At 62.1% G+C, this 461,373-nt stretch carries 368 protein-coding genes, 4 tRNA genes and 1 pseudogene (2 of these 373 only partly in view); 197 read left to right on the top strand and 176 right to left on the bottom strand.

All coding sequences use genetic code 11. The features are described 5' to 3' along the window. Positions 1-115, bottom strand: the beginning of a protein-coding gene (locus tag IPM12_04340; GenBank protein MBK9147036.1) for a glycosyltransferase. The gene continues 953 nt to the left of window position 1, outside the view; the window shows 115 of its 1,068 coding nt (coding positions 1-115); its start codon is at positions 113-115; its stop codon lies off the left edge, out of view. A 252-nt stretch (positions 116-367) separates the two neighbouring features. Between IPM12_04340 and trmB the strand changes: the two genes are divergently transcribed. The 3 genes from trmB to IPM12_04325 all read left to right on the top strand — a co-directional run bounded on the left by trmB (position 368) and on the right by IPM12_04325 (position 3,692). After that, positions 368-1,057 (top strand): tRNA (guanosine(46)-N7)-methyltransferase TrmB, encoded by a 690-nt coding sequence (trmB, locus tag IPM12_04335; GenBank protein MBK9147035.1) that lies wholly within the window; start codon positions 368-370, stop codon positions 1,055-1,057. A 2-nt stretch (positions 1,058-1,059) separates the two neighbouring features. Continuing rightward, a complete protein-coding gene (locus tag IPM12_04330; protein MBK9147034.1) occupies positions 1,060-1,428 on the top strand; it encodes an MGMT family protein in 369 nt (122 codons plus the stop codon). A gap of 182 nt (positions 1,429-1,610) precedes the next feature. Beyond that, a complete protein-coding gene (locus IPM12_04325) occupies positions 1,611-3,692 on the top strand; it encodes a peptidylprolyl isomerase (GenBank protein ID MBK9147033.1) in 2,082 nt (693 codons plus the stop codon). Between the two features lie 141 nt (positions 3,693-3,833). On the opposite strand, the gene IPM12_04320 is transcribed toward IPM12_04325, so the two are convergent. Then, positions 3,834-4,331 carry a helix-turn-helix transcriptional regulator gene (locus IPM12_04320; GenBank protein MBK9147032.1) on the bottom strand — a complete coding sequence of 166 codons (498 nt, stop codon included), beginning with the start codon at positions 4,329-4,331 and terminating at the stop codon, positions 3,834-3,836. Positions 4,332-4,636: 305 nt separating this feature from the next. On the opposite strand from IPM12_04320, the gene IPM12_04315 reads away from it, so the two are divergent. From IPM12_04315 to IPM12_04300, 4 genes are all read left to right on the top strand, one after another. Next, positions 4,637-5,323, top strand: coding sequence for a hypothetical protein (locus tag IPM12_04315; protein ID MBK9147031.1), 687 nt, complete (start codon positions 4,637-4,639; stop codon positions 5,321-5,323). A gap of 188 nt (positions 5,324-5,511) precedes the next feature. Continuing rightward, positions 5,512-6,636 (top strand): hypothetical protein, encoded by a 1,125-nt coding sequence (locus IPM12_04310; protein MBK9147030.1) that lies wholly within the window; start codon positions 5,512-5,514, stop codon positions 6,634-6,636. Then, a complete protein-coding gene (locus tag IPM12_04305) occupies positions 6,566-8,419 on the top strand; it encodes a hypothetical protein (GenBank protein MBK9147029.1) in 1,854 nt (617 codons plus the stop codon). Before IPM12_04310 ends, IPM12_04305 begins: the two co-directional genes overlap by 71 nt. 805 nt (positions 8,420-9,224) lie before the next feature. Continuing rightward, the gene (locus tag IPM12_04300) at positions 9,225-11,933 is read left to right on the top strand and encodes a PKD domain-containing protein (GenBank protein ID MBK9147028.1); all 2,709 of its coding nucleotides are present in this window, start codon (positions 9,225-9,227) and stop codon (positions 11,931-11,933) included. A gap of 237 nt (positions 11,934-12,170) precedes the next feature. On the opposite strand, the gene IPM12_04295 is transcribed toward IPM12_04300, so the two are convergent. Further along, positions 12,171-13,793, bottom strand: coding sequence for a site-specific DNA-methyltransferase (locus IPM12_04295; protein ID MBK9147027.1), 1,623 nt, complete (start codon positions 13,791-13,793; stop codon positions 12,171-12,173). A 56-nt stretch (positions 13,794-13,849) separates the two neighbouring features. After that, on the bottom strand, positions 13,850-14,119 hold the full coding sequence (locus IPM12_04290; GenBank protein ID MBK9147026.1) for a hypothetical protein: 270 nt from the start codon (positions 14,117-14,119) through the stop codon (positions 13,850-13,852). A 485-nt stretch (positions 14,120-14,604) separates the two neighbouring features. On the opposite strand from IPM12_04290, the gene IPM12_04285 reads away from it, so the two are divergent. After that, positions 14,605-15,114: a hypothetical protein gene (locus IPM12_04285; GenBank protein ID MBK9147025.1), complete on the top strand. Its 510-nt coding sequence runs from the start codon at positions 14,605-14,607 to the stop codon at positions 15,112-15,114. A gap of 134 nt (positions 15,115-15,248) precedes the next feature. Here the strand turns inward: IPM12_04285 and rodA are convergent, their stop codons facing one another. From rodA to purH, 6 genes are all read right to left on the bottom strand, one after another. After that, positions 15,249-16,592 carry a rod shape-determining protein RodA gene (gene rodA, locus IPM12_04280; protein MBK9147024.1) on the bottom strand — a complete coding sequence of 448 codons (1,344 nt, stop codon included), beginning with the start codon at positions 16,590-16,592 and terminating at the stop codon, positions 15,249-15,251. Further along, entirely contained in the window at positions 16,589-18,442 is a 1,854-nt protein-coding gene (gene mrdA, locus IPM12_04275; protein ID MBK9147023.1) for a penicillin-binding protein 2, read from the bottom strand. The genes rodA and mrdA overlap by 4 nt, the downstream gene beginning before the upstream one ends. Further along, complete coding sequence (locus IPM12_04270; protein MBK9147022.1) at positions 18,439-18,966, bottom strand: rod shape-determining protein MreD; 528 nt, start codon at positions 18,964-18,966, stop codon at positions 18,439-18,441. Before IPM12_04270 ends, mrdA begins: the two co-directional genes overlap by 4 nt. Further along, positions 18,963-19,793: a rod shape-determining protein MreC gene (gene mreC / locus IPM12_04265; GenBank protein ID MBK9147021.1), complete on the bottom strand. Its 831-nt coding sequence runs from the start codon at positions 19,791-19,793 to the stop codon at positions 18,963-18,965. The genes IPM12_04270 and mreC overlap by 4 nt, the downstream gene beginning before the upstream one ends. Before the next feature lie 71 nt (positions 19,794-19,864). Then, complete coding sequence (locus IPM12_04260) at positions 19,865-20,890, bottom strand: rod shape-determining protein (GenBank protein MBK9147020.1); 1,026 nt, start codon at positions 20,888-20,890, stop codon at positions 19,865-19,867. 13 nt (positions 20,891-20,903) lie between these two features. After that, positions 20,904-22,439, bottom strand: coding sequence for a bifunctional phosphoribosylaminoimidazolecarboxamide formyltransferase/IMP cyclohydrolase (gene purH / locus IPM12_04255; protein MBK9147019.1), 1,536 nt, complete (start codon positions 22,437-22,439; stop codon positions 20,904-20,906). 761 nt (positions 22,440-23,200) lie between these two features. Between purH and IPM12_04250 the strand changes: the two genes are divergently transcribed. Then, entirely contained in the window at positions 23,201-24,631 is a 1,431-nt protein-coding gene (locus tag IPM12_04250) for a T9SS type A sorting domain-containing protein (protein MBK9147018.1), read from the top strand. Positions 24,632-24,697: 66 nt separating this feature from the next. Here IPM12_04250 and IPM12_04245 read toward each other — a convergent pair whose 3' ends face one another. Further along, positions 24,698-25,423, bottom strand: a complete 726-nt coding sequence (locus IPM12_04245) for a hypothetical protein (GenBank protein MBK9147017.1) — start codon at positions 25,421-25,423, stop codon at positions 24,698-24,700. A gap of 70 nt (positions 25,424-25,493) precedes the next feature. On the opposite strand from IPM12_04245, the gene IPM12_04240 reads away from it, so the two are divergent. The 9 genes from IPM12_04240 to IPM12_04200 all read left to right on the top strand — a co-directional run bounded on the left by IPM12_04240 (position 25,494) and on the right by IPM12_04200 (position 40,708). After that, positions 25,494-25,949 (top strand): DedA family protein, encoded by a 456-nt coding sequence (locus IPM12_04240; GenBank protein ID MBK9147016.1) that lies wholly within the window; start codon positions 25,494-25,496, stop codon positions 25,947-25,949. Between the two features lie 108 nt (positions 25,950-26,057). Then, positions 26,058-27,692, top strand: coding sequence for a biotin carboxylase (locus IPM12_04235; protein ID MBK9147015.1), 1,635 nt, complete (start codon positions 26,058-26,060; stop codon positions 27,690-27,692). A 12-nt stretch (positions 27,693-27,704) separates the two neighbouring features. Continuing rightward, positions 27,705-28,697: a hypothetical protein gene (locus tag IPM12_04230; GenBank protein MBK9147014.1), complete on the top strand. Its 993-nt coding sequence runs from the start codon at positions 27,705-27,707 to the stop codon at positions 28,695-28,697. A gap of 18 nt (positions 28,698-28,715) precedes the next feature. Beyond that, complete coding sequence (locus tag IPM12_04225; GenBank protein ID MBK9147013.1) at positions 28,716-30,164, top strand: aldehyde dehydrogenase family protein; 1,449 nt, start codon at positions 28,716-28,718, stop codon at positions 30,162-30,164. A 108-nt stretch (positions 30,165-30,272) separates the two neighbouring features. Next, positions 30,273-33,737, top strand: coding sequence for a beta-propeller fold lactonase family protein (locus tag IPM12_04220; protein ID MBK9147012.1), 3,465 nt, complete (start codon positions 30,273-30,275; stop codon positions 33,735-33,737). Between the two features lie 94 nt (positions 33,738-33,831). After that, complete coding sequence (locus tag IPM12_04215; GenBank protein ID MBK9147011.1) at positions 33,832-35,892, top strand: PKD domain-containing protein; 2,061 nt, start codon at positions 33,832-33,834, stop codon at positions 35,890-35,892. A 186-nt stretch (positions 35,893-36,078) separates the two neighbouring features. Continuing rightward, positions 36,079-38,145, top strand: coding sequence for a PKD domain-containing protein (locus tag IPM12_04210; protein MBK9147010.1), 2,067 nt, complete (start codon positions 36,079-36,081; stop codon positions 38,143-38,145). A 65-nt stretch (positions 38,146-38,210) separates the two neighbouring features. After that, on the top strand, positions 38,211-40,268 hold the full coding sequence (locus IPM12_04205) for a T9SS type A sorting domain-containing protein (protein MBK9147009.1): 2,058 nt from the start codon (positions 38,211-38,213) through the stop codon (positions 40,266-40,268). Next, complete coding sequence (locus tag IPM12_04200) at positions 40,265-40,708, top strand: hypothetical protein (protein MBK9147008.1); 444 nt, start codon at positions 40,265-40,267, stop codon at positions 40,706-40,708. The genes IPM12_04205 and IPM12_04200 overlap by 4 nt, the downstream gene beginning before the upstream one ends. A gap of 19 nt (positions 40,709-40,727) precedes the next feature. Here IPM12_04200 and IPM12_04195 read toward each other — a convergent pair whose 3' ends face one another. Then, on the bottom strand, positions 40,728-41,960 hold the full coding sequence (locus IPM12_04195) for a hypothetical protein (GenBank protein MBK9147007.1): 1,233 nt from the start codon (positions 41,958-41,960) through the stop codon (positions 40,728-40,730). 199 nt (positions 41,961-42,159) lie between these two features. Between IPM12_04195 and IPM12_04190 the strand changes: the two genes are divergently transcribed. Both IPM12_04190 and IPM12_04185 read left to right on the top strand, forming a co-directional pair. Further along, positions 42,160-44,970, top strand: a complete 2,811-nt coding sequence (locus IPM12_04190; GenBank protein ID MBK9147006.1) for a carboxypeptidase-like regulatory domain-containing protein — start codon at positions 42,160-42,162, stop codon at positions 44,968-44,970. Positions 44,971-45,092: 122 nt separating this feature from the next. Next, a complete protein-coding gene (locus IPM12_04185; GenBank protein MBK9147005.1) occupies positions 45,093-46,532 on the top strand; it encodes a T9SS C-terminal target domain-containing protein in 1,440 nt (479 codons plus the stop codon). A 145-nt stretch (positions 46,533-46,677) separates the two neighbouring features. On the opposite strand, the gene IPM12_04180 is transcribed toward IPM12_04185, so the two are convergent. Then, the gene (locus tag IPM12_04180) at positions 46,678-49,392 is read right to left on the bottom strand and encodes an aminotransferase class I/II-fold pyridoxal phosphate-dependent enzyme (GenBank protein ID MBK9147004.1); all 2,715 of its coding nucleotides are present in this window, start codon (positions 49,390-49,392) and stop codon (positions 46,678-46,680) included. A 244-nt stretch (positions 49,393-49,636) separates the two neighbouring features. On the opposite strand from IPM12_04180, the gene IPM12_04175 reads away from it, so the two are divergent. Continuing rightward, the gene (locus IPM12_04175; protein ID MBK9147003.1) at positions 49,637-50,383 is read left to right on the top strand and encodes a methyltransferase domain-containing protein; all 747 of its coding nucleotides are present in this window, start codon (positions 49,637-49,639) and stop codon (positions 50,381-50,383) included. Between the two features lie 69 nt (positions 50,384-50,452). Then, positions 50,453-52,135: a hypothetical protein gene (locus IPM12_04170; GenBank protein ID MBK9147002.1), complete on the top strand. Its 1,683-nt coding sequence runs from the start codon at positions 50,453-50,455 to the stop codon at positions 52,133-52,135. 11 nt (positions 52,136-52,146) lie between these two features. On the opposite strand, the gene IPM12_04165 is transcribed toward IPM12_04170, so the two are convergent. Genes IPM12_04165 through IPM12_04155 form a run of 3 tightly spaced genes read right to left on the bottom strand, consistent with a single transcriptional unit; the run spans position 52,147 to position 55,151 of the window. After that, positions 52,147-53,397 (bottom strand): NAD(P)/FAD-dependent oxidoreductase, encoded by a 1,251-nt coding sequence (locus tag IPM12_04165; GenBank protein MBK9147001.1) that lies wholly within the window; start codon positions 53,395-53,397, stop codon positions 52,147-52,149. A 9-nt stretch (positions 53,398-53,406) separates the two neighbouring features. After that, positions 53,407-54,444 carry a phenylalanine--tRNA ligase subunit alpha gene (pheS, locus tag IPM12_04160; GenBank protein MBK9147000.1) on the bottom strand — a complete coding sequence of 346 codons (1,038 nt, stop codon included), beginning with the start codon at positions 54,442-54,444 and terminating at the stop codon, positions 53,407-53,409. Next, complete coding sequence (locus tag IPM12_04155) at positions 54,441-55,151, bottom strand: peptidylprolyl isomerase (GenBank protein MBK9146999.1); 711 nt, start codon at positions 55,149-55,151, stop codon at positions 54,441-54,443. Before IPM12_04155 ends, pheS begins: the two co-directional genes overlap by 4 nt. Before the next feature lie 30 nt (positions 55,152-55,181). Here IPM12_04155 and IPM12_04150 point away from each other — a divergent pair, with 30 nt between their 5' ends. Further along, positions 55,182-55,574: a hypothetical protein gene (locus IPM12_04150; GenBank protein MBK9146998.1), complete on the top strand. Its 393-nt coding sequence runs from the start codon at positions 55,182-55,184 to the stop codon at positions 55,572-55,574. Between the two features lie 3 nt (positions 55,575-55,577). Here IPM12_04150 and IPM12_04145 read toward each other — a convergent pair whose 3' ends face one another. Beyond that, positions 55,578-55,913 (bottom strand): hypothetical protein, encoded by a 336-nt coding sequence (locus tag IPM12_04145; GenBank protein ID MBK9146997.1) that lies wholly within the window; start codon positions 55,911-55,913, stop codon positions 55,578-55,580. Positions 55,914-55,972: 59 nt separating this feature from the next. Here IPM12_04145 and IPM12_04140 point away from each other — a divergent pair, with 59 nt between their 5' ends. Further along, positions 55,973-56,485 carry a CvpA family protein gene (locus tag IPM12_04140; GenBank protein MBK9146996.1) on the top strand — a complete coding sequence of 171 codons (513 nt, stop codon included), beginning with the start codon at positions 55,973-55,975 and terminating at the stop codon, positions 56,483-56,485. Here IPM12_04140 and IPM12_04135 read toward each other — a convergent pair. Next, positions 56,482-57,672, bottom strand: coding sequence for a phosphoglycerate kinase (locus IPM12_04135; protein MBK9146995.1), 1,191 nt, complete (start codon positions 57,670-57,672; stop codon positions 56,482-56,484). The genes IPM12_04140 and IPM12_04135 overlap by 4 nt on opposite strands. A gap of 74 nt (positions 57,673-57,746) precedes the next feature. Between IPM12_04135 and IPM12_04130 the strand changes: the two genes are divergently transcribed. Next, positions 57,747-58,865, top strand: a complete 1,119-nt coding sequence (locus tag IPM12_04130; GenBank protein ID MBK9146994.1) for a hypothetical protein — start codon at positions 57,747-57,749, stop codon at positions 58,863-58,865. 64 nt (positions 58,866-58,929) lie between these two features. Here the strand turns inward: IPM12_04130 and IPM12_04125 are convergent, their stop codons facing one another. Further along, positions 58,930-60,480 carry a hypothetical protein gene (locus tag IPM12_04125; GenBank protein ID MBK9146993.1) on the bottom strand — a complete coding sequence of 517 codons (1,551 nt, stop codon included), beginning with the start codon at positions 60,478-60,480 and terminating at the stop codon, positions 58,930-58,932. 114 nt (positions 60,481-60,594) lie between these two features. Here IPM12_04125 and IPM12_04120 point away from each other — a divergent pair, with 114 nt between their 5' ends. The 13 genes from IPM12_04120 to IPM12_04060 all read left to right on the top strand — a co-directional run bounded on the left by IPM12_04120 (position 60,595) and on the right by IPM12_04060 (position 73,045). Further along, entirely contained in the window at positions 60,595-61,971 is a 1,377-nt protein-coding gene (locus IPM12_04120; protein MBK9146992.1) for a hypothetical protein, read from the top strand. Continuing rightward, positions 61,968-62,447, top strand: a complete 480-nt coding sequence (locus IPM12_04115; GenBank protein ID MBK9146991.1) for a gliding motility lipoprotein GldH — start codon at positions 61,968-61,970, stop codon at positions 62,445-62,447. Before IPM12_04120 ends, IPM12_04115 begins: the two co-directional genes overlap by 4 nt. 82 nt (positions 62,448-62,529) lie before the next feature. Then, positions 62,530-64,011: a transglycosylase domain-containing protein gene (locus tag IPM12_04110; protein MBK9146990.1), complete on the top strand. Its 1,482-nt coding sequence runs from the start codon at positions 62,530-62,532 to the stop codon at positions 64,009-64,011. Continuing rightward, positions 63,914-64,969, top strand: coding sequence for a hypothetical protein (locus IPM12_04105; GenBank protein ID MBK9146989.1), 1,056 nt, complete (start codon positions 63,914-63,916; stop codon positions 64,967-64,969). The genes IPM12_04110 and IPM12_04105 overlap by 98 nt, the downstream gene beginning before the upstream one ends. A 299-nt stretch (positions 64,970-65,268) precedes the next feature. Then, the gene (hppD, locus tag IPM12_04100) at positions 65,269-66,414 is read left to right on the top strand and encodes a 4-hydroxyphenylpyruvate dioxygenase (GenBank protein ID MBK9146988.1); all 1,146 of its coding nucleotides are present in this window, start codon (positions 65,269-65,271) and stop codon (positions 66,412-66,414) included. Positions 66,415-66,540: 126 nt separating this feature from the next. Continuing rightward, positions 66,541-67,389 carry a helix-turn-helix transcriptional regulator gene (locus IPM12_04095; GenBank protein MBK9146987.1) on the top strand — a complete coding sequence of 283 codons (849 nt, stop codon included), beginning with the start codon at positions 66,541-66,543 and terminating at the stop codon, positions 67,387-67,389. 149 nt (positions 67,390-67,538) lie between these two features. After that, positions 67,539-68,321 (top strand): hypothetical protein, encoded by a 783-nt coding sequence (locus IPM12_04090; GenBank protein ID MBK9146986.1) that lies wholly within the window; start codon positions 67,539-67,541, stop codon positions 68,319-68,321. 238 nt (positions 68,322-68,559) lie between these two features. Beyond that, a complete protein-coding gene (locus tag IPM12_04085; protein MBK9146985.1) occupies positions 68,560-69,285 on the top strand; it encodes a hypothetical protein in 726 nt (241 codons plus the stop codon). A gap of 301 nt (positions 69,286-69,586) precedes the next feature. Then, entirely contained in the window at positions 69,587-70,756 is a 1,170-nt protein-coding gene (locus tag IPM12_04080; GenBank protein ID MBK9146984.1) for an ATP-binding protein, read from the top strand. A 164-nt stretch (positions 70,757-70,920) separates the two neighbouring features. Further along, positions 70,921-71,730: an RNA polymerase sigma factor gene (locus IPM12_04075; protein ID MBK9146983.1), complete on the top strand. Its 810-nt coding sequence runs from the start codon at positions 70,921-70,923 to the stop codon at positions 71,728-71,730. A 98-nt stretch (positions 71,731-71,828) separates the two neighbouring features. Next, positions 71,829-72,311 carry an SRPBCC domain-containing protein gene (locus IPM12_04070; GenBank protein ID MBK9146982.1) on the top strand — a complete coding sequence of 161 codons (483 nt, stop codon included), beginning with the start codon at positions 71,829-71,831 and terminating at the stop codon, positions 72,309-72,311. Further along, positions 72,308-72,610 (top strand): hypothetical protein, encoded by a 303-nt coding sequence (locus tag IPM12_04065; GenBank protein MBK9146981.1) that lies wholly within the window; start codon positions 72,308-72,310, stop codon positions 72,608-72,610. Before IPM12_04070 ends, IPM12_04065 begins: the two co-directional genes overlap by 4 nt. A 21-nt stretch (positions 72,611-72,631) precedes the next feature. Continuing rightward, positions 72,632-73,045, top strand: coding sequence for a hypothetical protein (locus IPM12_04060; protein ID MBK9146980.1), 414 nt, complete (start codon positions 72,632-72,634; stop codon positions 73,043-73,045). A 32-nt stretch (positions 73,046-73,077) separates the two neighbouring features. On the opposite strand, the gene IPM12_04055 is transcribed toward IPM12_04060, so the two are convergent. Next, positions 73,078-73,629, bottom strand: coding sequence for a cupin domain-containing protein (locus IPM12_04055; protein MBK9146979.1), 552 nt, complete (start codon positions 73,627-73,629; stop codon positions 73,078-73,080). A gap of 29 nt (positions 73,630-73,658) precedes the next feature. Here IPM12_04055 and IPM12_04050 point away from each other — a divergent pair, with 29 nt between their 5' ends. The 7 genes from IPM12_04050 (at position 73,659) to IPM12_04020 (ending at position 81,745) form a co-directional block, all read left to right on the top strand. Continuing rightward, entirely contained in the window at positions 73,659-74,267 is a 609-nt protein-coding gene (locus IPM12_04050; protein MBK9146978.1) for a TetR/AcrR family transcriptional regulator, read from the top strand. A 229-nt stretch (positions 74,268-74,496) separates the two neighbouring features. Continuing rightward, positions 74,497-76,299: an excinuclease ABC subunit UvrC gene (gene uvrC, locus IPM12_04045; protein ID MBK9146977.1), complete on the top strand. Its 1,803-nt coding sequence runs from the start codon at positions 74,497-74,499 to the stop codon at positions 76,297-76,299. Position 76,300: 1 nt separating this feature from the next. Further along, positions 76,301-77,461, top strand: coding sequence for a beta-lactamase family protein (locus IPM12_04040; protein ID MBK9146976.1), 1,161 nt, complete (start codon positions 76,301-76,303; stop codon positions 77,459-77,461). Between the two features lie 19 nt (positions 77,462-77,480). Continuing rightward, positions 77,481-78,230 carry a DUF3667 domain-containing protein gene (locus tag IPM12_04035; protein MBK9146975.1) on the top strand — a complete coding sequence of 250 codons (750 nt, stop codon included), beginning with the start codon at positions 77,481-77,483 and terminating at the stop codon, positions 78,228-78,230. A 1-nt stretch (position 78,231) separates the two neighbouring features. Then, on the top strand, positions 78,232-79,230 hold the full coding sequence (locus IPM12_04030) for a glycosyltransferase (GenBank protein MBK9146974.1): 999 nt from the start codon (positions 78,232-78,234) through the stop codon (positions 79,228-79,230). 10 nt (positions 79,231-79,240) lie between these two features. Further along, positions 79,241-80,086, top strand: a complete 846-nt coding sequence (locus tag IPM12_04025) for a DUF3667 domain-containing protein (GenBank protein MBK9146973.1) — start codon at positions 79,241-79,243, stop codon at positions 80,084-80,086. A 66-nt stretch (positions 80,087-80,152) separates the two neighbouring features. After that, on the top strand, positions 80,153-81,745 hold the full coding sequence (locus IPM12_04020; GenBank protein MBK9146972.1) for a T9SS type A sorting domain-containing protein: 1,593 nt from the start codon (positions 80,153-80,155) through the stop codon (positions 81,743-81,745). Positions 81,746-81,750: 5 nt separating this feature from the next. Here IPM12_04020 and IPM12_04015 read toward each other — a convergent pair whose 3' ends face one another. Then, complete coding sequence (locus IPM12_04015; GenBank protein MBK9146971.1) at positions 81,751-82,062, bottom strand: hypothetical protein; 312 nt, start codon at positions 82,060-82,062, stop codon at positions 81,751-81,753. Between IPM12_04015 and IPM12_04010 the strand changes: the two genes are divergently transcribed. Next, positions 82,049-82,645 carry a LysE family transporter gene (locus tag IPM12_04010; protein MBK9146970.1) on the top strand — a complete coding sequence of 199 codons (597 nt, stop codon included), beginning with the start codon at positions 82,049-82,051 and terminating at the stop codon, positions 82,643-82,645. The genes IPM12_04015 and IPM12_04010 overlap by 14 nt on opposite strands. 9 nt (positions 82,646-82,654) lie before the next feature. Here the strand turns inward: IPM12_04010 and IPM12_04005 are convergent, their stop codons facing one another. Both IPM12_04005 and IPM12_04000 read right to left on the bottom strand, forming a co-directional pair. After that, a complete protein-coding gene (locus IPM12_04005; protein MBK9146969.1) occupies positions 82,655-83,650 on the bottom strand; it encodes an NAD(P)H-dependent glycerol-3-phosphate dehydrogenase in 996 nt (331 codons plus the stop codon). Further along, a complete protein-coding gene (locus IPM12_04000; protein MBK9146968.1) occupies positions 83,650-85,317 on the bottom strand; it encodes a M28 family peptidase in 1,668 nt (555 codons plus the stop codon). Before IPM12_04000 ends, IPM12_04005 begins: the two co-directional genes overlap by 1 nt. A 69-nt stretch (positions 85,318-85,386) precedes the next feature. Here IPM12_04000 and IPM12_03995 point away from each other — a divergent pair, with 69 nt between their 5' ends. After that, positions 85,387-85,614, top strand: coding sequence for a DUF1232 domain-containing protein (locus IPM12_03995; protein ID MBK9146967.1), 228 nt, complete (start codon positions 85,387-85,389; stop codon positions 85,612-85,614). Here the strand turns inward: IPM12_03995 and IPM12_03990 are convergent. The 8 genes from IPM12_03990 to IPM12_03955 form a co-directional block, all read right to left on the bottom strand. After that, positions 85,611-87,737 (bottom strand): S9 family peptidase, encoded by a 2,127-nt coding sequence (locus tag IPM12_03990; protein ID MBK9146966.1) that lies wholly within the window; start codon positions 87,735-87,737, stop codon positions 85,611-85,613. The two genes, IPM12_03995 and IPM12_03990, sit on opposite strands and share 4 nt — an antisense overlap. 102 nt (positions 87,738-87,839) lie before the next feature. After that, positions 87,840-88,547: a recombination protein O N-terminal domain-containing protein gene (locus IPM12_03985; GenBank protein MBK9146965.1), complete on the bottom strand. Its 708-nt coding sequence runs from the start codon at positions 88,545-88,547 to the stop codon at positions 87,840-87,842. A 15-nt stretch (positions 88,548-88,562) separates the two neighbouring features. Next, a complete protein-coding gene (locus tag IPM12_03980; protein MBK9146964.1) occupies positions 88,563-90,923 on the bottom strand; it encodes a hypothetical protein in 2,361 nt (786 codons plus the stop codon). 102 nt (positions 90,924-91,025) lie between these two features. Further along, positions 91,026-91,096, bottom strand: a tRNA-Cys gene (locus tag IPM12_03975). Positions 91,097-91,160: 64 nt separating this feature from the next. Beyond that, positions 91,161-91,508, bottom strand: a complete 348-nt coding sequence (gene folB / locus IPM12_03970) for a dihydroneopterin aldolase (GenBank protein ID MBK9146963.1) — start codon at positions 91,506-91,508, stop codon at positions 91,161-91,163. Further along, positions 91,499-93,040 carry a glutamate--tRNA ligase gene (locus tag IPM12_03965; protein ID MBK9146962.1) on the bottom strand — a complete coding sequence of 514 codons (1,542 nt, stop codon included), beginning with the start codon at positions 93,038-93,040 and terminating at the stop codon, positions 91,499-91,501. The genes folB and IPM12_03965 overlap by 10 nt, the downstream gene beginning before the upstream one ends. 52 nt (positions 93,041-93,092) lie before the next feature. Continuing rightward, complete coding sequence (locus IPM12_03960; GenBank protein MBK9146961.1) at positions 93,093-94,844, bottom strand: T9SS type A sorting domain-containing protein; 1,752 nt, start codon at positions 94,842-94,844, stop codon at positions 93,093-93,095. Positions 94,845-94,908: 64 nt separating this feature from the next. Next, the gene (locus IPM12_03955) at positions 94,909-95,235 is read right to left on the bottom strand and encodes an N-acetyltransferase (protein ID MBK9146960.1); all 327 of its coding nucleotides are present in this window, start codon (positions 95,233-95,235) and stop codon (positions 94,909-94,911) included. Between the two features lie 112 nt (positions 95,236-95,347). Between IPM12_03955 and IPM12_03950 the strand changes: the two genes are divergently transcribed. From IPM12_03950 to ybeY, 6 genes are all read left to right on the top strand, one after another. Beyond that, positions 95,348-96,904, top strand: a complete 1,557-nt coding sequence (locus IPM12_03950; protein ID MBK9146959.1) for a T9SS type A sorting domain-containing protein — start codon at positions 95,348-95,350, stop codon at positions 96,902-96,904. Positions 96,905-96,958: 54 nt separating this feature from the next. Continuing rightward, positions 96,959-97,924 carry a glycosyltransferase family 2 protein gene (locus IPM12_03945; protein MBK9146958.1) on the top strand — a complete coding sequence of 322 codons (966 nt, stop codon included), beginning with the start codon at positions 96,959-96,961 and terminating at the stop codon, positions 97,922-97,924. Between the two features lie 88 nt (positions 97,925-98,012). Continuing rightward, positions 98,013-99,755, top strand: coding sequence for a T9SS type A sorting domain-containing protein (locus IPM12_03940; GenBank protein ID MBK9146957.1), 1,743 nt, complete (start codon positions 98,013-98,015; stop codon positions 99,753-99,755). An 85-nt stretch (positions 99,756-99,840) separates the two neighbouring features. After that, entirely contained in the window at positions 99,841-103,251 is a 3,411-nt protein-coding gene (locus tag IPM12_03935) for a DUF4175 domain-containing protein (GenBank protein ID MBK9146956.1), read from the top strand. Positions 103,252-103,295: 44 nt separating this feature from the next. Next, positions 103,296-103,694, top strand: a complete 399-nt coding sequence (locus IPM12_03930) for an ATP-binding protein (GenBank protein MBK9146955.1) — start codon at positions 103,296-103,298, stop codon at positions 103,692-103,694. Positions 103,695-103,700: 6 nt separating this feature from the next. Beyond that, positions 103,701-104,117: an rRNA maturation RNase YbeY gene (gene ybeY / locus IPM12_03925; protein ID MBK9146954.1), complete on the top strand. Its 417-nt coding sequence runs from the start codon at positions 103,701-103,703 to the stop codon at positions 104,115-104,117. Between the two features lie 15 nt (positions 104,118-104,132). Here ybeY and IPM12_03920 read toward each other — a convergent pair whose 3' ends face one another. Continuing rightward, positions 104,133-104,519: a hypothetical protein gene (locus IPM12_03920; protein ID MBK9146953.1), complete on the bottom strand. Its 387-nt coding sequence runs from the start codon at positions 104,517-104,519 to the stop codon at positions 104,133-104,135. 132 nt (positions 104,520-104,651) lie between these two features. On the opposite strand from IPM12_03920, the gene mnmG reads away from it, so the two are divergent. The 4 genes from mnmG to IPM12_03900 all read left to right on the top strand — a co-directional run bounded on the left by mnmG (position 104,652) and on the right by IPM12_03900 (position 110,479). Beyond that, positions 104,652-106,538: a tRNA uridine-5-carboxymethylaminomethyl(34) synthesis enzyme MnmG gene (gene mnmG / locus IPM12_03915; GenBank protein MBK9146952.1), complete on the top strand. Its 1,887-nt coding sequence runs from the start codon at positions 104,652-104,654 to the stop codon at positions 106,536-106,538. Between the two features lie 22 nt (positions 106,539-106,560). After that, positions 106,561-107,445 carry a class I SAM-dependent methyltransferase gene (locus tag IPM12_03910; GenBank protein ID MBK9146951.1) on the top strand — a complete coding sequence of 295 codons (885 nt, stop codon included), beginning with the start codon at positions 106,561-106,563 and terminating at the stop codon, positions 107,443-107,445. A gap of 202 nt (positions 107,446-107,647) precedes the next feature. Next, positions 107,648-109,207, top strand: a complete 1,560-nt coding sequence (locus IPM12_03905; GenBank protein ID MBK9146950.1) for an aldehyde dehydrogenase family protein — start codon at positions 107,648-107,650, stop codon at positions 109,205-109,207. Between the two features lie 606 nt (positions 109,208-109,813). Further along, positions 109,814-110,479, top strand: coding sequence for a TlpA family protein disulfide reductase (locus IPM12_03900; protein ID MBK9146949.1), 666 nt, complete (start codon positions 109,814-109,816; stop codon positions 110,477-110,479). 3 nt (positions 110,480-110,482) lie between these two features. Here IPM12_03900 and IPM12_03895 read toward each other — a convergent pair whose 3' ends face one another. Both IPM12_03895 and rpiB read right to left on the bottom strand, forming a co-directional pair. Further along, entirely contained in the window at positions 110,483-111,982 is a 1,500-nt protein-coding gene (locus tag IPM12_03895) for a M28 family peptidase (GenBank protein MBK9146948.1), read from the bottom strand. A gap of 4 nt (positions 111,983-111,986) precedes the next feature. Continuing rightward, on the bottom strand, positions 111,987-112,424 hold the full coding sequence (rpiB, locus tag IPM12_03890) for a ribose 5-phosphate isomerase B (GenBank protein MBK9146947.1): 438 nt from the start codon (positions 112,422-112,424) through the stop codon (positions 111,987-111,989). A 426-nt stretch (positions 112,425-112,850) separates the two neighbouring features. Between rpiB and IPM12_03885 the strand changes: the two genes are divergently transcribed. Genes IPM12_03885 through IPM12_03875 form a run of 3 tightly spaced genes read left to right on the top strand, consistent with a single transcriptional unit; the run spans position 112,851 to position 118,148 of the window. Next, a complete protein-coding gene (locus IPM12_03885) occupies positions 112,851-114,374 on the top strand; it encodes a hypothetical protein (protein MBK9146946.1) in 1,524 nt (507 codons plus the stop codon). A 26-nt stretch (positions 114,375-114,400) separates the two neighbouring features. Then, positions 114,401-117,421 carry a PAS domain S-box protein gene (locus tag IPM12_03880; GenBank protein ID MBK9146945.1) on the top strand — a complete coding sequence of 1,007 codons (3,021 nt, stop codon included), beginning with the start codon at positions 114,401-114,403 and terminating at the stop codon, positions 117,419-117,421. Then, a complete protein-coding gene (locus IPM12_03875; protein ID MBK9146944.1) occupies positions 117,393-118,148 on the top strand; it encodes a response regulator in 756 nt (251 codons plus the stop codon). Before IPM12_03880 ends, IPM12_03875 begins: the two co-directional genes overlap by 29 nt. 54 nt (positions 118,149-118,202) lie before the next feature. On the opposite strand, the gene IPM12_03870 is transcribed toward IPM12_03875, so the two are convergent. From IPM12_03870 to IPM12_03850, 5 genes are all read right to left on the bottom strand, one after another. Then, on the bottom strand, positions 118,203-118,694 hold the full coding sequence (locus IPM12_03870) for a VOC family protein (protein ID MBK9146943.1): 492 nt from the start codon (positions 118,692-118,694) through the stop codon (positions 118,203-118,205). Positions 118,695-118,786: 92 nt separating this feature from the next. Next, positions 118,787-119,755: a carbon-nitrogen hydrolase family protein gene (locus IPM12_03865; GenBank protein ID MBK9146942.1), complete on the bottom strand. Its 969-nt coding sequence runs from the start codon at positions 119,753-119,755 to the stop codon at positions 118,787-118,789. After that, positions 119,752-121,062, bottom strand: a complete 1,311-nt coding sequence (locus IPM12_03860) for an aspartate aminotransferase family protein (protein MBK9146941.1) — start codon at positions 121,060-121,062, stop codon at positions 119,752-119,754. Before IPM12_03860 ends, IPM12_03865 begins: the two co-directional genes overlap by 4 nt. Before the next feature lie 106 nt (positions 121,063-121,168). Beyond that, positions 121,169-122,686, bottom strand: coding sequence for a hypothetical protein (locus IPM12_03855; GenBank protein ID MBK9146940.1), 1,518 nt, complete (start codon positions 122,684-122,686; stop codon positions 121,169-121,171). A 96-nt stretch (positions 122,687-122,782) separates the two neighbouring features. Continuing rightward, a complete protein-coding gene (locus IPM12_03850) occupies positions 122,783-125,347 on the bottom strand; it encodes a lamin tail domain-containing protein (protein ID MBK9146939.1) in 2,565 nt (854 codons plus the stop codon). 111 nt (positions 125,348-125,458) lie between these two features. On the opposite strand from IPM12_03850, the gene IPM12_03845 reads away from it, so the two are divergent. Both IPM12_03845 and IPM12_03840 read left to right on the top strand, forming a co-directional pair. Further along, positions 125,459-126,472 (top strand): aspartate-semialdehyde dehydrogenase, encoded by a 1,014-nt coding sequence (locus tag IPM12_03845; protein ID MBK9146938.1) that lies wholly within the window; start codon positions 125,459-125,461, stop codon positions 126,470-126,472. Between the two features lie 60 nt (positions 126,473-126,532). Then, positions 126,533-127,426, top strand: coding sequence for a hypothetical protein (locus tag IPM12_03840; GenBank protein MBK9146937.1), 894 nt, complete (start codon positions 126,533-126,535; stop codon positions 127,424-127,426). A gap of 3 nt (positions 127,427-127,429) precedes the next feature. Here the strand turns inward: IPM12_03840 and IPM12_03835 are convergent, their stop codons facing one another. Next, positions 127,430-129,694, bottom strand: coding sequence for a PKD domain-containing protein (locus IPM12_03835; protein MBK9146936.1), 2,265 nt, complete (start codon positions 129,692-129,694; stop codon positions 127,430-127,432). A 128-nt stretch (positions 129,695-129,822) separates the two neighbouring features. Here IPM12_03835 and IPM12_03830 point away from each other — a divergent pair. The 3 genes from IPM12_03830 to IPM12_03820 all read left to right on the top strand — a co-directional run bounded on the left by IPM12_03830 (position 129,823) and on the right by IPM12_03820 (position 131,982). Beyond that, positions 129,823-129,896: transfer RNA gene (locus IPM12_03830), tRNA-Asn, on the top strand. 49 nt (positions 129,897-129,945) lie between these two features. Further along, complete coding sequence (locus IPM12_03825; GenBank protein MBK9146935.1) at positions 129,946-130,875, top strand: bifunctional hydroxymethylpyrimidine kinase/phosphomethylpyrimidine kinase; 930 nt, start codon at positions 129,946-129,948, stop codon at positions 130,873-130,875. Between the two features lie 42 nt (positions 130,876-130,917). Next, a complete protein-coding gene (locus IPM12_03820; protein MBK9146934.1) occupies positions 130,918-131,982 on the top strand; it encodes an acyltransferase in 1,065 nt (354 codons plus the stop codon). A 1-nt stretch (position 131,983) separates the two neighbouring features. On the opposite strand, the gene IPM12_03815 is transcribed toward IPM12_03820, so the two are convergent. From IPM12_03815 to IPM12_03795, 5 genes are all read right to left on the bottom strand, one after another. Next, on the bottom strand, positions 131,984-132,733 hold the full coding sequence (locus IPM12_03815; protein ID MBK9146933.1) for a superoxide dismutase: 750 nt from the start codon (positions 132,731-132,733) through the stop codon (positions 131,984-131,986). A 42-nt stretch (positions 132,734-132,775) separates the two neighbouring features. Further along, entirely contained in the window at positions 132,776-133,282 is a 507-nt protein-coding gene (locus IPM12_03810; GenBank protein MBK9146932.1) for an acetyl-CoA carboxylase biotin carboxyl carrier protein subunit, read from the bottom strand. 39 nt (positions 133,283-133,321) lie between these two features. Next, a complete protein-coding gene (locus IPM12_03805; protein MBK9146931.1) occupies positions 133,322-133,885 on the bottom strand; it encodes an aminoacyl-tRNA hydrolase in 564 nt (187 codons plus the stop codon). 78 nt (positions 133,886-133,963) lie between these two features. After that, complete coding sequence (locus IPM12_03800; protein MBK9146930.1) at positions 133,964-134,626, bottom strand: 50S ribosomal protein L25; 663 nt, start codon at positions 134,624-134,626, stop codon at positions 133,964-133,966. Between the two features lie 12 nt (positions 134,627-134,638). Next, positions 134,639-135,586: a ribose-phosphate pyrophosphokinase gene (locus IPM12_03795; protein ID MBK9146929.1), complete on the bottom strand. Its 948-nt coding sequence runs from the start codon at positions 135,584-135,586 to the stop codon at positions 134,639-134,641. A gap of 123 nt (positions 135,587-135,709) precedes the next feature. Here IPM12_03795 and rnr point away from each other — a divergent pair, with 123 nt between their 5' ends. Continuing rightward, a complete protein-coding gene (gene rnr / locus IPM12_03790) occupies positions 135,710-137,911 on the top strand; it encodes a ribonuclease R (protein ID MBK9146928.1) in 2,202 nt (733 codons plus the stop codon). Between the two features lie 11 nt (positions 137,912-137,922). Here rnr and pyk read toward each other — a convergent pair whose 3' ends face one another. Genes pyk through IPM12_03765 form a run of 5 tightly spaced genes read right to left on the bottom strand, consistent with a single transcriptional unit; the run spans position 137,923 to position 142,099 of the window. After that, entirely contained in the window at positions 137,923-139,344 is a 1,422-nt protein-coding gene (pyk, locus tag IPM12_03785; protein ID MBK9146927.1) for a pyruvate kinase, read from the bottom strand. 21 nt (positions 139,345-139,365) lie between these two features. Next, positions 139,366-139,788 (bottom strand): IPExxxVDY family protein, encoded by a 423-nt coding sequence (locus tag IPM12_03780; protein MBK9146926.1) that lies wholly within the window; start codon positions 139,786-139,788, stop codon positions 139,366-139,368. Between the two features lie 21 nt (positions 139,789-139,809). Then, positions 139,810-140,601, bottom strand: a complete 792-nt coding sequence (rnc, locus tag IPM12_03775; protein MBK9146925.1) for a ribonuclease III — start codon at positions 140,599-140,601, stop codon at positions 139,810-139,812. A gap of 1 nt (position 140,602) precedes the next feature. Then, entirely contained in the window at positions 140,603-141,853 is a 1,251-nt protein-coding gene (gene fabF, locus IPM12_03770; protein ID MBK9146924.1) for a beta-ketoacyl-ACP synthase II, read from the bottom strand. A 9-nt stretch (positions 141,854-141,862) separates the two neighbouring features. Beyond that, complete coding sequence (locus tag IPM12_03765) at positions 141,863-142,099, bottom strand: acyl carrier protein (protein ID MBK9146923.1); 237 nt, start codon at positions 142,097-142,099, stop codon at positions 141,863-141,865. A gap of 339 nt (positions 142,100-142,438) precedes the next feature. Here IPM12_03765 and purN point away from each other — a divergent pair, with 339 nt between their 5' ends. The 4 genes from purN (at position 142,439) to IPM12_03745 (ending at position 144,701) form a co-directional block, all read left to right on the top strand. Continuing rightward, positions 142,439-143,002, top strand: coding sequence for a phosphoribosylglycinamide formyltransferase (gene purN / locus IPM12_03760; protein MBK9146922.1), 564 nt, complete (start codon positions 142,439-142,441; stop codon positions 143,000-143,002). 3 nt (positions 143,003-143,005) lie between these two features. Beyond that, the gene (locus IPM12_03755) at positions 143,006-143,617 is read left to right on the top strand and encodes a MarC family protein (GenBank protein MBK9146921.1); all 612 of its coding nucleotides are present in this window, start codon (positions 143,006-143,008) and stop codon (positions 143,615-143,617) included. Next, positions 143,614-144,093, top strand: coding sequence for a ribonuclease HI (gene rnhA, locus IPM12_03750; GenBank protein ID MBK9146920.1), 480 nt, complete (start codon positions 143,614-143,616; stop codon positions 144,091-144,093). Before IPM12_03755 ends, rnhA begins: the two co-directional genes overlap by 4 nt. Before the next feature lie 86 nt (positions 144,094-144,179). After that, positions 144,180-144,701: a ferritin gene (locus IPM12_03745; protein MBK9146919.1), complete on the top strand. Its 522-nt coding sequence runs from the start codon at positions 144,180-144,182 to the stop codon at positions 144,699-144,701. Positions 144,702-144,752: 51 nt separating this feature from the next. Here IPM12_03745 and IPM12_03740 read toward each other — a convergent pair whose 3' ends face one another. Further along, positions 144,753-146,240: a M20/M25/M40 family metallo-hydrolase gene (locus tag IPM12_03740; GenBank protein ID MBK9146918.1), complete on the bottom strand. Its 1,488-nt coding sequence runs from the start codon at positions 146,238-146,240 to the stop codon at positions 144,753-144,755. 70 nt (positions 146,241-146,310) lie between these two features. Here IPM12_03740 and IPM12_03735 point away from each other — a divergent pair, with 70 nt between their 5' ends. From IPM12_03735 to IPM12_03725, 3 genes are read left to right on the top strand one after another with little or no spacing between them, the layout of a single operon-like run. Continuing rightward, positions 146,311-146,823, top strand: coding sequence for a YfiR family protein (locus tag IPM12_03735; GenBank protein MBK9146917.1), 513 nt, complete (start codon positions 146,311-146,313; stop codon positions 146,821-146,823). 2 nt (positions 146,824-146,825) lie between these two features. Further along, positions 146,826-147,710, top strand: coding sequence for a hypothetical protein (locus IPM12_03730; protein ID MBK9146916.1), 885 nt, complete (start codon positions 146,826-146,828; stop codon positions 147,708-147,710). Between the two features lie 5 nt (positions 147,711-147,715). Next, positions 147,716-149,503, top strand: a complete 1,788-nt coding sequence (locus IPM12_03725) for a SpoIIE family protein phosphatase (GenBank protein MBK9146915.1) — start codon at positions 147,716-147,718, stop codon at positions 149,501-149,503. 99 nt (positions 149,504-149,602) lie between these two features. On the opposite strand, the gene IPM12_03720 is transcribed toward IPM12_03725, so the two are convergent. Beyond that, positions 149,603-150,445: a universal stress protein gene (locus IPM12_03720; protein MBK9146914.1), complete on the bottom strand. Its 843-nt coding sequence runs from the start codon at positions 150,443-150,445 to the stop codon at positions 149,603-149,605. A gap of 240 nt (positions 150,446-150,685) precedes the next feature. On the opposite strand from IPM12_03720, the gene IPM12_03715 reads away from it, so the two are divergent. After that, positions 150,686-151,048 (top strand): single-stranded DNA-binding protein, encoded by a 363-nt coding sequence (locus tag IPM12_03715; GenBank protein ID MBK9146913.1) that lies wholly within the window; start codon positions 150,686-150,688, stop codon positions 151,046-151,048. 5 nt (positions 151,049-151,053) lie between these two features. Here the strand turns inward: IPM12_03715 and IPM12_03710 are convergent, their stop codons facing one another. The 3 genes from IPM12_03710 to IPM12_03700 all read right to left on the bottom strand — a co-directional run bounded on the left by IPM12_03710 (position 151,054) and on the right by IPM12_03700 (position 154,094). Continuing rightward, entirely contained in the window at positions 151,054-152,262 is a 1,209-nt protein-coding gene (locus IPM12_03710; GenBank protein MBK9146912.1) for a hypothetical protein, read from the bottom strand. Positions 152,263-152,266: 4 nt separating this feature from the next. Continuing rightward, positions 152,267-153,058, bottom strand: coding sequence for a hypothetical protein (locus IPM12_03705; protein MBK9146911.1), 792 nt, complete (start codon positions 153,056-153,058; stop codon positions 152,267-152,269). Positions 153,059-153,623: 565 nt separating this feature from the next. Beyond that, positions 153,624-154,094, bottom strand: coding sequence for a sigma-70 family RNA polymerase sigma factor (locus tag IPM12_03700; protein ID MBK9146910.1), 471 nt, complete (start codon positions 154,092-154,094; stop codon positions 153,624-153,626). 406 nt (positions 154,095-154,500) lie between these two features. On the opposite strand from IPM12_03700, the gene IPM12_03695 reads away from it, so the two are divergent. Then, positions 154,501-154,857, top strand: a complete 357-nt coding sequence (locus IPM12_03695; protein ID MBK9146909.1) for a single-stranded DNA-binding protein — start codon at positions 154,501-154,503, stop codon at positions 154,855-154,857. Positions 154,858-154,943: 86 nt separating this feature from the next. On the opposite strand, the gene IPM12_03690 is transcribed toward IPM12_03695, so the two are convergent. Both IPM12_03690 and IPM12_03685 read right to left on the bottom strand, forming a co-directional pair. After that, complete coding sequence (locus IPM12_03690; GenBank protein MBK9146908.1) at positions 154,944-155,528, bottom strand: riboflavin synthase; 585 nt, start codon at positions 155,526-155,528, stop codon at positions 154,944-154,946. Further along, a complete protein-coding gene (locus IPM12_03685; GenBank protein ID MBK9146907.1) occupies positions 155,528-158,116 on the bottom strand; it encodes a gliding motility-associated C-terminal domain-containing protein in 2,589 nt (862 codons plus the stop codon). The genes IPM12_03690 and IPM12_03685 overlap by 1 nt, the downstream gene beginning before the upstream one ends. A 198-nt stretch (positions 158,117-158,314) precedes the next feature. Here IPM12_03685 and IPM12_03680 point away from each other — a divergent pair, with 198 nt between their 5' ends. From IPM12_03680 to IPM12_03640, 9 genes are all read left to right on the top strand, one after another. After that, positions 158,315-159,751, top strand: coding sequence for a leucyl aminopeptidase (locus tag IPM12_03680; GenBank protein ID MBK9146906.1), 1,437 nt, complete (start codon positions 158,315-158,317; stop codon positions 159,749-159,751). A gap of 30 nt (positions 159,752-159,781) precedes the next feature. Then, positions 159,782-160,855 carry a 4-hydroxythreonine-4-phosphate dehydrogenase PdxA gene (gene pdxA / locus IPM12_03675; protein MBK9146905.1) on the top strand — a complete coding sequence of 358 codons (1,074 nt, stop codon included), beginning with the start codon at positions 159,782-159,784 and terminating at the stop codon, positions 160,853-160,855. A gap of 134 nt (positions 160,856-160,989) precedes the next feature. Next, positions 160,990-161,505: a DUF177 domain-containing protein gene (locus tag IPM12_03670; GenBank protein ID MBK9146904.1), complete on the top strand. Its 516-nt coding sequence runs from the start codon at positions 160,990-160,992 to the stop codon at positions 161,503-161,505. An 18-nt stretch (positions 161,506-161,523) separates the two neighbouring features. Next, the gene (gene rpmF, locus IPM12_03665) at positions 161,524-161,715 is read left to right on the top strand and encodes a 50S ribosomal protein L32 (protein MBK9146903.1); all 192 of its coding nucleotides are present in this window, start codon (positions 161,524-161,526) and stop codon (positions 161,713-161,715) included. Positions 161,716-161,742: 27 nt separating this feature from the next. After that, positions 161,743-162,681: a phosphate acyltransferase gene (locus tag IPM12_03660; protein MBK9146902.1), complete on the top strand. Its 939-nt coding sequence runs from the start codon at positions 161,743-161,745 to the stop codon at positions 162,679-162,681. A gap of 2 nt (positions 162,682-162,683) precedes the next feature. Then, positions 162,684-163,676, top strand: coding sequence for a ketoacyl-ACP synthase III (locus tag IPM12_03655; GenBank protein MBK9146901.1), 993 nt, complete (start codon positions 162,684-162,686; stop codon positions 163,674-163,676). A 60-nt stretch (positions 163,677-163,736) separates the two neighbouring features. Next, complete coding sequence (gene accB / locus IPM12_03650) at positions 163,737-164,216, top strand: acetyl-CoA carboxylase biotin carboxyl carrier protein (protein ID MBK9146900.1); 480 nt, start codon at positions 163,737-163,739, stop codon at positions 164,214-164,216. A 140-nt stretch (positions 164,217-164,356) separates the two neighbouring features. Continuing rightward, entirely contained in the window at positions 164,357-165,700 is a 1,344-nt protein-coding gene (gene accC / locus IPM12_03645; GenBank protein ID MBK9146899.1) for an acetyl-CoA carboxylase biotin carboxylase subunit, read from the top strand. Positions 165,701-165,753: 53 nt separating this feature from the next. Next, the gene (locus IPM12_03640) at positions 165,754-167,532 is read left to right on the top strand and encodes a hypothetical protein (GenBank protein ID MBK9146898.1); all 1,779 of its coding nucleotides are present in this window, start codon (positions 165,754-165,756) and stop codon (positions 167,530-167,532) included. On the opposite strand, the gene IPM12_03635 is transcribed toward IPM12_03640, so the two are convergent. After that, on the bottom strand, positions 167,533-168,960 hold the full coding sequence (locus IPM12_03635; GenBank protein MBK9146897.1) for a hypothetical protein: 1,428 nt from the start codon (positions 168,958-168,960) through the stop codon (positions 167,533-167,535). Between the two features lie 53 nt (positions 168,961-169,013). On the opposite strand from IPM12_03635, the gene IPM12_03630 reads away from it, so the two are divergent. Then, complete coding sequence (locus IPM12_03630; protein MBK9146896.1) at positions 169,014-170,402, top strand: glycosyltransferase family 39 protein; 1,389 nt, start codon at positions 169,014-169,016, stop codon at positions 170,400-170,402. On the opposite strand, the gene IPM12_03625 is transcribed toward IPM12_03630, so the two are convergent. Then, entirely contained in the window at positions 170,386-172,329 is a 1,944-nt protein-coding gene (locus tag IPM12_03625) for a 1-deoxy-D-xylulose-5-phosphate synthase (protein MBK9146895.1), read from the bottom strand. The genes IPM12_03630 and IPM12_03625 overlap by 17 nt on opposite strands. A gap of 351 nt (positions 172,330-172,680) precedes the next feature. Here IPM12_03625 and IPM12_03620 point away from each other — a divergent pair, with 351 nt between their 5' ends. Then, entirely contained in the window at positions 172,681-173,400 is a 720-nt protein-coding gene (locus IPM12_03620; GenBank protein MBK9146894.1) for a pirin family protein, read from the top strand. Between the two features lie 53 nt (positions 173,401-173,453). Further along, positions 173,454-174,047, top strand: a complete 594-nt coding sequence (locus IPM12_03615; GenBank protein ID MBK9146893.1) for a nitroreductase family protein — start codon at positions 173,454-173,456, stop codon at positions 174,045-174,047. A gap of 69 nt (positions 174,048-174,116) precedes the next feature. Here the strand turns inward: IPM12_03615 and IPM12_03610 are convergent, their stop codons facing one another. Further along, entirely contained in the window at positions 174,117-175,070 is a 954-nt protein-coding gene (locus tag IPM12_03610) for a T9SS type A sorting domain-containing protein (GenBank protein ID MBK9146892.1), read from the bottom strand. 104 nt (positions 175,071-175,174) lie between these two features. Between IPM12_03610 and IPM12_03605 the strand changes: the two genes are divergently transcribed. From IPM12_03605 to IPM12_03585, 5 genes are all read left to right on the top strand, one after another. After that, positions 175,175-176,431 carry a DUF2029 domain-containing protein gene (locus IPM12_03605; GenBank protein ID MBK9146891.1) on the top strand — a complete coding sequence of 419 codons (1,257 nt, stop codon included), beginning with the start codon at positions 175,175-175,177 and terminating at the stop codon, positions 176,429-176,431. A gap of 12 nt (positions 176,432-176,443) precedes the next feature. Further along, positions 176,444-178,108: a hypothetical protein gene (locus IPM12_03600; GenBank protein MBK9146890.1), complete on the top strand. Its 1,665-nt coding sequence runs from the start codon at positions 176,444-176,446 to the stop codon at positions 178,106-178,108. Positions 178,109-178,168: 60 nt separating this feature from the next. Next, positions 178,169-179,434, top strand: a complete 1,266-nt coding sequence (locus tag IPM12_03595; GenBank protein ID MBK9146889.1) for an NAD(P)/FAD-dependent oxidoreductase — start codon at positions 178,169-178,171, stop codon at positions 179,432-179,434. 24 nt (positions 179,435-179,458) lie between these two features. Then, a complete protein-coding gene (locus tag IPM12_03590; protein ID MBK9146888.1) occupies positions 179,459-180,223 on the top strand; it encodes an NYN domain-containing protein in 765 nt (254 codons plus the stop codon). 69 nt (positions 180,224-180,292) lie between these two features. Next, complete coding sequence (locus IPM12_03585) at positions 180,293-183,676, top strand: isoleucine--tRNA ligase (protein ID MBK9146887.1); 3,384 nt, start codon at positions 180,293-180,295, stop codon at positions 183,674-183,676. A 33-nt stretch (positions 183,677-183,709) separates the two neighbouring features. On the opposite strand, the gene IPM12_03580 is transcribed toward IPM12_03585, so the two are convergent. Then, on the bottom strand, positions 183,710-183,943 hold the full coding sequence (locus IPM12_03580; protein MBK9146886.1) for a hypothetical protein: 234 nt from the start codon (positions 183,941-183,943) through the stop codon (positions 183,710-183,712). Positions 183,944-184,202: 259 nt separating this feature from the next. On the opposite strand from IPM12_03580, the gene IPM12_03575 reads away from it, so the two are divergent. Then, positions 184,203-184,634, top strand: a complete 432-nt coding sequence (locus tag IPM12_03575; GenBank protein ID MBK9146885.1) for a TraR/DksA family transcriptional regulator — start codon at positions 184,203-184,205, stop codon at positions 184,632-184,634. Between the two features lie 29 nt (positions 184,635-184,663). Beyond that, complete coding sequence (locus tag IPM12_03570) at positions 184,664-185,335, top strand: lipoprotein signal peptidase (protein ID MBK9146884.1); 672 nt, start codon at positions 184,664-184,666, stop codon at positions 185,333-185,335. Here IPM12_03570 and IPM12_03565 read toward each other — a convergent pair. The 7 genes from IPM12_03565 to IPM12_03535 all read right to left on the bottom strand — a co-directional run bounded on the left by IPM12_03565 (position 185,325) and on the right by IPM12_03535 (position 195,660). After that, positions 185,325-187,265, bottom strand: coding sequence for a T9SS type A sorting domain-containing protein (locus IPM12_03565; protein ID MBK9146883.1), 1,941 nt, complete (start codon positions 187,263-187,265; stop codon positions 185,325-185,327). The genes IPM12_03570 and IPM12_03565 overlap by 11 nt on opposite strands. A 28-nt stretch (positions 187,266-187,293) precedes the next feature. Next, positions 187,294-188,247: a methylenetetrahydrofolate reductase [NAD(P)H] gene (gene metF, locus IPM12_03560; protein ID MBK9146882.1), complete on the bottom strand. Its 954-nt coding sequence runs from the start codon at positions 188,245-188,247 to the stop codon at positions 187,294-187,296. A gap of 81 nt (positions 188,248-188,328) precedes the next feature. Beyond that, complete coding sequence (locus tag IPM12_03555; protein ID MBK9146881.1) at positions 188,329-190,773, bottom strand: gliding motility-associated C-terminal domain-containing protein; 2,445 nt, start codon at positions 190,771-190,773, stop codon at positions 188,329-188,331. Positions 190,774-190,796: 23 nt separating this feature from the next. Next, positions 190,797-193,505 (bottom strand): gliding motility-associated C-terminal domain-containing protein, encoded by a 2,709-nt coding sequence (locus IPM12_03550; protein MBK9146880.1) that lies wholly within the window; start codon positions 193,503-193,505, stop codon positions 190,797-190,799. Between the two features lie 69 nt (positions 193,506-193,574). Then, positions 193,575-194,567 (bottom strand): gliding motility-associated C-terminal domain-containing protein, encoded by a 993-nt coding sequence (locus IPM12_03545; GenBank protein ID MBK9146879.1) that lies wholly within the window; start codon positions 194,565-194,567, stop codon positions 193,575-193,577. Further along, on the bottom strand, positions 194,557-195,114 hold the full coding sequence (locus tag IPM12_03540; protein MBK9146878.1) for a sigma-70 family RNA polymerase sigma factor: 558 nt from the start codon (positions 195,112-195,114) through the stop codon (positions 194,557-194,559). The genes IPM12_03545 and IPM12_03540 overlap by 11 nt, the downstream gene beginning before the upstream one ends. Positions 195,115-195,201: 87 nt before the next feature. Then, positions 195,202-195,660, bottom strand: coding sequence for a gliding motility-associated C-terminal domain-containing protein (locus tag IPM12_03535; protein ID MBK9146877.1), 459 nt, complete (start codon positions 195,658-195,660; stop codon positions 195,202-195,204). Between the two features lie 193 nt (positions 195,661-195,853). Between IPM12_03535 and lepA the strand changes: the two genes are divergently transcribed. Then, on the top strand, positions 195,854-197,641 hold the full coding sequence (lepA, locus tag IPM12_03530; protein MBK9146876.1) for an elongation factor 4: 1,788 nt from the start codon (positions 195,854-195,856) through the stop codon (positions 197,639-197,641). A 1-nt stretch (position 197,642) separates the two neighbouring features. Here lepA and IPM12_03525 read toward each other — a convergent pair whose 3' ends face one another. Beyond that, positions 197,643-198,146: a serine acetyltransferase gene (locus IPM12_03525; GenBank protein ID MBK9146875.1), complete on the bottom strand. Its 504-nt coding sequence runs from the start codon at positions 198,144-198,146 to the stop codon at positions 197,643-197,645. Beyond that, the gene (locus IPM12_03520) at positions 198,146-199,090 is read right to left on the bottom strand and encodes a glycosyltransferase (GenBank protein MBK9146874.1); all 945 of its coding nucleotides are present in this window, start codon (positions 199,088-199,090) and stop codon (positions 198,146-198,148) included. The genes IPM12_03525 and IPM12_03520 overlap by 1 nt, the downstream gene beginning before the upstream one ends. 43 nt (positions 199,091-199,133) lie before the next feature. On the opposite strand from IPM12_03520, the gene IPM12_03515 reads away from it, so the two are divergent. From IPM12_03515 to IPM12_03495, 5 genes are all read left to right on the top strand, one after another. Next, positions 199,134-199,619, top strand: coding sequence for an RNA polymerase sigma factor (locus tag IPM12_03515; GenBank protein ID MBK9146873.1), 486 nt, complete (start codon positions 199,134-199,136; stop codon positions 199,617-199,619). After that, on the top strand, positions 199,616-200,938 hold the full coding sequence (locus IPM12_03510; protein MBK9146872.1) for a hypothetical protein: 1,323 nt from the start codon (positions 199,616-199,618) through the stop codon (positions 200,936-200,938). Before IPM12_03515 ends, IPM12_03510 begins: the two co-directional genes overlap by 4 nt. A gap of 119 nt (positions 200,939-201,057) precedes the next feature. Further along, complete coding sequence (locus tag IPM12_03505) at positions 201,058-201,438, top strand: hypothetical protein (protein ID MBK9146871.1); 381 nt, start codon at positions 201,058-201,060, stop codon at positions 201,436-201,438. 113 nt (positions 201,439-201,551) lie between these two features. Further along, on the top strand, positions 201,552-202,550 hold the full coding sequence (locus IPM12_03500) for a hypothetical protein (protein MBK9146870.1): 999 nt from the start codon (positions 201,552-201,554) through the stop codon (positions 202,548-202,550). A 294-nt stretch (positions 202,551-202,844) separates the two neighbouring features. After that, positions 202,845-203,597, top strand: coding sequence for a YebC/PmpR family DNA-binding transcriptional regulator (locus IPM12_03495; GenBank protein MBK9146869.1), 753 nt, complete (start codon positions 202,845-202,847; stop codon positions 203,595-203,597). A gap of 108 nt (positions 203,598-203,705) precedes the next feature. Here IPM12_03495 and IPM12_03490 read toward each other — a convergent pair whose 3' ends face one another. After that, positions 203,706-205,634: a nitrate- and nitrite sensing domain-containing protein gene (locus IPM12_03490; protein MBK9146868.1), complete on the bottom strand. Its 1,929-nt coding sequence runs from the start codon at positions 205,632-205,634 to the stop codon at positions 203,706-203,708. Positions 205,635-205,752: 118 nt separating this feature from the next. On the opposite strand from IPM12_03490, the gene IPM12_03485 reads away from it, so the two are divergent. The 4 genes from IPM12_03485 (at position 205,753) to IPM12_03470 (ending at position 210,822) form a co-directional block, all read left to right on the top strand. Beyond that, entirely contained in the window at positions 205,753-207,303 is a 1,551-nt protein-coding gene (locus tag IPM12_03485; protein MBK9146867.1) for an acyl-CoA carboxylase subunit beta, read from the top strand. Between the two features lie 96 nt (positions 207,304-207,399). Continuing rightward, a complete protein-coding gene (locus IPM12_03480; protein MBK9146866.1) occupies positions 207,400-208,149 on the top strand; it encodes a hypothetical protein in 750 nt (249 codons plus the stop codon). Positions 208,150-208,246: 97 nt separating this feature from the next. Next, the gene (locus tag IPM12_03475; protein MBK9146865.1) at positions 208,247-210,172 is read left to right on the top strand and encodes a sensor histidine kinase; all 1,926 of its coding nucleotides are present in this window, start codon (positions 208,247-208,249) and stop codon (positions 210,170-210,172) included. Continuing rightward, positions 210,169-210,822, top strand: a complete 654-nt coding sequence (locus IPM12_03470; protein ID MBK9146864.1) for a response regulator transcription factor — start codon at positions 210,169-210,171, stop codon at positions 210,820-210,822. The genes IPM12_03475 and IPM12_03470 overlap by 4 nt, the downstream gene beginning before the upstream one ends. A gap of 93 nt (positions 210,823-210,915) precedes the next feature. On the opposite strand, the gene IPM12_03465 is transcribed toward IPM12_03470, so the two are convergent. Genes IPM12_03465 through polA form a run of 3 tightly spaced genes read right to left on the bottom strand, consistent with a single transcriptional unit; the run spans position 210,916 to position 215,192 of the window. Beyond that, positions 210,916-211,347, bottom strand: a complete 432-nt coding sequence (locus IPM12_03465; GenBank protein ID MBK9146863.1) for a hypothetical protein — start codon at positions 211,345-211,347, stop codon at positions 210,916-210,918. An 8-nt stretch (positions 211,348-211,355) separates the two neighbouring features. Then, positions 211,356-212,249: a hypothetical protein gene (locus IPM12_03460; protein MBK9146862.1), complete on the bottom strand. Its 894-nt coding sequence runs from the start codon at positions 212,247-212,249 to the stop codon at positions 211,356-211,358. 54 nt (positions 212,250-212,303) lie between these two features. Next, a complete protein-coding gene (polA, locus tag IPM12_03455) occupies positions 212,304-215,192 on the bottom strand; it encodes a DNA polymerase I (protein ID MBK9146861.1) in 2,889 nt (962 codons plus the stop codon). Between the two features lie 95 nt (positions 215,193-215,287). On the opposite strand from polA, the gene IPM12_03450 reads away from it, so the two are divergent. The 3 genes from IPM12_03450 to IPM12_03440 all read left to right on the top strand — a co-directional run bounded on the left by IPM12_03450 (position 215,288) and on the right by IPM12_03440 (position 220,258). Beyond that, a complete protein-coding gene (locus tag IPM12_03450) occupies positions 215,288-216,388 on the top strand; it encodes a hypothetical protein (GenBank protein MBK9146860.1) in 1,101 nt (366 codons plus the stop codon). A gap of 23 nt (positions 216,389-216,411) precedes the next feature. Then, a complete protein-coding gene (locus IPM12_03445) occupies positions 216,412-218,406 on the top strand; it encodes a VCBS repeat-containing protein (protein MBK9146859.1) in 1,995 nt (664 codons plus the stop codon). Between the two features lie 172 nt (positions 218,407-218,578). Next, positions 218,579-220,258, top strand: coding sequence for a hypothetical protein (locus IPM12_03440; GenBank protein MBK9146858.1), 1,680 nt, complete (start codon positions 218,579-218,581; stop codon positions 220,256-220,258). A gap of 6 nt (positions 220,259-220,264) precedes the next feature. Here IPM12_03440 and IPM12_03435 read toward each other — a convergent pair whose 3' ends face one another. From IPM12_03435 to IPM12_03400, 8 genes are all read right to left on the bottom strand, one after another. Next, positions 220,265-221,311 carry a M28 family peptidase gene (locus IPM12_03435; GenBank protein MBK9146857.1) on the bottom strand — a complete coding sequence of 349 codons (1,047 nt, stop codon included), beginning with the start codon at positions 221,309-221,311 and terminating at the stop codon, positions 220,265-220,267. Beyond that, a complete protein-coding gene (locus tag IPM12_03430; GenBank protein ID MBK9146856.1) occupies positions 221,296-222,780 on the bottom strand; it encodes a cysteine--tRNA ligase in 1,485 nt (494 codons plus the stop codon). Before IPM12_03430 ends, IPM12_03435 begins: the two co-directional genes overlap by 16 nt. Before the next feature lie 206 nt (positions 222,781-222,986). Next, positions 222,987-223,316: a type II toxin-antitoxin system RelE/ParE family toxin gene (locus IPM12_03425; GenBank protein MBK9146855.1), complete on the bottom strand. Its 330-nt coding sequence runs from the start codon at positions 223,314-223,316 to the stop codon at positions 222,987-222,989. Beyond that, positions 223,306-223,512, bottom strand: a complete 207-nt coding sequence (locus IPM12_03420; GenBank protein MBK9146854.1) for a hypothetical protein — start codon at positions 223,510-223,512, stop codon at positions 223,306-223,308. The genes IPM12_03425 and IPM12_03420 overlap by 11 nt, the downstream gene beginning before the upstream one ends. Before the next feature lie 108 nt (positions 223,513-223,620). Further along, a complete protein-coding gene (locus tag IPM12_03415) occupies positions 223,621-224,457 on the bottom strand; it encodes a hypothetical protein (protein ID MBK9146853.1) in 837 nt (278 codons plus the stop codon). After that, positions 224,454-225,731 carry an AAA family ATPase gene (locus IPM12_03410; GenBank protein ID MBK9146852.1) on the bottom strand — a complete coding sequence of 426 codons (1,278 nt, stop codon included), beginning with the start codon at positions 225,729-225,731 and terminating at the stop codon, positions 224,454-224,456. Before IPM12_03410 ends, IPM12_03415 begins: the two co-directional genes overlap by 4 nt. A 265-nt stretch (positions 225,732-225,996) precedes the next feature. Further along, positions 225,997-227,154, bottom strand: a complete 1,158-nt coding sequence (locus IPM12_03405) for a homogentisate 1,2-dioxygenase (GenBank protein MBK9146851.1) — start codon at positions 227,152-227,154, stop codon at positions 225,997-225,999. Positions 227,155-227,185: 31 nt separating this feature from the next. Next, positions 227,186-228,298: a rhodanese-related sulfurtransferase gene (locus tag IPM12_03400; GenBank protein MBK9146850.1), complete on the bottom strand. Its 1,113-nt coding sequence runs from the start codon at positions 228,296-228,298 to the stop codon at positions 227,186-227,188. Between the two features lie 58 nt (positions 228,299-228,356). Between IPM12_03400 and IPM12_03395 the strand changes: the two genes are divergently transcribed. From IPM12_03395 to IPM12_03345, 11 genes are all read left to right on the top strand, one after another. Next, the gene (locus IPM12_03395) at positions 228,357-229,304 is read left to right on the top strand and encodes an NAD-dependent epimerase/dehydratase family protein (GenBank protein MBK9146849.1); all 948 of its coding nucleotides are present in this window, start codon (positions 228,357-228,359) and stop codon (positions 229,302-229,304) included. A gap of 146 nt (positions 229,305-229,450) precedes the next feature. After that, the gene (locus IPM12_03390) at positions 229,451-230,323 is read left to right on the top strand and encodes a toxin-antitoxin system YwqK family antitoxin (GenBank protein ID MBK9146848.1); all 873 of its coding nucleotides are present in this window, start codon (positions 229,451-229,453) and stop codon (positions 230,321-230,323) included. A 50-nt stretch (positions 230,324-230,373) separates the two neighbouring features. Then, on the top strand, positions 230,374-231,072 hold the full coding sequence (locus IPM12_03385) for a CoA transferase subunit A (protein ID MBK9146847.1): 699 nt from the start codon (positions 230,374-230,376) through the stop codon (positions 231,070-231,072). A gap of 13 nt (positions 231,073-231,085) precedes the next feature. After that, positions 231,086-232,843, top strand: coding sequence for a hypothetical protein (locus IPM12_03380; protein ID MBK9146846.1), 1,758 nt, complete (start codon positions 231,086-231,088; stop codon positions 232,841-232,843). Then, entirely contained in the window at positions 232,843-234,591 is a 1,749-nt protein-coding gene (locus tag IPM12_03375; GenBank protein MBK9146845.1) for a hypothetical protein, read from the top strand. Before IPM12_03380 ends, IPM12_03375 begins: the two co-directional genes overlap by 1 nt. Positions 234,592-234,633: 42 nt before the next feature. Continuing rightward, positions 234,634-235,485 carry a DUF3473 domain-containing protein gene (locus tag IPM12_03370; GenBank protein ID MBK9146844.1) on the top strand — a complete coding sequence of 284 codons (852 nt, stop codon included), beginning with the start codon at positions 234,634-234,636 and terminating at the stop codon, positions 235,483-235,485. Next, complete coding sequence (locus tag IPM12_03365; GenBank protein ID MBK9146843.1) at positions 235,457-236,539, top strand: GNAT family N-acetyltransferase; 1,083 nt, start codon at positions 235,457-235,459, stop codon at positions 236,537-236,539. Before IPM12_03370 ends, IPM12_03365 begins: the two co-directional genes overlap by 29 nt. A 181-nt stretch (positions 236,540-236,720) precedes the next feature. Next, positions 236,721-237,377: a CoA transferase subunit B gene (locus IPM12_03360; GenBank protein ID MBK9146842.1), complete on the top strand. Its 657-nt coding sequence runs from the start codon at positions 236,721-236,723 to the stop codon at positions 237,375-237,377. 8 nt (positions 237,378-237,385) lie between these two features. Continuing rightward, positions 237,386-238,771 carry a hypothetical protein gene (locus IPM12_03355; GenBank protein ID MBK9146841.1) on the top strand — a complete coding sequence of 462 codons (1,386 nt, stop codon included), beginning with the start codon at positions 237,386-237,388 and terminating at the stop codon, positions 238,769-238,771. Between the two features lie 159 nt (positions 238,772-238,930). Further along, positions 238,931-240,784, top strand: a complete 1,854-nt coding sequence (locus tag IPM12_03350) for a glycosyltransferase family 39 protein (GenBank protein MBK9146840.1) — start codon at positions 238,931-238,933, stop codon at positions 240,782-240,784. Positions 240,785-240,843: 59 nt separating this feature from the next. Then, entirely contained in the window at positions 240,844-241,557 is a 714-nt protein-coding gene (locus IPM12_03345; GenBank protein ID MBK9146839.1) for a glycosyltransferase family 2 protein, read from the top strand. 4 nt (positions 241,558-241,561) lie between these two features. Here IPM12_03345 and IPM12_03340 read toward each other — a convergent pair whose 3' ends face one another. From IPM12_03340 to IPM12_03315, 6 genes are all read right to left on the bottom strand, one after another. Further along, positions 241,562-243,322: a glycosyltransferase family 39 protein gene (locus IPM12_03340; GenBank protein ID MBK9146838.1), complete on the bottom strand. Its 1,761-nt coding sequence runs from the start codon at positions 243,320-243,322 to the stop codon at positions 241,562-241,564. 27 nt (positions 243,323-243,349) lie between these two features. Then, positions 243,350-245,620: a hypothetical protein gene (locus IPM12_03335; protein ID MBK9146837.1), complete on the bottom strand. Its 2,271-nt coding sequence runs from the start codon at positions 245,618-245,620 to the stop codon at positions 243,350-243,352. A gap of 37 nt (positions 245,621-245,657) precedes the next feature. Beyond that, complete coding sequence (locus IPM12_03330; GenBank protein MBK9146836.1) at positions 245,658-246,959, bottom strand: hypothetical protein; 1,302 nt, start codon at positions 246,957-246,959, stop codon at positions 245,658-245,660. Between the two features lie 36 nt (positions 246,960-246,995). Next, on the bottom strand, positions 246,996-247,709 hold the full coding sequence (locus IPM12_03325; protein MBK9146835.1) for a ribonuclease H-like domain-containing protein: 714 nt from the start codon (positions 247,707-247,709) through the stop codon (positions 246,996-246,998). 115 nt (positions 247,710-247,824) lie between these two features. Next, positions 247,825-248,229, bottom strand: a complete 405-nt coding sequence (locus IPM12_03320; GenBank protein MBK9146834.1) for a hypothetical protein — start codon at positions 248,227-248,229, stop codon at positions 247,825-247,827. Positions 248,230-248,284: 55 nt separating this feature from the next. Then, the gene (locus tag IPM12_03315) at positions 248,285-249,451 is read right to left on the bottom strand and encodes a serine hydrolase (protein ID MBK9146833.1); all 1,167 of its coding nucleotides are present in this window, start codon (positions 249,449-249,451) and stop codon (positions 248,285-248,287) included. Positions 249,452-249,516: 65 nt separating this feature from the next. Here IPM12_03315 and IPM12_03310 point away from each other — a divergent pair, with 65 nt between their 5' ends. After that, a complete protein-coding gene (locus tag IPM12_03310; GenBank protein ID MBK9146832.1) occupies positions 249,517-252,123 on the top strand; it encodes a hypothetical protein in 2,607 nt (868 codons plus the stop codon). Between the two features lie 148 nt (positions 252,124-252,271). Here IPM12_03310 and IPM12_03305 read toward each other — a convergent pair whose 3' ends face one another. The 4 genes from IPM12_03305 to IPM12_03290 all read right to left on the bottom strand — a co-directional run bounded on the left by IPM12_03305 (position 252,272) and on the right by IPM12_03290 (position 258,320). Continuing rightward, positions 252,272-255,988 (bottom strand): T9SS type A sorting domain-containing protein, encoded by a 3,717-nt coding sequence (locus tag IPM12_03305; GenBank protein MBK9146831.1) that lies wholly within the window; start codon positions 255,986-255,988, stop codon positions 252,272-252,274. Positions 255,989-256,150: 162 nt separating this feature from the next. Then, positions 256,151-256,870 (bottom strand): lipoyl(octanoyl) transferase LipB, encoded by a 720-nt coding sequence (gene lipB, locus IPM12_03300; protein MBK9146830.1) that lies wholly within the window; start codon positions 256,868-256,870, stop codon positions 256,151-256,153. A gap of 41 nt (positions 256,871-256,911) precedes the next feature. Next, positions 256,912-257,298 carry a GxxExxY protein gene (locus IPM12_03295; GenBank protein MBK9146829.1) on the bottom strand — a complete coding sequence of 129 codons (387 nt, stop codon included), beginning with the start codon at positions 257,296-257,298 and terminating at the stop codon, positions 256,912-256,914. A 35-nt stretch (positions 257,299-257,333) separates the two neighbouring features. Beyond that, on the bottom strand, positions 257,334-258,320 hold the full coding sequence (locus IPM12_03290; GenBank protein ID MBK9146828.1) for a bifunctional phosphoglucose/phosphomannose isomerase: 987 nt from the start codon (positions 258,318-258,320) through the stop codon (positions 257,334-257,336). A 113-nt stretch (positions 258,321-258,433) separates the two neighbouring features. Here IPM12_03290 and lysS point away from each other — a divergent pair, with 113 nt between their 5' ends. Further along, positions 258,434-259,948, top strand: coding sequence for a lysine--tRNA ligase (lysS, locus tag IPM12_03285; protein MBK9146827.1), 1,515 nt, complete (start codon positions 258,434-258,436; stop codon positions 259,946-259,948). Here the strand turns inward: lysS and IPM12_03280 are convergent. Both IPM12_03280 and IPM12_03275 read right to left on the bottom strand, forming a co-directional pair. Then, on the bottom strand, positions 259,945-261,777 hold the full coding sequence (locus tag IPM12_03280; GenBank protein ID MBK9146826.1) for a peptidylprolyl isomerase: 1,833 nt from the start codon (positions 261,775-261,777) through the stop codon (positions 259,945-259,947). The two genes, lysS and IPM12_03280, sit on opposite strands and share 4 nt — an antisense overlap. A gap of 22 nt (positions 261,778-261,799) precedes the next feature. Continuing rightward, positions 261,800-262,951 (bottom strand): hypothetical protein, encoded by a 1,152-nt coding sequence (locus tag IPM12_03275; GenBank protein ID MBK9146825.1) that lies wholly within the window; start codon positions 262,949-262,951, stop codon positions 261,800-261,802. Positions 262,952-262,973: 22 nt separating this feature from the next. Between IPM12_03275 and IPM12_03270 the strand changes: the two genes are divergently transcribed. Next, positions 262,974-263,165 (top strand): hypothetical protein, encoded by a 192-nt coding sequence (locus IPM12_03270; GenBank protein ID MBK9146824.1) that lies wholly within the window; start codon positions 262,974-262,976, stop codon positions 263,163-263,165. A 298-nt stretch (positions 263,166-263,463) separates the two neighbouring features. On the opposite strand, the gene IPM12_03265 is transcribed toward IPM12_03270, so the two are convergent. From IPM12_03265 to IPM12_03205, 13 genes are all read right to left on the bottom strand, one after another. Then, entirely contained in the window at positions 263,464-263,706 is a 243-nt protein-coding gene (locus tag IPM12_03265) for a hypothetical protein (protein MBK9146823.1), read from the bottom strand. 103 nt (positions 263,707-263,809) lie between these two features. After that, entirely contained in the window at positions 263,810-264,844 is a 1,035-nt protein-coding gene (locus tag IPM12_03260; protein MBK9146822.1) for a DUF4837 family protein, read from the bottom strand. Continuing rightward, positions 264,841-266,301: a LysM peptidoglycan-binding domain-containing protein gene (locus IPM12_03255; protein MBK9146821.1), complete on the bottom strand. Its 1,461-nt coding sequence runs from the start codon at positions 266,299-266,301 to the stop codon at positions 264,841-264,843. Before IPM12_03255 ends, IPM12_03260 begins: the two co-directional genes overlap by 4 nt. Before the next feature lie 77 nt (positions 266,302-266,378). After that, positions 266,379-267,782, bottom strand: a complete 1,404-nt coding sequence (gatA, locus tag IPM12_03250) for an Asp-tRNA(Asn)/Glu-tRNA(Gln) amidotransferase subunit GatA (GenBank protein ID MBK9146820.1) — start codon at positions 267,780-267,782, stop codon at positions 266,379-266,381. Positions 267,783-267,796: 14 nt separating this feature from the next. Further along, complete coding sequence (locus IPM12_03245; protein ID MBK9146819.1) at positions 267,797-267,988, bottom strand: twin-arginine translocase TatA/TatE family subunit; 192 nt, start codon at positions 267,986-267,988, stop codon at positions 267,797-267,799. Positions 267,989-268,051: 63 nt separating this feature from the next. After that, the gene (locus IPM12_03240) at positions 268,052-269,290 is read right to left on the bottom strand and encodes a peptidoglycan DD-metalloendopeptidase family protein (protein ID MBK9146818.1); all 1,239 of its coding nucleotides are present in this window, start codon (positions 269,288-269,290) and stop codon (positions 268,052-268,054) included. Next, a complete protein-coding gene (locus IPM12_03235; GenBank protein ID MBK9146817.1) occupies positions 269,274-270,158 on the bottom strand; it encodes a DUF4292 domain-containing protein in 885 nt (294 codons plus the stop codon). Before IPM12_03235 ends, IPM12_03240 begins: the two co-directional genes overlap by 17 nt. After that, on the bottom strand, positions 270,155-271,927 hold the full coding sequence (locus IPM12_03230) for a tetratricopeptide repeat protein (protein ID MBK9146816.1): 1,773 nt from the start codon (positions 271,925-271,927) through the stop codon (positions 270,155-270,157). Before IPM12_03230 ends, IPM12_03235 begins: the two co-directional genes overlap by 4 nt. A gap of 11 nt (positions 271,928-271,938) precedes the next feature. Beyond that, the gene (locus tag IPM12_03225; protein ID MBK9146815.1) at positions 271,939-272,946 is read right to left on the bottom strand and encodes an NTP transferase domain-containing protein; all 1,008 of its coding nucleotides are present in this window, start codon (positions 272,944-272,946) and stop codon (positions 271,939-271,941) included. A 12-nt stretch (positions 272,947-272,958) separates the two neighbouring features. After that, positions 272,959-273,417, bottom strand: a complete 459-nt coding sequence (gene dut, locus IPM12_03220) for a dUTP diphosphatase (protein ID MBK9146814.1) — start codon at positions 273,415-273,417, stop codon at positions 272,959-272,961. Continuing rightward, the gene (locus IPM12_03215) at positions 273,414-274,889 is read right to left on the bottom strand and encodes a polysaccharide biosynthesis C-terminal domain-containing protein (protein ID MBK9146813.1); all 1,476 of its coding nucleotides are present in this window, start codon (positions 274,887-274,889) and stop codon (positions 273,414-273,416) included. Before IPM12_03215 ends, dut begins: the two co-directional genes overlap by 4 nt. Positions 274,890-274,983: 94 nt before the next feature. Beyond that, entirely contained in the window at positions 274,984-275,772 is a 789-nt protein-coding gene (locus IPM12_03210) for an enoyl-CoA hydratase/isomerase family protein (protein MBK9146812.1), read from the bottom strand. A gap of 18 nt (positions 275,773-275,790) precedes the next feature. Beyond that, the gene (locus IPM12_03205) at positions 275,791-279,366 is read right to left on the bottom strand and encodes a GHKL domain-containing protein (GenBank protein ID MBK9146811.1); all 3,576 of its coding nucleotides are present in this window, start codon (positions 279,364-279,366) and stop codon (positions 275,791-275,793) included. Between the two features lie 193 nt (positions 279,367-279,559). Here IPM12_03205 and IPM12_03200 point away from each other — a divergent pair, with 193 nt between their 5' ends. Both IPM12_03200 and IPM12_03195 read left to right on the top strand, forming a co-directional pair. Then, positions 279,560-295,729: a gliding motility-associated C-terminal domain-containing protein gene (locus IPM12_03200; protein MBK9146810.1), complete on the top strand. Its 16,170-nt coding sequence runs from the start codon at positions 279,560-279,562 to the stop codon at positions 295,727-295,729. 26 nt (positions 295,730-295,755) lie between these two features. After that, positions 295,756-296,733 (top strand): PorP/SprF family type IX secretion system membrane protein, encoded by a 978-nt coding sequence (locus tag IPM12_03195; GenBank protein MBK9146809.1) that lies wholly within the window; start codon positions 295,756-295,758, stop codon positions 296,731-296,733. Positions 296,734-296,778: 45 nt separating this feature from the next. Here the strand turns inward: IPM12_03195 and IPM12_03190 are convergent, their stop codons facing one another. The 11 genes from IPM12_03190 to IPM12_03140 all read right to left on the bottom strand — a co-directional run bounded on the left by IPM12_03190 (position 296,779) and on the right by IPM12_03140 (position 306,818). Then, the gene (locus IPM12_03190; protein MBK9146808.1) at positions 296,779-297,723 is read right to left on the bottom strand and encodes a T9SS type A sorting domain-containing protein; all 945 of its coding nucleotides are present in this window, start codon (positions 297,721-297,723) and stop codon (positions 296,779-296,781) included. A gap of 150 nt (positions 297,724-297,873) precedes the next feature. Beyond that, positions 297,874-298,752: an ATP synthase F1 subunit gamma gene (gene atpG / locus IPM12_03185; protein ID MBK9146807.1), complete on the bottom strand. Its 879-nt coding sequence runs from the start codon at positions 298,750-298,752 to the stop codon at positions 297,874-297,876. A gap of 67 nt (positions 298,753-298,819) precedes the next feature. Continuing rightward, positions 298,820-300,400 carry a F0F1 ATP synthase subunit alpha gene (locus IPM12_03180; GenBank protein MBK9146806.1) on the bottom strand — a complete coding sequence of 527 codons (1,581 nt, stop codon included), beginning with the start codon at positions 300,398-300,400 and terminating at the stop codon, positions 298,820-298,822. Between the two features lie 12 nt (positions 300,401-300,412). Then, positions 300,413-300,976: an ATP synthase F1 subunit delta gene (gene atpH, locus IPM12_03175; protein ID MBK9146805.1), complete on the bottom strand. Its 564-nt coding sequence runs from the start codon at positions 300,974-300,976 to the stop codon at positions 300,413-300,415. Next, positions 300,973-301,482 (bottom strand): F0F1 ATP synthase subunit B, encoded by a 510-nt coding sequence (atpF, locus tag IPM12_03170; protein MBK9146804.1) that lies wholly within the window; start codon positions 301,480-301,482, stop codon positions 300,973-300,975. The genes atpH and atpF overlap by 4 nt, the downstream gene beginning before the upstream one ends. A 50-nt stretch (positions 301,483-301,532) precedes the next feature. Continuing rightward, positions 301,533-301,781, bottom strand: a complete 249-nt coding sequence (gene atpE, locus IPM12_03165) for an ATP synthase F0 subunit C (GenBank protein ID MBK9146803.1) — start codon at positions 301,779-301,781, stop codon at positions 301,533-301,535. Between the two features lie 25 nt (positions 301,782-301,806). After that, a complete protein-coding gene (atpB, locus tag IPM12_03160; protein ID MBK9146802.1) occupies positions 301,807-302,958 on the bottom strand; it encodes a F0F1 ATP synthase subunit A in 1,152 nt (383 codons plus the stop codon). A gap of 76 nt (positions 302,959-303,034) precedes the next feature. Continuing rightward, positions 303,035-303,262, bottom strand: coding sequence for an AtpZ/AtpI family protein (locus IPM12_03155; protein ID MBK9146801.1), 228 nt, complete (start codon positions 303,260-303,262; stop codon positions 303,035-303,037). Continuing rightward, on the bottom strand, positions 303,259-303,597 hold the full coding sequence (locus tag IPM12_03150; protein ID MBK9146800.1) for a hypothetical protein: 339 nt from the start codon (positions 303,595-303,597) through the stop codon (positions 303,259-303,261). The genes IPM12_03155 and IPM12_03150 overlap by 4 nt, the downstream gene beginning before the upstream one ends. A gap of 98 nt (positions 303,598-303,695) precedes the next feature. Then, the gene (locus IPM12_03145) at positions 303,696-304,109 is read right to left on the bottom strand and encodes a polymer-forming cytoskeletal protein (GenBank protein ID MBK9146799.1); all 414 of its coding nucleotides are present in this window, start codon (positions 304,107-304,109) and stop codon (positions 303,696-303,698) included. Positions 304,110-304,205: 96 nt separating this feature from the next. Then, entirely contained in the window at positions 304,206-306,818 is a 2,613-nt protein-coding gene (locus tag IPM12_03140) for a hypothetical protein (GenBank protein MBK9146798.1), read from the bottom strand. A gap of 53 nt (positions 306,819-306,871) precedes the next feature. On the opposite strand from IPM12_03140, the gene IPM12_03135 reads away from it, so the two are divergent. Both IPM12_03135 and IPM12_03130 read left to right on the top strand, forming a co-directional pair. Further along, positions 306,872-307,780: a M23 family metallopeptidase gene (locus IPM12_03135; protein ID MBK9146797.1), complete on the top strand. Its 909-nt coding sequence runs from the start codon at positions 306,872-306,874 to the stop codon at positions 307,778-307,780. A 107-nt stretch (positions 307,781-307,887) separates the two neighbouring features. Continuing rightward, positions 307,888-309,372 (top strand): GH3 auxin-responsive promoter family protein, encoded by a 1,485-nt coding sequence (locus IPM12_03130; GenBank protein MBK9146796.1) that lies wholly within the window; start codon positions 307,888-307,890, stop codon positions 309,370-309,372. Here IPM12_03130 and IPM12_03125 read toward each other — a convergent pair whose 3' ends face one another. Next, complete coding sequence (locus IPM12_03125) at positions 309,373-309,792, bottom strand: Rieske (2Fe-2S) protein (protein ID MBK9146795.1); 420 nt, start codon at positions 309,790-309,792, stop codon at positions 309,373-309,375. A gap of 52 nt (positions 309,793-309,844) precedes the next feature. Next, positions 309,845-311,230 carry a glycosyltransferase family 39 protein gene (locus IPM12_03120; GenBank protein MBK9146794.1) on the bottom strand — a complete coding sequence of 462 codons (1,386 nt, stop codon included), beginning with the start codon at positions 311,228-311,230 and terminating at the stop codon, positions 309,845-309,847. A gap of 204 nt (positions 311,231-311,434) precedes the next feature. Between IPM12_03120 and IPM12_03115 the strand changes: the two genes are divergently transcribed. From IPM12_03115 to IPM12_03095, 5 genes are all read left to right on the top strand, one after another. Beyond that, complete coding sequence (locus tag IPM12_03115; GenBank protein ID MBK9146793.1) at positions 311,435-312,382, top strand: threonylcarbamoyl-AMP synthase; 948 nt, start codon at positions 311,435-311,437, stop codon at positions 312,380-312,382. A 122-nt stretch (positions 312,383-312,504) separates the two neighbouring features. Then, complete coding sequence (locus IPM12_03110; protein ID MBK9146792.1) at positions 312,505-312,891, top strand: glutaredoxin; 387 nt, start codon at positions 312,505-312,507, stop codon at positions 312,889-312,891. 85 nt (positions 312,892-312,976) lie between these two features. After that, positions 312,977-314,140, top strand: a complete 1,164-nt coding sequence (locus IPM12_03105) for a 1-deoxy-D-xylulose-5-phosphate reductoisomerase (GenBank protein ID MBK9146791.1) — start codon at positions 312,977-312,979, stop codon at positions 314,138-314,140. Continuing rightward, complete coding sequence (rseP, locus tag IPM12_03100) at positions 314,128-315,465, top strand: RIP metalloprotease RseP (GenBank protein MBK9146790.1); 1,338 nt, start codon at positions 314,128-314,130, stop codon at positions 315,463-315,465. Before IPM12_03105 ends, rseP begins: the two co-directional genes overlap by 13 nt. A gap of 89 nt (positions 315,466-315,554) precedes the next feature. Continuing rightward, on the top strand, positions 315,555-315,914 hold the full coding sequence (locus tag IPM12_03095) for a response regulator transcription factor (GenBank protein MBK9146789.1): 360 nt from the start codon (positions 315,555-315,557) through the stop codon (positions 315,912-315,914). 31 nt (positions 315,915-315,945) lie between these two features. Here IPM12_03095 and IPM12_03090 read toward each other — a convergent pair whose 3' ends face one another. Continuing rightward, positions 315,946-316,572, bottom strand: coding sequence for a hypothetical protein (locus tag IPM12_03090; protein MBK9146788.1), 627 nt, complete (start codon positions 316,570-316,572; stop codon positions 315,946-315,948). Positions 316,573-316,955: 383 nt separating this feature from the next. On the opposite strand from IPM12_03090, the gene IPM12_03085 reads away from it, so the two are divergent. The 8 genes from IPM12_03085 to mce all read left to right on the top strand — a co-directional run bounded on the left by IPM12_03085 (position 316,956) and on the right by mce (position 329,377). Beyond that, positions 316,956-317,132, top strand: coding sequence for a response regulator (locus IPM12_03085; GenBank protein MBK9146787.1), 177 nt, complete (start codon positions 316,956-316,958; stop codon positions 317,130-317,132). A gap of 63 nt (positions 317,133-317,195) precedes the next feature. Then, positions 317,196-318,224 carry an FAD-binding oxidoreductase gene (locus tag IPM12_03080; protein MBK9146786.1) on the top strand — a complete coding sequence of 343 codons (1,029 nt, stop codon included), beginning with the start codon at positions 317,196-317,198 and terminating at the stop codon, positions 318,222-318,224. A 92-nt stretch (positions 318,225-318,316) separates the two neighbouring features. Continuing rightward, positions 318,317-324,415, top strand: coding sequence for a hypothetical protein (locus IPM12_03075; protein ID MBK9146785.1), 6,099 nt, complete (start codon positions 318,317-318,319; stop codon positions 324,413-324,415). A 39-nt stretch (positions 324,416-324,454) separates the two neighbouring features. After that, a complete protein-coding gene (locus IPM12_03070; protein ID MBK9146784.1) occupies positions 324,455-326,860 on the top strand; it encodes a hypothetical protein in 2,406 nt (801 codons plus the stop codon). A 25-nt stretch (positions 326,861-326,885) separates the two neighbouring features. Continuing rightward, complete coding sequence (locus tag IPM12_03065; protein ID MBK9146783.1) at positions 326,886-327,398, top strand: hypothetical protein; 513 nt, start codon at positions 326,886-326,888, stop codon at positions 327,396-327,398. Continuing rightward, a complete protein-coding gene (locus tag IPM12_03060) occupies positions 327,398-328,003 on the top strand; it encodes a DUF1684 domain-containing protein (GenBank protein ID MBK9146782.1) in 606 nt (201 codons plus the stop codon). Before IPM12_03065 ends, IPM12_03060 begins: the two co-directional genes overlap by 1 nt. A 108-nt stretch (positions 328,004-328,111) precedes the next feature. Next, positions 328,112-328,900, top strand: coding sequence for a hypothetical protein (locus IPM12_03055; GenBank protein ID MBK9146781.1), 789 nt, complete (start codon positions 328,112-328,114; stop codon positions 328,898-328,900). A gap of 66 nt (positions 328,901-328,966) precedes the next feature. Continuing rightward, positions 328,967-329,377: a methylmalonyl-CoA epimerase gene (gene mce / locus IPM12_03050; GenBank protein MBK9146780.1), complete on the top strand. Its 411-nt coding sequence runs from the start codon at positions 328,967-328,969 to the stop codon at positions 329,375-329,377. On the opposite strand, the gene IPM12_03045 is transcribed toward mce, so the two are convergent. Together IPM12_03045 and IPM12_03040 are read right to left on the bottom strand one after the other, a co-directional pair. Then, positions 329,370-330,002, bottom strand: a complete 633-nt coding sequence (locus tag IPM12_03045; protein ID MBK9146779.1) for an HAD family phosphatase — start codon at positions 330,000-330,002, stop codon at positions 329,370-329,372. The two genes, mce and IPM12_03045, sit on opposite strands and share 8 nt — an antisense overlap. Beyond that, positions 329,999-330,730 (bottom strand): hypothetical protein, encoded by a 732-nt coding sequence (locus tag IPM12_03040; GenBank protein ID MBK9146778.1) that lies wholly within the window; start codon positions 330,728-330,730, stop codon positions 329,999-330,001. Before IPM12_03040 ends, IPM12_03045 begins: the two co-directional genes overlap by 4 nt. 128 nt (positions 330,731-330,858) lie before the next feature. On the opposite strand from IPM12_03040, the gene IPM12_03035 reads away from it, so the two are divergent. Continuing rightward, positions 330,859-330,931 (top strand) — tRNA-Ile (locus IPM12_03035). A 56-nt stretch (positions 330,932-330,987) separates the two neighbouring features. Here IPM12_03035 and IPM12_03030 read toward each other — a convergent pair. Continuing rightward, positions 330,988-332,781 (bottom strand): hypothetical protein, encoded by a 1,794-nt coding sequence (locus IPM12_03030; GenBank protein ID MBK9146777.1) that lies wholly within the window; start codon positions 332,779-332,781, stop codon positions 330,988-330,990. Between the two features lie 69 nt (positions 332,782-332,850). Between IPM12_03030 and IPM12_03025 the strand changes: the two genes are divergently transcribed. The 3 genes from IPM12_03025 to IPM12_03015 are packed head-to-tail and all read left to right on the top strand — an operon-like array spanning position 332,851 to position 336,080. Next, entirely contained in the window at positions 332,851-333,636 is a 786-nt protein-coding gene (locus IPM12_03025; GenBank protein ID MBK9146776.1) for an NTP transferase domain-containing protein, read from the top strand. Beyond that, positions 333,633-334,721 carry an aminoglycoside phosphotransferase family protein gene (locus tag IPM12_03020; GenBank protein MBK9146775.1) on the top strand — a complete coding sequence of 363 codons (1,089 nt, stop codon included), beginning with the start codon at positions 333,633-333,635 and terminating at the stop codon, positions 334,719-334,721. The genes IPM12_03025 and IPM12_03020 overlap by 4 nt, the downstream gene beginning before the upstream one ends. A gap of 3 nt (positions 334,722-334,724) precedes the next feature. Next, positions 334,725-336,080 carry an alpha-L-fucosidase gene (locus IPM12_03015; GenBank protein ID MBK9146774.1) on the top strand — a complete coding sequence of 452 codons (1,356 nt, stop codon included), beginning with the start codon at positions 334,725-334,727 and terminating at the stop codon, positions 336,078-336,080. Here the strand turns inward: IPM12_03015 and IPM12_03010 are convergent, their stop codons facing one another. The 6 genes from IPM12_03010 to rpoN all read right to left on the bottom strand — a co-directional run bounded on the left by IPM12_03010 (position 336,081) and on the right by rpoN (position 344,638). Continuing rightward, entirely contained in the window at positions 336,081-337,853 is a 1,773-nt protein-coding gene (locus IPM12_03010; GenBank protein ID MBK9146773.1) for a DUF4838 domain-containing protein, read from the bottom strand. A gap of 119 nt (positions 337,854-337,972) precedes the next feature. After that, a complete protein-coding gene (locus IPM12_03005) occupies positions 337,973-339,466 on the bottom strand; it encodes an alpha-L-fucosidase (protein ID MBK9146772.1) in 1,494 nt (497 codons plus the stop codon). Beyond that, positions 339,456-340,844 (bottom strand): Gfo/Idh/MocA family oxidoreductase, encoded by a 1,389-nt coding sequence (locus IPM12_03000; protein ID MBK9146771.1) that lies wholly within the window; start codon positions 340,842-340,844, stop codon positions 339,456-339,458. Before IPM12_03000 ends, IPM12_03005 begins: the two co-directional genes overlap by 11 nt. A 25-nt stretch (positions 340,845-340,869) precedes the next feature. After that, a complete protein-coding gene (locus tag IPM12_02995; GenBank protein ID MBK9146770.1) occupies positions 340,870-342,417 on the bottom strand; it encodes an alkaline phosphatase D family protein in 1,548 nt (515 codons plus the stop codon). Between the two features lie 29 nt (positions 342,418-342,446). Continuing rightward, positions 342,447-343,070: a hypothetical protein gene (locus IPM12_02990; GenBank protein MBK9146769.1), complete on the bottom strand. Its 624-nt coding sequence runs from the start codon at positions 343,068-343,070 to the stop codon at positions 342,447-342,449. A 98-nt stretch (positions 343,071-343,168) separates the two neighbouring features. Next, positions 343,169-344,638, bottom strand: a complete 1,470-nt coding sequence (gene rpoN / locus IPM12_02985) for an RNA polymerase factor sigma-54 (protein MBK9146768.1) — start codon at positions 344,636-344,638, stop codon at positions 343,169-343,171. A 111-nt stretch (positions 344,639-344,749) separates the two neighbouring features. Here rpoN and IPM12_02980 point away from each other — a divergent pair, with 111 nt between their 5' ends. Both IPM12_02980 and purD read left to right on the top strand, forming a co-directional pair. Then, the gene (locus IPM12_02980) at positions 344,750-345,379 is read left to right on the top strand and encodes a redoxin family protein (protein ID MBK9146767.1); all 630 of its coding nucleotides are present in this window, start codon (positions 344,750-344,752) and stop codon (positions 345,377-345,379) included. A 153-nt stretch (positions 345,380-345,532) separates the two neighbouring features. Continuing rightward, positions 345,533-346,846, top strand: coding sequence for a phosphoribosylamine--glycine ligase (purD, locus tag IPM12_02975; GenBank protein MBK9146766.1), 1,314 nt, complete (start codon positions 345,533-345,535; stop codon positions 346,844-346,846). A gap of 21 nt (positions 346,847-346,867) precedes the next feature. Here purD and IPM12_02970 read toward each other — a convergent pair whose 3' ends face one another. Further along, positions 346,868-347,047: a hypothetical protein gene (locus tag IPM12_02970; protein ID MBK9146765.1), complete on the bottom strand. Its 180-nt coding sequence runs from the start codon at positions 347,045-347,047 to the stop codon at positions 346,868-346,870. Between the two features lie 104 nt (positions 347,048-347,151). Here IPM12_02970 and IPM12_02965 point away from each other — a divergent pair, with 104 nt between their 5' ends. Further along, complete coding sequence (locus IPM12_02965) at positions 347,152-348,129, top strand: hypothetical protein (GenBank protein ID MBK9146764.1); 978 nt, start codon at positions 347,152-347,154, stop codon at positions 348,127-348,129. Positions 348,130-348,190: 61 nt separating this feature from the next. Here IPM12_02965 and IPM12_02960 read toward each other — a convergent pair whose 3' ends face one another. The 7 genes from IPM12_02960 to IPM12_02930 all read right to left on the bottom strand — a co-directional run bounded on the left by IPM12_02960 (position 348,191) and on the right by IPM12_02930 (position 352,978). Further along, positions 348,191-348,643, bottom strand: coding sequence for a biopolymer transporter ExbD (locus tag IPM12_02960; protein MBK9146763.1), 453 nt, complete (start codon positions 348,641-348,643; stop codon positions 348,191-348,193). Positions 348,644-348,648: 5 nt separating this feature from the next. After that, entirely contained in the window at positions 348,649-349,380 is a 732-nt protein-coding gene (locus IPM12_02955) for a biopolymer transporter ExbD (GenBank protein ID MBK9146762.1), read from the bottom strand. A 7-nt stretch (positions 349,381-349,387) separates the two neighbouring features. Then, complete coding sequence (locus IPM12_02950) at positions 349,388-349,717, bottom strand: hypothetical protein (GenBank protein ID MBK9146761.1); 330 nt, start codon at positions 349,715-349,717, stop codon at positions 349,388-349,390. Between the two features lie 64 nt (positions 349,718-349,781). Beyond that, the gene (locus IPM12_02945) at positions 349,782-350,543 is read right to left on the bottom strand and encodes a MotA/TolQ/ExbB proton channel family protein (GenBank protein ID MBK9146760.1); all 762 of its coding nucleotides are present in this window, start codon (positions 350,541-350,543) and stop codon (positions 349,782-349,784) included. A 425-nt stretch (positions 350,544-350,968) separates the two neighbouring features. Further along, positions 350,969-351,058, bottom strand: a tRNA-Ser gene (locus IPM12_02940). A gap of 124 nt (positions 351,059-351,182) precedes the next feature. Beyond that, entirely contained in the window at positions 351,183-352,211 is a 1,029-nt protein-coding gene (locus IPM12_02935) for a type I asparaginase (protein MBK9146759.1), read from the bottom strand. Continuing rightward, positions 352,208-352,978 carry a TatD family hydrolase gene (locus IPM12_02930; GenBank protein MBK9146758.1) on the bottom strand — a complete coding sequence of 257 codons (771 nt, stop codon included), beginning with the start codon at positions 352,976-352,978 and terminating at the stop codon, positions 352,208-352,210. The genes IPM12_02935 and IPM12_02930 overlap by 4 nt, the downstream gene beginning before the upstream one ends. 189 nt (positions 352,979-353,167) lie before the next feature. Here IPM12_02930 and IPM12_02925 point away from each other — a divergent pair, with 189 nt between their 5' ends. Beyond that, positions 353,168-354,145: a glycosyltransferase family 9 protein gene (locus tag IPM12_02925; protein ID MBK9146757.1), complete on the top strand. Its 978-nt coding sequence runs from the start codon at positions 353,168-353,170 to the stop codon at positions 354,143-354,145. Next, on the top strand, positions 354,142-354,504 hold the full coding sequence (locus IPM12_02920) for a hypothetical protein (protein ID MBK9146756.1): 363 nt from the start codon (positions 354,142-354,144) through the stop codon (positions 354,502-354,504). Before IPM12_02925 ends, IPM12_02920 begins: the two co-directional genes overlap by 4 nt. On the opposite strand, the gene IPM12_02915 is transcribed toward IPM12_02920, so the two are convergent. Further along, positions 354,505-355,020 (bottom strand): acyl-CoA thioesterase, encoded by a 516-nt coding sequence (locus IPM12_02915; protein MBK9146755.1) that lies wholly within the window; start codon positions 355,018-355,020, stop codon positions 354,505-354,507. A gap of 80 nt (positions 355,021-355,100) precedes the next feature. Between IPM12_02915 and IPM12_02910 the strand changes: the two genes are divergently transcribed. Next, on the top strand, positions 355,101-355,700 hold the full coding sequence (locus tag IPM12_02910; GenBank protein ID MBK9146754.1) for a CopD family protein: 600 nt from the start codon (positions 355,101-355,103) through the stop codon (positions 355,698-355,700). Here the strand turns inward: IPM12_02910 and IPM12_02905 are convergent. Genes IPM12_02905 through IPM12_02885 form a run of 5 tightly spaced genes read right to left on the bottom strand, consistent with a single transcriptional unit; the run spans position 355,685 to position 361,035 of the window. Continuing rightward, entirely contained in the window at positions 355,685-356,326 is a 642-nt protein-coding gene (locus IPM12_02905; GenBank protein MBK9146753.1) for a hypothetical protein, read from the bottom strand. The genes IPM12_02910 and IPM12_02905 overlap by 16 nt on opposite strands. A gap of 5 nt (positions 356,327-356,331) precedes the next feature. Next, positions 356,332-356,724, bottom strand: coding sequence for a hypothetical protein (locus IPM12_02900; protein ID MBK9146752.1), 393 nt, complete (start codon positions 356,722-356,724; stop codon positions 356,332-356,334). 55 nt (positions 356,725-356,779) lie between these two features. After that, positions 356,780-357,838 carry an SPOR domain-containing protein gene (locus IPM12_02895; protein MBK9146751.1) on the bottom strand — a complete coding sequence of 353 codons (1,059 nt, stop codon included), beginning with the start codon at positions 357,836-357,838 and terminating at the stop codon, positions 356,780-356,782. Between the two features lie 17 nt (positions 357,839-357,855). After that, entirely contained in the window at positions 357,856-358,605 is a 750-nt protein-coding gene (gene kdsB / locus IPM12_02890) for a 3-deoxy-manno-octulosonate cytidylyltransferase (GenBank protein MBK9146750.1), read from the bottom strand. A 15-nt stretch (positions 358,606-358,620) separates the two neighbouring features. Further along, a complete protein-coding gene (locus IPM12_02885) occupies positions 358,621-361,035 on the bottom strand; it encodes a TonB-dependent receptor (GenBank protein MBK9146749.1) in 2,415 nt (804 codons plus the stop codon). 129 nt (positions 361,036-361,164) lie between these two features. Here IPM12_02885 and dprA point away from each other — a divergent pair, with 129 nt between their 5' ends. The 3 genes from dprA to IPM12_02870 all read left to right on the top strand — a co-directional run bounded on the left by dprA (position 361,165) and on the right by IPM12_02870 (position 367,857). Then, positions 361,165-362,271 (top strand): DNA-protecting protein DprA, encoded by a 1,107-nt coding sequence (dprA, locus tag IPM12_02880; protein MBK9146748.1) that lies wholly within the window; start codon positions 361,165-361,167, stop codon positions 362,269-362,271. 168 nt (positions 362,272-362,439) lie between these two features. Beyond that, positions 362,440-363,795: an NADP-specific glutamate dehydrogenase gene (gdhA, locus tag IPM12_02875; protein ID MBK9146747.1), complete on the top strand. Its 1,356-nt coding sequence runs from the start codon at positions 362,440-362,442 to the stop codon at positions 363,793-363,795. A gap of 132 nt (positions 363,796-363,927) precedes the next feature. Then, on the top strand, positions 363,928-367,857 hold the full coding sequence (locus tag IPM12_02870) for a PKD domain-containing protein (protein ID MBK9146746.1): 3,930 nt from the start codon (positions 363,928-363,930) through the stop codon (positions 367,855-367,857). A 68-nt stretch (positions 367,858-367,925) separates the two neighbouring features. Here the strand turns inward: IPM12_02870 and IPM12_02865 are convergent, their stop codons facing one another. Next, positions 367,926-368,336: a BrxA/BrxB family bacilliredoxin gene (locus IPM12_02865; protein ID MBK9146745.1), complete on the bottom strand. Its 411-nt coding sequence runs from the start codon at positions 368,334-368,336 to the stop codon at positions 367,926-367,928. A 254-nt stretch (positions 368,337-368,590) separates the two neighbouring features. Between IPM12_02865 and IPM12_02860 the strand changes: the two genes are divergently transcribed. Next, complete coding sequence (locus IPM12_02860; GenBank protein MBK9146744.1) at positions 368,591-372,040, top strand: M36 family metallopeptidase; 3,450 nt, start codon at positions 368,591-368,593, stop codon at positions 372,038-372,040. Between the two features lie 4 nt (positions 372,041-372,044). Here IPM12_02860 and IPM12_02855 read toward each other — a convergent pair whose 3' ends face one another. The 4 genes from IPM12_02855 to IPM12_02840 all read right to left on the bottom strand — a co-directional run bounded on the left by IPM12_02855 (position 372,045) and on the right by IPM12_02840 (position 376,155). Beyond that, on the bottom strand, positions 372,045-372,494 hold the full coding sequence (locus tag IPM12_02855; GenBank protein MBK9146743.1) for a nucleoside deaminase: 450 nt from the start codon (positions 372,492-372,494) through the stop codon (positions 372,045-372,047). Continuing rightward, positions 372,491-374,065 carry a T9SS type A sorting domain-containing protein gene (locus IPM12_02850; protein ID MBK9146742.1) on the bottom strand — a complete coding sequence of 525 codons (1,575 nt, stop codon included), beginning with the start codon at positions 374,063-374,065 and terminating at the stop codon, positions 372,491-372,493. Before IPM12_02850 ends, IPM12_02855 begins: the two co-directional genes overlap by 4 nt. A gap of 23 nt (positions 374,066-374,088) precedes the next feature. After that, positions 374,089-375,864 (bottom strand): single-stranded-DNA-specific exonuclease RecJ, encoded by a 1,776-nt coding sequence (gene recJ / locus IPM12_02845; protein MBK9146741.1) that lies wholly within the window; start codon positions 375,862-375,864, stop codon positions 374,089-374,091. 114 nt (positions 375,865-375,978) lie between these two features. Then, positions 375,979-376,155 (bottom strand): hypothetical protein, encoded by a 177-nt coding sequence (locus tag IPM12_02840; protein ID MBK9146740.1) that lies wholly within the window; start codon positions 376,153-376,155, stop codon positions 375,979-375,981. A gap of 373 nt (positions 376,156-376,528) precedes the next feature. Here IPM12_02840 and IPM12_02835 point away from each other — a divergent pair, with 373 nt between their 5' ends. Beyond that, on the top strand, positions 376,529-377,173 hold the full coding sequence (locus tag IPM12_02835) for a uridine kinase (protein ID MBK9146739.1): 645 nt from the start codon (positions 376,529-376,531) through the stop codon (positions 377,171-377,173). On the opposite strand, the gene nadD is transcribed toward IPM12_02835, so the two are convergent. The 4 genes from nadD to IPM12_02815 are packed head-to-tail and all read right to left on the bottom strand — an operon-like array spanning position 377,164 to position 380,142. Next, on the bottom strand, positions 377,164-377,754 hold the full coding sequence (gene nadD / locus IPM12_02830; protein MBK9146738.1) for a nicotinate (nicotinamide) nucleotide adenylyltransferase: 591 nt from the start codon (positions 377,752-377,754) through the stop codon (positions 377,164-377,166). The genes IPM12_02835 and nadD overlap by 10 nt on opposite strands. Next, positions 377,751-378,317, bottom strand: coding sequence for a guanylate kinase (gene gmk / locus IPM12_02825; GenBank protein ID MBK9146737.1), 567 nt, complete (start codon positions 378,315-378,317; stop codon positions 377,751-377,753). The genes nadD and gmk overlap by 4 nt, the downstream gene beginning before the upstream one ends. Next, positions 378,317-379,186, bottom strand: a complete 870-nt coding sequence (locus IPM12_02820; GenBank protein MBK9146736.1) for a YicC family protein — start codon at positions 379,184-379,186, stop codon at positions 378,317-378,319. The genes gmk and IPM12_02820 overlap by 1 nt, the downstream gene beginning before the upstream one ends. Positions 379,187-379,218: 32 nt before the next feature. Next, the gene (locus IPM12_02815; GenBank protein MBK9146735.1) at positions 379,219-380,142 is read right to left on the bottom strand and encodes a DMT family transporter; all 924 of its coding nucleotides are present in this window, start codon (positions 380,140-380,142) and stop codon (positions 379,219-379,221) included. Positions 380,143-380,195: 53 nt separating this feature from the next. Here IPM12_02815 and IPM12_02810 point away from each other — a divergent pair, with 53 nt between their 5' ends. From IPM12_02810 to IPM12_02780, 7 genes are all read left to right on the top strand, one after another. Then, positions 380,196-381,401 carry a flippase-like domain-containing protein gene (locus tag IPM12_02810; protein ID MBK9146734.1) on the top strand — a complete coding sequence of 402 codons (1,206 nt, stop codon included), beginning with the start codon at positions 380,196-380,198 and terminating at the stop codon, positions 381,399-381,401. A 52-nt stretch (positions 381,402-381,453) separates the two neighbouring features. Then, positions 381,454-382,140, top strand: coding sequence for a phosphoribosylformylglycinamidine synthase subunit PurQ (purQ, locus tag IPM12_02805; GenBank protein ID MBK9146733.1), 687 nt, complete (start codon positions 381,454-381,456; stop codon positions 382,138-382,140). 440 nt (positions 382,141-382,580) lie between these two features. Then, the gene (locus tag IPM12_02800; GenBank protein ID MBK9146732.1) at positions 382,581-385,313 is read left to right on the top strand and encodes a hypothetical protein; all 2,733 of its coding nucleotides are present in this window, start codon (positions 382,581-382,583) and stop codon (positions 385,311-385,313) included. After that, positions 385,310-387,484: a T9SS type A sorting domain-containing protein gene (locus IPM12_02795; protein MBK9146731.1), complete on the top strand. Its 2,175-nt coding sequence runs from the start codon at positions 385,310-385,312 to the stop codon at positions 387,482-387,484. Before IPM12_02800 ends, IPM12_02795 begins: the two co-directional genes overlap by 4 nt. A 3-nt stretch (positions 387,485-387,487) precedes the next feature. Next, positions 387,488-388,966: a T9SS type A sorting domain-containing protein gene (locus tag IPM12_02790; GenBank protein MBK9146730.1), complete on the top strand. Its 1,479-nt coding sequence runs from the start codon at positions 387,488-387,490 to the stop codon at positions 388,964-388,966. Further along, positions 388,893-390,596, top strand: a complete 1,704-nt coding sequence (locus tag IPM12_02785) for a hypothetical protein (GenBank protein ID MBK9146729.1) — start codon at positions 388,893-388,895, stop codon at positions 390,594-390,596. The genes IPM12_02790 and IPM12_02785 overlap by 74 nt, the downstream gene beginning before the upstream one ends. Next, positions 390,593-392,077, top strand: a complete 1,485-nt coding sequence (locus IPM12_02780) for a T9SS type A sorting domain-containing protein (protein ID MBK9146728.1) — start codon at positions 390,593-390,595, stop codon at positions 392,075-392,077. Before IPM12_02785 ends, IPM12_02780 begins: the two co-directional genes overlap by 4 nt. Before the next feature lie 38 nt (positions 392,078-392,115). Here the strand turns inward: IPM12_02780 and IPM12_02775 are convergent, their stop codons facing one another. The 5 genes and pseudogenes from IPM12_02775 to metG form a co-directional block, all read right to left on the bottom strand. After that, positions 392,116-393,309, bottom strand: coding sequence for a CotH kinase family protein (locus IPM12_02775; GenBank protein MBK9146727.1), 1,194 nt, complete (start codon positions 393,307-393,309; stop codon positions 392,116-392,118). Positions 393,310-393,316: 7 nt separating this feature from the next. After that, a complete protein-coding gene (locus IPM12_02770; GenBank protein MBK9146726.1) occupies positions 393,317-394,159 on the bottom strand; it encodes a chitobiase/beta-hexosaminidase C-terminal domain-containing protein in 843 nt (280 codons plus the stop codon). 11 nt (positions 394,160-394,170) lie between these two features. Then, a complete protein-coding gene (locus tag IPM12_02765) occupies positions 394,171-394,470 on the bottom strand; it encodes a type II toxin-antitoxin system RelE/ParE family toxin (GenBank protein ID MBK9146725.1) in 300 nt (99 codons plus the stop codon). Further along, complete coding sequence (locus IPM12_02760; GenBank protein ID MBK9146724.1) at positions 394,416-394,688, bottom strand: hypothetical protein; 273 nt, start codon at positions 394,686-394,688, stop codon at positions 394,416-394,418. The genes IPM12_02765 and IPM12_02760 overlap by 55 nt, the downstream gene beginning before the upstream one ends. 20 nt (positions 394,689-394,708) lie before the next feature. Then, a pseudogene (gene metG / locus IPM12_02755) lies at positions 394,709-396,820 on the bottom strand (methionine--tRNA ligase). Positions 396,821-397,159: 339 nt separating this feature from the next. Between metG and IPM12_02750 the strand changes: the two are divergent. The 6 genes from IPM12_02750 to IPM12_02725 all read left to right on the top strand — a co-directional run bounded on the left by IPM12_02750 (position 397,160) and on the right by IPM12_02725 (position 402,873). Next, the gene (locus IPM12_02750; protein ID MBK9146723.1) at positions 397,160-398,866 is read left to right on the top strand and encodes a hypothetical protein; all 1,707 of its coding nucleotides are present in this window, start codon (positions 397,160-397,162) and stop codon (positions 398,864-398,866) included. A 36-nt stretch (positions 398,867-398,902) separates the two neighbouring features. Beyond that, positions 398,903-399,412, top strand: a complete 510-nt coding sequence (locus tag IPM12_02745) for a hypothetical protein (protein MBK9146722.1) — start codon at positions 398,903-398,905, stop codon at positions 399,410-399,412. A gap of 12 nt (positions 399,413-399,424) precedes the next feature. Continuing rightward, positions 399,425-399,907: a hypothetical protein gene (locus IPM12_02740; protein ID MBK9146721.1), complete on the top strand. Its 483-nt coding sequence runs from the start codon at positions 399,425-399,427 to the stop codon at positions 399,905-399,907. A 29-nt stretch (positions 399,908-399,936) separates the two neighbouring features. After that, positions 399,937-400,857 (top strand): hypothetical protein, encoded by a 921-nt coding sequence (locus IPM12_02735; GenBank protein ID MBK9146720.1) that lies wholly within the window; start codon positions 399,937-399,939, stop codon positions 400,855-400,857. A 9-nt stretch (positions 400,858-400,866) separates the two neighbouring features. Further along, positions 400,867-401,829, top strand: coding sequence for a hypothetical protein (locus tag IPM12_02730; protein ID MBK9146719.1), 963 nt, complete (start codon positions 400,867-400,869; stop codon positions 401,827-401,829). A gap of 114 nt (positions 401,830-401,943) precedes the next feature. Further along, positions 401,944-402,873: an LD-carboxypeptidase gene (locus IPM12_02725; GenBank protein ID MBK9146718.1), complete on the top strand. Its 930-nt coding sequence runs from the start codon at positions 401,944-401,946 to the stop codon at positions 402,871-402,873. 80 nt (positions 402,874-402,953) lie between these two features. Here IPM12_02725 and IPM12_02720 read toward each other — a convergent pair whose 3' ends face one another. After that, the gene (locus tag IPM12_02720; GenBank protein ID MBK9146717.1) at positions 402,954-403,592 is read right to left on the bottom strand and encodes a DUF4412 domain-containing protein; all 639 of its coding nucleotides are present in this window, start codon (positions 403,590-403,592) and stop codon (positions 402,954-402,956) included. A gap of 131 nt (positions 403,593-403,723) precedes the next feature. On the opposite strand from IPM12_02720, the gene IPM12_02715 reads away from it, so the two are divergent. The 4 genes from IPM12_02715 (at position 403,724) to IPM12_02700 (ending at position 410,377) form a co-directional block, all read left to right on the top strand. Further along, positions 403,724-404,104, top strand: coding sequence for a YraN family protein (locus IPM12_02715; GenBank protein MBK9146716.1), 381 nt, complete (start codon positions 403,724-403,726; stop codon positions 404,102-404,104). Next, positions 404,088-405,206: a pseudouridine synthase gene (locus tag IPM12_02710; GenBank protein MBK9146715.1), complete on the top strand. Its 1,119-nt coding sequence runs from the start codon at positions 404,088-404,090 to the stop codon at positions 405,204-405,206. Before IPM12_02715 ends, IPM12_02710 begins: the two co-directional genes overlap by 17 nt. Before the next feature lie 139 nt (positions 405,207-405,345). Continuing rightward, complete coding sequence (locus IPM12_02705; GenBank protein ID MBK9146714.1) at positions 405,346-407,553, top strand: hypothetical protein; 2,208 nt, start codon at positions 405,346-405,348, stop codon at positions 407,551-407,553. Between the two features lie 130 nt (positions 407,554-407,683). After that, positions 407,684-410,377 (top strand): hypothetical protein, encoded by a 2,694-nt coding sequence (locus tag IPM12_02700; protein ID MBK9146713.1) that lies wholly within the window; start codon positions 407,684-407,686, stop codon positions 410,375-410,377. Between the two features lies 1 nt (position 410,378). Here the strand turns inward: IPM12_02700 and IPM12_02695 are convergent, their stop codons facing one another. Both IPM12_02695 and IPM12_02690 read right to left on the bottom strand, forming a co-directional pair. Continuing rightward, positions 410,379-411,890 carry a T9SS type A sorting domain-containing protein gene (locus IPM12_02695; GenBank protein MBK9146712.1) on the bottom strand — a complete coding sequence of 504 codons (1,512 nt, stop codon included), beginning with the start codon at positions 411,888-411,890 and terminating at the stop codon, positions 410,379-410,381. A 3-nt stretch (positions 411,891-411,893) separates the two neighbouring features. Continuing rightward, the gene (locus IPM12_02690) at positions 411,894-412,916 is read right to left on the bottom strand and encodes a hypothetical protein (protein ID MBK9146711.1); all 1,023 of its coding nucleotides are present in this window, start codon (positions 412,914-412,916) and stop codon (positions 411,894-411,896) included. Positions 412,917-413,036: 120 nt separating this feature from the next. Between IPM12_02690 and IPM12_02685 the strand changes: the two genes are divergently transcribed. The 10 genes from IPM12_02685 (at position 413,037) to IPM12_02640 (ending at position 422,358) form a co-directional block, all read left to right on the top strand. Next, positions 413,037-413,192, top strand: a complete 156-nt coding sequence (locus IPM12_02685) for a hypothetical protein (protein ID MBK9146710.1) — start codon at positions 413,037-413,039, stop codon at positions 413,190-413,192. A 106-nt stretch (positions 413,193-413,298) separates the two neighbouring features. Continuing rightward, positions 413,299-414,804, top strand: coding sequence for a HAMP domain-containing histidine kinase (locus IPM12_02680; protein ID MBK9146709.1), 1,506 nt, complete (start codon positions 413,299-413,301; stop codon positions 414,802-414,804). A gap of 93 nt (positions 414,805-414,897) precedes the next feature. Continuing rightward, positions 414,898-416,025 (top strand): radical SAM family heme chaperone HemW, encoded by a 1,128-nt coding sequence (hemW, locus tag IPM12_02675; GenBank protein ID MBK9146708.1) that lies wholly within the window; start codon positions 414,898-414,900, stop codon positions 416,023-416,025. Beyond that, on the top strand, positions 416,015-416,788 hold the full coding sequence (locus tag IPM12_02670) for a cyclase family protein (protein MBK9146707.1): 774 nt from the start codon (positions 416,015-416,017) through the stop codon (positions 416,786-416,788). Before hemW ends, IPM12_02670 begins: the two co-directional genes overlap by 11 nt. Beyond that, positions 416,785-417,132 (top strand): MmcQ/YjbR family DNA-binding protein, encoded by a 348-nt coding sequence (locus IPM12_02665; GenBank protein ID MBK9146706.1) that lies wholly within the window; start codon positions 416,785-416,787, stop codon positions 417,130-417,132. Before IPM12_02670 ends, IPM12_02665 begins: the two co-directional genes overlap by 4 nt. A gap of 121 nt (positions 417,133-417,253) precedes the next feature. Then, on the top strand, positions 417,254-417,829 hold the full coding sequence (locus tag IPM12_02660) for a DUF502 domain-containing protein (GenBank protein ID MBK9146705.1): 576 nt from the start codon (positions 417,254-417,256) through the stop codon (positions 417,827-417,829). Between the two features lie 39 nt (positions 417,830-417,868). Continuing rightward, the gene (locus tag IPM12_02655) at positions 417,869-418,630 is read left to right on the top strand and encodes a hypothetical protein (protein MBK9146704.1); all 762 of its coding nucleotides are present in this window, start codon (positions 417,869-417,871) and stop codon (positions 418,628-418,630) included. 121 nt (positions 418,631-418,751) lie between these two features. Continuing rightward, complete coding sequence (locus IPM12_02650) at positions 418,752-419,717, top strand: DMT family transporter (GenBank protein MBK9146703.1); 966 nt, start codon at positions 418,752-418,754, stop codon at positions 419,715-419,717. A 52-nt stretch (positions 419,718-419,769) separates the two neighbouring features. After that, positions 419,770-421,725, top strand: coding sequence for a (E)-4-hydroxy-3-methylbut-2-enyl-diphosphate synthase (gene ispG / locus IPM12_02645; protein MBK9146702.1), 1,956 nt, complete (start codon positions 419,770-419,772; stop codon positions 421,723-421,725). Positions 421,726-421,743: 18 nt separating this feature from the next. Beyond that, complete coding sequence (locus IPM12_02640) at positions 421,744-422,358, top strand: chromophore lyase CpcT/CpeT (GenBank protein MBK9146701.1); 615 nt, start codon at positions 421,744-421,746, stop codon at positions 422,356-422,358. 301 nt (positions 422,359-422,659) lie between these two features. On the opposite strand, the gene IPM12_02635 is transcribed toward IPM12_02640, so the two are convergent. Beyond that, positions 422,660-422,947, bottom strand: a complete 288-nt coding sequence (locus tag IPM12_02635) for a transcriptional regulator (GenBank protein MBK9146700.1) — start codon at positions 422,945-422,947, stop codon at positions 422,660-422,662. Continuing rightward, positions 422,928-423,515: a hypothetical protein gene (locus IPM12_02630; protein ID MBK9146699.1), complete on the bottom strand. Its 588-nt coding sequence runs from the start codon at positions 423,513-423,515 to the stop codon at positions 422,928-422,930. The genes IPM12_02635 and IPM12_02630 overlap by 20 nt, the downstream gene beginning before the upstream one ends. Positions 423,516-423,587: 72 nt before the next feature. Between IPM12_02630 and IPM12_02625 the strand changes: the two genes are divergently transcribed. Next, positions 423,588-424,229, top strand: coding sequence for a hypothetical protein (locus IPM12_02625; protein ID MBK9146698.1), 642 nt, complete (start codon positions 423,588-423,590; stop codon positions 424,227-424,229). Here the strand turns inward: IPM12_02625 and IPM12_02620 are convergent. Beyond that, positions 424,226-425,500, bottom strand: a complete 1,275-nt coding sequence (locus IPM12_02620) for a peptidoglycan DD-metalloendopeptidase family protein (GenBank protein ID MBK9146697.1) — start codon at positions 425,498-425,500, stop codon at positions 424,226-424,228. The two genes, IPM12_02625 and IPM12_02620, sit on opposite strands and share 4 nt — an antisense overlap. A gap of 272 nt (positions 425,501-425,772) precedes the next feature. Between IPM12_02620 and IPM12_02615 the strand changes: the two genes are divergently transcribed. The 8 genes from IPM12_02615 to IPM12_02580 all read left to right on the top strand — a co-directional run bounded on the left by IPM12_02615 (position 425,773) and on the right by IPM12_02580 (position 435,593). Further along, entirely contained in the window at positions 425,773-426,423 is a 651-nt protein-coding gene (locus IPM12_02615) for a hypothetical protein (protein MBK9146696.1), read from the top strand. A 22-nt stretch (positions 426,424-426,445) separates the two neighbouring features. Then, the gene (locus IPM12_02610) at positions 426,446-427,744 is read left to right on the top strand and encodes a hypothetical protein (protein MBK9146695.1); all 1,299 of its coding nucleotides are present in this window, start codon (positions 426,446-426,448) and stop codon (positions 427,742-427,744) included. Between the two features lie 3 nt (positions 427,745-427,747). Next, positions 427,748-428,923 (top strand): amidohydrolase family protein, encoded by a 1,176-nt coding sequence (locus tag IPM12_02605; protein ID MBK9146694.1) that lies wholly within the window; start codon positions 427,748-427,750, stop codon positions 428,921-428,923. 95 nt (positions 428,924-429,018) lie between these two features. After that, the gene (locus IPM12_02600) at positions 429,019-429,846 is read left to right on the top strand and encodes a hypothetical protein (protein ID MBK9146693.1); all 828 of its coding nucleotides are present in this window, start codon (positions 429,019-429,021) and stop codon (positions 429,844-429,846) included. Positions 429,847-429,883: 37 nt separating this feature from the next. After that, positions 429,884-430,654, top strand: coding sequence for a C1 family peptidase (locus IPM12_02595; protein MBK9146692.1), 771 nt, complete (start codon positions 429,884-429,886; stop codon positions 430,652-430,654). A 339-nt stretch (positions 430,655-430,993) separates the two neighbouring features. Next, entirely contained in the window at positions 430,994-432,748 is a 1,755-nt protein-coding gene (locus tag IPM12_02590; GenBank protein MBK9146691.1) for a metallophosphoesterase, read from the top strand. A gap of 36 nt (positions 432,749-432,784) precedes the next feature. Then, the gene (locus tag IPM12_02585; protein MBK9146690.1) at positions 432,785-434,014 is read left to right on the top strand and encodes a hypothetical protein; all 1,230 of its coding nucleotides are present in this window, start codon (positions 432,785-432,787) and stop codon (positions 434,012-434,014) included. Between the two features lie 91 nt (positions 434,015-434,105). Next, the gene (locus tag IPM12_02580; protein ID MBK9146689.1) at positions 434,106-435,593 is read left to right on the top strand and encodes an OmpA family protein; all 1,488 of its coding nucleotides are present in this window, start codon (positions 434,106-434,108) and stop codon (positions 435,591-435,593) included. A 177-nt stretch (positions 435,594-435,770) separates the two neighbouring features. Here IPM12_02580 and IPM12_02575 read toward each other — a convergent pair whose 3' ends face one another. From IPM12_02575 to IPM12_02545, 7 genes are all read right to left on the bottom strand, one after another. Further along, the gene (locus IPM12_02575) at positions 435,771-436,562 is read right to left on the bottom strand and encodes a M15 family peptidase (protein ID MBK9146688.1); all 792 of its coding nucleotides are present in this window, start codon (positions 436,560-436,562) and stop codon (positions 435,771-435,773) included. Positions 436,563-436,669: 107 nt separating this feature from the next. Next, positions 436,670-437,323, bottom strand: coding sequence for a response regulator transcription factor (locus IPM12_02570; GenBank protein ID MBK9146687.1), 654 nt, complete (start codon positions 437,321-437,323; stop codon positions 436,670-436,672). Positions 437,324-437,354: 31 nt separating this feature from the next. Further along, positions 437,355-438,017, bottom strand: coding sequence for a response regulator transcription factor (locus IPM12_02565; protein MBK9146686.1), 663 nt, complete (start codon positions 438,015-438,017; stop codon positions 437,355-437,357). After that, positions 438,014-438,766 (bottom strand): hypothetical protein, encoded by a 753-nt coding sequence (locus IPM12_02560; GenBank protein ID MBK9146685.1) that lies wholly within the window; start codon positions 438,764-438,766, stop codon positions 438,014-438,016. The genes IPM12_02565 and IPM12_02560 overlap by 4 nt, the downstream gene beginning before the upstream one ends. A 190-nt stretch (positions 438,767-438,956) precedes the next feature. After that, a complete protein-coding gene (locus tag IPM12_02555) occupies positions 438,957-439,847 on the bottom strand; it encodes a TIGR01777 family protein (protein MBK9146684.1) in 891 nt (296 codons plus the stop codon). A gap of 61 nt (positions 439,848-439,908) precedes the next feature. Next, the gene (locus IPM12_02550) at positions 439,909-441,957 is read right to left on the bottom strand and encodes a hypothetical protein (GenBank protein MBK9146683.1); all 2,049 of its coding nucleotides are present in this window, start codon (positions 441,955-441,957) and stop codon (positions 439,909-439,911) included. A gap of 108 nt (positions 441,958-442,065) precedes the next feature. Beyond that, positions 442,066-442,938: a hypothetical protein gene (locus tag IPM12_02545; protein ID MBK9146682.1), complete on the bottom strand. Its 873-nt coding sequence runs from the start codon at positions 442,936-442,938 to the stop codon at positions 442,066-442,068. Positions 442,939-442,998: 60 nt separating this feature from the next. Between IPM12_02545 and IPM12_02540 the strand changes: the two genes are divergently transcribed. The 8 genes from IPM12_02540 to IPM12_02505 all read left to right on the top strand — a co-directional run bounded on the left by IPM12_02540 (position 442,999) and on the right by IPM12_02505 (position 454,739). Next, complete coding sequence (locus IPM12_02540) at positions 442,999-443,376, top strand: hypothetical protein (protein ID MBK9146681.1); 378 nt, start codon at positions 442,999-443,001, stop codon at positions 443,374-443,376. 109 nt (positions 443,377-443,485) lie between these two features. After that, positions 443,486-446,278, top strand: coding sequence for a 2-oxoglutarate dehydrogenase E1 component (locus IPM12_02535; protein ID MBK9146680.1), 2,793 nt, complete (start codon positions 443,486-443,488; stop codon positions 446,276-446,278). A gap of 105 nt (positions 446,279-446,383) precedes the next feature. Then, positions 446,384-447,619 (top strand): 2-oxoglutarate dehydrogenase complex dihydrolipoyllysine-residue succinyltransferase, encoded by a 1,236-nt coding sequence (gene odhB / locus IPM12_02530; protein MBK9146679.1) that lies wholly within the window; start codon positions 446,384-446,386, stop codon positions 447,617-447,619. A 110-nt stretch (positions 447,620-447,729) separates the two neighbouring features. Next, entirely contained in the window at positions 447,730-449,646 is a 1,917-nt protein-coding gene (yidC, locus tag IPM12_02525; GenBank protein MBK9146678.1) for a membrane protein insertase YidC, read from the top strand. 156 nt (positions 449,647-449,802) lie between these two features. Continuing rightward, positions 449,803-450,333: a hypothetical protein gene (locus IPM12_02520; GenBank protein MBK9146677.1), complete on the top strand. Its 531-nt coding sequence runs from the start codon at positions 449,803-449,805 to the stop codon at positions 450,331-450,333. A gap of 120 nt (positions 450,334-450,453) precedes the next feature. Next, a complete protein-coding gene (locus IPM12_02515) occupies positions 450,454-452,694 on the top strand; it encodes a S46 family peptidase (protein ID MBK9146676.1) in 2,241 nt (746 codons plus the stop codon). A 66-nt stretch (positions 452,695-452,760) separates the two neighbouring features. Further along, positions 452,761-454,056 carry a DUF2157 domain-containing protein gene (locus IPM12_02510; protein ID MBK9146675.1) on the top strand — a complete coding sequence of 432 codons (1,296 nt, stop codon included), beginning with the start codon at positions 452,761-452,763 and terminating at the stop codon, positions 454,054-454,056. Further along, positions 454,053-454,739 (top strand): GDYXXLXY domain-containing protein, encoded by a 687-nt coding sequence (locus IPM12_02505; protein MBK9146674.1) that lies wholly within the window; start codon positions 454,053-454,055, stop codon positions 454,737-454,739. The genes IPM12_02510 and IPM12_02505 overlap by 4 nt, the downstream gene beginning before the upstream one ends. On the opposite strand, the gene IPM12_02500 is transcribed toward IPM12_02505, so the two are convergent. The 5 genes in view from IPM12_02500 to IPM12_02480 are tightly spaced (at most 30 nt apart) and all read right to left on the bottom strand, a layout consistent with a single transcriptional unit that may run on beyond the window. After that, positions 454,663-455,499 (bottom strand): EI24 domain-containing protein, encoded by an 837-nt coding sequence (locus tag IPM12_02500; GenBank protein ID MBK9146673.1) that lies wholly within the window; start codon positions 455,497-455,499, stop codon positions 454,663-454,665. The two genes, IPM12_02505 and IPM12_02500, sit on opposite strands and share 77 nt — an antisense overlap. A gap of 30 nt (positions 455,500-455,529) precedes the next feature. After that, positions 455,530-457,020 (bottom strand): T9SS type A sorting domain-containing protein, encoded by a 1,491-nt coding sequence (locus tag IPM12_02495; protein ID MBK9146672.1) that lies wholly within the window; start codon positions 457,018-457,020, stop codon positions 455,530-455,532. After that, positions 457,017-457,532, bottom strand: a complete 516-nt coding sequence (locus IPM12_02490; protein MBK9146671.1) for a hypothetical protein — start codon at positions 457,530-457,532, stop codon at positions 457,017-457,019. The genes IPM12_02495 and IPM12_02490 overlap by 4 nt, the downstream gene beginning before the upstream one ends. Further along, entirely contained in the window at positions 457,489-458,976 is a 1,488-nt protein-coding gene (locus IPM12_02485; protein MBK9146670.1) for a T9SS type A sorting domain-containing protein, read from the bottom strand. Before IPM12_02485 ends, IPM12_02490 begins: the two co-directional genes overlap by 44 nt. Beyond that, positions 458,973-461,373: the 3' portion of a hypothetical protein gene (locus IPM12_02480; protein MBK9146669.1), read on the bottom strand. The gene runs 1,232 nt beyond the window's last position; 2,401 of the gene's 3,633 nt are visible here — the last part of the coding sequence; the start codon falls outside the window, past its right edge; the stop codon is at positions 458,973-458,975. Before IPM12_02480 ends, IPM12_02485 begins: the two co-directional genes overlap by 4 nt.

The following is a 461,373-nucleotide window of genomic DNA, read 5'->3' as shown; positions in this document are numbered from 1 at the left end:
CGATCACCGGCACGGCGCCCGATTCGATCAACTGTTGGATGATGGGCACGCAACGCGCCGAATGGCCCAGGCCCCAATCGAGCGGTGCTACCAGGATGCGCTTGCCTGTGAGCATGGCGGCGAAGGTTGTCACGCGCAGGTGATGCGAACGTTACGCGGCCAGAAGCAGCCTCAAAATCCCCCTTCGGACATCGCCGGGTCTTTTCGCGACCATACTTCGTTGCTCAACCCTTCCAGAACATCCAGCTCTGCTCGGGTTTCATTCCGCGCCTCGTCTGGCCGCGAAAACCCTCCGGCTCGCTTTCCGAAAGGAATTTCGAGGCTGCTTCTACTTTCGCCGCCCTGCCAGCGGCGGGCAGGCCTTCCAATGGGAAAGAACAAGCTCGCGCGCTTCGCCGAGAACCTCACCTTCGAGCATGTGGTGCAGCCCACTTTCGAGGAACTGGTGAAGGGCAGCTTCCCGCTGAAGGGCCGATGGAACGCCGACTTCTTCGGGCGCGAGGCGCCCTTGGTGCTGGAGCTCGGTTGCGGGGGCGGCGAATACACCGTGGGGCTCGCACGCTTGAATCCGCAGCGCAATTACCTCGGTGTAGACATCAAGGGGGCGCGGCTCTGGCGCGGTGCGCGAACCGCCAAGGAAGAAGGCCTCCATAACGTGGGCTTCCTGCGCACGCATGTGGATCATCTCCTAAAATGCTTCGGTCCGCAAGAGGTGGATGAGATCTGGCTCACCTTCAGTGATCCGCAGATCGGCAAGGCGCGCAAGCGGCTCACCAGCCCGCTCTTCCTGGAGCGCTACCGGCAGATCCTCAAACCGGGCGGGTGCATCCACCTGAAGACCGACAGCCCCTTGCTCTATGCATACACCTTGGAGTTGATCGCGGAGCACAAGCTCAGCCTGCACGAGCAGAGCGACAACGTGTACACCGACCTGGTGCACCGCGTATCGGCCGAGGAACAAGCGGTGCTGAACATCCGCACCTACTATGAGCAGATGTGGCTCGAAGAAGGGCGCACGATCCATTACGTTCGTTTCGCCATGAACGAATCAGCTTGATCATGGCCAAGAAGCAAGTGCGCAACGAGGCGGTGCAGGAGCGCGACTTCTTCGCCGATGTGATGGACGTGGTGCGGCAGATTCCGCGCGGCCGGGTCACGAGCTATGGCGCCATCGCCAAGTACTTGGGCGCGGCTCGCTCAGCGCGCATCGTAGGCTATTGCATGAACAACAGCCACACCGTGAAGCCCAAGGTGCCGGCCCATCGCGTGGTGAACAGCGCGGGGATCCTCAGCGGCAAGCACCACTTCGGCCCTGAAGACCGGATGCAGCAGCTCTTGGAGAAGGAGGGCATAAGGGTGAAGGACGACCAGGTGGTGGACTTCACCAAGCGCTTCTGGGACCCCTCGGTGGAGCTGGAATTGCGCTGAACCAAGCGTGATCCGGCACCTTGTACCAAGAGCCCATTACCGACCGATAGCCGCCCGGCCACACCGGAACAGCGTTCAAGGCCCTGGCTCCATCGCCGCCACCTCCTGATCGCCAGCCCGTTGCGCCCGCCCATTCCGTACACATCGCCCGCCTATATTCGCAGCCCCAATTCCAGCAGATAATGGCAGTCATCGGCAAGATCCGCGAGCGCAGCGGCCTTTTGATCGTTCTCGTGGGCGGCGCATTGGCCCTCTTCATCCTCGATGCCCTCCTCTCGAACCGCGGAGGTCCGAGCGGCCGTGGCGATGAACCCGTGGGCGAGATCGGCGGACAGGAGATCAAGCTCGCCGACTTCGACCGGCGCGTGAGCGACGAGGTGGAGAGCTACCGCAACGAGTTCGGCCAACCCGCCAACGCGCAGGTGAGCGAACAGGTGCGCGGCACGGTGTGGAACGAGATCGTGAAGGCCCGCGTGCTGCTCAATCAGGTGGAAGCGGCAGGCTTCACCATCACCAAGCCCGAGTATGACGATGTGCGCTTCGGCGACAACGTTGCGCCTGAGTTCCGTGGCCAGTTCAATGGCCCCGATGGCCAGCCCGACAAGACCCGCTTGCGCGAATACTTCAACGGCATCCAACTGAATGCGCCGGTGTACCACGAGATCCAGAGCCGCCGGATCCAGGAGAACCGCCTCTACGCCAAGTACAACACCTTGGTGAAGAAGAGCGTGTTCGTGAACAGCGCGCAGGCCCGCGACGAGTTCAACGCGAAGAACACCAAGGCCACCTTCAGCTTCGTAGCCAAGCGCTACGACAGCGAGCCCGACAGCCTGTACCCGGTGAGCGACAGCGACCTGCGCCGCTATTACGACGAGCACAAGAACGAGCCGAAGCACAAGCAGAAGGCGGCGCGCACCTTCGATTACGTGCTCTTCCCCGTGCAGCCCAGCGATGCCGATCGCGAGGCCATCGCCGGCAACCTGGCCGCCCTGCGCAATTCCTTCGAGCAGGCCGAGGACGACAGCCTCTTCGTGGTGGGCAACGCCGATTCGCGCAGCTACAGCAAGGTGCCCTACACCGAAGGCAGCATCGAGAAGCTGAACGATTCGCTGATCGTGAACGGCGCCGTGGGCACCGTGGTGGGCCCTTACCTGGAGGGAACCACCTACAAGCTGGTGAAGGTGAAGGAGCTGGCCGATGTGCCCGAGGCACGCGTGCGCCACATCCTGCTGAGCACGCAGAAGGGCAAGGACGAAGCGGAGCAGAAGCAGCGCGCGGACAGCCTGCTCGCCGTGGTGAAGCGCGACAAGAGCAAGTTCGAGGCGATGGTGACCAAGTTCAGCGACGACCCCGGCAGCGTGAGCAACGGCGGCGTGTACGAGTGGTTCGGCAAGGAGCAGATGGTGCCCGAGTTCACCGCCGCGAGCTTCGACCAGAAGGTGGGCGCCACGACCATCTGCAAGACCAGCTACGGCTTCCACATCGTGGAAGTGCTGGGCCAACGCAGCCGCCAGGAGCGCCGCATCATCACCGTGGACCGTGCGGTGAAGCCGAGCCCGGCCACCTTCAAGGAAGTGTACAAGAAGGCCAACGAATTCAGCCTGCGGAACAAGACCGCCGAGGCGCTGAAGACCGCTGCCGAAGAGCAGGGCCTGCAGATGACGAATGTGCCCGACTTCCGCGCAGACAGCCGCTTTGTGCAGGGGATCGACCAGCCGTCCAGCGTGATCGGCTGGGTGAACCGTGCGGAGGTGGGCCAGGTGAGCGAGCCGAAGGACGCCGGCGACAACTACGTGGTGGCGACGCTGCTGAAGGTGAAAGAAGAGGGGGTGCCTGAACTGGAGGATGTGCGCGAAGCCTTCACGAAGGAGGCCGCCAAACTGAAGAAGGCCGAGGCTTGGGTGGAAAAGATGACCGGCAAGACAGACCTGAACGCACTGGCCGGCGAACTCGGCGTGAGCGTGCAGGATGCAACGGACATGGCGTTGAACGGCTTCAGCATCCCCGGCGGCTATGCGGAATACGAGGTGATCGGGAAGGTCTTCGGGCTGCAGGCCGGACAGGCCAGTGTGCCGCTGAAGGGCGAGACTGCGGTGTTCGTGGCCCGCATGAACAGCCGCACCGAAGCCCCTGCCGAAGGCGACATCGCTGGCGAGAAGGGCGGGCTGCTGGGCCGCCTGCAGAGCCGCGCGGAAAGCGCGGTGCTGAATGCGCTGCGCGAAGCCGCTGGCGTAAAGGACAACCGGCACTTGCACTACAACTAGGCGCGGAAGCGCCAAATGGAGAGCGCCGGCTATGCCGGCGCTCTTTCGTTACAGGCTATCGAGTCCGTTGTGCTTGCAGGGCGAAACGGTACAAGCTGAATGGACAGCGGTTCGGTGGCCGCGCAGCGGAATGGCTATGGGCTACTGGCCTTCGGGCGATGGGGAAGGCGGCTGGTACCGGTGCTTCAGCTCTGAGGTAAGGCTGATGATGGCTTCGGGCGATAGGGTGCTGATGAGGCGCTGCAAGTCGTTGTTCTCGAGCGGCCCTTTGCGGAGCGGGAGGAGCACATCGTTGGATGGATTGATGCCCCGGCCATGCGGCTTATAGCAGAAAAGGTCGTGCGGCAGGACATGGAAAGCACGGCATAGCTTTTCAAGGTGATCGAAGCGGATGCCCTTACACGTGCCGTTGACGATGTTATGGGCGACGTGGTGGGTGAAGCCATTCTTGACCAAAAAGGCGTACGGTTTGGCAATTCCCTTCAGCTTAGCGATTCGTTCGACATCGAGGGTGATCATTTGATGACGGTTTTTGAGGTATTGCGATAGACTGTTCGAAAAACCCGATGCGGGGTTCGGATTCTGGGACGTTCTGATCCGGAAATCCGACGAACTCTTGCTGAAGCGGGATGCTCGCATTCCAAAACCTCAATGTCACATTCCAAAACTTCAATCTCGTATTCCAAAACCTCAATGTCTTGTCGGAGAATTTGAATGAAGGGTTCCGAAATTGAAACGCGGCATCGCTGAATATCCATAACGGGCGTTCCGGACGGGGACGCGCGGTAAGCGAGTGAAATGCGTGCGTTGAATGGAGCACGTGATGCGAATACATGGTTCATGCGAATATGGCGAAAAATGAAATCGATTGCCTACTTGTTTGGCGGTGCGAACGCTGATGCGGCGCTCCGGTGGATGCCGGAAAACCATAACACCACCATGCGATGAGAAAGGACCTTGAGGACCGATTCACGATGTTCTATGCGACCCAGACCGCTGTTGATGCGCACAACGCTGCTTGGGCTGCGCTGTTGCCCTTTGCGAATGCGGTGACCGCGTTCAAGGACAAGATCGTTGCGATCGAAGCGGAGATCGCGAAGCAGACCACGGACCTTGAAGGCTATGCCCTGGATAAGGGGGAGAAGAAGGAGAAGATGATCCGGAAGGGGCTGGAGATCGCGAACAAGGTGTATGCCTTCGCGGTGGATGATGGCAACACCGTGCTGCGTGAGAAGATGGATGTGAGCTACAGCGACCTTGCTGCACCGCGCGATGCGGTGATCGCGCAGAAATGCCAAGTGATACACGATGAGGCGAACGCCGTGGCAGCGAGCATCGTGGCGTACGGCGTGGCGGCGGGCGACCTGACGGACCTGCAGACGCTGATTGATGATTACGAAGCGGTGATCAGCGCGCCACGCACGGCGATCACGGTACGGAAGGGAGCGACGGAGGCGATTGAGGCGCTGATCAAGGAGGGAACGACGATCCTGACAACGCGGATGGACAAGCTGATGAGCGAGTTCGAGCTGACGAAGCCGGATTTCTATCAGGAGTACTTCGATGCGCGGATCGTGGTGAACACGGGGGCGAAGGGCGGGGATGAGCCGCCGGTGCCACCGGAGCCTTAGGGCCTCACCCCGACCTCACCCCCGGCCCTCTCAAGATCGCTTCGCTACGCTCGCGATGACAGGGGGGAATGCAAGAAGCCCCGCCGATGGCGGGGCTTCTTGCTGGGGTGAGGTGGAGATGGTGTGGAACGATGAACCATAGCTGCAGGCTTTTGCCTTGCGCGAGGGTGGAGAATAGACCTTGCCTCTTGGCAGAATATCAATGGCAAATACCACCTATGCTGGCGATGAAACTTGCGAATAGCAGCGAAATTGCTAGTTTTCAATTCCAAACCGCCTTGACGCAACCCATTCCGACCATGAAATCTTTGCTAGCACTTGTCTTCGCGCTTTTCATCGGCCATTTGAAAGGCGCAACCTTGTACTGGATCAATGGAGCGGGTAATTGGAACGACCCCACACATTGGTCGAATAGCTCCGGAGGGGCAAGCTGTGCCTGTGTACCGACCACGACGGACGACGTTATTTTCGATTCGAATTCGTTCACGGGCGCAGGGCAATCTGTGACGGTGAACGCACAGGCCTACTGCCGCAACATGACCTGGACCGCCGGTTTGCCCAACCCGACGCTGGCCGGCAACCAGCCGCTGGATATCTACGGCTCCTACACGCTCACCCAGAGCATGAACCTGACGCACACCGGCCTGGTGACCTTCAAGTCCAACAGCGGCAACAGCACCATTACCACGGCAGGCAAAATCGTTCGTTCAAGTATCACCTTCAATGGCATCGGTGGGGCTTGGACCTTGCAGGACTCGCTGGTCACATACAACACGGGAACGACAATTACCCTGACCTCAGGTGCCCTCAACACCAATAGTCAATACGTGTTCGCTAACCAACTGTACTCGGCAGGCAGCGGCGTGCGAGCACTATCGCTGGGAAGTTCCACCCTCGTACTGACATCAACCAGCAGCACCTACGATGCCTGGCAGCTAAGCGCATCCAACATGAGCTTTTCGGCGGGGTCCTCACTGATCCGCCTCACTGGTAGCGGAAACCCCAGTTTCAGTGGCGGTGGACTGCAATACCATAATCTGGAGTTCACCAACGCAAGCGGAACTGGGTTCATCAATAGCGCCAACAACTCCTTCAACGACGTGTCGTTCGCAGGCAACGGGGACCTCAATGGCAACCAGAGCTACCACGACCTGACCTTCGCCACCAGTAAGACCTACACCCTCTCGGGGGAATCAGACGCTCACCGGGACGCTTACGGCCAATGGAACTTGTGCTGTGCCGATGCCTCTGAGCGGAGGGGGCTTCATCAAGAACGGCGGCAGTGTCACCATCAACTATGTCTACCTCACTAACGTCACTGCCAGCGGTGGCGCCAACTTCACCGCCAACAATACCACGGACTTCGGTGGCAATACGGGCTGGAACATCAATACCCCGGCTTCACAGACTTTGTACTGGGTAGGCAACAGCGGCAACTGGACCGATCCCTTGCATTGGTCCACAACCTCCGGTGGCAACAGCAGCAACTGCATCCCTTCGATCTACGACAACGTAGTGTTCGATTCGAATTCGTTCACGGGCGCAGGGCAATCTGTGACGGTGAACGCACAGGCCTACTGCCGCAACATGACCTGGACCGCCGGTTTGCCCAACCCGACGCTGGCCGGCAACCAGCCGCTGGATATCTACGGCTCCTACACGCTCACCCAGAGCATGAACCTGACGCACACCGGCCTGGTGACCTTCAAGTCCAACAGCGGCAACAGCACCATTACCACGGCAGGCAAAATCGTTCGTTCAAGTATCACCTTCAATGGCATCGGTGGGGCTTGGACCTTGCAGGACTCGCTGGTCACATACAACACGGGAACGACAATTACCCTGACCTCAGGTGCCCTCAACACCAATAGTCAATACGTGTTCGCTAACCAACTGTACTCGGCAGGCAGCGGCGTGCGAGCACTATCGCTGGGAAGTTCCACCCTCGTACTGACATCAACCAGCAGCACCTACGATGCCTGGCAGCTAAGCGCATCCAACATGAGCTTTTCGGCGGGGTCCTCACTGATCCGCCTCACTGGTAGCGGAAACCCCAGTTTCAGTGGCGGTGGACTGCAATACCATAATCTGGAGTTCACCAACGCAAGCGGAACTGGGTTCATCAATAGCGCCAACAACTCCTTCAACGACGTGTCGTTCGCAGGCAACGGGGACCTCAATGGCAACCAGAGCTACCACGACCTGACCTTCGCCACCAGTAAGACCTACACCCTCTCGGGGAATCAGACGCTCACCGGGACGCTTACGGCCAATGGAACTTGTGCTGTGCCGATGCCTCTGAGCGGAGGGGGCTTCATCAAGAACGGCGGCAGTGTCACCATCAACTATGTCTACCTCACTAACGTCACTGCCAGCGGTGGCGCCAACTTCACCGCCAACAATACCACGGACTTCGGTGGCAATACGGGCTGGAACATCAATACCCCGGCTTCACAGACTTTGTACTGGGTAGGCAACAGCGGCAACTGGACCGATCCCTTGCATTGGTCCACAACCTCCGGTGGCAACAGCAGCAACTGCATCCCTTCGATCTACGACAACGTAGTGTTCGATTCGAATTCGTTCACGGGCGCAGGGCAATCTGTGACGGTGAACGCACAGGCCTACTGCCGCAACATGACCTGGACCGCCGGTTTGCCCAACCCGACGCTGGCCGGCAACCAGCCGCTGGATATCTACGGCTCCTACACGCTCACCCAGAGCATGAACCTGACGCACACCGGCCTGGTGACCTTCAAGTCCAACAGCGGCAACAGCACCATTACCACGGCAGGCAAAATCGTTCGTTCAAGTATCACCTTCAATGGCATCGGTGGGGCTTGGACCTTGCAGGACTCGCTGGTCACATACAACACGGGAACGACAATTACCCTGACCTCAGGTGCCCTCAACACCAATAGTCAATACGTGTTCGCTAACCAACTGTACTCGGCAGGCAGCGGCGTGCGAGCACTATCGCTGGGAAGTTCCACCCTCGTACTGACATCAACCAGCAGCACCTACGATGCCTGGCAGCTAAGCGCATCCAACATGAGCTTTTCGGCGGGGGTCCTCACTGATCCGCCTCACTGGTAGCGGAAACCCCAGTTTCAGTGGCGGTGGACTGCAATACCATAATCTGGAGTTCACCAACGCAAGCGGAACTGGGTTCATCAATAGCGCCAACAACTCCTTCAACGACGTGTCGTTCGCAGGCAACGGGGACCTCAATGGCAACCAGAGCTACCACGACCTGACCTTCGCCACCAGTAAGACCTACACCCTCTCGGGGAATCAGACACTCACCGGGACGCTTACGGCCAATGGGATTGCGGGAGGACTTACGAGCATTACGGGTACGGCCACGATTACGAAGAACGGCGGTTCGGTATGTGTCACGTATTGCATTTTGCAGAACGTCACCGCTGCGGGGACCGCCACGTTCCGGGCAGGAAACAGCACAAACCTAGGCGGAAATACGGGGTGGCTCTTCGAGGCATGTTCACCCCTCAACTGCACTGCATCGCTGGCGCCCACGAGCGTGAACATCGCAGTTGCTGGAGGTGGACCATTCAATGTGCAGCTCACAATCGCGCCGACCTGTAACTGGTCGGTAACCGGTGTGCCAAGTTGGATCTCATGGCCAACAACAAACGGTGTTGGAGACATGCTACTGGAATTTACGGTGGAGAATAACCCATTACCTGGGCCTCGCAATGCGACCATCACTATTGCTGGACAAGCATTCACCGTAAACCAAGCAGGCACAGGTGGTGGCTGCGCCTTCGTGCTGACACCCTCGAGCAATCTGACTGTGCCTGCGGCTGGCGGGCCGAATTATCAGGTGAATGTGGCCACTGGTGTTGGATGCAACTGGACAGCGGTGTCCAATGATGCTTCGATGATCGAGATCGTATCCGGGTCACCCGGGAGCGGAAATGGTGTGGTTGAGTACAGTGTTACGGCAAACCCGGGTTCGTCTGTGCGGAATGGGACAATGACCATCGCCGGGCAGACATTCCAAGTGAACCAGGCAGGTAGTAATCCGATCACCTACACGATAACGGCTTCAGCACAACCCGAGAACAATAGCTACCCCAACCCAATACCCATGCCCGTCTCCCCCTACTTGAAGATCTGTGGAGATGGTTCACGAGCGACATGGATCACAGTTACTGTAACAGGGGGAACTGTGGACCTTAATCAGCTAAAGCTGCGCATAGCAGATTCTAATGGAGACATCGGCTATTATGGAGCCTTCAATAACCTCCACATTCTAGGAGGCAACTACGTGCGGACCCGGTTTTCGCACCCTCGATACATGGATGAACCCGGATATGGTCGAAGCGATGAGATTCAAGTCTACCTAGAGAACGACCCAACAACAACATTGGCCTCTCTGCCCATCAGGGTCTATCGCTCCCCCATCGCATTCATTCATGGGCTTGGGGGCAATCAAAGCGCTTTCGAAGTGCTCGCGGATCGCCTTCTCATAACAGGGCAGTACCCCTACGACGCAAGTCTCCCATGGGAATCACCACTATTCTGGAGGGCGAACTATAGCTCGACCAGCACCAGGCGGTTCCTGGTGAACCGTAAGGTCGTTCCGAATTCAATCAACCTGGCCTTGTCGCAAGCCATGTCCCAAGGCTATAGCTGCGGCAAGGTTTCGGTGATTGGGCATAGCATGGGTGGTGTCCTTTCGCGGATCTATTTGCAATCTCATGATGGGGTGACCTATCGCCAAGACATGAACAGGCTCATTACGGTAAGCACGCCCCACTTTGGAACACAACTCGCAAATCACTGCGCAATAACCAACTTCCCATACCCTAGTGCGTGTCCGGTAGTCCTATCCATCGTGGGTCTCGGCTCTCCTTGGGGGGGCTTGTCCACGGGAGCCGTTTCCGACCTACGTGTGAACTCCTTGCCAATTTGGAAGCTAAACAATCTGCCACAGCTCAACTCCGTGCCGTCCGTCACACTGTCGTCAAATGCAGTTGGAGAGGTCGCCTCAGGTGCGATTGCATTCAGTATCGCATTCGCAGCGGCACTAAGCACCGGGGGGGCGAACATCTATGACAGCGAAGCGAATGACCTAGTTGTACCGATGTCATCGCAACGGAGCAATCTAAATCTCCAACCCGTTGTGTCAGCCCAATGGCATATTGGGTCGGCTGAGAACATCACCATCTACGACCAAACGAGTGCATTGCTGAACTCCGACCCCACTGGACCACAGTTCGCTCAAGCAGGCTTCCCACAAGCCAACCTGGTGTATATGCCGCCCATGGGCGAGACCGATCCTCAGGTTGCGGCCAGGTCGGGCGGGAGTGACCAAGTCAGCATTGACAGTCCTTGGGATGGTCAGGAGTTCGCGGCCGGCGCTTCAGTAATGGTGGACATAAGCTATGCTGGGAATATGTCAAGGATGCTTTTAATGGCCCTTCCCAATGGGTTGGACCCCATCGTGATCGACACTGTACCAGTGAACCAATTGGAGTTCACAATACCCGCAAATGCGGTTGGCAACGTTGGTTTGTTCCTGCTTGGTGGAACCGACACGGAATGGACCTCGAATGACGAAGGATACATCACAGTGTCCGCGTCGGTTCCTCCTGACAGTATTCGAGCAATACCACACTCGGTCACCATACCGCTGGGTCTTACTGAATCCATAATGCTAGAAGGCTATTTCAATGGCTCGAGCCAAGCTGTGAGCCTTGTAGACGCTAATGGGCTTGACATAGCCATTAACGGTCCATTGCTCTCATACGAAGGGGAAGGTGTTTTTCAAGCGCTGGCTGTCGGGAGTACAGAAGTAGTCTATACATACTTGGGCCTGTCGGACACAACCTTCGTGACAATCATTGATGATCCTGCTGCATTGGTAGCAGCGTTTGAATACACTGACGAGGTTATCTGCGAAGGTGAATCAGTAACATTTACTGATGCCTCACAGGGTCTGGCAGTCAGCCACGAGTGGACTTTCCCTGGAGGGTCACCGTCCAGTTCCACAGGCCCCGGCGCAATCGTATACTATTCCCAGGCAGGAGTATACCCCGTTAGCCTTGTTACCACATTCATTAATGGCATCGACTCCATATCGGTCGATCAGTTGGTAGTGGTGAACCCAAATCCCGAGGCGGTCATCCAGAACGGAGGGAACGTGCTCGTAGCTTCAACTGAGAATGCGACCTACCAATGGTTGGATTGCGCCAACGCGAACACACCTATTGACGGTGCAACGGATCAGGAATTCTACCCTACTCTGACTGGTCAATACGCAGTGGCCGTGACCCAAAACGGCTGCAACTCGATCTCTGATTGCGAGTTCTTCATCATCACGGGTGTTACGACACCTGGCCAACCTGCGGGTTGTTACTTGGCACCGAACCCAAATAGCGGGCAAGCAATGCTTTACCTCCCCACTGACTGGAAATCGGGAACAGCCCGCATTGAGGACATGGCTGGTCGGGTACTGTTCAGCGAGGCAATCAATGGTAGACAGCGAGTACCTCTTCAGGTCCAAGCCGCTAGCGGGGTTTACACGCTGCTTGTTAACTCGGAATCTGGTGTTCAAAGCCTCCGATTCGTCGTCGAACGTTGAACTTCATCCGTCCCACGACTAACACCCCATCTAAGCAAGGGCTTGGTCATTCTCACCCTTGTGAACCTCAAAGTCTATCCCATCACCGGGTAGGTCGATGAGCCACTTTCCCCTTCGGAAATAATTCATCCGTCGGTATTGACCGGAGGAGGTAAAAGAGCACGCACCCCCTTGCGCAGCCGGTTTTGGAACACGTACCAATTGGGCGGAGGCTGATGGGAGTAGCCGACGAAGCGGTCAGCTCCGTTCCACACTCCCGTTGACTTTCAGCTTGACAACCTCCAGACCTTCGAGGCCCGCGGCATCAATTGCCATGACGGCTATGGTGTGGAGGCCGGGCTTGAAGGTCTTCTCCTGGGTGCCGATGCGATCAAGCAGGACTTCGGGCTTGAAGCCTAGGGCTTCGTTGTAGTCCCAATCCCAACTGAAGAACTCAATGCCAGCTTCGCTGACGCCTTCCGCGCGGAGTTTGAGCTCCCGTACGCCCTTCTTGTCGCGACCGAGCTCACTGATCTCCAACTTGACGGTGGGCTTCTTGGCGATGGGAACGATGTCCTCGACGGCGACGAGCCTGATGATGCAGCCTTCCTTGCTTTTGAGGCGGGCTACTTCCTCGACGGCGCCTTTGCTGAAGCTGAAGGCGATGAGGTAGGCAGCGGGCGCTGCGGCGGCCTTCTTCTTCTCATAGAGCTTCTTATCGAAGCGTTGCAATGCGCTGAAGAGGTTGTCGATGACGTTGCGCCCGATGGCATCGCTGCGCTTGACCTGGATGGGTGCGCCGTCGTGGTGCTTGCCATCGAGACCGAGATCGCCGCCCTTCTTCGCGTTAGCGGTGCCACCGAACTGGCCGATGATCCAACTCTCGAACTCGAAGGCGTCCTTGTTGCGCAGGGTATCGTAGTCGTACTTGTGAAGTTGCACGGTGAAGTCACCGCTCATGAGGTCGCGCTGATTGTCCAAGCGGTATTGCGTGACCTTGACGGCTTGCACGCTTTGGTCGATGCCGATCCACTTGCGCTGTAGCTTGTCGGCAACTGCCACGGTGGTGCCGCCACCTACGAAAGGATCGAGCACCACATCGCCCTCGTTGCTGGCCATGCGGATGATGCGATCCATGAGGGCTTCGGGCTTTTGCGTGGGGTAGCCGATGGCTTCATTCGACGACCCGCCCAACGCACTGATATCGTCCCAAAGATTCTGAACCGCTACTCCTTTGCCGTCATCGAGGTATTGCTTTCGTTGAGGTACTGCTCCAGGACTTGTTTGAACTACAAGTCCATCCGCAAGAAGTTGGTTCATTGTTTTCTGCGAGTAACGCCAGAATCTGGTTACACCGAGGATTTCATACGACGGGTTACCCTTTGCGGCGCCTCCCGGTCCAATCATGCTTATCAGGCGGTAACGTCGACCATCTGGTTCGACAAACTTGTAGAACTGTGTGAGGTATTCTTCGGTGTAGGGCTTAAAGGGTTGATTGTAGGCCGCCTTGTCGCCCTTGGTATAATAGAAAATCGAATCGGTGTTGTAATCCAGGGACATCTTTCCTTGACCTACGTTCCCCTTTACAGTATCCGCGCGCTTCCAGATGATGTGATTCTTCAAGTGCTTAGCACCGAAAAGACGGTCCATGATGTCAACTCTGATGTAAGCATCCGCGTGCCAATCGCAGTGCAAGAAGATGGAGCCGGTGGGTTTGAGGATGCGGTGCATCTCTTCCACACGCTCCTTGAGCCAGCCGATGTAGTGGTCCATGCCGCCGGACCAACGATCTTTGAAGGAGCGGACCTCGCCTTCGTCGCCCCAGATGACCTCGTAATTCCTGTTGGAAAAGAAGGGCGGGTCGAGGTAGATGAGGTCCACGCTCTCGCTATCGAGCTGTTTGAGGATCTCGAGGTTGTCGCCGAGGATGAGCTTGTTCAGGGTGGACATTGAAGCAATGTTATTGCATCCGCGCCTTGGACTTGCAGGGTCGGCAACTCAGTTTGCACGGGTGGTGGTTGGCGAACATCTTGTTCGGTCGGGCGCACTCCCAAAAGGTCAGCGGTTATGGTTCTCTGGTAAAGCCACAGCAGAATGCTGAGGCAGGTGATGATAATGAGCAAGTTGTTCCGCATGCCTTTTTGCGTTAGGACCTTCTCAATCAAAGTACAGAGGGCTTGCATTCCAGCGCCGTTGAAGAGGGTCATGGTCTGGTGTGTATTTGGCAGATACTACGGGCCCGGCCCGGTGGAATAAAGGGATGGACTGTGCGCAGGTGTTGCAAAGCTCAAGAGCACCCGGGTCTGTTCGGTTAACTGTGTCAATTGACCTTTGTTGATGTTGTTGTAGTGGATTTCAAGGAGGGGAGCCGGCGAGCGGGAAAAAGGTCGCCCCCCTGGGGAATTTCGCCGCCAGTGCTGGCGCGGGTTTCCGGGGTGGACATAGTGGACGCGGTGGACACGGTGGCAGGGCGCTAGGAAGCGCTCTTGCTGCTCTGCTTGGCTTGTACCACCATCCAGGGCTGATTGACAATATTGAAAACTCGCTACTAGCTCCATGTACTTTGAACAATGGAATGCCCGGCTACATTTGACATAGCCCTATTTGCTGGGGCGAAGGGAATGCTGAGGCCCAATATCAAGTAGGCACAAAACCGATGATGATGAAACAGACTTTACTCATACTACCCGTGATGGCTGCACTCCTTGCCGCTGGCTGTAAGGGCGACAAGGGAGAGAAGGGAGATACTGGACCGCAGGGCAATGCGAATGTTCGCCAGTACAATTACTCCCTCAATCTTTCGAATTTCGCCTTCTTCGGTAACATGAACGCATACGGCACCGCCGTAGCGAGCGTGCCTGCGATCAGCAGCACGCAAGCTGTGCTCACCTACGTCTACATTGACCCTGCCGTTGACAACTACAATGAGTGGGTAGCGATGCCATTCACCCACTACTTCAACACGGGAAACTCTTACAACGTGCATTCTTATAGCGTGGATGGGGCCAGCCTGTGGATCTACATCCGGAACAGCAACGGAACCGCACCCTATTCCCCGATGAGCGGAACCATCTCTTACAGGACCTTCGTAATCGCGAGCAGTCAGCTCGGTACAATGGAAAGCGAGCATGTAAACCTGGACAAAATGCAGGATGTCCTCGACTACTTTGACCGCCACGACATAGTTGTGGAGGCCCGCTAGCAGACCGACCTAATAACCGTGACAAAGGGAGTTGGCGAACCGCTGACTCCCTTTGTTATTCCGTTCCAATTCAAGGTTGACGGCCGGTTGCAGCACTCCACCGAAACCGAATGGCATCTAGTTGAAGAGGCCTTTCACCTCAACTGGCTCAGCCGCTCCGCATCGAGCCGCACCAAGGTGCCCAGCAGCAGCGTGAAGCCGATCATGCTGCTGCCGCCGTAGCTGAAGAAGGGCAGCGGGATGCCGATGACGGGCGCGAGGCCGATGGTCATGCCCACGTTGATCATGAGGTGGAGGAAGAAGATGCTGGCGACGCAGTAGGCGTAGATGCGGGTGAAGCGGGAGCGCTGGCGATCGCTGATCTGGATGATGCGCAGGATGAGGACGGTGAGCAGGATGACGACGGTGGCGGTGCCGAGGAAGCCCCACTCCTCGCCCACGGTGCAGAAGATGAAATCGGTGCTCTGCATGGGCACGTACTTGAATTTGGTGAGGGTGCCCTCGAGGTAGCCCTTGCCGCTGAAGCCGCCGCTGCCGATGGCGGTCTGGCTCTGCTTGACGTTGTAGCCAAGGCCCTGGGGGTCCTCCATCTGGCCGAGCATGACGAGGATGCGGTCGCGCTGGTGCTGGGCCAGGACCTTCTCGAAGGCGTAATCGACGCTGCCGATGAAGGCGGCTGAGGCCAGGACGCCGATGACGATGTAGGTGTAGAGCCTGCGGCGCAGGCGCTTGGCCACCATGTTGCGCACCATGAGCCAGCCGATGCCCGCGATGAAGGCGATGACCAGCATGAGGAATTGCGGGCCGGTGAGCACGCGATCGGTGAAGGGCAGGTCGAAGCTGCTCTCTTTGAGGATGAGTGAGAGGATGGAGAGGAAGGCCGCGAGGATGGCGAGCAGGAGCACGTTGCCGGAAAGGCCTTCGCGGTAGAGCACGAGGATGAAGGCGCCGGAGACGAGGGCGGTGCCGGTATCGGGCTGCAGCATGATGAGCGCGACGGGCGCGAGGATGATGAGGGCGCTGATGACGCGCGAGCGGAGGTCGATGAGGGCCTTGAGGCCGCTGAGGTAGCGCGTGAGGGCGAGGGCGGTGGCGTACTTGGCGAACTCGGCGGGCTGGATGCCGAAGCTGCCCACGCCGAACCAGGCCTTGGCGCCGTTGACCTCTTTGCCGATGACGAGCACCAGGGCGAGGAGCAGCAGCACGAAGGCGTAGATGCCATTGGCCCAATCGCGGAAGATGTGGCCGCGCACGAGCAGGATGGCCGCGCCGAGGGTGAGGCTGATGCCCATCCACACGGCTTGCTTGCCGTATTCCTTGCTCTGGTCGAAGATGCTGGCGTGGTCGGGGTCGTAGGCGGCGCTGTAGATGTTGGCCCAGCCCATGAAGAGCAGGGCGAGGTACATCCCCAAAAGGGGCCGATCGAGGTTGGCGGCGACGTTCTCCCGCCTGCCAGTCGGGTAGGCAAGGGCGCTCATCGGCGGCGTGGCTTCTTGGGCTTCTTGCGGAAGAACTTCTCCTGGGCGATGAGGTCTGTGTCAAGTAGTTCCTTCATCACCTCGGGCCGCTTGATAGTGTCTGTGAGGTATTGCTCGATGAGGAGGCTGGCGATGGGTGCTGCCCAACGGCCACCGGCGCCAGAGTTCTCCACATAAACGGCCATTGCGATCTGCGGGTCCTCCATCGGTGCGAAGCACACGAATACGGCGTGGTCTTCACCATGCGGATTCTCTGCTGTTCCGGTCTTGCCGCATACGGTGATGCCTTCGATGCGAGCTCGTCGTGCGGTGCCACCGGGCTCATTCACCACGCGCCGCATGCCCTCCTGGATATGGTCGAACCAGTGCGGCGCGGCTTCGACCACGTGCTTCTCGCGGTACTTGGCCTGCAGGCTGTCGGCCTCGCCTACCGCGCGCACCACGTGCGGATCGTAGTACCAGCCCTTGTTGGCGAATATGGCGGCGAGGTTGGCCATCTGGATGGGCACGGTGAGCACTTCGCCCTGACCGATGCTCGCGCTGTAGATGGTGCTGAAGGCCCAGCGCTCCTTGCCGTACTTGCGGTCGTAGTAGGCGGGGCCGGGGATGTTGCCACCCTTGAGCGAAGGGAGGTCGAGGCGCGGCTTGTCGCCCAGTCCGAAGCTGTGCATGCGGCGCTCCCACTCGGCCAGGCCCAGGGCGGCATCGCGGAAGCGGCTCTTCTTGTCGAGCTTGCGCTCTACGATGCGGTCGAAGACGGCGTAGTAGTAGGGGTTGCAAGAGAACTGGATGGCCTGCTCGATGTTAGCGGCCGTGGGATGGTTGTGGCAGCCCACCAGGTTCTTGTTGCACGGGAAGCTGCTGTTCACGGAGATCACGCCCTCATCGAGCGCGATGAGCGATTGCACGATCTTGAAGATGCTGCCCGGCGGGTATTGCGCCTGCAGGGCGCGATCGAAGAGCGGCTTGATGGAATCGCGCTGCAAGGCGGCGTAGTTGGCGTTGCGCACGCGGCCCACGAGCAGCTCCGGGTCGTAGGCCGGGCTGCTCACCAGGCAGAGCACCTCGCCGGTCTTCGGGTCGAGCGCCACGATGCTGCCCTTCTTGTGCTGCATGAGCTGCTCCCCCAGCCGCTGCATATCGGCATCGATCCCGGTGTAGAGGTCCTTGCCCTCGATGGCGAGCGTGTCGTAGCGCCCCTCTTTGAAGCTGCCTTTGATGTTGTTGTGGACATCGACGAGCACGTAGCGCACGCCGCGCCGGCCGCGCAGTTCCACTTCGTAGTACTGCTCCAGCCCTCCCACGCCGATGACGTCGCCGGGCTTGTAGTAGGGGTCGGCTGCGACCTTGGCGGGGCTCACCTCGCTGAGGTAGCCGAGCATGTGTCCGCCCACGCGCGGTGGGTAAGTGCGCAGGGTGCGGCTCTGGCCGTAGAAGCCGGGGTAGCTGTGCAGGTGCACGCTGATGGCCGCGAACTGCTGCGCGGTGATCTGCTTCTCGATCACGCTCGGCTTGTACAGCGAATACGTGCGCGCCTCGGCGATCCGCTGCTTGAGGTCGGGCAGCGGCACGCTGATCAGCGCTGCGAAGGCCGCGGTATCGAAGGCTTTCACCTCACGCGGCACCATCATCAGGTCGTACACTGGCGTGTTGGCCACGAGAAGCTTCCCGTTGCGGTCGTAGATGAAGCCGCGCGCGGGGTAGTCGGTGATCTTGCGCTCGGCCATGCTCGCTGCGCTGGCCTTCCATCTGTCATCGACCACTTGGATCCAGAAGAGGCGGAGCAGGAAGATGAAGGCGATTGCGATCACCCCTGCGATGAGCACGTATTTGCGCCCCTCGAAGTTCATGCGCGCTTGCGTTCGGCGGTGCGCGAGGTGAGCAGCTGCGCCAGCAGGCAGAGGCCCAAGGTGAATGCCGCGCTGAGCACTGCGCGCAGCAGGGTGCCGAAGAAGGCGTCGAAGCGGTGCAGCTCCACGAAGAAGAGCCACAGGTGATGCACGGCGATGAGCACGCCCGCGTTGGTGGCGAACCACGCGAGGCCCATGCTGGGCACCGTGGGGTGCATGCCGAACTCATAGCCGTCGCGGGGAGCCATGAGCCGCAGCAGGTGCTTGCGCACGAACATGAGCACCACGGAGGCGCTCATGTGCATGCCGGGCGTGCTGGCGAAGATGTCCATGACCAGGCCGGTGGCCGCGCCGATGAGCAAGCCTGCCCATGCCGGCAATTCGAAGGGCAGCATGATGAGGAAGAGCACGTAGAGGTAGGGCACCATCCAGCCATGGGCCAGGTCCACCTGATCAAGCAGCAGCACCTGCAGCAGGAGCAGCAGCACGAAGCGGCCAAGGTTCGCGGCGATGCCCTGGATCATGGCTCGTCCTGGCGTTGGATGAGTGAATCGCGCTCGGCACGGTGGATGTCGTGCACCACGTACACGTAGCCGCTGCGGCTCAGGTCCTCGAAGAGCCGCACGATCACGGCTTGATCCGGCCTTCCCGGTGGACTGCTGACCTCGGCCACCGCGCCCACGGGCACATCGGTGGGGAACACGCCATCGCCGCCCATGGTCACCACGGTATCGCCAACGGCCACGCGCACGTGCTTGGGGATATCGACCATCGATGCCGTGGCGGGGTCATTCGTATCCCAATACAAGAGCCCGAAGTTGCCCGATCGCTTGAGCTTCACGCTGGTCTTCACCAAGGGGTTGAGCACGCTGATCACCGATGCGAACCGCTCGCTGGCATCGTGCACCACGCCCACGATGCCATCGGGGCCGATCACGCCCATGCCGGGCAGCACGCCGTTCGATGTCCCCTTGTCGAGGGTGATGTAGTTGCGCTGCTTGTGATAGGTGGCGCTCACCACCTTGGCCGATGCGAATCGGTAGAGCCGCTCCGTGAGGCTATCCGCGCCGGCGGGGGCACCGATCGCATTCGCGCTGTCCGCCAGGCCGAAGCGGTTGCGCCATTGCGTGTTCTCAGCGACCAGACGCTCGTTCACGGCACGCAGGCTGGTGTACTCGGTGACCTGGCGCTGCCAGTCGAAGAGGGTTCCGGCCACGGCGTTGCTGCTGTTGATGGCCACCGCCCGATGATGCATGCTCCCGGAATAGAGCAGGCCCATGGCGAGGATCATCAGGGCGATGAACAACAAGGTATCGCGGACGCGGAGGAGGAATCGGAAGAGGTCGCGCATGGTGCTTTTGCATGTCCGCCCGCCCGCGCCGGCCTATGTCGGCATGGGCGCGACGTGTCACGCCCCTGCCGTCATTCCCGCATCAGGAATTGGAAGCGGTCGATGTTCTTCAGCGCGATGCCGGTGCCGCGTGCCACGGCGCGCAGGGGATCGTCGGCCACATGCACCGGCAATTTGGTCTTGATGCTGATGCGCTTGTCGAGCCCGCGCAGCAATGCGCCGCCGCCGGCCAGGTAGATGCCGGTCTTGTAGATATCGGCGCTCAATTCGGGCGGCGTGGCCTCCAGCGCGCTGAGGATGGCCTCTTCGATCTTGCTGATGCTCTTGTCGAGCGCCTGCGCGATCTCGCTATAGGTGACGGTGATTTCCTTGGGGATGCCCGTCATGAGGTCGCGGCCGCGCACGGCGTAATCGGGCGGGGGGCTGTCGAGCTCCGTGAGCGCGGCGCCCACTTCGATCTTGATGGTCTCGGCGGTGCGCTCGCCCACCAGGATGTTGTGCTGGCGGCGCATGTATTCCTCGATGTCCTGGGTGAACTCGTCGCCGGCCACCCGGATGTTCTTGTCGCACACGATTCCGCCGAGTGCGATCACGGCGATCTCGCTGGTTCCGCCGCCGATGTCGATGATCATGTTGCCCATGGGCTCCTCCACATCGATGCCGATGCCGATGGCCGCTGCCATGGGCTCGTGGATCATGTACACCTCCTTGGCCCCGGCGTGCTCGCTGCTGTCCTTCACCGCGCGCTTCTCCACCTCGGTGATGCCGCTGGGGATGCAGATCACCATGCGCAGGTTGGGCGTGAAGAGGCGGCGGCCGGGGTTGATCATGCGGATCATGCCCTTGATCATCTCTTCGGCGGCCTTGAAGTCGGCGATCACGCCATCGCGCAGCGGACGGATGGTCTTGATGTTCTCGTGGGTCTTGCCGTGCATCTGCTGCGCCTGGCGGCCCACGGCGATCACCTTGCTGGTGGTGCGGTCGATGGCCACGATGCTGGGCTCATCGACCACCACCTTGTCGTTGCTGATGATGAGCGTGTTGGCGGTGCCTAGGTCGATGGCGATCTCCTGGGTGAAGAGGTTTAACCAGCTCATGCGGTGGGGAGGGTCAATGTTTGAAGTGGCGGGTGCCGGTGATGCACATCGCGAGGCCGTTCGCGTTGCAGTAATCGATGCTGTCCTGGTCCCGGATGCTGCCGCCCGGATGGACGACCGCGGTGATGCCCGCCTTGTGCGCGATCTCCACGCAGTCGGGGAAAGGGAAGAAGGCATCGCTGGCCATCACGGCGCCGTTGAGGTCGAAGTTGAATTTGCGGGCCTTGGCGATGGCCTGCTCCAGCGCATCGACGCGACTGGTCTGGCCGGTGCCGCTGGCAATCAACTGATTCCCTTTCGCGAGCACGATGGCGTTGCTCTTGGTGTGCTTCACCAGCATGGTAGCGAAGACCAGGTCGCTCACCTCCTGCGCGCTCGGCGCTTTGGCGGTGGCCGTGCGCAAGGTGGCGGCGCTGGCGGTCACGGTGTCGGCGTCCTCAGAGAGGATCCCATTCAGCGCCGCACGCACTCGCCGGACCGGAGTCCGGCGGACCGACGGGCGGACAGACAGGATGATGCGGTTCTTCTTCCGCTTCAGTACTTCGAGCGCATCGTCATCGTAACCGGGAGCCGCGATGATCTCGAAGAAGATGGTGTCGATGGATTCCGCCGTCGTCTTGTCGATCCGTGCCGTGGTGATGAGCACCCCGCCGAAGGCGCTCACCGGATCGCCCGCGAGCGCTGCATCCCATGCTTCCTTCACCGTGGCACGAACGGCGGCGCCGCACGCGTTGTTGTGCTTCAGGATGGCGAACGGCACGCTTTGAATCGTCGCGAGGTCCTGGATCAGCTCCACCGCGGCATCGAGGTCGAGCAGGTTGTTGTAGCTGAGTTCCTTGCCGTTGTGCTGCTCGAAGAGGCCTGCCAGGTCGCCGTGGAATGCGCCCATTTGGTGCGGGTTCTCGCCATACCGCAGCACGGTGGTCGGCCCGGCGCTCAAGCGCAGGTCCGAATTGCCGCCGCTGAACCACGTGTAAATGGCGCCATCGTAGTGGCTGCTCACGCCGAAGGCCGCCGCTGCGAAGGCCCGCCGCTGCGCGAGTGTTGTGCTTCCCTCCTGCTCCTTCAGCAGGCGCAAAAATTCCGCGTAGTGCTGCATGCTGGGCACGATCACCACGTCGGCGTGGTTCTTCGCACCGGCACGAATCAGGCTGATGCCGCCGATGTCGATCTTCTCGATGATCTCGCTCTCCGTGCCGCCCGCCGCCACCGTGGCCTCGAAGGGATAAAGGTCCACGATCACCAGGTCAATGGTCGGTATGGCGTATTCCTCCAATTGGGCCACATCGCTGTCGAGGTCGCGCCGTCCCAGGATGCCGCCGAAGACCTTCGGGTGCAGGGTCTTCACCCGTCCGCCTAGGATGCTCGGGTAGGTGGTGATCTCTTCAACCGGTGTCACCTTCAGGCCCAGGCCTTCGATGAAGGTCTGCGTGCCGCCGGTGCTGTAGAGGTGCACGCCCAGCCGATCCAGCTCACGGACGATGGGTTCGAGCCCATCCTTGTGGAAGACCGAGATGAGTGCGCTCTGGATGCGTTTCTGCCGGTCCAAGTGCGGGTTCGGGAGGTGCCAGGCCTCGCTACGGGCGCAAGTTTACGCCGCCCCTCCAGCTTGCTGCCGCGCGCTTCAGGCGTGGTTATCCGGAGGTTACCAACAAGCTGGATCTTGCTTCGCCACGAATGGTCTCGTGCCCGACGGTGCTCCACTGCTTCATGGCGGTTGGCTGGTTCAACGAAAACGTTATCCTTGTAACGTCACTCGTTCAGACCAACACTTCAACACCATGAACTACCTGAAGATCGTGACCTTGAGCCTCGCCGCTCTTGCGGGGGGGGTAGCTACGTAAGCGGCCAATCTTATGAGCCTGATGGGGTGAGGGCTAACCTTACCGATTTAACCGACCAACAGGCTTGGTGGCTACAGGAGGCCATGTTCAACTACATCAACCAGGACGTTGTTCAGAATCATTGTGCGCTCCCGGCTGCGCTCATCGTTGAGAATGACTGGAACTTCCTGCCATACCACCGTGTCTATCTGGAAGGACTTGAGGACTACCTGTATTCTCTAGGGTTCCCCTATCGGGATTGGGTTCCGTTGCCGAAATGGCTGCCGAATACAACACTCCAGTTACCGCTCCGATTCAACGACCCTGAGTGTCGTGCATCGGATCCGGAACTTCCCGGACCGATGCCCGAACCCACTCGGTTGCACCAACGCAAGAACTCCTGCGCACGAGCGACACATCGCGCCTACTTGAAATTCCGACACAGTTGATTTGGCCTGAAAGCCCTGCGAGCAGCTTGCTGTACGCTATGTTCTTCTCAGCATTTGCTTTCAATCCCGATCAGACCAGCGCGCAGGTGACATTTTACCGCTCTTATGATGTTGATGCGCATTACGCGGATGCAGAAGCGGTGCTGGAAATGGATGACGGTGGCTATTTGCTCGTCGGGGTGGAAATCGTTGATGACACCATCACGGTAACACGAAGCAATGGCGTGCTGCTGCGAACCGATGAATTCGGCGAGCAGATCTGGAGAAAGACTTTCATGGGACCTGAAGCCCAAATGCTCGAGTTCAAGCATGGAATCATCACGAGCAACGGCAGCATTGCCGTTGCGGGCATCCATACCGACGATGTTTCTCCGTATGAACAAAATCTCTTCATCGGCCTTATGGACGAAGAGGGCGAACTGCTCTGGAGCGCGAATGTGGAACGCCCCAGCGACCAATTTGGCCATCAGGTCCGCGAGCTGCCCGGCGGCGGCTTCGCCGTGGGAGGCTGGAGCAATATACCCGAAGTGGCACCGAATGCATACGGTGCGTATCTGGTATGCTTCAATGATGCGGGTGACACCTTGTGGTCCCGTACCTACTCAGCGCCCCCGCCCTACGGTAGCTGCGTAGGCTATTGCCTGGAAACGACAAGTGACTCCGGGTTCGTTCTTGGAGGCAGTAAGGCAGCTGGTGTTCAGTCACCGCTTGTTTTCCGTATAGATCAATTCGGCGACACGCTCTGGACCCGTGTGCTGGACACGCTCCAATACGGGGATGTGCAAGACGTGATTATAACAGATGATGGGAACATCCTGCTCACCGGCTACGGCACGGTAACTGGCACCCAACGGCCTTTCCTCACCAAGCTCGATCCCGCTGGTGCCATGCTCTGGCTGCAGACTTATCCGGAAGTGCTGCCTGGCTGGGCATTGGCCATGGCACCGACAACTACCGGCTATGTCCTGGGAGGAATGACGGCTGCCTACGATTTCAGGATCATGTCGGTGGACTACACCGGTGAGCTGATCTGGAGCCATGTGATAGAACCGACTGAAACCTACGGTGATGGCTACGACGTCATACAGACCTCTGATGGTGGTTTCGCCCTTTGTGGTCTCCATGGTTCAGCCGCGGCACAAATGGTCCTCATTAAGACTGATGCGAATGGCCTGATCACCTCACTCGGTACTGACGAAGCCGTCGCGCCATCGCACCCGTTGGAGCTTGCCCCGAACCCGGCAGGCGATCTCGTATCCGTTTCATACACCTTGGCCTATGCCGGCGAGGCCTCCATCCGTCTGCTCGACATGAACGGCCGCTTAATAGCGCAACTTGCGCCTGCCGTCGCTCAGGGAAGTGGCGAGCATCGTGCTGACCTGAATCTGGCCGGAATACCCGCAGGTTGTTACCTCGTTGAGGTGGTAGCCGAGCGCGAGTCGTGGGCGGCGCGGTTGATTAAACAGTAGCAGCACCATGTCTGCCGAGGGGATCATCGGGCCATAGTTGCGCCCAGTCTAATCGCGAGCCTTTATTCAGAATCGCAGCCCCACCCCGAATGTCAGGTTCACCACGCGCGTGCCGCTGCTCAACGTGCTGTAGTCCACGTTGCCGGCCTGATCCACCTCGATGGAGCGGGGGTCCACATACCCGACCCGGCCGCCGTTGAGCCGCTCCAGCCGCAGCTCTACGAAGAAGTTGTGCGTGGGCGCATAGTTGATTCCCGCCGCCCAGCCGATGCTGCCGATGAACTCGCTGGCCAGGCGCTCTTCGCTCACGGGGTCGTCGACCCCGCGCGCCTTGATCTCCGATTGCGTCACGAAATGCCGCATGCCGGTCATGAACTCCGCATATGGGCTCACCTTGCCCTGCAAGGGCTGCAGGCGTAACAGGCCATGGTAGCCATAGATGCTGCTGCGCACCTTCATCTCGCCGGTGGTGAGGCCGAGGTCCTCTACATCAACGGTTACCTCCTGTGAGCGCGCCCCCATGCGCTGCCAGCCGAAATCGAAGCCGTAGCTGAAGGGCAGGCGCCGCATGGGCACGGTGAAGTTGGCGCTTAGCCCGGCCATCTGCCTGCCCCATGCCGCATCGAATTCGCCGATGGGGATGCCGATCTCCAGGCCGCCGGCGATCGTGGCGGGGCGATTATTCCAACGAGATTCAGGCCGTTCGCCCCAGCGCTGCTGGTTGCGCTGCGCGGCCAAGTGTTGCGCCGATCCAAGCAGGACCGCGAGCAGCGTAGGGAGCAATGTTCTCATGTAGAGAGGTGATGGTGTGCTGTCGCCGGGCCAAAGGTTATGCCGAAGGCCCGCGGATACCTTGCGCCGCATGGGCTTCGAGCTTGGTCCGGAATGGGCAACGGCGGGGTTGGCGGGATTGTTCTTGGCCAGCTTCCTAGCGGCAACGGTACTCCCATTCAGCTCCGAGTTGGTGCTGCTGGCCATGCTGGCCGGACCATGGAACAGCATCATTTTGTGGGTCGTGGCAAGCGCGGGCAACACGCTCGGGGGCATGAGCAGCTATGGGCTAGGGCGCTTGGGCGACCTCGATCGCATCGCCCAGTGGCTGCGCGTTGAACCCGCCAAAGCCGTGCTGTGGCAGCAACGAACGGTGCGCTACGGTGCCTGGGCGGCACTGCTCTGCTGGCTGCCGGTGATCGGCGACCCGATCGCCATCGCACTCGGGTTGGGGCGGGCGAGTCCTTTGCCCACGACGATTCTCATGCTCATCGGCAAGGCAGCGCGTTATGCCCTGGTGATCGCGGCGGCCAGGGGATTAGGGTGAGCACCCTTGTCATTCTGCAGCGCATGATCGCACCAAGCTGATAGGTAGATTAGAATTGCCCGGCAACTCCCACCTTTACCCGGACCACGAGCGCAACCAAGCACACGAATGGCAAAGATGAGTTCCAAGGCCAGGCCCGCCTCCAGGGCCGGAGCCGTCACCAAACGATCATTCACAGGTTGGGTCGCAGGCCAGGAAGCAACCAAGCGTACGACCAAAGCCCGTCAAGGCGGAAGCGCGCGCAGAACGAAGCCCGCACCGCCCGCCAACCTCCTCAAGGGCATCAGCGACATCCGCCGCTTCTTCCACCGCAACGAGGTGCCCATCTACTTCATCAGCGCCACCAACTTCAACCTGCTTGGCGCCGATGAATGGATCAAGGGCTTCAAGTTCATCACCTACATCGATTGCTTCGATGGGCTGCATCCCAACCTGATGAGCCCGCGCACCGAGGAGCCTCATGAGGAGTTCCAGAGCATCGAGGACATCAACAACTACCTGCTCACCCACAGCGAGGTGCGCGACTACATCGAGAGCAGGCGGATGAGCAGCAAGAGCGCGGGCAAGGCGCTCTTCCTCATGTTCGATGAGAAGACGGAAGCGCTGGCGAAGAAGGCCGGGCTCGAGGTGATCTTCCCGCCCGCCAAGCTGCGCAGCTGGCTGGACAACAAGGTGAACACCAACCGCGTGGCCGAGAAGGCCGGCGTGCCCTGCGTGCCTTACGTGCTCAGTCCGGTGAAGCACTATGAGCACCTGCTGGCGGTAGCGCAGAAAGGCAAGCTCGGAATCGACCTCGTCGTGCAAACGCCTTACGGCGACAGCGGCCACACCACCTTTTTCATCAAGACCCAGGCGGACTACGATAAGTACGCGAAGGAGATCGAAGCGGAGAAGGAGTGCAAGATCATGAAGCGCATCAACTGTCGCGGCGCGGCCATGGAAGCGTGCGTCACGCGGCACGGCACCATCGTGGCGCCGCTGATGACCGAGCTCGTGGGCTTCAAGGAACTCACGCCCTACAAAGGCGGCTGGTGCGGCAACGAGATCTTCAGCGACACCTTCACGCCGGAGATCCGCGCCAAGGCACGCCGTTACTCGCGCAAATTCGGTGATCAGTTGCTGAAGGAAGGCTACAAGGGCTACTTCGAACTCGACTTCCTCATCGATCAGGACAACGGCGAGATCTATCTCGGTGAATTGAACCCGCGCGTCACCGGTGCGAGCTCCATCACCAACCATGCGGTCTTCGCGCTGAGTGATGCGCCGCTGCATCTCTTCCACACGCTGGAATGGATGGACGTGCCCTACGAACTGAACGTGAACACGCTGAACCGCCGCTGGGCCAAGCCGGAGAACATCGACACCTGGGGCCAGATGGTGATCAAGTACACCACCGACGATGTGCAGCGCGTGACCGAGGCACCGCGCAGCGGCATCTGGCGCATGCGCGAGGATGGCAGCATCTACTTCTGGCGCATGGACACGCACCGCCGCTACGTGGAGAAGGACAACGAGGCCTTCTTCCTTCGCATCACGCGCCCCGGCGATTGGTTCTACGAGGGCGCCGACATGGGCATCCTGGTGATGCGAGGCCGCATGATGACCGACGACTTCCAGCTCACCGAGCGAAGCAAGAAGTGGCTAGCGGCGATCCGGACGCAGTTCAAGAGCGTGGCGCCGGGTGCGCACGGCACCAACGGGCATGAGCACTTGCTGGAGATCGGGGGGTTCAAGATGATGTGAGGCTGAACGCGCATGTACGTCCACCTCAAACTCGTCAAGGAACCCTGGCCCAGCGATCGCTGGCAGACCTTCTTCGATCGCGCGTGGCCGCTGTTCAAGATCTGGTACGAGAGCGAGGGCTTGGAGAAGCGCCCGGACCTGGTGACCTGCCGCAGCGTGTTGGAGCTGCACATGCCGGAGCTGATCCCGGTGTACAACACGCTCTGCCGCCTGGCGAAGAACGACGACGTGGCCAGCCGCTTCCTGAGCATGTGGTGCCCACCGCCGTACATGGCCGGTTGTTCGCAGGTGGCATGGACCAAGGGCGCGCCCACGCTCATCCGCAACTACGACTTCGACCCGCGCTACTTCGATGGGCGACTGCGCTACACCGAATACGTGAAGCCGGTGATCGGAATCCAAGATAGCGCGTGGGGACTGCTCGATGGCATGAACGCGGACGGCCTTGCGCTCTCGCTCGCCTTCGGCGGAAGGAAGGTGTGGGGCGCGGGCTTCGGCATCCCGCTGGTGATCCGCTATGTGCTGGAAACGTGCAGCACCACCGATGAAGCCTGCGAAGCGCTCAAGCGCATACCCGTGCACATGGGCTACAACGTCACCGTTGTGGACAAGAGCGGCAAGTACGCCACCGTGTACATGAACCATGATCGTCCGGCGCAGGTGATCTACCAGGCCGTGGCCTGCAACCACCAGCATCAAGTGGAGTGGGACGAGTACGCCGCGTTCACCCACACCATCGAGCGCAAGCATCATCTGGAGCACAGCATCGCGCAACCCAAACTCACGCGGGCGGCGCTCATCAAGCAATTCCTGAAACCGCCCCTGTACAGCCAACAATACCTGCGCGGCTTCGGCACGCTCTACACCGCCGCTTACGACCTGGATAAGGGCCGTGTGCAGATCATATGGCCAGAGAAGCAGGTGGAAGCGAGCTTCAAGAAGTTCGAGGAGCAGGAGGTCCAGGTGGTGCTGCTGAAGCCGGTGGGCAGGTACTTGGCGAAGTGAAGCCGGTACCTTTGGCGCATGCCAAGCGTTGCCACCGACTCCCTTTACACACCGGCGAACCTGATTAACGGCCATCGTTCTTTCGAGGGCGATGGCACCTTCAACACCGTCGTTGACAAGTACCACGGCACCGCGTTGGCCAAGCTGCCGAATGCCACGGAGGCGCAGATGGAAGAGGCGATCGCCGCTGCGTACGCGAGTCGTGAAGCGCTGAAGAGGATGAGCGCCGGTGAGCGCAGCGCGAAGCTCGAAGCGCTGGCTGCGTTGATCGCGAAGCACGAAGAGGAGATCGCGCAGTTGATGGTGAAAGAGGCGGGCAAGCCCATCGGTGCGGCTCGCATCGAAGTTGCTCGGAGCATCACTACGGTGCGCACGGCCGCTGCTGAGGCATTGCGCTTCTGTGGCGAGGTGACGCCCATGGACTTCGGCGCGGGCGCAGGCAAGACGGCCTTCACCAAGCGCTACCCGATCGGTGTCATCGCCGCGATCACGCCCTTCAACTTCCCGCTGAACCTGGTGCTGCATAAGGTGGCGCCCGCCATGGCCGTGGGTTGTCCGGTGGTGCTCAAGCCTTCGCCGCAAGCTCCTCTGTGCTCGCTCGTGCTGGGCAAGTTCATGGAGGAGATCGGCTGGCCATCAGGCGCATTCTACGTGCTCATGTGCGGCGTGCCGGTAGCGGAGAAACTGGTGAAGGACGAACGCGTGGCCATGCTCAGCTTCACCGGAAGCGACAAGGCGGGTTGGCACCTGAAGAGCATCTGCGGCAAGAAGAAGGTCGCTCTGGAGCTCGGGGGCAACGCATCGGTGATCATCGACCATGGCGTTGACCTCGCCGCCGCAGCTAAGACCGTGGCCATGGGCGCGAACGTGTATGCCGGACAGACCTGCATCAGCACGCAGCGCATCTATGTCGTGAAGAGCGTGTTTGACAAGTTCCGCGAACTGGTGGTGAAGGAATACGCTGCACTGAAGGCTGGCGACCCTGGCGATGCCAGCGTGACGGTGGGCCCCATCATCGACAAGGGGCACTTCGAGCGGATTGGAAGCTGGGTGGATGAAGCGGTGAAGAGCGGCGCACAATTGCTCGCCGGGGGCAAGGCCTTCGATGCTTCGCACAACGTATACGCGCCGACCCTGCTCACGAGCACGAGCAATGCGATGAAGGTGAGCTGCGCGGAGGTCTTCGGGCCAGTGGCGGTGATCGAGGAGGTCGCCGACTTCAGTGCGGCCATTGCTGCCGTGAATGACTCCACCTACGGACTGCAAGCCGGCGTCTTCACCGACTCGGTGGCCCATATGAAGCAGGCGCACGACGAGCTGGAGGTTGGCGGAGTGATCATTGGCAATGTCCCGGGCTTCCGCATCGACAGCATGCCCTATGGCGGCATCAAGGACAGCGGGCTGGGTCGCGAAGGCGTGAAGTACGCGATGGAGGAGATGAGTGAGCCGCGATTGCTGGTGTTCTGAGCCTGCAAGGCAGGCGGCCCGAAGCGTTTGCTTCCGATTCGCAAGTTTACTAGCTTGGCCGATCTTGATGCCGGGGTGTGCCGCCTACACCCACAAAACCAGCTCGCCATGCGCTTCTTCTCCGCCAACCGCAAGTCGATTATCGCTCTGCTCGGACTCGGCCTGGTGGCCGGCTTGAGCGCCTTTGAGGAGGAGACCAAAGAGACCGGCTCCGCCAAGGCCATCGGCAACGGCGTTCCGGCGAACAGCTTCACCAATTTCGAGTCGGCCCACGTGAGCCCGCTGGCGCTCACCCCCGACGGAACGAAGCTGCTCGCGGTGAACACCGGCAACAACACCCTGGAGGTGTATGATGTCACCGCCGCCGGATTGACGCACGCCGCCAGCATCCCGGTAGGCCTTGACCCTGTAACGGTTCGAGCCCGCACCAACAATGAGGCATGGGTGGTGTGCACCGTGAGCGACGAGGTCAGCATCGTGGACCTCACGCTGAAGGCCACCATCCGCAGCGTGACCACCCAGAACGAACCTTCGGATGTGGTCTTCGCAGGCAGCCCGCAGCGCGCTTTCGTGAGCTGTGCCGAACGGGAGAGCGTTCAGGTCTTCGATCCGGCAAACCTGGCGGCGGCCCCGGTTGAGGTGCTCCTCAAGGGGGAGCAGCCGCGCTCGCTTGCGGTCAGCCCCGATGGCAGCACGGTTTACTGCGCATTCTTTGAGAGCGGCAACGCCACCACGGCACTCAATGGGAACAGTTTCTTCAACTTCCAGCATGGCACTTTCGGCAACGGCACACCCAAGCGGGGTGTCTGCTCTCCGCAGGGCGGCTGCACCATGATCCCGAATGATGTGACCAACCCTGCGGGGCCGTACGGCGGCGCAGTGGATGCCGCAGCGGGCATCGTGCCGAACAATGGCACCGGCTTCACGCCTGCACTGAATGCCGCGCTGCCCCCCACGCCGGAGAGCAAGACCATCATCGTGCGGAAAAATGCAGCCGGCCAGTGGATGGATGACAATGGCGGCAACTGGACGAACATGGTTTCCGGCTCTGCGGCCGGCAAAGCCCGCATGACCGGCTGGGACATGCCCGACCGCGACATCGCGATCATCAACGCGAACAGCCCGAGCACTGCCAGCACCACGTACAAGCAGGCGCTCGGCAACATCCTCATGGCCATGGGCGTGCGACCGGGCACCGGCGAGGTGTTCGTGGTGGGCACCGATGCCACCAACGAGAAGCGCTTCGAGCCCAACCTGCGCGGGAATTTCCTCTCGGTGAATGTTTCGCGGTTCCTGGGCGCCGGCTCCGTTACGCGCACCGACCTGAACCCGCACATCAATTACAGCACGCACACCTCGCCGCCCGCTGTGCGCAAGCAGAGCATCGGTGATCCCCGGGCGATCGTCTGGAAGGCAGATGGAACCACGGCCTACATCACGGGCATGGGCAGCAACAACGTGATCATGATCAACGCCACCGGCGCGCGCATCAGCCCTGACCCGATCACCGTGGGCGAAGGCCCCACGGGCATCGTGCTCCACGAGAGCAGCGGCCGCGCCTTCGTGCTCAACAAGTTCGGAGGCAGCGTGAGCACCATCGACCTGGCCACGAACAAGGAGACCGCCCGCGCCTCCTTCTTCGACCCCACCCCGCAGGTGATCAAGACCGGTCGCAAATTCCTGTATGACACGCACGTGGGCAGCGGCCATGGCCATATCAGCTGCGGCAGCTGTCACGTAGATGGCCGCTGGGACCGCCTGGCCTGGGATCTCGGCGATCCCTCAGGTAGCATCGACGTGGTCAGCGGTAAGAGCTTCCATCCGCTGAAAGGAGTGAAGACCACGCAATTCCTCATCGACATCATTGGCCGCGGCCGCGGCAACCTTCACTGGCGCGGCGACAAGGCCAGCTTCGCTGATTTCGCTGGCGCGTTCGAGCATTTGCAGGGCCTGGCCGCGCCGATGGATGTGGTGAGCATGCAGCAGTTCAGCGATTTCCTGGCTGCGACCTGGTACGTGCCGAACCCCTACCGCGTGCTGCGCCCCACCGACAGCAGCGTGGGCCGCATGAACAGCATTGGCGTTCGGGGAGCCGGCACCTCCATGCAATCCATACCGCCGGCGGTGAACCTGTTCGTGGCCGTGAACGCGAACTGCGCGCATTGCCACAACGCGCAGACTGGCCGGGGCGAGCTGGCGGGCAACGGCAACGTGGCGGGCACTGGTGCCGGGTCGCATGTCGATTTCACCCCGAACAAGAACATGGCCTCCGACCTTCGCAGCAGTTACCGGAAGCTGGGGTTCTACTACAACACCACGGAATGCGCTTCGGGCTTCGGCTTGATGAGCGAGGGCGTGATGGAGACCTGGATGAACACGAGCGGGGTCGGCACGAACGGGGCCCAGCATGGCTACTTCGGCGATTATGAACCCGAGATCCTCAGCTGGTCCGGCGGGATCTTCAATTCGAATTGCAGTGCCTGCTTCAGCTTCCCGCTCTCAACGACGCAGGTGAATGATGTGCAAGCCGGCGTGGGCATGCGCCATACCATCAATGGGACTGGCATTGGCACCACCACGCAGATCTCTTTCCTGCGCAACCTCGCGAACGACCGCCCCGCAGAATACGGCATGGTGGTGAAGGGAATCTGGGGAGGCGAGCTGCGCGGCTTCTATTACTTAGGCGGCAATCCGGGCACCTATCAGCCTGATGAGAATGGCGCGCCGCCGGTGACGCACGATGCACTCATCGCTTCGGCTCAAGTCGATGGCAATCCGCTCACTTGGACGCTTGTCCACCCTAGCACCGCCATCCGCCATGGCGTTGACCGCGACTTGGATGGCGTGTACGACTACAACGATGGCGACAGCGAGCTCGCGCTGAACCTGGTGCTCGAGGGCGCCTGGACCGGTACCGCGATGCGCACCAACCTGAAGACATCAGGACTATTGCCCATGAGCGACCCTTATGGCATGGGCGCCACCATGAGCCAGGCACTATTCGACCGCACAGGCAGCAATGCGCCCGTGGATTGGGTAATGGTACAGTTGCGCGAAGGGGCCAATCATGTGAACGTGGTTGACGAGATGGCGGCGGTGGTGCTGGCCAACGGGAAAGTGGTTGCACCGAACGGCGAAGAGCCGCTCTGGTTCGCCGATGCGCCCCGCGGACAATACAAAGTGGCCACTTGGCACCGCAACCACTTGGCCGTGATGACCAACGTGGCGCAGCAATACGGCACCGGGGTCGTAAGCGTGGACCTCTCGAACCCCGCCACCTCCACTTTTGGCACCGATGCCCGCACCTTGGTCGGTGGCATCAGCATGCTCTGGGCAGGCGATGTGAGCGGCGATGGCGTGCTGCGCTACACCAACACGAACAACGACCGTGACCCCATCCTGGTGCGCATCGGCGGATCGGTGCCCACCGCGAGCGCCACGGGCTACTATCCGGAGGACGTGAACCTCGATGGCGTTGTGCGCTATACCGGCGCGAGCAACGACCGCGATCCCATCCTGGTGAACATCGGTGGCGGCGTACCCACCAACACCCGCACGGAACAGTTGCCGTAGCCGCCCAGCAGACTTCCAAGGGCAGCGTCATTCGAGCGTGCCACGCCACCGGATGGGGGCAGGCGGTTGGGCCTACATTCGGCGCCCCCTGAACATGCGTTACACTTTCCTCTTGCCCGTAGTGGCCCTATCGTTCTGTGCCAATGCGCAGGATGATGGATTCCGGTGCCTTGCCAACCACCCGGCCGAGCTCAGCCGTCATCTGGCCGCAGACCCCGATGCCGCCTTGCGTGCCGCAAAAGCGCAGGCCCTGCTTGATGCACGCGCCAGCAGCCTTGCCCGCGGCGGCGGAGACAGCTATGTGATCCCGGTGGTCTTCCACATCATCCACAACAACGGGCCTGAGAACATCAGCGATGCACAGGTCCAGGACGCGGTGCGCGTGCTCAACGAGGACTACAATAAGCTCAACCCCGATTGGGTCACCACGCGCCCGGAATTCCTCGACATCGTGGCCGATGTGGGCATCGAGTTCCGCCTCGCGCAGCGCGATCCGCTAGGGAACTGCACCAACGGCATCACACGCACGCCGAGCACGCTCACCGACGTGGGCGACTTCGACATGACCCAACTGATCCAATGGCCGCGCGACCGCTACATGAACATCTGGGTGTGCCGTTATGCCAACGGAGCGGCTGGCTACACCTACTATCCAATCTGGCTCGATGGATGGCCAGAGGCCGACGGCATCGTGGTGCGCTCCGATTACGTGGGCAGTATCGGCACCTCAAGCCCCTTCCGCTCACGCGTGCTCAGCCATGAAGTGGGCCACTGGCTCAACCTGAAGCATTGCTGGGGCGACAGCAACGAACCCGGCGAGGAAGCCAACTGCTTCATGGACGATGATGTGGACGACACCCCGCTCACCCGCGGTTGGACCAGCTGCGTGCTGAGCGGTGCCAGTTGTGGCAGCACGTTGGACAATGTGCAGAACTACATGGAGTACGCCTATTGCGCGCGCATGTTCAGCAACGGGCAGGCCGACCGGATGATCACCGCGCTCACTTCGCCGATCGCGCAACGTCAGGACCTCTGGCAGCCCGCCAACCTCGCGATCACAGGAGTCGATGAGCCCGGCACGGTTTGCCAAGCGCGCTTCACGGCCAACCGCCGATCGCTGTGCGCCGGAGGCAGCATCACGTTCACAGACCAGAGCTTCAACGGCATCGTGCAGCGCGCTTGGAGCTTCCCCGGCGGCGAGCCCGCGACCAGCAACGATGCATCGCCGAGCGTGACCTATCCGGAGACCGGCGAATACGAAGTGACACTCACCGTCACCGATGGCAATGGGAACAGCCTCACGAATACCGAAACGGCGTACATCAGGGTACTGCCCAGCCCTGGACAGCCAGTGCCCTGGAACGAGGACTTCGAATCCGTGCAGAACCTGCCGAACGACACTTGGGAGGTGGTCGACCCTTCCGGCGATGGCGGCTTTGAGCTGACCGCCGCCGCCGCCTTCTCCGGCACCCGCAGCGCCAGGCTGCCCAACACGATCTTCAGCGCAGGCCGAACCGATGAGCTGGTCTCCAACACCTTCGACCTGAGCGGCGCGCCCGGCGGCATCGTGAGCTTCCGGTACGCCTACGCCAAACGCTACATCGCCGATGACGACGAGCTCTACGTGTATGTGAGCGCCAATTGCGGCGACACCTGGCTGCTGCGCAAGATCATGCGCGGCAATACCAGTCTGCTCACCGGCGGGGTGGTCCCCGGGAACTTCACGCCCACCGATCCGGCCCAATGGCGCTACGCCGAATTCTCCAACATCGGCCCGAACCTCTGCACCAGCAGCTTCCGCCTGCGCTTCGTGTTCGTGAGCAACGGCGGCAACGACCTCTACCTCGATGACATCAACGTGCAGGGCGGCCTTGTCGGTGTCGATGAGGTTTCCAATGGGCAAACCGGGGTGCGCATCCTCATTGATGCTTCTGCCGGAACGGCTCACGCGATGATCGACCTTGATCGTCCGGACAGGCTTCGATTCGATGTCCTGGACCCCTTGGGGCGCGTCGTTTCGCAACTGGGGCCCATGGCGCTGGGCACTGGCAGCCACCGAATCGCCTTGCCTGTTCAGGATCAAGCTGCTGGCGGGTATCTGCTCCTGGTGAGCGGCGGGAATCGCAGCGAGGCGGTGCGTTTCGTGATGCCCTGACTCACTCGTCGGGAGCGCGGTCGCTTTCGGGAAGGTGATTTCGGAATTGGTCGGCTGCCCTTAAGATTCGAAGACCAGGCAAGGCGCGCTTGGGATCCATCGCGCCGCAATGGCATTGCCAAGCTGTGACAGGCGGGTGAAGCTGGGACGGGTATTTTGGCACCCCTAAGCACCTACCCCTCGCGCATGCGTCAACTTTCTCTCTCCCTGATCAGCTTGCTGCTCAGCTTCGGACAAGCCTCGGCGCAATCGACCGTGCATCCCTGTGGCGCCAACGACCTGGACAAGGCGCTCGTTGGGCATCCTGACCCTGAAGGCGAGCGGCTGCGCATCGCGGAAGCAGAGGCCGAGCTGGAGGCCTTCACCGCGCAGTGGGCTGCCGAGAACAGCGGCGCTGAGCGCGTGGTGTACACCATCCCTGTGGTGTTCCACATCATCCACAACAACGGGCCGGAGAACATCAGCGACGAGCAGGTCATCGATGCCGTGCGCATCCTGAACGAGGACTTCAACAAGCTGAATCCCGATTGGCCGAACGTGCGGACCGACTTCCTGCCCCTGGTGGCTGATGTAGGTGTTGAATTCGAACTGGCCAAGCGCGACCCCCAAGGCAATTGCACCAACGGCATCACGCGTACGCTGAGCGCCCTCACCTACGACGGCACGCAGACCATGAAGAACCTTATCCAGTGGCCGCGCAACAAGTACCTGAACATCTGGGTGGCCGCCAGCGCAGATGGTGCAGCCGGCTACACCTACCGCCCGAGCTCGGTGAACAACCAACCCACTTGGGACGGAATCGTGATCCTGCATGATTATACCGGGGCCATCGGCACCGGCAGCGTAGGCCGCAGCCGCGCGCTAACCCATGAGGTGGGGCACTGGATCAACCTGGCGCATACCTGGGGAAACAGCAACACCCCGGCCGTTGACTCGAATTGCAACGGTGACGACAGCGTGAGCGACACGCCGAACACCATCGGCTGGACCTATTGCGCGCTGAGCGGAACCAGCTGCGGCTCGTTGGACAACGTGGAGAACTACATGGAGTACAGCTACTGCTGCAAGATGTTCACGGAGGGCCAGAAGACCCGGATGATCGCGGCGCTCAACAGCAGCACCGCGCAGCGCAACCAATTGCACACGGCGGCGAACCTCGCGGCCACAGGCGTGAACGACTCTCCGACCCTTTGCCAGGCCGCATTCGGGAGCAGCGCCCGGCTGGTGTGCGCCGGAACGCCGATCACCTTCACCGACCTCAGCTTCCATGGCGTCACCAGCTGGCAGTGGAGCTTCCCGGGCGGCACGCCGGCAACAGCTGAAGATGAGCAGGCCGTTGTCTCCTATGCCGAACCCGGCGTATACCCGGTCAGCCTTACGGTCTCAGATGGAACATCGAACCTCACCACGACCTCGAACGCCTATATCACCGTATTGGCCAACCCCGGCGATGCAGCACCGATCGCCGAGGGCTTCGAGTCGCTCACCGCGCTGAACGGCCCGGAGTGGTTCACGGTGAACGGGAACAACGACAACACCTTCCAAGTGACCACGGCGGCCGCGTATACGGGCACCAAATGCGCCCGCGTGCTGAACACCGCAGCCATGGCGGGAAACACGGATGAGCTCCTCTCGCGCACCTTCGACCTCAGCGATGCCGAAGCCGTGTCCATCTCCTTCCGATGGGCCTACGCGCGCCGCAACACCAGCACGGACGATATCCTGAGCCTGCACATCAGCAACGATTGCGGCCAGACCTGGCTCCTGCGGCGGATCATGCGCGGAAGCACGACCCTGCCCACAGCGCCCAACACCACCAGCAGCTTCGTGCCCAACGGCCCTGAGCAGTGGGGGTTCGCCACCGTCACCAACATCAGCGCCACCAGCCACATCGACAACTTCCGTTTCAAGTTCGTGTTCGAGAGTGACGGCGGCAACAACCTGTACATCGACGACATCAACCTTAACGGCATGCCGGTGGGTGTTGATGAATTCGTGATGGGGGGCGGATTGCAGGTCATTCCCAACCCGGCGCACGGGCAAGCGCGCGTCCGCATCGACCTGCCGGGCACCGCCGTGGTGCGCTTGCAGCTCTCCGACGCCACCGGCCGCCAGATCGGGCAGTGGGACCTCGGCACCCGGAGCGGCGAAGTGCTTCAACCGATCGCACTGGAGGCCCTGTCACCCGGTGCATACCTGCTGCGCGCAGAAGTGGACGGCGCCCCAACGACCGTGCGCTTGATCGTCGAATAGCGGGGCGCGCCCAGACGGGCAGCCTTCAACTAGTTTCGCGCGTCCCACATCCAACCCTTCGACCCATGACCCGGCCTTTCACCCTGTTCGCCTGCGGATTGTTCGCCGTTGGCGCCACCGCTCAGGCGCCCGGCTCCTTCTCCTGCCGCACCAATGACCCGGCCGTCTTGGAGAGGTTGCACGGGAACGACCCGGAGCTGATCCAGCGTATCGCGCAGAGCCAAGCGCAGCTAGAGGCCTGGACCGAAGGCTTCAGCGAGGGCGCTCGCAGCACCTATACCATCCCGGTGGTCTTCCACATCATCCATGAGTTCGGAGCGGAGAACATCAGCGACGCGCAGGTCTTCGATGCCATGCGCATCCTGAATGAGGACTTCAACAAGCAGAACCCCGATTGGGACAACGCGGTGAGCCAGTTCCTGCCGCTGGTGGCCAACATCGACATCGAGTTCAAGCTAGCGCGGAAGGACCCGAACGGCAATTGCACCAACGGCATCACCCGCACCGTGAGCGCCCTCACCAACGCGGGCGACCAGAGCATGAAGAACCTGATCCAGTGGCCGCGCAACAAGTACCTGAACGTTTGGGTGGCAGCCAGTGCCGATGGCGCCGCAGGCTACACGCTCACCCCGGGCGGAGCCGCGCTCTTCGCCGCCGCTGATGGGATCGTAATGCAGCACACCTATGTGGGCAGCATCGGAACAGGCAGCGTGAGCCGTTCGCGCGCCCTGACGCACGAGGTTGGCCACTGGATCAACCTGGAGCACCCTTGGGGCGGGAGCAACACTCCCGGCCTGGCCAGCAACTGCGGCACAGACGACGGCGTGAGCGATACGCCCAACACCATCGGCTGGACCACCTGCGTGCTCTCGGGCACCTCTTGCAGCTCGCTCGACAACGTGGAGAACTTCATGGAGTACAGCTATTGCTCCAAGATGTTCACCAATGGCCAGAAAACGCGCATGATCGCGGCGCTCAACAGCACGACGGCGCAGCGCAACCAGCTGGTCACCGCCAGCAACCTCACCGCCACCGGTGTGAACCAGCCCGAAGTGCTCTGCGCTGCGGCCTTCAGCAGCAACACCCGGGTGGTGTGCCCTGGCGGCACGGTTAACTTCACCGATGAGAGCTTCAATGCCGTGACCTCGCGCAACTGGAGCTTCTCGGGCGGTTCGCCAGCCTCCTCAACAGATGCCAATCCCAGCGTGACCTACAACACGCCCGGCACCTATACCGTGACCCTCACCGCCAGCGACGGCAGCAGCTCGCAGACCAGCACGCAGACCGCCTACATCACGGTGCTGAACCAGCCTGGCGACCAGCCCCCGGTGCAGGAGGGATTCGAGGCGCTCAGCGCATTCAATGCCCCGGAGTGGTTCGTGACGAACGTGCATGGCGACAACACCTGGACCGTGACCTCGGCAGCGGCTTACACCGGCTCGAAGAGCGCGCGCATCGTGAATTCCGCCTCCATGGATGGCCGAGTGGACGAGCTGATCTCCCGCACCTATGATATGAGCGGCGCCACCCAGATCACCGTGAGCTACCGCTACGCATTCGCCAAGCGCGCCACGGCGAACGACGATGTGCTGCGCTTCTGGACAAGCAGCAATTGCGGTCAGACCTGGACCCTGCGCAAGATCATCCGCGGCAGCAATACCCTGGCCACCGCGCCCAATACCAGCGCCAGCTTCGTGCCCAGCGGCCCTTCGCAATGGGCCCTGGCCGAGGTCAATACCATCAGCAGCACCAGCCATGTGCCGAACTTCCGCTTCAAGTTCGATTTCGAGAGCGACGGCGGGAACAATATCTACCTCGATGACATCAACATCAACGGCCAGCCTGTGAGCGTGGACGAGCTGGTTGCGGGCTCCGGACTGCAGGTGCTGCCCAATCCGGCTTCGGGCCAGGCCTCAGCGCTCCTCAACGTTCGCTCAGCAAGCACGGTCTCGCTTGATGTGATCGACATGACCGGCCGTATCGTGCGCAGCCTTCCCGCGGTGCCGCGCGCATCAGGCGAACATCGGATCGACCTGCCGATCGCGGGCCTGCAATCCGGTGCTTATTTCCTGCGCGCTCGGCTGGGCAACGAGCTGCGCACCACCCGATTCATCATCCAATGAGGTGGGCTGCTTGCTTGCTCGTTGCGGTGTTGGCCGGCTGCGGCCGTGTGGCTGAAGGAACCAAGGGCGCGCTGAACAAAGGCGGCGAAATCGCCGGCACCGCAGCCACCGAGGTGGTCGAGGGCCTGGCCTCTGGCGTTGAGAAGACCTGGAGCGTGGATGTGAAGCTCAGCGAGCAGCTCGTGGACCAAGGACTCTCCCTCGGCAAGACCTTGATCGAATCGGACAGTGCGGGGAACAACAACGTGCTGGTGGTTTACCTGAAGGCCGCCAAGCCATTCGAGGGCACCGTCACAGGCGTTGCTTTCGACGAGCAGGGTCTCGAGTACGGTCGGTGCGCAACGGCCCTCAATCTGGCTCCCAACACGGCGGATTACTACACGCTCCGGTTCCAAGGCCGCACCGATCTGGAGCGGAAGAGCCGCGTGGTGCTGCAGTGATCCGCAGCCGGCACTGGTTTCAAGGGAGGGAAAGCACCCGCCAGGTCCATTGAGCGCCTCCATGGCGCAGCACGACGTTCAATAGCCCCGAGGCGCCATTGAGGTCAATCACGCCCGGGTCCGAGCCAAGCGAACCCGCCAACATGCACTTACCCTGCGCATCGAAACAGGCGTAGGTTGTCCCGGCCTCGGCCCCTTCGACCACAAGGCCGTATGGGGCTGCATGCACCAGAGGCTGCCCATTCGTGGCAACACCGATGCCCGTGGTAAGGTCTATCGCAATCCCGCATCCGATCGGTGCATAGTATGGTGAATCCGAAACGATGCGGATGCTGTAGCCCATGCCCGACTCGGTACCGGCGGGGATCGTGCAGGGAATGACGCCCACGGCCTGATCGCTGCTCAATGAGCCGATGATCACCGGGCTGGCAAAGTCGCCGCTGGCATCGGAGAGCTCTACGGTGAATTGCACCATGCCCTCTGGCGTACCGTTGGTGGAGTAGCTCACATCGAGGCTGCCATCCCAGGTGCTGCCCACCATCACGGTGCTCGACCCCGGCACACAGGCCACGTTGTAAATGAGCGCTACATCGTCATACCAGGTCTGGGTTCCCACTTGGCTCAGGAGGCTATCACCGCTCGACATCACCATGAGGAGGTATGAGGGCGCGTCGCCCGTGAAGTAATCGAAGGGCACGGAGAAGCGAGTCCATTCGCCCAAGGTGATGCTCGGCGCATCGAAGCGGGCTCGGCCCACCCAATTGGCGAGCGTGCCATTCTCCGGCATGCTGGCCGCACCGGAGTGAACGATGGCCTCGACCCGAGGATGATCGCCTGTCTGGACGGTGGTCTTGTACCAGCCCACGAGGCTATCGGGGCGGTCATTCATCACCTGGTGCCATTGGGGATCATTGGTATCGGTGAACACGCGGCCATTCGCGGGGTCGAATTCAGCATGCACGCGCCCGCAGGTAACGATTCCGTTGGCCGCGCCGATCAACGAATTCACCGTGCGCACATTCACCGAGTGATCGCCGGTGTGGGCATCGTCGCTCCGCCAGCACACCTGCGGTGCGAAATTGTTGATGGTGGCCCCCCCGTCGCTGGTCTTGATGGAACTCCACTCCTCGGGCTCCTCGGTTCCTGTCCCCACATTCTGCCAGGTCTCGAATCCGCTGTTGATGATCTGCGGCTGCGCCAGCAGGGCAGTTGTAATGTGGCTGAGGACGAAGGCGGCGGCTAGTCGTTTCATGCGTGATGGCTCGGGCCGTGAACATAGCATCAGCGGGATTACCCGGAAGTCGAATCGATGGCAACCCGCCACACGGTGAATCCAATGTTAATCGCGGGGGTCTTTGCGTAACGCTTCCTTAATCCTTAGGGAAGGGGGGCCTAACAGCCAGCCAGGACTTTTGCCGCGTGTTCGGCGATTAATGCCGTTCGCTTCTGCGATGTACCGAAACTTGTTCCTTGTTCTTTCCATTGCCCTGTCCTTCAGCCTCCTGGCGCAGAAGGGCACCGTGGCCGGAACGATCACCACCAACGAGGGCGGCAAGCTCCAGCCCATGCCTTTCGTGAACGTCGTGCTCAAGGGCACCACCACCGGGGCCACCACGGACCTGGACGGCAGGTTCAGCTTCCAAGCGGAGCCGGGCACCCATGTGCTTCAGGTGAGCTTCGTGGGCTATGAGTCGGCGGAGCGGGCCATCACGGTGGCCGCGGGCGGCACCGTACGGGCCGATATGGACTTGAAGGGCCTTGCCATAGCCATCGAACAAGTCGAAGTGGTGACCACCAGGCGCACCGAGTCCGAGGCCGCCGTGGTGATGGAGACGCGCAAGAGCGAGCAGGTGGTGAATGGCGTGGGCCGCGAACAGATCAGCAAGAGCCAGGACCGTACCGCCGGTGACGTGGTGAAGCGCATCCCCGGCGTGACCATGGTAGGTGACCGCTTCGTGATGATCCGCGGGCTGGCCGACCGGTACAACACGGTGATGCTGAACGACGTGATCGCGCCCAGCTTGGAGCCCGATAAGCGCGCCTTCAGCTTCGATGTGCTGCCCAGCGGGGCGCTCGACCGCGTGATGATCTATAAGAGCGGCGCCCCCGAGCTGCCAGGTGAATTCGCCGGCGGGGTGATCAAGCTCCACACGGTGAACGCTCCCGATTCGAGCATCACGCGCGTTGATTACGGGCTCTCCTACCGCAATGGCACCACCGGCCAGGATTTCTTCAACAGCCAGCGCAGCAGCACCGACGCCCTCGGCTACGATGATGGCCTTCGCCAGCTCCCCAGCGCCTTCCCCAGCGACCTGCGCGGCGTGAGCGCCCAGGGCCTGCAGACCGCCGGCCGCGCGCTGGCCAACAACTGGAGCGCTGAGCGCAGCACCGCCAGCCCCGACCAGCGCTTCAGCCTGCTGCTGGCCCGCCGGATCGGAAAAGGCGATGGGCGCATCCGCGGCGGCAACATCACCACGCTGAGCTACAGCGACACGCGCCTGTCCTACACGGCGAAGAACTACAACTACAACGTGTACGACCCCGAGCTGGGCCGCAGCGACAGCATCTACAACTACAGCGACAACGAGAACATCCGCCAGGTGCGCGTGAGCGCCCTGAGCAATTTCAGCCTGCTGATCGGCAACCGCTCCAAGGTCGAGTTCCGCAACCTCTTCACGCAACAGGGCACCGACCAAGCAACCCTCCGCACCGGCCGCAACTTCGAGGAGCAGTTCGAAGTGAAGAACTATGCGTTCCGCTATCAGCAGCGCACCATCTACAGCGGCCAGCTGCATGGCAGCCATGAGCTCAAGAGCGATGTGAGCAAGATCGAATGGACCGCCGGCTACGGATCGGCGTGGAGCAAGGAGCCTGATTTCCGTCGCATACGCACCGTGCGCGACATCAATACCACTGACGCGAACACGCCGTTCCAGACCATCATCCCGCCGGGCGCCACCACCCTCGATGCCGGGCGCTTCTTCTCCGACATGGATGAGCAGGTGAAGACCGGCCGCCTCGACTATGAGCACAAGCTTGCCGGCGAGAAGATCAGCGTGAAGCTGCGCGTCGGCGCCTACGCCGAATTGAAGGACCGCTCATTCGAGGCGCGCTGGATGAGCTTCCGCGCCTCCAACCTGATCACCTACGACCAAAGCCTCGCCTATGCGCCGCTCGACCAGGTCTTCGCTGCCGAGAACATCAACCCGACCACCGGCTTCCGACTGGAAGAGGGCACGAACCCGAGCGACCGCTACACGGCCTCCAACAAGCTCTACGCTGCCTATGCCGGCGGCACCTTGAGCGTGGCCAGCAACACCACCCTCTCCGCCGGCGTGCGCGCAGAGCACAACACGCAGGAATTGCAGAGCCGCACCTTCGGCGGGCGCCGCGTGCTGGTGAACAACCCGGTGCTCAGCATCCTGCCCTCGCTCAACGCCTCGCGCAGCATCACGGAGCGCGCGCAGATCCGCTTGGGCTATGCCGAGACGGTGAACCGCCCCGAATTCCGCGAGCTCGCGCCCTTCGCCTTCTATGACTTCAGCTTCAACAACGTGCTGCGCGGCAACGACAGCCTGCTGGTGGCCACCGTGCGCAATGCCGACCTCCGGTACGAATTCTACCCCAGCCCGGCCGAGATCATCAGCGTGGGGGCCTTCTACAAGCGGTTCACCAACCCCATCGAGATGTTCTTCCTGCCCGGCGCAGGCAGCGGCGGCACGCGCAACTTCACCTTCGGCAATGCCCGCAGCGCCACCAGCGTGGGCGTGGAGCTCGAAGCGCGACGCTCACTCAGCAGCTTCTGTTCAGAAGGCCCGCTCAGCCGGCTGGGCGTGATGCTGAACGCAGCGTACATCGTCACCGAGGTGGACCTGGGCAGCGAGGCCGCCGGCCAGAAGCAGCAGCGCCCGCTCATGGGCCAGAGCCCATACATCGTGAACGCCGGCCTCTATTACCAGGACCGTGAGCGCCGATTGCAGGGCAGCATCCTCTACAATGTCATCGGCCCGCGCCTCTTCGCGGTAGGCACTTATGGCACGCCGGACATCTATGAGATGCCGCGCAATGTGATTGACCTCGCCGTGACCAAGGGCTTCGGGAAGCGCTTCGAGCTGAAACTGGCCGCGCAGGACATCCTCAACCAGCGCGTGCTCCTGCTGCAGGACAGCAACGACGATGGCCGCATCGGCCGGCAGGACGAGCAGATCATGAGCTTCCGTCGCGGCGCCTACTTCACCGTGGGCGCGAGCGCGCGCTTCTGACCAGCCGCATCGGCGCTTAACGAAATGATAATGCGATTTCGCGATCGCATAATAATGCGGTGACAGCAGGCTCATGCGGCGCAGGTCAATTCGCAGCGCCAACAACGAAAAGAAAAACGACCATGCAATTCTGGAAGAACAACGCCCTGAACATGCTCCTGCTCGGCACCCTCGCCGTAGCCCTGCCGGCCTGCAAGAAGAAGGAAGGCTGCACCGACCCAGCCGCGCTGAACTACGATGCCGACGCCGAGAAGGATTGCTGCTGCGAATACTCCTCGCTGCGCCAATTCACGGTGACCGACCTCGGGGGCAACGTGATGCAGGTGGAGGGTGAGACGGATGTGGATTACACGTTCAGCAGCGACAGGAAGTGGCTGATGAAGGGCTTCCTGTACGTGAACAGCGGTGCCACGCTCACCGTGCAGCCCGGCACGATCGTGAAGGGCGACAAGGACAGCAAAGGCACCTTGATCGTGCGCCGCGGCGGCAAGCTCAATGCCGATGGCACGGCGAGCAATCCCATCGTATTCACCAGCAACCAACCCGTGGGCGCGCGCAGCTACGGCGATTGGGGCGGCATCGTGCTTTGCGGCCGCGCCCCGAACAACCAGCCGAGCGACCCGGTGATCGAGGGCGGGCCCGATGCCTCATTCGGCGGAAGCGACGCCAACGACAACAGCGGCATCCTGCGCTATGTGCGAATCGAGTTCTGCGGCATCGCATTCCAGCCCAACCAGGAGATCAACGGCCTCACCTTCGGCTCCGTTGGGCGCAACACGGTCGTTGACTACGTGCAGGTGAGCTACAGCGGCGATGACAGCTACGAGTGGTTCGGCGGGAACGTGAACGCCAAGCACCTGATCGCCTTCCGCGGATGGGACGATGACTTCGACCAGGACTTCGGCTGGCAGGGCAAGGTGCAATGGGCGGTGAGCCTTCGTGACCCGGCCATCGCCGACCAGAGCAGCAGCAATGGCTTCGAATGCGACAATGACGCTGCGGGCAACGCCGCTTCGCCATACAGCCAGGGCACCTGGAGCAACGTGAGCGTTTTCGGGCCGCAGTTCGATCCCGGCACCACCATCAATAGCCTGTACAAGCGCGCGCTGCACTTGCGCCGCAATACGCAGACCCGCGTGTTCAACAGCGTCTTCACCGGCTATCCCACCGGCCTCTACATCGATGGCAACAGCACGCAAGCCAACGCCACCAATGGGGACCTGATGTTCCGAGGCAACGTGCTTGCGGGCATTGCAACCGCCATTGATGCGCCCTCGGGCCAGACCTGGGACGCTGCCGCGGCCACGGCTTGGTTCAATACCGCAGGGTGGAGCAACTCGGTGCTGGCCACCAATGGCGAGCTGATGCTGAATGATCCTTTCAACCTCACCAACCCGAATTTCCGTCCCACCGGAGGGAGCCCGCTGCAGAGCGGCGCCAACTTCACCTGGAGCCCGCTCACCGACAGCTTCTTCACGCCGGTGAGCTATCGTGGCGCATTCGGCAACGAGGATTGGACGGCCGGCTGGGCCAACTGGGATCCGCAGAACACGCCTTACTGAGCCCGGTACATCGCAAACACCATCTCAGTAAACGGAAGGCCTCGCGCAAGCGGGGCCTTCTTGCTGATGAACGGTGCCCGGCTCCGGGTGATCCAGCCGTTGTGCGAGGAGCCTCAGCCAAGCACGCGTAGTGCCGCCGCTATGATCAGCCCGCCCTTCGTGCGCCGCCAAGCGCCGTAACCGTCCGCTGCCTGCCCAGCACCGCATCCGTGAACACGCGCAGGCCAAGCTCAGGCCTGTACCCATGGATCTCCTTCACATCGATGGCGACCAAGAAGTCGATGATCTCCTTGTTGATCAATTGGCCCGGCATCAGCACGGGGAATCCTGGCGGATAAGGGATCACGAATGAGGCGGAGACCAATTCGCCTCCAGTGGCAAGCTCTTCAAGTGCCTTGTGCAGGCTCAGGTACCGGCAGCGCTCCTCCTTGTAGGCCAGGAAATAGGCTGCTCGCAGGTCGCCGCCGGGCACGCCGGGCTGCCCTTGGAAGCTGCGGTGGAAGCTGCTGAAATCGGGCAGCGGCGGGGTCTCCTCGGTGAGCGCGCGAATCCTCGATAGATGCGCTCTCTTATCGTCGTGCTCAAAGCCTGCGTTGCGCGCCTCCAGTTCCTCGGCGATCTTGAGCAGCACCTTGGTGAGATAGGCCAGCGAGCCGCGCGTGGTGCCGATGTTGGTCATGAAGAGCACCGAATTGCGCGAGGTCTTGTTGACCTGGATCTGGTGCTTGTCCATCAGGAACAGGTTCTTGAAGGTGTCGCCATCGATGCCGGTGTGGCCGGTGTAAAGGTTGATCTTGGTGGGATCCACCGCGAATTCATCCTCGGCCCAGGCCTTCTCGATCTCGCTCCAGCCCTGATCGCGCCGGTAATAACTGTCCAAGCCGCTCTGGCGGAACTCGCCGGGGATGAGCTCGCCGATGGTGATGATGTCGAACCAACGCTTGAGCTTCGGGTGCTCGCGCACCGTGCGGCGCAGCAGCAGGCCCAGCTCAATGGCCTTCTCCACCAGCTCGAAGCCCTCGAATTCAACCTGCCGGCGCCCAACGTCCATGCTCGCGAGGATCTGGTAGTTGGCGCTGGTGCTGGTGTGGGTCATATAGGCCTCATGGAAAGGGGCCTCGCTCTTCTTCACGAAGTCCTCATCCCAGATGTGGATCATGCTCCCCTGCCGGAACGAAGTGAGCGTCTTGTGCGTGCTTTGCGTGGCATACACGCGGATGCGCACCTTGTCGGGGTCCGGCAACCGCGACTCCTCGCCCTGCTTCAGCGACTTGATGTGCGCCTCGTATTCCGCGCGATACTCCGGCGTGCGGTACTTGCGGGCCAGCTTCTGCGCCACGTGCATGGCGGTGCGCTGGCGCAGCACGTAGCTGAAGCGCGCGAATGCCCACCAGGCCTCGTCCCAGAGGAAGACGATATCCGGCTTGATGGCGAGCACCTCCTCCATGACGCGCTCCACATTGTACACCACGCCATCGAAGGTGCAGTTGGTGAGCAGCAGCATCTTCACCTTCTCCAAGCGGCCGCCGCGCTTCAGCTTGAAGAGCTGCTCCCGGATGTGATGCAGCGGCACCGCGCCGTACATGCTGTACTTCTTCAACGGATAGCTGTGCAGATACACCGGGTACGCGCCGCTCAGCACCATGCCGTAATGGTGGCTCTTGTGGCAATCGCGATCGATGAGCACGATGTCGCCGGGCTCAACCAGCGCCTGCACCACGATCTTGTTGGTGGTGCTGGTGCCGTTGGTGGCGAAGAAGGTGCGCTGCGACCCGAAGGCGCGTGCCGCCAGTTCCTGCGCCTTCTTCAGGGGGCCGGTGGGCTGGAGCAGCGAATCGAGGCCGCCGGTGGTGGCGCTGGTTTCCGCGAGGAAGAGGTTGCGGCCGTAGAACTCGCCGAAGTCCTGGATCCATCGGCTCTTGAACACGCTGTTGCCGCGGCTGATGGGCATGGCATGGAACACGCCCATGGGCCGTCGGCTGTATTCCTTCAGCGCTGTGAAGAAGGGGGCTTCGTACTTCTCCTGGATGCCGCGCAGAAGCGTGAGGTGCAGCTCGGTGAGATCCTCGGTGCGGTAGAAGATGCGGCGGAAGGTGGACAGGGTCGCGTCATCGAGTCCATCCACCGGCGTGTCGGTCACGTAATAGCGGTCCACTTCGGGGCGGAACCACCGGCAGATACGGCCGAGGTAGGGCCCCATGTGCGCGCGGCCGGGGGCACCTGGCTCGAGGGCGTCGATGGCGCGCGTGAATTCGCGCAGGATGGTCTTATGGTTGCTGCCGGCGTATGGCATGCCGAAGCGCGCCACCACGGCCTGGATGTTGTGGTTGAAGAGCAGTGCGATGAGCGCGTCCTGCACGGTGCGCACCACCACGGCATCATACACGAAGGAGTCGTTCTTGTCCCGGCACTGGAGCAGCTTCTGCTTCAGCGCGGCCTCTTCATCCTCATCCAGCTCATCCACGAAAAGCACCTCGAAGTAGTTCGGCCTCGGCTTCTCATCGTCCTCCGCAAGGAGCGCATCGCGGCCCGATCCCGGATCGAGCAGGGCGGCATGATCGCTGCGGAAGGCGCCGCTGCTCAGGGTGCGCACCAGGTGATTCACCGCGAGGTGAAGGCCATGATGATCCTTGCTCCGGAGCAGCTGCTCAAGTTGGCGCACCGCGCTGCGGCCGGGATAGGCCCAGTACAGCTCGATGGTGAACAGGTCCTGGAGGATCGCAGCCACCTCCTCCGGCGCGCAACGGCCGTCATCGAGGTCCATGGCCGCGAGCTTCAGTTGGTCCCATGTGTGCGAGCGCAAGCGGGCCGCGTTGTAGTGCTGGCGCAACGCTGCGGTCTGTGCGGTGCCGGAAGCCATCTGGTTGCCGATTGCGGGAAAGATAGGCGGGGCGCGGCACGGTGTGAATGGCCGGCAAAGGCGGGCATTCCGGTCCGCTCACGGCCCTCCTTCAACCCTTGATCGTGGAAACCTGCACCGCAGGGCGCCGATCGCGCCGCGCATACCCGGATACCTTGCCCGCAACACCAACCGCAGCAGCATTGCATCAACGTCCGGTCGGCCTCCTCCTTGGCGCCTATGCTGCGGCACAAAACGAAACCGCATGAACGAGCGCGATTGGGACAAGGTGGCTGAGACCTTCGAGCTGGAGATCTTCAATGTGCCCGACAACGATGCCAAGGGCATCATCCGCGGATGGGTGGAGAACCTCGCTGCGCCTGGTGCAGAAGCCACCGACCTGGGCTGCGGGGTGGGGCGCACGCTCCCGCTGCTCGCTGACCGCTATGCGCGTGTCTACGCCGTTGACGTGAGCAGCCAATGCCTCGAGGTGGCGGCCAAGGCGAATGGCGGCAGGAGCAACATCAAGTACGTGCATGCCGATGTGAGCTCTGATAAGAACAGCTACCCGGCCACCGATGTGGTGCTGTGCATCAACACCTGGCTGAATGCCTCGCTTGAGATCCGCGAAAGCCTGATCGACCGCACGTGCAAAGGCGTGAAGAAGGGCGGGCACCTGCTGCTGGTGGTCCCCTCGCTGAACAGCGCGCTGCTCACGGCCTACCGGCACCTGCAGTGGAACCTGCGCGATGGCATGGACCCGAAGGAGGCGCAGAAAGCTGCGGCGATCAACAGCAACGGGCTCGAGCACGGGCTGGTGAGCATCGATAACGTGCCCACCAAGCACTACCTGCGCGAGGAGCTCGAGGCCCTGTTGGACGAACGAGGCTTCCATGTGCTTGACATCGAGAAGATCGAGTACCCGTGGGGCACGGAGTTCGATGCCCCGCCACGCTGGATGAAAGCGCCCTTCCCCTGGGATTGGTTCGTGGCGGCGAAGCGGGTGCGTTAAAGCATCGAACTTCGGCTACGGCAGGCAGCGTACTTTCGGTCGGGCGTGTCCCACCTGAAATCCGCGACCATGAATAGAGCTGTACTCCACTTCGCGATTCTCTTGCCAGCAAGCGCGATCGCGCAACCCTACCTGCCCGGATTCAGCCCTTCGGATACGTTGACGATCGCCTGCCCGCAGGACCCCGGTGTCAACATTCTCACCTACGCGGGCTGGGAGGCCTACCAAACACTCGACGATACATGGTGGGGGCCTAGGGACCCTGCGACCTGCATCAACCTGGCCCATGTGACCGGGAATTGGGTGTGGCCACGCATCGCTGTGAATGAGATCGATGCATCAAGGCCTGTTTTCATCCGGGCGCTGTACGATGACAACAACGTGCTTCCGCTCACAACCAACAACCAATATGCGATTGGCTTCCAGGCCTTCGGCCCGGGCAGCTTCGACAACGGCCCGTGCCCCGGCGGGCCCTGCTCCGGCCTCTTCGCTGGTGTGCGCATACCCGACGCCAGCGGCACCGGAACCGCTATGCGCTGGTACCAAGCGGCTTACGATGAGCAAGACTTCTCCACGTACCAGTTGGAGCTCTGCGTGCCCACGGAGAAGTTCGCCGAGAACGACTTGCGCGAATTCGTAGTGAGCCTGAAGCTGAACGGAGCACCGCCGGGCACATACATCGACAACCTCTACAGCGAAGTACAGGACATGAGCGCCTGGGGCACCTTGGTGCCGCTCACCAGCGCGAACCTGCCGCAATTCCTTGGCAGCCAATTCTCCTACTGGATCGGCTGGGGCTGGGACAACATTCTGGTGATGCATGACAATGCCGACTACCCGGACGCCGACCATGTGTACCACCTTGATGTGCCGCCTGTGCCGAACGTGGCCTCTCCGACGAATGTGACCATGTACCTGCAGCCATTCTCGGGCTTCAATTTTCAGCCCTACACGGAGCTGCGTGGCGGCCTTGTGCTCGGGAGCGATTCGATACGGCACCCGCTGACCGTGGTGAACGACGGTGCCGACCTCTGCATGGGTTGGGAGTTCATCGAGGTTGTCTGGACGGCCAATACGAGCTACGTCCACCAACATGGCCACATTTCGTTCGAGGGGCGCAACGCCTGCTTCCAGTTCCAGTCGGGCAGCGCGTTGCGCGTTGCCGATGGAAGCACCTTCCATTACGGACAGGAAGGCCGCGGCATGCTGCTGCTAATTGAGGGCTCTGCGCTTCACGTTGGCGCGAATGCCGAGCTCGTGATGAACGGCACCATGATCATCAAGGAGCCTGCAGAGGTGAGCGAGGAACGTGACATGCACATTACACTCCGCGAAGGGGCACGGTTGCGATTTGCTCCCGGCTCGCGCTTGATCAACGATTGGAGCAATGGTCAGCGCATGAAGCTCGTGGTCACCCTCGATGGCGGCAGCATCGACGTCGGGGGGCTCAGCCCAGAGGATCGCACCAAGGTGGTGGTGATCGAACTGCCGAAGGAGGAATGGACTGAACTCTCCGTGCTCGGTAATCCGGTGCGCGACCAATTGCGCTTCTCGTTCGCAACCCGTTCTCATGGCGACCTGAAATTGCGCTGCATGGATGCCCTGGGCCGCTTGGTGATGGATTCGCAGGAGCGTGTGGCCGTTGGCCACAACGCCCTGGAAATACCGGCTCATCACCTGAAGCCCGGAGAATACATCCTGGAATTGGTACTGGGAAGCGAAAGGCGGACGGTTCGGTTCGTGAAGGCTTGATGAGGCGCCCTCTACTTCTTCGGCGCCCGCCCCAGCAGCAGATCCATGTAGAAGCCCGGCTTCTTCAGCCGTTCGCGCAAATCCATGTCAGTGAACATGCTGCTGATCGTGTCGGCGAGCGCGGGATTCCTGTTCGCGCGGTCCACCACGAAATCGAAGAGCCAGGGCTGATGCGCCAACTGCTGCAAGCGGGTGCTGATCGCGAGCTCCTTGCCGAGACGCCTCCAAACCCGGTCGTCATAGGAGCGTAGGCGGACAGCGCTGCAGTCTTCTGCCGCAAGCGCCTCCATGGCAACATCCGCAGCATGCATCCCGCTGATCATCGCATGGCTGATGCCCTCTCCGGTGAAGGGGTCGATCAGATGAGCGGCATCGCCAACGAGCAGGTAGCCCTCACCGCTGATGCGCCGGCGCTTACTCGCCAACGGAAGCCCCATGCCCTGCACGCCGCCCTCGATCGTGGCGCCGGCGAAACGTTCCTTGAGCTGCGGATGCGATCCGATCAATTCGAGCAGCAGCTTCTTCAGGTCCGCCTTGCGGCGCCGCACCACATCGCTGCGAAGCCCCAAGCCCACATTCGCTCTTCCGCCCGGCAAAGGGAATACCCAGAGGTAGCCGGGCAGGAGCTCCCTCAGGAAGAGCAGCTCGATGAAACCATCGCGATCGAGGCCCTTCACGCCGCTGTAATAAGCCCGCACCCCGGCTGCATGGTGCCGGGGCTCCATGGGCAACCGTCCGTGGTGCCGTGCGAAGGATGAATTCGCACCGCTGGCATCGATGATGATCCGCACGTTGAGCTCATGAAGGTGGCCCTCCTGCTCGATGCTGACGGTCCACCCGCTGTCGTGCCGTGTGAAGGACCTCACCGTTGCGCTTTCGAGACTGGTGATGCCGGCGGCTCTCTTCACGCGCTGGAAGAGCATGTCGTCGAAGCCGAGGCGCGGCATGATGGCGCCCGGCGCTTCGCCCGTTCCGGTCTGGCGCGAGAAGGGCACCCGCAGCGCGCGGCCGCTGGGCGACACAAAGGTGACGCCCCAGCTGGGCATGGTGCGGGCATCGCGCTTCACGCTGGCGGCCAATCCCTGATCCAGTCGCTCCAGCGCGCGCATCACCTTGCCGCTGAGTGCATCGCCGCAGACCTTATCGCGCGGGAATCGCGCCTTCTCGATGAGCACCGCATCGATTCCATGCTTCGCGAGCTGCAGCGCGGCGGAACAGCCGCCGGGGCCTCCGCCCACGATGCACACGTCGGCATGCATCAGCGGCGGTGATCAGGGGCGCAGGTGCGCAGCGGTGAACTGATCGAGGAAGCGGGCATCGTTCTCCCAGTAGAGGCGCAGGTCGGGCACCCGGTAGATGAGCTGCGCGATGCGCTCCACGCCCATGCCCAAAGCGAAGCCGCTGTACTCCTCGGGATTGATTCCGCAGTTCGCAAGCACAGCTGGGTCCACCATGCCGCAGCCCATGATCTCCACCCAGCCGCTGTGCTTGCACACATTGCAGCCGGGACCACCGCAGATCGTGCAGCTCATGTCCACCTCGGCGCTCGGCTCGGTGAAGGGGAAATAGCTGGGCCGCAGGCGGATGCTCACCTCCGGGCCGAAGAGGCTCTTCGCGAAATAGTCGAGCGTGCCCTTCAGCTCCGCGAAGCTCACATCCTTGTCCACGTAAAGCGCCTCGACCTGATGGAACATGCAGTGCGCGCGCGCGCTGATGGCCTCGTTGCGATAGACGCGTCCGGGCGAGATCGTGCGGATCGGTGGCTTCTGCCCTTCCATCGCGCGCACCTGCACGCTGCTGGTGTGCGTGCGCAAGGCGAATCCACCGGGACCCTCCACGAAGAAGGTATCCTGCATGTCGCGCGCAGGATGGTCGGGCGGGAAGTTGAGCGCGGTGAAGTTGTGGTGGTCGTCCTCCACCTCAGGCCCCTGGCTCACGGTGAAGCCGATGCGCGCGAACACATCGATGATCCGCTGGCGCACCAAGGTGATCGGGTGAAGCGAGCCGGTGTGCTCGGAAAGAGCGGGAGCGCTGGAGTCGATGGCGGGCCCCGCCGATTCGATCGTTCCATTCGCGCCGGCCTTGAGCTCCTCCCATCGCGCCTGCGCCCTCTGCTTCAATTGATTCATGCGCTGGCCCAAGGCGCGCTTCTCCTCGCCGGCCATGAGCTTGAAGGCCTCGAAGAGTTCCGTGACCGCACCGTTGCGGCCCAGCATGGCTACGCGGAAACGCTCCACCTCTTCGGCGGTTCGGGCTTCGGCCTTGGCTAATTCGGCCTCGATGGCGGCTAGGCGGTCGTGCAGGCTCATGGCTTGGGGCGCACGAAGATGCGGATGTCCTTCAAGGGGCGGTCCTGCCCGTCGCAGAGCGTGTTGCAGATGGCATCGAGCACCTCGAGGCCCTCGACCACTTCGCCGAAGACGGTGTAGGCGCCATCAAGGTGCGGCGCGCCGCCCTGCTCAGCGTAAACGCCACGCTGCTCATTGGTGTAGCTCACGGGGGTGCCGTAACGGGCATTGCGCTGCACGGTGCGATCGAGCTCCTCCCGGTTATGCATGCGGCCCTGAACCAGATAGAACTGGCTCCCGTTGCTGCGCCGCTCAGGGTTCACCTCATCGGGCGAGCGAGCCGCGGCCAAAGCCCCACGCTTATGGATGAAGCGAGGGTCGATCTCTTGCGGGATCGTGTAGCCTGGACCGCCTTGCCCGAGCGGGGTGCCGGGGGCGGCGTGCTTGCTCTCCGGATCGCCGGCTTGGGCCATGAATCCTGTGATCACCCGGTGGAAGAGCAAGCTGTCGTAGGCTCCGGCGCGGGCCAGTTTGAGGAAATTGTCCCGGTGCAGGGGAGTCTCGTTGTAGAGGGCCACGATCATGTTCCCCATCGTGGTCCGGATCTCCACCAAGGGCCGAACAGGCGCCGCCGGAGCCTGGGCCATCGTCCCAAGGCTGGCCCAAGCGCTCAGAACAGCCAGGATCACTGGCCGCCCGGGTTTGGGCCATCGCCTTACATTTGACATCCGTTTCACGAAGCGCCCAAAAGTAGACCAATGACCAAGCTCAACTCCTTCCGCGTCCTTACCGGCGCGATGGTACTGGCACTCTTCGGCTTCGCTCTGCCTGCGTGCAACAAGCAGAAGCCCACCAAGGCCCTGATCACCGTGCAGCTCGAGGACGGCACGCCGGTACCCGAAGCCTTGGTGAAACTCTACGCTGACCCTGCCTATCCGCTGGGCGATCCCACCCGCCTGGACAAGGAAGGCACCACGGATGGCGGTGGGCTGGTGGTGTTCGACTACTCCGAGTTCTACAAGAAGGGTCAGAGCGGCTTCGCGGTGCTCGATATCATCTGCACCTGGGATACGCTCGTAGGCGAGGGCATCATCAAGATCGAGGAGGAACAGGACAACGAGGAGACCATCACGCTGCTCCCGGCCGAATAAGGCTCACACCCTCTCGAAGTAGGCCAGCACCGCTTCTTTCATCAGTCGTTCCTGATCCTCGGCACTGAGCGGGGGCAAGTCCTGCACGCGCTCGAAGTGGGGCCATCCATCGGCATCGCGGCCCAGCTCGCGGTAGTACCCGTATGGCAGCAGCAGCACGCAGATGCCGATGTGCATCAGGGCCACCTTCTCATCCTTCTTGAACTCGCGCGCATGCTGCCCCAATTCCTGCACCCCGATGAGGAAGATGATGGCGTTGAGGTCGAGGGTGCCCCCATCGAATCGCTTGGAGAGAGAGGCGACCAGGTCGCGCCAGCGTTTCTCGAAGGTGAGGTCCATGGGCGGCGAAGATGAAGCGCGGATCAGCAATAGGTCGCAGGTGGCATCTTCACGCCCGCATGAACTGGCTCGACATCGTCCTGCTCATCATCTTGGGCGCTTCCGCCTGGAAAGGGTTCCAGCGCGGCTTCGTCATTGAGGTCGCATCGCTCCTCGGCCTGGTGCTCGGCATCTGGGCGGGCATCCACCTGAGCGACCGCGTGATCAATGCGCTCGGCTTGGAGGTGAAGGGCGCGGCGGCGGCCTTCCTGATCACCTTCGGCCTGGTGCTGGCCCTCGTGGTGGTGCTGGGCCATCTGCTCACCAAGGCCATCGACCTGGCGGCCCTGAGCATCCCGAACAAGATGGCCGGAATCGCCTTCGGGGCTCTGCGCTCGGCCTTCACGCTCAGCATCGCGCTGAACCTGCTGCACGGTTGGAGCGCCGGAGTACTCCCGCCAGCTGATGTGCGCGAGCAATCACGGCTGCATCCCGCTCTTATGATCCTCGCGCCCTTCGTGGTCCCGAAGCTGAACGAGACGAAGTGGATGGAAGAGCTGAAGCAAGATGTGGAGCGCAGCGTTGACCGCTAGCCCTGCACCGCCGCGATACCCGGAAGCACTTTCCCCTCAAGGTACTCCAGCATGGCACCGCCACCGGTGCTCACATAGCTGATCCTGCCCGCAAGGCCGAACTGGTTCACCGCCGCCACGCTATCGCCACCGCCTACGAGCGAGAAGGCGCCAATGCTCGTGGCTTCGGCAACGGCCTGCGCGACGGCGATGGTGCCTTGTTGGAAGGGCTGCATCTCGAACACGCCCATGGGGCCGTTCCAGAGCAGCGTCTTGCTGCGCAGGATGGATGCCCTGAATGCCTCGATGCTCTTCGGGCCGATGTCGAGCGCCATCCATCCGTCGGGCACCGCGTCCGCTTCGCATTGATCGGTGTTCGCGGTGATTGCGAATGCGTCGGCCACCACGGCATCCGTTGGGATGTGCAGCTTCACGCCTTTCGCCTCCGCTTCCTTGACGATGCTGCGAGCGGTGTCGAGCAGGTCCTCTTCCACCAGCGATGCTCCGGTGCTGCCGCCCATGGCCTTCACGAAGGTGTTGGCCATGCCGCCGCCGATGATCAGCTCATCGCACTTCCCGATCAGGTTCCGAAGCACATCGATCTTGCTGCTCACCTTGCTCCCGCCTACGATGGCGGTCATCGGGCGCTGCGGATCCCCCAGCACCCTGCCCACGCTGTCGATCTCGGCCTGCATCAGATAGCCGAAGAGCTTCGCGGCCGGGAAGAACTTCGCGACGATGGTGGTGCTGGCATGCGCGCGGTGCGCCGTACCGAAGGCGTCGTTCACGTACACGTCGCCCAGCTCGCTCAGGATCCTGCTGAATGCCTCATCACCGGCTTCTTCCTCCGGATGGAAGCGCAGGTTCTCGAGCACCAACAATTCTCCGGGCTTAAGCGCAGCGGCCTTCGCCTTGGCGTCGGGCCCCACGCAATCCGTTGCGAAGAGCACCGGCCGCCCAAGCAGGCCGCTCAAGTGGTCCGCGATGGGCTTCAGGCTCATCGCCGGGTTCACCTTGCCCTTCGGGCGACCGAGATGGCTCATGAGGATCGCGCTGCCGCCGTCCTTCAGGATCTTGTTCACGGTCGGGATGATCGCGCGCGCCCGGGTGTCGTCGGTCACCTTGCCATTCGCGTCCTGCGGAACGTTGAGGTCCACGCGCACCAAGGCTTTCTTGCCATTGAAGGAGAAGGAATCCATTGTGATCATGGCCGCGAATATCGGAAGCGGGTGCCTGCCTGCCCGGTGTCCGCCATTGGCCGACTCTGCAGCAACTTCGCGCCATGCTCTTCTCCAAGGTCATCGGTCATGCCGCATTGAAGGCGAAGCTGATCGGCAACATCCGCGATGGGCGTGTGCCGCACGCGCAGCTCTTCGTAGGGCCGCGCGGCAGCGGCAACCTGCCGCTCGCACTGGCCTATGCGCAATACCTGTTGTGCGAGCAGCGCGGGCTGGCCGATGCCTGCGGCGCCTGCCCTTCGTGCCAACAGATGGCCAAGCTGGCGCACCCCGACCTGCACCTCTTCTTCCCGATCGCCTTCCTGGAAAAGAAGCCGCGCACCTGTGACTATTTCACGGCGAGCTGGCGCGAGGCCGTGCTGGCTGAACCGTACATCGACCTCGACCGCTGGCGCGATAGCCTCGATAGCGAAAACAAGCAGCTGCGCATGGGCGTGGAGATCGCGGCCGAGATCCAGCAGAAGCTCGCGCTGCGCAGCTTCCGAGGCGGCTATAAGGTGATCCTGGTCTGGTTGCCCGAACTGGTGGATCACCAGGCCGCGAACAAGCTGCTCAAGGTGCTCGAGGAACCGGAGGCCCGAACGCTCTTCCTGCTGGTCTCCACCGATCCGGAGCAGCTCATGGCCACCATCCTCAGCCGCGCCCAGCTGGTGAAGGTGAATGCCCACGAACCGTCCGAGGTGGCCGACGCCCTGAGAGAGCGATTCCCCGAGCTGGGCTCCGAGGAGGCCCAAGCCATCGCCATCCGCAGTGAAGGTGACCTGCTCGAGGCCCTGAGCATGGCCAGCAAGGGCGAAGAGGAGCACTTCGTCTTCTTCCGCGATTGGCTGCGCGCTTGCTACAAGCGTGAAGTGGCCAACGCCGCCGAGCTGGGTGAGGGCTTCGCCAAGCAGGGACGGGAATGGCAGAAGGCCCTGATGCGCTACGGCCTCTTCATCATGCGCCAGTGCGCACTGCAATGGATGCAGGCGGCTCCGCTGGTGCGCGTGGCCGGCCAGGAGCTCGAGTTCGTGGGCCGATTCAGCGCGCTGCTCAACGAGCGCAATGCCGAGGGCATCCGCCGAGAGCTCGAGACCGCTCACACGCACATCGAGCGCAACGCCAACCCCAAGGTGCTCTTCATGGATGTGAGCTACCGGATGATGACGATGCTGAAGGGTTGACTGATGCGCGGTGCTTACCGCGAAGCTCAGGATCGCAATCGGACTGCGAAGGATACGGTCCGCTTCACTCCAGGATCACACGCACCGCCATGCGGCCTTCGGCGCGCCAGACCTCAAGCAAATAGGGCCCGGCGCGCAATCCGTCCGTTGATATCATGAAGTGATCGCTGCTCCTGGGCGATCCGTTGCCGCTGCGGGCCGAGCGTCCCAATGCGTCGCGCAGGCTCCATCGCTCGACGGGCGCGGCGGGGTCCGTCCAGATCGTGATGGCCCCAGTCGCGGGATTCGGATGCACATGCAGGGAGGGCCCTGATGCCGGCTCCGCGCCGAGGCTGGCGATGAGGTCATCATCGATGATGATGTTCTCGTCGCCGGACTGATAGTTCGTCCAGATGAAATAGGTAAGGAACATCTCATCGGTCGTCGTGGGCCCCAGGTACACGTTCTCCGGCGGGGAATTGGGATTGTACGGATTCGCGATGGTGTTGTCGTACACGCCCTCGCTCTTGATGCGCGAGCCCGCCGGGATCACCTGCACCGTCTGGAAGTAGTAGTAGCGCTGCCAGTGGAAATCCCATTGCGGGATGTCGATTAGCGGGATGCTATCGCCTTGCGGCGTCTCGAACCACACCTTATAGCTCTTGCCCAACAGGTGCATATGCGGGCAGATCGCGAGGAACGAGCGCGTGTTCGGCACCACGAATTCCTGGTGGTAGGTCCGCACCGTATTCGCCGGCAGCGTGAAGGGGCCATCGACGAGCGTGGGGGCCCCTTGCCCAAGCAGCCAGCCCACCGATACCGGCCGGATGCCTGTGGTGGCCGTGGTGAACTGCAGATTGATGCGCGTCGAATCCACCTGCCCTTGCGCGCCTGGGCCATAGTGGATCTCGAGCACGAAATCGCTGCCGGGCGGCACCGCGATGCCCCAGTTCTCCGGGTATTCAACGACATCGCCACCGGGCTGCCAGGCATTCATGTAATAGCTGTAAGTAGGACTGCCCGTGCTTGAATTGAATCCCGGCAATGCCGTCTGCTGATCGAAGGCCATTGAGGAGCCGGTGACATCGTAGCTGATATCACAATGGTGCACCACGGCATCGAGCCCTGGCAGCACCTCCATCTTGTTGATGTAGATGGTCTGCGGGAACGGATTGGGGATGGCGAACCAGCGATACTCGTCCGTGTTGTACTGGAGCGTGTACGGCTCGATGGCCACCGCATGGTCGATCTGCCCCAGCGTGGATCCGCTGGGAAGGAACTCCGGCGGTTCCGGCTCCAGCGCAGGATCGCCGAAGGGCGCGCCGAAATTGATCCAGTCCACGATCGCATTGATCTCCGCCTGGGTCAGCACGTTCTCGTTGGCAAAATGCCTGTACTCCGGATCCGCTGGCCACGGCGGCATGTGGCGCGAGGTGATGGCCGCCGGGATCTCCGTTCCGGCAGCGACGGCATCGGCAAAACTCATGAGGGGAAAGGGGCCGATGCCGCCGTCATGGTGGCAGCTTGAGCAGTGCTCGTAGATGATCGTGGCCACATCGGGGCTCCAGTAAGGTTCCTGCGCGCAAGCACCGGTGCACGCGATCAGTGCGAGGCAAACTGATCGAACCCTGTTCATTCAGCCAAGGTAGGCCGTTGCGGCCGCTTCGCAGGTCCCGAATCAAGCGTGCGGCTGGCGTGCAAGGCACGCCGATGATGGCCCGGCCGCAGGTGCCCAAGTATCTTCGCCCCCATGGCATGCGGGAATTGCGGCACAGGCGCTCATGGCAAACCGGCCGGGTGCAAGAGCAATGGCTATTGCAGCACCAGCGGGTGCAACAAGCTGGGGGTCTTCGACTGGCTCACGGGCGTGCCCCTTCCGCACGGGCAAACCGCCTTCGATGGCGTGGAGGTGCGCTTCAAGAACACCCACAAGACCTTCTACCGCAACGCCAGCGGCCTTCAACTCATGCCCGGCGACCTGGTCACCGTGGATGCGGCACCGGGCTTCGATGTGGGCATGGTGAGCCTCACGGGTGAACTGGTGCGCGCCCAGATGGCGCGTCGCAATGTGGTGGTGGAGACCTACGAGCTGCGCAAGATCCTGCGCAAGAGCACGCAAGAGGACATTGACCGCTGGCACGAGGCCCGCAAGCGCGAAGAGGAGACCATGCTGGCCGCGCGGGAGATGGTGCGCGATGCGCGGCTCGACATGAAGGTGACCGATGTGGAGTTCCAAGGCGACGGCACCAAGGCCACCATCTACTACACTGCTGAGGAGCGCATCGACTTCCGCGGGATCGTGCGCACCATGGCCGACCGCTTCAAGGTGCGCTTGGAGATGAAGCAGATCGGCGCGCGGCAAGAGACCGGGCGCGTGGGCGGCATCGGCAGCTGCGGCCGCGAGCTCTGCTGCAGCACCTGGCTCACCGACTTCCGCAGCGTGACCACCAGCGCCGCTCGCTACCAGCAGCTCGCGCTCAACCCGCAGAAGCTCGCCGGGCAATGCGGCAAGCTCAAGTGCTGCCTCAACTTTGAGCTCGATATGTACATCGAGGCGATCAAGAGCTATCCCTCGCAGAACGCCAAGCTGAAGACCCAGCAAGGAACCGGTGCGCACATCAAGACCGACATCTTCACGGGCAAGATGTGGTACGGCTTCAAGAAGCCGGGCGAGGGCTTCGTGATGGCGGGCTTCCCGGTGGATGTGGTGCGCGACATCATCGCGCAGAACAAGCAAGGCCTGGAGCCGGATGTGGACCTGAACATGGTGGATGAGCCGGTGGAGACCGTGAAGCAGCCGGACTACGAGAATGTGGTGGGGCAGGATGAGCTCACGCGCTTCGACACGAAGATGAAGGGCGGCGGCAAGCGGTCGCGCGGCAGGGGCCGTGGCGATGAGCGGCGCCGGAGCGAGCAAGGCCCTCGACCGTCGCAAGCCCAAGGAGGCCAGAGGCCCCGGCAAGAAGCTCGTCCGTCGCAAGGCCCGAGGCCGCAGAAAGCCCCCGGCGGGCCACGGCAAGAAGGACAAGGCGCGGGCAGCGGTGAGCGGCGGCGGCGGGGCCGCGGCAGGGGCCGCGGCGATCGTCAACAAGGTGGCGGCGCCCCACCAACCCCGCCAACGGCGTGAAAGCCATTGCGTTGCTCTTTCCCTGCGCCCTGCTGCTCTGCGGCTGCGCGGAAAATGTTGTCTTCCAAGCAGACACCCCGATCCCAGATGGCGCGTGGAGCAGTTCGTTCAAGCCCTCCTTCGCCTTCGATATCACCGACACGCTCAGCGGCCACAACGTCTTCATCGATGTGCGCCACACCGGCGAATACGCCTACAGCAACCTCTACCTCTTCCTCGACCTCGAAGGGCCTGGCGGGCGCAGCAAGCGCGACACCGTGGAGTGCCTCCTGGCCGACCCCATGGGCCGCTGGCTCGGCAAGGGCACCGGTTTCATCTTCGCCAGCCGCACGCGCGATGCCAAGGTGCTCTACCGCTTGGGCAATCGATTCCCAAGACCCGGGCGCTACACCATCACCCTTGAACAGGGCATGCGCGATGAGCCGCTGCCGGGCATCATCGACGTGGGCGTGAGCATCGAGCGGGGCGAGCCGTAAGCCTGCGCACACCTGCACGGTGGTAAGACCCGTTAATGCAGCGTGCCGCCGCAGCACCGGCAGATAATTTCGCGCCGCTCCAATGGCCAAGCCCACCTCCCACTCCAAGTCCGGCGCCAGCGCCAGGCGCCGCGGGCTCATCTGGTGGGGCCTTGTGCTCTCGCCGGTGCTCGGCATCTACGCCTTGCTCGGTGCAGCAGCGCTCAGCGACCTGCCCAGCATCGAGGACCTGGAGAATCCGCGCAGCGATCTGGCCACCGCCTTGCTCTTCAGCGATGGCACGCAGATGGGCCAGTACTACAAAGAGAACCGCATCCCGGTGGGCTACGACCGCATCAGCCCGAACGTGGTGAGGGCGCTGATCGCCACCGAGGACGAGCGCTTCCGCGAGCACGGCGGCGTGGACCTGCGCGGCACCCTGCGCGCGGCGGTTTTCCTGGGCAAGCGCGGCGGTGCCAGCACCCTCACGCAGCAGCTCGCCAAGATGCTCTTCCACGACCGCAGCGGCAACGCGGTGAAGCGCGTTTTCCAGAAATTCCAGGAGTGGATCATCAGCGCCCGCCTCGAGCGCATGTACACCAAGGACGAGATCATCGCCATGTACCTGAACCGCTTCGACTGGGTGAACCAGGCGGTGGGCATCCACAGCGCGTCCCGCGTCTATTTCAACACCACGCCCGATTCGCTGAAGCTGCATGAGGCCGCCATGCTCGTGGGCATGTGCAAGAATCCCGCGCTCTTCAACCCGCGCAAGGATTACCGCATCGATACCGTGCTGCACCGCCGCATGGTGGTCTTCGACCAGATGCGCCGCAATGGCTACATCACGCGCGCCGAGTACGATTCGCTGAAAGCCCTGCCGCTCGGACTCGACTTCCAGAGCGTGAGCCACACCGAGGGGCCCGCACCCTATTTCCGGGAAGCACTCCGCGAGAAACTGCAAGCGCTGCTCGACAGCAAGGACGATCAAGGCAACTTGCGCTACCCCAGGCCCGACGGCCAGCCCTACGACCTCTACACCGACGGCCTCAAGGTGTACACCACCATCGACCGCCGGATGCAGGCATACGCCGAGTGGGGCGTGCGTGAGCACTTGGGCACCGAGCTGCAAGCGGACTTCTTCAAGGACATCGCCCGGAAGAAGAACAGACCCTTCGACTTCCGCGTGAGCCAGGCTGAGATCGACAAGATCCTGAGCGATGCCATGAAGCGCAGCATGCGCTACAAGGTGATCACCGGGCAAGCAGTGCGGCAGCTGCGAGCGGCCGGCTCGCTTCATCGTGAAGGAGATGCACGAGGGCGCGATGCACTTCCATTGCAGCCCCGAGAAAGGCGAAGGGAGCAACCGCGGCTGCGATGCCTGGTGGCCCGTGGTGAAGGAAGGGGACATCCCCAAGGTATTCGACACTCCGGTGAAGATGCGCGTGTTCAGCTGGAAGGGCGAGATCGACACCGTGATGAGCCCGATGGATTCGATCCGCTGGTACAAGAGCTTCCTGCGCAGCGGCCTCTTGAGCATGGACCCGCGCACGGGCTTCGTGAAGGCCTGGGTGGGCGGGGCTGATTTCAAGCACTTCCAATTCGATCACGTGGACAAGGCGCGGCGCCAGGTTGGCAGCACCTTCAAGCCCTTCGTGTACGCCACCGCGATCCGCGAGGGCATGGATCCCTGCAGGCAGCTGCCCAACCAGAAGGTGTGCTTCGACATGCCCGCGCCGCAGCCCCAATGGTGCCCGGAGAACAGCGATGGCGAATACGGCGGCATGGTGACCGTGGAGTACGCGCTGGCCAACTCCATGAACACGGTCACCGCCTGGCTCATGAAGCAGTATGGGCCGGAGAGCGTCACCGTGCTCGCGCGGCACATGGGCGTGAAGAGCCCGCTGGAGCCCGTGCCCTCGCTCTGCCTCGGCGTGGCCGACCTGCGCCTCTCGGAGATCACCGGCGCGTTCAGCTCCTTCGCCAACAAAGGCGTTTACATCGAGCCCATCCTCTTCACCCGCATTGAGGACAAGAATGGCAACACCATCCTCGACGTGGTGCCCAGAACCTACGAGGCCCTCGACGAGCGCACGGCCTACATCATGCTCAAGATGCTCAAGAGCGTGGTTGATGGCGCATACAATCCTGCCAGCGGCAAGGTGGTGGGCACCGCTTTGCGGCTCCGCACCAGCTGGGGCACCCGGCAGAAGTACGCCAACATCAAATTCCCCACAGCGGGCAAGACCGGCACCACGCAGAACAACAGCGATGGCTGGTTCATCGGCATCACCCCTGACCTGGTCACCGGCGTGTGGACCGGAGCAGAGGACCGCAGCGTGCGATTCAGCACCACCGACAAGGGCCAGGGTGCGAACATGGCTTTGCCCATCTACGGTTACTTCATGAACAAGGTGTACGCCGACCCCACCATCGAGATCAGCACCGGTGATTTCGAGCGGCCCGAAGGCGACCTGGGCGTGGTGTTCGATTGCCGCGCGGCGAAGGGCGGCACGCAGAACTCGCTGAACTGGGGGGATTGACCGGGGCTTGATCCCGCTACGCAGCCCCGCCTCCACGGTCGGGCATGCCGCTCACCGCGTCGCATTCGGCCCGTGTGATCCGATAGTCGGAGCATTGATTTCACCCGTGGGGTGACGTGTCCAACAAGGCTTGCCGATGGCGTTTGCTCCGCATGGCATGGGTAGGCCCCGAGATCATTGTGACTGTACAAGGTGCATGCTTCCGAAAACCAAGCATCGGCGAGGGCCCTTTGTGACCACCATCATCATCCACCCTTGGAAAACCACGAACTTCGCACGTCAACCGAACACTACTACCCATGGCAACCGGACTCAAAGACGTCGACTACGGCCTGGAGAAGATCATGGCCGATGCTCAGGACTTCCTGCCCCTGCTGGGCACGGACTACGTGGAACTGTACGTGGGCAACGCCAAGCAGAGCGCACACTATTACAAAAGCGCATGGGGCTTCCAAAGCCTTGCCTATGCAGGTCTTGAGACCGGCGTGAAGGACCGTACCAGCTACGTGCTGGTGCAGGACAAGATCCGCCTGGTGCTGACCACGCCGATGAACCCCGAGAGCCCGATCAACGAGCACATCCGCAAGCACGGCGATGGCGTGAAGGTGATCGCGCTATGGGTGCCCGATGCGAAGAAGGCCTGGGAGGAGACGACCAAACGCGGCGCGAAGAGCTTCATGGAGCCGGTGCGCGAGGAGGATGAGCACGGCTTCGTGGTCCGCAGCGGCATCCACACCTACGGCGAAACGGTACACATCTTCGTGGAGCGCGACAATTACAAGGGCGCGTTCCTGCCCGGCTTCAAGCCGTGGAAGAGCCACTACAACCCACCCCCCACCGGCCTGAAGTTCATCGACCACATGGTGGGCAACGTGGGCTGGGGCGAGATGAACACCTGGGTGGATTTCTACGCCCGCGTCATGGGCTTCGCGCAGCTGGTGAGCTTCGACGACAAGGACATCAGCACCGAGTACACCGCGCTGATGAGCAAGGTGATGAGCAACGGCAACGGCCGCATCAAGTTCCCGATCAACGAGCCCGCCGAGGGCAAGAAGAAGAGCCAGATCGAGGAGTACATCGATTTCTACAACGGCGCCGGTGTGCAGCACATCGCGGTGGCCACCAACAACATCATCGAAACAGTCGGAGCGCTGAAGGACCGCGGTGTGGAGTTCCTGTACGTGCCGCCCAGTTACTATGACACGGTGATGGACCGCGTGGGCGAGATCGACGAGGACCTGGCGGTGCTGAAGCAGCACGGTGTGCTGGTGGACCGCGACGACGAGGGCTACCTGTTGCAGCTCTTCACCAAGCCGGTCTTGGACCGCCCCACGATGTTCTTCGAGATCATCCAGCGCAAGGGCGCGAAGAGCTTCGGCAAGGGGAACTTCAAGGCGCTGTTCGAGGCGATCGAGCGGGAGCAGGAGAACAGGGGGACGTTGTAGGCGGGACCCTTGCGACATAATCGAAGGGCGTCGCCATGTGGCGGACGCCCTTCGTTACTACAGGCGGCTTCCCTGTTGGAGTGCGCTACACTTGCGCAGGTCAGCACGACTACTTCCGCACGAGCCATGCGCAAACTCAAGTTCGATCGCAACCGCTACGGCAACGGCCTGCTCATCGACTCGGTGGACATGACCGAGTTCGACCGCTCCATCGTGGAAGCGGTACCGGACTTCCATTTGCTCGGCTCCATCGAACAGGGCAGCGGTTCCATGCGGATCGGCACCCATCGATTGAAGGTGCGGTCCGGGAGCATCATCACCATCACGCCCGGCCAGCCGGTGGATCTGACCGGTTGTACTCTGGACCGGGCCACTTGGATCTTCTTTGAAGCCGGATTCCTTGATCTCCTGTTCGAGGAAGCCCACTTCACCTACAAGTTCAGCTTCTTCCACGACCTCGAAGCTTCCCCTGCGCTGAAACCAGACAAAAGGACATTCCAGGCATGTGATGGGCTCGCCAAGGAGATCCACAATGAGTTGCGCAAACCCTCCGGCGACAGCAAGCAGTTCCTACGGGCCGCCCTCCATCTGCTGCTCGTGCGTCTCCAACGCACGCACCGGGCCGCGTTCAGGCACGGTCAGGGCCTCGTCAGTGATACGCGCCTGCAGCAGCTACGCTACTTGCTGGCCAATAAGTTGACGGAGCTGCGCACGGTGGAAGCCTTTGCCGCGGAACTGGCCATCAGTAGGGGCCATTTGCACAAGTTGGCGCAGCGAAACTTCGCGCGTTCAGCCAAGCAGCTGATCGAGGACCATCGCATGATGCACGCATGCCGAGCACTGCTGCTCACGGACTCCGATGTCGCATCGATCGGCTATGACCTGGGCTACACCGATCCAAGCAACTTCGCCCGTTCCTTCCGCAGGCACATGGGTCTTTCGCCGGCCGCCTATCGCCAGCAGGCGACAAAGTGACCGTCACTCTTCCGGATCGACCGATCAGGGCCCTGCTACAGGCTCTTGTTTTGCCCTGCGATCGGAACAGCCTGGATCGGCTCTACCAAACAGGGCCGGTCGGGGTTGCATCATCGCCCTACGAGTCAGTCCAAACAAACGAATAGAACATGAACACTTTTCGAACTGCGACCGCTTTCATGCTCGCTACGAGCCTGTACCTAGTAAGCTGCAAAAAGGAGAATGACGAGCCCCAGACCGTGAACGAAGGAACCCAGAACGAAACCAACGATGATGTGTTCGAATTAGCCATCCGTAGATTGAACCCTGGACAGAACATCGCTGATTTCGTAGCGGCACGTGACGCCTTCGTGGCGGAACTAATGGCACGACCCGGCACCTCCAACGACCGCGAGTTCCAGCCCTCGTTCGACCTGCTGGCGTCAGGACTGCCCTTGGACAGTATCTACATCGGCATGACCCAGTATGCCGACCTGAACACTTTCAGCACGCTAGGCCAACAGCTTATCTCCATACCGGAGGCAACGACGTTCTTCGCGACCTTCGTGCCGATCACCTTCGAGGTACTGCAACCCCTCCCAGGGTATGGACCGATCGACCTCTCCACGATTGCTCCCTTGAACTCAGGACGGATCCTGGAGATCGCAGTGCGCGACATCAGCGCATACTCCAACTTCGATACGACCGACTATGTTACCAAGCGCGACAGCTTCCTGACCCTGCTTGCCCAGCAACCGGGTTTTGTTCAGGAGATCCAGTGGCGGAGCGTACTGAACAACAACGTCGTGGTCGGGATGACCGTGTACGACAGTCAAGCGGCCGCGCTGGCGATCGGTATGGACCCGAACTTCATGGGGGATCCTGCTGTGTCGGAATTCCTTGGTGCCTACCCACCCACTCAGTTCGGTGCATTGAACACCGTACTCAAGTAAGGTGACCGATCGTCCTGAAAGCCGCACGGATACCGACCCCCATTCGATCTGGGAGATCAATTTTCCGAAGGAGGTACGGGACCTGGGTCGCCTTCCACAGCAATGATCCAACCATGCATCACGAAGTGCGATCACGGGAGATCCTGTTGAGCCAAAAGACAAAATGACCAGCGTTACCTGATCGACCGCCCAGGGCCCTGCTGCCAGAACTTGCCTTAACCACCAAAGTCGAACACACATGGACCAACTCATCATCACCGGACTGGCTGCAGCCATCGCGTTTGCGTCCGTTCCAACAATCGAAAACACAACGCCAATGAAGGAAAAACCCATCTTCGAGCTTGCCGTCCGCATGGTGAAGGACGGTGAACAGGAGGCATTCGAAAAGGCCCGCGCACAGTTCATCCAGTTGCTCACCAAGCAGGATGGCGTGAGCAACGACCGCGAGTTCAGTTCCTTCTACGCACTGCCCGCTCCCGACGAACGACCCGTGTTCATCGGCATGACGCAGTATCCTTCCATGTCCCGTGTGGGCGAGATCCAGTCGGTGCCTGAAGTTCAGCAGGCCTTCGGAGCGTTCGCCGCCACCATGGACCTGAAGGCCTATGCCTTTCTGCAACAGATCGAAGGCAAGCCCTTTGAGCTGGGCAAGGTGCTGCGCACCGAGGGCCAGGTGTTGGAGGTCGCGATGCGGCGCACCCGCTCCGGACAAGAGGCCGCGTTCGAGCGCACGCGCAAAGCCTTCGTGGACATGCTGGACAGGCGCGATGGCGTGCTGGAGAGCTACGAGTTCGCACTGGTGGGCGGGCCGGATACCGAGCGCCTGAGCGTGGGCATGACGGTGTACCGCGACCAGGCCGCTTTCATGGCCATCGCCGGCGAGTTGATGGAGATGCCGGTGACCCAGGCCTACTTCGCCACCTTCGAGGTGGTCGCCTCGCAGTTCGCCACCTCGATCAAGTAAACAGGACCGCAATACGCTTCAAGCGGAAGCGATACCACACATGCGTAGGGCGTCCAATGGGCGCCCTACGTCGTTCCATGAGGTTGTCGTGGACCGTCCCACGATGTTCCTCGAGATCATCCGAGCAAGCGTCTTCGTCCCGACTTGTCGGGAGGGGCGCAAAGTTTCGGCATGGGCAACTTCAAGGCGCTGTTCGAAGCGATCGAGCGGGAGCAGGAGAACAGTGGGGCGTTGTAGGAGGCACTTTCACCGCTCCATAGTTGTCTTGTATATTTGAGGTCGCACTTCAGATCTACAAGGTATGCACCACCTGCCCCGGCTTTCCGAACACCGCTTCCAGCGGCTGCTGAAGACCTTCCCGGCGGTACTGGTGGTGGGGCCAAAGCAGTGTGGCAAGAGCACACTGACGAAGCATGCGTTGCCCGGCTGGGAGCATCTGGACCTGGAGCGACCTGCGGACCTGACCTTGCTGAACGCGGATCTGGAGGGCTTCCTCTCCGTGCGTCCGAAGCAGGTGGTATTCGACGAGGCACAGCGCGTACCGGAACTGTTCGCGGCGCTTCGGCACCGCATCGATAGCGGGACCGGCAAAGGGCGGTACGTATTGCTCGGATCGGCCAGCCCGGCATTGATGCGCTCCGTTTCGGAATCGCTGGCGGGGCGGATCGGCCTGTTGGAGTTGACACCCTTCCGCTCGCAGGAGCTGTATGGCCTTCCCCCACTGAAGGACCGTTGGTTCTGGGGTGGCTATCCGCCCGTGCTTTCGTTGCGCGATGCACAGGCACGTGGCACGTGGCTGGATGCTTACGTGAGCACTTTTCTGGAGCGCGACCTGCCAGCCTTGGGATTGAACCTCCCGGCCAAACGCCTGCGCACGTTGTGGACGATGCTCACCCATGTGCATGGGCAGTTGCTGAACGTATCGGACCTGGCGCGATCGCTTTCTGTGTCGTCGCACACGGTGAATGCGGACCTGGGTGTACTCGAAGGTGCGTTCATGGTCCGGCGCTTACAGCCCTTCTTCGCCAACGTGCAGAAACGGCTTACGAAAAGCCCGAAGCTGTACATCCGGGATACCGGACTTCTGCACTTCCTGGCCGGCTTGCGCAGCAGTCGCGAACTGAACACGTGGCACAAGCGTGGGCATTCGTTCGAGGGGCTGGTGATCGAAGAGCTCTGTGCCATCGCTGATGAGCAGCTTGTCCGGCCCGAGGTGTTCTTCTGGCGCACACAGGCCGGTGCAGAAGTGGATCTGCTCATCCGCAATGGCAACCAACTCTTGCCCGTGGAGATCAAACTGGGCACGACCCTCGACCCGCGCAGCCTTGCCGGATTGAAGCAATGCATGAGCGACCTCGGCCTGAAGCGAGGGTGGGTGGTGAACACCGCCGAGGAGCGGCGGATGCTTTCACCCGGCATCGAGCAGATCCCGTGGGCGGCGATCGTAGCTGGGGAAATGAAGCTGTTCTGAGCAGAGGCAATCAGGCGCAGTTCGAGGCGATGGCGGGAGCAGGTGAACAGGGGGGCGCTTTGATCGGATACCATGCAACGCATTCGAAGGACGTCAAGTAGCGCCCTCTGCCCTGAGCGCCCTGCGCCGAACGCGTACGCGTATCTTCACCTTTATCGCTTCCAATGACCCTCTCCACCGAACAACTCACGGCCGAGTTCGAACGCACACGACCGGCTCTCCGCTCCTACATCCTGCGCATGACCACAAGCCGGCAGGACGCAGAGGACATCGTGCAGGAGACCTGGATCCGGGCGCAACGCAGCTTGGAGTCGTTCAAGGGTGGAAGCAGCGTGAAGACCTGGCTCTTCGCCATCGCTCAGAACATCGCACGTGATCACCTGCGTGCCCTGAAGCGCTGGCCGGAGCAAGTGGGCGACATCTGCAAGGACGCGGCGATGCAGGACCCGGACTTCTTCCGTGAGTCGATGACGCTGCACCAAAGCTCCCCACAGGCGCGTTTCGAGATCCGCGAACACATCGCCCTGTGCTTCACCTGCGTGAGCCGCTCACTGCCGCTGGAAGAGCAGATCGCCTTGCTGCTGCGCGAGGTGCACGGCTTCAGCGCGAGCGAGATCGCGGAGATCATGCAGAGCAACGCGGCCATGGTGAAGTACTGGTTGCATGGCGGAAGGAGCCGCATGATCGACGTGTTCGACCGGCGCTGTGCGCTGATTAACAAGGAGGGCGCCTGCCACCAGTGCACCGAGCTGAACGGCATCTACAATCCGAAGCAGAACGCCCAGGAAGAGGCCGCGAAACTGCGCATGGTGCGCGATGCCGCGAACCCCGACAAGGAGCACCTCTTCGATCTGCGGATGCAGGTGCTGCAGGAGATCGACCCCTTCACCTCGGCGGCCGCGGAGCTACAGATGCATCACCTGGAGTTCGACCGCAAGGTGATGGAGCAGCACGTGGCCGCATCGGCGGACTGAGGCACACGCGGCCAAGGGGATCTCCGGCCTAATCCTATCCTTTCGTTCGCGCCGGTCGTCCAAGAGGCATGCGGCACCTGTTCATCGCCCTTGTCCTCATGTCACCATTCAATGCCACCGCGCAGGACAGCAAGGCTGTCACCATGCGCACGACCTTTCACCGCGAGACCAGTGTCAGCACCACCATCCGCGCGGACGAAGCCATCATCTGGGCCCTGCTCACCAACGCCAGCGACTATCCACGTTGGAACAGCACGGTGATCTCCATTGAGGGCAACATTGCCCTAGGCGAGCGTATCGTCCTGAAAAGCACCTTGGACGCGAATCGCAGCTTCAAACTGCGGGTGAAGGTCTTCGAGCCGACCCGGCGCCTGGTCTGGGGCGATGGAAAAGGTGAACGCACCATCACTTTGAAGAACATCGGCGATGGTAGCATTGCCTTCACCATGCACGAGCGGATCGGCGGCCTGATGTTCCCGATGTATGCGAAGTACATCCCCAGCTTCGATGCGAGCTTCGACGAGTTCGCCGCCGATCTGAAGAAGGAGGCCGAGACCATCGCCAATACCGTGGGACCATGAAGCACGTATTGGTGACGTATACCGTGACTGCAGCGTTCGAGGAAGAGAACCGCCGCAACGTCGCCCGCGTGATGGAGGCACTGCGCGACGCCGGTCATCCGGGCATCCACTACCGCGTGCTGTTCGACCCGGAAGAGCGCACCTTTGTGCATCTGGCCCATTTCAACAGCGCGGCCGACCAACAACTGCTGCTCGCCATGCCTGCCTTCCAGCACTTCCAGCAAGCACTGCGGGCCAGCGGACCCACCGCGCCACCACGCTCGCGCGAGGTACAGGACGTGGGCAACTGGAACATTTGAAACGATCAACCCCTATCGCACATGGACCTGAAGAAGAAGATCGGAACGAAGGACGCACCAATGATACTGAAGACGCCTCCGGGCACTTCGGAATACACGATGCACGTTGAAGAGAAGGACAGCAAGGAGGTACTTGTGTGCACCGTCGGGAAGACCGTGCTACTCTACGACATCCAGTGCATCAACGACCTGCACGCCATGCTCAAGAAGCACGGCGACTGGATGGAACTCGGAGGCACTGACGAACAGAAGCCCGCGAAAGAGGGCACCGTGGAGGCTTGGGGCCGCAGCGAAAAGAACCCCGTGAAGGGCTGGTACGGCCTGAAGAAGGGCTTGCGTGGGCGCTTCGGCGTATACGTTCCCCCGCTTATGGAAGCACTCGGGCTATGCGAGCTCACGCACGAGGCGAAAGGGAACAGGATACGGGCGAAGTGAGTGGAAAGGGCGCCATAGGCATCCCTTGCTGTTCACTTCACCGGCTCCGGCGCATCCGCGTAGCGTTTGTGCTTCCCGGCAAGTCTGCCGAAGAACACCGTGAGGGGCCAGATCACCTTCTTCACGAAGCCCGGCACCTCCAGGATGTCGAATTCGCTGGCGTAGCGCATGCCCAAGTAGGCGCCGTCGAAGTCCTTGGGCCGTTTGCCGCCGTTCTCGCGGGTGCTGCGATAGAGCTCCGTAAGGAAGTACTCCACATTGTCGGCCGGCTGGATCCATCCTGTGCAGCGCAAGGGTTCTGCGCCCGCCGCCCAGAACTTGTGGGGCACACCGGCGGCGAACGTCACGGTCTCGCCGGGTCCGTGCTCGCTGGGCTCCTGTCCCAGCACCTGCACGCCGATCCGACCGCTGACCACGGTGAGCGATTCCGCCTGCCGGTGGTGGACGTGCATCGGCGGACCGGACCCGGGCCGTACCAGGTTCTCCACGATGAGCTTGTCCCCGTGGGGGGCCTTTTCAACGCGGACGAAGGTGAGCTGCTCACCTGCCCCGCTTCCGATCACATGAGGGCGTTCGAATTCCATGTATTTACATTTGGACGTTGTCCAAATATATGAAGAAACACAAGATCACGACCAAGGGGCAGGAGAAACGCGAACTGATCCTGTCGACAGCCCTGGACCTATTCAACGGGTACGGCATCGAATACGTGGGTGTGCGCGAGATCGCGAAGGCCCTGCACATGCGCCCGGGCCACCTCACCTACTACTTCCCGGACAAGGAGCGCATCGTACTTGCGATCGGGCAGGGCCTCGCCGCAGCCAATGATGCCATCTACCCGAACGGCGAGGTCAGCTCGCTGGCGGAGTTCTTCCGGCGATTCAAAGCGCTCCTCTCCAACCACGTGCAGTACCGCTGCCTCCTCACCAGCATCACCCGAGCGCTGGAGCGCGATCGGCAGATGCGCCGGGGCTATGCTGCACGGCAGGAGCAACGGATGAACGACCTGCGCGCGTGCTTCCGATCCCTGATCGCCGCCGGTGAATTGCGCCGGCTCACCAAGGCGGAGGAGGATCACCTGGTCGCCTGTTGCAGCCTGATCTCGCGGGGGTGGGTGGTGGAGGCCGTGGCCTCCGGCTTCGATCCGGCGGACCGCATACCTCACTACCTTAGTATGCTTCGCATGATCGTCGGAACCTACCGACCTTCATCATCAACATGATCCTGCCCTTTGAGGCCTACAAAGCCGGTGCTGGATCGCCCCACGATGTCCTTCGAGATCCTCCCGCGCAAGGGCACGAAGTGCCTCGGCAAGGGCGACTTCAACGCGATGTTCGAGGCGCTCGAAAGGGTACAGGAGAACAGAGGCGCGCGCTGAACGAGGTTCATATGAAGAGGCGAAGGCTCCAAGACGGACTTCCGGCCTCCCATCTTTTCGACCTTTGAGGCATATGGAACCGCTGGATGTCCGCGAGAAAGTGAAATTGCTCCCGCACCAGCCGGGGGTGTACCAGTTCCTCGACTTCAGCGGGCGCATCATCTACATCGGCAAGGCCAAGGACCTGCGCAACCGCGTCAGCAGCTACTTCAACAAGCAGAAGTTCGAGACGGGCAAGACCGCCAAGCTGGTGGCCAACATCACCGACGTGAACATCATCGTCGTGGCCACCGAGTTCGATGCCCTGCTGCTCGAGAACTCCTTGATCAAGCAGCATCAGCCTCGCTACAACGTGATGCTGAAGGACGACAAGAGCTACCCGTGGATCCGCATCCGTAACGAGCGATTCCCGCGCGTGGAGGGCATGCGCAACCCGGAGGACGACGGCAGCGAGTATTACGGCCCCTATGCCAGCAGCCGCGTGATGCACACCGTGGTGGAACTGGTGAACCGCATGTACAAGCTGCGCAGCTGCAACTACGAGCTGAGCGAGCGCAACGTGGAGCGCAGCAAGTACAAGCGCTGCCTCGAGTTCCACTTGGGCAACTGCAAGGCGCCCTGCGAGGGACTGCAGTCGGAGGAGGAGTATGATGCGCACATCAAGCAGATCCGCCAGATCGTGCGCGGCCGCACGCGCGGCGTGGCCAACTTGCTGAAGCAGCAGATGGCAGCACAGGCTGAGGCGCTTGAGTTCGAGAAGGCGGAGCTCACCAAGCAGCGCATCGAGCAGCTCGAGCGGTACCAGGCGCGCAACACCATCGTGCATGCCGACATCGGCGATGTGGATGTCTTCGCGCTGGCCAGCGATGCCGGCGGCACCTGCGTGAACTACCTGCGCGTGATTGATGGCGCCGTGGTGCATGGCATCACCGTGGAACTGAAGCCTAAACTGGAGGAGACCGAAGCGGAACTCCTGCAGCTCGCCATCGCCGAATTGCGCGAACGCTTCAAGAGCACCGCGCCGGAGGCCATCGTTCCGCTTGATCCCGGCATCGAGGTGCCTGGCCTCTCCTTCACCATCCCGCAGCGCGGCGACAAGAAGGCGCTTCTCGAACTCAGCGAGCGCAATGCGAAGTACTTCCTGCTCGACAAGCGCAAGCAGGAGAAGCTCGTGGACCCCGAGGCGGCCACCAACCGCATCCTGGAGCAACTGAAGCAGGACCTGCGCCTGAACGAGCTGCCGCGCCACATCGAGTGCTTCGACAACAGCAACACGCAGGGCACCGACCCCGTGAGCGCATGCGTGGTCTTCAAGGATGCCAAGCCCAGCAAGAAGGACTACCGCCATTTCAACATCCGGACAGTTGTTGGGCCTGATGATTTCGCGAGCATGGAAGAAGCCGTGGAGCGCCGCTACACCCGCTTGATCAGCGAGGGCGAGCCGCTTCCACAACTGGTGGTGATTGATGGCGGCAAGGGCCAATTGCACGCGGCAATGAATGTGTTCGACCGCCTGGGCCTGCGGGGCAAGGTGGCGCTGGTGGGAATCGCGAAGCGCTTAGAGGAACTCTACTTCCCCGAGGACCCCGTGCCGCTGCACATCGACAAGCGCAGCTCCTCGCTGAAGGTGATCCAGCACCTGCGCAACGAGGCGCATCGATTCGGCATCACGCACCACCGCGGCAAGCGCAGCAAGCGCATCATCCGCACGGGGCTCGAAGGCATCGAGGGCATCGGCCCCAGCACCGCGCAGAAACTGCTCACGCGGTTCGGTTCAATCCAAGGCATCCGCGAGGCGCTGCCCGAGGATGTGGCGGCCGCGGTGGGTGTGAAGAAAGCGGAGGTGGTGCTGAAGGGGCTTGCACAATCGAACTGAAATGCGCGCACCGCTCCTCCTCTTCGCCGCCCTGCTCTTCGCACCAGCATTCCCGCAGTTCGATGCGCGGCTTGACTCCATTGCCTGGGACCGCATGGCCTCATGGATGAAGCCCAACGGGCGAAACAAGCGGCACAACTTCCAATTCCACTTTCGGTATGGCGAGCACTACCGTTTCGATGGTGCACTGGGGCAGGTGAGCAAGCGCGACACCACCAACCCTGCCGGGCCCCGCTACAAAACGGCCAGTGTGGCCAAGACCTTCGTGGCGGTGCTCGTGCTGCAGTTGGTGGAGGAAGGCCGGGTCGCGTTGGACAGCGCGGTGGTGCGCTACCTGCCGGAGGAGCTGGTTCGTCCGCTGGTGCGTGTGAAGGGCAAGGACCTCGGACACACCATCACGGTGCGGCAACTGCTAGCGCATATGAGCGGCCTCAGCGACTACATCTTCGACGATTGGCGCTTCCTCGCACGCACCCAACTGAATCCGAGCAAGGCCCGCACCCCGCAGGAGCACCTGCGCATCGCAGTGAAGCACGGCATGGCCAAACGCAAGACCTCATTGCCGGGAAGCGCATTCCACTATTCGGACACGGGCTACCTGCTCTTGGCGCTATTGGTGGAGGAAGTCGGCGCGACATCGCTGAACACGCAATTGCAGGAGCGCATCTGTTCTCCCCTCGGCTTGCACGATACCTGGACCGACAGCTGGGACAGCGCCTACACGCGCATGATGCACCAGTATCATGGTCGTCGCGATGTGACCGCCGTGCTGCACCCCTCGGTGGAGTTCGGCGGCGGCGGCCTCATTTCCAGCACGGCGGACCTCGCGCGCTTCATCAACGGACTTGCCAAGGGCGAACTATTACGCGATCGCAGCACCTTGGACCTGATGCTCAAGCGCCATTCACCCGCTTATGGTCTCGGCATCGATGTGATCCGTTTCGACGCCAAGCCCTCCGGCATCGCAGGCCTCGACTCGCTCACCATGATTGGCCACAGCGGCTTCTTCGGCGTGAACATGTACCACATCCCCGAGCTTGATGTCACCTGGGTGAGCAGCATCGGGCAGGTGAAGGGCTTCGAGAAGGAAAGGCGCGCACTGCCATGGTGGCCCTTGCTGAAGGAGTGCATCAGGCTCTACGGCGTGAGGCCGCGCGAGTGATGGCAGCTACCTTGGTCGCATGAGCCCTTGCGCGAATTGCGGAGTCCCGCACGACGGTCTCTACTGCGCACAATGCGGAGAGAAGCGGCGCAAGCCGGGCATCCGCCTGGGCGAGGTACTGAGCGACTTCCTCGGCGGGCTCTTCAATGTCGATGCGCCCATTCTCTTCACGCTCCGCACCTTCTTCAAGGGCCCAGCAGCGCTCACGCACAGCTTCCTCGCCGGCCGGCGCAAGGCCTTCACGCCGCCCGTGCGCTTCTTCCTCTTCGGTGTGGCTTACTACTATATCATGCGCTGGTTGCTCAATTGGGATCCGGTTGACAGCGCAGTTTCATCTTCCGGTGGCGACCCATCAGCGGCGACTGGCGCCATGCGCGTGAACCATTGGATGAGCCAGAACGTGAACCTGCTCCTCCCGCTGCTGCTGCTGATTCTCGCGTCCTTTGATCGCCTGCTGTTCCCGCGCACCCCGCTACGATGGGTGGAGAGGCTGGTGCATTACCTATTCGCCGCCGGAACCTATTTGATCATCTCCTCCACGACATTGCCGCTGGCCAAGCTGTGGCCGGTGTTCCAGCTGTTCAACTTCTTCATCATCTTCGGCATGATCATCTACGCCACTCTCTCGGTGCATCGGCACAGCGTGTGGAATGTAATCAAGGCAGTGGTGATGACGCCGGTGGCCTTCGTGGCCTACATCGCACTCTGCTCAGTGCTCGTGGCTATGCTACTCGGCGTGCCCTTGACTGACCTGGTGGTGAAGCGCTAGCATGCCACGGACCACGGTCCTCCTCCCCTTCCGCAACGCATACGACACGCTCGATGCCGCCATCGCCAGCATTGCGCAGCAGGCCTATCCTGATTGGAACATGCTGCTGGTCGACAACGCCAGCACGGATGAAAGCCACGGGGTCGCGAAGCGATGGGTCGACCGTGACGCGCGCATTACCCTCTTGCATGAGTCCCGCATCGGCATCGCGCATGCGCTCAACACCGGATTGAATCATGCCGAAGGCGTATACATCGCGCGCATGGATGCCGACGACATCAGCCATCCGGAACGCTTAGCGAAACAAGTGACCTGGCTCGACGCGAATCCCGAAGTCGGTGTTTTGGGAACGCGGACGGCTTTCAGCAGCACGGTGGAAGAGAGCCGGGGCATGCGGGCTTTCGTGGACTGGCAGAACAGGATCATCACCCCGCACGAGCACTATGTGAAGCGCTTCGTGGACGCCCCGCTCGCGCATCCCACAGTGATGTTCAGGCGGGCACGCGTGGAGCTCCATGGCGGCTATGATACCGGCCCCTTGCCCGAGGATCACGAACTGTGGTTGCGCTGGATGGATGCAGGCGTGCGCTTCGCGAAGCTGCCTGAAGAGCTGCTCACCTGGAACGACCATGCCCACCGACTCAGCCGCACACATGCGAACTACAGCGTGGATGCCTTCTTCCGCACCAAAGTGAAGTGGCTGGCGAAGTGGATGAAACGCACGGTGAACGGCCGTCCGGTGATCATCGCCGGCACCAGCGGCCTGAGCCGTGATCGCGCCGAGATGCTCGAGGCCGAGGGCGTCGTGATCCATGCCTTCACCGACGTGAGGCCACGAGAAGTGCCTGGCCGAGCCTTCATCCCCCACGACCATCTTCCACCAGCTGGTGAGGCTTTCATCGTCTCCTTCATCAGCCAGCGCGGAACCGGTGACCGCATCGCGGAATTCCTCGTATCGCGCGGCTTAGCGGAAGGCGTGGACTTCGTTCTTGCCGCGTAGTTTCGCTCGCGTGAGCGAGGCACTGGCATGCAAGAGCTGCGGCGCTGATGCAGGCGGACGCTTCTGTTCCACCTGCGGTGAAAAGGTCCTCACCCCGGACGACCATACCCTGAAGCACTACCTCGGCGCGCTGCTCAACGCCTTCACGTTCGCGGATAGCAAGCTATGGAATACGCTGAAGGCGGTAGTGCTGCGGACGGGTGAGCTCAGCGCTGCATACATGGACGGCCGACGCGTGAAGCACATGCGGCCCGTAGCCTTCTTCTTCCTTGCCAACTTCATCTACTTCGCCATTCCGGTGTTCCAGACCTTCAACACAACGCTGGACTCGCACATGCACTATATGCCCTATAGCGCTTGGGCGAGCGCGCAGGTGGAGCAGCACTTGCAGCGCACGCAGGAGGCCCCGGAGGGCTTCGCCGCCCGATACGAATCGGCTTCGGCCAACAACGCCAAACTGATGCTGGTGGCGATGGTCTTCCTGCTGGTGCCGCCCATGGCCTTGCTCTATGCCCGGAAGCGCACCTACGTCAGCGCGTACGTGACCGCTTCATTCGAGCTGATGGCCTTCCATATCTGGGTGTCCACGGTCTTCCTGGGCACGGGCTTCGCCCTGATGATGGCCCTGTTCAGGGCCATCGGCGTCGAACTCGACCAACGGAATTTGGACGCCTACCTGAGCCTGCCCATTGTGCTGCTGCACCTCTGGGCCACTATTGGGATCGGTCGGCGATTCTTCAACTGCTCCTGGGCGGGTGCCTTTTGGCGTGCGGCGGCCATGCTGTTCGGGCTGCAGCTTGCGCTTACGCTCTATCGCTTGCTGCTCTTCACGTTCACCTTCTGGCAAGTGGGCTGAGGGCGTGATAAACATCACGCACGTTGAACACTCGGGCGCGGATATTCGCGGATCATCCATGCTTGAATGCGCAAGCTCATCATAGCACTCGGGCTCATCCCGATCAACCTCCTCGCCCAAGACCTCGGCACGCGCAACATCGTGCTTCAGGAGATTACCATCCCGGGCATGCCCGGCCTGCAGGCTTTCGCTTGGGGCCAGCACGATGGCGAATGGCTGTTGATCGGCGGGCGCACGGACGGCCTGCACCAACGCCAGCCCTTCGCCGCATTCCTCGCCGCAGACAACAACGCGGCGGCCTATGTGGTGAACCCGCAGACGCAGCAGGTGTGGAGCGCCTCGCTCGCCACCCTGCCCACCGCCGTGTACATGCAGCTCCAGAGCACGAACATGGAGTTCCAGCAGGTAGGTGACATGCTGTACATCATTGGCGGATACGGCTACTCCACCGTCGCTGCGGACCATATCACGCATCCTCGCCTTACGGCAGTAAACGTCCCCGATTTGATCACGGCAATCAAGACCGGCCAGCCGGTCGCGGCGCACGTTCGTTCAATCGTGGACAACCGCATGGAGGTGACCGGCGGTTATCTCGGATTGCTTGGGGACACCTACATTCTGGTGGGCGGCCAGCGATTCGTTGGTCGGTACAACCCGATGGGGCCCGACTTCGGACCTGGCTTCATCCAGCAATACACCAACGCCATCCGCCGCTTCCGCATCACCGATGATGGGACCAGCCTTGGCATCACCGATTACGAACAGGTCGTTGACACCGTGAACCTCCATCGCCGCGATTACAACCTGGTGGCACAGGTGTTCCCCGATGGGAGCTTGGGCTATACGGCCTTCAGCGGCGTGTTCCAGTACGGCGCAAACATCCCTTGGCTGAACACCGTGGACATCGATGCCGACGGATACGCCGTGGTGCCCGATTTCGAGCAGCTGCTGAACCAGTACCACGGCGCTCACCTGGCCGCGTATGACGCAATAGCCAACCGGATGAGCTCTGTCTTCTTCGGCGGGATCGGCCGCTACTACTTCGATGCCAATGATCAGCTGATAGACGATGCCGCAGTGCCCTTCGTGAACACCATCAGTCGTGTACAGCGCGAGGCCAATGGCGTCATGGAGGAAGCAGCCATCGGTGAGATGCCTGCCCTGTTGGGCGCGAGTGCCGAGTTCATCAAGGTGCCCGGGGTGCCCGAGGTCTTCGATGGCGTTATCGCGCTGGAGGCTGTGCAGGGCGATACGGTCCTCGCGGGCCACATTGTTGGGGGCATCCAGAGCAGTGCGCAGAACATCTTCTTCGTGAACAACGGCACGCAGAGCGATGCCACCACGCGCGTGTTCCGCGTGCTTCTCGTGCAAGACAACTCGACAGGCCTCGACGAAGGCCGGCCGATCGCCAAGCCCGTGATCTCCATCAACAGCAACGGGGCCGACGAGCTGTTGATCACGCTCGACCTTCCCTCGACCGGCTTCGCGCAGCTCGACCTGATCGATAGCAGCGGGAGGCTGGTGCGCAGCCTGCTCGGCGCGCGCATGCCCGCAGGGCCCCAGCGCATGCGTGCCGATGTGCGCGACCTAGCGCCCGGCGGCTATGTCGTTCGCTTGCGTACCGGTGACCTGACCAAGGCCGTGCGCTTCGTGCGGTAACCCGTCTAGCCCTCCAGCACGCGCTCTCCTCTCTTCGGCTTCAGCGCATCGCGGACCACGCTCAAGTGCGCCTCATCGCATTCGAGCGTAGCCGTTACGCGCACGGGCAGAATCGTGGTCCAGTGCCGGTGCCCGGAGATCGAGTTGCGCGCGCAGAACTCATCGACATGATGCAGGAAGTGCTCCGCGGTCTGCTGAGCATCGGGTCCGAAGAAGTCCCAGTGGAAGCGCAGGAGGCCCATTTCGGCGTAGCAGCTATTTTGCGCAAAGGTGGACACGCTTCTCTTCTTCTCCTCGGCCGCGATGGCCAGCTTCATTGGATCACTGCAAGCCGGCGTGGTGAACACTGCGGTGCTGGCGCACACGGTGAAGTGGGGTCGCGTTGCCGGGAGGCGCATGGCCGTAGGCGGGAGCATCCCGGAGTTCATCTATGCCGGCGTGGCCTTCCTAGGCGCGGGTTGGCTCGTTGAAGCGCTAGGCATCGGGGCAACTGGCGTCACTCTGGTGGTCTCGACCATCCTGTTGCTGCTCGGGGTGTATTTCGTCTTCGTTTACAAGCCCAAGGTCGCGGCACCGGGTGAGGATAAGCTCTCGGGCGACCTGCGTCGCGGCTTGGTGCTGGGCATGGCCAATCCGCAGTTGCTCCTGTTCTGGTGCGGAGTGAAGCTGATGCTCGTCTCCTTCGGGTTGCGGGGAGAATCCACCGCCGACCTCTTCGCCTTCGCGGCGGGCGCTTTCGTTGGGGCCCTCATCCTGCTCATGATACTCGTGCGATTGGGCGTGAAGGCTCAAGAGAAGCTCTCGCCGAAGAGCTTGCGTACCCTGTTCAGGGGGATCGGCGCGCTGCTGCTCGCAAGCGGGTGCTATGGCCTGATGCGCGCGCAGGGTTGGGTGCCATGAGCGGGGCGCTCACGCCAGCTGCTCGCTCAGCAGCCGCATCTCCATCATGGGCGCCATCTTCTCGTAGAGCATGCGGTATGTCGCTTCGGTGATCGGCATGTCCACCTTCAGCTTCTCGTTGATGGCGTGCACGCACTTCACGGCGTAATAGCCTTCGGCAACCATGTTCATCTCCAGCTGGGCAGCACGCACGCTGTAGCCCTTGCCCAGCATGTTGCCGAACTCACGGTTTCGACTGAATGTACTGTAGGCCGTCACCAGCAGGTCGCCGAGGTAGGCGGGCTCGTTGATGTCGCGCGCGATGGGATGCGCAGCCGCCACGAAGCGCTCAATCTCCTGGATGGCACGGCTCACGAGCACCGCACGGAAGTTGTCGCCATAGCCCAGGCCCACGCTGATGCCCGCGCACACGGCGATCACGTTCTTGAGGATGGCCGCGTACTCGGTGCCATAGATGTCGTCGCTTAGCGTGGTCTTCATGAAGCGCCCGTTGAGCGCATCGCCCATGGCCTCCGCCTTGGCCATTTCCTGGCAGGCGATGGTGAGGTAGCTCAATCGCTCCATGGCCACTTCCTCCGCGTGGCACGGACCGCAGATCACGCCGAAGTCTTGCTCCGCGACCCCCCAGTAATGGAAGAGGTACTCCCCCACGATCTGGTTGGTCTCCGGCACGATGCCCTTCACCGCGCTGAAGATCGTCTTCCCCTTCAGCTCAGTTGGATCGAGCTGATCCATGGTGGCCTTGAGGAAGGCGCTCGGCACGGCGATCACGAGCACCTCGGCGTCCTTCACGACGGAATGGACGTCGGCGCTCATGGCCAGGCGCGACACATCGAACTGCGCAGCGCTGATGTAATCCGGATTGTGCCCGTACTTGGTGATGTGCGCGATGGTCTCCGCGCGGCGCACCCACCAGCCGACACGCTCTGCATTGCTGCTGAGCAGCTTCACCAGGGCTGTGCCCCAGCTGCCGGCGCCGATCACGGCGATGCGTTGAGCTGCCATCAGAAGGTCACATCGGATTCAACCTCCTTGCCCGCGCGAAGCACCTTCACTCTAGCCGTATCGCCCTTGTTGAATTGCGCGAGGGCCTTCATGTAGCCCATCATGTCGGCCACGTCGATCGCGCCGAGCTTCACCACCACATCGCCCACCTTCAGGCCAGCATTCGCAGCGGGCTTGCCTTCGGTGATGCCATCGATGCGCATGCCTTTGCCATCGTAGAGGTAGTCGGGCACCACGCCCAAGGTGACCTTGAAGCGCGGTGTATCCTCGGTGTTCACTTCCTCGGTCTTGGTGAAGGCCAGCTTGCCGTCGTCGTTCAGCGTGGCGATGAGTGATTCGATGAAGCGCGCGACGCGCAGCATGCCTGGATAGTTGATCTTCTCCTCGTCGTCGGTGGGCTTGTGGTAATCCGCATGGGTGCCGGTGAAGAAGTGGATGGCGGGCACGCCTTGCAGGTAGAAACTGGTATGGTCGCTGGGGCCGATGCCGCTGGTGGTGGTCGTCACCTTCAGGTTGCCCACGAGGGTGCGGTTCACCTCATCCCATGCTGGCGAAGTGCCCACACCATTGATGCCGACGGCACCCGCGCTGTCGAGGCGGCCCACCATATCGAGGTTGATCATGTAGTTGAGCTCGGCGATCGGCACGGTCGGGTTCTTCGTCCAGTAGTTCGATCCATAGAGCCCCTTCTCCTCTCCGCTGAAGGCGATGAAGAGGTAGTCGTTGGCGCGCGCGTGGTCCATCTCCATGATGTCGCGCGCGAGCTGAAGCATCACGGCGATGCCGCTGGCATTGTCGTCGGCGCCATTGTGGATGGCGCGTTCGCCTCGGTGGAGCGAGCCCTCATCGCCCCAGCCCAGGTGGTCGAGGTGGGCGCCGATCACCACCACGTTGGGCGCGCCGTTGTCGATCATGCCCACCACGTTGTAGGCCGTCCGCTCCTCGCGCACGATATCGATGCTCACCGCGCACGGGTTGTTGTCGATCACGAGCTGCTCGTGAAGGTCTCCCTTGAGGAAGATCACTGGTATGCCGATGGGCTTCACCTTGGCGCTGAGCCTGCCTTCGGGCGAAGGCGCCGTGGGGTCGTCGTTGTAGAAGAGCACGGCTGCCGCACCGCGTTCGGCAGCGCGCTGGGCCCGCGCCTGCAGATCGTGGTGCGCGAGGTACTTGCTGTGCGGATGGATGCCATCGGGCGAGCTCACGCTGAAGGCCACGATGCGGTCCTTCAGCTCGAGCGTGTCGGGATAGTCCGCATAGTTCAGCTCAGGCGCAGCGATGCCATAACCGAGCTTGAGGACTTTTCCGCGGGCGCCCATTGAACCCGAATAGCCCAAGGGGAACCATTGCTCATCAATCTTCAGCTTCTTGCGGCCGAGCTGCAGCGTGTTCATTGGGCCGCGCACGGGGTCTGCCGCGAAGGTGAAGGACTGCACATAGGTGGCCTCGTCGCCATAGGGCATCAGGCCCGCGTTGCCGAATTTGGCCTTGATGTAGTCCACCGCAAGCTCCTCGCCCTTGGTGCCCGCCTCGCGTCCTTCGAGAAGGTCGCTCGCGAGGTATTGCACGTCGTAGCGCATCTGGTCGAGCGCCTCGGCATCAGAGAGGGGCTGGGCGCTGGCCGTTGTAACCGTGGCCGCCAGGGCCGCTAGGAGCAGGTTCCGCATCGGCGGCCGAAGTTACCGTCGATACCTTCGACGGCATTTCCAGCGTTCATCACGGAAACGCAAGGACCCATGAAGACCCCACTCATCGCCTTGGCCGGCCTGCTTTCGTTCTTGTACCTGCTCAATCCCACGCTCGGACTGTTCGAGTTCATTCCGGACAACATCCCGCTGCTGGGTAACGTGGACGATGCCACGGCCGCCATGGTCCTATTGGGTGCGCTGCGCTATTTCGGCTGGGACCTCACGAACCTGTTCGTGCGCCACCGCGCCATCGACTTCGGCGCCAAGGTCGATTAGCCCGCAAGGCCGGCCTGCTGAAGGAAGAAGGCGTAGATCAGCGCCACCTCCTTGAGCATCTCGAACCGGCCTGAAGCGCCGCCGTGACCGGCTTCCATATTCGTGAAGAGCATGATCGGCGCATCGGCCAGCTGATGCTCGCGCAGACGCTGCACCCATTTGGCCGGCTCCCAGTACTGCACCTGGCTGTCATGGAATCCGGTGGTGACCAGCAGGGCCGGATAGCGCGCATCCTTCACATTGTCATACGGCGAGTAGGAGAGCATGCGGTCGTAGGCCTCCTTCTCCTTGGGGTCGCCCCATTCATCGAATTCGCCCGTGGTGAGGGGGATGCTCTCGTCGAGCATGGTGGTCACCACATCCACGAAGGGCACTTCGGCGCAGGCCGCTTTCCAGCGGTCTGGTCTCATGTTCACCACGGCCCCTACGAGCAATCCGCCAGCGCTCCCTCCCAGGCAGAAGATGCGCATGGGGTCTGCGTATTTCATCTTCTCAAGGTGGTCGGCGCAATCAATGAAGTCCGTGAAGGTGTTCACCTTGTGCTCCATCTTGCCGTTCTCGTACCAATCCCGCCCCATCTCCTCCCCACCGCGGATGTGCGCGATGGCATACACGAAGCCGCGATCGAGCAGGCTGAGGCGCGCGCTGCTGAAGGTGGGGTCGATGCTGTTGCCGTAGCTGCCGTAGCCGTAAAGGAGCAGCGGCGCGGTGCCGTCGATCGGCGTGCCTTTCCTGTACACGATGCTCACCGGCACTTTGGCCCCGTCGCGCGCAGGCGCCCAGATGCGCTCACTTGCATAGTCGCTGCTCTTGAATGTGCCGACCACCTCCTGCTGCTTGAGCAGCTCCGACGTGTTCGCGTCCAGGTCATGCTCGAATATGCTCTTCGGCGTGGTGAGCGAGGTGTAGCCGTAGCGCAGCTTGCGCGAATCCCATTCGGGGTTGGTGCCGCTGTAGGCCACATAGGCGGGGTCGTTGAAGCCGATCTCATGCTCGCGGCCATCGCTCAGCCGGCGCACGCGCAGATGGGTGAGGCCTTCGCGGCGCTCGCTGAGCACGAGGTGGTCGCGGAAGATCTCCACGTCCTCAAGCAGCACGTTATCGCGATGGGCAAGCACCTCCTTCCACTTTCGCTTGTCCTGCGTATCGCCCTCGGCGCATTCCATCAGGCGGAAGTTGAGCGCGTCCCAATTGGTGACGATGTACCACTTGCCCGGCGTGCCATCGGTGGGCGGCGCATGCATCACGGTGTGCTCATGCTCTTCTTCCCGCGGGAGGAACGTGCGGAAGCCGCCCATGGGATCCTCAACAGGCAGGAAACGGTGCTCGCTGCTGAGGGTGCTCTCGCTCACGATCATCACATAGCGGTCGCTGCGGCTGCGGTACACATCGCAGCTGAATGCCGCGTCCGTTTCCTCGAACACGACCGCATCGCTGGCCGCCGGCGTGCCCAGCACATGGCGGTAGATGCGGTAGCTGCGCAGCGTATGGTCCTTGCGGCTGTAGAACACGGTGCGCTCATCGCCGAAGGCGCAGCTGCCGCCAGTGCTCTCGATCACATCGGGCAGGTCCTGTCCTGTGGCGATGTCCCGGAAACGGATGTCATAGAGCCTGCGCCCAACGCGGTCCGTGCTATAGGCAACGATGCCGTTGCCGGGGCTGATCTCGAAGTCGCCCAGTTCGAAATAGGCGCTTCCCCGCGCGAGATCGTTCTCGTCGAGCAGCACCTGCCACGCCGCATCATCATCCGCTGGCCAGCGATCATCCTTCGCCGCCGCCCGCAGGTGCACGCTGTACTCCTTGCCGGCATCGAAACGCTCGCGGTACCAGTAGCCATGCTCCCGGTAGGGCACGCTCATGTCCGTTTCCTTGATGCGTGCCTTCATCTCGGCGAAGAGTGATTCGCGCAGGGCCTTAACCGGGGCGAGGGTCGCTTCAGTGTAGGCGTTCTCGGCGTTCAGGTGGTCGATCACCGCGCGCGTGAGCGAATCCGGCTCAGCGGCGATGCGCTGTTCTTCGCTGAGGCGCATCCAGTGGTACTCATCGGTGCGGGCATGGCCATGCGCGGTGATGGTGTGCGGCCGCTTCGCTGCGATGGGCGGTGCGTGCGAGGTGTCGATCATCGGTTCAGGTGCGTTGGTGCAAGCAGCAGCGGTGATCGCTAGCGAGGCGGTGACGAAGGTCCGTGGGTTCATGTCTGTTGCTGCGGAGGCCGAATGTACCCGCTAGCCGAGCACGGCATGAAGCACCGCCGGGGATCGCATGGTGCCCATGGACTCCAGGTGAAGCCGGTAGTAGAGCAGCAGCCGGTCGAGCAGCTCTGTGCGCTGCGCCGATGTGGCCACGATGACCGGCGCGAAGTGCATCTGAGCCTTGAGGAGCTGCACCAGCATGGTGCTCAACGGCGGCGCCAGCAGGTGGCCATGCCTTGCGCCCGGCGCCACGAACCGTCCCTCTTGCGGATCGAAGTGGTCATGACCGGCGCCCGGCGGCTCGGGAAGGAAGCCCAAGGGCCCCGAGAGCGCCACGAGAAGCTGGTGTGGGAGCCAACGCAGGTCCTCGCGCGTGTCAATCGCATCAACCGCCCGCTCGACCGTGTCGGTGAGCTCATCATCAGCGCTCTCAGCGCGCAGCACGCGATAGAGCAGCTCTTGCGCGAATAGTGCCACCGCGCCGCGAACGGGATCAAAGGGGATTCGGATGAAGGGCCGGCTCAGGCGCACGGACCGAGCGGTGTGCAGCTCGCGATCAGGCCGCTCATCAGCCACCACTTCGATCCGGCTCAGCGGCTGCAACGCGGCCTGCTGCCCCCGGGAGCTGATGCGCACCAGGTATGATCGAGCACCGGCATGGCGCGTCCATGCCCTGAGCACGGCGCTCTTATCGCCATGCGGCGTTACGCGCAGCACGATCGCATCGGCAGTGATGAGCATCCCGCAAGCGCTTGTTCAGCGGGCCACCAGCACCTTGGTGTTGCATTTGAAGGCACCATCGGGGTCGCTGGCGAAGATCAGATAGACGCCCGTGGCCACGCGATTGCCGCTCATGTCCATGGCGTTCCAGATGGCCTGTCCGCCGAGGGAGGTGGTCTTGAATACCAGGTTGCCGCTAGCATCCGTGATGCGCACTTCGCTGTCGCGCGCGAGGCCGGTGATGGCCACCGCTCCGCTGTATCCTTCGGGCACGGGGTTCGGGAAGACCTTCGCACAGGTGGCGCTCTCGGCCGGATCGATGGCATCGCCGCGGTAGCTGACGATGCCGCGGTCGGTGGCGATGAAGACCTCGCCCGACACACCCTCGATGGCGATGGCATTGATGGTGTTGCCCAGCAAAGGGCTGTTCTCCGAGGTGAAGTGCGCGATCTGCTCACGTCCATCAGCGCTGATCAGGAAAACGCCGCCTGTCTGCGTACCGATCCATTTGCGGTTGGCTCCATCAACCGCGATCGCACTGATGAACTCGGTCTCGAGCAGGATCTGCACGTTACCATCCTGCTCGATCAGGATCTGCTGCGCATCGGAGGGCGTGGCGGTGAACAGGTCGCTTGGGTTGTAGAACACCGCCACGCCCTTGTTGGTGCCCACCCAGATCTGGCCTTCGAGGTCCTCGGCGATGGAGAGCACATCGATGGAGGGCAGGCCGCCCGAGCCCTCGGTGGAGTTGATCAGCTTGTACTGGTCGTCGCCCGCATCGGCCAGCGTGCCGTTGTCGTTGAATACGAGCAGGCCTGTGGCGCGCGGCCTGATCAGCCACTTGTAGCCGTTGCTGGCTGCGATGATCTCGCCCAGCAGCGCGTTGCCCCCAAGGATCGCGCCCGGGCTGTAGCTGTACCATTGTCCGTTGCGGGTGCGAACGCTGATCGGTGCCGCGGCGTGGGCGTTGGATGCCCACAGGTTGCCTTGTGCGTCGAAGTCAAGCCCAGCTACGTTCACCTTGCCGCCGCCATCGTTGGTGGCCAGCCCCAGGCTGCTGTTAGTCTGGTTGAATTGGCCCACGGCCTCACGGTCACGGAACTCCACGATTCCATCCTCCCAGCTGCCCACGTAAGCTCGCGCGGGGTCGATTGGATCCACGGCCACGGCCACCGGATCGTTCAAGGATTGCCCGAACTCGTTTCCTCCCGTTTGGAAGATCGCGCTGTTGTTGCGGTCGATGGTGCGCCATTGCTCCTCGCCGAAGTGGTGCACGCCATCCTTCAGGAAGGCATTGCCCCAGTTGCCGGTAACTGATCCCGTGGCCACATAGACGCGCCCGCCGCCAGCGCCCATGCGGTAGGCGTTGGCTGTCTTCGGGCCATTCGGCACGATGGGCAGGCCGTTGTTGAAGCCCACCACGCGCATGAGCCCTTGATCGCGGTCGGCGATCCATAATCCATTGTCTGAGGCCTTGGCCATGCGCGCTGGTGTGCAGAACTGGCCGCCGGCGCCATACGAGAAGGTGGCATCGACCGATTCGAGTGCGGCATTGAACTGCGTGAGGTCATAATCCCGGGCGAAGAGCAACTGCTCCCCACTCGCCGAGACCGAGGTTTCAATGTTGTAGGTGCCTCGGCCAGGCCCGAATTGCTCCCAAGCATTGTCGGGGCGCAGGATCAGCAGCGTATCGTTATTGCTGTTCGGCTTGTCGTAATTGATGAAGAGCCTGCCTTGGAAGGAAACAGCCTGGTTGAACGGCCCATTCGCCATGAATCCACCCATGTCACTGCGACGCCGCCAATTGGTGAAGGCGGCCAGGTTGGGGGCATTCCGCGAGGCCACGAACAGGCCCGAAGAGGTCGCTGCATAGATCGAATCGTTGTGCAGGGCGATCTGCCGGACGCGCACCTGTCCGCCATCGGGCCCGATGAACCAGGTCTCCTTCACTTCGCGCCGCGCGAGGTCCACCACCACGATGCCGAATCCGCAGGACAGGTAGGCCGTGGTGCCATCCACCAGGATCCGGTAGATGGCCTTGTCGCCGAGCAGTGAGCTGCGGCGGATGTCGCTCATGTTGAAGCTGCGATCGCCCTGCACCAGGTCGAGGTTTCCGTTGCCATAATGCACCAGCAGCATGCCCAGCTCCTGGCACCACGCCAAGCCCCGGATATCCACGTCGTTCAGCAGGTTCACCTTGCTCAGGCGCCGGGTCTCCTGGGTGCTCTGATCGTAATGGAACACCGCGTTGGCCGTGGCCGCATATACGCCGCCATCACCCTCGACCACATCTATCATCCGCTGCCAGGGCAGATGCTCGCGCCACGCGCCGATAGGAATCTGGGCTTGGGCGCTCAAGGCCAGGAAAAGGAAGAGGCTGGTGCAGAATCGTGACATGGGTATCCGGGTGCTTGCCCACAACGCAGGTCATGGGCGATCGGTATGGGCCAAGGTAGAACCTCTCAGCACGAAGCCCCGCCGCAAGGCAGGGCTTCGTCGAGGTCACGAGCGGAGTCGAACCGCTGTAGCAGCTTTTGCAGAGCTGAGCCTAGCCACTCGGCCACGTGACCCTGATGGCGCGCGAAGATAGGCGGGAAAGCAGGTTGAAGAAGATGGATGGCAGCGACCGGGCCATCAGGTCTCCGTCTCGTAGGCAGCGGCAGCCACGTCGCCGTTCACCGGTGGGCGCTCCTTGGTCAAGTTCACCCGGAAGCGCACGGAAGGCCATTCGCTCTTGAGCGCCTCGGCGATCCGGCGGGCAACATGCTCAATCAGTTTGCTCCGGATGGCCATCTGCTCGGCCACGATCGCCGCGACGCGCCCGTAATCAACGGTATCCTTGAGCGCATCGCCCTGCTCGGCGGCCGTGAAGTCGCCTTCCGCCCTCACATCCACGCGGTAATTCCCGCCGATCCGGGCCTCTTCGGCGAGGCAGCCGTGGTAGGCATGCATGCGGATTCCGCGCACCTCGATCACGCCCATGAGCGGCAGATGTCTAATCCGGCACGCAGTCGCGCCACCACCTCTTCCTTGCCGAGCAGTGCGCTCACATCGAACATCCCTGGGCCTTGCATGCGCCCGGCCACGAATAGACGGTAGAGCGGCATCACCTGTCCGGGCTTCATGCCTTTTTCCGTGAGCAACTGATTGAATGCGGCCTCGAATGCCGCAGGCCCCGAAGCAGCGGATGCCTCGAGCCTTGCGATGTACGCCTCGATCACAGGTGCGGCCTCAGGCTTCCAGCGCTTCTTCAATTCCTCCATGCCGGCCTCGTTGGCTGCGAGCGGAGAACCCTTCACGAACAGATACGCTCCTTCGAGCATGTCATGCACGAATGTCGCGCGCTCCTTGAGCAGGGCTGCGGCCCCCGTGGCCTGCTCCGCGCTCGCCTCGATCCCCCGCTCCTTCAGCTTCGCTCGCAGCTGCGCGCCGAGTTCCTCATCCGGCCGCATGCGCAGGTATTGCTGGTTGAACCACTTGGTCTTCTCCGGATCGAAGCGAGCGCCGCCCTTGTGCACCCGACCCAGGTCGAAGTGGGCGATCATGTCCTTGCGATTCATGATCTCCAGATCGCCGCCGGGGTTCCAGCCCAAGAGCGCGAGCATGTTGATGAAGGCGTCCGGGAAGTAGCCGCGCTCGCGGTAGCCGCTGCTCTTCTCACCGCTCGCGGGATCCACCCAATCGAGCGAGAAGACCGGGAAGCCGAGCCGGTCGCCATCGCGCTTGCTGAGCTTGCCGTTGCCGTCGGGCTTGAGGATCAAGGGCAGGTGGGCGAAGGCGGGACGCTCCCACCCGAAGGCCTCGTAGATGAGCACATGAAGGGGTGCGCTGGGCAGCCATTCCTCGCCGCGGATCACGTGCGTGATGCGCATCAGGTGATCATCGACGATGTTGGCCAGGTGGTAGGTCGGCATGCCATCGCTCTTGAATAGCACTTTGTCGTCGATGTTGCTGCTGTGCACCACAACCACGCCGCGGATCAGGTCCTCGAATCGCACCTCCTGATGGCGCGGGACCTTCAATCGGATCACATGCTCATCGCCGCGCGCCAAGCGCTCATTCACCTCATCAGCGCTCAGCGTAAGGGAGTTCTTCATGTGCTCGCGCGTGACCGCGTTGTAAGCCGGCGCCGCCACGCCTGCGGCCTGCAGCCGCGCGCGCATGGCATCGAGCTCTTCCGGGGTATCAAAGGCGTAGTAGGCCTTGTCCTTCGCGATCAGCTCATCGGCGTACCGCTTGTAGAGCGCCTTGCGCTCGCTCTGGCGATACGGCCCGTCTGGCCCTCCCGCCCAAGGGCTCTCATCGGGCATCAGGCCGCACCATTCGAGGCTCTCCTTGATGTACTCCTCCGCGCCCAGAACGTAGCGGGCCTGATCGGTATCCTCGATGCGCAGCAGGAATTGGCCCCCGTGTTTCCTGGCGAAGAGGTAATTGTAAAGCGCTGTGCGAACGCCCCCCATATGCAAGGGGCCTGTAGGGCTGGGCGCGAAGCGGACGCGGACGGACATGTTCAGCAGGTATCATTCCCCGCAAACCGGCCGGGGCGCGCGAAAGTAGCTGGGGCGCCTAGCGCTGGATCACCATGCGCTGCTCCCGACGTTCTCCAGCAGCCGTGATTCGCAGGATGTAGCTGCCCGGAGCCGCATCGGTGCTCACCCAAGCGGATTGATTGCGCGATAACTGCAACCCATCCCTGTGGACCAGGCGGCCGCTCATGTCCAAGAGCTCTACCATTGCCCGGCCTTCAGCGCCTGCCGCAATGAAGAACGCTCCGGAGTTCGGGTTGGGATGAACCCTGAGGCCGTTGGCCGTGTTCAGCCCCAGGCCGTCGCATACATCAACGAGGAACTGCGCTCCGGCCGCATCGAGATCGGCACAGAGCGAATTGCTGCTTATGAAGTCCAGCACTTCAGCCGCTGTAGTCTCGCCCTGTACGATGAATCCGGGGTCGAATGTGAGGGGGTCGAAAACAAAACTGTGGATGGCAAACTCACCGACCCCCATCACTACGAATGCGGGGTCAAGGCCTGCGTCGAGTATCAAGAGGCTAGACCCCTGGGTGAGAACGAAGACCTGAACGAAGCCGTCCGGAACCACGGCATCACCATTCGGGCTGGTGAACAGGCTGGCCTCTCCATCCACCAGGCATATCACGGCACCGGGTCCATTGGTGGTTCCTGCGTCGGCATCACATGGATCAGCGCATTGCACAACGGTGTATGCCGCGCCCGTAACATCGAGGCTCGCGCAGATGCTGCCCCCCCCTTGGATCAGCAGGGCGTTCACATCAACTCCCGTGGTCACGCCGAACTCGATGCTGCTCAGGTCCAGCGTGGCCGGGTCATACACCAAGGTGTGTATGGTGTGCAGACCAACTGCCGTCGCATCGAAGAGCGGGTCAGGGCCGGCGTCGATGATCGTGAGCCCAGCGCCCTGCGTGAGCACATAAATGACCTCGTAGCCAACAGGGACCACGGCATCGCCGCCAGGAAGGCCGATTAACTCCACGCTTCCGCCCGGCTCCAGGCAGGGAATGAAATCGACGCCGCCGAGGGTGCCGGCGAACGCATCGCATCCACCCGAGCAATCCTCCACCGTGAAATCGATGCTGAGGCTGTCTGTGGCCGCCGCGATTGCGGCACCATCCTGTGCGCTCACCACATATTTCACGCTGTGCATGCCAATGCCAGCTACCGCGGGATCGAACAGGTTGCCCGTAACACCGGGTCCGGAAAAGGTTCCCCCTGGGGTGCCGGTCGGCACCAGCGCGAAGGGCTCGTCGGTATTGCAGAGCGGCGCACCAGGGCCAGAGAATGCGGGATCCGGAAGTATGGTGATCATGGTTGGAAAGCCCACCTCATTGCCGTTTTGTGCAATGGGCCCGAAGCCTCCGCAGGTGAGCGAAAAGGGCCATGCATTCACGTTCACGACCAGATCGACCGACGCTTCGAAGACCCCAGCCTCCATGGGCGAGCCCGAGAGCGCGCCGCAGCCATTCGCCGGAGGGGTGTAGGAGGCTTGGTTGGTTGTGCCCGTTAGTCCGCCCGGCAACTGATTGAACGCCACGCTTGTGATTTGCGTGATCCGAATGGAGACGCCGGTGAGCGTAGGGTCGAACAGCGTGGCAGGGGTGCACTCGGTGGTCACATGGAAGGAGATGGCATCGCTGTACGGCTCGCCGATGCGGCCATCGATGAATGCGGCGGAGCATAGGCCGCCCCAGGCCGGGAGCTGGCTCAAACAATCGACCGGCGTGCATTGGGAGAGCGCTCGAGCTGCTAGTAGGAGTACGAAGGGGGCCGCGTATCGTATGGTCATGCGCTGATGGGTTGGTGATGCCGCAGGCACGGCCCAACAAGAATAGAAGCGGGAAACGAAGGGGCTAAACCTGTACGCCTTTCAACAGCAGGCGCTTCCAAGCGGTATGCTTCCGGAGATAGGCCTTGATCGCCGGAGCGGTGGGAATCAGCTTGAGCCGGTTCTCTTCGACCCACATCAAGGTTTTCTCCAGCACCACATCACCCACGCCGAGCTCAGCCACCTGACGCGGCACATCGAGCGTGCCGAGGAATATGCGGTCCCCGTCGCGGTCGTACTCCATACGGGCGCGGTGCTCACCTACCCGAAGGATGAATTGCCGAGAATCGGGCTCGTCGATCAATGGCTGGGCCATCAAATCGATTGTCTCCAAGGATGGCTTGTTCGTCATGGTTGGTTGGGAGCGCGAAATTAGCATCCGTGGCGGTGCGGCGCAGCGCCTGGTTCCACCGGTATCGGCCGAACAGCCTTTATCTGGGCGAACACGGCTACCTTGCCCCATCATGAAACGAACGCTGTTCGGCTTCTGCGCAGGCTGCATTGCGGCAAGCGCCATGTCCCAGTGCGGGCCTTGCGCCATTAGTGACACCTGTACGGTTGATCCGCCCTTCCCTACCGTATGCCCGGCAATCACCCCGATCGGCACCGTGGGGGTTCCGTATGATCTTGACGTGACCTTCTGGATCCCGCCCTCATTCGCGGAGCCGACCACCCAGCTGAATGTGGTTCTGCAAGAGGTCACGTTGGTGAGCATGGAGAATGTTCCGCTTGGGCTCACCTACGAGGCCAGCAGCCCAACGCTCATCTACTACCCGCAGGTCGATCCCTTCGGTTGCGTACGGGTCTGCGGCGTTCCCATGGTGGCGGGCAACGATACCATTCAGCTCACGGCGGTCGCGCAAGGAACGGTCGGTGGCATCGCCATCAACCAGAACTACAGCCTGGGCATTCCCATCCAGGTGCTGCCCGCCCCTCAGGACACCGTTGCGGACTTCACCTCCGCTCCCGACTCGCTGTGCGCGCCGATGACCGTTGCGTTCTCCGAGGCCGTCGGTGCGGCGGGCATGACAACCACCTTCACCTGGGACTTCGGCAACGGAACCAGCTTCAGCGGAAGCGCCCCGCCAGAGCAGACCTACACCGAGGGCGGACAGTACCCGGTTAGCCTTCAACGCGCCTTCTCCGTGCCGATGCTCACGCAAGTCTCGGTCAGCGGGGTGTCCAATAGTTGGTGCGGCGATCTGGATGAACCCAACCTGCCCATTGTCGGTTGCGTGGGCCAGCCCGACCTGTACTTCACCGTCCAGGATTCGCGCCTGGCGATCTGGCGGTCGAGCACCTTGAATAACGTGCAGAGCACGACATGGAACAACCTATCCATTCCGCTCGGATTCCCGCCCTTCACCCTGCGCATCTATGATCAGGATGAACTGAGCGATGACGACCTGCTGGGCAACTTCATCATCACTTCGGCAACAGGCAGCGCATCGTTCAGCCAAGGGGGCACCAACGGCACTCGACAGGTTGAGGTGCAAACGGTGCTCATCACAACGTATTCTGATACGGTTCATGTGCTCGGCAACCCGGTATTCACGCTCGCTTACGATGAGGTCACTGGAACCGTCTGCGCAACCGATCAGTCACTGGGAACCTATGCCTGGTCCCTCGACGGGCTGCTCGTTGAGGGCCAAACCGGTCCTTGCGTACCTGCGAGCAATGGACTTTGGAGCCTATTGGGAACCACCGTCGAAGGCTGCAGCGGCTCTGCTCAACTGCTCCTTTCGGGTGTTGGGATCAACGAGGTCGACACGGGCCTTCGCCTCCAGTTGCATCCGGTTCCTTCTTCCGGCGCGGTGACGCTGATCGCCTCTGTTGGCGGAATAGCCGATATCACCGTGCTTGATCCCGGCGGTCGCGTGGTGCATGCTGAGCGGCGCGCTCAGCTGGGCGAGAAGGGCGCCGTGCTCGACCTCGCGCATCTTGGTGCCGGCTACTATCTGGTGCGCGTGGAAGTCGATGGAACGTCGAGCACCGTGCGTCTGATGCTCGCACCGCATTAGGCGCCGGATCCGGAAGCGCGGCCCGCCATGCCTTCGCCTCGCATCTCGGTGCTGATGACCCTTTACAACAAGGGGCCTTATGTGGAAGAGGCGGTGCGCAGCGTGCTTTCCAGCTCGTTCGCCGACTTCGAGTTGATCGTGATGGATGACGCCAGCACCGATGATGGGCCCGACCGCATCCGCGCCTTCGAGGACGAACGCATCCGACTGGTGTGCCATGCGGTGAATACGGGTCGCGCCCGCAATGCGAACCGGGGCTTCGATGCGGCGCGCGGGGATTTCATCGCCATCCTCGACGCCGATGATGCCATGCACCCAGAGCGGCTGGCACGCCAGCTCGCGTTCATGGAGGCGCATCCCCGAATAGGCGCTTGCGGCACGGCGGCGCAGTTGATCGGCGAGCGTCATCGCGTCGTGCGATGGCCTGACGACGACGACACCGCGCGCGGCTTGTTGTTGTTCGAAGACCCCTTGCTCTATGGCTCGGCCATGTTCCGTCGGTCTGTACTGGACGAACACCGGTTGCGGTGCCCAGAGGATTGGGATGGGCCTGGTATGGATTACCTATTCCTGTTGCGTGTTGCTGGTGTCACGAAGGTTGCCAGCCTTCCCGATGCGCTCACGCACTACCGCATCGGGCCGAACAACTTTCGGCACGGACGCGATCGCTTGACCGATGCAGGGCGCATCGCGCGCGAGGCCCTCCGCTTTTTCGGCATCGCGGCCAATGACCCGGAGATCCGCGCGCATTTAACGCTCCTCCGGCGCATCGAAGCCCCGACTAGCGCGCAAGAGGTGGGGGCGCTCAACGCGTGGGCCGATCGGCTCCTGGCCTTCAACCGGAAGGCCTGCACCTTCAGCCCCGATGTGTTCGAGGGTCGCATCCATGCCGAATTGGAGCATGTGTTCTGCCTTCTCGCTGACCGCGATGCGCGCTTGGCCAGGCTGCATGCGCGCCTCTCGGGAGGATGGTCCATCGGCAGGCTCCGATACTACCTCGCCTCGCGCATGCGATCGTGACCGAGAAGTCGCCGAGAATCGCTTTCCGTTACATTGCCTTCGCAACGCCAAACCCAAGATCATGTGTCACGCTACGCGCTCCTTTTTGTTGCTCGCCTTCCTTGTGCTGGTGGCCTCGGCTAAAGCGCAATGTCCGGGCTGCACGCCCGATTTGAATTGCACCGTGAGCCCCGCTTTCCCCACGCTCTGTCCTGAGGCCGCGCCCGATGCAACGGTTGGTGTTTATTACGAGGCCGATTTCACCTTCTGGATGCCTGCCGCCTTCACCGATCCGGGCTCCGGATTCGATGTGACCCTGCTTCAGCTCACCGTCACCGGCGTTTCGGGCCTTCCCTTTGGCCTGGACTTCACCCCCAATTCGCCCGGCGGCGTGTACTACCCGCAAGACAATGAGTTCGGTTGCGCCCGCATCTGCGGCACCCCATTCGGCGCTGGCGAGTTCCCCATCACCGTGAGCGTTGTTGCCCAAGTCACGGCCAGCGGCATCACCTTGGATGTTCCCACGAGTTTCCCCATCACGCTTATTGTATTGCCCGGAACCGGCGGGAACACGAGCTTCACTTACGCGCCCACCTCCGGCTGCGGCTCCGTTGAGGCTACATTCCAAGCACTCATCGATGGCAACCCCTCGCCTACCGCTTATGCCTGGGACTTCGGCAATGGAAGCACCAGCACCTTGGCCGCGCCTCCGGCGCAGGTGTTCTCGCCTGATGGGACCTACCAAGTGACCCTGCAGACCACGATAGGCGGCTTTGTGCTGCAAACCGTCACGCTCACAGGCGTGAATGGCAATTGGTGCGGCGATGTCGAAGAGCCCAATCTGCCCCTTATTGGATGCACCGGTACGCCTGACCCCTATTTCGTGCTGACCAATGCCGGCGGCGGCACATACACTTCCAGCGCGTTCACCGATGTGTCCACCGGATTGTGGACGAGCCTGGGCCTTTTGCTCGACAATCCACCCTATTCCATCTCCTTCTATGATGAAGATGTGGTGAGCGGCGATGATTTATTGGGGACGTACAACCTTGCCATCACGGGCGAGGGCACCTACTTCATCAATGTGGCCGGCGGCACCACAGGAAGCATGGAGATCACCAATGAGCCGCAGCAGGTGTACAATGACACCGCCTTCGTGGTGGTGTACCCGCTGCCAGAGGTGGTGCTTGAAGAGAATGATGTCACCGGTGAGTTGTGCGCGAGCGACCAGAGCCTTGGCACCTATGCCTGGCTGCTCGATGGGCAGCCCGTGCCCGATGAAGTCGGCCCCTGCCTGCTGCCGAGCGGCCCGGGCGCTTGGCAGGTAATCGGCTACAATGGTTTCGGCTGCTCCGATACGAGCAATGCCATCGTGGTGTGCCCGGTATTCAGCATCGCGCAGAACGGCAACATCGTCTTCGTGCCGAGTGGCTACCTCAGCTATGCTTGGACATTCAATGGTGCTGCAATCGGAAGCAACAGCCCCTTCGTCTTCTTGCAAGGCGACGGGCTCTATGGCGTAACCGTTGACGCGGGCAACGGATGCATCATCTCGCTCACCTTCCTCTGGGACACCACGGGCCTGACCGAAGCCGAGGCCGCTTCGGCCCGCATGGAGGTTTTCCCGGTGCCGAGCAATGGCCTGCTGAACGTGGTGGCCGAAGGGTTGCGGAAGCCGCGCGTGCGCATCGAGGTCCTGGACCTCTCCGGCCGGTTGGCCCATGCCGAACAAGCCATGGCCAATCAGGGCCGGCTTCGTGCGGCCCTTGCGCTGAACCTGCCGCCAGGCACTTATACCATCCGGGTCCTCGATGATGATCAGGTGCTGACCCGACGGGCCGTGATTCATTGACCCCGGCCGCACGGGCAAACCCCTGCCCATGGGGTTAGCTTTGCTGCACTGCGCGGCCCACCTCCTCGCGCTCCGCCCTAACCCGATGCCCGGCGATTACGACCTTCTGATCGAGAAGCTCGACCGCTTCATCCGCAAGTACTACAAGGACTTGCTGATACGAGGCTCGATCTACGCAATCGGCGTTCTGGTCACATTGTTCCTGGCCGCCGCATTGCTCGAGCATCTGGGCCGCTTCGGCACCGGCACCCGCACTGTGCTATTCTGGGGCTTCGTCTTGTGCATGGGCGCCATACTCGTGCGCTTTGTCGTGGTCCCATTGGTGAGGCTCTTCCGGCTTGGGCCGGTGATCTCCCATGAGCAGGCCGCTCGCATCGTTGGTGACCACTTCGGCGAAGTGCGCGACAAGCTCCTGAACACACTGCAACTGAAAGGCCTCGCCGCAAACGAACCGCTTCAGCGCGAACTCATCGAAGCCGCCATTGCGCAGCGAAGCCGGGAACTGCGACCCGTTCCCTTCGTGCGCGCAATCGACCTCGGAAAGAACCGCCGGTACTTGCGTTATGCCGCCCCGCCGCTCGCGGTCCTGCTCGTGTTGCTGTTCGCGGCCCCCAGCTTGATCACCGGCCCAACGCGACGCCTGATCAAGCATGGCACCGAATTCCTCCCCGAAGCTCCCTTCCGTTTCGTGCTGCTCAACGACTCGCTCTCCGTGGCCGAGGACCAGGATTTCGAGATCCGGCTGGGCCTGGTCGGCGACCCGCTCCCGGTGCGCGCAGAAATCGAGATCGGCGACGCTTCCGTTCCGCTTGTTCGGCAATCAGCCGGTGAATTCACCCACCGCCTGCGTAACGTGCAGGGCCGGGTCGCCTTCCGCTTCTCAGCCGATGGCTTCAAGAGCGCAGAATACGCGCTGGATGCAATCCCTGCGCCGCTGGTCATGCGCCTCAACGCATCCCTTGACTTCCCGGACTACCTCGGCCTTGAGGACGTAGAGGAGAACTCTGCGGGCGACCTGACGATTCCTGCGGGCACGCGCATCACGTGGTTGGCAGAGGCTAGGAGCAGCGATGCATTGGAACTGGCCTTCGAGGATTCTGCCGTACGCGCGGTCCCGATGCCGGGCAGCGAAGGGCGACTGTTCTTTAGCGCGACCCGCCGGATGATGCAGAGCGGAACTTACTCGCTGCGCCCATCGCTGCAGGGCCGCGCGGGCGCCGGGTCCATGCGACATCGCATCGAGGTGGTGCCCGATCAGTATCCGACCATCAATGTCCGTTCCTCGGAAGACTCCACGGCCCTGCGCCGCTTATACTTCAATGGAGAGGCCGGTGACGACCACGGCATTCGCAAGCTCCTCTTCCATTACCGTTTCGCAAATGGAGGCGACAGCGTGCCTCCCGAACAACGTCAAGCCGCGCAACAACTCGTGACCGACCCGCGCAGCACGCGCCAGTCCTTCTTCCATACGTGGGACCTGTATGACATCAAGCTGGCCCCCGGAGACCGCCTGGAATACTGGTTCGAGGTCTGGGACAACGACGGCGTGAATGGGAGCAAGAGCACCCGCACCCCTGTGCAGGTATTCGCCGCGCCCAGCCTGAAGGAGCTCTCGGAGCGGCAGGAGGCCCGCAGCGAGGCTAGCAAGGGCCTTTTGCAGGAGAACATCAAAGAGGCGCGGGCCCTTCAGGAAGAGCTGGACAAGCTGCGCCGCAACCTGTTGGAGAAGAAAGAGCTGGATTGGCAGGATAAGCAGCGCATGGAGCAATTGCTTGATCGACAGAAAAAGCTCGAGGAGCGCATTGACCGTTCCGTGGAGCAGATGCGCTTGAGCCAACGGGAGAACCGCGAATTCAACCCGCTTGACGAGCGGCTGCTCGAGAAACAAGAGCGTCTACAAGAACTATTCGAGAACGTCTTGAGCGAAGAGATGAAGGAGCTCTATCGCAAGGTCGAAGAGCTCATGCAGAACATCGACAAGGAACAGCTTCAGGAGCAGTTGCGCGAGATGAAGCTCGGCCAGGAGGATGTCGAGAAGGAACTCGATCGCGCATTGGAGCTCTTCAAGCGCATGGAGGTGGAACAGAAGGCCGAAGAGATCGCCGATGAGATCAAAAGGCTCGCTGAGAAACAAGAGAAGCTGGGCGAAGAAACACGCGAAGGCGCACGCCCGAACGAGGACCTGAAGCAAGAACAGGACAAGCTGAACGAGGAATTCCAGGAACTCCGCAAGGAAATGGACCGGCTCTCGGAGAAAAACGAGCAACTCGAGGAGCCCATGTCGATACCGGACACCGATGCGCTCGAACAGGAGGTACAAGACCAGCAGCAGCAAAGCTCAGAAGAGCTTCAGCGCAAGCAGAACCAGAAAGCGGCCTCGGATCAGAAAGGAGCGGCTGAGAAGATGGAGCAGCTGGCCTACCAGATGGAGAATGCCATGCAGGGCGGCGCGCAACAGCAAGAGGAGGAGGACATGGATGCGCTGCGCCAGATCCTGGAGAACATCGTGCACCTGAGCTTCAGCCAGGAATCGCTCATGGGCGAGTTGTCCGCCACGAGCACGCGGGATCCGCGTTGGGTGGCGCACGGACGGGCGCAGCGAAAGCTCCGGGACGATGCCAAGGTGATTGAGGATTCGCTATTCGCCCTGAGCAAGCGCGTGCCTCAGATCCAGAGCACGGTGAACCGCGAGATGAACGCCGTGAACGATAACATGGATGAGGCGCGACGGCTAATCGGCGAAGCGCGAGCCAATGAGCGCTTCAAGCCGGCGGCGGCAGAGAAGCAGCAGCGCTCGATGACCTCGTTGAACAATCTCGCCCTGCTCTTGGATGAGGCGTTGCAGCAGATGATGCAGCAAATGAATGCCCAGAGCAAGCCCGGCGGAGGCAGCTGCAACAAACCGGGGAAGAAGGCGGGCGGCCAAGGCAACGGCAAGCCAAGCATGGCAAAGGCGCGTGCGCAGCAGCAAGCCCTGCAGAAGCAATTGGAGGAGATGCGCAAAGCGATGGAGCAAGGCAAGAAGCCCGGCGAGCAACGGGGCAAGGGAACCATGGGCCAACAAGGCATGAGCCAGCAGCTGGCCAGCCTCGCGGCGCAACAAGCGGCCATCCGCAAGGAGATGCAGCGGCTCGCCCAGGAGCTCAACCAGGACGGAAGCGGTGCAGGGAATGAAATCAACAAGCTGGCCCAGCAGATGGAGCAGCAGGAAAAGGACATCGTGAACAGGAACATCACCCCCGAGACGCTGCGACGGCAACAGGATCTGATGGTGCGCTTGCTCGAGCACGAGAAAGCCGAACGGGAGCGCGAGCTTGATCAGAAAAGGACCAGCAACGAGGGCCGTGAGTCCCCTCCGGCCGATCCGCAGCGTGCATTCGACCATCAGCGCCGGAAAGCGCGTGAAGCCGAGCTCCTCCGAACCGTACCGCCCGGCCTGAAGCCTTACTACCGTGATCGCGTGAATGCGTATTTCGGTACTTTTGACCGACCCTGAACAGCATGCCCGCACTCACCGAAGCCCTCGCCTTCACCGAACGAATCGAGTTCCCTGCGAAAGCAGAGAACATCGCTTTGGCGGAGAAATTAATCGATGATGCTTGCTCTCGGCACCGGGTGCATGAGAGCCTTTACGGGAACATCCTGATCGCGCTCACCGAGGCCGTGAACAATGCCATCCACCATGGCAATGGCCTCGATTCCTCTAAGCTAGTAGGCCTTGGCTATGAGGCACAGGAGGGCCGGTTGGTATTCGTGGTCTCGGACCAGGGACCCGGGTTCGATCATACCAACCTGCCCGACCCCACCGACCCCCAGAACCTGGAAAAGCCCCACGGCCGCGGCGTGTATCTTATGCGTGCGTTGGCTGATCAAGTGGAATTCACGGACCACGGAGCCACCGTCGCGCTGGCGTTCGAACTGGCTCCGAAAGCGGATTAGTTTCGGATGGGCCACATCGCATTCCTGGCGCGCGAGGTGCCGAATGCGTTCGGCGATCGAAAGCGGCTCCGAGCTTGGTTAGAGCGCGTTGCTGCCGAGCATGGTTCACGAATCGATGAGCTCAATTTCGTCCTGCTTTCCGACGCCGCCCTGCATGGGTTCAATCAGCGGTACCTCAAGCATCGTGATCTTACGGATGTGATCACCTTCGACCTGCAGGCCGGTTCCGGAATTGCGGGCGATGTCTTGATCAGCCTGGACCGCGTCCGTGAGAATGCCTTGCACTATGGCGTGCCGATCTCCCACGAACTGCGGCGCGTCATGGTCCACGGGTTGCTACATCTTCTCGGCCACCATGACAAGAAAAAGGACGAGCGCGCTGCAATGAGCGCGCTCGAAGATGCTTACCTCAAGGTCTATTGAGCCGCTTGGGCTCGTTCAGCGCTTCGCTTTGCGCTCATCTAGGATCGCAGTAGCGTTGTTGCGCACCATTTCGGACTTCGCCAATACCTCGGTCCATTGATCGGCCATCGAAGGATCATTCACCGTGCCCAACAGGCTCTCAAGCTGCTCGAGCGCCCGCTCAATCCGAGCCTTCATGTTCTTCTGCTCCGATGTGGCGGCATTCGCATCCGGGCCAATCTCGCGCCCCAGGTGCGCCAACTCCCGGCTAAGCAACCCGTAAGACTCCTTTAGTCCGGCGCTCTGGCTCGCCACGGCTTCGGAGGAATAAGCCTGGTTGGATGCGGTTGATGAGCCTTCTTTCTGTGCCTGCACGCAAACGGCGGTGAGGACCAAGGCCATTGTGGCAATGAAATGCTTCATGTTTCGGTTGGTTGGGGCGGTGAAGTTCGGTGTTTTTTCCCTTGGGGGGGCTTCGTTATGACGCGGGTGACGCGCCATGTGGTTGCCTCTTAAGCGTTCATGGCCTGATGTACGTCCGTTACTTTGCCCATCATGCTGCAGGTGGATTACGATATCATCGTGGTGGGTGCGGGTCACGCAGGGTGTGAAGCCGCCGCCGCCGCCGCCAATTTGGGTTCGCGTGTGCTACTGGTTACGATGAACATGGGGGTCATTGGCCAAATGAGCTGCAACCCTGCAATGGGCGGAATAGCTAAGGGGCAGATTATCAGAGAGATAGATGCTATCGGAGGGTATAGTGGGGTAATCAGCGACAAGAGCGCTGTTCAGTTCCGCATGCTCAATCGTAGCAAAGGTCCGGCCATGTGGAGCCCAAGGACACAGAACGACCGGATGCGCTTTGCCTGGGAGTGGCGCAAGGCCTTGGAGCAAATTCCGAATGTGCATTTTCTACAGGACTCCGTAATTGGATTAGACATCAGGGGAAACGACCCCGCCCGAGTTTCCGGGGTGATTACGGGCATGGGCGCCACCATTCACGCGGCTGCGGTTGTGCTCACCAGCGGCACATTCATGAATGGGGTCATGCACGTGGGCGAGAAGCGATTCGGCGGAGGGCGCTCGGGCGAAAAAGCCAGCCACGGCATCACCGAGCAGTTGGTCGATCTTGGGTTCCGCGCGGGTCGAATGAAGACCGGAACCCCGCCGCGGGTTGATGGGCGCAGCATCGATTATTCCGTGATGGAGGAACAGCCAGGTGATGCAGACCCCAATAAGTTCAGCTTCGATCCCTCAACCAAGAGGCTGGAGAAACAGTTGAGTTGCTGGGTGACGCAAACAAGTGAGGAGGTGCATGATATCCTGCGCACGGGGTTCAATCGCAGTCCCATGTTCGCGGGTCGCATTCTTGGGACCGGGCCGCGATATTGTCCGAGCATTGAAGATAAGATCAACCGCTTCTCAGAAAAGGACAGCCACCAAATCTTCGTCGAGCCGGAAGGATGGGATACGGTTGAGACTTACATCAATGGATTCAGCACGAGCTTGCCTGAGGACGTTCAGATCGCAGCGCTCCGGAAAGTCAAAGGCTTCACCAACGCGCGCATCTTCAGACCTGGCTATGCCGTTGAGTACGACTTCTTCCCGCCCACTCAGCTGCATCACACCTTGGAGACGAAGCGCATCCATGGTTTGTACTTCGCAGGTCAAATCAATGGGACTACAGGGTACGAGGAGGCGGCCTGCCAAGGGCTGATTGCTGGAATAAACGCCCATCTGAAGCTGCGCGAACTCCCCCCTTACATCCTCCGCCGCGATGAGGCGTACATCGGGGTTCTAATTGATGACCTGGTTACCAAGGGCACGGACGAACCCTACCGGATGTTCACCAGCAGAGCCGAATTCCGAATCTTGCTTCGGCAAGACAATGCCGATGCCCGGCTCACCCCTGGTGCGCACGCCATTGGTTTAGCAAGCAATGACCGCATGCGCCGCGTTGAACGGAAGTCTCGGCTGGCCGATGAGATGAAGCGCGCGCTTCAATCGGAAAGTCTGGCACCAGATGTGGCCAATGAGCTCCTTGTTCCACGTGGAACGGCAGCGGTGAAACAGCGAACCAGATGCTACGATTTGCTGCTAAGGCCGCAAATCAGCCTGGAACAAATACTCACCCACTCTAGAGAACTTACGAATCGGGCAGCAGGCTTCGACGAATTGCAGGCAGAAGTGCTCGAGCAGGTAGAGGTTGAAGCCAAATACAGCGGCTATATTCTAAAAGAGCGCCAACTGGCGGATAAGATGTCCCAGCTCGAGAACCTTGCGATTGGGGAGGACTTCAGCTTTCACCAGCTCTCCTCCCTATCGTTTGAGGCAAGAGAAAAACTCGAGATGATAAAGCCGAAAACCATTGGACAGGCTTCAAGGATAAGCGGGGTATCGCCGTCTGATATTGGCGTGCTCTTGGTTTATCTAGGCCGATAGGTTCCACGTGGAACAATTCTTCATGGAAACACTTACTTCTTGTCCTATCTGCAACTGCAGCGACTTAACTGAGGCGCTCAGGATTCCGGATTCTCAGCACTCCAAAGAATGGTTCACTCTTGTCGATTGCGCATCCTGTGGAATCCGGTTCACTAATCCACGACCAACCCCAATCTCCATCGGCCGTTACTACAGCTCACTGGAATATCTCTCCCACAATGCCGAGGGTCCAGGTGCATTGGCCCTTCTATATCGCATCGCCCGGCGATTCTCGTTAGTGCTCAAAAACCGGATGATTCGTGCATTTGCCTCTGACGGCAATTTGCTCGACTTCGGCTGTGGTTCGGGGGATTTTCTTGACCACATGCACCATTTGGGCTATCGGGTTCTCGGTGTCGAGCCCAGTCAGCGAGCACGTGAGCAGGCTGCCCTTCGGGGTCTGACCACCCTCGCCTCCCTCGAGGAACTGCCAAGTGAATCAAGTTTTCGCGTCATCACACTCTGGCACGTCCTTGAGCACTTGCACGATCCGAGAGCAACGCTCTCGGCGCTTTGCAATTGCCTTGAATCAGGTGGCCTCCTTGTCATTGCCGTTCCTGACCGAGAAAGCGCTGACGCCGAATTCTATGGCGCGTACTGGGCTGCCTGGGATGTTCCTCGACACTTATGGCACTTTCGCAAACAAGACATAAGGCGCCTTGTAGAATCATGCGGCTTAACGATTTCCTCTGAAAGGCGCATGTGGCTCGATGCCTATTACATCTCTCTTCTTAGCGAGAGGGCCAAGGGGCGCTCCACGGTTGCCGCTTGGCTGATGGCCATTACCATAGGAAGCTACTCGAACCTGAAAGCTTGGTTGTTCAACGGGTCAGCTTCAAGTTCACTGCTGTTTGCCCGGAAGCCATGACGGGTTCACTACTCTATTCCAGGTATACGGATTGAGGTCTAGCCCATGAGCACGCATGTTTATCTGAATACGACTAAATTTCTTCATATCTAATTGTTTATCAGAGACTTGCGCGCATCCCTATAGCGTGCAGACGTTGGATTGATTCGCCTTGGCTAGGGCTGCTGTACGGTGGTACATTCGCGCCCTTCAAAATCGACCTATGACCACCCCCACCATCGATAACTCACCCGCTCGTGCAATCATGGGCGACTTGGGTCTGGAATTCGAGAACAGCGGCGTCTCAACTGGCTACAATTGGCTCCCTGGCGAAGGCCAATCACTTACAAGCTTCAGTCCGGTCGACGGGCAACCCATCGGCAAAGTTCGCGGCGCCGGCCGGTCCGAGTATGACACTGTCGTTCAGCAAGCACAGCGCGCCTTCTTGTCCTGGCGCGAATGGCCTGCTCCGAAGCGCGGTGAAGTGGTGCGCCAGCTCGGCGATGAGCTGCGGGCGAACAAAGCGCAGCTGGGCAAACTGGTGAGCTACGAGATGGGTAAAAGCTACCAGGAGGGACTTGGTGAGGTACAGGAGATGATTGATATCTGCGATTTCGCTGTGGGCTTGAGCCGGCAGCTGCATGGCCTCACTATGCACAGCGAGCGGCCCGAACACCGCATGTATGAGCAGTGGCACCCCTTGGGTGTCGTTGGCGTAATCACGGCATTCAACTTCCCTGTGGCCGTGTGGAGTTGGAATGCCGCTTTGGCCTGGGTATGCGGTAACGTTACCATTTGGAAGCCCAGTGAGAAGACCCCGCTCTGCAGCGTCGCTTGCCAACTGATCGCCGCACGCGTGTTCAAGCGGAACGGTGTGCCCGAAGGGGTGAGTTGCGTGGTGAACGGGGTGCGGGAAGCGGGGGAGTGGCTCAGCGCGGATGAACGGCTGCCGATGGTGAGCGCCACCGGAAGCACCCGAATGGGAAAAGCGGTGGGTGCCATGGTGGGGAAAAGGCTCGGTCGTGCGCTCTTGGAGCTGGGGGGCAACAACGCGATCATCATCAGCGACAAGGCCGACCTTGACATGTCTGTTGTCGGCTGCTTGTTCGGTGCCGTTGGAACCGCCGGACAGCGTTGCACCAGCACGCGGCGACTGATCATCCACGACCGCGTATACGATGCTTTCTGCAAGCGCCTATCCGGTGCGTATAAGCAGCTTCGCGTAGGTAATCCGTTAGACGAGTCCAACCATGTTGGGCCATTGATCGACCATGATTCGGTTGAGAACTACCTGAGCGCGCTTGATTCGGCCAGGTCGCAGGGCGCTCGCGCACTAGTCGATGGAAAAGTCCTTGCGGGCCCCGGATACGAGAGCGGTTGCTACGTTCAACCAGCCATATTCGAGGCCACTCCGGACATGCCAATTGTTCAAGAGGAGACCTTTGCGCCCATTCTCTACCTCCTCCGATATTCTGGAGACATTCATGAAGCCATTGCGATTCAGAATGGTGTCAGGCAGGGGCTCAGCAGCGCCATCATGACATTGGACCTTCGCGAGGCCGAGCGATTCCTCAGTGCGTCGGGTAGCGATTGCGGTATTGCGAATGTGAACATTGGAACGAGTGGAGCCGAGATTGGGGGGGCCTTCGGCGGTGAGAAAGAAACCGGCGGGGGGAGGGAGAGCGGAAGCGATGCTTGGAAAGCTTACATGCGCAGACAGACCAACACCATCAACTACGGTCGCACGCTGCCTCTTGCTCAAGGAATTAAGTTTGACCTATAGCGCGACTGGCTTGGTTTGGTGCGGCCATCTACCTTCGGCGCCTTGAAAACCCGGATTGTCCTTGGCTTCTTGGTGCTTGCCTTAGCCGGTTGTGATTCTGAGACTCCTGCCATGCGAGCAGGGGAGTGGCGCGTTGAGCTTGATTTGAATGGCGAGTCGCTTCCGTTCTCTTGGCTTATCAAGCAGGATTCGTCTGGCGGCTATCATGCGGTCATCCGGAACGGTGAAGAATCGCTTGATGTGAGTGAGCTGCGAATCGAACGCGACTCATTCTTCCTGCGAATGCCCTTGTTCGATTCGGAGTTCCTTGGCCGATTGCATGGCGACAGTCTGATAGGCGGATTCTGGCGCAATTACACAAGGGGGTCGGCCTATAAAATCCCCTTCTCGGCTGTTCATGGTCCGCGTCCTCGATTCGCCGCTCAGGCCCCCGGCTCAGCGGAGCGCTTCGCAGGAATTTGGCAAACCTGGTTCAGCCCCAATTCTCCCGAGGCTTACAACGCCGTTGGGCGCTTCGACGCTTATCCTGATGGTTCCATTACGGGCACATTCATGACGGAGACGGGCGACTACAGGTTCTTGGCCGGCTCCTCATCCTCGGACTCCATGCACCTATCATGCTTCGATGGTTCCCATGCTTTCCTCTTCGCCGCCTGCCTAAGGAACGACTCGTTGATCGGTCGATTCTGGAGCGGAACGCATTGGCAAGAGCCTTGGATTGCGGTGCGCAACAGCTCCTATCGCTTACGCAATCCGGATTCGCTCACCTTCCTGCAAGATGGATTCGACCGTGTGGCCTTCCGATTCCCCGACCTCGACGGCGTTGAGCGTTCGCCCGACGACCCGGATTTCTCCAACCATCCGCTCTTAATTCACATCATGGGCAGCTGGTGCCCCAACTGCATGGACGAGACATTGCTCTTGCGCGAGATGCATGAGAAGTACAGCCCACATGGCCTTCGCATCATGGCGGTCGCCTTCGAGAAGCACTCAGACCAAAAAAGGGCATTGGACGCTTTGCGGCGCTACGCCAAATCGCTTAGCGTTCCTTACCCCATCCTATATGGTGGGTCGGCCTCTAAGGAAGAGGCTGGCGAGAAGCTGCCTTTTCTCAAGCGCCTGATCAGCTACCCGACCTGCCTCTTCATTGCAAGAGATGGAACCATTATGCGCATACGCACTGGTTTCTACGGCCCAGGAACCGGACCACATTACGATTCATACCGGAAGGACCTCGACGAGTTCCTTCGGCGTATGGTCGAGGAGACGTGAAGCTTAAGGCTTATCAACCCGGATACGCTGCACGCGGTTCGCCAGCCTCCAAGCCGTACAGAAAACTAGCCTTGCGCGAGATTCGAGCAAGTCGAACCTGATTTTCTCAACGTCGTCGCCCGGTCGATGATAATCCTCGTGGACGCCGCTGAAATAGAAGATGCATGGGATTCCTTTCCGTGCGAAATTGTAGTGGTCGCTGCGGTAATAGAATCGGTTCGGGTCATCCGCAGCATTGAAGGTGTAGTCCAGTTCAAGCCTGTCGCCATTGGCCAATTCATTCTCCCTGTGCAATTCGGTGCTCAGCTTGTCGCTGCCAATGATGTACACGTATGGGCCTGAAGCCGCGTGGGCGCTGTCCACGCGGCCAATCATGTCGATGTTCAGGTTAGCCACAGTCTGTTCCAAGGGGAAAACCGGGTGGTCGCTGTAATAGCGCGACCCAAGAAGTCCCCGCTCCTCACCGCTCACGGGCATCACCAGGACGCTCCGCTTCGGGCCATGCCCAGCGGCTTTAGCCAGCATGAAGGCCTGAGCGATCTCGATCAGGGCAACCGTTCCGCTCCCATCGTCATCGGCGCCGTTGAAGACAATTCCATCCTCCACGCCGATGTGGTCATAGTGCGCAGTGATGACGATGAGTTCATCCTTCATTTCCGAGCCTTCAATGTAAGCGAGCACATTCTCGGCTTGAATTCGGGCCTCGTGCCTATCTCGCTTGAAGGAGATTGCTGCGGTAAGCGCATTGCCATGTTGCCTCTTGAGTAGTTTGGCGGCACCTCGCCTACCAACCAAGCGCTGCAAGCCCTCCTCCGTAAGGTAGCACACCTGCATGCTTGAGCCGTTGCCATCCTTTTCTTCATCTGCATACAGCAAGCGCATGCTGGTCGCGCCGGCATGCACGAAGCCGCTGAGCAACTCCTTTGTGTCCTCACGCACCACCACCAGTGCGGCCTGGTACCCTGCTTTATTCACAGCCTCCAAGCCAGCGCGGGCTCCACGCATCCCCGCAAGTCCTTCGTCAGAATCCCGCGCATCGAGCACGACGACCGCGCGCGGGTTCGTGGCTAGTTCAACTGTTCTCCCCGGCTTCATGCCAATGAGTTGGTCAGCCACGAGGTCACTCTCAAGTTCCTCCGAGAAATAAAGCAGCTCGCCCGGCCAACTCAGCACGGAGCGCGCCGAGCGCAAGGAGATCGATCCCCTGCTCGACTCGATTAGCTCATAAGGTTGATAGAAGCCTTTCTCTACCCCAACGCACGACAACGGGGGAACGCCGAAGCCCCTGAACCTATCACGGAGGTAAGCCGCTGCCATCTTTTGCCCTTCCTTGCCGGTGTCCCTTCCCATGAAGGAATCGGAGGCGAGTACTTCCAGGTGCATCCGTAGCTCGCGCTGATCGATTGCCGCGGCGAAATGGTGCATTATCGAATCAGCTTGCCCGCGTGCATGCGCAGCGCAGCTGATCAGGCCGATAATCAGCGTCAAATGATTCAGCCTCATGCAATCAAATCGTTTCAATCTTCTCTATGCGTCGTTGATGCCTGCCCCCTTCGAAGCCTGTCCGCAAGAAAGCATCGACCATGGCTAACGCGATAGGTGCCGAAACGAAACGAGCAGGTATGGCAAGCACGTTTGCGTTGTTGTGCAAGCGCCCGAGCTCTGCAATCTCAGGATTCCAAGCCAAGGCGCATCGCACGCCGGGATGCCGATTCGCCGCCATGCTCACTCCATTCCCGCTTCCGCATATAAGGATTCCGAAATCTGATTCCCGGGAGGCCACGGCCCGCGCGACAGCATGTGCCGGGTCCGGATAATCCATGCTGTTCTCCGAATGCGTTCCCAAGTCATGGACCTCCCAACCTGCTTCACCAATATGGTTCGCCAGGATTCCCTTCAACCCGAACCCAGCATGATCGCTGCCGATTGACAGGCACTTTCGCATGCCGCGAATATACCCGTAGTGTCGAATAAGCAGGTATCAACAAGTCGCATGTTCATCTTCCATATTTCCTGTTGATATACGCTGGTAAGTTTCGGTATTCCACGATCCTGTCAATTTCTGGTGACTCATGGCCGGTACCATGTTAATCATCCCCGTGTTTCTCAACCGTTGCTCAACAATGGAATGCCTTTCCATAAGCCGCAAGTTATCCACCCTCCCCCTAATCAAGTCCCATGCACGATCGTTAATGCACCTATTTGCACCCTTGACATCCAGGGTCAAATGATCGGACTACGGTGGCAACCGATCGTGGCCCGACAGTGAATTACTTTTGATAACCCGAAGAAGCAACCAAGCGGCCATCCAGATGCGAACAGATCCAACCAGACATACTATATCAACATCAATCCTTTAAAGAGAATGATTATGAATGCCCGCTTGCTCATGCTCATTGCATTGATGTGTGCGCTGAATGCTATCCTTGGGCAGGACAGCTTGGTTCAGTACTTCCACCAGAACGGTCAGGTGAGCAGCGAGGGGCGAATCGTGAATGGGAAGCCGGAAGGCTGGTGGCGAAATTTCCACGACAATGGAGCGCTTCGTTCTGAAGGTGGTCGAATGGCTGGTAAGCTCGACAGCCTGTGGCGGTTTTATGACGGTAAAGGACGAATGGAAACAGAGATTGCTTACAAGGATGACAAGAAGAACGGGTTGATGCGTCAGTTCGATACCACTGGCGCAGTGCTAGTTGAGCTGCCGTACAAGGATGATTTGCGGGAGGGCTTGGGGATCTACTACGATGCGTCCAGAAATAGGGTGAAGGAAGTCCCTTACGTGAATGGGAAGGAAGATGGAAGGGGGCTCGAGTACGCTGGGGATGGCAGGGTGACGGCAGTGCTGTACTATGGCGCTGGCATGCTTCGGCGGCGGGAGGAAATCAATCGGCTTGATAAGGCAGGCTTGAAGCAAGGGCCATGGAAAGAGTTCCACGCGAATGGGCGCGTCCGTTGGGAAGGGAGCTTTGTGGATGATAAACGGCAGGGCATCTTCAAGGAGTATGATGCATTGGGCAACCTGAAGGACCTGTCTAAATACGATGCTGGGGTGATGGATTCGGGAGCAGCCGATAAACTCACGGTGGAGATCAAGCGCACTTTCCATCCGAATGGGAGGGTATCCACCTTGGGGAGCTACTCGAAATCCGGGAAGCGAGAGGGATTGTTCAAGGAGTACGATCCGAAAGGCGTGATTACCGGTGCGAGGATCTACCGGGGCGATGAGTTGATCAGCGAGGGCATGGTGAATGAGATCGGTATGCTCGAAGGGAATTGGGTGGAGTACTTCACCACCGGTGAGAAGCGGGCGGAAGGCAGCTACATGGATGGAAAGAAGGAGGGTGAGTGGTCATTCTATCATCGGAGCGGGAAAGTGGAGCAGCGCGGAAAATTCCAGAACGGATTGCCCAATGGGCCCTGGGTCTGGTACCATGAGAATGGCCAGGTGCATAGACAGGAGAATTATCGAAGGGGAAGGGAGGATGGCGCTTCAGCCGAATACGATGAGGAGGGCCATGTGATCACACAAGGCGAATACATCGATGGCCGCCGCGAAGGCCGATGGCTGTATTTGCTGGGTGACCACAGGGAAGAAGGAGGCTACAAGGACGGTTTGAAGGATGGGCCATGGACATACACCTACGGCGATGGGAAACGCTACTTCTCCGGCTCTTTCCAGAACGGCGAACCGGATGGCAAGCACCGCTGGTACTGGCCGAATGGAAGGCTGCGTTCAGATGGGCGCTTCAGCGGCGGGCTCGCACAAGGCGAGTTCACGCACTATGATGAGAACGGCAACGTGGTGATGGTCGTGCGTTACAAGGATGGAGCTGAGATCCGGATCGATGGCGAGCGAGTGCCACCGCCTTATGAGCCTGGAGCATTGCAGCAGTGATGCCGGCAGGAGCAAGCAAGAAAGCAATGAAGGACCGCTCCGAGCCGGGCGATATCGCCGATCTCCGGAAGCGTTACAACGACCTGCTCGACGGGAACCTTGCTGGCATCTTCCGCACCACGCTGGATGGCCGATTCCTTGAGTGCAATGACGCGTTGGCGCATATGCTCGGTTATGCGGACAAGCGCGAATTGATGGAGGTGAATGCACGGTCGCTCTACTTCACCGATGATGACCGTTTGGAATACCTGCGCAGGTTGAAAGAGCGTGGGAGGCTGGTCAATTATGAGATCCGCCTGCGGCACAGGTCGGGTGCCGAGGTGCATGCGCTGGAGAATGTCTATTTAGTGGACTCGTCCGGCGGAGAAGCCACGGTGCTCGGCATGCTCATGGACATCACACCATTGAAACAGGCCCAGGAGGCTCAGCGCGTGGCCACCGCCAGCTATCGGAATCTCGTGGAACGGATGAATGACGGATTGCTGCTGGTACGTCATCGCAACGTCCGATACGCAAACGCCGCAGCACTGAGGTTGCTTGGCCACGATCCGGTTGGCCTGCCATTCGCGGCGGCATTTCTGATTGAATCCCCGGAAGCGCTTGATCAGGTCTTGAGCAGCGCGGAGCATGGCCAAGAGATGGAGTTCATGGCCCGGCCGGCCTCGAGCCCAGCCATGCAGCTGCTGCTTGTGGCCAACAGCACCGTTTTCGATGGAAGCCCGGCCATCCAGGTCACGATTCACGACCAGGCCTCGCGCGAACGTGCCATTCGAGATCGCGTGCAGCTTCAAATCGCGCAAGAAGTGAATGATGCGCTGCGCGAGCAGATCGATGAGCATCGGCGCACACAGGAAGAGCTGCGCCGATCGAAGCGGTTCGCCCGAAGCCTCATCGACAGTTCGCTAGACATGATCATGGCCGCCGACAAGGAGGGAAAGGTCACCGAGTACAACCCGGCTGCCAGCATCCGATTCGGGTACGAGGCGAGTGAGGTTATTGGCCTTGATACGCAGCTGCTCTATGCCGATCCGGACGAGTACCTGCGTGTGCAGCAGGAACTCGATCGGTACGGCGCCTATGCCGGCGAAGTGCGAAACGTGGACAAGTTCGGGAACACCTTCATCTCTTTCCTTGCCGCCTCGCGCCTGTTCGATGAGGAAGGATGCCTGATCGGCGCCATGGGCGTATCGCGCGACATCACGCGCATGAAGCAGGACCAAGAGGCCCTGCTCGCCAGCGAAGAGCGCTACCGCGACCTATTCGAGAACGCCACCGATCTGATCCAAAGCGTGGGCCCCGATGGCCGCTTCCTCTACGTGAACAACGCTTGGCGCACCAAACTCGGATACACCGAGGAGGACCTGCAGCGCATCACGATCTGGGACGTGCTGCATCCGGAGGCCCTTGAGCATTGCAGGGCGTTGTTCGAGCGGATCATGCAGGGTGAGGACATCGGCACCGTGCGGGTAACCTTTCGCTCGAAGGATGGAAGCAAGGTGATCTCCGAAGGGACCACCAACATACGCGTACTTGAGGGCAGGCCGGAGGGCACGCGAAGCATCTTCCGCGACATCACTGGAGAGGTGGCCGCGCGCGCGGCCATCGAGGGACATGAGGCGAAGCTGCGCGCGCTATTCGAGAGCAGTGAGCACATGTTCTGGTCCGTTGATCGAGACCTGCGGCTCTCCTCCTTCAACCAGGGCTATTCGGACATGATCAACCGGCTCTATGGTATCCGGCCGGAAGCGAGCATCGGTCGGGCCGGTACCGGCCCCGAGTTCGCCAGCGAGGAAGACAGCCTTTTCTGGGAGTCCAGGTACCGGGAAGCCCTCGCCGGCGAGCCGCTCCGGTTCGAGACCGACCGGAATGACACGCAAGGGAAGAGGGTGTGCGCCGAGGTCTTCCTCAGCCCCGTGTTCGGTCCGGAGGGGTCTGTGAGCGAAGTATTCGCCATCGGGCACGAGATCACTGAGCAGAAGCGGGCAGAGGATCTGGTGCGCGAGCAAGCCGCGCGGCTCAAAGCCATCTTCGAGAGTTCGGCGAACATGATGATCTGGACCTTGGACCGGGGAATGCGGATCACCTCGTTCAATGCCCATTTCCAGCACAGCATCCAGGAGATCCACGGGATACGCCTTGAGTTAGGCGATGACTTCGCCGAGCGCATGGCGCCACGCGTGAGCAATGGCTCCGCGAAGCAGCTGTTGGCGCGATACGCCGCTGCGATGCGCGGGAGGCCCCAGCAATTCGAGGTGGAGCTCGTGGACCTGAGCGGCGAGCCGGCCTTGGTGGAGAATTTCCTCAACCCGATCATCGTGGATGGCGAGGTTGCCGAGGTCTCCTGCCTTGCCTATGGGATCACGGACCGCAAAGAGGCGCAACGCGCCCTGGAGGTCAGCCTCTCGGAGAAGGAGGTCCTGCTCAAGGAGGTCCATCACCGCGTGAAGAATAACCTGCAGGTGATCAGCAGCATCACCAAACTGCAGGGTGAGCGCGATGGCCTGGACCCGAAAGTGCGTGAGATGCTGCACCACAGCCGCGACCGTGTTCGGAGCATGGCCTTGATCCACGAGCGGCTTTACCAGAACAAGCAATTCAGCAGCATCGACCTGGCCGATTATATCGAGGGGCTTGCGCGCAACCTCCTGCTCAGCTACAGCACAACCGGCCGCGTTTCGCTCGACCTCGATCTGGAGCCTGTGCACATCAGCATCGACCAGGCCATGCCATGCGGGCTCATCCTCAACGAGATTGTCAGCAATTCCCTCAAGCACGCTTTCGCCGATGATCGCTCGGGCAGGATACGCGTGGCGCTGCGCATGCAGGGCGAACAGGTGCGCATCGAAGCAGGTGACGACGGACCCGGATTGCCCGCCGGTTTCTCAGAGGAACGTGATGGCGGCCTAGGCCTCGAGCTCATCGCCTTGCTCACCGAGCAGCTCGATGGGCGCATGGAGCGCGCAGCCCAAGCCGGGGTGAGCTATTTACTTACTTTTGAACGGGTCAATCACCAAGCACATGGCGCAGACGAACGTACTGGTCGTTGAGGACGAGAGCATCGTGAGCAAGGACATCCAGCATAGCTTGAAGAAGCTGGGCTACCACGTGGTGGGCGCGGCCAGCACGGGCGAACAGGCTGTGGCCCTGGCCAAGGAGCATGTGCCGGACATCATCCTCATGGACATCATGCTCAAGGGCGAGATGAGCGGGATCGATGCGGCCGAGGCCATCCGCAAGGAGGCCAACATACCGGTGATCTTCCTCACGGCCTACGCCGATGAGAGCACCTTGGCCAAGGCGAAGGTGACCCAGCCGTACGGGTACATCATCAAGCCCTTCAAGGAGATCGACATCCATACGTCGATCGAGATGGCCCTGTACAAGCACAAGAAGGAGACCGAGGTGCTCAAGGAGCGCGACATGCTCTACGCGCTCGTGGAGAACAAGGACAGCAACAAGGACATCCTCTTCGTGAAGAGCAACAGCCGCTTGGTGAAGCTCAACACCAAGGATATCTATTTCGTGGAGGCGCTGAAGGACTATGTGGTGATAAACCTGCTGAACACGCGTTATACCGTGCACAGCACCATGAAGGACATCGAGGCCAAGCTCCCGGAGAACGAATTCCTGCGCGTGCACCGCAGCTTCATCGTTCGCGTCGACAAGATCACCGCCATCGAGCAGCCGAACCTGATCCTCGAGAACGACAAGAAGGTGATCCCTATTGGCGGCAGCTACAAGGACGACCTGGCCAAGCGCCTGAATCTCGTCTAGTTATAAGCGCCGGATGCCGCGCGGCGGGCAAGCCCGCCGCGGTCCGGAATCGCATCAGCCGCGCGTGGTCCGTTTCGCTGCGCCCTTCTTCGCACGAACCGCAGCGGGCTTGCCCTTGGCAATGGGCTTCTTCTTGGCAGCGATCGACTCGACCCCCTCGTGCAGCGCCACTCGGTTGCCTTCGCTATCAATGAAAAGGGCGAACCATCCCGCTGTGTCGCTGATCAGAGTGCGAGGCATGATCACGCGCCCTCCGGCAAGGTCAATGCGGCCCAGGATTCCATCGAGGTCGTTGCCTGCATTGAGGTAGATGAGCGTGCCGGTATCATTGGGCAGGCAGCCCGGCCCGGCGATGAGCGCACCGCCGATGCCCTTGTCGGTCGGGAAGTAAGCCATGGCGAACTCGCCATTCACCGTGGTCTCCATCTGCATGTTGTAGATGGCGCCATAGAAGCGCGATGCGCGGTGGATGTCGTAGGCCGGAATCTCGAACCAGCTGACGAAATCCTTCGGTTTGCTGTGGTGCTGTCCTGCAAGGCTTCCCATGTGCGTGCGTTTTGAGCGGGTGCGAAGGTGAAGTAGTGAGGGGTGGAGGCCCGGATTTTCTCTGCTCACGCCCCCGGACCCATTGCTGCAATTCAGATCAGGTCGGGATCGCTTGGTGGGCGGAAAGAGCTCACCACATGCTTCGGAAATTCGTGCGCGCGTGTCTCGTCCTTCACTTCCAGCTCCGTAAGCTCCTGAACGCGCGTAGGCTTGATCAGCGGGCCGAGGCTCTCCAGGTGCGGGTGCTCCACCCCCGGGGCATAGATCCCGAACTCAACAGGACTATCACGGAAGCTCTTCAGCGGCTGGCCCAAGCGCAGAATGCCCAGTTCCCGACTGCGCCGCACCTTCTCCAGGTTGATCTCGATCGGGATGAACTCCTCGTTCACATCGGCCTGGTACACGATGCGGCCCTCTGGCCCGCAAACGATGCTACGCCCGCTGCCGCCCGCATCAAGGCCATTGATATCGAAGAAGTAGCATTGGTTGATGGCTGCGCTGGAGCGCGCGATGCTCAGCTCGATCTCGCGGTCGATGGTGCCGGTGAGCGTGGGGTGCAGGATCACCTCAGCGCCCATCACGGCCAGGGTGCGCGTGGTCTCCGGGAACCACATGTCGTAGCAGATGCTCACGCCGAAGCGGCCCACCTCAGGGATGTCGAACACGCAGAATTCATCACCGCCGGTGACGCCCACCTCGTACGGATAGAATGGGAACATCTTGCGGTAGCGTGCAACCACGCTGCCTTCGGGGTCGATCACGCTAGCGGTATTGTAGATGACCGTTTCCCCTGCTGCGTTCTTCGTGCGCTCGAAGATGCTTCCCGGCAGGAGCCAGATGCCGTGCTTGGCGGCCATGGCGCACATCTCCTGCTCGAACTCGCCGGGCACGGGCTGCGCATGAATGATGTGCGGGCCATAGGCGCACAGCTCGCTGAACAGCACCATGTCCACCCACGGATAGATGGTCATGAGCAGATCGAGCTTGGTCTTCATGGCCTCCACGTTGCTGTGGGCAGAGCCCACGCGCATCTGGATGCCGGCGATGGAGAAGGGTTTCATGCGCAGATCTTCTCGAGTTCCTCCTCCATGATGTCGAGCCCTTTGTTCAACAGCTCATCGCTGATCACGAGCGGGCTAAGGACGCGGATGATGTTCTTGTCGGTTCCAGCGGAAATCACCACCAGGTCGCGCTTGGCGCAGGCGTTCATGAGCGCGGTGCACGTGTCGGCATCCGGCTGAAGCGGGTCGCCGTTCTTCACGAATTCCATGGCCATCATGGCGCCGAGGCCGCGCACATCGCCGATGCACGCATGCCTGGCCTTCATCTTCTCGAAGCGCTTGCGGATCATGTTGCCCACATGCCTGCCCTTCGCGTTGATGTCGATCTCCTCCATGTACTTGAGCGTAGCCAACGCCGCTGCACAACTCACCGGGTTGCCGATGTAGGTGCCGCCGATGCTGCTGGGGCCGGCCTTGTCCATGATCGCGGCCTTGCCCATGACCGCCGCAATGGGCATGCCGCTGCCGAGGCTCTTGGCCCATGTGCTCAGGTCGGGCGTGATGCCGAAGTGCGAATAAGCGCTCCATGCCCCCGTGCGACCGAAGCCCGCTTGGATCTCGTCGAAGATCAAGAGGATGCCGTGCTGATCGCACCAGTTGCGCAGGCCCTCCACGTAAGCTTTCGGCGCCACGTTGAAGCCGCCTTCGCCCTGCACCAGCTCGATGATCACGCAGGCGAGCTGCTTCGGGTCGACGAGGTTGTGCGAGAGTTCCTCCAAGCGGTGCAATTCAGCTTTTGCGAATTCGGCTTCGCTCCTTCCTGCGCCGTAGCGGAAGTAGTTGGGGTATTGCGTGCGGTAGACCTCCGGTGCGAAGGGCCCGCAGTCCGGCTTGTAGCCCACCTTGCTGGTGAGCGTCATCGCCATCATCGTACGGCCATGGAAGGCATCGGTGAAGCAGAGCACGCCTTGGCGCTTCGTTGCTTGCCGCGCTATCTTGATAGCGTTCTCCACCGCTTCAGCGCCGGTGCTCACAAGCAGCGTCTTCGTGGGACCACCATGCGGCAGCAGCGCGTTCAGCTTCTCGCACAGAGCAACGTAAGGCTCATAACTGGCCACGTTGAAGCTGACGTGGAGGAATCTCGCGGCCTGCTCCTGGATCGCCTTCACCACCGGTGGTGGGCAGTGGCCCGCGTTCACCACGCCGATGCCGCCAGCGAAGTCGATCAGCTCGCGGCCATCATCGTCGATGATGGTGGCGCCGTACGCCTTGGCCGCGGTGGCGTAATTGAACATGCCCACGCCGTTCGGCACGGCGGCCTTGCGGCGGGCAATGAGCTCCTGGCTCTTGGTCAGTTGGTCGGTCATACGGCTACGTCCCGGTTCCATCGGGAGCGGCTGCGAAGTTGCGGAATGCGGGAACCGCAGAGGCGCGGAGGGCACAGAGAATACAAACAGCGGAAGGGGCTGGGGTTCAGTCCACCATGAGCTTGGCGCCGCTAATCCAACGAGAGTCGTCGGTGAGGTGAAGATGGTAAAGGCCCCCAGGATAAGATGAAAATTGAAAGCTGAAACTTGAAACGCCTGATGGCACGGGTTGTTCTTGAAACAGTCGCCCCGCAGCATCGGTAACCGTGATGCGCAATACCCCTCGCGGTGTGAACGAAGCTGGCAGATTGATGCTGACCTGAACAGGCTGCCCTGCCGCAACAGGGTTGGGCGAAACCACCAGCGCACCGCGCAGGTTTGTGATCTGCGTAGTAATTCCCATGACCGTATCGCAGCCCGGCTCCAAGCAGCCCATGCTATCGGTCTTCACCACCCATACATCCTGGCCGTAGAACCCCGCCACGCCCAAGGCCACTCCAACGGCGATGAAGCCGCCATCGGGGGTGGGTTGAACATCGCGGAACGCCCCTCTTCCGGCAGCAACATCCGCATCGTAGTAAACATACTCGCGCATCCACAAGCTATCCCCTTCGCTTGTGGCGCGGATCAGTATCCCGCTAAGGAAGTTGTTGATATTGTATGCAGAACCCGCGGTTATCAAGTCACCTCCGGGAAACACTTCCTGCACCACATAGATCATGGTGTTCCGTGCAGGCCCGTATGTCTGTTGCCAAAGCACGCCACCCTCAGCGTCAAGTTTGATCAGTCTTGGTGCATGGTCGTCATTAGCGTTCACTTCGAGGCCCGTTGCGATAAAAATACTGCCATCCGCGCCCGTCGTTAGGTGCGCATTGCCAGCATCATTGAACGGGGTGCCATAGTTCTCTTGCCAGATGACTTGGCCAGTGCCATCCACGTGAAGCACCCACTGGTCATAATTACTTGAACTCACTTGCTGCTGGCCCCCCAGGTAGTAGCCGCCAAGTCCATCCATGTCCACGCTCCAAACCACATCGTGCAAGGTTGGACCACCGTAGGTCTGCACCCACTCCACCTCTCCGAGCGCATCGAACTTCAGCAGGAAGGCATCGATCACGCCCATAGTGCTGGTCTCGCCAACCACCACATAGCCTCCATCAGGGGTCTGTTTGGCTTGGCGGCCGATCCACTCTTCCCCGACATCGCCGTACTCGATGATGCTCTCCGGTTGGCCGTTAGGGTCTAGCAGGAAAAGCGCTGCACGCTGTGTCTCATCCTGTGCATACGTGCTGCCGCCGACTACGTACCCTCCATCCGTACGCGCGTCCGATGAATTCGCCCATCCAGGGTAAGTTGCGTGATTCGCATAGATGAACCTTGCTGTATCGATCGCATCGCCCCATGCGTTCAACTTCATGCTGCACACAACTGAGCTGTAGAACAAGCTGTCCTGCCACGGTGAGTTGAAGAGCACCGTGTAGTGCCCATCGGCAGCTTGTTCGACAGCCCAGCCGAACTGGGCCAAGCCCGCACCAATCGAATCGTAGCGCCGGTTAAAGGTCTGTGAGAAGCCGTAGGCATGCACGCCCACGCCTGCCAACAGCAGGCAGATACGCAAGAACATGGCGCAGGCTAACGGACTACGTTCACCTCTTAAGCCTTCGCAGGGTCTCCCGTCTCGGGGACCCTGCGCGCTACGATTGAACAACCTCTCCAACGTCTAGTTGAGCTTGTGCGCCAGCGTTACCGTCTTCTTGTACAGCTCGGTATTGCCCTCCAGGTCGAAGACCTCGAAGACCACGATGTACGGGCCCAGGCGCCCGAGACTGCCATCGTCCAGGAGGCCGTTCCAACTGATCGCGCCCTCGGTGCCGAGCAACTGGTTCTCCATAAGCGTGCGAACCTCGCGGCCCGCGATGTCGAACACGCTGAGGGTGCCCACGAAGCCCGCTTGGTCGAAACGATACGCGATGGTGAGCACATCCTCGAAGCCATCGTTGTCGGGGGAGAAGATCGCGGGATCGATGGACATCTCGCCGCTGGCATTCGCCGTGGGCGCGTATTGCGAGTTCTGGAAGCCGGGCGTGGCCTTGCCCGCCACATCCGATGCGGTCTGCCAGTTGGTGTTGTCGCTCGTCGGCCGGTCGGGGCTGATGCGCTCCAGGCTGTAGCCTTCGGTCTCGTTCACCAGCGCGAAGTGCAGGTCGTCGGTGTAATCGAAGCGGTCGAGCTGCGTGCCATCAGGCGCTTGAAGCACCACGCCACCCTCACCGTTATTGTAGCTCGGCAGGTCGGTCTCCACGAAGCGCTCCGTGCGGCTTTGCGGATAATTCGAGACGATGTTCGCCGTGCTCTCGCAGATCAGCGCGTAGGCGCCGGGCAGCAGCAGGAAGGAGGCACCGGTGATCGTGAGCACATCATCCACGGCGCCTTCGCTCACGTTGCCCAGTTTCCAGCCCGCGAGGCTCAAGGTCTTGCTCGAGCGGTTGTACAGCTCAACGAAATCGCTGCCCGTGCCGATCGGGTCGTAGAGCACTTCATTGATCAACACATCGCCGGGTTCAACGGGCTCGGGCAGCGCGAAGCTGGCCGTGTTGCCGCCCGTGATCGCATTGCCAGGGCAATCACTCACGTTGGTCACGGTCACGGTGTAGAGCGAGCCAACGACCAAGGGCGTGCTTAGTACCAATTCCACCGTGCTGCTGTTCACCACCAGCACTTGCGCGATGCTGAGCCCGGGATCGAATGCGTAGTTACCGCTGCCAAGGCTGGCGGCATCCATGGCTTCGTTGAACACGAGCACCACCGATGTGGCGCTGCTCACGAGCACATTCAAGAGCGTGGGCGAAGTGTTGTCGGGCACGATCGCGAACACGCTGTTCTGCGCGCCGGGCGTGCCACCCTGGGCAGCATTGCTGGCCGTCCAGTTGCTGGCGCTGCTGCATGGCGCGGTGGGGTCCTTGCGCTCCAGGGTCCAGCCACCATCGTCCTTCGCATCGTCGTTGTACCACTCGAGTTCGAAGGCGACCGCATCGATCACCGTCGCTGCATCATTCGATAGCGAGAGCGGGTCGCCATCGTTGTTGATGCTGGGGAAGGTGTTGATAGACGCCACTGTGCCGAAGCCTGCGAAGAGCGCGGCGTTCGCATCGTCCGTAAGGATCGCGTAGCCTCCAGGCGGAAGGATGATCCCCGGCAATGTGCCGGTTGTGCCTCCATCGGAGAATGTCCATCCTGCGAGGTCGAAGGTCTTGTCCGCAGTGGTGTTGTGGATCTCCACGAACTCCGCATCGGGCAGGCCGACCACCGGTGAGGGGTCGGCCATGATCTCGTTGATGATCACTTCGCCTGGCAGCGCGACCTCCGGTATGAGATAGGTCACATCCGCTGTTTCGTTCGCGCACGCGTTCCCCGCAAGGTCCTCAACGCCGTTCGCGGTGATCGTGTAGGTGTTGCCGTTCTGCATGGCGATCGCCAGCGTGAGATGGACCAACGTGGGATCAGCTCCATCGAGCACAACCGAAGCCGCACTGTTGAATGGGATGATGCTGTAGTTGTTCTCCTCTTCGGCGGTCGTCTGCTCCAGCGGTTCGTTGAAGGTCAGGTCGATCTGTGTGTCGGAAACGATCGTGGCGGTGAGCAGCTCCGGGGGTGTGTTGTCCACCGGGATCGGCGCCACCGCGATGTCATCGAAGAAATGGTTGTTCACTGCGCTGGCGGCTGTGCTCTGCTCGATGCGGATGCCGAAGTGCGTCGCGCTCGCATGCGTTGCATCCGTCGTGGAACCCGCGTTCACGTATGCGCCAGTGGCACCATCATCGTAGTAAAGCGTGAAAAGCGCAGCGGAAGAGCGTGTCACCTTCAGGCGAAAGAGGTTCGCGCTGCTGTTCAGCAGGTCGTCCGGGCACTGCACGCCAAGGCTGACGGCCGCGCCGCCATCGCTACGGAACAGTTCGATCCGATCATCGGTTCCCCCGATGCGCACGAAATAGCCGTTCACACCAGCGCTCAGATCGGCGGTGGCGCTCATGAGGTAAACATCCACGTAGTTGGCTCCACTGGGGTTGAAGCGCAGGTCGAACCACAGCTCCCACTGCGCATCGTCGACGATCGTGCTCGGTGTGCTCAGGTAGTAGTTGGCCGCGCCGGGGCTCGCGCTCCGCAAGCGCTGGTTTCCGCTGTCATCCATCACGGCGAAGAGCGCGTCGTTCCCTGTCCAGGCCGTTCCGATGTTGAAGTTGCCATCGGAGAAGTCATCACTCACCTGAGCCGAGGCGATGGACATGACCGCTGTAGAGATCAGCACGAGAAGGGGGCGGAAAAGCGCGCGTGACATGGGATTCGCAGGGCGTGAAAGCTAGTACTTTCGGCCGCCGAACAACGACCCCGCAACATCATGAAAGTCGCTGTAGTCGGTGCCACCGGACTGGTCGGTGGCGTGATGCTGAAGGTGCTCGAAGAACGCGCGTTCCCGGTTGACGAACTGATTCCCGTGGCCAGCGCGAAGAGCGTGGGCGCTTTGATCCGCTTCCGCGGAAAGGAGGTGCCTGTTATCGGCATGGAAGAGGCTATTGCCCGCCGACCTGACATCGCATTGTTCTCCGCCGGTGGAAGCACATCGCTCGAGTGGGCGCCGCGGTTCGCGGAGGCGGGATGCACGGTGATCGACAACAGCAGCGCATGGCGGATGATGCCGGACAAGAAGCTGATCGTGCCGGAGATCAATGGGCTGCTGCTAACACCGCAAGACCGGATCATCGCCAACCCGAACTGCAGCACCATCCAATTGGTGCTGGCTCTTGCGCCGTTGCATCGCGCATACATCGCCAAGCGCGTCGTGGTCTCCACCTACCAGAGCGTCACGGGCACCGGGCAGAAAGCCGTGAAGCAGATGGAGGACGAGCGCGCGGGCATCTCCGCTGATAAAGTGTACCCCTTCCCCATCGATCGAAACGTGATCCCGCGCTGTGACGCTTTCACGGACAATGGCTACACCAAAGAGGAGATGAAAGTGGTGCATGAGACCCATAAGATCCTCGACCCCGCCATCCGTGTGACAGCCACAGCGGTGCGCGTGCCTGTTACCGGGGGCCACAGCGAATCCGTGAACGTGGAGTTCGCGCGCGACTTCGACCTGGACGCTATGCGACAAATCTTGCGCGAAGCGCCGGGCATCCTGCTGCTCGATGACCCCGCTAAGGACGAGTACCCGATGCCCTTGCTGGCCAATGGCCGCGATGAGGTGCTCGTGGGCCGCCTCCGCCGCGATGAGAGCCAGCCGAACACGTTGAACATGTGGGTGGTGGCCGACAACCTGCGCAAAGGCGCTGCAACGAACGCGGTGCAGATCGCGGAGCTGCTTCTGGAGCAGCGCCTTTTCCAGCGCACTGCGCATGCCGCCGGGCAATAAAAGTCCTTCGGCGTCATTCTCTTCGCTAACACTTTCTCAACGATTGAATCGACCATGCCAATGCGCCGCTTGCTCTTCCCCCTGGCCCTGGGGCCGCTTGCTTCATTCGCACAGCCCGCGCCCTCGCCGTTGATCACCGAGGCCTCATTGAGCTTCGGGTTCCAGCTCGAAGGCGGTGCCCTGCTGAGCGACGATGATTGGCGTCGAATGCTGCCCGGCTCAAGCCTGTTGCTCGATGATCTTCCACAGGGCGGGCGTTGGGCAAACAGTGGCGGGTTTCAACCCGATTTCTCCCGTGGCCAAGGCCTATTCAACCCTTTTGGGGTTGTAAGCGCCAGCACAGGTTTGGCGCTCTTCCGGAATCGTGCAGGCGAGTCCCGCTATGACAATCGGCTTCGCTTGGGCGTCCTCTACAGCGGCGGCGAATGGGCGGAGGGCTATTGGGCAAGCTCGAGTTCTACGGCCTACGACACCCTTGTCTCCATGGGCACGGGCGAGCTATTCGTGCTCGACAGCAGTTGGTCCGAGACGTACTCCGCATCCCACAAGCGATCGCGGATCGGCTTAGAGGCCACCTACATCGCGCATCGAATCACCGGTTCCCGCTTCTCGTGGTCCGTGGGCGTGGGGCTTCAGCTCGGAGCGGCGTCCTCCGGATATGCCGAGGTCACGCACTCGATCACACGCAGCACAGAGCGGCCCGCAGGAGGTTCCGACTATGAATATGAGTTGCTCGGCAGTGAGCGGTTCCGCACGCCCGCCACCGCCTATGCCGGGCTCCATGGGCTCTTCGGGATTGATCTGCGCTTGGGCAAGACTAGCCCCTTCTGGAGCGCGCTTCACCTCCATGCCGAGATGCGGCCCGCGATCATGGTGCGCTCACTTCCGAACCTGCCCGTTCAGGCCGGCGGGGCGTGGCAGAACCTCTTCGGCCTGCGCATCGATCTGCGCTGAGCGTTACTCCTTCACAAGCTTGAAGCGCTCGGTGCGGTCCGTCGAGTTGAGCGTCACCCATTTCAGTCCTGCGGCCAGTCCGCTCAAATCCACGCGCGCCGGGCTCCCCACCACCGTCAGCTCGCGCTCCACTCGGCCATCGGCACCATGAATGCTCACGCGCACGTGTCCTGTGCCGAGACCATCGATATACACTGCATCGACCGCAGGGTTCGGCCATGCCCTGAATGCCCCGACCGTGGTTTCATCAACACTCACTGCAAATCCGAGTTCGCTCAGCAGCCCGCACACTTCGGTCCAGCAGGTGTCAGTGGAATTGGCCGGCTGGTACCACGCGGTGATGCAAAGCTCAATGTTCATCACGGAGAGCAGGCCCACTTGAATCGTTGGCCCATAAAGCACCAGTCCGTTCGCGAAGGTCCACGTAATGCCGGAGTTTGGAATGTTGGTGGCGGCAGAAAGCACGAAGCCCGAATTAGTGGCCTCTGACTCGATCTCCAATGCGAATGATGGGTCGCATGCTTGCGGATCACCGGCAACCACCACGCTCGTGCAAATGTCATCGACGCATGTGAGGGCCGGCGCGTTGGGGCTGATGAAGACCGTGATCGCCGTGAGGCAGACCTCGTAGGTTCCAGGGCCGGGGAACTCGTGCATGGGCTGGGCCTCGTTGCTGGTGGTGCCATCGCCGAAGTCCCAGAGCCAGGTGGTCTGCTGTCCGGTTCCGGTGGTGGCGTTGCTGAACTGCACGGGGTTTCCGATTGCCGTAGCCGAGGCCCAGGTGAAGGCGGCGTTGAGGCCGGCGCACGCGTTGCCGGTGCTGCTGGTGGTAACGGCCTGGCAGCTGGTGGCGGTGCAGGGCGACGAGCTGTTGGTGGTGTAGGCCGTGACGGTGAGGCAGGCCTCATACGTGCCATTGGCGGCGTAACTGTGGAAGGCGTTCTGGGTGCTGGCGGTGCTACCATCGCCGAAGCTCCATAGGTAGGTGTACTGCGTGCCTGTGGGCCCGCTGGGCTGGTAGTGGAACTCCACACCGTTGTTGCCCGCTGCCCAAGTGAAGTTGGCGCTGAGCCAGGAGCAGTTGTTGGCGCCCTGCACCACCACGGCTGCGCAATGCTCATCCACGCAGGTCAAGGCCTCGCCGCTTGGGAGAATGAAGACCGTGATCGCCGTGAGGCAGACCTCGTAGGTTCCAGGGCCGGGGAACTCGTGCATGGGCTGGGCCTCGTTGCTGGTGGTGCCATCGCCGAAGTCCCAGAGCCAGGTGGTCTGCTGTCCGGTTCCGGTGGTGGCGTTGCTGAACTGCACGGGGTTTCCGATTGCCGTAGCCGAGGCCCAGGTGAAGGCGGCGTTGAGGCCGGCGCACGCGTTGCCGGTGCTGCTGGTGGTAACGGCCTGGCAGCTGGTGGCGGTGCAGGGCGACGAGCTGTTGGTGGTGTAGGCCGTGACGGTGAGGCAGGCCTCATACGTGCCATTGGCGGCGTAGCTGTGGAAGGCGTTCTGGGTGCTGGCGGTGCTACCATCGCCGAAGCTCCACAGGTAGGTGTACTGCGTACCTGTGGGCCCGCTGGGCTGGTAGTGGAACTCCACGCCGTTGTTGCCCGCTGCCCAAGTGAAGTTGGCGCTGAGCCAGGAGCAGTTGTTCGCGCCGCCCACGGTGACTGGTGTGCAAGACTCATCCACGCAAGTGAGCAGCCCCACTGTAGTCTCGAAGATGGTGGTGGCCACCAAGCACACCGTGTAGGTGCCCGGTTCCGCGTAGGCATGGTCAGGCTGCGCCTCGGTGCTCGTGGTCCCATCACCGAATATCCATTGCCAGGTGGTCTGGAAACCAGTGCCCGTGGTGCCATTGCTGAAGACCACCCCGTTGCCGGAGGCCGTGGTCATCCACGTGAAGCCCGCCTCGAATCCGTCGCAGGGATCGCCGCCGCCGCCCACGGTGACTGGCGTGCAGTAATCATCCACGCAGGTCAAGGCTTCGCCGCTGGGGAGAATGAAGACTGTGATCGCCGTGAGGCAGACCTCGTAGGTTCCAGGGCCGGGGAACTCGTGCATGGGCTGGGCCTCGTTGCTGGTGGTGCCATCGCCGAAGTCCCAGAGCCAAGTGGTCTGCTGTCCGGTTCCGGCGGTGGCGTTGCTGAACTGCACGGGGTTGCCGGTTGCCGTGGTGGAGGCCCAGGTGAAGGCGGCGTTTAGGCCATCACAATTGTTCTGTGCCCAGCCTTGGAGGGAGAGAAGAGCAGCAAAGAGCAGCGTAGCGTGGCGCATGCGGTATCAGTTTGGTCACGCAAATGACGCTATCCGGGGCTGAATTGGCGCCCCACGGACGGATTGCCCTATTTCCTTGCCCGGAAGCCCGTGCTTTCTACATTTGCGCTCCCTTGAAAAAGGGACCTTCCCTGGTAGCTCAGCTGGTTAGAGCACATGACTGTTAATCATGGGGTCGCTGGTTCAAGTCCAGCCCGGGGAGCTCGAGAAGGCCGCATCAAGCGGCCTTCCTTCTTTTCAACCTGACATCCATGCAGCTCATCACCGTCGGCACCGTCGCATTCGACCGCATCGAGACCCCCTTCGGCGTGGCCGAGAAGACCGTTGGCGGTGCGGCCACCTATATCAGCCTTGCAGCGTCCGTGTTCTTGGAGAAGCTGGGCTTGGTGAGCGTGGTGGGTGACGATTTCCCGGAGGCAGTGATGGCGCAGCTCCGTGATCGCGGCGTCGACCTCGCCGGATTGGAAGTGCTCAAGGGCAAGGAGAGTTTCTTCTGGGCTGGTCGTTACCACTACGACATGAATACGCGGGACACGCTCGAGACGCGCTTGAATGTGCTGCTCGACCTGGATCCGAAGCTGCCCGAGGCCTACCGCAGGGCGCCCTATGTGATGCTGGGCAACCTCGATCCCGGGGTGCAAGCCAAGGTGCTCGACCAAATGGAAGAGCGTCCGGCGCTGGTGGTGATGGACACCATGAATTTCTGGATGGACAGCGCCATGGCCAAGCTGAAGGAGGTGATTGCGCGCGTTGACATCCTGACGATCAACGATGCCGAGGCCAGGCAGCTCAGCGGGGAGCACAGCTTGGTGAAGGCGGCAGCGAAGATCCTGGCGATGGGCCCGAAGCACCTGGTGGTGAAGAAGGGTGAGCATGGCGCGCTGCTCTTCGGCCAGGGCCGAGTCTTCTTCGCACCAGCGCTTCCGTTGGAGGATGTGGTTGACCCTACCGGCGCTGGCGACACCTTCGCCGGCGGTTTCATCGGTTACCTCGCACGCACGCAGGACCACAGCTTTGATAACCTCAAGCGCGCGATCATCGTGGGCAGCGCACTGGCCAGCTTCACCTGCGAGAAGTTCGGCATCGAGCGCTTGGTAGAGGTCACGCGCGAGGACATCGATGCGCGCATCCAGCAATTCGTGGAGCTCGTCGACTTCGACATTGAGCTCGTGGAAGGCTGATACCGAACAGTAGCAGGAGCCCACAGACCCCGATCTTCGGGCGTGCATCAGCCACGCAACTTCCCCGCGCTCACCGGCATTCGCGCCGTCGCTGCGCTGCTCGTCTTTCTTCATCACTACGGCCCGGGCATACCCGCTCTTCAGCACCCGTTGCTCTTGGCCGTCTTTGGCCAATGCCACGTCGGCGTCACGCTCTTCTTTCTCAGCGGGTTTCTCATCGCCAACCGGTATTGGTCGGTGGGCCTGGGCGACCTGCCCGCTTTTCTCCTTCGCAGGGCTGGCCGGATCATGCCACTCTACCTCTTGATCACGGCAGTGGTCTTCGTGTACCCATGGTGGGCACGGGAGAGCGATGGTGTGTTCCCTCTCGCCCTGTTCCTGGCGAACGCCACGCTGCTGCGCGGCTGGTTCGCCGACTTGTGGAATACTGGCATCGTGCAGGGCTGGTCGCTCACCGCAGAGATGACCTTCTATTGCCTTGCCTTGCCCATCTTGTGGTGCGTACGCCGAATTCCGGTTGCGCTGTTGGTCATCCCTGCATTATTGATCGCAACGGGGTTGGTCCTGGTTGAGGCGCTCAATGGACTGGCGCCCTATGGCTTCATGGGCTCACGCACATTCTTCTTCGGCATCACCTTTCCGGGGCGTTGCGTTGAGTTCCTCGCGGGTATGGCCCTGGTCTGGGCTATGCGCGAACCCGCTTGGGAGGCTATGCCTCGAAGGGCTACGCTGATTGGCACCGTGCTCTGCTGCGGCTTGGTCTGCATTTCCGCAACCCTTCGCGCGGACTACGCAGATCCCCTTGGCGTTGTGCTCTTGAACGCGTGCCTTCCTCTGGGCATCACGGTTCTCTTCGCGGGACTGATGAGCGAGCGCTCTTGGATGCGCCGGATGCTTGAAAGCGGGCCGTTTCAGGTGATGGGCCGCGCGTCCTACGCCTTCTACCTCATCCACATGGGCCTCATCTTCCAGCTCATCGATCGCCATTCGCCGAGCCTGATCATCACCTTACTCGTGCTGCAGATGATCGCCTGGCTGCTCTTCTACACGATAGAGGACCCATGCAATCGCTGGTTCAAGAGGAGATTCCCGATCAGGGCGGCGTAACTCATCCAAGCCTTGCGGCCACGGCATCCCAGTTCACCACATTCCACCAGGCCGTCACGTATTCGTTGCGCTTGTTCTGGTACTTCAGGTAGTAGGCATGCTCCCAGACATCGAGCGCCAGTAAAGGCTTTCCCTTCAGGTCGCTGACATCCATCAACGGGTTGTCCTGGTTAGGCGTGCTTCCGATGGCGAGCTTGCCTTCGCGCTCAACCAGCCAGGCCCAGCCGCTACCGAAGCGCCTCATGGCCGCATCGTTGAAAGCGGCCTTGAGCTTCTCGAATGAGCCGAATGCGGAGGTGATCGCATCCAGCGCTTTGCCCGAGGGCGAGCCGCTCTGACCGGGCGCCATCACTTGCCAGAAGTAATTGTGGTTCCAGGCGCCGCCACCATTGTTGCGGGCTTTCGCGCTCAGTTTCGACACGCTCCCGAAGAAGGCTGCCTCATGCTCAGCTTCGATGCTCTCCGCAGCGATGGCCTCGTTCACATTCTTCACGTAAGCCGCGTGGTGCTTCGTGTAGTGGATTTCCATGGTGAGGGCATCAATGTGCGGCTCCAGCGAATCGAAAGCATAGGGGAGCTTCACTTGCGAGAAAAGCGGGCCGCTGCCCTTCGCCGGAGGTCCTGTGGGCGCGGGATGGCCTCCCGCCTCATACGGGATGGAGCATGACCCCGCCTGCATCACTGCGGGGCCTGCGATCGCCGCTCCCGCAATGGCCTGCAGCGAGCGCGTGATGAATCGTTTCCTATCCATGCCGCCAAGGTACCTGCGGCGCAGCCGAATCCGGACAGGCGCTCAAACGAACCGGATGAGCAGCTGCCCTTTCTCCACGGGCTTGCCCTTTTCGGCAGGTACGGCCTTCACCTCAGCATCGGCCGGGGCCTTGATCAGGTTCTCCATCTTCATGGCCTCGAGCACCAGCACCGGATCGTTCTTCTTCACGCGGTCACCGGGCTTCACCAGCACATTGAGCACCAGACCGGGCATTGGGGCCTTCAGGTCGCCAGCCTTGCGGGCCGCTTTGTCCAAGCCCAGGGTCTGCATGAGGCGGTCCTGCTCTTCCTCAAGCTTCACGGTGCATGTGCGCGCGCCGATCCGGAGGCGCACGGTGCGGCTCTCCTTGTCTTCCTTCAATACCAGTACGCGGTGGCTCTGGCCGTTGATCAGCACGCTGAATTGCGCCGGACCGGTGCGCACCACGTCTGCGTCGGTGCCCGTCAGGCTCCATGCTCCGGTGGGCGTTGTGCGCTCAAGGATGAGTTCCGTGCCGGTGCCGGAGATCGCGGCGAAGAGCTTGGCCATGTTTCCGTTGCAAAAGGACGCCGAAGGTAATTGGCGCTTTCAGCGCTTGTTGAAGTTGTTCATGGCATCGGCTACGCCGAGCAGGCCGAATTGCAGCACTGCTTTGGAAGCGAGCTCGATACGCTCCGCGATGGTCTTGCGCTCCTCCTCGCTCCACGGGCTGAGCACGTAGTCGCTCTGGCGCCCTTTGGGGAATTCGCTGCCGATGCCGAAGCGCAAGCGCGGGAATTCCTCGGTGCCCAGCAGCTCGATGATGCTGGTGAGCCCATTGTGGCCCCCGGCGCCTCCTTTCGCGCGGATGCGGATGGCCCCGAATGGGATCGCAAGGTCGTCCGTGATCACCAGCACGCGGTCTGCGGGGATGCCTTCCTGATCCATCCAATAGCGCACGGCCTTCCCGCTGAGGTTCATGAAGGTGCTGGGCTTGATCAGGATGAAGCTGCGGCCCTTATGGCGGAATTCGGCGCGATCGCTATAGCGGTCGTGGGTGAAACGGACGCCAGCGGCATCGGCCAAGCGGTCGAGCACTTGGAAGCCGATGTTGTGCCGCGTGTCCGCGTATTCCGGTCCGGGATTACCCAAGCCAATGATGAGGTGCTTCATGCGCGATGCAAATGAAACGAGCCCCCGACAAGGTCAGGGGCCCGTTCTTGGAATCGGTCGTTCGAGCGAAGTCGCGGACTACTTCTTCGCTGCGGGCTTGGCCTCTGCGGCCTTCGCATCGCCTGCTTTGGCATCGGCAGCGGGGGCAGCTGCACCGGCAGCGGGGGCGGCGCCGGCCGCAGGCGCCGCTTCTTCAACCTTCTTCGGCACTTTCACCGAGACCACAACGGCGTCAACGTCGTGCATCGGCGTGAGGCCATTGAGTTTCAGGTCGCCGACGTGCAGGCTCTGGTTGATGTCGAGGCCGGCCACGTCCACTTCCAAGTGAGCGGGGATCGCGCTGGGCAGGCCCTTCACCGTCACCTTGCGCATCACCTGGCTGACCTTGCCGCCATTGCGCACGCCAATGGGCTGTCCCTTCAGCCGAACGGAGAGCTGCACCTTGGCTTCGCGGTCCTCCTTCATCTCCATGAAATCCACATGGATCACGCGGTCATTGAGTGGGTGGAATTGCTTCTGGTGCACCATGGCGAGGGTCTTGTTGCCGTCGAGGTCAAGCTCGATGCCATTGACCTCCGGGGTGAAGACCACTTTGCGCAGGGCGGCCTCGTCCACGCTGAAGTGGACCGTGCCCGTGCCTCCGTAGAGCACGCAGGGCACGCGCTTCACACGGCGCAGCTGGGCGGCATCCTTGGTGCCGACTTGTTGGCGGACATTGCCGCTGAGGGTGATTCTGTTCATGGGGTGACGGTGTTACGCGATGATGAAATGACTGCTGATGCTCTCGTGGCTGCGCACGCGGCGGATCACATCAGCAAAGAGTTGCGAGACGCTCAGGACCTTTATCTTGCTGGTCTTTGCGAGCTTCTCGGCGGGAATGGGGATGGTATCGGTGACTATGAGCTCGGCGAGGGAGCTCTTCTCGATGCGTTCGCAGGCCTCGCCGCTGAGCACGGCGTGCGTGCACACCGCGCGCACGCTGGTGGCGCCGAGGTCCATCATCATGTCCGCGGCCTTGGTGAGCGTGCCGGCGGTGTCGATCATGTCGTCCACGAGCACCACGTTCTTGTCCTTCACATCGCCGATCACGGTCATGCGCTCGATCTGGTTGGCCACCTTGCGCTGCTTGTAGCAGATGGCCATGTCACAGCCCAAGTGCTTGCTGTAGGCGTTGGCGCGTTTGGTGCCGCCGGTGTCGGGAGCCGCCATCACGAGGTCCGGCAGCTTCATCTCCTTGATGTGCGGCAGGAAAATGGTGCTGGCGAAGAGGTGATCGACCGGCACCTCGAAGAAGCCTTGGATCTGGTCGGCATGCAGGTCCATGGTCATGATGCGGTCCACCCCGGCGGCGGTGAGCATGTTGGCCACCAGCTTGGCCCCCACCGAGACGCGGGGCTTGTCCTTGCGATCCTGCCGGGCGAAGCCGAAGTAGGGCATCACGGCCACGATGCGCTTGGCGCTGGCGCGCTTGGCGGCATCGACCATGAGCAGCAGCTCGAAGAGGTTGTCGCTGGGCGGGAAGGTGCTCTGCACGATGAAGACCAGCTCGCCGCGCACCGTTTCCTCGAAGCTGGGCTGGAATTCGCCATCGCTGAAGCGCGCCACGCTCACCTCGCCCAAGCGCTCGCCGCTGGCCGCAGCGATCTGCTCGCTCAGGTACTTGGTGGCGGTGCCGCTGAAGATCTTCGCGCTCTCGAGCATGGCTTTTCCCCGGAAACGGGCCGCGAATGTAGCGATCCTCAGCGGGTTATCAACACCTGTGGGTTATGTGGGGGGCGGTGGGCGGATACCTTCGGCGCCGGTCCTACCATCGGGACCCCGGCCATGCCCCAACGCCCATCCTCGCGCCCTTCCCGCCCAGACCCCTCTCCATCCCGCCTCGCCCAAGATGTCCTTGCCGCCATTCGCCGCAGTGGCCATGCGGGCATCACCAGCCAGCAGCTCGCCCTGCAGCTGGGCTTCAAGGACAAGGGCCAGCGCTACCTGCTCTTCGATGCTATTGAAGCGCTCTTGGACGAGGGCCGGATCGAGAGCGGCAAGAAGGGACGCTACACCGCGCAAGGGGGCAAGGACAGCGTAGAGGGCCGCATCGACATCATCGCCAGCGGGGCGGGCTACGTTCGGGTAGAGGGAGGAGAAGAAGACATCTTCGTTCACAACAAGAATGTGGGCGTGGCGCTGCACGGCGACCGCGTGCTGGTGAAGGTGATGAGCAGCCGCGGCACGCGCGCAGAAGGCAAGGTGCTGAGCATCCTGGAGCGCCGCCGCACCGAATTCGTGGGCACCATACACAAGCAGCAGGGGCGCCACATGCTAGTGGCCGATGATCAACGCGTGCAGCGGCCCTTCTTCATCCCGCCGCACGAGAGCCTCAACGCGCAGGAGGGCGACAAGGCCATCATCGCCTTGGGCGAATGGAAGGACAGCCGCGACATGCCGCGGGGAAGGGTGACCCGCGTGCTGGGTCGTGCGGGCGAGCACCACGTGGAGATGCATGCCATCCTCGCGGAATTCGGACTGCCGCTCGAGTTCCCAGAGAGCGTGCAGCTGGCTAGCGAGAAGATCGGCAACGGCGTAACGCCGGAAGAGATCGCCAAGCGCCGCGATGTGCGTACCATTCCCACGCTCACCATCGACCCCGATGATGCCAAGGACTTGGACGATGCGCTGAGCGTGCGCCGCCTGGAGAATGGGCATTGGGAAGTGGGCATTCACATCGCCGATGTGAGCCATTATGTGACCCCGCGCAGCGTGATCGACATGGAGGCCGCCAACCGCGCCACCAGCGTTTATCTCGTTGATCGCGTGGTGCCCATGCTGCCGGAGAGCCTCAGCAACGATCTCTGCTCGCTCAACCCGAACACCGACAAGCTCAGCTTCAGCGCCATCTTCGAGATGGATGAGCAAGCGCGCATCAAGGGCGAGTGGTTCGGCCGTACGGTGATGCGATCGCAGCGCCGTTTCGCGTACGCTGAAGCGCAAGCCATCATCGACGGCGGCGAAGGCGACTTCAAGGATGAAGTGCTCACATTGCACAGGCTCGCGCAGGTGATGCGCAAGGAGCGGATCGAGAATGGCGCGCTGGAGATCGGCGGCAACGAGGTGAAGTTCAAGCTCGATGAGCAAGGGCGCCCGCTCGGCGTGTATGAGAAGGTGATGGGGCCCGCGAATTGGCTGATCGAGGAATTCATGCTGCTCGCGAACAAGCGCGTGGCGGCGTGGGTGGGCAAGCAGAAGAAGGGCGGTGTTCCTCCATTCGTGTATCGTGTTCACGACCTTCCCGACCCTGAGAAGATCGAGCAGTTGCGCGCCTTGGCGAAGAGCTTCGGGCACAATCTCTCAGTGGCCAAGGGCGAGGACCTGCCGCACGCGATCAACCGCCTCTTGCAGGATGTGCGTGGCAAAGACGAAGAGAACACCATCAAGCAAGTGGCCATCCGCAGCATGGCCAAGGCGATCTACAGCACGGAGAACATCGGTCACTACGGACTGGCCTTCGAGCACTACACGCACTTCACCTCACCCATCCGCCGCTACCCGGATCTGCTGGTGCATCGCGCCATGGCGCACTACCTCGCTGGCGGCAAGCACCTTGATCGCGACGCGCTCGATGTGAGTTGCAAGCACAGTTCGCGCATGGAGAAGCAGGCGGCCGATGCTGAGCGCGCGAGCATCAAGTACAAGCAGGCCGAGTACCTGCTGGCGCGGATCGGGCAATCGTTCGAGGGCATCATCAGCGGCCTCACCAATTGGGGCATCTACGTGGAGTTGCGTGAGAGCCGCTGCGAGGGCCTGATCCAGATGCGCGAGCTGCCGGGCGATGTGTTCAAGTTCGACCAGCAGCGCTATGTGGTCTCTGGCCACCGCACGGGCCGCAAATTCCGCTTGGGCGATGAGGTCACCGTTGCGATCAAGGCCGTTGACATGGATAAGCGCACGGTTGATCTCGAGCTGCACGGCGAAGGGCGCGGGCCGGTGACCCCCAGCGGGAAATTCGTGCGCAAGGGCCGGAAGGGGCGGGGCTGAATGAGCTGCGCCTACGCCGGGCTGAGCTTGAGCATGTTGGCCATGCCTTGATCGGCGATGGGCATGCTGGCGATGTTCACCACCAAGTCGCCCTTCTGCACGAACTTCCCGATGCGCAGGATGTGCTTGATGTCGGCGATGGTGTGGTCGGTGCTCACGGTCTTGTCGTAGTACTGCGCGCGCACGCCCCACACCAGGTTGAGCTGATTGAGGATGCGGCGGTTGCTGGTGAAGGCGTACACGTTGGCCTTGGGCCGCATGCTGCTGATCTTGTAGGCCGTGTAGCCGCTGTGCGTCATGGTCACGATGGCCTTGATGTCGATCGCGGCTGCCATGCGCACGCTGGCCATGCAGATCGCGTCGGTGACCATGCGCTCGTCGTGCTCCAGGTCGGGCTGCACCACATTGAACATGGCTTCGCTGGTCTCCATTTCGAGCAGGATCCGGTTCATGGCCTTCACCACTTCCACCGGGAATTTGCCCACGCTGGTCTCGGCACTGAGCATCACGGCATCGGCATGGTCGAGCACGGCGTTGGCCACGTCGTTCACCTCGGCTCGGGTAGGGGTGATGCTGGTGATCATGCTCTCCATCATCTGCGTAGCCACGATCACCGGGCGGTGCTGCAGCAGGCAGCGCTTGATGATATCCTTCTGTGCCAAGGGCACCTGCTCCATAGGGATCTCCACGCCCAGGTCTCCGCGGGCCACCATGAGGGCATCGGCCTCGCGGATGATCTCATCGATCTCCCGGAGCGCTTCGGGCTTCTCGATCTTGGCGATCACGCGCGCATGCTTCTCGCGCTGCTGGATCAGGCCCTTGAGCTCGATGATGTCGCGCGCGCTCCGGACGAAGCTCAGGCCCACCCAGTCAACGTCCTGCTCCAAAGCGAAATCCAGGTCCGCGCGGTCCTTCTCAGTGAGGCAGGGCAGGCTCACGCGCGTGTTGGGGAGGTTGATCCCTTTGTTGGCGCTGAGCAGGCCGCCATGCACCACGCGGGTGGTCACCTCGGTGCGGCCATCGGTGCCGATCACCTCCAAGCGGAGCTTGCCATCATCGAGGAGCACGGCCTCGCCCACCTTCACGTCCTGCGGGAATTGGGTGTAGCTGGTGCTCACCAGGCCGGGTCGGCCAGCGATGGCCTCGGTTGTGATGGTGAGCAGTTCGCCGTCCTTGAGCGCAATCGGGCCGTTCTCCATTTCCCCGACGCGCAGCTTGGGGCCCTGCAGGTCGGCGAGGATGGCCGTGGTGAGGTTGAGCTCGGCGTTGAGCGAACGGATGGTGGCGATCAGCTCGGTGTAGAACGCGTAGCTGCCGTGGCTGAAGTTGAGGCGGCACACATCCAGGCCGCTGAGCATCATGTCGCGCAGCACCTCGCGCGAGGCGCTGGCCGGGCCGAGGGTGGCCACGATCTTGGTCTTCGGTTCGTTCATCGGGTTCCTTCGCCGGGAGGCTCAAAGCAACAGCTTATGGCCGTCGCGCAACTTGTTCATGTCGATGGTGCGGGCATGCAGCACGAATTCGGTGGAGCGCAAGCGATGCAGCAGGTCGGTCTCGCGGTCTGCGGTCTCGGGGTCGATCACCAGGAAGTAGTCGGCCTGTTTCTCCGCGGCGATGAGCCTGCGCTTGCCGCAGAGGTTGCTCACCAGCGACCACGGGGCGGCGCCATCTGCACCGGCTTGCTGGAACACGGGGTAATGCAGGTCCTTGCCGCGCACGTGCTCCACGATGTCGTTGCGTCGGCGCCCCAGATCCAGGCCCAGTGATCGGTTCAGCGCCCAGCACAGCCGGTAGTCGGGCACGTGGCTGCTGATGCCGATCACGGCTGCAGCCGGTGCGGCCTCGGCGTCATCGTCAAGGAGCTTGTGCCTGGCCATGCGCCAAAGGTACCTGCGGGCTCAGGCGCGACCGCCGCGTCGCTGTGCGGGCGCTTCGCGGTGCGCCGGTTCCCCGATGGCCTCATGCGCTTGGGTTTTCGGCCGGCGCGATCGCATGCTCTTGAACGCGCTCTGGGCGGCGTCCTGCTCGGCGGTCTTCTTGCTCGCGCCCTTTCCGGTGCCTTTCAATTCGCCATTGATGAGCACCTCGGCCAGGTAGTGCCGGCCGCGCCCGCCGCCGCCCTCGCGCACCACGAATTCCACCTTCTTCCTACGCTTCTGCCCCCACTCCAGCAAGCGGCTCTTGCCGTCACGGTCCTCCTTCTCGATCTCCTTCAGGTCGAAGTGCTGCGTGATGAGGCCCACCACCACCTTGCGCGTACGCTCGAAGCCTTTGTCCAGGAAGAGCGCGCCGATCAAGGCTTCCAGCGCATTACCCGGCACGCTGCTCTCATGCGCGCGCGCAACGGTGGTCTCGATCACGCGCTCGATTCCGATGCGCTTGGCCAGCGCATTCAGTTGGGTGCGGCTCACGAGCTTGCTGCGCATCCGCGTGAGGAATCCCTCGCCCTGATCGGGGTAGCGCTGGAAGAGCAGGTTGCCGATGATGGCGTCCAGAACAGCGTCGCCCAGGAACTCCAGCCGCTCATTGTCCGGCAGGTCCGGCCGCTCTTCGGAGACGGCGCTCACGTGGCGCAGCGCCTGGCGGTACAGCGGGAGGTCGCCCGGGGTGATGCCCAATTGCTGGCGGCACCAAGCGCGCACCCGCTTCTCCTCGGGGTTGCGCGCACGGTTGAACAGGCGGGCGATCACGCTAGCTGTGCTTGCGGAAGACCACCGAGGTGTTGTGCCCGCCGAAGCCGAAGGTGTTGCTCAGCGCGGCGTTCACGGTGCGGCGCTGGGCGCTGTTGAAGGTGAAGTTCAGCTGCGGGTCGATCTCGGGATCATCCGTGAAATGGTTGATCGTGGGCGGCACGATGCCGGTATGCACGGCCATGATGGCGGCCACGCCCTCGATGGCGCCGGCACCGCCGAGCAAGTGCCCGGTCATGCTCTTGGTGGCGCTGATGTTCAGCTTGTAGCTGTGCTCCCCGAAGAGCCGCTGGATGGCCTTCACCTCCTGCGGGTCGCCGATGGGGGTGCTGGTGCCGTGCGTGTTGATGTAGTCGATCTCATCGGGTCGCATGCCGGCATCCTTCAGCGCGGCCTTCATGCACAGCTCCGCGCCCAGGCCATCGGGATGCGGCGCTGTGATATGGTAGGCATCGCTGCTCATGCCGCCGCCCACCACTTCGCAGTAGATCCTCGCGCCGCGCGCAACGGCATGATCCAGGTCCTCGAGCACGATGCCCGCCCCGCCCTCGCCGAGCACGAAGCCGTCGCGGTCCTTGTCATAGGGGCGCGATGCGGTCGCGGGGTCGTCGTTGCGCGTGCTCATGGCGTGCAACGCGTTGAATCCGCCCACGCCTGCCTCATAGATCGCCGCTTCGCTGCCGCCGGTGACGCAGGCCACGCAGGTGCCGAGACGGATGTAGTTGTAGGCGTCGATCATCGAGTTGTTGCCCGATGCGCACGCGCTCACCGTCACATAGCTGGGGCCGCGAAGCGTATGGCGCATGCTGATCAGGCCGGCGGCGCTGTCCGCGATCATCTTCGGGATGAAGAAGGGGTTGAAGCGCGGGGTGCCATCGCCCTTGCCGAAAGCGATGCACTCGTCCTGGAAGGTCTTCAGGCCGCCGATGCCGCTGCCCCAGATCACGCCCACCTGGTCACGATCCACGCCGCTATCGAGCAGGCCGCTGTCCTTGAGCGCCTCATCGGAGCACACCAGCGCGTACTGCGCGAAAGGGTCCATCTTCCGCGCCTCCTTCCGGTCGAGGAAGTCCTCGGGGTTGAAGCCCTTCACCTCGCAGGCGAAGCGCGTCTTGAACTTGCTGGGGTCGAACTTGGTGATGGGCGCGGCTCCGCTACGGCCGCTCACTAAGCCCTCCCAGTAGTCCTTGAGGGTGTTCCCGATGGGTGTGAGCGCGCCCAGACCGGTGACGACCACACGCCTGAGCTGCATGCGGCAAGATTACTTCGCGTTCTTCTCCACGTACTCCACGGCCTGACCCACGGTCTGGATCTTCTCGGCCTGATCGTCGGGGATGGCGATGTTGAACTCCTTCTCGAACTCCATGATGAGCTCGACGGTATCGAGGCTGTCTGCACCCAGATCATTCGTGAAACTAGCCTCCATGGTGACCTCGTTCTGGTCAACGCCCAGCTTATCCACGATGATCGCGATTACCCTCGACTTGATGTCCGACATGTCGGTGCGGTTTTTTTTGTGAGGCCCCAAAGGAAAGACATTTTCGATACGGGCAAGCCGGGCGCCGGGGGCTCTACTTATGCACGGCCTGCACCTGATCCGAGGACTAGCCGCAGGGGCGGGAAACAGGCAATCCCTGGCCGGGAAGCCTTTGGCTGCCAAGCGGATTAGGCTCTGGGTGAGGGCCCCTCCGATGACGCCCACATGGAGGCCCAAGGCCGGGTGTGTGGCCGTCAAGTCCAAGCCGTCAAGCGGGATCCAAGGGTATGTAGAGGCCCCTCGGCCTCTGGCATGAAGGCATAGGAATCGGCGATGGACCGCAGGTTGCACCTTCGCGGCATGAAGCGCATCGCGGTGCTGGCCTCGGGCTCGGGTACCAATGCCCAACGGCTCATCGAGCATTTCGCGCAGCATCCGCACGCTCAGGTGGTGCTGGTGGGCTGTGATCAGCCGCAGGCCGGGGTGCTGCAGCGTGCTTGGCAATTGCATGTGCCAATCTGTTTGTTCAATGGCGAGCAGTTGCGAGACGGCACCGTGATCCGTGAGCTGCAAGGGCAGGGAATCGACCTGGTCGTGCTGGCCGGCTTCATGCGCCTGATCCCGGCTGAGATGGTGCGCGCATTCCCGGACCGCATCGTGAACATCCACCCATCGCTGCTGCCCAAGTTCGGCGGCAAGGGCATGTACGGCGAGCGCGTGCACCGCGCCGTGATCGCGGCCAAGGAGACCGAGACCGGCATCACCATCCACTTGGTGAACGAACGATACGACGACGGGCGCGTGCTCTTCCAGGCGAAATGCCCGGTGAACAAGGACGATACCCCGGACAGCCTGGCCGAGCGAGTGCATGCGCTGGAGCACGCGCATTACCCGGAAGCCGTGGATTCACTCCTATCCAACTGAACCATGTTCGACCTCCCCCAGATCGGCAAGGCCTTCCTGATCCTCTTCGCTGTGATCGACATCGTGGGCGGGATCCCTTTGATCCTGCAGGTGCGGCAGAAGGCAGGCAAGATCTACCCGGCCCGCGCCACGCTCGTGAGCCTGGGCATCATGATCACCTTCCTGTATCTAGGCGAGACCATCCTCAATGTGGTGGGCATCGATGTGCGCTCATTCGCCGTAGCCGGCTCGCTGGTGCTCTTCTTCATCGCCTTGGAGATGATCCTGGGCGTGCGCCTCTTCAAGGAGGACCTGAGCGCGCCGGGCCTCACGCCCGCCGCCGATGACCACAAGGTTCACAGCATCGTGCCCTTGGCCTTCCCGGTGATCGCGGGCGCAGGCACCATCACCACGGTGCTCTCGCTCCGCGCCGAATTCGACCGCCCCAACATCTTGGTGGCCATCGTCCTGAACATGATTCCCGTGGTCCTGGTGCTGCTGCTCACCAATCGGATTGAGCGCTTGCTCGGCCGTGTGGGCCTCATCGTGATCAAGAAGGCCTTCGGCATCATATTGCTCGCCATTGCCGTGAAGCTCTTCGCGGGCAACATCACTTTCCTGTTCCCCAAGGCATGAGCGTGACGCTTTATTCCGACGGAGCGGCCAGCGGCAATCCCGGCCCTGGAGGCTACGGCGTGGTGCTCGAGAGCGGAAGGCACCGCAAGGAGCTGTGGGGCGGCTACCGCATGACTACCAACAACCGCATGGAATTGCTCGCGGTGATCTTGGGCCTTGAGGAATTGAAGCGCCCCGGCACCGAAGTGGTGGTGGTGAGCGATAGCAAGTACGTGGTGGATGCTGTGGAGCAGGGCTGGCTCTTCGACTGGGAGCGCAACGGCTTCGCGAAGAAGAAGAATCCCGACCTGTGGAGGCGCTTCCTGAAGGCTTACCGCCAGCACAAGGTCAGGTTCCGCTGGATCCGCGGGCACAATGGCCATCCGCAGAATGAGCTCTGCGACCGTTTGGCGGTTGCGGCCCGCGAGCAGCCCGCGAGCATGCTCGCCGTTGATGAGGCCTATGAGCAAGGCGATCCGGAGCTTTTCGGCGCGTGAGCACCCGCTCGAACAAAGGCTGATGCCGGGGGTTAGTTTCGCAGCGCCATTCGCAAGGAGCGGACGGCGATCAATACCGAAGCACCATGCTCAGCAAGAAGATCGAAGCAGCCCTTAACGGTCAAGTGGCCGTTGAAGCCAGCAGCAGCCAAGCCTACCTCGCCATGGCCTCTTGGGCCGAGAACCAGGGCCTGCAAGGAACCGCAGCCTTCCTGTACCGCCACAGCGACGAGGAGCGCTTGCACATGCTCAAGCTCGTGAAGTTCATCAACGAGCGCGGCGGCAAAGCCGTGATCCCAGCGCTGAAGCAGCCAGGAACGGGCTTCAAGACAATCACCGACATCTTCCAGGCCCTGCTCGACCACGAGACCAAGGTCACCAATGAGATCAACGGCGTGGTGGACCTCTGCCTGAAGGAGAAGGACTACACCACCCACAACTTCATGCAGTGGTACGTGGGCGAGCAGATCGAGGAGGAGGCGCTGGCCCGCACACTGATTGACAAGCTGAACCTGATCGGCAACGACAAGGGAGGGCTCTACCTCTTCGACCGTGACCTTGAGGGCATGCAAGGCGCCGATGGAGGGAATTCCAATGGCGGCAAGTAGCGGCACGCCGTAAAGCGAATGCACGAGGGCGCCACGGGCGCCTTCGTCATTTCACGGCCACGGCCAATCGCCGCCGATGCGCAGGGGCTGTTCCAGGCCCGAATCGATCAAGCGCTGCTTCAACTGCGCCTCCGCGAAGTGCGGCGGAAGCACTGGAACGGCCGCTAACAGATAGGCCAGCGCACCCACGAAACGGACGTTGTTCACCATGGCCTGCGGGTCAACGAGGTGGATGTCGTCGCAGCTGCTATGGTAGCAGCCATAGACGTGCTTGCCGAGATCGCTGAGCGGATAGATCACCGGCACCCCGGCCAGGAGAAAGGGCTGGTGATCGCTGTGCAGCCAAACCTCGGTGCTCACGCGCCCCGCGAAGGCGGTGGTATCCACAGGGCGGATGCTGTCGCAGGCGTTGCGCAGAACCTGCTGCCACCCCTCGGGCCCGCCCACGCCGAAACCTTGCGGATTGCCGCTCATATCGAGGTTGATCATGCACTTCACGCGCGCCAGCGCACCGCTGGCGCGGTAGTGATCGACCAACGCGCGCGAGCCGAGCAGCCCTTGCTCCTCACCCATGAATAGCACGAAGCGGATGGTGCGTGCGGGCCGTTGCGGCATGGCGTTCATGGCGCGGGCGAGGTCGAGGATGCTGAACGAGCCGAGGCCATTATCGGTGGCGCCCGTGGCCAGATCCCAGCTATCGAGATGGCCGCCGATCACGATCACCTCATCGGGCCAAACGGCTCCGGGAATCTCGGCGATCACGTTGTTGGCCTCAACCACGGAGCTGGTGTTGCGCATGCCCAAGCGGGCCGTGAGCGCCTGCCCGGTGGCGAGCCGCTCGCGCAGCGCAGTGCCATCTTCGGTGGCGATGCATGCGGCGGGCACCGGGATCAAGGCGCCATCGATGGAGGCCGTTCCTGTGAGCAGCACATGCCCTTCCGCTTGGTTCACGAAGACCAAGGCCGCCGCGCCTCGGTCCATCGCCAGCTTGGCCTTCTCACTCCGATGAAGGTTGCGCGTGCCCTCGCTGGCGGCAACCAGACCGATGTTCACCAGCACGGCCGCACCATGGATCCGCGGGCCAAGGCGGTCGAGGTCGCCGGGCAGTCCATTGCCGCCATCAATCAGTGGCGCTTCCACCTGAGCGTCGAGCGGGGTGTTGGCCAAGGCCACGGCGGGCAGGTGAAGGAAGCCTTCGCCATCGCCAACGGTGAGCTGCACGGTGCCGCGAGACCAGGCTTGCGCCTTGAAGGGGAAGCGCTGCACCACGGGCAATCCGCTTAGGCGGAACAAGCTGTCGGCCGCCGACTCGGCCAAGGCGCCTTGCGGGGTCCCGGTTAGGCGATGCCCGATGGCTTGGCTGCTCCAGCGCAACCAGCGATAGCCCATGGCGTCCGTTTGCGCGGCGCGGTCGAATGACCGTAGCAGCGGACCCTGCCCGTGCAGGTCAACAGCAAGGTGTTGACAGACGGCCAGGAGCAGCGCCGAAGCGATGCGCCGAGGCTGGATACTTTGCAACGGGGTGGGGGTGATCGGCATGGTTTCAGAGAAGCGCGCGACCAAATCTATGCGAAGGGCGATTCCGGCAAGGCTGGCGCACAGGGTGCTCATGCTGGCGCTGCTGCTGGTCTGTAGCGCCGCCCAGCAGCCGCGCGACTCGGAGAAGGACACCACGGCGATCCTGCAGGCCAACTACCTGTACAACATCGCCAAACTGGTGGAGTGGAAGGACGAGGGCATGAGGCAGGGCAACTTCATCATCGGCGTGCTCGGCGGGGCCAACCTTTATCAGGAGCTGATCAAGCAGTACAGCACACGAACCATTGGCAAGCAGCCCATTGAGGTGCGAAAACTGCCGCGCTCGACAGACGTGGAGCGTTGCCACATCCTCTTCGTGGGCAAGAGCGAACTAGCGTTGTTGCCGGAGATCTACAAGCGAAACCAGGGAAAGCCTACCATGATCGTCACCGAGTACGCGGGCGCCCTTGAAGACGGAGCCATTGCGAACTTCGTGAAGGTGGACAACCTGCTGAAGTACGAATTGAGCATGGCCAATGCCCGGCAGCATGGCTTGGTGGTGGGCCTCACCCTGAAGAACCTCGCGCACCGCGTGCAGGAATGACCATGAACGCACGGGCAACCCTCTTAGTGCTCTTCGCCATAGTGGCGATTGCGGTGCGTGCGCAAGACCCGCTGGTCGAGGCGCTGCGCAAGTACCAAGCGGGCGACCTCGCCGGAGCTCGCATATTGGTTGACGAAGCCGTGGTATCGCCGCAGCATGCGGCCAATGCCGAGGCCTGGCTCCTGCGCGGCTTCGTTTACAAGGACATCTACAAGGCCAGATCCGGCACGCGCGAGGCTGATGCTGCTCGCGACTCGGCCATGGCGAGCCTGTATCGCACGCTTGAGATCGACCGCGATAGCACGTACCGCGACAACGCCCTTCAGGCGTATGACTTTCTCTCGCGCTCCTGCTACAACGAAGCCGCCAAGGCATTGGGAGAGGGCCAGGACACGCGCGCCGTGGAGCTCTTCGATGCCTACCGAGAGAGTACGTTGAGGGTGAGGCCTGAAACGGACCTGCGCTCGCGCTCGGCCGAGTTCGCCAACGCGCTCGGCACCCTTTACACCAAGCGCTTCAACGAGGATCGGACCCGCACCGAATGGTTCGAGCGGGCCACCGAGACCTACCAGGGCGTGCTCCGGATCGACCCGGAGAACTACGGCGCGAACTACAACCTGGCCACGCTCTTCTACAACATGGGCGTGTACCGCATCCGCGCGCTCCAAGCGGAGGCTGACCTGATCACCATGCAGCAGGTGCAGGAGGTGGCACGCGAATACTTCCAGCTCGCGCTGCCCTTCATGCTGAAAGCGCATGACATGAACCCCAGCCGCCGAGAAACCCTCCTAGGCCTCGAGGGCATCTATTACAGCCTGCAGGACGAGATGAACTCCGAGCGCTTCCGCGAGCTTTACGAGGCCCTTCCGCCGCAGGAGGACCGCTAGCGCACATGGCTTTGCGCATCACCATCGGACGCAAGATCGGGCTGGGCTTCGGCCTGTTCATCTTCTTCGCCCTTGTGGTAGTGTTGCTCACCAACCGAACCCTGGAGCGCAGCCGGGAGATCAACAAGGAGATCAACGAGGTGTACTCCCCCTCAGTGGATGCGCTCGTGGCCTTGCGGAACCTCACGGTGAGCGCGCACATGCTCATCAAGCACTGGGCCCTGATCGAGAGCCGTGCGGACGCGCCCGAGAAGAGCTCCTTGGTCGAGATCTCCACCCAGCGCATCCCAGCCGCCCTCGACGAGGTCGATACGCTCATGGCGCGATGGTCGCATGATGAAGTGGCCATCATGACCCAGGTGCACGCGCAACTGGGCGAGCTCATGGCGCTGCATGACAGCATCAAGCGCATGCTCCCCTCGCTGGAGAGCTACAACGACCCCTTCGTGCACATGGACCGTACCAGCATGGCCGAGGAGAACGGGCCCATCGATCAGCAGACCGCTAAAGTGCTGGCTGAGCTCGACCGGCTATTGGATATGCAGGAGCGCAAGCGGCGTGAGCTTAGCTCGGGCATGATCAAGAGCTTCGACTCGCTCAAGTTCTTCGTGCTGTACATGGGCATGGCGCTCGTGGTGGTCGGAATCATCGTGGCCTTCCTCATCATCCGGGGCATCGTCACCCCGGTGCAGCGCCTGCGAGGCATCCTGCTCAGCCTGGGCCGCGGGGTCTTCCCGCGCACCCGCGTGCGCATCACCAATGATGAGGTGGGCGACATGAGCCGGGCGCTCGGTGCACTCATTGACGGCCTTAGGCGGACCACGGACTTCTCACACGCCGTGGCCGCCGGCGACTTCAGCGCGGAGTACCAGCCGCTCAGCGAAGAGGACATGCTGGGCCACGCGCTGCTGAAGATGCGCGACGAGCTAGGCCAGCGCGAGCGAATCTTGGAGATGAAGGTGGCCGAGCGCACGGAGGAGGTCGTGAGGCAGAAGGAGGAGGTGGAGCGCCAGAGCCGCAAAGTGGTTGACCTATACAAGAACGTCACGGACAGCATCCGCTACGCCAAGCGCCTGCAGGATTCGATCCTGCCGCCCGAGCGCCGAATCCGTGAGCTGCTGCCCGAAGCCTTCGTGTATTACCGCCCCAAGGACATCGTGAGCGGCGATTTCTATTGGGTCGAGCGCGTGGGTGACCGCATCCTGTTCGCAGCGGTGGACTGCACAGGACATGGTGTGCCCGGGGCTTTCATGAGTCTCATCGGCCATAACGGCCTCAACCAAGCCGCCAAGGACCGCGGCATATGGCGCCCGGCCGATGTGCTTCGCGAATTGAACCGCACCGCCTTCGAGGCCCTTCACAAGGACCGGGAGCAGCACCTGATCCGCGACGGCATGGACCTCGCCCTCTGCAGCTACGACCCGCAGAGCCGCACGCTCGAGTATTCCGGCGCGAACTGCCCGCTCTATGTGGTGCGCAACGGCGAGACCCTGACCTACGCGCCCAACAAGGCGGCCATCGGCAACTTCGAGCCGCAGGGCCAGGATTTCATGCAGCATTCCATTGAATTGCGTTCGGGCGACATGGTATACGTGTTCTCCGACGGCTTCGCCGATCAGTTCGGCGGGCCCAACGGGAAGAAGTTCCTGTACCGTCGCTTCCGGGAACTGCTCGTCGAGGTGAGCGGCCATGCTCCGGAGCGCCAGCGACGCATGCTGCACGATGCCTTCAACGCCTGGCGGGGCGCGCATGAGCAGGTCGATGACATCCTGGTCATCGGGATGAGGGCTTGAGCCCGGGGGCACGTTGAGGAAATCGGGAGATCCAGTTGGTCCCCTCCAAGCCGCACGCCACTCAGCCGGTCACCAGTACAACCGACCTACCCCGCAGGCCTACTGGAAGCTCCAGCCTCCCCCTCCGGTGTTGGTCTCGCGCGGGTTCATGCACATCACCGGGATCTGTGCCTCGTTGGTGATGATCTCCTGCTCATAGGGCACGCCCAGCACGCCGAAGATGTTGCCTTGCGAAAGGTTCATGATCGCGATCAGATCGGCATCCACCGCAACGGCATGCTTCACCACGGCCTTCACGAAATCACCGCTGTCCTCATCGGCGATCCGCGCGTCGTGCGCGATGCCGCGCTCATCGAGGTACTGCTTGGCGAACTTGATGTGGTTCTGCAGCTGCTTGTGCAGGAACTCATCCTCTTCCTTGGGAACCAGTAGGTGCACCTTGCTCTGGAAGGTCTTGGCCATATCGGCTACCGCAGTCAGCTTCTGCCGGGTCTCCTTGTGAAGGTCGAGCGGTACCACGATGCTGTCGTAGCCGCCCTCCTTGATCCCGCGCTCCTGCACCACGATGAACGGCACCTGGCTGCTGGTGATCACGCGCAGCGCCCGGCTGCCGGTGATGAACTGCATGCCGCGCATGCCATGCGTGCCCATCACGATCAGCCCGCCACCGATCTCCGCCGCCGCATCACCGATGTCGTCGAAGATTGAGCCCACTCGCACGAGCTTATGCACGACAACGCCTGCTTCCATGGACTGTGCGCGCTGCTGCTCGAGCTCCAGCTTCCTGCGGGTCTCGTCCACTTCGTCCTGTTTGGCCACCACATGCAGCAGGTACACTTCGGCGCCCGTATGCTTGGCTAAACGCATGGCGTGGCTGATGGCGTTGTCCGCCACTTTGGTGAAATCAGTGGGCACCAGGATCTTCTTCGCGGTTCCGCTCATGGGTCAGGGAATTGGGGTTGGACGGTGTCTTCAGGCTTGCTTGCAGGCAGGCGCGAATGTAGAGCGCAAGCCTCGCCCATGCACGTATTCCCGCGCCGCCTGAACGCGTCAAGCAAACGGAAGCAAACAACGATGAACGCCTGCAAATGCCATTCACACGAATCGTGGCCCGCAGCCTCCTTCGATTTGCCGCCAGAAGGACAGCCATGTCGGCTGGGCCATGAAACACCAATGAACATGATCACGACGATGAAGAACAAAGTGCAGCTCGTGGGCCGCATCGGACAGGACCCCGAGCTGAGGACCGCCAGCACCGGCAACGCCATGCTGCGCTTGAGCATCGCTACCAATGAGCGCTTCAAGAGCGCTGGCGGCGAATGGAAAGACGATACGCAATGGCATCCGGTGGTGGCTTGGGGCAAGCAGGCCGAACGCTTGGCCACGCTGGTGCGCAAGGGCAGTGGCTTAGTGGTGGAAGGCCGCTTGGTGCATCGAACCTACGAGGCCAAGGACGGCAGCAAGCGGACCAGCACCGAGGTCGTGCTCTCTGATTACCAGTTGCTGGCCTCCAAGGCGGAGACCGTCCAGGTTGAGACCGAATGATCCGGTCAGGGCTGCTTCACCAGGCGCTGAGCGAAGCGCCCATGCTCGTCTTCAAGGGTGAGCAGGTAGCTGCCCGCCGCGAGGTGGCCCACGTGCAAGGGCCGTGAAGCGGTCGAGGCGGGCAGCCCGGTCTCCATCACTGTGCGCCCACCGGCATCGATCAAGGCCAGTCGGCGCGGCGTTCTTGAGGCGCCTATTTGCAGCACATCGGTGAATGGCGAAGGCCAGGCCAACGGGGCTTGGCCTTCGGCCTGTTCATCCAGCCCGACCACCGGTAGGATGGTGACTTCACGGCAGATGGTGCTCACGCAGGTGTCGCTCAGCAGCGGGCCCCACACCCGCAAGGTGCCGCAGAGCTCGTAGCTCTGGAACGGCACGTAGGCGTGCGCCGCGATCCTGCCCGTGGCCACCGCGCCATCGCCGAAGTGCCAGCTATAGCCGGCGTTCATGCCCGTGGTGAGTGAAGTATCCATAACGCCAACGAGGTTCTCGTATTGCAGCACCACGAATCCTTGATCCACCACCTCTTCACAGGGCATCCCGGATGGGCCGAGGTAGAGCCATTGGCACAAGGTGGCCGTGCAGTAGGTGGGCGCCGCGCCGACAACGGTCAGGCAGACCTCGAAAGGTCCGGCGCCGGAAAAGTCATGCGATGGCGAAGAGGCGGTCGCGATACTGCTGCCATCGCCAAAGTCCCAATAGGCATCGGCAACGCTGCCTCCAGGGAATAGCGACAGGTTCTCGAAAGTGATCATGCTGCCATCAACGGCGAGGATCCCGAAGTTGGGAGCAAGCCCAGCGCATACCGCATACGCTTGCGGCGCAACCAGCTTGCATACCGTGGTGATGCACGGTTGCGAGGCCATCTGGTCGAAGGCCTGTACCGTATAGCACATGGGATATGGTTGCGGAGAGCTGTATGGCACGGTGGGTGAACCAGCATAGTTCGTGACCCACTCGCTGGACCCATAATGGTAATAATCCCATTGGGCGCCGGTGACCGTGGTGCTGCCCGGCTGCACGTCAGGGTTGAAGAGGCAGGCGTAGCCATCCTGATAGCCGATGGCGAAATCAACGTGCATGCTGGTATCACAGGTCTGCAGCGTGCCTCCGCCCTTGGCCGCATCGTATCCGCTGAGCACCTGAGCCTGGAGCGCACTGTTAGTTGAGAGCAGGAGGGGCGCAGCTAGAAGGAGGTTCCGGGTAAGCGGCATGTGATCAGAATCGATGTTGGAGCATGAGGCGCAGCCCGAATCGTTCCGGATGCGCTTGAGCATCGGATCCGGGGCCGAAGACGGCCAGCGACCGTGATGCGAATGGCGTGGCCATGATCCGCGCGCGGTCGCTCACGGAGAATCCGATATCGAATCCGGCAAGGCCTGAAAGGCTCAACGGGTAACGCGAGCGCAGTTCGGATTGCGAGAGCGAACGCGAATGGACCAAGCCATCGGAATAGTCCAAGGCCAGGCTCGAGGAAGAATGGACGGTGGTGTGCTCGCCAACAGCGCCCAAGCGCGCTCCGAAGCACCAGTGACCACGCTGGAGGCTCCAAGCCAGCTCCACGGGAACACGTAAGCGCACTCGGCGATCCGCCCCCTCGGCCAGGGACTCATGCACAACCGGGGTGGTTACGGTTTCAACCGTGCTCGTGAAGACCTGGGTGTTCAAGGACACCACATGCGTCACGGTCTCCGTCTGCTCCTCCGTTCGGCGGTCCACGTGCCGAAAACTCTGGTCGAAGCGGTCTGCCTCAATGCCCACGCCGACGCTCAATCCAGAAGGCCAGCTTCGTCCCACAAGGGCGCCAATGGCCCATCCGCCCCGATAGCGACCGGATCCCTGGAGCGCGCGCTCCAGGTTCGCATGCTCGCTCTGCCATTGGTAGCGCGATGCTTGTGCGCTGCCGGTGAGCGCTGCCCACCATTGGCCGCGCAGTCGCTCCGCTCTCACAACGTCCGGCCCCCAAGGATCCAACGCTGGTAACGCGGCGTCTGCCAGGATTGGTTCCATGGGATGGAGGAGCTCACGCGCAAGTCCGGTTTCGGCGGATTCTGCTTCGGGCTTGTTTGAGGGTTGCGCAGAGCCCTGGGGCGCGCTTTCCGGAGCCGAATCCTCGGATTCAACTGCAACCACTCGAGTGGTCGGAGGGGTTGGTGAAACGCCCCCGTTCACTGGTGAACCGAACGGTCTCGCCAACGAACCTTGCTGGGAAACAGGCAAGCGCTCGGTCAATATATCCGGGGTGTTCTTCGGTGCGGGGGCCGGCGACTCGACGGCAGATTCGATTAGCGACCCCGACGCATGCGATACGCTCGGACGATTGGGTTCCCCGGGGGGCACCGCCTCGGCGGTCGAGTCCGCAGCGGCAATCGGTGTGTGAGCGCTTTGGCCCGGGTCTCGCAGCATCCATAGCACGCCCGAAGCACCTCCGATCAGCAGCAGCAAGAGCGCCAGCATGCGCTTGCGCCAGAGGGATCCGCGTCGCTTGCGGGCCTGCACATGCGCCAGGATCGAGTGGCCCAGCTCAGCGGGCGGCTCGGCGCCAGCGCCCTCGAGCCGCTGACGGAAGAACTCATCAATGGGATGCATTCCCGACATGCACAGGGGTGGTTGAAGCGTTGATCATGGATTGCAGCATGCGCCGGGCCTTGGCTAGCTGGCTGCGTGAAGTGCTCTCGCCGCAGCCCAGCATGCCGGCGATCTCGGCGTGGTCGAATCCTTCGATGGCAAAAAGGTTGAACACCATACGGTATCCTTCCGGGAGCGCTGAGACCATGCCCATGATCTCTTCGGTGCCCAAACGGTCAAGGGCATCCGCGGGCACAGGGTCCTCCGGCAGCTTCTCCAGGCCGAAGCGTTCTTGCTGGAAGCTCTTGCGGCGGTAACAATTGATCGCGGTATGTACCATGATCCGGCGCACCCAGCCTTCCAGCGAGCCCTCCATGCGGAAGTCCTTCAGCTTCTCGAACACGCGGATGAATCCTTCTTGCATCAGGTCTTGGGCCTCCAGCTCATGGCGCGCGTACCGAAGGCACACCGCGTACATGCGGCGCGCGTACCGTGCATAAAGAGCTTCCTGGCAGCGGCGCTCGCCCGCCAGGCAGCCCTTCACCAGTTCGCGTTCGGTGGGTTCACGCAACCAAGGGCCGTTCTAGCGCCAAGACACCTGTCGCTCCAGCAACGCTGCCTTGGCTAATCGGCACGGGAAGATAGGCTTGCGCGATGTACGGTTGGATGCGCCGAGGTTAGAGTCGAACCATTGTGCTGACGAAGCTGGTGCGATTGACCACCGCAGGCCGACCCGACAGCAAACGGCAAACAAACGGCTGCAATCAACTACAAGCGGGTACTGGCCGAATGCGGAGCGGGGCAAGAGAAAATGTTTGCAGCGTCGGACGGCATCAGCACCGGACGGCGGAGCAACAAGTCAAACACACAAACACCCAAGCACCATGAACACGCTGAAGAACAAAGTCCATCTCATCGGAAACCTCGGATTCGATCCGGAAGTGCGCGAGATCGCGAAAGGCCGCAAGGTGGCCCGCCTCTCGGTGGCCACGCACGACAGCTACAAGAACGCCAGCGGCGAGCGCGTCACGGACACCCAATGGCACACCGTGGTGGCTTGGGGGCAGACCGCTGAGATGGCCGAGCGCCTGCTGCGCAAAGGCTCACCGGTGATGCTCGAAGGGCGCTTGGTGCATCGGAGCTATGAGGCCAAGGATGGCAGCAAGCGCTACATCACCGAGGTGGTCATGAGCAACTTCCAGCTCCTGCCGAGCAAGCAGGAGGCAGCGGCGGCAGCGTAAGGCGGCAGGCACCGGGCCACAACCGGCCCAACAACGCGAAGGGCGGCCGATCATCGGCCGCCCTTCGATTTTGTCGCATGCAGCAATCACCTCCCCTCCATCATCCGCGCCACATACTTTCCCAGCACATCGTACTCCACGTTCACGGTATCGCCGGCGTTGAGCAACTTGAAGGTGGTGTGGTCGAAGGTGTAGGGGATGATGGCCACGACGAAGCCATCGTCGTTGAGCTGCGCGATGGTCAGGCTCACGCCGTTGAGGCAGATGCTGCCCTTGGGAACGAGCAAGTGCTTGGCCTCAGGCAACTCGAAACGGAAGCCCCAGCTGCCGCGCTCGTCGCGCACCTCGGTGCAGCGCACCACATCATCCACATGGCCTTGCACCAAGTGACCATCGAGGCGATCGCCGAGGCGCATGCTGCGCTCCAGGTTCACGGCATCGCCCACGCGCAGTGCGCTGAGGTTCGTGCGTGCAAGGGTCTCCTGCACCGCCGCGACCTCGTACGCATCGCCCAGGACCCTGGTCACGGTGAGGCAGGCCCCGTTGTGCGAAACGCTTTGATCGACCTTCAGCTCGGGCGCGATGCGCGCCTTTACCGTGAGCACGCGATTGCTGCCTTCGTTGCGCACAGCAGCAATGGCGCCGATCTCCTCGACAAGCCCAGTGAACATCAGTTGAGCTTGGGCGAATCCTTGCCGCCACTGATGTGGACGTAACCCTTGAGCTCCTTGGGCTCATCGCCCATGAGCCGCGCGAAGGTGACGATGCAGGTGTAGAAGTACACGCCGTCCGGGCAGGCTTCGCCATTGTTGTTCAGCGTTCCATTCCAAAGGATATCGGGGTCCTCGGTGCTGAAGACCGTTTGCCCCCAGCGGTTGTACACCTGCAGATCGATCGCCTTCACGCCGCGGTAGGGGAACGGAACGAAGAGATCATTGATGCGATCGCCGTTCGGTGTGAAGATGTTGGGCAGGGTGTAGAGCGGGCAATTGTCGCCGCAAACCGGCTCGATGAATGCGCTCTCGTTGCCAATGGTGTCGATGGCAGTGACCTGATAGCATCCCGAGACGCTGGTTCCGTTCACATGTGTGAAGCTGGTATTCTCCGCACCTACGATCGTGCCGATGAGCAGGTACTCCGAGGTCGGCGTCTCGGCGAAGTACACATGGTATTGGTACGTATCGTCAGCGCAGGTCTGGTTGGGGTTGTTCCAGGTGAGCGTGTTCAATGGAGTCTCGCAATCGTTGTCGATCTGAACGGTAGGTGGGCACGGCGGCGTCCGATCGCGCGGTGCCGCGCAGAGCTCCTGACTGAAATTGATCAGCGGCGCTGGGATGCCGGGGTTGCTGTATGCGCCGGTGCTGCGAACGAGGTAGCAGTAGTCCGTTCCGTTGCTAAGGCTGTTCTCGGTGAAGCTGTTCGTTGCGCTGGTGCCCACGAGCGTCCAGTTGCCCGCGATGTCACGGTACACCTCATAGAGCGAATTGATCCATGGCGTATTGAGCGCCCATGAGATGGTGAGCTGCTCATCGTTCGGCTCGGCGCTGATGAAGACCGACGAGGCCACGCTGCTGCTGCCGATGAAATCGCTGCCGCCACTGCCGAAGAAATCGACGCGGTACACGTGCGCTTGGTCCTGCGTGTTCAGGCCGAGATCGATGAACTCCGTGTCGGGATGCGCGAGGAAGGGGTGTAGCCCGCTGGTATGGATGAGGGTGGTGGCATTGGTGAAGCCCGTGCCGCGATAGAGCTTGAATTGATATGGGCCGGGGCGCAGCAGCGTGTCCAGGTCGTACGCGTTGCTCCAGCGTACCGTGTCGATGCCGGTGGTGGTGCTGGTCTCGCCCACGCTCACATGCGTGATCACGGGCACCTGTCGCGTGAGGGTTGCGCAGAACTCGACGCTGGCATAGCTCTCGGCGCCATTCGTGAAGGTGGCCACCACCATGTAACAGTAAGTGTTGCCCACGGTGATGGGGCCGTTATCCGTGAAGGCGCCGGTGCTGGATCCGCCGACGCTGCCGATGAGCGTGTAGCCGGTGTAGGCGGGAACACCGGTCTCGCAATTGTCCGGGATGAAGCCATAAGCGCCGAGCCGCCGATAGATCTTATAGCCCGACGCATTGGTGCACACCGTGGGCGTCCAGTTCAACAGCATGCTGCTGCCGCTGGGCGTGGCGATCGGGTTGGTGGGCGGCGGCGATACCACGGTGATGTTCATGGTGCGGTAGTCGAACAGCTCCACCTCAGGGTCGTTATCGTGCGCCTCGAACACCACTTGGTAAGGCTGCGGGCGCACATGGCTGCAGTTGGTTCCCCAAGAGAAGATGCCAGACACCGCTTGACCTGGCGATGGGCTCACGAAAGTGGCCGGTGAGCTGGGCACCACGAAGGGCTGCCCGAGCGCGGTGAGCGTGACCAGGTCGCCGGAGTTGGGATCGGTAGCCTGAACGTTGAAGGCGAGGAGGGTCCCGGCCGTTACGCAGGTGTCCTGCACCGCAGCGATCACCGGCGGGTTATTGTCGCAGGTGAGCACCGTCACTTGCATGTCGCGCATTACCCAGCCCACATTCAGCATCACGCCGTTCACGCGCCGCCATTCGAGCACGCGGAACGCGATGTTGAACTCGCCCAATTGGCCCGGATTCAACCATCGGATGGTGCCCGTGATGGGGTCGATGCTGTAGCTGTTGCCATTGCAGCCCGGTGTCTGGTTGGGGAACAGGTAGCCGACGATGGGCTCTACATCGATGCCGAGGCAGGCCGCAGGCTCGAAGCTCAGGCTGTCGCCATCGGGGTCGTATGCAACCGGATTGTGCACCCAGGGCCGGCAGAAGCACGCATCCTGGATGGGTGACTTCAGGAAGCGCGGCGAGCAATTGTTGCCGCCCGCAGGGCTGATCACCAATTGGGTCTCCACCGCGAAGGGCTGGTTCACCGAGTTGGGGATGTTCAGCACCCCGGCATTGCGGTTCTCATCGAAGAAATAGAGCGTGAACACCCCAGGGCCCCCATAAGTGTGCGTGCCGGTGTACACGTTTCGGCGCACATCATCGGCCTCTTGGTAAGGCAATTGGCGGTCCAGCACGGTGCTGTCGCCATCGCCCCAATGGATGGTGAGCTGCGGGCGGTCGGCGGGTGCAGAGACTTTGGTGTGCGTGATGATGGTGGCCTCGTAGGTGAGCCCGCTCACATGGCACACGATGATCTCCCCCGCGCGGTTGTGCGTGGCTTGCACGGCAAGGGCCGTCAGCGCCAAGCATGAAATGAAGAAAGCGCGGAGCAATCGCATCGGTAGGCAAAGATGGGCCATTGGCAAGGGCACCCGTTCCCGTTCCCGACGATTCCCGCACCTTTCCCCGTGGCCCCGCGCCCCGCCGCGGCTCGGATCAGGCTTGCCCATGCCCGTTGCGGCGCGGCTCCCAACCGGCCCGGGAGCAGCAGGTATCTTCGGCCCATGATCGAATTGACCAAGGCCCAGCGCGCCGCTGCCTCGCGCGACAGCCTCGTGATCCTCGACGAACTCGCGCAGTTGCGTACCCTCGACCTGGAGCGCGCCGACCGCCAATACCTGATTGAGCAGCTCAAAGCAGACCCCGCACTGGGTGTGGTTGATGTGAGCGGCCGGATGGTGATGGCGCATCTGGCCAGCGCACCCGATGCAGGAAAGCGCCTGGAGCAGGCACGCCGTGCCGGCGATGCCATGGCTGCACGGTTGAATGCCGCCAAACGCAAGGATGCGCAGGTGATCAGCCTTCAGGATGATGCCGCCCTGACCCTGGCCCTGGCCGAAGGCGCCATTCTGGGCAGCTACGCCTTCCGCAAGTACAAGACCGACTCGAACGGGGCCCCGACCCTGGAGAAGCTCGGCATTGTGGCGAAGGAAGTGAGCGCCGATCAAGCCGAAGAGCTCGCGGACCTCTGCGAAGCCGTATTCACTGCGCGAGACCTGGTGAACGAGCCGGTGAGCTTCCTCAACGCGAAGCAGCTCGCGGCTGAGATCCGTAATCTCAGCCGCAACGCGGGCTTCAAGGCGCAGGTGCTGGGTAAGGAGCAGATCGCGGCTCTGGGCATGGGCGGCCTCATTGCCGTGAACAAGGGCAGCATCGACGAGCCCACATTCAGCATCCTGGAGTGGAAGCCGAAAGGCGCCGGGAACAAGAAGCCGGTCGTGCTGGTGGGCAAGGGCGTGGTGTACGATACGGGCGGCCTCAGCCTGAAGCCCACGCCCAACAGCATGGACCAGATGAAGTGCGACATGGCCGGTGCCGCTGCTGTGGCCTGCGCCATCAGTGTGGCCGCGAAGCGCGAGCTTCCATTGCACATCATCGGCCTCATTCCTGCTACCGACAACCGTCCCGGCGGCAATGCTTATGCGCCCGGCGATGTAGTGCGCATGCACAACGGGCTCACCGTGGAAGTGCTCAACACCGATGCAGAGGGCCGCATGATCCTGGCCGATGCGCTGAGCTATGCCGAGCAATACAACGGCGAACTGGTCATGACCCTCGCCACCCTAACCGGTGCCGCCATGCGCGCCGTCGGCCACTACGGCAGCGCCGTGATGGGCACTGCTCCGGAAACCGAGTTCAAGAAGCTCGAAGCAGCGGGCCACGCCACCTACGAGCGCGTGGCGCAATTGCCCTTCTGGGACGAATACGGCGAGGAGATCAAAAGCGAAGTGGCCGACATCAAGAACCTTGGCAGCGATTTGGCCGGCGCACAGACCGCCGGCAAGTTCCTCGCCCGCTTCACTACCAGGCCCTTCATACACATCGATATCGCCGGCCCTGCCTTCATCACCAAGCGCGATAGCTATCGCACGCGCGGCGGCACCGGGGTCGGGGTGCGGCTGCTCTATGAATTCCTCAAACAGCGCGCGGCCGCGCGTTAGGGCTGCGATCTTGCGCGCCTCTTCGAGCAAATGAACGAAACACGCAATCCTGTCCGCATCGGCATCTCGTGCGGCGACCTCAACGGCATCGGCATCGAAGTGGTGCTCAAGTGCTTCGAGGATCCCCGCATGCTGGCCGATGCCACGCCGGTGCTCTACGCATCGGCCAAGGCCGTGAGCCACTGGCGCAAGCTTCTGAAGCTCGATGAAGTCCAGTTCCACCGCGTGAACGACGCCCGCGATGCCTTGCCGAAGAAACTGAACCTCGTGAACCTGTGGGAGGACGAACTCGACATCGAGCCCGGTAAGCCTTCGGGCCCCTTGGCGGCCTTCGCCATCAAGAGCCTCGAAGCCGCCGTGCAGGACCTGGCCAGCGGCAAGACTGATGTGCTGGTGACCGCGCCGATCGACAAGCACAGCATGCAACAGGCAGGCTTCGCCTACCCAGGTCACACCGAATACCTGCAGCAGATGGCCGGCGGTGATGGCGAAGTGCTCATGATCCTGGTGGGCGAAGGCCTGCGCGTGGGCTGCGTCACCGGCCATATCCCGCTGAAGGATGTGGCAGCAGCCATCACGGCGGAGCGGATCATCGCCAAGGCCCGGCTGCTGCACCAGAGCCTGATGCGCGATTTCGGCGTGCTGGAGCCGCGCATCGCCATCCTCGGCCTCAACCCGCATGCTGGCGATGGCGGCGCCTTGGGCAGCGAAGACAAGGAGCGCATTGCCCCAGCCGTTCGCAGGTTGAACGAAGAGGGCATCAAAGCCATGGGCCCTTACGCCGCCGACGGCTTCTTCGGCAGTGGCGGCTACAAGCATTTCGACGGAGTGCTGGCCATGTACCACGACCAGGGCCTAGCCCCATTCAAGGCCCTGAGCTTCGGCCACGGGGTGAATGTCACCGCGGGCCTCCCCATTGTGCGCACCAGCCCCGACCACGGCACCGGCCTCGACATCGCGGGCAAGTGCCTCGCCGACGAAGGCTCTCTCCGTGCGGCCGTATGGATGGCCTGCGATATCCGTGCGAACCGGGAGCGCTTCAAGGCCATCATGGCCAATCCCCTGCAGCCCCAGAAAAAAGAGAAGGAGCGGAAAGAGGGGTAGGTGATCCAACAGGCGTCCAGCTAGGTGCCCTGAACCGCGCCGAACGATATTGGCTCCCAGCTCCCGTTGAGCCAACGGCTCTCTTGGCCGCATGGATCTGCCGCCTACATTTGCCGACCTGTTTTCAACAGCCTGTGGAAGCCCTCGCGGATCACACCATCGCCTTCACCGGTTTGAAGGATGGCCAGCACCAGTTCGAGTGGGTGCTGGGCCAGGATTTCTTCGAGGCTGCCCATGAGGAGGAGTTCGACGGCGGCGCGGTGGAAGTGCGGGTAACCTTGGACAAATCGGCAACCCTGCTCGTGGCCAACCTGCACATATCCGGTACTGTGCGCACCACCTGCGACCATTGCGCAGCCCCCTTGGAAATCCCCGTCGAGGGCGATCAGCGCCAAATCTTCCAGCTCCACGGCGATTCCGACCAGGACGACGAGGAACTGGTGGTGCTCGACCCGAAGGCCCACAGCATCAACCTCACGCACTACATCTACGAATGCCTGCGGCTGGCCCTCCCGGCCCGCCGTGTGCACGCCCCCGGCCAATGCGACCCCGAAGTGGAAGCAGCACTGGGCAGATTGCGCGTGGAGCACGAAACGGTCCCTGACCCTCGCTGGGACGCCCTCAACCAACTCAAGCAACAGCGGCCTTAGGCCACAACTCCTGTCGTCATGCCAAATCCGAAACGCCGATTCAGTAAGACCCGCACCGCCAGCCGCCGCAGCACCTACAAGGCCGCTGCCCCCACCTTGAGCGTGGACAGCGAGACGGGCGCCACCCACCTGCGCCACCGCGCGCACAAGGAGGGCGATAAACTCTTCTACCGCGGCCGCGTGGTAGTGGACAAGAGCGCTTCTGAATAATCCATTGCGTACCGCTCCAGCCTCAGCATGAGGATCGGTGTGGACATCATGGGCAGCGACCACGGACCGGTCGTTCCCATCCGCGCTGCCGTAATGGCGGCAAAGGAGCTGCCAGCGGATGTGCGCTTGGTGCTCATCGGCGATGCTTCGGTAATCGCAGAGGGAATCGCCGCCGAGGGCGGAGACCCTGCGGCCTTCGACATCGTGGGCAGCCAAGACGATATCACCTTCAACGATAACGCCACCAAGGCGCTGCAGGCTAAGCCCAAGAGCAGCATCAGCATCGGCTTCCATCTGCTGAAGGAAGGCCAGCTCGACGCCTTCGCCAGCACGGGCAACACCGGCGCCATGCTGGTGGGCAGCATCTTCAGCGTGAAGCCGATTCCCGGCGTGATCCGCCCGTGCATCCCCAGCGTGGTGCCCAAGGAGAACGGCAGCTATGGCATCCTCGTGGACGTTGGCGCCAACGCCGATTGCAAGGCCGATGTGCTCGCGCAATTCGGATTGCTCGGCTCGATGCTCGCGCAGCATGTGTACCACATCGCGGATCCGAAAGTGGGACTGCTCAATATCGGCGAAGAGGAGAAGAAGGGCGATCTGTTGCGCCAGGCCACCTATGAGGTCATGCGCGAGCAGAAGCAATACAACTTCATCGGCAACGTGGAAGGGCGCGACCTATTCAATGGCAAGGCCGATGTGTACGTGACCGATGGCTTCACCGGCAACGTGGTGCTGAAGGCCGTCGAGGCCTTCCATGACCTGCTGGAGCAGCGCGGCGTGCATGAGCCCTTCTTCGACCGCTTCAACTACGAGAACTACGGCGGCCTGCCGGTGCTTGGCGTGAACGGCAACGTGATCATCGGCCACGGCATCAGCAACGACATCACGATCAAGAACATGATCCTCTTCACCCGCGAGGTGGTGGAGAGCAAGCTCAACGACCGCATCCGCGAAGCACTCTCGTGAACATGAAGGTCACCGCTGCCATCACCGCTGTGCACGGCTATCTGCCCGAATACCGGCTGACCAATCAGGCGCTGGAGACCATGGTGGACACCAACGATGCGTGGATCACCGAGCGCACCGGAATCAAGGAGCGGCGCATCCTCACCGGCAAGGACCAAGGCCTGAGCGTGATGGCCATTGAAGCGGTGAATGGCCTGCTGAAGAAGCGCGGCATCGGTCCGGAAGAGATCGACCTGATGATCGTGGCCACGGTGACGCCCGACCGCGTGTTCCCCGCCACGGCCAACATCGTATGCGACGCCATCGGCGCGAAGAACGCCTGGGGCTTCGACCTGATGGCTGCCTGCAGCGGATTCCTGTACGCCCTCACCACAGGCGCGCAATTCGTGGAGAGCGGCAAGCACAAGAAAGTGGTGGTGGTGGGCGGCGACAAGATGAGCTCCATCATCGACTATGAGGACCGTGCCACCTGCATCATATTCGGCGACGGCTGCGGCGCCGTGCTCCTTGAGCCGACCACGGATGGCACCGGCATCCTCGACAGCATCCTGCGCAGCGATGGCAGCGGCTGCCAATACCTGCACCAGAAGGCCGGTGGCAGTTGGCACCAGACCAGCGAGCGCACCATAGAGCGTAAAGAGCATTACGTGTACCAGGAGGGCAAAGCCGTGTTCAAGTTCGCCGTGACCAACATGGCCGATGTGAGCGCGGAGATCATGGAGAAGAACGGCTTGAAGGCCGAGGATGTGGCTTGGCTGGTTCCGCACCAGGCCAACAAGCGCATCATCGACGCCACCGCCCACCGCATGGGCCTCGACGACAGCAAGGTGATGGTGAACATCGAGAAGTACGGCAACACCACCAGCGGCACACTGCCCCTTTGCTTATGGGAGTGGGAGCCGCGATTGAAGAAAGGCGACAACATCATCCTCAGCGCCTTCGGGGGCGGATTCACCTGGGGGGCGATATGGCTCAAGTGGGCCTATGGCGGATAACAGGAACCTCTACATTGGCGAACCTCTTCGGAGAGCAGCCTTCACCAAATGAGCGAACCGATGAACCTTACCCAGATCCAGGACCTGATCAAGTTCGTGGCCAAGAGCGGCGTGAGCGAGGTGGAGATCGAACAGAAGGATTTCAAGATCACCATCAAGACCCCCGCAGGCAAGAAGGAAGTGCAGGTGATCACCGCCCAAGCGCCAGCCTATGCACCACAAGCACCGGTGGCAGCACCTGCTCCGGTACCTGCTGCTGCGCCCGCGCCCCCTGCTGCCGCCCCGGCCGCCGATTCCAAGTACGTCACCATCAAGGCGCCCATGATCGGCACCTTCTATCGCAGCGCTGGTCCTGGAAAGCCCGTATTCGTGAATGTGGGCGACGAAGTGAAGCCCGGCAAGACCATCTGCATCATCGAGGCCATGAAGCTCTTCAACGAGATCGAGAGCGATGTGGCGGGCAAGATCGTGAAGGTGCTGGTGGACGACGCCAAACCAGTGGAGTACGATCAGCCGTTGTTCCTGGTCGATCCGTCCTGATACTTGGCCGCAGAGGCGCAGAGACGCAGAGTAGAACACGATGCCGATCCAATGACCTCCGGACCCGAGTCGCAACCATTGACCTTTCTCCACCACGCATTCCCCGCGCCTTCGCGCCTCTGCGGAAAACCCACCCGCTGATGTTCAAGAAGATCCTCATAGCCAACCGCGGCGAGATCGCCCTTCGCGTGATCCGCACCTGCCGCGAAATGGGCATCAAGACGGTGGCCGTTTACAGCACCGCTGATCGTGAGAGCCTGCATGTGCGCTTTGCCGATGAGGCCGTGTGCATCGGGCCTCCGCCGAGCAAGGACAGCTATCTGAACATGCCGCGCATCATCGCAGCCGCCGAGATCACCAACGCCGATGCGATCCATCCGGGCTACGGCTTCCTCAGCGAGAACGCCAAGTTCAGCAAGCTCTGCCAGCAGCACAACATCAAGTTCATCGGGGCAACGCCCGAGCAGATCGAAGCCATGGGCGACAAGGCCACGGCCAAGGCCACCATGATCGCAGCCGGGGTGCCTGTTGTTCCGGGCACGGAAGGCCTTGTCACCGACATCGCCATCGCCAAGAAGGAAGCGAAGAAAATCGGCTATCCGGTGATCCTGAAAGCAACAGCGGGCGGCGGCGGCAAGGGCATGCGCCTGGTGTGGAAAGAGGAAGAGTTCCAAGAAGCATTCGAGAAGGCGAGCCAAGAGGCGGGTGCGGCATTCGGCAACCCCGGCATGTACATGGAGAAGTACATCCTGGAGCCACGCCACATCGAGATCCAGATCGCCGGCGACCAGTACGGCACCTTCTGCCACATGAGCGAGCGCGACTGCAGCATCCAGCGCCGTCACCAGAAGCTCGTGGAGGAGACGCCGAGCCCCTTCATGACCAAGGAGCTGCGCAAGAAGATGGGCGCCGCCGCCATCAAGGCCGCCGCCAGCGTGAACTACGAAGGCGTGGGCACCGTGGAGTTCCTCGTGGACAAGGACCGCAACTTCTACTTCATGGAGATGAACACGCGGATCCAGGTGGAGCACACCATCACCGAAGAGGTGATCGACTACGACCTGATCCGCGAGCAGATCAAGATCGCTGCCGGCATCCCCATCAGCGGACTCAACTACGAGCCCACGCGCCACAGCATCCAGTGCCGCATCAACGCGGAGGACCCCTTCAACAACTTCCGCCCCACGCCCGGCAAGATCACCAGCTACCACAGCCCCGGAGGCCATGGCGTGCGCGTGGATACGCATGTGTATGCGGGCTACACCATCCCGCCGAACTACGATAGCATGATCGGCAAGCTGATCGTGAGCGCGCAGACCCGCGAGGAGGCCCTGACCAAGATGGAGCGCGCGCTGAGCGAGTATGTGATCGAGGGCGTGAGCACTACCATCCCCTTCCACCTGCAGCTCATGCAGAACGAGAAGTTCCGCGAGGGCGTGTTCACCACCAAGTTCCTGGAGGACTTCGAGATCAAGAAGCCGTAGGGCGAATAGGCCCCCGGCTACCTTGGCGCTCCCGATGCGTTGGGATGAAGCACATGCTGCGCTGCCGCTCGCTCCTGACTGCCTTGTCGCTCTGTGCGGTGCTATTCGCCCTCCGCTGGGTGCAGCCGCCCACGCAGACGCTCACATGGGATGTCTTCGGCTACTACCTCTACCTGCCGGCGATCGTCATACACGATGACCCAGCATTAAAGAATCACGCTTGGCTCGATGAGGTGATGGCCACCTACGACCCGAGCACGACGCTCTACCAGTTGGTCGATGGCCCTAACGACGCCCGTGTGATCAAATACAGCTCGGGCATGGCGCTCGCGTACGCTCCATGGTTCTTCATCGCGCATCTGCTCGCAGGACCATTAGGCTTCCCGGCCGATGGCTTCTCTCCAACCTACTCCGTGGCCGTCACCTTCGGCGTGCTGCTCTGGGTGATGCTGGGCCTATTCCTCTTTCGTCGCGTGCTGCGGCACTTCTTCAGCGATGGGTGGACGGCGGTGCTGCTCGTGCTCGTGGTGGTCGGCACCAACTTCCTGCATCTCGTGGCGCTCGATGGCACCCTGCTCACGCATCCCTTCCTCTTCACGTTGTACGCAGGCCTCTTGCTGGCGACCATCCATTGGCACAAGAAGCCCACGTGGCAAGCGGCCATCGCTATGGGTGCCACGGCTGGCTGGATCACTTTGGTGCGCCCGAACGAGGGCGTGTGCGTGCTGCTACCGCTGCTCTGGGCAAACAGCGACGGCTTTTCGGCGAAGTGGCGCTTGGTGCGCGCCCATGTGCGGCATGTCGTGCTTGCGGCTATCGCCTTCTTGGTGATGGCCTCGCCACAGCTGGTTTACTGGAGGAGCGTCACCGGCCAATGGCTCTTCTACTCGTACATCAACCCGGGAGAGGGCTTCGATTTCGCATCGCCCTACACCTGGGATTACCTCTTCAGCCTCCGCAAGGGCTGGTTCGTGTACACGCCATTGGCGATGCTCATGTTGGGTGGGCTGCTCGTGCTCTGGCAACGCGCGCGGAATCTGTTCTTGCCCATTGCTGTCTTCTGCGCCATCAACCTCTATATCACCAGCAGCTGGACCTGCTGGTGGTACGCGGGCGGCAGCTTCAGCGCGCGCAGCATGATGCCCATGTATGTCTTGCTTGCACTGCCCTTGGGGTTCTTGCTGAAGGAGGTGGTTTCGGGCGGTTGGCGCAGACCAGCATTCGCGCTTCTTGGGTTCATCGTAGCATTGAACCTCTTCCAGACCTGGCAATGGAGCGCCAACATCATCTCGAAGGACCGAATGACTGGCGCTTACTATGCGGCCATCTTCGGCAGGACGAGCATCCCATCGAACGCCGAGGAGCTCCTCCTCGTGCAGCGCTCCATCTCTGGCGACGAGAGGCTCGAGGGCGAATCCCGTTACCAGCGCCACCTGCTATACCGCAACACCTTCGACGAGCAGCCGGACAGCGTCTTCACCTTGAGCACCGAACAGCCCTTCTCCTCCGGTCCTGACATTCGCTACCGCGAGCTGACGAACAAAGACCATGCGTGGCTGCGCATCAGCGCGCGGCTCTGGGTCACCGACAGCTCGACCACCGCACCGCTGATCGTGTGCGCTTTCCATCACAATGGCCCAAGCTACAAGTACGTGACCCGATCATGGGACAGGGGCTCGGTGCAACGCAACGCTTGGAACCAGTTGAGCTTTGACTACTTGACGCCCGAGGTTCGCTCGAAGGACGACAATCTGAAGGTGTACTTCTGGAATCAGGCCGGTGGCACACACCGGGTTGATGACCTCCAAGTGGAGGTCTTCCACCCGAGGTGATCACTCGGCAGTGATCCGCTCGTGAATCATCCCCTGCTTGGTCTCGCGGAAGACAATGCCCTTGCGATTGCCCGAGGCATGAAGCAGCTCGCGAGCGCGCTCAGCATCATCCATCCGGAAAAGCGTGCGTTTCGCGTACCACTGCACTTGCGGCTCGGGCGTGAATCCCAAGGTGAAGACCATCTCATCTGAGCGCGCCTCGTTCGCTATGGTTTCGCCTTGCGTCTGGTGCATCGTAAGCATGGCTTTATTGGTCACATAAGGCGGATTAATCCAGTAGAAGTAGAGCACGCCCGCTGCGCAAGTGACCATCACCGCAACCCACGACCACCTTGCGCGCAACGCTGAAAGCCCCAGCCCACCGAGACCGCAGAGCAGAAGGCCAGTCTTGAGCGCAGCGAAGTCGTGGCCGGTGTATTCCAGTAGGAAGAGCATCTCGAGCAAAACGGGCAGACCAGTGAGCGCGACGAAGAGCCATAGAGAACTCGATCCGAGCGCGACAGCCTTCCGCTTCCACACCAGCAGTGCCAACGGCAAGATCAAGGGCAGCCAGCCGATGCGGTAGTTGAGTGCGAGCGTGCAGAAGATGCTTGCGGCTCCATGCAAACAGGCCGTTCCGCGCTCCGCATAGCGACCGGAGAAATAGGTCAGCAAAGCATCGGCATCCACCACCTGAAGCCAGCGCCAAGCCGTGTAGCCGATAGCGGCGCCCACACCCAATACCGCTGCGCCAACCAATCGTAAGCGGGTTGCATCGCGCATGGTGCGCCATTGCCATAGCGCAATCGCTCCGAGTGCGATGCCCGCCCACACGCCCGGCCAGCTGATGAGCGCAGTGAGGAACAACGTGGTCCCGCACCATGTCGCCATGGTCCATGAAAGGCCTTGTGCGCGCTTCAGCGCGCGCAGCGCAACCAGCACATGCCACACCCACGCATTCTGCACGAACATGTCACTCATGTACACGTTGCCGTGGAACCACAGCGGCGCGGGCATGAAGAGGTAGAGCAATGCTGCCATCAACGGGGCGGGGCCATCATGTTGCAATTCGCGCACGATGAGGTAAAGGCCGATAGCCGTTAGCAGATGGAAGAATGAATTGAAGAGCTGCAGGCCCAGCACGTTCGGTTCTGCGCTCATGATGGTGAAGAATGCATGCGGCAAGTCGAAGGCAAGCGGAGGGTGTGAGAGGTAATAGAGCACGCCGTCGTGCAATGCAGGCGCATCCGTGTATCCGGGCGGGATCCGATCCGCAGGTCCTGTGAATGTGATGGCCGGCGCCCCGTGGTGCACGGTGAAGCCGTCGTGGTGCCAGTTGTTCAGGGCGATGAGCACCAGTGCCGTGCAGAGCTCGTGGTGCCCGCTGAGCGGTCGATTGAGCAAAGGCCAGCGCACAAGCAGGCTCACGCAGAAGGCAGCGAGTAGCATGAAGAGATGGCGGCGCGGCATCGCCACGAACATAGCGCGGCTACATTGGTCGCATGGAGCGCATGGACAAGAGCATCCTGTTTGGTTGGCGGCTGCCGCTGCTGGTTCTGCTCGCGCTCGCAGCGCACTGGCGCGCTTTGCCCTTCTCCTTTTCCAGCGACGACTTCTCCGTGATCCACAGACTGGGCGCGCGCCAAGACCTCAGCCCTGGCACCTTCTTCCGCCCGTTGCCCGACTGGACGCTCTGGCTGCAATACCGCCTTCATGGCCCCGATTCATGGGCCTTTCGATTCGTGAATGTGCTGCTGCTGGGAGTGAATGGATGGCTCGTGGCTTTGCTCGCGAAGAAGCTCATGCGCATGGAAGCTGCGGCATTGGCCAGCGCGCTCTTCGTGCTCTATCCCTTCCACCTGGAGCCGCAGATGTGGATCATTGGGCGGAGCACGGCCATGGCCACGCTCTTTGTTCTGCTCGCATTGAATGCCGCCGCAAGTGATGCAGGGCAATGGCCCAAGGTGAATGGCGTATTCTTCTTTGGCTCCTTGGGCGCGCTGTGCTACGAGAGCGCGCTGCTGCTCCCAATGATGCTTGCGGCTTGGTTCCTCATTCTTGGACCCGCCGACAAGCGCTTCTGGCACAAGGCGATCGGGGCATCTGCTATCGCCGTGGCGGTGCATCTGCTTGTGCGCGCCTTGGTGATCAATCGTGTCGCGAACGAGTACGGGGCGGAGTTCTTCACAAAGCCGCTGAGCAACTACCTCGGCATGGTCGCGAAGGTGCTCGGGCGCTCCGTTCTGCCGCCGCACGAAGAGCCGTCAGTGCAGACCGTTCGCTTCGCCTTGATCTTCGTTTCGCTTGCCATTGTTGCCATCGGATTCTGGCGCTCCAGCAGAGCCGAGCCGCAGGCCCGACGAATTGCGATCGTGCTCAACTCGCTCTTCGGAGTTGCCACCATCATCGCCATCGTGGGCGGCGTGAGCACGCGCACCAGCGAGAGCGATCGGTTCCTCTACTTGCCCTCGGTTTTTCTTTGCATGCTGGTCGCGCTGTTGATTGAGCGCATCCGGAACGTCCTGCTCCGTCGAAGCGTCATCGTACTCCTATCGGCGACGTGCTTGTTCATGTTGAAGCGTGGACAGGAGAATTGGCGCATCGCGTCGGGGATCATCGAGCGTATCATCGAAGAGACACCGGAGCCGCCACCAGACGGACGACTGCTTGTGTGGAGGCTTCCGGGCGACCACAAGGGCGCCTTCATCTTCCGGCACGGCTACCGCGAAGCGCTGGAGCTCGCCGGCCGGGATGCCTCGCGAGTCCGCATCTCACCGGAAGGACCGGATGCGGTCGGGGAATTCCTGCGCACTGAGACGGGCGATACGCTGCATCGTAAGGAGAACGATCGTTGGTTCGACGCAGGAGAGGCGATCAAGCGGAGGCCTTGATGCTCTTGGCGCTTCGCTTCTCCCCCAGCATCTCCTTCACCGCCTCAACAACGGCGATATCATCGATGCCGCACTCCCGGTACAACTCCGGCTGCGTGCCGTGCTCGATGAACTTGTCGGGGATCGCTAGGCGCTTCACGTGGGCGGCGTAGCCGTGGTCGCCCATGAACTCGAGGACGGCGCTGCCCATGCCGCCATGCAGCGCGTGGTCCTCGATGGTGACTACGTGCTTGAACTTGCTGAACACCTCGTGCAGCAGCAGCTCGTCGATCGGCTTCACGAAGCGCATGTCGTAATGCGCCACGCTGTAGCCCTCGGCCTCCAAGCGGTCGATGCCCTTGGCGGCGTAGTTGCCGATGTGGCCTATGGTGAGCACGGCGATGTCGGCGCCCGAGCGAACCTTGCGGCCGGTGCCCACCTTGATGGCCTTGAAGGGCGTCTTCCACTCGGTCATCACGCCTTCGCCGCGCGGGTAGCGGATGCTGAAGGGGCCCTGGTCCTGTAGCTGGGCGGTATACATCAGGTCGCGCAGCTCCTCCTCGTTCATAGGTGCGCTCACCACCATGTTGGGGATGCAGCGGAAAAAGGCGAAGTCGAAGTTGCCGTGGTGCGTGGGGCCGTCGGCACCGGCCAGTCCGCCGCGATCAAGGCAGAACACCACGTTGAGGTTCTGCAGGGCGACATCGTGCACCACTTGGTCGTAGGCGCGCTGCATGAAGGAACTGTAAATGTTGCAGAAGGGTACCATGCCCTGCGTGGCCATGCCGGCGCTGAAGGTCACGGCGTGCTGCTCGGCGATACCCACGTCGAAGGCGCGGTCGGGCATGGCCTTCATCATGATGTTCATGGAAGAGCCAGAGGGCATGGCGGGCGTGACGCCCACGATGCGCGGGTTCTTCTCCGCCAATTCCACGATGCTATGCCCGAACACATCCTGGTACTTGGGCGGCTGCGGGCTCTTGGGCACCACCTTGATTATCTCGCCGGTCTCCTTGTTGAAGAGGCCTGGCGCGTGCCATACCGTCGCATTGCCCGCCTCGGCCGGTGCATAGCCCTTGCCCTTCTTGGTTATCGTGTGCAGGATCTTCGGACCGGGGATGTCGCGCAGGTCGCGCAGCACCTTCACGAGGTGGTCCACATCGTGGCCGTCCACCGGGCCGAAGTAGCGGAAGTTGAGGCTCTCGAACAGGTTGCTCTGCTTCAGTAGCGCGCTCTTCACGGCGCCTTCAACCTTCTGCACAATGGCTTGGGCATTCGGACCGAACTTGCTCAGCTTGCCCAGCGCTTTCCAAACCTCGTCCTTCACCTTGTTGTAGGTGTGGCTGGTGGTGATGTCGGTGAGGTACTCTTTCAGCGCACCGACGTTCGGGTCGATGCTCATGCAGTTGTCGTTGAGCACCACCAGCATGTCGGTACCCGCGCCGCCCGCGTGGTTGAGCGCCTCGAAGGCCTGGCCAGCGGTCATTGCGCCATCTCCGATCACGGCCACCATTTGGCGGTCCTTCTCGCCCTTCAGCTTGCTGGCCACCGCCATACCCAGCGCCCCGCCGATGCTGGTGCTGCTGTGTCCCACCCCAAAGGTGTCGTACTCGCTCTCGCTGCGCTTGGGGAAGCCGCTGAGGCCCTTGTAGATGCGGTTGGTGTGGAACACCTCGCGCCGGCCGGTGAGGATCTTGTGCCCGTAGGCCTGGTGCCCCACGTCCCACACCAGTTGGTCGTAGGGCGTGTTGAACACGTAGTGCAGCGCCACGGTGAGCTCCACCACACCCAGGCTGGCGCCGAAGTGTCCGCCCTTCACGCTCACCACGTCGATGATGAAATCGCGCAACTCGGTGCATACCTGCTGCAGCTGCTCCTCGGGGAGGGCACGCAGGTCGGCGGGGAACTGGATGTGCTCGAGGATCGGATAGGCAGGACTAACGGGCATGTGCGGCTGTTAACAGGCGGTCAACAAAAGTAGAGGGCAGGAAGTTCGGGCGACCCGGGTGGGCATCGCGGCAATGAGCGGAACGAGTGCAAACAGGTGAGATTGCAGAGTAAAATGCTTTCCACGGAAACTATATTTGCCCGCTCGATGAACGAATCGCCTCGAATCACGTTCCTTCACCACCACTGAACCAAAGCGATGGACCGCAAGAACTTCCTCCGGAAAAGCCTGCTGGGCACTGGTGCGCTGGTTGGCGGCGCCGCAAGCGCCGCATTGGTAGGCGAAGGCGATACCGTGAAACCGACGGACCCCGTAGGCTTTGACCACCTTCCTCCAACCCCTCCTGAACGCATGGGCAACATGGTACTGCACCGCGCGAGTGAACGCGGCACCGCCGACCACGGCTGGCTGAAGGCCAACTTCAGCTTCAGCTTCGCAAACTGGTACGACCCCACCCGCATGCACTTCGGCGTGCTGCGTGTGATGAACGACGACATCATCGCTGCGGGCAAGGGCTTCGGCACGCACCCGCACGACAACATGGAGATCATCACGATCCCCTTGAAAGGCGCGCTGCAGCACAAGGACAGCATGGGCAACACCAGCGTCATCAACGCCGGTGATGTGCAGGTGATGAGCGCAGGGACGGGCATCCTGCACAGCGAGTTCAACCCACACGACGATCGCGACGCGAACACGCTCCAGATCTGGCTCTTCCCGCGTGAACGTCAGGTGACGCCGCGCTATCAGCAGATGACGCTCGATCCGAAGGACCGCGAGAACAAATGGCAACAAGTGCTCTCGCCCAACCCGGATGATGCCGGCGTGTGGATCCATCAGGACGCTTGGTTCAGCATCGGCAAATTCGATGCGGGCAAGAAGACCACCTACGATGTGAAGCGCAATGGGAACGGTGTGTACGCATTCGTGATCGACGGCAACGCAACGATCAACGGCCAGGCGCTCGGCAAGCGCGATGCGCTGGGCGTGTGGGAAACTGATAGCCTCAACATCGAAGCGGGGGCCGAGGGCGCGGAGATCCTGCTGCAGGATGTGCCGATGCAGCTGTAGCGGCAATGCCTGCTCCGCTGGAAACGGTTGCAACGAACACGATAACACAGTCCATGAACCCGACCCTTGAACTGAAGGAAGCGCGCACCGAGCACGACGTGCACCCGCTCATCAAGCAGCGCTTCAGTCCGCGCGCATTCACCGCTGACGCGCTTACGGACCAGGAGCTGTTCACGCTCTTCGAGGCGGCTAGCTGGGCGCCCAGCAGCATGAATGAGCAGCCCTGGCGATTCCGATATACGCATCGGGGCAGCGCGGGCTTCGAGGCCTTGCGGGCCACCTTCGCCGCAGGGAACCAGCCCTGGGCGCCGAATGCTGCGGTGATCATCGCCATCAGCGCCATCACGCACCATGCGCGCAACGGCGCACCTAACGCCACCTGGCAATTCGACACCGGTCTGGCGGTGGGCAATATGCTGGTTCAGGCCACGAGCATGGGCCTGTATGGCCATCTCCTAGGCGGATTCGACCACGGCGCTGCCATTGAACAGCTCGGGCTTGACTCCGGCAAGGAGGCGATCATTGCCATGCTCGTGCTGGGCCGCTTGGGCGCTGCGGAGTCATTGCCCGAGCCATATCTCACGCGCGAGCGCACGCCGCGCAGCCGCAAGCCGGTGCGTGAATCGGCGTTCGCCCTCCTGACCTGACCCTGGGCAGCGGTCAAGAAGAAGCCCAGAGCGATGGCTTGCTCCGGGCTTCTTCCTGATTTGAAGCCATCAATGCTTCGTCACCCGGCGAACGAGCTCGCGCGCGCCATCCTGGATGCGCACGAAGTACATGCCGTCGGGCTGCGACTCCAGATTCACCTCCGCACGGGAGATAGTGCCTCGCCGCAGCAGTGCTTGATTGGCCACCACGTAACGGCCCGTGAGGTCGAACACACTCACCGTAGCCGTGGCGCTCAGGCCCTCGGCATCAACCACGAAGGCGCCTTCCGTGGGATTGGGGAATGCGTTCGCGCTGAGATCCTGCAGATCGGGAACGCCCACTCCGGTGATATCCACGAAACTCACGTCATCGATGTAGTACTCGCTCTGGTCACCGCCGGAGTACGCAAAGAAGTTGACAGCGCCGATCTGGTTGAGGCCTACACCACCAGTGCCAACAGCCGTGGTAGTTACCCAGGTAGCCGCTGCATTGCCGTTGATGGTCACCGTGCCGGCCATAGCATTCAGGTCGATCACCATGCCCACCAGGAACCATTCATCCTGCGGGTAGGTGGTGGCTGCCCCAGCGGCGGCATTGGAAGAGAGCTCGATTGCGCCGCTGGATCGGAAGATCACATCGATGGACCAGGCCTGGCCGGCCGTAAGGCTCTTCTGGATGTTGTAGTAGCCGCCTTTGCCTGCTGGTATGTACATCCACCACCCCAGAAGATATTGACCCGAGGTTCGGTCGCCGAGTTGCAGGATCACATCGGTAGGCCCGCCATTGGCGGAGGTGCTGGTGAACGCAGCGCTCATGTTGCCGCCATACGCCTGCGCATTCGAGCAAGGGGTGTCCTCAGCGCCACCGGGCGCATTGCTCCAAGTGGTCCAAGGCAGGCCAGCCGTTTGCGCGAGGAGATCACCGGGGTCGAAAGCCTCGAAATCCTGGCTGATGATCACTTGTTGGCCGCAGAGAGCCGAAGTGATGAGCAACCCGGAGAGAAAGGGTAATGATCGTTTCATGGTGAGGGGTTTGAGGGGTGAAAATAACCGTTCGGCCCATACGAAGCGTTTCGTCACACGCGCACGGCCGTGCATCTTTGGGCGGGCGAGGCAATACCGACAACATGAGCGACCGACAACTCCTTCGCGCGGCAATCGGCGCACTGATCCTCCTCAGCTTGGCGATCGATGTCTCGCTCACGTGCAAATACGGCGGCGTGGATCTGCGCGATAAGGTGGTCGGGGCGCGCAGCCTGCTCGCCGGGAGGTCCATGTACTTCAATCCGTGGCATCCCGGCGAATCTGAACGCTTCGCCGACCCTATGGTGCCTGCGGGCGCTACCATGACTCGTTACACAGGAACGCCTTTCCAAGCGCTGGCCATGGCGCCTTTGGGGTTGCTCTCCTTCGGTTCGTTGCGCCTGCCTTGGCTGCTGGCGCAATACGCCCTGCTCTTGCTGGCCGTGTTCATGGCTCACCGTGCGTTGGGCAACGGGGATTGGCGTGCGGAACTGATCACTGGCCTGGTGCTCGTGGCCCTGCTCGCATCCACCTCGTGGCGATTGCACGTGGAGCGCGGGCAGGTCTACATCGGATTCGCAGCGCTCATCGCGACCTTGTTCTGGAGCTTGGCGAAGGAGCGACACTTGCTTGCCGGCGCGCTTGCCGCAGCGCTCATCCTATTCAAGCCGACCTATGCTTTCCTGCTGTTGCCGCTCGCATTGCGCATGAATGCACGGTTGATCGCAGGCGGGGCGCTCATGCTCATCGCAAGCGCAGGTCTATTCGCCATCCTCCCCAATGGCTTAGCGGCATGGGGCGAGTACTTCGAGGCCATGCGCGCATGGAGCGCCATGCCGGGCGTTGGTGCGCCACCCACTTCAGATCCCGATGCATTCACCTATCCTGCCCTGATCGAGGGGCTTGGCAACCTGCGCGATCACCACGCCATGGAATTCGAGAATGGATCGGTGGCGGCTGTCCTGATTGCTGTGGCTGGCATCGAGCTGCCAGCCCTCCTTCCTTGGGCCGCGTATGCCTTGGTGCTTGGGACAGCAGGAATCCTGTTGCGGAAGCGCATCAACGGCTTACCGCGCGCGCACTTGCTGCTGATCGGGTTCATGGCGTGGACCTTCCTGATGATGTTGCTGCCCACCCCGCGCTTCGACTACCAGCTCGTTCATTGGATCGCCCCAGCGCTTCTCTTGCTTCATACGTGGCGCGAGCGGCCCTTGGCAGTCAACCTGCTTCTTGCCATCGCGGGCGTCCTGGTCGCAGGTGGCTGGTCTGTGCTTCCGGTGAACATCCTCCTCGCCGAAGCATTGCTCCTGCTGGCGTGCGGATGGATGCTCTCGCGAAGTGAACCAAGCAGTGCGTTGTAAGGTGGCTGGAACATGAGGAAGGCAAGGCCCCTGAGCCGAGACCAGGTCCTGGAGCTGCGACGGGGCATCGTGGCACATTCGCCCGATGCCGGAGAGCGCCTCGCCGCAGCGATTGAGCGCATGCCGAAGTCGGCGACCGCGCTTCGTGAGCTGCACGACCTCTTGCTATTCATCGAAGCTTATCCGTTGAGCGCGGAGCTCCAAAGAATCGCCAAGCGTGGCAAGGAGCTGATGGTTGGTGCACTGCGCGATTCCGATACGCGATTGCGCGCAGCGCTCCGCGATTCGGGCCTGCATGGTTCCGACACTATTGGCCTGTATTCCCTGACGCTCGTACGGTGGCTTCTGTCGCGCTGGCCAGATGATGTCGGGCTATTCAGCGTTGATGCGGCATCGGAAGAGGCGAGCGAACTCCTTCGGCCGCTGCTCACTGAATCGGAGCGCGAGGCCCTCGACCTGCACGAAGGCAGTGCCTCATCTTTGGTCGACATGCTATTCGGCATGGATCCGCGCCGGCAACTGCGCGATCTGGCGGAGCTGATCGATGCTCTGCCAGCGTCGGATGAACTGCGCGAGATGCTCTTCACGCGACTGCAGGTGTACGTGCGCGTGAAAGGCGGCTCCTTCCCCTCCTTGAGCACCTTGCGCGGGCCGAAGCACGCAACCCATCTCCATGCGAAGGGCTTGGAGCGCGGCGTTGACCTCTCCGTCGTGATGGACCAGCCCGTGGGTCCGCCCATGCCGCTCAGCATAGGCAAGCGACGCCACCTCATCGACGATGCGCGCGCCATCCTCTGCCTCATGCAGCGAGAGACGGACCCCATCACTTACGCCCAAGACGTACAGGCGTTTGACATGGGTCGAGGGCTTATGATCGCGCTCTTCCACATGGATCCGGCTCATCGCCTGGCGCTCGAGAGCTATGTGGGCTTCATGGCCTTCAAGAACGGGGTGCCCCTCGGCTATGGTGGCGCCTGGGTCTTCCCTGGCCGGAGCAAGGTGGGCATCAATGTATTCCCCGCCCTGCGCGGGGGCGAGAGCGCCTGGTTCTTCGCGCAGCTCCTGCGCCTTTACCGCCAGCGATTCAAGGTGTCGGTGTTCGAGGCCGAGAACTACCAGCTTGGACACGGCAATGCCGATGGCCTGAAGAGCGGCGCCTATTGGTTCTACTACCGCTTGGGATTCCGGCCGTGGGATGATCGGCACGGGCGCACGGCCGCGCAGGAATTCGCGCGCATGCAGAAGGAAAAGGGCCATCAACCGGCCTTGCGCACGCTGAAGGAACTCGTGGCGGATGGGCTCGTGCTCCGTGTGGACGATGATCCCGCACCGATGATCGACACGGCCGCTTTGCTCATGGCCGCACAGCAGTTGGCTGCCAAGGCCGAATCGAAGACCCGTCAGCAGCTGATCACCGATTCTGAAGGCAAGGCTTGTTGCGCCCTCGACCTCACGCATGAGCACCTGAAGAAGCCCGGCCTCGCACTCGCCTTGGATGCATGGGCGTTGCCGTTGATGCTGCTGGGTGAATACCAATGCTGGCCCCGATTCGAACTCGAGCGCATGAGGCGGGCACTGCTCGCCAAGTCGGCGCGAACCGAAGACGCCTATCAATCGGAGTTGCGCAGGTGCCGCATGCTGTTGGCCGGCTGGGCTTCGGCCCTGCGGCAAGCGTGACGATCATCACGCCCGCCAGCGAATCGCGACCTCACCTTCGGGATGCCAATCCCGGAAGGAATGAGCCATCATCACGACATCCTCATCATTGGCGGCGGCACCGCCGGCATCATGACGGCCGCGCAACTGCGGCGCAAGGACAAGAAGCTCAACATCGCCATCCTCGATCCCGCCAAGGATCATTGGTACCAGCCGGCCTGGACACTGGTCGGCGCGGGCACCTTCAGCATGAAGGAGACACGACGCGATGAGCGTGACCAGATCCCCGAAGGCGTCACGTGGATCCAAGAGGCGGCGGCCAGATTCGAGCCGGAGGAGAGCGCGGTGGTCTCCGCTTCCGGCAAGCGGTTCACGTACGGGCATCTGATCGTCTGCCCGGGCATCAAACTCGATATCGATGCCTTGCCCGGACTGCGTGAGGCGCTGGACACCGATAGCGTGTGCAGCAACTACATCGACCCGGAGAAGACCCTGCGCGTGCTGAAAGCCTTCAAGGGAGGCAATGCGGTTTTCACGCAGCCTGCCACGCCCATTAAATGCGGGGGTGCGCCCCAGAAGGCCGCCTACCTCGCCGATGAGTTCTTCCGCAGGAGCGGCGTGCGCGACAAGACCCGCCTCGTCTTCGCAACGCCCGGCTCGGTCATCTTCGGCGTGGAGCCCTTCCGCTTCGCGCTGGAGGATGTGGTGCGCAAGAAGAACATCATCCTCAAGACCTTCTATAAGCCGGTGCGCATCGACCCGGCGAAGAAGGAGATCCACTTCGCCTGGAGCAAGCCTGGCGACAACCAATGCGTGATCACCGAGGACCAAGGATTGAAGGAGAAGGTCGAAGGACAGAGCACCATCGTGATGCCCTACGACATGCTGCATCTGGCTCCCCCGCAGAGCGCGCCTGACTTCGTGAAGGACTCGCCGCTCGCCTGCGCCGAAGGGCCGAACAAAGGCTGGCTGGATGTGGACATCAACACCTTGCAGCACAAGCGCTATCCGAACATCTTCGGGCTGGGTGATGCCGCTGCGCTGCCCACGGCCAAGACCGGTGCGGCCATCCGAAAGCAAGCGCCCGTGGTGGTGGCCAACACCCTGCAGCGGATCAAGGACGGCGCGCTGGCCAGCGAGCGCTACGAGGGGTACAGCAGCTGTCCACTCGTGACGGGCTATGGCAAGATGCTTCTTGCCGAATTCAAGTACGACAACGTCCGTGACAGCGACCCCCTGCTCAGCAAGCTCTTCGACACCAGCAAGCCGCTGTGGAGCATGTGGGTGCTGAAGAAATACGGCCTGCCTTGGCTGTATTGGAACAAGATGATGAAGGGGGCGATGTAGGCGGCCGCCTACCTTGCCAGCAGAATGAAGAAGATCAACGACACCACGATCGCGCTATTGATCGATGGTGACAACGCGGCGCCGAAGCGGCTGGCCGCGATCCTGGAGGAGGTGAGCAAGCAGGGCACCATCACCATCCGGCGGATCTATGGCGACTGGACCACGCAGGGCATGACGGGCTGGAAGGACTTGCTGAACAGCAACGCGATCCAGCCTGTGCAGCAGTTCGCTTACACCAAGGGCAAGAACAGCACGGATAGCGCACTGATCATCGATGCCATGGATATCCTGCACGGCGAACTGGTGGACGCATTCTGCATCGTGAGCAGCGACAGCGACTACACCCGGCTGGCGACACGTTTGCGCGAGAGCGGCCTTTTCGTGATGGGCGTGGGCGAGAAGAAGACCCCGGATGCCTTCGTGAATGCCTGCGAGCGTTTCATCTATGTGGAGAACCTGGATGTGCATGAAGAGCCCCGGTCCGAGCCGAAACGATCGGTGGCCTCCAAGCGGTCAGCCTCCCCGTCGGCCGTACCGGCCGCCAATTCGCTTTCCCAGAACAGCGACCTGATGCGCAAGCTCCGCAAGGCTTTCAATATCGCCAAAGGCGAGGAGGAGGAGGCATCGCTGAGCCTCATCGGCCAGGCCTTGCGCCGTCTCGATCCCGGATTCGACCCGCGCAGCTACGGGCATGCCTCGCTGTCCTCGCTCGTGAGCGCGCTGAAGGACCGATTGGAGACCCGCCGCGAGGAGAAGGGGAACACGGTGATGGTGCGGTTCCGGCCCTAGCGTCGTTGCGCCATTGCCTTGGCACGCTGAAAGCCGCCCGGCTATCTTCGCGCCCCTTTGAAATCCGCGATGGACAAGCGTTTCCCGCAATACGACGAACTCGATCTGCCCAAGGTCGCCGAAGAGGTGTTGAAGCAGTGGGAGGCCGAGGACACCTTCGGCCAGAGCCTCGAGCTGCGCAAGGACGCGCCGCCCTTCGTGTTCTACGAGGGCCCGCCCAGCGCCAACGGCCTGCCCGGCATCCACCATGTGATGGCACGCGCCATCAAGGACATCTTCTGCCGTTACCAGACCCAGAAGGGCCACCGCGTGGATCGCAAGGCCGGTTGGGACACCCACGGCCTGCCCATCGAACTGGGCGTGGAGAAGGAACTCGGCATCACCAAGGAGGACATCGGGAAGAAGATCAGCATCGAGGAGTACAATGCCGCGTGCAAGAAGGCCGTGATGCGCTACACCGATGTGTGGAACGACATGACGCGGCGCATCGGCTTCTGGCTTGATCTGGAGAAGCCATACGTCACCTACCACACGAAGTACATCGAGAGCGTGTGGCATCTGCTGAAGCAGCTGTACGACCAGGACCTGCTGTACAAGGGCTACACGATCCAACCGTATTCACCAGCGGCGGGCACGGGACTGTCCTCGCACGAGCTCAACCAGCCCGGCACCTACAAGCCGGTGAAGGACACCAGCGTGGTGGCGCAGTTCAAGGTGAAGCGGGATGCCAATAGCGAGTGGCTCTTCAAAGAAGCCTTTGGCGATGTGTTCATCCTCGCGTGGACGACCACGCCCTGGACCCTTCCCAGCAACTGCGCGCTCACCGTGGGCCCCAAGCTGGACTATGTGCGCGTGAAGACCTTCAACCCGTACACGCACGCGCCGCAGACCGTGGTGCTGGCGAAGGCCCGGTTGAACGCGTACTTCAAGGAGGACAACAAGGATGCTTCATTCGTGGATTACAAGAAGGACGGGAAGAACATCCCCTGGAGCGTCCTCGACGAATTCTACGGCCACCAGCTGGAGGGCGTGCGCTACGAGCAGCTGCTCGCTTACGCCACACCTGAAGGCGGCGATGCCTTCAAGGTGATCGGCGGCGACTTCGTGACCACGGAGGACGGCACCGGCGTGGTGCACACGGCGCCCAGCTTCGGTGCGGATGACCAACGCGTGGCGCGCCAGCACAACATCGGCTCGCTCACGCTGGTGGATCTGCGAGGCCGCTTCAAGCCAGAAGTGACCGACTTCGCGGGTGAGTGCGTGAAGGCCGAATACCTCAGCGCAGAGGAGCAGGCTGCGGAAGCGAAGAAGCAGGGCCGCGACAAGTACCTCAGCGTGGATGAGCGCATCGCCATCAAGCTGAAGACCGAGGGCCGCGCCTTCAAGGTGGAGAAGTACGAGCACAACTACCCGCACTGCTGGCGCACTGACAAGCCCGTGCTCTACTATCCGCTCGACAGCTGGTTCGTGCGCGTCACAGCGAAGAAGGACCGGCTAATCGCGCTGAACAAGGCCATCAACTGGAAGCCCGAGAGCACCGGCACCGGCCGCTTCGGCAACTGGCTGGAGAACCTGCAGGACTGGAACTTGTCGCGTTCCCGCTACTGGGGCATTCCGCTGCCGATCTGGCGCACGGCGGATGGCGATGAGGAGCTCTGCATCGGCTCGTTGAAACAGTTGAAGGAGGAGATCGCGCGCGCTGTAAAGGCGGGTGTCATGCATGAGGATCCGTATGCCTCGTTCGACCCCGCGGACATGAGCGATGCGAACTACGACCGCGTCGACCTGCACCGTCCGTACGCCGACAACATCGTGCTCGTAAGCCCCGGTGGCAAGCCGATGAAACGCGAGGCCGACCTCATCGACGTGTGGTTCGACAGCGGCGCGATGCCCTACGCGCAGTGGCATTACCCCTTCGAGAACGAAGCGACTTTCAAGGAGAAGTTCCCCGCTGCCTTCATCGCGGAAGGCGTGGATCAAACGCGCGGCTGGTTCTATACGCTGCACGCAATCGCCACGCTCACGCAGGACGCCGTTGCGTACCGGACCGTGGTGAGCAACGGCCTGGTGCTCGACAAGGTGGGCCAGAAGATGAGCAAGCGCCTGGGCAACGCCGTGGACCCGTTCAAGACGCTGGACGCCTATGGTGCCGATGCCGTGCGCTGGTACATGATCAGTAACGCCTCGCCTTGGGACAACCTGAAGTTCGATGCGGAGGGCATCACCGAGGTGCAGCGCAAGTTCTTCCGCGCGCTCTTCAACACCTACAACTTCTTCGCGCTGTATGCGAACATCGATGGCTACGATGGCACTGGCGAAGCCTCGCTCACCGAGAGCGATCGCTGGATCCTCTCTCGCCTCAACAGCGTGATGAAGCTCGCCGATGCGAGCTACGCTGACTATGAGCCCACCGTCGCCGCACGCGCCATCCAGGACTTCGTTGTCGAAGACCTGAGCAACTGGTACGTGCGCCTCAACCGCCGCCGCTTCTGGAAAGGTGAGATGGGTGCAGACAAGAACGCTGCGTTCCAGACGTTGCACCGTTGCTTGGAAGTGGTGGCCATGCTCAGCGCACCCATTGCTCCATTCTTCAGCGACCGCCTCTTTCGCGACTTGAAGGGCACGAGTGTTCACCTGAGCGATTGGCCGAAGCACAACGAAGCTTTGATCGATACCGAACTGGAGCAACGCACGGCACTTGCGCAGAAACTCACATCGCTAGTGCTCAGCGTCCGCAAGAAGGAAGGCCACCGCGTGCGTCAGCCCTTGCAGAAGGTGCTCGTGCCTGTTACGGATAACACCATGCGCACGCGCCTGGAGGCCATCCGCGACCTCGTGCTAAGCGAGGTGAACGTGAAGGAGCTCGTGATCCTCGATGCCAGCGAGAGCAAGCTCACCAAGAGGATCAAGCCCGACTTCAAGAAGCTGGGCGCACGCATGGGCAAGCTGATGAAGAGCGTGGCTGCGGCCGTGAACGGATTCTCACAAGCGCAGATCGCGGAGCTCGAAGCGAACGGCCGCATGAAGCTGAGCGCGGAAGGCCAGGAGGTGGAACTGCTGCGGGATGACGTAGAGATCACCGCGGAGAACGTACCGGGGCTGAGCGTGGCAAGCGATGGAGCGCTCACCGTGGCGCTCGACATCACCCTCACGGACGAACTGGTGCAGGAGGGTATCGCCCGCGAGCTGGTGAGCCGGATCCAGGCCCTGCGGAAGGAAAGCGGCTTCGAGGTGACCGATCGCGTGTTGCTCCATATCCAGTCCCGGGGGGACGGGCGCATCGAACGAGCGGTGCGCAACCATGCCGCCTACATTCTCTCGGAGACCTTGGCCGTAACGCCTGAAGACCAAATGCTTGTGGCTGCGCTACCTGCAGAGGGCGCAGGCATCCACGAAGTGGAGATCAGCGACAGCCTCCGCTGTGCGCTAAGCCTTGTCCAATCGGCCAATTGAGAGGGGTACCCGGCTATATTTGCGGATCTTTTACTAAACCCCTGTCGTCATGGCCAAGAAACCCGCGAAAAAGCCTGCGAAGCCCATAGCCAAGAAGGCTGCAAAGCCTGTCGCGAAAAAGCCTGCTGTGAAGCCCGCCAAGGCCAGCAAGCCTGCGGGGAAAGCCAAGGCCAAGCCTTCAAAGGCAGGTAAACCCGTGGTGAAGAAGCCTGTGAAGGCCAGCAAGCCGATCGCGAAGCCGGCGCCTGCGAAGAAGGCCGGGGCCAAGCCTACCGGGGCAAAGGCCGCTAGCAAGCAGGTCGCCAAGGCTCCCGGGAAGCAGGCATCTAAGCCTGGTGCCAAAGCTCAGGCTAAGGCAGCCCCAGCGCCGAAGCCCGCTGCTCCGGTGAAGGCCCAGCCTGCCGCAACGAAACCAGTAACCAAGCCGGCCCCTGTGGCCGCACCCAAACCCGTGAAGAAGGATTCGAAGAAGGAGAAGGAGCCCAAGGCCCCGGCGGCACCACTGGTGACGCAAGTATCAGCACCCATGCGTCCGGTATCCGCACCGGTCGTGAAGAAGCATGTGAGCACATTGGAAAGCGCGGACAAGGCGCGTTACAGCGACCCAGAGCTGGAAGAGTTCCGCGAGATCATCATGAAGAAGCTCGATGAGGCGCGCAAGGATTACGACCTGCTGAAGCAGACCCTTGCCAACACGGACAACAACGGCACAGACGACACGAGCCCGTCGTTCAAGATGATCGAGGATGGCAGCGAGACCCTGAGCCGTGAGGAGACCGCACAGCTCGCCGCGCGCCAGGAGAAGTTCATCAAGCACCTTGAGGACGCCTTGCTGCGGATCCGCAACAAGACCTACGGCATCTGCCGCGTCACCGGCCGCTTGATCAGCAAGGAGCGCCTGCGGTTGGTGCCGCACGCCACGCTGAGCATCGAGGCAAAGCAGCAGATGGGCAACTAGCCCTTCGGCCAACCCCCCCTGCCAGTACCTTGAAGCGCGCAGCAGCCATTATCCTGTTCGTGCTGCTGGCCGATCAGGCCTTGAAGGTGTGGGTGAAGCTCACCTTCACCATCGGGCAGCACATCCCGGAGCACCTCGATAGCTGGTATTACCTGCACTTCATCGAGAACGAGGGCATGGCCTTCGGCATGAAGCTGGGTGGCGAGTACGGCAAGCTGGCCTTGACGCTGCTGCGCATCGCTGCGGTGATCGGAATCGGCTTCGCCCTGCGGCGCATGGTGGCGCAACAGGCGCCAAGGCTTCAGGTCGTCAGCGTGTCGCTCGTGTTGGCTGGCGCTCTGGGCAACATCATCGACAGCACCTTCTATGGCTTGGTCTTCAGCGCGAGCACACCGGATGATGTGGCGGAGCTGCTTCCGCCCGAAGGCGGTTACGCCAGCCTCTTCCATGGCGCCGTTGTGGACATGTTCCACTTCCCGATCTGGCGCGGGCAATTGCCACAGTGGATCCCGCGGTACGGCGGTTCCTCTTTCGAGTTCTTCCAACCCGTGTTCAACATCGCGGATGCGTCCATCACCATCGGCATTGTCCTGTTCATCGCCGCGCAGCGCATGCTGAAGCGCTCGCCTGCCATGGACGACTCAAGCGCTGCGCCCCCCGCGCAGGAGCAGGCGTCAGACGCGCCTCCCACTACCCCTTGATGAAGCGCAGCTCGATCCGCGTTCCTCCGGCATCGGTTGCGCGGACGGTGTAGTGCCCTGCCGACAATGCATTGGTGGGCACCGGAATGCGCAGGTCTGCCACCACGGGCCGGCCCAACGCGGCCACGCGGCCCAAGGCATCGAGCACCTCCACGGTGACCTCACCGCTCAGGCGCGCACCAACATGTAGCCAGGCATCGGCGCTGGTCGGGTTCGGATAGATGAAGGACCGTTCACGATCCAAGAACGCCGCCACGGGCAGTTTGAGCACGAGGTTCTGCCGGCTCACGATCCAGGCATGCGGGTCAAAAAGCGCGGAATCGGCCTGGAATGGCAGCGAGATCTCGAAGCGCTGGCCGTTGTATGCGTGATCGAGCACCACGCTCTCCGTGCGGCCTTCACCCTCGAAGCGGAGCTCGATCGGCATCTCGAAGAAATCGACGCTCGGATGCGAAGTCGCTTGATTGATCTGCACGAGCACGCGGCCGCCGGCTTCCTGCGCCCATGGCACCTGATACGAGGGATACCCTTCGCCGCTGTACCAATCCGCCATGAAACCGGCGAGGCTGAGCCCGCTTGCGGCTTCCAGGTGCGCGACCAGCTGGGCCGTAACCGCGCTCTTGTTGCGGATGGCCGGATCGTCGAGGTAATCGCGAAGGCCCGCGAAGAACGCATCATCACCGCACACCCAGCGAAGCATGTGCAGCAGCAGCGCGCCCTTGGCATAGGTGAGTCGCACGTCGAATAGGCGCGCCACATTCAGCGTGTCAGTGACCAGCACGCTGCCACCGGCCTGCGAGGTCACCTGGTTCATGCGCGCGCGGATCTGCGGCTCCCAGTATTGCGGCGCCAGGCGCTCATAGCAGAGCATCTGCAGGTAGGTGGCGAAACCCTCATTCAGCCAGAGGTCCTGCCAGCTGCCGCAGGTGACCAGATTGCCGAACCATTGGTGCGCCGCCTCGTGCGCGATCAGTTCGTACCAAAGCCCGCCCATGAAGCTCATGGTCTGGTGCTCCATGCCGCCGCCCCAGCCGAATTGCGCATGCCCGTATTTCTCGTCAGCGAAGGGATAGGCCCCGAAGAGCTCACTGTAGAGCTGCAGCTGCGACACGATATCGTTGCTCGCGCCCTGCCAGGCGCCGAGGTTCTCCGGGTAGCAATAGTTCAGCACCTGCACATCGCCGCCGGGAAGCGGCACCGTGTTGGTGAACTCGATGTAGTTGGTGACCGCAAGCGCGATGAGGTAGTACGCGATCGGGTGCCGGTGCCGCCAGCGGAAGCGCACTTGCCCGTTCCCCAGATCAGCCTCTTCGATCAGCAGCCCATTGCTCGCGACGCGGTTGCCCGCGGTAGTGGTCACGATCAGTTCGAGCGAATCGGCCTTATCGTTCAGGTCCTGCTTGCATGGCCACCAATCCCTCGCGCCGTAGGGCTCGCTCAGTGTCCAGATGATCGGTGCGCCTTGGTGATCGGCCTGCTCGAATGACCCGAACCCGTTGCTGGGCGGTTCGCCAGCATAAACGATCTCCAGCTCGGCCTGTTCACCTTCCGGGAGCGGCTCGAAGAGGAGAAGGGTGAGCGCATCATCGGCATGCACGAAGCTGACAGGCGCACCATCGATTCTGGCATCAGAGACCACTAGCGCGCTGCTCAGATCGAGTTCGATGGAGGTGAGTTCGCGCAATGCGGCGATCCGATGCGTCACGCTTCCGCTCACGGCGCGAACGGCCGGGTCGATCACGAGGTCGAGCCGATGATGGAGCATGTCGAAGCCGCGCGAAGGGTCGGAGCGCTCCGAGCGCAGGGTCAGGTTCGCGTGACAGCATGCCTCATCCGCGGCGATGCGCCGGGTGGCCTCGGGATCGAAGCAGACCTGCGCCAGGAGCAGGCTGGGAAGGGTGAGCGCAAGGACAGCGAGCGGCGCGCGCATAGCGCCAAGGTACGGCCGTCCGGAGTCCTTATTGCACGGCCTCCACGATCGCTCGCACCGCCTCGCTGCGGCCCATGGTGTAGAAATGGAGGCAGGGGACCTTGGCATCGCGCAGCTCCTTGGCCTGCTCGATGCTCCATTCGATTCCCAGCTTCTTCACTTCCAGGTCGCTGCGGCACTTCACCAGTTCGTGGGCGAATGCATCGGGCAGGTCCACGCGGAAGGTCTTCGGCAGGAATGCGATGTGCTTGAGCGTGGTGAGCGGTTTCAGGCCCGGGATGATCGGAACCATGATGCCGGCTTCACGGCAGAGATCCACGAAGCGGAAGTACTTCGCGTTGTCGAAGAACATCTGTGTCACCAGGTACTCCGCGCCAGCGTCCACCTTCTGCTTCAGGTAGGCGATGTCCACATTGAGATTGAGCGCCTCGGGATGCTTCTCCGGGTAGCAGGCGGCGCCTACGCACAGGTCGGTGGGCGCGGCCTCTTGCTCTTCCTCGTGCAGGTATTTCCCGCGATTGAGCCCATTGATCTGACGGATCAGGTCAACGGCGTGCGCATGGCCATCACGCTCGGGCGTGAAGTGCGCTTCGTTCTTGATGGCGTCGCCGCGCAAGGCAAGCACATTGTCGATCCCGAGGAAGTTGAGCTCGATCAGCGCATCCTCGGTCTCTTCCTGGCTGAAGCCGCCGCAGATCAGGTGCGGCACGGTATCGATGCCGTATTTCGCCTTGATCATGGCGCAGATCCCCACGGTGCCGGGCCGCTTGCGAAGGCGCACGCGCTGGGTGAGACCATTGCCCTTCTCCTTGTAGATTACCTCCTCGCGGTGGTAGGTGACGTTGATGAAGCTCGGGCCGAATTCGATCAGCGGGTCGATGCCCTCGTAGATGGAACGGATATCCTTCCCCTTCAGCGGCGGGAGGATCTCGAAACTGAAGAGGGTGCGGTCCGCCTTGCGCAAATGGTCGATGACCTTCATCCGATGGGCATTTTCAAAGGGCGGCTAAAGTAGGAAGGCCCTTCGCGGGGGAAGGGCCTTCTGAGGGATAAGGAGCGGAGCTCAGCGCAGCACGGTGATGTGCCCTGTGCGCTCGGATTTGTCACTCAACGTGAGCACGTAGAAGTAGGTCCCGTCAGGTACATCGTCCCCGTTCCATGTGTTCTTGTAGTTGGTGGCGGAGTAAACCTTGTTGCCCCAGCGGCCATAGATCGTCAGCTCGTTCCCCCAGTACTCGATGTTGTCGATCACGAAGTAGTCATTGGCCCGGTCGCCGTTCGGGGTGATCACGTTGGGGATGGTGATGTCGGGCGGGAAGATCACGTAAACATTCGTTACCGAGTGAGAGCAGCCGTCGGACGTGGTCACCGTGAGGGTGACGGCGTATTGCCCAGGGTTCTCGAAAGTCCAGGAAGGATCCGGGTCCGTGCTGCCAGCACCTTGGTCATCGAAATCCCAGGACCACGAGGTGATGGTTCCACCGGCAATGGTGGAGAAATCGGTGAAATCCACCGTGGTGCCCATCGGTTGCGGGGATTGCGGGCTGGTGCCGAACTCCGCAACCGGATTGTTTGCGATCAGCACTTGATAGGGCGCAGAGACCCCGGAGCATCCTTCAGCTGTCGTCACGGTCACGGTATATGTGCCGGTCCCTACCGTGATCGTTGGCGTGCTGGCCTGGGTGCTCCATGCGTAGGTGGCGTAAGGTTCTGTGGTGGAGAGCGTGGCATTCGCGCCTCCGCAGCTGAACGGCGGACCGGTGATCACCGGGGTGGGTGCCGGGGCTTCCGTTACGGTGATAGGGCCCGATGTGAGCGGGCAATTGCCATAGGCAACGGTCACCGTGTAGGTCCCAGCGCCTACTTGTACGTTGGAGCCGAAGAGATTGCCGGGCTGCCAGATGTAGCTATCGAATCCACTAGGCGCGGAGAGCTGCGCCAGGCCACCGCTGCAGACCACCGGATTGCCGCTGATGGTGATCGGTCCCTGCGGGGAGGGGGTCACCGTCACGGTGATGGTGGTGTCGTAGGTGCAACCGAAATTGTCGGTGACTGAGAAGGAGTAATCGAAGGTGCCGGGGGTTGCGCCCACCATGGTCGCGCCGTACGGATCGTTCGGGTTGCTGGTCAGGCTCTGGCCTGTCCATCCAGCGGAATCAGCGGTTTGGCCAAGTACCGGCGTATACACCGTAAGGCTGGGGAAGAGGTCCGGGTTGAATGTGATCGACCAATCGCAGATGTACCCGTTGTCAATGGCGAACAGGTCGGTAATGGTGAACGTCCACTGGCCATTGAGCGGGCATCCAATCAGGTTGCTGAATGGCTGCACGCTCTCGTAGGTGCCCGCCGGGATGGTGCCTCCGGCATTCTCTATCCATGTCCCGTTGGTGGCCGTGGGGCTCCAGCAATACTCCCAGCACGTCCCAGGCGTATCCGATTCGTCATCGACCGGTATGCCAATGTAGGTGCCGCCGCCCCCTTGCTGGTGGAATACGGTGGTCTGGCCGTTCGGACAAGCGATCTGGATGACAAGATCACCCATGTAGCTGTGCTCCATGCTGGCACAAACGCTCAGCAGGTCGTTGGGGTCGGTGAGGGTCTGCCCAGGATTGAAATTGGTGAAGGTTATCGACGTGTTGAAGGGGACGCCTTGCAGATCGGGCAGGAAGATGCCATCACCCAGATTGCTCTCTGGAAGCGCCGACCATGTAACCGGCGTCGGGTTGGAGATCAAGGCCAACGTGTCGCCTTGGCAGATCGTGGTGCTCGGCGTGGTGCCGGTGAAGATCGGCGTGGTGCTCACGAGCACTTGAAGGTCGACCAGGTTCGTGCTCGCGCAATCATTGTCGTCGATCACGGTGACTTGCACAACGTACTCGGCAGGATCGCTGAAGCTGTGCGTCACGATCGCGCCGCTGGTGCTGTCCAAAGTGCCATCGGTGAAGTCCCAGATGTACTGCTCAACATTGAAGCCCGCCGCCGCGGTGGAGGCGCTCGCATCGAAGGTGATTTGCTCGCCCTGGCAAGCCAGCAAGGGGATGGCGCTGCCGAAGGTGGCTGCGGCAGTGGGCGGTTCACAAGGCTGGAAACAGGTGATGTTGGCTGCGAAATCGCCGGTGCCCGTGTTGTTGCTGGTGAAGACGACCGTGAGGCACCCCGTGGCATTCGCGAAGCTTGCAGAGACGATTCCCGGATTGTCGCCAGCCGCCCAGGTGCCGATCAACGGCGCACTGGTGTCATCGCCGTCGTAGATGCTCATCTGGTCATTCGGCGAAGTGCCTGCGGCGCTCAGGTTGAAGATCACCCATTGCAGCGAGATGGCCGGCCCTGAGCCATCGGGGCAGATCACCGTCGTGAAGTTCTCATTGTCACCGTAGGGGCCGCCGTTGCCATTGCTGTCCAGGAACGCCCCTTGGCAGGCATTCACATTCGGCTGGTTCATGTAGTACTCCTGTGCATCGGTGGTCAGCGTGGCAGTGGTCAAGCCAACGGCGATCCAGATTCGCATCATCATTCTGCGGGTGGGGTTCATCATCGTAATACGGTCACATGGCCGGTGTATTCCGACTTGTCCTGCAAGGTGAGCACATAGTAGTAGGTTCCATCAGGCAGATCGTCGGCCTTCCACGTATTCCGGTAGTTGGTCGCTTCGTACACTTTTTGGCCCCAGCGATTGAACACCGTGAGGTTGTTCACCCAGAACTCGATGTTCTCGATCACGAAGAAGTCGTTGCTCCGATCGCCATTGGGCGAAATCACGTTGGGGATGGTGATGTCGGGCGGGTAGATGTCGTAGCGCTGGCTGACGGTGTCGATGCAGCCGAAGGCGTTGGTGACGATGAGCGTGACCCAGTATTGCCCCGGCTCGCTGTAGGTCCATTCAGGCGATTGCTCATCGCTGCTGTTGCCATTGGGGTCGAAGGTCCATTGCCAATCGGTGATGGCGCTTCCCTGGCCGTTGCTCAGGTCGGTGAATTGAACGGTGGTGCCAGTGGGCTGCGGCGATTCGGGGCTGGTGCCGAAGTCGGCGGTCGGGTCGTTCGCCACCGTCACGTTGAAGGGGGCGCTGGTACCTGTGCAGCCGTTGGCATCAGTCACGGTCACGGTTACCGCGCCGCTCCCGCTCTGCGTGGTGCTGGACGTGCTGCCCGTGCTCCAATTGTAGCTGCTGAACGGTTGCGTGGTGGTGAGCAGCACGGGTGTTCCGCCGCAGCTGAAGTTGGGGCCGGTGATCACGGGTGCGGGATTGGGCACCTGTGTCACGGTGAAGGTGTTGGAGAAGGTGGTGCATGGCCCGATGCTCGCGGCAACGAAGTATGTGCCCGCCTGCACGCTGATGCTCTGCCCTACGGCATTGTTGTTCCAGGTATAGTTGTCGAAGCCCGGCGTTGCGCTGATGTTCACGATGCCTCCTTCGCAGAGCTGCGCTGGTCCCGTGATCGAGACCGGGGGCAGCACGATCTCGTCCACCGTCACCTGCGACTCATACACGCAGTTGAGGAATTGCGCCGTGATGCTGTAGTCGCCTTCGGTCACCGTGATCGTCTCATCGAAGGATCCGGTGCTCCATTGGATCAGGTCGTAGAGCGAGCCGTCAACGCTCAAGGCCGTGTTCGCCCCTTCGCAGTATTGCAGCGCTCCATTGATCACGGGCGGGCCGGGATCCTGTTCCACCACGGTGAAGGGTGCGGACACATTCACGCAGCCTTGGTAATAACCGGTAACGGTATAGGTGCCTCCCGGAACGAAGATGGTCTGGTCAGTCTCACCGGTGCTCCAAAGAAGGCTGTCATAGCCGAAGGAGGCCGTGAGGTCGGGAAGCGGCTCGCCGCAATAGAGCCCAGGTCCAGCTATGGTGAGCTCAGGAGCATTCACGAGGGAGACGCTGAACGGCGGGGAGGTGAGCTGGCAAAGGCCGGTACCGCCCGTGACCGTGAAGGTGCCGGGCTGGTTCACCGTGATCGAAGGGCCGCTCTGGCCATTGCTCCAAACGAAGTTTGAGAATGGCCCAGTGGCCGTGAGCGTTGTGCTCTGCCCGGCGCAGATGGCCGAGGGCCCGGTGATCAATGGCGGGCCCGACGGGGCCGGGGTCACCTCGATCACGATGTTGATGATGGAGCTGAGGTTCGGCGCGCCATCATCTGTGCCCGTGAAGGTGACCGTGTGGAAGCCGATCTCTCCTGCCGTTGGCGTGAATTGCCCGGTCACAGACGCCACGATCCCGCTGGTGTTGGCGATCTCGGTCCAAGTGCTGATGGTGGGCGCGCTTGATGTGGCCACCGTGGTCTGGTTGTTCTCGGGGGAGAGGAAGGTGAGCTCCAGATCCGCGGTCTGTCCCACGCAGGCGCGCAGGGTATCGCAGAGATAAAGGCCAGCAGCGATGGGGGGGATGTTCTGCGTGCTGGTCACCGTGGTGAACACGAAGTTCTTGAAGTCGAGCCAGCTCACACCATCCGGATTCCCGAAGGGCCCGTCGTAGGCGATGCCTGCTTGATCGAATCGCCCGAACTGGATGAAGTCGGTGCCATTGCCCCGGTTGGCGCCAACGGTTGCAGGTATGCCACCGAATCCACCGACGCCCTGAGAAGCGCTGCCCGTGGTCCACTGCATGTCCTTGTAGCAGAAGCTCACGTTCTTCCCGATGCCGATCACCGGATCATTGCCATCGGTGATGATCACCTGAAACCAGTTGCGCTTATCGGTTTGCTGGTTGAAGTAACCCACGCCCACCCAGTTCACATACATGGCCGTCGGGGTGATCTTGTACCAGACCTGACCGCCGTTCCCCCGGGTATCCACATCGGCCCAGAAGGGAGCCACCATGCGGTTGTTCGCATTGGGGAAGGCCGTTGCGCTGAATGTCCCAAAGGCTTGCAGGAACGAGATGTTCCCGTTGTTGTTGATGAAGCACGACGTGTAGGTGTCGCCGTAGAGGTCGAAAGTGAAGCCGAGCGGCAGGTTGGCAGTGGAGCCGTCGTCGTTCGGCGCCATGGCCAAGGTGTAGGAGGCATCGGGCTCAATCCAGCACTCGCAATCATCGCTCCCGCCACCGCGCTCCGGACCACCCGGCGGCAGCAGGTCTGTTTCTGCGGGCGGCGTGAACGGCACGGCGCCCGGTGCAAGCGAACCGCTGGTCTTGGCCGCTTGGTAATCCGCCTCGCTCATCAGCACCGGTGCCTGTGCAGTGGTGCTGATGGTGAGCACCATGGAGGCGCAGGCAAAGACGTAGGGCTTCATCATTTTCATGAGCTGGGATTCAGCCTTCACCACGGAGGGCCGGCAAACTTACACAGCGCATCCCGCTGAGCCTCAATTGGTGCCGATTCGGTTCAGCCACACCACCTTGCCATCGGCTAGCACGTGGCCATCGGGCAGCTGGGCTTCAACGGCCACCAGGTACATGCCGTCGTCGCAATTCAGGCCCTGCCACTCTTCGTCGATGCTGGTTGAGCTGAAAACGAGCTGGTTGTTCTTCATGGAGTAGACCCGCACCACGACGCGTTCGAAACCCGTTCGGGGCAGGATCCGATAAGTGTCGTTGATGCCGTCGCCATTCGGGGTGAAGGTGTTGGGCATGAAGAGCTTGATGGACTCTTCGACAATCGGGGCTACCACTTCCTGCTCATAACGGTCTCCGCGCTCATCCCCATCCAATGATTGGTCATTAGTGGAGGTCTTCGGGTCCGGTCTTTCATCACTGGTCAGCACATCGAGCATGGTGCGCACGGTGAGGTCCTCGATGATCCGGTCCACCACAACGGCCTCTTCCGGAGCTTGAGCCAAGGGTTCAGTGACCTTCGGAACCGTAGTCACATGTTCATCCTGGGGCGATGGAATAGCCTTCGGCGCTGCTTGGCGAACCTTTGGGACCGCAGGCTCAAGGACCTTGGCGTCGACTTGCTGGCTAACAATGCCGACCTCGGCCACCGCTACGGGTTCAGGCAACTCGTCGGTTTCCACGGGAGCCGCTACGGCGGTTTCAACGGGCTTGCCGCCAAGGGTCATCACCAGTGCACCTATGGCCACCACGCCCGCCACACCCGCAGCCATCCATCCGTATAGGCCGGACCATCCCGCACCCGACACTGGGTGCCCGAGCCGGTTGCTGATTCCGCTCCAAGCGCTCGGGTCAACAGCGCTCTCGTGGCCTTGGAAACGCTCGCGGAACAGGTCGTTAACAGGGTCGCTTGCAGGAGCCGCTGTAAGCAGCTTGGCCTCGATTACGGCCCAAGTGCCGGGATCAACCGGAGCCTCATGGCCCTGGAAGCGCTCGCGCAGGAGGTCGTTCAGGCTATTCTTCATGGTCGTTGGCGTAAGGCGCGCCCACTTCTTTGGGCAGCAGCTTGCGCAGGTAGGCCCGCGCTTTCATGAATTGCGATTTGCTCGTGTTCTCGGAGATGCCGAGCTGCTCGGCGATTTCCTTGTGGGCGAAGCCCTCGATTGCGAACAGGTTGAAGACCGTGCGGTAGCCGGGAGGCAGCGCTTGGATGAGATCCATGAGCTCATCCGTGCTCATGGTGGTGAGCACTTGCTCGTCAGCTTGGTGCAGGTGCTCGGCCTCGGTGAGGTCAACGCTGTGGTCGTAAGGCTTGCTGCGGCGGATGTGGTCGAGGGCCGTATTCACCATGGTCCGCGCGATCCAGCCACCCAAGGGGCCGTCGCCCCGGTAGTGATCGATCTTCTGGAACACCTTCACGAAGCCGTCCTGGAGCATGTCCTGGGCCTGTTCCCGATTCCCGGCGTAACGCATGCAAATGCTCATCATCTTCCTGGCATAGGCCTTATAGAGGGCCTTCTGCGCGATGGGCTCGCCATGGATGCACCCGGAAACGAGTTCTTCATCGGTCATGGCAATCCGTGCTAGATGATGCGGCCGTGGCTCTTTTGGTTGCCTCGCCCGGCCCTCTAAACTACTCCCCACAGCGGAGATGCGGCCCTAACGGATCAGGGTCACCGAGCCGGAAAGGTCCAATTTGTCCTGTGAGCCGTTCGGCCAAGCCTCAAGGCGCCAGACATATACCCCCATCGGCATGGCGGCCCCCCCAACGCCGAAGGCCCCATCCCAACCTTCGCCAGAAGTGCTCATGAACAGGCTGCGCCCCCATCGGTCGAAGACCTGAAAACGGCTGAGGCTCAGGTTCATGCCCATAAAGAAGGGGAAGAACTTGTCATTCAGCCCGTCGCCATCGGGCGTGAATGCTGTGGCAGCCATTAAGCCGAGGGGTTTCATGGCCAGGTCAGAGGGTGTGTCGAGGCCGCTTAACTGGGCGTCACCGGACATGCCATTGGATGGCGCGGATCCCAGACCGGGCCGATCGGCCTCAACCTGGATCAGGCCCGGGTGGTCTTCATTGCCATTCTGGGCCATGGCACTGCAGCCGAGCGCCAGCGCCAAGAGGGTAAGGGGTCGAATGGGGTTGCCGTATGCCATGCGGAGCGGAGGTAAGGGGTTGCTGATTGAGGATGGCCGAACCACGCAATGGTTGCCTGTCTTCGGATTGGAGCCTACCAAGGTAACGCCTTGCCCTCATCGCGCAAGGCCTTGGGATACATTCGCGCGCCGAAGAACGACCCGTCGCGCCCGAATCATGGATCACATCCGCAACTTCTGCATCATCGCACATATCGACCACGGCAAGAGCACCCTGGCCGATCGCCTTCTGCAGATGACCGGCACCATTGCCGACCGCGACATGCAGGCCCAGGCCCTGGACGATATGGATCTGGAACGTGAGCGCGGCATCACCATCAAGAGCAAGGCGATTCAGATGGACTACACCCTCAATGGGCAGAGGTACATCCTGAACCTCATCGATACCCCGGGCCATGTGGATTTCAGCTACGAGGTGAGCCGCAGCATCGCCGCTTGCGAAGGCGCGTTGCTCATCGTGGACGCTACGCAGGGCATCCAAGCGCAGACCATCAGCAATCTCTACCTCGCCTTAGAGCACGACCTGGAGATCATCCCCATCCTCAACAAGATGGATCTGGCCAGCGCGAACCCCGAAGAGGTGAAGGACCAGATCGTGGACCTGTTGGGTTGCAGGCGCGAGGAGATCATGGCGGCCAGCGGCAAGACCGGCTTCGGGGTGGATAAGGTGCTCGAGGAGATCGTGCATCGCATCCCGCCACCAAAGGGCGATCCGAATGCGCCCCTGCAGGCGCTCATATTCGATAGCGTCTTCAACCCGTTCCGGGGCATCATCGCCTACTTCCGGGTGAAGAACGGCACCATCCGCAAGGGCGATCAGGTGAAGTTCTTCAACACCGGCGTGGAGTACGCGGCGGATGAAGTCGGCATCCTCAAGATGGACATCAGCCCAAGGCCCGAAGTGAAGGCTGGCGATGTGGGCTACATCATCAGCGGCATCAAGACCGCCAGCGAGGTAAAGGTGGGCGACACCATCACGCACCGCGACCGCCCATGCGCCGAGGCCATCCATGGCTTCGAGGATGTGAAGCCAATGGTCTGGGCCGGCATCTTCCCCGTGGATACCGATGACTACGAGGAGATGCGCGACGCCATGGAAAAGCTGAAGCTCAACGACGCCAGCCTCACGTGGACGCCGGAGAGCAGCGCCGCGCTAGGCTTCGGCTTCCGCTGCGGCTTCCTCGGCCTGCTGCACATGGAGATCATCCAGGAGCGGCTGCAGCGCGAGTTCAACATGAGCGTGATCACCACCGTGCCCAACGTGGGCTACGTGGTCACCAAGACCAATGGCGAGGTGATTGAGGTGCACAACCCCGCCGACCTGCCCGATGTGATGCACATCGAGCGCATCGAGGAGCCTTACATCAAGGCTCAGGTGATCACCAAGGCCGAGTACACCGGCGCGATCATGACGCTCTGCATCGAGAAGCGGGGCATCCTCACCGGCCAGAATTACCTCACCACCGACCGGGTTGAACTGAGCTTCGAGCTGCCGCTCGGCGAAGTGGTCTTCGATTTCTACGACAAGCTCAAGAGCATCTCGCGCGGCTACGCCAGCTTCGATTACCACCCGGTGGGCCTGAAGGAGAGCGACCTGATCAAGCTCGACATCCTCCTCAACAGCGAACGCGTGGACGCCCTGAGCGCGCTCATCCACCGCGACCATGCGCATGAGCTGGGCAAGAAGATGTGCAGCAAGCTGAAGGAGCTCCTGCCCCGCCAGCAGTTCGACATCCCGATCCAAGCCGCCATCGGCGCCAAGATCGTGGCGCGGGAAACCGTGAAGGCGCTGCGCAAGGATGTTACGGCGAAATGCTACGGCGGAGACATTTCAAGGAAGAGGAAGCTCCTTGAGAAACAGAAGGAAGGCAAGAAGAAGATGAAGCAGATCGGCACGGTGGAAGTGCCGCAGCAGGCCTTCCTCGCGGTGCTGAAGCTGGATTGAATCAGCCCCGCGGCACATTGCGCGCTGGGTTCCCGATTGAAGCGCATTTTGCGGGCACGTCCTTCACCACCACCGCGCCCGCTCCGATGGCCACATCATCGCCGATGGTGATGGGCCCGATGATCACGGCATTGGCACCGATGTCCACACGGTCGCCGAAGCGGGGCGCACGGCTGTAGCTGCCGTCCTTCAGTTGCTTGTTGCCGATGGTGCAGCTGTTGCGCACGATGCAATTCGCGCCGAATACGGTGCCGTCGTTCACCACCAGCGCTTGGCCATGCTCTATGCGGAAGCCCGGTCCGATGCGCGTCTTCCAAGGCAGCTCGATGCACAGGAACCACTCCACGCCGATGCGGTACGATATGAAGTAGGGCAGGAAGAGGATGAACGTGAAGGGGCTCTGGCGCAGCAGGTGCGCGATGCGGAACAGCAGCATCACCAGCCGGCTCTTGGGGTTGCCCTTGCCGGCCGCCCAGTCCTGGAAGATGTTCCACGCGCTGGCCATCACTGCTGCTTGCCCGCCAAAGGTGAGACGTGCTGGTTGAAGAGCAGCTTGAGCCCTTGAGGCACATAGAGCGCGAGCCTCACCAGCTGGCTCAGCGCCACGCCGAAGGGCCCATGGCCAATGGCGCGGCTCACCAAGCGTCCTTCGCGCAGCATCCTGCCCAAGGGCACGCGCATGCTGGCGCCGCCCGCCGTGAAATGCGCCAGCGGCTCGGCGAGGTAGAGGAACTGCCGCGGCGTTTCCATCCACGCGTCAACCGTCCACTTGTGGTCGCCGCTCACCTTGATGGAGATGTCGAACGGATGCGTGGCATAGTAGCTGCGCCGAACGAAGAACGAAGGATGATTGAGCACCATCTCCCAATACTTCAGCAGGAATCCGTTCAGGCGTGCCCGCTTCACCTTGCTGTGCCCATTAGGGTACTCGAGCCAGATGTCGCCATGCACGATGTTGATGCCGCTCTTGCCGCGCACCGCGCCCATGGCGCGCTCCACGCTATGCGGCGCGTACCAGTCATCCGCATTGATCAGCCCCACCCATTCGCCGGTGCAGAGCGCCACACCCTTGTTCATGCCGTCGTAGATGCCCTTGTCACGCGCGCTCTCCCAATAGGAAAGCCGGTCCTCATAGCGGCGAATGATCTCCAGCGTGCCATCGGTGCTCCCGCCATCGACGATGATGTACTCGATGTTCGGGTACGATTGCGCCAACACGCTCTGGATGGTGCGCTCCAGCGTGGCCGCTCCGTTGAATACGACTGTCACGATGCTCACCAGGGGCGCATCATCGCGCTGTTCGGGAGCGATCCCGCGCGTGCGCTGCCCTCCGTGCAGTGAGGCGTCCATTGCGGCAAAGGTCAACCGTGCATTGCGTTGCCTGCTCCAGGGGCGCATAGGGCTTTCAACAGGTCGGCGGTGATGCCGCAGGCCCACCTGTAACTTCATCCGCCTTCGCGCGTCTCACCTACAGGCACCGGCTCCCTCCCCGATGACCATCGCTGAATTCAACGCCGCCGTGGACGCGCATGCTGATGGCCTGTACCGCTTCGCTTTGAAGCACCTGCGCGATACTGACCACGCGAAGGATGTGGTGCAGGAGAGCTTCGCCCGGCTCTGGGCCAGGGTGGATCAGGTGGACGGGGCCAAGGCGAAGAGTTATCTGTTCACGACCGCGCACCACGCCATCGTCGATGAGACCCGCAAGGGTGGTCGCGTGCGAAGGATGGAAGAGCACCATGCGGACCTTCAGCACACGAGCATGGCCCAGCCAGACCTGAAGGCCGTGCTCGATGCCGCGCTGGCAGCGCTTCCGCCGATCCAGCGCAGCGTGGTGCTGCTTCGCGACCTCGAGGGCTACACCTACGAGGAGATCGCGGAGCTCACCGGGTTGAATCTGCCGCAGGTGAAAGTGTACATCTACCGCGGCCGTACAGCACTCAAGGACCACATCGGCCAACTCGACTTGGTGCTATGAGTGAACGCCTCGGCCCCCACAACTACGAGGCCTGGCTGCTCGATCAGCTGGACGGGCAATTGACGGCCGAACAGGAGCGCGAGCTCGAAGCCTTCCTGATCGCCCACCCGCAGTTCAGGCCCTCGGATGAGGCATTGCCCAAGGTCGATGCCGATTCCGCTCGGTTCCCCGACAGGGATCGCGATGCCCTCAAACGCACGTTGCCCCCAACGGGCTCCGTCAACGCGCTGACGCTGCACGATCACCTCATCGCCCGGCATGAAGGGGATTTGAACCCGGAACAGGAGCAGGCCCTGACGGAGTTCCTGAGATCCCGTCCCACGGCACAGCGCACGGACCGCCAATACGCGCACGCCCGAATCACCCCGGAGCCAATTGCCTTCAATAACCGTGGATCGCTCCATCGCGCTTTGCCGCCTGCAGGCCGGCCCACCTTGGGCGATCTGGACGATTTCCTCGTGGCCCGGCTCGAAGGCGACCTGAGCACAGAACAAGAACGCGCCCTCGACGAGCTATTCGCGGAACACGAGCAGGCTCGGAAGGAGTGGGCCCTAGTGAAAGCGACCCGCATTGCTCCTGAGACCATCGTGTTCAGCGGGAAGCCCGGACTCAAGCGCTCGGCGAAGGTGATTGCCATTGGCGCCTGGGGAAAGGCGTGGCGATTGGCTGCGGCCGCCTCCATCGCGTTGCTGCTGGGACTTGGCTGGTGGCGGCTACGCAGCGAAGGCAATGCGGATCCCGGCTTCGCTCATCGCGGAACAACCATTCCGAAAGCGGCTCAGCAACCGCATCCCGAAAGCGGACAACATGATGAGCGCGATGATGTTCCGGTCTCTGATTCAATCGTGGAACCCATTGAATCGAGTGCACCTGTGCATCACCAACCACAGGAGCGACAGGTCATCGAATCGCCCCTGATCCCTGAACCCGCGGAGCCGCTGCCACCAGCACCGGAGCCAGAAGATGCACCGATGGCGCAGGTGCCGGATGAAGATGCGCCTGCGCCGGAGCCGAATCCGCGAACCGAAGAGCCGGCTGTGCTCGCGCAGGCCGATGCGGTTGGGCAGCGCCCCATCGATGGTGCCGTCCCCACGATGGGGCAAGCGCTCACCGGTGCCGTACGGGAACGCCTGCTGGCCCTGGAAGCCGAGCCCACCCGGCCCTTGGACGCCACGGATGCCGAAGCCGCAGCCGATCGCGCGTTGCGCGCCGTGGCCGGTGATCGCGCAGGCTTCGTGGTGAAGCGTGATGGTCGGGGCCGCAGTCGTGGCTTCGACCTGCGCCTGGGACGCCACATGGCGCTGAGCGCGCGCCGCTGAGCACGGAGCGCACCGCCCATCCTCACGGAAGCACCACTCATCATCCAGCCACCGTATTTCTGTAACGAGGCCGGCCGTGGCCCCGTCCTATGCGCAATCAACGCAACACCACCACTGCCATGAGAACCCGCATCGCTCGATTCCTGCTCGTCTTCGCCTCCGTCCTCACCTTGGGATACGCCCGTGCCGCCGAGCCGATCCCTGGTAATGCGCCGGCCACCGCCACCGCCACCGTGCTCGAGCGCGCCCTCGACCGGGCCCTGAACCGCCACATGAGCTATCCCTGGCTGGAACAGGGGGATATGACGGGCAAGGTCTTCGTAAGCTTCAACATCGACGCGGAAGGCAAGGTGCAAGTGCTCACCTGCAACAGCTCCAACGAGCGCCTTCGGGCCTACGTGCTGCGCAAGCTGGCGCGCATCGACATCGGCAGCAACCCCGAGGGCATCTGGAGAACCACGCACATGGTCATCGACTTCCATCCCGAGCGCCAAGGCTGATAGGCAGCGGCAGCTTGGAGCGTAACGGCCTCGCGGGAGCGGGGCCGTTCGCATTTGCATCGCGTTGTAACTCCACCGGCATGAAGTCGTCCTACGACCAAGAAGACGAACCCATGAAGACCGCGCTCCTGACCTCCTCCATCCTGCTGTTGTCCCCCATCGCCAATGCGCAGAACGATACCGCCGTCTCCCCGGACCGCATGCAGGCGTTGGAGTTGCGCCTACAGAGCGATGAAGGCCTCACCGTGAAAATGACCGAAGGCGACACCGTGGTCACCAAGGGCGGCTTCACCATCGACACCAAGTACAAGCGGATCACGGTGAAGACCGAGCCCAAACCTTGGGTGAGCAAGCAGGACAGCCTCAACGAAGTGCTTCGCGACAAGCGCCGCGAGCGCCGCAACCAGTTCACCAATTGGGCCGGGGTCGATGCCGGCGTGAATTTCCTCACAGGTGCCGATGGCGATGCAGACCTCGATGCCAGCGCCGGGTTCATGCAGATCGACCACGGCCGCTCGCGGTTCCTGAGCATCAACATCATGGAGCAGAAGATCGAGTTCGGCACGCACCACGTGGGCCTGCTCACCGGCTTGGGCTGGGAATTCGTGAATTACCGCCTGAAGGAGAACGTGCTCCTCAGCCAGCAAGGCGACAGCATCATCGGCGTGCCGGTTGAAAGCCCTGATATCGATAAGAACAAGCTGCGCATGATGGGCTTCCGCATGCCGCTGATGCTCGAGTTCAACACCAGGCGCGCGCCCATGCCCAGCGCCGCCGACCTCGAAGCCGCCCGTGCCGACACCACCGGCGCCCTGGCGAAGCGCTACCGTTACTCGCGCCGGAACAACGTCAATCTGGCGGTCGGCGTGGTGGGCAGCTGGTACTTCGATACCATGTACAAGCAGCGCTACCAGGTGGAGGGCAAGACCGTGCTTGACCGCGACAAGGGCGACTTCAACTTGCTGCCCTACCGATTGGCAGCGGCTGCTCGCATCGGCTTCGGCAAGTTCACGCTATTCGCGGAACGGTCGCTCACCCCGCTATTCCGGGAAGGCAAGGGGCCGGAGCTCACCCCCTGGGCGGTGGGCTTGCAATTGGTCGGGTTCAACTAGCGCGCAGGCGCTACGAGGGGTTGGGCCCGGGGCCGTGAGCCAGCCCTCTTCGTAGAGGGCACAGCTCGCGGCCCACCCGGCCAACCATTCCCAGCGTTCCTTGCGGGGGGCGGGCGGGGGCTCCCGCCGCCCGGGGCGGCGCGGGCCCGGCCCCCCCCGGGGGGGGGCCCCGGGCCGGGCGGGGCCGGCCGGGGGGGGGCGCGCGCGCGGGGGCGCCCCCCCCCGCCCCGGGGGCCCCGAAGGGGGATTCTTGGGACCGGTTCTACATTCGCGCTCCGCAAACGGCCACGCCTCATGGGACGCATATTCGAGAAACGCAAGCACAAGATCTTCGCGCGCAATGCCAAGCTCAGCAAGCTCTTCACGCGCATCGGTAAGGAGATTGCCATGGCGGTAAAGGCCGGTGGGCCGAATCCCGAAGCGAACAGCCGCCTCAAGGTCGCCATCCAGAACGCGAGGGGCATGAACATGCCCAAGGACAACATCGACCGAGCGATCAAGAAAGCGGCCGGCGGCGAGGAGGCCGATTTCGCGGAAGTGACCTATGAAGGATACGCTTCGGGCGGCGTGGCTGTGTTCGTGGAGGCCGCCACGAACAACACCACGCGGACCGTGGCCAATGTGCGCAGCTACTTCAGCAAGTGCGGCGCCAACCTGGGCAACAGCGGTTCGCTCGCGCACATCTTCGAGCGCAAGGCCGAATTCGTGATCGAAACCGCCGCGCTCAATGGCCGCGATGCCGATGAGTTCGAGATGGAGGTGATCGATGGGGGCGCCGATGATGTGGTGCGCGATGAGGACGGGTTCGTCATCTACGCGCCCTTCGCCTCCTTCGGCGCCATGCAGCAGAAGCTCGAAGCGCTGGGCGTGGAGGCGAAGAGCGCCGAGCTGAAGCGCTTTCCGCTGGTGACCACGCCCGCCGATGCCCCCACGGCGCGCGCCGTGCTCAAGCTCGTTGACATGCTCAATGAGGACGACGACGTGAACGCCGTCTATCACAACATGGACCTCACCGAAGAGGTGGAGGCGGAACTGGAGGCGGATTGATTGAATTAGGCAGGGGCTGAGTTCGCCCATAGCTGATTCGCAACACGTCCGGAGCGTCACTCCGGATGCACTTCCGGATATTGTCTTTCCGATGCATCCAGCGGATGATCATCGTCCCTTGAAACGAATCATGTACCGAGTCCCGGTGCTGCCGCCCTCGACGGTCAAGTGGCCGTTGAGCTGCTCCACGAGGCCCTCGATGAGCGTGGCCCCAAGCGTGTCGCCACTGGACTGCAGCTTCTCCAACGGGATTCCCGTGCCGTCGTCCGCGTAGAGCAGGTCGAAAGCGGTTCCGTAAGGCGGCGCATCCTCTACGCGATGCAGCGCCAGGGTGACGCGGCCTTCAGCACGGCCCCTGAAGGCATGCTTCAGCGAATTGGTGATGAGCTCGTTGAGCAGCAGGCCCAGTGGCACCATGGTGCTGAGGCCGAGGGTGAGGCCTGGGTCGATATCGGTGCTCCGCGTGATCCGCTCCTGCACATCATTCACGCGCACGAGCTCATCGAAGAGCTCCTCGATGTAAAGGGCCACCTCCACCGTGGCCAGCTCATCGCCTTTATAGAGCTTCTCATGGATGAGCGCCATGCTGGTCACGCGGCTCTGGCTCTGGTCGAAAGCGGCTTGGAGCCGCTCGTCAGTGAAGGATGCCGCTTGAAGGCGAAGAAGGCTCGCGATCACCTGCAGGTTGTTCTTCACGCGGTGGTGCATCTCCTTGATGAGCACGCTGATCCGCTGGTTGGCCTCTTCGAGCTTGTCCTTCTCGGCCTTCAGGGCACGGGCCTGCTCATCATCGCGCAGGCGGGCGGCTTTCAAGTTCTCCTTCATGCGAGCCAAGGCAAGCCCCAGCTGGTCCTGCGTGCCGCGCACGTTCACGGGAACATCGTAATCGCCGCGGCCGATGGCCTCCGCGCTGCGTGCCAGCGAGCGCTGGTTATCCACCATGCCGTTGAAGGCCACGGCCATCTGGCCGATCTCATCGTTGCCGGTGGCGCGCACCTTCACGTTCACATCGCCCACGGCCATGGATCGCGCGGCGCGCCCCACCTCGGCCACGGTGCGGCTCACGCCGCGGGTGATCACGAAGCCCATGATGAACACCGCCGATACCACCGCGATGAGCGCGGCCAGCACCGTGAATAGCCGCAGTTCGGCATCGCGGCTGTTGGCAGACGAGCTGGAAGTGATGAGCGCCAACGAGCGCGCCTCCACCACGCGCAGCTTCTCCACGGCGGCGATCGAGAGCTCCCACCATTCGCGCGGCGCGATCTCCAGGTCGGGCGACCGCCGCTGCTTCACGGTGCCGATCAACGACCGCATGAAGTTGACGTCTTCGCCCTGGAACTCCTCCTGGTAGGCCTTGAGCACCTCGGCTGGCGCATCGCGCTCGAAGAGCAGCATATTGGTCTCGTAGGCGCTGACCTGCTCGGCGAGCTCCGCCACGTCCGTGGACTCGATGGGGCGTGCAGCGTAGCCGATGGTGAGCTTGTCGCGCAGCACGCACAAGGCCTCCTTGGCGCTGAGCAGCCGCAGGTGGGTGTACAGCCGGTCCTTGGTACCTGGATCGAGCTGAAGCTTGCCGGACCGGCCGAGTTCATCGAGCAGCGCTTGGTCCATGGCGCGATAGGCCCGGCTCACGCTGCCGGGGTCGATGCGCCGCTCGCGCACACGCTGCCTCAGGATGTTGAGCCCCTCGAAGGGCCGCTTGCTCAGGATCGCAGCACTGATCGGGTTGCCGGGCAATTCCAGTGTGACCAATGCCCCATCGGTGCGCGCCTGCTGCAGGTCGAGCTTCTGAGGCAGCACTTCGAGGCCGGCCAGGTATCCTACGGCCATGGCCCGTTCACGTTGGAGCTCGTGCACCACATTCGCGTAGAGCCCGATCAGCCGTGTCTGCTGGTCGATGTACTCCATCACGTCAAGCCGTTTGAGGCTGCCATCGATCTGCTTGCCGATCAGAAGCACCATGCCCAGCACGGGCAGGCCCAAGGTCACCATGAACTTGGTGCGTACCGGCAGGTCGGCGAAGCGCAGCTTCATGCGGGCAAAGTAGCAAGGGCCGGGGCTGTGCGCCGTGCTGGACCAATCCATGTCAGGCAGCCTGGGTCCGGCCTGCCTGCCGGCGGCAGGTACATTCGCCCCGCCCCGGAACAGGGCGATGCCAGCCATGAAGGAACAGTTCGACCGACTCGACCAGCTCACCGCGAAGGCCCTGGAAGGCGGCGGCAAGGATCGCATCGAAGCGCAGCACAAGAAGGGCAAGCTCACCGCGCGCGAGCGCATCGGACTGCTGCTCGACGAAGGCAGCTTCCAGGAGCTTGGCCAGCTGGTCACGCACCGCAGCAGCAACTTCGGGCTCGACAAGCAGAAGTTCCTCGGCGATGGCGTGGTCACGGGCTATGGCACCGTGGGAGGCCGACTGGTGTATGTGTTCTCGCAGGATTTCACGGTGCTGGGCGGATCGCTCGCCGAGGCCCATGCGCAGAAGATCTGCCGGGTGATGGATCTGGCCATGCAGAATGGCGCGCCGGTGATCGGCCTCAACGATAGCGGTGGCGCGCGCATCCAGGAAGGCGTGGTCTCGCTCGGCGGCTATGCTGACATCTTCTTCCGGAACGTGCGGGCCAGCGGCGTGGTACCGCAGATCAGCGCCATCCTCGGCCCATGCGCGGGCGGTGCCGTGTACTCGCCGGCGCTAACGGACTTCGTGCTCATGGCCGAAGGCACCAGCTACATGTTCGTGACCGGCCCCAACGTGGTGAAAACCGTGACGCATGAGGAGGTGAGCAGCGAGGACCTCGGCGGCGCCAGCACCCACGCCACCAAGAGCGGCGTGGCGCACTTCACCGCACCCAATGAGATCGAGGCCATCTGGCAATTGCGCCAGCTGGTGGGCTACATCCCCAGCAATTGCGAGGAGGAGCCGCCTGCGCTGCCCTACGTGCCGAGCGATGAGCTGCGACCCGAGCTCGATACGGTCATCCCTGACAACCCCAACCAGCCCTACGACATCAGGCAGGTGATGAACGCGGTGATTGACCCGGATAGCAGCATGGAGGTGCATGCGGAGTACGCCCGCAACATGGTGATCGGCTTCGCTCGCGTGGCGGGCCGCACGGTGGGCTGCGTAGCCAACCAGCCCGCTGTGCTCGCCGGGGTGCTCGACATCGATGCCAGCACCAAGGCCGCGCGCTTCGTGCGCTTCTGCGATGCCTTCAACATCCCGCTCATCACCTTCGTGGATGTGCCCGGCTTCCTGCCCGGCACCGACCAAGAGTGGCGCGGCATCATCAACCACGGCGCCAAGCTGCTCTACGCCTTCAGCGAGGCCACGGTGCCGCGCATCACCATCATCACGCGAAAGGCATACGGCGGCGCTTACGATGTGATGAACAGCAAGCATATCGGCTGCGACATGAACTTCGCTTGGCCCAGCGCGGAGATCGCCGTGATGGGCGCCAAGGGCGCCGCCGAAATCATCTTCAAGGGCGAGATCGCCAAGGCCGCCGATAAGGGTGCGAAGTGGAAAGAGAAAGAGGCCGAGTACAGGGAACAGTTCGCCAACCCGTACGAGGCCGCCGCGCGCGGCTATGTTGACGAGGTGATCCGCCCGTCGCAGACGCGCATCAAGGTGATGGCCGCGCTCGACATGCTACGCAACAAGGTGGATAAGCTGCCACGGAAGAAGCACGGGAACATCCCGCTGTGAGCCGCATGCGTCCGCGCTGTTGAATTCTTCGGCGCGAAGGGCCCCCGACGAATGCCCTGCGGCCGCAACTTCGTGTCGAACAAACCGCCAACGAACATGAGCGCCCGTTCCATCGCGATTGCTGGCCTTGCTTCCGTACTCGTGCTCTCCGCCTGCGAGAAGGAGGATAACGGCTCCTCCACGGACACTCCTGGTGGTGGGTCCGGCAATAGCACGGCGAGCACCACTCCTTCCTTCTCCGATGCCGATGGCGTGCTGGCCGCAACGCGGGCCTACGTCACCATCAGCACGCCGCTGGGCCCGCAGGAGATCATCGCGGGCCTGGCCGCTGGGGCCTTCAGCAATGATCAGTTCGCCAACATGGTGAACGTGGGGGCCGTTTCGTGCAATGGCGAGCTCCTTGGTCCGCAAGCCGGCAATGCCTACGCCTATATCCCGCCAGCCACCAGCCCAACCGGGATCGACCTCACCGCGTCGAATGAAGTGACCTGGGTCGCCGGCGGCGGAAGCGGTTTCTCCGCCTTCACGCGCACCATCATGGGCCCCTATCCGGCTACCGGCGGGATAACCAGCAGCAGCACCGTGGTGCGCGCATCGGGACATACCCTTACAGTCGATGCCGTGGTCAGCGCCGATTCCGTGCTCTTCGTGATCGGGCCTGTCGCGCGCACGCTCGCGGGCAATGCCACGGCATGCACCTTCAGCGCAGCAGAGCTCAGCAGCCTGGTCACCGGATCGGCGCTGGCGCAAGTGGTGGCCTACAATTCGGCGAACGAGGTGATCGGTGGCAAGCGGATCTATTTCGTGAAGCAATCGCTCCGCTCGCAGTCGGTGACGGTGCAGTGAGCCAGGTCATCGGCGTGGCACGCTGCGGTGATCCACTGAGCGTCATCGGGGCAGCACCGCAGTGCACGGTCCTCCGGGAACTCGCAGCTTTGCCAACATGCGCAAGTGGCTCGCCTTCGCCGCGTTCCTGATAGCTGCGGCACTGCCGGGGCAAACCCCGGTGCTCGACAGCTTGCTGCGCGCGCTTCTTCAGCAACACGGTGCAGAGCGATGCCGCACCTTGGGCGAGGTGCAATGGGAGCTGGGTTTCCAGGATGCGCAGCGCGCGCTTGCCTATGGGAGGGAGGAACTGCGGTTGGCGGAAAGCCTGAAGGATAGCGCGCTGATCGCTCAGGCGCTGAACGACATGGCCATCACGGAGTACCGGCTCGGCCGGCTCCGGGAGGCAGTTGGATCGAACAAGAAGGCCTTGCGCATCCGGACCGCGCTCAACGACTCCGTTGGCATGGCCGCTTCGCATAGCAAGGTAGGGGTGGCATACACGGACCTCATGGAGTTCGATTCCGCCCTGGTGCACAGCTATGCGGCGGCACGCATCTATGAGAGGCTCGGCGATGTGCTCCGATCGGCGCAGGTGCGCGGCAACATCGGGCACCTGTACCAGCTGATGTCGGACCTCCCGGCGGCTGAGCGCATCACGCGAGAAACGGTGGCCATCCTTCGTGGGCAGAACAGTGACTACGCCTTGGCCGCCGCGATCGGCCAGCTCTGCCAGGTTCTCCAGCACATGAACCGGCCCGATGAAGCGCTCGCTGCCGGGCAAGAGGCCATGGCCCTGTATGAGAAGGTGGGCTCGAAGATGGATATGGCCAACCTCAACAACGAATTGGGACAGGTCAGCCGCCATCGCGGCGACAATGACGCCGGCTTGGCCTACTACCGCCGAGCGCTGGAACTGGGAGAGGAATCGGGCGACCTCAATGGCGTGGCCACCTACGCGCTCAATGTCGCCAAGGCGCTTGTGGATCTGGGCAGGCCCAAGGAAGCGCTGCCCCTGTTCGAGCGCAGTGTGGCCTTGTGCCGCGCAGGGGGCTATGATGACCAGCGCATGTCGGCATTGGCGGGCTGGGTCGCCGCCTTGGAGCGCACCGGCGACCTGCGCGGCGCATTGGCGCTGCAAAAGGAGCTCACCGACTTGCGCGACAGCGTGTACAGCACGCAGCGATTGGCGGCGCTCACGGACATGCAAGTGCGGTATGAGACCGAGCGCACGGAGAAGGAGCTCGCTGAAGAGCGCCAGCGCGGGCTGGAGCAGGAGAATCGGATCGTGCGGCAGCGCTTGCTCATCGCGCTCTCCGCCGGAAGCGCCCTGCTGGTGCTGCTGGTCGCGTGGCTCGTGGCATCACGGCAGCGTGCGCGCCTGAAGGCCGAGCGCGATGCGGCCATCATCGCCGAGCGCGAGCATGGGCTGAAAGCTCTGGTGGAATCGACCGATGCCGAGCGCAAGCGGATCGCCTCGGAGCTGCACGATGGCGTCGGGCAGTTGCTCACGGGCCTGCGCATGCGCATGGAGGCGGCATCGTCCGCGGCGCCGGATTGGAATGAGCTCAAGGTCCTCGCTGCCGATGCGGGCAATGAAGTGCGCGGCATCGCCCACCGCATGATGCCGCGCGCATTGGGCGAGCTGGGCCTGGCGCCCGCCATCGGCGACATGCTGGAGAAGACCCTGAAACTGCCCGGCATGCGCCATGCCTATGAGCACTTCGGCTTGGAGGGCCGATTGCCGCCCGAGCTCGAGACCGGCGTGTACCGCATCGCGCAGGAATTGGTGGCCAATGCCGCGAAGCACGCCAGGGCCCGGCTCGTGAACGTGCAACTGATGCGCAACAAGGGCTGGCTCATCCTGATCGTGGAGGACGACGGTGCCGGATTCGATGAACGGATCAGCGGTACAGGCATCGGCTTGCAAGGCCTCCGGGATCGCGCGCGCGTGATGCGCGGCACCCTTGAGATCGACTCCCGGCCCGGCTCCGGGACCGTGGCCACCTTGCGCGTACCCATTCCCAACGGCATGCACCGATGACCCGACCGAACCCTGCGACCCGCATCCTGCTCTGCGACGACCACCGCATCATCACGGAGGGCTTGCGCGACCTCCTGGCACCTGCCGCCGATGTGGAATTCGTGGGCGCCGCGCATTCGGGCCTCGAGGCCTTGGGCATGCTTGATCACCTGGGTGCCGATGTGCTGCTCACTGACCTCGACATGCCGGAAATGGATGGCTTCCAATTGGCCGAGCGGGCCAAGGCCAAGCACCCTGCGCTGAAAGTGGTGGTGCTCTCCATGCACGATGAGCCGGCCCTGGTGAAGCGCGCCATGGAGCTCGGTGCCGATGGTTACCTGGTGAAGACCGCAGGGCGCGAAGAAGTGCTCCTAGCCGTGCGCGCGGCGATGGCCGGTCGCAAGCACTTCGGCAGCGGCGTCTTGGAAGCATTCTTGCGACAGGGCGTTGATGCGAAGAAGGGCAACGAGCTGCTCAAGGACCTCAGCGAGCGTGAGGTGGAAGTGCTCGCGGCGCTGGCCGAGGGCTTGGGCAACAAGGAGATCGGCGAGCGGCTCTTCATCAGCCCGCGCACGGTCGATACGCACCGCACCAACCTCATGCGCAAGCTCGACGTGCACCATGTGGCGGGCCTGGTGCGGCTGGCGATCAAGGCCGGGCTGGTGAGCTGAGCGCGAATCGCAGGGAACTGAAGAGCCCGGGTTACGGCCCGGGCTCTCCATCTGCGCCATTGGCTTACGGGCCAGCGGCGGCGGATGCGCCAGTCATTCCTTGAAGCCGACCATGATGGCCACGCAGCCGAGGTGCGTCATCTCGGTCTTGCGCTCGGGCACCCATACCACCACGCGCATCTGGGTGGTGCTGGCGGCCTTGAAGTCGAAGGAGGGCTTGGGCTCGTCGGCCATGCTCTCGAATACGATCTTGTTGTTCTGGTCCACCAGCTTCCAGTTCACTTCGCCCAGGATCTGATGCACGCACACCATCACGCGGTACTCCTGCCCGCTGTAGAAAGTGAGGGCCACTTCGGCCTCATCGCCGGGACTGAGCTGCGCGCCGTTGAATGTCTCGTTGAATTTGTAGGGCGCGAGGCCGGGCACGCACTTGTTCTTCGCGAACGATTTGCATTGGGCCTGCGCCGTGGTGCCCGCCAGCATCAGGCCCGCAGCCAGCAGTGAAGCGAATGTGATCCGGAGCATGGCGGCGTTCAGTTGATGTATGAATTGCGGATGGCGACGGCCTTCTCCGTGATGGCCTTGAGCTGCGCGTCGGAGAGCGTGGCGGCTCCGCCTTCGGCACCCAGCACCGTGACCCCGTTCTCTTGCGTGGCGGTCACGCCGCCGCCGCCGGCCTGAACATCGGCGTACAGCGCGGCCAGGTCCTTCAGGTCGTTGCGAACGCCTGCGAGCGTCTCGTCCTCACCGTAGGTGTCGAGCAGGGCGGTGAGGTCGTTGAGCGAGAGCTTCTGCTCGGCGATGCGCTGCTTGAGCTCTGCGCTGGCATTGCCTTGGGCCACTTGCGTGGCGATGTACAGGCCTTCGACCCAGCCGCCGGCGATCATGAGCGCGCTGAGGTTCTCGCGGTCGTTCACCTTGAGGTAGCGGTCCATGTCCCAGTAGGTCTCGCTGATGATGTCGAGCAGCTTCTCGCGGTCGTTCTGGTGCTGCTCCATCAAGGCCATCACGCTGTCGTTGAAGGCGCTGGTCACGGAGAGCTTGTCGGCCAGGCGGCGCGCGCAGCTGGTGTAGAAGATGCTCTCCTGGGTGTGGTTGAACACGCTGGCGTAGCTGAGGTCGGCGCCGTAAACGCCGAGGTTGAGCGCCTGCTTGCTCGCCGCGGTGTACTTGTCCACGTTCTTCACGTCGTTGAGGATCTTGCCGTTGTAGGTGGCTCCGGCCTTCTTGAGCAGGGCGGCCGTCTCCATGGGCGAGGGGATGCTGTAGAAGATCTTCTTGGTGCGGCTCTGGCGCTCGCTCTGCGAGAGGCTATCGGTGCCGGGGGCTTGCAGCGTATCCTTGGGCTGCTCGCCGCCGCCGCATGCGGCAAGCAGGAGCACGATGGCCGGCAGCAGGAGCGTGCGCGGATGGAACAGGTTGAGCATGGATCGGGGTGCAGGAAAGAAGCGCTTCAAATGTCCCGTTGCTCCCCGTGGCGATCAGTGCGCCTGCAGCCAGTTTTTCCCCATGCCCATGTCAACAACGAGGGGAACGGCCAGCTCCATCGCGCCTTCCATGCGTTCGCGCACGAGCGATTTCAACTCGTCCGCTTCCTCGTTGTGCGCATCGAACACGAGTTCGTCGTGCACCTGCAAGAGCAATTTGCTCCGCATGCGGCGCTGCTTCAGCTCGCGGTGGATGCTCACCATGGCCACCTTGATGATGTCCGCGGCGCTGCCCTGCATAGGCGCGTTGATGGCGATTCGCTCGGCCTGCGCGCGCACGGTGTTGTTGCCGCTGGTGATGTCGGGCAGGTAGCGGCGGCGGCCCATCAGGGTCTTGATGTAGCCGTTGGTGCGGCAATAGCCGATCATCTCGTCCATGTAGTTGCGCACGCCGGGGAATTGCGCGAAGTAGTCGTCGATGATCTGCTTGGCCTCCGCGCGCAGGATGCCCAGGTTCTGGCTGAGGCCGAAGGCGCCCTGCCCGTAGGCGATGCCGAAGTTCACGGCCTTGGCCCGGCTGCGCTGCTCGCGCGTCACCTCGTTGATGTCCACGCTGAAGACCTTGGCTGCGGTGGCCGCGTGGATGTCGAGCCCGTGGCGGAAGGCTTCCTGCATGTTGCGATCGCCGCTCATGTGCGCGATGATGCGCAGCTCGATCTGCGAGTAGTCGGCGCTGAGCAGCTGGTAGTCCGCGTTGCGCGGCACGAAGGCCTTGCGGATCTCGCGGCCCTTCTCGGTGCGGATGGGGATGTTCTGCAGGTTGGGGTCGTTGCTGGCGAGGCGGCCGGTGGCGGCAACGGTCTGCAGGTAGCTGGTGTGCACGCGGTGCGTTGCGGGATCAGCGGCTTCGGGCAGCGTGTCCACGTAGGTGCCCTTCAGCTTGCGCAGGCTGCGGTAGTCGAGGATGAGCGGGATCACCGGATGCGCATGGCTCAGCTCCTGGAGGATATCCTCGCTGGTCTGGTACTGACCGGTCTTCGCGGTCTTCTTGATCCGGTCCCCGCCGAGCTTGAGCGTCTCGAAGAGCACATCGCCGAGCTGCTTGGGCGAATCGATGTTGAAGGGCACGCCGCTGCTCGCGTGGATGGCCTCCTGCAAGCGGATCAGCTCGGCGCCCAGCTCCTCGCTGAATTGCTTCAGCGCGGGGATGTCGATCCGGATGCCTTCGGTCTCCATGTCGGCGAGCACGTGCACCAGCGGCATCTCCACTTCGTTAAAGAGCGATGACACCTCATCCTGTGCCAGCAGCGGCTCGAATTTCCCCGCGAGCTGCCAGGTGATGTCGGCATCCTCGGCGGCGTACTCCTTCACGGCGTTGAGGTCGGCATCGCGCATGCTCTTTTGCACTTTGCCGCGCCCTTTCTCGCCGATGAGCGTTTCGATCGGCACGGGCCGGTAGCTGAGGTAGGCCTCGGCCAGGTAATCCATGCCGTGCTTCTGCTGATCGGGCTTCAACAGGTAATGCGCCACCATGGTATCGAAGAGCGGCCCCTTCACTTCCACGCCGTACTTCGCCAGCACGCGGATGTCGTACTTGGCGTTCTGTGCCACTTTGCCGATGGCTTCATTCTCCAGCATGGGCTTGAACATGTGCACGATGCGCTGGGCCTCGGCACGGTCCTCCGGAACGGGCACGTAGTAGCCCTCGTGCGCCTTCCAGCTGAAGGCGAGGCCTACCAGCTCCGCGGTGCGCTCATCGGTGCCGGTGGTCTCGGTGTCGAAGCAGAAACGTGGCTGTTTCTTGAGTTGCGCCGCAAGCATGTACATCTTCTCATCGGTGTCCTCCAGCAGATAGCGGTGCGGCACGGTGTCGATGTTGGCGAACTCCTTCAGCTCCACTTCGCCATCGGCATTCACCGTGGTGCCGAACAGATCAACCTGGCCTGAGGCTGCGACTTCCTTGCCCTTGGGCGCCGTTGTTGCGCGCCCCAGCGTTTGGCGGGACGAGGCGACCTCGGTACTCTTTGAAACGGGTTCCCCGCCCAGCACCCGGCTTGTGAGGTTCTTGAATTCCAATTCGCTGAACACCTCCAGCACCTTCGCCGCATCGGGCGGGTCGAGCGTGAGGGCCGTGTGGTCCAATTCAACCGGAGCGTTGATGTTGATGGTCGCGAGCGCCTTGCTCATGCGCCCCTGCTCGGCGAAGGCGACGACGTTCTCCTTCTGCTTGCCCTTGAGCTGATCCACGCCCTCGATCACGCCCTCCAATGATCCGAATTGCTGCACCAGCTTGATCGCGGTCTTCTCGCCGATGCCGGGGATGCCGGGGATGTTGTCCACCGCATCGCCCATGAGGCCGAGGATGTCCTTGACTTGCTCCGTGCTGGTGAGCCCGCCCCAGCGCTCGCAGATCTCCTTGGGGCCTAGCTTCTCGGGCGGGTCGCCGCCGCGCCCCGGCTTGTACATGATGATCTTGTCCGTGACCAATTGCCCGAAGTCCTTGTCGGGCGTTACCATGAAGGTGGTGTAGCCTTCTTGCTCGGCCTTCTTCGCCAAGGTGCCGATCACATCATCGGCCTCGTAGCCATCACTCTCGAGGATGGGGATGTTCAGCGCTTCGATGATCCGCCGGATGTAGGTGAGGTTGCTCCGGATGTCGTCGGGCATCTCCTCGCGGTTGGCCTTGTAGTCGAGGAGGGTCTCGTGGCGCTCGGTGGGCGCGGCGGTGTCGAAGACCACGGCGATATGCGTGGGCTTCTCACGCCTGATCAGGTCCAGGAGGGTGGTGGTGAACCCGAAGGCCGCACTGGTATTGAAGCCCTTGCTATTCACGCGCGGCGCGCGGATGAAGCTGAAATAGGCGCGGTAAATGAGCGCGAAGGCGTCCAGGAGGAAGAGGCGCTTGTCCTCGGCTGCCGGAGCGTTCTGGATCGATTCGGACATGGGGGCAAGGTAGTTTCGATGGGAAGGCACGGATGGCCTGAGCAACGGCATCCGGCAACGGGCCGTCAACCTCCTAGCTTCGGCGCCTCGCCGCTATGACCCGCCGTACGCTCCTGACTTTGATCGCGATCGTGGCCTTGGTGCTTGCGTGCCGCCATGAGCCCGCAGAGATGGCCGCGCCTGCGCCGCCCGCCGATCCGGAGGAAGCGGTGAGCATGGATATGGACCAAGTGCCATACCCCACGCTCTCGCAGTACCGTTTCTTCATCGGGGCCATGGCCGCGCACCAGCCCAATGGCGGGGTCCTTCCCTACGAGGTGATCACACCGCTTTTCAGCGATTATGCGCACAAGTTCCGCTTCGTGTGGATGCCCCCGGGAACCAGCGCCAGCCATGTGAGCGACCACGCTCCGCTCGACTTCCCCAACGGCACGGCACTGATCAAGACCTTCTACTTCGACAACGTGCAACCCGCCGACGCCAGGCGGATCCTCGAAACGCGTGTGATGATCAAGCGCGATGGGCAGTGGCTCTTCGCCGATTATATCTGGAATGACGAGCAGACTGAAGCCGTCCTCGACTTGAACGGCCGCTTCGTACCCATCACCTGGCGTGACGACCAAGGCAACGATCGCTTGCAGCAATATCGCATCCCGGCATGGGCCGAGTGCTTCACCTGCCACAAGCAGGACGATGTGGCCATGCCCATCGGCCCCAAGCTGCGAAACCTGGCGCGCACGGTGGAATATGACAACGGCCCCGCAGACCAGATCGGGAAATGGGTGGATGCCGGCTACCTGCAGCCAGGCTTCCCCGCGCCGCAGCCCGTGGCGCGCTGGGACGATCCCGGCACCTCGCTCAACGACCGCATCCGTGCCTACGTGGACATGAACTGCGCTCACTGCCACTCCGAAGGCAAGCACTGCGATTACCGGCCCATGCGCTTCGCGTGGCAGGAAACCGCCAACCCGGTGAATCTCGGCGTTTGCGTTGAACCCGAGGACCCGCTGCCCGGCGAGCCCCAGCTCACCTACATCGTGGCGCCCTCGAACACTTACAGGAGCATGCTCCTCCACCGCATCTCCAGCACCGATGAAGCCGTCAGGATGCCATTACTTGGCCGCACTGTGGTGCACGCCGAAGCGGTGGCGCTTGCCACGGAATGGATAAACTCGCTGCCCGGACCCTGCAATTGAACCAGAACCAAACCCAAGGAAGCATGAACCATCGTTACCTCGTTGCGCTTGCCGCAGTCCTTATTGTTGCGCGCGCCCAGGCCCAAAGCACCTGCGCAAGCCCGTTGCCTGTGGTGGCGGGCGTCACCTACACGGTTGACACCGTGATGGGCACCGATGTGCCCCTGCCTGTTTGCAGTTCCGGCGGAACCGGTGCCACCCGCAGTGAGTGGTTCCTATACACCGCTACCGACTACGTGACCGTGACCGTGAGCAGCGATCTCACGCAGAACGGCAACACCGATACGCGCGTGCAGATTTACAACGGCGCCTGCGGCAGCCTCACCTGCGTGGGCGGCGACGACGATAGCGGCGCGGGCCTGCTCACGGTGGCCATCTTCAATGCCTACGCCGGCCAGAGCTACCTGATCGCGTGGGACAACCGATTCTCGAGCAACGGATTCGATTTCACCGTGAGCGAGCAGCCTTGGGACCCCACGGCCATCAGCTTCACCAACCAGGGCGTGAATACGAGCGGGAACGCCTATGCTGCCGTTGACATGAACAATGATGGATACGACGACATCGTGTCAGTGACGGCCACGAACATCCGGATCCATTACCAGCAATCCGATGGCACTTTCAACATGGTGGATTACGAGACCACCTCGGCGGATTACACCGCGAGCTGGAGCATGGCCGCCGGCGACATCGATGGCAATGGCTTCCTCGACCTCCTTTATGGCGGCGGCAGCGGTGTCACCTTCATGGTGGCGAATGCGGACGGCACCGGCTTCACGGAGGTGAGCGGCCCGCAATACGTGTTCTCCCAGCGCAGCAATTTCGTTGACATCAACAACGACGGCAACCTCGACGCTTTCGTGTGCCACGACGTGCAGCCCAATGTGTACTACATCAACGACGGCACGGGGCAGCTTTCCTACATCCAAGGCGGATTGGGCAACACCCCCGATGGCGGCAACTACGGCAGCATCTGGATCGACTACAACAACGACCATCGCATCGACCTGTTCATCGCCAAGTGCCGTGGCAGCAATCAGGCTGCTGCGAGCATCGATCAGATGCACCAGAACAATGGAGATGGCACTTATACCGACGTGGCCGTTTCGCTCGGGCTGGCTGACTATCACTTGAGTTGGAGCAGCGCCTGGGCTGATTATGACCTCGACGGCGACATGGACGTGCTCATCGGGTCGAGCTCCATGGCGCAAGGCGGTCACAAGCTCATGCGCAACGATGGCAATGTGTTCACCAACGTCACGACGGGCTCGGGATTCGATGTGTTCGGCGGTACCAGCATCGAATGGGTGGCGCACGACTTCAACAACGACGGCTGGGTTGATGTCTTGGGCGCTAGCAACACCATCCACTTCAACAACGGCGACTGGACCTTCACCCCGATCGTGGTCACCGCCAACAGCGGCCCCATCGCGGACCTGAACAACGATGGATTCCTGGATGTGCTCAATGGCGGGACCATCCGCTTGAACTCCGGGAACGGCAACAAATGGCTTCGCGTGAACCTGCACGGAACCCTGAGCAACCTGAATGGTATTGGCGCCCGCGTGGAGATCACCAGCGCGCTGGGCACCCAGATCCGCGACATCAAGAGCGGCGATGGCTTCCGATACATGAGTTTCCTCGGGGCGCACTTCGGCCTGGGCGATGATGAGACCGTTCAGACGGTCACGGTTTACTGGCCCAGCGGCACCGTGGATGTGATCAGCGATGTGGCGGCGAACGCGGTCCTCGATGTGACCGAGAGCTTGAGCACCGGGGCCGCTGAGCTGCCCGCCACGGCCTTCTCCGTAAGCCCGAATCCAGCGTCGGACCGCTTGGCCATCACGGGTGATCTATCGGGCGCTACTGCGCTCTTGCTGGATGGCGCCGGACGGATTGTTCTGCGCGCGAACGCGGCGGATGGCGCTATTGATGTGAGCACCTTGGCCAAAGGCTCTTATGTGCTGCAACTGATCACGCCCAGCGGCGTTTGGAAGGAGCGGATTTCCAAGCTCTGACCGCACCGGATTGACCCGTACTGCCCCGTGCCGATAGCCGGCACGGGGCAGCTTTTTTGTCGCGGATACGTCTAAATGGCTGAGAGCCACTACATTTACTTGTCATTGGCCCAAGGGCATGCGCGCATCGAGGCATCCGTTTCAGCTCCGTTTATCGCATGTCGCGGTGCCGATGCTATTGGTATTCGGCTTCAACACGGCCACCGTGCGCGCTGACCACTTCTCCGGTGCCACCATCAGCTACGAGTGCCTGTCAGGAAACCAGTACCGCATCAGCCTCGACCTGTATCTGGATTGCGCCGGTGTGCCCATCACCCCGCACTCGCTGAACTTCTCCAACAACTGCGGGGTGTCCTTCTCGATCAGCGACCTCAACCCGGTTTCAGTCACCGAAGTCTCTCAGTTGTGTCCCTCGCAGGCCGCCCAAAGCAGCTGCAATGGCGGCACTTTGCCCAGCTTCCGCAAATACCGGTTCCAGGTCACGCTCTTTCTTTCGCCTTGCAATAAATGGACGATCGACTGGTACACCTGCTGCCGCAACACCACCCAGAACATCTTCCTGGCGCCCGGCATGTACGTGGATGCCACACTGAACAACTTTGGAGGCCCGTGCGATCGTTCCCCGGTGTTCAATGATGTAGGCATTCCGTACGTGTGCGTGAACCAGCCGGTGGCCTATAACCTGGGTGCATCGGACCCGGATGGGAATACCTTGAGCTACAGCCTGATCTCGGCGCGCTATGCGACGCCGACGCCGAACGATGTCATTTATCAAGGAGGCTATTCGGCCGTTGCGCCCATCACCGGCATCGTCCTCAACCCCATCACCGGCCAGCTCAGTTTCTTCCCGACGATCACAGGTTATTTCGTTGTGGTCGTCCAGGTGAAGTCATTCACGAGCGGCGGAACGCTCATCGGCACGGTGATGCGCGACCTCATGTTCGCGGTGGTTGTTTGCGACGGCACGCCACCAACCACAAGCGGCCTTTCAAGCGGCACGAATGGCGTGTCCTTCGGTCCGGGGACCTTTGTGGCCTGCATCGGCAACAGCTTCTGCGTTTCCCTGCAATTCACGGATCCGAACCCGGGCCAGAGCATCACGGTTACCTCGAACGCGACAGCGGTGCTGCCTGGGGCCACGTTCACCACCAGTGGCACCAACCCGGTTACGGCAACGGTGTGCTGGACCGCCTCGTCAGCAGGATTCCCGGTGGGCATCTCATTTCAAGCCACCGACAATGCATGCCCGGTGGCCAACACCTCATCCTTCGCCATCACAGCGCTTGACTGCGCCTACCTGCCGGTGGAGCTGCTGGATTTCACCGCGACGCCCGACCTGGACGGGGTCGCATTGCAGTGGCGCACCGGATCGGAGCAAGGCACGCGCGCGTTCGTGGTTGAGCGGGGATCGGAGCCAAGCCGCTTCGATTCGATTGGGCATGTGCCGGCCGTCGGGAACTCCATGATGGAGCGCGCTTATGCCTTCACGGACGTTGAGCCGATCAACGGGCTCGCTTATTACCGGTTGCGCGTGACTGACTGGGACGGCGGTGAGGAAATCGGGCCCATGGTTCCTGTCTGGACTGAGGCCACAAGCGGGGCTTATGCCGTGGCCATGGCCGATGGCTGGTCCGTGCAGGGCGCTGTGGCGGGGGCGCATTGGCTCATGCTCAGTTCCAACGGCGCAATGCTCGCTGAAGGCAAGGCGGATGATGCAGGGACCTTCGCGCTCGATTCCGATGCGCATGCCCCGGCCCTCTTGGTGATCCAGTCGAACGCGGGCCCCATTCGGTTGAAGCTGCCAGCCTTGGTTGGGCTTGCACCCGGTGCCCGTGTCGCGGCGCTTCCTTAGCGCCTGTCAGCGCTCCTTCCACACCACTTCGAGCACGGTGCGGCCCACGGCATTGAGCGTGGCGGCGTCAATCACCTCCATGTTGTCGGCGTGCGTGTGCCAGCTGGGGTGGAAGGCATTGGTGCCCTCATGGAACTCGATGATATCGATCGTGGGGATCCGGAGCCGTTCGTTGATGGGCAGGTGGTCATCGGTGCCCACGAAGAACTTGGTCTCTTGCAGGAAGCGGTCGGCATGGCCGATGGATTCGGCCGTGCGCCACACCTTGGCCACGATCGCGGGCGCGTATTTCATGCTGATGGCCTCGCGGTAGAAGCGCGCGTCCTTGGCGCCGCACATGTCGAGCAGGATCCCGAAGCGCGCGGAGTAGCCCGGCACATGCGGGTTCTTCGCGAAGTACTGTGAGCCCAGCGCCCAGGTGTCGATGCTCTTGTCGTCTGGCTGGAAGGTGCCGCTGGGCTGCCCATAGTCCTCCACATCGGTGAAGAGCAGGTCGATGCCGGGGCCGTGCGTCTTACCGCTGAGGTGCCGCGCCAGCTCGAGCAGGATGCCCACGCCGCTGCCGCCATCATTCGCGCCAAGGATGGGCTCGTGCGGACGCTCCCTGTCCTTGTCGGCGAAGGGCCGCGTATCGTAGTGCGCGAGCAGCAGGAGGCGGTCCTTGGCAAGCGGGTTGAAGGAGGCGATGATGTTGCGCAAGGGGAGCTCCTTGCCGTTGAAGGCCTTCACCGTGGCGCGCTGCTCGAGCACCTCGGCGCCATAGCCCTTGAGCTTGGACACCATCCAATCCGCACAGGCTGCGTGCTGGGGCGTTCCCGGCACGCGCGGGCCGAAGTCGACTTGCTTCTGCACGAAGGCGTATGCGCTGTCGGGGTTGAAGAGCGGCGTGGCGGGCAGCGCAGGCAGCGTCGGCGGCTGCGCCGAAGAGCCCGCATCGGGGCCGTCCGGGTTGCAAGCGGAGAGGAGCGCGAGAAGCAGCACTGACATGGATGCCGGCATCCGCTTGGCAGCCCTCAGCGTCCAACCCTCAACCGTTCTCAGCCTCTTTCCCATGTCGTTCCCTCTTTCGTGTCCTTCAGCATGATTCCCATGGCCGCCAATCGGTCGCGGATCGCATCGCCTGTTGCGAAGTCCTTGCGGCCCTTCGCTTCGGCGCGCAAGCGGATGAACTCCTGCACCAGCGCATCGAACGCATTGTCGTCGGAGGCCTCGGCGGATGCTTCATCGCGCAAGCCGAGCACCTCGCGCACCATCGTTCGCATCAGGGCGCGCAGCAGCCCGATGGAAGCATCGGTGAGCTTGACCTTGCCATCATTCGCGGAGTTGATCACGCGCACGGCCTCGAACAATTCGGCGATCATCACCGGCGTGTTCAGGTCGTCGTTCATGGCCGCATGGCAGCGCTGCGCGAGCGCGGCGATGTCAGCCTCATCGGCATCAGCGGGCTTCAGCTTCGGAAGCAGGGCCATGGCCTTCATCAGGCGGTCCAGCCCTTTCTCCGAGGCCTGCATGGCGGCATTGCTGAAATCGAGCGTGCTGGCGTAGTGGCATTGCAGCATGAAGAAGCGCACGGTCATGGCGCTGTATCCCTTCTCGAGCAGCTTGTGATTCCCCGTGAGCAGTTCTTCGGGCGTGAATCCGTTGCCTTCGCTCTTGGCCATCTTGCGGCCGTTCACGGTGAGCATGTTGCCGTGCATCCAGTAGCGCACCGGCGCATGGCCATCGGCCGCCACGCTCTGGGCGATCTCGCATTCGTGGTGCGGGAACTTCAGGTCCATGCCGCCGCCGTGGATATCGAAGGTCTGTCCGAGGTACTTGGTGCTCATGGCGCTGCACTCCAGGTGCCAGCCGGGGAAGCCTTCGCCCCAGGGGCTCGGCCACTTCATCAAGTGCTGCGGCTCGGCCTTCTTCCAGATGGCGAAGTCGAGCGGGCTGCGCTTCTCGTCCATGCCTTCGGTGTCGCGCGTATTGGCCAGCAGCTCATCGATCCGGCGCCCGCTCAGCTCGCCGTAGGGGTGCTTCTCCGCGAAGCGCGGCACATCGAAGTACACGCTGCCATTGGCCTCGTAGCCGTAGCCGCTGGCCATGATGCGCTTCACCATCTCGATCTGCTCGATCAAGTGTCCGGTGGCGGTGGGCTCGATGCTGGGCGGCAGGATGTTGAAGAGCCGCATCACGTCGTGGAATCCGTTGGTGTATTTCTGCACGATCTCCATCGGCTCCAGCTGCTCGAGCCGTGCCCGTTTGGCGATCTTGTCCTCCCCATGGTCCACGTCATCGACCAGGTGCCCCACGTCGGTGATGTTGCGCACGTAACGCACTTTGTAGCCCAGGTGCGTGAGCCAGCGGTAGAGCACATCGAAGGTGAGGAAGCTGCGCACGTTGCCCAGGTGCACATCGCTGTACACCGTCGGGCCGCACACGTAAAGCCCCACGTGCGGCGGGCGCAGCGGCTTGAACTCCTCCTTGCGGCGGGTGAGCGTGTTGGTGATGAAGAGCGGGCCGGCGGTCGTAACGTTCATGGCGCGTGAAGGCGTGCGAAGGTAACGGGGCGGTGTGTGCGCGTCTTTGGCCGCTCCGATTGGAACGACAGGGCGACTCGGACGCGGAAAGGGATTGCCCGGGCAACGACCTTGGGATTCAAGTCCTCGGCTGGTTGCTTCGTCGTTCCTCCTCGCAATGACCCAGCCTCCGGGCTTTACGGTACGATTCCTCACGCGAGTGTCGTTCACGCGGGCACCTCCGCCACAAGCACAGCGAGCTCCTTGTCGGTGATATCAGCTTGGGCAGACTTGTCATAGACCGTGAGCAGCCAAACCACTTCGCCAACCACGCGCACACAAGTGATCACTCTCGCTCCTCCGCTTTTACCCTTGCCTTTCGAGGCGATCGACATGCGCACCTTGTAACATCCCTTGCCCAAGGACGAACCCTGGCGCGGGTCTTCAACAAGTTCGTTCACCAGCTCTTGGAGATCGCTCTTCAGGGAGGGGTACTTCTTCGCCAGCGCTTTCGCGCGCCGATCGAACTCGGGGATGGTGCGGATGCTATAGCTCATTGAGCAAGGCACTGACGGGCCGCCCTTTCAGCTTGCCGGCCTTCACCTGCTTCATCTCTTTCACGGCAGCGCGCACGCTGTCGAGCGCCTCCTGCTTCTCATCCGGCAGCGGCCGCGCCTTCACGAACGAGAAACTGCGCAACAGTTCCAACAGGAACTTCGCCTTGCTCTCCTTCACTTCGACGATGAGCTTCATGTGTACAAAAGTAGAGGTAGGCGTGCCCCTCGCAAAGGCCTCGGGTCGGGCTTTCCCCTTCAAGTCCTCAGCCGGATTACCGGCTTCCGGGCTTTCCGGTACAATCCCTCACGCGGGATCCGTCTCAATAAGATTGATGCCAAGTCCCTTGAGTTCTGCAAGCACCCAAGCGATCGCTCTCGCATCGGGCACAGTACCAGAGAACACTTCGGCCACGTACCGATCGCCTTTCTCGCTCGCTTGGGATGGATAGCCGTAAGCATGAGCATAGTCCGACCAACCTTCAAGCTCTGCAGCAGAGAACATTATTCGGCGGAGCATCGCGGGATGTGCTAAACAGAAGGCAAGGTCGCTCATCTCTAAAGGCTGCTGAGCCTTCTTGACGGTCACTGACACCTCGAACCAGCCATCGTCCTTGTGAAGCCCTTTTCGGTATGCCTCACCTGAATGCCGACTCATCGCGTCGTTAGCAACTACTTCAACACGATGCCCTGCGAACTCAATGGCATCGACCAATGCGCACACCATCGCACCACGCTGAATGATGGTATCAGGGGTGATGGCCGCTGAGAACGAAATCGAACAGACCAACTTGAAAACTCGACCAGGGTAATTGCGCTCCTCGTATTCGCGAGTGATGAAGCACTCTGGGTCATTGGCCAAGAAGCTTCCCACGTCGACATAGTGGCCAGCCATTGAGAACACTTGTTGAGGACGCAAAACTTTCTCAGTGATGATAGGTACGATCTGCGCACGGTAACGGTCGATCTCCTCTAAGCCTTCGCGCCACCCGCTCAGAGCCATCGCCTTGGCCTCGGGCCAAGTGAGCCCACCCGTCCATTTCACATCATAATTGTCCCGTGACGCCTTCTGGTATGCAGAGCTATCCCGCATGGTATAGCGCCAGAACTCGCTCAGATCCTCGAATACGAGTTGCTTATTCATTCCTTAGAGTGGATCACGGTTGCCAGAACGGTTCCGCTCTTCACGGATTCGCTTTGAAGCAGACTTACGAGGCTGCCTGACTGCGGGGCCTTGATCTCTACAACTTCCCTATTGTATCCGTAGCTGTTATAGCCGTTGCCTACCGTCAGCTGTCCAATAAGGTCTCCCTTCTTCACTTCGTCTCCCTCTTCCACCTGAGCCTCAAATCTGCCCTCTTTGGGAGCCTTGATATCCGTCTTGGGCCTCACACCTGCGAGGATCTTATTGCGTGTGGCTTGATCTATGCCCTTCCACAAAATCGTAGCCTCAACTTCCTCCTTGGCTAGCCCGGCCGCTAAGAGCTTAGCACCGAACATTGAAGCACGCGGACTCACCACATGCCTGATCTTGTTCTCCTCAATGAATCGACGTATCTTCTGAACGTACTTGCTCCAATCCTCGTTCCCGGCCAGCGCGGTTTCAAGGTTCTCGTCGTATTTCCAATCAACGAACACGAATCGATCCAGTGAAGCAGCGTCCAGTTGATTCCGACCTACATACTGCCTGTCCGCTCCTTGGCCGTATGTGTTGGCAGCCGCGATGCAGAAGAACTTCTCATGTCGTTGAACGCGCTTGTCCGGGAAGTCCATGTAGTCATTGGCAAGAGCGGCATTGAAGGCCAGAACCGCTTGGGGGTAGCTAGCATCGATCTCATCGAACAGGAATAGACCGCCGTTCTCGAACGCCTTCCGGAACTCGGTCGAAACGATCCTGCCTTGCGCATCGATAAACCCAGTGAGCTTGAACTCGCTGGCAACTGCGCCAGTGAAGTGGAATGGTACATCAAGCGCCTTTGCACATTGAATGGCAGCATGCGTCTTGCCCGCGCCCGCAGGACCCACCAAGTACACATTCAATCCCGTCGAGAGCACCTTGATGAGTGTAGGTAGCTGAAAATGCTGCTTGCCGAGGTCACTGGTCTTGCCATTCTGGAGCTTCACGATAAGGTCCAAGGGCTTCCTCGACTTGAGGTCTGTGATCTCGGTCTTGATCGCCTTCAACTCATCAGAGACATTCACCTTGTCCTTGCCGAGTCGGTCCTCAATGGCCTTCATCAAGGCCTCAACCTCTTTGATCTCGTCTTTGATCTTTTTATCAGCTCCTTTCCATTCGCTGTCATCTACATCCACCTCCAAGGTTTGTGCGACGAGGTAGATGACGTCTTCGAGCGGTTTCTTGGTAAGGTTGTCCGGGAGGTTAACCGTGCGTGGTTTCCGAATGCTGCCTTTTCCCATGGTGGGTGGTCTTTTATTGTTCTAGATGAAGGTGACTTTGAAGCGCTGACAGCGTGAAACCCCAATTGGCACTACGCGAACTCAATTGCTATGCCAGCCACAGTGAAGATGGGAACTGCTGCTGAAATAACCCCATCTAGACGCCGTGGTCCGCGTAAGGGATAGGAGCAAGTAGCCCGCACCCCGAGGCTTTGCGAGAGGGAGGACTACTGCGGATAGCCCGACCCCGGCTGCATTTGAGCCGGGGGTACGCCCAAATCCAACCTCACTCCACCCAACTCTTCCAATACTTCCCATCATCGATCTTCAAGCACTCCTCCGTCACCATCAGCGGCTTGAAGGTGTCCACCATCACGGCCAGCTCATCGGTCACTTTCTTGCCGATGCTGCGCTCCATGGCACCGGGGTGCGGGCCGTGCGGGATGCCGGCGGGGTGCAGGCTGATGTGGCCGGGGCCGATGTCGTTGCGGCTCATGAAGTCGCCGTCCACGTAGTAGAGCACCTCGTCGCTGTCGATGTTGCTGTGGTTGTACGGCGCGGGGATGGCCTGCGGGTGGTAGTCGTAGAGGCGCGGGCAGAAGCTGCACACCACGAAGGCATCGGTCTCGAAGGTCTGGTGCACGGGCGGCGGCTGGTGCACGCGGCCGGTGATGGGCTCGAAGTCGTGGATGCTGAAGGCGTAGGGATAGTTGTAGCCGTCCCAGCCCACCACATCGAAGGGGTGGCTGGCGTACACCAGCTCGTGCAGCATGTTCTGCTTCTTCACCTTGATCACGAAGTCGCCCTTCTCGTCGTGCGTCTCCAGCTTCTTCGGGCGGCGGATGTCGCGCTCGCAGAACGGCGAATGCTCCAGCAGTTGGCCGAAGTAATTGCGGTAGCGCTTCGGCGTGTACATGGGGCGGTGGCTCTCCACGATGAACAGGCGGTTGTCGCTGTCCTTGAACTCCATCGTGTAGATCATCCCGCGGGGGATCATCAGGTAGTCGCCGTACTTGAAGTCGATGTTGCCCAGGAAGGTGCGAAGGGTACCGCTGCCCTTGTGGACGAAGATCATCTCATCGCAATCGGCGTTCTTGTAGAAGTAGTCCACGCTCTTCGCCTGCGGCGCGGCGAGCACGATGGCGCAGTCGCTGTTCACCAGGATGGTCTTGCGGGCGGCCAGGTGGTCCTTCTCCGGCTTGGTCTTGAAGCCGTGCAGGCGCAGCGAGCGCATGTTCTTCTCGATGGCGATCTTGGGGCTCACGTCCTTCGGCTTACGCAGTTCCTTCACCATTGTTGGGCGGTGAGTGTGGTAGCTCAGGGTGCTCATGCCATCGAAGCCGATGGTGCCGAAGAGCTGCTCATAGAAGAAGCGGTCCTTGCCGTTCTTGAACACGGTGTGCCGCTTGTGCGGGATCTTGCCGAGGGTGTGGTAGATGGGCATGGGCTGAGTATGGGGCCGGAAATTCCCGCCCTTACTTGGATGTTGGGATGAGATTCGTCAGTTCAGGATGAAGCGATCCGTTGAGCAGGAGTAGTGCCCCCTCCTCCCGGATGCGCTTGCGCAACCCTTCGGGATCATTGATCGCCTTGGTCTTCGTGCTGCGGGTGCTCCGGCCCTTGCGCCACGCGCGTTGCACGGCATCGGGCAACAGATGGATCTCCCGACAGCTTGGTGAGCAGCAGTCGGCGTATTTCTTGGCGCAGTCCTCGCACTGCACCAACAGCATGTTGCAGGTCACCTCCTGGCAATTGCAGATGCGGTCGCTCTTCGTGCCGCATTGCATGCAGGTGCTCACCACATCGTCCGTGATGCGCTCCGCCAACCGCTCATCGAACACGAAGTTCTGGCCCTTGTACTTGCTCGGAAGCCCTAACGCCTTGATCTGCCGCGCGTAGTCGATGATGCCGCCGTGCAACTGGCCCACGTTCGTGAAGCCCTCGTGTTTCAGGTAGGCGCTGGCTTTTTCGCATCGGATGCCCCCGGTGCAATAGAGAAGCACTTCGGCGTTCTTCTTCTCCCTCATCACCTCCGTCACCTCCTCGATGGCCCCGCGGAACGTATCGGCCTTAGGCAAGTAGGCTCCCTCGAAAAAGCCGATCGCGCTCTCGTAATTGTTGCGCATGTCGATCACCAATGCGCCTTCCTCCACCTTCTGGTTGAAGGTCTTCGCGTCAAGGTGGGCGCCCACGTTCGTCACATCGAAGGCATCATCGGCCAAGCCGTCGGCCACGATCTTCTTCTTGACCTTGATGGCCAGCTTGAGGAAACTCTTGCCATCATCCTCCACGGCGATCTTCCACGGGACATCGCCGAACGCGTCGCGCCTATCGAGGTTTGTCCGGAAGGCTTCCAGGTTTGCCGTTGGTAGGCTTATCTGCGCATTGATGCCTTCCTGGGAGAGATAGATGCGCCCGAGGACGCCCAACGATTCCCACTCGGAGTAGAGCTCGTGGCGAAGGGCTTCGACATCCTTCAAACGCACGTAGCGATAGAATGAAAGCGTGGTGCGTGACGCGCCCTCACGCTCCAGTCGGGCGCGAAGAACATCGGGCCGGTGCAGGTTGCGGAGGCGGTGGGCGTCCATGTGGCGAAAGTACGGCGGTCAATCGGGCTGTTACCGTCAGCGAAATAGCTTCGCCCGCATGACCAAGAAGATCCTCGTCATCGGCTCCAGCGGCCAGATCGGCACTGAGCTCGTGGAAGGCCTGCGCGCCCGTTTCGGCAACGATAACGTGGTGGCCAGCGACATCAAGCAACCGCAGGTGGAGCAGGCTGGCCCCTTCGCCATGGTGGACGCCATGGACCGCAGGGGCATCGAGCGCATCATCGAGAAGCAGGGGATCACGGAGGTTTACCTGCTCGCCGCCTTGCTGAGCGCCACGGCTGAGAAGGATCCCGCCTTTGCGTGGAAGCTGAACATGGAGAGCCTCTTCATCGTCCTGGAGCTTGCGCGTGAGGGCAGGTTGAAGCGCGTGTATTGGCCCAGCAGCATCGCCGTTTTCGGCCCCACCACGCCGAATGACAAGACACCGCAGCACACCATCGCGGAGCCCACAACCGTATATGGCATAAGCAAACTCGCCGGCGAGGGCTGGTGCCAGTACTACCACAAGCGCTACGGCGTGGATGTGCGCAGCATCCGTTACCCCGGCCTCATCGGCTGGAAGAGCGCGCCGGGCGGCGGCACCACCGATTATGCCGTGCACATCTTCCACGAGGCGATCAAGCAGGGCAAGTACACGAGTTTCCTCGGGCCGAAGACCACCCTTCCCATGATGTACATGCCCGATGCGATCCGCGCCACCATCGACCTGATGGAAGCGCCTGCTGAGCGCGTGAAGGAACGCACCAGCTACAACCTCGCCGGCTTCAGCTTCAATCCGGAGGAGATTGCCGCCGAGGTGCGCCGTCACATCCCCGGCTTCACCATCGACTACGCGCCGGACCACCGCCAGGCCATCGCCGATAGCTGGCCGCGCAGCATAGACGATAGCGCCGCCCGCACCGACTGGGGCTGGAAGCCGCGGTATGACCTGGGAGCGATGGTGGACGAGATGATGGTTGAGTTGAGAAAGTTGATTGGGGGTTGAGCGTTGCAGGTTGAATGCGCTATGCCCGCAACCTCCAACCCTCCACCTGTGGCTGCGCCTGTGCGTTGGCAGCAACATACACCTCTAGTTCGGCGCAACCTTCAACCTGCTCCGGCCGTTTCGCGCCTCGCGAAGCCCAACACGCCATGATCCGACAACTCGCCCTGCTGACCCTTCTGCTCATCGCCGGTCGCGCCGCCGCCCTGGCACAGGACACCCTGAACGTGGTGGACGAGATGGGCCGGAAGCAGGGCTATTGGAAGGTGCTCGCGCCGAAAGCCGAGAAGCCCGAGTACGAGGACGGCCAATTGATCGAAGAGGGCCGCTACGCCAACAGCAAGCGCGTGGGAACGTGGAAGCGCTATTGGCCCAACGGCAACGTGATGAGCGAGATCACCTACCAGATGGGGCGTCCCAAGGGGGAGTACAAGACCTATTACCCCACGGGCAAGGTGGAGGAGCTGGGCACCTGGGACCTCGACCGCAACACGGGCAAGTTCCAGCGCTACCACCCCAATGGCAAGCTCGCGCAGGACTTCATCTTCAATCCTTACGGCATGCGCGATGGCGAGCAGAAGTACTACCATGAGAACGGCCAGCTCGCCGTGGCGGTGAATGTCGAAGAAGGCAAGGAGGATGGCGCGCTGAAGCGTTACGACGAGAAGGGCCAGCTCACCCAGAGCGCGCAGTTCAACGAAGGGGTGATCGATGCGGCCAACAGCAAGTGGATCAAGCCGGTCGCCAAGGCCGATGATGTGAAGGTGGATCCGAAAGCGGAGCCCGCTCCAGCCCCGGCGCCCACGGAGCGCACCAACGCCGTGGTCTTCCGCGAGAACGGCTACAATACGCTCTACGATAAGCAGCTCCGCCTCTCGCAGCAGGGCGAGTTCAAGGCTGGCCGCCTCTGGGACGGCAAGCGCTACGAGTACGACCGCAACGGCATCCTCGACCGAATCAAGATCTACAAGCAGGGCCGCTATCTGGGCGATGCGGTGATCACGGAGGAGGACCTGAAGTAGCCTTCGCCGCGAAGGGCGCCCATCTATCTTCGGCGCTCAATCATTCGCCCATGAACAAGTTGGTGGCCGGGCCCGATGAGGCCCTCGATGGCCTGAAGGACAACATGACGCTCATGGTGGGCGGCTTCGGGCTGTGCGGCATCCCGGAGAACCTGATCGCGGCCATGGTGCGCCGGGGAACGAAAAGCCTCACCTGCATCAGCAACAACGCGGGCGTCGATGACTTCGGCTTGGGCCTGCTGCTGAAGACGCGGCAGGTCAAGAAGATGATCAGCAGCTATGTGGGCGAGAACGACGAGTTCGAGCGGCAGATGCTCAGCGGAGAATTGGAGGTGGAACTGATCCCCCAAGGCACGCTGGCCGAACGCTGCCGTGCGGGCGGTGCCGGCATCCCGGCGTTCTTCACGCCTGCGGGCTATGGCACCGAGGTGGGCGAGGGGAAGGAGGCCCGCGAGTTCAACGGCAAGATGCACGTGCTCGAGAGCTGGCTCCGCGCCGATTTCGCATTGGTGAAGGCCTGGAAGGGCGATCGTTTCGGCAACCTCGTGTACAAGCGCACGGCGCGCAATTTCAATCCCATGATGGCCATGGCGGGCAAGGTCACCGTGGCCGAAGTGGAGCAGCTCGTGGAGCCCGGCGAGCTCGATCCGGATCAGATCCACACGCCGGGCATCTTCGTGCAGCGCATCTTCCAAGGCACCGGCTACGAGAAGCGCATCGAGCAGCGCACGGTGCGCAAGCGCGCCTGACGCCTCCATGGCCATGCGCGGTGAACGGCTCGCCTGCATCGCGGTGGGCTTAGCGGCCTTCCTGTACCTCTTCTTGCGCGCGGCCCTCGTCCCGCTCACCCACGATGAGGCCGCCACCTTCCAGACCTACGTGCTCACGGGCGATTACCTGCCCTACCTCGCGCATTGGGATGCCGGCAATCATCTGCTGAGCACGGCGGTCACGCGTGCGGCTTATCTGCTCTTCGGGCCATCGCCGCTGGCCTTGCGGGCGTTCTCATTGATCAGCTTCGTGCTCTGGGCGCTGTATGCCTGGCACATCACGCGGCCCATCGCGAATGGCTTCATCCGCATGAGCACGGTGATTGCGCTGCTGCTCACGCCCTTCGACATCGAGTTCTTCGCGCTCTTCCGGGGCTATGGTCCTTCGCTCGCCTTCCTCCTCATGGCGCTGCATCATCTGTTGCGCTTGTTGGTCCACGCGCGCCGCAGGGATCTCCTCCTCGTTCTAGCAGCCATGCTGTTGGCCTGCGCGTCGTCGCTAACGCTGCTCATCGCGTGGTGCATGATCCTTGCGGCTGCTGTTGCGATCGTGTTCCGCAGCCTTCGCCGCGATGCATTGGCATGGCTGGCCCTCGTACTGCTCGGCGCCTTGCCGCTGCTGCTCGCAACGCAATATTCCTTCGAGCTCTCTGCGCGCGGTCTGCTCTACTTCGGCACCGATGCCGGCCTCGTCAGCGGCACGCTGGCCTCCTTGAGCCGATGGGTGCTTGGTGTGGATGCTCCGATTGCAGGCGCTGCCCTCATGCTCCTGCCCCTGCCCGCGGGCATGTGGGCCTTGCGCACGGATCGTCACCGCGTTGAGATCGGCGCGTTGCTGCTGCTCGTCATCGGTGAGCTGCTCGGTCGTTTCGTGCTGGCCGAGGTCTTCGGGGTGCTCTACCCGCAGGACCGCACCGCCATGCACCTCGTTCCGCTCCTGCTGCTCTTGTTCGGGTTCTCCGTTGATGCACTCGCGCAGGATCGGCCTTGGATGCGCTGGGCAGGCATCCTCATGCTTGCATTGCCGATCCGCACGGCTCTTTTCGCAAACATCGACCGTACGGCCTATTGGCCGGAGCAGGCGATCCCTGCGGAGGTCTTCGATGCGGTGGAGCAATTGCAGCGAGGCAGTGAGCGCCCATTGCTCATCGGCGGCTACCACCAGAATGCGGCCGTTTGGGCATACGGCAGCATGCGTCACGGCGGCACGCTGCCTTTCCTCGATAGCGACGGATTCCCGCAGCCCACCTGCGACCTTCTCCTCATCGACCCGACCTATTTCAAGGCGCCTGCCGGTTTCAGCACGATCACCTCTGCGCCGCATGGCAAGCTCGCGCTCATGCAGCGTGATGAGCCCTTGAGCACCTTGCTCCTTCTCGATACCGCCTTCACCATTGAAGAGACCGATGCCGAATTCGTTGAGCTGCTCGTGGCTGAAGATGCCGCGCTTGATAGCAGCGAATGGCTGATCGAGCTGCATGCCGAGCTGCGCAGTACCTTCTCACCGCTCGACCTCCGCCTAGTGGTGGAAGTGAAGGATGCCGATGGCGGCGCGCTCCATTACGATGCGGTGGACGCGCAGCGCATGCGCACGCATTGGCAGGGGGAAGCGTGGGGCGTGATCCGGCGCGTGCCCCGTCAGGAGCGCGCAGCCGCGCGAAGGGTCTGCTACCTCTGGAATCCGAAGCGCCACTCGTTCGCGGCACCAAGCGTCCGATTGAAGGTGCACCGTATTGAACCCGCTCGATGATGAGCGATTCGATCACTCTGAAGGAGCGTTGGGCCTTCGTCGGGTTGACGTCCGTCCTGTTCGCATACGCGACGTTGCGGGCCTGGATGGTGCCGTTGGTTCACGACGAGGCCACTTCCTTCCTTGCTTACGCGCAGCCGGGCAGTTTCATGCCCTTCGCTTCCATGTGGGATGCGAACAACCACTACCTCAACAGCCTGTGCGGCCACATCGGCTTCAAGCTCTTCGGACTTCATCCGCTTGCGCTGCGCTGGGCCAGTGCGCTCAGTTTCCTGCTCTACGCGTCAGCGGCATGGCGCTTCGGCGGGCGCATGAGCAGGCCCGTGCGCTGGCTGCTCTGGCCAGCGCTGCTGGCATGCCCATTCGCGCTCGATTTCTTCTCGCTCTTCCGTGGCTACGGGCCAGCGCTCGCCCTGCTGCTCGTTTCCATCGATCAGGCCTTGCGCTTCGCGGAGCATGGCGCTACGAAGCATCTCGCTTGGTGCTTGCTCGCCCTCAATGCCGCGCTGGGCTTCATGATCGGCTTCCTTCCGGTTTCCGCTGTGCTCTTGGCCTTGTTGCTTGGACGTGCATGGCGAACAAGGAATCAATTGGTCGTTTGGACCGTGCTGGGCCTAACACCCATGCTGATGTTCGCTGCGTTGGCGCGGTACATGGCCTCGCTCGGCTTGCTGTATCAGGGAGGCACTGCGGGTTATCTGGAGGTCACTGTCGTGTCCTTGCTGAAGTATGCCCTGGGGATTGATGGCGCCGGCCCGGCCGCTGTTGTCACCGGCGGATTCATGTTGCTCGCGATTGCCCTTCTTCTTGCGGATCGTCGCATCAAGCTCCCGAGCGCGCCATTCGTTTTTGGCGCATTGCTCTGGGGCGAATTCATGCTCCGTTGGCTGCTGGCGTATTCCATGGGGCTGAACTACGCCGAGGACCGCACGGCGCTTCATGTGCTCCTGCTCTCGATCCTCTTCGTGGCGTTCAGCGCCGATGCCTTGCGCCGGGTGCACGCGCTCGCCTGGCTTCTTGCGCTGCCGCTGCTTGTGCTCCCATTGCGCGCAGCGCTCACCGCCAATGTGGATCGCACGCTGCTCTGGCCGGAGCAATCGGTCCCGGAGCGGTTCATCGCCCGGATCGATTCGCTGGAAGCGGCGCTCGGAAGGCCAGCCGTGGTGGGCATGCACCGGCTGGCCTTGCTGCCCTATGGGCTGCAACGACGCCTGCACGGCTGCGAAGGCGATGGCACAGCCGCGCGTTGGCCGAACACCCCCGCCGATGCGCGCTTCGCGGTGAAGGGCGTTCCCTTCATCGAGGACCCGCGCTATGTGAAAGCCGACAGCTCGGACAATGGCCTGGTGCTCTACCTGCGTCGTGATCCAAGCAAGGGCAGGGCATTCGCGGACACGCTCTTCGAAGTGCAATCCGTTGGGCTGGACCGCTCGCGGGGCCTTGCCTTCCCCGTGGATCCCTTGCGCGCAACCGATGCGATCGTGCTGCTGCATGGCACCCTGCGCGGCCCCCAGCCCCTTGACCTCCGGGCATGCGTGGCGGTCTTCGATCAGGCGGGCCGTGCGCTCCATGCCGACCACATCATGCTGGCCACGCGCCGCGCGCATTGGGACGGCGAGCCATGGCGCACGACGCTGCTCATCCCGCGATGCCCGGATGCCGCGCGCGCTGAGGTCTTCTTCTGGGAGCCGCAGCGCAAGGGCTTCACCATCGAGCATGCGCGCATGCAGGTGATGGAGCACCCCTGACCAACGCACCGTTCGACGTCGGCCCGCCTACCTTGCGGCGCCATGATCGCATTCAGCGTTGACCTGGAGGATTGGTACCACGGCATTGAGCTGCCCTATTCCGACTGGAGCGGGAAGGAGCGCAGGCTCGAGAAAGGCATGGACCGCGTGATGGAGCTCCTGGATCGTCATGGCACCAAGGCCACCTTCTTCACCTTGGGATGGATCGGGGAGCAATACCCCCGGCTGATCCGCACGCTTTGTGACGCCGGGCATGAGATGGCATCGCACGGGTTCAGCCACGAGAAGGTGTACCACCTGGCACCGGAAGCATTCCGTGAAGAAGTACGGCGCACCAAAGCCATCCTCGAAGATGCAGGGGGCACACCGGTCACGGCCTTCCGCGCGCCCTTCTTCAGCATCACGCAGAAGTCGCTCTGGGCGCTCGCGATCCTGCGCGAGGAGGGCTACTCCATCGACTGTTCCATATCCCCTGTGAAGACCTGGCGCTATGGTATAGCCAGCACGCCCGACAGCATCTTCCGAATCCCTGAGGCCGACATCATCGAGTTCCCGGTGAGCACCTTTCGCCTGCTCGGCAAGCGGCTGGGCATCGGCGGAGCCTACTTCCGGCTGTTCCCGTATTTCTTCACGCGCAAAGGGCTTCAGCAACGCGCGGCGGCAGGCCTGCCACGGATGTTCTACATCCATCCGTGGGAATATGACCCGGATCATCCGGTGGTGCCCATGGAGCGCAAAGCCCGATTCACGCACTACACCGGCCTGCGCAACTCCGTGCCCTATACCGATCGCATGCTGCGCCAGTTCCAGTTCGGCACGGTGAGCCGTACCGTCGAGCACCACCGGGCCATCAGGCCCTTTGCCGATGTCAGCCTACAGGTTCTCGCTGCTTGAGCCCGGGCAGGAGGCGCAGCTCATGGATGCCGTGCGCGCCATCCTCGTCGAGACGGGTGGGCACAATGCCGTTCGGTACGACCGCAGCTATTGGGACTGGCAGTACCGGCAGTTGCCCACCGGCCTGGCGCACGTGCATGTGGCCTGGCATGGCGACCGGATCGTGGGCTACTACCACATGCCCATCTACGATGCCGTGATCGATGGCCGGGCCATGCGCATCGGCAACATCCAGGATGTGGCCATGCTCGCCGACCACCGGCGCCAAGGCGGCTTCCGCCAGCTGGCTGAGTGCGCCAATGCAGAAGCCGATGCCAGCCCCGAGGTGGACCTCATCTACACCTTCCCCAATGCGCGCAGCATCCACACCTTCCTCAAGTACAACGGCTACCTGCGCTTGCTGACCTACCCGACCCATGTGATGCCGCTCGATGCAGGCGCCATGCTCGGGCGGCGGTTGCCACTGCTGGGCCACGCGGTCGGGGTGGCGGGCGGTGGCCTGCTGAAGCTGTTGAGGCGGAGGCCAAGGATGTCAGGGTCGATCGCTGTTGCACACGAGCCCGATGCCGCCATGGCCGGAGCGTTCATGGAACATGCGGCGCGGTTCAGGTGCTGCCTCCGCCGCGACCTGCGCTGGCTGCAATGGCGCTATGCGCGATCGCCTCGCGGCAAGCATTGGTTCGTCGCTTCCTACTCCGGCGCGGAGGTGCTCGCTGCTGTCGTCGTCAAGGCCGATCGCATGTTCGGGAGCCCGGCCCTCATCATCATGGACATGGCCCACCGTGGCGGAGCGGAGGAAGAACTGCTCGCGCTGGTCGCCACCCTTGCGCGCGACCACCGTGCGCTGATCGGAGAGGCAGCCGATCTGATCTTCTACGCGGGGCAAGCTCCTGTGAACGCCCGCTTGGGCGGCATCGGTTTCCTGGCGGTGCCTGAGCGCTTCAACCCGCGACCGCTGAACCTGCTGGTGCGCGATGCCGGAGGGGCCAAGGGCGGATCCTTCGCGGACCCCTCCGCATGGTTGGTGGGCCTGGGTGATTGGGACGTGCTCTGAGCTAGGGCTTGATGCGCTTGCGTCACGGATGGCAGCCTATGCCAATGCGGAATGCATGCGCGTCCTGCGCTCGCTTGAAGGCAATGGGCCCGGTGCGGCACGCCGGGTCGCACGGATGCTTGAACGGCGGGCTTCTACATTTGGTACCCTCAACGAACGGAACCTGAAACGCACGGGCACCATGGCGCTCACCAAGGAACAGATGGCCAAGCGCATCGCGCGCGAGCTGCGCGATGGCTACTACGTGAATCTCGGCATCGGCATACCCACTCTGGTGGCCAACTACATCCCCGAAGGGATGAACGTGGTGCTGCAGAGCGAGAACGGGATCCTGGGCATGGGGCCCTTCCCCTTTGAGGGCGAAGAGGACGCCGACCTGATCAACGCCGGCAAGCAGACCGTGACCCTGCTTCCCGGAAGCAGCATCTTCGACAGCCCTACCAGCTTCGCGATGATACGCGGGCAGCACGTGCAGCTCACTGTTCTGGGCGCCATGGAAGTGAGCGACAGCGGCGATATCGCCAACTGGAAGATCCCCGGCAAGATGGTGAAGGGCATGGGCGGCGCCATGGACCTGGTGGCCAGCGCCGACAACATCATCGTGTGCATGATGCACGCCAACAAGGCTGGCGAGAGCAAGTTGCTGAAGCAATGCTCCCTGCCCCTAACGGGCGTGGGCTGCGTGAAGAAGGTGGTCACCGATCTCGGGGTGTTCGACATCACCCCCGAGGGCTTTGAGTTGATCGAACGCGCACCGGGTGTGAGCGTGGAGGAGATCAAGGCGAAGACCGAAGGGCGCTTGGTGGCGAAGGGCGAAGTGCCGGAGATGGCCTTATAGGGGGGCGAATGCGATTACCGCAGCACATCCCTTGGCGCGCGGCCCTGTATTTCTTCCTGACCGGACTGATCCTATGCGTGCCTGCGCTGATGAACCAGGCACCCTTGGTATACAGCGACACGGGCACCTATCTCAACACCTCAAGGTCGCTGCTCCCGCCGATTGACCGTCCCATCGGTTATGGACTGATCATTCGCGCGGTGACCTGGCAAAGCACGCTCTGGACAATCGTGTTCTTCCAAGGAATGGCTGCAAGCTGGCTCATCCACCGCACCATCGGCACGCTGTTTCCTGCGGTACGCAAGGCATGGCGGCCGCACCTCATCGTGCTCTCCTTGCTCCTGGCCATCAGCAGCCTTCCGTGGTATGCCAGCCAGATCATGCCGGATGCGCTGAGCGGCTTGCTGGGGCTATGCGTTTTCCTGCTCGTGTTCGGAAGGGGAATAGCCATCGGTGAGATGCTGCTTCTCTGGCTCATGCTCTTCTTCTTCGGCATCGCACATTACAGCCATTTGGTGATGCTGTTGATGATCGGTGCCACAGGCGCCCTTGCCTCGTTCGTCCCGCTTGCCGGGCACCACGTGTTGAAACGCCGCCGCACCGTGCTTGCGGGCATAATCGCGGTCCCCGTGGCGGGTATCTTGTTCATCATGGGCTATAATGCAAGGCATGGGCATGGCTTCGTGCTCTCACCGACCTCGAGCCTGTTTCTGTCCGCCAAGCTGATCGAATCCGGGGCGATGCACACCTATCTGAAGCGGCGTTGCGCCGACCGGCCGAACTTCCTGTGCGACCATGTTCAGGAACTTGACCGCGCAGCAATGCACTACGTATGGGACGATTCCTCTCCGACCAGAGGCGGAATGGAGATGCTCGAAGCGAGTAGACGGCTGGACCCGGTGGTACGGGATCTCCTCACAGACCCTGGCATGTGGCCCATGCTGGCTTGGACCAGCGCCCTTGCCACCACGGTTCAGTTCACGCAGGTGGATATTGGATCGGGCTTGCGCGCGTATGGACACCAGAGTTCGCCTTGGTGGCCCATTGAACGGCATTATCGACACGAGTTGTCCATGTATATGAACAGCCTGCAACAGCGCGAATCATGGGCGCTGCGCGACTTGAACAACATCAACATGTGGGTGGTGCTTTCCGCATGCATGGCACTGCTCGTGAACTGGCCAGCGCGCAGGTCGCTTCGCTGGTGGGGATTCGTGTCCCTGCTTGGTGCCTTCACCGTGATGAATGCCGCTGCCACCGGGGCGATTGCCAACATCTACGATCGGCTGCAGGGCCGGGTCACCTGGCTCTTGGTGCTCGCCGCGCTGCTCTTGTTGGCGAGGTCCTTCCCAGCCCTCCGGCGCCTCCTGCACCTCAATCGGCGCCCGGCCTGAGCCCGTGCGCGTGACATGCAATCGGGTGTTTCGGGCGCCTATTAGGTTCACGGATTAATCAGGAGCTTCGCTTGTGAAGAGGATGATCTCCTCTGCTGGTCTTATCTGGGCAAAGGCTGATCAAGCGGCCCTGCGGTTCATTCCTTCGGATTACGTGGTATGAAAGCCTCAACAGCCGTTTCACCACTTGGATGGCGCTGGGCGCTCGGCATTTCCTCCGCCGTCCTGCTGGCCTACATCGGCATCCGCGCGCATACGGTGTCATTCGGATGGGACGAAGCCTTCACGTACATGCACCATGTCCGCAAGGGCAAGCTGGTGCTCCTGGAGCATGATCTCTCCACGGCCAATCACCATGCGCTGAACGTATGGGGCATGTGGCTCTTCATGAAGCTCTTCGGCCCGAATGATTTCGCCATGCGCGTTCCGAACCTGATCGGCGGGCTGGTCTATTTCTATGCGGCGATGCGCCTTTCGCTGCTATCAAGGAGCAAGGTGCTGGCCCTGGCCTCCTTCGTCATCCTCTGCGCGCATCCGTACCTGCTCGATTTCTTCAGCCTGGCGCGGGGCTATGGCATCTCCAATGGATTGTTGCTGCTCTCGCTCTGGCTGCTTCATCGATTCGCCACCGAAGGGCGGCAGCAGCGGTTCGCGCTGCGCAGCGTGGCGGCAGCTGCGTTGGCCGTGCTGGCGCATACGGTGCTGCTCAATTATCTGCTCGCGCTCCTGGCCGTGGTGGCGGTGCTCCTGCTCCTCGATGCGAAGCGCAACGGTTCACTGCTTGTGAGCAAGGAGCTGCTGGGCACGATCGTTGGCGTTGCCGCGGTGCTCGGCTTCGTAATCTGGAATGCGATCGGCATGCGCGCGGGTGGAGCCCTCTTCCACGGGAGCGAAGACCTTTGGGAAGGAACGCTGGGGTCCTTGGCGCGCATGATGGCCTACCGGCAGGATCTGCCTTGGGAGCCTTTGCCTATCATGGGGGCCTTCCTGATTCTCCTGGTCGTGGCGTGCGTGGCGGCAGTGGTCATCGCACGCCGAACATCAGCGGTGCAGCCGGTATGGCTGGGCTTGGCGGTCATCGGGATCATGCTGCTGGCCTTTCAGGTGCAACACGCCATGCTTGGCCTCAATTGGCCTGCGGTGCGCACGGGGCTCTTCATCGTGCCTTTGCTTGGGTGGCTGCTCGTGAGCGCGGTGCAAGCGTGGTCGATTGCCCAGCGCGTCCCAGTCTTCGTTGCGGCTGTTGTGGCAGTGGCCTTGCTCGTGCATTTCGCCCGTTCAGCGAACCTCGAGGTCGCGTCGGAGTGGCGCGAATGCGGGCCGGTGCGCGAACTCACCCGTGCAGCCATCGCCGATCACCAGCCCCGAAGCGCACGCCGACCGGTAATTACGATCAGCACCAATGTGCCCTGCGGCTCCTCGCTGATCTACTACCTGCGCACAGCCGGCACGCCGTGGATGGTGAACGTGCATCAGCCGGACTACCGCACCGTGCCGCATTGTGATTATCACCTCGGGGCCATCGATCCAGCGGCTGCTACGGAGCTGGGTTGGACGCTCGTGGGCCATTCCGCCGCTGCGGGCACCGCGCTGTATCGGGACGAGGCCATGCACCGGTCGTTCGAGGAGACCGTGTTCGAGGCGACGATCCCCGCCTTTGAAGCAGATGACACCACGCGGCATGGCCTGCCCAAGCCGAGCGTGAGCTGGACGGTGCCAGAAGGCATGGGCAATGAGCGCGTGCTGGTGGCCGGTTCGGTTCGGGCCGTGGAGCAGAGCGATGCCAGCTGGCTCACGCTCGTGATCGATCAGTACCGCGAGGGCGAGCGCATCGGGCGGATCGATGTCGCATCGCACGGGCAGGTGCCCAGCTACGGCGAGTGGTACGATGCCGGGATCGTATACATGCCCAAGGACCTCAAGCCGGGCGATGAACTCCGCTTCGACGTGATTCCATACCTGTTGGCTCCGCGCATCCACTTGGGCGATATGCGGCTGGTGGTCTCGCGTTGAGGCGGTCGGTCGGGTTCCTGGCCGCGATCCGTGGTTTCGCCGCAACTTCGCCGCCCCGCATGCCCATCCGCACCCTCTCCATCATCATCCCGGCCTACAACGAGGAGCGCACCATCCACCTCATCCTCGACAAGGTTCGTGATGCAGCGCTCAACCACGGCATCGCCAAGGAGGTGATCATCGTGAACGATGGCTCGAAGGATGGCACCGCCGACGCCGTGCGCCGGTACATGGAGGCGAATCCGGCTTTGGGCATCACGTTCTTCGAGCAGCCGCGCAACATGGGCAAGGGCGCGGCCATCCACCGCGGCATCCGTGAGGCGCAAGGCGAGTACCTCATCGTGCAGGACGCCGACCTGGAGTACGACCCGCGCGAGTACAACGACCTGCTCCGTCCTGTGGTGGAGGGCTTCGCGGATGTGGTGTTCGGCTCGCGCTTCATGGGCCATCATCCGCACCGCATCCTCTTCTTCTGGCACAGCATCGGCAACAAATTCCTCACGTCCCTGTCCAATGCGTTCAATAACCTGAACTTGACGGACATGGAGACCTGCTATAAGCTCATCCGAAGCGATATCGCCAAAGGCCTCGACCTGCGCGAGCAGCGTTTCGGCTTCGAGCCGGAGGTCACTGCCAAGCTCGCGCGCGTGAAGGGCATCCGGATCTACGAGGTGGGCATCAGCTACTATGGGCGCACCTACGCCGAGGGCAAGAAGATCGGCTGGAAGGACGGATTCCGCGCGATCTGGTGCATCGTGAAATACGGTCTGTAGCCGGTCACGGCGCGGCTTGCCGATCAAGGCCGATCATGTACTCGGCATTCCGCCTCAGCGCCTCATCCACCGATTCGCGCTTCCAGAATGCCTGCCTTCGCACGGCGGCGAACCAGGCCTCGTCGCCCCGGATCAGCTGCTCATAGTGCTCGAGGTCCTTGGTGGCGGGCAGCACCTCGCGCAGGGGCGCCGCCGCAGAGGCCACGGCCAAGGAGTCGTCCCCGGCGATCACGCGGAATTGGAACACACGGACGCCGCGCAAGGGCACCGGGCCGCTCACCGCCAGCGGTTCTTCAACGCCCTCGAGGCGCATCACCTCACCGCGCCATTGGACTTTGTGCTGCAGCAAGCCGGTGCGGCTGAAGACCAGCAGGCCCTGCTTGTGCGTGGCGAGCAGTTCCTTGGCTTCATCAGCGTGGAAGCCTTCGTGCTTGGCCCCGCCAACGACAAGCGTGTTCGGCAGCGCATGGAGCAGGATGTAGTAGCTGGCATCCCAACTGTGGAAATCGAGGATCAATCCATCGCCTGCGCGGGTCTGCGAGTTGATCATGGCGAGCAGCGCTTCGGTATGGTCGCCGTACAAGCGCGGCAACACCTGCAGCTCGCGGTAGTGGCCCAGCACCAGTCCGTCCATGGCCTTGCTCAGCGAGCGCTCGCCAAGGAGCCGGGTGAAGTCGATCTTGCCGAAGAGGAAGGCCAGGGGCATGGTGGCCGCTAGGCCGAGCGGCATGATCACGCGGTGGATCAGTCGCGGGCGAAGAGCGCTGAACACCAGCGCCACGTATGGCAGCAGCAGGATCAGCCAGGTGATCACGAAGCGGTGGTGCAGCATGAGCGAGCCTTCCCACGCCTTCTTCTGGAAGACGAGCGCCATGATCGCGAAGGGGACCAGCCAGACCCATTGCGCCTTGGTGAGCGTGCGCTTGATCGCTGCAAGGGCCCCTGCGAGCACGAGCAGCAGCGCGCATACCGGAGAGCTGTTCAGCACGAAGGAGAGCGGGAAGAAGACGGCGCGCTGGATCCGTGTGGCCTTGGTCACCTCGTCGTTGATGCCCTCCTTGCCCATGTTCCACTCGTCGTTCTGGTTCACGCTGTAGAGCGCATCGCCGAACTCCAGCTGGTTGCCGATCATCCACACCGAAGGGAAGAGCATGGCGCAGGCCCAGAACACGAGCGCGATGCGCCAGCCATGGAGGAGCAGGGCCACCAGCGAGAGCGCCGCGATGAGCACCCAGGCCTCGTAGCGCGTGGCGGCCGCGCAGGTCATGAGCAGGCCGGCGATGGCGGCGCTGCGCCATGCGCGGGGCTGGCCCTGGTTGATCGATAGCGCGAACAGCGCTGAGGCCAGGAAGAAGCCGTAGGTGATCTCCGAGAGCGCTTGCAAGCTCGTCCACAGGGCGATGGGGCTGAAGACATACATCAGCGCGGCGAACACGGCGCCGCGCCTTGAGCGGAAGAGCGTGAGCGTAAAGCCGTAGAGCGGGATGGCCGTGAGGGATGCCGCCAGCACGTTGAGCACCTGCGGCCCCAGCACCTTGCCGGGGAAGACCAGCATGAAGAGCGCGTTGAGGTAATGGTGCAGCGGCCCCCAATAGCCATGCGTGATCCAGTGCGGGTCGCGCAGCCACTCCCCGGCGATGTGGATCCGGCTCACCGCATCGGCCTGCACCGTCTGCGCCCAAGGCAGCATCATCAGCCGAACGAGGAGCGCAGCTGCGGCGATCAGCAGCGCGTCGCGTCGGTGCGGGTTGTTGAAGATGTTCATGGTCGGGCGATCATGCACAGGTCCGCGTCAGCGTTGCTTGGTCCTTCCTGGAGGAGCGTAGGCTGCGCTGTCAAGCGGGATGTTGTTGTAATGCAGGCCGTCGTTGCCGCTGCGCCAGGCTTGCACCTGCATGGGCCTGAAGAGCACGTGCTCCACCACTGCCCGCGTGCGGTTGTGCTCAGGCGCGCCCAGGAGCATGCGGTATCGACCGCTCGCGCGTTTGGGGCGGAAGGCCATCGAGGCGATGGTGCGGTCGTGCAGCTGCATGGGCATGGCCCGCACATCGCGGAAGCCCTCCCAATCCACCTTGCCATCCGCATCGCCGTGCTCGATGATCAACCAGGAGTTCACCGCTTCACCATCGATGGCGCGCACCACGGCGCTCAGTTCATAGGTGATCGCCGTGTCAAGCGCGCCGGCATCCAGGTTCATCAACGGCAAGAACTCGCTCACCCATCCCTTGATCGGCCCCGAGGCGTGAAAGACCGCATGCAGCGTGTCCGCTCCGCGATCCAGGAGAAACTCGCCTTGCGGGTGCAGCGATGGGCGCCGCTCCTCGAATAGCCTGTGCAATGCCGGACCATCCCACGCGAAGAGGTCTGCCGCGCGGATCAAGCGCAGCTCACCACCCTCGCTGCTGTGCACAGGCTCACCCTTCCGCCAAAGCGAGTCCTCCTCCGGCTCCAGCCCATCACGGCTCCAGAGCAGCGCCAGCGTTGCATCTGGCGGCACGGCCCCGGCCACGCGCTTCATGAAAGCCCCTGGTGCGCGCAGGGCGAGCAATTGCCGGGTGTGCTCGAAGGAGGTGCGGATGAGATTGCCGGCCATCAACGGAGTTCCGGAGCGATAGGCGATGCCATAGGCCAGCGCATGGAGCCGTTCGGGGGCGCTCTTCGCGTAGCGTTCCGATCCGCCATGCACGAAGGGCAGGGGGATGATAGCCGCCGCATTGCTCGCCTTCACGGCATTCGCGATCGGGTCGAGGCGCTCATCGGGCACGCGCATGTCGAACGGATTTCGCGCATCACCGATTTCCGTGGCCATGGACGACATCACCGGCCATCCCTCGATCACATAAAGGCCCATGAGCGCAATGAAGACCGCGCCCCCGAGCACCCGCTTGGGCCGGTTCGGCGCAACGAGCCAATGCCAGGCACGCTTCGCGCAGTACATCAGGCACACGAAGTAGAAGGCCCACGCGAAGCGGCCGGTGGCGCGGAATTGCTTGAGCGCAGGCAGCGCATCACCGAACAAGCGCCCCCAAACGTTCATGGCGAAGAGCAGGACCAGTGAAGCGGCCAGCAGTTGAATGGCAGGCTCATCGGGCCGCAGCGCCGACCTGCCGTTGCGCTTGAGTTTCACGGCAAGCGCAATGAGCGATGCGAGCAGCAGCAGCGGCGTGGCGATGCCGAGGTAGCACAGGGCCTCCCAAGCGAGCCCCTCCTCCGGCACAAGGGCCTTCACCCATCGGTCCATGGGCGGCAGGGTCGATACCAGCAGGCTCTGCCAGCGCGTGGCGTACTCCTCGGAACCGGGCGGCGTCTCCGGACGATCGGCAATGCGGTCAGTGGCGTTGGCCAGGACCATGAACAGCGCCACGGGCAGCGCGGCCATCCACGCGGCATCGCTCCAGGTCCGCAGCTGCTTCACACGCTCGATGCGGGCCAGCGTGCGCACGCCGATCAGCGCTGCCACGAAAAGCGCGTTCATCATGCCGAGGTACGGATGCGTGAGCAAGGCCAGCAGCACCAGCGCGCCGGTGGCTGCCACCCACGGCCAGCGCCGCCCTTCGTCGCAGGCGCGCAGCAGCACGTACCAAGTGGCCGGGAACATCCAGCAATGCGCCAAGGCCAAATGGCCGCCAAGCCGGTACACCTGGGGCTGCAGCATGGTGATGCCGAGCGCAGCCAATGCTGCGGCCCAGGGCGCCAGCCCCCAACGGCGCGCGATGGCGAAGAGCGCCCAGGCACAACCCAGCGGAGCCAGCAGCAGCAGGGCGTTCATCAGGCCCACCTGCCACGGTTGCAGCATAGGCAGCAGTTGCACGAGCCAGGCGAGCGGTGGGTGACCATCGGTGTAGAACACATGGTCGCCGTAGGGGTAGCCCGACCCGTTGAAGTGCAGCATCGACCCCCCATGCGTGGCGTGCCAGGCATAGGTGAAGGTGTTCTTCATGCCATCGCCCTTGGCGGAGAACAGCACCGCATTGCACCGCAAGAGCACATGGCCATAGTGCAGCCCGATCAGGCCGAGCACAGCAGCGGTGAGCACGGCCCACCACCATCGGCCGGAGGCCATGAATCGAAAGCCGCTTGGCTTGGGCTTCATCGCGCGCTCATTCGCCATCGCCTGCCACCACTTGGCTCACTTCGCTGAAGAACTGCTTCCAATTCCAGCCGTAATCGGACCAATGCCCTTGGTAGCGCCGGGCAAGGCCCAGGTTGAGCTGGATGACGGCCACCAGCGCCAGTGCGGCCGCCAGTTTCCAGCGGATCGTTCGCCGCAGCACAGCATCCATCAGCCACGCCAAAGGGATGGCGAGCAGGCCGTAGAGGTCAACGAAGCCGCGGTGGCCGAAGCTGCCGCCCAGCCACCAGCACCACCATGCACTGTAAACGATCAAGGTGAAGACCACGAGAAACAGGACCGATCTTGCAGGGGCCACGCCCTGCCACGCGCGCCGCAACAGCATGGCCAGCACCGCGATCATGAGCGGCGTATACACCAGCCATCCGTTGCGCGGGCTGAAGAGCACCAGGCCGGGCACCATGGAGCCGAACTCGAAATGCTCGCCCTTCTTCCCGTAGGTGAAGGTGATGGCCTCGCCCGTGGCCCAGTGCCAATACACCATCTGAAGCACCCAAGGCGCGAGAGCCAGCACCAGAGAGGCGATCAGCGTGATCCGATGGCGCACCATGTTGCCCGTGAGCAGGCGCAGCGCGCCCCAGCCACCCATGAGCACAGGGAAGAGCAGCACGAATACGTTGAGTTGGCGGATCAGCACGAGCAATGACCCGCTGAGCACCAGCGCGGCCACATGCACGGGTCGCGGCCCGTCGAGCACGCGCAACGCGCACCAGGCGTAGAGCGTGATCAGGAAATAGGAATGCAGGTGCGACATCATGGGCTGATGCACGCTGTAGTACAAGAGGTTGGTGCCGGCATAGATCACCAGCGCGGCGATCAGCGCCGGCCGGGTCGCGCTGAAGCGTCGCGCCAGCTTGAAAGTGAGCACGCAGCCGGCGGCGGCGTACAATGAGGTGCCCAGCATGATGGCCACGCCGTAGGGCGAGGAGAAGCCGTTGAGGTCGTAGCCGAAGGTCCATGCGGCCCAATGGCCGAGGAGGAAGAATGGCAGCTCCAGCACGGCCACGCCAATGGTGAAGAGGCTGATCCAGATGCCGCTTTCCTGCTGATAGGTCCAGTACATGCGGCTCCAATCGCCATCGATCAGGAGGCTGGGAAGCCATTGGTAGTAGCCCAGCGAATCGGTTCCGTGCCGCAGGAACTCGTAGGGGTCGTGCATGTGCTGCAGCCAGGCCATGTGCCAGTTGGCCAGGAGCACGAGCAGGAAGAGGGCCCATTGCAGCGTGCGCTCCCCATCGTTGAGCGGGGCATGGGCGGGGATCGGCCGCATGGGGCCAAGATACCCGGCTCCAGTGGAAGCGACCGCTCACACCAGCTTGATGCGTTCCTCCGCGATCAGCTCGCGGCCTGTTAGGCGGAGGTAGAGCTGCGCCGTGGCCACCACGTCCTTCTTGCAGTACGCTGCGATGCGCTCGAGGTCCTTGTCCTCGTAGTACACGCGGGCCACGTCGGCGCCGGTGATGTCGCCCTTGGGCGTGGGGATGCCGAGGATGTGCGCCAGCAGCGCGAGCGAGGTGTAGGCCTTTCGGTCGCCGAAGCTCCAGAGATTCATGGTGTCCACGTGCCCCACTTCCCAGGGCTTGAGGCCACCGATGTCGAGGATGCGGGGCACCTGGATGCGGTTGATGATGCAGCGCCGCGCGATCCACGGGAAGTCGAACTCCTTGCCGTTGTGCGCGCAGAGCCAATGGTCGTCGGTGCGGTAATGGCGGTCGAGCAGCTCGGCGAATCGCGTGAGCAGGTCGTATTCGTTGTGGCCATGGTAGGAGGTCACGCGCAGGTGCCAGGCATCGGCCTCTTTGTGCAGGCTGCCCGCGCCGATGCAGATGATCCTGCCGAACTCCGCAAGGATGCCCCCCTTCTCGCCCCAGAGCTGCTCAGCGGTCTTGCCATCGCGTTCCTGCTCGTAACGGGTCTTGTCGGCGAATAGCTGCGCGGTGCGCGGATCGAGGTCGGCCCAGCGGTAGGTCTGCGGCACGGTCTCGATGTCGAGGAAGAGGAGCTTGCTGAGGTCGCGCATGCTGAAGGAGGTTGTTGGTTGCAGGTTGAGCGGGAGGAGGGTTGGTGAAGATCGCAGATCCGGGCAACCCGCACCCCCCCCCTACCGGCACCAGCGTCAACCCTCAACCATGCCCTCACTCGATCATCACGCCCCTCGCGTTCATGAGGGGCACCTGCGTGAAATGCTCCTCGCTGATGCTGCCCGCGAGGAAGATGTACCGCTTGTCGTGCAGTTCACGGCCGATGTAGAAGCTGAGCCAATACTGGTTGGTCAGCGCGAAGACCTCTTCGACGATGTGCTCGATGCGCGCCCAGCTCTTCGGCCCCAGCTTCTCCAGGTGATGGCGCATCTCACTGGTCTTGCGCTCCTCACCGGCGATCTCGCCATAGCCTCGTGAGCTGATGAGCACATTCTCCAGCGCTTCGTTGCGCAGGTTGATCAAGTACACGTACCACGCATCGCCGCCCGCTTCATCCTTCTCGCGCACCACGGCCATGGCCACGCCTTCCACTTTCGGCTGGATGATGTCCTTTCTCAATGCAGGAGGTTGTGGGTTGCTGCTTCGCTCGCAATGACCGGTTGTGGTGCGGGTCTCAGCTGTTGCGTGAAGCCAGTTCCCGCGCAATGGCGATCCACTTGAATACATCCGTCGGATGGCCGGTGGCGTTCACCTCCTCTCGCTTCATGCCCGTGCGGACGAGGACCAGGCGCTCGTGCGGGATCACCACCACATATTCGCCGTGGAAGCCGCGAGCGTAGTGGATGGGCAAGCCATCGAGCTCCGCCAGCCACCAGAAATAGCCGTAGCGCGCGTTGGCCGCGCCTTTGTCCATGAGGCGCGCAGGGGTGATGCTCGCCTCCCAATACTCGCGCGGCACGACCGGCTTGCCGCGCCACATGCCGCTATCGAGATAGAGCTGCCCGATGCGGCCGAAGTCGCGCGCGGTGGCATAGAGGCAGCAGAAGGCCTTGAAGTCGCCATCCTCGCGGTCCTTGCCCCAAAAGGCATCGTGCTCGCAGCCGAGCGGCCCCCACACCTTCTCGCGCACCAGTTCATCGAGCGGGCTGCCGTAAACGGCTTCGAGCACCTCGGCCATGATCTGCGTGGCGCCGCTGATGTAATCGAGCTCCTTGCCCGGCTCATCGCGGCAGGGCTGGGTGAGCGCGAGCTCGCGCACGTTCGTTCCATAGTAGCCCTTGGCATTGTCGCTGAACGGGTCCGCTCCGCTCTCGCTCCAATCGAGGCCGGTGCTCATGGTGAGCACATGATGCAGGTTGATGCGCGCATGGCAGCTGTCCGCGAATTCCGGGAGGAAGTCACTCACCGGCTGGAACACGCTCTTGATGCGGCCTTCCCCCATGGCGATGCCGGTGAGCACGCTGATGTAGCTCTTGGCCACGCTGAAGCTGTTGCTCACGCTGTCGGCGTCCCAACCGTTCCAATACTGCTCGAAGATCAAGCTGTCGTGCTGCCACACGGCGAAGCCCGCGCTGTGCAGGTCGGTGATCTCCTTCTCTTGTTCCGGCGTGAGCTTCAATCCGCCGTATCGGGCCCCTTTCGGCCAGGGTTGCGGATTCGTGGAGGAGATGGTGGCGTAAGGGAAGAAATCGCGGTCGTCGATCTCCGGGCTGGTGCGGCCGATGAGGTAGGTGTATCGCACGCCGCGCGGGATGTGGCTGTTGCCGGTGAGGTAGGCCAGGCCGATAAGCCCGCCGATGAGCAGAATGAGCCAGAGGATGAGTTTCTTCAGGAAGCGCATGATGCAAGGGTCCGGCGAAAATAGCCCGGCGCATGTACCGGCTGCTGCGCTTTACCTTCGGGAGCATGCGCAGGCACCTGTTGATTGCCATACTGTTCGTTCCCGGTCTTTGCATCGCGCAACTGACCGGGATGCAGGAGGAGGGCCCTTCCTTCCCGGAGATCCGTGCGCGGTTCCTAGAATTGTACAGCACCCGGCCCGTCGGGCGAGGTACAGGATTCAACAAGTTCAAGCGATGGGAGGCCTATTGGGAGCCGCGCGTGGATCGTGAGGGCGGCTTCCCACCCATGAATGCCGTGCATCGCGCATGGGCCGAGTACCGTGATTCACATCCGACAAGGGGCCATGCCGGTGCGAAATCGGCCGCGAACTGGACCGAAGAGGGGCCAACGAGTTTCGTGTTCCAGGGGTTCGGCGGCTTGGGACGCGTGAACTGCGTGGCCTTCCATCCCACGGACGCGGCCACATTCTGGGCCGGCACGCCAGGTGGCGGCTTGTGGAAGACCTCCGATGGCGGCATGAGCTGGAGCACCATCAACAGCGACATGCCCGTGCTCGGCGTTAGCGATATCGCTGTGCATCCATCGGACCCCGACATTCTCTTCATCGCCACAGGCGATGCCGAAACAGCATTGGTCGTCCCTTCCAGCACCAAGAGCATCGGTGTTTGGAAGAGCATCGACGGAGGCTCTACGTGGTCCGTCACCGGCCTCAGCATGGATGTGGTGGCGCAGAAGCTCATCGGCCGCCTACTCATCAGCCCAACCGACCCGCAAGTGCTGTTGGCCGCCGCTTCCGATGGCATCTGGCGCACAATGGATGGAGGAGCCAGCTGGGCGAGCGCCGCATCGGGCTGGTTCATCGACATGGAGTTCAAGCCCGATGATCCGCAGGTGGTGTATGCCAGTACGTTGAGCGCAACCGGCAATGCGCAGATCCACCGTTCCGCAGATGGGGGGATCACATGGTCGCAGGCCACCGCATTCACTGGCGCGAGCAGGATCGCGCTGGCTGTGACGCAAGCCGCACCGACAGCCGTGATGGCCGTCTGCGCGGATATGCAAGGACTCGGCGGCCTGGAGGGCCTGTACTACTCGAACAACAGCGGCGCGAGTTTCGGTCAGGCCATTGATGGCAGCTGCGCGAACAACATGCTCCATCGATCATACGATGCATCGAGCTGTGGCGGCCAGGGCGTCTTCGACCTAGCGGCCGCGATTGATCCACTGGATCCCGCCCGCCGGTGGATCGGCGGCATCAACCTGTGGCGAACGGGTGATGCCGGAGCGAGCTGGCAGCTGAACAGCATGTGGACGACCAATGCCCAGCAGAATCCCAACGGCACGCCCTTCCTGCACTCCGACAAGCATTGCATCCAGTTCCACCCGCAGTTTCCGCAAGTGGTGTTCACCTGCAGCGATGGCGGATTGCACGTCACCAACGACCAAGGCATCACCTGGTACGACCGCAGCAGCGGCATGGGCATCAGCCAGATGTACAAGGTGGGCCTTTCGGCGAGCGAGCCGGACAGGGCGCTATGCGGGCTTCAGGACAATGGGCTCAAGCAAATGACCGGCACTACCTGGACGGACCACATCCCGGGGGACCACATGGAGTGCATCATTGACCCGGTGGACTCTGATGTGCAGTACTCCTGTGCGCTTACGGGCCTGCTCTACCGCACGACGGACAACTGGGCCAATCGTACGCTCGTTGCTGACAATATCCCGGGCTTTACCTCTTTCGTGCAGCAGAACGGTTTCGGCCCCGGTGCTTGGGTAACGCCCTTGGCCATGGATCCGACGGACCATGAGACCTTGTTGATCGGGTTCAACGAAGTGTGGCGGTCATCGGACCAGGGCGATAGTTGGGTGCAGGCTTCCAGCTTCAATTCGGCTGCGCAGCTGCGCTCGTTGGTGATCGCGCCGTCGAACAATCAGGTGATCTACGCCGCCACCTACGACACACTGCATCGGACATTCAATGGCGGCGCCGATTGGGAAACTATTCCCGTCAGTACGATCACCGGTGAACCCGGCCCTGCTTTGTCCAGCATCTTCGTGAGCGGCAATGACCCCTTGCTCATCTGGGCTACCATCAGCGGATACGACTCCGGCAACAAGGTGCATCGCTCCGAGGATGGCGGCCTTTCGTGGAGTAACGTATCCGGCTCATTGCCGAATGTGCCGGTGAACTGCGGTGTCTTCGAGGCCGGCAGCAACGATGCCCTGTACATCGGCACCGATGCCGGAGTATTCCACCGGGATGCCGGGATGGCCGATTGGGAGCCCTACGACACGGGAATGCCGCGTGTGCAGGTGAACGATCTGGAGATACACTACACCAGCGGGATCCTCTTCGCGGCCACCTTCGGCCGGGGCCTGTGGAGCACGCCCTTGGCTGAGCCTGCGGCAATCGCCGAGCCTGCGCGCTCTGATCAGGGCTTCGCACTCCTGCCAGGGCCGGTGGCCGGAACCATCTCCGTGCGATTCGCGCATGTGTGCGCAGGGCGACTCGAGGTGCTCACCGCAACAGGCCAGCGTGTGCTGTCATCGCCCACGAGCGCGCCATCGGCGATTGTTGATCTCCGAGATGTTGCACCTGGCATGTATGTCATCGTGGCCTCCTGCGCGAACGGATTGCGCCAGGCGCAGCGCTGGATGCACCGGTAGGCCTTAAGCGACCAGCTCCGCGATTTCCAACCGCAATCTTCTCTTCACTTCCTCGATGTCCACTTCGCCGCCCAGTCCCTATGCAATGCTTGAGAGGCTTCTGTCGGCGATGTCAGAAATGATCAGCTGCGTACATCCTGCGCCTGGCTCACCGCGCCACGATGCGGAGCACTTTGCGCGGGCCTTCGTTCGATGATATCATCAGCGTGTACACGCCAGAGGAGAGTTGACCGCGATTGATGAGCAATTCGCCGCCAGGTTGAACCTGCCATTCGCGCGCCACGCTGCCATGGACATCCACCAGCATCAGGGTGTGCGCGGTGGTCATGGGCTGGCTGAGCACGATGCGCACCAGATCATCGAACGGATTGGGAAGGACCAAGGCTGCTTCTGCGGAGGGCCGGGATACGCTAGTGCTGAGAACGGTCAGGTCCGCACTAGTGGAAGTACATCCGAACGCGCTCATCACCTCACAGGCGTACGCGCCGGGAAAAGTGATTTCGAGGAACTGGCCATTCGCTCCAGCCAGCGGCTCACCATTGAGGAGCCATTGATGATGCATGCCTGGCGATGCCTCCAAGAGGTCAACATCCGCAAGAGTTACCTGGGGATTCCAGAGTGCGCAATCGACCAATGTGGTGGTCGTCGAATTCGTCACAATGGCCGGGTTGATGTCGAAGACGATGTCCGCAGTATTCGTAATAGTGGTCATGTGACCAAGCCCTTCTTGAATGCCAATCCGGAAGCGGAAGAAGCCCTGGCTCCCGAGCGGATTGGCGCCGCTGTCGGGCAACATGATGTTATTGAATCGCACCACGAGCCTGCCGTTGGGCTCGATGACTAGCTGTGTTGGCGCGTGCGAGAATCCGGTTACCTCGAACTGCGAACGGTCCAGCGGGTTCGCCAGCTGGTCCCTGAGTTCCACATTCCATGCAGTGGCCGTTCCTGTGTTCTGGAACCGGATGGTGTACTCCAACGCATCGGTGGTGATGGGAATGGCGCCGACCTCGCCGTATCCCGAGGGCTCCACGATCTTGTCGTTCGGGTCGTACGCACAGGTCACCGTCTCCGTATGCGATGCTTGGAAGCTGCCGGTGACGCTGCCGCCCGGGCTCAAGGTTGTCACTGCCACCGTGGAGTTCACAGTGGTGCCCATGGAAGCCAAGCCAGGTCGTGTCACATGCAATGCGATGCTCCGGACTTCGAAGTAGCCCAACGAGTCGAAGGTCCAAGTGAACAGATTGCCGGCTTGATTCGCGGGCGGCGGGACGCTTGCAACAAGGGTCATCGCAGCATCGAGCTGCAGCGTAATCGTGCCCTGCTCTACTCGGGTGCCTTGATTGGCGTAGTTGAGCCAAAGCGGAGCCGTTGTTCCACACGGACCATTGCCGATCACGATGGATGCGACCACCAATGAGGTGTCCACGTTGGCTGCGTACCCGAAATCGAGCCCTGAGGCCACGGGCGCAGCGTCGGTGAGGCCCACGCTGTACGCAGCCGGGGTGGTCACCAGGTCCCACCAAGCTCCGGCTCCTGCTGAGGCAATCTGGTAGGCGCCCGAATCCAGGCTGAAATGGTACTCCCCGTTGATGGTGGTGAGCGCGTAGGTCAGGTACGGGGTGCAGGTCAGTTGTCCCCAGGACATGCCGGGTTCGTCCGGACCCGCGGCCCCGTCCAAGTCAAGGTCGATGAAGCGTCGGCCTTCTGCCCTGAAGTGGCTGCCGAAGTAGTTCCTATGCCAGAACAGCTTGTTGTCCCACCACGATGCACAAAGCAGCTCTTCGGGCGCATTCAGGTCGAGATTGGAAGCATTCAAGCACATGGGCCCGTCGAATGACGAGGGAATCACCGTGCGCGGCCCGAAAGTGCCGTTGCCCAAGTTCCTGTACATGGCCATTTGGTTAAGGAAGTGCCTCGCGGTGATCACATCCGCATAGGAGTCCCCGTCCACATCATAGACAACCATCGCGTCAGACTCTCCATTCTCACTGCCGAAGGTGATCGGAGAGAACGACCCATTCCCGTTGTTCCGGTACCATCGCATGGGCTGGCTGCCTAGCACCACGTCAATGTCGCCGTCCCGGTCGATGTCTGCTGTCTTGATCATCGGGCCAGTGGACACATTCTCAGAAATCACGATTTGCGAGGAGAACGCACCATCACCCAGGTTCCTGAACCATGCTAACCGGCTGAAGCCAGAAGAGACATGGACGACATCAAGAAGACCGTCGCCATCCAAGTCCGCAAGGTCGAAGGGGACATCACCTGATAAATAGCCCGTTAAGGCTACCGGGTCCCCGAATCCGCCACTGCCATTGTTGAGATGATAGGCAAGGTAGCTGATCCCCCAAACCACAAGGTCAAGGTCGCCGTCCAAATCCAAGTCCGCTGCCATGACCTCCATGGCCTGGTTCGCACTGTTCGAGATTGCCGCCGGATCGGAGAATTCTCCCGCGCCGTCGTTCAGGAAGACCAGGATGCTGTTCATTGTACGCGAGGTGGCGATCACATCGCGGTCTCCGTCGCCATCGATGTCGCCTGCGATGACGCACCGCGTTCCGTACAACGTGTTGGAGATGGTGCGTTGTGCTGCGAACTGCCCATTGCCGAGGTTCATGTACCAAGAGATGCGATGGTCCGTGGCCGAAGCGCACAACACTTCCTTCCTCCCATCGTCGTTAAGATCCCCGGCGGATACCCATGACGCGCCGTCCACCTGTGTGGTCACCTCTTGTTGTGGCCCGAATTGCCCGTTATCCAGGTTCCGATGGAAGGCGATGCGATCGTCTGTGTAACTGCAGTAGCTCACATCCGGCAACCCGTCGCCGTCGAGGTCCTTCACGTTGATGGATCGCACGTATTCGAGCGTGGTGGCCAGCGTGCCGCCCGGAGAGAACGAGCCGTCCCCCTCGTTTCGCGACCAGCGCAACGAGTAGGGTAAGCGGGTGGAGTAAACCAGGTCCGGGACATCATCCTGGTCCATGTCGGCAGCGATGATGTTGTCATGGTCGTACGCGCCTGAGTCAACAATCGTAGGCGAAGGGAATCCCCCGGAGCCGTCGTTGAAGAAGGCGACCAACATGTTGTTGGAATATGAGGAGGTGAACAAGTCGAGCTGACCATCGTTGTTCAGGTCGGCGATTCCGGCCATTTGCAACGTGTCCTGAGCAAGGAACACGACTTGGCGAGCAGAGAACAACCCATTGCCGTAATTGCTGTACCATGCAAGTTCAGCGGTGGTGCCAACGTGGCGCGCAAAGAGGATGTCCTCTCGCAGATCGCCATCCAGGTCGCCTTTTGCCAAGCTGGCTATCCCTGGTCCTGGCGTGTCGAGCACCGACATCGCAGCGAAGAGCCCGCCTCCGAGGTTACGTGTCCATTGAATAGTGCCATCGTATTGGGTACCTACCATGAAGTCGACAAGGGCATCACCATCCACATCCATGGCCATCAGGCAGCGCGGATGATTGCCTGCTTGCGCGATGAGCTGTTCGGGGCCGAAAGCCCCCCATCCGAGGTTCCTCCACCAAAGCACCCTGTCCGGGCCTAGTGAGGTGCCTGCGAGATCCAAGAGTCCATCCGCATCCAAGTCAAGGACGATCAGGTTGTTGATGTATGTGGCGTTGGGCACCAGCACCTGTTGCTCCGCAAAGGCGCCTGCGCCCTCATTGGCATACCATACGATGCGGCTATCGTTCTGGAGAGAAGCTACGAGGTCAGGGTCGCCATCCCCATCCACATCAAGAACAACCTGCGCAAGCGGGCGCCTTGCCTCGTTGAATTCGATGATCTGCTGCGGTCCGAACTGGGCGTAGCCAGCCAACGCGAATGCCAGGGCGCAAGCAACTGCAGGTCCTTTTTTCATGGCTACATACAAACGTAGCGGATCATGAGGAACGGGAACCGCATGTTCATGACGAACTAGCGGTTGGGATATACGGGTCAGAACGTACTCGACATGGCCAGGCGCACTAAGTCCCGTCAGCAAATCAGCTACAAGATTGAAAGGTTCTCATGGCCTTTCAGTTTACCGTCCTGGCGCCGGCGACACCAGCTCCGCATCGAACAGGTCCGCTATCTCCAACCGTAGCCGGTTCTTCACTTCCTGGATGTCCACGTCGCCGCCTAGCTCTTTGGCCATACTCGTAACGCCCTTGTCCGCGATCCCGCACGGCACGATGTTCTGGAAGTAGCTGAGGTCCGTGTTCACGTTGAACGCGAAGCCGTGCATGGTGACCCACCGGCTCGCGCGGATGCCGAAGGCGCAGATTTTTCTTGCCTTCTGCGGCTCGTTGAAGTCGAGCCAGACGCCTGTGAGCCCTTCAATCCTTCCGGCTTTGATGCCGTATGCTTCCAACGTGCCGATGATGGCCTCCTCCAGCGTGCGCAGGTAGCGGTGGATGTCTGTGAAGTGGTGATCGAGGTCGAAGATGGGATAGCCCACGATCTGCCCCGGGCCGTGGTAGGTGATGTCACCGCCGCGGTCGATGGGGAAGAACTGGACGCCCTTCTCGCGCAGGCCCTGCTCGTTCAATAGCAGGTGGCTCTGCTTGCCGCTCTTGCCCAGCGTATACACGCGCGGGTGCTCGCAGAAGAGGAGGTGGTCCTCCGTGGGCAGTTGCTCGTTCTCGGGCAGGGAGCGATTAGCGATCTTCCTATCGATGGTCTCCTTGAAGAGGCGCGTCTGCAGGTCCCACGCGGTGGCGTAGTCGATGAGGCCCAAGTCGCGGAAGTGGATGTGGCGCATGGTGTTTGCCGCAGAGGCGCAGAGGCGCGGAGAATGCGAATTCAGGGTTCGTCCAATCCGTTAACGACGCGCCGCACGCCTTCCGTGAGCACCGGCTCGTTGAAGTTCATGAGTAATCCGAGTTTGCAGCCTGTGAGTTTCAAGTAGCTCAGCAGTTGCGCGCGATGGACTTCCTGCAAGACCTCTATCGCCTTGATCTCCACGATGATTCGCTGGTCCACCCAGAGGTCGATCCGAAAGCCCAAGTCGAGCCGCTCCCCCTTGTATCGTACAGGCACAGGATGCTGCTGAAGGAATGGGATGCTCGCTTCACGTAGTTCACGCGCAAGGCAATGCTCATAGACGCTCTCCAACAACCCTGGGCCGAGTTCCCGATGAACTTCAATGGCCGCTCCGATGATTGCCCCGGAAAGCTCGCGGTACAGCATCTGTATTCTCTGCGCCTCTGCGCCTCTGCGGCTAATTATTTGACCTCCGCCAGCTTCCCCTTCAGCATGTTGATCACCGCGATCTCGCTGGGGTCCACGCCCTTCTTCTCAGCCCAGTAGAAGCTCACCCAATCGCCGAGGTTGATCAGGTAAAGCTGCCGCGCGAAGGCGGTATCGCCCTGGCTCCAAACGTCGTGGATGTGCGGCGTGTACTTGCGGAAGACCTCTTTGTTGATCTCCATGCGGATCTGGCTGCGCTCGTGGTCCTCCTTGTGCCGGAAGATCACCACTGCGATATCGTCCTTGCCTCCGGCCCAGCCCACCAGCTCGTTGTGGTTCATCTCCGGGATGGCGTGGTGCCAGCAGAGCTCTTTGCTGTTCTCGTTCACCTGCTGCCGGAAGCGGATGCTCACGGCCTCGGTGCTGGCCTCGCTGTAGATCACCAGGCGCTTGCCCACCAGCTTCTCCGTGAGCTCCTGCGCGGCCTTCTTGATGTCCTCCTTCTCCTGCTCCAGCATGTTCGCGGCTGTCTTGATCGCGCCCTCGAAGCCATCGCCGATGATGCCGAAGTGGTGCAGCACATAGAACTGCTGCACCAGTGAGTAGGCCAGCATGGTGCGCGGTGGATTGCCCCCCGGTATCACGATGTGATCCAGGCCCTTCGCTTTGGCCATCTCGAGCATGGAGCCGCCACTGGTCACCACGCATACCCGGGCGCCTTTGCTCAGCGCCTGCTCCATGGCGGCGATGGTCTCCTCCGTGTTGCCGCTGTAGCTGCATGCGATTACCAGGCTCTTGTGGTTCACATAGCCCGGCAGGTAGTAGTTGTTGTAGACCTCGATGGGGCACTTGGCCTCCTTGTGCACCAATTGCGCGGCGATGCGACCGCCGATGCCGCTGCCACCAAGGCCGGTGACCACTACGTTCCCGTAAGGCCCGCCGGGGGCTTTCAGTTGGGCCTTGCGGCCGATCTCCAGGGCTTCCTTCAGTTGCTTGGGGAAGGCGTCGATGAGGTGCTGCATGTGCTGTTGAATGCGGGCCGAAATTAGGGGCGCTCATACGCTGAAGGAGCGGGGCGGGTTGTCCGGATAACTTCGCCGCCCTGCCTGTGGTAGGCAGCCTCTTTTCCGCATCCATGTCCAACGTCCTTTCCGATCAAGAAGTCATCCGCCGCGAGGCGCTCCAGAAGCTCCGCGCCCTCGGCATCGACCCCTTCCCCGCCGCCGAGTACAAGGTGAGCGCCACCGCTGCCGATGTGAAAGGCCTGTTCAAAGAAGAAGGCGAGCCTGCGCAGGTGAGCATCGCGGGCCGCATCATGAGCGTGCGCGTCATGGGCAAGGCCAGCTTCGCCGTCCTGCGCGACCACACCGGCGACCAGCAGATCTACGTGGCGCGCGATGAAGTGGCCCCCGGCGAGGACAAGGCGATGTACGATGAGGTGTGGAAGCACCTGCTGCACCTTGGCGATTTCATCGGAGTGACGGGGCATGTGTTCAAGACCCGAACGGGCGAGATCACCGTTCACGTGAAGCAGCTCACCATCCTCGGGAAGGCGCTGAAGCCGCTGCCGGTGGTGAAGACCGACGACGAAGGCAACGTGCACGATGCCTTCACCGACCCCGAGCAGCGCTACCGCCAGCGCTACGTCGACCTCAATGTGAACCCTGGCGTGAAGGAGACTTTCCTCAAGCGCTCGCGCATCGTCACGGCCATGCGGGCCTTCATGACTGAGAGCGGCTATCACGAGGTGGATACGCCTGTGCTGCAACCCATCCCCGGCGGCGCGGCGGCACGTCCTTTCGTCACGCACCACAATGCGCTCGACATCCCGCTCTACCTGCGCATCGCCAACGAGCTCTACCTCAAGCGCCTCATCGTAGGCGGCTTCGAGGGCGTGTTCGAGTTCAGCCGCAACTTCCGCAACGAGGGCATGGACCGTACGCACAACCCGGAGTTCACCATCATGGAGCTCTACGTGGCGTGGAAGGACTACCGCTGGATGATGGGCTACATGGAGCGCATGCTCGAGCAGGTGTGCATCGCGGCGAATGGCAAGGCCGAAGCCACCTTCGGAGAGAACACGATCCAGTTCACAGCGCCCTTCAAGCGCATCACCATGTGCGGCAGCATCCAGGAGAAGACCGGCGCCGATGTGCTGGAGCTGGACGAAGCCGCCCTGCGCTCGCTCTGCGCGAAGCACCAGATCCATGTGGAGCCCAGCATGGGCAAGGGCAAGCTCATCGATGAGCTTTTCAGCGCGCTGGTGCAGCCGGAATTGATCCAGCCCACCTTCGTGTGCGACTTCCCGGTGGAGATGAGCCCGCTGTGCAAGAAGCACCGAGACGATGCACGCCTCACCGAGCGCTTCGAGCTCTTCGTGAACGGCTTCGAACTGGCCAATGCCTACAGCGAGCTCAACGACCCCATCGATCAGCGCGAGCGCTTCGAGGCGCAGTTGGAATTGCAGCAGCGCGGCGACGATGAGGCCATGTTCATCGATCAGGATTTCCTGCGCGCGCTCGAGTACGGAATGCCGCCCACGAGCGGCGTGGGCATCGGCTTGGACCGCCTGGTGATGCTGCTCACCAACAACCCGGCGATCCAGGAGGTGCTGCTCTTCCCGCAGATGCGGCCGGAGAGGCCCAACTAAGGGAAGCGTTCCACCCGCTCCATCACATCACCCACTTGGAGCATCCACACCACGTCCATACCGCTCACCACTTCACCGAAGCGCGTGTAGCGGCCATCGAGGTGCGGCGCGGCGCTGTGCGTGATGAAGAATTGGCAGCTCTCGGTATCAGGGCCTGCTGAAGCAAGACCTACGGAGCCCGCGGTGAACGGCGAGCGGCCGATCTCCGTGCGCAGCGTCCACGGCATGCCGCCGTAACCATCGCCGCGCGGACAGCCGCCCTGCACCACGAAGTTGGGCACCATGCGGTGGAAGGCCTTGCCGTTGTAGTACCCAGCGGTCACCAGAGAATCGAAGGCGAGGCTGCTGCCGGGGCATTCGTTCACATCGGTAGCGATGATGATCTGGCCCTTGTTCGTGATGATTCGGTACTGCTGGCCCTGCTTCAGGGCGAGCAGTTTTTCCTTGTCGATTGGATGATTGAATGCCGGGCGCTCATGTGCAGGCGGCAGCAGGCCATCGCGCTTGGCGATTGCCTTCTGCAAGAGCAGTCTGGCCTCCAAGTCTCGAATCGGCCCCAGGGGCGCGAATGCCTGCTGCTCTACTTCGGGAGGCAGCAGGATGCGGATCACCTCAGCTTTCTCCTGCTCTATCGACTCGGCCGCAGCGCTGATCAGACCCGCATCGCCAGTGTGGACGGCTTCCGAGATCACCGATGCCAGTTCGGCGTACTGGGCCTCCACGTTCGTGAACCGGGCGCGCGACATATGGTCTCGGGCAATGGCAATGGCTCCTTGTAGCGCCGCTTGCCGTATCACCGCATGCTCCGTGCTCCTGATCATGGAGAGCACAAGACCAAGATCCAGCCAGCATCCCGCTGAAAGCAGCGCTGAAATAGCTCGCGCTTTATCATACGGAGAGGTCGTGAGCCTATGGAATCCCTCGAGTTGCTCGCACAGCCCACCCTTCGATTCAAGGGTGGAATGCTTCGCGGCCAATCCGAGCAGCGCGATTCCCAGAGCCTGATCCGCTGCATCCTTCTGATGGAAGTGGCACTGAAGCGGGTTGAGGTAAACACGTGAGTTGAGTGCTTCCAGCCCGGCGATCCGTAGCTCCAAGGTTCGGGCCGCGTCGAAGAGCTCCTCGTCCGTGATGCAGTTGAGCGCTGTACAGGTACGAATCGCATTCACGCGAGTCCCGCGGTCCAGTTCGTTCCGAGCAAGCGCATGCAAGGAAGCAGTGTCGGCCATGGGTCCCAGCTTTCGCATGGCCAGCGCGGCTCGCGCGCGCACCTCCGCATCAGAATCGGCCATGAGCCTGCTGATCTCCTCTGGTGAATGGATCAGGAGACTGTCCGGCAATCGCCTTAACGCATCGGCCGCCCGCACGCGTTCATGTCCGGTGCTCCTTTCGAAGTAGTGCAGGATTGCATTGGCATCCATCAGGCGCCCGGCCCGCTGCGTCGCCGTGAAGGCCGAGGCCTCGAACGAGGCGAGCATCGCCGAGTCCTTCAAATCCGCGGTCAGCTCAGCCATGCGTTGAAGCGCGAGGCTGTCCCCCACGAAGCCGAGCGCGTATGCGGCCGTCGCACGAACAGTGGCGATCTCGTCCGAGAGGGCCTCCAATAGGCAAGGTGTCGCCAAGTTGTCCTGCACGCTCGCGAGACCCAGCGCTGCGGCTTCTCGCACTTCGGGGGCTTCGTGCTCCAACAGCGCGCAGAGCGCATCAGCATCGCGGTGCTCCTGCGCTTCGAGCACCGGCCAGAGGCGCTCATCGGCCCAGCGATTCGGTGGTGGTGCCGCCGATTGGCAAGCATTGAGCAGGAGAATAGCAGGCATCAGGTGGCGCATGCCGCCAAGATCGTGATGTCGATCAAGTATCGGCCTTGGCGGTCCACACAGAGGCGTAGCCGTTGTCGAAGGTCTTCCAGTAGTGGGACTCCAGTACAGGTTGCCAATGGCGCAGCCATCGTGCGCGCAGGCCGCGGTCGGGACCCAAAAGCAGCACCTGATCAATCATTGGTTGCTGTCGCTCTCCCCAATGCGCTGGCAGCGCGCTCGGCTCACTCGCGAGTTCCCAGAAGCGGTATTGGACACGGCGGGGCCCCATCGGTGCGAAAGCCCGGGCACGGATCGGCGGACCCGGAAGCACCACGCCGTCATATGCCATGGCGAGCATGGCAGGAGCGTGCTGGAGGAGCCAGTTCTTCTCTGCACCACCCACCAGCACAACACCATTCGGCTCAAGCTGCGCTGCGACCTCTTCGATGAGCGCGTGCTGGTCCGCCAATCCGGAGAGCGTCATTTCCGCATTTCCCCAGCGGATGAGCTGCACAGGCAGCATCATCAACGAGAAGAGCATCATGGTGCTTCGTAATGTGCTGGAAGCCCGCGCATGCATGGTGCAGAGCCAAGGAACCAGGATTAGGAGGCCGATCCATTGACAGCGTTCGCTGAGATACAGAGCTTGCGCCCGTTCCGAGGTGAGCAGCAACGAGGCCAGCATGCACGCTGCCGCCATGATCAGCAGGGAGTCGCTTTGGATCATGCGAGGACCCAGCTTCCATCGAACCGCCAGACCGCAGACGACGGCACAGGCCAGGAGCGTGCACAGGATCAGGAGTGGAACTCGCTCGAGCGAAAGGTCCAGCAGCAGCAGCGGTCGAGCCAGCGGAAAGTCGCGCAATTCGATCGGTTGCCATTCACCGGACGCGCGCACCTCGTCGAGGGTCGCGTTCAACCAGATGACGAACGCGACCAGGAGTGCGGAGCAGGCAAGTGCGGTGATTGTCCGGCGCATCCGCGCAGTATGGCTCGTTGAATAAGGCCTGGAGACCTCATCCACCATAACCGAGACCGCAAGCAGCCCGGCCATCAACGGCAAGGCGGCACGGTGGGAGGCGCAGGCCAGGAAGGCTGCGACCATCACGCCGGACCAACGTGCCAACGGTTCCTTCCTCCGGAAGTACCAAGCCACGGCAAGAAAACAGAGGCCCACCCCAAAGTGAAAATGGTGGAAGCCCATGATCAGCAGGTAGCTGAATAGAATGGGAATAGCCCAGAGCACGGAGGGCGAAAGCCTATCCGTGCTGCTGCGGATCAATGCAAGCAGCGAGAGACCCACGAATGCGGCGCTGAGGAATGCCAACGAGCGGTCAGCCAGTTCCACCGGGAGGTACCGCATCATCAGCATCATGGGAAGCTGGCTCCAATACGCCGGCAGGCTGGCGGAATCGTAGGTCATGCCGTCCGCAACGAAGCGGTGGCCGGTCAAGCTCGCTTCAAGGATCAGCGCGTGGAGCGCGTGCCTGGGACCATCAACGGTGGCGAAGCCCCGAAACAGGAATGGTACTGCGGCGACGAGCAGCACAACCGCGATCGGGGCGAATCGCGCGAATCGCAGATGGCAAGGGTGCGGTGCCGAGTGGGTAGCGCTACGGAGCATCCGATACGAGGCCTTGCGCAGTGTTGCACATGGCTATCTAGACGCTAATCGCAAGCAACCGCTGCCTTGTCCGGGCTTGATGGATAGAAGCCTCAGCTCGCGATGCTCTCCGCCGAAACGATGTCCGCGGGCGCGATGGGGATCACCTGCGCGGAGCCTCCATGCGTGAGGCGCTCGTAGTCGCGCACGCTGGCGAAGAAGAGGCGCTTGGTGCCGTCGGCGCCAGCGCTCTCGCTGGTCTCCACTTCCCACACCACGCCGAAGACCTCCTTGCCGCTGCGCAGCTTGAAGCGGCAGTGCTGGTGGGCGAACTTTCGGAGGTTGGCGACTTCCATGGCAATAGCGACAGCGGAAAAGTAGGAGAGTGCGAAGGCGGAGCGCTGATCCAATTATCAACAGCGCGTGCCAACCTGTGGAAAAACGGATGGTAGCGATGCGCTATTGCGCGCCGTCACCGGAAGCTGATCCGCTGAAGCGCAGGGAGAAGATCAGCGCTTCGAGCTCGCGCACATACGGCCGCTTGTCGAATTGCGGCGCGTACGCGAATCCTTCGACGGTGATGATGCGCTTCCCACTCGGATCAAGCGTACTCAAGCTCACGAAGGGTCCGCCCATTTTCGCACCATGCATCCCGTAGAGGCCATGCAACAGGTAAGCGAATCGCCCATCGAGTTGCACCGCGCGGCCGCTTGGCATCAGGTCCATCTCCTCGAACGCGCGGCGCACCACCATGTACGACCCGGGATCGGGGCCATCGATGCGCTGCTTGGTGGCCGCATCACGCAGATCAACCAGGTAGGGCACGTTCCAGGTGCTGTCGCTCACATAAGGGTGACTATGGATGAGCACGCCTTCGATCACGTTATGCTCCAGTCCGCCACCGGCCAAGATGCGGTCGCGTTGAAGCCAGGTGATCACGGAATCCTGCTTCATCATGCGGTATCCTCCCGGCACATCGAGCTCGATGCCGAGTGATGCGCGCAAACTGCTGGCGAGCGCAGCGTCGCGTTCGCGCTTCAGCCGAGCGCCGGTGCGTGAGCGATGGTGGTCCTCGAACGCGCGGACCACCACATCGGCATTGGCGCTGAACAGCGCGTTCCAGGCCTCGGGCTTTCCTGCTCCAATGCGCGCCACGAGCTGGCCACGCGCATGTTGGTCGCGGAGCATGAGCACCCCTGAGCTGTCCTCCCCGAAGGCGGCGTAGAGCACGCTGTGGTGCGCTTGCAGCAGGCTGGCGAAATCCTCCGGGCGGCACTGGGCCACCCGGAAGAGCGCCTCGCGCTGGGGCATGCCTTGCATGGGTTGTTCCAGGATCGAGCGGACCAGCGCGCCGGGCTCGCTCTCCCAATGTCCCTTCGGCATCACCACGAGGATCTCCTCGGGACCGCCGGCACTATCGGGCAGCCGCTTCCGGGAATCATCGCAGCCCGCGAGCAAAGCGACGAATGGGAGCGCGAACAGGCCGTGCTTCATCCTTGCGGGGCACGCACGCGGATGCGCGCGCCGGGTTTCAGGCCGTCCGGCAGTCCGCCGTTCAGGCTGCGCAGTTCCTCGACGCTGAGGCCCGGGTGCCGTTGCGCGATGCTCCAGAGCGTGTCGCCCGCCTGCACCACGTAGTACCCGTTGGTGTCGGAACCGGGGCCGGCATTGGCCGCGCGCTCCGCACCCGGCACGCTCGCACGCACCACCAGCTTCTGTCCGGGTCGGATTATGTCGCCGCGCAGGCCGTTGAGCTTGCGCAGTTGCGCCACGCTTACGCCATAGCGCTTGGCAATGGTGCCGAGTGATTCGCCCTTGCGCACGGTGTGATGCTTGTCGGCGGCGCGCGCCGATGCCGCTGGCGCGGCTTTCGCGACAACAGGCGCTGTGCCCGGATTGGCCGCGTAGTAACTGTAGCGCAGCAGCTCCTCGTTGCTGATGTACACGGGCACGGCGTCCTTCGGCAAATAGATGCTCACGGACTGATCCACGTCGGGCACGATGCCAAGCTTGAAGGTGGGATTCAGGTCGCGCAGCTCCTGCACCGTGCCGCCGGTGAGCACAGCGATGGCGGCGAGGTCGAGCGGATGGCACACTTGCACGGTGTCCACCTCGTAGGCGCAATAAGTGGGCGCGATGGGGTAGATGTTGTGATCCGCATGATGCGCGAAGAGGTAATTCACCGCGATGAAGGCGGGTACGTATCCGCGCGTCTCGCGCGGCAGGTAGTCGTAGATCCTCCAATAGTCCTTCACGCCACCTGCACGACGGATGGCCTTGTTCACGTTGCCAGGGCCGCAGTTGTATGCGGCCAGCGCCAATTCCCAATCGCCGTACACGCGGTGCAGGTAAGTCAAGTAGCGGCAGGCGGCCTCGGTGCTCTTGTGCACATCGTGGCGCTCGTCTATATAGCTATCAGCCTTCAGCCCGTAGAGCTTGCCGGTGGGCAGCATGAATTGCCACAGGCCCACGGCGCCGGCGCGCGAACGGGCGCTCGGATTCAGCGCGCTCTCCACCACGGCGAGGTACTTCATCTCCAGCGGGATCCCATGGCGGTCCAGGTATTCCTCGAAGGTGGGGAAGAAGAGCTCGGCCAGGCCCAGCATGCGTGAGCTCATCTCGCGCTTGCGCACCATGTAGAGGTCGATGTACGACTGCACCACGCGGTTATACACTAAGCTGAAAGGCGAGTTCGCATCGAGCACGGCCACGCGCTGCTGCATGATCTCCTCACTCCATGCCGGGACATGATCCGGCGCGAAGCCATGCGCGTTATGGTGCGCCGTATCAATGGTGAATGGTGAATGCTTGACCCAATGCAGGTTGGCCAGGTCATCCAATCGAGCCATCACGGGATCATCGGCGGGCAAGGCGAGCGGCGCCTCGCGCTGCGCGAGGCAGCATGCGGGCAGCAGCAGGGCGGCAGCGGTGATTCGACGGAGCAAAGGCATGGTGCCGAAGGTACCCGTAATACGCAGGAAGGGCCGCAATCGTATGCGTGCGGTTCGTTCACAGCAGCGTGTGGACGCTACGAACCGAAGAGCGCGTGCGCTGCTTGCAGCAAGCGCTCCTCATCGAAAGGCTTCGCCATCAGCTGCACGCCGAATGGCAGGCCGTTGCTGTGCGTTCCAGTGGGCAGGCTGATGGCTGGTGTTCCCGCTAGATTGGCCTGCACCGTGAAGATGTCCTGCAGGTACATGCCCACGGGATCGGAGATCTCGCCGGGCGAGAAGGCTGTGCTCGGGCAGGTCGGGCCGAGCAGCAGGTCGAATTGGTCGAAGGCTTCCAGCGTGCGGTCGCGCAGGATGCGCCGCACGCGCTGGGCCTTGGCGTAATAGGCATCGTAGTAGCCTGAGCTCAGGACGAAGGTTCCCAGGAGGATGCGCCGCTTCACCTCTGGCCCGAAGCCTTCGGTGCGGCTCAGCCGATAGGTCTCCTCTACGCCCTTCGCCTTCTTGCTGCGCTGCCCGAAGTGGATGCCATCGAAGCGCGCGAGGTTGCTGCTGGCCTCGGCCGTGGCCAGGATGTAATACGTGGGCACCTGGTGATCGAGCAGCGGAACCTCCACGGCTTCCACCGTGTGGCCATCGCGCCGCAAGCGGTCGATCTGCCGCTGCAGATGCGCCACCACCTCGGGATCCATGCCTTCGCGTTCCAAGCCTTCACGGAAATATCCGATGCGCAATTTGCCGGGGTCGCGGAGGGCGATGGGTTCATTCGGCTTCCGGCTCGTGGTGCTGTCGTGCGGGTCGCTGCCAGCGATAACGCTGTACATCAGAGCAGCATCCTCTACCGTATGCGCGAACGGCCCTATCTGGTCGAAGCTGCTGGCGAACGCGATGAGCCCGTACCGGCTCACGCGGCCATAGGTGGGCTTGAAGCCGACCGTGCCCGTGAACGAGGCGGGCTGACGGATGCTGCCGCCGGTATCGCTTCCCAGTGCGACATGCACGATGCCCGCAGCCACGCTGGCCGCCGCTCCACCACTGCTTCCGCCGGGCACCTTCGTGGGATCCAACGGGTTCTTCACGTTGCCGAAGGCGCTGTTCTCGTTGCTGCTGCCCATGGCGAACTCGTCGGAGTTGGTGCGGCCGATGATCACCGCGTCGGCAGCGAGCAGGCGCTCAACCACGGTTGCGCTGTACAATGAGGTGAAGCCCTCGAGGATGCGCGAAGAGGCGCTCACCCTATGGCCTTGATAGCAGATGTTGTCCTTGATGCTCACCAGCATGCCCGCGAGCGGACCTGCGGCGCCGGACTTCAGCTTGGAATCCACATCAGCAGCCTTGGCCAACGCGCTCACCGGGAATAGCTCGAGGAAGGCATTCAGGCCCTTGAGGCGCTCAGCTTCCGCCAAGGAGCGCTCGACAAGCTGTGTAACCGTGGTGCCTTGGGCTAAGGCGGCGCGGGCCTCGGAAAAGGTCTTCGGGATGCTCACGCCAGCGGCTACTTCGCGTCGTCCTTCTTGTCATCAACGCCATCCTTGGCGTTCTTGAACTCCTTCATGCCTTGGCCAAGGCCTCGCATGAGCTCGGGAATCTTCTTGCCGCCGAAGAGCAGGAGCAGCACCACCACAACGAGGACGATCTGCCAAGGGCCAATGGAACCGATCAGGGCAAAGGCGGGGATGAGGCTCATGGATTAGCTGTTGATGTGCGCCTGCTTGCCGCAGGCGGGCCAAAAGTAGCCGTTTCAGGCGGCCTACTCCCGGTATAGCCACAGTGCAGGGTCCACATTCACCAGCCCGTCGGCCGTGATCTTCCAGACCTCGATGTGCGCCACGGCGCCATCGTCGCCGGTGAGCACCGCGCCGAGGGCCTGCTTGGTGTCCACCTTCTGGCCCTTGGCCACGCTCACGCTGGCCAGGTTGCTGTACACCGTGCGGTAGGCGCCATGGCTCACGATCACGGCCTTGCCCGCGCCGGGAAGCACGATGACGCTGGTGACCTCGCCCCGGAACACCGCCCGCACACCCGCTCCTTTCTCGGTGGTGATGTCGATGCCGTTGTTGTCGATCACGATGCCCTTGAGCACCGGATGCGGCTGCTTGCCATAGCGGCCGGTGATCACGCCTTTCTCCACGGGCCATGGCAATTTGCCCCGGTTCTTCTCGAAGTCATTGTTCAATTCGCGCGCCTCTGGGGTCAGCGTGATGTCGAGCTTCGCGGGCTTGCCCGTGCTGCCCTTGGGCACAGCCTTGGGCTTCACGGCATCCTCGATGGCTTTGCGGATGGCGGCTTCGAGATTGCGCCTCTGGCCCTCCTGCTTCTTCTGCGTCTCGCGCAAACGGCCTTCCTCCTTCCTCAGGCTGGCCAACGCGCTCTGCTGGCCGGCGCGGTCGGTATCGAGCTTGCGCTTCTCCTGCACCTGTTCGCCCAGGATCACGGCTTTCTCCTGCCGCTGCTGCTTAAGGGCTTCGACGCGCGCATTCATCGAAGCCTGCGTCTCTTCGATGAGTGCGGCTTGGCGCCGGCGCTGTGCTGCGAGCTGGTTGATGTAGCGGCTGCGGCGGAAGGCCTGTTGGAAGCTGCTGCTGGCGAAGAGGTAGCTGAGTCGGTCGTGGGCGCTCCTGTTGCGATAGGCGGCGGCGATCATGCGCGAGTAGCCTTCCTTCAGCGTGGACAGGTCCGCCTCGAGGGCTGCGATCGTTTCCTCATCCTGGCGGATCCGGTCATCGGCGGCGCGCACCTCACTATCCATGGTCCGGATGAGCTGCGCGCGCGCAGCGATCTGGCTCTCGAGCAGCGCCAATTGCTCCTGCGTGACGCGCTGTTCCTTGCGCGCCTGCTCGATCAGCGCGGTGGTGGTGCGGATCTGCTTGTCCAGCGCATCGCGCCGCTTCTCCAGCTCTTTCTTCGATTGGCCCCAAGAGAGGGCGACCGTGAGCAGGAGCGGCAGCAGGGCGCAAGCGCGCAGGAATCGATCACGGCATCGGCTCATACTTCTCGGGGATGCGGAAACTCATTTGCACGGGTCCTTCGAGGTCGATGCGGTTGATGCTGATCACAGCGCTCACCATGCGGCCGGGCTCGCTGAGTGTGATGCGTATGCGCGTGGGAAGGTGCTGGATCTCCGGTCCCCCGCGCTCTTCATAGCGCAGATCGGCGGTCTTATCGTTCACGAGGTTCACCAATTGCACGCGCGCGACCCTGAAGCTGTCCGGATCGATGTGGTAGCGGTGCACGATGGCCTCCTTCACTTCCGCTTTGCGGAGCGTGCGTTCCAAGCGGCGCTCGCGCATGTCGCGGTCGCGCGCCAGCGTATCACCGGGGCTGATGTCCTCTGCGGCTCGGATGAAGCGGCGCTTCTCTCGGCTCGTGAGCACATAGAGGCCCGCCTCCCGGTCGATCCGGTAGCGCTCTGCGGAGTCCAATGCGAGGGCCTCGCCGTTGAGGGCCCGTTGCAGCAGGGCAAGCTCAGGCACAAGGCCGAATCGATTCCGGGTATCGGAGGTGTCACCGGCGAAGTACTGATCGTTGATCCGGTCCATGATCCTCAGGCTATCCGTGGTGAGCAGCGCCCGGGCAGCCTCGATCCCTAGCAAAGGCACAACGCTCACCCAAAGTGCGCTGTCATGCACGCTGCGCAGATGGGCCTTGAAGCTGCGCTCCTGGTCGGGCATGGTGAGGTCCACATCGGCCTTTGCGGAGTAATAGCGCACAGGCGGGTGTCGCTGGGCCCATGCGCGCTCCAGCACTTTCTCAGCCGAGCGCACAGGCAGCTCGCGGTCAAGAGCGATGTTGCGCCGCCCCTTGCACGCCGAGGCGACGAGCGCGGGCAGCAGCAGGGCGATGGCGATGCGCTTCATTCCACGCGCCGCCCTTCGGTGATCTTGCGGTCGATGGCCTCGCTGGCGCCGCCGCGCGCCTTGGCCTGCTTCCAATGCTCCAAGGCGAGCGCCTGCTCGCCCAATTCGAAGAGGATGTCAGCGTAATGCTCATGCAGCTCACCGTCGGGGTTCGGCGAGCCGGCCAGCGCCTTCTCCATCCAGATGCGGGCATCAGCATAGCGCTTCAGCTTGAAGAGCACCCACGCGTAGGTGTCCTGGTAGCTCGGCTGGCCGGGTGCGAGCTCGTTGCTCCGCTTGCTCATGCGCTCGGCTTTCTCCAGCTGATCGCCGCGCAGGCTGAGGTAATAGGCGTAGTTGTTCAGTGCAGTGGGGTCGTCGGGCAGCAGCGCGAGCGCCTTGTCGTAGGCCTGGTCGCTCTTGGCGAATTGCTTCGATGCGTTGTAGGCCTCGCCGAGGCTGCTCCAGAACTGCGCGGTGAGCGGCGGATTGTCCACCACCAGGTCGCGGCCGGTGACCAGCGCCTCGATCGCCGCTTCATGCTGATCGAGCTGTGAATGCCCGATGCCCTTGTACAAGTACGCCTCCGGCGATGTGGGGAAGAGCTCTATGGTGAGGCTCGCATCCTTCACCAGCGATTCATGATCGCCCAGCTGAAGGTCGAGTTGCAGCAATTGCGCGTGGATGGGGAAGCGGCCCTGCTCCAGCGCCAACGCCTTGCGGAACTGCTCGCGCGCCTCTGCGGCCTTGCCATCGCGCAGCAGGAAATCGCCATGGATGGTGTGCGGCTTCCCGCTCTCAGGGTGCGCCTTCTCTAGGGACTCGATCAGCGCATAGCTGCGGCGGATCAGGTCGGGCCGGTCCTCGGGCTTCTCGCCTTCGTTCTCGGTCATCTCGAAGAAGCCGATGAGCACCTGCATCTTGGCGTCGATGTCCACCTCGGGGTCCGCGAAGGCTTCGCCCAGTTCGCGGTAGGCCTCATCGAAGCGACCTGTGCCGTAGTAGTGCTCCGCGAGCGAGATCCGCAGCATGCTGTTGCCCGGATCGATTGCGAGCGCCTTGCGGTACTGTTCCAGGGCTTGGTCGTGCTTGCCCTGCTCGTCGTACACCTCGGCCAGCATGCCCGAGTACTCCGAGCTGGTCGGGTAAGCGGCGATCGCACGGCTCAGGAGATTCTCGGCATCGGCCCATTGGCCCAGGGCCATGTACGTGCTGAAGGCATGATGCACGAGGCCTTCGCCCAAGCCGAAGCGCATCTCCGCATCGCCATATGCCTTGGCAGCATCACTGGGCTTGTTGGCGTAGGCGTAAGCAGCGGCGAGGTCCAGGTACACCTCGTAGCGCTCGGGCCATTGCTCCAGGATGCCCTTGTACACCCCGATGGCCTCTTCGGGCTTGCTGCCTTGGCGATAAAGGTCGGCGAGGAGGAATCGGTACCAGATGTTGCTCTTATCGGCGGCTACCGCCTGCTTGGCATAGTCAACGGCCTGGCTGTAATTCTGGCCCTGGTGGTAAAGCTTGGACAGCTCGAACATGGCCGCACCGTTCTGCGGGTCGTACTTCACGCATTGCTGGTACAGCACCAGTGCTTTGGGCAGCTCGCCACGCATCCGGGCTTGCGTCGCCTCCATGTACAAGCGCATCACCTGCGCGCGCTTATCGCCGTCGGTGCGCGTGCCGGTGCCTCCGTCGGGTCCCGCCTCCGCGCTGGCCACGGGTTTGGCGCCGCCGCATGCCGCGAAGATCAGCGCGATGATCACGGCGAGGAGGGCTAGGCGGTGCTGCTGCATGCGCTTGTTGATCAGGAAACGGTGCTATCGTCGCTCAGGCTGAGGTCCATGGCCCTGCCGGTCACTTGCGCGCGCTGCCCGATCATGCTGTTGTCGATCACGGCGTCCAGTACACGCGAATCGCCGCGCAGGATCGAATTGCGCACCACGCTGTTCTCAACAAGCGCGCCGGGCTCCAGGGAAACGTTCGGCCCGATGATGCTGTTCACCAGCGTCACGTTCTCGCCGATGAAGCAGGGCGAGATCACCAGGCTGCCGTTGAGCCTCGCCTTGGGGCTCACCAGCCCGGGTGCATCCTTCAGGAAGCCGAGCACCTTGGTGTTGGTATCCACCATCGCGTTCTTGTTGCCGCAGTCCATCCACACATCCACGCTGCCGGCCTTGAAGCGCGCGCCCTTGCGCTTCATGTTCTCCATGGCGTTGGTGAGCTGGTACTCGCCCTTGTCCTTCACATCGTTGTCGATGAGCCACTGCATCTCGTTGCGGAGGCGCTCGCCATCGGCGAAATAGTAGATGCCGATGATGGCCAGGTCGCTCACGAAGGTCTGCGGCTTCTCCACGAACTCGGTGATGATGCCTTCGCCATCGAGCTTCACCACGCCGAAGGGCCTGGGGTCCTCGACCTTGTTCACCCAGATCACGCCATCGCAGTCCTTGTCGAGCTTGAGCTGCGCGCGGAAGAGCGTATCGGCGAAGGCCACGATCACGCGGCCGCTGAGCGCTTTCTCCGCGCAGAGGATGGCATGCGCCGTTCCGAGCGCCACCTCCTGGTAATGGATGCTGCCTTTGGCGCCGATGGCCGTGGCGATGGCCATGAGCTCTTCCTCGACCTTTACGCCGAAGGAGGGATGCACCACGTAGGCGACCTCTTCCACAGGCTCACCGGCCACGGCGGCCAGATCCTCCACGAGGCGTTGCACGATGGGCTTGCCCGCGATGGGCAGCAAGGGCTTGGCGGTGGTGTGGGTGTGCGGACGCATCCGCTTGCCCATGCCCGCCATAGGGACGATGATCTTCATTCGGTTCTCTTCTCAGCGGGTGCCGGTATGCCCGAAGCCGCCCGCTCCGCGTTCAGTGGCGCGAAGGTCCGCACTTTCCAGCAAAGTGGCCCGCAGGCATGGGGCGAAGACCAACTGCGCCACGCGCTCCCCATCCTTCACCTCGAAGGGCAGCTGCCCATGATTGATCAGCAGCACGCCGACCTCGCCGCGGTAGTCTGCGTCGATGGTGCCCGGCGCGTTCAATACCGTGACCCCGTGCTTGAAGGCCAGCCCACTGCGTGGACGCACCTGGGCCTCGGTGCCTTCGGGGAGTTCGAGGATGAGGCCGGTGGGGATGAGCGCCCGTTGGCCCGGAGCCAGAACGATAGGCGCCACGAGATTGGCGCGGAGGTCCATGCCAGCGCTGTGAGTGGTGGCGTAAGAGGGGAGGGGGTGCTTGCCTTTGTTGATGATGCGGATGGCAAGTCCTTCCGAAGTGGTCGCAGTCATGTCGCCAAAGGTCGGATCGCAGGCCGTTCGATCTTCCAAACAACACCCACAAATGCCAACAGCGCGGCTGCGCGGACCGCATAGTTGAGCGGGCCTTCAAGCGCAAGTTGCTCGCTTCCCCACCACAACACCATTGCCCCTGCCATGTACATCAGCACGCGACCAACGTTGTACGGCACCGGCCAGTGCTGCTGACCCCATACGTAGCTGATCACGGTCATGGAGGCGTAGCAGATGAGCGTAGCCCACGCACTGCCCATATAGCCGAGCCAGGGCACCAGTGCCAGGTTGCCCACGAGCGTGAGCACCGCACCAACGAGTGCAATGGTCCCAGCTACGCGCGTGCGGTCCGTGACCTTGTACCAGACGCTCTGGTTGTAGTAGATGCCGAGGAAGACGTTCGCCAGCATGATGATGGGCACGATGCGCAGGCCTTCCCAGTACGCGGGGTTCGGGATGAACCACTTGAAGAGATCCATGAATAGCATCACCACCAGGAAGGCGCTCATGCAGAAAGCAACGAAGAGGTTGTTGATGCGTGCAAACGTCTCCTTGGCCTTGGGGTCGGCCGCCTTGCTGAAGAAGAAGGGCTCCGCCGCAAAACGGAACGCCTGAATGAAGAGCGTGATTAGCACCGCCAGCTTGTAGCACGCACCAAAGACACCGAGCTGCGCATCGGCGGTATCGGCAGGGAGCAAGTACTTCAGCAGCACGCGACTGCCCATCTCGTTCACCATGCCCGCGAGGCCCGCAAGGACAAGCGGCGCTGCGAAGACGAGCATCGGCCTAACCAACGCGGGTTCGCGCAAGGAGATCGATGGCCATTGAGGAAGCAACAGGAGCATCTTCACGATGCTTGCGACAAGGAAGGCAAGGAAGACGTAGCCCACGCCAAACGTCGAATCGTACACCGCGTCGATCAGCGCGTTGCTTTCGCCCGCGTTGTACTTGGGCATGCAGTAGGCGAGGAAGAAGAGACTGAGGGCGATGTTCACGCCCACGTTCATCGCGTTGATGAAGACGAAGCGCCACGGACGGTTCTCCTGTCGCAAGCGCGCCATGGGGATCGCAGTGATGGCATCGAGGCCAAGGGTGATGCCGAGCATCAGCACGACGCTCGCGTAGGCGCCGTAGCCCATCCCATTGGCGATGGGCGTTGCAAGGAGCGCGACCACAGCCGTGAACACAAGCGATATGAATGCGACGATGTGGAAAGCCGTTCCGTAGGCGCGAGGTTGATCAATGTCCTTCCGCGTGGCGTAGCGGAAGAAGGTCGTCTCCATGCCGAAGCTGAGGACGATGTTTAGGAAGGCGGCCCAGCCGAGGAAGTAGGTGATCACGCCGTAGTCATCGGGCGCGAAAACCTCCTTGCTGGTATAAAGCGGCGTGAGCAGGAAATTGAGGAAACGCGCAACGATGCTGCTCAGCCCATAGATGGCTGTTTGACCGGCGAGTTTTCGGAGAGCGCTCATGCTCGATTCGAAAATGAACGGGCAAACTCAAAGGGACAGTAATGGACGCGTATGGACCGAGCAGTCCATACGCGTCCATTGCTATCCATTGTACTCAAACTCCAGTGAAATTCGCCTTCCGCTTCTCCATGAACGCACTCGTTCCCTCCTTGAAGTCCGCCGTGCCGAAGCATTTGCCGAACTCCTCGATCTCACGTTGCATGCCGTTCACCCCCGGCTCATAACCTGCGTTCACCGCGCGGATGGCGGCGCCCAATGCGGTTGGGCTGTTCTTCGCGATGGCTGAAGCGAGTTCGTTGCACTTGGTCATGAGCTGATCCTGGGGAACAACGTGGTTCACTACCCCCCATTGCAGGGCCTCTTCGGCCTTGATCATGCCCGCCCCGCCGAGGAAGATCATCTCCATGGCTTTGCCCTTGCCCACGAGCCTTGCGAGGCGCTGTGTTCCGCCGTAACCGGGAATCACGCCCAAGCCCACTTCGGGCAGGCCCAACTTGGCGTTGTCGCTGGCCACGCGGAAATGGCAGCTCATCGCCAACTCTAATCCGCCGCCGAGCGCAAAGCCGTTCACTGCTGCGATCACGGGCTTGCTCATGTTCTCCACATGATCAAAAAGCTTCTTCTGGCCGTCGGCGCTCAGCGCGCGACCGTCTTCGACGCTGAAGTGCGCGAATTCCTTGATGTCCGCACCCGCAACGAATGCCTTCGCTCCGCTGCCGGTGATGATGAGCACGCGCACGCTCTTGTCGGCATCGGCCTCGGTGAGCGCGCGATCCAGCTCGTCGATGGTGGCGCGGTTGAGCGCATTGAGCTGGTCGGGACGGTTGATGGTGATGGTGCGGATGCTGTCGGCATCGGACACCAGGAGGTTCGTGTATGGCATCGGCTCAAATGTATCGGCCTAACGGCGCAACGGCAGCTCCACGAAGAACCGCGTGCCCTTGCCCTCTTCGCTCTCGAACCACACACGGCCGCCCGCCTGCTCCACCATGCGCTTCACCATCGCGAGGCCAAGGCCCATGCCGCTGCTCTTGGTGGTGAAGCTTGGCGTGAAGATGCGGTCACGCGCTTCCGCTGGGATGCCAGCGCCATTGTCGCGCACTTCGATCCGCGCCCTCGCGCCTTCGCGCCGTGCGATCACATCTATGCGGCCATCGTGATCCTCGGGCATGGCTTGCACGGCATTCTTGATCAGGTTGTTCAGCACGCGCAGCATGTGCTCGCGATCGGCCAGCACGGGCAACGGGCCTTCTTCTTGATGCGTGATGGTGATGCCCGGCGATGCATGGAAGACATCCACGGCGGCGCGCACCACTTCGCACAGGTCGAGCTCCGTGGGCGACGCGGCGGGCATCTGCGCGAACTGCGAAAAGGCCGAGGCCACGCCGTTGAGCGTATCGATCTGCTCCACCATGCTCTTCGCGAAGCGGTCGAGGCGCTCTTTCGCGTCCGGAGCCTTCGGGTCGAAGGTGTATTGGAAGTGCTGGATGCCGAGCTTCATCGGCGTGAGCGGATTCTTCACCTCATGCGCCACTTGGCGTGCCATTTCGCGCCATGCGCTTTCCCGTTCGCTGCGCGCCAAGCGCTCGGCGCTATCGCGCAGTTCTTCCACCTTCTGGTTGTACACGGCTACGAGCTCGCCCACCTCATCGTTGCCCCGATAATGGATGGGCTGATTGCTGCCGCGAAGGGCTACGCGGGCCAGTGCGCGCTTGAGCACATCGAGGGGCCGCGTGGTCCAGTTGCTGATGAAGACCGCGAGCAGCACGCTCAGCGCGAAGAGCAGTACGAAGAGGTTCACCACCGCCACCAGCAGCTGCGCGCGCTCCTCCGCCTGCTGCGCTTGGTCGGCGAAGCTGGGCAGCGCGAGGAAGGCCTGCCCCTTGCCCTTGCTGTCGAGAACCGGCAGATAGGCTGTTCGGAAGCCTGCCTTGCCCACGCGCTCCTGGTGAACGAAGGCGCTCTGCTGCCGGATGGCCAGCCGCGTATAGGCGCTGTGATCCATGCGCGGGCCGAGCAGCCCTTGCGAGAGCATCTGCGGCCGCGTCGATGCCAGCCAGCGGCCATCGGGCGCATACAGCGTGAGGTCGGTGAAGTAGGCGTTGCCGAGTTGGCTGAGCAAGTGGTTGAGGTACCCCGCGTAGGCATCACTGTCGATGCGTTCATCACCGATCCGGCGGCGCAGCTCCTCGCTCACGGCGCGCGCCTTGTCGAGGGAGGCGTTGGCTTCGCGCTCCTCGAACTGGCGCGTGAGCAGGCGCTGTGAACCGATTCCGAAGAACACGAGGCCCGTGATCGCGAAGAGCACCAATGCTGCGCGCACCTTGGTGCCGATGCCGAGGTCCGGCAAGGTGCCGGTGAGCGCCGCGTGCGCGCCGAGCGCAATCAGCATCAGGAGCCCGAAGAGCGTGAAGAGGTAACTGAAGGTGGTGATGCGATCCAGGAAGGTGCGGAGGGGCAGGCCGAGCACCATCACCACATTGCCGCCCACGGCCTTCGCCAGGAAATCCTGACCGCCCTCGACATACCACAGCTCATCGTCGAAGGCACGGCTCCAGCGCTGCGGGTGCGATCCGGGTCCGAGGCGATCCATGAGCAGGCCATTGACGTAGCGGGCCTGCGAGTAGCGCTCGGTGCGCCGCTTCAGCTCATCCGTGCCCGCGAGCAAGAGGTCGGGGAAACCGGCGCCTTGTGAGAGCGAGCGCGGCTTCAGCTCCACCACGAGCTGGGCGGGCGGCGCACTGTCATGGGGCATGATGGCGATGCGCGCATGGTAGTACAGCTCCCCGCCGATCCGCTCGTCCACGAAAAGGTCAGGCATGTCGCTGACGCCTGCCGGGAATGCCGCCGAATCAACCGTGAAGCCGAGCGGCGCATCAAGGTCGGTGGCGCATCGGAGCTCACCTTGCGGGTCATAGCCGAATAGTCGAAGGTCATAGCGCTCCCAATACCCGCTGAAGTGCGGCTGCTTCACGAGCTTCTGCAGGTCGTTGGGGTCGCAGTATTCGCCGCTGGCGAACAGGCGGTAGAGATCCATGTCGCGGCGGATGGCGGGGGCGCTGTCGCGGAAGAGCTGCTCAAGCACAGGGTCCTCCCGCATGGCAAGGCGCTCAGCGAGCACGGAGCGCTCATTGCGTTCGCGTTCGCTCATGTGCTTGGCGATGATGTGCGTGCTGGTGCCGGCGAGCACAGCCAGCAGGAGCACACCATGCAGGAATCCGAAGGCACGGGCCCGCCCGGCAAGGAGGATAGCCATCCCGGCCAAGGGCCACAAGAAGAGCACGGTGTCGCGCACACCCATCAGATGATGAACCACAATGGAGGCGCCTGCAGCCAACAGCGCCGGACCCAAGAGCCTGCGAACAGCGTCGGGAGCAAGGAGTTTCATGGCGGCCAAAGCGGTCAGGCACCAGCCGGTCATTAACAGGGCCACGACCATCAGTGCCACAGCACCGAAGCCCCCAAGGCCCTGGATGTGATAGAGGTCCAAGTCGATGGTGCTGCTGCCTACCAAGCCGATGGTGAGCCAAGTGACGGCAGCCGCATGAACGAGCGGGATGCTCAGAACAATGAACGCGGTCATCCGATCCGGGCTGGACCCCATCGGACGCGCGGTGTGCAGGGCGAATAGGGAACCGAGGCCCAATAGGGCTGAATTGATGACCAGGTCCCCGAGGGACGGGAACCACCAACCTGTGGCGTACACGGCTGGGTCGAAGAGCGGCCAGCGATCGAAGGGTGCGGAATGGCCGAAAGCGAGCGAGAGCCAGCGCAGTAGGACCAGGCCGGCGATGAACACTGCGACCGCCAGCAAGCGGGGACGGTTCAGCCGCAGCTCGCAGGCCTTCCACAAGGCAGCGATCAATAACATGGAAGCGCACGCGATGAGCGCGGCGCGCCACCATAACCAGGCCCCGAGTTCCATGGCGCCATCGCGCCAGGCCACGCGGAGCGGTGCTGTGGTGGCGCCGGCCCCGATGTCAAGCCCTGGCCTGGCAAGGGGCACGGCCATCAGGCCCTCAGCTGCGCTCAAGGATGGATGGAAGCCCTCACGGAGGTATCGGTTCTGGACACGCGGCGCACTCCAAACCGGCCGCCTGGCCTTGACCATCATGCTGCCGATGCGCACGGACGAAAGCAGGCTCACCCCTTGACCCGGCTCCCCGTAGCCATTCAGGTCGCCTGACCAAGCCATCAGGCTGTCGTCCACCTCTACATGGGTCAGGGTGCCTGTCCGCTCCCGTTCCTGTTCGAGCAGCTCTGCCTGCCGATCCATCCAAGCCCGGGGGCCCAAGGATGACACCAGGCGGGCTTGCTCCTCCACCAGCGCATTCAACTCCTTCTGGGCTGCCTCGATGCGATGTTCCAATCGGGTAGTTGCCGCGCTCAATCGCGCTTCGGGGTCGGGCTCATCGACCAGCGCCGCGAGGGTGGCGATAAGTGCGCCCAGCAGCAATAGGAGCAGTGGACGGGACATGGAGCGCTGGCGTGGAGGGATCCGCCAAAGTACGGGGGTAGGGAAGGCCATTCCGTCTTTACACCAAGCCGCGGTCAGTGCATGGTGCAGCAGCTGCCGACTGGCGGGTACGACGGTTCATCGACGAACGAACCCCGCTGGCCGGTCTGCGTAGAACGGCACCGGCCCGCCACTCACGGGCTGACCTTATCGAATGAAAAAGGCACTGCTCTTGGTGCTTGGACTGCTCCTTACCGGGCTCATCCAGGCACAGACGGGGACCGAGTTCTGGATGGCTCCTCCCGATGTCACCCTTCGGCACAACATGCCGGGGGATGAGCCGATCTTCCTGAACGTGACCACGGGCAATGCGGCCGCGACCGTCACGGTTTCGCAGCCCGCCAACCCGGCCTTCAATGGAGGCAGCCCGATCGTGCTCAACGTGCCGGCCAACTCGGCCGTGCGCCACAACATGACGGCGCTGAAGGCCCAACTGGAGACGCGCCCCACGAACAGCATCCTCAACACGGGCCTGCGGATCCAATCCACGGCCAACATCACCTGCTATTACGAATCGAGCAATACGAACAACCCGGATATCCTGGCGCTCAAGGGCGCCAACGGCCTGGGCACCGAGTTCTACATCCCGCTGCACAAGCACGCCCCCTTCTACAACCACAGCTTCGTTCCGAACAATGCCGACCTGGCCTTCGCGTCCTTCGACATCGTTGCCACCGAGAACAATACCACCGTGCTGATCTATTCGCCGGTGGCGGTGGATGGCCATCCGGCGCTGACGCCTTGGACGGTGACGCTCAACGCAGGCCAGACCTATTCAACGGCGAACACCACGCCCGCCACGCACACCGATCCCATGACGCACCCTTCGGGTGCGGTGGTGCTTTCGGACAAGCCCATCGCGGTCTCCATCAAGGACGACTCGAACCACAACCCCTCGGGCGGCTGTTATGATCTGATGCTCGACCAGATCGTGCCGGTGAACATCCTGGGCACGGAGTACGTGGCGGTGAAGGGCGCACTGAATAACAACGGCGACGAGTCGCTCTTCGTGATGGCCGTGCAGAACAACACGCAGGTGTACATCGATGGCAGCCCAACGCCGGTGGCCACGCTCTTCGCAGGGCAGTACTACCGCCACGACATGGATTACCTGGCGGGCGCGGCCAATAACGCCACATTGGTCATGGGCTCGAAGCCGCTTTACGCCATCCACGTCACCGGTTTCGGCTGCGAGCAGGGCATGGCGATCCTGCCTCCGCTCAATTGCGCGGGCAGCACGCAGCTCAGCTTCACGCGATCCACCTCGGAGTCGTTCTTCTTGAATCTGCTCGTGAGGAGCGGATCTCAGGACGACTTCGTGGTGACGGGACCCGGTACGGCGACGATACCGGGTTCTGCGTTCCAAGCGGTTCCCGGAACGGGTGGCCAATGGATGGCCGCTCGGATCCAATACAACACCACGCAGGTGCCGGTGAACCAGGCCTTCATCGTGACCAACACCTCCGATGTGTTCTCACTCGCGATAATCAACGGCGGGGCATCATCGGGCTGCCGCTACGGCTTCTTCTCGGAGTTCGCCGGGCAGATAAACGTGAGCGCCGGTGCGGACCAGACGCGCTGCGCGAATGAGACGGTATCGCTCACTGGAACGGTCTCCGGCGGAAGCACCACGGGGATCTGGACCACCAACGGCAGCGGCACCTTCGTTCCAAGCCCCACCTCACTGAATGCCACCTACGAGCCCAGCATCGGCGACCTCGCGATCGGCAGCGTGACCTTGACCTTGACCTCCACCGGCCCTTGCACACCATCGAGCGATCAGATGGTGGTGACTTTCTCGCCCCTGCCGATCCCCGATGCCGGGCCTGATCAGTCGGTGTGCCTCAACAACACCACTGTGCAACTGGGGGGCACCGTGCTGAACGCTGTTGGTGGCGTATGGACCACCGCCGGCAGCGGGAGCTTCCTTCCCAGCAACAGCAGCCTGAATGCCAGCTACATGCCCTCGGCCGCCGACCTGCTCGCAGGCCAGGTGTGGATCCGCTTGACATCAACGGGCAACGGCGTTTGCCCGGCGGTGATTGACAGCATGCTCGTGGCCTTTACGCCTGCACCTAACGTGAATGCAGGCTCTGCGATCACGCGCTGCGCGAACAATGCGGTGGCGCAGCTGAACGGCTCATTCACCGTGGCCACAGGCGGCATCTGGAGCGGCGGCGCGGGATCCTTCGACCCCAGCACCACCAACATGTCGGCGCAATACACGCCTACCGCCGCCGAGATCGCCAACGGAAGCGTGACGCTCACGCTCACCACCACGGGCAACGGCACCTGCAATGCGGTGAGCAGCAATGTGACGATCGGCTTCACGCCGGCTCCGGTGGTGAATGCCGGTGCGCCGGTATCGGTGTGCGCGAACAACGCGCAAGTGTCGCTGAGCGGATTGGTGACCAACGCCTTGGGCGGCATCTGGAGCGGAGGCACCGGCACCTTCACGCCGAACAGCACCACGCTCAACGCCATCTACACGCCTTCTGCCGCCGAGATCGCCGCCGGCACCTTGACCCTCACGCTCACAAGCACCGGCAATGGCAACTGCCTGCCCGTTTCGAGCGATCGCGTGATCACCTTCACCACTGCCCCCACGGTGAATGCCGGCCCCAACGGAATGGTATGCGCGAACAACAGCGCGATCACCCTCGCGGGTTCGTTCACCGGCGCAGCGGGTGCCGTTTGGAGCGGCGGCACGGGCACCTACAGCCCGAACAACACCACCATGAACGCGGTGTACACGCCGAGCCTGGCGGAGCGCGCCGCCGGAACGGTTACGCTCACGCTGACGACTGTCGGCAACGGCACCTGCAACGCTGAGAGCGCACAAGTCACCTATACCATCACGCCGGCACCAACGGTGAATGCCGGTCTCGATCGGGTGGTGTGCGCGAACAACGCAGCGGTGGCCTTGAACGGCAGCTTCACCGTGGCCACGGGCGGCGTTTGGAGCGGTGGCGCGGGCACCTTCGACCCCAGCACCACGAACATGAACGCGACCTACACGCCCACGGCGGCGGAGATCGCGAACGGCAACGTGACGCTCACGCTCACAAGCACGGGCAACGGGGGGTGCGTTGCAGTCGATGATCAGATGACCATCAGCTTCACCCCAGCACCTGTGGTGAATGCGGGTGCACCGGTATCGGTGTGCGCGAACAATGGGCAAGTGGCCTTGAACGGAAGCGTGACCGGTGCGACCGGTGGCGCATGGAGCGGTGGTGCGGGCATCTACAACCCGGACAACACCACGCTGAATGCAACCTATACGCCCACTGCTGCCGAGATCGCGGCAAGCAGCTTGACGTTGACGCTCACGAGCACGGGCAACGGCACCTGCAACGCGGTGAGCAGCAACCGCGTGATCACCTTCACACCTGCACCGGTGGTGAATGCCGGTCCGAACGGAACGGTGTGCGCGAACAACAGCGCGATCACCCTCGCGGGCTCCGTGACCGGCGCCTCCGGCGGAACCTGGAGCGGCGGTGCGGGCACCTACTCGCCGAACAACAACACGCTGGATGCGAACTACACGCCCACAGCTGCTGAACGCGCTGCGGGCAGTGTGACGCTCACGCTCACCAGTACCGGCAACGGCACCTGCAATGCCGTGAGCGATCAAGTGCTTTGGACCATCACGCCCGCGCCGACAGCGAATGCCGGGGCCACGCAGACGCTCTGCGCGAATAACCCCGGGGCCACGCTGAACGGCAGTTTCACCGTCGCGACCGGTGGCGTTTGGAGCGGCGGCAACGGCAGCTTCAGCCCCAGCACCGCCAACATGAACGCGACCTATACGCCCGCGGCGGCGGAGATCGCGAACGGCAACGTGACGCTTACGCTCACCACCACGGGCAACGGTTCGTGCAACGCGGTGAGCAGCACCGTGACCTTGAGCTTCACGGCAGCGCCGGTGGTGGATGCGGGCGCTCCGGCCTCCTTCTGCGCGAACAACGCCAACATCCCTTTGAATGGCATCGTCACCGGTGCCACCGGCGGCGTTTGGAGCGGCGGCTTGGGCAGCTTCACGCCGAACAACACCACCCTCAACGCCACCTATGCGCCGACCGCTGCGGAGATCGCCGCAGGCTCCTTGACCTTGACCTTGACGAGCACGGGCAACGGAAATTGCACCGCTGTTTCCGACAGCCGCGAGATCACTTTCACGGCAGCGCCCACGGTGAATGCCGGATCGAACGGAACGGTGTGCGCCAACAACGCCACCATCAGCTTGAGCGGCAGCGTGACCGTTGCCACCGGCGGGATCTGGAGCGGCGGCACGGGCACCTTCAGTCCGAGCAATAGCACGCTGAACGCCACCTACACGCCCAGCGCCGCTGAACTCGCTGCGGGCACGGTGACGCTCACGCTCACCACGGTGGGCAATGGCAACTGCTCGCCGGTGAGCGCGAACGTGACCTACGCGATCACTCCGGCACCAACGGTGAACGCCGGAGCGGATCAGACGCGCTGCGGCAACAATGCCAGCACGACCCTCAACGGCAGTTACACTGTGGCCACCGGTGCCATCTGGAGCGGCGGCGCAGGCAGCTTCTCGCCGGGCGCTACCAGCGTGAACGCCGTGTACACGCCGACTGCAGCAGAGGTCGCCAATGGCAGCGTGACCCTTACGCTTACCACCACCGGTTTCGGCACATGCGTGCCGGTATCGGATGACATGACGATCAGCTTCACGCCTGCGCCCACGGCCAATGCCGGTGCGCCGCTGACGCTCTGCGCGAACAATGCCAGTGTGGCCTTGAATGGCAGCGTGACCCTCGCCACCGGCGGCGTTTGGAGCGGCGGCTTGGGCACATTCAGCCCGAACAACACCTCGCTGAACGCGATCTACACGCCAACGGCTGCGGAACTCGCGAACGGCACCCTTACGCTGACCCTGACTACCACGGGCAATGGTACCTGCAATCCCGCGACCAGCGACCGTGTGATCACCTTCACGCCTGCTCCTGTTGTGAATGCCGGTTTCGGCGGAACCGTATGCGCGAACAACAGCACAATCACACTGAGCGGTTCCGTTTCCGGCGCCACGGGCGGCGCATGGAGCGGTGGCACGGGCTCTTACAGTCCGAGCAACACCGCCTTGAACGCGGTGTACACGCCCAGCGCCGCTGAACGTGCTGCGGGAAGCGTGACCTTGACGCTGACCTCCACCGGCAACGGCCTGTGCAATCCGGTGAGCAGCCAAGTGACCTGGACGATCTCCCCGGCTCCGACCGCGAACGCCGGACCTGGGCAGACGCTTTGCTCGAACAATCCGGTTGCGACCCTCAGCGGAGGCTTCACCGTGGCCACTGGCGGGGTGTGGAGCGGCGGATTCGGCAGCTTCTTCCCGAGCAACACCAACATGAACGCGACCTACACGCCCACTGCGGCGGAGATCGCGAACGGCAGCGTCACCTTGACGCTCACCACCACCGGCAATGGCCTGTGCAATGCGGTGAGCAGCAGCGTCGCCTTGAGCTTCACGCCATCGCCCACAGCGAACGCGGGTGCTGATGCCTCGCTGTGCATGAACAACCCCACGGTGAGCCTGAATGGCGCTGTGACCGTGGCCACTGGCGGCATCTGGAGCGGCGGTGCGGGATCCTTCACGCCGAACAACACCACGCTCAACGCCACCTACGCGCCCACACCAGCGGAACTCGCTGCGGGCACCTTGACGCTCACGCTCACCACCACGGGCAACGGTACGTGCAACGCAGCATCGAGCAACCGCACCATCACCTTCACGCCAGCGCCGATCGTGAGCGCGGGGAGCAATGGAACGGTATGCGCGAATGCACCGCTGATCAGCTTGAACGGCAGCGTGAGCGGCGCCACGGGTGCGATCTGGAGCGGCGGCGCGGGCACCTTCACGCCGAACAACACCACGCTCAATGCGACCTACATGCCTACGGCTGCGCAGATCGCTGCGGGCACGGTAACCCTCACCTTGACTTCAGCCGGCAACGGCAATTGCAATGCGGTGAGCAGTAATGTCACATTCAGCATCACGCCTGCACCCACGGCCAGCGCTGGCAACAACCTCACGCTGTGCTCCAACAATCCAGCGGCTGCGCTGAGTGGCAGCGTGACCGTGGCGACCGGCGGGGTCTGGAGCGGCGGCAACGGTACCTTCAATCCGAGCAATACGAACCTGGGCGCGGTGTACACTCCGAGCGCGGCCGAGATCGCGAACGGCAGCGCGATCCTCACGCTCACCACCACTGGCAATGGCCAGTGCAGCGCGGTGAGCGACGATGTGCTCCTCACATTCACGCCGGCGCCGACCGCGAGCGCAGGTGCGGATGCCACGATTTGCGCGAACAACCCCGTCGTGTTCCTGAATGGGGCGGTGGGCGGCGCAACGGGCGGTGTCTGGAGCGGCGGCAACGGCTCCTTCACGCCGAACAACACCGCATTGAACGCGACGTACACGCCTACCCCGGCGGAGATCGCCAACGGCATCGTCACGCTCACGTTGACCACCACGGGCAACGGCAACTGCAACGCGGTGTCGGCGAACAAGGTGATCGCGTTCACTCCAGCGCCGACCGTGAATGCCGGCGCGAGCGGGACCGTTTGCGCGAATGCGCCATTGATCAGCTTGAATGGCAGTGTTGTCGGCGCCACCGGTGGCGCTTGGAGCGGTGGCGGGACATTCAGTCCGAACAACACGGCGCTGAACCCGACCTACGCGCCCACGGCGTCGGAGATCGCAGCGGGCACGGTGACGCTCACGCTGACCAGCACGGGAAACGGCAACTGCAACGCGGTGAGCGGCAATGTCACCTTCAGCATCACGCCTGCGCCCACGGTGAACGCGGGACCGAATCAGACACTGTGCTCGAACAACCCGGCGGCCACCCTGAGCGGCAGCTACACGGTCGCATCCGGAGCGATCTGGAGCGGCGGTGCGGGCACCTTCAGCCCAAGCCCCGCTAACATGAACGCGACCTATACGCCCACAGCGGCGGAGATCGCGAACGGCAATGTGATGCTCACCCTCACCACCACCGGCAACGGCCTTTGCAACGCGGTGAGCGATGTCGTGCTCCTCACATTCACGCCTTCGCCCCTAGTGAATGCGGGAGCCCCTGCTTCATTCTGCGCGAACAATGCCGTCATTCCCCTGAACGGCAGCGTGACCGTTGCGACCGGCGGCATCTGGAGCGGCGGCCTAGGGAGCTTTACCCCGAACAACACCACGCTCAATGCGACTTACACGCCCACACCTGCTGAGATTGCCTCGGGCACGTTGACGCTCTCGCTCACCAGCATGGGCAACGGCAATTGCACGGCTGTTTCCGACAGCCGCGTGATCACCTTCACGCCTGCGCCCACAGTGAATGCCGGTGCGAACGGGACGGTGTGCTCGAACAACGCCACCATTAACCTGAACGGCAGCGTCACGGTCGCCACGGGCGCCATCTGGAGCGGCGGTACTGGCATCTTCAGTCCGAACAATAGCACGCTGAACGCAATCTACGCCCCAAGTGCAGCGGAACGCGCGGCAGGCACCGTGACGCTCACGCTCACCACGGTGGGCAATGGCAACTGCTCGCCAGTGAGCGACCAGGTGACCTACACCATCACGCCTGCACCCACTGCAAACGCGGGTGCTGACCGCGTGCTCTGCGCGAACAATCCCTCGACGGGATTATCCGGTGCATTCTCCATCGCCACGGGCGGTGTATGGAGCGGCGGCAATGGCACCTTCGATCCGAGCACCACGAACATGAGCGCGATCTACACGCCGACGGCGGCCGAGATCGCGGCTGGCAGCGTGACCTTGACCCTGACCACCACGGGCAATGGACTCTGCAATGCGGCCACCGACCTGATGGTGATCACCTTCACGGATGCGCCCACGGCGAACGCTGGTCCGAACGTGACGGTCTGCGCGAACAACGCGACGGTTTCGCTGAATGGCAGCGTGGTGACAGCGACGGGCGGGACTTGGAGCGGCGGCACGGGGACCTTCTCACCGGATGTGAGCACGCTGAACGCCACCTACACGCCTGGTGCTGCGGACATCGCTGCTGGCCAGGTGCTGCTCACGCTCACCACCACCGGCAATGGCAATTGCGTACCAGCGACCTCGACGCGAATCATCACCTATACGCCTGCGCCGATAGTGGATGCGGGTGCGAACGGCACCGTCTGCGCCAATGCGGCCACCATCAACCTGAATGGCTCGGTTACCGGTGCTGTGGGCGGTGTGTGGACCGGGGGGGGCGGTGTGTTCTCCCCGAACAGCATCACCCTGAACGCCACCTACTCGCCGACCGCAGCGGAGATCGCCAGCGGAAGCGTGACGCTCACGCTCACCTCCGCCGGCAACGGCCTGTGCAATCCAGTGAGCAGCCAGGTCACCTACACCATCACGCCTGCACCCACAGTGAACGCGGGCGCGGATCAATCACTCTGCGGCAACAACGCGAACGCTGTGCTGAATGCGACGGTCTTTGTAGCCACAGGCGTGCAGTGGTCCGGTGGCTCAGGCCTCTACGCTCCGGGCAGCACGGCGCAGAACATCACGTACATGCCTTCGCCGATCGAGATCGCCAATGGCAGCGTGACGCTCACCGTGACGACAACGGGCAATGGCAATTGCGCCGCAGTTTCCGACCAGGTGACGCTCACCTTCACCAATGCGCCCGTTGCGAATGCTGGCCCTGACCAAACGGTCAGCTCGAATAACGCGAACACCACCTTGGCCGGTTCCTTCAGCGTGGCCACCGGCATCGTGTGGAGCGGCGGCGCAGGCACTTACAATCCGAACAACACCGCGGTGAATGCGGTGTATACGCCCACTGCCGCAGAGATCGCCGCAGGCAGCGTCACTCTGACCATGACCACCACGGGCAATGGAGCGTGCGCGCCATCCAGCGATCAGATGACCATCACCTTCGGCGCTGCGCCTACAGCGAATGCGGGCCCCGACCAGACCATTTGCGCGAACAACGCCAGCGTAGCGCTGAACGGCGCGGTGACGATCGCCGCAGGTGGCATCTGGAGCGGCGGCACGGGCGCCTTCACGCCCAACAGCGCTTCGCTGAACGCGACCTACTTGCCTAGCGGAGCTGAGATAGCCGCAGGCACGGTGACGCTCACGCTCACCACGGTGGGCAACGGCAACAGCAATCCGGTGAGCGACCAGGTGGCGATCACCATCACGCCCGCGCCCGTTGTGAACGCCGGAGCGAACATCACGGTGTGCGGCAACCAATCGACTGCGCAACTGGCAGGTGTGGTGAACAATGCCGCAGGCGGAATCTGGAGCGGCGGCGCGGGCACCTTCAATCCGAGCAGCGCCAACCTGAATGCGACCTATACGCCGAGCCTGGGCGAGATCGCTGCAGGAACGGTGACACTCACCTTGACCAGCGCCGGGAACGGCCTGTGCAACGCGGTGAGCGATCAGGTGCTCATCACCATCGCACCGACACCCTTGGTGAATGCTGGCGCTGATGCCACGGTGTGCTCCAACAATGCCGCGTTGCAATTGGCTGCTTCCGTGAGCAATGCGGGCGGCGGCATCTGGAGCGGCGGCACGGGTGGTTTCTCACCGAGCATCACGTCGCTGAACGCGGTGTACACGCCGAGCACCACGGAATTGAACAACGGCTCGGTCACGCTGAACCTGACGAGCACCGGCAACGGCACCTGCGCACAGGTCACCGACGAGGTCTTCATCGTATTCACGCAAAGCCCGGTGGTGAACGCGGGCCTTGATCGCACGGTCTGCTCCAATGACCCTACGGTCCTATTGAACGGCTCCGTGACGATCGCCACAGGAGGCGTGTGGAGCGGCGGCGGCGGCACCTTCACCCCGAACGCGAATACACTGAATGCGACCTACGTCCCGAGCCCGGCTGAAGTGGCCCTGGGCGCAGCGACGCTTACGCTGACCAGTACCGGGAACGGGCTGTGCAATGCGGTGAGCGACCAGATGGTGATCACCATCATCGGCGCACCTGTGGCCAATGCGGGCAGCGACCTCTTCGTGTGCAGCAACAATCCGCAAGTGCAGCTTGGCGGCAGCGTCAGCGGAGCCGGCGGCGGACAATGGAGCGGCGGCTCGGGCACTTTCGCGCCGAGCATCGCATCGTTGAATGCGGTTTACACGCCAACGCCCGCAGAGGTAGCGGCAGGCACCCTCAACCTCACGTTGACCACGATCGGAAATGGCAATTGCGTCGCGGTATCCGATGAGGTGCTGGTCACCTTCACCGCGGCCCCGACAGCGAATGCTGGTACGGGCGGCGTGTTCTGCGCGAACAACGCGAGCATCCCCCTGAACGGCAGCGTGACCGTGGCCAATGGCGGCGCATGGTCCGGTGCGCAGGGCACCTTCAACCCCAATGCCAATGCACTGAATGCGGTGTACACGCCTTCGGTTGGCGAGCTCGCCGCAGGCAGCGTGACCTTGACGCTGACCACCACCGGCAACAACGGCTGCACCGCCGTGAGCAGCCAAGTGACTTACGCCTTCACGCCATCACCTACTGCTGATGCAGGCGTGGACCTGTTCAGCTGCGCGAACAATGCCACCGTCCAACTGAATGGTGGGGTCACGGTTGCGACCGGAGGGCTCTGGACCGGAGGAACCGGCGGCTTCAGCCCGAACAACGGTACCTTGATCGCGACCTATGCACCGAGCGCCGCGGAGATCGCAGCGGGAAGCGCCACGCTCACGCTCACCACGGTGGGCAATGGTTCGTGCAACGCGGTGAGCGACCAAGTGGTGATCAACATCGCTCCTGCGCCGATCGTGAGCGCAGGTGCTGCGCTGCAGGCTTGCGCGAACAACGCCGCCGCGCAGCTGAACGGATCGGTGCTGAATGCCGCTGGTGGCACATGGAGCGGCGCGGGTTCATTTAGCCCGAATGCGAGCACGCTGAACGCGATCTACACACCCACGGCGGCTGAGATCGCCAATGGAATCGCAACGGTGACTTTGACCAGCACGGGGAATGGCCTCTGCACGGCGGTCTCGAGCCAGGTGACCATCACCTACACGCCGGCTCCCACTGTGGAAGCAGGCAATCCTCAAACACTCTGCGCCAACAACGCTTCTGTGCAGCTCGCAGGCAGCGTTACAGGGGCCACCGGCGGCGCATGGAGCGGCGGTGCCGGCACTTTCGCGCCGGGCGCGAACGCATTGAACGGGGTTTACGCGCCGAGCGCAGCCGAGATCAATGCGGGCAATCTCTGGTTGTTCCTCACCTCCACGGGCAATGGCGGATGCAGCGCCGTGCATGATTCGGTTCAGGTTTTCTTCACGCCTGCACCAACCGCGAATGCCGGTGCCGATGCGCACGTCTGCGCCAACGCGCCGCAAGTGCAGCTGGATGGAGCGGTGACGGTGGCCAGCGGTGGCGTGTGGAGCGGTGGCAACGGCGCTTTCACGCCGAGCAGCGCCGCACTGAGCGCGACGTATGCGCCGAGCCTAAGCGAGATCGCCGCGGGCCAAGTGTCCTTGGTGCTCACGACCACCGGCACCGGCAACTGCATCGCCGTGCAGGATGCGATGGTGATCACCATTGATCCGGTGCCGGTGGTGAACGCCGGCCCTGACCAGGCGATTTGCGCGAATAACACGAACCTGCAGCTGAATGGCTTCGTGGGCAATGCCCCGGGCGCGATCTGGAGCGGCGGCATGGGCGTCTATGTGTCGGGTGCGTCAGCCACAGCCACGGAGTACATCCCGACCGCGGCTGAGATTGCTGCGGGCTCGATCACCTTCACGCTCACCAGCACGGGCACTACGATCTGCAGCGCCATGAGCGATCAGATGGTGGTCAGTTTCACCGGGGCCCCGATCGTGGACGCCGGGTCTGACCAGGCAGTTTGCTCCAACAACAGCGCCGTGCAATTGAATGGCAATGTGACCAACGCCAATGGGGGCGCTTGGTCCGGTGGCAACGGCACGTATTCGCCAGCGAGCAACGTGTTCGCACCGGTTTACACACCCACCGCTGCTGAAGTGGCATCGGGCAGTGTGGCCCTGACCTTGACTAGCACAGGCAATGGCAACTGCTTCGCGGTGAGCGATCAGGTGCTCATCGCCTTCACGCCCGCACCAGTCGCGGATGCCGGCGCGGACCTCAACGTCTGCGCGAACAACCCGGTGGTGAACCTGGCCGGTTCGATGGCCGTGGCGACGGGTGGCACTTGGAGCGGTGGTCTGGGCTCGTTTGCGCCGGACGCCAACACGCTGATCTCGCAGTACACGCTGACACCTTTTGAATTGCAGCAAGGAAGCGTGTCGCTCACTTTGACCAGCACGGGCAATGGCAACTGCCTCGCGGTGAATGATCAGTTGACGATCACTGTGACTCCTGCGCCTGCGGTGAACGCTGGTGCGGACATCACGGCTTGCTCGAGCGATCTGCAAGTGCCGTTGGGCGGTACGGTCAGCGGCGGCGCGAGCACGGGTCAATGGAGCACATCAGGCTCGGGTATCTTCTCGCCGGGCGCGAACGTGCTCAATGCGACCTACATCGCCAGCAGCCTCGATTCACTGAACGGCAGCGTGGACCTCACGCTAACCTCCACTAACAACGGTCTTTGCGCGAGCGTGAGCGATATGCTCACCCTCACCATCCTGCCGAACGCGATCGCGAGCGCCGGTGCGGACCAGACCATCTGCGCTTCGCAGAACGCCGTCAGCCTGAACGGCACGATCACCGGCAACGCCACGCAAGGCACATGGACCACCACGGGCGCGGGCATCTTCTCGCCGAGCGCGGATGCGCCGAACGCGGTGTACGCCATTGCGCCGAGCGATGCCGTGAACGGCACGGTCACCTTCACCTGGAGCGTGAACAGCTGCGACAATGCTTCCGATCAGATGGTGCTTACCATCACACCAGAGTCGGCAGTGGATGCCGGAACGGATCAGGTGACCTGCGTGAGCGACCTGAGCATCCTGGTGAATGGTGCTGTAAGCGGCGCCTCTTCGACCGGTGCTTGGAGCACGCTCGGCACGGGCAGCTTCCAGAACGCGAGCACGGGACTCGCCAACATCTACAATGCGAGCACATTGGATTCGCTGGCCAGCGGCGTGGACCTGGTGCTAACGGCCACTAACACAGGGGTGTGCCCTGCAGCGTCGGATAGCGTGCATATCGACATCCTGCCTTTCGGCACGGTGAACGCAGGTGCCGACCTGAGCTTCTGCGCCAACAACGCCACGGTTGCACTGAATGGCTCGCTCGTGGGGGATGCCACGCAGATCCAGTGGACCAGCTCCGGCACGGGTGCCTTCTTCCCGAACGACGGGGTGCTCACGCCCACCTACATCCCGAGTGCGATTGACACGGCCATTGGCACCTTGACCCTCACGATGAGTGCGCTGAACAGCTGCAACAACGCCACTGATGTGATGCAGCTTACGCTCACTCCTGCGCCCTTCGTGAACGCGGGTCCGGACCAGACCTACTGCAATCAGGTGACGCAGTTCGATTTGGACGGGGCGATCAGCGGCATCACCGAACTGGGCCAATGGACCACCAATGGCACGGGCACCATAGCGAGCGCTGGATCACTGAGCGCCACGTACACCGCCAGCCAGGCCGATGTGGCCAATGGTCAGATCACCTTCACGCTGAGCTCATTGAACAATGGCAATTGCAACGCCGTGAGCGATCAGATGACGATCTACCTCACCAATGGCCTCGCTGCCAATGCGGGTCCCGACCAGAGCGTATGCGTCACCAGCACGTACGCACAGCTGCAAGGCCAGATCATCAACGGTTCTCCATCGGGCACATGGTCCGCCACGGGCACAGGCTCTTTCTTGCCGAGCGCCGATGTGCTCAATGCGCAGTACCATTTCACCCCGTCTGACATTGCGAATGGCAGCGTTGTGCTCACGTTCATCAGCACCAACACGGGCACCTGTCCGCCGGTGCAGGACCAGATGGTGCTCACCTTCGGCAACAGCAGCTTCGCTTATGCGGGTGCCGATCAGAGCCTCTGCGCCAATGCGCCGATCGCGCAGCTCGCCGGCAACTTCAGCGGCGGTGCCCAAGGCGGCGTGTGGAGCACCAATGGTTCGGGATTCCTCAGCAACAGCACCGACCTGAATGCCACTTACACCCTGAGCGCGGCGGACATCGCCAATGGCGGGGTCCAGCTCACACTCACCACCATTACCAACGGCACCTGCGCCGTGGCCAGTGATGTGATGACCTTGAGCGTGCAAGCCTTGCCGAGCATCAATGCGGGCAGTGATATCGTGGCTTGCAGCGCCGCTCCGGTCCAGGTGGTGGCCAACGCGGTGAACGCGCCTGGCGGAACCTGGAGCACATCGGGCAGCGGAACCTTCCTGGACGCGAATGCCCTGGCCACGCTCTACTACCCGAGCGCGGCAGACAGCGCGGTCGGCATGGTTGCGCTCACGGTGACCACCGCCGGTGTTGCGCCGTGCAGCGCCGCTTCCGATGCGCTCGTGATCAGCTTCGGAGGTGGTTTGGCTGCCACTGCGGGCGCCGATGTGATCGTGTGCAGCACCGAGCCGAACATCGTGCTGAACGGCTCAGTCGCGGGCACGGCAACAGGCCAGTGGAGCACCACGGGCACGGGCTCCTTCCTGCCCAGCGCCACAGCGCTGGATGCCACCTATGTGCCCGGTGCGGCGGACTTCGTGATCGGCAACGTGTCATTGATCCTGAGTACCACCAACAATCAAGGCTGTGCCGCTGGCCGCGATACGCTGGTGGTGAGCTACCATGTGCCACCGGTGGTGAACGCCGGGGCGGATGTGCTGCTCTGCAGCGGCCTGGAGGATGTTCAACTCAATGGGGTGGAACAGAATGCGGGTAGCGTGCAGTGGTTCACCACGGGCACGGGCAGTTTCAGTCCAGCGGCCGATGTGGTCAACGCGGTGTACGCGCCAACTGCCAATGACAGCATCGCGGGAGGGGTGCACTTGATCCTCACTGGCTTCGGAACCGGCACCTGCGGCAATCACAGCGATTCGCTCTACATCGACATCGGTCCGACGCGCATCGCGAACGCCGGTAGCGACATCAGCCTCTGCGCTGACGGTAACTTCTGGCAGATGGCAGGATCAGTGACGGGTGTGAGCGGCGGGGTGTGGAGCACCACAGGAACGGGAACCTTCCTGCCGAGTCCAACGGCGCTGTCCGCCACCTATGTACCCAGCCAGACCGACCTGGTGTTCCAGCAGCTCGAGTTCGTGCTGTCCACCACAGGGAACATGGGATGCCCTGCGCATACCGATACGATGGTGGTGCACCTGCAAGCACCTCCCACTGTGAACGCGGGTGCCGACATCAACGTGTGCGATGCGAGCAGCGCGATTGACCTTGGCGGCTCCTTCACAGGTGCTGGCGGTGTGCTGTGGACCTCGAACGGATCGGGTGTGTTCGTGCCCAGCAACACGGCTGCGAATGCCAGTTACCAGCCCGGACCAACGGACGAGCAGAACGGCACTGTTCGCATGATCCTGACCACCACGGGCAACGGTTTCTGCGCCGCGGCGAGCGACACGCTCTTCATCTCGTTCGTGAATCCCTTGCAGGCATCGTTCAGCGTCAGCAACGCGTGCGTGGGATCGCAGACCGAATTCACCAGCACCAGCACGACCACGGGTTCGCCCATCATCGGCTGGACCTGGACCTTCGGCAATGGGGCTACGGCAACGGGTCCGCAGACCAGCACCTCGTTCGCCACGGCCGCCCAGTTCAGCGCAACGCTGACCGTGTTCGCGCAGAATGGCTGCAGCCACACCGCCACGCAGGTCTTCGATATCCTGGATGCACCGATCGCGGGCTTCAGCATCGGTGGTGATCTCTTCACGGACACGCCGATCGCGTTCGCGGACAGCTCCGTTGGCGCCACCAATTGGCACTACAGCTTCGGGGATGGATCCGGCGCGATCATCGCAGAGCCTGCGCATGAGTATGCGCAGGCCGGGCAGTACGTCATCGTTCAAACGGTGACCAACGCGGCGGGCTGCACGGACCAGGATTCCTTGCTCATCGTCATCGAGGAGAAGGACATCCTTCCGCCAAAGCTCCCGAATGCCTTCAGCCCGAACGGTGATGGCGTGAACGACGTGTTCTATGTGCGCGGCGGGCCATTCCTCACCATGGAACTGAGGATCTACAACGGCTGGGGTGAATTGATCTTCGAGACCACGGACCCCGCCTTCGGCTGGGACGGGACCTACAACGGCAAACCTGAGATCAACGGCGTGTACGTGTACACCGTGGTCGCCACCTCGGTCGATGGCCTTGAGCACGACCGTTCCGGCAAAGTCACCTTGATCCGATAGCGCAATCCTGAGCAACCATGAGAACGATGAAGAACCTATTGTCGGCCCTCGCGCTTTGCGGCGTTGGCCTTCTGCGCGCCCAGGATGGCCAGCTGTCGCAGTATGATGCGGCGCCGGTGATGCTGAACCCGGCGCTGACGGGCATGTACGAGAACGCGGAGTTCCGCATGGCGTGCAACGTGCGCAGCCAGTGGAACAGCCTGGCGAGCAACTTCCTCACCACGGCCTTCGGGTACGACCTCTCCTTCCAGCGGCGCTTCGGCGTGGGGATGTCGTTGAGCAACTACAACATGGCGGGGATCATGAACAACTTCCAGTTCGGGCTCTCAGGAGCCTATAACGTATCGGATCCCAAGGCGCACCACACCCTTTCGACAGGCGTTCATCTCGGTCTGCTGTACAAGAAGGTGAATGACCAGAATCTGCTCTGGGACTCGCAGTACAGCAACGGTTACTTCAATTCCGACCTTCCAACCGGCGAGATCACCCAGCGCGGCGCGCGACTGATGCCCGATGTCTCCGTTGGCCTGGCTTATCGCTCGACCAATCCGCGCAGGAGCATCAACCCATTCGTGAACGCGGCGCTCTTCCACGTTACCATGCCCGACGAATCGATCTACCGCACGGCCAAGAGCAAGATGCCGATCCGTTATTCGGCCAACGGTGGCGTGCGCGTGATGCTCTCAGAGGGGCTGATCCTGATCCCGCAAGGCCTGTACATGCGCCAAGGCAACGACCAGCAGATCCATGCGGGCATGATGGGCGAGTTCGCCATCGGCGGCTCTGTGTACAGCGCGATCTGCGGTGCGTCTTATCGCGTCAGGGATGCCATCGTGGCGCATGTGGGGCTGAAGCACAAGAACAGCGCCTACCGCTTCAGCTACGACGTGAACACATCGCCGTTGCGTTCGTATTCCCGCAGCAACGGGGCCTTTGAGTTCTCGATCATCTATTATGGCACGCATGCGGGGCGCGAGCGGCGATTGACGAGCAGCGCGTTCTGATCCAGGCCAGGGGTCCGGATGGCGTGATGTGCACGGTGCTCCAGTCTATCTCAGCGTGACGCGCTTCACCACGCGTCCAGCACTGGTATTCATGCTGACCAGATACGGGCCCGCTGCCAGCTTGCTCACATCGAGCTGAAGATTCGTGGCAACGCTGTTCGGGCTCTCCGACTGGGTCATTCCGCCGCGTGCATCGATGATCTCGATGCGCTCCACGGACGCACCGCTATCGTTGCTGATGTTGATGATGCCGTCAGCAGGGTTCGGCCACAGGCTCACTTGAGCATCCAACTCTTCGTGTATTCCGGTAGGCAGCTCCACCATGAGTTGGATCACGGGCCGCCGATCATCCATGCTGACATTGTTGAATGTGCTGGACAAGGAGGCGGGAAAGCTGGTATTCCCGCTCGCGTAAATCCGATCAACCACCGTGGTGTTCACCCACTCGAAGGCGCCAGTGGCGATAGGCGCGGGTGCCGCTGAGATGTCCCACTCCGTGAGGATCTCCAATGAGCCGCCGGTGTAGGTGAAGGGAGAGTTGAGCATGAAGTCGATGTAGTCCGGTTCGGCTGTAGCAGGGATCGACTGCGCGGCATTGGTGTACACCAGCACTGCGCCCGCGCTCAGATTCGCCCAGGTCTCCGTAGCGTTCGAGTACGAAGCCGTGCCCGAGTTCTTCATGTAGATGTTGAACACAGCGGGTCCTGCTGCTGTGCTGGCTGTGCTCTTCATCCAGCCGGTGCTCAGGATAATGGTGCCGGGGACGATGCCCGCTGCCGCCAGTTCCGCTTGCGTGTAGAGGTACGCGAAGCGGCTGTAGCGGTAGAAGAGCGTGGACGACAAGTAGATGGGCCCCACGGCGTACAAAGGCGTGTTCGGTGCACCGGTGTTGATCTCCAGCGCTTGGGCGCGCGCCTGAAAGCCATTCACGGACAACAGGGTCAGCACCAGCAAATGGGCAATGCTCCGACTGAGTAGCGTGTGCTTCATGGTGTGTTGATTAGGATTGATGGATTGGCCAGTGCCGCCGCTGCGATGAGTGGTGCCAGAACAAACCTAATCGATAAGCATGAAGATGACCCGGGCCCGATATGGGCCGGTCGGTTATCCGGACTGGAACACAGGAAGCTGGAGCTCCGCCTATCCCTTAAGCGCCTCCGCGCCGCCCACGATCTCAAGGATCTCGTTGGTGATGCTGGCTTGGCGCGCTTTGTTGTAGGTGAGCTTCAGGCCCTTCAGCAAGCTGTCGGCGTTGTCGGTGGCCTTGTGCATGGCGGTCATGCGGGCGCCATGCTCGGCGGCATGGCTGTCGAGCAGCGCCTTGTAGAGCTGGATCTTCAGGCTCTTGGGGATGATCTCCTCCACGATGGTGGTGCGGTCCGGCTCCATGATATGATCGGACTTCGAGCCGCCTTCAGCATTCTTGGCAGCAGGTGCGATCGGGAGGAACTGCTCCTCCGTGGTGATCTGCACCGCCGCGTTCTTGAACTTGTTGTAGAATAGCACCACGCGATCGTAGCTCCCGTCAGCGAACTGCTTCATGAGCAATTCAGCCACCGGCGCTGCCTTGTCGAAGCTGAGGCCATCGAACAAGGTGGCGAGGTCGGTGGGCAAGCTGTTGTCCAGCATGCCGCTGCGGCGGTAGAGGTCCATGGCCTTCTTGCCGATAGGGAGCACATGCGCTTGCTGGCCATTGGCTTGCGCGCTGTTCAGGGCCGTGCGCACAAGGCGGAACACCTGCGTATTGAATGCTCCGGCCAAGCCGCGATTGCTCACGATGGGCACGAGCAGCACCTTCTTCACCTCGCGCTGCGCGCTGTACTTCCCTTCACTGCTGTCGAGGCTCGCGCTCACATTGCCCAGGATGGTCTGCAGCTTCTCGGCGTAAGGACGCATGCGCACGATCGCATCCTGCGCGCGGCGCAGCTTGGCCGCGCTCACCATCTTCATGGCGGCGGTGATCTGCTTGGTGCTGTTCACCGAGACGATCCGGCTGCGTACCTCCTTCAGGCTGGGCATGGTGCGGTGCTGGTGGTTCAGGGTTGCAGGTCGACCCGGAGGATCGATGCTGCATGGTATTCAGCTCTTAGTTGTCGAGGCTCTTCACCAGGTCTTTGGCAACGGCTTCCAGCGTGCCGGTGATCTGATCGTTGTAATCGCCCTTCTTCAGCGCGGCCAGCACATCGCTGTGCTTGTTGCGCAGCATGGTGATGAACTCCGCCTCGAACTGCTTCACGTTCTTCACGGGAATCCTGCTCAGAAGGCCCTTCGTCCCGCAGTAGATGATGGCGATCTGCTCCTCCACGCGCATGGGGCTGTTCTGGCCCTGCTTCAGGATCTCCACATTGCGCGCACCCTTGTCGAGCACCGCTTTGGTGACGGCATCGAGGTCGGAGCCGAACTTCGAGAAGGCCTCCAGCTCGCGGTACTGCGCCTGGTCGAGCTTCAGGGTGCCCGCCACCTTCTTCATGCTCTTGATCTGGGCGTTGCCGCCCACGCGGCTCACGCTGATGCCCACATTGATCGCCGGACGCACCCCGCTGAGGAAGAGGTTGCTCTCGAGGAAGATCTGGCCATCGGTGATGGAGATCACGTTGGTGGGGATGTAGGCGGACACGTCGCCGGCCTGCGTCTCGATGATGGGCAGCGCTGTGAGTGAGCCGCCGCCTTTCACTTTGCCCTTCAGCGAAGCCGGCAGGTCGTTCATCTCGGAAGCCACCTTGTCGTCGGCGATCACCTTGGCGGCGCGCTCCAACAAGCGGCTGTGCAGGTAGAACACGTCGCCGGGGTAAGCCTCACGGCCGGGCGGTCGGCGCAACAGCAACGACACCTCGCGGTACGCCACGGCCTGCTTTGAGAGGTCATCGTACACGATCAGCGCAGGACGGCCGGTATCGCGGAAATACTCGCCGATGGCCGCACCAGTGAAGGGCGCGAAGAACTGCATCGGCGCAGGGTCGCTGGCGTTGGCGGCCACCACGGTGGTGTAGGCCATGGCACCTGCCTCCTCGAGCACTTTCACGGTGCCGGCCACAGTGCTGCCCTTTTGTCCAATGGCCACGTAGATGCAGTACACGGGCTTGCCGGCGTCGTAGAATTCCTTCTGATTGATGATGGTGTCAATCGCCACCGTGCTCTTGCCGGTCTGGCGGTCGCCAATGATGAGCTCACGCTGGCCGCGGCCGATGGGGATCATGGCGTCAACGGCCTTGATGCCGGTCTGCAGCGGCTCCTTCACCGGCTCGCGATAGATCACGCCAGGGGCGCGGCGCTCGATGGGCATCTCGAAGAGCTCGCCTACGATGGGGCCCTTGCCGTCGATCGGCTCGCCCAACGTGTTCACCACGCGGCCCACGATGCCTTCGCCGGTGTTGATGCTGGCGATGCGCTTGGTGCGCTTCACGGTGTCACCTTCCTTGATGCCCACGCTGGGGCCCAAGAGCACGGCGCCCACGTTGTCCTCCTCGAGGTTCAGCACGATGCCGCGCAGTCCGCTGGGGAACTCGATGAGCTCTCCGCTCTGCACGCCGCGCAGTCCGTAGATGCGGGCGATGCCGTCACCGACCTGGAGCACCGTTCCGACCTCTTCGAGTTCGGCCTCGCTTCGGAAACCGGCGAGTTCTTGTTTGAGGATCGCCGATACTTCGGCGGGTTTCACTTCGGCCATGGCCTTGTTGCTTTAGATCGCGGGGATGTACGGGTTCTTGGAGAATTCGCGGCGCAGATCGGCGAGGCGGCGGCTCACAGTGCCGTCGTACTGCTCATCGCCGATGCGGATGCTCACGCCTCCGATCAGGGAGGGATCGACCTTCTCCTTCAGATCGATCGTCTTGCCAGGGTGCTGCTTCATCGCCAGGGCGATTACCTGGGCGCGGGTATCTGCATTCAGCGCAACAGCGCTGGTGACCACAGCGGTCACGATGTTCTGGTCCACCTTGAAGAGCTCGTTGAAGGCGGCGGCCACATCGGGCAACAGCGACTCGCGGCCTTTGCGCACCAGGATGCCCATATAGGACCTGGTGATCGGGCCCACCTTATCACCGAAGATGCCCTTGAGGATCCGGTCCTTCGCGTCGGACTTCACCACCGGGCTTTTCAGGATCACCACCAACTCGCGGTTCTCGGCGCAGGTGCTCGCTAAAAGCCGCATATCGTCCTGCATCGCATCAAGCTGACCCTTCTCGCGGGCCATGTCCATCAGCGAACGGGCATAACGATATGCGACCGGTGCGGGGTGCTTCATGACTTGCGCAGCTCGGCTTCGGTCATCACCTTGTCCACCAAGGATTGCTGCGCGGCGCGATCGGCGAGCTTCTCCTTGAGGATCACTTCGGCCACCTGGATGCTAAGCTCGGCGAGCTGGTTCTTCATCTCCACGATCGCGGCCTTCTTCTCGTTCTGGATATCGGCACGGGCGCGTGACAGAAGCGCTTCAGCCTCGGCTTTCGCTTTTCCTTTCGCTTCGGCGATCTCCTTGTCGCGGATGTCGCGTGCCTCCTTCAGCAGCACCTCGCGCTCTTCGCGAGCAGCGCGCATGAGCTCCTCGTTCTTCGCGCCCAGCGCGGCCATCTCTTCGCGAGCGCGTTTCGCTTCATTCAACGCATCGGCGATGCTGGCCTCACGCTCCTTCAACCCATTGAGGATGGGCTTCCAGGCGAACTTGGCCAGGATGAAGAGCACGGTCAGGAAGGTCAGCGTCATCCAGAAGATGAGGCCGATGGAGGGCTCTACGAGGCTCGCGAGCAGCATGGGCGTGCGGAATCAGTGGGGTGGATGACTGAACAACGGAAGGCCGCTGATTAAGCGGTCTTCAGCACCACCAGCAGGCCCACCACCATCGCGAAGAAGGCAGCACCTTCAACGAGAGCGGCGGTGAGGATCATGTTGGCGCGGAGGTCGTTGATCGACTCGGGCTGGCGGGCCATGGCTTGCACGGCGTCACCGCCGATGCGGCCGATGCCAACACCGGCACCAAGGGCAGCGAGACCAGCGCCGAGAGCAGCGATACCGTAACCGGTGCCGAGGTCGAGGAGGACAGAGAGGAACATGGGAACGTGGTTGTTTGTGAAGGTTCTAGTGGTGGTGAGGCTCTTCAACAGCGGCACCGATGTACATGGCGCTGAGGAAGGTGAAGACGTAGGCTTGGATGAATGCCACGAGCAACTCGAGGCACATCATGAACACCGTGAAGGCCCAAGAGCCGATGGCCACGCCATAGCCGGCGCCTGCACTGGTCTCGCCGAACACGAAGATCAGGCTGAAGAAGCTGAGCGCGATGATGTGGCCCGCCGTGATGTTGGCGAAGAGTCGGATCATGAGCACGAAGGGCTTCAGGAACATGCCCAGGATCTCAACCGGCGTGAGGATCGCGAGCACCCAGCCCGGTACGCCCGGCATGGCCAGGATGTGGTGCCAATAGTGCTTGTTGCCGTTCACCGTGACGATGATGAAGGTGAGCAAGGCCAGCACGATCGTCACGGCGATGTTGCCGGTGAGGTTGGCGCCGCCGGGGAAGAAGGGGACCAGTCCCAGCAGGTTGTTCAGGAAGATGAAGAAGAAGGCCGTGAGCAGGTAGGGCAGGAAGCGCTCGTACTTGTGGCCGATGGCGCTCTTGGCCACATCGTCGCGCACGAAGAGGATGATGGGCTCAATGAGGTTCTGCAGGCCGGTGGGCGCCTGGCCCGCGCGGCGGGTGTAGGCTTTGGCCACGCTGAGGAAGATGATGAGCAGGAGCGTCACGCTTACGAAGAGGCTCATCACGTTCTTGGTGATGCTGAAGTCCCAAGTGGCTTTCGTGAGCTCCTCATCGATGGTCGCGTGATGCGCGTCGGTTCCATCGGGCGAATCGGTGGCGGCAATGTGTCCATCGTGCAGCAGGTAGCCGCCGTAAGTCTTATGGCCATGGTCGAAGCGGCTGCTGCTGAACACGCTCAGGCCGCGCTCGCCGTTGTACAGGATGATCGGCAGCGGCAGGCTGGTGTGGCCCCAGAGGTGCCAGCCATGCTCATCGCCGATGTGGCTCATGATGAGCTCCCCTGCGTCGAAGCCCTTCTTCTCCGCGTGGTGCGCTTCCTCTGGCTCGTGGGCCATGGCGGTGTCGGAATGACCGTGATCGGCGTGGCCGTGTCCGGCATGGTCATGTCCCTCGTGCTGCGCGGCAACAGGGCCCATCAAAAGGGCACTAATCATCAGGAAGACTAAGCGCAGCAACGATTTCAGCGGCATCACGTGCGGGGGCACCCCCTTCTTTGCGGCCGCGAATGTAGGGATCCCGTTCAATCGACCGAATGATCCGTTGCTTTCAGCCTTTTCCGGTCTCCTTGAACAGGTAGATCATTGCACCAGCGATGCCTAGCAGGCTCAGCACGAGCGTGAAGATGGGGAAGGGCCACACCAGCTGTTGATCGAGCCACCAGCCTCCGAATGTGCATGCCAGCACGATGCCCAGCATGGTGAAACCGAGGCCGGTGTAGCGCAGGTAATTGTCGTAGCCCTTGCGCGCCTTCTTCAGTTCATCTTCGGCACTCATGCCTTCGGCAGCTTGCGCGAAAGTCCGCTGAGCCGCACGGTGCTGAAGGCGAGGAAGGCCAGATAAAGTGCCGCGAAGACGACCCCCGAGACCATCAGGGTCTCTTTCGGCGCACGAAGCAAGAGCACCACCAGCACGCCCAGCGACAGGAGCATTTTAAGCATGAGCCCACCCATGAAGCGGCGGACGAAGCCCTTGGGGTCAGTGGCCATGGCGTGCTCCTGCCAGAGATGGAGCGCCGTGGTGACCAATGCGAACCACGCGAGCATGATAGCATGCTCGGGTCCGAATGGAACGCGCAATCCGAAAAGAGCAAGCCAAAGCAGCACGGCCATGGCCGCAGAGAACAGCGCGATGGGAATCAAGAAGGACCAGCGTTGAGGCGCCATGCGACAGCACCCGGTCGGGCGCTCGTGATGAGATCAGCGAAGGATCACCGGCCAGCTTGGGCCTGCTCTGGCCGCGGCGCGGTCTGAGCGCTCGGACTCATCTCCTTCACCACGCCGCCGGCCATGCTGCAATTGCCAGTGAACACGGCGCCGGGCTCAATGGCCAGCTTCTTCGTATTGATGTCGCCCTGCAGTTTGGCGGTGGCCTTCAGGCTCAGAAGGTCCTGACAGTTGATCTTGCCTACCAGGGTGCCTTCGATGTCGCTGCTCTGGCAGATCACCTCGCCCTCGATCACGCCCGATTGCCCGATGATCACTCGGCCGCGTGCGCTCACCGTGCCTTTCACCTTGCCATCGATGCGGATGTTGCTGTCGCTGTTCACCTCACCAACGATGGAGGTGCCTTCCATGATGCTGTTGATCTTGCCGGGGCTGATGGGTTCGCTGGGCTTGCTCATGGGCGCTGGGGCGGTTTTGTCGCTGCCGAACATGGGTGGTTGGCTTTGGGTTAACGGACCTGACGGGCGCGAATATAACCGCGAACGGCGCTTATCCTACTGACCGTCAAGGTAGTTCTGAAGGAAGAAGGCCTGATAACCTGCCACGTCCCTGGCTTTGAAGAAGGCCGCATAGTTGGCTTGGCTGATGGCGAAGGCCGGATAGCCTTGGTCGGCCAGCCCTTGCAGCATGTCCTCATTGCCGACGAAGAGATTATGGTACTCGATGGCCTTGGCCTTCGAGGGCAGCGGGGTGGCCAGCATCAATCGGCGCTCGCCATCGAGCATGCTACTGTTCACCTGCAAGGGCGTGTGGCCGAAGTACGCGCCGTTGAAATCGGAGATGGCCGCGGAGAGCAGATCGGCATCTGAACCGGCCATGGGCACCACCACCACGTAGGTGTGCGGGCCATCGTCCTTACTGTACACCGGGCCTTCAGGCGCTTTCGGCTTGGGCGCTCCGCCGCTTCCGCCGTCCAGGCCGGTGAGGAGTTCTTCGGCGCGTGCCGCCTCTTCGGTGCCGGGGTATTCGTCCTTCACGGCAGTGAGCGCCGAACGATACTCCGGCACATTGCGCGTTCCCCCAATGGCCATGGCCTTGAGGAAATGGTACTTCGGGCGGAAGTGGTTGTTGGGCTCCTCGAGGATCACGCGGTCACAGGCGGTGATAGTGGGGTAGTAGGCTCGCTCGCGGAATAGGCGGTACACCTCCCGGTAAGCGCTTTCCTCGGCAGCGCGCCGTTCGGCATCGGCCTGCAGCAGGTTCGGGTCGCGCACCAAGCGGGCGAACTGCGAGTTGGGCCAGCGCTCCAGGATGATGTCCGCGTAGGTCTTTGAGCCGCTGCCGCCCATCAGGTCCACCCACCCTTCGCTTTCCTTCTGCAGATAGATTCGGTACAACTGGTAGTGGCTCTCAGGCGTGTATGCACAGGAATCGAAGCGGCTGTTGAGCACCTCGAAGCTCTCGATGGCGTTGTCGATGTCCTTGAGCTGCTCCTTGTATATCATGCCGCTGGCATAGAGCGCCCCGCAGATGCGCCCGTTGGAAGTCGCGAGGGCGGCATCGTCTGCAGGGATGTCGCGCATATAGGTCGCGGGATCCTTCCATTCAAGTTCCTTCCCCTCTTTGCCATCGCGCTCTTCATCCTCGTCCTCGATCTCCGATTGCGACAAGGCGCTGCCGCTCCGGTCCTGCCTCCGCCATTCATCCTCCAGCTTTCGGTTGCCCCACTTCCGCTTGAAGTTGGCCATGCCCCGGCTGATCTGCTGCGGATCATAGAAGTACCAATTGCCACGGCCGCCAGGGGCTGGTGCCGCCGGCCTGTCGGCTGAGGGGTCGGGCGCTGAGCGGGCCTCTTCCTCCTTTCGCCGCTGCTCCTCTTCCGCATCCTCGCGCTGGCGGATGATGCCGCGGATCTTCTTCTGCAGTTCCTCGGGGTCCAGCCCCATGAGCGCTTGCAGGCTGTCCTCGAGCGCAATGATGTCGAGTTGGGCCACGAGGTCGCCGAGCACCCGGGCCCGGGTTTCCACCTCATCGAAACGCAGGTGTTCGGGGTTCAGCAGGGCTTTGGTGCTGTCGTAGTACTGCTGGGCCGGCTTGTACTTGCGGTCGTCGAAGTGGATGTCGGCCAGCTTCAGGAAGCTCTTGGCCTTCTGCTTGGTGTCGTTGGTGCTCACCTTCACGCTGGTGCGCAGGCTGGCCAGCGCATCGTCCTTCTTGCGCTCCTTCAGGTCCAGCTCCGCCAGCGCATAGTGGATCATGTCGAAGTGGTCGATGTGCTTGTCGTCGCGGAGCATGCCTTTGAGCATCTTGCGCAGGGCCTTGCTATCGCCCTTGTTGTAGGCGAGCGCTTGGAAGATCTGCGCGTGGAAGGCCATCTCGTAGGGAGGACCCATCTTGGCCACGGCGGCGAATTGGTCGATCGCCTTCTTCTCCTGTCCCTTGAGCTGATAGAGCTGCGCGAGCACGAAGGCCCAGCGAACGCGCTCGCGCTTGGTGCGGGCCACGGGCACGGCGCGCTCCAGGTGCATGATCGCGTCGTCCACCTTGCCTCGCTTGAGCTCGAGCTGCGCGCTCACCGCTGCCAGCAGGCCCTCGTCGAGGTGCTTGGGCCGCTTCTTGGCGTTGCTCACATGGTCCAGCGCGCTCTTGGCCTTGCCGAACTGTTCGAGCTCGATGGCCGTGCGCGCCAGCCAGATCTGCGCATCGAATTCGCGGTTGAAGCCCTTGTACTGACGGGTGATGTGCGTGAAGCCGCGCTCGGCCTCAGAGTAGTTGCGCTTGTAGAATTGGCTTCGGGCGATTACGAACCAGGCATCGTCCACCCATGTGTTCTTTTCCTTGCCCTTGATCTCCATGCCGTGCCGCTCGATCACCAGTGAGCACTTATCGATGCACTTCTCCAGGTCGGGCGTGGCGCTTTTTGCCTGCTGCTCGGTGCCGTGGATGAACAGGGGCAGCACTTGATCGAAGTCATCCACATGGGCATCCTCGATGCCCATCACGGTCTCCTTCAGCTTCTCGTTGGCGTTGAACCAGCCGTTGTCCCGTGCCGTGAGCCGGTGGTACGTGCGGTTCAGGAAAGCATCCTTGTCCTGCTTGCAGCCCGAAAGCCACCCCAAGCCGATGGCGATCAGCAAGATGGGCGTGAACCGGGTAGCAAGGCGCATCAGGCGAGGATAACTGCGAGCGGCCGAAGTTATTTCATGGGCCCCTTCGCCGCGTGCGCGAACTTCGCGGCATGGCCGTAGGAGGGAAAGGGCAAGGACGGGCGCGCAGCAAGGGCCTGCTAGCGCGGCTGCGGAGCACCTACCGGCTGGTGCTCATCGACGACCGCAGCTTCGAGGAGCGCTTCAGCGCAAGGCTCAATAGGTTGAGCGTCCTGGTGTTCACGGTGCTGGCCTTCCTGTTCTATGGCACATTGGTCACCGTGCTCATCGTGTTCACGCCGCTCAAGCGCTATATCCCCGGCTACAGCGACGAAGAGACCCGCCTGCAGGCATTCCGTTCCGCCGAACGCGCAGATTCCTTGGAAACGGCCCTGGTCGAGCAGCGCGCATTCATCATGAACCTGCAAGCCGTGCTCTCCGGAGCCGCCAAGGTTGATAGCGCCTTGCTGCAAAGGCCCGTATTGGCCCGGCAGGACACCTCCGCGCTCTGGCCCAGCGAGGTGGAGCATGCGTTGCGCGCGAAGGTCCAGTCCGAAGAGCAGTACAGTCTGGTGGAAGGCCGCGGAGCAAGCGAGCGGCGCGAATTGGCCAGCGTGCTCTTCGTGCCGCCCGTGCAAGGCATCGTAACCAGCGCCTTCGACCTGGCCAAGGGCCATTTCGGCACCGACGTGGTCACCGCACCCGATGCGGCCGTGAAGTGTTGCTTGGCGGGCACCGTGGCTCTGGCCAGCTGGACCACCGATGCGGGTCATGTGCTGGCTGTGCAGCACAGCAATGGGCTGGTAAGCGTGTACAAGCACAACCGCGTGCTGCTCAAGAAAGAAGGGGAGCGGGTGAAGTCCGGAGAGGCCGTGGCCATCGTGGGCAATACCGGAGAGAACAGCAGCGGCCCACATCTGCATTTCGAGCTGTGGCACAATGGTGAGCCTGTGGATCCAGCGGCCTATATGGTGCTCCAATAGCGCATGGCGGCTGAGAGTTGCAGGTTGATCCGGTTGACGGTTGCTTCGCACGGCCGCACGCCAACAGGAGCCGCGGGCATGGAACAGGAGGAACGAGCTGGAGCTGAATGAGCCTCAAATCGGGCATCGCCAAATGGGTGGCGCGCGCGGAGACCAGCGCCGTGATGCGCCGCGCCCTGGAACCGGCAGCCACGCAGCAGGCCGTGCTGAAGGAGCTTGTTCGCTTCGCCGGCGACACCTCCTTCGGCCTTGAGCACCGGTTGCACGAGGTGCGCGATCATGCTTCGCTGGCGCAAGCCGTGCCGTTGCGCGATTATGAGGGCTACAGGCCGTACATCGACCGGATCCTGTTCGGTGAGCCCGATGTGCTCTGGCCCGGCCAGCCGCTCTACCTGTGCAAGACCAGCGGCACCACCAGCGGGGCGAAGTACATCCCCATTACCCGCGAGAGCCTGCCCAATCATATCGGCAGCGCGCGGCGCGCGTTGCTTGCCGGCATCGCGCACAGCGGCAAGGCCGATTTCGTCGATGGCAAGATGATCTTCCTGCAGGGGAGCCCTGTGCTCGACAAGAGCCGCGCGATCCCCACCGGAAGGCTCAGCGGCATCGTGGCCAATCATGTCCCGCGCTACTTGATGCGGAATCGACTGCCCTCCTTCGCCACCAACAGCATACCTGATTGGGATGCGAAGGTGGAGGCGATCGTGACCGAGACCATGCGCGCGGATATGCGGCTGATCAGCGGCATACCGGCATGGGTGCAGATGTACTTCGAGCGCTTGCTCGATCGCACCGGCAAATCGAATGTGAAGGAGGTCTTCCCCAACTTCTCGCTCTTCGTTTACGGCGGGGTCAACTACGGGCCCTATCGCGCGCGTTTGGAATCGCTCATTGGCGGCAGCGTTCCCAGCATCGAGCTGTTCCCCGCGAGCGAAGGCTTCATCGCATACCAGGACAAGGAGAATGAGGATGGGCTGCTGCTGGTGCTCGACAACGGCATCTACTTCGAGTTCATCCCCGCCAGCGAGCTAGGCAAGCCCTCGCCCAAGCGCCTCTCCATCGCCGAGGTGGAGGTGGGCGCGAACTACGCGCTCGTGCTGCACACCAACGCGGGCCTGTGGGGATACGAGATCGGCGACACCGTGCGCTTCGTCTCGCTCTCGCCGCCGCGGATCGTGGTCACCGGCCGAACGAAGCACTTCACCAGCGCCTTCGGTGAGCATGTGATCGCCGAGGAGGTCGATCGCGCGCTTCGGGATGCGATGGAGCAAGTGCCCTGCGAGGTGGCCGAGTTCACCGTGGCGCCGCAATTGGCGCCCGGCGAAGGCTTGCCTCATCACGAGTGGTTCATCGAATTCGCCGTCTTGCCAGCAGAGCCCGATCGATTCGCGTTGGCGGTCGACGCGGCCCTGCAGAAGCGCAATCCCTACTACAAGGACCTCATCGTCGGCAAGGTGCTGCGCCCGCTGGTGATCCGCAGCCTGCCGCGTGGCGCGTTCGCTTCTTGGATGAAAGAGCGCGGAATGAACGATGCGCAGAGCAAGGTGCCGCGGCTGGCGAATGATCGGAAGTACGTGGAGGGACTGGGGTGATCACCCCACCTTTACCCGCAGCATGTTCCCGTCCGCTTCAATCGGATAGGTCTTCAGCCCGCTCTTGCTTGGTCCTTTGAGCAATTGGCCCTCCAGGTCGAAGGCGCTGCCGTGCCAGCCGCAAACGAGCTGCCCTTCCTTCTCCTTGATCGGGCCGCCTTTGTGGGGGCAGTTCAGCTCGAGCGCGGTGTAGCTGCCATCGGGGCGCTTCGAGATCATGAGCTTGCCAGACAAGCCGTTCGCTTTCACGATCGCGCTGTTGCCCTTGCCCAGGGTGTCCATCGGCACGAGCAACTCACCATCCTTGATGGCGAGTGCGGGCGCGGCGGAAGCGCAGCCCTCGATGGTGGTGGCCAACGGAATCAGTGCCAAACCTGCGCAGGCGGTGCAGCTGCGCTTCAGGAAATCGCGTCGGTTCATGGTTGATGCGGTGTTTCGCTGGGGAAGGTAGCGGATGGGGCAAAGCGGCGGTTCAGGGCGCCGCATGCACGCGCCAATGCGCGTCCTCGTGAAGCACCGGCCAGGGCACTGCGGCATCGGCGTTCAGGCGATCGACGATAACGGCGCGCAGGCCCAACGCGGCCAAACTGTCGAGCACGACGGGGTCCTGCGCGCGGATCGGCGTCAAGCCCCAGCCCTTGCGGTTCAGGTAGTACATCTGTCGGGGGTCCAATCCCGATGTGGTGGCCACCAATTCATCCGGTCGCGTTAAGCGGTCCGCAAGCGGGGCTGCATCAAGGAGGTAAGCGCGCTCACGGCCCCCAACGAGGTCGCTCCACCGCATCCCAGCGCCCTCGGCAACGATCACGATCAGGACCGTTGCCGAGAGCCAGCCGGGCCTGACCCGTTCGAGCCCAATGCCCGCCAGCAACGCCATGAGCGGAACCAATGGAATGATGTAATAGGCATGCAACGTGAACACATCGCCGGCCTTGGCCATGATCAGCGTGAACGGCATCGCGATGCCCAGCGACACCAGCAGCGTGCGCGCGTCTCTTCGGCGATAGACCCTCCAGGCCCCGGCAAGCGCTGCGGCGAAAGCGAGATGGCTCAGCAGCGCGGAGAACCAGAACCGTTCGCCCAGCTTGGAGCCATGCGCGAACAGCTGCTTGAAGCCCTCGGCGATCGAATACGGGAAGTACAGTGGATTGCCGTAAGCGGCCAGCAGGTGCGGCTGCCATACGAAATACCACCAGGCCACCGGCGCCACCGCCAACGTGAGCGCCGCCCCTAGGAGCAAGCGCCGGCCGCGCGGCACGCCCGGCTCGATGCAGAAGAGCAGCCAGGGCGCCAGCAGCACGATTGCCGGGATCTTGCACATGCCGCCAAGTGCGGCTAGTGGAACCGCGAGCATCAGCCACAGCGCACCAGCTCGCGCGGCGCGATCCGCTGCCCACAGGGCCATCAGCACCAGAGCCGCGCTGAAGACATCGGGCATGGATTTGCGGCCATAGACGAACCATGACGACCATACGAGGACGAACGTGGCAAGGAATGCTGCGCGCTCGCCGTAACGGTTCCGGATCAGCGCGTGGAAGGCCCATGCGCCGAGTGCCGAGGCGATGAGGGCCATCATCCTCCCGTACCAGTGCGCAGGACCGAACGCGCGATACAGCAAAGCGACCAAGGCATTGAATCCGGGGAATTCGCTGGCCACCGGATCAGGTCGCTCTCCGGCCAGGTCGGTGCGCGGATGCAGCAGGTCGATGCCATCCTCCGCCATGTTGCGCGCCACCATGTTGGTGAAGGCCTGACGCCAACTGTGCGCGGTCTCCAACGGAGGAGATGTGATGCCCACGAGCCGCACCAATGTGGTGAGCGCGATCCAGAACCGGATGTCGCCGAGGATTCGGGCCATGCGTGCAAAGTAGAACCTGTATCAAGAATGCTTTTGGAAGCGAGCCGGAGGGATTTCGCAATCCATTCGAGGCGCGAAACCCGCGCATAGCTGGGTGCTATGCAAGGGTTGAGCAACGAAGGCTGGGCGCGCAAAGACCCATGCGCAGTCCTAAGGGCATTCTTGAGATAGGTTCAAGTTGGTTGGCCGCTGCACCTTTGGCCCGTGTCCGCGACGATCAGTGAACAATTGGCCCGGGCCGTGCAGCTCCTGCGCGTGGGCGAGGCCGTGGCCATCCCTACCGAGACGGTTTATGGACTTGCGGCCAATGCCTTCGACGCGGATGCCGTGCTCAAGGTCTTCACCGCCAAGCAGCGCCCCAGCTTCGATCCGCTGATCGTGCATGTGGGACAGCAAGCCGATGTGCATCGCGTAGCGCGCGAACTGGCGCCCGGAGCGCAAGCACTCATCGATGCCTTCTGGCCGGGGCCGCTCACATTGGTGCTGCCCAAGTGCGATGCCGTGCCCGATATCGTCACCAGTGGCCTGGACACCGTGGGCGTGCGCATGCCCGCTCACCCGCTCACGCTGCAGTTGCTGCGCGCGCTCGACTTCCCGCTGGCTGCGCCCAGCGCGAATCCTTTCGGTTACGTGAGCCCCACCACCGCGCAGCATGTTGCCGATCAACTCGGCGATCGCATCCCGTACATCCTCGATGGCGGTCCCTGCGAGGTCGGCGTGGAGTCCACCATCATTGGTTGGGAGGTCGATCGCTGGGTACTGTACCGGCCCGGCGGCATCGCACTGGAAGCCATCGAAGCGGTGATCGGTTCCGTAGCGCATGCCGTGAAGCAGGTGCTACCGGTCGCACCCGGCATGCTCGAGAACCACTACGCTCCGCGCAAGCCAGTGCAGGTAGGCGAGGTCCGCGAGCTCCTCGCGCGGCATCAAGGAAAGCGGGTTGGCGTGATCGCATTCCAAATGGAATACCGCGCCCATCGTTGCATTCGGCTTTCCGCCAAGGGCGACCTGAACGAAGCCGCGCGCACGCTCTTCGCTGCCCTGCGCGAACTGGACGCCAGCGATTGCGATGTGATCCTCGCAGAGCGGTTCCCGGAACAGGGGCTGGGACTGGCGATCAATGATCGGTTGCGGAGGGCGGCGGTGCGCTGAGCCGTCGATGCAGCTTGGGCCTTGGTCGATCCACGTATGGCCTGCGTTCCGACATTGCGCAACACGGCATGGGTTCCGGCGTTCCCGCCCTATCTTCACCCTGCACCAAACCCACCAGGGCCATGAGCACTACCCTTAATACCAAGGAACTGACGCTTGTGTACGATAGCGGCACCTCCGAAGGACGCAAGGCGCTCGCCTATGCGTACACGCTCGCACCGAAGGTGAACAAGCAGGATGTGAGCGAAGTGAGTCTGAGCACCACCTTCGTGCGCCAGGTGCTGAAGCAATTGAACCTGCGGCCCAAGGACCTGCTCAACCGCGCTCATCCGTATTATCAGGAACATTTGCGCGGCCGCGACCTCGATAGTGAGGGCTGGCTGCAAGTGCTCACGCACAACCCGGGGCTGCTCAAGGCGCCCATTGCTTTGCAGGGCGATAAGGCCGTGCTCTGCGAACCGGCCTCTCTGATCAATACGATCAACGAAGCGCAGCGCAAGGCCAGCTAGCTGCTTTCGGCTCCTTGGCATCAACACCGATCTTCGCGCCCCGGTCGGCGCTCATGGGCACATGCGCACCTGAGCCCCCGGGCACATGAAACGAATCGCCATCCTCGGATCCACAGGCTCCATCGGCACGCAGGCCTTGGAGGTGGTTCGCGAGCAGTCGGCCCATTTCGAGGTGGAGCTGCTCACCTGCGGCAACCGCGTGGATCTCTTGATCGAGCAGGCGTTGGAGTTCAAGCCCAATGCGGTGGTGATCGGCGATGCGGCCCAACTGCCGCGCGTGAAGGATGCCCTCTTCCCGCAGGGGATCAAGGCGTATGCGGGTCCAGAAGCGCTGGAGCAGAGCGTGGCCATGGAGGGCATAGACACCGTGCTCACGGCCTTGGTCGGCTACGCCGGATTGAAGCCCACGCTCGCTGCGATCAACGCAGGCAAGCATATCGCCCTCGCGAACAAGGAGACGCTCGTGGTGGCGGGAGCGCTAGTCACCAAGGCCGCGCGTGAGAAGGCGGTGAACATCTATCCGGTGGACAGCGAGCACAGCGCCATCTTCCAATGCCTCGCTGGCGAGTGGGAGAACCCCATCGAGAAGATCGTGCTCACCGCGAGCGGCGGTCCGTTCCGTGGCAAGAGCCGCGAGGAGCTGGCCGCGGTGACCAAGGCGCAAGCGCTCAAGCATCCCAATTGGGACATGGGCGCCAAGATCACCATCGACAGCGCGAGCCTGATGAACAAGGGACTGGAAGCCATCGAGGCGAAATGGCTCTTCAACCTGAAAAAGGAGCAGATCGAGATCGTGGTTCATCCGCAAAGCATCATCCACAGCGTGGTGCAATTCCGCGATGGCAGCATGAAGGCGCAGATGGGCCTGCCCGACATGAAGCTGCCCATCCAATATGCGCTCTCGTATCCGCAGCGGCTTCCAACTGATTGGCCGCGCTTCGATTTCACCGCGTATCCCGCTCTGACGTTCGAGCAGCCCGACCTCGCTACCTTCCGCAACCTCGCGCTCGCGCTCGAAGCCATGGACCGTGGCGGAAACGCGCCTTGCGTGCTCAATGCCGCTAACGAAGTGGCCGTGGAGCTCTTCCTCAATGACGCCATCGGCTTCCTGGAGATGAGCGACGTGGTGGAGCATTGCCTCTCCCGTATACCATTCATCCCCGATCCGCAACTTGCCGACCTCATGGCCAGCGACGCCGAAGCCCGGCGACTGGCGCGTGAGCGAGTCCCTTCCGCATGGAGATCCTGATCAAAGGAGCACAGCTCATCCTCAGCCTTAGCATCCTCGTCACGCTGCACGAGCTGGGCCACTACCTGCCCGCGCGCTGGTTCAAGACCCGCGTGGAGAAATTCTACCTCTTCTTCGATCCGTGGTTCTCACTGGTGAAGAAGAAGATCGGCGACACTGAGTTCGGCATCGGCTGGATCCCCTTCGGCGGCTACGTGAAGATCAGCGGCATGGTGGACGAGAGCATGGACAAGGCGCAGATGGCCAAGCCCGCCGAGCCATGGGAGTTCCGGAGCAAGCCCGCATGGCAGCGCCTCATCATCATGGTGGGCGGTGTCACCGTGAACCTGCTGCTGGGCATGCTCATCTACATCGGCATCCTCTGGGTTTGGGGCCGCGATTACCTGCCGAACGAGAACGCGATCTACGGCGTGCATGTGAGCAAGACCCTCGAGGCGCAGGGCATGCGCGATGGCGATCGCATCATCAGCGTGAATGGCAAGGCACCGAAGTCCATCGGCGAAGCGCAAGCAGCCATCATGCTCGACGACGCCCGCGACCTGGTGATCGACCGCAATGGCGAGGAAGTGCGCATCACCCTGCCAACGGGCTTCAGCCAAATGGCCGTGGACAGCGGCGAGAAGGCCTTGATGCAAGTGCGCATCCCCTTCTTCATCGACAGCATCATTGCCGGAGCTGGGGCTTCGCGCAGTGCTTTGCGCAACGGTGATCGCATCGTTTCGGTGGAAGGTGAGTCAACGCCCTACTTCGAGGATTTCCGCAAGAAGGTGCGCGACCACAAGGACAACTTCGCGGTGATCGGTTACGAGCGCAGTGGCGCGCGCGATCTTGCTGTTGTGCAGGTGGACAAGCGCGGCACCATCGGGGTGCAGAGCATGGCCTTCGATTCGTTGGTCGCGCGCGGTCATGGCTTCAACACCGTGCACGAGGATTTCTCATTCGTGCGGTCCATCCCGGCAGGCATCAGCAGCGGCATCGAGACGCTTGGCGGCTATGTGAGCTCGCTCAAGTTCCTCTTCAGCAAATCGGGCGCAGAGCAGATCGGCGGCTTCGGCGCCATCGGCGGGCTCTTTAGCCCCACGTGGGATTGGCAGGTCTTCTGGAGCATGACCGCCTTCCTCAGCATCATCCTCGCCTTCATGAACATCCTGCCCATCCCCGCGCTCGATGGCGGACATGTGGTCTTCCTGCTCTATGAGATGGCCACCGGCCGGCCGCCCCACCAGCGCGTGCTCGAAGTGGCGCAGATGATCGGCATGGTGCTGCTGCTCGGCCTCATCCTCTTCGCCAACGGCAACGACCTGTTGAAGGCCATTTTCAACTAGCCCCTCGTGGAGCATCACCCCGGAAGCCGACGAAGGAGGCTATCCCGGGTCTCATGAACATCATGCACCTCGATGCCGTATGAGCGGCCATGCCGCACGTGTTGCTGATCGAGGACGATGCCCTGGTGCGCAAGCTGCTGGAGAAGCGCTTGCAGCTGGCAGGCTGGGAGGTGACCGCCCTGCGCGATGGCAGCCAGCTGCTTGAGCGCTTCGCTGAGCATCCTGCAGACCTCATCCTCATCGACCTCGGCTTGCCCGGCGCCGATGGGCTCAGCCTTGTTGAGCAGCTGCGCGCGCAAGGCATTTCCGCGCCCATCCTCGTGCTCACGGCGTACGAGCTGCCGCACCTTCACGCCACCGTGCGCGGCGTTGGCGCCAACGACCTGGTGCAGAAGCCCTATGACCAAGAGGAGCTGATTGAGAGGATGCGGAGGCTGATGGCGGCGTGAGGAAGTGAGCCTAGGCGTCGCCTGCGATACTTCAAAGGACGCGAACGGAAAGGCCGAACCTTAGATCCACCCAACGGCGTTTGCCCCCATCGTTGCGCCGAAACTCGGAGCCCAATACCGCCCTGAATCGATTTGAATTGCCAAAACCCTCATAGCCCACCAAGAGCCTGGACATTATCGTGTCCTTGAGAATGCTATTCCGGTGGCCACTGTCGTAGAGCTCAATCGTAGTATCGTCCAATCCCAGCGCAGTGCCTCGACTCCGAAACGATTCCGACACACTCAGGCCTGCGCAGATCATCCAGTGGTTCAGCTTCAAGTTGACCAGCAGCGGCAGTTCGAGATGGTGGCTCTCCAGTACGACTCGGCTGTATTGCAAGCCGTCTGGCGCTGGCAACGACGGGGGATATGCGGCCAGGGTGTCGGGGTCAAAACGGAATACTTCCTTCCTGATCGCATAGTCCAGGCCCACCATCAACCAGAGATTCTTGAAGAGGCGACGTTCCAATCCTAGGCCGGAGGCACAGGAGAGTGAGTTCACAGCTGAACTGCGCGACAGGAAGAAGGCGCGATCGTTTGGTCGAGTTTGAGGCGTGATTTGAGGAACACCGACATGACGATCACCATGTACCGTATTCCAAAGTGCTGCGGCATTCACGTTTACATGCCAATGCGAAGCCATCCTGCTTTGGCCCAAGCCCAGCAATGGCCCCAAACACAGAGCTAAAATGCACAAGGGCCTCATTTTCACCCCTGCAAGGTCTTCGGCGAATGTAGCCCTCACGAGGCCCCCGCAGGTCTCGGCGTGTGCGGGCCTGTGCGTGGCGGCCGGACCCTGCGGCACTGTCATCAAAAGGTAGCAGGTTTTGCCAAGGTGCGCATGCTCCGATGCCACAGGGTCATCCGTCATCGCTTCGCAAAGCTCGCGATCGCAGACAGACCCGGCGGTGGCATGGTCATGGGGAAGCGATTGCGGTCCGATGGAAACACTGCGGGAATAGTAGCAACTTGGATTCAACGCTAGCTGAGCGCCCCGCTGACATGATCCTGCTCGACTTGAGCTCGCCGGGCGCCGATGGCCTTACGCTGGTGGAGCAGATCCGCGTGCAAGGCGTGGTGATGCCCTTCCTCGTGGTGACGCCCTACGAGCTACCGCACCTGTACGCCACCTTGCGCGGCGCTGGCGCCAACGACCTGGTGCAGAAACCCTACGACTAAGAGGAGCTGATTGAGAGGATGCTGATGACGGCGTAGCTCGATCGTCTTGCGCGACCTTCGCGCATGCCCTTCACCCACGATGCTATCATCATCGGCCAAGGCCTGGCGGGCACCGTGCTCAGCGAGACCCTCGCATCGCGTGGCTTGAGTATCAGGGTCTTCGATGCAAGGCAAGTTGGCAGCGCATCGCATGTGGCAGCAGGCGTAGTGAATCCCATCGTTCTCCGCCGCACCTTGCCGAGTTGGCGCGCATCGGAGATGCTGGCCGTCGCGGGAGCGTATTACCGGGAGCTCGAGCTCGATCAAGAGGCGGACTACTGGAAGCCCCTGCCCTTCGTGGAGATCTTCCCAACGGCGCAGGAAGCGGCCATCTGGCAATTGCGCATGCGCGATGCGGAGCACAAGCACATGCTGTCGAGCGCGCCCCTGAGCGATGCGAGCCTGGAGAAGCTGCCCCATCCATACGGCTATGGTGTCGTGCTGCGCTGCGCATGGTTGAATCTGCAGGCCATGATGGCCGACCACCGTGAGCGCTTGATCGCCAGCGGCGCCTTGGAGGAACGGATCATCCTTGAATCGGACATCATCCGCAAGGCCGATGGCATTGAGGTCCTCGGGCGCAGCGCTCCGTTGCTGGTGCATTGCGGTGGGCCGTTCAACACCGTGCCCGGACTGGTACCCGTGCGCGGCGAAGGACTCACTGTGCGGCTGCCCGGCCTGGGTCTGAATTGCATGGCGCATCGCGGCGCATTCATCGTGCCCATGGGTGACGATGTCTATCGCGTTGGGTCCACGTTCGCGTGGGATGATGTGTGGAGCGGCCCCACGGACGAAGGGAAGCGCCATCTGCTCGACCGCCTTCACCGCTTGTGGAGCGGGCCGATCGAAGTGCTGGATCACTGGGCCGGCGTGCGCCCTGCGAGCAAGGACAGGCGGCCGATAATGGGCCGCACAGGCCCGCATGAAGCGGTGCTCTCCGGATTCGGTGCGCGCGGAGGACTGCTAGCACCGTGGTGCGCGGCCCACTTGGCCGACCACTTGCTCAACGGCAAGCCGCTGGATCCGGAAGTGGACGTGCAGCGCTTCGCCTGACGGCATGTGCGATCGCAGTTGCTGAGGCATCTTCAGGTCGTGCGTGCCGTGTTCTCCGCACGAACCTGAGCTTTGCGCCGTTCTCACCTCCCATGCGCCATCACGCCATCCGCATTTCACGCTTGATCCTGCCGTTCTTGCTGCTCACTGTGGTCGTCGCCTGCCGAAGCAAGAAGCCCATCGCCTCCAGGCCTGTCCCCGATCCTCGCTGGGCCGTGATCGATTCACTCGCGGGCATCGGGCTATACGCATCGGCCTTGGAGCGCACCGATGAACTGCTGAACGATGCGGAGGCCAAAGGTGATTGGCGCTCGGAGTTCACCGCGTGGATCCGACGAGCTTCCTATCAAGAGATGATCGGCACCGATCCCGACAGCATCATCGCGCTGATGGATGCGCGTGCTACGCAAGCCCCCACGCCGCTGTCGCAACTCCTGCACAGCACCCTCATGGACCGCTGGTGGCAGCGCTATCAGCAGGACCGCTGGAACATCATGGAGCGCACCGAGCTCGACGGCTCCTTCGATGCTGCCAACCCGGAGACCTGGACGCAGGGCCGTTTCATGGAGCGCGTGATCCGTGAGGCGCGCGCTTCCACAGAGCCCTTCGACACGCTGCGCCGGATCCCCGTGGGCGAGTTGCGCGAGCTGCTCACCGGCGATTCCGGTGCCTATTACCTGCGCCCCGCGATCTACGATGTGCTCGCCCACCGCGCCTTGCGCATCTTCAGCAATACCGAGACGCGTCTTACGGAACCGGCTTGGCGCTTCACCCTCGACGACACCGCGCACTTCAGCCTCTTCGAGCCCTTCATCTTCCGGCCGCTCACTCATCGCGACAGCACCTCGTGGGAGCTCCAGGCGCTGCGCATCCACCAGCAATTGGAGCGTTCGCACATCAACGCCGACAAGCTCGATGCGTACGTGGACGCGGCGATGCAACGCCTCGCGTACGTGCGGGAGCGCAGCGCGCTGCCCGAGAAGGACAGCCTCTACCTCGGCGCCTTGGAGATGCTGCGCTCGCGACTGCCCGGGGACGCCTGCGAAGCGGAGGTGATGGTGGCCATGGCGCGCTGGCACGATGGGCAATCAAGCAAGTACGATCGTTTGCGCGGCGAAGATTGGAAGTGGGAGCGGCGCACCGCGATCGAGTTGTGTAAGGCTGCGATCGCCAAATGGCCGAACACCTTCGGCGCGCGCAATGCGGCAGCGATGCTCTCACGCGTGCAGCAGCCGGCGTTGAGCATCGCATCGGAGCAAGCAGTGCCGCCCGGCAGGGAGTTCCTCGCGCTGGTGAAGTACCGCAACAGCACCAAGGCTTGGCTGCGCATCGTGAGCGATCCTGAGCGCGATGAGAACGATGGCCGCTACGAACCGGATCGTCACAGCTGGCTGCTGAAACAGATGCCCATCAAGGAGTGGAGCATCGAACTGCCCGATGACGGCGACTTCCACGAGCATGCAGCGGAGATCGCCATCGATGCCTTTCCGCTGGGGCGATACGCGATCATCATTTCGAATGAAGCGTCATTCGCGCCCGGATCTGATGTGATCAGCTGGTGCGAGGTGAAGGTGACCGGATTGTCGCTCGTGCACCGAGGCGAAGGCAGCACGCACGATGTACTGGTGTTGAACCGGGATACCGGCAAGCCAATCCCGGGTGCGGAAGTGAAGGCCATGCTCACCGGATGGGATGGCGGACAACGGACCACCAGGCAAGTGGGCAGCGCCATGACCGGTGAAGCTGGAGCGGTGCAGTTCACGCTTGGTGAGCAGCGCGGCACGCTCACCTTCATCGCGAGCATCGGGGGTGATCGGGTCGCGAGCAGCAATCATTACTCCTACGATCGACCTTACGGTGATCCGGACAGCGTCCGGACCTTCCTCTTCACCGACCGCGCTATCTATCGGCCGGGGCAGGAGATTCGCTTCAAGGGCATCGTCACCGTGAAGCGAGGCAAGCGCACCGAGGCGCTGCCCGACTACGAGACCGAGGTTTGGTTGAACGACGCCAATGGCGAGGAGGTGGACACCCTGACCGTGACTACTGATCGTTTCGGAGCATTTAACGGGCGCTTCACGATTCCACTGGGAAGGCTCACGGGCTACTGGACGCTAGAGGCCGATGATGGCGAGAAGGGCATTCGCGTGGAAGAGTACAAGCGGCCCACCTTCGAGGTCGTCTTCGACCCCGTGAGCGCTACGCCGAAGCTTGGTGAAGAGGCAACGGTCACCGGTGTGGCGAAGAGCTACGCAGGCGCACCGCTCGATGGCGCTATGGTGAAGTACACTGTCTCGCGCAGCGCCATGATGCCGTGGTGGTGCGGCTGGCGATGGGGCGGATTGCCATGGGGCCGAAGCACCGAGGTTGCCAGCGGCGAGGCCACCTGCGATGCGCAGGGCAAGTTCATCGTGAGGTTCAAGGCCGAGGCCGATCGCGCATTCCCGCGAGGCGCCGATCCGAGCTTCAATTATGTGGTGAACGCTTCCGTCACCGACATCACAGGCGAAACGCACGACGCCAGCACATCGCTCGTAGTGGGCTACCGCAGCATCGACCTGGAGCTGGGCATCAACAGCGCCATCGACCGCAGCACCGCCGACAGCGCGCTCATCCGCGTGGTGAATCTCAACGGGCAGGAGCAGCCCACACCCTTCAACCTGCGCGTCTCCAGGCTCACGATGCCCGCAGGCGGCGTGAAGCGTGAGCGCGTCTGGGACCGTCCTGACCGTTTCGTGATGGTGAAGGAGGAATTCGCTCGTCGCTTCCCGCACGACCAGTACGACAACGAGCGCGACCCCGAGACCTGGGCGCGTGGCACGGAAGTGATGCGTGGCGATTCAATCAAGGCGCTGGGCAAGCGTACAGCGCTGCGCGGCATCCGAGACTGGGAAGTGGGCACCTACCGGATCGAGATGGAAGCGCGCGATCCTTCAGGACAACTGGTGAAGGCGAGCAAGGTGTTCACGCTTTTCGATCCCGATATCCAGAACACGGGCTTCGAGAACGAGGCCTTCCATGTGCAAGTGCTGAAGGAGCGCTGCGAACCGGGCGAGAGGGCCGTGCTGCTGCTGAGTTCATCGCTGCCCGAATGCCGTGTGCTCATGGAAGTGGAGCGCGAAGGGCGCATCGCCGTGGTGCGTCCGTTCCAGTTGAAGCGCGGCCAGCAGCGCGTGGAGCTGCCGGTCCTGGAAGATGATCGCGGCGGCTTCTCGGTGCATTTCGTGTGCGTGGAGCGTGGTCGCCAGCACGTTGAGTCGCGGCGCATCGAAGTGCCTTGGACCAACAAGCAACTCAACGTGGAATGGATGAGCTTCCGAGACAAGCTGCTGCCCGGCGCGAAGGAGGAATGGCGCCTGAAGATCACCGGGCCGAAGAAGGAGCAGGTGGCGGCGCAGGTGCTGGCATCGATGTATGATGCCTCGCTCGATCACTTCGCGATGCCGGAGTGGTGGATGAATGTGTGGGGCTCGAATCAGGGGCGCATGGCTTGGGGCCGTGCGCTGCCATTTGGAGTAGCGAGTTCGAGGAAGATGGCGAGGGCGTACAGTGGTGTAGCGGACAGCACGCGGAACTATCCTACACTCTATTCTGATTTCTGGAATTACGGCTTTCGGTTCCGTGGTCGAGGGTTATCAGTGGATGCGATTGAACGCTTGCCGGATGTTCGTGGAGAAGCGGATCTCGCGACGTACCTTCAAGTCGTTCCCGGAGTTGTTGCCAATGGCGATGATGGTAATTCTGGAATGGATCGCGCTTTTGCGATGACAGTCACCGAAAAGGCCGGGGCAGAACTGGAAGATGTGATCAATGAGGATGAGATGGAAGGCGCTCGGCTCGCCTCCGCTCCTTCCCCCCTCCGTACCGATTTCCGCGAGACCGCCTTCTTCTTCCCCGATCTGCTTACCGACCGCGACGGTAGCGTAGTGCTTCGCTTCACCATGCCCGATGCGCTCACGCGCTGGAACTTCATGGGCCTGGCGCACACCACGGACCTGAAGACCGCACAGTTCACGCGCAGCACCATCACCCAGAAGCCCTTGATGGTGGTGCCCAACCTGCCGCGCTTCCTGCGCCAAGGCGACCGTATCACGCTCACCGCCAAGGTGAATGTGATTGAAGGCGGCACGCTCAATGGCAACGCGCGCCTCGAGCTCTTCGATCCGATCACGAACAAGTCCGTGAATGAGCTTTTTGACCTCAAGAAGTCCGAGCGCGCATTCACCGCAGCGCCCGGCAGCAGCGCGGTGGTTTCGTGGAGCATAGCGGTTCCGGAGAAATTGGATGCGGTTGCCGTGCGCATCACTGCAACAGCGGGATCACTCAGCGATGGCGAAGAGCGTCCGCTGCCCATCCTCACCGATCGCGTGCTCTTTACCGAGAGCCTGCCCATCGCCGTGACGAAGGCTGGCACGAAGACTTTCGAGCTGAAGAATCTTATGAATGCGAAGTCGTCGACATTGCGGCATCAGAGTTTGAAATTGGAGTACACGCCCAACCCTGCATGGTACGCCGTGCAGGCGCTGCCCTACCTCATGGAGTTCCCGCACGAATGCGCGGAGCAGGTCTTCAGCCGCTATTACGCCAATCACCTCGCCACGCACATCGTGAAGCAGCGTCCGCAAGTGAAGAAGGTGTTCGAGGCGTGGAGCAAGGGCGCGGCGGGCAATGAACAAGCGTTCTTGAGCAACCTCGAGAAGACCCCGGAACTCAAGGGCATCGTCCTCGAAGAGACGCCCTGGCTGCTCAACGCCAAGGATGAAGGTGAGCGCAAGCGCCGCGTCGCGCTCTTCTTCGACCTGCACCGCATGGCGAACGAGGATGCCGCTTCGCTGAAGAAGCTCGGCGAGATGCAGTTACCGCAAGGCGGTTGGGGCTGGTGGAGCGGCATGTTGCCCTCGCGCTACATCACGCAGCACATCGTGGCGGGATTCGGGCACTTGCAGCAGCTCGACGCGCTGGAACTGGACCCCGACACCGATGCACGCCGCATGATCAAACGCGCCATCGACTGGCTCGACCAGGAAGTGGAGCGCGAGCACAAGCGCCGTCTGCGAGACACCAAAGCCGACAGTTTACCAGATCCTTCGGCGGAAGACATCCACTACCTCTACGCGCGCAGTTGTTTCCCGCAGCATGCGCTGGAACGCAAGAAGGGCAGCGTGGCGGAGTTCATGCTGGAGCGCGCGCACCGTAACTGGCTGCGCTACGGTTTGCAGGAGCAAGCGATGATCGCGATCATCCTGCACCGCATGGTCGATGAAGAGGACTCGCAGCTGATCACCACTTCGCTCGCTCAACGCGCCACCATGAGCGAGGAGCTGGGTATGCACTGGAAGGACTTCCGCGCGGGCTACCGCTGGAACGAATTCCCCACCGAGATGCACGCGCTGATGATCGAGGCCTTTGAGCTCGTTGCGCGCGACAGGCAGAAGGTGAACGCGCTGCGCCAATACCTGCTGAAACTCAAGCAGACCACCGACTGGAAGACCACCAAGGCCACGGCCGATGCCTGCTATGCGCTGCTGCTCACCGGCGATGATTGGCTGGAGCCGAAGTCGCTGCCCGTGATCATGGTGGGCAATGAAGAGGTGAAGCCCGCGAAGAGCGAAGCCGGCACGGGCTACTTCGAGCGCAGCTGGAGGGGCGAGGACGTGAAGGCCGCGATGGGCCGCGTGACCGTGACCACCACGAGCGACGGCGTGCAATGGGGCGCGATGCACTGGCAGTACTTCGAGCTGATGGACAAGGTGAAGGCGCATGAGTCGCCCTTCAACCTGAGGAGGAATGTGATGCTGCGGGAGCAGACCGATGCGGGCGCGCGCTTGGTCGAGTTGGACAAGGGCCGCGCGCTGAAGCCCGGCGACCGCCTAACCGTGCGCGTGGAGCTGCGCACCGATCGCTGGCTCGACTACATCCACCTAAAGGACCTGCGTGCTGCCGGTCTTGAGCCCGTTGATGCGCTCAGCGGCTACGAATGGAATAGCGGCCTTGGCTACTACCGCAGCATCCGCGATGCGGCCATGCACTTCTTCTTCGATCGCGTGGCGCCCGGCACCTACGTGTTCGAGTACGAGCTGAAGGTGACGCACGCGGGCGAATTCAGCAACGGCATCACCACGGCCATGTGCATGTACGCGCCGGAGTTCAGCTCGCATAGCGAAGGGCTGCGGCTGAAAGTGGGCGAATAGCGCGAAACCGCAAGTCCGTGCTGCCGTAGAAGCGCCGCTATGCTCCGGCGCCTTGCGCTTCCCTCTGCCATTGCGGCCCAGTTGCTCCATGCAGCCCAGGACCCGCGCTTCGTGGTGAGCCGCTACGGGCCGGAGCATGGCCTCAGTAACCGGCATGTCCTCTCGCTGGTGCAGGACCGTGTGGGCTTCATTTTCGCGGGCACAGTGAGCGGCCTTGACCGATTCGATGGCCACGGATTCCGGAACTGGAGCGTAGCCGATGGCCTGAGCCAGGGTCGCGTGGATCAATTGCGCCGCGATGCGCAAGGCCGGATTTGGGCCATCGCCACCGACGACGATGAAGATGTCATCTCCATTGATGTGCTCGATCCGGCCCACTGCCGCATGATGCCCCTCACGGATCGGTATGGACCATTGCCCTTCGACCCTTCAACCATCAAGCGGATCGCGCCTCAGCGCGACGATGAAGTGATCGTGCTCGGCGCCGCCGGGCCGGCGCAATGCATACGTTTCGATGGCACGCGCTTCCTTGTCCACCGCCTCAGCGGCGACCGATTCGACCCGTTGGGGCACGACCGTGCAGGTCATGTGATCGGGTGTCTCATCAGCGGCAGCGAGCAGAGCATCGTGCGCATCGGCGCTGACGGAAGCGTTCACACGGCCTTCAAGCTGCCGGCGGGCACCAAGGTCGAAGCGCTGGTCACCGGGCGCACAGGCGTCGGAGCGCAATACCGGTGCGTGGCAGGCGATGGGTCCGTCTTGTACTACGACACCTATTCCGAAGTGTCGTCGATGGGCCTGCCATTGCCAGCGGCACGTAGCGTCGGCGTTGACCCCGTGCACCGTCCGTTGAACGTCACGCCGCTGCTGGCGCATGAGATGCAGGTGCTTGATGCGCGCATCCTGGATGGGAGCGGAGCCGAGCTGTTCGACCTCACGAGCCGCTACCCCGAAGTGAAGCAGCGGGTGAAGGCCTGCTGGGTCGATCGCGCAGGCGACCCGTGGCTGGGAACCGAATTCGGGCTCTTCCGGATCGATATACGCGGCGACCGTTTCACGCGTATGGTGCATGATCGGGAGGCTGTAGGCGGTGTTGGCGTGCTGTGCCGGGGAATGAACTGGCACGATGGGCGCTTGTATATGGCTTCCGAATGGCACGGAGCCTTCAGCATCGATCCCACGGACGGCACCAGCGCACCCATGGAAGGGTCGCCCTACCTCTTCGGATTGCACGTGAGCGAGGACGGCATCGTGTGGCGCGGCGGTCGCGGGACCGTTGAATGGAACAAGCCAGGCGATCCCGTGCGGAGCATGCCTGTTGATGACAACATCTGGAGCCTGCTTCGCTTGGAAGGTGATGCCGTGTTCTTGGGAGGCCTGAAAGGGCTTTGGCGGCTTGATCCGCGTAGATCAACCATTGTGAAGGTCCAGGACGCTGCGTATCCTGAGCTCGATCATGCGCACATCCTGCAACTGCGCCGCATGGCCGATGGCCGGATCGAAGCTGTGGGCTCCAAGGGCATCTACCGCCTCGATGCCACGGGCCGTGTGCTGCAGCGCCTTTGGGCAGGCTCCAGTGGGAAGGACCGCCTGCCGTTCGACGACCTGCATCACGCCTACACGGACCGTGAAGGACTGCTCTGGCTCAGCACGCGGGGAGCGGGTCTGATTCGCTTTGACCCCCGCACCGGCGCGCACCAGCAATTCGCCATGCGCAACGGCTTCCCGAATAACATGGTGTACGCCGCGTACGAAGATGAGCTCAAGCAGCTCTGGTTGCCCACTGACGGCGGCATCGTGCGATTCGATAAGCAGAGCAGGCAGTCAACGGTCTTCACCGCTGACGATGGGCTCACCAGCGACGAGTTCAATCGATTGGCTCATGCGCAGGCGCCGGATGGCCGCCTGTTCTTCGGTGGGCTCAATGGCATAACTGGATTCCGCCCGGCCGAATTCCGGATCGCGGATGGTGAGGCACGATTCCCGTTGGTGCTCACCAGCCTCCAGCACTACGATGCCGAACAGGCCACCTATGTTGATGCGGATCAAGGGGTCCGTGCGGAGCGCGAGATGCGGCTGAACGCCCGGCAGCGCAGCGTGCGCATCGGGTTCGCGCTGCTCTCCTTTGAGGGGAGCGGACGAATCACCTACGCATGGCGCATCCATGGCCTGAGCGGCGAATGGGCCTACCAGGAAGAGCCATACATCCGCCTCGATCGATTGCCTGCCGGGGATCACCGGCTGCAGGTGAAGGCCCGGGACGCCAATGGCTACTGGACCCAGCAGGAGTTGCAGGTGACCATCAGCGTCGATGTCCCCTTGCTCGAATCGCGCATCGCATGGGCAGCAGGCGGTGCGGCTTGCGCAGCCTTGGCCGCACTCCCGTTCTTGTTCGCCACGCGGCGAAGGCGCGTGGCCCGCCGCCCCTTGTCGGCATGGTCGTGAAACAGGCGCGGCATACTTTCGCACCATGCGGTCATTGCCATGCCTTCTGCTCGCCGTGCTGTTGGCAGCTTGCGGCGCCCCCCCAGCTGAGGACCAAGGCGCTGCGCTGATTCCACCCGCCTCACTAGCTCTGGACCTCTCCGGTTTCGACGTCCCATTCAGCCTCGAACTTGGCGATGCCGCCACCCTCGGGGTCGATAGTCCAACGGTGCGCTGGAATGAGGAGTTCGGCCACCTCAGCGTGCAGGCCGGCGACCGCTTCAGCATCCTCATCACCGAGGAGCCCGGTGATCTCGCGCGGATGAAGGCCGACCTGGACCGCGATCAGCTGCGCACCAACAGCATCGTTGAGGAGCAGCCGGACCGCATCATCTGGCGCTCGGCCTTCCCCGATGAGGACATCGTATTCGTCCACTTCTACCGGATCGTTGAGGCGGATGGACGCACCTTCATCGTGCAGGACGATGACCGTGGCCGTTTCAGCGAAGCCGATGCGGCCCGCATGATGGGCTCCGTGCGGGTGAAGCAGCCTGTGTGATGCGCGGCCCCCTCCTCGCGTTCGCGCTCTTGGCCTCCTCACGCATGGTGGCCCAAGGCGTTGAGGCAGCGTGGCTTGACAGCCTTTCGGCCTATTGGTCGCGCATCAACGCCGCGTACAGCGATTCCGCTCATTCGCCGCTATTGCCCAAGGACCGGCAGGCGTTCACGGAATTGGAACGCTTCGCCCCTGATGCCCGCTTCAAGGTGATAGCAGCGTTCAGGCCGAAGAAGGGGAAGCCCTTCGGCATGAAGACCACCACCGACCGGGTGCCGCAGTACGAAGCCATTGGGCAATTGCGCTTTGCCGCAGCCGGCAGGAAAGTGCGCCTCACCGTGTATCGGAACATCGACCTGAGCAAGAAACCGGGTTACGCCGATCATCTCTTTGTTCCGTTCACCGACCTCACCAATGGCGAGGAGACCTATGGCGGCGGCCGCTATCTCGACCTGCAAGGCCCGCTCAAGAAACAGGTTGAGTTGGATTTCAACCGGGCCTACAATCCTTACTGCGCGTATGGCGGCCGCTATTCCTGCCCCATTCCGCCGGCCGAGAACCACCTCGAGCTGAGGGTCGAAGCCGGTGCGAAGGCCTTCGTGCACTGAGGCTCAGGCCAATGGAACATCCAAGCTCCGGTGCCGTAAACACCGCCCCTTCGGCAGCGGCGGTATGATCCCGCGCCTATCTTCGCCAGCCGAAGCACCCACCGAACCATGCGCTTTCACTACGCTCTTCTGGCTTCCTTGATCGCGGCACCGGCCCTCGCGGGCACCATCGTCGTTGAGGGCAATTACCAAGGCAAGAACCTCTTCATCCAGAATCCCTTCTCCGAGGCCGGGGTGGGCTTCTGCGTGTTCGAGGTCACGGTGAACGACCAGATCGCCACCGATGAGATCAACTCCAGTGCCTTCGAGCTCGACCTGAAGAATTTCGGCCTGAACCTCGGCGATGCGATCGTGGTGAAGATCCGCCACAAGGACGGCTGCACGCCGGTGATCCTCAACCCGGAGGTGCTGAAGCCCAAGAGCACCTTCGATATCGTGAAGCAGAGCATCGCCAGTGATGGCACCTACAGCTTCACCACCTCCAATGAGACCGGTGAGCTGCCCTTCATCATCGAGCAGAAGCGCTGGAACAAGTGGGTGAAGGTGGGCGAGGTGCCCGGCGTGGGCAAGCCCGGCGAGAACACGTACAGCTTCAAGGTGACCCCGCACAGCGGAGAGAACACCTTCCGCGTCCGCCAAGTGGACCTCACCCGCAAGTCGCGTTACAGTGAGGCCGTGAAGTTCACCGACCCCAGCGTGCAGCCAGTGACCTGGGGCCCGCCCAAACCGAAGGAGGAGATTGTTTTCAGCGCCAACACGCTTTATGAGATCTATGATCAGTACGGCAACATCGTGAAGCGCGGCTATGCCTCGCGCATCGACATCACCGGCCTGAAAAAGGACCTCTACTACCTGAACTACGACAACAAGCTAGGCGAGAGCTTCCTGAAGCGCTGAGCCTTCGTTCAATAGACTTTCGAAGCCCTCCCACAACGGAGGGCTTCGTGGTTCTATCATTGTCTCATGGACCACCTGATCCGCATCGAGCACATCGGCATCGCCGTCAAGGACCTGAATGGCGCCGAGGCGCTCTACACCAAATTGCTCGGCGAAGCGCCCTACAAGCGCGAGGAAGTGGAGAGCGAGGGCGTGATCACATCGTTCTTCAAGGCGGGTCTGAACAAGATCGAGCTGTTGGAGAGCACACGGCCCGATGGGCCCATCGCGAAGGCCATTGAGAAGCGCGGCGAGGGCATCCACCACATCGCCTTTGAGGTGGCCGACATCCGGGCCGAGATGGCGCGCTTGAAGGCTGAGGGCTTCGCTTTGCTGAACGAAGAGCCCAAGCGCGGGGCCGACAATAAGCTGGTCTGCTTTATCCATCCGAAGAGCGCGGGCGGGGTGCTGGTGGAGCTGTGCCAGGAGATCAAGTGAGCAGCCCTAGTCGCATCACCATCCCGATCACATCCTCTTTCCCAAGCTCGAGGTGCTCGGCATTCAGCCCGGCATGGCGCGCGCCGATGATATGCTGGATGCTGTCGTCGATGAAGAGCGCTCGTCCGGGATCGGCGCCATGCTGCTCCAGCACGTGCTGGAAGATGTCCGCATTCGGCTTGCGCATACCCAGCTCGCAGCTATAGTAGGCGCCGTGGAAGAGCGACCGGAAATCTCGGATGCCGAGATTGCGCGCGATGATGGCCTCGAAGGCTGGCACATGGATGGCGTTGGTGTTGCTGAGCAGCAGCAGCTGGTAGCGTTGCTTCAGCTCGTTCACCAAGTCGATTCGCTCCGGGGGGATCGAGCCGAGCATGGCGTTCCAGCCGGCATCGATGTCCGTGTCGGCCAGCGCCGCGCTGAGCAGTGCGCGCACTTCATCGCGGAACCCTTGGGGTGAGAGATTACCGGTCTCGAATCGGTCGAAGAGGTCGCTCTGCCTAGCCTTGGAGTAGAGCGCGTCAAAGCCTGTGATGCCGAGTGACCCGAAATGAAGCCCGGTGGCATGGTAGTCCACATCGATGAGCACGCCGCCGAGGTCAAGGATCAGGGTGTCGATGATCACCGGCACACGCTGATGTGGTAGCACGCCTGCTGCTTCTCCTTGGTGGCGTGGATCCGCTTGTCGCGTGTCGCGTGCTCGGCGATCACTTCGGCGAGCGTCTCGGCCAGGTAAACCTGCTGGCACGCTTGCAGATAGAGCATTCCGCCTTGCTGATCAACGAATCGCATGTAGGAGAGGTCCATGCTGGTGCCATGCGTGTGCGGGGCCATTTCGTCGCGCGTGGCGTTCATGTTCCCGCGGCCGAGCTTGCGCTGATCATCCTTGGTGCGCAGCAAGCTGGTCACCCGGATGCGCGCATCGGCCAGGTCCGTGTCGGCGATGCGGGCTTTGAAGTCCTTGGCGATGGCGTGAAGCGTGGCGGCGGCATTGGCCGTGAGGTAGGGCGAGCCGTGATCCATGGGCGCCACCCAGATGCGCTCGTCGCTTTCAATGCGGATGAGGTTCACGGAACCTGCAGCGAGCGCTCTGCTTAGGTCGGCATCATCTTTCAAGGGCTTGATGCCCGCCTTCGCCGACGATTGCTTGTATGCAGGCAGTTTCGCGTTGAGCTTGGGGCTGTAATGCTTGTACGGGTACTCCGAGCAGCTCATGGCGGCCCGCGGAGCCTTCGCTGCGGTCGCGGGCGGCACGGCTTCCTTTCCGCCCGCGCGCACGAGCAATACGATCAGCGCAGCGGGAACCAGCAGCACCAGACCAACCTTGCGCCAGCTCAGGCGCCGGCGTTTCATGCGCGGCGGGGAATCGAGGGCGGCGCCCGTCGTGCGGTTCTTCCGGATCACACGGCAAAGAAGCACACGGGTACATTTGGCGCCCGACATCGCAGCGGCCTTTTTTCAATGCTGCGCGGTGCATGACCGGGCCTGTAGCTCAGCGGTCAGAGCAGGGGACTCATAATCCCTTGGTCGCAGGTTCAAATCCTGCCAGGCCCACAGCGCCCGCCGAAGCGTGAAGTGCGAAGGCGGGCAACGTACGGCGCAACGCGCTTTCAGTAGGGATTGACCGCGTTCACGCGCACGAACACGTCGTCGATCAGCACGCGCGAGCGGCGGTCCTTGTCCCAGAAGTAGAACTTGAGGCGGTCGCCTTCTTCCAAAGGCGGCACCGGGATGCGATACTCGATCTGCTCCCAAGTGCCGGGCTTCGCAGGCATCGGGTTGAAGGGGAAGGGTTCGTAGTAGGCCACGGAGCCATCGGGCTTGCGCACATCGGTGACGCCGAGCAGAGCGTGAGCGTCGAGGCTGCGCTCCTCGCGGCGCTGAAGCCCCACTTCGAGGTAGAGGGCGCGTCCGGCTGGTAATTCATCCGTGCCCGCCTCGAACTGCAGGCCGTACTCATCGCTTCCATCGAAAACAGCGGCGTTCCCCCCGCTGTAGGCATCGTGCCGGCTCCGTATGGCACCGCCGCCCCAATGCGCGCAGGCATGCTCGAAGTCGCAGCTCTCCTCGAGCACCACGCTCATGCCATTCGGGCTGAAGGGCGGTTCTTGGTAATTGCCGCCGAGCGCATGGCGATAGCTGTCGTCCCACCGGAGAAAGGCGTACGCGTACTTCACGCGGTCCATGCTCTCCGGATGCAAGATGCCCGCGCTGTACTGCCACATCTGGAAGAGCAGCAGCGCGCAGCAGAGTGCGATGAATCCTCGGGCGAAGAGCAGCCCGCGCTTGGTCGCCGCCTGCAGCACGAAGGCCATCGGCATGGCGAGCACGGGATAATGATCCACGAACACGCGACTGCCGAAGCCGCTGCCATAGTACCAGATCCACCAAGCGCTGATCACATAGAGGTTCGCGGCCCAATAGAGCAGCATGCCGATGCCACGAGCCCGGTCCTTCAGCAGCAGCCACCCCATGCCGAACAGGGCGAGCAGAAGCACGGGCGTCCACAGGAAGAGGCCGCGACGGAAGCCGAATAGCACCTTCAGCGCTTCGGGCCGGTCCCAATGGAAGCCTTCTCCGGTGTAGCCGTACGCGTACCACTTGCCGATCTGCGCGTACCAGAGCAAGGGCTGAATGGAGACCACCGCTCCGCAGGCGATAACGGCGATCACGAGGATCAGCGGATGCTGGACCGCACGCCTCAACGCATCCTGCCAGGCATCGCCCAATACAACAGGCAATGCGAGCAGCACCAATCCGTTCACCGGGCGGATGAGGACGATGAGCCCCAGCAATGCTGCAGCCGCTACGAGCCACCGGACCGATCGGGCCGTTGCGAAACGATGGGCGGTGAGCAGGAAGAGGCTCACCGCGCTGAAGGAGTACACATGCGACCAGCCCGGCTGCAGCGCGCTGTACTGCATGAGCTGAGTGCCGAAGCCGATGGCGATAAGGACCCACGCGACGGTGCCCTCGGCGAATGCCATGCGCCGGAGCAGAGCGCGAATGGCCAGGAGGCCGATGAGCAGATAGCACCAGGCCCCGATGCTGATGGCCCGCATCTCATGCACGCTCAAGCCATCACGAGGAGCCTTCGGATCACCCAAGGCGATGTCGTGCCCGATGAGGAACCAAGGAGCCATCATCACCGCAGTGCCGCAGTAGTACTTGTTCAATGTGCCGGTGGGCGTGTGCCGAACATATTCCCACACGGGCTGCTCGCGCCCGAGGTCCTTGCGGATGAATAGCGCCTGCAGGTAGCCGTAGTACCCTTTCACATCGCTGCGCACCACGGCATCGGCAAGACCGGCCGCAGTTCCGGGCCAGAGGCCGCGCACGCTGATGGCCGCATTCAGCGCAACGACAGCCAGCACGACAATCAGTGAAGGGGTGAGCTTGCGCATGCAATTCCCATAGGGGCCGTGAAGATGGCGATCGCCGGATCTTCGCACCGTCCACCCGCCGATCACCGCATGCGCACCGCCTCACTCGTGATCCTCGCCGCCGGCAGCAGCACGCGCTTCGGCAGGCCCAAGCAATGGGAGCCGGTAGGACCCAAGGGCGAAGCGGTGCTAGACATCACACTTCGCAATGCATTCGCCTTCGGCTGCGAAGGGGCGTGGATCGTGGTACGGCCCAGCCATGCCGACATGGCCCGGGAACGTTACCGCAGCAACACGCTCGTGAAGGTCGTGGTGCAGGCCGAGCCGCTGGGCACCGGCCATGCGGCCATGGTGGGCATGATGCGCACCGCAGGGACCTGCGTCGTGGCGAACGCCGATGACCTCTATGGGCGTGAGTCGATGCGCATCGCCATGGAGCATGCGCGCGATGGCCTCGCGGAAGAGCATGCATTGGTAGCCTTCGATCTGGGCCGTACGCTTTCCCCGAGCGGGCCGGTGAATCGCGCGGCTTGCAGGAACGAGGACGACCGGTTGGTCGGCATCGAAGAAGTGATCGGGCTCTGGCGCGATACCGATGGCGAGATCCGAGATGAGAACGGGCGCACGAGGAGATCGGAAATGCCTGTGAGCATGAATCTGTGGGTATTCCGTGAACGTTTCGGTACCCTGCTTGAGGAGATGAACAATGGCAGGGCGCCCGGGCCAGCGACCGAGACGGGTTTGCCCCAGGCTGTGCAGCGCGCCTTGGAGGCTGGCCAAGCATTCCGTGTGCTGCGAACGCCCGATGCCTGGCATGGCCTCACCTTCGCCGCCGATGCCGACCTTGTGCGGCGGACCCTGGCCCAAGACGCATGAGCGAGAATCGGCCTTCGGTGCTCGGCACCATCTGCGCCGCCTTCGGCATTGAGCTGAACGGTCACGATTGCGCGCCATTCGGAAAGGGCCTGATCAACCAGACCTACCTGCTGCGCAACCGGCATGGCAGCGACCATTGGATCCTGCAGCAGGTGAATACCACCGTGTTCAGGCAGCCACAGCTCATCGCCTACAACAACTACCTGGCGGCCGAGCACCTGCGCAACCATCATCCGGAGTACCGCTTCATGCGCGGGCTGCGCGCCACCGATGGCCGCGACCTCTTCATGAGCCCGGAGATCGGCGCATGGCGCGTGTTCCCCTTCTTCCCGAACACGGTGAGCTTCGATGGAGCCGTTTCGCCCCAGCAGGCCTATGGCGCGGCACAGCAGTTCGGCAGGCTCACCCGGAACCTCGAAGGCGTGTACGTGGGGGCGTTCAAGGTCATCATACCTGAATTCCATGACCTCGGCGCACGGTTCGAGGTGTTCCAGGGCGCGGTGCGGAATGCGTCCATTGAGCGCAAGGACCGCGCGCGCGAGGCCATCAACCACTTCCTGAGCAATGCCGGCATCGTCGATGAGTTCAAGGTGACCATGATGGACCCCGAGGTGCGCACGCGGATCACGCACAACGACACCAAGGTGAACAACGTGCTCTTCGACAAGGACACGGGTGAGGCGGTATGCGTGGTGGACCTTGATACGCTCATGCCGGGCAAAGCGCTCTTCGATCTGGGCGACATGATCCGCACCTTCATCTCACCAGCTGCGGAGGATGATCCCAACCCCGAGCATACGGAAGTCAATGACGAAGTATTCGAGAAGCTGGTGGAGGGTTATTTCACGGAGATGGCGCCGCTGATGAGCCTGAGCGAGCGCTCATTGGTGCACTGGTGCGGCCAGATGCTGATCTATGAGCAAGGCATCCGCTTCCTCACGGACTACCTGCACGGTGACCTCTATTACCGGATCGATCGCGAAGGACACAACCTCGATCGAGCGCTCAACCAGATGCACTTGCTCAAGCGCTACATGGCTTTGCAGCGGCCGTTGAATGATCGGATCCGGCACCTCGTCGCCTGAGCCATGAGCCTGCGAGCCTCTTCAATCGCGATTGCCTGCGCGCTGGGCGTATCTGCTGTTTCGCAGGAGCCCGAAGCCGCCCGCCACGAGCTCAAGTGGTTCCAGGACGCCAAGCTGGGCATCTTCATCCACTGGGGCATCTATAGTGTGAACGGCACCGACGAGAGCTGGGCCTTCTACAACAAGAAGGTCGGCTACGCGGATTACATGAAGCAGCTTCAGGGCTTCACCGCACGCAAGTACGATCCAGCCGCATGGGCCGACCTGATCCAACGAAGCGGCGCGAAGTACGCCGTGATCACCACCAAGCATCATGATGGCGTGGCGATGTATGCCACCCGGGCGTACGTTGGAGGCGGCGACTGGGCATGGAGTGCTCCTGGACACCTCTCCGTGGAGAACGTATTCAATTGCGGCAAGGATGTGGTCGCACCGTTGTTCGCCGCGCTTCGCGAGCGCAAGCTGAGGTGCGGTGCCTATTACTCACTCATTGATTGGACGGACTACAACTACCCAGCATTCACCAAGGACAGCACGCGCTATGCAATCAAGGATGATCGCGCGCGGTGGAAGCAGTTCCAGAATTACTTCCAGTTGCAGATCAACGAGATCGCCACGCAGCTGAACCCCGACCTCTGGTGGTTCGATGGCGATTGGGAGCACAGCGCCGAGGAATGGGAGGCGGCCAAGGTGCGTGCTATGATTCTGGAAAGGAATCCGAAGGCGATCATCAACGGCCGCTTGCAGGGCTTTGGCGATTACGCCACGCCCGAGCAGAACATCCCGATCGAAACGCCGAAGGCCCCCGCATGGGAGTTGTGCATGACCCTCGGCGAGCAATGGGGATGGCAGCCATACGACACCAACTACAAGAGCACGCACGACCTCATCCACATCTTCGCTGATGTGATCGGCCACGGCGGCAACCTGCTGCTCGGCATCGGACCGAAGGAGGACGGCACCTTCACGCCGGGACAAGTCTCCCGGTTGGAAGATCTCGGCCGGTGGACGAGCAAACACGCCGAAGCGATCTATGGCGCACGCGCCGGGCTGCCCAACGGCCACTTCTTCGGCCCTACAACGCTCTCTGCGGACAGCACCACGCTCTACCTATTCCTCGCCAACGGCATGAGCGGCAGTGTGGAGATCAAGGGGCTGGTGAACAAGATCCACTCTGCTGAAGTTGTCGGGCGCGGCACCACATTGAAGCACCGCGTCGTGGGCAAGATCAGCTGGAGCAAGGTGCCGGGGCTGGTCTTCATCGACATCCCCGAAGGCGTGAGCGATGAGTGGATGACGGTGCTGAAGGTGAAGCTGGATGGAAAGGTGAAACTGTACCGGGGCGAGGGGGGGTACTGATTATCGCACCACGATCTCATCACAGAATAGCCAGCACTGGCCCTTGCTTCCGTGCCACGCGGGCAGGTCTCCCAGGTTCTTGGCGGTGAGGCGGATGTAGCGGGCGCTTTGCGGAAGGTCCCAAGGCTCCAGTTCGGCGTTCCTGGTCCCAAGCGTGACCTTCTTGCCTGCATCGGTGAATTCAATTGTACCCCACGTCATGAAAGTCGATCCATCAACAGAGTACTCGATGCTCACAGTAGTTGGGAGGAATATCCAACTCTGTTGATCGTGCAGGAATCCGGCCTTGACCGACTGGACGAATCGCGCTTCGCCCAGATCGATCGTCGCCACCATGTCCTTGCCGTACCAGCCCTGCCAACCATACTGGTAGTTGGTGCTGGCACGGAAGCCATCGATCAGCGCATCGGGCCCGCCACCCGGGTAGCGGGCGTCTGGCGGTGTCTCGAAACTGATCTTCTTGCCAACGGCCAAGTGGTTCACAGCGCCGTGCTTCAGGTGCGCGCTGAATTCCGTGAAGTACTCGTCCGGCGTGTTCCGCGTCTCGTGCAGCAGCAGATGGCCGTGCTTCTTTGCCCGGGATACGAAGGTCTCTAGCAACTCCTCGTAGTAATGTTTGGCGTGCCACTTTCCTGTGCTGTCCTTCTCGAAGAGGCCATTCGTGGCATGCGGCATCGCTCGCGCCACTTCCAGCTCGGCGTACATGATTCCCAGCCGCGCATCCTCAACACGCCATTGGTAGATCGTGTCTTCCTCCATCACGGCCGCCTCGGCGCTGTTGAAGAGCATCTTGTACTTCGCGATGTTCGCCGGACTGAGGTAGCCGTCCTTGTGCGCCTGCGGGTGCTCGTAAAGCGTGAGCGACTTGCCGCTCTTGTCCAGCTCCTCTTCCAGTAGATGCGTGTACTTATCGATGTAAACGCCCGCCTCGCCGTAGTAGCTGTCCATGAAATGCCAGCGCAGCGAATCGATGTCGAGGTCCGGGTTCCAGAGCAGCTTCGCGAGGAGGTAGCAACGGAACTCCGGCATCTCGCCGCCGGGCGACGAGAGCCCTTGCTCGAAGACCATCGGCACGCCAGCATCGCGGAAGAGTTGCAGGTTGGGTTGCAGCACTTTCCAATTCGGGAAGGGCGCGAGCAGGTGCGAGAAGTTGATCACATAGTCCCACACGATGATGTTCTTGGTCAAGGCTGACCACCCGCGCAGATCGGCCGTGAATGAGCCGGGTTCATCGCGCGAGGCGATCGGCTTGCTGCGGTCCTCCTCGATGCTGCAGAGCATGATGTTCACGTTCGGCCGTGGCTTGGTGACTTTCGGCGCTTTGCGGCTGTACTGGTAGGCGAGCGTGCTGATCACCTTGTCGGGGAAGCTGTCAGCTACGGCGTTGGCGAAGCGGAGGATCGTCCCGCTCGGCGAGCCTTCTTCATGATCTGTTCGATGGCATTCCACGCACTCGCAGAAGTTGTAGTTGTCCATCTGGCTCACACTCCAACAACGAGCAACCGGCTTTCGGGCCATCATGGCGCGCAGGCTGTCCACGGTGATACGCAGCACTTCGGGGTTGCTCAGGCAGAGTTGATCGGGCACATGCACGCCGTTACGTTCAGCGAAATACTCCGGGTGCTTCTCGAACTGCACCGGCGACACGAAGCGATGCATCGTGTGTACCCAAAGCCCCCAGTCGGGATCCTCGGAGTCGGGGGTCTTGATCACTTGTCGGATGCGGTGCTCGGCGGCGTAAGCGCTGTCGGTGGCCGGGCCGTAGAAGACCATGCGGAAGGAGAAAGGGGATTGGGCGGAGGAGAAGAGGGAGAGGAACGCGAATACGAGGGCGACGTCCCTTCTTCGGCCTGAACTCCGGCGACGTGGGCACGGAGAGCAGTGAAGGGGCCTCATGGCACTGTGAGTTTCACCACCAACATGCTGGCGTCTTTGGGATGCAGCTTGGCTGGCACTTCAACCCAAGTGCTATTGCCACTCTGGTTCACCTTGAGCATTCGTCCGTCCCTCAGAGCGATTGCTTCGGGCAGTGGTTTGCCTTCAAACGAGTCGAAACCCCATTTACCGGGCCGATCGAACATCAGGTAGGCGACCTTGCCATGCTGTGTTGCAGTCATGCCGGGCACACGCTCGCCATATGGCTCGATTGCCCTCGTCCCATACACCGCCTCCCCGTTCACCTTCAGCCATTCGCCCACTTCCTTCAAACGCACGTAGGCCGTTGAGTCGATCTGCCCATCAGGTCCGGGTGCCACGTTCAGCAGCAGGCTTCCCCCGCGCGACACCACACTCACCAGCGTGCGGATGATCTCGTCGGTGCTCTTGTACTTCTCGTTGGGCACCCAGCTCCAGCTCGTTCCCATGGGCAAACAGGTCTCCCACGGCACGCCGAGGTCGGCATCGGGCACATGGCCTTCGGGCGTCACGTAGTTCTCGTATTCGCCGCCCACGGTACGGTCCACCACGAGCAGGCCGGGTTGATGTTTCCGTGCCATCGCTGCGATGCGCGCCATGTCGATGTCCTGCTCGATGGTGATCGCCTTCTGCCAGCTAACGCTGGTGTCGATGCTGTTTAATGGCCGCACCCAGCCACCGTCCAGCCAGAGGATATCCACGGGGCCGTAGCCGGTCATCAGCTCTTCGATCTGCGTGTACGAGTAGTCTTTGAACTTCTGCCAGCGCTCGGGATGCTTCGTGGGCAGGTAGTTCACGCTGCGGTCCTTCGGCGGGAAGTAGGGCCACCAGTAGTCGGGGCTGTGCCAGTCGGGCTTGCTGAAGTAGGCGCCGGTCCACAAACCTTCGGCGCGGAAGGCATCGAAGATGTGCTTGGTCACGTTGGCGCGCGCATCATCGTGGAAAGGCGTGTTCGGCGAGGTCAGCCGATAATCCGTGGTCCGCGTGTCGAACATGCAGAAGCCATCGTGGTGCTTGGTGGTGAAGACCATGTACTTCATACCGGCATCCTTCGCAGCACGCGCCCACTTGTCGGGATCAAACAGCGTTGGATTGAACGTGCCTTGCAGCGCTTCGTAGTTCTTCACGTATTCATTGTAAGTAGCGCCATGCTCGGGCCGTCGGCGGCACCAGTCCTCATCCTCCGGACAAATGCTCCAGCTCTCCACCACGCCCCATTGGCTGTACGGCCCCCAGTGCATGAGCAGTCCGAACCTGAGGTCCTTCCAGGCGGCGAGCTTCTTCTGGACGAGTGTATCGGAGGGTGGGACGTAGGGGGCTTGGGCGAGAAGAGTGAGCGGGTGAAATGCCGCGAAAATCAACACGGCCACGGGCCACAGGCTCCTGGCCACGGGTTGCGCAGTGCGTTGGGGCGAAGTGGTGCCGCAGCCGGTGGCCCATGGCCCGGAGCCCGAAGCGCATTCAGTGATCATCGCTGAAACCAAAATTGGGTTTGCGCTCCTTCCACCTCCCCTCGGTGAAGTCCGGTATGTCCTGCACCTGACCGCCCTCGGCGATGCTCTTCTCGCTTAGCGGCGTAATGGCGTACCAGGTGGCCATGTCGTACACGTCCAACGGGAAGGGTCGCTTGCGCTTGATGCACTCAATGAAGACGTGGTCCACGAAGAAGTCCATGCCGCCGTGGCCAGCTCCTTCGGCCTGGGACGCGTAACGTTTCCAGAGCGGATGATCGTGCTGCTCCAGCAGGGCCTTGCTGTTCTCCCATCGGTGGCTGTGCTCCATGCTCTTCTCGAAGTAGAGCATGCCTTGATCCAGTTCGCCCCAGCCGGTTTCCTGCCAGAGGCCCTCGGTGCCCTGCACGCGGAAGCCGAGGTTGTACGGACGCTGCAAGGTGGTGTCGTGCGTGAGCAGGATCGTTTCGCCGTTGGCGCATTGGATCTGGGTGCTCACCACATCGCCGCATTTGAATTCCACGCGTGCGTTCGGATGCGATGCGCCGCCTTTCGCATGTTCCATGATGTGCTTGCTCGCGCCGCGTGCCTTGCTGGCGATGCTGCTCAGGTGCGTGAGCCGGTTGCCGCGGTTGATGTCCATCATCACCGCAACGGGGCCGAGGCCGTGCGTGGGATAGAGCTCCCCGTTGCGGTCCACATAATGCTGGGTGCGCCACTTGGCCTCGCTCCAGCCCTTCGCGCCGAACTCCACGCCATCGCCATAGCCGTTGGGCGCGCCGCTATTGAATAGAACGTGCCGCAAGTCATGCTGGTATCCGCCTTGCGCATGCACCAGCTCGCCGAACAAGCCCTGGCGCACCATGTTCATCACCGCCATCACATCGCGGCGGTAGCACACGTTCTCGAGCAGCATCACCGGTACGCCGGTCCGCTCGCTCGTGCGCGCGATCGCCCAGCAATCATCCACGCTCATGGCGCCGCACACTTCCATGCCCACGACCTTGCCCGTTTCCAGCGCCGCGATGCCCTGCTGCACGTGCCATTCCCACGGACTGCTGATGATCACCGCATCGATGTCCTTGCGGCGCAGCAGCTCCAGGTAGCCCTCATTGCCGTTCACGTACGCCACGGCCTTGGGCCGGTTGGCCTTGGCGAGCAGCTGTTGCGCCATGGCCGCCATGCTGGCATCGGGATCGTGCATGGCGATGATCTCCACATCATCGCGCATGGCGAGCTCGGCCAGGTGCATTTGCCCGCGCAGGCCAACACCGATGAAGCCCAGTCGCACCTTCTGGTAGCCGGGCTGATAGAATGCCTTCAGGCTGCGCGGCACCAAGCCGAAACCGAGGATGGCGAGGGTGGTGTCACGGATGAAGGCGCGGCGATCGGCATGCATGTGGATCTGCGGATGTTGGGCGGGATCAGTGCAACGGACCAGCCATGAAGCGGAGGCTCGATCGCTGATCGCCGCAGCGGATGCTGGCGGTGTGCAGGCCCTGGCTCAAGTGTGGCATCGGCAGGCTCATGAGCCCGTGCCGTGCGGCGCGGCGTTCGTGCAGCAACAGGCGGCCTATGGCATCCCGGACCTCCACTTCAAGGTCTACGGCCCGTTCAGGGACTTGCACCATGAGGCCGGTATCCTCGGCGTACCAACTGATCAATCCGGCATTGGTCGGCTGAGGGGCGCCCACCAGGATCTGCCCCGGCGTTCGGCAGAAGGTGTAGCTGTTCACCAATCCGCACCCCGCTCCTTGGCCATCGGTCTGCCAGCCATTGAAGGTGACGCAGAGGTCGAAGCCATCGTCATCCACCACTATCTCGCCGAACTGGCCATGTTCGGCACTGGGGTTCGGATGCACGCCGCCTTGGTTGAACTGGCCGCCTTTGTATGAACCCCAGCGCGCAAGGGCCGCGGCTTGGAAGATGGGATAGTGGTAGCGCAGGTCCTGGGAGGTGCTGAAGTCGGCATTGGCGCCATCGTCGATCGCGAGCATGTGCGCATCGCCGGCGATGATGAAGAGGTCCTTCACGCCAAGGGCGAAGAGCACATCGTTGAGGGCTGTGCGCTCGGTGGGCTGACAGGCCCAGTTCTCCGGATAGCCCACGCTGTTCCAGGTGAGCGAGGTGACCCACGCGGCCACCAGTCCGTTGTCGCGCGCGTAGAGCATCTCGCTGAGCAGCCACGCGAGCTGCGCGCCGCTCATCATCTCTTCATCGGTCTTGGTGCTGCGCAGGTCACTGAGGATGAAATGCACGCGGCCGATGGTGAAGGACTGATGCACGCTGATGGGATGGTGCAGCGGATAGTGCGGCACGTACTCGCGGTAGGCGCGCGCGGCGCTGGCCTTACCGATGAAGCTGGCATCGGAGCCGTTGCCGCAGAAGTCATGATCGTCCCACACGTAGGCAATGGGCGTGGCGTGCAGGAACTCCTTCATCGGGGAGGGGGAGAGCACGTCTTCGCGATAAGGCGCGCGGTGCGGATCGATCTCCGTGCTGTTGGGGTCGCGGTAGTGCAGGTCGCCGGTGCTGAGGAAGAAGAGCGGCTCCTGGTCGCGCATGGCCTGCCACACGGGATGGCTGCTGCTGCCGTTGCAGGAGCCGGCGACGAAGGAGAAGGATGCAGCACCGAAGCCCGGCGTGGTGAAGCTGCCCGCCGCGATCCCCGAGGCATCGGGGGCGTCGTTCACCTCGAAACGATAGGTGTAGGGTGTATTGGGCAGCAGGCCTTGCAGATGGAGCTCAGCAACGAGGTCGGTGCTGGGTTCGGCGGCGGTGTACGGGCTTGCGACCTCATCGGTGCACGGCGGTGCGCAGGCCAGCACGCGCACGCTGTCAGTGGGCCCGCTGAGCCGAGCGCGGATCTGGATGCTGGTGGGTGAGAGCGCGCCGCTCCAGTAGGCCGTCACGCTCTCTTGGGCGGTGCAGTTCAGCGCAGATAAGGCCAGAAGGATGAAGGGAGCGCGCATGCGGTCAGGCACGAAGATGGGCTGTGCGCTCAGAACGGCCAAGCGGGCATCGAGAGCACGGTGGCGAAGACGCTGATGAATCCGAGGGCTGCGCCCGAATAGACCTGGCCGGACGTGTGGTCGCTGGTGAGCAGCCGCGCGGTGCCCAGCGCACCGGCCAGCAGCAGCAGCAGGGCAAGCGGCATGAAGGCGCCGATGCGATGGAGCGCGTCGAGGGCCGCCACCGCGCCGATGCAGCCGCCGATGCCCACCATGTGCGCGCTGATCTTCCAGCGCAGCGTGATCAATGTGGTGAGGAGCAGGGCGATCGTCGCGCCGGCGAGCAGGGCGGCGGTAATCGGATGCACCGGCGCTTTCAGCAGCAGGTAGCCGGCCATCACATAGTAGAGCAGCGTCATCACGAAGGGCGCGATGCGCTCTTGGCGGGCGTGCATCTCCAGGCTGCGCACCACGCCCGCGCTGCGCAGGAGCATTGCGCTGGCGAGCGGGAAGGCGATGGTCATCAGCGCCACGATGGCCAGCAGCTTCCAGCGCGATTCAGTGGGCAGGAAGTAGCTTAGGTGCAGGTCGAGCTCCAGCGCGAGCCAGAGGGTGAGCGCCGGCATCAGCAGCGGATGGAGCGCGTAGGAGAGGAAGCGGGCGGCGGGGAGCATTGGTGTGAAAGCGGAATTTGAAAGCTGAAAGAGCGTGGCAGGCGGCTCTGCTTATGCGAGAGCGATGCGATTTCAGCTTTCATGTTTCGGCTTTCTCTCTAGAGCTGCTTCCGCAACCGCGCCACGGGCAGGCTCAGCTGCTCGCGGTACTTGGCCACGGTGCGCCGGGCGATGTTGTAGCCCTTGCTGATGAGCAGCGCGGTGAGCTCATCGTCGGTGAGGGGCTTGCGCTTATCCTCGGCCTCGATGGCGTCCTTCAGGATCTTCTTCACCTCGCGCGTGCTCACCTCTTCGCCTTCCTGGTTGGTGAGGCTCTCGCTGAAGAAGAACTTGAGCAGGATGGTGCCGTAGTTGGTCTGCACGTACTTGCTGTTGGCCACGCGGCTGATGGTGCTGATGTCCATGCCCACCTTCTCGGCGATGTCCTTCAGGATCATCGGCTTCAGCTTCGTCTCATCGCCGGTGAGGAAGAACTCGCGTTGATGCTCCATGATCGCCTCCATGGTTACCAAGAGCGTGTGCTGCCGTTGCTTGATCGCGTCGATGAACCATTTGGCACCGTCGAGCTTCTGCTTGATGAACATCATCGCCTCCTTGGCGGCTTTGTCCTTCTTGTTGCGCTGGTATTCCTGCATCATGTCGCGGTAGGCGCGGCTGATGCGGAGCTCCGGTGCGCTGCGTCCGTTGAGGCTGAGCTCCAGCTGGCCGTCGATGGACATGATGGTGAAATCGGGCACGATCTCTTGTCGGGGCGCACTGGTCTCGCGCAGGGTGTTGCCGGGCTTGGGGTTCAGGCGGATGATCAGGTCGATGGCGTCCTTCAGCGCGTCCTCGTCGATCTCGAGGCGCTCGATGATCTTGTCGTAGTGCTTCTTGCTGAAGGCATCGAAGTGCTTGTCGAGGATGGCCTCGGCCACGCGCTGATCGAGGCTGTGGGGCATGCGGCGCACCTGCAGCAGGAGGCATTCGCGCAGGTCGCGCGCTCCGGTGCCCGCCGGGTCAAGCTCTTGGACGGCGTGCAGGGCCTTCTCGAGCTCAGCCACATTGGCCATCACGTTCTGGGTGAAGGCCAGGTCGTTCACGATGGCGTGCAGGTCGCGGCGCAGGTAGCCGTCCTCGTCGAGGTTGCCGATGATGTGCTCGGCGAGCCGCTCGGTGCGTTCGTCGCAATCGATCAGGGAGAGCTGCGCCTTCAGGTGGTCCTGGAAGGTGGTGCCTCCGGCCAGGGGGATCTCGCGGTCCTCCTCATCGGGGCCTGTGTTGCGCACGCTCAGCTTGTAGTCGGGCGTATCGTCGTCCGGGAAGTACTCGCTCAAGTCGAAGTCGTCGCGTTCCTGGTCCTCGTGCTCCTCGCTATCGAGCTCCTCGCTGCCGGCGATGGCCTCCTCCTCGGTGGGCTGCTCCTCCTCGTCGCTGTCCTCGCCGCTCTCCAGCGCGGGATTCTCCTCGAGCTCCTGGCGGATGCGCTCCTCCATCTCCACCGTGGGCAGCTGCAGCATCTTCATCAGCTGGATCTGCTGCGGGCTGAGCTTCTGCTGGAGCTTCTGATACAGGCCTTGCTTCAACATGACGGGGCGAAAATACGGGGGGGAGTTCAGGGCGGGCGGAACGTTGCCGCCCGGTTCGGTCGGCGCGCGCATTCCGTGCTGATACCTTCGCGCCTCACAACAACACGCACCATGCTCCTGAAAACCATTTCACTTGTCGCCCTTGGCGCAATGGCCATCGCCGCGCACGAGCTGCCCAACCTCAACATCGGCGATGCCATGCCCGCTGCCGATGTGAAGATGAAGAACGTGGATGGCGAGATGGCCACGTTGAAGGGTCTTGCTGGCCGCAACGGCACGCTGGTGATCTTCTCGTGCAACACCTGCCCCTTCGTGATCGGCTCGGAGGGCAGCGAGGGCTGGGAAGGCCGCTACCCGGAGCTGATGGCCGTGGGTGCGCGCTTCGGCGTTCCGGTGGTGCTGATCAACAGCAACGAGGCCAAGCGCGACCAGGGCGATGGCTTCGCGGAGATGCAGGCGCGCTACAAGGAGAAGAACTACATCGGCGCCTACCTGCTCGATGAAGGGCACAAGGTGGCCGACGCCTTCGGCGCGCGCACCACGCCGCACGTGTTCCTCTTCGACAAGAACCACAAGCTCGCGTACAAGGGCGCCATTGACGACAACGTGGCCAAGGCCAGCGATGTGAAGGAGCGCTGGGCCTACAACGCCATCTCGAACATGGTTGAGGGCAAGGCCGCGGATCCCAGCAGCACGCGCAACATCGGCTGCAGCATCAAGCGACTGGCGCATCAGCACTAGTAGGTTATTGCTTCCCGCTTCGTTCCTCGCGGTCGCAATGACCGGTTGAGGGGTTGCAGGAGTCGTGGCCGGCCCTCGACCTCAACACAGGTTGATAACTCCTGTCATGCCAGCAGAACGGCCGGACCTTCCTTTGCAGCAAATCGGATCCTGATGAATGTTCTCTTGATCGGCGGCGGCGGACGCGAGCATGCGCTGGCTTGGAAGATCGCGCAGAGCTCCTTGCTCGATGCGCTCTTCGTGGCGCCCGGCAACCCCGGCACCTTGCGCCATGGCCGATCCGCAGAGATCGACCCCGCTGACCACAAGGCCCTTCGCAACTTCATCCTGGAGAAGAATATCCGCATCGTGGTGGTGGGCCCCGAAGGCCCGTTGGTGGATGGCCTGCACAACCGGATCGCGGAGGACCCGAAGCTCGCCGGCGTCACGGTGATCGGTCCCAAGGCCGAGGGCGCACGCCTCGAGGGCAGCAAGGATTTCGCGAAGGAGTTCATGTTCCGCCACAACATCCCCACGGCGGCGCACCGCACCTTCACGAAGGGCCAGTTGCAAGACGCCATCGAGCACCTCGACCGCGTGAACGCGCCCTACGTGGTGAAGGCCGATGGCCTCGCAGCCGGCAAGGGCGTGATCATCACCAACGACAAGAAGGAGGCGGCCAAGGCGCTGCGCGACATGCTGCAGAGCGGCCGCTTCGGAGAGGCCGGCGAGCGCGTGGTGATCGAGCAGCACCTGAAGGGCGTGGAGTGCAGCGCCTTCCTGATCACCGACGGCGATGCGTTCAAGATGCTGCCCGCCGCCAAGGACTACAAGCGCATCGGCAACGGCGACAGCGGCCCCAACACAGGCGGCATGGGCGCGGTATCACCGGTGACCTTCGCCGACAAGGATTTCATGCAGAAGGTGCATGACCGCGTGGCGGCGCCCACCGTGCGCGGCATGAAGAAGGATGGCCTCGCCTATCAGGGCTTCCTCTTCATGGGACTTATGAACGTGAATGGCGACCCCTACGTGATCGAGTACAATGTGCGCTTGGGCGACCCCGAGACGCAAGCGATCCTACCCCGCCTGAAGAGCGATTTGCTCGATCTCTTCGAAGGCATCGCCACGGGCACGCTCAGCGAGCGCCATGTGGATGTGGATGACCGCACCGCCGTGACCATCGTGCTCGCTTCAGCAGGCTACCCCGGCGAATACGAGAAGGGCAAGCCTATCACCGGCGTGGAGCAGGTGCGCGATGCCTACGTGTTCCAAGCGGGCACCCGAACAAAGAACGATTCGCTGGTGACCGATGGCGGGCGCGTGCTCAGCGTCACCGGCATCGGCAAGGACCTGGAGAGCGCGATCGCCTCCGCCTACCGTGCAGCGGACACCATCAGCTTTGAGGGGCGCTACCGCCGGGACGACATCGGGAAGGACCTGGTGAAGCAGCCCACGCAGCGCGCGGCTGCAGCGGTGAAACCATAAGGCCGATTCGCCTGGAGGCGCTCAGGCCATGGTGCCGTTGGCCTTGGCCTTGCGGTTGTACTTGCCCTGCAGGTTGAGCCAGTACAGCATGCCCACGAAGAGCGTGATGCTGGTGAGCGTGACGGGCATCCAGCCCATCTTCTCGAGGATCTTGAAGGTCCACTCCATGAAATGGCCGAGAGCGAATGCGAAGTCTTGCATGGCGGTAAGGCGTGAAGCGGGGCGAAGATAGGAGGGGGGAGTTGGCACTGTTGTCATCCATGGATCGCGATCGCCCATCGCCCCCCATCCCGACCTTCGCCCCCATGCTCGCCGCCTTCTTCCGCAGCAACCAGCCTGCTGTGCTGGTGTCCGCGCCGATGGTGTCGGTGGCCTTATTCGCACCTTCGCTCTGGCATCATCCGGTGTCAACGGGCCCTTTGATGCCGGTGGCCGAACTGGTGCATCAGGCGTTGGGCGACAAGGCATGGGCGCATGGGATGCTGGGCATCATGCTGATCACAGCCATTGCGATGCAGCTCGCCGTACTGATCAATTCCTTGGAGCTGATGGACCGGCGCAATCACCTGGCGGTGCTCACCTTCCCGGTGGTGCTGGCCGGCGTTTGCGGCCCTGGGGCCTATGATCCGGCGCTGCTCGGGTTGCCGCTGGTACTCTTCGCGCTGCTGCGGTCATGGTCAATAAGCAACACGGGTCCGGCGCTGGCCGCGTTATTCGATGCGGGGCTGCTCATCGGGCTGGCATCCTTGTGCTACCTGCCGTATGCCTTGCTGCTGGTGGTGCTCTGGAGCAGCACGTCGCTCATCAGGCCATTCGCGTGGCGTGAATACCTGCTGCCGGTGCTCGCCGTTGCGGTCGTCTTCGGCCTCACTTGGCTCACCCTTCACTTGGTTGGCCTCACGCCGTGGCGGCCGCTGCATACGGTGATGCCCGAAGCGATGCAGCCAGCGGTGCTCTGGGATGCCGCCGCGCGCAAAGGCTTCGTGTGCCTGCTGGCCCCCGTGGTGCTGTCTGCGGCCGCTGCCTTCGTCGGGAGCTATGCGCACAGCGTGATGCGCGGCAAGAACCTTCGTCTGGCCTTGCTGGCGCTCACGCTGGCGTTGGCGGCAGTGATCTCGCTGCTCGGACTCATGCATGGCGGCTTCCCGGCTGTACTGGCAGCCCTGCCGCTCGGGGTGCTCGTGGCTTACCCATTCCTGAAGCCGAAGCGGGCCTGGTTGGCTGAGCTTGCGCTGTCCGGCTTGACCGGCTTGGCCCTGTGGGTGCGGTGGTCGGCGATTTGACGGGTCATTAAGAATGCAGAACGGCCGCTTGCGGCGGCCATTCTGCATGAACAAGGTTCGCTCAGCGGCCGCGCGAGGTGCTGTAATTGATCTTCAGGGCGTTGCTCTTGCGCAGCTCCTGCTTCACATCGGTCACGAACTTCATGTAGGTGTCCTTGTCCACCTTCAGGGAGCGGGTGATCTTGCCGCGGAGCACTTCATCGCGCCGCTCGTTTCCGGCCACCACGAAGGCGTCGATCTCACTGAGGGTCGCGAAGTCGTCGTTGAGCTGCAGTAGGGGCTCGGTGCCGCGTGATTTGTCATTGGGCGGGCCGATGTAGAGGTAATCGACCAGGGCCTTGTCCTCGAGCTTGGCCACTTCGTTGGCTTCGGGCAGCACCACCTTCACCTTCAGGTCCACTTCGCGCATCACGGTGGTGACCATGAAGAAGAAGAGGAGCATGAAGATGATGTCGGGCAATGAGGCCGTGCTGATGGCCGGCGTGGATCCTTTCTTTTCCTTGAAGCGCGACATGGCGATCAGTTCTTCTTGGTAAGGTCAACCGGTTCGGCCTCCGAGATGCGCTGCGGGTACACCAGCCGGATGGCCTTGATCCGCTCCTGGTCCTCGTCCGCCTTCTCATCGAGCTCGGTGAACTTGCGGCCGAACTTCTCCGTGCTCAGCTCGTCGCGCAGTTCGCGGATCCCTGATTCCAGTTCGTTCTGCACCTGCACGTACATATTGTAGCTGGTCTTGGAGCCGGTCTGCAAGGAGATGAGCGCCTCGTTCGGGAGCTCGTAGAATTCCTCCTTCAGAAGATCGATCGCTTTCAATTTTCCCTCCCACTTCTTGATGGCGTCCTCGAAGCGGGCCTTTGAGGTATCAGAAGCCGCAGTGAGCCATCCCTTGTTGAGGCTGAGCTGCTCCCGGCAGAATGCCGCGCTCACTTTCGTTTTCGCGGGAAGGTTCTCCAGATTCGAAGGGTTGGTCATGAACTCCTTGGCCCCGGCGCGCAATTCCTTGATATCCATGGGCTCCCCTTCGACCAGGAGCTGATCGGCATCGTTCACCAGAACCTCATAGACATTGCGCTTATTGATGACATCCGGATCCGGCGGGGTTTCCACCACCGGCGGCAGCAAGCGCAGGATGCCCACATCGGTATCCATGGTGGTGGTCACCAGGAAGAAGATCAGCAGCAGGAAGGCGATGTCGGCCATCGAGCCGGCATTGATCTCGCCCGGGCCTGACTTGGCGCGTTTCTTCAGCATAGCGTGTTCACTTGAGCATTCGGGTGACCTCTCCGTAGAGAATCGTTCCGATGGCGGCCACGACCCCGACCACCGCCATGCCGATGCCGGCGCCGATCAGCTTCGAGGTGCTCTCGGTGATGTTCCATTCCGGGCGGGTTGAGCCGTCGGCGATGAGATAGGCGATGAGCATGACCACCGCGAAGATCCCGATGCCGATCATCGATTTGCGGTTGACACCGAACGCTGCGAACACGAGCGTGATCAGCGTGGCGATGACGAAGGCGATGTAGGTGACCCACAGCCCGCCGGAGATGCCGGCATCGCTGCCGGTCCAGATCATGATGATGAACAGCACACCCAGGCCCATGATAGCCCATTGCGCGATTCGGCCGATGAGGTTGGAGCTCTGATGCATGTACTTAGTGCTTGCTCGTGTTGGTCTTCACCAGCAGGTCCACCAAGCTGATGGAGGCCTCCTCCATCTGGCCGGTGATGCTGTCGATCTTGCTCTGCAGGTAGTTGTAGAAAATCTGCAGGATGATGGCGACGATGAGGCCGAACACGGTGGTGAGCAGCGCGATCTTGATACCGCCAGCCACGATGGCCGGGCTGATGTTGTTGGCGGCCGCGATCTGGTCGAAGGCCTCGATCATCCCGATCACGGTGCCCATGAACCCAAGCATGGGGGCCAGGGCGATGAACAGGGCGATCCAAGGCAAGCCGCGCTCTAGGCGGCCCACTTCCACGCCACCATAGGCCACGATGCTCTTCTCGGCGATCTCGACGCCCTCGTGGGCGCGGTCGAGGCCCTGATAGAAGATGCCGCCGATGGGGCCGCGGGTGTTGCGGCACACCTCCTGGGCCGCATCGATGCCACCCGACTTTAGCGCATCCTCCACATTGCTGAGGAGCTTCGTGGTGTTGGTGTTAGCCATGTTGAGGTAGATGATGCGCTCGATGACCATGGCCAAGCCAAGAATCAGGCACAGGAGCACCGGGGCCATGTAGGTCGGGTCGCCCTCGATGAAGCGCTGCTTCAGCATCTGGTGGCCACCGGCCGGGGCGGCATCGGTCACTTCGGTAGATGCAGCGGCTGGGGCGTTCTGCGCCATGACCGGGGTGGTGAGCAGGCTGAGGCCGACGAAGGCCGCCATGCAGAGTGACAAGAACTTGCGTACCATGTGTGAAGGGTTGCGTGAGGGGGTTGTTGTCGGTTGGTTCCGTTGAGAGCGGGTCAAAGATGCGGGTTGGATCGAAGCGACGAACCGGTTGAGGGGTAGGGCGAGCGCCCGAATCCTGGCCGGTTGCTGATTGGAGGTTGAGCTCCCTGCAATGAGGGGGATTGGCCTCCTTCGTCGGCCTTTCCCGTTGGGGAGGGATTCATTGCTGATCGATGGCCCTTCGGGCCTTGCATCATCTGCATCGTCGGCTCGCCGTGAAGGCGGGAAAGGGATTGGCCTCCTTCGTCGGCCTTTCCCGTTGGGGAGGGCTTCATTGCAGATCGACGGACCTTCGGGCCTTGCATCATCTGCATCGTCGGCTCGCCGAAGCAAGCTTCGCTCGCCGCCGTCGCAGATGATGCGGCGGCTCCGCCGCCGATCCGCAATGGCGGAGAGAGAGGGATTCGAACCCCCGTTACCCTTTCAGGTAAACGCACTTTCCAGGCGCGCGCCTTCAACCACTCGGCCATCTCTCCAGTTATGGTCGGGAAGGCGGTTCCTGGCCTTTCCGAAGGGCGGCCAAGGTAGCAATCCGACTTGTGCTGCAAGGGCTGCACAGGAAGTGGCGCAGGATAGGCAGCGAGCGGAAGGGCTGGCATGTTACCCCAACGTCAACTCGCCGGCGATCGGTGCCGCCATTCGTTGGGCGAAGGCCTCCGCAGGCTGCTCCATGGAGAGCAGGAACATGGCCTTGGCAAGCGTGGCCTCCACGGTCATGTCGGCACAGGGAATCACGCCGAGCTCTACGAACGCACGGCTGGTCACATAACGGCCTTGCTCCACCCGGCCGCCCACGCATTGGGTCACGTTGAGCAGTTGGAGGCCCCGCTCACGCGCGTTGCGCAGGGCCCCTATGAATTCCGGTTCGGTGGGGCCATTGCCGCTGCCGAAGGTGGTGAGCAGCGCCGCGCGCAGGCCGGGCGTGCCCAAGGCATGCGTCACCCATTCCGCGGAGATCCCCGGGAATAAGCGGATCACCCCCACCCGGGCATCGACTCGCTCGTGCACCTTGAGCGGCCCGCTGCGGTTCAGCAGGATCGCGGAGCGGTCATAGCGCAGGTGAACACCGGCCTCTGCCAGTGCTGGCCAATTCGGGGAGCGGAAGGCCTCGAAGCGCTCGGCATGCACCTTCACCGTTCGGTTGCCGCGCATCAAGCGGTACTCGAAGTACACGGCCACTTCGGGCACCATCGCACGACCCTGTTCATCCTTGGCGGCGGCGATCTCGATGGCGGTGATCAGGTTCTCCTTGGCATCGGTGCGGATGGTGCCGATGGGCAATTGCGATCCAGTGAGGATCACGGGCTTGCTCAGTCCTTCCAGCAGAAAGCTCAACGCGCTTGCGGTGTAGGCCATGGTATCGCTGCCGTGCAGCACCACGAAGCCGTCGTAGCGGTCGTAGGATTCGCCGATGATCCGCGCGATGCGCACCCAGTCCGCCGGCCGCATGTCGCTGCTGTCGATGGGCTGCTCAAAGGTGGTGGCGCCCAATCGCACACCGATGCGCGCCAGTTCGGGCACCTGCTCTTCGAGGTGGGCAAGGTCCATGGGGCGCAGTTCCCCGGTGCGCGGATCGGCGAGCATGCCGATGGTGCCGCCGGTGTAGATCAGGAGGACGGAAGCGCTCATCGCCGGAAAAGTAGATTGGCGTTCCGCGTGGTGATCGCGGCGATCTCTTCCACCGGAAGGCCCGTGGCCTCCGCGAGCTTGGCGGCGATGTACGCGAGGTAGCCGGGCTCGTTGCGCTTGCCACGGTAGGGCACGGGTGCGAGGTAGGGCGCATCGGTCTCCAGCACGCAATGCGCAGCGCCCACTTCGCGCAGGGTCTCGAACAAGCCGCCCTTCGGGTAAGTGACCACGCCGCCGATGCCAAGATAAAAGCCCTTCAATGCGATCACGCGCAGCGCTTGTTCCGCACTTCCGGTGAAGCAATGGAACACGCCGGTGAGAGAATCGTCATTCTCCTCCTCCACGATGGCGAGCACCTCAATAAAGCTCTCCCGGCAATGGATGGCGATCGGCAAGCGCAGCTCCTTCGCCCAGCGCACCTGCTGACGGAACACCTCCTGCTGCTGCGCGAGGAAGGTCTTATCCCAGTACAGGTCGATGCCGATCTCACCCACCGCGCAATAGCGACCGGTGCGCAGCAAGCGCTCCACCTCTTCCATCGCGGCGGCATTGTCCTCACCCACATGGCACGGGTGCAGTCCCATCATGGCGAAACAGCGATCGGGGTGCGCGGCTACGAGCGCATCCATGCCGGCGATGCTCTCGTGGTCCACGTTCGGCAGGAAGAGCCTCGAGACACCGGCCTCGGCCGCGCGCTGGAGCATGGCCTCGCGGTCCGCATCGAACTTGGTGCTGTAGAGATGGGCGTGGGTGTCGATCAGTTCCAAGCGCAGGTTGCGGGTTGTCCTGGCTCAAGGCCGGGATGACGGGTTGATGGAAAGCAGGTTGGGGGTTGAATGCCTTGATTGACGAGTTGGGCACAAAGGTCGCGGCCAACCTGCAACCGTCATCAGCCCTGAGCCTGCGGCAGAGGCCAGTGCGTTGGCAACAACCCTCAACCCCCAACTTCGCACCCGATGAAGCTCCTAATCCTGAGGTTTTCCTCCATTGGTGACATCGTGCTCACCAGCCCGGTGCTGCGCTGCGCCAAGGAGCAGCTAAAGGATGCGGAGATCCATGTCACCACCAAAAGCGCCTTCGCCGACCTGGTGCGATTCAATCCGCATGTGAGCAGGGTGCATGAGCTGGGCGACGACCTGGGGGAGCTGACCTTGCGATTGAAGGCCGAGCGCTTCGATGCCGTGATCGACCTGCACCATAACCTGCGCACGGCCCGGATCAAGCGTGCGCTCGGCGTGCCCGCGCACAGCTTCCCCAAGCTCAACATCGAGAAGTGGTTGCTGGTGAACCTGCGCATCGACCGCATGCCGAGGATCCACATCGTAGATCGCTACATGAGCGCCGTAGCGCACCTCGGGGTGAAGAACGACGGCAAGGGCTTGGAGCTTTTCATCCCCGCCGAGTGCGAGGTGCCCCTCGCCTCGCTGCCCCCATCGCATCAATCCGGATACACGGCGCTCGCGATCGGTGCGGCGCACGCCACCAAACGGCTTCCCCAGCACAAGCTCATCGAGCTCGCACGCTTGATCGACGGCCCCATCGTGCTCATCGGCGGCAAGGAGGACCAAGCCTTGGCGCGCATGATCGGTGATGCCATCGGTGGGCGAGCCTTCGATGCCACAGGCCGCTATGACATCCTGGGAAGCGCTTCGTTGATCAAGCAGGCACGGAGCATGATCGCCCACGACAGCGGTGCCATGCACATCGCCTGCGCATTCAACAAGCCGGTGGTAAGCGTCTGGGGAAACACGGTGCCGCAATTCGGCATGGGGCCTTATCAGCCGGAGCATCCGGAACGGGCCATGATCAGTGAGGTACCGGACCTGTCCTGCCGCCCGTGCAGCAAGATCGGCCATGACCGATGCCCCAAGGGCCACTTCCGGTGCATGGAGAAGCAGGACCTTCACCGCATCGCTGAACTCGTCAACGCATGAGCTGGGACATCTTCATCCAGGACTTCCCCGATGTGCCGTCGATCAATGATGTGCCGGATGCATTCCGCCCGAAGCCCATTGGCAATCGCGACGAGCTGATCGCCCGTATCCGCGAGGCCATTCCCTTCATCGACCAAGTGGACAGCGATTGGCTCTTCGCCAAGGGCGATGACATCGACGTCAGCTTCCAGCTGCACATGGAGGACGCCACGCAGGTGCGCTATATGGTGGCGCATGTGCACGGCGGCGAGCAGAGCGCGGCGTGCATCGGAGCCTTGCTTCGGCAACTCGGATTGCGCGGGCACGATACCGCAACGGGCGAGCTATTCGATGGGCTCAGTTTGGACGAAGGGCTGTAATCAACTGAAGAGCTTCTTCAGCTCCGTGGCCTCCTCGGGCTTCATCTTGTTGCTGAGGATGAGCCGCAATTGCCTGCGCCGAAGCGCGCCATCGTAACGGCGGCGCTCCTCATCGTTGGTGGGCTCGGCCTCAGGCACCTGCATGGGCCTCCCCGCGTGATCCACCGCCACGAAGGTGTAGATGGCGCTGTTGCACGGGATCTTCTCTCCGGTCACTTGGTCCTCTACGGAAACATCGCTCCACACTTCCATGCTGCTGCCGAAGGCACGGCTCACGTGGCTGCGGATGGTGACGAAGTCGCCGAGCTTGATGGGCCGGTCGAAGCCCACGTGGTTCACGGCCACGGTGACCACGGTGCGCTTGCAGTGCCGGTGCGCGCTGATGGCGCAGCTGATGTCGAGCCATTGCAGCAGCCGCCCTCCGAAGAGGTTCCCGAGGGTGTTGGTGTCATTGGGCAGCACCACATGCGTGGTCTCGGAGTAGCTGTCGCTGATGGGGCGTGAGGCGCGGTTCATGTGCGGTGCTCGCCTTCGCGATCGTGCGCTTCGGCGATGGCGCGCGAAGGTAGGCGCCTTGGTACGCGTACTTTTCGCTCATGCCCGAACAAGCCCCCATCCTGCTGCCCCTGCTCAAGCTGCTGCACCTGATCGCGCTGATCGCATGGTTCGCCGCGGCTTTCCATCTCGCACGCTTATCCAATGCGCACCGTGCCGCATTGAAGCTCTGGGAGCCGGAGCGCGGATTGCTTCATCAGCGTTTCATCCGTATGGAGCGCCGGGTCCTTTACGGCCTTGCGTGGCCCGCCTTGATCCTGCTTGTGCTCTTCGGGATCTGGCAGTTGGTGCAGATGCCCGCGCTGCTGAAATCGCCCTTCATGCACCTGAAGCTCGGCCTGGTGGCGCTGCTGGTGGTGTACCAGTTGCTCATCCATCGTGTGCAGGTGCGACTGCAAAGCGCATCGCTCAACTGGTCAGGACCGGTACTGTGGCTGTTCGGGCAGGGCACCTGGGCCTTGCTGGTGGCTTTGCTGGCCACCATGGTTTTCCGTGATCGGCTCAGCTGGACCTGGGGCGCATTGGGCCTGCTGGTGCTGGGCGCGGTGATCGGCTACGCCGTAATGAAGATGCGTGGCGCCGCTTCAACTGAGCAGAGACCCGGCGCAGCCTCCGGCACGAAGGATCAGGGCAGTTTGTAGAAGAGCACGCGGCCATCGTCTGTGCCCACCAGCAGCCACTCCTGCCAGCGAAGCAGCGGCGCGCGGTGGTGCTGGTCCTTGTTCTCCGGGAAGCCCAGGGTCTGCATGGTCTTTCCTTCGCCATCGACCACTTCAACGGCGCCATCCTTCACGCTGCGGTAGGTGTAGGCGCCCTCCTTCAGCTCGCTCTGCTGGTAATAGCGATCGAAGGTGCTGTTACTCATATCGAGGCCCATGCCTTTCGTGGTGCGCGGATCGGGCACCCAGCGGTGCTGCTGCAAGGAAGGCTGCGGCTTGCCGTCCTTCATGCTGTACACGACGCGTTTGCCGCTATGCCCGATGAGCACGGCGTATTCTCCGTTGTCATTGAATGCGCAGTAATAGGCCACCATGCTGCCATCTTCGTTGTATGGCAGGGTGAGCAGCCGCTTGCCGCTCTCCAGGTCGATGAGTTCGGCACCTTTGTTAAGGCCAACCAGGATCCGGTCGCCCTTGGGTGCCACCGCCAGGCAGGTGGCTTCAGCCTTGCCTGCGCGAAGCGTCCGCTCAGGTGCGGAAAGCACTTGCGCGTTGAGCGGGAGGGCCAGTCCGGCAATCAGCGCCAGCGGGAGGAAACGTGTGAGCATGCGGTTCAATGGATGAGGTGGCGTTGCGCGCTGAGCCATTCCAGCGCGGTGTCGCGGTCGGGGAACATCTGGATGGGGCGACCGGGCTTGTGGTGGCGCACGAAGACGTTGGCGGCGAGCTGGTGGCCGAAGTCGCGCACGATGATCGCATCGGCGGCGATATGCTGGTTCGATTCGGGCGACTGCGCCGCATAGCCTCGCGCCTCGTTGCTCATGGTGGTGTTCAGGCCCACGCTCACCATCAGCAGCACCTTGCGCCCTGAGCGCTCTGCCGCGATGGCATCGAACATGGCGTGCACATCCTGCAGACTGACCAAATGGTCGTCCTTGAAGTGCGTGTGCACGATGTCCTCATCGATGAAGGTCACTGTGCAAGACTCCAATTCTACCGCATGCATGGCCGTTCGCGAAAAGGGGGGGCGAAGCTATGGTGCTGTGAAGGGCAGCGGAGGGTCAGCGGACGAGCAGCCACGCGGCGCGGCCATCACCGGTGCGCACGGTTTGCAGCATGGCGAGCGCTTCGGCGCGCGTGGCGTAACTGCCGATCGCCACGGGGTGCAATTCGCCGCGCTGGCGAAGGCGGCGCGCCGGGTATCCTTTGGTCAGCAGATCGCCCAGCATCTTGTCCGCGTTCTCCGGTTGCGCGAAGCAGCCGCCCACCACATGGTAGCGTAGTGCGGCATCATCGGAGCGGGCCGGCTTCAGCGCCACGTGGGTGGTGTCCGCAGCGGCTGGCGCCGGCGCGGGCCGTCCCCAATCGACCTTCAACCGCACATCGTTCTCCGCATCGAGCACGGTTTCATGCACCCCTGAATCGGCTTCGGGAAGCAGGAAGGGCCCATGGGTCTCGACCGGCAGGAATCCAGCCTGTGACGGAGCCGTGTATCCTTGGGATGATCCGCCTTTCAGCAGGGACCATCCGCTCCATTGCGCGTGCCTGTTCGGTGGTTGAAGGAATACCCAGATGGCGGCCCCGCCGATGAGCAGGATTCCCACGCTGGCTGCAGCCCAGGCCAGGTAGGGCCGCTTGCGCGTGGCCAAGCCCTCAGCCGTTTTCCTGGTGATGGGCACCACCACGGGTTGCGGACGGGCTTGCTCCACAGCGATGGCAGCCAAAGGCCTCAAACCGTAGGCGTCGCGCAGGTAGTTCGTGCGGCGGTCCGGGTCGAATTGAAGGTTGTGCTCGGCATCGCGGTAAAAGATGCCGATGCTGGGCAGTTCCAATCGGCCGCTGCGGTCCAGCGCAAGGCGCCAGGAGGCCACCTCGGAATCGATCCGCGCGCTCGCTTTATCGAAGGCGAGGCCCTCGCGCCTTGCCAGATGATCAGCCAGCAGGCCATCATTGCGCACCAAGTGGCGGTTGAAGCTCAGGTCCTTGCTGGGCGGGTGGATGAGCTTGCGGGCCTCATCGAGACGGGCGGGCCGGTAGTGGGTGAGGAAACCGCCCCACTGCGGCACAATCACGCAATCGTGGCAGAACAGGAGGTCGTGCAGGTCGCGCTCGAGGCCCATGGGAAGCGAGGCCAAATCTAGAGCGATGCCGCCCTATGGCGCGCTTCTTCCAGATCAGCGGGTGTATCGACGCAGAACGAAGGATGTTCCGTGAGGCCGATTCGCACCCTGTAGCCGTTCTCCACCCAGCGCAATTGCTCCAAGGCTTCGGCCTTCTCCAATGATGACGGCGCGAGCTCCACCAATTTCTCGAGCACCTCCGCACTGAATCCATAAAGGCCCACGTGCTTCAGGTAGCGGAAACGTGCATGCCGGGGTCCGGCATCAACATCCCTGAGGAAAGGAATGGCGGCCCGGCTGAAGTAGAGCGCGTCCATGTTCACATCGGCCGTGATCAGCACTTCGCCGGGGTCGTCGAGGTCGCGATCATCGGTGACCACTTGCGCGAGCGTGGCGATTCCGCTTGGGGCCTTGCGCAGCGCAAGGCACAGCTCATCGATCTGCTGGGGGACGATGAAAGGCTCATCGCCCTGGATGTTCACCACGGCATCGTAGCGACCCCGGCCGACGATGTTGAGCGCCTCGTAGCAGCGATCGGTTCCGGTCGGATGGTCCGGTGAGGTCATCACGCATTCGCCGCCATGCGCCGCTGCATGATCGAGCACGCGGGCATCATCGGTAGCCACGATCACCCGATCGAGTGAAGAGGAGCGCCGTGCCTGCTCCACCACGCGCATCACCATGCTGGTGCCGCCGATGTCGACCAGCGGCTTGCCCGGCAGGCGCGTGCTGGCGTAGCGGGCGGGGATCACGCCAAGGATGCGCATGCGCGGAGGGGTGCTTTACATGGTCGCGGTCAACTGCACCTGCACGGTGCGCGGCGCTTCGATGCTCAAGGGGCGCAGCGAATACACCTCGTTGCTGAGGTTGTTCACCACAACCGTGGCGCGCAGCTGCTTGGTGAGCTCAAGCCCCGCGCGCACGTCCACGATCCAGGTTCCCGTGCGGTTGCGCTCCATCCAGCCGGTGATGCCGGTGGGGAGTTCGTCCGGATCGGGCGGACCGGCGTCCAAGTCAACGAAGGCCTTGTCGATGTTGCGCACGTGGCTGTTGTAGCGCACGCTGAAGCCCGCGAGCACCTTGCGGTACTGCAGCTGGATGTCGCTGCGGAAAGTCCGCTGGATGCGGAACTTGAGGATGTTCCCGTCCGGGTTGTAGCTCGTATTGGTGTAGGTCGAGGCAGGAATGATCCGTATGGGATTGTCCGGCGGGATGGCATACACCTCATCCGGCGTGGTGCTGATCGGATTGGTTGATGTCCAGCCCAGCAGGGCAGTGATCTCCACGGCCTTGATCTTCCCTTTGCCCGCCAGCTCCAATTCGTAGCCTGTTACGCGCGCCCGGCCCGTATTGACGCTCTTGAAGCCGAGCCCGAAGAACTCATCCACGGCATTCCCCAGCGTGAACGGCTTCCATTGCCCGAAGGTGAACTCCACATAGTCCTGGTAGTCCTGCTGGAACACTACAGCGTCCACATAGCCCATGAAGCCGCCGATCTTGAAGCCTTGCTTCAGGCCTGCTTCCGCATTCCACGAGCGCTCGGGTCTCAGGTCGGGGTTCGGGAACACATTCAGCCGGCCCACACTGGTGCTGATGAAGCGCTCCCCGATAGTGGGGTAACGGAACCCCTGGCCGTAGCTGGCGCGGATGAAAGTAGCGCGCATGGCTTGATAGGTGGCGCCGGCGCCGAATACGGGCTGCGCGGCATCGGCATCGTTCACGATGAACTGCTCGTAGCGCACGCCGCCGCTGAGCGCGAGCTTCTCTTTCAGGAGCTTCTTGTCCACTTGCAGGTAGCCTGCGAGGTTGCGCGCCCGGTTCCGGTCGTTGCCATCGGCGTTGCCGCGATACAATTCGGCGGTGCTGACCACATCGCGCAGCAGCAGGCCGCCGGTGAAGTTGGTCTCGCCTAGCAGATCCACTTTCTGCTGCACCTGGTACTCGGCATGCCAGGTGGCGTTGCTGTTGCTCTGGCCGTTGTCGTTGTCGAAGATCTGCCTGTGATGGCGCGTGCGCAGGCTATGGCGCGTGCCTCCCTCGCCCGTGTAGGTGACGAAGGGGTCGATGTAGTACTGCGTGGCCTTGGTGCGCGTGACCGTGCCGGGGAAGGGCCGGAAGAGCCCACGGTCCGTATCGTTCCAGATGAAGACGCTCGTGCTCTTGCCTTTCTGTGCATTGCCGTTCACGCCGAAGGTGAGGCCGGGCCTGCTCTTGCTGCGCCAGCGCAGGTTGGCGTTGAATCGCGCGCGGTGGTCGTAGCCGCCGGGGCCGATGCGATAGGGGTCGGCGGCGATGGTGTCGGCAGGCAGTGGCTCGGGTCCCACAAAACCCTGATCCGTGACGCCATTGCCCCCGAACACCACATCGAGCTGCCCGAATTGCTGGCTGTGGTAGAAGCTGGCGCCGCTGATGCCCGGGTTGTTCTGGTCCCACCATTTGGCGGGTGCATGCCCCGGGGTGTCGTACACGCCGCTAAAGAGCGTGGCGCGCGTGCGCGGCTCGGCGCGCGGGTAGGCGGTGCGCACATTGATCACGCCGCTGAGCGCCGCGCTGCCATAGAGCACGGATGAAGCCCCCTTGATCACTTCCACCTGCTCCAGGTTCTCGATCGGCAGGAAGGACCAATTGGGCCGGCCGATGTCGCCGCTGAGGATCGGGATGTCGTCCACCAGCACCATCACGCGGCTGCCTGCTCCGTAGCTGAAGCCGCTGCCTGCGCGGATCTGCGGCTCCTCATCCACGATCACCACGCCCGGCACTTGATCGAGCGCCTGTTCCAGGCTCACCACGTTCTTGTTCACGATCAGGTCTGGCCGCAGCACGCTGAGCGATTGGGTGACCTCGCCGATGCGCTGCTCGTAGCGGCCGCCGCTGATCACCACCGTCTCGAGCTGCGCGTTGCCTGCCGCGAGCTTCATGCTCAATTCACGTTGCTCACCGGTGGCCAGGGTGATGGCTTCGGTGCGCGTGGCGTAGCCCACGTAGCTGAAGGTGATGCGCGCCGCCCCGGCCGGGATCGGTAAGAGGTAGTTGCCGTTCACATCGGTGGCCACGCCCTTGCCGGGAGCGAAGGTCACGTTCACGCCGATGAGCGCCTCGCCCGTGCTGGCATCGGTGACCTTGCCGGTGAGCGTGGCGTCCTGGGCCAACGATGGCACGGAAGCAGCGAACGTGAGCGCGGCGAGTGTGTTTCGCATCATGCGTACAGCGATCTTGGGGCCGCCGCGATCGACAGGAACCACGGCGGTCGGGCGAATGTAGAGGAAGGGATGAACGCGCGAACCTCACTCTGATGAACTCCGCTATTGGCATCACGAATTGAATCCATGACCGATCAGGAGTCCATCCACCGCATCGCCCTGAGCATGCTCAAGGGCATCGGGCCGGTGAACGCGCGCAACCTCGTGGCCTATTGCGGCGGCGTGGATCCCGTCTTCACGGACAAGAAGCTGAAGAACACGTTGGAGAAGGTGCCCGGCATCGGGCCGAAGCTCATCGCCTCCATCACCGACAAGAAGGTATTGCCAGCCGCCGAGAAGGAGCTGGAATACGTGCGAAAGCACCGGCTCCGCATGCTCTTTTACCTCGATGCGGAATACCCGAAGCGCCTGAAGCAATGCGAGGATGCTCCGGTGATCCTCTTCGTGAAAGGCCATGCCGACCTTGACGATGCGCGCATGGTGAGCATCGTTGGGACGCGCACGCCCACCGAGCCCGGCAAGCAGCTCTGTGCGGAGCTCGTGCAGGGGTTGAAGGAGGTGAACGCCACCATCGTCAGCGGCCTCGCCTACGGAATAGACATCGTGGCGCATCGGCATGCGATCAAGAACGGCCTGCCCACCATCGGCTGTGTGGCGCATGGATTGGACAAGCTCTACCCCGGTGACCACGCCGTCACGGCCAAGGACATGGTGAAGCACGGCGCGCTCGTGAGCGAATTGCCCAGCGGCTCGCACTTCGCACCGGGCAATTTCCCCGCGCGCAACCGCGTGATCGCCGGCCTCAGCGATTGCACCATCGTGGTGGAGAGCGGCCCCAAGGGCGGCTCCCTCATCACCGCCGACATCGCCAGCAGCTACGACCGCGAGGTCTTCGCCTTTCCCGGCCGGCCCACCGACCCGCGGAGCGAAGGCTGCAACAAGCTCATCCAGCAGAACAAGGCGGCCCTGGTGAACAACGCCAAGGATGTGATCACCCTGATGGAATGGCTGCCCAAGAAGAAGAAGGCTTCCGTTCAAGCCGCGCTCTTCGCGGAACTGATGCCCGATGAGCAGTTGTTGTTGGATTTGATCAGGGCCAAGGGCAGGATCAGCATCGATGACCTCTGCATGCAGAGCAAATGGCCACAAGGCAAAGTGGCCGGACTGCTGCTCAACATGGAGTTCAGCGGGGCGGTGAGGAGCCTTCCGGGGAAGGTGTATGAGGTGAATTGAGGTTGAAGGGCCGGGCGTTGGCCCAGCGCACGAGCCAAGGCCGCCAGTTGGTGCTCTGGGCTGGGGGGCAACGCCTTCAACCTCCACCAACCCTCAACCTGCATTCAACCTGCATAGCCCCACCTACATTTGCCGCCGCTTAAACAAAAGCACCAACAAAACATCCCGATGGCAAAGTCGAACAAGGCCGTTGATGCCTTCATGGCCGAAGTGAAGAAGCGCAACGGCAACGAGCCGGAATTCCTCCAGGCCGTTCACGAAGTAGCCGAGATGGTGATCCCTTTCATCGAAGCGAACCCCAAGTACAAGGGTAAGATGCTCCTGGAGCGCATGGTGGAGCCCGAGCGCACCATCATCTTCCGTGTGCCGTGGGTGGATGACAAGGGCCACACCCAAGTGAACCGAGGCTTCCGCATCGAATTCAACAGCGCCATCGGACCCTACAAGGGCGGCCTGCGCTTCCACCCCAGCGTGAACCTCAGCATCCTGAAGTTCCTGGGCTTCGAGCAGACCTTCAAGAACAGCCTCACCACGCTGCCCATGGGCGGCGGCAAGGGCGGCAGCGACTTCGATCCGAAGGGAAAGAGCGACAATGAAGTGATGCGCTTCTGCCAGAGCTTCATGACCGAATTGTGGCGCCACGTGGGCCAGTTCACCGATGTGCCCGCGGGCGACATCGGCGTGGGCGGACGCGAGATCGGCTTCATGTTCGGCCAGGACAAGCGCTTGCGCAACGAGTTCACCGGCGTGTTCACCGGCAAGGGCCGCACCTGGGGCGGTTCGCTCATGCGCCCGGAAGCCACCGGCTACGGTTGCGTGTACTTCGCTGAGGAGATGATGAAGCACAATAAGACAAGCTTCAAGGGCAAGACGGTGGCGGTGAGCGGCAGCGGCAACGTTGCGCAGTACGCCATTGAGAAGGCCACGCAGCTCGGCGCCAAAGTGGTCACCGCCAGCGACAGCGACGGCAGCATCCACGATCCCAACGGCATCAATGGCGAGAAGCTCGCCTTCCTCATGGACCTGAAGAATGTGAAGCGCGGCCGCATCGAGGAGTACGCGAAGAAGTTCAAGGGCGTCACCTACAGGAAGGGCGCGCGCGTGTGGGACGTGGTGGCCAAGTGCGATGTGGCACTGCCCTGCGCCACGCAGAACGAGCTCGATGGCAAGAACGCGAAGGACCTGGTGAAGAAGGGCGTGAAGTACGTGGCCGAAGGCGCCAACATGCCAAGCACGCCTGAAGCGATCGAAGTGTTCGCCGCTGCCAAGGTGGCCTTTGCCCCGGGCAAGGCCAGCAACGCCGGTGGTGTGGCCACCAGCGGCCTGGAGATGAGCCAGAACAGCCTGCGCCTGAGCTGGACCGCCGAAGAGGTGGATCAGCGCCTGCACAGCATCATGAAGAACATCCACGCCGCCTGCGTGAGGCACGGCGCCGAGGGCAAGAGCGTGAACTACGTGAAGGGCGCCAACATCGCCGGCTTCGTGAAAGTGGCCGACGCGATGCTGGATCAGGGGGTGGTGTAAGCGCGAGCAGTTTCGAACGTGAGGAGCCCCGGTGCGAGCCGGGGCTCCTTCGTTGGCAGGATCCCAATGCGCCTGTCGAAACTCAGTGCGGCCGCCATAGCGCGCATTGCATCTTGCACGAAACCTGCACCTATGCGTTCCTTCTGCCTTTCCTTCGGCTTGCTATGCGCGTTCGGCGCATCCGCGCAGACCTTCGAGCGCATGGTCTCGCGCGGCCCGAGCGAATCGCCTCAATGGGTGCAGCTCATGTACGCCCCCGAGGCCGATCCCGGCGCGGTGCAGGCGGCCTACGATGCCTACTACGCCGCGAATCCCTTCGTGAAGGACATCCACACGCAGTACTTCAAACGGTGGAAGCGGGAAATCGGGCACAACCACATCCCAAAGGACATCGCGCAGCGCGAGGCGTATGAAGAGGACCTCAGCGCCTATTTGAGCGAGAGCGCGAGCGGCGAGCGCGCCGCCAATTGGACATGCATCGGACCTTTCGATTGGGATCACGGCGCGGCAGCGAAGAGTTACGCCTGTGGCGCGGCGCATGTGTACACCGTTGAGCAGAGCCTCGCGAATGGCAACCTGCTCTATGCCGGCACCGCCAACGCGGGCGTGTGGAAGAGCACGGACAAGGGCCTGAACTGGACCAATGTGACCAAGGGCTTGATGATCGGCACGGTGTACAGCGTGGAGCTGGACCACGCGGCGCAGAACACGGCCTACTTCGGCGCGGAGGGCGATCTGTGGAAGACCGCCGATGGGGGCGCGAACTGGGCAAGCATCGGCGATGCGGCGTTCCAGGCAGCCAACCACACGATCCGCGACATCGTGCTGCATCCCACGAACAACCAGATCCTCTTCGTATGCAGCAGCGCCGGCTTGTACCGCAGCACGAATGGCGGCAGCAGCTTCACGCAGGTGCAGGCGGGATCATGGCAAGAGCTCGAGTTGAAACCGGGCGATCCCGCCACGGTCTATGCGATCAAGCAGATCAGCAACCGCACGGAGTTCTGGCGCAGCACCAACAGCGGCGTGAGCTTCACGCAGGTCGGCACGGGTTGGCCCTTGCCCGTTTCGCCTGACGAGCAGGAGCGCACCGAGATCGCCGTGAGCGCAGCCGCACCCAACACGGTTTATGCGCTTTGCACCGGCGTGGCCAACGGAGGCAGCGGCCTTTACGGCGTGTACAAGAGCACCGATAGCGGCAGCAACTGGACTTTCCGATGCTGCGGTCCACAGCCCGGCGGCGTGCCCTCGGCCACGAACAAGAACCTCCTGGGCTGGGATGATCAGGGCCTCGATGATGGCGGCCAGTACTACTACGACCTCGCCTTTGCCGTGGATCCCGCCAATGCGGACAAGCTCGATGTGTGCGGCGTGCAGCGCTGGGTGAGCACCGATGGCGGCGTGACCTTCACCTGTCCGGCGAAATGGAGCCACAGCTACAAGGCGGATTACGTGCACGCCGACATCCACGATATCCGCTACTACGGCAACGAGGTGTGGGTGGCGAATGACGGCGGCATCTTCTACAGCATCGATGGCGGCGCCACCTTCAACCGCCGCATGTTCGGCATCGCGGGCACCGACTTCTGGGGCTTCGGCGCTGGCGGATGGACGGGCAGCAGCGTGATGCTCGGCGGCACCTACCACAACGGGACGCTGCTGAAGGATAACAACGTGTACACCAACGGCTGGGTGAGCACCGATGGCGGCGACAATTACCGCGGCTTCGTGCATCCGCAGTACGATCGCCGCGCACTGAGCGACTACGGCTACAAGACCCTCAGCGGCGACCGCACCGTGAACAACGGCAATGCGAGCTGGGCCCGCGAGCCCAACGCGGACTACATCACCGGCCATAGCAGCGAAGTGGCCTGGCACCCCAACCTGGTGAACACCGCATTCGTGGGCGAGGGCAATTCGCTCTGGCGCACGGACGACAACGGCGCTGGCTTCACCGAGGTGCACGACTTCGGGGAGTATGTCACCAGCATCGAAGTGGCGTTCAACGACCCGAACACGATGTACGTCTGCACCTACATCGATTGGTGGGGCGATAAGAAGGTATGGCGCACCACCAACGGCGGAACGAGTTGGACGAACATCACTCCGAGCAGCTCAGCGATCAACGGCAACACATGGGTGCCCTACGATATCGCCGTGAGCGCCACCGATCCGCAGACCATCTGGCTCGCGCGCACCAGCCAGTACGGCGATTACCCCAACATCAACGGCTACGTGGTTTTCCGGAGCACCAATGGCGGGACGAGCTGGGCCAACATCAGCGATGCCACGCTCAACAACGAGTGGCCCACCAACATCGCGCATCAGCTGGGAACGAATGGCGGACTGTACATCGGCACGCGCCGCGCGGTTTACTATCGCAGCGATGGCGCCCCCGCATGGGCCCTATGGAACACGGGATTGCCCGCGCGCATCTTCAGTACGCGCCTGCTGATCAACTACCGCGAACAGAAGATCCGCAACGGCACCGACCGCAGCGTGTGGGAGAGCACCGTGGAAACGCCCAGCGCGCCCGTGGCCAACTTCAGCGCGGACAAGCGCACGATCACCTGCCTGGCGCCCAGCGTGCAGTTCTACGACAACAGCGTGCTCAGCGGCAACGGCTACTCGTGGAGCTGGAGCTTCCCCGGAGGATCGCCCAGCAGCAGCACCAACCGCAGCCCGCTCGTGACCTACGGCGCGCCCGGCAACTACGATGTCACGCTCACCGTAACGGATGCGTACGGCACCAGCACGAGGACGATCCCGGCCTTCGTCACCTACGCCAACTTCACGGCAAGCGCGCCGATGGTCGCGAATGCGGAGGATCAAGCCGTGACGCCAACGGGCTGGCGCCTGGAGAACGTGGATGGCCTGGACACCTGGACCAACGTGAGCGTGACCGGCCCGGCCGGAGCGCCCACGCGTGCCTGGCGGTTGGACAACTACTACTACAACTCGCCCGGCCAGGAGGACCGATTGATCACACCGCTGATCACCTTGGCCGGCAGCGCGGGCACGCGCCTGCGCTTCCATCAGGCCTATGCTCCGTACAGCTCAAGCGGGTATGCGGATGCGCTGCGCGTGGAGATCAGCACCAACTGCGGTGCGAACTGGACCACGCTCTTCAATGCGGCAGGCACCGCGCTCGGCACCGCGCCCGTGACCACCAGCCCGTGGGCGCCCACCGCAGCCGGCCAATGGGCGCTGCGCGACCTCGACCTCGGAGCCTACGATGGACAAGCCGTCGTGATCCGCTTCGTGAACACCAATCAGTACGGGAACCGGCTCTACCTCGACAACATCGAGGTGCAGAACAATGGACTTCGTGTGGCGCTGAAGGTCCTCTTGGACGGCCCCTACGATGCGGATGCGCAACGCATGGGCGATGGCCTTCGCACGGCCGGATGGATACCCGCCACAGAGCCCTATACGGCACTTGGCTTCACGCAGGCGGCCGATGGTGGCGGTGAGCTCATCCAGTCCGGAGTGCTATCGCGCACAGGCGACGATGCCATCGTCGATTGGGTGATGGTGGAGCTTCGCGATGCCGCAACCCCTTCGAGCATCGTGGCCACGCGCGCCGCGCTCGTGCAGCGCGATGGCGATGTGGTGGCGGAGGATGGGGTCTCGCCCGTGGCATTGCTCGCACCGGCTGGCATGTACCGCATCGCCATGCGGCACCGCAACCACTTCGGCGCGATGACCGCGAACGGCTACAACCTCACCACCACGAGCAGCGTAATCGACTTCACCAGCCCTAGCCTGGCCTTGCACGGCACGGAAGCCATGCGTACGCTGGGCGCTGTGCGCACCCTTTGGTGCGGCAACGCCTGGCGCGATGCCCAGATGAAGTACACAGGTCAGTTCAACGACCGGGACCCCATCCTATTGATCGTTGGCGGAGCGGTTCCCACCAACACGGTGCCCGGGTACTATCTGGAAGATGTCAACCTCGACGGCCTGGTTCGCTACACGGGCAGCAGCAACGACCGCGACCCGATACTGCAGAACATCGGTGGGAATGTGCCCACGAACGTGCGCTGGGAACAGCTTCCATGAGCGGGTCGAATCGAACGAGGGCGTCACGGCCGTAACGGCCAAGGCGCCCTCGTTCGATGCAGGTCTTTTCAGCAGAACTCCTCGTAGGCCATGCCGAGGTTCTCCGCGATCATCTCAGCGGTGCGGCCCTCGATGTGGTGGCGCTCCAGGAAGTGGACCAGCTTGCCATCCTTGAACAACGCCATGCTGGGGCTGCTAGGCGGGTAGGGCAGGAAGTGCTTGCGCGCTTGGATCACCGCATCGGTGTCCACTCCGGCGAATACGGTCACGAGTTTGTCTGGGCGCTTCGCGCCGCGGAGGCTGTGCTTCACTCCGGGGCGCGCTGCTCCTGCCGCACAGCCGCACACGCTGTTCACCACGCAGAGCACCGTGCCGGGCTGCGCCAGGGCCTTGTCCACTTGCTCGGGGGTCTTCAGTTCTTCGAATCCGGCGGATACCAGATCCATGGACATCGGGGCGGTGAGTTCGGGGGGGTACATGCTTGTTCGGGGTTGGGTGTTGCAGGCTTGTCCAAAAGGACCGGTTGCGAGTGTTCCGCATCCATCATTCTCCGTGTTCAGCGGTTCGGATGGCGGCGCGAAAGTAGGTTGAAGGAGAGCCTTCCTCTTCCCGTGATCCGCGCCCTATAGCACGCAAGAGCGCCACCGGACTGGCAGGATTCCTTGGTTCATCGGCACCTCGCATTGCCTTGGCCCCCCATCACCCGGTACCTTCCCCGCCCTTTACACAACCCATGCGTTCAATCCTGACACTCTGCGTCGCGCTTTCCTCCTTGCTCGTTGCCGCCCAGCGCCCCGGCGCTCCATCACCCAAGGTGATGGATGAACTGATGCGGCAGGGCTTCCATGGATCGGACCTCGAGGGCCTCTTGACGAAGGACCATTACGCCGATGCAGGGATCACCCACACCTTCTTCCGTCAGCGGTGGCAGGGCATCGAGGTCTGGAACGGCGACATCGCCGTGCATGAGCTGGCCAATGGCGAGCCGTTGCGGCTGAACGTGGGCGCCTTCACAGCCTTGGAGAAGCGCGTGAACGCCACGGAGCCTGAGATCAGCGCAGATGACGCCGTGGGCATTGTACTGGCGCGCACCCTGCCTGGATCGAAGATCCCCGCCTTGATCAGCATCGAGGATGAAGGCCGCCGGGTGGTCTTCGAGGGCGATGGCCTTGGCCACGAGCCGGTGATAGCGCAACTGGTATACCAGCCCGTTGGGGACCGCCTGCACCTGGCGTGGAACGTGAACCACTATACGCCCGACGGCTCGCACTGGTGGAATGTGCGGATCGATGCGCTCACCGGTGAAGAGCTCGACCGGAACGATTGGGTCGCGAGCTGCAATTGGGACGATGAGACCCATTACGGCTGCGACGAACATGCGCCCGATGCAGCACCCGCCCCTGCCGCGCCCAACGACTACAACGTGTTCGATTGGCCCACGGAGAGCCCCAGCCATGGTCCACGCACCCTGAGCAATGCGCCGTGGCTCGATGGCGGGATCGCTTCGCCATATGGCTGGCACGATACGAATGGCGCAGCAGGAGCTGAGTACACGGATACCCGGGGCAACAACTGCTTCGCCCAAGAGGATGCCGACGCGAACAACACGGGTGGCACCCGACCCAGCGGAGGGGCAGGCCTGGACTTCGATTTTCCGCTCGACCTCACCGGAGCTCCAAGCACTTACCTGCCGGCGGCCACCGCCAACCTCTTCTACTGGAACAACCTAATGCACGATGTGTGGTACCAGTACGGCTTCACGGATCCCGCAGGCAACTTCCAAGAGAACAACTACGGACGCGGCGGGGCAGGGAGCGACCCCGTGGATGCTGATGCGCAGGATGGCAGCGGCACCAACAACGCCAACTTCGGTACGCCGCCGGATGGCAGCAACCCCCGCATGCAGATGTACCGCTGGACCAGCACCACACCCAACCGCGACAGCGACCTCGACAACGGCATCATCGCGCACGAATACGGGCACGGCATCAGCAACCGCTTGGTAGGCGGTCCATCGAACACCAGCTGCCTCGGCAATCCGGAGCAGATGGGCGAGGGCTGGAGCGACTACTTCGGCATCGTGATGACCATGAAGGCGACCGACACGCCGACCACAGGCCGCGGGGTTGGCACTTATGTGCTCGGGCAGGCTACCACAGGCGTCGGGATCCGCCCGGCGCGCTACACCACCAGCTTCGCCTCGAACAATTACACCTACGCCAGCACGAACAGCGGCCTTAGCCAGCCACATGGCATCGGCTTCGTGTGGTGCACCATGCTTTGGGAGATGACCTGGGAGCTGATCGGCGTGCACGGCTTCGACCCCGACATCTACAATGGTGATGGCGGCAACAACATCGCCATGCGCCTGGTGATCGAAGGCCTGAAGCTCACTCCTTGCAATCCTGGCTTCGTGGATGGTCGCGACGCCATCCTCGCTGCCGACCAAGCGCTCTACGGTGGCGCAAACCAAGCGGCGATCTGGGCGGCTTTCGCGCGCCGTGGCTTGGGCGCCAGCGCCAGTCAGGGGCTCTCCACCAGCCGCAGTGATCAGGTCGAGGCCTTCGACACCCCTTTGCCCAGCAACCTGGGCATCTCCGAAGTGCTCTCACCGCGGGGCGACCTGTACGATTGCGCCACCACGAACATGCCCGTCACCGTCACCGTGCGCAACTTCGGCCAGCAGCCGCAGACCGACTTCGAGTTGCGCTACCAGCTCAATGGCGGTACTGAAGAGATCGCCACTTATGTCGGCACCCTCGCGGCAGGAGCGTCGGCCAACTTCACCTTCCCGCAGCCGGTAACGATTCCCGGCACCGGGCCGCACACGCTCACGGCGCGCACGAACTTGGCTGGCGATCAGTACACCGCCAACGATCAGGCGGCCAGCGCGATCACGGTGAGCACACCCACCACGCTACCCTCCACCTATGTGGAGAACATCGAAGCTACCTCGCCGGTGCCCACCGGGTGGGCGCTGCAGAACCCGGACAATGGCAACACATGGGTCACCAAGGCGGTATCTGGACAAGCTTCTTGCGTGGGCGCGCGCACCTGGGCCATCGATAATTACTCGGTGAGCACCCCCGGGCAAGAGGACCGCTTGATCACACCACGCATCGACCTGAGCGGCTCGGCCGGAACACGCCTCAAGTACAAGCATGCCTACTCGGGTTACAGCAGCAGCTATCCCGACGGCATGCGCGTACAGGTGAGCGGTGATTGTGGCCTCTCGTGGACCACGGTGTTCGAGGCATTCGGAGCCGCATTGCAGACCAATCCTTACGTCACCTCGTCGTGGACCCCGACCACCTGCACGCAATGGCAGCAGCACGACCATGACCTCACCGCTTTTGACGGTGGGCAGGTGCTAGTGCGCTTCGTGGCCATCAATAACTACGGCAACTGGCTCTATCTGGATGATGTGGTGATCGAGCGGAACGGCGTACGTGTGGCCGTGAAGCTCATGCTCGACGGACCCTACGATGAAGGCACGGACCGCATGAGCGATGGCCTTCGTGCGGGCGGACTATTGCCCACGACCGAGCCATACTCGGCGGCTGGGTTCACACAGGTCTTCGGCGGAGGTGAATCAATCGACCCGGCTGCCATGGCCACCACCGGCGACGATGCTATCGTGGACTGGGTGCTGCTCGAACTGCGTGATGCCGCTGCGCCGGCCACGATCATCGCCACGCGTGCGGCACTCCTGCAGCGCGACGGCGATGTGGTGGACACCGACCTCGGCGGGAGCGTGACCTTCCGCGCCACAGGCGGCAGCTACCATGTGGCCGTGCGCCATCGCAACCACCTCGGTGCCATGACCGCTGCGCCCACCGTGCTCAGCACCACGCCCACCGGCATCGACTTCACGGTGCCTGGCACGGCCACCTTCGGCACGGAAGCGCAACGCTTGCGCAACGGACGAACGATGCTCTGGAGCGGCGATGTGCTGCGCGACGGCATCCTGCGCTACACGGGGGAGGACAACGACCGCGACCCGCTCCTTGTGGCCATCGGGGGCAGCGTGCCTACCAACGTGAGCGCGCCGGGCTATCTGCAAGGCGATGTGAACTTGGATGGCGTGATCCGCTACACCGGCGAAGGCAACGACCGCGACCCCATCCTGGTGAACATCGGTGGCAGTGTGCCCACCAATACGAGGGAGCAGCAGCTCCCTTGAGCGATCACAGCGTACGCTTCTTCTTGAAGAATGCGGTCATCAGATCGGCGCATTCGGGCTCGAGCACGCCGCCAGTGACCTGCGTCTTCGGATGCAGCAGCACGCCGCCGATGCGCCGATAACCGCTCTTCTCATCGAATGCGCCGAAGACGATGCGGCCTGCTTGCGCCCAGCGCAGCGCGGCAGCGCACATGGGGCAGGGTTCCACCGTGACGTACACGGCGCAGTCGGTGAGGTACTTGCCTCCGATGGCCTCCGAAGCGGAAGTGATGGCCTGCATCTCGGCATGTGCTGTCACATCGTTCAGATTCTGGGTGAGGTTATGCGCGCGCGCAACTATGCGCCCGCCGCCCACGATCACTGCGCCGATGGGCACCTCATCCTGCTTGAAGGCCTGTTCTGCTTCTTTCAGCGCTTGGCGCATGAAATGCTCATCTCCGAGGTCGAGCATCATTCCAGCACCACAGTGGCGCGCTGTTTCAATCCATCACGATGCAACAATTCAACGATGTAGGCCCCGCGCCTCAATGCGGCAACGTCAATTGACGCTTCCTCCATCGTGATTGATGCCGTGTGTACCACGCGACCAGCAGCATCGAACATGCGCATCGCTGAACCTGCGGCGCCTGAAATGGTGATCCGCTCAGCAGCTGGATTGGGCATGATCCGGATTGGCACCGCGCTCACATCCTCCACACCAACCGAGAAGCTCGTCTCGCAATCCAGATGGTGGGCGGCATGCGCGCCATTGTCGATCACGATTGATTCGTCGCTTGGCAGCCCCAAGGTCCAGGCGAAGAAGAAGAGGAACATCTCGTCCGTGGTGGCCTCGCCAGCGGTCACCAGTTGTGGAGGGCTGCTCGGGTTGCTCGGATTGGCGCTGGTATTGTCGTAAACGCCTTCGCTATGGAGCACCGTGCCGGCCGGCAGATAGATGGGGTTGCGGAAGGCATAGATATCCTGCCAACGGAAATCCCATTGCGGGATGTCGATCAACGGAACCAATTCGCCTCCTGGCTTCACAGCCCAGCTCTTCAGGCTGCGGCAGATCAGATGGCCATGGGGCCCGATGGCCGTGATCGTGGCGTTCACAGGCACGGTGTACTGCTGATTGAAGGTGAGAACCTGGTTGGCGGGGATCACCAGCGGACCATTGGTCATGTTATCGTGGTTAAGGATCGCATCGATTGCGAGCTCGCGCATGAAGGGAGCCGTTCCCAGCTCGATGTTCACACGCGTGCTGTCGATCTCCACGTCGGTCGTGGCCGGGTAGTGCACCTGTATCACGATGTCGGCGTTCGCCAGCAATTTGATTCCCATGCCCGGAGGCGTGTAGAAGGGCTCCGATCCCGGCACCCAGACCCCGATGAGGTCCGCCCCGGCGACGCCGATGCCCCCAAAGCTGGTGTAGCCCGGCGCGGGGTCCTGCGCGTCGAGGATCTGCGCCTGTCCGGAGGCGTCCTGGAACACGAGCACATGGTGAACCATCTCGCGGTTCCCGGGAACCACCTCGAGAGCCGTTATCCACGAGTCTGATGGGTTGTTGATGTTCAGCACGAAGCAACGGTAGAGGTCGGCCGTGGAGGAGGGGATCGCGTACTCATCCATGATGGCGGTGATATCGGGGTTCGAGATCACGGGTTCGTTGGAGAACACCGGCGGCGCGGGAGCGCTCTGCGCATTGCCTTCCGGTGCGTTACCATCCACCCATGCGGCTATGATGTCGATCTCATCCTGCGTGAGCAGCCGCTCATGCGCCAGCGGTCGATACTCCTCGTCCGCAGGCCAGGGAGGCATCAGCCTGGCCTGCGTGGCATCGCGCATCTCATTGCGCCACCAATAGCCATCCGCGTAGCTCATAAGGCTGAAGTGCGCCGGACCCCCGTCGTGGTGGCATGGGGCGCAGTGGGAGTAAACGATGCAGGCCACGTCATCGCTCCAAGTGGGCGTTTGTGCGCTTACCTGCTGCGGCATGGCGATCTGAATGGCAATGGCCATCAAGCAAATGGAGTAGGGCTTCTTCATGCGTGCTTCGATGAATGCGGTGGTCAACGGTTCAATTCCTCCATCCCAGCGTGCACCGGGAACTCCTCTCCGACGAGCACCCCTTCGGTGCCTGGTTTGATGTCCTTGATGTTGAGCTGCGTGCTCACGCGTCCTTGCCACTCGTGATCTTCGATGGCGTAGAGCACGCTGAATGGCTGTCCGCTCTTCACGAGATCGAGCCAGTGCGCTTGCTTGAAGGCGATGGCATCGAAGGATCGGCGGGTATCATCGGGATGGGTCAAGCGCATCTTCAGATGATGCTCGCCCACGAGGCGCGCGCTGCCGGTATCCACCACGCCGCGTCCGAGGAAGACGGGTCGCATGTTCCCGGGTCCGTAAGGAGCCATGTGCCGGATCACGCGCAGGAGCCCGTCATCGATCGCATCAAGGCGCAGCTCCAGGTCAACGTCCTCTTCGGGTACGCGCTGCTCCGGCTTGATCATTTGTCTTACAGCGGCATCGAAGCGCTCACGGAAGGCCCGGACGTTCTCCAGCGGCATGGTGAGGCCGGCGGCGTACATGTGCCCGCCGAATTGCTCCAACAGGTCGCTGCATGCGCTGACGGCTTCATACACGTCGAAGCCGCGCACGCTGCGGGCGCTGCCCACGGCCTTCCCGTTGCTTTCGGTGAGCACCACCGTCGGACGGTAATGCCGCTCCACCAAGCGTGAGGCCACGATTCCCACCACGCCCTTGTGCCAGCTCTCGCTGAACACCACGGTGCTCCACGCATCGCGCAGCCATTCGTCGTTGGTGAAGCAAGCCAATGCTTCCTCCGTGATGCTTCGGTCCAGCTCCTGCCGTTGGCTGTTGTTGCCATCGACCAGTGCTGCTGCCGCGGCCGCGTGCTTCTCGTCGTGTGCGAGGAGCAGCTCCACGGCCTGCCGCCCGTGCTCGATGCGGCCGGCAGCATTGATCCGCGGTCCGATGGCGAAGACCAGATCGCCCACGCCGAGGCGCTTCTTCACGCCCGCCATGCCCATGATGGCGCGCACGCCGTGGCGCGGCTGATCGTTGATCTGCTTCAAGCCGTGATGGCAAAGGATCCGGTTCTCGCCTGTTACCGGCACGATGTCGCACGCCGTGCTGATCGCCACCAGGTCGATCAACGATTCCAAGTCGTCGAAGGGGATGCCGTTGCGCTTCGCGAAGCCCTGCATCAGCTTGAAGCCGATGCCGCAGCCGCTAAGTTCCTTGAAGGGATAGGGGCAATCGGGCCGCTTGGGGTCGAGCACGGCCACCGCTTTCGGTAATTCGGCCCCTGGCAGGTGGTGATCGCAGATGATGAAATCGATGCCACGCTCAGTAGCATAGTCCACTTTGTCGTTGGCCTTGATGCCGCAGTCGAGTGCGATGATGAGCGCGGCCCCTTCCTCAGCGGCCTTATCGATGCCTTGGAAGGAGACCCCGTACCCTTCCGAGTAGCGATCGGGGATGTAGAAGCTGAGGTTTCCCGTGAAGCGCGCGAGGAATCCGAATACGAGCGCTACGGCCGTGGTCCCGTCCACGTCGTAATCGCCATAGACCATGATGCGCTCGTTCTCGCCCAGTGCGCGCTCGATGCGCTCCACGGCTGCCTGCATGCCGGCCATCAAGAAGGGGTCGTGCAGGTCGGTGAGCATGGGCCGGAAGAAGTGCGAGGCCATCCGCTTATCGGCTATGCCGCGCTGGGCCAAGAGCGTTGCAGCGCTCGCCGGGCAGCGCTCGTAGGTGAGGCCCGCCACGGCCTTGGCGTCGGGCTCGGGCTTCAGGCGCCAGCGCTTCGTCGGGTTCGGCATGCGCCGAAGATAACCGGGGGTGCTGAACGCTGCGAGGCCCCTGCCACCGATCAGTGGAGGGGCCCCGTAGCCTAAGGCGTTCCGCCTTCAGCAGCAGGCGTTGGACGCGGCTCCCTAACGGTATCCGTTGATGTAGGCATTGGCTATGATCTCGCTCTCGCGGATCAGCCCCTGCACGATCTCCCGGATGACGTCGTCGAGCTGTTGGTCCGAGTAGCGGTTCAGGTCATTGTACACGTGCGTTTTCCGCTTGCTGCTCTTGATGAAGGCGATCTTGTCCTTCTTCGTCATGGGGCCTTCTACGGCGATGCCGGAAAAAGGATCGCACCCGTTGAAATGGCAGCGGCGGCACCCTCCCGGATGCCGCCGCGCCTTCACCAAAACCTGGGGCCATGGCAGCGCGGGCCCCTGTCGCGTGCGGTTCGTTCAAGCAAGGCCCGCGGGGCTCATGGCGCGCAGGCCATGCATGAGGCGGAGGGCTTGCAGGTAGCGGTCCAGGTCGCCAGCGAGCAGAAGGGCTTTCGCGGCGTTCTTCAACTTCATGTAGCGGTTCATGTTCTTGGAGGAGTTGGTTCCGGATGGATAACTGCCAACCGCCGTGCCAAAGTGTGCGGACCCAAGGGCGACTCCTACTTTCGGCGTCCCTGAGAATGGGACAAAGCAGATGCAGCGCGCAGCCTACCTCGTGGGTATTGCCGGAGGGAGCGGATCAGGCAAGACCAGCCTGGTGCGCGCGCTGCGCGAAGCCCTCCCGACCGGCATGAGCTGCACCGTTTCGCAGGACGACTACTACCATCCGAAGGAGCAACAGGCCATCGACCCCAATGGCCGCATCAATTTCGACCTGCCAACGGCGGTTGACCTCGACAGCCTCGCGCAGGACTTGCGAACGCTGGTTTCCGGGGTGCCTATCCTGCGGAAGGAATACACCTTCAATACCGAAGGGAAGGAGCCGGAGATGATCGAGTTGAAGCCCGCGCCCATCATCCTCGTTGAAGGCTTGTTCGTGCTGCACCATCAGCCGGTGCGCGACCTCTTCGACCTGCGCGTGTTCATCGATGCCAGCGAGGCCAGCCAGCTGGAGCGCCGCCTGAAGCGCGATGCCCGAGAGCGCGGCTACGGCGAGGCCGATGTGCGCTATCAATGGGAGAACCATGTGCTGCCGGCCTATCGCGAGTTCCTGCTGCCCTACCGCCACCTCTGCGACCTGCACGTGGTGAACGAGCTGGGTTTCGAGCGTGCCGCGCGCGTGCTGCGCGATCACCTGCTGAACGCCGCTCGGCAAACCGAGCCAGCAGTTCAGCTCTGATAGAGGCGATGCTCGCGGATGTAGCCGAGCACAGCCGGCGCCAATGTGCCCACCGGGATCCGGCCAGCGGAGAGTTCTTCGCGCATGCGGGTCGAAGAGGTGTCCATCACGGGCGCATCGTGCAGCGCTGTGATGCGCGGATGGCCTTGGAACGCTGACATCGCTTCATGCAGGTCGGAGCCGGGTCTTGGGTAAACGAGCAGGTCGTGGTGCGCGAGGATTCCTTCCGGGTCCTTCCATCGGCTCAGGCTCGCGAGGTTGTCGCTCCCGATGATCAGCACGAACCGGTGCTCGGGCCAATGCTCGCGCATGGCCCTCAGGGTGTCCACCGTATAGCTCGGCGTGGGCTGGCCCAGCTCGAAATCGCATACCGCGATGCCGGTTCGCCCTGCGATGGCCATTCGCGACATGACTACGCGATGGTGATCCGCATTGATGGGCTGGTGCCGCTTGAAGGGATTGAGCGGGGTGACCACCAGCCAGACCTCATCGAGCCCCTGCGTGCGTAGCATGTGCTCAGCCACGTTCACATGCGCGCTGTGCGGCGGGTCGAAGGTGCCGAAGAGCAGGCCGATCCTCATGCCGCCAGGAATTGACGCACGAGCGCCTCGGCCTCAGCGCAAGCGCCATTCAGGTCGTCGTTCACCACCGTGCGGTCGAAGCGCGGCGCGTAGGTGAGTTCGTGCGCGGCTTTGCCCACGCGTTTCGCGAGGCTCTCCGGCGTTTCGGTGCCACGCGCATTCAAGCGCTGCTCCAAGGCTTGCAGCGATGGCGGTGCGATGAACAGCGCGAGCGCATCATCGTCGAATTCCTTCTTCAGGTTGAGCCCGCCCTCCACATCCACATCGAAAACCGGATACCTCCCTTCGCCTTGGATCCGTAGCACCTCTTCGCGCAAGGTGCCATAGAAGCGACCGGGGTAAACCTCCTCCCATTCCACGAAGTCGCCTGCGGCGATACGGCGCTTGAATTCCTCTTCCAAGAGGAACCAGTAATCGTGGCCTTCGCGCTCGCTGGAGCGCATGGGCCGTGTGGTGGCGCTCACGCTGAAAGCGAGCCCTAACCCACGATCCATCAGGTGCCGCACAATGGTCGTTTTTCCTGCGCCCGATGGGGCCGATACGATGATGGCTTTGCCCTTCATCAAAGCACGTTGAGCAATTGCTCCTTCACCTTCTCCAATTCATCTTTCATCTGCACCACCAGCCGTGCGATGGCGGCATCATTGGCCTTGGAGCCGATGGTGTTGATCTCGCGTCCCATCTCCTGGGTGATGAAGCCGAGCTTGCGCCCTTGCGGCTCCTTCAGCGCAAGGGTCTCCGCGAAGTGCCCGCAATGCGCGCTCAGGCGCACCTTCTCCTCGGTGATGTCGAGTTTCTCCAGGTAGTAGATCAGCTCCTGCTCGAAGCGCGATTCGTCCACCTCGGCTTTCAGGTCGGCGAGCTTGGCACGGAGGCGCTCACGGGTGCGGTCCTGGCGACCGGCATCGAGGGTGGCCACTTGCTCCAGCAGCGAGACGATGCCATGCGCGCGCTGCTTCAGCTCTGTTTCGAGCTTGGCGCCCTCGTTTGCGCGAAAAGCCTTAAAAGCACGGAGCGCGTCAGCAACGAGTGCGCGCACACCAGTCCATTCGGCATTATCGGCGCGATCGCTGGTGGTGGTGCTCACATCGGGCAGGCGCAGCACTTGCGCGAAGAGGTCGGTGCTGACTTCCGGAGCGGCCTCATCGCGGATGGCCTTCAACTCAGCATAGTAGGCCTTGATCAGCTCGCGGTCGAAGCTGGTGTGTTTGGTGGCGTGCAGCGATTCGGCGCTCACGAACACATCCACCTTGCCCCGGACGAGCTCTTCGCCCAGCGCTTGCCGCAACTCCTGCTCGCGATCGCGGTAGATGCTCGGAAGCTTCAGCAAGAGGTCGAGCTGCTTGCTATTCAATGCGCGGATCTCGACGGTGACCTTGCGGTCCTTCACCACGCCTTCGGCGCGGCCGAAGCCGGTCATGGATAGGAGCATGCGTTCGGTTGAGGCGTCAAATGTACCCGGACCTACTTCACCCGATCGGCACGGCTCACCAGATGCACGCCCGTGAAGATCAGCGCTGCGCATAAGCCCTGTTGCCATCCGATGGAAGCGTCGTATTCGCCGGGTATGCCGATGCGATCCGCCCCGATGCACATGAAGAGCCAGGTGATCACGGCTGCGAGCACCGGTTGCATATAGACGTAGATGCCCACCACGCTCGGGCTCACAACGCCCAGCGCCCAGGTGTTCAGCAAGTAGGCCACGAAGGTGACCATGACCACCACGAAGGCCATGGACAGGATCACGGGGGTGCTGAGCGCTGACCATTCCACCGCTGAGAACTCGCTCACCCCGAACGGCAGTACCATCACTAAGCCGATCAAGAAGCACCACGCCATCACCGTGACCGCCGTGTACTTGCGCATGAGCGGCTTCACCAGCACCAGGTAAAAGCCGTAGCTGATGGCGTTGATCAGGATGAATGCGTCGCCGAGCATGGTGGCGCCCGTTGCGCCTCCTTTCGGTTTGAGCAGGATGAGTGAGAGCGCTCCCGCCGCACCGAGCAAAACTCCGAGGAGCTTCACCCGCGTGATGCGTTCGCCGATGAGCACGCCGCTGAGCACGAGCACCAGGATGGGCGTCGCCACCATGATGATGCTCGCGTTGATCGGCGAGGTGCGCATGAGGCCATGGAAGAAAATGAGCTGGTTGAGCGCGACGCCGAAGACCGCGCACAAGAGCAGGCGCCCGGCATCGGACCACGCCACACGCTCCGGACGCGAGAAACGCAACAGCCAGAAGAGCGCCGCGGCCCCGATCACGCGCAGCAGGATGAAGCCGCTGGCGCCGATCACCTCCGGCATGAGCCCCTTGGCCACCACGTAGTTGACCCCGTAGACGGCATTCACCAAGAAGAGCGCGAGGTGGGCACGTGCGCGGCGGTCCATTGAAGCGGCGAAAGTGCGCACGGATACCTTTAGCCCGCATCGGATACGAGGAGATGGACAGCACAGCACCGAATTCCAGTGAGCAGCAGTTCCGGAGCACCTTCCGGCTGCGCCGCGTGCTCATCCCCATCCTCATCGGAATCGTTGCGGCGGGCTGGCTCTTATGGCGCGATCTGGCCAAGGAGCGCTACGAGCTCGTGGGCCAGGGCACGGGCAACCACACGTGGATCGATGCCAACGGTAATGGCATCGTGGATGTGGGCGATGCGGCGGAGTTCACGCCGGTAGGCGAAGGGCTCGGCGACTACCGGCGCATGACCGCCCGTGAGACGCTTGGCAGCATCAACTGGACCTGGCATAGCACCTGGTGGATCGTGCTCGCCGTGGTGGCCACCGCCTTCCGCGACCTCGGGTACATCTACCGCATCCGCGTGCTCAGCGATGGCCACCTCAGTTGGCGCCAGAGCTTCAATGTCACCTTTCTCTGGGAATTCGCATCGGCGCTCACGCCCTCGGTGGTGGGCGGTAGCGGCGTGGCCATGTTCATCATCGGGCGCGAAGGCATCGCACTGGGCCGCGCCACAGCCATCGTGCTCGTCACCGCACTAATGGACGAACTCTTCTATGTGGTGATGGTGCCGATCGTGTTCTTCGGCGTGGGCATGCAGCACCTCTTCCCTGAGGAACTCGACAACGCCTTCTGGGGCCTGCCCGTTCAAACCATCTTCTGGATCGGCTACTGCTTCATCCTTTTACTGGTGGCCATCATCTTCTACAGCGTCTTCTTCCGTCCGCGCGCGTTCAAATGGTTGCTGTTGAGGGTCTTCAAGCTGCCCTTCCTGCGCCGGTGGCGGCCGCAAGTGGTGAAGGTGGGCGACGACATCGAGGTCACGGGCATCGAGCTGCGAGGTAAGCCCAAGCGATTCTGGGCGAAGGCCTTCGGTGCCACTTGCTTCTCATGGGCGAGCCGCTTCCTGGTCATCAACCTCATCGCAGCGGCCTTCTTCGCAGTGGACGATCACCTGCTCTTGTACGCGCGCCAATTGATCATGTGGGTGATCCTGCTCATCAGCCCCACGCCCGGCAGTAGCGGGGTGGCCGAGATCGCCTTCGCAGGCTTCTTCCGCGACCTGCTGCCTGCGGTGGGCCTGATCGGAGCCATAGCGATCCTGTGGCGGCTGCTCAGCTATTACATCTACCTCTTCATGGGCATGGTGGTGCTGCCACGCTGGTGGCGGAAAACCTCGAGCAACGGCTAGCCTTCTACCTTCGGCCCCGCGTCTTCGGCATCCAGTCTTCGGCGCGTTCTGCATGAAATTCGGCGTCGTCACCTTCCCTGGCAGCAATTGCGATGAGGACATGATCCACGTCTTGGAGACGCACTTCCAGCAGCCCGTGGAGCGCCTCTGGCACAAGGAGCATGACCTCAAGGGCGTGGACATGGTGGTGCTGCCCGGCGGATTCAGCTACGGCGATTACCTGCGCAGCGGCGCCATCGCGCGCTTCTCGCCCATCATGCAGGAAGTGGCGGCGCATGCGAAGAAGGGCGGTTTGGTCTTCGGTGTCTGCAACGGTTTCCAAGTGCTCTGCGAAGCGGGCCTCGTTCCCGGCGCCTTGCTGCACAATGCCGGACAGAAATTCATCTCGAAGAACGTCTTCATCCGTCGCGGCACGAACGATACCGCGCTCACGAACGCTGTGCCCGATAAGGCGCTGAAGATCCCCATCGCGCATGGCGAAGGCCGCTACCACGCCGATGCCGATACGCTGAAGGCCCTGAAGGACAGCGACCGCATCCTCTTCCGCTACTGCGACGAGCAGGGTAAGGCGACGGAGGAGGCCAACCCCAACGGTAGCAAGGACAACATCGCAGGGGTGTGCAACAAGGGCCGGAATGTCTTCGGCATGATGCCGCACCCGGAACGCGCCTGCGATGAGCGGCTGGGGAATACGGATGGAAGGAGCTTGTTCGATTCGCTGTTGAAGATGGTGGTGTGACGGAGGAATAAGGGTCGTGCTTGCAGAGCGAAGCAGCCCGCACCTGACTATCGCAAGCCTTGCGGGCGGGAGTGCAAGGCTTCTTTGGTGCTTGCATACTGTGGATTGGCGAAGCGCCATACTCCTTTATCTTCGACTTGCCTTTCCGACCTTTCAACTTTTCAATACCCTCTACCATGAAACCGAAGTTGGTTCTCCTTGTCGTTTCCGTGTGCGTCAGCCTTTCTGGCTCAGCACAGTTGGGGCCTGAACACAACCAGAGTTTCTGGAGCTGGTTGCAGCAAACAGCAGCAGGACAGGTTAGCCCCGAGGATCTGGAAGAGGAAGGAAGCCCTTACAATCAACGGTAGCGCCTGCTCAATTTCTGGGCACCCCGTCTCTATCCTTCAGACGAACGGGATGAAGCCTGGCAAGCATTGATTGACTATCAAGCGTGGCGCGTGAACATCGATTGCAATAGCACTGCATTCCCAGCGAACTGGAATGCGCTTGGGCCATTCGATACGCCGACCGTCGCGCCGGGCGCCCAAATGATTCCTGAATACACGATTGGCACAGGGCAGGTCCATTGCATTGCCTTTCACCCAGATTATCCGAATACCCCTGTGGTGTACGCCGGGTCCGGGTTCGGTGGCCTCTTCCGAAGTGCTGATGGTGGTGACAACTGGACCCCACTCACGGATTTCCTCGAGCCCATCAGCGGCGTCACGGATGTAGTAATCCATCCTGGCAACCCCAGCGTGCTGTTCATCGCAACTGGCAATGTGGATAGCGACGGAACCTATAGCGCCGGTGTGTTCAGAAGCAGCAACGAAGGGGCAACATGGGAGCCCATGAATACCGGCCTCCTCGATGGTTTCGAGGATTACACGGTGATGCGCGCGCTGCGCATGGACCCGTTGGATACCGACCATTTGCTCTGCGCCACGTCAGCAGGCATCTACGAATGCGCGAACGCGAATTCCACGAATCCGACCTGGGCGTTACGATTCAGCGAAGCGAGCGGGCGGTGGAAGAACATCGTGTTCATGAATGACCCAGGCAACCCAGGCGTGGTGTATGCCTCGGCGAATGATGTCTATCGGAGCAATGACAATGGCACCACATGGCAGTCGTGGTCAGCGCCATTCAGCTTCGACTTCAACGCCATTGGCAGCGCAGGTGAGACCGCTATGCGGATCAACATCGGAATTTCCACGTTCGGCCCTGAGCGCTACCTCTACGCTTGGGTGAACCTGCGCGCGACGAATAATAGCTACTTGCGATACCGCATGGCCCGATTCAACCATGCAACCAATGCGTGGGACCTCGCCGGTCCTGTCCATTCCGCGCAAGTGAATGGTGCCGCAGTCTGGATGGGCCTGTCAGTATCGCCGACCATACCGGGCCGTGTAGCACATAGCGCCTCGAAGCCGCTTCTCTCCGTGGACTACGGTATTAACCGAAGCCAAATCGGTACACGGTTGACCATCCACGACGATGTGCACATCATGGCATATAGCCCGGATGGCACCGAGCTTTGGGTAGGGCACGATGGTGGCCTGAGCATGGTTGATGATGCGGACATCAATGGGTTGAGCACGCCTTGGGTATCGCGGAACAACAATCTTGCTGTGGCAACGATTGAGCGAATCGGCTTCTCGCCCTCCGACCCTACTGAAGTACTCATCGGCAATCAGGATACCGGCGATAACCGACGGCACTCTGGATTGGCTGGCGAGGCACTATGGTCCTTGGTGCAAGGCGCCGATGGCGGTTCCGTATCGTATTCCCCCGATGGGACCAAGGCCTGGACACAGTCCTACAATAACCGGAATCGCTACTACAAATGGTTCAACGACTTCGGCACCTGGCACGCGTTGGACTATTTAACGGGCTGTTGTGACACGTGCGAATGCCCGAGCGAGTGTGCAGACCCGATCGGCATCTGTGGTGCGTGGGGCGCTTCCATGTTCCCCCCGTTCGTGACTCATCCCGAAACGAACGATTGGACCTTTTGCATTGCCGACGCGTGGATGGAGAATGACCAAGAGGCCGCCTCGAACGTGGAAAGCGATTTCACCCGACTCACCCAAGTGCAGGTCGATATGGGTCTCATCACTGGCGATCCGGCATGGTTCGACAACAATTGTATTGGCCAAGGCCAAGAGCGACTGGCAATTGCAGCGAGCGACCCAGCGAAGATCTACATCGCGACCTCAGCGGTGCCAGATGCCCCCTGTGCACCGAATGGAAAGCGACCAATCCTCATGCGCTCGTTGCCCAATGGCAACGGCCAACTCCCGCCCCTAGGGTCCGGTCAACCTCGCTTCGAAGTTTCGCCCATGCCCGCCGCATGGCTCGCAGACATGAAGTACATCAAAGGCCTGGATGTGGACCCCAATGACCCTGACCACATCTACATCGCCTTCTCAGGCTACAACGCGAACCTGAAGGTGTACGAATCCTTCGACCGAGGCACTACATGGTCGAACACCGATCCGGGCAACAGCCTCCCGAACATGCCGGTGAATGATCTGGTTGCCCAACAAGGCACGGATGGCGGCATTTACATCGCCATGGACATCGGGGTATTCTACAGGAACGCGGAAACTGATTGGCAACCCTTCTGTGCAGGTCTGCCCAATGTGATCGTCAAAGACTTGGACATCAACTACTGCGCGGGAAAGCTCCGCGCCGGCACCTACGGCCGAGGCCTCTGGGAAAGCGACCTCGCCGAACAACCAACAGTTGTGCGCGTCATTGCCGAGAACACCACCTGGAGCATCCACAAGAACCTCGGCCAGGATCTGCGCGTTGCCTCTGGCGCCACGCTGACCGTCACGAAGACCGTCAACTTCGCACCCAACACCGCCCTCATCATAGAGCCCGGCGCCCAGGTGATCGTGGATGGCGGATTGCTCACCAACCTCTGCGGCAAGGAGTGGAAAGGGGTGCAGGTGCTGGGCAATTCCAACTTGGCGCAGAACACCACCAACCAAGGTTATTTCGAGCTGCGCAACGGTGGCACCATCGACAATGCCGCCATCGGCATCCTGGTGGGCGACCTGAGCGACCTTACCAAAGGCGGAGGCGTAGTGAAGATCAAGGGCACCCAGGCCCAGCCCGGCGGCATCGTGCGCGATTGCCGCCCCGCCATCCAATTCCGGCCCTACGCCAGATCTCGAACATGAACTTCGAGACGCGCAACCGCAGCCAGTTCATCCATGCCGTGTTCGAGTTCACCGACGGCGCGCTGCAACCGGAGCTCGGCACCGAGGAACTCATCAAGCTCGATGGTGTGCGCGGTATCGCCTTCCAGGCCTGCACCTTCCGTAACACCGTTGCTGATGTGCCCGAGACCGCGCTGCTCGGCCACGGCATACATGCCTACGGCTCACGCTTCGTGGTAACCAGCGCCTGCCCCACGCCTGGCACGCCCTGCACCGAAGCCGAACGCGTGCCCAGCAGCTTCACCGGCCTGGATCACGGCGTGCATGCCCTGGGCGCCCCCACCAACAGCATGTTCACCGTGGAGTGGAGCCATTTCTCCAACACCATCTGCGGGGTGTACGCCAGCGGCATCACCGGTTTCACCGTGCGCAACAACGACTTCGAGATGACCGAGCGGAGCATCACATACACCGGTGTAGAGGATATCCGATTCGGGTCCAAGCCACGCGGCATCTTCACCACGGAGACCTTCGGCTTCAAGATCCACGATAACCACGTGCATAGCGCGCAGGCAAATCCGGTGCTGCCCGCCGAGGCCATCGTGGTGGGCTACAGCCGCGACCACAACGACAAGGTGTGGAAGAACACCGCCACCAACCTCAGCACCGGCTTCGTGGGCGAGGGCGTGTGCGCCAGCACCGAGCCGGGCGGTTACAGCGGCACCATCGGCCTGCAGATCCTCTGCAACAACTGCGGCAACGTGGACAGGAACCTGTACAGCCGGAAGATTGAGGATCAACAGGACGCAGAACAACACACCATCCGCACCATCCAAGGCTCGGCCGGTCGAGGCGCGGACAATACCCTGGACGGCTGGGGCGGCGAAACGGAGAAGTGGGACATCTATGTGGATACCGACCACCCCATCACCTACTACTACCGCACCGGCACGGGCCTCTTCCCCGAGCACGTCAGCGACCTGTTGCTGCCCGCCGGCATTCCTTGGGGCATGAGCAGCGAATGCACCCCGCACCTGATCAGCGTGGACCCCGGCGTGGTGGGCGTGGCGGGCATGATGGTGAGTGCCCGAACCGATTACGGCAACACCCGCTACCTGTACGAGGCCTTGATCGATGGTGGCAATACGGACGCCGTGGTGGAGGAGATCGTGAGCGCCTGGCCCCAGGACATCTGGGACCTGCGCGATTACTTGTTGAGCAAGAGCCCTTACCTGAGCACCGAGGCCCTGATGAACCTGGTGGACAAGCCGGGCGTGCCCGATGGCATCAAGGCGGAGGTCTGCATCGCCAACCCTGATGCCACCCAGAAAGAAGGTTTCCTCAACTGGGCGGAGCACGAGGCGAACTACCCGTTGCCCGCTCACCTGATCGCCAGCATAGCCGCCAGTTGGGACACCCGCACCTACCGCAGCACCCTGGAAGCGCAACTGGGCAATCACCACGCCCGCATGACCGAAGCCGCCAACGAGCTATTGGACATCTACGCCACCCGCGACAGCACAGGGGTGGAGAACGACAGCCTGCGCTGGGTGTGGCAGCAGATACCCACTGTGGCCGCGCGCTACGCCGAAGCCCTGCTCCGCATTCAGGCCGATGACTTCAGTGGTGCGCAAGCGCTGATGGACGACCTGGACGAGGACCACAGGCTGAGCGCTGCCGAAGAGACCGAGCGCACGCGCATGAGCAGCCTGATCGCGGATCTGCTGAATCTGGCGCAACAAGCGCGCGATGTGCGGCAACTCGATGCAGGAGAGATCGCTGCGTGGGAGACCTTGATCCAGAACCAGTACGATCGACCCGCAACATGGATCAGCAACATGCTCTGCTTCCACTATGGCATCTGCCGATCGCCGCTTACCGGCGGCGAAAGCGAGCCGAAGAGCTTGCAGCGCGACGGGAAGGATGCCACAAGCACAGATCGCCGCTCCTTCAAGCTGCAGCCCAATCCGGCCAGCACATTCGTTGCGTTGAACTACACGCTTAAGGCGAGCGAGACCAGTGGCTCCGTTCGCGTGATCGATGCGAATGGCCGCACCCTAGCAACAGATAAGCTCAGCGGAAGCATCGGGCATGTGGTGCTGGACACACGTACGTGGGCCAAGGGCGTGTACGCTGTGCAGTGTTCGGTTAGTGGCGCGATCGTACACGCCGAAAGGCTGGTAATCCAGTAAGCGATGCGCTGGTTATTGGTGCTCGGCAGCCTAACGGCAGCTCGGTGCGTAAGTGCGCAAGCCCCCTTCGCACTGGACACGACTTTTCGAGCCGAATTCCAAACGTGGTACGTCTCTTCGGCTCTGCCACTGGAGGATGGCCGCGTGATCATCTCCGGCCAGATCCACGAACTAGATGAGCCCTTCCCGTTCACGTTCCAACCAGTAGTTCGGCTTAACGTCGATGGCACATGGGATGAGACCTTTCTAGAGAACACACCTGGTGGGGCGCTGCCGGGCGGGGGCAAACTGACGCCATGGGAGGATCGTTTCTATGCAAATTCGACACAAACGGTGGTCCGGCTCAAATATGATGGCTTAGTTGACCCCACCTTCATCCCAATGAACAACGGCCCCTACTTCACCTCCCTCCAAGGCGGCGACTATCATGTGTTCCCCGACGGCCGTGTGGTGATGAGCGGCAACCACACCCTCTACGACAGCGTACGCGGCTTCGAGGGCCCGCACAACTTCATCTGGTTCAGCAACCAAGGCTACCTGGACACCACGCGCACGCACCGCACGGGCAACGGCGCGCTCTATGACTTCATCGAATTGCCGGATGGGAAGTTCATCGCAGGCACCTTCGGCACCGTGTACGATGGAAGGCCCACCAGCCGCGTGCAGCGCATGCACCCCGACGGCAGCTTGGACACCACCTTCTTCGCTGGCGTGCAATGGGGCGAGGCGCAATGCTTCCTGCCCGCAGGGAATGACCGGGTGTACGCGGGCGGCATGTTCGGCCTCGCGGCCAACCCCACGGATACGTTGCACCTGGTCCGCTTCCTGCCCAATGGCGATCTGGACCCGAGCTTCAACAATCACCTGAGCTTCGAGCTGGGCGAACTGGATGGCCTAGGGGCGATCGTGTTCGCTATGCACCAGTTGGCGCCTGATCGGATCCTGCTGCTGGGCAAATTCGTTTCAATTGATGGTGTGCCGCATCGCGGCCTTGCAGTGGTTGATACTTCCGGCGCCTTGATCGACCTAGGCGTCGGCACCGGTTGCGGACCGTATGTCTATCAGAATTACACCTACGGAGGCTTCCAAGGCGCAGTGCCTTACGGAACGGACCAATTGCTGGTCTTCGGCGCCTACCACGGCTACGATGATGGCGTGACCAATGACACGTTGCAGCGATTCGTGAGCCGTTTGAACATTGGTAGCTTGTATGTAGGAGAGGTGGAACGACCACGTGCTTGCACAGTGCTCGCGTATCCCAATCCTACCAATGGTGAACTCGTCGTGGAATTATCCCCGACGGCCAATACGCAACATGTGATCGCACTGCTTGACGCGCTTGGCCGCAAGGTGCTGGAGACGAATGCCACCGGCGCGCGAACCTTACTTAACCTAACTCTGCTTGACAATGGGACCTATCAATTGGAGGTGCGTGGTGGCGATGGCCGTGCTGTTGTGCAGCGCGTTGTGGTGCAGCATTGAATGCCGCGCGGCGCGCTGCGCCGAGGCCATCGTCGTAGGCTACAACCGCGACCACAACGACAAAGTGTGGAAGAACAGCGCCACCAACCTGAGCACCGGCTTCGTGGGCGAAGGGGTGTGCGCCAGCACCGAGCCAGGAGGCTACAGCGCCATCATCGGCCTGCAGAAGTACTGCAACAGCAATAGCAACGTCGCTACAAACCTGTACAGCAGAAAAGCGACAGAAGCACCTGAACTCGAATGGCCATCGCACACCATCCGCACCATTCAAGCCTCCGCGGGCCGTGGAGCGGACAATACCCTGGACGGTTGGGGCGGCGAAACGGAGAAGTGGGACATCTATGTGGATACCGACCACCCCATCACCTACTACTACCGCACCGGCACGGGCCTCTTCCCCGAGCACGTCAGCGACCTGTTGCTGCCCGCCGGCATTCCTTGGGGCATGAGCAGCGAATGCACCCCGCACCTGATCAGCGCGGACCCCGGCGTGGTGGGCGTGGCCGGTATGATGGTGAGCGCCCGCACGGATTACGGCAACACGCGCTACCTGTACGAGGCCCTGATCGACGGTGGCAATACGGACGCCGTGGTGGAAGAGATCGTGAGCGCCTGGCCACAGGACATCTGGGACCTGCGCGATTACTTGTTGAGCAAGAGCCCTTACCTGAGCACCGAGGCCCTGATGAACCTGGTGGACAAGCCCGGCGTGCCCGATGCCATCAAGGCGGAGGTCTGCATCGCTAATCCGGAGGCCACGCAGAAAGAAGGCTTCGTCAGGTGGCTCGAATACGATTGTTCGCAGCCCTTGCCGACCTATTTGATCGAGAACATCGTGGCCAGCTGGGAGCAGCGCACCTACCGCGCCAGCCTCGAAGTGGACATGGGCCAGCAGCACGCCGTGATGGCCGAGGCCGCATACACCATCATGGACCTGCTGAACGAGAACGCCACCGATGAATTCGACCTGGAGGAGGAGCGCAGCGCCGTGCAGCTCTTGCGCGCGCCGGAAGTGCGTTACCACGAAGCGGCGCTGCTCCTGGGCCAGCACCGGTATGCCGATGCGCGCACGGTGATCAACGCATTGCCCGCCGAGCACGACCTGAAGGGCCGCGAGATCGGCGAACGGCTGCACATGCTCACGCTGATCGATTTCCTCGAGAGCGTGCACAACGATGGTCGCAGCACAGCCCAGTTGAATGCGGGCGAGATCGCGCAGTTGGAAGCCTTCATCAACGTGCCGCACGACCGGCCCACCAACTGGGCCAGCAACCTGTTGTGCTACAACTACGGCATTTGCCGCAGCCCGTACACGGGCGATGCCGGCGCTGCGCCGAAATCGGCACGCGCGCGATCAGCGCCCAAGCCAATTGCTGTACTTCCGGTACTGCACCTGCAGCCCAATCCCACCGAATCGTGGGTGGCGGTGAACTACCAGATTCCCAACGAGGCGAAGAACGCTCGACTGCTTGTTACCGATGTGGCCGGCCGTGTGATCGAAGACATCGGGCTGCAGGGAGCATTCGGCCAGCACGTAATGAATACCGAAGCGTGGGCACGCGGCAGTTATGCGGTGCGCCTGATCGCCAATAGCGCATCGCTGAAGACCGACAGGCTCATCGTGCAATGAACATCTTGCGCTGGATCATCGCCTGTCCTGCTTCGGCGGCCTTGTGGATTGCCTCCTGGGCGCAGCTGCCGCTCAGCGTGGACACCACCTTCCGCGTTGATCTGCCAGCGCAGAATGCATTCTCGGTTTGGTCGCTTGAAGATGGGAGGCTGGTGATCAGCGGGAACCTGGAGTTCCCCGATCTGCCAAATCCCCGAAGCGGCGCGCGCCTGTTGCCCAACGGCGAGCGGGACCTCACATTCAACCAAGGCTTCCTGCCCATGGGCGGCAAGATCACGCCTTGGCAGAACGGGTACTATTCCGGAAACGGGCCCGGGGTAAGGAGGTTCCTCTTCGACGGTCAGCTCGATCCGGATTTCATCCTGCAGAACGACGACCCCTACTTCAGCTCACTCCAAGGCGGCGACTACCACGTGTACCCCGACGGCCGCGTGCTGATGACCGGCCTGCACACCATAGACGCCGCGCACCTTGGCTGGCAAGGCGCCTACAACCTGATCTGGTTCACCAGCACCGGCTACCTCGATACCACGCGCACCCCGCGCAGCGGAAATGGGATCAACTGGGCGATCAAGGAATATCCCGAGGGGACCGCCGGCGACCTCGGCGGCAGGTTCCTCGTGCATACCTGGGGCACCACCTACGAGGGGCAGCCCGTGGACAAGGTCTTCCGCATCCACGCCGATGGCAGCCTGGACGACTCCTTCAACTCCAACATCGAGTGGGGATACATCCAGGCGTTGGAGATATTGCCCGATGGACGCGCCTACATCGGCGGCACATTCCGCATGAGCGGGGATAATGACACATTACAGGTCATTAGGGTCATGCCCGATGGCAACCTCGATCCCACCTTCAACAATGCCATTGATATGGTGTCGCTGAACCCGACGAGCCTAGATGCCAAGGTGCTCTGCATCTATCCGATCGCGCCGGGGCTGATTGTGCTGGGAGGACGGTTCAATGAAGTGGAGCAGCAGCCACGGAAGGGCATCTGCATGATTGACACACTGGGAAACCTCGTCAGTTACTTCGATGGAGCAGCAACCGGCGATTACACGCACTTCGGGCTCGTATATGGGTCGGTTGCTGGCTTCACCCAAGCCCCCGATGGCAGCTACTACCTCTGGGGCGCCTACCACGGCTACAGCGATGGCACCACCAACGATACCCTGCAGCGCATGGTAACGCGCTTGTTTGGCGGCGAGATCGGGTTGGGTGTGCGGCCCACCGCGCAACCCCTGCCGGGCATGCGGCTCTATCCGAACCCAACAAGCACGCAGCTCACCTTGGAGCTGGATGCTTTCTCGCCGGGAACGGAGTTGCTGCTTCGTGATGGTTTGGGCAAGGCCGTGCTGCGGCAACGCATCGGGGGGCATTACCACACCGTGCAGGTGGGCACGCTGCCCAGCGGGTGCTACATCGCTGAGTTGCTCGCCAACGGAAGGCGGGTGGCGCAGCAGAAACTCTTGGTGCAGTGAATATGCTGCGGTTTGCGCTGCTGTACGCTCCCGCCTGATCACGGCACCACACTCCTGAGCACCGGCCGCAGGCTCTTCGCCTTCCACAGGTCAATGGTCCCAGAAGCCGTGGCGAGATCCGCGCCCTTCCAACCCGCGAACTCTTGTCCTTTTACCGCGCGCAATTCGATGTGCATGAGCACACCCTCGAAGCAGCGCATGCTGTGCTTGCCGGGCGGCAGCGCTAGGCCATCCATCAGAAGAACGCCCTGATCCGCGCGAGGCGCTTCGATCACCGTTTCGTGCAGGCGCCGCCCGGTGCTTTTGGCCAGGTGCGCGAAGAGATGCGCACCCCGTTGTGTTGCGAAGCTCTTCAGCTCGGCGAGCGATGCTTCCGGCGTGGGCATGTCGAGCTGCAGGTCCCAGCGCTTGAAATCGTCAGCGAGCTCAGCAGCGTGCGTATGATACAGGCTGTCGGCGATGGCGGGGATCTGCTCGAATGCCGTTGCCTGCAACGCGGTCATGCGCGCGAGCAATCGCTGCTGCAGTTCCGTGTGCGCGAGCAGCTGCGGCACGAAGGGCGTTTCGGGAAGCACGGCGAGCGACATCCGTTGCACGCTGTTCTCGTTCGGCGGCGCCCAGAGGTCCATGTCGAAGAGCACCCAGTGCCAGCGGCCATCGCGCTCACGCGGCCGATAGCAGCGCACGTTCAGTTCATGGTCGGCCCGTCCCGTCCAGAGGTCGATGCACGCGAGATCGATGAGGCTTCGCGTGTCGATCACGGCATCGATGCTGTCGATGGGTGCGCCGCGCACGAGCAGCTCGCGCGCGTTCAGGAAGTGGTCGCCCTTGCCGCTGCGTTCGGTGGAGGCGGGCCCTTCGAGCATATCAAGGGCTTCAGCGTTGCTGCGCTGCTTCAGCCATTCTTCGTCCTTGCCGGGCATCCAACGATAGAGGCCCCAATAGGCGCCGTTGAGGTAGAGCGGCTTCGCCACGGAGGGCTGCACCAGCACATGCAAACCGAAGCGATGCACGACTTTCTCCATGACGGCATTGCGCAAAAAGGCATTCGGCGAGGCATCGGCGCGCAGCACGCCCTCATGCACGCGCGTGCCATCGCTGAAGGCGAATCCATCCGCTGGACTGTCGTACCGATCGCGCGCGTAGAGCTTGAAGGAACGCTTGCCCAGGCCGCGTGAGCCGCTGCCGAAGAGGCGAGTGCCAACGGAGAGCGCACTGCTGTCAATGCGCACCACCGCATCACGCTCCCAGAAGATGCCGCGCCGCGTGGTGGTTCTGCGCCGCGCCGGGATTGTAGATGCCCGTGCTATCGCCCCATAGGTCTTGCGGATCGAGTGCGAGCATGAAACCATCGCCAGCATGTCCGTTCGCAGGAACGAGGAGCATTGCTTCATCACCGATCAAGCGCTCCTCTTGCACGGCGATGGCTCGCACAACATGGCCGGGCTCAACGGCAACAGGCTCAACGAAACGCATGGCACCAGCGCCTCGTGGATCACTGCCATCGGTGGTGAATCGCACTTCGCCTTCCGCTGTTGCGATCAAGCGGCTGGTGGCATCGAGCTCGAGTTGCGGCGCCCTGCTGAAGCCCCGAGCGATACCGCTTGTCTCATTCGCTGCTCCCGGCGTGTGTTGCGCGAAGAGGCTCCAGGCCTTGTGGCCATCGGGCATGCGGCCGATGCTGGTGTTGGCCCGAAGCGCGGGAAAGGTGAAGAGGTCAGCGATGCTCAAGCCATCGGGAGCGATCAACAGCACCGCGCCTCCTTGCTTCTCCAAGGTGAAGCCGAGGTGCTCTGGACCGTGGTCGGGTTTCGCATCACACAGTAAAAGCAGTTGGCCCTTGGCCGGAATGCGCAGCGGCGCATCGATCACGTGCTGCTTGCCATTGATGGCGATGCGCCAGCCCAGCAGATCGATCGGCTTCGTGCCGGTGTTGAAGAGCTCGATCCAATCGGGTGTTCGGCCGTGGGCATCAACGTAGCAGCCGTGATTGCTCGCGCAGAGCTCGTTGATGAGCGGAGTGGTTTGCGCACTGGCATGAGAGACGCTCAGAAAGGCCAGTGTTGCGATCAGGATCCTCACAGCGTGGGTGATCAAACCTCCGAAATCCTGCGTTTGCCGGGATGCTGACGTGTATCCCAGAATCCCACGATCTGAAGCTCCGCGCCTTTGATCCGGAAGCACATCAGGTTGTGCTTCGTGACCAGCGCTTCCCGTGTCCCCTTTCTTCCTTTGCGAGACATTCCGGGAAAAATGCGCACCATGCGAATGGTCGAGTCGGTCTTGCGCACGAAGTTCTGCGCATCGCGCTCCGACCAGGTCGCCCGCAGGTAAGCGACTACTTGGTGGAAACTCGCTTCTGCCGTTGGCGACCAGCGGACGGTTTCAACCATTTGGAATAGCGTGCCATGACCTGCTCGTGAGATTTGCCTTCCGCCCTATCGAGCTCATTCAAACTGCGCTCGATCATGGCCTGTACCTCCGGGCTCTTCTCGCCCCACAGGACAGAAGGTTCTGATGCGAGATAGGCACTCACATTTTCAAGGATGGCTTCATCCTCCAATGCAAGCACTTTCCTGACGATGGCAAGCTTGGTCTTGTCTGTGTTCATGGCAGCTCAACAAACATAGCTCACCGCACCTCCACGCCCGGCCCCACCGCCTCCTTCGGCTGCACGAACACCAGCTTGCCATTGGCATCCTCGGCCATGAGCACCATGCCCTGGCTCTCCACCCCGCGCATCTTGCGAGGGGCAGGTTGGCCACGAGCACCACTTGCTGTCCGGGCAATTGTTCCGGCGCGTAGTGCTGCGCGATGCCGCTCACCACGGTCCGCGGTTGCGCTTCACCGATGTCGATGCTCAGCTTCAGCAGCTTGTCGGCCTTGGGCACGCGCTCAGCGGCGGTGATGGTGCCCACGCGCAAGTCGAGCTTGGCGAAGTCGTCGAAGGCGATCGCGGGTTTGCCGGTCTGGGACTCCCTCGCTTCGCTCGGGGTGACGGGCGTTGGTGATGAGTCCCCTTGGGGCGTTGGCGTGCAACCGGTCGACCTCGGGCTGGATCTCCGCGTCGGTGATGGGCTTGAACAGATGCTCGGCTGCACCGAGCACATGGCCGGGCGCGATGCGGTCGCTGCGGAGCGCGGCATCCCAGGGCAGCGCAGCGATGCGCAGCATGCGGCGCAGCCGCTCGGCGGTGAAGGGCAGGAAGGGCTCCAGCACGGTGCTCAGCACGGCCGCCACATTCATGCTATTGCCGAGGACAGCGCGCGTGCGGTCGGGATCGGTCTTCTCCAGCTTCCATGGCTCGTGGTCGCTGAGGTACTTGTTGCCGGCGCGCGCCACGTTCATGGCGGCTTGCAGCGCATCGCGTAGGCGGAAGGCGTCGATGGCGCGCACCATCTCTTCGGCACTGCCGTGCACCGTGCCCCAAAGCGCGAGGTCATCGGACTTCGCGGTGCCGGCCTCGGGCGCTTTGCCGCCGTAGTACTTGTGGCAGAGCACCATCACGCGTTGCACGAAATTGCCGATGATGCTCACCAGCTCGCTGTTGTTCTTCTCCTGGAAATCCTTCCACGTGAACTCGCTGTCCTTCTGCTCGGGGATGATGGTGGCAAGGCAGTAGCGCAATTCGTCCTGGCGATTCGGCCATCGTTCAATGTACTCGTGCAGCCACACGGCCCAGTTGCGACTGGTGCTAATCTTCTTCCCTTCGAGGTTGAGGAATTCGTTCGCTGGAACGTTCTGCGGCAGCACGTAGCCGCCGTGCAGCTTCAGGAGGATCGGGAAGATGATGGCGTGGAAGACGATGTTGTCCTTGCCGATGAAGTGGACGAGGCGCGTATCGTCGGCCTTCCACCATTTCTCCCAATCGGCTTGATGACCCTGAGCTTGCCGAAGGGTCGCCCACTGCTTCGTCGCGCTGATGTAGCCGATGGGCGCATCGAGCCACACATAAAGCACTTTGCCTTCGGCGCCGGGCAGAGGTACGGGCACGCCCCAGTCCAGGTCGCGTGTCATGGCACGAGGGCGCAGACCGTCCTTCAGCCAGCTATTGCACTGACCCAGCACGCTCGCCTTCCACTCCTTTGGATCATGATGTGGTGCGCCGTCTAGCACGCCGGTGTTCATCCACGCATCCACCCATTGCTGGGCCTCGTCCATCTTCAGGTACCAATGCTTGGTGGGCTTCAGCACGGGCTTCGATCCGCTGAGGGTGCTGCGCGGGTCGATCAGGTCCTTGGGGCTCAGCGCGCTGCCGCACTTCTCGCATTGATCGCCGTAGGCATCGGTATTGCCGCACTTCGGGCAGGTGCCCATGATGTAGCGGTCGGCGAGGAATTGTTTGGCCTCCTCATCGAAGTACTGCTGCTCTTCCTGCACGCTGAAGGCACCATTCTCCAGCAGCTTCAGGAAGAAGCCCTGCGAGGTCTCCTTGTGCAGATCGCTGCTGGTGCGATGGTAGATGTCGAAGCGGATGCCGAAGTCCTGGAAGGCTTGGCCCATGAGCGCATGGTACTTATCGACGATGGCGCGGGGCGTGGTGCCCTCCTTCATGGCGCGCATGGTGATGGCGGCGCCGTGCTCATCGCTTCCGCAGATGAAGAGCACCTCCTTGCCGCGCTGGCGCAGGTTGCGCACGTAGATGTCGGCCGGCAGGTAGGCCCCTGCGATATGCCCGATGTGCAACGGGCCGTTGGCATAGGGGAGGGCGGCGGTAACGGTATGGCGGGCGGGTGAGGTCACGGGGGCGATGGCGAGGGCGGCGAAAGTACCGTGGCCATTGGTTTGGCGGGCAGCGCATTGCCATTTCTGAAGCAGTCGCTATCATTGAAACGCGTGGTACCGGCATCTCCATCCCCCGCACGGCGTCCGCTATGAATTAATGCATGGTTCAAGCCATTTTGTTTTTTTGGCACAGCCATTGACTACGCGGCGGCACCCTGTTGCTCCACACAACCAAAACCATGAAGCATGTTTTCTCTCTCCCGCATCGCTAAGGCGGCATTACTAATCACCTCCCTTTCAGTTTCAGCAGACATATACGCACAAGCATCGACAGCTGCCCGCCCGCAGCGCCGATACATGCGGCCTTCCTGGACCACCATGGTGGCCGAGGAGAGCGGTGAGCGAGAGAAGAAGGTACTTGAGCCCTTCAAGACGCTCGGCATCACTAGCAAATTCAACGACCATGGCATCGGCGTACCCGCCGTGAATGCCTCTGGTGGCGACAACGCCGCGCGCGATGCCTCTTTGCAGCGATTCATCAGCGCGCACGGACCCGCCATCGTGGGAAAGTGGTTCAACCGCGATGCCGAAGGCGGGATGGACACCAAGCTCATCCAGGAGCGCGGCCGCTACTCGCAGGACGACATGGACCGCATGATCCAGCTGCATTCACAAGTGGACCGCAGCGGAGCCCAAGGCTGGCAACTCCTCGACCTCACTTATGTGGTGGTGTATGATGTGACCAAGGTGGAGTATCGGCGCGATGCTGTGAAAACAACCGACAAGAAGAGCGGTTCCTCCAAGGCCAGCAATTTCCTGGATGCCTTGAATAAGGCGGCAAGCGCCAATGCGCCAAGCACGCCCAGCGGCTCAAGCTCCACCAAGTACGTCGATGTCTATCGTATTGAGTACACTGCCGACCTGTACAAGCTGCAATGGAACGACAGCGTGGAATGGCAATTCGTGCAGCGCTTCTGGAACCCGCGCGAAGCACCAGATGCCGCGAAGGCCGCCGTGTGGAATGAAGCCTCGTTCCCGCTGACCAAGGTGGCCAGCTTCAAGGACTACCTTACCGAGCGTGAGAATGTGAATCAGAGCGACCCTCCGCACGAAGAGATCCTGGCCAAGTTCGCTTCACGTATGCAGAAGCAAGCCGTGGAGCGCTGCTCGAAGAAGGTGAGCGAATTGCGACCGCGCGCTCCGGTGGTGGAGGCCTACCCCCTCACCGCGCGCCTTGGGACCAAGGAGGACGTGAAGGTGAACGACCGCTTCGTGGCCTTCGAGTACAAGCAGGGCCGCAAGGGATACAGCATGAAGCGTAAAGGCGTGGTGCGGGCCTACAAGGTGACGCGCAACCAAACGGACGCCGATGGCCGGACGAAGCCCTCGACCTTCCAACAGCAAGGCGGTTGGAAGGTTTGGCCGGGCATGAGCATCGAGGAGCGGCATGATCTGGGCGTGAACATCTCGGGCGGTTATGTCATGGGCAATGCCATCAGCACCGGCATCAGCGGCACTGTGAAATGGAACGGACTCGGCACATTGACACGATTTCCGAACTTCTATATCGGAGGATTCTTCAACAATTACTTCGGCTCAAGCCTTGATGCGAGTGGATTGGTTGGGTCAATCGGCCGCGATCCGAAACCGGGAGAATGGAGTGGTAACGGCACCGATATCGGATTCCTGCTATCCAAGGAATTCTACCTCATGAACCGCGGCAATCTCTATGTGGAGCCTACGCTGGGCTATGGTTTAGCCACTTGGCACTTCACGAACAATGGCTCCGAGGCTATCTCCAACAAAAGCGACAAGGACGCGCTCTCGTACAAGTACCGGCGCATTAATCTGGGTTGCGGGGTCGGGCATCACCTCGGACCGTTCCTGGCGCTGGAACTCAGGCCTTCGATCGGCCTGACGACGAAGTTCGAGTACGACAACGAATCGGGAGGCGCCATTCTCCGCACGAATGTCGAATTGAGCGATGAAGCACAAGAACTTACCAAGTCCTTTAAGAGCGGCATCGTCCCAAGCGTGCTCGTCGCCCTGAAAGTGCGCTTCTGATAACATGAACACCACCCAATCAACCCAACCACTCCCATGAAACAGATCATCATCAACGGCGCCCTGGCCCTGGCCATGCTGCTCCTCTTTGCACCCAGCGCGGATGCGCAGGCCCGCAAGAAGGCCGACGAGGCTACCGAGGAATGGCACTACGACATTGAGCCAGCTAGTGAGGCCAAGCAAGGCACCTACGTGATTCGTGTTTGCTCATACTCCAGCCGAACGAATCCGGCCTTGGAGCAATGCCTGAAGAATGCTGTTCATGGCGTTGTTTTCAAGGGTTACAGCGGCCTTGGCCCCATCACGGGGAAGCCTGCGCTTGCACGTGAGCCGGGCATCGAGACGCAGAAGGCCGACTTCTTCAAGCCCTTCTTCGCCGACGGCGGCGATTACAGAAAATTCGTGAGCCAGGTGGGCGATGAAGTGGAGCGCACCAAGGTGGGCCGCGAAGTGAAAGTGTGCATGCAGGTGAAGGTCATGGCCGATGACCTTCGCAAGTACCTGGAAGCCGCTGGCATCATTCGTGGACTCGGAGCTGGATTCTAAAGCATGAGCATCATGAAGCATATCATCATCATCTCCTTCGCGCTTATGCCTCTTTTGAGTGCAGCGCAGGTGAATAAGGTCGCTGGCAACTTCAGCCATGCCACCGAGTGCATGGGCGTCGAAGGCGACGGCTCGCAGACCGTGAAGGCCTATGGCAATGGCCGCCACCGCTGGGATGCCATCGAGCAGGCCCGTAAGAACGCCGTGAGCGACGTGATCTTCAATGGCCTGCGCGAAGGCAAGCCCGAATGCGAGCAGCGCCCGCTGGTGCCCGAAGTGAACGCACGCCAGAAGCACGAGAAGTACTTCAACACCTTCTTCGCCGACGATGGTCCATACAAGGAATTCGTGAGCACCGAAGATGAGCGTCTCGCCCAACGCGTGCGCCGCGACAAGACCCGCGGCCGCGAAAGCGTTTCCCATGCCTTCATCGTCCGCGTGCTGCGTCCCCAACTGAAGGAGAAGCTCATCGCCGATGGCATTCTGAAGCAATGAATTCACAACCCACCTACCCAACCAAGACCATGAAGACCCGGATTCTTAGCGTGGCCATTGCGGCACTCAGCCTCAGCGGCGCATTCGCACAAGCCAAAAAGCCCATCCTGATGGTGGTTCCAGCCGACGTCTGGATGAACAAGAACGGCTTCGCCAAAGCGGTGGATAATCAAGGCACGCAGGAGCTCGTGATGGAGTATGAGCGCGCCATCCAGACCGACTCCGACCTGAACTTGGCCATCAGCAAATTGGGCGAGATCATGGCCGACCGCGGCTTCCCGCTCCAGGACCTGGGACAGACCATCAAAGACCTCAAGGCCGATGCCGCTGAGAATCTCGTGATGGACAACACTGAGTCGATGCTCGACCAATTGGCCCGTCAAGCCAAGTGCGACATCATCATGAAGCTCGACTACACCGTGACCCCTGGCATGAAAGGCCGCCAGCTCACCTTCAACCTGCAGGGCATCGACGCGTACACGAACAAGCAGGTCACTGCGGCATCCGGCTCCAGCCAACCGGCCAATTCCATCGTGGCCGAATTGCTCGCTGAGGCCGTCGTGGCGCACCTCGACAAGTTCATCGTTGGCCTGACAACCCACTTCGACGACCTTTTCGCCAACGGACGTGAGATCACGATCCGGGTGAAATCGGCGAACGGCTGCTCCGTGGGCATGGATGATGAATTCGGCGGCGAGGAGCTGCGCGACCTGATCGAGAAATGGTGCAGCGAAAATGCTGTGAAGAACCGGATCGGCTCCCCGACCGGCGATGCGCAGCTCACCATCACCCAGATCCGCATCCCGCTCTATGGCAACGATGGACGCGCCATTGATGCGCGAGGCTGGGCGAATGATTTGGCCAAGTACATCAAGGAAACCACGAAGCAGAGCGTGAAGCGCATCCCCAAAGGTCTCGGCACCACCACACTCATCATCTGCGGCAAATAACCATCCATCATGAAAGCCCTTGTCATCGCACTTGCAGTTCTGGCCCATGCGCCCCTGCTACGGGCGCAAAACGATCTCGGCAAAGCCGACGATACCGCCCGCATCGCACTTTACGCCCATGTACCGAGCAATTCCGACGGCATTCCCGCCGGTGCTCGTGAGAACCTGACGAACAAGCTGAATCAGATTGCGACGGCCAACGGCCTCGGTGGCGGAGCCGCGAACCAGCCCTTCATCATCACCGCCCATGTCGTGGTGGTCGATAAGGTGATTCAGCCAGGGGCGCCGTCGATGACCGTGCTGAACCTTGATCTCTCGCTCTATGTGGGCGATGGCATTGAAGGCACCTTGTTCTCCTCGGCCACCAAGAGCATCAAGGGCGTGGGCGAGAATGAGACGAAGGCATACATCAATGCCCTGAAGAACATCCAAGTGAAGGATCCCGCTTTCGCTGAGATGCTCGAGGCGGGCAAGCGGAAGATCATCGAGTACTACAACGCCAATTGCGACTTCATCATCCAGAAGGCCATGGCGCTCTCTGGCCAAGAGAAATTCGATGAATCGCTGAGCGTGCTGGCTCGAGTGCCTACGGTTTGCGCCAAGTGCCACGAGTTCGCAAGTGAAGCCGCAGTCAGCGTGTATAAGGCTAAACAGGACCGCGATTGCCGCGTGAGCATGGCCAAGGCCAAGGCCGAAATGACCGCAGAGAACTACCGAAGCGCTGCCATGGCATTGGCAACCGGCATCACGCCAGGAGCCTTGTGCTACGACGAAGCCAGCAAGCTCATGGCCGACATCGAGAAAAAGGCAGAGGCCAGGAACAAGCGCGACTGGGATTTCGCCATGAAGGCTTACGACGACGCTGTGGACATCCGCAAGCAAGAGGTGGCCGCTTGGCGCGCAGTAGGCGTTGCCTACGGGGAGAATCAGCAGCCCAGCACCAATTTGTATCGTGTGAACGGCTGGTGGTAAGCTGCCGTTTCCAAAAGAAAAGGCCGGGTCGCCCCCGGCCTTTTCTTTTGGTCATACAACCGTTGCAGGAGTTCCCGCCCGCTCGCACCTTCGTGCCCCTTTTTCCCATGCCCCATGCCTGCCCTTGCCCCCCTGCGCCCCGGCGACACCATCGCCATCGTGCCCACCGCACGCGCCATCGTCCCTGAGGAATTGCGTGAAGGCATTCGCCTCGCCGAGAGTTGGGGCCTGCGCGTGAAGCTCGGCTCGTGCATCGGCAAGAAGCACTACCAGCAAGCAGGCACGGCAAGGCAGCGCGCGGCCGATTTGCAAGCGGCATTCGAGGATCCGAAGGTGAAAGCGGTGTGGTGCGCGCGCGGCGGCTACGGCACCGTTCATCTGCTCGATCACTTGGAGCCGGAAGTGATCACCACCAATCCGAAATGGGTGGTGGGCTTCAGCGATGTCACCGTGCTGCACAACACCTTGCACACGCTGGGCGTGCCATCATTGCACGCGCAGATGCCCTTCAACATCGACTCGAAGACCGTGGACGCGAAGGAGTCGTTGCGGCGCGCGTTGTTCGGCGAGCACCTCGACATCAGCATGCGGCATCCGGAGCAAGCACCGCCATCGCGGATCGGGGAAGGCGAGGGCGTGCTGGTGGGCGGCAACCTCTCACTGCTCTATGCGCTGCGCGGAACACCATTCGACATCGACCCAACGGGCAAGATCCTCTTCCTCGAAGACATCGATGAATTGCTGTATCACGTTGATCGCATGGTGATGAACCTGAAGCTCAGCGGCTGGTTCAACAACCTCGCGGGCCTGATCGTGGGCGGCATGACAGACATGCGCGACAAGGACCCCAAGGACCCCTTCGGCAAGACCGCCGAGCAGATCATCGCCGATGCCGTGGGCGACGCGCCCTTTCCCGTATGCTACGGCTTCCCCGCAGGCCACATCGCCGACAATCGCGCGTTGGTCATGGGTCAAACGGCGAAGCTCTCCGTTTCCGCTACCGGCGCAACGCTGAGCTTCGGCGCAACGCTGTCCGGATCTTAGGCAACCGCGTTTATCGTTGGCCCGAAAACGAAGCGGGCCGACCCGAGGCCGACCCGCTGAATGCGTTGTGGTCTATGGCGCTAGTTCCGTTCGAACTTGTTGTAGCCGGCGGGGATCTCGAACAAGGTGCTCTTCTGCGGTCCCTTCGTCACCTTGCTCACCTCCAGGCGGCTCACCTCGGCGCCATCGAGTTTCTGCTCGATGCCCAGCATGGGGAACACGCCTTTGGCATCCTTGATCTCGAGGAAGTAGAGCGCTGTTTCATCCTTGCGGTTCAGCGTTTCCAGCAGCGGACGGAAGAAATTGAACTCATCGGCCGCCACCCAGTAGGTGATCTGGCGGTCGTCCTTCGGGTTCTTCACCACCCATTTCTCGCACTTGTAGTTGTTGAAGTCGCGCACATCGCTCGTCTTCTGGATCTGCACTTGCACCTCCTTGGGCAGGCGGGTGTTGGGCACATCCATGTACAATTTGCGCTCGGGGCTCAGGGCCGTCACGGTCTTATCGCGGGTGTCCACCAGCATGATGCCCTGCACTTCGCCGCGCGAGCTCACCTCTTCGATCCGGATGAAATCGCCCTTCACGAAGTACTTGTAGCCCGTGACCACAGGTCCGGTGGTCTTCGTGAATTCGATGATGCCCTCGAAGGCCTGGGCGCTGAGGCCCGTGCTCAACAGGGTGAGGGCAAGAGCGGGCAGGAAATGGCTGAAGCGTCGCATGGTCAGTAGGTTGGGCGGCAGATGAGTGGTTGCGCCGGTTTCGATGGAAAGCCCGATTCGGGCAGGGTTCGCCAATTTTAGGGCCTTCAACGGGGGCTTGGGTTCATGGTTACGCCCCCTTCTTTCCACAGATGGCCGAGCACAACCGTACCGGCGCCGAGGGCGAGCAAGCTGCATGCCGCCACCTTGAAGACAAGGGCTTCGAGGTGCTGGAGCGCAATTGGAAGCACGGCAAACTCGAGGTGGACATCGTGGCCCGGCACGAGCGCTTCATCGTGTTCGTGGAGGTGAAGACCCGCAGCAGCAACCAGCACGGCGAGCCCGAGGAGGCGGTGAAGAAGGGCAAGCGCTCCAAGCTGATCAAAGCAGCCAATGCCTACATACAGCTCACCGGTACCGACCTTGCGGCCCGCTTCGACATCGTGAGCGTGATCATGCACCCCTCGGGGAAGCCCTACATCCATCACATCCCCGACGCGTTCTACCCCACCATCCATGACAAGCCGTTCTAATCCCGGCCGCGGCCGCCAGCGCAGCAGCAAGCCTTCGCCCAAGTCCAAAACCGACGAGCGCCCTGCCGCACGCACCGATGGCAGCCCGCATTCCAAACGCTTCGGCAAGAGGCCGCCCAAAGCCGTGCGCGAAGGCGGAAGCACCGAACGCCCGAAACGCACCGACGACCGTCGGAATGACACGGAGCGGAGGGAACCACGCGGCGAACGCAGCGCTCCGCGCACACGCTCAACCGGCCGCGACGATCGCCCTGCAACGCGGCGCGGCGACAGCGAAGGCGGTGAGCGCAGGCCGCCCTACAAGAAGTCGTGGCCCAGTAAGGGAGGCTCGCAAGAGCGCTTCGGCGGCTACCGCGGAAGGTCCAAGCCCGAACCCCGCGGCGAAGACGATGGCCGCATCCGCCTGAACCGCTACCTGAGCATGAGCGGAGTGGCCAGCCGCCGCGATGCTGACGACCTGATCAAGGCCGGTGTGGTCACCGTGAATGGCGTGGTGGTAACTGAGCTGGGCACCAAGGTGGGCCCCGGCGATAAAGTGGTGTACGGCGGGCAGCGCCTCAGCCGCGAGAAGAAACGCTACGTGCTGCTGAACAAACCCAAGGACTTCATTACCACCACCGACGATCCGCGCGACCGCCGCACCGTGATGGCCTTGGTGGAACAGGCCTGCGACGAGCGCATCTACCCCGTGGGCCGCTTGGACCGCCATACCACCGGCCTTCTGCTGCTCACCAACGATGGCGACCTGGCCAAGAAGCTCACCCACCCAAGCCACGGCGCCGAGAAGATCTACCACGTCACCCTCGACAAGAACGTCACCCACGCGCACCTGCAGCAACTCGTCTCAGGCGTGCAGCTCGACGATGGTCCTGCCTCCGCCGATGAGGCCAGCTACGTGGACGCCGCAGGCAAGCGCGAGGTGGGCATCAAGTTGCACATGGGCCGCAACCGCGTGGTGCGCCGCATGTTCGAGGCCCTGGGCTACGAAGTGCTCAAGCTCGACCGCGTGATCTTCGCCGGTCTCACCAAGAAGGACCTCCCGCGCGGCAAGTGGCGGCACCTGAGCGAGAAGGAAGTGCTGTTCCTGACGAAGAGGAAGTAGGGGGGGGAATCATGCCTCGTGTACTGAGCGCATTTGGGAAGTAGATTCGTGCATGCGACTGAGAAGCACCAATGCGCGAGTATTGGACTAAAGCTCCCATGAATATTGAAGCTATGAGGCAAGCGAAAATACAAGTGAAATGACCCTTGCCGAGTTGCAGCGGGAGTTCGGACTCAAGGACGATGTGGTCAGGTTCTGCAATCATGCGCACCTGACGGACCTATCGAGCATTCAAGCACATGAAGCGGCGCACCTTGGCTTTCTGTCGCTACCGGGTTGCGAGTTGAGTTTTGAGGATGCGCTGGTCAATATGCTCACTGTTATTCGCATGCGTGATGAATTAGAACTGAACATTGTTACGCCAATCAAACAGGGAGCGATTGCGGCATCGCCAGATTCAACTGCCGGTGTTTCCCCAACTCATCAAACGGCCTCTCAAGAGCCAATTGGTGGCGACCCAAGCATAATTCAGTTGTATTCGAATGGCATGATTTCAGCGCGCGCTTATAATGTCTGCAAGACCGCAGATTTACTCAGGGTATCTCTGATACGAAAGTTCGCTATTCAGCATGGGGGATTCAGTAAGTTGAGGAACTGCGGAAAGAAGACAGCCATAGAGCTGACTGACCTTCTAGTGAAGCATGGAGCTGAGGCCCAACCGAAGAGAACCGAGGGAGGCCCTCATGGTTACAACAGCTCTGAACTGAGCACACAGAAGGTTTTCGCGGCACACTTTCTAAAGCTCAGCACACGCGGCCGCAACCAACTCATCAAGCACGCAGGCTCAACCGAACCGGAAGAGATCATTCGATTCCTAAGTGAGCAAGGAGTGGGTATGCCGCGACTATCGGGTTGTGGCAGCATGACGATGCTGGAACTCCAAGAAATGAGGAGCTGTTTGTTCGATGACCTTGCGAATGGTGTGAAGTATCACCGAGACCGTGAAGCGACTATGTCGCCGCAACAACTTTGGATGGAGCGCCACCGGGTGAGTCCGGATCTCTTTAAGGTCTTATTCCTTCCAAAAGGTAGGCTCGGCCTTCTCGCATTCTTGGACAAATATCTAAGGCAGACTATCCGGATGCGCAATGCTGTGGTTTTCGAGGCGCTATTGAAGGAGGCCGATGGCTGCACTTCTCGGGTGGAATTCGCGAAGCGTTTAGGCTTGACGCCTGAGCGGGTAAGGCAGAGTGCTGTTCAGCTTGAGAGGGAGTTATCGCGCATCCTTCTGTGCGTTGCGGACCTGCCTGGATGTCGGGATCATTACTCCGAGCTTGTCACATCGGAGTCTTGGTTCATACTTAGACAGTCGGTGATGGTGGACCTAAATGTGAAGGAAGGAACCAATTGGTCGGCATTGCTATTCTGCCACTTGGTAGAGCAGCTCAACGTTGGAAAGTTTGTCGTTGTGAAGTGGTCCAAACTCTTCCGTGCGCTAAACCAAAGAAGGAACAACGACCGCAGTATTGTTCTCCTTGTAGAGCAGCATTTAGTCGGGTATCTCATCAAGGCAACCCACCACCTTGAAGAGTTATTGAGCGAGAAACGAAAAGAGGTTGTGCGACAGCCGTTGATTTCATTGGAAGGAGTAATCGAATCGGGACAGGCGGCCGTGATGCAGGACCTACTTGAGCGAATTATCATCCATTGCTTACCGCAAGTGCGGCTTGAGGGCAACGCGCTGATACTCGCACCCAATGTTGAAGAGGGTCGGGGTGACAAGCTCGAACGCGTGCTCTCCGTATTGAATGAGCCAAGCCACATTACAGTAGTTCATTCCACTTGGAATAGACTCTTCTCGGATGACCCAATCACGGAGGATGGAATCCGCAGCCTGGTAGTAAGGGGAAAGGAACGGTTCTTCTCAATTGGTAGGTCTAGCACCTACGGATTGCGCAGCTGGGAGCGCGAACGCCAAGACTTGAAAGGCGGCTCTATTAGAAATATCGTGATTGAGTGCCTGACGCATTCAAAGGTGCCAATGCACCTTGAGGACCTTGCCGAAACCATTCGCTACTTCAGACCTGAGACTAATGTGAAAAGTGTGCGTCAAAATTTGAAACTTGATTCCTCTGGACGATTTGTCTTCTTCCCAGGTGGGTTTGTTGGCTTGGCTGGGACCCAATACCCTAATGTGCCGACTATACTAGCGCAAGTGCCGGGAAGCCTGATGCGAACCAGCGTGCTTCGGAAGTTCATTGGGCGACAGCGCAATGACTTAGTTGCTTATATCAAGCGCTGTTGCGAGGCCCCTGAGCACCGCATTGAACACGTCCTTGTCAAAGCGCAGCAAACGGGACGGTTGCAGTTGAATGAGAATGGGCGCATCATGGGTGTTCAAAACTGAGGCCTAAGGCAGAAAATGCCGGGGGTTACGACTCCCCCAACCCCCTCACACCCCACACGCCCCTGTGAACGAACAGCACGCCTCTTGCCGTTAGGGCCTATGGTGCGCCGGTAGCTTGCGCACTTTCCCCATGATCCGCACCCTCCGTCGTGTTGCGCTCACCTTGGCAGTGGGGCTGGTGGTGGGCTTCACCGCGCTGGTGGTCATTGCCACGGTGTACGAGGAAGAGGTGAAGGCCAAGCTCATCGGCGCCCTCAACGAGCGGCTGCTGGTGCCCGTGAAGGTGGCCGACATCGAGCTCACCCTGATCAAGCGTTTCCCGAAGGCCAGCATCCGCATGCGGCAGGTGCAGGTTGATGAGCTGCGCACCGACGGCCAGCCCGCCGACACCCTGCTCGCCGCGCAGGACCTCTACCTCGAATTCAACCTCTGGGACCTCTTCGCCGGCGACTACGCCGTGCAGCGGATCCACGGGCAGGACGTGCGGCTCTACCCCGGCCTCGATGCCAACGGCGCGGAGAACTACCTCATCTGGCGCACCGATACCTCGGCCACGGAGTCGTCGCCCATCGACCTGCGCGCCGTGAGCTTCGATGGCCTGGCCCTCCGCTTCCGCGATGCGCGCAATGGCCTGGAGGTGCTCGCGCAGAGCGATGCCTTGGAACTGGGCGGACGCTTCGGCACCACCAACGAGGCGCGGCTCAATGGCGATGTGCGCCTGCTGGGCATCACGCGCAGCGGCAAGCAGCTGATCGACGAGCGCGATGCGCACCTGGCCTTGAAGATGAGTTTCGGCGATGGCGCCTTCCGCATCACCGAGGGCGATGTGCAACTGGGCAAGGTGCCTTTGCAGGTCACGCTGGCGGTGCTGCCCACGCCCAAAGGCAAGGAGATTGATCTGCGCGCCAACGGTCTCGGCCTCGATCTGGGGCGAACAGTGGCGCAACTGCCCGGCGGGGTGCGCGATGAGTTGACGCGCTTCAGCGTGAATGGTGAAGTGGACCTCGCGGTGAAGTACGCGGGATCGCTGGAAGGCGACGGACCACCGCTGTCGATCGGTGCGCAAGTGCGGCAAGGACGCATGAAGGAGCGCAAGAGCGGCACCGCCTTCACCGACATCTACGGCGAGCTTTCGTTGGAAGTGGCATCCGATGGCGGCATCCGCAAGCTGAAGGTGAATGAGCTGCGGGCCAAGAGCGGGAGCGGATCCCTGCGCGCCGATTGGAGCTCAACCGGCCTAAAGAACGCGCCGGTGAAAGCCGACATCCGCTGCGACATGCCGCTGGCCGAATTGCTGCGTTTCGCCGGTGTGGATACGATGGAGCAGGCCGTGGGCCGCTTCACCGCCGACATCAAGGTGGATGGAACACTCCGCGACATGAGCGATCTGCGGCCGAGCGATCTCCGCGCCGTGAAAGTAAGCGGCCACGTGTCGCTAAGCGATGCCACGCTGAAAGTGAAAGGCGTGCGCCACAAGGTGGAGCACCTCACCGCCGAGATGGGGGTCCACGGCAACGATGCCACCGTGCGCGGCTTGAAGGCCGTGGTGCAAGGCAGTCCCATCGAGCTGAGCGGCACCTTGCGCAACCTGGTGCCCTTCGTGCTCTTCGGCAACGAGCGTTTGGTGATCGAAGCCAAGGGCCGAAGCGAGCGACTCGATCTCGCGGCGCTGTTGCAGAGCGATGCACCCAAATCCGGCAGCAGCGATTACGCCGTGGTGCTGCCCGCCACCATCGAGCTCGACCTGCGCGCGCAAGTGGATGAGCTGGTCTTCGAGGAATTCCGCGCCACGGGGATCAACGGCACCATCCGCCTCAAGGACCGCGTTCTGCGCGCATCGCCGGTCACCTTCAGCACGGCCGACGGTGCTGTGCTCGGCAGTTTGGAGTTGGACGCCAGAGGCGGTGAGCGTGCCGCGTTCTATCCGCTCGCCATCGATGCGCAGGTGAAGGACATCAACGTGCGAGAGCTCTTCCGCGAGTTCCAGGATTTCGGGCAGGAGTTCATCGGCCACAAGCACTTGAGCGGAACGGCACGCGCCAGCATCGCCTTCCGCGCGCCGCTCTCGCCCAGCATGAAGCTCGATCGCGACCGTATCGCCTGCACCATCGACATCGCGGTGGACAACGGCGCCATCAAGGAGCAGGCGCAGTTGCTGGCCATTGCCGATTACCTGCGGAAGAACAAGCTCGTTTCGCCCTTTGTGGACACCGATGAGCTGCGCAAGCGATTGACCGAGATCCGCTTCGCCAAGCTCGAGAACCGCATCGAGATCCGCGACGGCGCCGTGCATGTGCCGATGATGGATGTGCGCAGCAACGCCCTCGACATCGAACTGGCCGGCACGCATTGGTTCGACGACCGCATCGACCACCGCATCAACTTCCGCCTCAGCGACCTCTTCCGCATAGGCAAACTGAACGACGTGAAGTCCCGCGATTCAGCGGGACCCACCAAGGATGAGTTCGGCCCCATCGCCGACGACGGCACCGGCATGCGCATCTTCCTCCGCATGCGCGGAACGGCCAAGCAGCCCATCTTCGAGAACGATGGTGCCATGGCCGCCAACAAGCGCCGCCAGCAATTCCAGCAAGAGAAACAAGAGCTTCGCGCCATCCTCCGTGAGGACATCCTGGGCAAGAAGCCAGAAGGCCAACTTGCGCAGAAGCAGCCCGAGAACATCCAAGGGCGCGTCACCATCGAGCCGGATAGCACTGCAGCTCCAGCGCTCGTTCAAGAGAAGCCGCGCAAGGGCATCGACCGCCTCTTCAGGGACGACAAGAAAGAGAAGGACGAAGGCGGAAGGGTGACGGTGGAAGAGTGAGCTACTCCTTCACCCAGCGGGCGGTGAAGCGGCTGCCGTCGCTTGCGGTCACATGCACGAGATAGAGACCGACGGGCAAGCCATCAGCACCAAACCATGATTGCGCATCGGTGAGTGATTGCTCGCGAAGCAAGCGGCCTTGAGCATCGTGAATCTGCGCCTTCGCACCGGTAATCGGGTTGGCCATGCGCAGGTTGAAGCCATTTGTTCCGGGGTTCGGGAAGATGGCGAAGCCGGCTTGCGTTGCTTCGGGCACCGAGACGAATTGCTCCGGACCGATTCGCGCCACCCAGGACTTTGGCATCGGCGTATCGTCGTTGTAATCGTACACGCTGCCCACCACATACACGGCGCCATCGGGGCTGGCCACCACGCTGCTGAGGAAGTGGTAGCGGTTGATGGCGTCGCCATTGAATACATACTCGCCCAGGACGTTCATCGCGGTGTCCATCTTCAGCACGTGGATGTTGCTGGTCTCCGTGGAGTATGGCCAAGGGCTGCTCTGCCATGCGAAATCGGCATAAGCGAAGGCGAAGGTGCTCTCATCGAAAGCGCTCATGCCCCTCATGATGCCCGGTCGCATGGTGATGGCTGGGTTGATGGCATTATAGAACCTCCGTATGGCCAGCAACTCGCCTTCTGGGGTGAGCCGCTGAACCGCCACTGGATTCCAGGGGTCAGGCTGCATCAATCGGTTGTAGGTTCCGCATAGGAGCAGGTTCCCAGATGCGAGGACAAGAGCTGAAAGATTGTCCTCGAAGGTCGCATTGGTATTGAAGGCACCCGGTTCTATAACGGGGACTGGAAAGCAATCCACCGTGTCAAGCTCGGGACTCAGGATCACCATGGCGTCATTCGATGGGGAGCAGTTCAGATTGGCAGGCGGGAAGAGGGCCACGATAGACCCGCTGGCTAGTGGCGCCATGGCATGCACGCGCCCGGTGCCGACCTGTTCATTCAGGAGCACCGAATCGCAGGCACCAACGCCTGGGCAATGGCGCACGGCCCTGAAAGTGAACTCCAGGGTCCAGAAATCCTGGTAATGGTAATAACCATAGACCAGAGACCCATCCGGATCGATGAAGCCCAAACCATCGCCGCCTTCGTGAAAACGTGGGCCATGCGGAAACGCAATCGCCTGTCCGTCGGAGACCTCTGCCACGAAGCACTTCACCTCATTGTCGGCTAAAGAGGAGTCCACGAATGCCCCTGAGGCGAAGTAACGGTTGCTCCCATCACGTGCATAGAGGTGCATGCCAATGGCCAGTTCTCCATCCGCCTGAATAGGAATGGAATCGATGATCGAACCAGATGCAGTGATTCGCACGATGTGGGATTGCCATGGCCAGAATGGCGATGAATAGGTGTTCGTTAAGACAGCCACGCCTTCATCATACATGGAGCAGCCATCGAACGCCGCCGATGGCAGCTGATCGCCATTCGCGACCAGCTGCCATTGGCAGAGAATGGGCGAAGCGCTGAAGCAAAGCAGCGCCAAGCAAAGTGCGCGCATGACTTAGCTTCCTGAGCCGGACTGAATAATCCCGTAGGTGAACCACCAGCGGTGTAGCCTGTGAATCGTGGGAGGGCTGCCACCCGTGCTCGACCAACTATGTGCCTCTGAATTGCTAGAGAGGAATCGCTTCGTTGGGCAGTGCAGGTTCCTGATGGCCATCACGGCGCTCCAGGTGCCGGTGGTGGCATTGCCGGTCCAGAACTGCATGGAAGCCGTCGGCAGGCAATTGGGTTCCGTGGGCGTGCTGTTGCTACGGGCGTAGAAGGTCTTGGTGTCGCGGTGGCCATCGCCCAGGGGTGCTGGACCGGCCAACAGGGGCGCCAAGTAGGAGTACCTCTTCAGGGCCGTGTTCGTGGTCTGGTCCCTAACCGTCCAGGTTTCAACGTCGGTGAGGAACTCTCCGGGTTGCAGGCCATAGAGATTGGCTGCATTCATGCGGTACTCAATCTCCTTGTTCGCGCATCGCCTGTTCGGGTCAAGATTGCCGGTGCAATCGCACGGATTACTGTAACCCACAGGATTGCCCCACCAGTGCGAGACCGTGTAGGTGGTGTTGGGCGGATTGTTCACCTTCTCGTATCCGCTCCCGATTTGGTAGTTCACGAGCAACTCACTCGCTCCGGCTTCCGGCTCCACCACGTCAACGAGCACCACGTGCTGCTCTTCGGTGGTGAGCGGCGTTAGGGCATCCAAGGCTGTGTTGAATGCGGCGTAAACGCTTGCTGCGGTGCTTTGCCCGTTGGCCATTGGCAAAGGCACGTTCAGGCTTCCCACGGCTAGCTCGTTGTACGCTTTGCTGTAATCACCAGCGGCATAGTTCAAGCCTGCTTCAATGTCCCACACGGCATCTGCCACGCTGAAGCCCTCGCCATCCTTGGGAGTGCCTTGCCTTGCTTCTGCTGCGTTGCGGATGAAAGCCTTGATGCGGGCGCCCACGTTGTTCTGCGCGGGTGAGGGAGCCGTTGGCTCAACCTCCTTCTGGCAAGCGCCCAGGAATGCCGCGCTGAGTGCTGTAGCGGCCATGAGCGGAATCAGGCGCCTACGCGCCCAAGCGGTTCTGCGGTTCTGCGGTTCTGCGGTTCTCATGGTAGTTGGGGTTTTAGGTGGGTTGAAGGTATAAGCACGAACGGGCAGTTTATTCCGATGGTGGATAACTATTCGTTCATCGTCATAGTTGAGCCGGATAGCACTGCTGCTCCTGCGCTCGTTCAAGAGAAGCCGCGTAAAGGCATCGACCGCCTCTTCAAGGACGACAAGAAGGAGAAGGACGAAGGCGGAAGGGTGACGGTGGAGGAGTGAGGGCGCGCCAACGGCGACTCTCCTCAACCCCCAACAGGCCGCGATGGGTGCGCCGGGCCAACCCCCAACACCGCAACCTTCCCGCATTCCCCCGACCTTTCACCCCGTGGACCTCTACTCACGCAAGCAACGCTGGAAACTGGTGCTGGCCGCCGTGGCCATGCTGCTGGTTGGCGCGTCGTTGTGGTACAGCAGCCGCATCGTCGATGACATCCGTGCCGAGGAGCGGCGAAAGGTGAAGCTCTGGGCCGAGGCTGTGCAGAACCGCGCCGAGCTGGTGAACTACACCGAGCGCTTGTTCGATCGGCTGCGCGAAGAGGAACGCAAGAAGGTGCAGCTCTTCGCCGATGCCATGCAGCGCTTGGGCCGCGCCGACGACACGGACTTCTCCTTTTACCTGCGCGTGGTGCAGGACAACACCACTGTGCCGGTTGTGATCGTGGATGCCAAGCGCGAAGTGAAGTTCCACCGCAACCTCGACAGCACCGTGGTGAACCATCCTGAGCGGTTGCGCGTGCTGGTGGACAGCATGGCAGCGCAGCGTCCTGCCATCGAGATCGCTGTGCATGGCAACCAGAAGCAATACCTCTACTATACCGATAGCAAGGTCTTCACCGAGCTGCAGGAAGTGATGGATGGCATCATCAGCTCCTTCATCTCCGAGACCGTGATGAGCACCGCCGCCGTGCCCGTGATCTACACAGACAGCACGCGCTCACGGATCCTCGAGACCGCCAACATCGAAGAGGAGATCCTCGCGGACACCACTGCTCTGCGCGCGCAACTCGCGGCCATGGAGAAGGCCAACGCGCCCATCGCCATCGACCTGCCGGGCAAAGGCCGCAATTACATCTACTACGAGGAGAGCCTCGTGATCAAGCAGCTGCGCTACTTCCCCTACGTGCAGCTCGCCATCCTCGCGCTCTTCTTGCTGGTGGCCTACGCGCTCTTCAGCGTGTTCCGCAATGCCGAGCAGAATCAGGTGTGGGTGGGCATGGCCAAGGAGACCGCCCACCAATTGGGCACGCCGCTCAGCTCGCTCATGGCCTGGGTCGAATTACTGAAGGACCAAGGCGTGGATCCCTCATCCGTGAATGAGATGCGCAAGGATGTTGATCGTTTGGAAGTGATCACCGAGCGTTTCTCGAAGATCGGATCAGCGCCCGACCTCGCGCCGGAGAAGCTCTACCACACGCTGCGCGCCACGGTGCTCTACCTGCGTCCGCGCCTGCCCAGCCGCGCGCGCATCGAAGTGAGCACGCCCGCCGACACCGAATTGCAAGTGCCCTTGAATCGTCCGCTTTTCAGCTGGGTGCTGGAGAACCTGATCCGCAACGCCGTGGATGCCATGGAAGGCGAAGGGGCCATCACCATCGAGATCATCCCCGAAGATGATCACGTGCATGTGGATGTGACCGACACTGGCAAGGGCATTCCGGCCGCGCAGCACAAGACCGTCTTTCAACCTGGCTTCACCACAAAGAAGCGCGGCTGGGGCTTAGGGCTTTCGCTCACTAAGCGCATCATCGAGCAATACCACGGCGGCCGGATCTTCGTGAAGAAGAGCGCGCCGGGGAAAGGGACGACGTTCAGGATTAGCTTGAAGAGTTGAAGGGCGATTCAAGATTCAAAACACAAGTTACAAGACTTAAGCGAGTCAACATGAAACTTGGTTCTTGAGTCTTGTGAATTGAGTCTTTCTCTAATGGCCGGCATCTACCTCCACATCCCATTCTGCCGAAAGGCCTGCACCTACTGCGATTTCCATTTCAGCACTTCCGCAAAGGGCCGCGAAGGATTGCTTGATGCGATGGAGCTGGAGCTACTTCGTCGCTCGAATGAAATCGGCGATGCTCCTGTGAGCACGATCTACTTCGGTGGCGGAACTCCCAGCTTGTTGGAGCCAGCGCGCATCGCAGCCTTGCTTCAACAGTGCAGCGACTTGTTCCGTGTGCAACGCAATGCCGAGGTGACTTTGGAAGCGAACCCCGACGACATCACCGCCGAGCGCTTGGAGCAATGGAAGGCGATGGGTATCACGCGCCTGAGCCTCGGCACGCAGAGCTTCCGCGCCGACCGTTTGATTTGGATGGGCCGCGCGCACAATGCCGCGCAAGCATTGAAGAGCATCGCGCTCATCGCGAAAGCAGGATTCGCCTCGTGGACCATCGACCTGATCTACGGCTTGCCGCAGATGACCTTGACGGAATGGGACGAGCAACTCACCATCGCACTCGATCACGGCATGCCGCACCTGAGCGCCTATTGCCTCACCGTGGAGCCGAAAACGGCGCTCGCGCACCAAGTGAAGAAGTCGATCGTGAGCATGCCCGGCGATGCGGACCAGAGCGCGCAATTCGACCGCTTGATGGAGCGCATGGAGGCCGCTGGACTGGAGCACTACGAGATCAGCAATTTCGGCTTGCCCGGCCACCACTCGCGGCACAACAGCAGCTACTGGGAAGGCGTGCCCTACCTCGGCATCGGCCCATCGGCGCATTCGTTCGATGGAAGCAAGCGCCGCTGGAACATGGCGAACAACGCGCGCTACGTGCAGGGCGTGGTTGAAGGCGCACGGTTTTGGGACGAAGAGTTGCTCACGCCCGCGCAGCGCACCAACGAGCGCTTGCTCACCGGTTTGCGCACGAGCAAAGGCGTTGAGCTGGCCCGTCTGGAAATGGATGTGATCAGTCATCAACGCAGGGCCGTTGAGCGATGGACCGCAACAGGCCACCTGATTCACGCCGATGGGCGGTTAGTTTTGACGAAAGCGGGCAGGCACTTCGCGGATCGGATCGCGAGCGACCTGTTCGTCAACGACGATGATCGCTGAGATCACCCACCGCGGCCGCAGCTTCAAGGTTGACCTCTCGAAGCCGCTGGACCTTTCGCTTCCGCTGAGCGAGAGTGGTCCGCGCGCATGGTACGTGGGGCCTGTGGCGATTGAACCCGTGCGCAACAAGGATGAAGCAGGCGTGGAGAAGATCTACGCCGTGAGCGAAGGCGCGCCTGTGAACTTCCGCAACGTGTCCTTCAACCCGCACGGCCATGGCACGCACACCGAGAGCGTGGGGCACATCAGCCCGGAGATCCACGCCGTGGGCAATTTGCTCAAGCGCTACTTCTTCACTGCGCAAGTGTTGAGTGTGCGCCCAGAGACACGGCGCGCGCCCGACCAACGGGAGGACCGCGTGATCACCCTGGAGCAGCTGCGGCACTTGGTGAATGAGCGTCCGCCGGAGGCGTTGGTGCTGCGCACGCTGCCCAACGACGACGAAGCCGGCACGCGCCAATGGAGCGGCAGCAATCCCTGCTACTTGCAGAGCACCGCATGCGCGTGGTTGCGCAGCATCGGCGTGAAGCACCTGCTGCTCGATCTGCCGAGTGTAGATCGCGAAGAGGATGGCGGCGTGCTGGCAGCGCACCATGCCTTCTGGGATTTCCCGAACACCATCGACTTGGAGCGCACCATCACCGAGATGATCCATGTGCCCGCGAGCGTGGGCGATGGCGACTACCTGCTCGAGCTGCAGCTGCCGCACTTCATCAACGATGCCGCGCCGAGCCGTCCGGTGCTGTACGCCGTGCTGCCATGACAATCGACGAGTTGCAAGCGCATTGCGCCACGAAGCCCGGCGTGAGCTGGGACACACCTTTCGGACCTGACGTGCTCGTGTTCCGTGTGGCCGGGAAGATCTTCGCCTTGGCACCGCTCGATGTCTTCGAGACCATCAACCTGAAGTGCGAACCCGAACGCGCCATCGACCTGCGCGAGCGCTACGAAGGCATCGTGCCGGGCTTCCACATGAACAAGCAGCACTGGAACACCGTGGATGTGACCGGCTCCGTGCCGCGCAAGCTCTTGGTGGAGCTGGTCGATCACAGCTACGAGCTGGTGCGCGCGAGTTTGCCGAAGAAGTTGCGGGAGGAGCTCAAGTAGGCAGTGGGCAGTTTGCAGTAAGCAGTTGGCGGGCCCGAGAGACCTCGCCAACCCCCGCGACTGCTTACTGCAAACTACCTACTGCTGACTGCCTACTTGAGCCAATACCTTCGCCGCCGCCATGTCCTTCAACGCTCGCCGCAACAGCCGCATCCTGCTCGGTTACTTCTTCCGGGGCCTGCTCCTGCTCGTTCCGATCACCGTGATCGTATGGGCCGTGTGGCGCGTGCTCGCCTTCCTCGATGGCATCATCCAAACGGACATCCCTGGCCTGGGCATCCTCATCCTCTTGGCCATCATCACAGCAGCGGGTTGGCTGGGCAGCACCATCCTCTTTCAGCCTTTGGCCGAGATCGGCGACGAGGTGCTGCAGAAAGTGCCGGTGATCAAGACCATGTACGGCGCGCTGAAGGACATGATGGAGGCGCTCGTGGGCAGCAAGCGCAAATTCGATCGGCCGGTGCTCGTGCGGCTCGGCGGATTGGAAGCGGAGCGCCTCGGCTTCATCACGCAGGAGGATCTGGAGCACTTGGGCATCGGCGCGGAGAAGGTCGCTGTCTATATGCCGCACTCCTTCGCTTGGAGCGGCAACGTCTTCATCGTGCCGCGCACCAATGTCCGTCCGATCGATGCCAACCCCGCCGATGTGATGAAGTTCGCCGTGAGCGGTGGCGTCTCCAAGGTGGCAGAGGAGTGACGGATGCCTCTGCGGCACGTCCATTGGAAACCGATGACCATGAGATCGACCCTGCTCCCCTTCGTACTTCTCGCTCTTGCGTCACACGCGCAACCAACCGTGCAAGTGTCCTCTTGCTCGTTCAGCACCGGCATCCATCCAACGCTCAGCTTCCAGTTCGAGGGCACCGATGTGAAGTACGTGGAGTCGTGGTGGAAGGATGAGCTGAAGCGCGTGAGCCGCGATGTATCGAACAAGAAGGAAGTGGTGGCTGCGAGCGCGTTGCTTCCACAGATCTCGCCTGACACCGTGCGTGTGCTGATGAAGGCCGAGCAGCGCAAGGGAGCGCCGTTCACCGTGGCGCATGTGGCCTTCCTCACCAAAGAAGGCTGGCTGGGTCCGAGCAGCGATGCCAGGGCCTTTGAGGGAGCCAAGGCCTATGTGCAGCAGCAGAGCACCATGCTTCGGCGGCAGCTCGCACAGCAAGAGCTCTCCATCGCTGAGAAGGGCCTGTCCAAGCTGGAACAGGAGCTGAGCAACCTGCAGCGCGAGAAGGAGCGCATGGAATCCAGCATCGAGAAAGCGAAGCAGCGCGCCGCAGAGGCCGTTCAGGAGCAAGAGCGCCTGGTCCGGGAAGCGGAAGAGCAGGCCGCAAGGTGGAGCGTCAGCGCAAGGAGAACGCGGCCGAGCCGGACGCGGAAGGAGAGAAGGCCCTGGCCGCGTTGCAGAAGCAGCAAGCCAAATTGCAGGATAAGCGCAGCAAGGCCATTGCGGAAGAGGCCCAGCAGAAGAAGAAAGCTGAAGAACTGGCTTGGGAGGTGAAGAAGAACCTCGAAGCCCAGGAACGCAAGCGCGGCGAGATCTCGAAGCAGGAGCAGCTCGTGCGGGCCATGCGCGAGAAGCTCGAGGCCATCCGATAGCCGCCTCTACCTTGGCGCGCTCGATGCGCAGCCGTACCCAAGCCCTTTGGCTCCTGCACTTCACGGTCTTCCTGTGGGGCTTCACGGGCATCTTCGGCAAGCTGATCCAGCAAGGCACCTTGCATCTGGTGTACACGCGCACCATCATCGCAGCGCTGGGCCTGGCGGTGGCGGCGGTGCTCATGAAGCGCTCGCTCTCGTGGCGCACGCCGAAACTGGGCGTCTATCTGCTCACCGGCCTCATCATCGCCGGGCATTGGATCACCTTCTATGGCGCCATCAAGATCAGCACGGCCAGCATCGCAGCGGCTTGCTTGAGCACGAGCACGGTATTCACGGCGCTGCTGGAGCCGATCTGGTTCAAGCGCAAGGTGCGCGGGTATGAAGTGGTGCTCGGCCTGATCGTGATCGCGGCGCTGCTGCTGATCTTCGGATTGGAGACCGATCACCGATGGGGCATCGTCGTAGGCGTGCTCAGCGCGCTGCTCAGCGCCTGGTTCAACATCATCAACGCGGTGCTTGTGCACAAGGATGATCCCGTGCGCATCAGCTTCTACGAGATCGCGAGCGTGGCGGCCTTCCTGTTCCTCATCCTCCTGGCCATCCCTTTCATTCAAGGTCTCGGAGTCGCTGGGCTCGATGGAGCGTTGGCCGATCAAGGCGGATTGCCGCCACCGCTCTGGGAGCTGCCCACCAGCGACATCGTCTATCACCTGTTGCTCGGACTCGTCTGCACTTCCTTGCCCTTCGTCACGGGCATCCTCGTGATGCGCAAGCTCTCGGCCTTCACGGTCATGCTCACGGTGAATCTGGAACCGGTGTACACGATCCTGATCGCGCTGTTGATCTGGGGAGCGGAAGAGCAATTGCGCGCGGGGTCTTACGCGGGCATCGCGCTCATCCTTGCCTGCCTCGTGGTCAATGGCTGGTACCACCGGCGCATGTCGGCCAAGGAGGTGGTGGAGCCGGATCCACTGAGCCACGGGTGAACCGCGCACCGCCCTCCGGTGTTGCCCGGTACCTTCGCCGCCTTCGCATTCCATGTCCGAGACCAAGATCATCGCCCCCTGGCAGTATTGCCCCAGCCTCACGCGCTACGAGCGCTGGCGCACGCGCGAAGTGCGCATCGGCGGAATCGGCATCGGTGGCTCCAACCCCATCCGGGTGCAGAGCATGACCACCACGGACACGATGGACACCGCCGCCACCGTGGCGCAGAGCATCCGCATGATCGAGGCGGGCTGTGAGCTGGTGCGCATTACGGCGCCGAGCAAGAAGGAGGCGGAGAACCTGGCTGAGATCAAGAAGCAGATCCGAGCGGCAGGCTTCAGTGCGCCCTTGGTGGCCGATATCCACTTCACGCCCAACGCCGCCGAGGTTGCAGCCCGCATCGTGGAAAAGGTGCGCGTGAACCCCGGCAACTACGCCGACAAGAAGAAGTTCGACGTCCGCGAGTACACCGATGATCAGTACGAAGAAGAGCTCGGTCGCATCCGCGAGCGCTTCACGCCCTTGGTGAAGATCTGCAAGGAGCACGGCACAGCGATGCGCATCGGCACCAACCACGGCAGCCTCAGCGATCGCATCCTGAACCGGTATGGGGACACGCCGCAGGGCATGGTGGAGAGCGCTTTTGAGTTCCTGCGCGTGTGCCGCGATGAGAATTACCACGAGATCGTGCTGAGCATGAAGGCGAGCAATGTGCAGGTGATGGTGCAGGCCTACCGCCTGCTCGTTCACCGGATGATGCAGGAGGGATGGGACTACCCGCTGCATCTCGGTGTCACGGAAGCTGGCGATGGTGAGGACGGCCGCGTGAAAAGCGCAGCGGGCATCGGTGCCCTGCTGGAAGATGGCATCGGCGACACCGTGCGGGTGAGCCTGACCGAAGACCCCGAGTTCGAGATACCGGTAGCCCGTGCGCTGGTGGATCGTTACGCCGAACGATCGAAGCACGACCCGCTGCCGGCCATCACGAGCGTGCCCATCGATCCATTCGGACACACACGAAGGCGTTCCCACGAAGTCCTGAACATCGGCGCCAGGCACGTACCGGTGGTCATGGCCGACCTGAGCAACAAGGAGAGGATCACGCCCGCAACGCTCTTCGCATGGGGCTACCGCTATAGTGTACCACTGGATAAGTGGAACATCACCGACCAGGCCTGCGACTGCATCTTCATCGGAAAGAACAGCATCGACTTCGAGATCCCAGGAACACTGAGCGTTGTGCAGGACCACGCCGTGTGGTTGACCAACAAGGCCAAGGAGCGCCACTATCCCTTCATCAATAAGGAAGAGTATCTGAGCGGAGTGGAGCAGCATCCGCAGTTCAACCTGGTGTATGCGACCCTGCCTGATCTGGACGATGCATTCATTACCAAGTTGAAGGGCGATCCAACGGCCGTTCTCCTTATCGATAGCTACAGCGCACATGGCATGGCGGAGCAGCGTCGCCTGTTCTTCGCCTTGCTGGAAGCTGGTTGCGAAACGCCCGTGATCATCGGTCGTGCCTACGGGAACATCGGCAAGGACGATCTGGTCCTGCACAGCAGCACGGACATCGGCCCTCTGTTCATTGACGGGCTTGGAGATGGCATCTTCATAGCGGACGAGTACGGCGGTCGTGAAGACCTCGTGTGCCGCACAGCATTTGGCATCTTGCAAGCCACACGCACGCGCACCAGCAAGACCGAGTACATCAGCTGCCCCAGTTGCGGCCGCACGCTCTTCGACCTGCAGGAGACCACCGCCAAAATCCGCGCGCGCACCAGCCACCTCAAGGGCGTCAAGATCGGCATCATGGGCTGCATCGTGAACGGCCCAGGCGAGATGGCCGACGCGGACTTCGGCTACGTGGGCACGGGCCCCGGTGTGATCACTCTGTACCGTGAGAAGGAAGTGGTGAAGCGAAATGTGCCGAGCGAACATGCCGTGGACGAATTGATCGGGTTGATCAAGGAGCATGGGATGTGGGTGGAACAGACGGAGAACTAGCGAACAAGAAGCCCGACCATGCGCACCGCCCTTATCCTCGCGCTCTTCCTTGCAGCAGGCTCTGCCGCCGCCCAACGCACCCGTGCCCTCGAGCAACTCGCCATGACCATGGAAGGCTCCTACACCAGCGCCGAGCAGGCCAAAGGGGACACGAGCTACTTCGAGATCGAGCTGGAGATGAAGCGCATTTGGGCCAAACGGAAGGATGGCGCTTGGTTCTATGTGGAGCAGGCCACTGCTGAGAGCAAGGCCAAGCCATACCGCCAGCGCGTGTACCACGTTCAGGAGGTGAACGACAGCACCTTCACGAGCGAGATCCACACCATCCGGAACGGTGAGCAGTACTTCGGCGCGTACACCGATCACGAGAAGCTCGCGCGCCTCTCTCCGGATTCAATCGATCTGATGCCTGGCTGCACCATCACCTTGCATCGTTACAAGAGCATCTATCAGGGGAGCACGAACGGCCGCGATTGTCCCAACGCGCGCAGCGGTGCTGCCTATGCCACGAGTGAAGTGACCATCCGCAGCGACCGCATGATCAGCTGGGACCGCGGCTACGATGATGCGGGCAATCAGGTCTGGGGCGCCTCAAAGGGGGGGTACACCTTCCTGAAGAAGCGCAAGTACTGAAAGCGCCGAGGCCGCGCCTTACGGGGCGCGGCCTCAGTGCCTATGGTGTATGGAACGTGGTTCACTATTGGGCGGCCACCTCGGCGGTGGCCTTCTCCTGTTCGGCGGCGCTGCCATTGCTAGCGGCCACGCATACCAGGAGGATCAGCAGAACGGCTGCTTGTAGGAGGGTGCGGTGCTTGGTCTGCATGGTGTGGTTCGTTGCGGTATGGCCCTGTGAACGGGCCTTGCTCGCAGCGGTTCCAGCATTTCGACGGTCCAGCACTGGCGATCGACGGAACCTGTCAAGCCCCTTCGGCCATCATTTCCCCAGGTAGCCCTTGATCGCCGCCACATAGGCCTCGAACGCGGCAAGTCCGGCCGAGGATACCCTGCACGAAGTGTTCGGATAGTTGTCCTTGAAGCTCTTGGTTACCTCGATGTAACCGGCCTCCTTGAGCTTGGTGATCTGTACGCTCAGATTGCCGCGTGTGGCACCGGTTTTCTCCAGGATGAAGTTGAAATCAGCGCTCTCCAGCGAGACCAACAGGCTCATCACCGCCAGCCTCAGCTGGTTGTGCAGCACAGGGTCAAGCGGCGCGAACGGCATCTTCTTGGCGCTTCAGGAGCAGACCGGGCAGGATGTATCCCAACAGCATGGTTCCACAGTAAAGCAACGTGATGGCCAATGCATCATGTGTGAAGTGCATGGCAATGCCGGACAGCCAGAAGATGATGCCACCGGCGATGAGCGGCTTGAATCGCATCATTTGGCCGGTCATGAATGTGGGGATGCCGGTAAGCAACGTGACCATCGCACCTGGATCGCGCTCGTTCATCAAACTGACAACGATGGTGATGACCATGGTGATGACGAAGGAGGACCAGAGCCACCCAATGAGGCCGTCCATAGGATTACTCACGGGCTCCTGCCGCCCTTGTCGGGCGCCATGAATCGAACTGATGATGCCGCCGCCGATTCCCGCTACGCCCCAAGGCATGCCGTGCCGAATGGCCGGGTCGAGGTCGGCAAGCAGATAGGTAGCCAGCATAGCCCCGGTGAGCAGGACTCCCCAGAGCAGGAAGTAGAAGCTGAAGCGGCTGAAGCTGCGCTTGGCCTGGTCAATCATGCCTTCAATGACCTTCAAGCTCTGTTCAGGTGTGAGTTGGTTTTCCATGGTGTGGTTGATTCGGAGGACAAACATAGATAAGTTTATAGAGCAAACCAAAATCTGACGTCACTTAGGCCCATGAATGTGCTTGTGGCTGGCGGAAGCGGCTTGGTGGGCAGGGCTGTACTGGAGACGGCGATTCGAGCCGATCGCTTTGACCGGGTGATCGCGCTACTACGGCGGCCCCTCGACTTGAAGGATCGGAAACTCGAGGCCTGGCTCCCGGCCGAAGGCGATTTGTTGACCGCGTTGAGGCCCCAGCCTGTGGATGCCGTGATCTGCTGCCTTGGCACCACCATCCGCAAGGTGGGTGGCGACAAGGCCAAGTTCATCCACGTGGACAAAGACCTGGTGCTCAGCCTGGCGCTTTGGGCAATGGAACAGGGCGCACCGGCCTTCGCGGTGGTGAGCGCAATCGGTGCCGATGCGAAGTCCCGCGTGTTCTACAACCGGGTGAAAGGGGAGATGGAAGAAGGACTGAAGGCGATGGGTTTCCCGGAGCTCCACATCTTCCAGCCATCGATCCTCATAGGTCCGCGCAGCGAGAAGCGATTGGGCGAGCGCATCGGCATCGCGGTGATGAGCGCGATCGCGCCGCTGCTGCCCGACAAGTACAAGCCCATGCCCCACGATGTGCTGGCGAAGGCCTTGATTAATTGCATCGGCACATCAGGGGGCACCCACGCTTACCGCACGATCCGGGCTCTTGCGGGAGCTTAGAAGTTCACCATCCTTCCTGCAGCCAATGCGAGCTCGGCCTCATCAAGCTGCGCGCTCAGGCTATCGCGGGCCGCATCGAAGGCGGGCCGCAGCTCTTGCGCAATGGGTTCCGCGCTGGGGAACTCCTCTTTGCGGTGATCCACCTGCGCTCCGTTCTTCCAGAAGCGGAAGCACACATGCGGACCCGTGGCTAGGCCGGTGCTGCCCACCTCCCCGATCACATCGCCCTGTTGCACGCGCTGGCCCTGCTTCACGAGGACCTTGCGCATGTGCAGGTACTGCGTGCTGTACACGCCGTTGTGCCTGATCTTCACAAAGTTGCCGTTGCCCCCGGTGCGGCCCGCCTGCTCCACTACGCCATCACCCACGGCAAGGATCGGCGTTCCATAAGGTGCTGCGTAATCGGTGCCGAGATGCGCCTTCATCACCTTCTGCACCGGATGCAGCCGCTTGCCGCTGAAGCCCGATGAGATCCGGCTGAATTTCAACGGCGCTTTCAGGAAAGCCTTGCGCAGGCTGTTGCCTTCATCATCGAAGTAGGTGGCCTCCTTGCCCTCGCCGAAACGGAAAGCGGCCTTCACCTTATCGCCGCTGATGTAGCGCGCGGCCAGGATCTGCGGCGCACCCACGCGCTTGCCCTCCACGCTGCGCTCAGCATAGGCCACGCTGAACACATCGCCTTTCTGGATGCGGTAGAAATCGACCGTCCACGCGAACACCTCACTGAGCAGCACGGCGAGCATGGGGTCGGCGCCGGCTTTCGCCAGGTCGTTGTAGAGCGCGCCGGTCACCGTGGCGGCAATGGCATGCTGGGTGAGCGTTACCGCGCGCTCGCCGATGGTCACGTACTCGTTGCCGGGCAGCAAGTGGAAGACGAAGTACTGGATCGGATCGGCCTCGTAGATGAAATAGTGCGGCGTTGCGCCTTTGCGATCGGGCGCAATGAACGCGTATGGATGCCCTGCCCGGAGCTTGCGCACATCGAAGAGTCCCTCTGCCTTCGATACCAGTGTCTCTATCACCGATGCGGATACGCCCTCCGCGCCCAGCAATCCGCCGAAGCTCGCGCCGCTCTTCACGGTTCCCTCGCGCATCACAAGGCTGTCCATGGCAATGCCGTAGGCCAAAGGCGGCGGAAGGGGCACCACCACGGTGTCCTCCACAGGCTGCTCCGCCACGTACTCCTCGCGCGGTCCCAGGTCGACACCGATGAAAACATACACCATGGCCGCCGCGAGCACCACCAACCCGATTTGCACCCACCTCTTCATGCGGGCAAGAAAGGCCTTGTTCGCAAGCCTCGGCCTTGTACCTGCCCGAGCGTTTCCACCATGCGCTGTTACCGGCGCAAATCCGTGCTCGTGGACCTTCCCCTCGGCGATGGCGACCAGTGGTCCGTTAGCATCCGAATCGTGGGTACCCCTGAAAATGACCCCCCTCGCAACGAAAATGACCCCCTTGGAGGATTGGTACTGCGGAGACCTTAGCGGTGTGCGAGAGCTGGCGGTGCGATGCTTGGAATTCTGCTGATCGAACCGAACCGATGAACCTTCTGCAACCTTCGGTGAATTCGGCGGCGGCTCTTGCATCGACCCCGAACCCGATCACCCAAGTGCTTGCGCCCTTGGCCCAGAAGATCCGGACTGTTGAGGCGCGGCTCAACGTTGAAGCTGGGTCTGCCCACGAAGCCTTGAAAGTTGAAGAGGGCATCGCCGACGCGAAGCAGAATGAGCAGTTGGCGGACATCCTCCTTCCTTCCTGGACCGATCCGGACGCCAAGGATCGGGTTGGCGCAATCGAGATCTTCAAGGCGCTGTTCCCATGGTATTCGACCAGGCTCCCAGAGGCCCTTGGGCGATTTGCGGCGAATGATTCCTTGCGGTTTCAGGCAGAGACCGCTGTCGCTCAGGCTGAAGGGGTCGGGGGCAATGCGTTTCTGACGGACCGCGAACCCGTAGGCGTTGAAACGTTCGCGGGCGGTGATGCGACAGTGGCTAGCTCGCGTGTCACCAAGGCCTACGCCGCATGCCCCACCTTGGACAGCCTCGAAGGGATCATGCAAAAACTCGACATTGTGAACGCCAACGGCCCCGCTTCAGTGAACCGCATCATCTGCCGCTTTGTGAAGGAGCGCTCCAAGCGCATGCGAGCTGACATTCAAGCCCGCCTCAACCAGGGCGTGGGTCAGCCATGAGGTTCCGCCAACCCCAACCGTGATGGAAGCAGCATTTGACAACCCCTACCTGGACACGATCATCTCGCTGGCGCTCGTGTATGCGCTGCTCAGTATCCTGGTGAGCGCATTCCTGGAGAGCTGGAACCGCCGCACGAAGGAGCGTGGGGTCTTCCTGCAACGAATCGTGAACCGGCTGCTCGACGACCCCTTGAACAAGAACTATGGCTACTTGATCTACCAGCATCCGATCATCAATGCCATGCGCAGGGACGGGAACAGCTACCCGCACTACCTGCCAGCCGAGGGCTTCGCCAATGCGCTGATCGATACGCTTGCGGGTGAAGGATCGGAATTGCGGATGGCACCTCACCTCGATGGCCGCGATGTGAGCGATGGCCTGCGGGCTCTCAGCGCCGAGGAGCGCGCGCGCCTCACGTATCGGCTCGCGGCAGGGAACGCCACGTCGTTATCGGAAAGGCTCACGAAGGGCGTAGGGGCCATGAAGGAGAGCGAGTTCAAGCGATTGATGACCAACTTCATCGAGCGCAACAGCGAATGGCGCGAGTTGGAATTGCAGGGTGTTGCCGGCGCGGATGATCGCCAGGCAAATCGAGAGCGCACCATCAACATGAACGCGTTGAAGGACGAGCTGGGCCGCTGGTTCGATGGCTGCATGGAGCGGGCGAGCGGCGAGTTCAAGAACAATCAGAGCAATAAGCTGCTCATGCTCGGCTTCGCCGTTGCGCTGTTGCTGAATGTCGATTCGCTGCACCTGGCCAAGGTTTTCCTGCTGGACAAGGACCTGCGTGAGCGCATGGTGAGCGAGGCCGAGCGCGTGGCCGATGCGTACGAGGAGATGAAGGCCGCTTTAGGCCAGGACACGCTGCGCGCCGCCGATTACCTGGCCGCGGCGAGCGATCACGCGGACACCCTCAAGGTGAGGTCGGACCTGGCGCGGAGCCAGCAGCTCTTCCTGAAAGCAGCCAAGGCGGACTCCGTGTTCGAGAAGCAATCGGAAGAGGTATTGCTGATGGTGCGCAACTGGCAATTGCCCCTGGGCTGGAACCCCGGCGAGGCACCGCTGAGCTGGTTCACCGGCAAGCGGCTTAAGCAGGTGCCCAGCGAGTACAAGCCATCGCAACGCGCGGTGCTCGAGCACTTCCGGCGCCGCAACACCTGGAGCCCCTGGAACGCCTTGAAGTGGCTCATCGGCATCACCATCACAGCGTACTCCCTGCGCTTGGGCGCACCCTTCTGGTTCCAGGTCCTGGTGAAGCTCATCAACATCCGCCGCAGCGGCGCGGTGCCCAAGACCATGGACGAACGCAAAGCCCGCTGAGCCATGAGCCGCTACACCAACATCCACAGCCACGTCTTCACCGGTGGTTGCGCGCCCGATTACTTCTTCAAGATCGCCCTGCCCAAGGTCCTGCACCGCTGGGCCGATGAGATCAAGTTCTTCCTCGAGAAGCCCTGGATGCGCTGGATCATCAAGAAGCTGGCACGTCGAAAGGGCGATGGCACATTCATGCGCTACCTCCAGTTCATCGAGGTGGGCACGCAGAGCACGCAGGAAGAGGTCTTCCTCAGCATGAAGAAGGCTTACTCTCAGCTGGGCCCGGGTGTCCGCTTCGTCGGGCTCACCCTCAACATGGACCACATGGACACGCAGCCGAGCAAGCATGCGCGCATCGATACGCAACTGGCCGAAGTGGAGCGAGTGCGCCTGCACTACCCCGATAATTTCTTCCCTTTCGTGGGCGTGGATCCCCGCCACCTTCAAGGCGCGGCGCTGTGCGACTGGGTGAAGCAGAAGGTCGAGCGCGGCATGTTCTTCGGCATCAAGCTCTATCCCAGCCTGGGCTTCTTCCCCTTCGACCCCGCCCTCGATGAACTCTACCGCTGGGCCGCCGCCGCCAAGGTGCCGGTGATGACCCATTGCACCCGCTCGGGATCCTTCTACACCGGCAGCATGGCCAACGTGCTGCCGCATAGCACGCCGCTCAGCCTCTGGCCCAACGACGGTGCCATGAAGGGCATCCACGATCGCGTGGAGCGGTTCCGGAAGGCGGATTGGGTGATGAAGAAGAACAGCATCGCCTGCAATGTGTTCCTGCACCCGGACAACTTCAGACCGGTGCTCAACGCCCATCCTGGCCTCAAGGTCTGCTTCGCCCACTTCGGCGGCGACGATCAGATGCTGGGAGAGGAGCACGAGCTCTTGAAGGAAGGCGTGGACCCGGACAACTTCCACCACAAGGTGCTCGACATGCTGCGCGACTTCCCCAGCGTGTACGCCGACATCTCCTACACCCTCTCGAGCACCGATGCGCTGAAGAAGGTCCCCGGCCTCATCGATGGCACTTTCGGCGACCGCATCCTCTTCGGCACCGATTTCTTCATGACCCTGCGCGAGGCCGAAGAGGAGAAGCTCCTCGCCGACAGCATCCGTGAGATCGGCATGGACCGCTTCGACAGGATCGCGATAGCGAATACGGATAGGTACCTGTTTGCGTGATGACGCAACCGTGTGCCATGAACGAGACGAAACGACCAACACCCAATCCGGCCATGAGAGCGTTATTCTCCATTTGCTTGACGACATTGCCTTGCATGCTCTTTGGGCAAGCCGCTGGCAAGGACACCACCTATCTCGATTTCGTTGGTGCAGGCAACGTTCAACGCAGCCTCGACAACGGCGAAGGCCTACCGGCGAGCACAGGCCTGGGCGTGGTGCTCGATGAATACCATCGGAAGAAGCAGATATTCGGTGGCACGGTTGACCGCGTGCGGTTCAGCGGGCAGATCAACGTGGCGAATACCGACGACTCGCTCACCATCACCTATGGAAGCAATGGAGTCGAGAACCCTAGTCTGGTGGGCGAGGCGATCATGACGCCGCTGGTCGGTCGGCGGGCGGTGGACCTGGATCTGATGGTCTTCTTCTCGGATACCGTGAGGCGAACAAAGAAGGACGGGACTAGCATCTCACGGCCGGTTGCGCTCTGGCGATCGCTCATCACGGGGATCCAGGTCAAGTACACTGGATCGAACCGTCTGCTCGTGGACAGCGCCGGAAGCGTGAAGAGCACCATCAATGCCTTGCGATTCCGGGTCTTCCACGATATCCTGGGTCGCGACTACAACCACGACTACAATGTGCTGATCGGTGCGGGCTGGGGGTTCAATTCCCTGCGCGGCGATGTCGCCCAGAAAGGCAATGAGGCATTCCGCAAGGACATCCTCGGCACAAAGAACCTCTTCTATGGCGGCATCGAGGTATTCGCCATGTTCCGGATCAAGAACATCCGGGCGGAGTTCTCATACACCTGGCTTGACGCGGGAGGAAATGTGGCCGGTCTCAGCGGCAGCCGCATGGTCACCACCATCAGCTTCGTCGGAGGCTTTCCTGTGCAGCTGAGCGCGAAGAAGAAGACCTGACCCCATTCCTTGCAACCACCCCAACATCCCCAAGACCATGAGCAACCGCATCCTGAATTGCGTGCCTTCTCAAGCCACTGAACGTGACTGGACCATTCGCACGGCTGCCGCTTCCGGTGCCGTGCGTGCCGCAGCCGCTCCGCCTCCTGCCAAGGACCTGCGCGCCAGCTGGTGGAGCATCGGCAACCAAGGCGATACCGGATCCTGCGTGGGATGGGCCTGCGCCGACAGCGTGCTGCGCTGGCATTTGGTGAAAGCCGGCCGGTTGGCGCAGGACAAGAAGCTCAGCGTGCGGTTCACATGGATGGCCGCCAAGGAGACCGATGAGTTCACCTCCGCGCCCACGGCTTTCATCGAAAGCGATGGCACCAGTCTCAAAGCGGCTCTCGATGTGTCACGCAAATACGGCAGCGTGCTCGACTCCGTGCTGCCCTTTGGCAGCGGCCGACTCTACGACAACGAGACCGATGTCTTCTACGCCACCGCCGCGCGCGGCAAGATCATGTCATACTTCAACCTGGGCCGGGACCTCACCGCATGGCGCCGTTGGCTCGCCACCCAGGGTCCGATACTCACCCGGCTTGATGTGGATGACACCTTCTATGATGCTCCGACCAGCGGCAAGCTCAAGAAATACAAGCCAAGCACGGCTGACGGCGGCCATGCCGTGGCATTCGTCGGTTATACCAAGGACCACTTCATCGTGCGTAACAGCTGGGGCACGGGATGGGGCGACAAGGGATTCGCGTATGCCAGCAACGCCTATGCGAAGGCCGCGTTCACCGAAGCGTACGGTGTGATCCTTTGAACGGCTCTCCAGCTTATTCACCCAGCACAGCGAACCAAAGCACCATGAACAGGATGATCCACGGGATCCTGGCATGGGCCTCAGGGTCGATGACCACGTTGTTCTTGGGCGCGCTCCACGCTCAAACCCATCGAGGGCTGCATGAAACCGACGACATCACCTATCGGGTGAACCTCGTCAGCGATGTGAAGACGAAGGGCCCGTCGATAGCGGAAGCTGCTGCGAGACCTGGACGCCCCAGGCACCTTCGTGCCGCTGGTTGCCAAGCCAGGTGCTCGCGCAGTGCGCCGATGATGAATCGACAGCACCACCCTTGATCAAGCACGAATACGCTTAACCATGCCAAACCACCACCCGCAGGATGCTCAGCCCATGGTGGGCTGGTTCGATCCGCGCCAACTCATGAGCACGGGCATCGAGGTGGCCGTGAGCACCGTGGTGGGCCGGCACAGCGATCACCGCCTCATGGAGGCCGTAATCACCCCCAAGCACGAGCCGCCTAACGATTATACTACCTACCACCAAGAGCCGGCGCAATATGAGAAGCTGATCAGCAACGGCATTCCCCGTGAGGAGATCTGGCTCGACTACCTGGCTGATACCGGCGATGGCTGGGACAGCACCTTCGCCGTGGCCACCGCATTGGCCCGGCCAACGATCGTAGCCGATGCACATGGCGGGCAGGTGGAGACCAAACGCGGTGATGTGCTCATCATGGGCGGGGACGAGGTGTACCCGACCGCCAACCGCAAGGAGTACAAGCGGCGCTTGGTGCTGCCTTTCGAGACGGCGCTGAAAGAATTGAAACAGGGCAACCCGCACGTGTACGCCATCCCCGGCAATCACGATTGGTACGATAGCCTGGTCTCCTTCACGCGCGTGTTCATCGGCAAGGAGTGGGTGGGGGCCTGGTTCGCTCCGCAGGATCGCAGCTACTTCGCCCTCAAGCTGCCGCATGGCTGGTGGCTGCTGGGGGTCGATACGCAATTGGGCAGTGACATCGACGCCATGCAGGTGGAGTATTTCGAGAAGGCCATTGAAGGGATGGGCCCGGATGATCGGGTGATCCTCTGCTGCGCCGAGCCGCAATGGGTGTTCGAGAAGTATTACAGCAAGTACGATGCAGAGGTGTACAGCGATAGCAACCTGGCCTATCTCACACGCGATGTGCTCAAAGGGCGTGTGCGCGTGCTCGTGGCCGGCGACCTGCACCATTACCGCCGCCATGCCAACGCCCTCGGCGTACAGAAGATCACCTGCGGCGGCGGCGGCGCTTTCCTGCACCCCACGCATGCGCCCGATGCCGATACGCTTCCCGGCGACAAGCCCAAGCTGGTTGGAGGCCGTCCTGGCCCGCCTTATGAGCTCCAATGCGCGTATCCCGACAAGGCTGAATCGAGGCGACTGACCTGGCGCAATCTCCTATTCCCATGGTACAACCCATGGTTCGGCCTCTTCATCGGATTCGTTTACTTCCTTGCGGCATGGGCCTTCATGCTGCCCACCACGGATATCGCGCATGCGGTTCTGGGCGAGTACCTCGTGGGGGTCAGCCAAATGCTCATCACGCGCCCTGCCGCCAGCTTCTGGGCCATGATCATGCTGGGCGGTTGGATCTTCTTCACTGACACGCACAGCAGGCTCTACCGCTGGTTCGCTGGCGGCGCGCACGGGCTGGCGCACCTCATGGCGGTCTTCGTGGCTGGTTGGTGGGCCGCACAGCTAACGGACCAGATCGCTTGGGCGCGGGGATCGGCTGCCGCGGAGTTCGGCCTTCGCGCGCTCTTCATCTTCGGCATCAGCGGATTGCTCGGCTCCGTGATCATGGGCCTCTACCTGCTGGTCTCGCTCAACGTCTTCGGCCGCCACTACAATGAGGCTTTCTCCTCACTCGCAATTGCGGACTACAAGAGCTTCCTTCGCTTCCGCATCGATCCGCAGGGAAAGCTCACGATCTACCCATTCAAGATCCACCGGGTGCCGCGTAAGTGGAAGGAGCAACGCGGCCAGAGCCCCGCTTGGCAACCGGCTGAGGGCAGCGTGAAGGTGGAATTGATCGAGGAGCCGATCACGGTGGAGCGAGGCATGGCCTGATCGATCCTGAAGAATGGTTCCGCAAAGACCGGCCGCATGAATGATCTGCTGAGCGCATTGAAGGAGCAAGTGAAGCTCTGGTTCACCACCACGGGCCAGTTGCTCAGGGATCCCGCGGCATTCGCGAATGCCCATGGCAAGCACGAAGGCACGGCCAAGCATTTCAACCCGCACTACTACCTGGCAGTCGGGCTATTCGTGGCCTTCCAGTTCCTGTTCGTGATCGCGGCCAGCTCCACCAACTATGATTCGGCCCTAGGCCATGATCACGTGACCAAGGCGGCCGATGATGTGCTCGCTTCATTGAACACGTCCAGCTTCGCACAGATCATAATCCCATTGCTGCTGCCTTTCGGATTGATCCTGCTCTTCTACTGGGGCTCCGTGTGGTTGCTCTACCGCCAGCATCCGGACGCGCGCCGTGCGCAGATGCACATGCTCTTGTACTACGGCGCCCTCTGCCTGCTCGTGCCCCCCTTCGTGCTCTTCACCATCAACCTGATGGCCAACCGGCTCTTCCAATTGGGCGTTCCCCTGATGGCCGAGGATGTCTTCAGCAGCCTGCTCGGATGGGGACTTGCCATTTCTGTCATGCTGATCGCTGCGCTGGTCGTTTACGCCATAGCCGCCGTGCACCGGAAGTCGGATGCTGACCCTAACGGTCCACCGAGGCGGCTGTTCGCGCGGTGGGTCCTTTACCCGATCCTGCTGCCGCTGCCCCTGCTGGTCATGCTCGGTTTCCTCATGCGCGATGGTGCGTTCTCGCGGCAACAGACCACCACGCAGGAAACGCCAAGAGTGCAGGCCTCCCCTGCACGAGCCAATCGCGCTACACCGGATTGCCGGCTCAGGAGCTTTGAGCTCGATCCGGGATTCTCGCGAAGCCAGGTGGATTCAACGCGGCGCTACTTCACATCCGACAGGATCCATTGCTACAACACCGGCAAAGTCCCGCTTCTGCTGAACAGGCAAGATTCAGTCTTGGGTGCGCCTCATAACGGAAAGTCCGGCACCGATGCCCATGGCCCCGAAACCGAAGGCTTCACGTTCATCATCTCCTCGTGGCAATCACCGGAGGAGGACTTTTTACTGCTGCCGCCCGGTGAGAGCCGATGGGTGCGCCTCACCCTCGAGGAGGCCACCATCAACAAGGCCATGCTCAGCCAACCGAATTGGCTCTGCGCCCGCCTGCGATTCGTGCCCTTCAGCGCCGATGAATCAGAGCCGGAGCCATCGATGCTCGAGTACCAGATATTCTTGAACTAGGATCAGGATGCGACCCCCTAACCGATCATCCATTGCCATCTCGATCTGTGCGTTGCTATGCACGGCAGGGAGCCTCCTCGCTCAAGAGGATATGGTTTCATTCAAGGTCGAGATCCAGGTGATCGACGATAGCACCAGCACCAAGGTGCCGGATCTGGCCTTGCTGCTCGCCGACGAGGACGGCTCGGGCATGATCGCCTCCCCCGCACAAGTCAGAACCAGCGAAGCAGGCAGGATCCGCGTGCAGCTCACCGATACGGTGAAGAAGAAATGGCTTGTGAAACGCGATCCCCGGCTCAGCATTGGGCTGGATAAGGCGCGGTTTCCCGATGGGCGTGTGGTCATGCTCGATTCGCCCGATGAAGCCTTGGTGACCTTCGAGCGAGCCGGGCAGCAGCCCGCGCGGATCAAGATCGCCAGCGTCGGAACACGAATCATCACGCTCACGGTCAGGGTCACCGGCGTGCCGCTGCCCTGCGAATGGGTGCTCTCCGACCAAGAGACCGCCGGCCCATGCGTGAACGATGTCCGCCGCTTCACGCGCGAATTCGTGCCTGCCGTCGCGGGGTGCCAGCCAACCGGAAGGCCAGCTGCGCAAACCCGTGAGGCACCGTGCTGCCTATGGGTGCCCGGCCAGCCTGCGTTCAGCGCCTGCGTGGAAGGGAGCCGCACGCGCACCACGCCTTACGTGAGCAGCGTGAGCGGCTGCGTCCCGGCGGAGAACAAGCCTGTTGACGAAGTCGCACCGGCCCCATGCAGCTGCGAATGGGTGCCTGGGCCACCAGAGGTCGGTCGCTGCGTGAACGGCAGCCGTACCGTAACGGCTCAATTCGTTGCCGCATGGCCGGAATGCGACCCGCCTGGTCCGCGCCCGGCTGCTGTCACTCGTCGTGAGCGTTGCGGCTGTCAATGGGTGATCGGCCCCGAGAAGCGTGGCGAGTGCATCGATGGCACCCGGACAATCGCCTCGATGTTCGTGAGCGATGCTGCCGATTGCACGCCCGATGCGCCACGTCCGGAACCTGTGAAGCGCACTGAAGTATGTGGTCCGTGCCGGTGGATGCTTGGCACCGAGGATGCCGGCGAATGCGTGAATGGCATGTGGACTTTCCGCACGCCTTACGTCAGGACCCCCGCAGGCTGCAGCACCAAAGCGGACCGGCCGGCCGATCGCATCCGAAGGGAGGTGCGGCCGTGCCAAGGATCGGACACCCTCAGTGGGTTGGATACCTCATCAGCATCCAATCGGCTTAAGGAGCGCATGGAATTCCGCTTCACCGCAGGCTCGGCCGATCCAGGTGCAGCGACCCAAGCGGATTTGAGGCGCGCGCTGGAAGCGCTCAATGCGGACCAATGGCTCCTGATCACGGGCCACGCCGATGAGCAAGGAAGCCATGCGGACAACTACCAGCTCGCGCTTGCACGCGCAAACGCCATCGCGCGGATGTGCTACATGCTGGGCATTGCCCCCGATCGCGTGCAGGTGCTGGTGTTCGGTGGGTACCCGATCAGCGGGCTTGCCGAATCCGGTCAGTTGAACCGCATGGTCACCGTGATGATCATGCCCGGCGAACCATAGTGCCGGGAGCGATGCGCGAATGGTGACTCGGAGTGGAGCACCCACTGAGTGTCCTGTTGCGAGTCATTCAACAGCGTGGCTTGTCGCCCTCTTCTCGTGCGAGAATCCAGATGCAGCGCTCACCTGCGTCGCCGGCCTCCAAGTTCATCCAGGAACGCGTTGCACCACGTTTCTCCCTCACACCCCCGCCGCCTGCACGTGCATCCAATCGAAGTTGCGGTGGCGGCCGAGGCTGGTCCATCCTTCTTCTTCCCAGCAACGCCACCAGGGCTCGTACTCTGGTCGTGCGAGCGTGGCGCGGTCGCGGCCCCAGTTCAGCTGGTTATTGGCGGGGTCGTAATCGAGTGCGATGCCCCAGGCGTGGGTGCTTCTGCGCTTGCCGCCGCGCATGGGGCGGTCGTTGTAGCAGCCGCCGTATTGGTCGAGGCGCAGGCGGCGGATCTCGTCGGGCCCATAGATGCGAAGCACCTTGGTGAGCACGCGCTCCAGGCTGTCCTTCACCATGCGGTGGCAGCGGATGGTGCGAACCTGTTGCGTGGGCGCCCAGGAGAGGTAATGCGCGAAGGGCGGGGTGAGTGAGACCAAACTTGTGCCCGGTGCGCCGTAGTAGGCTGTGAGATCCGCATCGCGGGTGCCTTGACGCGGCCAGTGGTTGCGGGTGCCGAGCTCGATCTCTTCCGGCCGAGTGTTCGGCGGCGGGTGGCCATGGGAGAGCCTGTAGAGGTGGTCGTCGTAGGTGGTCTGCGTCTGATCGCCCCATAGCCCATCCACGTCGCGGCCGGAGAGGCCAATGCGTTGCTGGATGAAAGCGATGACTTTGCGGGCCAGCGGCCACGATGCCGCGATGCCCGGCCTGCCGCTGAGCGCCGCGCCCATCTCACTGTTGAGCAGCCCATCTGTTGGGCCGGTGTAGCGCTTGCGAGGCAAATGTTCCTGAGCGAATCGGATGGCAGAGCTATCGAGCGGCATGGATGTGGGTTCGGGCAACCGGGTATCTAGATGCGCAGGTGACCGATCGAAGGTCAATGATGGAGCGCTTCCATCCAAGCAGAGAGGGGGGTTGTTTTCGACCCCCCCTATCCGACCAGGCCCCACTTGTAGGCGAAGATCACCAGGCCGGCCTTGCTCTTGATGCCGAACTTGTGGAAGATGCGCTCGCGATAGCCATTCACGGTATTGAGCGCTACGGCCATCTGGTTGGCCACTTCATCGTAGGTGGGCTCGCTCTCCTGGCAGACCCGGCGTATGAATTCGAGTTCGCGCTGGCTCATGCTGCCCACCACGCGCAGGCGCTCTGCTTCAAAGGCGCTTGGGGTCATCGATTGTCCGTGCTCCACAAGGTCCTCATTGATGTATTGCCCGATGATGGCCACTTGCTGCAGGGCCTCACTGAACAGGCCCCGGCTCACGTTCTTCGGCAGGAACCCGCATGCCCCGGCTCGCAGCGCCTTGGACATGGTCACTTCATCGCGGTCGAAGGTGAGGGCAAGCGCTCGCGTCTGCGGCTGGTTCTCGCGGATCCAGCGGATGGTGTCGAAGCCGTCCATCACGGGCATGTGCAGGTCCACCACGGCCACGGCCACGAGGGGCCCGTTGCTCATGGCGTTCACGTACTCCTGGCCATTGGAGGCCTGCAGCACCACGTCGTAGCCGCCGATCAGTCCGATCATATCGGCCAAGGCATTGCGGAAAAGGGTGTGGTCATCGACCAGAGCGATGGGGACCTTCATGCTCGATTCGTGGGCACGTAAATAGCGATTCTCATTCGAGCAGGTCCCAGCGCATGGCGAAGAGCACCAGCCCGGTCTTGCTCTTCACGCCGAGCTTCTCGAAGAGCTGGGACCGCAGGTAGTCGATGGATCGACGATGGATGCCCATGGTGTCGGCCATTTGCTCATAGGTGAATTCACGCTCATCGCATACCAGCCGGAGCAGGGTCATCTCGCGCTGGGTCAGGCGCGCCATCAGGGCGGCTCGCTGGCGCTCGGATGGAGTGAGCTTGTCGGGGTTGCGCTCAAGGCTTTCCTGCACGGTTTCGCTGGTGTAGTAGCCGGTGAGCCGGATGCTGTCCAGTGCGAGCTTCAGGACTTCGGGCCTCGTGCTCTTGAGCAGGTAGCCGCGGGCCCCAGCTCGCACGGCCCTCAGGATGGCTTCATCGCTGGCCTCAAAGGTGAGTGCCATGGGCAGGATATCGGGCCGGTGCTCGTTGAGCCAGGCAATGGTGGCCCAGCCGTCCATCACCGGCATGTTCAGGTCAACGATGGCCAGCTCAGGGGGCTCACTGGTGGTTTCCAGCCCAGCGATCAGTTCACCGCCATGCGCCGCCTCGAGGATCACCTGGTATTCGCTGAACGAATTCACCGTGGCGGCCAAGCCAGCGCGCACCAGGTGATGGTCATCGACAAGTGCAACGCGATGCTTCATGTTTCAAGTGCGCGGATCATCCAGCCGCTCTGCTGATCGTCGGGGTCGGGGAGTACCGTGTAGCCGAACAGGTTGCATCGTTTGTTCAGCGTGTCGAGCAAGGCTGGTTCGTGGTGCGATCCTGGTTCGGGGCCTGTTCCACCGAGGTGGAAGCTGAGCCGGAGAGGGCCGCTCGCATCCAGGGTGATGGTCAGCTTCTCCGCGCCCGGTCGATGCAGTGCCATGCCCATCAGGCTCTGGCAGCAGTGATAGAGCACCACGCGCTCATCGGCGGATAAGGTGGGCGGGAGGCCGATCTCCTTCATTGAGGCCTGCACGCGCTCTAAGCGAACAAGCCGGTCGGCGTCAAGCGCGAGGACCTCTCCGAGCGTCATCTCATGGCCCAGGCCGCTGCGCAGCGCGCGCACAGTGAGCTGAAGCTCGGGAATGGCGTGGTCAAGGGATTCTTCGCAGGATTTGATCCGTGGATCCGGGTTCATGGCATAAGCGCTGCGCGCCATCAGCTGGGCCAAACTGAGGGACTGGCCTACGATCTCGTGCAGGGCCTTCGCCGCTGCTCGCATGTTCTGGCTGGCAATCGCGCCTTGGGCTTCGGACAGGGCGATTGCCCGGTTCATTTCAAGTTGGGCGTCGGCCAAGGCCTGGCGGGTGCTCCAAAGCGCTGCGGTCAGCCCGATCACCAGCAAGAGAATCGCACTGGCCGCGATCGAGAGCCACGTGTACGACTGCAAGGCGATCACAGCGATCATGTTGCACCGGCGTGGGGCGCAAAGTGGGAAAGCCGCTGGTGATCATGAAATCCGAAGGGGGGTCATTTTCGACCGGGTGGTGCAACTAGGATTCGCCGTGGCCGAAGCGACCGCATGAAAGACGGATTCCGAAGACGCCCCGTGCATGGCGCCGGGTGGCATGGCGTCGGCAGCCCGGCCAAGGAGCGATTCAGAGCAGGTCGCGAAGCGCTGCCTCTAGGGAGGCATAGCGCGGGCTCGGCTGAAGCGGCCGCTCAGTGCCCAAGGGCGACCCTTCGGTGAGAAGGCCCGCCATCTCGCCCAGGACGGCTCTGAGCGCAAAGCCCGGCACAGCTGGCAGGAACATCGGCCTACCCAACGCGCGCGCAATGCTTCGCATGAACCCGGCATTCGTGGCATTGCCGCCGACGATGTTGTACGCGCCCCGCATCCGATCATCCTGCAAGGCGCGCAGGTAGGCTTGAACGAGGTCCTCAATATGGACCCAGGGCATCCATTGCCTCCCGCTGCCCAGCGATGCGGCCAAGCCCCAACGCACGGGCATGGCCAGTTTCGGCAAAGCGCCGCCTTCACGGGCCAGCACCACGGGCGTGCGCAACTTCACCACGCGGCTTAGCGCGCCCCATTCATCCACGGCGCGCTCCCATTCCACCGTGATCCGCGCAATGGTATCGGTGCCCGGCGGATCGTTCTCGGTGAACGGCTCATCGCGCGTGACCGCGCCATAATAGCCCGAGCCCGATGCGCTCACGAAGCACTCGGGCGCGCATCCGTTCTCGCGCGCGGCGCGCAGCAGCAAGCGAGCGGAATCGGCACGGCTGGCGACCAGGTCGGCAACGCGCGCCTTCGTCCAACGCTTGTCCGCGATGCTGGCACCGGCCAAGTGAACGATGCGGTCGGTACCGCGCAGCGCTTCCGGATCGATACGGCCCTGCCCCACATCCCATGCGAATGCGCGCACGCCGTCGCGTGCTCCGGCACGGCGGCTGAGCCAGCGCACCTCGTGGCCTTGGCTGATGAGGGCCCGGGTGAGCCTCCTTCCGATCAGGCCGCTTCCGCCGGTGATGAGCACGATGGCCATGGCCGCTAAACAACAACGGGCGCCGAAGGATCGGCGCCCGTTGACAATTCGTTCGATCCGATCAACGGAGCAGCTCGAATCGCTGCACGTGTATCGATCCGTCAGCGTGCCAGAGCTTCAGCGCATAGGTGCCATTGGCCAAGTGCGCCGGCAAGGTGACCGTGCTGAACCCAGCTCCCAGCTGCACGCTCCATACCGACCGCCCCGAGGCCTCGATCGCTTCCGCCCTTGATGCGCGGTCAACCCGGATATAAAGCAGGCCTTCGCTCGGATTAGGATGCAGGGATGCGCGCTGCCTGGATTCGGCAACCCCAAGGGTGAGGCAATAGGGGTCGCTCGGATCCACGAAGTTCACGCGCACGCACGCCGTGTCGGCGCCGCACTGCGGATGAGCCACCACGTAACAGTAATCGCCTTCGGAATTCATGGTGGGGTCGAATGTGCTGGAGGCCGGTTCGTCCTCAAAGAACCACGCGCCGCCGGGGTCGGGCGTTCCGATCAGCGAATCGAGCAGGTTGAATGCATCCTGCTGGGTGCAAACAAGGATGGAGGTCGATTCACCGGCTTCGGGATCCGGCAATTCGTTCACGGTGAATACGGCCTCATCGCTGCCGCAGGCGTTGCTCACGGTATAGGTGTACTCACCGGGTGCGTTCACCTCCGGGCCGTTGCTCCAGACTCCGCCACTCACACCGGTCACGTAAACGGAGAGGTCCACCTCGCCGTCCGCGCAGATCTCCACGGTCGCATCCGTGCCAGCGTCGGGTGCCGTGCCCGCCACCACATCAATCACGGCGCTGTCCTCGCCACACGCGCCTTGAACCATGTAGGTGTAGGTGCCCAATGCGCTCACCAAGGGGCCATCGCTCCAGGAGCCGCCAAGTTCGCCCGTGAGGAAATCATTCAGGTCGATGGTCTCTCCGGGGCAGAGCGGAACGGTGGCGTCGGCGCCCGCGCCAGCGTTGGCGAGCACCGTAATGGCGTAGGTGAAAACCTGTGTGCCGACCACCGGGCATGCATCATCGGAAGCGGTGATGGTGAACAGGTAGGTCCCGGAAGGAGCCGAGCCATCGAGGCAGATCGTGGCCGATGCGGGATTCCCCGGCAACAGTTCAATGCCCCCGCCCGGAATGCCGAAGTTGCTTTCGAGGCTCACGGTCTGCACGGCATCGGCATCGGAGATGGCCACGCTGAAGCAGCCGGTCCCGCAGGCGTTGAGGGCGTATGGCCCTGTTGCGGCCAGCGCCCCATCGATGTTCTCCGCGACGCCGCTGGCCGCATCGGGCACGTTGTTATCGCACGCCTGGGCAATGAAGGGGAAGTCGCGCATGATGGTGCCGCGCCAGGTGCCATTGGCGTCACGCACTTCAATGGCGATCACGCACACGATGTAGCCCTGTCCCAGCGGTGTGAAGGAGATCTGGCCGGTAAGGCTGTCGATTGCGAGGCCGGTGTACGGTTCTGGGCCGGTGAACGGCGATTGGTAGCCTACGGATTGGATGTCGAGGTTCAGCGGATCGGCATTGAGCAGGCGGCGCGCTTCGATCAGGCGGAAGCGCAGGTCCTGTCCTTGCGTGAAGACCACGCCGGGGTCGTAGCTCACCGGCTGGTTCACGCACACCAGCGGCGGAACATCGTCGCTGAAGGTCGGGTAGTCGATGCAATTGCCGCCCTGGTTGTTCACCAGCGCTTCGATGTAGATGCCCTGCGAGCCCTGCACGTTCAGCGCCGGGAAGCGGCAGCAGGTGCTCCAGTAGATGCGCCAGAAATTGCATGGGCTGAGGAAGACGGTGGTGCGGTAGGTGTACTCCTCGATGCCGATGAGGGCGCCGCCATTGCAGGTGGTCTGATCGGCCTGGCTCTCGCATACCGGCGACACGTTGGCTACGGAGATCAACGGGATGTTATCAAGCTCGAAGGTGACGCCGCAGGAGCTGACGAAACCGACGGATTGGTCGATCATGGGCACCCCGGTGCATTCGCGCCAGAGCTTCAGGGTGATCTCGTGCTGGTTTCCGCTGATGCAGCGCACGGAGATGTTGCCGCCGGGCAGGTGCTCGGCTAGGGCCGGCAGGGCCCAAAGGAGAAGGGAAAGGGTAAGGATGCGCATGTGCCCAGGTTTTAAGGATCGCCAATGTAGAAAAGCATGGCGCACTTCCAACCCCAAGGCTCGGCCTGGATCGGTAACAGGTGCTGGGCGCAACCCTGAGCGCGACGCCTAGCGCGCCCGCTCGATCGCCTTCAGGTCCTCTTCGATGAAGCCTTCCTTCTTGCCGAAGATGGCCGCATCGTCGCGCAGGTACAGGAGCTCGCCGGTACCGGCATTGAACACGCGCTTGAAGCAGTGCTTGTTCTTGTGGTCGCCCGCGGTGATCACGGCGTCGCTCACGGCCCTGGTGCGATCCTGGGCTTCAACGGCCGCAATCGGATCGCCGATGCTGAAGGGCGAGGTGTACTGTGCCTTGATGGCATCGGCGCCCGGCAGGCTCTTGTCCAGGTGGTCCTTGCTGAACACCAGTTCCGTTTCGCGGACCAGGCGCGTGCGCCCGGCATAAAGGCGGTCGGCGGTGGTCTTGTCAGTGATCCGGCCGGCCTCCACTTGCTTGAGGTAATCCTGCAAGTGCTTCACATACAAGGTGATCATCGCGGCGGCCTTCCCATCGGCAATGGCCTTGGGGTCGATCAGGACCGAAGCGAGCTCCTGCTCGGCGCCGATGCTCGTGAAGCAGTTGTCGGTCTGCTGAAGCACATCGCCCTTCTTCTGCTTCCATCCCTTCACCACGGCGATGAAGGTGCCCTCGAACTTCACCGGGTCCACGCGCCGCGTCTTCATCAGGTAGAGCTTGTCGGCGCTGATGGGCTGCATGCCCAGATCGGCTACGGTGATGAAATCCACGGCTGCATTGAATTTCCAATCGGCCTTAACCGCGTCCATCACGGTGCGGTTGTACGGCGAGTCGCCGGCGTCGAGCACCACGACCAGCGGAAGCGCCTTCGCGGCCTTCACCACGGAGGCGTCGAAGCTGCCATACTGCGGGAAGGCGATGAGTGGTGCGGCGAGGAGCGTGACGATGATCGATCGGAGGTGCATGCGTTCTGTTTTTTCTGCGCCGGGCGAAAGTAGTGCCGCCATGCACGGACCTTTGCCGGCATGGGCGAGGAGGCCAACACATCGCTGTCGAAAGGGGAGGAGGACGGCCTGCGCCTCTGGCTCGATCGCGCCGAAGTGCTCAGCTCAACCGTTGCGCAGCTCCGCAAGGACCTTGCGCTCGATGCCGTGGAGCTGCCGGATCCGCCGGTTGGCGAAGAGGCCTTCGAGCTCTTGCGCGCGCAGGTGCTCACCGCGCTGGGGAATTGGCAGCGATTGAGCCCATCTTCCTTCTCCCGCGCTATCAACCGCATTGACCTCTCCGAGCGTCAGGTGAATGCCGCCATGGACCGCGGCGGGCTGCATGAATTGGCCGGCATCATCGTGCAACGGGCCCTGCTGAAGGTGCTCTCGAGGCTGCGGCACGCAGGGCGGTATTAGCTCAGACCAGCCCGGGTTCCGCAAAGGCTTGCACGCTGTTGACAACAACCGGTCATTCCAGGCGGAGCGAGGGAACAACCTTCAACCGCCATTCTACCTTCGCCGCCGGATGGACAAGCTTTCCTACCTGAGCAACGTCGATAGCGCCTGGCTCGACGACTTGTACCAGCAATACCTGAAGGACCCTGCCAGCGTGGAGACCGGTTGGGCCCGCTTCTTCGAGGGATTCGAGTTCGCCCGCGCCTTGGAGGGCGGCAGCATCGAATCAGGGGCCCCCGCAGCTCCGGCTCCGGGCGGAAACGACCGCTTCGAGAAGGAGTTCCGCGTCATCGAGCTCGTCAACGGCTATCGGCAGCGGGGTCATCTCTTCACCGATACCAATCCGGTCCGTGACCGCCGCACGTATTCGCCCACGCTCGACATTGAGCACTTCGGGCTGACTTCCGCTGACCTCGACACGGTCTTCAGCGCAGGCAACGAGGTGGGCATCGGGCCAGCCAGGCTCCGCGACATCATCGACCTGCTCAAGCAGACCTATTGCCAGAGCGTGGGCGCGGAGTTCAAGTTCATCCGCAACCCGGAGAAGGTGAAGTGGCTGCAGCAACGCATGGAGAGCGTCCGCAACACGCCCGAATTCACCATCGATCAGAAGAAGGAGATCCTTGAGAAGCTCAATGAGGCCGTTGTCTTCGAGCGCTTCCTCGGCAAGAAGTTCATCGGGCAGAAGCGCTTCAGCATCGAAGGCGCCGAGGCGCTGATCCCCGCGCTCGACACCGTGATCGAGCACGGCGCCGAGCTGGGCATCACCGAGTACGTGATCGGCATGGCGCACCGCGGCCGCCTCAACGTGCTGGCCAACACCCTGCGCAAGAGCTACGACCAGATCTTCTCCGAATTCGAGGGCAAGGACTACGACGATGAGCTGGTGGAGGGCGACGTGAAGTACCACATGGGCTACAGCAGCGTGCTGAGGACCAACACCGGCAAGGAAGTTCGGCTGACGCTCGCCCCGAACCCCAGCCATCTGGAGACGGTGGGCCCCATCATGCAGGGCATCTCGCGCGCCATCATCGAGCACGACGACAACTTCGCCAAGGGCATCACCGCGCCGATCATCATACACGGCGATGCCGCCGTGGCCGGCCAGGGCGTGGTGTACGAAGTGGCGCAGATGGCCGGCCTCAAGGCCTATGAGGTCGGCGGCACCATCCACATCGTGGTGAATAACCAGGTGGGCTTCACCACCAACTACATCGATGCGCGCACCAGCACCTATTGCACCGATGTGGCCAAGGTGACGCAGTGCCCGGTCTTCCACGTGAACGGCGACGATGCCGAGGCCGTGGCCTATACCATGAAGCTGGCGATGGACTACCGCCAGAAGTACGGCACCGACATCTGGGTTGATATCCTCTGCTACCGCAAGCACGGTCATAACGAGGGCGATGAGCCCAAGTTCACCCAGCCGTTGCTCTACAAGAGGATCCAGGCGCACCCCGATCCACGGAAGATCTACATCGACAAGCTCAAGAGCAGCGGCGTGCATGAAGCCGAAGAGCTGGCCGCCGAGATGGAGTCATCCTTCATGGCCATGCTTAACGCTCGGCTCGATGAAGCCAAGCAGGTGCGCGTGGGCAGGATCACCAACTTCCTCGAGGAGCGCTGGAAGGGCTTCAAGACCGCAGGCCCGAAGGATTTCCTGCGCTCGCCGGAGACCGGGGTGCCCATGGAGGCCTTGCAGCTCATCGGTGAAAAGCTGAGCGCGCTGCATCCTGACGGCAAGAAGTTCTTCAGCAAGCTGGAGAAGATACTCGGCGACCGCAAGAGGATGATGGAAGCGGGGGTGATCGATTGGAGCATGGGTGAGCTGCTCGCCTATGGATCGCTGCTGCTCGAGGGCCATCCGGTTCGCATGACCGGCCAGGATGTGGAGCGCGGCACCTTCAGCCACCGCCACGCCGTGGTGAAGGTGGAGGACAGCGAGGAGGAGTACATCCACCTGAAGCACATCCGCGAAGGGCAGGCGCTCCTGCAGATCTACAACTCGCTGCTGAGCGAGTACGCCGTGCTGGGCTTCGAGTTCGGTTATGCGCTGGCAAGGCCCAACTCGCTCACCATCTGGGAAGCGCAATTCGGTGATTTCGTGAACGGCGCGCAGATCGTGCTGGATCAGTACCTCTGCTGCGCGGAGGAGAAGTGGGGCACCCAGAATGGCGTGGTGCTCCTGCTGCCGCACGGCTATGAAGGTCAGGGCGCCGAGCACAGCAGCGCGCGCATGGAGCGCTTCCTCCAGAGTTGCGCCGATGAGAACATGGTGGTGGTGAACTGCACCACGCCCGCCAACTTCTTCCATGCGCTGCGCCGCCAGTTGAAGTGGGAGTTCCGCAAGCCATTGGTGGTCTTCAGCCCCAAGAGCCTCTTGCGCCACCCCAAGTGCGTGAGCAAGCTGGAGGATCTCGCGAAGGGGGCTTTCCAGGAACTGATCGACGACGCCGCAGCCGAAGCCAAGCAGGTGCGCACGGTGGTCTTCACGCAGGGCAAGATCCACTACGAGCTGGCCGCCCATCGCGAGGAGAAGGCCATCGCCGACACCGCGCTCGTGCGCATTGAGCAGCTGCATCCGCTGCCTGCCGACCAGATGCGCGCAGTGATCAAGAAGTACGCGAAGGCGGAGCGCTTCCTCTGGGTGCAAGAGGAGCCGAAGAACATGGGCGCGTGGAGCCACATCGTCATGCACTTCCCCGAAATCAGTTGGGAGGTGATCGCCAGGCCCGCCAGCGGAGCCCCCGCCACCGGCAGCAGCAAGCGCAGCGCGAAACAGCAGGCCGAAATCATCGAGAAGGCGTTCGCGCCGATCGCTTCAAAGCAGAAGAAGGCCGCAACTGCGAAAGCAAAAGCCTGAACAAGACACAAGACTCAAGACACAAGACTCAAGCACCACCAAGCACTCGAACCTTGACACTTGAGTCTTGTGACTTGTGACTTGGGTCTTCAACCACGAACCCCCATGGCCATCGTCGAGATCAAAGTCCCCAGCCCCGGAGAGAGCATCAGCGAAGTGCGCATCGCGCGATGGAACGTGCAGGATGGCGATGTGGTGAACAAGGACCAGGTGCTGGGCGAGATCGACAGCGACAAGGCCACCCTGGAGGTGATCGCCGAGGAGGCCGGGAAAGTGAAGCTCCTCGCTGCCGCTGATGCCGAAGTGAAGGTGGGCGATGTGGTGGTGACGATCGATACGAGCGTGAAACCAGAAGCGAAGCCCAAGGAGCAGGCGCAAGCGCAGGAGGCAAAGAAGTCCGCACCAAGCGTTGCGCCTGCCCCTGCTCCCGCTCTTGTTTCCTCGGCCCATGCGACCCCCGTCGCGAAAGCGATGCTCGATGAGAAGGGTGTGAGCATCGAAAAAGTGAAGGGCAGCGGTCCCAATGGCCGGATCACCAAGAGCGATGTGGCGGCATACGTGGCCGGCGGCGTTAAGGCCGATGCCATCGCGCTGAACGGCTGGGGCGGATCTCGCAACCAGAACCGCCAGAAGATGACCACCCTGCGCAAGAAGGTGGCCGAGCGCTTGGTGGCCGTGAAGAACCAGACCGCCATGCTCACCACCTTCAACGAGGTGGACATGAGCGCGGTGATGGCCCTGAGAGACAAGTACAAAGACAAGTTCAAGGAGGCGCACGGCGTGAACCTCGGCTTCATGAGCTTCTTCACCAAGGCTGTGACAGAGGCCCTGCGCTTGTTCCCAGCGGTGAATGGCCAGATCGATGGCGATGAGCTGGTGACGCACGACTACGCCGACATCGGCATCGCGGTGAGTTCTCCGAAGGGCCTCATGGTGCCTGTGCTGCGCAACGCGGAGAAACTCTCGCTCGCCGAGATCGAAGCGGGCATCAAGGCGTTGGCCGTGAAGGCGCGCGATGGCAAGCTCAGCATCGAGGAGATGACCGGCGGCACCTTCACCATCACCAACGGCGGCGTGTTCGGCAGCATGCTCAGCACACCCATCCTCAACCCGCCGCAGAGCGCCATCCTGGGCATGCACAATATCGTGGAGCGTCCCGTGGCCGTGCATGGGCAGGTCGTCATCCGTCCCATCATGTACGTGGCGCTCAGCTACGATCACCGCATCATCGACGGCAAGGAGAGCGTGAGCTACCTGATGGCCGTGAAGCAGATGATCGAGGATCCGGACAAGATGGTCTTCGGCGGGAAGGATCCGGGGGAGGTGTTGTTGGGATTGTAGGCCGTCCAGCCTCGGCGTGAATCGCTCCGCCGGGCATCCGCCGCCCTTCAATCCTGCTCCGCGCCCCCCGTCTATCTTCGCCGCCCTTCGCACTAGCTGCCTCTTCCCGCATGGACCGCAATTCCGTCATCGGCATCATCCTCATCGTCGCCATCCTCTTCGGCTACACCCTGTGGACCATGCCCACCGAGGAGGAGCGAGCGGCCTTGCAGCGCCGGGCCGATAGCCTGGCCACCGTAGAGGCGGAGAAGCACGCGCGCATCGCTGATGAATCGCTCAAGGCCGATTCCGTCAATGCGATCGCGGCTTCGTCGCCGATCGACACCGCGATCTCGCCTGAGGATCGCGCTCTCGTGGACAGCCTGCGCCACGCGGGCCTGAGCAAGCGCTTCGGCCTGTTCGCGCCGGCCAGCGAGGGCGTTGCAGAGGAGGTCGCCATCGCCAACGACCGCCTGCAGGTCAGCTTCAGCACCAAAGGCGCGCGCCCCACCGTGATGGTGCTGAAGGAGTACAGGACCTACGCGCAGTCCCCGCTGCTGCTGGCCGATCCGGATTCCGGCCGGTACGCCTTCACCTTCCGCGCCGATCAAGGGGACATCAGCACAGAGGACCTCTACTTCAGGGTGGAGAAGATCGATGAGGATGCGGTGCGGTTCATCGCCCCCACATCGAGTGCGGGCAAGGAGCTGCGCATCACCTACCGGCTCGACAGCGCATCGTACTTCCTCCACACTGACTTGGCCTTCGAGGGGATGCGCGACCTGGTGGATCCCGCGTTCTTCCAGTTCAACTGGGAGATCGCCGGCCGCAGCAATGAGAAGCACCAGCCCTCCGAAGCGCAGAAGTGCGGCATCTACTACAAGTACTTCACCGACGACCGCGACTACATCGGCGAGACCAAGGCCGAGGAGGAGAAGCTCATCGGTCGCACCAACTGGGTGGCCTTCAAGCAGGACTTCTTCACCGTGGCCATGGTCAGTGATGACGGCTTCAGCAGCAATGGCAGCCGCATAGCCGTTCGGCCCATCGAGTCGCACGCGCCCTCCGGCAATGAGTCCAGGGCCGCCCACACCAAGCACTACGCAGCCACCCTGTTCTTCGAGAAAGGCAAGGACGCCGATCCGGCCGTGTCCATGCGCTATTACCTCGGCCCCAACCATTTCGGCACCCTGCGCCGCACGGAGATCGCCGACTTCCAAAAGATCATCGACCTGGGCTGGGGCATCTTCGGCTGGATGAACCAATGGCTGGTGATCCCCATCTTCAACTGGCTCGACGGCTGGGGCTGGAATTACGGCATCATCATCCTGGTGCTCACCATCGTGATCAAGCTCCTTCTGATGCCGCTCACCTACAAGAACCTGGTGGCGAGCGCCAAGATGCGCGTGCTGAAGCCGGAAATGGATGCCATCAACGAGAAGCACAAGGACGGCGACGCGATGAAGAAGCAGAGCGCCACCATGGACCTCTACCGGAAGGCTGGCGTGAACCCGGCCAGCGGCTGCGTGCCCATGCTGATCCAGCTGCCCGTGCTCTACGCCATGTTCCGGTTCTTCCCCGCCAGCATCGAGCTGCGACAGGAGAAATTCCTCTGGGCCGACGACCTCAGCAGCTACGATAGCATCTTCGAGTGGAGCCAGTACATCCCCCTGCTCAGCGACAGTTACGGCAACCACATCAGCCTCTTCACGCTGCTCATGGCAGCCAGCACCATCGTGTACTCGGTGATCAACCAGAAGCAGATGCCCAGCCAGCAGAACATGCCGGGCATGAAGCTGATGATCTACCTCTTCCCGATCATGATGCTGTTCTTCCTGAACAACTTCAGCGCGGGCCTCAGCTACTACTACCTGCTGGCCAACCTGATCAGCATCGCGCAGATGACCGTGCTCAAGAGCTGGTTCGTGGATGAAGGGAAGATCCGCGCGCAGCTGGAGCTGAACATGCGCACGCCGAAGAAGAAGAGCAAGTGGCAGCAGCGCCTGGAGGACCTGCAGAAACAACAGCAGCAGCAGCGGCGGAAGTAGAGGTGGCAAGGTGGACGGTTGCCCGCATGGGGATTGAGGGTTGAAACGCCGGATGCTTCCGAATGCTCCTTGAGTCGATCTTCGGGCCCATCCAGGATCCGCACCTGCAGTCAAGCGCCCCTTCGTTCAGGCACGCCTTTCGATAAGCACCCGACCATGAAGCACCTGTTGACCCCCGCCATCGCAGCGATCATGCTAGCCTGCGGCTCCAACCGCCAATCCGTTGAATCGAAGCCTGCCCCAGAGCCCATCGCGGAGGAGGCTCCATCCAATGCCCCGCAACTGGGCGGGCCGGGCAAGGGCGATTCGCTCTTCCTCTACCTCGAGCGCACCCCTTGCTTCGGTCAGTGCAAGGCCTTCCGGATCGACCTTTACCGCAGCGGCTACGCCCTTTACGACGGCCGTGGCAACATGGAGAAGATGGGCCCTCACAGCGCGCGCGCGGGGGTCGATTCGCTCTTCACCATCGTGAATAAGGCCGAGGAGCTGGGCTTCTTCGCCATGGACGATAAGTACGACGCCGAAGTGACCGACATCCCCAGCACCTACCTGCGGATCATCGCCGATGGCAAGGACAAACGCGTGCTGGCCCGCGTAGGCGTGCCCCCAGCCTTCAAGAAGCTTGTGGCCGAGATTGAGGCCATGCTGCTGCCCATGCCCTGGGCACCGGTGTTGGCGGAGCCGTAGCCGCCATCACGGCCCCTTCCGTTCGTCCCTGAACGGTCCGTCACGGATGGGCTGCCCGGCTACATTTGGCGCCCCTCAGCAGGCCCAACCTGTGGAGGGCCAAAGACCAACCCCTCACCAATGAAGAAGTTCCTTTCACTCCTGGTCGCCGCGCTGGTGGCGATCGCCACCCACGCCCATGAGGGCATGTGGCTCCTCACCAAGCTCAAGCAGATCAACGAGGCCGAGATGCAGAAGCTCGGCTTCAAGCTCACAGCCGAGGACATCTACGACATCAACCGCAGCGGTGTGAAGGATGCCGTGGTGCGCCTGGGCCGTGGCTTCTGCAGCGGCGAGATGGTGAGCGCCGAGGGCCTCTTCCTCACCAATCACCACTGCGGCTACGACGCCGTGCAGGGCCTCAGCAGCGTGGAGCACGACTACCTCACCGATGGCTTCTGGGCCATGAGCCGTAAGGACGAGCTGCCCGCGGGCTTCAGCGTGAGCTTCCTGCAGCGCATCGACGACGTGACGGCCGAAGTGCAGGCCGAGCTGAACGACGGCATGACGGAAGAGCAGCGCGGCGAGGCGATCCAGGCCGTTGCCGGCAAGCTCAAGGCAGCCGTGGGCAAGGAGAATGGCATCAGCGCCGATTTCAAGGTCATGTTCGAGGGCAATGAGTTCTACCTCTTCGTGTACAAGACCTACCGCGATGTGCGCCTGGTGGGCACCCCCCCCAGCGCCATCGGCAAATTCGGCGGCGATACCGACAACTGGATGTGGCCGCGCCATACGGGCGATTTCAGCATGTTCCGCGTGTACACCGGTCCCGATGGAGAGCCCGCCGAGTTCAATGAGGCCAACATCCCCTTCAAGCCCAAGTGGCACTTCCCCGTGAGCATCGCCGGGGTGAAGGAGGGTGACTTCGCCATGGTGATGGGCTACCCCGGCAGCACAGACCGATTCCTCAGCAGCCACGGGGTGAAGCTCGCCCTCGATATCGAGCAGCCGAGCCGCGTGAAGATCCGCGGCCAGAAGCTCGAGCGCATGAAGCAGGACATGGACGCCAGCGATGCCGTGCGGATCCAGTACGCCAGCAAGTATGCGCAGGTGAGCAACTACTGGAAGTACTTCATAGGCCAGCAGCGCGGCTTGAAGCGCCTGCGCGTGTACGATAAGAAGAAGGCACAGGAAGAATCGCTCATGGCCTGGGTGAGCGCGGACCCGAAGCGGAAAGCGAAGTACGGCGAGATCATCGCCCTGCTCGAGCGCGGGTACAGTGACCGCGCCAAATTCGAGAAGGCCAGCACCTACATGCAGGAGGCCGCTTTCGGCTGTGAGCTGATCACCTTGGGCTTCCGCCTGCAAGGCTTGAAGGCGCAGCTCGAAACAGACCCCAAGGACGCCGCCAAGGTGGCCGCCGCCGTGGCTCAGGTGCAGGCCATGACCGCTGATCACTGGAAGGACTACAACGCCCCCACCGACGAGAAGATCACAGCCGCCATGTTCAACCTGATCCGCAACGATGTGGAGCAGGACCTGCAGCCGAGCGTGATGGCGAGCATCAACAAGAAGTTCAAGGGCAACAGCGAGTCCTGGGCCAAGTCCGTCTTCGCCACCAGCTTCCTGGCCGACCAGGCGCGCCTGGAGGCCTTCCTGGCCAAGCCCTCGCTGAAAGCCATGCAGAAGGACCTCGGATGGCAGGCCAGCGAGAGCTGCCTGAACCATTGGCGCAACATCATCGGCCCGGCGATGGCATCCACCGAAACCGACATCGAGAAGGGTTACCGCCTGATGGTGGCCGCCATGCGCGAGATGGAGCCGAACAAGAGCTGGTACCCGAACGCCAACAGCACCATGCGCCTCACCTACGGCCAAGTGGGCAGCTACGTGCCCATGGATGGCGCGTTCTACAAGCACACCACCACCGCGCGCGGCATCCTGGAGAAAGAGGACCCCACCAACGATGAGTTCATCGTGCCCGCGCGCCAGAAGGAGCTGCTGCTGAAGAAGGACTACGGCCGCTACGCCGATGAGAACGGCGAGCTGGTGACCTGCTTCATCAGCAACAACGACATCACCGGCGGCAACAGCGGCAGCCCGGTGATCAACGGCAACGCCGAGCTCATCGGCATTGCCTTCGATGGCAACTGGGAGGCCATGAGCGGCGACATCGCCTTCGAGCCCGAGCTGCAGCGCACCATCAGCGTCGATATCCGCTACGTGCTCTGGTGCATCGACAAGCTCGCTGGCGCCGGCCACTTGGTGAACGAGATGACCTTGGTGGAGCGCAAGCCCGTGGAAGAGCCGAAGGCGGAACTGTCTCCAGCGGTGGAGCCGGTGAAGCCTATGCCTGCGAAGAAACCGGCGGGGAAGAAGTAGAGCGGGATCACATCGCTTTGAGAGGGGGCCTGCGCCCCCTCTCTTGCGTTCAGCTACTTTCACCCCATGTCCGCGCCCAAGCTCCTCGATGCGCTTCCGCAGCTCGTGAGCGAAGGGCTCATCACCGCTGAGCAGGCCGAACGCATCCGCACGCGCTTTGCGAGCGATGCTGCACAGGGCACCAGTCGCATGCTGCTCGTGTTCGCCATCCTGGGCAGCTTGCTCGTGGGGCTTGGCATCATGCTCATCGTGGCGCACAACTGGGACGATTTCTCGCGGCCGGTGCGCACGGTGCTCGCGATCGCGCCGGTGCTGATCGGGCAGGCGCTGGTCTGGCATGCGCTGCGCGCCAAGCCCGATGTCCGCGCATGGCGTGAGGGCAGCGCCGTCTTCCTCGCCTGCGCGCTCTTCGCGTGCGTGGCGCTCATCAGCCAGATCTACCACATCGAGGGATCGCTCGATGGCTACCTGCTCACCTGCGCGCTGCTGATCCTGCCGCTGCTCTACCTGCCCGGTTCGTTGATCGTCTCGCTCGGCTACATCGCCACGGTCACGTGGCACGCGGCGGCTTATCACTGGGATGGCCCTGGTCGCATGGCCATGCCTTGGTCCTCGCTATTGCTGCTCTTGGCTGCTGTGCCCATGTACCTCCGCGAAGCACGGATCAGCGGCGAGCGCATCGGCTTCTGGTGGCTCAGTCTGTTCGCAGCACTGAGCGTGGGCTTGATCTCGCAATGGTTCTACCGCGATTGGAGCATCGTGCACGTATTCGGCCTGTTGGGCATGGCCGCGGCCTTCACGCTGGTGCCATGGCTGCACGCGGGCCGCGAGCTGCGCTCTTGGCCGTGGGCGCTCGTTGGTGGGGCGGCGGTGCTCATCAATTTCTTCGTGCTCAGCTATCGCGAGCCCTGGGGATTCCGCTCGGCGGATCGGGATTGGTCCATGGTGGATGCGAGCGAGGCGACCGTGATCGCAGTCTTGACGTGCATCGGAATCGTCGGGTATGCGGTGTCGCTTATGCGGCGCAGACCGCTTGAACGCTGGCCCTACCCGGAGGCCTTGGGCTTCTTCGCGCTCTGTTATGGCGCTGGCCTGCTGCAACCTTGGCTGGCGCCGTTGCTCGTGAACGCCGCGCTGCTCGCCATGGGCGTGGTCACGGTGCGCGCGGGCATCGCAGCCGATTCGCTCAAGCGCATGAACCTCGGACTGGCCATCATCGGCCTCACCGTGCTGCTGCGCTTCCTCGATACGGACATGAGCTTCGCGCTGCGCGGATTGGCCTTCATCGCCATCGGCGGCGGCTTCCTGTACATGAACCTGCGCATGGTGCGCCAACGCGACAAGCAGAAGCATAGCCCATGAACCGCAAGCCGCTCCTCTTCCTCGGCATCGCGCTCGCGCAGCTCGCCGTGCCTGCGTGGATGATCGCGGGTCGGGAGCGCATCCTGCAACAAGGTGAGATCTACAAGTTCCGCACGGCTCCTATCGATCCGCGCGATCCCTTCCGGGGCGAGTACGTGCGGCTGGAGTTCGAGGCAGAGCGCGGTTCCTGGCAAGCGCCGGATACCACGGTGACCCATCCGCAGGGCTATGCAGCCTTCGATGAGCAAGAGGCGTATGGCCTGCTCAGCGTGGACAGCAACGGCTTCGCGGTCATCAGCGCGCTGAGCGGGCATCCTCCGGCTGGGCAGATGTTCATCCGCGTTCTCTACAACTCGGCGAATGAGCAGCGCATCGACCGCGTGTTCCTGCCTTTCGACCGCTTCTACCTGGAGGAAGGGGACGGCGCGAAGACCGAGGAGCTCTTGCAGCCGCAATGGAACGATGGCCAGGTGTCACAGCCGCTGCCGGCTTACGTACTGGTGCGCGTGCTCAATGGCGAAGCCGTGATCGAGGACCTGATCGTGGATGAACGCTCCATCCATGAATGGCTCGCAGACACGACTTTGAGACCGAGCGCCGCCGCGCTCAGCGCTGCGGTGGATACCCTTGCCCTGATGGAGGATTCCGCATCAGCGCCTGCTTTTCCCGATCAACAACCGTGATCGAAGCGCCCACGCTGGCCATCACCGGCGCGAGCATCAGGCCAATGAGCGGGATCTTCATCAGCAGGCTGAAGCACATCCCGTTGGCCAGCACCGCGCCCAGCTGGCTGTTCACTGCGCGCGTGCTTTCACCGATGCGCATGCGCCGCCGCTCGAACACGTAATCGAACATGCTGAAGCCATAGAAGTACGACGACACCAGGAAGAGCAGGATGAAGCTGATGGGGGTGATGAGCGGCAGGAAGAAAGAAGCGATCCAGATGACGATGGTGATCGCCAGCTCGAGCACGCCGTTGCGCATGGCCACCAGTGCGCCGCGCAGGGCATCCTTCATCAACTGCCGCCAACTGAACGGGAATTGCCGGCCCGTGAGCTTCTCTTCTGCCAGCTCGCTCGCATAAGCCAGCAACGGCGAGAGCAGCACCAGCACGATGTACTTGTTGGCCACGAACAGCAGGTAGCCGATGGCCAGGCGGAGGATCCACCGCACGATCGTCTCCCGCGCACCGTTCACGGCGGCCTTCAAGCTCTCCCACCAGTCATCGGCGCTGGCCTGAGCCACGGGCAGCTCCAGCCACACGGCCAGTTGCGCGCTGGCGGCCTCCACCATGCCTTCCATGGCATGGAAGAACCCATAGAAGAGCGCCACCCACAGCACGATCGGCACCAGGAACATCCAGCCCATGCCATTGCGCAGGGTGAAGCGGAAGGCGCTGAAGAAGCCGTTGAAGCCGTTGCCGAGGTCTCGGGTGAAAGGCATGGGGCAAAGGCGGATTGGGGCCGGGAGGCTTTACTTGTGCACAACCAACCGATGCGTACCGATGCGTTCTCCTTGATCGAGCAGTTCAAGGATGTACACGCCTTCGCCGAGACCATGCAAGGACAGGGTATTGATGTATCCGTTCACACGTTGCACCATGGCTTTACGGCCAAGCGCATCGCGCACAACAAGCGTAGCCGCGCCGGGCACTCGTTCAAGTTCAACGGTGATGGCGTTGCTCGCCGGGTTCGGGTACACCATCATGGGCTGTACTTGGGCCTGTGGTTGTGAAATGCCCAATCCGATCTCTCCCCCATGCAGCCGCGAAACCATGCGCTGCAGTGTATCGTTGGTGGTGCCGTCGCTGTAGCCGTGATACGCGCCCCAGATGTAGTAATCGCCGCTGGGGGCGCGAGCAATGCCATCGATTGAGCCGTATGTCTGGACCATTTGACCCAGTTGGTATTCATAACTGCCGCAACCGCCGCCTGAGAAATAATAAGGCACAACGTTGCCTGACGTGTCAAGCATGCAAATACCATTGTGCTCGTTCCCTTCAACTTCAGAGAAAAGCCCGGTGACCGCCAGTAGGCCTTCGCCCATGGGAAGAACGCAGGATACTCCCGCATCCAAGAAGGTGAATTGCTCGCCCATGAGCATATCAAGCTCGTTGTTGAATGACGGATCTAGGCTGCCATCGGGCATCACGCGGATCAACTGGATCGTGTCGGTCTGATTCTCTAATCTGAAGGTGCCTCCGAGGTAGGCACGTCCATCGGGCAGCGGTTCCATGGCCCAGACATAGCCCCACGGTATCGGTGCATTGAAGCTCTCATCAAAAGACCCATCGGCATTCACGCGGATCACCTTGCCCACGGGCTGGCCTTCGTATTCGGTGCCCCACTGATGCACGAGGAACTTGCCGCCCAAGCCACCGGCCGTGCCTGCGGGGTATTCCTTGATCCTCCACACCGTGCCGTTGCCCGTGCGATGAACACGGGTGGTGTCCAGACGGCCGTTGTCGAAGAACCACACCAGGTTGTACGCGCCCTGCAAACCCAGGTGCTCTGCGTCAATCGTGTGGTATCCCCCCATTAGCACACGGCCATCGGGGAAGACATGGTAATCGCCGCCTTGGAGGGAATTGAAGTAGGGGTCCATGTTCATGTGCTGGAAGCTGTTGTCGATGGTGCCATCGGGCAGCAAGCGCCGCACGGTCTGACTGCCCGCCACGTAGAACCGGTCTTGCCAGGGAGTGAGCTTGGCGCCGCCGTAAGTGAACGGGAAACCCATATCGCGACTGCCATCCTGATTGAGGCGCGCAAGCGGCCACACATTGGCCTCACCTGGAAACTCCAGATTCCCAGAAACGAGGATCTGCCCATTCGGCATGGAGGCCAACGAAAAGATATTCTGCGCTGGAAGGTCCACGCGGAAATTGGTATCAACGCTCAGCGGTGCCTGCGCGCCGCTGCTGGCAGCGGCGCCTAGCGCCGCTGCCAGCATAATGCGCCTAATCATGGCTGGATGATCAAGCGTTCAGTCCCAGCCGGTCCGGTTGGGCACAGTAGTTCCACTGCGTAAGCCCCGGCCGGGAACGCGCGCGTATCAAGGATTACCTGACAGGCAGCCTGTATGACGGGCTCGGCATGCACAGTGCTTCCCAGCGCATTGCGCACCACGAGCTGTGAAACGCCCTGCTGATCGAGCAGATCATAGCTCACCACCACCCATGCATTGGCTGGGTTCGGCTTCAGCTTCAGCTTGGGCATCGTTTCCTCAGCGGGCTTCATGGGCCTGCGAACTAGGGCTTTCGGCTCCGCGCCTGCATCGCCCGTGTACGGGCTACGGCAGATGCCATAGTTGTAGCAAAGCAGGTTGCTTGCCAAGCTGTTGGGCCGGTCGTGCTCCACGTCGATGAACGCTTTGAGTGTGGCGATCTCGGCTTGGGTGAGCTTGGCTTCGGTCCGTGCATCGAGGTGCACGACCTCAATGCTGCACCACGACTCTCTGTATATCGATGCGTTTTCCATGCTGCAGCAGTTCGAGGTTGTACATGCCTTCGCCGAGACCATGCACGGAAAAGGTGTTGATGTAACCGTTCACTCCTTGTTCCATGACTATACGGCCAAGCGCATCGCGCACAACGAGCATAGCCGCGGTGGGCACTCGTTCCAATTCAACTGTGACAAAACCACTTGCCGGGTTCGGGTACAGTCGCATAGGTTGCTCCTCCGTGCGTGCGTGCTGCACCCCCAGCCCGATCTCCCCGCCATGCAGCCGCGTCACCATGCGCTGCAGTGTGTCGTTGGTGGTGCCATCGTTGTAGCCGTGGTAGGCGCCCCAGATGTAGTAGTCGCCGGAGGGGGCGCGGGTGATGCCCTCTAGTGCACCGTATGTGATGGTCATCATCCCGATCTGGTAATCATAGTTCCCACAGCCTGCAGCGTCCAGGTAGTGCTGCACAACCTGCCCGGTTGTATCCACGATGCAAAGCCCGCCGCGTGCTTGACCTTCTACTTCGGAGAACTCACCTGCCAATGCAAGCAAGCCGTGCCCGATATGCTCCACATCTAAAACTGCTGCATCAAGGGCCAAATGGCTCGCGTCCATCGTGAAATCTATGGTATTGTTGAAGGTGGGGTCCAGACTTCCATCGGGCATCACGCGGATCAACTGGATCGTGTCGGTCTCGTTCTCCAAACGGAAGGTGCCCCCGAGGTAGGCCCGGCCATCAGGTAGGGGCTCCATGGCCCACACGTAGCCCCACGGGATCGGCGCGTTGAAACTCTCATCCAAGCTGCCATCCGCGTGTATGCGGAACACCTTGCTCACTGCCTGTCCTTCGTACTGCGTGCCCCAGTGATGAACCAGGAACTTGCCGTCCAAGCCACCAGCCGTGCCCTGCGGGTACTGCTTCAGGCCGAAGACAGCGCCGTTCCCCGTGCGGTGGGTGCGCGTGGTATCCAGGCGGCCATTGTTGAAGAACCAAACAAGATTGTAGTCGCCTTGCAAGTTCAGGTGCTCCGCTTCAATGCTATGGTACCCACCCAGGAGCACTCGTCCATCAGGGAACACGTGATAATCCCCGCCCTGTCCAGAGATGAAATACGGGTCGAAATTCATGTTCTGGAAGCTGTTGTCGATGGTACCGTCGGGCATCAGGCGGCGCACCGTGCCAGCGCCAACGTAGAAGCGGTCCTGCCAAGGCGTGAGCTTGGCGCCACCGTATGTGAAAGGGAAACTAAGATCACGGCTGCCCTCGGGGTTGATGCGCGCCAAGGCCCGTACACCCGAATCATCCGGGAACTCCATCTGGCCGGACAAGAGAAATTGCCCATTTGCCATAAAGGCCAAGGATCTTACATTCTGTGCTGGTAGATCCACCCTGAAGCTCGTATCCACGGATAGTGGTGCCTGGGCACCACTGATGGCAGCGGCAATCATTGCAGCTGCCAGCGTGATGCTGCGCTTCATGGTCGAACGATTAGCTTCTCGGCACGCACCGCTTGCCATTCACCAATCCGCGCCTCAACCAGATAGCTGCCTGGAGCCATGGTGCGTGTATCCAGGACGACTTGACCTTCTAAATTGGCGAGCGGTAGGCTGTGCAACACCCGACCCATCAAGTCAAGTATGATCAACCGGGCATTATCTGTTGCTTCTGGCAACACATAATCGACCGCAACCCAGGCATTCGCAGGATTCGGATGGATGCTTAGGGTACCGTTGAGCGAAACAGGGTTTTTTGTGGGCGGTCGAGCAAGGGTCTTCAGGGCTTGCTCCGCATCGCCTGTGTACGGGCTGCGGCAGATGTTATAGTTGTAACACAACAAGTGGCTGGCCCATTGTGTGGGCTTGTCGTGCTCCACGGCGATGAAGGCCTCCAGCTCAGCGATCTCCGCTGGGGTGAGTTGCGCTTCGGCGCGGCCATCCAGATGCACAGCTTCCAAGAAGTCGATGTAGGTGAGCATCCGTGCGCGCTCGTCCGCCTCCCGTCCTTTCAGCTCGTGCTCCACATTCAGGGCTTCGATCACGGCGCGCGCGGCGGCGTAGTTGTGCCGGCCCAGCAGCAGCATGGCCTCGCCGTAGCGCGCCTCGGCGGTGCGCAGGGCCTGCAGGTCGGCGAGTTCCTCCGCCAGGTCGGTGCCTTCGTCCGCGTCATCCTCGGCGCGCAATTCAGCCAGCGCGTAGGCTGCCTCGCTCATGCGCAGGTGCTCCGCGCCCATCTGCATTTCCAGGGTCGCGCGGTAGGTGCGGTTATCCCAGCTCGCCACAATGTTCTCCAGGAGCTGTTCGGGCAGCGGCGCTATGCACTCGAATTCCAACCACCGTAAGAAACCGTCGCGTTGTGTGGCCTCCGGATTGGCGATGCAGATCTCCGCCCGCATGGCATCGGGGAAGCCGGGCTTGTCCATGGCCTCCTTCAGGGCATCCACACTCAGGTAGGGGCTCCTGCTTAGCAGGTAGGCGCGCAGGTCCCAATAGTCCTGCGGCCAGGCCTCTGCGATCTCCTCCAGCACCTGGTCCGTGCTGCCGCCATCGATCAGGTTGGCGTACAGAAAGCGCAGATCCGCATAGGCCAGCTTCGCCTGCTGCACCTCGTTCTGCAAGGCCAGCTGGTCCGTGCCGCCGCTGATAATGATGGGGCAGCCATAGAGCACTTGTGGGCCGCTCAAGGTGGGGGCGGCCATACCAGTGACGCTGGTCGGTGCGTAGTTGGCGGCCGCCACATGCCAATAGGTGATGAGCGATTGCGTGCTCACCCGCAGGTCAGTAGGGTCATTGACCCCGCCTTGCGGGTGATTGTCCAGGTAGTTGAGCGCGGGCACGTTCTGCCAGCCCTGGTTCATGCGGATTGTTTGAGCGGGCCACTGTGAAGCAAGGGATCCATTCGCAATCCTGCTCCAGATGTTCCACGCGTTCCCGTTGTTGGAGTTGCAGAGGTATTGCAATCCGATAGCGGCCGGGGCGCTGGTGTTGGCGCTGATCCCTTCGCCGACATAAGCTCGCGTGATGCTGTTGATGGTATTGCTGCGCACACTCTCGCTGCCCGTGGTGGTGTAGCCGATCACGATGCCCTCGGTCTCGGCGACCGGTTCGCCCACGCCGTTGAGCGTGTTGTTCAGCACGCGCAGGCCGTTGCAGCCGGTGAGGAAGATGCCGCGATGGAAGTCCTCCCAAAACTGTTCATCGGGGAAGTTGTCCAGCGTCACCGCGCGGTCGCCGTAAGTGAAGGTGTTGTTGCGGATGAAGGGGTACCGGAGCCCCTCGGCATACACGCCGCAAACATTGCTGTTGAATTGCGCGCCGATGACGGTGAGGCGGGGGCTTCCGCTGCTCACGGTGGCATGCACGCCATGATCCAGGCCGGTGAACACGTTGGGCGAAGCTCCTGCATTCGTGACCCACACCGTACTGTTGTGCGCCCGAATGCCGTAGCCCAGCTGGCTGCTGTATTGCGGGTATTCCCCGCTGTGCTCGAAGGCGCAGGCCCGGAAGCTCACGCGCACGCCATTGAGGTCGGCCAGGGCGATGGGGTTGTTGTTGCCGTGGATGTTGTCGAAGTCCTCGGTCCACTCGAAGCGGGCGTGGGTGAAGGTGCTTCGGTTGTTGAGCGCTGCAAGCCCATTACTGGAGAGCGCCGTGTACGGATCGAACATCACACCGGTGCGGCAGTTGCGGATGATGTTGATGGGGTCGGTGCTGGTGTCCTCCATGCGCAGCACGCCACCGGTCAAACTGGGATCATCTGCATTGCCCAGGCGCACGCCAATGATGGCTCCTTGCACAACACCTCCGTTGATGAGTTCAACGAGGCCCTGATGTTGCAAGTAACCGCTGCCGCCCTCTCCTTGGTGCTCAGTCGCATTG

Source organism: Flavobacteriales bacterium, assembly GCA_016716605.1.
Lineage (GTDB): Bacteria > Bacteroidota > Bacteroidia > Flavobacteriales_F > PHOS-HE28 > PHOS-HE28.
The sequence above is the reverse complement of the archived record's forward strand: the minus strand, read 5'-3'. Positions and strand labels throughout refer to the sequence as shown.

Coding starts and splice junctions, on each gene's coding strand:
- IPM12_04150 (MBK9146998.1), top strand. CDS start 55,182: ATGACCAAGCTCAACTCCTTCCGCGTCCTTACCGGCGCGATGGTACTG.
- IPM12_03095 (MBK9146789.1), top strand. CDS start 315,555: ATGCCGCACGTGTTGCTGATCGAGGACGATGCCCTGGTGCGCAAGCTG.
- IPM12_04065 (MBK9146981.1), top strand. CDS start 72,308: ATGAAGCACGTATTGGTGACGTATACCGTGACTGCAGCGTTCGAGGAA.
- IPM12_02615 (MBK9146696.1), top strand. CDS start 425,773: ATGAACCTTCTGCAACCTTCGGTGAATTCGGCGGCGGCTCTTGCATCG.
- IPM12_03985 (MBK9146965.1), bottom strand. CDS start 88,547: ATGCTCATCACTGCCGATGCGATCGTGCTGCGCGTAACGCCGCATGGC.
- IPM12_03615 (MBK9146893.1), top strand. CDS start 173,454: ATGAACCCGACCCTTGAACTGAAGGAAGCGCGCACCGAGCACGACGTG.
- IPM12_03235 (MBK9146817.1), bottom strand. CDS start 270,158: ATGAAGCGCATCGCCATCGCCCTGCTGCTGCCCGCGCTCGTCGCCTCG.
- atpH (MBK9146805.1), bottom strand. CDS start 300,976: ATGAAGCACCCCGCACCGGTCGCATATCGTTATGCCCGTTCGCTGATG.
- folB (MBK9146963.1), bottom strand. CDS start 91,508: ATGGGCGTGATCGAGGTGCGCGGAATCCGCATGCATGCCTACCACGGC.
- IPM12_03935 (MBK9146956.1), top strand. CDS start 99,841: ATGCCCGGCGATTACGACCTTCTGATCGAGAAGCTCGACCGCTTCATC.
- IPM12_03495 (MBK9146869.1), top strand. CDS start 202,845: ATGGGACGCATATTCGAGAAACGCAAGCACAAGATCTTCGCGCGCAAT.
- IPM12_04145 (MBK9146997.1), bottom strand. CDS start 55,913: ATGGACCTCACCTTCGAGAAACGCTGGCGCGACCTGGTCGCCTCTCTC.
- IPM12_04245 (MBK9147017.1), bottom strand. CDS start 25,423: ATGAGAACATTGCTCCCTACGCTGCTCGCGGTCCTGCTTGGATCGGCG.
- IPM12_04290 (MBK9147026.1), bottom strand. CDS start 14,119: ATGACCCTCTTCAACGGCGCTGGAATGCAAGCCCTCTGTACTTTGATT.
- accB (MBK9146900.1), top strand. CDS start 163,737: ATGAACCTTACCCAGATCCAGGACCTGATCAAGTTCGTGGCCAAGAGC.
- IPM12_02995 (MBK9146770.1), bottom strand. CDS start 342,417: ATGCGCGCTCCCTTCATCCTTCTGGCCTTATCTGCGCTGAACTGCACC.
- IPM12_02965 (MBK9146764.1), top strand. CDS start 347,152: ATGCTCGCCGCCTTCTTCCGCAGCAACCAGCCTGCTGTGCTGGTGTCC.
- IPM12_03270 (MBK9146824.1), top strand. CDS start 262,974: ATGGGAATAGCCCAGAGCACGGAGGGCGAAAGCCTATCCGTGCTGCTG.
- IPM12_03905 (MBK9146950.1), top strand. CDS start 107,648: ATGACCACCCCCACCATCGATAACTCACCCGCTCGTGCAATCATGGGC.
- IPM12_03405 (MBK9146851.1), bottom strand. CDS start 227,154: ATGCCCATCTACCACACCCTCGGCAAGATCCCGCACAAGCGGCACACC.
- IPM12_03815 (MBK9146933.1), bottom strand. CDS start 132,733: ATGGATAGGAAACGATTCATCACGCGCTCGCTGCAGGCCATTGCGGGA.
- IPM12_04190 (MBK9147006.1), top strand. CDS start 42,160: ATGTACCGAAACTTGTTCCTTGTTCTTTCCATTGCCCTGTCCTTCAGC.
- IPM12_03805 (MBK9146931.1), bottom strand. CDS start 133,885: ATGAAGCACCTCATCATTGGCTTGGGTAATCCCGGACCGGAATACGCG.
- IPM12_04040 (MBK9146976.1), top strand. CDS start 76,301: ATGCGCGCACCGCTCCTCCTCTTCGCCGCCCTGCTCTTCGCACCAGCA.
- IPM12_02795 (MBK9146731.1), top strand. CDS start 385,310: ATGAACTTCGAGACGCGCAACCGCAGCCAGTTCATCCATGCCGTGTTC.
- IPM12_04030 (MBK9146974.1), top strand. CDS start 78,232: ATGCCACGGACCACGGTCCTCCTCCCCTTCCGCAACGCATACGACACG.
- IPM12_03700 (MBK9146910.1), bottom strand. CDS start 154,094: ATGTACGCGGTGTGCCTTCGGTACGCGCGCCATGAGCTGGAGGCCCAA.
- IPM12_03325 (MBK9146835.1), bottom strand. CDS start 247,709: ATGCGCGACCTCAGCAAGCTCCTCTTCCTCGACATCGAGACCGTGCCG.
- IPM12_03385 (MBK9146847.1), top strand. CDS start 230,374: ATGAACAAGTTGGTGGCCGGGCCCGATGAGGCCCTCGATGGCCTGAAG.
- IPM12_03635 (MBK9146897.1), bottom strand. CDS start 168,960: ATGCTACTCGCTGCCTTCTGCGTGAGCCTGCTTGTGCGCTGGCCTTTG.
- IPM12_03280 (MBK9146826.1), bottom strand. CDS start 261,777: ATGCGCCACCTGATGCCTGCTATTCTCCTGCTCAATGCTTGCCAATCG.
- IPM12_02915 (MBK9146755.1), bottom strand. CDS start 355,020: ATGAACCGCGCCTCACGCCCCATCAGCGACAGCTACTCCGAGACCACG.
- IPM12_02540 (MBK9146681.1), top strand. CDS start 442,999: ATGGGCGAGGAGGCCAACACATCGCTGTCGAAAGGGGAGGAGGACGGC.
- IPM12_04260 (MBK9147020.1), bottom strand. CDS start 20,890: ATGAGCTGGTTAAACCTCTTCACCCAGGAGATCGCCATCGACCTAGGC.
- lysS (MBK9146827.1), top strand. CDS start 258,434: ATGTCCAACGTCCTTTCCGATCAAGAAGTCATCCGCCGCGAGGCGCTC.
- IPM12_02635 (MBK9146700.1), bottom strand. CDS start 422,947: ATGCCGTTCGCGCCGCTTGACCCTGTGCTGCACAACCAGCTGAGGCTG.
- IPM12_03355 (MBK9146841.1), top strand. CDS start 237,386: ATGCGATTACCGCAGCACATCCCTTGGCGCGCGGCCCTGTATTTCTTC.
- IPM12_03110 (MBK9146792.1), top strand. CDS start 312,505: ATGAGCACTACCCTTAATACCAAGGAACTGACGCTTGTGTACGATAGC.
- IPM12_03735 (MBK9146917.1), top strand. CDS start 146,311: ATGCTGGCGCTGCTGCTGGTCTGTAGCGCCGCCCAGCAGCCGCGCGAC.
- IPM12_03585 (MBK9146887.1), top strand. CDS start 180,293: ATGGACAAGCGTTTCCCGCAATACGACGAACTCGATCTGCCCAAGGTC.
- IPM12_03350 (MBK9146840.1), top strand. CDS start 238,931: ATGAAAGCCTCAACAGCCGTTTCACCACTTGGATGGCGCTGGGCGCTC.
- IPM12_03490 (MBK9146868.1), bottom strand. CDS start 205,634: ATGAAGCTGCGCTTCGCCGACCTGCCGGTACGCACCAAGTTCATGGTG.
- IPM12_02730 (MBK9146719.1), top strand. CDS start 400,867: ATGAAAGCCCTTGTCATCGCACTTGCAGTTCTGGCCCATGCGCCCCTG.
- IPM12_04250 (MBK9147018.1), top strand. CDS start 23,201: ATGTTCTTCTCAGCATTTGCTTTCAATCCCGATCAGACCAGCGCGCAG.
- IPM12_03575 (MBK9146885.1), top strand. CDS start 184,203: ATGCGTCCGGTATCCGCACCGGTCGTGAAGAAGCATGTGAGCACATTG.
- purN (MBK9146922.1), top strand. CDS start 142,439: ATGAAGCGCATCGCGGTGCTGGCCTCGGGCTCGGGTACCAATGCCCAA.
- IPM12_02590 (MBK9146691.1), top strand. CDS start 430,994: ATGCCAAACCACCACCCGCAGGATGCTCAGCCCATGGTGGGCTGGTTC.
- IPM12_04110 (MBK9146990.1), top strand. CDS start 62,530: ATGGCCAAGCCCACCTCCCACTCCAAGTCCGGCGCCAGCGCCAGGCGC.
- IPM12_03465 (MBK9146863.1), bottom strand. CDS start 211,347: ATGCTCCGGATCACATTCGCTTCACTGCTGGCTGCGGGCCTGATGCTG.
- IPM12_04035 (MBK9146975.1), top strand. CDS start 77,481: ATGAGCCCTTGCGCGAATTGCGGAGTCCCGCACGACGGTCTCTACTGC.
- IPM12_02945 (MBK9146760.1), bottom strand. CDS start 350,543: ATGGTACGCAAGTTCTTGTCACTCTGCATGGCGGCCTTCGTCGGCCTC.
- IPM12_03305 (MBK9146831.1), bottom strand. CDS start 255,988: ATGAAAAAAGGACCTGCAGTTGCTTGCGCCCTGGCATTCGCGTTGGCT.
- IPM12_03730 (MBK9146916.1), top strand. CDS start 146,826: ATGAACGCACGGGCAACCCTCTTAGTGCTCTTCGCCATAGTGGCGATT.
- IPM12_04000 (MBK9146968.1), bottom strand. CDS start 85,317: ATGCGGAACCTGCTCCTAGCGGCCCTGGCGGCCACGGTTACAACGGCC.
- IPM12_02725 (MBK9146718.1), top strand. CDS start 401,944: ATGCCTGCCCTTGCCCCCCTGCGCCCCGGCGACACCATCGCCATCGTG.
- IPM12_03620 (MBK9146894.1), top strand. CDS start 172,681: ATGGGCAACATGGTACTGCACCGCGCGAGTGAACGCGGCACCGCCGAC.
- IPM12_02695 (MBK9146712.1), bottom strand. CDS start 411,890: ATGCGCGCACTTTGCTTGGCGCTGCTTTGCTTCAGCGCTTCGCCCATT.
- IPM12_02580 (MBK9146689.1), top strand. CDS start 434,106: ATGGTTTCATTCAAGGTCGAGATCCAGGTGATCGACGATAGCACCAGC.
- IPM12_03460 (MBK9146862.1), bottom strand. CDS start 212,249: ATGCTCAACCTGTTCCATCCGCGCACGCTCCTGCTGCCGGCCATCGTG.
- IPM12_03450 (MBK9146860.1), top strand. CDS start 215,288: ATGACCCGCCGTACGCTCCTGACTTTGATCGCGATCGTGGCCTTGGTG.
- IPM12_03515 (MBK9146873.1), top strand. CDS start 199,134: ATGACCATCGCTGAATTCAACGCCGCCGTGGACGCGCATGCTGATGGC.
- IPM12_02520 (MBK9146677.1), top strand. CDS start 449,803: ATGAAGCACCTGTTGACCCCCGCCATCGCAGCGATCATGCTAGCCTGC.
- IPM12_03020 (MBK9146775.1), top strand. CDS start 333,633: ATGAGCGAGAATCGGCCTTCGGTGCTCGGCACCATCTGCGCCGCCTTC.
- IPM12_03075 (MBK9146785.1), top strand. CDS start 318,317: ATGCGCCATCACGCCATCCGCATTTCACGCTTGATCCTGCCGTTCTTG.
- IPM12_02500 (MBK9146673.1), bottom strand. CDS start 455,499: ATGCCTTTCACCCGAGACCTCGGCAACGGCTTCAACGGCTTCTTCAGC.
- IPM12_04055 (MBK9146979.1), bottom strand. CDS start 73,629: ATGGAATTCGAACGCCCTCATGTGATCGGAAGCGGGGCAGGTGAGCAG.
- IPM12_03260 (MBK9146822.1), bottom strand. CDS start 264,844: ATGAAGCACGGCCTGTTCGCGCTCCCATTCGTCGCTTTGCTCGCGGGC.
- IPM12_03125 (MBK9146795.1), bottom strand. CDS start 309,792: ATGAACCGACGCGATTTCCTGAAGCGCAGCTGCACCGCCTGCGCAGGT.
- IPM12_03605 (MBK9146891.1), top strand. CDS start 175,175: ATGAGCGACCGACAACTCCTTCGCGCGGCAATCGGCGCACTGATCCTC.
- dprA (MBK9146748.1), top strand. CDS start 361,165: ATGACCGATCAGGAGTCCATCCACCGCATCGCCCTGAGCATGCTCAAG.
- nadD (MBK9146738.1), bottom strand. CDS start 377,754: ATGAGGATCGGCCTGCTCTTCGGCACCTTCGACCCGCCGCACAGCGCG.
- IPM12_02860 (MBK9146744.1), top strand. CDS start 368,591: ATGCGTTCAATCCTGACACTCTGCGTCGCGCTTTCCTCCTTGCTCGTT.
- IPM12_03690 (MBK9146908.1), bottom strand. CDS start 155,528: ATGTTCACTGGGCTTGTCGAGGAGATCGGCGCCATTGCTGCTGTGCGC.
- mnmG (MBK9146952.1), top strand. CDS start 104,652: ATGCTGCAGGTGGATTACGATATCATCGTGGTGGGTGCGGGTCACGCA.
- IPM12_03640 (MBK9146898.1), top strand. CDS start 165,754: ATGCTGCGCTGCCGCTCGCTCCTGACTGCCTTGTCGCTCTGTGCGGTG.
- IPM12_03995 (MBK9146967.1), top strand. CDS start 85,387: ATGAAGACCCCACTCATCGCCTTGGCCGGCCTGCTTTCGTTCTTGTAC.
- IPM12_02745 (MBK9146722.1), top strand. CDS start 398,903: ATGAAACAGATCATCATCAACGGCGCCCTGGCCCTGGCCATGCTGCTC.
- IPM12_03245 (MBK9146819.1), bottom strand. CDS start 267,988: ATGAGCCTCATCCCCGCCTTTGCCCTGATCGGTTCCATTGGCCCTTGG.
- uvrC (MBK9146977.1), top strand. CDS start 74,497: ATGGAACCGCTGGATGTCCGCGAGAAAGTGAAATTGCTCCCGCACCAG.
- IPM12_04195 (MBK9147007.1), bottom strand. CDS start 41,960: ATGAAACGACTAGCCGCCGCCTTCGTCCTCAGCCACATTACAACTGCC.
- IPM12_03540 (MBK9146878.1), bottom strand. CDS start 195,114: ATGACCGATGAAGAACTCGTTTCCGGGTGCATCCATGGCGAGCCCATC.
- rpoN (MBK9146768.1), bottom strand. CDS start 344,638: ATGTTGAAGCAAGGCCTGTATCAGAAGCTCCAGCAGAAGCTCAGCCCG.
- IPM12_03510 (MBK9146872.1), top strand. CDS start 199,616: ATGAGTGAACGCCTCGGCCCCCACAACTACGAGGCCTGGCTGCTCGAT.
- IPM12_02840 (MBK9146740.1), bottom strand. CDS start 376,155: ATGACGAAGAAGGACAAGATCGCCTTCATCAAGAGCAGCAAGCGGAAA.
- gmk (MBK9146737.1), bottom strand. CDS start 378,317: ATGAAGGGCAAAGCCATCATCGTATCGGCCCCATCGGGCGCAGGAAAA.
- polA (MBK9146861.1), bottom strand. CDS start 215,192: ATGTCCGAATCGATCCAGAACGCTCCGGCAGCCGAGGACAAGCGCCTC.
- IPM12_03545 (MBK9146879.1), bottom strand. CDS start 194,567: ATGAAGAATAGCCTGAACGACCTCCTGCGCGAGCGCTTCCAGGGCCAT.
- IPM12_03600 (MBK9146890.1), top strand. CDS start 176,444: ATGAGGAAGGCAAGGCCCCTGAGCCGAGACCAGGTCCTGGAGCTGCGA.
- IPM12_03520 (MBK9146874.1), bottom strand. CDS start 199,090: ATGAAGTTACAGGTGGGCCTGCGGCATCACCGCCGACCTGTTGAAAGC.
- IPM12_02870 (MBK9146746.1), top strand. CDS start 363,928: ATGCGTTCCTTCTGCCTTTCCTTCGGCTTGCTATGCGCGTTCGGCGCA.
- IPM12_03060 (MBK9146782.1), top strand. CDS start 327,398: ATGCGCGGCCCCCTCCTCGCGTTCGCGCTCTTGGCCTCCTCACGCATG.
- IPM12_03625 (MBK9146895.1), bottom strand. CDS start 172,329: ATGCCCGTTAGTCCTGCCTATCCGATCCTCGAGCACATCCAGTTCCCC.
- ybeY (MBK9146954.1), top strand. CDS start 103,701: ATGGGCCACATCGCATTCCTGGCGCGCGAGGTGCCGAATGCGTTCGGC.
- IPM12_02620 (MBK9146697.1), bottom strand. CDS start 425,500: ATGAAGAGGTGGGTGCAAATCGGGTTGGTGGTGCTCGCGGCGGCCATG.
- IPM12_03340 (MBK9146838.1), bottom strand. CDS start 243,322: ATGAACATCTTCAACAACCCGCACCGACGCGACGCGCTGCTGATCGCC.
- IPM12_02905 (MBK9146753.1), bottom strand. CDS start 356,326: ATGCTCACACGTTTCCTCCCGCTGGCGCTGATTGCCGGACTGGCCCTC.
- kdsB (MBK9146750.1), bottom strand. CDS start 358,605: ATGCGCATCCTTGGCGTGATCCCCGCCCGCTACGCCAGCACGCGCCTG.
- IPM12_02910 (MBK9146754.1), top strand. CDS start 355,101: ATGCCCGAACAAGCCCCCATCCTGCTGCCCCTGCTCAAGCTGCTGCAC.
- IPM12_03030 (MBK9146777.1), bottom strand. CDS start 332,781: ATGCGCAAGCTCACCCCTTCACTGATTGTCGTGCTGGCTGTCGTTGCG.
- IPM12_02560 (MBK9146685.1), bottom strand. CDS start 438,766: ATGATCGCTGTGATCGCCTTGCAGTCGTACACGTGGCTCTCGATCGCG.
- IPM12_03835 (MBK9146936.1), bottom strand. CDS start 129,694: ATGCGCCACGCTACGCTGCTCTTTGCTGCTCTTCTCTCCCTCCAAGGC.
- IPM12_03855 (MBK9146940.1), bottom strand. CDS start 122,686: ATGTTCTTGCGTATCTGCCTGCTGTTGGCAGGCGTGGGCGTGCATGCC.
- IPM12_03400 (MBK9146850.1), bottom strand. CDS start 228,298: ATGGACGCCCACCGCCTCCGCAACCTGCACCGGCCCGATGTTCTTCGC.
- IPM12_02990 (MBK9146769.1), bottom strand. CDS start 343,070: ATGCTCCCCGCCGCCCGCTTCCTCTCCTACGCGCTCCATCCGCTGCTG.
- IPM12_02885 (MBK9146749.1), bottom strand. CDS start 361,035: ATGCGAAACACACTCGCCGCGCTCACGTTCGCTGCTTCCGTGCCATCG.
- IPM12_02660 (MBK9146705.1), top strand. CDS start 417,254: ATGTCCTTCAACGCTCGCCGCAACAGCCGCATCCTGCTCGGTTACTTC.
- pdxA (MBK9146905.1), top strand. CDS start 159,782: ATGAACGAAACACGCAATCCTGTCCGCATCGGCATCTCGTGCGGCGAC.
- rpiB (MBK9146947.1), bottom strand. CDS start 112,424: ATGCGAAAGTGCCTGTCAATCGGCAGCGATCATGCTGGGTTCGGGTTG.
- IPM12_03005 (MBK9146772.1), bottom strand. CDS start 339,466: ATGATCACTGAATGCGCTTCGGGCTCCGGGCCATGGGCCACCGGCTGC.
- IPM12_03505 (MBK9146871.1), top strand. CDS start 201,058: ATGAGAACCCGCATCGCTCGATTCCTGCTCGTCTTCGCCTCCGTCCTC.
- IPM12_02925 (MBK9146757.1), top strand. CDS start 353,168: ATGAAGCTCCTAATCCTGAGGTTTTCCTCCATTGGTGACATCGTGCTC.
- IPM12_04235 (MBK9147015.1), top strand. CDS start 26,058: ATGGCAAAGATGAGTTCCAAGGCCAGGCCCGCCTCCAGGGCCGGAGCC.
- IPM12_02715 (MBK9146716.1), top strand. CDS start 403,724: ATGGCCGAGCACAACCGTACCGGCGCCGAGGGCGAGCAAGCTGCATGC.
- hemW (MBK9146708.1), top strand. CDS start 414,898: ATGGCCGGCATCTACCTCCACATCCCATTCTGCCGAAAGGCCTGCACC.
- IPM12_03150 (MBK9146800.1), bottom strand. CDS start 303,597: ATGGCCGTGCTGCTTTGGCTTGCTCTTTTCGGATTGCGCGTTCCATTC.
- dut (MBK9146814.1), bottom strand. CDS start 273,417: ATGACTGCGACCACTTCGGAAGGACTTGCCATCCGCATCATCAACAAA.
- IPM12_03470 (MBK9146864.1), top strand. CDS start 210,169: ATGACCCGACCGAACCCTGCGACCCGCATCCTGCTCTGCGACGACCAC.
- IPM12_02780 (MBK9146728.1), top strand. CDS start 390,593: ATGAACATCTTGCGCTGGATCATCGCCTGTCCTGCTTCGGCGGCCTTG.
- IPM12_04125 (MBK9146993.1), bottom strand. CDS start 60,480: ATGAACAGGGTTCGATCAGTTTGCCTCGCACTGATCGCGTGCACCGGT.
- IPM12_03825 (MBK9146935.1), top strand. CDS start 129,946: ATGCAGCTCATCACCGTCGGCACCGTCGCATTCGACCGCATCGAGACC.
- IPM12_03380 (MBK9146846.1), top strand. CDS start 231,086: ATGCGCGGTGAACGGCTCGCCTGCATCGCGGTGGGCTTAGCGGCCTTC.
- rodA (MBK9147024.1), bottom strand. CDS start 16,592: ATGAGCGCCCTTGCCTACCCGACTGGCAGGCGGGAGAACGTCGCCGCC.
- IPM12_02495 (MBK9146672.1), bottom strand. CDS start 457,020: ATGATTAGGCGCATTATGCTGGCAGCGGCGCTAGGCGCCGCTGCCAGC.
- IPM12_03080 (MBK9146786.1), top strand. CDS start 317,196: ATGCCCTTCACCCACGATGCTATCATCATCGGCCAAGGCCTGGCGGGC.
- IPM12_03190 (MBK9146808.1), bottom strand. CDS start 297,723: ATGAAGCACACGCTACTCAGTCGGAGCATTGCCCATTTGCTGGTGCTG.
- rpmF (MBK9146903.1), top strand. CDS start 161,524: ATGCCAAATCCGAAACGCCGATTCAGTAAGACCCGCACCGCCAGCCGC.
- IPM12_02810 (MBK9146734.1), top strand. CDS start 380,196: ATGGACAGCACAGCACCGAATTCCAGTGAGCAGCAGTTCCGGAGCACC.
- IPM12_03780 (MBK9146926.1), bottom strand. CDS start 139,788: ATGGCCAGGCACAAGCTCCTTGACGATGACGCCGAGGCCGCACCGGCT.
- IPM12_03920 (MBK9146953.1), bottom strand. CDS start 104,519: ATGAAGCATTTCATTGCCACAATGGCCTTGGTCCTCACCGCCGTTTGC.
- IPM12_03720 (MBK9146914.1), bottom strand. CDS start 150,445: ATGAGCGGAACCGCGAAGAAGATCCTGGTGCCCACTGATTTCACCAAA.
- IPM12_03370 (MBK9146844.1), top strand. CDS start 234,634: ATGATCGCATTCAGCGTTGACCTGGAGGATTGGTACCACGGCATTGAG.
- IPM12_03275 (MBK9146825.1), bottom strand. CDS start 262,951: ATGGGCTTCCACCATTTTCACTTTGGGGTGGGCCTCTGTTTTCTTGCC.
- IPM12_04050 (MBK9146978.1), top strand. CDS start 73,659: ATGAAGAAACACAAGATCACGACCAAGGGGCAGGAGAAACGCGAACTG.
- IPM12_03980 (MBK9146964.1), bottom strand. CDS start 90,923: ATGTCACGATTCTGCACCAGCCTCTTCCTTTTCCTGGCCTTGAGCGCC.
- IPM12_03880 (MBK9146945.1), top strand. CDS start 114,401: ATGAAGGACCGCTCCGAGCCGGGCGATATCGCCGATCTCCGGAAGCGT.
- IPM12_03630 (MBK9146896.1), top strand. CDS start 169,014: ATGGAGCGCATGGACAAGAGCATCCTGTTTGGTTGGCGGCTGCCGCTG.
- IPM12_03950 (MBK9146959.1), top strand. CDS start 95,348: ATGAAACGAACGCTGTTCGGCTTCTGCGCAGGCTGCATTGCGGCAAGC.
- IPM12_02665 (MBK9146706.1), top strand. CDS start 416,785: ATGACAATCGACGAGTTGCAAGCGCATTGCGCCACGAAGCCCGGCGTG.
- IPM12_03435 (MBK9146857.1), bottom strand. CDS start 221,311: ATGGGAAAGAGGCTGAGAACGGTTGAGGGTTGGACGCTGAGGGCTGCC.
- IPM12_02670 (MBK9146707.1), top strand. CDS start 416,015: ATGATCGCTGAGATCACCCACCGCGGCCGCAGCTTCAAGGTTGACCTC.
- IPM12_02785 (MBK9146729.1), top strand. CDS start 388,893: ATGGGACCTATCAATTGGAGGTGCGTGGTGGCGATGGCCGTGCTGTTG.
- IPM12_02935 (MBK9146759.1), bottom strand. CDS start 352,211: ATGAGCGCTTCCGTCCTCCTGATCTACACCGGCGGCACCATCGGCATG.
- IPM12_03695 (MBK9146909.1), top strand. CDS start 154,501: ATGAACACGCTGAAGAACAAAGTCCATCTCATCGGAAACCTCGGATTC.
- IPM12_04175 (MBK9147003.1), top strand. CDS start 49,637: ATGAACGAGCGCGATTGGGACAAGGTGGCTGAGACCTTCGAGCTGGAG.
- fabF (MBK9146924.1), bottom strand. CDS start 141,853: ATGCAGCTCAGGCGTGTGGTCGTCACCGGTCTGGGCGCGCTCACACCC.
- IPM12_03480 (MBK9146866.1), top strand. CDS start 207,400: ATGAGCGCCCGTTCCATCGCGATTGCTGGCCTTGCTTCCGTACTCGTG.
- IPM12_03290 (MBK9146828.1), bottom strand. CDS start 258,320: ATGCAGCACCTCATCGACGCCTTCCCCAAGCAACTGAAGGAAGCCCTG.
- IPM12_03120 (MBK9146794.1), bottom strand. CDS start 311,230: ATGGCCCGAATCCTCGGCGACATCCGGTTCTGGATCGCGCTCACCACA.
- atpF (MBK9146804.1), bottom strand. CDS start 301,482: ATGCTGCTCGCGAGCCTCGTAGAGCCCTCCATCGGCCTCATCTTCTGG.
- IPM12_04315 (MBK9147031.1), top strand. CDS start 4,637: ATGAGAAAGGACCTTGAGGACCGATTCACGATGTTCTATGCGACCCAG.
- IPM12_03555 (MBK9146881.1), bottom strand. CDS start 190,773: ATGCGAATCTGGATCGCCGTTGGCTTGACCACTGCCACGCTGACCACC.
- trmB (MBK9147035.1), top strand. CDS start 368: ATGGGAAAGAACAAGCTCGCGCGCTTCGCCGAGAACCTCACCTTCGAG.
- IPM12_02550 (MBK9146683.1), bottom strand. CDS start 441,957: ATGCGCATCCTTACCCTTTCCCTTCTCCTTTGGGCCCTGCCGGCCCTA.
- IPM12_03595 (MBK9146889.1), top strand. CDS start 178,169: ATGAGCCATCATCACGACATCCTCATCATTGGCGGCGGCACCGCCGGC.
- IPM12_04325 (MBK9147033.1), top strand. CDS start 1,611: ATGGCAGTCATCGGCAAGATCCGCGAGCGCAGCGGCCTTTTGATCGTT.
- IPM12_03015 (MBK9146774.1), top strand. CDS start 334,725: ATGAGCCTGCGAGCCTCTTCAATCGCGATTGCCTGCGCGCTGGGCGTA.
- IPM12_02855 (MBK9146743.1), bottom strand. CDS start 372,494: ATGATGCTCGACCTCGGAGATGAGCATTTCATGCGCCAAGCGCTGAAA.
- IPM12_03765 (MBK9146923.1), bottom strand. CDS start 142,099: ATGTCGGACATCAAGTCGAGGGTAATCGCGATCATCGTGGATAAGCTG.
- IPM12_04240 (MBK9147016.1), top strand. CDS start 25,494: ATGGGCTTCGAGCTTGGTCCGGAATGGGCAACGGCGGGGTTGGCGGGA.
- IPM12_03900 (MBK9146949.1), top strand. CDS start 109,814: ATGCACCTATCATGCTTCGATGGTTCCCATGCTTTCCTCTTCGCCGCC.
- IPM12_04080 (MBK9146984.1), top strand. CDS start 69,587: ATGCACCACCTGCCCCGGCTTTCCGAACACCGCTTCCAGCGGCTGCTG.
- IPM12_04135 (MBK9146995.1), bottom strand. CDS start 57,672: ATGATCACAATGGATTCCTTCTCCTTCAATGGCAAGAAAGCCTTGGTG.
- IPM12_04210 (MBK9147010.1), top strand. CDS start 36,079: ATGCGTCAACTTTCTCTCTCCCTGATCAGCTTGCTGCTCAGCTTCGGA.
- IPM12_04230 (MBK9147014.1), top strand. CDS start 27,705: ATGTACGTCCACCTCAAACTCGTCAAGGAACCCTGGCCCAGCGATCGC.
- IPM12_03025 (MBK9146776.1), top strand. CDS start 332,851: ATGCGCACCGCCTCACTCGTGATCCTCGCCGCCGGCAGCAGCACGCGC.
- mreC (MBK9147021.1), bottom strand. CDS start 19,793: ATGCGCGACCTCTTCCGATTCCTCCTCCGCGTCCGCGATACCTTGTTG.
- IPM12_02605 (MBK9146694.1), top strand. CDS start 427,748: ATGAGCCGCTACACCAACATCCACAGCCACGTCTTCACCGGTGGTTGC.
- IPM12_04305 (MBK9147029.1), top strand. CDS start 6,566: ATGCCTCTGAGCGGAGGGGGCTTCATCAAGAACGGCGGCAGTGTCACC.
- purD (MBK9146766.1), top strand. CDS start 345,533: ATGAATGTTCTCTTGATCGGCGGCGGCGGACGCGAGCATGCGCTGGCT.
- IPM12_04015 (MBK9146971.1), bottom strand. CDS start 82,062: ATGAAGCTGGCCATCGCGGCCGAGGAGAAGAAGAGAAGCGTGTCCACC.
- IPM12_03810 (MBK9146932.1), bottom strand. CDS start 133,282: ATGGCCAAGCTCTTCGCCGCGATCTCCGGCACCGGCACGGAACTCATC.
- IPM12_03390 (MBK9146848.1), top strand. CDS start 229,451: ATGATCCGACAACTCGCCCTGCTGACCCTTCTGCTCATCGCCGGTCGC.
- IPM12_02705 (MBK9146714.1), top strand. CDS start 405,346: ATGACCCTTGCCGAGTTGCAGCGGGAGTTCGGACTCAAGGACGATGTG.
- IPM12_03225 (MBK9146815.1), bottom strand. CDS start 272,946: ATGAAGATCATCGTCCCTATGGCGGGCATGGGCAAGCGGATGCGTCCG.
- IPM12_03130 (MBK9146796.1), top strand. CDS start 307,888: ATGAGCCTCAAATCGGGCATCGCCAAATGGGTGGCGCGCGCGGAGACC.
- IPM12_02570 (MBK9146687.1), bottom strand. CDS start 437,323: ATGAAGGTCCCCATCGCTCTGGTCGATGACCACACCCTTTTCCGCAAT.
- IPM12_02970 (MBK9146765.1), bottom strand. CDS start 347,047: ATGCAAGACTTCGCATTCGCTCTCGGCCATTTCATGGAGTGGACCTTC.
- IPM12_04070 (MBK9146982.1), top strand. CDS start 71,829: ATGTCACCATTCAATGCCACCGCGCAGGACAGCAAGGCTGTCACCATG.
- IPM12_03070 (MBK9146784.1), top strand. CDS start 324,455: ATGCTCCGGCGCCTTGCGCTTCCCTCTGCCATTGCGGCCCAGTTGCTC.
- IPM12_04090 (MBK9146986.1), top strand. CDS start 67,539: ATGAACACTTTTCGAACTGCGACCGCTTTCATGCTCGCTACGAGCCTG.
- IPM12_02920 (MBK9146756.1), top strand. CDS start 354,142: ATGAGCTGGGACATCTTCATCCAGGACTTCCCCGATGTGCCGTCGATC.
- IPM12_03345 (MBK9146839.1), top strand. CDS start 240,844: ATGCCCATCCGCACCCTCTCCATCATCATCCCGGCCTACAACGAGGAG.
- IPM12_03610 (MBK9146892.1), bottom strand. CDS start 175,070: ATGAAACGATCATTACCCTTTCTCTCCGGGTTGCTCATCACTTCGGCT.
- IPM12_04130 (MBK9146994.1), top strand. CDS start 57,747: ATGCTCTTCTCCAAGGTCATCGGTCATGCCGCATTGAAGGCGAAGCTG.
- IPM12_02515 (MBK9146676.1), top strand. CDS start 450,454: ATGAAGAAGTTCCTTTCACTCCTGGTCGCCGCGCTGGTGGCGATCGCC.
- IPM12_04300 (MBK9147028.1), top strand. CDS start 9,225: ATGATCGAGATCGTATCCGGGTCACCCGGGAGCGGAAATGGTGTGGTT.
- IPM12_02690 (MBK9146711.1), bottom strand. CDS start 412,916: ATGGCCGCTACAGCACTCAGCGCGGCATTCCTGGGCGCTTGCCAGAAG.
- IPM12_03660 (MBK9146902.1), top strand. CDS start 161,743: ATGAGGATCGGTGTGGACATCATGGGCAGCGACCACGGACCGGTCGTT.
- IPM12_02765 (MBK9146725.1), bottom strand. CDS start 394,470: ATGGTTGAAACCGTCCGCTGGTCGCCAACGGCAGAAGCGAGTTTCCAC.
- IPM12_03945 (MBK9146958.1), top strand. CDS start 96,959: ATGACCCTTTACAACAAGGGGCCTTATGTGGAAGAGGCGGTGCGCAGC.
- IPM12_03710 (MBK9146912.1), bottom strand. CDS start 152,262: ATGCCGCTTACCCGGAACCTCCTTCTAGCTGCGCCCCTCCTGCTCTCA.
- IPM12_03910 (MBK9146951.1), top strand. CDS start 106,561: ATGGAAACACTTACTTCTTGTCCTATCTGCAACTGCAGCGACTTAACT.
- IPM12_02865 (MBK9146745.1), bottom strand. CDS start 368,336: ATGTACCCCCCCGAACTCACCGCCCCGATGTCCATGGATCTGGTATCC.
- IPM12_03725 (MBK9146915.1), top strand. CDS start 147,716: ATGGCTTTGCGCATCACCATCGGACGCAAGATCGGGCTGGGCTTCGGC.
- IPM12_03415 (MBK9146853.1), bottom strand. CDS start 224,457: ATGAATAAGCAACTCGTATTCGAGGATCTGAGCGAGTTCTGGCGCTAT.
- IPM12_04185 (MBK9147005.1), top strand. CDS start 45,093: ATGCAATTCTGGAAGAACAACGCCCTGAACATGCTCCTGCTCGGCACC.
- IPM12_03885 (MBK9146946.1), top strand. CDS start 112,851: ATGAATGCCCGCTTGCTCATGCTCATTGCATTGATGTGTGCGCTGAAT.
- hppD (MBK9146988.1), top strand. CDS start 65,269: ATGGCAACCGGACTCAAAGACGTCGACTACGGCCTGGAGAAGATCATG.
- rnr (MBK9146928.1), top strand. CDS start 135,710: ATGCCCCAACGCCCATCCTCGCGCCCTTCCCGCCCAGACCCCTCTCCA.
- IPM12_04215 (MBK9147011.1), top strand. CDS start 33,832: ATGCGTTACACTTTCCTCTTGCCCGTAGTGGCCCTATCGTTCTGTGCC.
- IPM12_03180 (MBK9146806.1), bottom strand. CDS start 300,400: ATGGCCGAAGTGAAACCCGCCGAAGTATCGGCGATCCTCAAACAAGAA.
- IPM12_03875 (MBK9146944.1), top strand. CDS start 117,393: ATGGCGCAGACGAACGTACTGGTCGTTGAGGACGAGAGCATCGTGAGC.
- IPM12_02850 (MBK9146742.1), bottom strand. CDS start 374,065: ATGAAGAAGCCCTACTCCATTTGCTTGATGGCCATTGCCATTCAGATC.
- IPM12_03410 (MBK9146852.1), bottom strand. CDS start 225,731: ATGGGAAAAGGCAGCATTCGGAAACCACGCACGGTTAACCTCCCGGAC.
- IPM12_02895 (MBK9146751.1), bottom strand. CDS start 357,838: ATGGGCCTCGAGCGCGACCTGCACGACCTCCTGTTCTGCCACGATTGC.
- IPM12_03375 (MBK9146845.1), top strand. CDS start 232,843: ATGAGCGATTCGATCACTCTGAAGGAGCGTTGGGCCTTCGTCGGGTTG.
- IPM12_02585 (MBK9146690.1), top strand. CDS start 432,785: ATGAATGATCTGCTGAGCGCATTGAAGGAGCAAGTGAAGCTCTGGTTC.
- atpG (MBK9146807.1), bottom strand. CDS start 298,752: ATGCCCAGCCTGAAGGAGGTACGCAGCCGGATCGTCTCGGTGAACAGC.
- IPM12_02760 (MBK9146724.1), bottom strand. CDS start 394,688: ATGAACACAGACAAGACCAAGCTTGCCATCGTCAGGAAAGTGCTTGCA.
- IPM12_04330 (MBK9147034.1), top strand. CDS start 1,060: ATGGCCAAGAAGCAAGTGCGCAACGAGGCGGTGCAGGAGCGCGACTTC.
- lipB (MBK9146830.1), bottom strand. CDS start 256,870: ATGCGCCACATCCACTTCCGCGACTTGGGCCTCATCGACTACGCCACC.
- IPM12_03215 (MBK9146813.1), bottom strand. CDS start 274,889: ATGAGCGCTCTCCGAAAACTCGCCGGTCAAACAGCCATCTATGGGCTG.
- IPM12_02535 (MBK9146680.1), top strand. CDS start 443,486: ATGGACAAGCTTTCCTACCTGAGCAACGTCGATAGCGCCTGGCTCGAC.
- IPM12_02735 (MBK9146720.1), top strand. CDS start 399,937: ATGAAGACCCGGATTCTTAGCGTGGCCATTGCGGCACTCAGCCTCAGC.
- IPM12_02955 (MBK9146762.1), bottom strand. CDS start 349,380: ATGCTGAAGAAACGCGCCAAGTCAGGCCCGGGCGAGATCAATGCCGGC.
- IPM12_02710 (MBK9146715.1), top strand. CDS start 404,088: ATGACAAGCCGTTCTAATCCCGGCCGCGGCCGCCAGCGCAGCAGCAAG.
- IPM12_03065 (MBK9146783.1), top strand. CDS start 326,886: ATGCGGTCATTGCCATGCCTTCTGCTCGCCGTGCTGTTGGCAGCTTGC.
- IPM12_04120 (MBK9146992.1), top strand. CDS start 60,595: ATGGCATGCGGGAATTGCGGCACAGGCGCTCATGGCAAACCGGCCGGG.
- IPM12_02815 (MBK9146735.1), bottom strand. CDS start 380,142: ATGGACCGCCGCGCACGTGCCCACCTCGCGCTCTTCTTGGTGAATGCC.
- IPM12_02960 (MBK9146763.1), bottom strand. CDS start 348,643: ATGTCGCGCTTCAAGGAAAAGAAAGGATCCACGCCGGCCATCAGCACG.
- IPM12_03565 (MBK9146883.1), bottom strand. CDS start 187,265: ATGCGCGCGCCGCTCGCTGTCCTTGCGCTCACCCTTCCCAGCCTGCTC.
- IPM12_03845 (MBK9146938.1), top strand. CDS start 125,459: ATGAAAGTCGCTGTAGTCGGTGCCACCGGACTGGTCGGTGGCGTGATG.
- IPM12_03960 (MBK9146961.1), bottom strand. CDS start 94,844: ATGACCATACGATACGCGGCCCCCTTCGTACTCCTACTAGCAGCTCGA.
- rseP (MBK9146790.1), top strand. CDS start 314,128: ATGGAGATCCTGATCAAAGGAGCACAGCTCATCCTCAGCCTTAGCATC.
- lepA (MBK9146876.1), top strand. CDS start 195,854: ATGGATCACATCCGCAACTTCTGCATCATCGCACATATCGACCACGGC.
- ispG (MBK9146702.1), top strand. CDS start 419,770: ATGTCCGAGACCAAGATCATCGCCCCCTGGCAGTATTGCCCCAGCCTC.
- IPM12_02790 (MBK9146730.1), top strand. CDS start 387,488: ATGCGCTGGTTATTGGTGCTCGGCAGCCTAACGGCAGCTCGGTGCGTA.
- IPM12_02565 (MBK9146686.1), bottom strand. CDS start 438,017: ATGAAGCATCGCGTTGCACTTGTCGATGACCATCACCTGGTGCGCGCT.
- IPM12_02750 (MBK9146723.1), top strand. CDS start 397,160: ATGCGGCCTTCCTGGACCACCATGGTGGCCGAGGAGAGCGGTGAGCGA.
- IPM12_04010 (MBK9146970.1), top strand. CDS start 82,049: ATGGCCAGCTTCATTGGATCACTGCAAGCCGGCGTGGTGAACACTGCG.
- IPM12_02625 (MBK9146698.1), top strand. CDS start 423,588: ATGAATGTGCTTGTGGCTGGCGGAAGCGGCTTGGTGGGCAGGGCTGTA.
- IPM12_04285 (MBK9147025.1), top strand. CDS start 14,605: ATGGCTGCACTCCTTGCCGCTGGCTGTAAGGGCGACAAGGGAGAGAAG.
- odhB (MBK9146679.1), top strand. CDS start 446,384: ATGGCCATCGTCGAGATCAAAGTCCCCAGCCCCGGAGAGAGCATCAGC.
- IPM12_03800 (MBK9146930.1), bottom strand. CDS start 134,626: ATGAACAGAATCACCCTCAGCGGCAATGTCCGCCAACAAGTCGGCACC.
- accC (MBK9146899.1), top strand. CDS start 164,357: ATGTTCAAGAAGATCCTCATAGCCAACCGCGGCGAGATCGCCCTTCGC.
- yidC (MBK9146678.1), top strand. CDS start 447,730: ATGGACCGCAATTCCGTCATCGGCATCATCCTCATCGTCGCCATCCTC.
- recJ (MBK9146741.1), bottom strand. CDS start 375,864: ATGCCGAACCCGACGAAGCGCTGGCGCCTGAAGCCCGAGCCCGACGCC.
- IPM12_03195 (MBK9146809.1), top strand. CDS start 295,756: ATGAAGAACCTATTGTCGGCCCTCGCGCTTTGCGGCGTTGGCCTTCTG.
- IPM12_03840 (MBK9146937.1), top strand. CDS start 126,533: ATGCGCCGCTTGCTCTTCCCCCTGGCCCTGGGGCCGCTTGCTTCATTC.
- IPM12_02510 (MBK9146675.1), top strand. CDS start 452,761: ATGTCCGCGCCCAAGCTCCTCGATGCGCTTCCGCAGCTCGTGAGCGAA.
- IPM12_03335 (MBK9146837.1), bottom strand. CDS start 245,620: ATGGCCTCCGGCCGATGGTGGTGGGCCGTGCTCACCGCTGCTGTGCTC.
- IPM12_03230 (MBK9146816.1), bottom strand. CDS start 271,927: ATGCAGCAGCACCGCCTAGCCCTCCTCGCCGTGATCATCGCGCTGATC.
- IPM12_04320 (MBK9147032.1), bottom strand. CDS start 4,331: ATGCGAGCATCCCGCTTCAGCAAGAGTTCGTCGGATTTCCGGATCAGA.
- IPM12_02485 (MBK9146670.1), bottom strand. CDS start 458,976: ATGAAGCGCAGCATCACGCTGGCAGCTGCAATGATTGCCGCTGCCATC.
- IPM12_03010 (MBK9146773.1), bottom strand. CDS start 337,853: ATGGTCTTCTACGGCCCGGCCACCGACAGCGCTTACGCCGCCGAGCAC.
- IPM12_04220 (MBK9147012.1), top strand. CDS start 30,273: ATGCGCTTCTTCTCCGCCAACCGCAAGTCGATTATCGCTCTGCTCGGA.
- IPM12_03705 (MBK9146911.1), bottom strand. CDS start 153,058: ATGGAACCAATCCTGGCAGACGCCGCGTTACCAGCGTTGGATCCTTGG.
- IPM12_04170 (MBK9147002.1), top strand. CDS start 50,453: ATGAATAGAGCTGTACTCCACTTCGCGATTCTCTTGCCAGCAAGCGCG.
- IPM12_03105 (MBK9146791.1), top strand. CDS start 312,977: ATGAAACGAATCGCCATCCTCGGATCCACAGGCTCCATCGGCACGCAG.
- IPM12_03795 (MBK9146929.1), bottom strand. CDS start 135,586: ATGCTCGAGAGCGCGAAGATCTTCAGCGGCACCGCCACCAAGTACCTG.
- IPM12_03860 (MBK9146941.1), bottom strand. CDS start 121,062: ATGACCGACCAACTGACCAAGAGCCAGGAGCTCATTGCCCGCCGCAAG.
- IPM12_03360 (MBK9146842.1), top strand. CDS start 236,721: ATGGCGCTCACCAAGGAACAGATGGCCAAGCGCATCGCGCGCGAGCTG.
- IPM12_02490 (MBK9146671.1), bottom strand. CDS start 457,532: ATGGAAAACGCATCGATATACAGAGAGTCGTGGTGCAGCATTGAGGTC.
- IPM12_03475 (MBK9146865.1), top strand. CDS start 208,247: ATGCGCAAGTGGCTCGCCTTCGCCGCGTTCCTGATAGCTGCGGCACTG.
- IPM12_03955 (MBK9146960.1), bottom strand. CDS start 95,235: ATGACGAACAAGCCATCCTTGGAGACAATCGATTTGATGGCCCAGCCA.
- IPM12_04060 (MBK9146980.1), top strand. CDS start 72,632: ATGGACCTGAAGAAGAAGATCGGAACGAAGGACGCACCAATGATACTG.
- IPM12_02505 (MBK9146674.1), top strand. CDS start 454,053: ATGAACCGCAAGCCGCTCCTCTTCCTCGGCATCGCGCTCGCGCAGCTC.
- IPM12_03745 (MBK9146919.1), top strand. CDS start 144,180: ATGCTCAGCAAGAAGATCGAAGCAGCCCTTAACGGTCAAGTGGCCGTT.
- IPM12_04095 (MBK9146987.1), top strand. CDS start 66,541: ATGCGCAAACTCAAGTTCGATCGCAACCGCTACGGCAACGGCCTGCTC.
- mce (MBK9146780.1), top strand. CDS start 328,967: ATGGACCACCTGATCCGCATCGAGCACATCGGCATCGCCGTCAAGGAC.
- IPM12_03145 (MBK9146799.1), bottom strand. CDS start 304,109: ATGAGCAAGCCCAGCGAACCCATCAGCCCCGGCAAGATCAACAGCATC.
- IPM12_03680 (MBK9146906.1), top strand. CDS start 158,315: ATGATCGAATTGACCAAGGCCCAGCGCGCCGCTGCCTCGCGCGACAGC.
- IPM12_02655 (MBK9146704.1), top strand. CDS start 417,869: ATGAGATCGACCCTGCTCCCCTTCGTACTTCTCGCTCTTGCGTCACAC.
- IPM12_03425 (MBK9146855.1), bottom strand. CDS start 223,316: ATGAGCTATAGCATCCGCACCATCCCCGAGTTCGATCGGCGCGCGAAA.
- IPM12_03850 (MBK9146939.1), bottom strand. CDS start 125,347: ATGTCCATCGCCTCGGCTCAGGTGAGTGATGACTTCTCCGATGGCAAC.
- IPM12_03255 (MBK9146821.1), bottom strand. CDS start 266,301: ATGCCTTTGCTCCGTCGAATCACCGCTGCCGCCCTGCTGCTGCCCGCA.
- IPM12_04180 (MBK9147004.1), bottom strand. CDS start 49,392: ATGGCTTCCGGCACCGCACAGACCGCAGCGTTGCGCCAGCACTACAAC.
- pyk (MBK9146927.1), bottom strand. CDS start 139,344: ATGAACGAACCGAAGACCAAGATCGTGGCCACCCTCGGCCCGGCCAGC.
- atpB (MBK9146802.1), bottom strand. CDS start 302,958: ATGCCGCTGAAATCGTTGCTGCGCTTAGTCTTCCTGATGATTAGTGCC.
- IPM12_04085 (MBK9146985.1), top strand. CDS start 68,560: ATGGACCAACTCATCATCACCGGACTGGCTGCAGCCATCGCGTTTGCG.
- IPM12_02555 (MBK9146684.1), bottom strand. CDS start 439,847: ATGGCCATCGTGCTCATCACCGGCGGAAGCGGCCTGATCGGAAGGAGG.
- IPM12_03240 (MBK9146818.1), bottom strand. CDS start 269,290: ATGAGCCGATGCCGTGATCGATTCCTGCGCGCTTGCGCCCTGCTGCCG.
- IPM12_02980 (MBK9146767.1), top strand. CDS start 344,750: ATGCTCCTGAAAACCATTTCACTTGTCGCCCTTGGCGCAATGGCCATC.
- IPM12_04270 (MBK9147022.1), bottom strand. CDS start 18,966: ATGATCCAGGGCATCGCCGCGAACCTTGGCCGCTTCGTGCTGCTGCTC.
- IPM12_02595 (MBK9146692.1), top strand. CDS start 429,884: ATGAGCAACCGCATCCTGAATTGCGTGCCTTCTCAAGCCACTGAACGT.
- IPM12_03445 (MBK9146859.1), top strand. CDS start 216,412: ATGAACCATCGTTACCTCGTTGCGCTTGCCGCAGTCCTTATTGTTGCG.
- IPM12_04200 (MBK9147008.1), top strand. CDS start 40,265: ATGAGGTGGGCTGCTTGCTTGCTCGTTGCGGTGTTGGCCGGCTGCGGC.
- IPM12_03550 (MBK9146880.1), bottom strand. CDS start 193,505: ATGATGAAGCCCTACGTCTTTGCCTGCGCCTCCATGGTGCTCACCATC.
- IPM12_02900 (MBK9146752.1), bottom strand. CDS start 356,724: ATGCATGCGGTAGAATTGGAGTCTTGCACAGTGACCTTCATCGATGAG.
- IPM12_02650 (MBK9146703.1), top strand. CDS start 418,752: ATGCGCAGCCGTACCCAAGCCCTTTGGCTCCTGCACTTCACGGTCTTC.
- IPM12_03500 (MBK9146870.1), top strand. CDS start 201,552: ATGAAGACCGCGCTCCTGACCTCCTCCATCCTGCTGTTGTCCCCCATC.
- IPM12_02640 (MBK9146701.1), top strand. CDS start 421,744: ATGCGCACCGCCCTTATCCTCGCGCTCTTCCTTGCAGCAGGCTCTGCC.
- IPM12_03755 (MBK9146921.1), top strand. CDS start 143,006: ATGTTCGACCTCCCCCAGATCGGCAAGGCCTTCCTGATCCTCTTCGCT.
- IPM12_02575 (MBK9146688.1), bottom strand. CDS start 436,562: ATGCCGCTCGATAGCTCTGCCATCCGATTCGCTCAGGAACATTTGCCT.
- IPM12_04005 (MBK9146969.1), bottom strand. CDS start 83,650: ATGGCAGCTCAACGCATCGCCGTGATCGGCGCCGGCAGCTGGGGCACA.
- IPM12_03590 (MBK9146888.1), top strand. CDS start 179,459: ATGAAGAAGATCAACGACACCACGATCGCGCTATTGATCGATGGTGAC.
- atpE (MBK9146803.1), bottom strand. CDS start 301,781: ATGTTCCTCTCTGTCCTCCTCGACCTCGGCACCGGTTACGGTATCGCT.
- IPM12_04105 (MBK9146989.1), top strand. CDS start 63,914: ATGGATTCGATCCGCTGGTACAAGAGCTTCCTGCGCAGCGGCCTCTTG.
- IPM12_04155 (MBK9146999.1), bottom strand. CDS start 55,151: ATGTCAAATGTAAGGCGATGGCCCAAACCCGGGCGGCCAGTGATCCTG.
- pheS (MBK9147000.1), bottom strand. CDS start 54,444: ATGAGCCTGCACGACCGCCTAGCCGCCATCGAGGCCGAATTAGCCAAG.
- IPM12_02545 (MBK9146682.1), bottom strand. CDS start 442,938: ATGCACCTCCGATCGATCATCGTCACGCTCCTCGCCGCACCACTCATC.
- IPM12_02610 (MBK9146695.1), top strand. CDS start 426,446: ATGGAAGCAGCATTTGACAACCCCTACCTGGACACGATCATCTCGCTG.
- IPM12_02720 (MBK9146717.1), bottom strand. CDS start 403,592: ATGCGACGCTTCAGCCATTTCCTGCCCGCTCTTGCCCTCACCCTGTTG.
- IPM12_03330 (MBK9146836.1), bottom strand. CDS start 246,959: ATGCGGCCGATCCCCGCCCATGCCCCGCTCAACGATGGGGAGCGCACG.
- rnhA (MBK9146920.1), top strand. CDS start 143,614: ATGAGCGTGACGCTTTATTCCGACGGAGCGGCCAGCGGCAATCCCGGC.
- IPM12_03265 (MBK9146823.1), bottom strand. CDS start 263,706: ATGGAAGTCGCCAACCTCCGAAAGTTCGCCCACCAGCACTGCCGCTTC.
- IPM12_03205 (MBK9146811.1), bottom strand. CDS start 279,366: ATGTCCCGTCCACTGCTCCTATTGCTGCTGGGCGCACTTATCGCCACC.
- IPM12_03000 (MBK9146771.1), bottom strand. CDS start 340,844: ATGCATGCCGATCGCCGCGCCTTCATCCGTGACACCACCCTCGCCATC.
- IPM12_03315 (MBK9146833.1), bottom strand. CDS start 249,451: ATGCGCTTCCTGAAGAAACTCATCCTCTGGCTCATTCTGCTCATCGGC.
- IPM12_03210 (MBK9146812.1), bottom strand. CDS start 275,772: ATGCCATACACGAACCTCCTGGTGTCCGATGCCGACAGCATCCGCACC.
- mrdA (MBK9147023.1), bottom strand. CDS start 18,442: ATGAACTTCGAGGGGCGCAAATACGTGCTCATCGCAGGGGTGATCGCA.
- purQ (MBK9146733.1), top strand. CDS start 381,454: ATGAAATTCGGCGTCGTCACCTTCCCTGGCAGCAATTGCGATGAGGAC.
- gdhA (MBK9146747.1), top strand. CDS start 362,440: ATGGCAAAGTCGAACAAGGCCGTTGATGCCTTCATGGCCGAAGTGAAG.
- IPM12_03430 (MBK9146856.1), bottom strand. CDS start 222,780: ATGAACGTTACGACCGCCGGCCCGCTCTTCATCACCAACACGCTCACC.
- IPM12_03155 (MBK9146801.1), bottom strand. CDS start 303,262: ATGAGTGCCGAAGATGAACTGAAGAAGGCGCGCAAGGGCTACGACAAT.
- IPM12_03055 (MBK9146781.1), top strand. CDS start 328,112: ATGCGCTTTCACTACGCTCTTCTGGCTTCCTTGATCGCGGCACCGGCC.
- IPM12_03870 (MBK9146943.1), bottom strand. CDS start 118,694: ATGGGAAGCCTTGCAGGACAGCACCACAGCAAACCGAAGGATTTCGTC.
- IPM12_03365 (MBK9146843.1), top strand. CDS start 235,457: ATGTCAGCCTACAGGTTCTCGCTGCTTGAGCCCGGGCAGGAGGCGCAG.
- IPM12_04225 (MBK9147013.1), top strand. CDS start 28,716: ATGCCAAGCGTTGCCACCGACTCCCTTTACACACCGGCGAACCTGATT.
- IPM12_03140 (MBK9146798.1), bottom strand. CDS start 306,818: ATGCGCCTTGCTACCCGGTTCACGCCCATCTTGCTGATCGCCATCGGC.
- IPM12_02740 (MBK9146721.1), top strand. CDS start 399,425: ATGAAGCATATCATCATCATCTCCTTCGCGCTTATGCCTCTTTTGAGT.
- IPM12_02630 (MBK9146699.1), bottom strand. CDS start 423,515: ATGGAAAACCAACTCACACCTGAACAGAGCTTGAAGGTCATTGAAGGC.
- IPM12_03420 (MBK9146854.1), bottom strand. CDS start 223,512: ATGAAGCTCATCGTCGAAGTGAAGGAGAGCAAGGCGAAGTTCCTGTTG.
- IPM12_02600 (MBK9146693.1), top strand. CDS start 429,019: ATGCTCTTTGGGCAAGCCGCTGGCAAGGACACCACCTATCTCGATTTC.
- IPM12_03895 (MBK9146948.1), bottom strand. CDS start 111,982: ATGAGGCTGAATCATTTGACGCTGATTATCGGCCTGATCAGCTGCGCT.
- IPM12_03295 (MBK9146829.1), bottom strand. CDS start 257,298: ATGCTGTACCGCGAGCTTTCCGGGGCAATCATCGGAGCGGCCATTGAA.
- IPM12_03085 (MBK9146787.1), top strand. CDS start 316,956: ATGATCCTGCTCGACTTGAGCTCGCCGGGCGCCGATGGCCTTACGCTG.
- IPM12_02685 (MBK9146710.1), top strand. CDS start 413,037: ATGGTGGATAACTATTCGTTCATCGTCATAGTTGAGCCGGATAGCACT.
- IPM12_04075 (MBK9146983.1), top strand. CDS start 70,921: ATGACCCTCTCCACCGAACAACTCACGGCCGAGTTCGAACGCACACGA.
- IPM12_03200 (MBK9146810.1), top strand. CDS start 279,560: ATGAAAAAGGCACTGCTCTTGGTGCTTGGACTGCTCCTTACCGGGCTC.
- IPM12_04020 (MBK9146972.1), top strand. CDS start 80,153: ATGCGCAAGCTCATCATAGCACTCGGGCTCATCCCGATCAACCTCCTC.
- IPM12_03310 (MBK9146832.1), top strand. CDS start 249,517: ATGCGCAGGCACCTGTTGATTGCCATACTGTTCGTTCCCGGTCTTTGC.
- IPM12_02835 (MBK9146739.1), top strand. CDS start 376,529: ATGCAGCGCGCAGCCTACCTCGTGGGTATTGCCGGAGGGAGCGGATCA.
- IPM12_03865 (MBK9146942.1), bottom strand. CDS start 119,755: ATGAAACCCTTCTCCATCGCCGGCATCCAGATGCGCGTGGGCTCTGCC.
- IPM12_02820 (MBK9146736.1), bottom strand. CDS start 379,186: ATGCTCCTATCCATGACCGGCTTCGGCCGCGCCGAAGGCGTGGTGAAG.
- IPM12_03655 (MBK9146901.1), top strand. CDS start 162,684: ATGAAGGTCACCGCTGCCATCACCGCTGTGCACGGCTATCTGCCCGAA.
- IPM12_03740 (MBK9146918.1), bottom strand. CDS start 146,240: ATGCCGATCACCCCCACCCCGTTGCAAAGTATCCAGCCTCGGCGCATC.
- metF (MBK9146882.1), bottom strand. CDS start 188,247: ATGAAGGTCATCGACCATTTGCGCAAGGCGGACCGCACCCTCTTCAGT.
- IPM12_04140 (MBK9146996.1), top strand. CDS start 55,973: ATGAACTGGCTCGACATCGTCCTGCTCATCATCTTGGGCGCTTCCGCC.
- IPM12_03040 (MBK9146778.1), bottom strand. CDS start 330,730: ATGAAACGCCGGCGCCTGAGCTGGCGCAAGGTTGGTCTGGTGCTGCTG.
- IPM12_03525 (MBK9146875.1), bottom strand. CDS start 198,146: ATGGCCAGCGCGTGGAACATCTTCCAGGACTGGGCGGCCGGCAAGGGC.
- IPM12_03485 (MBK9146867.1), top strand. CDS start 205,753: ATGCCAGCCATGAAGGAACAGTTCGACCGACTCGACCAGCTCACCGCG.
- IPM12_04205 (MBK9147009.1), top strand. CDS start 38,211: ATGACCCGGCCTTTCACCCTGTTCGCCTGCGGATTGTTCGCCGTTGGC.
- IPM12_03395 (MBK9146849.1), top strand. CDS start 228,357: ATGACCAAGAAGATCCTCGTCATCGGCTCCAGCGGCCAGATCGGCACT.
- IPM12_02700 (MBK9146713.1), top strand. CDS start 407,684: ATGATCCGCACCCTCCGTCGTGTTGCGCTCACCTTGGCAGTGGGGCTG.
- IPM12_03440 (MBK9146858.1), top strand. CDS start 218,579: ATGCTATTGGTATTCGGCTTCAACACGGCCACCGTGCGCGCTGACCAC.
- IPM12_03990 (MBK9146966.1), bottom strand. CDS start 87,737: ATGATCGACACCTCGCACGCACCGCCCATCGCAGCGAAGCGGCCGCAC.